Here is a 461,373-nt window from a genome sequence, read left to right on the forward strand (position 1 = left end):
AGGTATACCCGCAGACTGCGCAGATCCTTCGGGTCTGCTTCGCGTCTCACATAACCGGATGATTCCATGCGCTTGAGCATGACAGTTACCGTTGCGGGACTGCGCTGAAGTTGTTCGGCCAGGTTTTTCTGGGATTGGCCATCTTTTCGTTCAAGCTGGAACAGCAAAGGGGGCTGCCCCGGGTATAACTCGGGGTGGTTCACAAGTTTCTCATGAACCTTGTAGCGTTTCAGTTTCACGAGTTCGGATAGCTGCCCCATTAACCGATCATTTTGGACTGGGTTCATATCATCTACTCCGTTCGTATCCTTTTAGTTAGTCGACTAAATAAATCTTAAGTTTGATTTGACATATCGTCAAGTGAATACAAGTCGTTAATTTTGGATTTAAGGTATTTCCAGGTCGATTGGCTGGAAAGTAAACAAGTAAAATAGATAAGAAAAAAACAAAAACCTCTGCTTTGAGCGGAAGAGAGTATGATAACTAACTCTGTTCCGGTCTCTAAGAGAGGTTTTTTGGTATTGTGACACGTTAAGTGTGGAGTGTAAGGAAAATCATTTTTTGGAGAACATTTTTTTGGCTTCATCCATGGCCATTTTATTACCGATCGATGAGTAATCGAGCCAAGGTTGTGCGCCAATAGGGTAGACGTGGCCGGCTTTGACTGCTTTCAGGCCTTGCCAGATCGGATTGTTTTGCAGCTCCTTGAACATGGTCTGGGCTTCATCATCCGAATTCACAACCACAAAGATTGCATCTGCATCATAGTCCGGCAATATTTCACGGGAGACGACTTGATACGGTTTAGTCGAATCGATATCTGTGATCCCTTTGGCAGGAGTCAGACCGAGATCCTCATACAAAATGGGACCCATGGGACGGCGTGTACTGAACACACGCAATTCTTTGGCAGTAACACGGATTGCCATCACAGTACCATCACCAATAGTGTCGTTAATGAGGGACTTCACTTCTTCAGTTTCGGTTGCGTAGTCCTGAATGTATTGCTCAGCTTCTTTCTCGCGATTCACGAGTTTGCCAATGTCTTTCAGATGGTCGCGCCATGTACCGTTATCCAGATTGAATACATGCACCGGAGCAATTTTTTCGAATTTGGCAATGTCACCACCGGAGAATTCTTCGTCCAGATAGATCACATCGGGTTTCAGGGCAAGCAAAGCTTCCATATCCGGGTCTTTAACCGGACCAAGTGGTGTTGTATTTTGAAGTTGATCAGCAACATGGGACAGGAAGCCTTTAGCTTCACCACCAATAACGGAACCAACCGGAGTAATGCCGAGAGACAGCAGATCATTGGTCAGATGGATCGACATGGAGGCAATGCGTTGCTCTCCCGAACTTGAGCTGTTGTCTTGATTCTTGGTTGAAGTATCCGTAGACGAACCACCAGAAGCAGATGATGAATTATTGGTCGTTCCACAGGCTGCGAGCACAAGTACCAGACAGATACTCATGACAAGCATAAGATTTTTCTTTAACATGGGTAGTCACAATCTCCTTGAACATCTCTTGGATGTCTTTATTGTTTTCTGAAAAAGGATCACTTGCTTCGTACTAACAGGTACAAAAAGTAAGGTGCACCAATCGCAGCAACCACCACGCCTGCCGGAATGGCATTAGGCTGAAAGATCGTTCGCCCGATCGTATCGGCGGTCACGAGAATAACCATACCGATGAGCCCGGCAGCAGGAATCAGATGCCGATGCATCGGACCAACAAGTCTGCGTGCTAGATGTGGCGCTGCCAGACCGATAAAACCGATCCCACCAGCCATCGATACACTAACGGCAGACAAAGCCACGGCACAGAGCAGCAAAATAATACGCTGGGATCGGACAGGTGTCCCGATACTGGTTGCGGCAGCATCTCCAAGATTGAAGGCATCGAGCGTTTTGGATCGACTCCAGATGTACGAGATACATAACACCACCCAAGGAAGCAACGCTTGCACATGAATCCAATCCCGGCCCCAGACGCTTCCTGCCAACCAGCGAGCGGCAAAGGAATAGGTGTCTTCATCCAGACGCAGGGATAGGTAGAGTGTCAAGGCATGGAACCCGGCCGCTACCGCGATTCCCACCAGAATCAGCTTAATGGGCGATACGCCGTTATGGCGATCATAAGATAACAGCATGATGATCAGAGCGGCGGCCACACTGCCTGCAAAAGCAAACAACGGGATCAGCAAGGCCACAGAGCCATCCATCGTAAAGGAGAGACTAACAAACACCATTAGTCCAAAGGCTGCCCCCGCATGTAATCCCAGAATCCCCGGGTCCGCAAGTGGATTGCGGGTGATCCCTTGCAAGGCCGCTCCGGCAATACCAAGTCCTGCTCCAGCCAATACAGTTACCAGGATGCGAGGCAGTCGGTAATCAAACAGTACAATCTGATCATCCGAACTGCCATTACCAAGCAAAGTCTGTAACACAGCCGCTGGGGAGAGACGAATGGTTCCCGTGTTCAGGCTGATCACAATAACGGCAATGGCGATGCAGAGCAGCGTGATACTGACGATGATCGAACGTTTACCTCGTGAAGGTGTATTGAAATTCATCGCTACAAGGCCCTCCTTTCTTTACGGGCCAGATAGAGGAAGAACGGTACACCGACAAAAGCGACCATAATGCCTACCGCAAGCTCCTCGGGCGGGTTCACGATGCGTGAGCCCAGATCGGCGAGCACCAGTAATATCGCTCCAAGCAGAGAAGACATCGGAATGATGAGTCGATAATCCACACCCACCAATTTACGGGAGATATGAGGGATGACCAGTCCGACAAATCCAATGGAGCCTACTGCCGACACGGACACACCAGCCAGCACAACAACCGCTGCAAGGGCGATTAATCTCGTCCAGCGCAGGTTGATCCCGAGATTAATCGCCACTTCTTCACCGAGTGACATAAGCGATACACGCCGGGCAAGTGGCATAATCAGTATTAGTGTGGCGAGCAGCACGGGAAGAATCAGCTTGAGATGCCGCCATTCTATTCCACCAAAACCTCCCGCATACCAAAAGGCCAGATCCTGACTCAGGTCAAAATAAATGGCAACGCCTGTGCTGAGCGAGGTTAACATGGTTGCAATAACGGCTCCGGCAACGGTCAGTCTAATGGAATTCAGACCACCAGGTGCTGCCATTCCAAGCAGGAAGATAAGCAGTGTGCCCAGAACAGCCCCCATGAATGATAGAAACATGATCCAGCCGTATGGCAGTCCGGGCCAAAAGGCAAAGCTCAGTGCTACAACAAAAGTGGCTCCAGCATTGATGCCCAGAATGCCTGTGTCTGCCAGCGGATTGCGTGTAATGCCCTGCATTAAAGCTCCTGCAACAGCAAAGGAAGCGCCGATCATAACCGCGGCAAGGACACGAGGCAGCCGCAGCTCATGAATAATCTGATGTGGTGTCAAAGCCGGGTTGTACTGAAATATGGCAGCCCATACGGTTTCCAGCGTTAACCCTTTGGCACCTAAAGAGATTGCGACAAACATACTTAGCAGCAGTATGGCTATGGCAGACAAAAACGTCAGCCCAACAGTCACTGCAGATTTTCTTGAATTAGACGGACGATGTGGCAGTCCCGGATGTTGAATACGGGTCACTCCTTTGGTACCAACAACGTATTTCATTGTTATTGATTATCATTATCAATTAGTGATCATTATAAAATCTTAATTCAGGCCCGTACATGGCATAAATTAAGATTTTGGAGATGGACATTTTTTAGATTACAAAAGTGAAGGTTTGTTCGTCAATATATAGAGCGCTTCATCGAGCTGGATGTTGATGGAATATGGAGCATATACAACCCATGAGTTCCAGTCGATGAGATGTACACGTCCGTTTTTTACCGCAGGATGGCTGTTCCACAGTGGATTCGAAGCCATCTCTTTCAACAGTGTTGCCTTTTCATGCATAGAATTAATCGCCAGTACCAGCACATCCGCCTCCAGTCCGTCCCATTCTCCTGGTGTGAAGGGCAGCCAGTTGAATCCAACGCCGGGAGATTTGCCAGCCAGTTCGGTCTGAATAAGCTGAGGAGCGGCCAGTTGCAAGGTTCGATAAAAGACATGTCCGAAGTTGCGATGGCTGTACATCCGTGGACCTTTAGGCGTTAACGTGCCCACGGCAACGGTAATGTTCCCGACCAATTCCTTGATTTTTTTACGTGCACGCTCTGCCTTGCGTTCATGTCGATCCAGCCAATCTTTCGCTGCCTGGGTGCGATCCACGATGGATGCAATCTGATGCAGATGACCAAAGACGTCTGTCTGGTTCCAGGGAATCGTGATGATGGGGGCGACATCGCCAATATGCTCCATGGCTTTGGCAGCTGCATTGTCCTTGGTCAGAATCAATTCGGGATTCACATCCAGGAAAGCCTGACGTCCCTGTTCCCAAGGTTCATAGGCGTGGAAGGGCAGCGTCAGCGATTTGGGCATATGAGGAAGATGGCCTTGGATCTGAGCTGCGCATGGTGTGATGCCAAGTGTCATCAGGTGGTCCGTGTATGGATAGGAGAGTGACACGATATTTCGGTGGACCTGCTTCGAATAGGAAGTTGGCGCATAACCGGCATGGTTTCGGAAACGTCGGCTGAAATAAAACTCGTCACGGTAACCCACTTCACGAGCCACATCACGGATACGCAGATCGGAAGTGAGCAGTAATTCCTTGGCCCGGTTCATACGCAGATGAGTGATGTATTCAATCGGATTTTTCTGCATGCGGCTCTTGAATAGCTGCGAGTAATAGGACGGGTGCATGTCAGCCAGTTCAGCCAGCTTTTCCAGCTTGATCTCGTGCATATAGTTTTCGCGCATGTATTGCAGGGTGGATCTGAGCCACTGTTCGGGTTCTTCCTGACCAGCCCCTACGTCAGTCTGGTCTTCTTGGGGCCAGAGCATATGTAACAGTTCCGTCAGGAAGAGCTGTGCCTTCAGCCCTGTTTCCAAACCTTCATTGCTCAATTGTGTAAGCTGTGCGGCAATGCGCTGTATACCGTAAAATGGGCCTTGAATCCAGCCTGTAACAGGTGAACTGAGCTCACGTTCATAGATTCGTCTGGCTTTTGTTTTCTCCGTAGCCCGATACAGATCAAAGTGAATGATATATAGTTCAATATCATGGTCTTCATCACTAATCAGTTCAATTGCAGTTCCTGGTAGGGACAGACAGGCTGATTTGCGAACCACGTGGGATTTGGTCCCATTCATGATCAGTTGGCCTGTAAATTTGTGCATGTATATGAAGGTATGATGAGCTAGCTCAGCTGTGGACCAGCGCCATTTCCCACGGGTTATAATATGTTCTGCCTGACGAAGTTCGATCAGGGTATCATTCAGGAATGCATTCAGGTCTGCTCGGGTTGAGGATTCCTTTTCTGCATTGGGACTTGTCTGCTTATGCAACATGTGTGGATTCATGCCGCTGTGGGCGGTACCCGGGATGGTAGTCATGGTGTTATGCGTCCTCCTCTCTTTTGAACAGTTTAGGTAATGATTGAATCTGGAACGCACTATATTTTCTCGGACCTGAACGTCATTCTTGAACGTCTATTGATGCGTTTTGCATGATGTTATGATTACTGGCTGTCTTGTCAAAAGCGCGTTTGCAGTATAGTCAGATGTTTTATGAATAGCACAGGGTATATGATCCTGATCCTGTTATGTGATCGATAGTTTAACCAGATTGTCGCTAGTTGCAAGTAGCTTAGGGACAAGAATTCTTGGCCAAGGTCTGCTGATAATCTTAGCAAATCTACTGGAGAATTGAAATGTACCCAGATATGTTCGAGGCCCTGATGAGCTTGAATTCTATCGAAAACACATAATCGAAATCGTTTTCTGACGTAAGCGTTTCTTTTTGGTAAAATAAAGGGGATAACATGTTGGCCTGATCAGAATCATGAACCTTTTCAACTCAAATTGCAGTAGGGAGGCTTTAAATATGACAGAAGTAGTGGGACGGGACAAAGTACGCTGGGGCATTATGGGCACGGGATGGATTGCATCCCAGTTTGCAAGGGATTTGGAGCATGCGGGGAACGCAGTGAAAGCAGCGGTAGGTTCACGGACAGCGGGAAGTGCGGAGAAGTTTGCAGCTGAATATGGTTTTGCACGCGCTTACGGTTCTTATGATGAGATGCTGCAAGATCCTGAGGTAGATATTATCTATGTGGCAACACCTCACCCTGTGCATAAGGAGAATGTAATGGCTTGTCTGGAGGCAGGCAAGGCGGTGCTCTGTGAAAAGCCGTTTACGATGAATGCACGTCAGTTGGAGCAACTGGTGGAGACGGCACGGGAGCATAACCTTTTCCTGATGGAAGGGATGTGGACACGCTTTTTGCCACCGATCGCTCAAGCCAGAGCATGGATTGCAGAAGGACGAATCGGTGAAGTACGTATGCTTCAGGCAGACTTTGGATTCCGTGTCGGCTGGGAGCCGGAAGGAAGGTTGCTTAATCCGGATCTGGGTGGGGGCGCATTGTTGGATGCGGGGGTGTACCCCATTTCTTTTGCTTCGATGATCTTTGGCGAACAGCCCCAGCATGTCTGGAGTACGGCCAATATCGGTGAGACGGGTGTGGACGAGCAGTTTTCCGTGTTGTTGTCTTATTCCGAGGGACGATCTGCATCACTGAGTGCTGCCATTCGTCTGAACCTTAGCAATGAAGCGGTCATATACGGTACGGAAGGCAAGATTCGTCTCCCTTTATTCCTGGCGGGCAAAGAAGCCTATCTGCATGTGAATGGTCAGGATGAACCTGAGAAGTTCACCGATGATCGAACATGTATTGGTTATGCTTTTGAGGCAGAGGAAGCGGGACGTTGTATCCTCGAAGGTCGGACGGAGAGCAACACCATTAAACTGGACGAATCCCTGGAAATCATGAAGCTGATGGACACGATTCGGGGCCAGTGGGGATTACGTTACAAATCGGAGTAAACAGACAGGAGCTGACGTGTGATGGTGAAGATTCTGATATCCGGGTTTGAACCTTTTGGCGGGGATGCAGTGAATCCGACGGGGGCGTTAATGGATGCTCTTGCGAACGAAGTGATCGAGGGTGCTGAGCTAAAAACAGTACTGTTGCCCGTGCACTTTGATGAATGTGCAGACCTGCTGATCGCAGAGATGGAAGCCTATCGGCCAGATGTGGTCATCGCCTGTGGGCTGGCCAAGGGCAGAACGTCCATTACACCGGAGCGGATCGCCGTTAATGTCAAAGACATTCCGCCTGGCTCCTACGCGGATAACCAGGGACAGCGTCCTGTGGACGAGCCAATTGTAAACGGCAGCCCAGATGGATTGTTCTCCACCTTGCCCATACGTGCCATGGTGAATGACATGTCCGCAGCAGGTATTCCTGCTACCGTGTCCAATACAGCAGGTACATATATCTGCAACAATACAATGTACCGGGTGCTGGATTATATTCGAGTAGGGCAACTTCCGATCCGTGCCGGATTTGTACACTTTCCCGCTTCAACAGAGATGGCTGTGTTGCAGCCTTCCGTTCCGTCGCTGCCTATTCCCATGATGCTGGATGCGCTGCGGATCATGATTCGCACGGTTGTGGCTGATTCATAGGGATGGTTCCGATTGTTCGGCTGCGGTTGCAGCAGATCGTAGGCGATGGTTGGTTGGATTCGTAGACCGCCGTTGCGAGAGGGAGAGCAGTGGGTTGGGATGGGTTACAGTAGGGTTCAAGATGACGTGGAGAGCGTGGAGTTGCATGGGTTTCTTTCCGCTTCGATCTTGGGTTGAGTAGAGTGTTGGATATGAGTATAGATATGAAGTTGAACATAGAGTGAAAAAAGAGCTGTCCCATCGTCTTAAGTCTGACGTTAGGGACAGCTCTTTCTATTTCGTGTGTCATGTGTAGTGTAGTCCAACATGGTTAGTGAGGTCACTAGTCTGCAGCAAAGTATCTTGATGAAAGTTTTTTGCCTAGTTAAAGATTAGACTCTAAAACCGCAACCACGAACCGCAAACCGCAAACCTCAAATCCGAAACCCGAAACCCGAAACCCGAAACCCGGTAAGGCTTATACAACTGTTGCTGGAAAGTAGGAATTCAGCAAAACAGGTACGGGGAAGTTAAAGGACAGACTCCGATTCGTGCCCTCCTGAATACGACCTTTACTACCCCTAAGTAACTAAGCTCTAAAAATAAAAGATGGCAAGGACATCGCCATCACCCTGGCTACTAAGAAGTTTGTATCAAATGAACACCCTATACAGGACCCTAACGAAACGAGCGCACGCTATACGCCGAAAATCCGCACATACCAATTTCTAACGAATCGAAGAAGGGTTATTGTGTGGAATGAAGCGAGTTTGTCGGTGATATGAACGAATTTTAGCCGAATACGGTGTCTGAGATTCTTTAGAATTCTCATACCACGTTATTCGGCTAAATAAGGTGCGCTGGGTTATAGAGCGTACAGATATAGATGTTAGATTCGCAACAGATCAAGGTCGAACTCAGGAACGAGTCCTTCTTTCATGGCGCGGCCAAGCAGTGCAGTGATTGCACCGTAACCATCATCACCCAGGTTGGCGCTGAATTCGTTAACATACAGTCCAATGTGCTGTGCAGCTACGTCAGGGTCCATTTCTTGGGCATGTTCCATAACGTATGCTCTCGACTCATCCGGGTGAGCCCATGCATATTCAACCGACGCGCGTGCCCATCCGGCGAGGGCGTGAGCATCCATGTTGCGACGTGCGATGATTGCTCCAAGCGGGATCGGAAGGCCTGTGTCGCTTTCCCACCAGTTCCCGAGATCCGTCATTAGTTTGAGGTCATAATTCTGGTACGTGAAGCGTGCTTCATGGATGACAAGTCCGGCATCGATCTTGCCGTCTCGCACAGCAGGCATGATCTGGTCGAATGGCATGACAAAAATCTCGCCTACACCACCCGGAACATTTTGCGCTGCCCACAGACGGAATAACAGATATGCTGTCGAGCGTTCACTTGGCACTGCAACCCGTCGTCCAGACAGATATGCTGGATCGGTCGTGCCATTTGCGGTCAGAACCAACGGACCACATCCTCTGCCGAGTGCACCACCAGCTGGAAGCAGAGCATAGTCAGACAACACGTATGGCAGTGCTGCATAAGATATTTTCATCACTTCAGGTGTGTCAGGTCCATCGGGATTTGCCGCTAGACCATTGGTAATATCAATATCAGCATAACGGACATCCAGCTCAGGTGCGCCCGGGATCAAACCGTGCACCCACGCGTGAAAGATAAATGTATCATTTGGACAAGGGGAAAATGCAATTTTCATGATGTAATAACCTCCCGTAAAATGGAACTTGCAGCCTGAAGCGCATCGAGGGCATCCTTGATGCGCCAAGCGTCGCGGTCGCGTGGACCGACCGCGTTGGATATGGCCCGCAGTTCGAGTGCTGGCACGCCGAACTGCTGGGCAGCTGTTGCCACGCCGAAGCCTTCCATACCTTCGGCGGCGGCATCCGGCACGCGGCGCAATAGCTCCGCGGCCGTCTCCGCTGTTCCGGTCGCCGTGGACACGGTGACCGCAGTGCCTCCGCTGACAGCGAGCCCAGCCCGCTGCAGCTCATGGCGCAGGCGAGCGGCAAGCTCCGCGTCCGCCGCCACAATGGACGAGCCGAATCCAAGCTCGTCCACACTAAGGAAGCCGTCTGGCGTCTGCGAGCCCAGATCGGCGGCAACCATGGCGTCCGCTACCACGAGGGAGCCGACGTCTGCCCGGCCGGGGAATCCGCCGCCGATGCCGGCACTGATCACCAGCATGTAGGCTGGTGAAGATCCGGCTCCGGCAAGGGGCCCCGGCCTTGAAGATGTGGCAGATGCCTGTGCCACATCGGATGGGCTTGGCGTAGTGGAACCCTGCGCCAATGCCCTAGTACTTGCAGCCGCTACGGCATATGCCAATGTAGTGGCTGTTCCTGCTGCGGCCGAGGCTGGGCCAACGCCCGCAGCGATGACGTCAAATCGTTCCGCGGCCGTATCTCCCAAACCACGGAGGACCGCATCTTTTTCCGCATCAACCGCGGTTACGATTAACACACGTTGTGATGAATTTGCTTGTACCGGACTTATATCTGAAGTGTTTATTTCCCCAGTTGAATCCCCGTGGTGTCCACTATTTTCGAATGATGCGTTTGGTTTATTATTCTGATCTTCATCCTGTCTTTGTTCATTCATCTCGGATTCTCCTTATGAGCTATTAGAAGCGTGCCATATGCCTCCATAGTATTTTTCTTACAGCAAGCTTCTAGTTAAACTTCTTCGGGTTATTACTGACTTCTATATTTTCGTGTAAATGTATAGTTCAACTTATATAAATGGAATTCGGGATATATTTGTTCACTACAAAAGGACATTTATCTTCATTTTGTCTTTCAAAGAATGGACACTTTTTCTCAAAAGATACTATATCCATCCAGGAAAATGAAATACTATATATAGATGTTTTTAGATATAAAATTAAAAATTATCTATATGTAGAATATCAATTTCGTAGTGCTTTCTCATGTCTGTGTCCACCCTTTGAAAGACATATCTACAATATGTATGCTCAGTACGGACATCACGAGTTGGCACTCCAAACGAACAGATAAACGATTGAAAAGGCTGGAGTCTGCCCGACCCATTCAACGCTAATTATATATCGGGCCATCGGATTTTTTACCAACCAGCCAAACGTATAACGGGCGGAGTCTGCACTCGATCCCTATATAGTAGCTCATTTGTGCAAACCCGAACTAAAGCAATTAGACAGTCTCGCTAACTCTAATATAGTTGCTCGATGTTCGTCCAATCGCTGTGAGGGACATTAGATCTATAACACAACAAACACAACACAACACAACTAACGCATAACAGAACAAACAACCAATCAGATTAAACGCGCACAAAATAGTAATCAAGATACAGTGATTATTGAACAATATTTCATCTCCATCATAACGGAAGGGGAAAGACCTGAACAACCTTTGCATGTAATTCTGTCAAAAGCGGTCAAGCAAAGGTTTTGGGTAGCCGTATCACTTCGAGTAGCCACATCTAGCCACATCGCTTCAGATAGCCGTTTTGCTTCACTTCATGTGAACGCCACCCTGATCATGCCGCGTCCTAAGCCGGAATGAACCTGCTTCCCAAAAATACATATGTCATTTAAACCATATAACCTCTCTTTATTAACGTACTCCCAATAAAACAAGAAGTCAAAGTCAACGGTTGACAATCTGATTTAACTGTATTAATAATAGTAGTACAGTTAATACACCTAAGATTTGAATACGTACAGCTGCACAGCTTAGGTAATGCCTTCTTACACCCAGATATTTGCACATACACCTCAGATACAGCCATTTAAAACCCATGGGTTATTTCACACATTTACAGAAAGGAGGTGCGGGATGTTCGAATTAGATGTACGCAGCCGTAAGGCGATCTACGAGCAACTTGTGGACAAAGTCAAAGAAATGATCGTATACGGTATTCTAAAGCCCGACGAGCAGCTTCCTTCCGTTCGTGCGTTATCCACGCAGCTGACCGTGAATCCAAATACGATTCAGAAAGCGTATCGTGAGCTTGAACGTGAAGGTTACATTTATTCTTTGCAGGGAAAAGGGAGCTTCGTATCATCGTCAGTGGAACATCCGAATGAAGCCATGAGAGATGAGATCAGAGAGTCTCTGGTGAAGTTGATTGCAGAAGCTTCGTATTCTGGTTTGACCAAAGCGGATATGAAGCTTTTGTTTGAGGAAGCGATGGCCCGTATAGAGAAGGAGGAGCCTCATGATTGAGCTGAATCAAGTCGTCAAAGCGTTTGAACAGGAGAAGGCAGTGGATGGCGTAACGATGCACATACATAAGGGATCGATCTATGGTCTGCTCGGTTCCAACGGGGCAGGCAAGACATCGCTGCTCAAAATGATAGCTGGCATTTATCGTCAGGACAGCGGAACTATTCGTATCGAAGATAATGAGATTTATGAAAATATGGATCTCAAAGGCCGCACAATTTTTATGGCAGATTCACCCTACTTTTTCCCGCAATCTTCAATAACTCAGATGGCTGCATTTTATCGTTCGGTATATCCGCGTTGGAATGAGGAACGGTTCAAGCAACTGGCTACCGTGTTCAAACTGGATGTAAAACGTAAGTTACATCGCATGTCCAAAGGCATGCGCCGTCAGGCAGCTGTATGGCTGGGACTTAGCTGTATGCCTGAAGTGCTGCTGATGGATGAGCCGATAGATGGCCTTGATCCCGTCATGCGCCAGCAGATTAAAAACTTGCTGTTCCAGGAAGCAGCTGAGCGTCAAGTAACCATTGTCATCTCGTCGCACAACTTGCGTGAGATCGAAGATCTGTGTGACCATGTGGCGATTATGCACAAAGGCCGAATTATTGTAGAGAAGGATCTCGATGATCTGAAGGCCGATACGCATAAAATCCAGGTTGCTTTCCGTCACCCGGACCATGCCAAAGCCATGGAGGAGCAGATTGATATTTTGCATGAAGAGAAACGGGGAAGCGTGTCCCTGTATATTGTCAAAGGCAACCGACAACAGGTAACCGATCAATTCCGTATACATGATCCGTATCTGCTGGATGTTTTGCCACTTACACTAGAAGAAATCTTTATCTATGAAATGGAGGACGCAGGGTATGATATTCAACCGATTGTTCTGTAACCGGGGCATCCTGATCCAAAATTTCAGACAGCATGGATGGATAGGTATTTTATATCTCATCACATTGTTGTTCTCACTTCCGCTATATATCGCTACCGAGTACAGGGATGTGCCACAGCAGATTACAAGTTTGTTTCAGGCCAATGGTGAAGTGCAGATTCTGTTCGCTATCACACTGCCCGTAGCAGCTGGTATTTTTCTTTTTCGATATATTCAGTCTGGTGCACCTTCGGATCTGTTCCATAGTTTGCCGTTACGTCGTAAACATCTGTTAACGGTGAATCTGTTGACCGGATATGCCATGATCCTGATTCCAATCTGGATTACAACTGCGATTACCGGCTGGGTGTGGGCGGTACTGGATCAACCGGCTTTTCTGTTCGATGGCAGTACGATCTGGATGTGGGGCTTGAGCATGAGTATCTACTCGCTGTTTATGTTCATGCTAACTGTGGCGGTCGGTATGTGTATCGGGCAATCTGTATTACAGGGGCTCACCGTGTACGCGCTCCTATTGTTACCTGTTGTCGTGTGGTTCATTATGTCACTTCATCTCCAACATTATTTGCTCGGATATGCTTATGATAAAGTAGGCATTAATGCGGAGAAACTCTCACTTGTCCTGCGTGTGGGTTCGATTAGTATCCTCCCTGTAATCCGTCAGGAATTAATTATCTATGGGATATTTGCAATCCTGTTTATTCCTCTAACTTATGTGCTTTATGCGAAGAGACAGGTTGAATCTGCTACTCAAGCAGTTACGTTTAAGCTTATAAAACCTATATTCCGCTTTGGATTGATGTTTACATTGGTTCTGATTGGCGGAGGTTACTTTACAATGATTGCTCCAAGAGGATCAGCTGGATGGGGAATCTTCGGATATATCCTCGGAGGAATTGTAGGTTATATCGTTGCCGAGATGATTATTCGCAAAACATGGCTGATCTGGAGCAGCAGGCTGCTACCCAAGTTGATTCTATATGGTATCATCGCTGGTCTGATACTATACGTACCTATTGCCGACTGGAATGGATACGCCGCTCGAGTGCCTGAAATGAGCAAGGTGAACAGCATCAAGCTTGGTGGGGAGAGTTATACCTACAGTAACGGTGTCAGTCAGAAAAAGGGCGATGCTCACCTCTATTCTAATGATCCGGAATACATGGGGGCAGTTATAGCTCTTCATCAAAAAATCGTGGATTCCGATCTTCCTTTACTGAATGATCCGATCAATACAGGTATGCGTAATGATGAGTATATATTTATTAACTACAAGCTGGATAACGGCAAAGTGATGAAACGTAAATACTACATTCCAGAAGCCGAATTCCATCAGGAATTAATGGCTCTGAAACAGTCCCAGGATTACAAAAGAGTCGCCTTTGAAACGTATAAGCTGGATGAAGATGCATTAAGTTTCGGCATTCGCTCTGCCATAAGTTCATACCGGAAGGTTTATATTAGCAATCCGGAGCAAGTCCGTGAGTTCAAAGCATTGTTGAAACAGGACATTTTGGATCAGACCTATGAAGAACAGCGCTCCCCGTGGCAGTCGTTTGCCTACGCGGAGATGAATCAGGATTCGTCTTCAAAAGATCCATTTCAACCGAAAGAGATGTGGAATTTTGAGATCAAACCTAGCTATGATCGGGTGTTGGCTTGGCTGAAGGAGAACAAATTATACGATCAGTTGCTTGTCCAGGCAGACGAGATTGTCTCCGCTCAGTTTGTGAAGCAAGAGATCAACAGTCCGGGTTCGCTTCAGTGGGCCACTCCGCAGTCAGAATATATCGATGGGAGTCTTAGCATCAAGAAGCAGGTCGCGACCAAAAACAAAAAAATAATTAGCGATCTACTCAATCGTCAACGGTCGGGTTATCTAACAGAGAAAGATACCATCTATCAGATCAAGTTGAATGTAACTCGTGGCGAGAACATCTATATGATGCTGAAAGAAGAGGATCTGACCGAGGAAATGAAAGCTATTTTGGTCAATCAATGAGCTGAACTGTATCAGTTGTTAACTATAAGCGGGAAGGGTTCTCCCGTTGATCGAAAGTTTTATTCAACCAGTGAAACCAGATTTACTTGACCAGATACAACGAATGGAATATATTAGAAAAAGGTGAGGTTCGAGTGACTCGTTCAATCGAATCTCATATGGAACGGCTTATGAGGGAAGCACCCGTAAGAGCAGGCAAATGCCTGACTTGCGGGTGCTTTTTTGTCGTTCGCTGATTTCGTTGGCTATTCTGCTAAATATTTTAGAAGAAAGGGTGTAGTGACGGATGCAAACAGAAGCGTGGAAGGAAACGATAAATGAACAGGAGGCAATGGAGTGTTGTTGCTCCTTATTGGAACGATCAAGCGAACATGACTTCTTAGATCATCATCGCTTGCTGGAAGAAAAGAAGGGGCGACAGCATATCGAAGGTATAGCTACAGAAGATATAGCTTTAATGGAGACGAGTGACATACTATTTCCTTCTCCAATAGCAGGTAGCCATAGTCACATGATGGAACAAAGTAACGTCCGGCGTCGTCAATTATCATCATTCGCTCATCTTATTTTCAGATCACGCCTGCTCATAGGGCTTGTGATTCTGTTCAGCGCAAGCACGATCTACTTTGCTTCTTCAGTCGAGGCAGCGGATATAGATCTTGGCGTAACCGCGCAAAAAGCCTGGGACTCCGTATTGAACAAAGCCGATGCACAAACCAAGTTAACGTTGAAGCAAGCGTACGAGAAAGTGGGGAACTGGAAGACACAAGAGCAGGTTTGGGAACAAAAAATAAAGACACTTCATGCCACCAATACCGCGGAATTGGAACGATTACGTGTAGAAATAAGACAAACCGATGATGCGAAGGTCGCAGTTTTAGCTGAAAAGGTAAAGCAAACCCAAGCCCGATATGAACCGTTATTCGCCCTCTATAGTTCAGTCAATCGACAGTTGGATGCAGCCAAAGCCATCAAAAATAAGGAATGGAGTGCAGCAATCCGTACTCAGGCAGAGACGTTGAGACCCGTTGTGAAGCTTGCCAGAGAAGATATCCGGATCAAGAAAAAGGAACTTGCTGAAGCACGTAAACGGAAGAGCGCTGAAATAAAACGTTTACGAGTTATGCTAGCAGGGGCCGACTCCGCGAAGAAACAGATTCAAACGGCTAAAAAACAGACGAGTCTGGCGAAAGAACGATATGCAAACGCCCTGCAACAGTTCAAACAGAGCACAAAGCAAGGCCAACCGTCACGTGTACTCAGCTCATTGAACACCTTGGCGTCTGCAGCAGAGAAGTGGGCAGGCACAAAACAACATATCCACACACTGGAGCAAAAAGTATCCACTACGTATGTGAAAGTCAGACAGGAAATCGCCAAGAGACCCAAATAAGAGGAAACCCGGTCCTCTCCGCAACGTACACAACTTTAGGTGTAAAGACGCTTCGATGATGATGGAACGAGGTGGAACTATTGCAGTCCAAGTTGGAAACGAAACGTATGGGGGCCAAAGGTTATAAACGTAAACGTTACTGGATTCCCAGCGTTGTACTAATTTTGATCATAGGTTTTATTGGGATTGGTACACAATGGACACCCAAAATAACAGTATTTTTATTAAAATCATTGATTGAAATTGCTAATCCAGACACTAAGGACACTATGCTCTCGGAAGGGATAACTCGTGTTGCGGATGTACCCTATGCAGACGAAGGGAGTAATGACAGTACGCTGGATATCTATTATCCTTCCGTAACATCGGAACCTTTGCCTGTTGTGTTGTGGGTTCATGGTGGTGGATGGGTCTTGGGTGACAAAGAGGACATCGCAGATTATGCCGTACAATTAGCCAAGCAGGGTTACGTTGTGGTCAGTATGAATTATGCGCTCGCACCGGATACGAAATATCCCACTTCCGTGATCCAGACGAATCAGGCTTTGACTTACGTGAAGAACCATGTCAGTGAGTATCAGGGTGACCCAAAAAAAATATTTCTCGCAGGCAATTCGGCAGGTGCCCAGATTGCAAGTCAGACTGCGGCAGTGGTGACGAATCCTTCCCTCGCCAAACTGATGAATATAACACCAGCCGCCCAGCCGGAAGAGTTGCGTGGAGTTCTTCTATTCTGTGGTCCTTACAATCTGAGTACAGTAGCGGAAACGGGATTTCCGCTTATACGGACATTTCTCTGGTCATATACCGGAGTCAAAACATTCGAAGACTATCCACGTCTGCATGAAATGTCGACCGTGCTTCAGGCCACAGCAGCGTATCCACCTGCATTTATTACCTCAGGCAATGATGACCCGTTGACCAGTCAATCGATTGAGCTGGCACAAGTATTGAAGCGCCTTGATGTTGAGGTGGAAACCTTGTTTTTCTCGAACTCATCAGAGAAGCTGGGACATGATTATCAATTTGATCTGGAGAGTGACGCTGGACAACATGCGATACATTCGGCAGTACGATTCATGCAACAGTATAGTCGATGAGCAGACAAGTCTGTGGTACACTCGAAGCAAATGAGGGCGCAGGAGGAGAAGTATGGCAGATAAAGAAGATTTGACCCGGTTCGGGGTGGCGTTTCCTACACCTCTAATTGAGCAGTTTGACCACTATATTGAGGAACAGGGATACAAAAACCGATCTGAGGCTTTCCGTGATCTTGTTCGCAAAACATTGCTGCAACCTTCTGCACTGCAATCTGATCAGGATGTGGCTGGCACCATTGTGATGGTCTACGATCACCATATCAGTGATCTTCCTAATCGTTTGATGGAGCTCCAGCATGAGGCGCATCATGACATCATTTCCAATATGCACGTGCACCTGAACCATGACCAATGCTTGGAGGTTATTGCCGTACGGGGTAACCTGGGACGATTGCGTCATCTGCATCAACAGATCCAGGTACAAAAAGGTGTTTTGTATGCGGAGCTGTCTGTGACTTATGTAGATGAACTTAACAAACTGGCTCATGCTCAGAGTCGTCAGGATGGCAATCCGGATCAAAGTCTGGATCACAATCACAGTGCGGGTCAGCATGGTCACAGCCATCATCATCGATCTGCGGAGTAAGACAAATACGAGTGTAATTTCTATGAAAATATAACAAATCTAAAAAAACAGATTATTGGTTAAATGCCAACGTCTGTTTTTTTTGTTTGTTATAATACCTGACTTTATAGAGCGCTACAAATGCTCGGTTATATAACTTTTTAATTATTAATTCTGAAATATGAAAAAATATGGATTATGAAGTTAACTTTGTTGACATATGATTTGTGTTTTGTGCTACAATTTCTCTAAAAAGTAACACGAAAAAAGGGAGTGCAGCACATATTTAGAGGGGGAACGACCAGAATGGGCAGATTTTCATGGAAATGGGGAAAACGAAAAGGTAGAACAGGATTAGGCATTTTGCTTGTATGTTCCATTGGTTTATCTGGTTGTGCACAGAGCACAGCGCCAACAGCTTCATCAGCAGAGAATGGACAGTCAGTTCCAGCCTTAACCAAAGACGAATTGGTGCTGGCCGTTGGCACCGAGCCGGAAGGTGGATTTGATCCAACAACCGGATGGGGGCAATATGGCTCACCACTTTTCCAGAGTACCTTGCTGAAGCGGGATGCCAAGCTACAACTGGTTAACGATCTGGCTACCGCATACTCAGTTAGTGAAGATGGGCTGACCTGGACGGTTACACTCCGGAATGATGTGAAATTCTCTGATGGGGAGCCACTTACGGCTGAAGATGTAAAATTTACGTTTAATACGGCTGCTCAGAGTGGGTCTGTGATTGATTTGACGAATATGGCTGATGTGCAGGCACCCGACGATAGCACGGTTATATTCACATTGAAGTCGCCGCAGTCTACATTCATCAGTCTGCTGACGACCCTTGGCATTGTACCTGAACACGCCTATGGCGCTGATTATGCGGAACATCCAGTCGGATCAGGACCGTACAAGCTGGTACAGTGGGACAAAGGACAACAGGCTATCGTTGAAGCCAATGAAGAATATTACGGTAACAAGTCTGCATTCCACAAACTCACCTTCCTCTATCTGGATGAAGATGCAGCCTACGCCGCTGCACAGGCAGGTACGGTGGATATCGCTGCTATCCCGGCAGCGTTTAGCAAGCAACAGGTGAATGGCATGAGCTTAGAGGCCGTGAAAACCGTAGATAACCGGGGCATCATGTTCCCCATGCAACCTGCTGGTGCCAAGTCGGGCGATGGTCTTCCTGCAGGGAATGATGTGACATCCGATCTGGCGATTCGCCAAGCGGTGAATGTCGCGATTGATCGTAAGGCTTTGGTTGAGGGTGTACTGGAAGGGTACGGTCGTCCAGCGTATTCCGTCAGTGATGATCTGCCTTGGAGCAATGCAGAAGCTGTATTTACGGATGCCAGTCTCGAAGAAGCGAAGCGCATTCTGGCCGCTGGTGGCTGGGTAGATGAGGATGGTGATGGTATCGTCGAGAAAAACGGCGTTAAGGCCGAATTCAATCTGCTTTATTTTGCAGGTGATTTAACAAGACAATCTCTGGCGTTAGCTACTGCGGATATGGTTGCCCAGGCGGGAATCAAAATCAATGTTGAAGGCAAAAGCCGTGAAGAGACAAAAAAGCTGGCTTACTCCAACGCTGTATTGTTTGGGTGGGGCAGTCATGACCCTTTGGAAACCTATAACCTCTATAGCAGTACTCATAAGGGAGAAGGGTATTACAATGTGGGGCTGTACAGTAATCCTGTCGTGGATTCTTGGATGGACAAAGCCCTTCAGGCAACAAGTGAAGAAGAGGCATTGCCGTTCTGGCAGAAAGCGGAATGGGATGGAACAACAGGTTTCAGTTATCAGGGGGATGCGCCATGGGCATGGCTTGTAAATATAGATCATCTGTATCTGGTTACGAATGGACTGAACATTGGTGAGCAGCAGATCCATCCTCATGGTCACGGCTGGCCGGTGACAACCAATCTGGAGGAATGGTCCTGGGATAACAGTACGAACAAGAAATAGGAAACCTAGCAATAGCTTAGCCTGAATTGGGGAGAGATTGGATGACAGGCAGGAATGGATGGGCCAGATTTGTTGGTTTTAAAATGTTGCGACTTGTATCTCTATTGGTTGGAGTCAGTGTGTTGTCTTTTATATTAATGCAATTCTCTCCTGTTGATCCGATCGAAGCCTACATTGGTGGAGACATGATCAGGGTGAGCGCCGAACAGCGCAGTTTAATCGAAGAACGTTGGGGGTTAAATGAATCTCCCGTGGAACGATTACTAACCTGGGGACAAGCGCTGATTCAGGGAGATCTGGGGACATCAATGATCTACAGACAGCCTGTAGCGGATATTATCCAGGAACGGTTCATGAATTCTGTCGCACTTATGGCTGTAGCCTGGATATTGTCGGGGATCATTGGGTTCACTCTTGGTGTAGTTGCTGCCATGAGACGGGATTCGAAGCTGGATCGCCTGATCTGTTGGTATTGTTATACGCTGGCCTCCACGCCGGTATTCTGGATTGCGCTGTTGCTGCTGATGGTATTTGGGGTATGGCTCGGTTGGCTTCCGGTTGGGCTTGGAGTACCCGCAGGGATGTCGGCTGATCAGGTCACATGGGGAAATCGGGTTATTCATATGATTCTGCCAGCGTTGACCCTCAGTTTGACCGGGGTAGCTTCCATTGCTTTGCATACACGCCAGAAGCTTATGGATGTGCTGGAGTCAGATTATATTCTGTTTGCGAGAGCGCGAGGTGAACGTGGATTTCAGCTGTTCCGTCGACATGGGTTCAGACATGTTGTTTTGCCAGCCATAACACTACAGTTTGCTTCGTTCAGTGAATTGTTTGGAGGGGCTGTGCTTGCAGAACAGGTATTTTCATACCCCGGCCTTGGTCAGGCAACGGTTCAGGCGGGGTTGCGTGGAGATGTTCCACTGCTGCTTGGACTTGTGATGTGCAGTGCGATTTTTGTTTTCACAGGTAATATGGTGGCCGACATTCTGTATCGCTTGATTGATCCACGGATGAAGGAGGAGCTGATGTCATGAAGCAGACGGTAGAACGCTCCTCCGAACAGACGGCAGAAACAGCCGAAGCACAGAAAGTGAAAACTGCGAATCAAGAGGTACGGTACAACGTTAATACAGGGTCTCTACAAGCTGAGACAGGAACAGGAACAACACGCCAAATGAGAAGAAGGTACATGGGTGTCAGCAATCAACGTTTCCGAAATCCTCGCCAAAGAGCGGTGATCTGGGGAAGCCTCGCGGTGATCTGGATTGTCATCGTGTGGTTGACGGGCAGGCTGCTTCCGGCTGGTTCTACGCTGACTTCATTAATGGATCGGAATATGGCTCCAACCTGGGCGCATCCGTTTGGCACAGATTGGATCGGAAGAGATATGTTCATGCGTACGTTAAAAGGATTGGCAACCAGTATTCAAGTTGGTTTGCTTGCAGCTTGTGGTGGCGGACTGATCGCACTACTGCTTGGACTGGGGGCGGCTTCTAGCAAGGTTGCTGACCGGGTAATCTCATGGATCATCGACCTGTTCCTGAGTGTGCCACATCTGGTATCGCTGGTCATGTTGGCCTTTGTATTCGGTGGAGGTCTGGCAGGAGTAGCGGCAGCGATCGCGCTGACGCACTGGCCGAATCTGGCCCGGATTGTACGAGCGGAGATGATCCAACTGAAATCCGCAGAGTACATTCAGATTTCACACAAGTTGGGTCAATCGCGGTTACAGATTGCGGTGCAGCATATGCTGCCACATCTGGTCCCGCAGCTGTTCGTGGGCGTATTGCTAATCTTTCCCCATGCCATTCTGCATGAGGCAGCCATTACGTTTCTGGGGTTGGGGTTGTCCCCGCAACAACCGGCCATCGGAATTATTTTGTCAGAGTCGATGAGATATTTATCTGCTGGCATGTGGTGGCTCGCCTTTTTCCCGGGACTGGCATTGTTACTGGTTGTTCGTGCGTTTGATGTATTGGGCAATAGTCTGAAGACATTAACGGGTACGGGTAGTTCAAGGGAGGTGAGGTAAATATGGCTCTGCTTGATATTGAGGGAGTGTCCGTGTCATTTCGGCGCGCTCGTGGTTGGTTTGGGCACGAACAGACGTATGTCATTCAGAATCTGGATCTTTCCATAAACGAGGGCGAGATCGTGGCTGTTGTAGGCGCAAGTGGATCGGGTAAAAGTGTACTGGCGCAAGCCATCATGGGCATTCTGCCTACCAATGCCAGGTTGGAGGGGCGTATTAGCTATAGTGGCGAGCCTTTGACTCCAGAGCGGCAGCTTGAACTGCGTGGTGATGAACTGATGTTAATCCCGCAATCCGTTAGTTATTTGGACCCGTTGATGAAGGTGGGAAGGCAAGTTCAGCCGGTGACCCTAAATTTGGGACGGAAGCGTAGATTCATGAATCAAACTCACTTGAAAAAGACGGAGCAGGAGCTGACGGATCGTTATCATCTTCCTCAAGGAACAGCCGGGAAGTACCCGTTTGAGTTGTCCGGAGGTATGGCAAGGCGGGTGTTGATGGCGACAGCGACCTCAGGTCAGCCCAAGCTGATCATTGCAGATGAGCCGACACCAGGTATTCATCCCGAAGTACTGGCCGAGACGATGAGGCAATTTCGCGAGCTTGCGAATGAAGGTGTAGGCATTCTGTGGATTACCCATGATGTCAAGACAGCCCTGACGGCAGCCGATCGTATCGCTGTATTTTATGCGGGGGCCAATGTAGAGACGGCGCAGGTGGATGATTTTAAAGGGAATGGAGAACGTCTGCGTCATCCATATACAAAAGCGCTTTGGAATGCGTTGCCGCAGAACGGATTTCAGCCACTCCAAGGCTCCCAACCGTTGGCAGGTCAAGAGATCACCACAGGCTGTGCATTTGCTCCCCGATGTAATGCAGCAACCGCTGTATGTATCGATGAACGTCCAGAGCTTCGTAAGGTACGGGGCGGAGAAGTGAGGTGTTTCCATGTCACTTGAAGCACGGGAGGTAAGTTATCGTTACGATCAGAAATCATGGGTATTCCAACAGATGAACATGCAGGTGCAACAGGGAGAAGTGGTTGGCTTGTGGGGACCAAGTGGCTGTGGCAAAACAAGCCTTGGTCGCATCCTGGCAGGATATGCCGAACCTGTGGCAGGGCAAGTCCTTTTGGATGGGAAACCACTCCCACGTACAGGAGTATGTCCGGTTCAGCTGGTGTTCCAGCACCCGGAGAAGGCTGTGAATCCACGCTGGCGGATGCGTCGTGTACTTCAGGAGGCGTCTGTGCAGGATGAACAGTTGCTCGAAGCATTGGGGATTCAGCAGACTTGGTTGGACCGCAGACCGAGTGAATTATCCGGTGGAGAACTGCAGCGTTTCTGTGTGGCACGAGCACTCGGTACATCGACACGTTACGTGATTGCAGATGAGATGACAACGATGCTGGATGCGATCACTCAGGCACAGATCTGGCACACCGTGATGGAAGTGACTCGCGAGCGTGATCTGGGATTACTAATCATAAGCCATGATCGGGATTTGCTGAACAGGTTGTGCGACAGAATTACACCGATGTCGATGTCCCTGTAGTTTTAATTATGTTTTGAATAAATAAAATGATTGAATACAAAAGGGTGCCCCTTGTGAAGTCATTGTCCATGAATGTGAGTCATGGACTTGACTACGGGGCACCCCTTTTCACTTTTGACAAATATTCGTCATTTAACGAACAGTACACATTTTGTTCGCAACGTACATAGATGTAACTGACAGTTTATTTGCCCGACACATTGCTGACCAACACAGATAACCTGCGCATCGCCTCTTCAACCGTAGAACGTGGACAGGCTACATTAATACGCATGAACCCTGTACCCTCTGTTCCAAAGAAGCTCCCGTCATTGAAAGCAAGCCCTGCTTCATGAAGCAGCATGTTGCATAGTTGTGCATGGGGAATATTCAATTCCCGGAAATCCATCCATAACAGATAGGTTGCTTCGGGGAGATGCATTTTGATCTGTGGCATGTGTTCCGTAACATACTGTTGTACATACTCCATATTTCCACGGATATAGGCAAGGCACTCATCCAGCCATTCCTCGGCCCCATTGTATGCGGCTTCGGTTGCCACAGCTCCCAGTGTACTGATACTGGCAAGTCCCATCGTTTTTACACCCTGCGCAAACGATTCTCGTAACTTGGCATTGGGGATGATGATGTTGGATGTGCAGAGGCCAGGAATGTTGAACGTTTTGCTTGGAGCCGTACAGATGATACTTAGATCAGAGACGGCGTCCGATATCAGGGTCAGTGGTGTGTGAGTTCCGCGCTGATGAACAAGATCGGCATGGATTTCATCTGAAACCATCAGTACGTTGTATTGCAGACACAGTGACGTAATCCCTTCAAGTTCCTCACGAGTCCATACCCGCCCAACCGGGTTATGAGGACTGCACAGAATCAGCATTTTGACCCGACCGGTCTGCAAGCTGGATTCCAGTTGTTCCAGATCCATCGTGTAATGACCGTTATTCTCTACCAAAGGATTGGTGATCAGTTCACGACCTTGGCCACGTACTACTTCATAGAAGGGAGCATACACCGGAGTTTGGATGACCACTGCATCTCCCGGCTCTGTGAATCGTTGTACAGCAATGCTGAGTGCGGGCACAATACCTGGAGTGAATACAATCCAGTCATCGTTAATTTTCCAGTTGTGACGCCGTTCCATCCACCCTGCAACAGCTGCATGATACGCCTCAGTCCGCACTGTATAACCAAAAATCCCGTGCTCCATCCGTGTTTGCAGGGCCTGAATAACGGATGGTGGAGCAGCAAAATCCATATCGGCCACCCACATCGGAAGAGCATCAGCAGCGCCGAAGATATCCTCAAGCGCATCCCATTTTTCTGATCCGGTAGAGATCCGGTTAATAGACTGGTCAAATGTACTGCTATTGTTATTCATCGTATTTAATCCCCCTTGAGTTCCGTTCCTTCGACCACAAATCGACAAATAATTATCTAATACATTGGTTAATTTCGCAACTGTTGTGCGTGAATAATTAGCTTCATATGTATGGTCCGGAATTCAGGACTTTATTCATATAAGAACAACTTAATGACCAAGACAACAGCGGGCATACGACAAAGACTATTTTTGTATGCCCTTGGTCCTGTTTTGTCCATTTATCGTTTACAACCTCTTGTTAGATGCTATTATATTGCTAACATTTGGTGGAACAACGCGCTGTTATCCGAATAAGCTCGTACCCATACATATCGTACCCATACATGATGAGCATAACTACATGAGTCTTTCGCGTACATCGAGCGATCGCTTGAATCGTATTATGCATAAGGCTGACATTTGAACTCAGGAGGCGTTTAGGAATGAAAAGCAAAAAGTGGTTGATTGCTGCGGGTGTGTTTGGCATGGTGTTAACCGGATCGGCAGGTGTATATGCAGGTACACAACTGGAGACAATCAAAGCTTATCTGAACCATGGGCTCGCTATCGAAGTGAACGGACAGAAATTTACACCGACGGGTGACCAGGGCAAAAAGCTTGCGCCAATTACATATCAAGGCAGTACATATCTCCCCATTCGTTCGATTGCAGATGCGTTAAAGACCGAAGTGAAGTATGATTCACATAACAATAAAGTAAGCATTGGCTCTTCAAGCTCTTCTGGTGGGTCAACATCCACAGGCAACAGCGGATCAACATCACCATCCACAGGCACGAACACACAGGCGTCAGGCGTGAAGTCCAAGTATCTGCCTACTGACTTCCCATTACCGAAGGATGCAAAGGCAATCAGCCTCATTGAAAGCAATGTAGACGGCGACAATAAAAAAGTCGTGCTTACGTACACAACCAAAGAATCATTGCTGACCGTTGGAACATCCTACAAAGACTACTACCAGACCAAAAATCTAAGCCAGAACACACAGGATATCCAGGCAGACGGCTTCAGCATTGTGGGTAGTGAAGATGGTAAATATGCCGTGACGATCACAGGTTCGGTGTCTGCAACCAACAAGGATCTGAATGAAATCACTGTGGTGTGGGGAGAAGAATAATCTTCCCTTCTATAAAAGGTGAACAGCAAAGCCGCCCGTTGAAATCGTAACAGATTTCATTGGACGGCTTTTAGGGTTGAATCCATATCTGGTTCTATACTCTGAATTAATAGTCTAAATATTAGTCCGTTACAAGTACTCGTTAAACCATCCGGCAATATGCTCCAGACGGCGTACCCTCAGATGAGGATGGCCTCCACGGGACAACTCATGGTTGGCACCTGGGAAACGAACAAGCCTTGTGGTCTGCTTACGCCGTTTCAGCGCAATGAACAATTGCTCAGCCTGTTCAATTGGACACCGCAGATCCTGTTCGCCATGCAAAATGAGCAGCGGAGTACTGACGTTGCCGACATAAGCGAGCGGGGAGTGCTTCCACAGTTTTTCCGTGTCATCCCACGCGTTACCGCCAATCTGATCTTCTGTGAAGAAATAGCCAATGTCACTTACGCCGTAGAAAGATAACCAGTTGGAGATGGAACGCTGGGTAACAGCGGCCTTAAAACGATCGGTGTGTCCAACAATCCAGTTGGTCATGAATCCGCCATAGCTGCCCCCTGTTACGCCCAGTCTGGATTCATCGATAAACGCATATTGGGACAGGGCATAGTCCACACTCTCCATGAGATCACGATAATCGCCGCCGCCATAATCTCCGCGACAGGCGTCTACAAACTGCTGCCCGTATCCGAGGCCACCGCGTGGATTGATATACACAACAGCGTAGCCTTGTGCGGCGAGAATCTGGAACTCGTGCATAAATGTAAAACCATACATCATGTGTGGACCGCCATGAATCTCCAGAATGGTCGGGATTTTGACCCCGCCGACCATACCATGAGGTTTCATGATCCATCCTTGCAACCGCAGGCCATCCGAGGAATTAAACCAGAAGGTTTCCGGTGTACTAAGATGTATCTCATCCTCAAGTTGTGGATTGCTGCGGGTGAGTTGAATCGGGTCTACTCCGGGATCTTCCGGTTTTTCATACATATAGAGATCACCAGGATTTCGTGTGTCGGCAACAGCGGCAACGATCTGCCCGTTTTCCAACTCGGCGAATTGATAAATCTCCCGTTCGTCAGGCCATATATAGTCGGCACTGCTGCCGTCTCGCGCGAATTTGGCGATGCGGACACTACCATGTATGGTTGCTAGGCACAGGATGGAGGAACCATCCCGACTGAATACAGGCCCCGTGGTTGTCAGATGTGATCTCATGTCGCCAACAATGCTGTGATTTAACTGTACGTCCCAATCGGTGCTCAGACATACGAGTTCACCACCTGATATTGGAAGGGTGTACAACTTCACAAGCGTGGCATTTCCATAGGAACGGTCACTGGCGAGCAGTGCAATGGATTGTCCATCCGGTGCAAAGGCCAGCCGGCTGAACGTATATCCTTCCGGGGTCAACTGCTGCACATCCGATCCGTCTGCCTTGGCAAGGTACACATGATTGGTTAGAGTGTAATCGTTATGATCCTCGCCATCTTCGGGCAGCTGGGCAATCCATGCAATGGATCTTCCGTCCGGTGACCAAGCGTAGTCTCCAACGTCATAATGACCTGTAGTTACAGGGAGTGGTTCCACATCGATCGGTGCGAGAGCGAAGAGGTGGGAACGTCTACCGTTCCATAATCCGCTGGCATCTGATTTCATGCGAATCCGGTCTACGACAAGTTCTTGCAGCAGTTTAGGTTTATCGTCTACAGGATCTGTATGCTCTGATTCTTCATCTCCGCTCATATCCACGGATGATTTCACAAGCAAAGTATGACCATCCGGTGACCAGAGCAGGGAACTGACGCCATGTTTCAGGTGACTGATTTGCTGTGCTTCTCCTCCATCTGATGCGATAATCCACACCTGGGATTTCCCATCAACCTCTCTTAAAAAGGCCAATTGAGACCCATCGGGCGACCAGGCAGGGGAATGATCCTTCTCACCAGAGGTAAAGGGTCTGTCCTTTCCACTCCCCAGATGCAGCAGTCTCAGGTGAGAACAATAACCGTCACGTGCTTCATTCGTTTTCCGGCTTACATATACCAGTTGTCCGCCTTGAGGGGACGGAGTTGGATCATTAACCCATGTAATCTGATAAAGATCTTCCGACGTTATGCCGCGCTGACTCATCATTGTTTGTCCTCCCACCATGAATTAGAATTGGCTAATTCCTAACCTTTCCATTTATATTAGCGGAAAGCTAGGGACAGGACAATATGACTAAGGATGGGAGGGGAGACATTTATAACAGTGATCGGAAGGTTGTTCTGTCATCGGAGTGGCAAGTGTAAATATTCTTTGTTCAATTCATATAGGGGTGTTAAAGGATTTGCTCGAAGGATGACGAATCCTAATGTTGAATAAGCGCAGAAATGAGGAAAAACGGTCTAATTTTAATGTTTAACATTGGTGATTTTGGTTTAATGTACAATGCAATTCCTGTTCTACATTCAGCTATTTGGTTCATAGCCATTCGTTTATATAGAACTTGTATGATTCAGTCACAATGGAGGAGGAACGTCACGTTGAGCACATCCTATGAGCAGCATGTGGAATATCCAAGCCGGAAACGAATGGCGTGGCTTACGGCAGGGGCGGCACTCTTTGTGGCAGCCGGATTTTTTTTGATTTTTGATCGTTCTTCAGTTACGAATGATTCCATCCTTTCGGATGTGATTGGACTTCTTTCCATTTTGTTTTTTGGGCTATGTTTCTGCTACAGTCTGGTAAAGATGATTAAGAAGGAACCTTCTTTTGTAATCGATGAGGATGGGTTTGTGGATGCATCTTCTTATACTGCAGGAGGAGCCGTGGCTTGGAAAGACGTTGAGAATATTTTTATGTATGAATTAATGGGACAGAAAATGATCGGGGTAAAATTGCGGGACGAGAAAGCCTTTCTGGATCGCCAGAACGGGATGAAACGCAAATTGATGACGGTCAACAGCAATATGGTCGATGCGACCATCAGCGTTGCCCAAAGTAGCCTCACAGTGCCACTGGATCAATTGTATATCATGATGATGAGCCACTGGAGACATGTGAGTGATAACATGATGTATGATTCGTATCATCGTCGTTAGAGAGGTCAGAATGTCCATAAGTCTTCAGAATGGAGGAATATAGATGATGCATGGTAATCCAACACGCACGATTCTACTTCCGGATGGAACTGCCCTGCCTGCGATAGGACAAGGCACATGGAACATGGGAGAGAAGCAATCCAGCCAGCAAGAAGAAGTGCGGGCACTGCGTTCTGGTATTGAACTGGGAATGACTGTGATTGATACGGCGGAGATGTATGCAGAAGGTGGGGCAGAAGTTGTTACGGGAAAGGCCATCTCGGGCCATCGTGATGAAGTTTTTCTCGTATCCAAAGTATATCCCCATCATGCAGATCGCAAGCAGATGATTACGGCCTGTGAGCGTAGTCTCACGCGTCTTGGTACAGATCGTCTGGATCTGTATTTGCTTCACTGGCGAGGGGGAGTACCGCTCGAAGAGACGGTTGAGGCTTTGGAACAATTAAAGCAATCCGGTAAAATCCTTCGCTGGGGTGTATCAAATCTGGATACAAGGGATATGCAGGAGTTATGGAGTCTGCCGGAGGGGTCTCAGTGCATGGTGAATCAGGTGCTCTACCATGCAGCTTCGCGTGGTATTGAACATGATCTGCTTCCCTGGATGCGGGAACGTAGCGTTCCTGTAATGGCGTATTGTCCCCTGGCTCAGGGTGGCAGACTTCGAAGTGAATTGTTGGAGCATCCAGTCATTCAGGATATTGCACAGGATCGAGGAGTTACGACTTCGCAGATCGCATTAGCCTGGGTGATCAGCGATGGAGATGTGCTGGCGATTCCCAAGGCGGTACAGCTGAATCATGTGGCAGACAATGCAGCAGCAGTGAATATCGTTTTGACACAAGAGGAACTCGCCCGTTTGGATGAGGCATTTCCTGCACCTAAAGGTAAGGTACCTTTGGATATCGTGTGAAATAGATGAAAATACGACTAATAAGTCATGCGGAGCAGATCTACCCGATCTGCTCTTTTTTGTGCCCATGTATCTATACAAACCTACTCCAATAAACAGATAGCCGAAGCTTCCGCAGGACCAAAGCAAAAATAGGTTTTAACAAATGGGCTTTACAACACTATTTCACTAGTGTACTATGTAACTAACACACCAGTACAGAGAGGAGCGAGAGCTTTGTGACTATGGAATTTGATAACAATTTACCAATCTATCTGCAGATCATGCAGTACATCAAAAGACAGATTGTAACCGGAACACTTCAGGCAGGTGACAAAATTCCTTCGGTTCGTGAACTGGCGGCTGAACTACAGATCAATCCCAATACAGTACAACGGACATTTCAGGAGCTTGAGCGGGAAGAAGTGGTTGAAACCAAACGGGGCTTGGGCAGATACGTGACCAGTGAGGAGCGGAAGATTATGACGATCAAAAAAGAGATGGCCGGTGAATTGCTGGAACGCTTTCTGACCGGAATGCAAGAACTGGGGATCGAAGAGCAGGATATCTTATCCATCGTAGCCGATGCCGTTGCGGAAGGAAAGGGAGGAACAACGCATGAGTAACATCCTTGAACTGAACCAGATCAATAAAACATATGGCAATAAGAAAGCGCTAAGTAATATTACATTGGATATTGCACCGGGACGAATCGTAGGTCTACTGGGGAGCAACGGTAGTGGAAAAAGTACGCTCATGAAGCTGGTTGCAGGTTTATTGCATCCGAGCAGCGGAACGATTCAAGTCACAGGTAAGCCTGTTGGGCTGGAGACGAAGGCACTGGTTTCGTTCATGCCGGATCGTCCATTAACCGAGAAGTGGATGAGAGTGCGGGATGCGATTGCGTACTATCGCGATTTCTATGCTGATTTTGATGAGGAGAAGGCGCGGGAGATGCTGGACTTCATGAACCTTGTCGAGAGTGACCGGGTACGGCATCTGTCGAAAGGTATGAATGAACGACTACAATTAACACTGGCACTTTCTCGTAAGGCTCGTCTGTATTTGCTGGATGAACCGATTGGCGGAGTAGATCCGGTTGCGCGTGGCAAGATTCTGGATGCGATCGTCAAATTCTATGATGAAGACAGCAGTCTCATCATCTCCACGCATCTTGTGAATGATATCGAACGGATTTTTGATGAAGTTGTCTTTATTCGCGAGGGCGAGCTGGTGATGCGGGAAGAAGTGGAAACGCTCCGTCTGAAATATGGGAAAAGTGTGGATGAGATGTTCAAGGAGGTCTATGCGGAATGATGACATTATTGAAGTATGACTTTAGAAGGAACTGGAATACACTGTTGGCGGGGCTAGTTATTTTGATTATCGCTCAAGTGGGGCTTTCCCTTTTCGTGTCTGAGGTCACAGGGATTGTGCTTGGCATTATGGGATATGTTGGAGTAGGTGTGGCTATTTATGTGAAAATGATCAAAACATACACGTCCAATATCCGCTCTTATAATCGCCGTCTGTTACCCGTAACGGGCCTATCACATGTGTTGTCTCCTTTGATCTTTGGAGCTCTTTGCGGGTTGGGGTTAGTCATTATTTTTACGACTCATGCCTACATCTATATTTCAATGAAGCTCAGAATGAACATAGCTAGCAATATTGATCTTTCGGGTCTACATGTTTCGGATTATATTAGTTTGTTGCTGTTTAGCGCATGGGTTATGGTATTCATGACCGTCATTATCTTCCTTTCGATCTCGATTGCAGGCAGCTTCCGTTGGAGAACTGGGCCATGGATCGGAATCGTTGCATTCTTGGTCCTCGTTAATCTGCTTGGCTGGTTGGAGAATATCATTACGACAGGACGTTTTAGTCCAAATGAAATGTTCCGGTACACGGAAGAAAGTACAGGGATCTCGATCACAGCCAATGGCGTATTATGGTCGGACGGCATGTGGGGAAGCATTGTATTTGAAGTTATTGTGGCGGTCATCTTGGTGTGGGCTACCATTTACCTGAACAACAAAAAAGTCGAAGTCTGATAACAGGATAACTTGAACGTGATGCGAGCAACCAGGGTTGCTCGTTTTTTTACATCCAGTAATAATCCATTTTTTGAATCCACTACCATTAATTATACGTATATATAGATATATTGTGTGCTCGATGCGAGATTAAGTTATAGAGAACAAAAGGATATGTAAGGGAAAGGAGAAAGCGTTATGGAACTATACTTCAGGGATAACTTTTTTAACGCAGGTTACACCGAGATTATGAATCCAAATCAGGAACAGGCTGGGCATCTGGATTTGAAAAGTCTCTTTGGTTCTTCACTCGATGTATCAGATAACTCGGGATTGGTCTGCAGCGGCAAATTTCGCATGTTAACGAATCGTTGGGATATCACTGCAGCAGATGGGAGACATCTGGGTGTGCTTCGGGCCAGGTTCAGTTTCTTTAGCAAAAAGTATGAATATGACGCAGGATCACGCGGTACATATGATGTGTCTGCTCCAGCATTTTCGCAGGAATATGATATAAGCGGCAGTGGTGGCCGCATCGTGGCCAGTTTCCGTCGCACCAGCGGCTGGTTTAGTTCAGGGGCATTTGTATTAGATAACCAGTCGGAACAACTGGACACGTATGAATTAATTGCAGTGGTCATGGGCGTGCACGCGATTAATAAAAGACGGAACTCGGCTGCCAGCAGTGGCGGAACGTAGTGCAGAATAATGGGGTTCACAGGCAGTTAGGTAGTTCTACAGGAATAGAGGAATAAGGTCTGGATAATATCATCCAGACCTTATTTGCGTAGATGAAATTGCTGCATTTGACAAATAGACATTTAACCCACTCTCATAAAATCAATGGACATCGGCATTCGCGAGAGGTTCTTCATCATGCTGGTGCGGTATGACGCCTCGTGTGCGTTCAGAATGCTGATCAGGTTCAGCTTGCGCATAACGGGCTAATGCCTTCGCAGCTGTTTCGGACATCCGCTCCCGCAGCACTGTGTGGTCAGCGATTCGAACCCGTTTGCCGAGAAACCGCATTTTGGATAAGACGTAATCCATCTCATTGCGCGGAACGGTCAGCTCGATCCGATATGTCTGCTTGGCTTCGAGGTACTCGACCTGTTTCTCAAAGCAGGAGAAGGCATAGAGGATTCGGGACAGTTCCTGATTGAACTGGGGCAGTACCTCGATGGTGATGGTCGTTTTACGCTTCTCCGTTATCGCAGCAATTCGGGCAGTGTAACCCGAAGCGGTATCCGGTTCAACCGGTTGGGCTTCCACGGTAACGATGCTGTGCAGTTTGGTGGACATGAGTTTGTCGAAGCGAGGAGCATACCACAGCACGTACCATTCTTTTTTGACCATGGAATATTCCAGTTTATACGGGAAGCCGAATTCATCTTGGCTTGTGCGTCCATTGCGGACGCGACCGATCAGCCGAAATCCCTGATGATGCAGAATGATTAGCCGTAACTGTCGAAGTAGTGGGTGAGAGACACTATTTTCTTCGCTTTTGGCTTTTTCGGTCAGGTAATCCTGAAGGTTCAGGTCCTGCTCACCATTCAACATGTTGTGCATTTTATCCAACGTTACAGGGCTCAACGCTTCTCTTGCAGCAGGGTGATTCAGCATCATGCGAAGCCAGGCTCGTTCCTGTGAAGTCCAGGTGAACAGTCCGGTTTCATTCAGTCGTGTCATCATCTGGTAATTGAACATCTTCTCGAACAGGTTCATAATATTCCGCAATCTCCTTCCATTCCTTGATCATCTCTTGGCGTAGTCTCTGAGGTGCAATTATTTCGCAGCTTGAGCCAAAACTCCGTAACCACGGTTTGATCTCGGTGGTACCGTTGACCTGGATTTCGTAGAGAAAGGTATGATCCGTTTCGGGTATAATCTTGCCCCATTGACCTTGCAGACGAACCCGATCCAGAATGAAATTGCGCTGACCACGCTCCGGGTGGAAAAAGCGTGCTTGAACCGTCACGGTATTCCCCGTATCGACGAGCCAACTGTAGCGACTAATGTCGGTCCACTGCTGCTTCAACTCGAGCATGTATTGCTCTTCTACTGAATCCTGTTCCTCCAGTTGGGTTATGCCTTCCATGCGGAATTTCACAAAGCCGCGGCGGCCCTGATATCCAATTACATACCAACGACCATACTGATGGTCATAAATCACTTCAAGGGGCACGATCCGGTTGGATCGACCATCTGCTTCCCGTTCAAAGCGTGGATTCGTATTCTGTGAACTGTTGCTGGATGGTTTTTTTGGTGAATAGTATAGGAACTGCACACGTTTGCGCTGACGAATCGCACTAAGCAACGTATAGAGATGAGCTTCATCCAGGATACGAGAATAATAGTGATACTTATAGATATAGGGTTCGGTAGCTTCTTCTTGCGGAAAACTTGCCGTAATGGCTTTTTTCAAACTATCGCGCAATAAATATCCCTGTACGGACGGAACCTGGGTATTCGCCATCATATCCACAAAATCATACAACTCCAGCTGTTCCTCCACTGTTAATTCGGTAAGGACATCCTGTTGCAAGGCATATCGATATGGTCTGCCACCTGGCTCTTTTCGGATAACCCCAACCTCTTCCAGATACTTCAGATCGGAACGAATGGTTTTCTCGTCAGGTAGTGCCAGATCTTCCGGCAGATCAGCACAGCAGGCGTCCAGCAGTTCCATTGCGGTCAGGGTTTTATGTTGTAAGGTATGCAAAAGGACAGAAAGCCGCTGAACTTCAGTCTCTTTCATCGACTTGGCGCGGAAGAGGAAGAGCAACATAGGCTCTGCCGACTCCCCGTATTGGAAGCGAACGAGATCTGCCATTTCCCGGCCTGCTTCGGCACTTGAGCGTTGGTCGGCGACGGTCTGCATGATTTCTTTTAATCTGCGATTGGTTTTATCAAAGGTATGTACGGATATGCCAAGCCGCTCGGCATATTGTTTGCGGTTATATGCACCGCTTGTTAGGGATAACATGCGTAAGAACTGAATTTCTTTGTCAAAACTCTCTCTTGCCATGAACATTCACTCCTTGTTATCCCTTCATTGTAGCAGGATGAGCGGCAGGTTTCATTTTAAACTTATGAAGGTAAACGATAATTTAATGAGTTATGGAAGTGATTCGTCGCCATACTTCTGCCATGTTCGTATGATCATGCTTGGGTCATAATGAGGTTATGAGCGAGGAAGGGCAACACGTTTAATCGATCTGGTGAACAATGCGAGAAGGGAATAGGAATCCATGATCCATATTGTAATTTTTTAAAAGGAGGCGACTGACATGACTCATGTTCATGAAGAAATGAGAGATACGATTAGACAACAGCTGAAGCAGATTGAACAGGAGGAGCAAGTTCGGATTATCTATGCCTGTGAATCCGGCAGTCGGGCTTGGGGATTTCCTTCCCAGGATAGTGATTATGATGTGCGTTTTCTGTATGTAAGACCACTGGAATGGTACTTGTCGATTGAGGATAAAAGGGATGTGATCGAACGCCCGATCAGTGATCAGCTCGACATCAATGGTTGGGATCTGCGCAAGGCCTTGAAGCTGTTTCGCAAATCCAATCCACCGTTACTGGAGTGGCTGCAATCCCCGATTCAGTATGATGAACAGTATAACGTGGCACAGCATATCCGTGCACTGTCACCTTTGACCTTCTCGCCCAAGTCCTGCATGTATCATTATCTGAATATGGCAAAGGGGAACTTCCGGGATTATTTACAAGGTGAGCAGGTGAAGATCAAAAAGTATTTCTACGTGCTTCGTCCATTGCTCGCTTGTGGCTGGATTGAACGTTATGATGCAATGCCACCGATGGCATTTGAAGAGCTGGTGCAAGAACTTGTACCTGCGACTACACCGCTATATACGGAGATTCATGAATTGCTGCGCCGGAAAAAGGCGGGCGAGGAACTGGATCTGGAGCCGCAGTTGCCCGCAATACAAGCTTTTTTGGCGGAGAAGATCGAGCATTTTGAACGAATGGCCGGCAAGATGGATAATGAGCAAATTATTGAATTTGAAGAATTGGACCGGATTTTTCGATTTGCATTGCAAGAGGTATGGGGAACTAATTAGGGCTTGATGACAACGGAAATCGTGAAAGAGAATGGAATTGATCCGAAGGAGGAGAATTGATGCATCTGATCTTGAAAGCAAGCGGCGCTGACGTGGGGGTTGTATCCCATTTGTTAGCGAAGAATCCGCTGAATATATATGACCGCGTAGACAAAGGTGTGCGTGTAAGAATGGTGTACACTGCGGCTACAGAGAACGAAACAGAAGTACTGATTCATGCCGAGCCTGATCCTGTGGATCTGGTCAGAGGTACACCTGATGGATATGACATAACGCAATATATTAACGATCGTGAGTTCGTGACCAGCAGTCTGTTCTGCTCCTACATACGTGCGGCGCTCGGGACGGCCTTGAATGGTAAGCCGAAGGAAGACTATGTGCAGTGGGTGAATCATGCCTTTGAACTGGAACTGAAATTTGGCCCAGTGGCTTCCGATCTGCCCGATAAGGTTGTGGAGGAATTATTCTCGCCATTAGGATACTCCGTTTCGGTGGAACGAGGAGAGCTTTCGTATTCATTTGATCTGAAAAATAGAAGCACGGTTCGCCATATCATCCTGCGTGGTCGTAACACGGTACAACATGCGCTGCGTCAGCTCTTTCTGCTGATTCCAGTGCTGGATAATTACAAACATTATTTCATCAGTGAAGATGAGATCGATAAAATCAAACGATATGGTGAAGGGTGGCTGGATGCTCACCCACTGAAAGAACTCATTGTGAAGCGTACGTTGCGTTTTGCCGAACTGATCCGACAGTATGAGCGACAAGAGGGTGCCTTGTCTGCGTCTTTTGGACAGGAGAGAGGAATAGGCCACATCTCGGAGGCGGTTATTCAGGAGGTTAACGTGGAACATCGAGAAGACGGAGAACAAGAGCAGCGTGGGTCCGAGTCTGTTAGCGATGGCAGCCAATCAGAACCTCCTGTGAGGTTAAACGAGTTGCGTTATCGTGCAATCACAGATGTGGTTGCAGCGTTACCAGTGAAACGGAGCATTGTAGATATGGGAGCAGGGGAAGGCAAGCTATCTGCCCGATTGGCGTACATTCCCGGTGTGGAGTCGATTCTGGCCGTTGAACCTTCGGGCCAGTCACGACTTCGGGCCATGGAGCGCTTCGCGAAGCTCGAGGGTCGTTCTGGAGTGGTGGCTATGCCGGAGCCGATCATCGGTTCATTGTTTTATTTTGACGAGCAGATGCAAAACCAGGACGTTATGATTCTGTGCGAAGTGATTGAGCATATTGAGGAATATCGTCTGAACGGAATTATGGATACAATCATGAACGAATATCAGCCAGATGTGCTGTTGGTCACTACACCAAACAAGGAATATAACGAAGTGTATGCAATGGAGCAGGAAAGCTTCCGTCACCATGATCATCGCTTCGAGTGGACCCGTGCGGAACTGGTTTCCCGGTGTGAGGAATGGACGCAACAGGGGAACTATGCCTATGAAATTAAGGGCATCGGTGAGCATGCAGAAGGCTATGGACAACCTACCCAACTGGTCATTTTTGAGCGGAGAAAGGAGAGTCAATCATGAGTAAAGAAAAGGGTTCTAGCGAAACAGCTAGTGTGGGCAGAGGACAGCAGGATCGGAAAAATGAGATGAAGGAAAGACAGCGGGAGATCCGTCTGCCCTATGCAGGTATCGTCGTTCTTGTTGGCCCGTCCAACAGTGGCAAAAGTACGATGTTGGATCGTCTCATTGCAGAAAGTGTCATTCGCCGCACAGAAGCCGTCTCGTCAGATCAATTCCGCATGCTGGTTGGAGATGATGAGTATGTGGATTGGAAACACCGTCCCCGCAGTGAAGCGGATGTGATCTATGCGGAGTATCAGCAAGTATCGGCCAAAGCATTTGAGGCGATGGAGGCGATGCTGGCAACCCGCTGCCGTCTGAACAAGCTGACCTGGGTGGATGCGACACATCTGTATCCCGAGGATCGCGAGCGCCTGATTCAGGTGGCAAGAAAGGCTCATGTGCCTGTGATTGCTGTGGTGCTGGATATCCCTGAAAAAGAGCTGCTGGAACGTGATGCCCAGCGGGAGTATCCGCGTGGACGTCAACGGGTGAAACAACAGGTGCAGCAGTTCAAGCGCACATTGCGCTCGATCCGTGAGGATGGCTTCGATGCCAGTTATGTGCTGAAGCAGCCGGATGAGATTACGTTTGTCCGCACATCCAATCCACTGGTGACCGACATGGGTACAGGTATTGATATCATCGGAGATATTCATGGCTGTTACGATGAAATGATGGAATTAATCGTGCGTCTCGGGTATGTGGACGAGGATGGGAGTGGCCTGTACCGTCACCCTGAAGGACGCAAATTGGTCTCCGTTGGTGACGTAACGAGCCGTGGGCCAGAATCTTTAAAATGTCTGTTGTTCTGGCAACGTCATTGTGCCGCCGAGCTCGCCTACATGATTGACAGTAATCACGGCTGGAAGATCGCGCGTTATCTGGATGGTCGTGACGTTACGTTGAGTCATGGTGACGAACGGGTGGAGATGGAATTGCTACAGTTTGAGCGGGAGCAAGGCCAAGAGACAGCAAAGCGAGTACGTGCAGAGCTTAGGGCATTTCTGCTTGATGCACCATCTCATCTGGTCTTTTCCCGCAACGGGGTAAGACAGGTGGTTGTAGCACACGCGGGGATTCGAGATCATTTTATCGGAAAACAGTCCAAACGCATTCAGGATTACTGCCGATATGGCGATGTGGAGGGTACGGATGAGCAGGGGCGGCCTGTGCGCAAGGATTGGTACGTGGATCACAATTCGGGTGAATGCATCGTCTGGGGACATGATCCCCGTCCATATCCTACGATTGTGAATGATACGGTCAACATTGATCAAGGTGTCGTTTTTGGTGGCATGCTCACTGCTTGGCGAATGCCAGAACGTGAGGCAGTCAGTGTTCAGGCGAAGCAGGATTATGCTGGAGATCCGGATAGTCCATTAAAGCGCTGGGAACAGCGGCGTTTTGCTCCGCCCAACATACGTAAGTTCAAGGAGGGTTTCACGGTTCAGACAGCATCCAAACTTGATGTGTCTGTGCACGGTGAGGTGGCGAAGACGGCGATTGATACATTTTCCCATTATACTGTGCCGCTGGAAGAACTGCTCTACATCCCGCCTACGATGAGTCCGCCGCCGGGTGTCTGTTCTGTAGAGGGATATCTGGAGCATCCACAGGATGCGTTCCAATATTATCGTTCACAGGGTGTTACCCGTATGGTTGCCGAGAAGAAACACATGGGCAGCCGGGCCATTTTACTTCTTTTCCGCGATGAGCAAGCTGCGGTGCAGCGAGTAGGCCGACCGATGCTGGGGAACATTGTGACCCGGACGGGCCGATCCTTTTTTGCCCCTTCGATAGAGCAGGATGTGCTTTCCAGATTACATGCGGACTTGACTGCAGATGGTTATTTTGATCATCATCAGACGGAGTTTGTATTGCTCGATGCGGAGATTGTACCTTGGAATCTAAAGGCACGTGAGCTGATTGCTTCGCAATATGCACATGTGGCTGAAGCCTCCATGATGGATCGCTCTACGGTGATGGACAAACTGCGCGAAGCTCAAGCAGCAGGTTGTAACGTAGAGGAGTGGTTGCAGGAGACAGCAGGTAAACTCGCTAATGCCGAGACGTTCCGCGATGTATTCCAGAAATACTGCTGGGATGTGGATGATATCGGGGACATTCGGATTGCGCCGTTCCATACACTTGCACATAGCACGGGAGCATTTTGGGAGCAAACGCATGAATGGCATATGGAGCAGAACCGTGAGTTCGCCCGGATATCGACCATGATGATGGAGACGGAATATCGTGTGATCGCAAGTGAGGCAGATGAAGCGGATGTCACTCGTTGGTGGGATGAGATTACGGCGGAAGGACATGAGGGGATTGTGATCAAACCTGAAACGTTCCGCGCCTGGAACGGAAATAAAATCATCCAGCCTGCGATTAAAGTACGAGGACGTGCATATTTGCACATCATCTATGGTATGGATTACCTGGCACCCGAGAATCTGTCCCGACTTCGTAAACGTAAAACATCCAAAAAAGAACGCCACGCCTTAATGGAGAGTGCTTTGGGCATGGAGGGGATTGAGCGCTTTATACGCAGAGAGCCAGTGGAGCGAATTCATGAATGTGTGCTGGCAACGCTATCACTGGAGTCAGAGCGAGTAGACCCGCGTTTGTAAAGTGTGAAAAGAATAAATGATGAAGCAGGTTCGGAGTTTATCCGACCCTGCTTTTTTTGTGTGTATGAACTTCGTTAAAGCGAATACCTCATCAGGTCGTTTTTCTTAGTGCTGGAGCGTTAGGGTTTTTCCGAATCAGTTGGTATGAGCAACGGCGCGAATCTCAATCAGTTGATGAGGGAAGGCCAGACCCGATGTGCCAACCATCGTAACAGCCGGACGATGCGTACCAATATACTCTTTGTACACAGCAACACATGGCTCAAGATGCTCCTGCGGATGAACTAAGAAAATCTCCAGTTCAGCAATGTTCGACTTGGTTACATCGAATGCGGCGAGCACACGATCCAAGTTATCGAGTGTCTGGCGAACCTGTGCTTCAATATCATCGACACCAATAAACGTCCCCTGCATATCATGTGAAAATTGTCCTGCAATGTAGATCGTACCGTTAACACTGTATCCCTGAGCCACACTGAATGCCTCTTCCCACGGGACACCGTGGCTATATATTTGAGCTGTAGACATATATTTCTCTCCTTTGGGAATTCAAGATAAGGTTAGTATAAACGGAGAAAAACGACTTGGGCAGTACGCACTTTCATGACAGTGACTATCCATTAGGATAGTGTAAACACGGTGTTTGTGAGCCTAACGACTCATTCCAGAGAATCTTTATATCAGGATATTTAATTTAGGTATAACTAACTTAAGTCCTATATCCTTCCACTAGAATCTGGGTAATAATGATAGTAGGCAAGTAATTAATGGAATCTCATAACGTAACGATAGGGGGTAACCTGTATGGCATCCGTGATTCTGTTGGTGAAACAGACGGAGGACGATGAGAAGGTTATTTATCGATTCGGACCGAATGAGCGAAAGATGGGGCTCATTGAGATGAATAAGATCAAGGAAAGTGTGAAGGAACTGGAACCTGTCCAGGTGGATGGGGTAAGTCCGAGTTTTTTCTTTAACCGAGCTGCGCAGCGACTGGTACGATGTTTATTCAGGGAAGGCGGCAAGTTCCCGGAACGAACGACGTTTGAAACATAGTTTCAGCACCGCAAAAATAAGTCCACAACCCTGCTCATGGGTCATGGACTTATTTTTCATTTCAGAACGTTTTGGCATAAGAAATCAGTGCTGTTATCGTGATGATGTTAAGCAACGTTGAGATTAGCACCGTCTGGGCTGCAAAATCGGGTTCATTATCGTATTCTTCCGCGAGAATGGATGCGTTGACACCCGTTGGCATACCGGAAGCGATAATGAGTGCCTGTGCAGCGATACCTTCCAACCCAAGCAGAAGCACAATTGAAATGCCGATGGCTGGGCCAATCAGAAGGCGCAAAAATGTGCTAATATACACATCAAGACGGTACAGTTGAATTGGATATTTTACAATCTGTGCTCCGAGTGTCAACAGTGCCACAGCAACCATACTTTGCTGCGCATAAGTCAACGGCATGGACAGGAACGTAGGCAAGGGAACCTTCCACATGTGTAACAGAATCCCCAGCAAGAGTGCATACGGAACGGGCATTTTAAGAAATCCAATAATCACCGCACGGTAATTACCTTTGAGCTTCGCGCCCTGAATGGACAACACGCCATAGGTGAATGTCAGTAATGCTTGTAAAGACATGACCAGCGCCTGAATGGATGAGGCGAGTGGATCGCCGCGGAATACCAGTGCGTTGATGGGTAGACCATAATTCCCTGCATTGTCCAGCATGATACTGTTGTTGAAGGCAGCCTTCATGCCTTTATTCATCCGAAGCGAGCGCGCAAATACAGAACCTACAATATAGAGAATCAATACATATATCGCGTAAAAGAGTGTCACGGTCCCAAGCAGTTCGCCCGACATATCTGAGTGGTACATGCTCATAAAGACGGCTGCGGGGGTAATACAATAGAAATTGATTTTGGCGAGTGTGTACAAGTCCAGCTTGAACACCTTTTGCATCCAGGACCCGACGGCGATCAAGAGAAAGACGGGCAGGACGACTTCAAGCATGATGTCTGCAATCATTAGTTCAGCTTCCTTTTTCATGAAAATTTCAATCCGATTTCGAAAATACTTTGCTTATTATATCATTTTATACACACACGAAAGATGTAATTAGTTAAAAAAGATAAGGGGGCTTCCCATCATGATTCCAGATCATCTGGATGTTGGTTTATCGATATTGTTTATTGGCTTCAATCCGAGCATTACGTCTGGAGAGACAGGTCATCATTATGCTTACAAAGGAAACCGGTTCTGGCCCATCCTTGAACGATCGGGATTAACCCCGCGTTTATATGATGCACAGGAGGATGGAGAGTTGCTGAAGCTGGGGTATGGATTCACGAATATAGTGGCCCGGCCCACCAGAGGTATGGAGGATATTACGAAGGAAGAGTATGCCGAAGGACGACAGATTTTACGGCAAAAGTTGGAGAAATACCGACCGGACATCGCTTGTTTTGTCGGAAAAGGTGTATACACCCAGTACAGCAAGCGCGCCAAAGTGGAATGGGGATTCCAGGACGACCCGGTCGTCAAGGAGATTCAGGAGTTCGTCGCTCCGTCGTCCAGTGGACTCGTGCGCATGTCGATGGATGAAATTGTGGCGATCTATTCCCAGCTTGCTGATTTTGTTGCGGAGAAGAACAGGGAAGATTAAGAGGCAAATAAGACAGGAAAGGTAAGATAGCAGGAAGAGGTTACCACGGAATGTGTGATTCGGGTGCCATAAAATTCACCACGAAACCTGTAGAGAATGTGCAGCGGCGATCACAATATGTTGGTACGCAGAGTTCACCCAGTCGGCTCCGCCGATGAGGGCGAATTCTTTTTTTTGGATAAAGTGAGAGGTTTCGGGAACGGCTTCCGTCTATATAGTACAGAACCATGCATGGAAGCTGTAGAGAAGGGGGATTACATGACTCAACAGATACCGGAGGAGGAGCTTATTCAGCGCATTGTTGCAGGGGATAAGCAGTTGTTCTCCGTGCTAGTGGATCGATATAAAAATAAAGTCTACGGCATCATGCGCGGAATGGGCGCGAGTCATCCGGATGCACAGGATCTCGCTCAGGATACGTTCATTCGTATCTATCGTCATCTCCCGTCGCGGCGGGAGGGAAGAAGTTTCTCGTCGTGGGTGTACACCATTGCGGTGAATCGGATGAGGGATTTTATACGGGAAAAGAAACCCGTCATGTCTCCGGTCGATCAAGGGATCGAACCCGTCAGTAATGAAACACCTGAAAAGCGTGTGCTGCATAAAGAGATGCAGCGTGAAATATATCGACAGCTCGAACAGTTACCTGAATCGTATCGCCTGGTGTTATTACTGAAGTACACAAACGAGTTGAGCTATGAAGAGATTGCAGACATTACAGGTATGAGTTCAACCAAAGTGCGCAATGCCCTTTATCGCGGGAAAAAAACGCTGAGGAAGCTAATGGAACGCAAAGGAGGTTTAGCTACGTATGAAGCCTATTTCAAAGGATGAAGATCGGTTGTGGGAAGAGCATTTGTACCGTGAGGAGCCGGACGCAGATTTTACGCTTAAGGTCATGCAGAAGTTGGATGGCGTGTCTATGGAAAGTGGAGAAGATCAGCATCCATTCGAGAAAAAATCCATGAGAACGCATTGGATGCGTCGGACTGGAATCGCCGCAGCGGCAGTTGTGATTCTTGCCGGAGGAGCCTGGTTTGCTTTTGACCGTACAACAGAGCCACCCTCCCCCTCAGTGAGCGCTGTGGATCGCCCTCCGCTACCGAATATGCCTGTGCCGGAAGCATTGAAATATTCCTATTTTGCGGATGATTATAAACGTCTTAAACCTCTTGGACTTGTGGTTAATCCGGATATCAATATCAATGACCAGGGCTACACGCTTAAAATTGAAGACGTGCTTGTAGACCGATCTCATATGGTAATGACCATGCAACAAACAACACCTGATGGATTAGGGTTATCACGGTCACTGTCTGCGATGGGGAGAATTCATGTTACGGATGAAGAGGGGCGACAGGTTGCCACTCTTGCAAGAGATACCAGAACTAAGGGTTCCGTAACTGAACGATTGTTATTCCAGTTCCATGATGAAATTCCGGATCAAGTGGTCGTGCGGGGTGAACTGCGTAATTTAAATGTGGGCAGCTATTATGATTACGAGAAGAAATCCTACGAAGATAGAGAAGTTACGGTGGATTGGAGCTTCCAATTCAATATCGATATGACCAAAGCTAAATCATTGGCTGTTGAAAATTCTATGGATAACACATATACGACGCCAGAAGGGCTCAAGTTCGATATGACCCAGCTTGTACGTACGCCAAACGGAACCCGGCTTGACCTGAATGTAAGTCTGGATAATGAACTTCGTGCCAAAGTTGATGAGGATTGGGCAGATGATATGGACATTATGTATCATATCGAAATCCCTGAAAAAAATGAGTATCGAATATTCAATGGGAACAGACCGGATACACGTGAAGCCAAGTTCCGTCTTCGAGATTTGAGCGAACTGAACCAGAACGGTGGTCAGTTGAAGTTGTCTGAGACATGGGACCCTGCTTATGTTACGGTGGATGCGAAGAAAATTCGCTTTGTCCTCGATGGCTACACCATCCCGGTGTGGGAGGAGAAGTCCCTGGAAGTGGATTTGGAAAAGATGCGTAAGGATGCTGAATTCTACACCTACGTACTACAGTTTGAACAATTTGGAGATGAAGTTTTATTTTCCAAATACAATTATTGGCCAGTGCAGCAATCATTAAAGCTGCCTGAAAGAAACTTTGAAGGGACCTCTTCTCTTGTTTTGGAGGGATCAGGGACTTTCCAAAATGATATTAATGGAGATCAATGGGTGGCTATAGATCATGAAGGAAAGGAGTATCCCGTTGAAGTGATGGGAACTACGAATCAGCCTAATAAAAACGAAGAATACATCGTAGATGATCTCAGGTTGATTATCCATGGTTTTAAAAAAGAGAATGGAACGAAATTCACTTTGAAACGAACCGCAGTTAACCGAGAGGTCCGTGATGTGAATTGGGAAGTGGATCTTCCGTCGTACGATAGCCTGCCTTGGCTGAAATAACCAGTAGTACAATTCTCAGACATAAAGTAAATGAAGCTTCGAATGGATGTATAAGGATGGGTGGAGGGATCAGTAGATTTAAGTGTAAATGTACAGGAATATAAGGATATAAGCCTAATATACGAAAAGGCCCTGCATAATGGTATGCGGGGCCTCTTTTGTATGTACCAGATTCACGGAGACAGCAAGTACATAACGAATCCATCTTCAGAAAAGTGCAGTTACCCTTTCCGAATTATGCCGATTCCCTTGGAATCAACGTGGTCGATAACATGACGGTTTCTTTTGGTGTCCCCGGGCGTTCGATTCGGCGTTGCAAAGCCTCGACCGCGCGCTGTCCAAGTTCCTCTTTACACAGATTAACTGTGGTCAGGGGCGGGGAGGACGTAACCGCAGAGTGTACATTGTCGATACCGATGACAAGGCAATCTTTAGGAGTAGAGATGCCGATCTCCTGTAATTTGTGCATCCATTGCAAAGCAATATCATCATTAACACCAATCCAGGCATCAGGGCGTTCGTCCTCTGGCATGTTTTGAATGGTGGTAGCCAGTTGGTTAACCCATTCGCCGTTCTCGTACGGAATGTTCCATTCTCTGAAGCTGGTCGTATGACTGGTATCCACATGGAAATGGTTCAAAGCCAACTCAATCCCGATCTTCCGCTGGGCGAAGCTCGCAGCACGACCATCATCTGTGATGAGGCCGATCCTTCGGCAATTCATAGATATTAGATACCTCGCGACGGTGATGCCAGCTTCCAGATTATCATGGCTGATCGTATCACAATTCAGCAGGGGTTCCTGATGATCTACCAGAATAATAGGCCGACCCGTCTGAGAGAGCCGTTGCAGAACTGTATGAGGAAAAGCCCCCATGACAATAATCCCAGCACATCGTTCCCAGTCCAAATGAGGAGCAATGGCTTTTTCGGGAGAGGTGTTCTCGTCCATCACTCCGAGTGAGGGAGATACAATCGCATGATGCCAACCGCGCTCATTACAGGCGGAGATCATGCCTGACAGAACACGTTGCCAGTAGTGGGGTTCACCGCGGTTGAGCTGATTCATGCATATGAGAGCGAACGGTGGATCGGACGAATCTGCATGGTTTGCAGCAGGAATATTGTTAGCACCTGGAGTACTTTGGCGATATCCTAAAGCACGAGCGAGTTCCAGAACTCGTGCGCGTGTTGCTTCACTGACACCCGTCTTGCCACTGAGTGCGCGGGAGACGGCATATTTGGATAATCCGAGCTGGTCAGCCAGCGTCTGAATGGATACTTTGCGTGACATATCATTACTCCTTCATTTGACGATCATCTTCTGACACAGTACACTTACAAATAATAATGTTATTATAAATTATCATAACAAAAATAACAATAGAGTTGTAAGGAGACGACATCCATGGAACAGTTCAGATTACCGAAAATCCCTATGCCACAACTGGAATTGCCACAAGCTGTGCAGGATATTCTTACTGAGGCGGACGAGCGTTTGCAACATCGACCGAGATTGCTTGCTCAGTTTCGCAATTGTTTTCCGAATACACTGGAAACGACCACGAAGCTGCTGGATGATGGAACAACCTTTGTGATTACAGGGGATATTCCCGCGATGTGGTTAAGGGATTCCGTAGAGCAGGTCATGCATTATGTTCCGCTTGCCAAGGGTGACGAGAAGTTGCAGCGTATTATCGGAGGCCTAATCAAACGGCATACGTTCTATGCTGATATGGACATCTATGCTAATGCATTCAATGAAACGGCGAATGGATGGCATTGGGATGCCAATGATGAGACGGAGATGTCACCTTGGGTGTGGGAACGGAAGTTTGAACTGGATTCCCTCTGTTTCTCTATGAAGCTGGCTTATACATATTGGCGGGAGACTGAACTTACAGATATATTCGATGAGCGCTTCAAGAAAGTGATGGAGAATATCGTACACCTGTGGGAGACAGAACAGCATCACTCAGAGCGTTCACCTTACCGGTTCATGCGCCGTAATTGTCCAGCCCATGATACGCTGCGTAATGAAGGATTGGGTATGCCTGTGAATTACACGGGCATGATCTGGTCCGGATTTCGTCCGAGTGATGATGCCTGTGATTTTCATTATAATATTCCGGCGAACATGTTCGCTGCGGTAACCTTGCGCCAGATGGGGGAGATCGCGAAGTGGGTGTTCAGGGATGAACAACTGGTAAGCCGGATGGCTCGTTTGGAAGAAGAAATACGACATGGTATTGCCCTGTACGGTACTTACCGTCATCCAGAGTATGGGCAGATTTATGCCTATGAGACGGACGGTTACGGTAACTTTTGTCTGATGGATGATGCGGGCACGCCTGGGCTGATGTCCATTCCGTATATCGAATATGCTTCGATTGAAGACAGGGTGTATCAGAACACACGTCGATTCATTTTAAGTAAGGAAAATCCGTTCTACTATGAAGGGAAGGTAGCCAAAGGTATAGGTAGCCCTCACACCCCTCCGGGATACATCTGGCATATGGCACTATCCATGCAGGGTCTGACCGCAGACAATGACGAGGAGATGCTAGCGATGATTGAATTGCTGGAGAACACGGATGCGGGTACTGGATATATGCATGAGGGCTTCCACGCCGATGATCCAAACACGTTCACTAGACCATGGTTTGCTTGGTCCAACAGTCTGTTCTCGCAGTTAGTGTACAAGGCAATGAAAAAAGGAATTCTATAAAAGATGTAGTTCAAAAAAATAATTGCTCACTGCCTGCAAAGTGGCCGTTCCGGTTACGAATCGTTCTTTCGATCGCTGTTATCCCCGGATTTCCTGATCGACTTCTGTAAAGTCGAAATCCGGTGATAAAGGCGAACACTTCGTTTCTTCAGAATCGATTTCGTCCCCTACACTACTTCGTGTTTTGTCAGAAACTTTTTTGTACCTTGTATAGGCAAGGGGAGTAGGTAAAAACAAGAAAGCCCAAACTGCTGAACTTTGCAGTTGGGCTTTGTTTAATATGAAAAACACAGGCGCTTCGCTATGTGTTTTTCAGTAGATCGGCGATGAAGACTTTCTGGCCTGTGCGTGCGCTTTCCAAGGAAGCGAGGACCATGGCCATGCTAAACTGGTTATCGCTGCAATCGGTCTCAGGCAGTCGGCCGGATTCCAGTGCGGCGAACATGTCTTCGAGACAGCCGTGATGACCTGTTTTGTCCATGACAGGCAGTTCCGCTTCAATCCGCTCACTTGGCTGGAAAAAGGATGGTTTGCCGTCAGCATCCAGGCTTTGCGCAGTAAGCACCTCAGCATAGATGTCATCATGACCATCCCAGATGGCGGTTCCTTTTTCACCGATTACGCGCCAGCTTGCTTCCCATGATGTGGGTACACCTTCTGCGCACCAGGATCCGCGATAGTTGAATACGGACCCGTCGGACATCTCAAATATACATAACGCCATCGCATTGCCCTGATACCAGGAACCTGGAGGATTGAACTCATGGCAGTATACCGATACCGGGTTGGCTCCGAGAATATATCGTGCCTGATCAAACGTATGTATCGCCATATCGAGCAGCAGCGGACTATCCATCAGATCCCGGAATCCGCCGAAGTGTGGCCCGAGGAAAAAGTCAGCCCCTGCGTAACCTACCTGCCCTATAGCTCCGCCGGAAATGAGGTGCTGGTAGGCGCGGATACGCGGATCAAAACGGCGATTCTGCATGACGGCTTGAATGTGTCCTGTGCTGCGAGCGGTTTGCACAATATCTGTGCAATCGGAGAAGGACTCTGCCAGTGGTTTCTCGCCAAATACATGACATCCTTCCTTCAGCGCCGTCATGGCAATGCCGTAATGACTCGCCGGAATCGTGACATCAAATACGATATTTGCACCAGTCGCTTGAATGGCTTCACGGATATCGGTGAACGTGGGGCAGGTGAGGCCATGTCTTGTAGCAAAAGCAAGGGCTGTCTGTTCATACAGATCGACCAGTCCCGCGATTTCTGTATCTGACCTTTGCAAGGCATAGTCCGCCCACGTGTTTGCCATGGCACCGCAGCCAGCGATAATTACCCGATAAGGATGAGTCATGTTCTCATCTCCTTCGCATGGATTGTGTTATACAGCTCGCATGGTTTCCTATACTGGATTTGGCACAAAATCGCCGCCGCGGCATTGTTTCAAATATCGCAAAGCATGCACCTGTCCGGTCATTTCGAGTTCGTCTTTGTAGACGGGATCATGCCAGCCTTCAATATCAATCGTGCCCTGATAACCGTTCTGACGCAGAATGGTGATAATGTCTGCCCAGTTGTTATCCCCGAAGCCGGGTGTGCGGTGCCAGACAAATTCCCGTGGGCCATGCACGCCGTATTCCTTGACAATATCCCAGGCAATCGTGGCATCTTTGCCATGTACGTGGAAGACTTTATGAGCCCATTTGCGTAGCTGTGGAATAGGATCAATCAGGCTGGACATTTGATGGCAAGGCTCCCACTCCAGGCCTACATTTTCATCCGGAACAGCATCAAACATCATCTCCCAGGCCGTCGGATTATGGGCAATGTTCCAGTCGCCTGTCTGCCAGGTTCCACCCATATCACAGTTTTCAAAAGCAATGCGTACACCCCTGTCTGCTGCCCGGCGTGCCAGTTCACCAAATACTTCCTTGAACCGGGGGATGGACTCGTTAATGGGTTGATCGGTCAGACGTCCGGTGAACCCGGAGACGATATCTGCACCGAAGAGCTGTGCGTGATCAATCACCCGCTCCCAGCTTGCCAGTGTATCGGCGTTGTCTCCGGCTCCCGTTAGCGGGTTACCAAATACACTCACCGAGGAGATGACAATGCCTTGTTCGTCCACAATTTCACGGACACGTTTGGCTGTCTCTGCCAGGTCCAGATCACCAGTCGTTTGCCAGAAGGTCAGGTTAAATGATTCGAAGCCGTGTTGCATGATCTGCGGGATAACGCGGACGGCGTCCTGCCCGCCTACAAGGGTACCGATGCGTAATGATTTATTCATGGTTGTATTTCACTCCAATATTGGCTTATAGTACTTCGTGACACACTCATTATAGCCGTGGATTAACGGGATGGCTCTAAACAATCTTGTGTAATAATAGTCGGATCTTGTGAAGAGGGGGAAGAAGTCGTGCTGGATCTGAAAGCGCTTCACGAAAATACCCGAATTGATCATAAATCACATCCATTTCAGTTGTTCCAAAATCGGTGTTCAGATATGAAAGCTGAAGAATGTATTCTGTATTTGCATTGGCATGAACACTTTGAACTGATTGTTATGCGCAAGGGCAGTGCGCTGTTTCATATTGATAGCAAACCTTATGTGGTTCGAGCAGGTGAGGTCATCATCATTCCTGGAGGTACACTGCATGTCGGATATGCTCTGGATGAGGGGGATGTGCATTATGATTCCGTTGTAGTGAACCGTGCACTGTTCCATGATTTCACTCATGATCCTGTGCATGAGCAATATGTCGCGCCGTATTTGGAAGGAAGAGTGAGGTTTCCGGTCAAACCGACAGAAGAAAACACAGCCTGCACAGGCTATTATTCTTTGCTGAATGAAGCTGTGGAGGAAATGGCGTTACAGCCCCCGGCTTATCAGCTCGTGGTGAAATCCAAGCTGCATGCCTTGTTCACCCTGCTTGCGCGTACCTTTATGCCGCAGCAGCTACCGGATAAAACGGTCGGATCGTATTTTCCAAACCGCGAACGTTTCAAACAGTTGATTGCACAGATTGAAGCGGACCCCACAGGTAAGATGTCTGTTACGGAAGCGGCAAGTCATGTGGGATTGAATGCGTATCACTTCTGCAAAATGTTTAAAAAGCTGACCGGACGTACTTTTGTGGAATACGTGAACGGGTGCAGGATGAGTGAGGCAGAGCAGCTGCTGCAAGGCAGTAGTCTGACCATTACGGAGATCGCCGCCAGAGTTGGCTGCGACAACGCCAACTATTTTACCAAGTTATATAAACAATACAAGGGCATGACTCCCTCGCAGGGACGTGGAAGAAAAGAAGGTTGAGCACGACCAGTTTACCAGTAGTCTCGAATAAAATGTCCATAACGAAGGTTGTGGCAATATGTAACTCGCAGTCGCAATTGTGAGCAGAAACAGAAACAGAAGCAGAAGCAGAAGCAGAAGCAGAAGCAGAAGCAGAAGCAGAGCACACAGCAGTGATTACCGTAACCATAATCATACGCATACACACATATACAAAGAATAACCTGGATAAAGGCCTCTACAAGGCTATTATCCGGGTGGTTTTGATTCAATAATATCAAGACAATCATCTATGTGTACAACATGCTTATTTCATAAACCTGGAGAACAGACGATTGGCTTTCTTGGAGAGATCGTCTATTTTGACATTGGCATGATCGAGTTGATTGTATCCCCATTTGATCGTTTGCAGCATGCGTGGGGATATGGGCGTTCCTTTGATCCGTGGATAGATGTTGTGATAAGCCCAAACCAGATGCTCCCAGCGATTGTCATTGCCGTCCTGAATATACTCGGATACGTCAATCACTTTCCCGCGTCCGTTATGAAGAATTACATTTTTCAGATGAATGTCGCGAGGGTTCAACCCGCGGCTGCGAACGGCTTCTCGCGCTGCGTCCACATCGAGCATGACCTGCTCGGGGACGGGGATTCCTTTTTCCAAACATTCCAGCAAGGTATCCCCAGGTTCAAAACTGATCACGAGTACATTCCGGCCGCTGCCATAATAGGTAGGGAAGTATGTCAGGCCTTTGAGCTGCTCGTATACCTGTTTTTCATTTTCGAGTTTGTCCAAGGCATGATCCGAGTACATCTTGAAGGCATACTGCGGCAAGCCGTCATACGTAAATACAGCCGCATCCGTACCTGTGCCAATGCAATTCAATCCTTCTACATCGCCGATGATCTTCACGAGCTCATTCCGGTCGCTTCCGATGACTTGGATCTGTTGTAATGCTTCTTCCGCCTGGAACCAATCCGGTCGATTCATGGGTAGTGCCTCCTTTTAGGATATGCCTGTACAATTTTTTTATAAAATAAACACGTTCTACAATCGAAATAAGACTAATTAGCGTGTCTGGGGTTTGTTAGTTTCCGTAAAACCACGTGATCCACATGATAAGGTGTGTGAGATTCGTTAGCGCCGGGCCCACACTGGCCCCGGGCTGGACCCGTACTAGCTCCCGGTTCCGGATTCGCTGTCCTCTATAGAGTATATTAAGCGTTCTGCTCCGCAATTTCATCTTTTGGTGATGTTACTATATAAACGATACGGATCGAATCGGAAACGGTTGCGTCAGAAGAAAATAACGGAAGCGCGCTTGCGACAAGGTTGCCCGGGCTTTATACTGTGAGCATTAAGGGATCTCATGCAGATCCGGCATACAGAAAGGCAGATTACTTATGGCACAATACCCGCAGTGGTCTTATTCGCAGTCGCGGGCGAGTATGTTCGATGAGTGCCTGCGCAAATATTATTATCATTATTACGGTGCCCATAACGGATGGAAGACAGACTCTGCTGATGAGATGCAGGTTCGTCTGTACCGTCTGAAGCAGCTCAGCAATCTGTATCTTGTCTTCGGGGACCTCGCGCATCGGATGTGTGAGTCGGCGGTACGCAGCAGGGAAGAGGGCAAAGATAAACCGCGTGAACACTTCCTGGAACAGACGGTACGCAAGCTGCTGAATCAGGCGTATGTGGAATCCATGGACGCGGATCAGTGGCGGCTGAACCCCAAGAATCGCACGATGCTGTCCGAGATCTATTACGGGGATGATACGTTGAATGACCGGATTGCCACGATTAAGGAACGGGCTTCGGCCTGTGTCAGTAACCTGTACCAGACGCTTACGTGGGAGGACTTGTCCCGGGCAAGTACGGACATTTTGGAGATCGAGAAATGGGATACCATGATGCTGCACGATACGCGCGTGTATGTGAAGATGGACTTATTGTATCGGCGCAGTAACGGTAATATCGTCATTGTGGACTGGAAGACGGGCAAGGAAGATGACTTCTCGGATCAGCTAATGCTATACGCATCCTATGTGAGAGAACACTACCGGGTTCCCTTGGAGCAGATTGAGCTGCGAGTGGAGTACTTATTAACCGGAAAGCACCGAGAGTTTACAGCGACAGAAGAGGATATCCGGAAGGTGGAGGAGAACGTGGGTCGTTACATTGAGGAGATGCGATCCTGCGTGGAGGATGAGTATTATAACCGTCCCAAGGACGTCACCTACTTCACAGCGATGCCTTCGCACCGGTCCTGCCGGGATTGCAACTTCCGCGAAGTGTGCAGTGAGCGAGCAGTTTGAAGCGCCAAAAACCGGAGCAACCTAAAGGCCTTATACCAACCAACAAGCTATCCTATGTGAAAAAAATCAAGAAGCGCAAGCCGGGAACATCATCTGCCCGACTTGCGCTTCTATTGCGTTCCACAGGCCTGGCGACAAGGCGCCGGATGGAACGATCATATCAAGATCACTGGACAGCGGCGGTATTCTCCAGCGCCTGACCCGCAGGAACATAGGCATGCCCGAGATCCCGGGCGACCGCCTCATACGTGATGTGTCCATTCAGCACGTTAACCGCGCTGCGAATGGACGAACTGCCGCGAATCGCGGCGGCTGCACCGTGGTTCGCCAGCTGCAGCGCATAAGGCATGGTGGCGTTGGTCAGCGCCACCGTGGACGTCCGCGGCACGGCGCCTGGCATGTTCGCCACCGCGTAATGCACGACGCCATGTTTCACATAGGTCGGTTCATCGTGGGTTGTGATATGATCAATGGTCTCAACGATCCCGCCCTGATCAATCGCCACATCCACAATGACCGAACCCGGTGCCATCGTCTTAACCACTTGCTCGCTGACAAGCGTTGGTGCCTTGGCGCCCGGAATCAGCACCGCACAGATCAACAGATCTGCCGCCGCAACAGCTGTTGCGATGTTGGATGGGCTGGATACCAGCGTGTGGATCTGATTGCCGAAGATATCATCCAACTGGCGCAGACGATTCAGATTCAGATCAAGGATGGTCACATCGGCGCCAAGACCAATAGCAATTTTGGCTGCATTTGTTCCGACTGTACCGCCACCAATAATGACCACTTTCCCCCGACTGACGCCTGGTACACCGGACAACAGAATGCCTTTTCCACCTTCCGTTTTCTCCAGTAGTTGTGCTCCGATCTGGGAGGCCATGCGGCCTGCAACTTCACTCATAGGAGTTAGCAGGGGGAGGGTATTGTTAACCTCCAACGTCTCATAGGCAATAGCCGTTACCCGACTTTTAATAAGGGCTTTGGCAAGATCCGGTTCCGCTGCGAGGTGCAGGTATGTGAACAGAATCAGGCCCGGACGAAAATATCCATATTCACTGGCAAGTGGTTCTTTCACCTTGATGATCATATCGGCTTCGGTCCAGACTGACTTGGCATCAATCCGAATCTCGGCGCCCGCAGCTTGATATTCATGATCCGTGAATCCACTACCGATCCCCGCGCCTTGTTCAATCAGTACCTGGTGACCGGCTCTGATGAAATCAGCAGCCCCGGCCGGAGTCATTGCTACACGATTCTCATTGTTCTTGATTTCTTTGGGAATTCCGATTCTCATCACCATGCACCTCGTCCATTTATTGGTTGTTAGATTATACTACAAGTTTATGACTTGAATATTCGTTTTGCACCTTACTTCATGTCTAATTTTTAGGAATCGAACTCAACATATTGTCGAAAAAGACTGTTCAGGACATTTGTCCATAGATTATAATGTAAGAAAAAATAACACAAAGAGGGATCGATATTGCGAAATGACCGTGTGTTTACGATCAAAGATATCCTTGCACGTCCAGTATTTGGCCGAGCACGACTAGCGGCAGGGAAGGATGGAGTGAACCGTCAGGTTGGTTGGGTTCATGTATTGGAGATTACAAATGTATCTCCATTCGTAAGCCCTCATGATCTTATTTTATCCACTGGACTGTGGCTTCAATCGGAAGAAGGACGCGAAGAGTATCTGCTTCAGCTCATTGGCAGTGAGGCAGCGGGGCTATGTGTGGAGTTTGGTACCAGCATATACGGAATCCCGGAAGAACTGATTGAACTGGCGAACAGACACCAGTTTCCGCTGATCGTATTTGAACAACCGGTCCGTTTTGTCGAGATTACACAGGATATTCACTCTCTGCTCATTAATCATCAACACCAGTTGCTGAAAAGTCTGGAAGCATACTCCCGTCAGCTTCAGCAACGAACATTACAGAGTACGGATATGTCTGCTGTGCTGAACCTGCTGCATGAGTATGCTACCAAACCGGTGGTTTACATTTCGTCCATGGAGCCGGGCAGTTTTGTGCCCGAACTTGTTCCGGAGATGGAACAGGCCATCTATACCTGGTATGAGCATGAGGTAGAACATCTGGATTTGAATGATTCAGATACCGAATTATGGTTCCACATTGACGAAGAGAAGGCTCTGCTGTGTCATCCGGTCGTCTGTTTTGGCCAGGTATTTTCGGCTGTAGGCATGATTGTGCATCCCGCAGCTCCAGTCGAATATCTCAAGCTGTTGCTCGACTATACAGCGAAGGCGGCGGCAGCGCTCACGCTTCGTTCCCAGTTTCTTGAGGAGAAGATGGTTCGCAATCAGAATGAACTGATCCAGGATCTGATGAATGGCAATATCCATCAGGAGGAACAGGCTCAGACTAGAATGGGGCTTCGTTTGCTGGTGAAGGGACAGTACTGGTTTGCAGGAGGGGTCATCGAGATTGAGCATCGATTGAAGGGAACAGGCCGGGAGAGAATGGAAGCCAATCATCAGGATGTTCTTGTCCTGCTGCGTTCCCTGCTCAAGAAGAACAATCTGCCTAGCCTGATTATGCTGAAGAACAACCAGGTATACCTGTGCTGTGCGAAGGAAGCGGTAACGGCTGCTGCACGTCATCAACTGCTGCGATTGCTGGAGGGGATTGCCCAGGACGTGAAACGGTTTGCCAGTCGTAACTTGAAACAGGTTATGATTCATGTGGGATTTGGCAAGTTACGCAACCGTTTGACCAGCCTGCCGGAGAGCCTTCAGGAGGCCTATCAGGTGATCGAAGTTTCAAGATCGGTAGATCTGATGGAACATGTTCACTTTTACGAACGTATGGGTATATATCAAATGTTAAAAGCGTTACCCCACTCCTTCCTGCAACCCTTTGTCCAGGATCACCTGGGTATGTTGATTGAACATGACCAAACGCATCACCTGCGATTGGTAGAGACGTTGGATGCTTACCTGCAGAACTTTGGTTCCAAACGGGATGCAGCTGCCCAGTTATTTATTCATCGGCAAACGTTGTACAACAGACTGGAGAAGCTGGAAGAACTGATGGGTCCAGGTTACATGGATCAAGGGAGAAGAATCTGTCTGGAGATGGCGCTGCTCGCGCACGCGATGATCGAGAATGGGCAGTGGCAATCCTCTTGATGGGGTGATATGAGATGTAAGACAGACAGACTGTGCATTGAGCTTGCACTACCTCGTGCACAGTCTAGCAGTTTTTACTGATCCGCCGAGTCCGTTGTAACGAGGCGGGAAGGTGTTGCAGGGTAGGAGTGGAGCGTCGGCCCCGATATAGCTTCGTTTGACCGGAGGAAGGTGCCAGTGATAAGGAAGAAGGTGCAGCCAGCCGATACGGAGGGGATGACCGGTCAGGGCGTCCTTCCGGTTCTGCGTCGTTGTCCTCCATTGAAATGCCACTTTGGTGCAGCCATTCATTAAGTCGTTTGGGATTGATTCCGAGTTGTCCGCTCAGATTACAGATATCGAGGTTTATTCTCACACAAATCCGCCTTTCCTGGAATATCGGGCTGGTAGTAGGGTATGAAAGGGAAGCATGAATTCGAGATCAGTAAATGCTCATGTAACATGTTGATTGCAGTTTGATCGGCGGAATGATCCATTATGATAAGAAATAATGCGGAGGCGTTTATGTATACCTTGTTATACGTTTCCATGTCCGCTGTTTTGAATATTTCCATTAAATTGGCTTTTAACAAGATTCTATCACTTCACATGCAATTGCGCGTCTCAATATAGTCTCAATTTTGTGAGAGAAAAAAGTATATTAAAAGTACCAGTATCTAGTACGGAGGACATATATGGGAAACAGTAGTGAGGCGAAATACGACAAATATGTTGAGGATGGCAAACGTTTCATTGGTCGAACCAAGGAACTGACGACACTGGAGCGGTGGTTCAATCATCCGGAAGCCCCATTAACCATATTTTCAATTACGGGCATGGGAGGCATTGGTAAATCTTCCTTGCTTTCAGAGATGTTATCTGTCTCTCGGGATCGAGGTGCGACGGCAATATGGATGGATGGTCGATCATGTGGAGCAACTCCTTCCGTTTTTATGGATTATTTGTCCTCTACATTAGGCTTGGAAACAATGGATAGTGAAGGATACCCACGACCATTGAGTCTGCTGAGAGACACATCAATCGAGAAGAGATTGGTCCTGGCCGTGGATAATTATGAAGAGCTTGCTCTGTTAGAAAGCTGGTTCATGGAAGTCTTTGTATCCAAACTTCCGTTAAGAGGGATACTTGTCATTCTTGCATCACGCCCGGAACTGGCGTCCACCTGGCGGACACATCCCCGATTACATCAGAGGTTTATACAGATGCGGCTTCAACATTTCACAGTGGATGAGATTACGGAATATATCACGTTGGCAGGCTTTCTGGATCAGGGGATGGCAGGTACCATTACGCGAATGACCGATGGACATCCGCTGGGGCTGGCCCTTGCTGTAGAAGCTGCGGATCAGAGGAGGAATCTTCCACAGTCCGAATGGGCTGATTTGTCACATATGATCAGTGCACGATTATTATTGGAACTGACGAATTCCCGTCTACATCCCATGGTGGAGGTACTGACACTGATTGAGACAGCCAATCAGGAATTGTTATCATCTGTCCTGGACATGACTGTGACGCAAGAAGACTACCACATGCTGAGACAGATGTCGTTTATCCGTTCCGGTCCGGATGGTCTTGGACTGCATGACATGGCAAGGGTGCATCTGCTACGGGATTTTCGACAGCGTGAGCCACATCGGTTGCAGACATTGCGTATCAAGATTGCGAAGCTGCTGAAACCGCTACATGAACACGCAGGGGCTCATGAGCGTCGTCAAATCGCCCGAAAGATGCTGCTGCTCTGTCAGGAATCGATGCTTCAACACCGCAAGTACGCAGACGTGTCTCGTGATTCCCTGTTCTCCCCTCTTGAGACGATGAGAAAAGAGGATCTGCCCGCTCTGCACAGCTTGTTACAGCAATGGTGCGAGTACAGCGTGGAACCATGGCAGGCTGTGTCCTATGGTCCCTTCCTGGATGAGTTGGCATACCGTTATCCTGAAGGAATCGTATTGATGCGTGACAAGCTTGGGGAGACAATCGCCATGTTCATCACGGTACTTGTACATAGGGGTAGTAGTGAGCTGCTTTTGAAATATTTTCCGAATGAGATGCATGAATGCTTCACTCTACAGGAGCTTGAGAATGACCCCGATCAGAGTGATACTCACTTTGCATTGCTGGCTGCGGCAAGAGATGATGTGCCTGGTTATACACGAGAAGAACTGGTGGGATACATGGCACTGGATCGACTATCTCTACTGGGTGATGGTGCACGAGCGATGCTCGTTGCAACGAATCCTCACCTGAAACTATTTTTGCAAAGTATTGGATTCCAGATGCGAAGAACCCGCACTCGTGTCTGTGACAGATTCGAGGACCGGGCGGACATACTTGATTTGGATTTGCGTAGCGGGCAATTCGGAGAGTGGGTCATGTCTCTGCTTGATCCGAAATCAACAGAAGATCGTATACAGCCGGAAACAACAGAAGTGGATGGTGTTATCTGGACTGAACAGGATGTTCGCAAGATGTTGGGGGATCTTCGTTCCCCGGGAGAATTGCATGAATATGCTGACAGGGTTAGAGGAGTAAAGGATGGAATCCAGTTACAGCTGTATGTCATGGATCTGTTGGAAGGCAGGGTACACGGCTTATCTCCACAGGATCAGATGCTGTTATACGCGGCCTACTGGACGCATGCTGGCAATCCAACTGCCGCAGCCCAGACGTGTTCCATGAGTCGGGCGACATTCTATCGCCATCTCAGAACAGCGCTGACTCGCTTGGCGCGGATTTTATAGGGTTCTATTCGTTTATCATACCGATAATAACGACAAGAAGAGGCTGGTCATAGACCAAGCCTCTTCATGCGGTTATAGAGCGTTGCCCTGGAGATGCCAAGTTGCTTGGCGAGTGTTCGTTTGTTGCCACCTGCTGCTTTCAGATATTGAATTAGAAGTTGCGCCTCATAGGTGTCCAATTTTTGCTGGTAGGTAACACCCGAGACAAGTTCGGAATCATTCGAGGGATCTAATTCGTCCACATTTGCAATGGATCGAGGTTCTGGTTCTGCTCCCGCCGAATCCTGACGTTGCTGATTTTCGTTGTTGGCATATGAATGAATTCCGGATGTCAGTTGAACTTCGGACTGTTCTTGCGTGGTGAGGGAAGTGAGGGTATCAGGCAGGTATTCCTGCTTCACCTCACCATCTGTCGTCAGAATGGTCAGGCGTTCGATCACATTTCGTAATTCACGTACATTGCCTGGCCAATCATATTGGAACAGCAATTTGAATACTTCGGGTGGAACCAACTCAATATGACGGTTATAGAGTAATGAGAATTCTTGAAGGAACGTTTGGGTTAACTCATATAAATCTTCCTTGCGCACACGCAGAGGAGGGATGACAAGGTTAATGACATTAAGCCGATAGTAGAGATCTTCTCGGAATTGATTGCGGGCAATCATACTCCGTAGATTCTGATTGGTCGCAGCGATAATCCGGCAGTCGGCCTGTTTCATTCGCGTTCCCCCCACAGGAAAGTAACTCTTCTCCTGCAACACCCGAAGCAGTTTCACTTGTAATTCCAATGGCATCTCACCGATCTCATCCAGAAAAAGGGTACCCCCTTCGGCAAGCTCGATCTTGCCCTTTTTGCCTTTGGGATCCGCTCCGGAGAATGCGCCTTTCTCGTAGCCGAATAATTCACTTTCGAACAAGGAAGCGGGAATTGCCCCGCAGTTAATCGCGATGAACGGTGCCGTCTGCAATTCACGAAGATCATGAATGGCTTTGGCGAATAACTCCTTACCTGTGCCACTCTCCCCGAGAATAAGTACGGTTGCTGAGGTGGTGCTGATCTTGCGAATGGTCTCCAAACACTGGTGAATCACTGGGCTGCTGCCTTTGATGCGAGCAAAGGGATCTGTGTCAGGACGCAGTCTGGCAACGGCTTTTTCCAGATGTTGAACTTTGGATGTCATATGTAATAGTTCCTGATGTAATCGAATTTCAGTTGTTATATCCACTTCGGCAGCAACTGCACCCACAATATGTCCATCCAGTTGGACAGGACGAGCATTAATCAGGGCGAACAGGTCGGGCCGTGGCTGATGCTGTTTGCGATAGACCGTTTCGCCGGTATACAACGTCTTGAGAGACTGAAGTCGGTCAGGCGGAAAAAAGTCTGCCGCAGGCTGTCCGATAATATCATTTTTGCTGATCGAAAAAACATGCTCCGCGCCAGTTGTCCAGTAGGCCACCTTGGCATCTTCATTAATTAATGTCAGAGCTGAACCCGCTGTCTCCAGTGTGGTCTCAAAATAAGCTTCTATTAGGCGATGCGCATGCATCATGGCATGCAGGACATCGGATACCACGATATATCCCATTACGGGTCCTTCATCCTGAATGAACAGATAAGAAGATGTGTCGAATAAGGAGATGGCATCTACCAGCGATGTCGATGAAGGGATACAGGGTGTGGGGAGGACTGTATCCAGAGTACCCATATCCGTGCGCAATAGAGACATTAAATCTGGAAGTAAATGTTTCATCGGTATCACCTCAGTTTGGGCATAACTTTCAGAACTGTACCTGTTACAAGGAACTCTTATGGTCGGAGTAGATGGAAATATTTGAGTGAGATAGTTATCCATAGTATAGCTTTCAAAGTGAAGTGTGTATAGATTTTTTGACATGAATCATACATAAGGCAATCGGAAATCGTGGTTAATGTTGTTTTTGTAATGCTGGGGACTACGCGGTGTTTTTCATCGTTGCCCAATCCAGGAATGATCATTATCACTGCTGCATCAAGTGATGTACTGACATTACGGAATCATTCCAGTGCATCGGCAGTTGATCTGCAGACCCTGGCAGGCGGAACACAGATCAATGCGAATGCCTCTATCCTAATGCTACAATTTAAGTGGTTAACTTTTGAATAATAAATGGGTGTGTCCAGAAAAATAGACATTTAAAATTGTGGTTCTCATTAAAAACATTATTATCGCCTATGATTCCTGTAGATCTCATAGTTGTTTGTCCATAATTCTTTATGACTTTTCGTTATTGTATAACTTGGTTTAAAGCCTTGGTTTAAATGCATCTCGATGCTCTCTCAGGAATGCATCAAGTGAGCGCGGCGCTCTGCCAAGCAAGCGTTGAACGGTATCCGTCGGCTTCTCTGGTACAACGGTAGACATCGTCTGAATTTCCACAACGTGGTCTGCAAGCCAAGGAGGCATCTGTCCATGTTCGATCAGATCCGTTCGAAGCTCCTCGGGTCTGAGGTTGAGGAATCCGATCGGCCGATTGAACAGGGTGGACATTTTATCTGCAATCTGTGCATAAGTGAATGCTTCGGAACCCGTCAGCGTATAGATGCGGTTCACTGGTTTGTCTTTGGTCAGCACTTCTGTGGCAATATCTGCGATGTCTCGGCAATCAATGAAGTTGCACGGGGAATCTCCAATGCAGCCGAAGAATACATCTTGGGTTGTAATGGTTGGTGCGAGTCGGAGCAGATTTTGCATAAAAGCATAGGGCCGCAGCATTGTATATGTCATCCCGGATTTAACTAGTGCTTGCTCAATTTGTTCATGCCAGCCTGCTACATTTACTGGTGAACGTTCGTCATATGCTGGGCTGGATATTTTGACGACATGCTTGACTCCCTCTTGTGCAGCCATCTGAATAATGGATGTCTCTAGTTCCACTTGTTTAGGGTTGTTGGATAACGCTAGAAATAGTTGACTGGTACCCGCCAAAGCTCTGCGCATGGATTCGGAATCATTTGCATCGGCAGCACAGATTTCAATCCCGGACAACGCCAAGTCCGCCATTTGTTGACGAAGCTTATCCGGCTTTCTACTTACTGCCCGAACGGGAATACCTCTTTCCATCAAACGTCTCAAAAGTGCATTTCCAATCATGCCCGTCGCTCCAATAATAGTAATCATGTTTTAATCTCTCCTTATAATGAACTTGTTTATTTGGTAATGTAAGCTCGCCAGCGCCATGTCATGATCGTACAAGCTATTGCACCGGACAATGGAAAATCGAACCCAATATGATCCAACCAAGTCCATGAAGAACTCGGGTTTACGATCTGCAATACATTAGAAATCCCCCACGCCGCCACCAAGCCAAACCCTGCGCCTGCAAGTGCCAAGCAGCCCACGACAATGATTCGGGGTGCTTTCGCCACCCACCGTGTGCGGTTCCTACGGTTACGAAGCCAGAGTCCGGCCCATAGAGCCATAAGCAGAGACGCCCCTCCAATCGTTGTTAAAGCTCGTAACTGAAGGACTTTATCAGCGGTAACGATTCCCCCGATGCTTGCCATGATGGCAGGAGACAAGTAGGCCGGGATTAATTCACGCCACAGCACAAAAGGTTTTGGGGGAGGATTAGCGGCTCGGTTTGGATAAGCTTCCTCGGAATGAATGGGGTCATTAAGGTTAACCATATCACTACTCCTTTTTTTGTTTAGAAATCACTGATTTGCTTTCATCTATAAGTAATTAGGAACCTAACTATATGGGGATGAAAATGGGCTAGTTGAACTAGCCCGGTTCACCTTTCTTCGTTATGCTCCTAGGATTTTGGTTCGGAGAAGTCGTGTGACTCATCTGTAAGTGCAGTAATACCTTGTGTTACACGCCCCAGCAGGTTGAGAAACACACTCCTTTCCTCGATCGTAAGTAATCCGACCATCGCTTCCAGTCTGGCAAAATGTTCCGCAGCCATATCCGTTAGCTTCTTCGCACCTTTGGCGGTCAAAATGACTGACTTCTGACGACCATCAACAGAACTCGTCCGACGAGCAACCAGTCCGTCGCGTTCTAAAATCTCGATTAGACCAGTTACGGTAGCACGGGTTACACCCAGATTTTCCGCCAGTTGGGAGGGCAGTTCTTCTCCTTCGTGATCTTCAAGATCTGCCAACAGACGATATCGTCCTGTCGATAAACCAAATCTGGAGAAATGGATTTCCGCAGCATGCCCAAGTTTGGCTCCTGCTACCATCAGTCTGGATGCGACAAGCACGGCTTGTGCATCCACGTCCAATTGATAGCGATCAACCTGACGCTTCGTTTGTACTAACGAAGGGATGAGGTACATATTAGTTGTTGATTTGTTTTGATTGTCCATGAATATAGTATGGCACCTAACTATATAGTTGTCAACTTTTGTTTAGACCATTCGTCAAGTTGGATGTTCTCGTAAAGTGTTCGCACAGAAAAAACCATGTGCCCAGAAAGAAAGAGGCAGCATGGTTTTATTTTTGCTGTTTTTCATATATATATTGATCCAGCTGGAAACTAACTATCGGAACATATTCTTAACGACCATCCAGAGATTAGCCGGTTTTTCGGCCAAACGGCGGGTATAGTACGGATACCACATGGTGCCATAAGGAACGTAACAGCGAATGCGATAGCCTTCTTTGGCGAGACGTTCCTGTTCGCTCATGCGCAGACCATATAACATCTGGAATTCAAAGGCATCCTGCGAGATTCCCCGATCCTTGGCGTATTGTTTCGTCCAGTTAATGATGTGATCATCATGCGAGGCAACCGCAGTGTACACACCCTGATCGAGGTGATTACGAATCATCGTTTTGAATTGATGGATGACTTCAGAAGTACTCTGATAGGCGACTGATCCGGGTTCTTTGTAAGCACCTTTAACCAGACGAAGTCGAATGCCTTCCCGAATCATATCACGTGTATCTTCTTCGGTTCGATGCAGGTAGGCTTGCAATACTGTGCCAGTATTATGCAGTCCTTCCGAGTGCAGTCTTCGCACAATATCCAGCGTTGCTTGAGTAAATGGACTATCCTCCATATCAATTCGGACAAATAGATCATGCAATTTGGCTTGTGCGGCAACGGTACGGATGTTTTGATAACCCTCTTCCGGGTCAAGTGCGAGGCCCATCTGGGTTGGTTTCAGCGAGACGTTGGAGTCTGCGCCTTCACGTGCAATGCCTTCTACCAGTCGTACATACTCATCCCTGTACAATGCCGCTTCGCTCAGGCGGGTGATGCCTTCGCCCAGATGATCGAGCGTAGCCATAATGCCTTTATTATTGAGTATGCGGATCTCTTCGAGCGCTTCTTCCAAGGTGTTTCCTGCAATAAACTTGCCTGCCAGCTTCTTACCATATTTAATGGACAGGTTCTCTACAGCTTTATTGCCTGCCACGGTTAATAAGGTTTTACGATATATTTCCGTTCCCACACTCATTTTCGTTTCCTCCTTCAGCATTGTGCATCCTTAATTCAAGCAAGAAACGTGCCAGATTTGGCGATGGTCTACTATTTTTCATGGAAATTTTAACTTTATAAAAAGGAATCGAAAAATCTGGGGATAACAGCGATCGGAAGGTTATTCTGTCATCGGAGTGACCCTTGTGAATTTTCTTTAGTTAAATTTAACGAGAAAAATATTTCAGTCCCAACCGGAGTTGGCACGGATTTTGCTACATATATTTGGTGATGAGTAACATGCAACATAATTCAGGCGAGCAGCCAGCGAATCCCACATCCTGAAGGAGGAATCATTGATGAATATCCCTTTTGTTAACGAACCATTCACACCCTTTGCAGTCCAGGCGAACCAGGAAGCATTTGAAGACGCACTTCGTCAGGTAGAAGCTGAACTTGGGCAGGAATACCCGATCATTATTGGTGGGCAAAAAATAACAAGCAGCCGCACGTTAACTTCCGTGAACCCCGCAGCCAAGAATCAAGTGGTCGGAACGATCCATCAGGCAGATCAGGAATTGGCCGAAAAGGCCATTCAGACAGCGGCGGAGACATTCCACACATGGAAACATACTGACCCGAATGAACGGGCTCGTTATCTATACAAAGCAGCTGCCATTATGCGTCGTCGCAAGCATGAATTCTCTGCATGGATGGTCTATGAAGCTGGCAAGACTTGGCCTGAAGCAGATGCGGATACAGCGGAAGCCATTGATTTTATGGAATTCTATGCACGGGATATGCAGCGACTGAGTGAACCGCAGCCCCTCGTGCGGATTGCAGGAGAAGATAATGAACTGAGTTATATACCGCTGGGTGTGGGTGTTGTTATTCCGCCTTGGAACTTCCCGCTGGCAATTATGGCAGGCATGACCTCTGCTGCACTGGTATCCGGCAACACGGTGGTGTTAAAGCCCGCAAGTACAACTCCGGTGATTGCCGCGAAGTTTATGGAGCTGCTCGCAGAAGTTGGTCTGCCGGATGGCGTCGTGAACTTTTTACCAGGACCAGGCAGCGAAGTGGGCGATTATCTCGTGGATCATGCGCTCACCCGGTTTATCAGTTTCACCGGTTCCAGAGATGTAGGACTGCGAATTAATGAACGTGCAGCACGTACAGCTCCAGGTCAGAAGTGGATCAAACGGGTTATTGCAGAAATGGGCGGCAAGGATTCCATCGTAGTAGACAGCGACAGTGATCTGGAACTCGCGGCAGAGTCCATTACCGCTTCGGCATTTGGTTTCTCAGGACAGAAATGTTCGGCGTGTTCCCGTGCCATTATTCATAAGGATGTATATGATGAAGTATTGCAAAAAGTGATTGAACGGACACAGAAACTGACGATGGGCAGTCCACTTGAAGTTGGCAGTCAGGTTGGGCCCGTTATCGATGACAAGGCATATGCAAAGATCACGGAATATATTGAAATCGGCAAGGGTGAGGGGCGTCTTGTGCACGGTGGCGGTACAGGGAACGTTGAAGGTTATTTCATTGAACCAACCATCATTGCCGATGTTGACCCAAAAGCCCGAATTGCTCAGGATGAGATTTTTGGACCTGTGCTTGCGTTCATCAAAGCCGAATCTTTCCAGGATGCTTTGGATATCGCCAATAATACGGACTATGGTCTGACCGGCGCGGTGATCTCACGTAATCGTGAACATCTGGAACAGGCAAGACGCGAATACTTTGCGGGTAATCTGTATTTCAACCGGAAATGTACCGGAGCACTGGTAGGCACACATCCATTTGGCGGATTTAACATGTCAGGCACGGATTCCAAGGCAGGTGGAAGAGACTATCTGCTGTTGTTTACCCAGGCGAAGCTGGTGTCGGAGAAATACTAGTCAGAATCCCATGATCCGACTAAAAACTTCTTACATTCATTTGAATAGTATGCTATTATCCCTGCAAATCCTTTTGTTCGTATAAGAAACACAGATGCTTATTGCCGAAGGCATAAGGAGGGTAACGGATGTTAGGTGTTCAGTTGGTACAGGAACAACGTATTCGGCTGTCCATCACGCCGGAGATGAAACAATCCTTTCATTTGTTAACCATGTCTGGCCAGGATCTGACCCGTTACTTGCTGGATGCGGCGGAGGAGAATCCAGTACTTGAACTGGAAGAACAAGCTGCGCCCCTCGCCCGGATTCCGCGGCGAATGGATCAGCGCAGGTATGATTCCTATGATCCGTTGCTTCAGGCCAAAGGTGCCGAACCTACTCTGGAACAATTGCTGATTGCGCAAATTCGAGTAATGACAATTCCAGACGAATTGGAAAATATGGCCGTATATTTGGCAGGGTGTGTTAATGACGATGGTTATCTAACGGTTGAACTGGCAGAGGTGCAAGCAACACTTGAGCTTCCGATGAGCAAGATTGCAGCGGGACTGGAGCTTCTCCAGTCGCTGGACCCTGCTGGTGTGGGGGCGCGGAATCTGCAAGAATGTCTATTGCTTCAGATCAGACGCGATCCATTGGCTGTTCAGTACGCTGAACGTATGGTGGAAGCCGGATTGGAAGCGCTGGTTCCTTTTCACCCAGGTAGAACAGGGAGTCGATTAGGCATGACTTCGCAGGAAGCTCAGACTGCCTATGACTATATTACACGTCTCGATCCCAAGCCCTGTCGATCCATCGGATGTACAGAACGGCCACATTACATTATTCCGGATGCCATTGTCGGATTGCGTTACGGTGAGGCCCATTTTAACCTGCATGCAGCAGGTAACCCTCGTGTATCGATGAATTATGCGTGCTTCCACTGGATCAGGGAAGAGGCTCCGGACGCAATCTGGTCTACCCGCGTGGCAGAGGCGAGGGCTATCATTCGGAGTGTACGCTTGCGGCGCAGGACTTTAGTGCGTGTGCTGGCGGCAGTGATGGAAGAGCAAAGGCATTTTTTGGTCAAAGGCCCATCCGCACTAAAACCACTTAATCTGGCTGTTATTGCAGAGAAGATTGGCATGCATGAATCAACGGTAAGTCGTGCGGTGAACGGTAAATACATTGAGACCCCACATGGGGTATATGAACTCAGGGCTTTTTTTGCCTCGGGAATCAGTACAACGTCAGGGGATAAAACATCAGCATCAGTGGTAAAACGCAGATTAAAAGAAATCATTCGCACGGAACAAACTCAGCGTCCATACTCGGATAGTCGTTTGGCTACACTGCTCGCCGAGGAAGGGATTGTCATCTCCCGCAGAACGGTTGCCAAGTACAGGGAGGAACTTCAGATTCTGCCTTCCCTTGAGCGTAAACGTTGGGCTTAATTGAGTAGCTCGCGTCTTATCATCTCTGAATACACAAGAACCCCCGCAAACCGGATGAACGGTCTGCGGGGGTTCTTGTTAATCATTCGTGTTTGGGTTGCTGTACCAATTTCCTGATACCTACAATCGTTCCATATTACGCAGGAAGTGTTCTCCGGCAATCCCTGGTGTAGTCATCTGTTCCGGATGAAGAATCTCTTCCAGTTCTTCCGGTGTCAGCAATCCGCGTTCCAGAATAATCTCTTGCAAGGAAAGCCCAGTCTTGAGCGCTTCCTTCACGATGGAAGCTGCCACATTATAACCTAAATGCGGGTTCAACGCCGTAACCACACTGAAACTTTGGTTCATGATTAATTCACAGCGCTCACGGTTAGCTTCCATCTCTTCAACTGCATAACGCGTGAAAACATCGATGCCGTTATTCATAATTTTCAGCGATTGCAGCAAGTTAAATGCAATAACTGGTCCCATGACATTCAGCTCGAATTGGCCGGCTTCACACGCCATACAGATTGTATGGTCGTTCCCCATCACCTGGAAGGATACCTGGTTAATGACTTCCGCCATAACGGGGTTAACTTTGCCCGGCATAATGGACGAACCTGGCTGACGTGGTGGCAGGCGCAATTCATTGAATCCTGCACGCGGACCTGAAGCCATCATGCGAATATCATTACAGATTTTGGAAAGGCTAACCGCACATACCTTCAGCGCTGCTGAAAGTTCCAGATAGGCATCTGTGTTCTGCGTTGCATCCACGAGATCCTCAGCTGTTTGTAGTGGAAGTCCGGTAACATCAGACAGGTGCTCTGTAACCTTGACGATGTATTCGGGTTTGGCATTAAGTCCTGTACCTACGGCAGTTGCACCCATGTTAATGGTAAGCAAGCGGCGATTGGCGAATTCAAGACGCTCAATATCCCGTCCGATTACACGGGCATAAGCTCCGAATTCTTGTCCAAGGCGAATAGGTACGGCATCCTGAAGATGGGTACGGCCAACCTTGACCACATCGTTGAATTCCAGTTCTTTTTTACGGAATGCATCCTGTAGTCTTTTCATGGTAGCGAGTAACGTCTCCGACAGTTGGTACGCCGCAATGCGCAGTGCTGTAGGAACCACGTCATTAGTAGACTGGGACATGTTCACATGATTATTTGGATTGCAATGGAAGTAGTCTCCCTTGCTTTTCGTTAACAGTTCCAGCCCGCGGTTGGCCAAAATTTCGTTCATATTCATATTCATGGAGGTGCCTGCACCACCCTGAATGGAGTCTACAATAAAATGATCCAAATGATGGCCTTTCATCATTTCTTCAGCCGCCATGACGATCACATCGCCAATCTTGCTCGGCAGCATTTTCAACTCCATGTTGGTAATCGCTGCTGCCTTCTTCACCGCAGCCAGAGCCGTGATCAGCTCCCGGTGTACCGGAACGCCGGTAATCGGGAAGTTTTCCACGGCCCGTACCGTCTGAATTCCGTAATAAGCATAAGCCGGGATTTCTTTTTCACCGATAAAATCTTTCTCCGTCCGTGTGGACATAGTAGACATCTCGTTCGCCTCCAGTGGCATCAATAAAAATAGTTCGGCTTCAGCGTTGCTGAAGCGCACTCAGTATATCATTTAAGCAAAATGGATGCCAATCTAAATCATTTGTCCTCTTGTGCCGATAATAAATAAAATTAGGGATATTGAATTGGGATATTATTCAATTTTTAAGAAAGGGAGGGGTGGCCAAGCTTGTCTTATACATTATGCGCTTTATGGTAGAGAAGTCATGCATGAACGGCAAGTATGGGAGGAATAGAACGTTTTCAGTGATGTATATCACATGATATTTGGTACTTGATTGGTAAAATAGGAAAAAAGGACTACGGGGTGTGCACATGAAATGGACTTTAGGAGCAAAGACTGTCGCCGGTCTGGTACTGATTTCGATTATTACCTACGGAACTAGCGGCTTTTTTATATTTTTTGTCAAAGACTGGATTACGTTAGATATTCCGAATTGGGTATACATATCGATTATCCTGATCATGGGAGTATGCTGGAACGGGATTCTGGGATGGTTTGCCTCACGCTGGCTGACTCGTCCAATCGTTCACCTGTCCCGGGCTGCACAGCAGGTTTCAGCGGGTGACCTGACAACCGAAATTCCGCAGCGACGCACGCAGGATGAACTTACCGTATTATATGATGCTTTTCGCGCAATGGTTTCTAACCTTCGAAGCATTGTAAATGATATTGCAGACAGCACAAGAACGACTTCACAGAACGCACAGTCTCTGAGTGAAGCGATTACACAGGCCGCGGAACAGATCGAGATGATGTCGGATGCGGTGGATCATATTGCGGTAGGCGTAGAGGAGCAGAAGGTCACTTCCCATCAATCTCTGATCACTGCGGATGAGATGCTGAACGATTTCCAGCGTATGCATAGCCAGTCCATGGACATGACAGAGATGTCCGGTCAGATGGAACGATCGGTGGATCATACCAAACAGACTTTTTCATCGTTGATGAAAGGGATGGACGAGCTGGCCGAGTCGCACAATCGTTCCCGCGACATTATGCTGTTGCTGGAGAAGGAAGCCTCCGATATCGAGGTAATTACCCATTCTGTCAAAAACATTGCTGAGGAAACAGGGTTACTTGCCCTGAATGCTTCAATTGAGGCTGCACGAGCTGGAGAAGAGGGTTCTGGATTTGCAGTCGTGGCGCAGCAGATCCGCAAGCTGGCAGACGAAAGTAAGGAATCGGTACATCGTATTAATGAGTTGATTAGTCGTGTGCAGCAACGGATCAGGGAGACAGCCCAACTGTCTCATGAGCAGCATGGTCTCGTGGTCAATGAATCGGAGCGGACCATCTCTGTGGATCAGACGTTGCATGAGCTGACAGGCACAGTGGAAGTATTTATGAAGGGTGCTCATGATATCGGTTCCAAGATCGCAGAACAGACCGGTCGCGTGGAGCAAACGCACGGTCATGTGAAGAAGATCCAGGGGAAAGCTGGATCGTTCTCGGATGAGGCGAGACGAATTATGGATGCCGCACACGAAGAGACAGCCATCATGGAGGAGATTTCATCCTCGGCTGAAGAACTGAGACAATTAACCGATCGGTTATTGGACAAAACCAAAGCATTCCGGATGCAGCCTTAAGCTGTGTTCGGGATTTTTTTTGTTTTTGGAGAACAGTTTTGGCATGGAAATTTGCTTATTCTGGTTAAAACCGAACGTTCTTTCGTGAAAACGAAAATTTGTAAAGATTATTTTATGAAAGATTAACAAATTCGCAACTTGCAGGCGATAAATGAAGATATAATAGGATTATCACAACAGATAAAGGAGCCCAGTATATTGAAAACTTGGACAGGTATCCTGCTGATGATTATTTTGGCGGTAGCTACGATTAGTACAACTTCGGCTGCCAGAACCATGAATGAATCGCAAAAACAGCTTAACATAGATGATCAATCCAGCCAGACCGCAGGGGTCGAGGCTTCCAATATAGATAAAATGCATGACACAGCGAAGACAACACAGGAATCCATTCCCGTGAAAGAGGAATACGTTTCGGTAGCTCCAGAGAATAAGAAAGTCAGATTATATCCTATGAAAGTTGAGGGTTCAGGTTATATATATAACGGAATGATTTTGGAAGTGGACGGCAAAACGCGAGAATTTAGTGAGTGGCAGGGAGAAGGTGGGTCTTACAAACCCGAAGTGCACGAGCTGGATCTGAATGGAGACGGCCAGAAAGAAATTATTGTTCTGTACACGGAAGGTCATGGAACAGGTATTTATTTGGGACAAGCACGTATCATTAATCCGGTAACGCTGGAAGAGATGAAGATGCAATCTCTGGATGAGATTGCGAAACAACATGTGAAGTCGAAGGTTACGGTTAGATCAGACCGTGTGGATGTTGATGTCGCCGTTGATGGCGTTCAAGCAGAACCTTTACGGATCGAGGAAGATACGAGTGGCGGCGTATATAACGAAGAGTTGGGATTCGGTGGAGTAACCTATTACAGTGTAGAAGATGGCCAGCTTGTCGTATCAGCAGCAGGATCTTACGGTGCAGCTTTATATGCGGGTGATCTGACATTTACTTATGAGTATCAAGATGGTGAGTGGAAGGCCGTAGATTTGAAGTACAGTATGGAAGTGTATGAAGAAGAATATTATGAAACTTTTGATTAATGGCGTCATGTTGATATCGTAATGCAGCGGGAATTGAAAGTTCTCGAGTGTGGAGTTAAGTGAACATCTGACAAGAATATCTTCCTTACTCCGTTTACGGACAGTGGGAAACAGGGCGAGGCTGAAAAAAATCGGGACATACAGCCTCGTTTTGTGCTGCCCGGAAATAGGCACTGTGCACTAAAAATGCAGGAAACAATTGACTTTATCACTTTAGTCGTTTAAATGTATAAAGGACAAATCATTTTAACATTCAGGAGGGATTTTGATGAAGAAAAAGGTTGTACTGGGTTTGATGGTAGGCACATTAACGCTTGGAATCGGAACAGGTGCACTCGCAGCAACAGGACTGGAACAGATTAAAGCCTATCTGAACAGCAAGATTACGCTAAAAATGAATGGTGCCACGGTGACAGCCAAAGATGCCAATGGTAAAACAGTGTTGCCTATCACTTACAACGGAACGACTTATTTGCCTGTGCGTGCTGTGGGATCCTTGCTTGGGACAGAGATCACTTATGACAGTGCAACTTCATCCGTCCTGATTGGTGGAAAAAGTGAAACCGGGCCAGTAACCAACGATAAAGTAACACTAAGTACACTGGGAACAACGGTGTTGGGATCTACTGCATGGCATACCAAAGATCCTGCGGAGACTACTTACAAAGGCAAGGATTATAAAGATGTATATCTGCATACAGATTCCGTGAAGCAAGGAGACGACTTCCAGATCATGACGGGCAAAAAGTATTCTTCCCTGCATCTGGAACTGGCCGCTCTTCAAGGGAATCAGGAGATACAGGTAATCAACCAGGACAATACGGTTCTCAAAAAGTTGAGTATATCGCCGGGAAGCGGATTGGTTAGCCTTGACGTGGATGTATCGGGCACTGAAGCTGTGTTTGTTGAAATTGTTTCAGAAGATCCAGGTTCATCGCTATTTGTACCTCTTACAACATCGTATTTGGTTAAATAAAATAGACATAATAAAAAAAACGATTATCAACGATGGTGTTGCTGGATCAAGTCCATAACACACATGGTGATAATCGTTTTTAATGTTTAACGAATGACGGTATCCAGCGGTTTGAGATTGGCTTCAATCTCGGCGCGGCGACCTTCAAGGAATGGAGGCAAAGCAAGCGATTCACCCAGATGCTCCAATTCTTCGTCTGTATCAAATCCCGGACCATCGGTTGCAAGTTCGAATAGAATACCGTTTGCTTCACGGAAATATAGGGAGCGGAAGTAGAAGCGATCTACAAACCCGGAGTTAGGGAATTGGAAGTTACGAACCCGTTCCACCCATTGTTTCAGTTCTTCCTCATTATCCACACGGAACGCAACATGGTGTACGCTGCCACGTCCAGGACGCTCTTGGGCAAGGTCATTCCGTTCCTCAACATGCACCTCGGAGCCGCTGCCACCTTCACCGGATTCAAAAACGAGTACATCAGGTTGACCTGGAGTAAAGGCAGGGTAACTTCCTTTAGCTCTGAAACCGAGCAGTTCGGTAAGAACCGGAGAGGTAAGGGAAGCATCTTTTACCGTAAGATGGATAGGGCCAAGGCCTACAACGCCATACTCGGCAGGCACAGGGCTCTGATCCCAGGGTTTACCACCAGCGACACCTGTATTATTTTCATCCGAGACCAGAATCAGACGTTGTCCTTCAAAGTCTGTGAACGAGAGCGTGGCACGACCACCCCGTTCAACAATCTCTCCATGTGGGACTTCGAATTCGTCAAAACGCTGCTGCCAGTAAGTAAGTGCCGCATCACTTGGAACGCGCAGTGACGTTCCAGATATGCTGTTTACACCTTCACGAGTCTGTCCGGCCATCGGAATCTCGAAGAAGGTAAGTTCGGTACCCGGATTGCCTTTCTCATCGCCATAGAAGAGATGGTAGACGGACACGTCGTCCTGATTGACCGTTTTTTTAATGAGGCGCAAACCCATGATGTTGGTGTAGAAACGATAGTTCTGATCGGCATGTGCTGTTAGAGCTGATACGTGGTGAAGTCCTTTGATTTGCATAATAATTCCTCCTAGTTAGGTTATACGTTCAACAAAGGATTCATTTACACTGGCACTTCGATGACAGAACAACCTTCCGATCGCTGTTATCCCCAGATTTTTTGATTCCTTTTTGAAAGGGGAAATCCGGGGATAAAGGCGAAGCATATGCTTCCGATGCAGCTTTCTTTCAGAAAGCTTTAAGCTCTGCTTCTTCAGGTTATTTCTGTCCTCTCCGTTATCGTGTAAAAGTTCAGTTGAACATTTTTTGAGTTTATTTAAATTTATTCTTTATTAAGAAAGTTACTAACTTTTAGTTTGTTTTGGTTCTGGATTTATCTTAACATAAAGATATTTAAATTACAATGCTTATTTAGAATTCCAACTGGACAGCATTTTCATTCAATGGCAAAATGAAAAAGTTAACATTAAAGAGAGATAATGTTGGTGAAATCTTTGTAAAGGAGAGAAGAGATGCATGGCGTACCCACCATGGCTGGACCCGTATGATGCAGAGCCGTTTATGCTGTTCTCAACTTCACATATCGTTTCAATTAGCGTAATTACAGCATGTATTGTACTGATGTTTTTACTTCGACACCATCTTCGATCATGGTCAGAGAGGGCACGCCGCATACTGCGAATTGCTCTGGCCTGTATCATGCTTGCCTGCGAAATCGTGCTGCAACTCTGGTATGTGTATGGAGGGATTTGGAGCCTGCAGACGTCACTGCCGCTCGAACTATGCAGTCTGTCTCTGCTATTATCGGCGTTGTTACTACTGACACGCAGTCGACTGTTACATTCTGCACTGCTGTTTGCAGGTATTGCTGGAGCCCTTATGGCGATCCTGACGCCTAATCTGGGTTATGGTTATGCTCATTTTCGATTCATTCAATTTTTCGTTGCTCATGCCTTTATCATTATGGCCTTACTATACATGACCTGGGTGGAACAGCTGCGACCTAGCTGGAGATCTGTAGCAGGTTCGATGATATTTGTGAATGTGGCAGCATTAATCGTATACGTTGTAGATATTATGCTTGACGCGAATTATATGTTTTTGAGACACAAGCCGAGTACACCCTCGGTGCTTGATATGTTAGGTCCGTATCCCATGTACATCCTTGGAGAAGAGATACTTGCGCTAGTTTTGTTCTCGCTGATGTACATTTTGCTCTTTGCCATTCCAGATCGGTTGAAGCATCGTGTGAAAAAAGGTAAAAGCTCCGCGGTATAGGGATAATCCTTGTAGTTGCGCCTGCGCCGCATTATAAACTCTATATAAATAAAACATCCCGCGGTAATCTGAATGGATCAGATCGCTTGCGGGATGTTTGGGCGTTGTTGTCCCTGAATGGGCCAACTTAAATATTTATATTTATCCACGGAGCAAAGATTCCGCACCATCCACATAGATTCGTGTACCTGTAACATGAGAGGCTTCATCGGAAGCGAGGAACAGAACGAGGTTCGCCACTTGCTTCGACGTTCCAGGTTCGCCCTTGAGCGGATGTTCGTGACCCTCAGGGAATTCAACAGGAATCTGTACTTCTTTCAGATCATCCGACGGGTAGGTGTTATCATCAATGTTGGTATCGATGGCTCCTGGGCAGACGGCGTTAACACGGATTTTATAACGAGCCAGCTCCAGTGCAGCCATCTTCGTAAACGCAGTTTGTCCCGCTTTGCTGGAAGCGTATGCAGAGAAACCGATCCCTGAGAAGACCCGGTTACCGTTGATGGAACTGGTGATAATGATGCTGCCGCCATGTTCTTTCAGATGGGGGATGGCATATTTGACGGTTGCGAAGGTTCCGCGCATATTGATCTCCATCGTTTGGTCCCAGTCCTCGATGTCCATCGTTTCGATCGGGGCCATCGTTCCGTTGATGCCAGCATTTGCAAATATGATATCCAGTTTACCCGCTTCAGCCGCAGCCTGATTGATCGCCTTCTGCACATTATCCGGTTTGGAGATATCACATTCGATCACATACGCTTCTCCGCCAGCTTTTTCAATCGTCTGCTTGGTTTCCTCCGCATTTTCGGGTGTGCGATCCAGCATGTACACTTTGGCTCCATGCTCGGCGAAACGAATAGCGGTAGCCTGGCCAATACCCGATCCACCTCCGGTTACAATTGCGACTTTGCCTTCCAAACGCTGTTCAGTCATCTCTGATCCCTCCGTATGGTATAGATTGTCGTTGTACGCTCTACTTTTACATACCCGGCTCAAGACTGATGAATCATATGTGTATATATCAAAAAGAACAGGACCGCAACGCGGCCCTGTTCTGGAACAGATCAACTTCATCATCTGTCTGCTGTTAACTTATTTTGGCATGTGAATGGTGGGAAACTCATTCAAGTCATGTCCGATGCTTACTTATGTTTCTTCCAGTCCATTGCACTGTTATTGAGCAAATATTCGAAATCGTTATCCCGGCGCTTCTGCTCCGCTTGGCGAGCTTCTTCTGCTTGCTGACGTTCCTGTTCTTTAAGAGCCGCTTCGGCAGCCTTGGCTTCATCCGCCTGAGCTTTCAGCTTCTCCAGCACATCACTGCTAAGCAGATCCTTCAGTGTTGTGGGTTTATCCTGTGCTACTGCTGCTTTGGGAGCAGGAGTGCGTTTTTTGGATTTTGCCATAGGAAAATCTCCTTTCCAAACATGAATCAGGTTCCATTTATCGTACAGTAGTCATAGTATATCAGGTTCCCGTAAAGCATTCCATGAATCTGCGGAACAAAAGCAGGAAAACGAGTGTTGCGTGACGAATGAAATCGGGTATAAAATCATATACTATTACCGATACTGCGACTATTCCCTGGAGAAAGGAGTCGTTGTTCGTGGAAGTAAACCGTGGTTTACTGAAAGGGCTTGCATGGGGCGTTGCCTTCAGCTGCCCGTTATGGATTGCGATTATCGGCTGGTTGCGTTTGATGGGATGGATGTATTGAGGATGATGCCGGAAGAGGTCATTTTTTATAAAGTCATATATGTAACCGTTATCATTAAAATCAATAAATAAAGCTCTGCCTTGCGACATTCGCACAGGACAGAGCTTTTGTTTGTTTAGAGCTCATTACAAGTCATACCCAAGGATTATCATCCGTTTGGCATGGATATTAATTAAGGCATTTTTACCGGTTCTGGATACTCCAGACCGTGGGTGTCTACCGTAACTTTTTTCATAACTTGATCGGTAACCGGTTTGTCACCTTTACCTATTTCCTGAGCAGCAATACTATCAACAACTTCCATACCTTCGGTTACTTTACCGAAGGAAGCATAGGCATTATCCAAATGATCCGCGTCAGCTAACATGATGAAGAACTGAGAACCAGCCGAATCCAAATTATCTCCGCGTGCCATGGAAATGACTCCGCGGGTATGATTCAGGTGGTTTTTGTGACCGTTGGATGTAAATTCACCCTTAATGGCATACCCTGGGCCACCTCGACCATTACCTTCTGGATCTCCGCCCTGAATCATGAAACCTGGAATAACACGGTGAAAGATTGTGCCATCATAGAAACCCTGATTCGCTAGTGAAATAAAATTGTTCACCGTATTGGGTGCAATTTCGGGATATAGCTCAATGACGATCTTCTGTCCATCTGCCATTTCAATAGTAGCTACTGGATTGGGACCCGTTGGTTCAACTGGAGCTGGTGTTTCTGTAGCGCCACTTGAAGGGCGTCCACAACCACTAATGACGATAAGCAGCATCGCGATTACCAGCGAGACCACTGTATTTTTTTTCCACCTTAAAGACATGAAAACGTTCCTCCTTGCATCTCTGCATTATATATTTTCTCCAAATCATATTTGGATATTTACCCAACTATCATACCGTTTTTGTGGACAGGATGGCAATGTAATACATGTGTTTGTGGTGAACAAGGGATGGCCTTCGTGGAATGATGGGTGTAAAATAAGGAAAATGCTTCCGCATCGGGGACGTACGGGTCTGTTCAGTCCGCTCCAATACACGGCAGTCCCGGCGTCGGTAACGGAAAGGGCGTGCGGGTATATGAACTTCTCGTGGAAGCGCAATCTGGTCATATTGTGGATTGGTGTATTTTTTTGCAGCACCGCGTATTCGATCTCGATCCCATTTCTGCCCCTGTTTCTAAGTGCTGACTTGGGGGTTCGTGATCACCTGGAGTTATGGTCAGGACTGGCATTTGGCATTACGTTTCTCGCGAGTGCACTCGTGTCTCCGTTCTGGGGATCACTGGCTGACAAATACGGACGCAAGCCCATGCTGATCCGGTCGGGATACAGCCTTGCCGTCTTGTATTTAATCAATTATTTCGTGCAGGACCCCTATTCACTGATTGTTGTTCGATTGTTCCAGGGTCTGCTTGCAGGGTTTGTTCCAGCAGCGATTGCCCTGGTTGGTACGAATACACCGGAAGAGAAGACAGGGTATGCACTGGGCATTATGTCTACGGCGGGAGCCACCGGTGGTATTATTGGACCGTTAATTGGTGGCGTGGTGAGTCATTATTATGGGAACCGGAATGCATTTTTGTTTTCGGCTATTGTTGTGTTAGTCTCAGCAATCATCGCAACCTTCTGGGTAAAAGAAGAGAACTTCAACCGGAACAAAGCTCGTTCCCACGTCATGGATGACATTCGTGAAGCGAGAGCGAATCGTTTGTTTATGACAGTGCTTGGCATGATGGGTATATGTACATTCTCCGTCATGATTCTGGAGCCACTATTGACGGTCTATGTGATGGAGATGGGTGTGCAACCTGATCGTGCCTCACTTAGCTCGGGTATTATTTTCTCCGCGGTAGGTGTAGCAACAGTCATCATGGCACCGCGCTGGGGCAAGATTGGTTCAAGGATTGGATACGGTAAAGTGCTGATCATTGGACTGGTTGGCGGAGCTATAGGTAACCTTCTGCAATTCTTCACAACAGGGTATATCGGATTCGGTATATTGCGGTTTGTGTACGGTTTATTCTTTGCAGCTGTATATCCAGCGATTAACGCCATGATTGTGCAGGCTACCGCATCGGGTTTCAGGGGAAGAGCATTTAGCTTGAATCAGTCCGCTGCCCAAATTGGGACGATGGCGGGGCCGATCATTGGTGGTGTTCTCGGTGGCTGGCTGCCGATTCGCTGGATTTTTATCATTAATGGAGTGGCATTGATCATCACTGCGATTGTAGCGAAGTGGTCAGGCTTGGATCACAAACTGCCCGTGGCAAGTAAGGTCTCCCCTAAACGGTGATGCTAAAGCAGGCATTAAAAGCGGATCTCCTTGAAGTTAAAAGGGTGTGAGAAATAAAATAAGAATTCTATAGAAATGCAAAGAGAGATGGCGCTGTAATCATACAGTCGTCATCTCTCTTTGGTACATATTCAGATAGCAGGGACTTCAGGCCGAGTGTATAACACGTCAATCCCAGTCTGATCTTGGAAGCTTGGAGGTTACTTAACACGTTTGGAGATGGGGTGATCCTCATTCATTTCCAGCAGGTCCCACAAATTTCCGTATAAATCCTTAAATACAGCTACTGTTCCATAAGATTGTTCTTTGGGGGCTCTAACAAATTCGATTCCCCTAGAGACCATCTCATTATAATCTCTCCAAAAGTCATCGGTGTTTAGAAACAGAAATACCCGACCACCAGTTTGGTCACCAATAAATGGCTCTTGCTCTGGTTTAGATGCTCTGGCAAGTAAGATTGTAGTACCAACAGAGCCAGGGGGAGAAACCACTACCCAGCGTTTATCTTGTTCCGGTTGATATATATCTTCAACTAATGTGAAGTTCAACTTTTTTGTATAAAATGCTATTGCTTCATCATAATCTTTCACAACCAATGCAATATGTACGATAGACTGAATCATATAATCATTCTCCTTCAACTAGAATAACTTTTGTAATATGTATCTTTTATAATAATGGAAGGGAACCTTTTTTACTATACTGTCAGATCAGTCATCGGTGATTAAACGCAAAGAAACCCCTTTTTAAGAGGTTTCTTTAAAGTCTGGAATTATTTCCGAGTGATCATTGATCATCCGAAGAGGGCTTACGAGAAGCCTTCTCTTTGGGAATGGCATGCTCGACCGCATCACGTTGATCCTTATCCTCAAGTGCTTCGGGGAAGGAGTCCTCAGTGAACAGTCCGAAGTCCGGGTCAATATCCCGTTCGGTCACGAGATTATCCGGTTCATGCACCTGCTTTTGGCGATCTTCCTTCATCGTGTATGCACCTCCTCATTCAGGATGTCATAATAGCTGTTAATGGCGTGGTGGAATGTCGTTCTCGGGTTTGGCGTCCGCACCAGCACCATTAAGCAGATCGGTACCATGCAATGCATCCGGATCGGGTGCAGCAGGATCAACCGGACTGTTTGGTTGCAGAAGATCTGCATCCGGTACAGATTCCAGCGGTGTCTCAGCCAAACGTGAATCCAATTCCGGCTCGTCCACAGCGGCTACAGCTACGGGTGCCAGATCCGAATCTTCCGTTACAATCCGTCTGCCGGAAACTTCATCAAAGGTATCCATATCGCCTTCCGGGACTTCCGTCTCTGGGGGAATATCGCGGGACCTCTGATAACGGTCATAATAGCGGTCGCTCTCTTCGTTATTAATTGATTTGTCAGACATGAGTAACACTTCCTTTCATTGTCGGTTGTCCAAAACTTCTTACCCCGTAGTTACCCAAAGCGCTAGTGTTGTAATCTTGCACAGGTTATTATCTCCGGGTGTTCACTACGATATGAATGCCTTAGAATTTGGGGAATACATATTTAACCAAGAAGTATAAGAATCCGAAAAAGATAATGATATATGCGGCATATTTAATAAATGTGGAAGCGACCATACTTGAATCCGATTTATGCTGAACATCCTTATGTTCCACCTCAACCGTACGATGTGGCTCATTCATTGTAATCATCTCCTTAGCGTGTTTGTTTGCTTTGAGAAACCATTACACCCGGAGCAAAGGATTGAATCGCAGCCACCGTTTTTACAGCTTTTCCTGTTTTGCCTATGTTATGATGAAGCTTGAATATGTAAGGGAGGAATTTCATGTGGACTGGTTCACACTGGGCAATATGATCACACGCATCCGTATCGGGCAAAAGGCGTCCACACCCGGGTTCTCCCGTACCGTCATCCGTCGTCCGGATGGTTTGTTTTGGGTAGGCGGTATATGGTCCGGGCAAGTTGTACAGTTACGGGATTTCCTTTTTTCCGACATATGGACCATCTATGATGATGAGGAGACAGAGCAGTGGCTTGAATTTCGCAGTCAAGTTGAACAGAAAGAACGGGAAATGATAGTGAACCAGTTCGAAGACTTGCGTGATTAATCGGATAACTTTAACAATAAAATGGAAATAAGACTATAAATCGACTTAAATGTGAAATTTCATTTTATCTCAAGAAGGTGACGTGACAAACGGTGGCGAATGATAAATGAGAGAATCTAAGGTAGGGAAAATTAGAACTTTGAGGTGCTGTGAATGAAAAATGTGCCCAAAGCTATCGTCATCTTATGGATGAGTGTATTGATTATTCTAGGCATGCCACATGGGATAGTCTTTGCAACTACAGGAGCGGTTCAGCAACCTGTATCCATTACAGGATGGGAAGTAAAATGGGGGAACGTTGACGATCAAGGATTCATCAGTGAGGTTAAGGGAGCAGACGAAATATGGGAAAAGCAGGGCAGCGATATGTTAGAGTATAGCAATACGGATCGATCGAATTCTTTATGGACTCGCCTGACCATTCCTGAGTTGAGTGAGGAAAGTTCAGCCATTCGATTTGAGAACATTAAAGGCAATCATATTGTTGTTTATCTGGAAGACCGCAAGGTCTACGAGAACTATCATTACAATTATGATAATAATGCTGTGTTGCTGCCTTTATCCAGCGAAAATTCAGGTGACACGCTCTATGTATGGTCGCAAAATGAAAAAGGCCGTCTGGGGATACAAGGTACTGTTCAGGTTGGACCTTATGCCGCGTTACAGGAGAAATATATTCATAATGGACTTATTGATGTAATTTTGGGCGCGACCTTTGTTTTCACAGCGATTACGATGCTGAGTTGTACGTTCTTCCTTGGCAAATTCCATAAGGGATTATGGATCTCGCTATGCATCGTGATGGGTTCCATCGGCACGATGATCATCACGTACTCGCAATTTTTGTATACGTTCTATCAGGTATATGGTGACCTGTATTCCGTAGTCTTTGATCTGGCGATGCTGCTGGGTATGCCAGCGTTATGTTATTTTTTTGAACAAATTATCGGACCAGGACTGCATGGAATCTTCACCAAACTGCGAAAAATACTATTCATATATTCAGTTATCGCTGTGTTCTCTCTATGTATCTATGTGACTTCAGGTGGGCAATGGGAGATCCTCTACAATCTGCTCGTACAGCGTGTGGTTGGCATTGTGTTGGTCATTCTGCTGACAATCCTGTTGGTTGGTACCATCGCCAAAGCGCTGCAACGAAATCGGGAAGCTATGCTGCTTGCAACGGGATTTGGTACATTTGCCTTGATCAGTGTGGCTGAACTGTTGTGGTATTATCAGCGGAGTGGGACGTATCATCTGTTATGGTGGAAATGGTCCATGGTTGCATTTGTGATCTCGTTGATTGCCATTCTCGGAAGTCGTTTTGCCGAAAAACATACTAAAGTTCTAGAGTATTCCAAGGAACTGGAACTGTTCAACAATGAGTTGCAGCGATCCGAAAAGATGGAGATTATTAGCGAACTGGCTGCTTCCGTTGCCCATGAAGTACGTAATCCACTTCAGGTGACAAGAGGCTTCCTGCAGCTTATGACAGAACAGGAAGACAACAAAAATAAGGGGTATGTGCGAATTGCACTGGAAGAACTTGATCGGGCTTCGGGCATCATAACGGATTTTCTTACCTTTGCCAAACCTGAGTTTGACCATATTATCTCGCTCAATATCTCGGATGAATTCAATCATATTGAAGGCATTCTTGTACCGATGGCTAACCTGGAAGGTGGTAAAATCACCACTGACATTCCGCCAGATCTATATATTCGAGGCAATTCCTCGAAGTTCAAGCAGGCTTTTATCAATATTATCAAGAACAGTATTGAAGCTCTGCAGGGACAAGGCCAGATTGATATCTGGGCGTATAAGCAGGATGGAATGATTAAGGTGCATGTCAGGGATAACGGAGAAGGAATGGACGAGGAAGCACTCTCCCGGTTGGGTGAGCCTTATTTCTCCAATAAAATCAAAGGCACAGGCCTGGGCATGATGGTGACATTCCGAATTGTTGAAGCGATGCAAGGACAGATCAGTTTTACAAGCACCAAAGGGGTAGGAACAGAAGCGGTTGTATCTTTTGCCGAGTTCGTCGATTGACGAACTCGCAGAAGGATACAGCGGCTTTTTTTGTTCCTACCCCTAATTTCTTACATTACCAATACCTAACCCGGTTTAACTTCTCCAAGGTCCACAATTCACATCATAATTTACTTTGGAAGGATTGGGAGGTATGACAAGCACATAGTCATTTTGCTGCTCCTCAACGGTACGCACCTGAATGTTCTCCGGGATTACGATGCCGAACGCTTCACGAAGCGCCTGCTTCGGATTGGAGTGCAATTGTTGTCTGAAGTGCTCGTCAGTCCAAGCCTTTTCAATAATATCCTCATGCAACGTTTTCTCTGATACCATCATCGTCAACATTCCCTTCATATTTAAAATTAAACTGAATCAGCTTAGTCCTTATGTTCAGAATCCCAACTGTTGCTCGCTAATCCAGTGATGAAACCCGCCTTGGAGGAGCCGTTTCTTCCGTTGTGTAATGTCCTGAATAGCTTGTACTAAAGTGCTGCATAAGTAAGAATTAAACGCCTCAAGATGCGATGTTCCTAAGTTAGACGATGTTAATGTACGATTATAGTGATAAGCAATGTCTACGTAAGAGTTCATGAGTTGTGTATTATATACATTGTCATGTATACGTTCGCTTAGAGGATGAACTGGATAGTTGTGATTCAGTGCTGCGGATATGTGGGAGAGGTAGCTGTTGTAGTTTCCATGCACAGCATCTTGTTGCGTGTCTGTGAAGTCATCGGTCATCTGGAGTGTCATGAGTGTGATGTTGATGGCAGAACACACCGGGATGATCCGGTCGGACTGATTCAGCAGAAGCAGTGCACCCGTAGCTCCAATGAGGAGAGGGGCAGCCTTTTGCGCAATCAACAAGGGATTCTGTTGGAAATAATCAATGGAATGCTCACCCGTAACACTCACGGCCCAATCCACTACATATTGTCTGAAATAGACCCAGAACGTGGAGGAAGGATTGAATAATACCGAGTAAGATTGAAGTGCATCCATGTAATATAGATTACCCAGGGATAACTTCAATGTGGCATTCTCCGGTTGTTCATCCATCACGTCGTCCTGATTCAGAAAATATAACATATGGATGAGACAGGCTGTACTTAATTGGTGTGCTTTCTCTGGGGGTAGTTTATCTGAGTGTTGCATCCAAAGTGGAGTGATGTACCCGATGTAGCTGTGTCCCGAATCTCGTAACAGCGGATTAACCGAACGAAGCTGCTCTAATGCATGTCCTGACAAGGGTTCGGGATATTCCCGTACGAGTTGCTCCGCTGAAGCAAACACGACCTCCAGATCGGATCTAAACGGATCTAACCAATCTTTCCGCATTATTACATATCGTCCTTCCTGCGATAAGGTGACTAAGGACTGTTCGACTATAATCATGAAGTTACACTTAGTATAGCGGAAATAAACTGAAAAAAATAGGATTTTTTGTGATCAATTGTGAGAAAAATGATGACTTTTTGTATTTTATGGCATAAAAAAGTGGATTTTAGGCTCAAACTAGGAAGGCACAGGATTTCGACATCGGAAAGGCGGCAGAAAAATGAATTTGAAATGGAAAACATGGATGGCAGCCGGATTGGCAGCCGTAGTTATAACAGCAGCAACAGGACATGTAGTATTCGCTGATTCAACGGTTCGGGCTGAGGAACATGACGATGCGTCAAAAGCTTCTTCCTCCGTTAAACCAGCGAAGCCATGCATGCAGGCAGGACACGGTCTGTTCATGATTGGTGAGACGGCAGACTTGCTTGGGATTGGACTTCGGGATCTGAAAGAACAGATGGAACTTGGCAAGACGTTGTCCCAGATTGCCAAAGAGCGTAAGGGACTTAGTGAGGAGCAGTTATTGCAGAAGTTGAAGCCTACACTTGCACAGCGTCTGGATCAAGCTGTAGATGAGGGGTGCCTCACCAAGGAACAAGCTGCGGCCACGAAGGCGGACATGGATACCAAGTTGAAAAAGGTCATCAATACCCCGCTGCGTGATTTGCGGCGTGAATTTGCCCACCATGGCAAACGTTCCATGGTAGATAAGGGCGAAATTGCCCGGTTTATTGGAGTCACTCCTGCTCAACTGCACGAGCAGCTTCAGGGAGGGAAGTCCCTGGCTGAGATTGCTCAGGCAAAAGGCATTAGTGAAACGCAGCTGGTGGACAAGCTGAAGGAACAATTAACGGGTGATCTGAAGAGATTTGTGAATCAGAAGGGCAACGTGCATCCAGCCCCGGGTCCCCAGGAACCTGTTCCTGGACGATCAACTTCGAGCGAAGTGAAATAAAGAAGAGCGTCTCCTTGAGGGGACGCTCTTCTTGCTTCATAATGTCTCACGCGTTCCCCGACTGTGAGCGGGAATAGGTGAGGGGCTTGGCTGGGGTGAGTTTCTCTTATCCGCATTAACAGATGAATTAGGTACAGAACGTGGTTTGCGCATTAACCCTACGGTGAAGCGGGAGCCAGGAAGCTTGGACAGCGCCCAACTGATTGCAAGAGCAATACCAACGGTTACAAGGAATGATAGCAACGTTACAGGCAGATGCCATCCACTGAGTTGAAGCGGTCTGGTTATATAAGCGATCGCGTAGATCACCAGTGCATGAACCAGATATCCACCAAATGAATAGCGGCCAATCCAGGATAACAGGCGCTGAAACCGTGTATCTTTGCCCCGCATCAGTACAAGGAAACCATACATCATAAACATCTGAGCCATAATGATCAAGAATGTGGTTGGTTTCAGATAGGTGGAGATATTCAGATTAACAACATCCCCGGACCCACGCAGCACATCGTAACCAAGCCATATATACATCCCTATGAACAGACAGATCGTCCATGGCAGCACCTTGGTGGTCCAACTCCTCCAGCTATCCACTGACCAGGCACACACGGCACCCAGTAAAAAGTAGAACCAGTACATCACCCATGAATAGGAGCGATATTGCAGCAACGTTGACCAAGGCTCAGACATGGATTCTGTCCAGCCCCCCATATTATAGTAGGACCATTGCATAAGCAGGGCATATAGTGCTGCTGCAAAGAGAATTAGCCCCATAATGACTTGCATGGGCGTGAAACGTGAGGTGTTCTGGATACGTCTCTGAATGGCTTTTGCTCCTGTCCAGAACAGGGGGAGCAGAATATAGAACTGAAACACCATAATGACAAACCAGAGATGATATCCCGTCTGTGGTATAAATAGTTCACGAACAAGACTGCGCAAATCGGGTATGCCTCCACGCCAGAACGCGGGAGTGAAGATACGGACAGCAAGCCAGTAGATCAGTGTCCATACGACAAACGGCATATAGATATCGCCAAATCGCTTTCGAATGAAGCGAGGATATTCCGGTTTGGTGTTACGGTGATGGTAAAACAACAGTACACCCGATAAAAATACAAACGTTGGCGTACCAAATCGGGTCAGATGATAAATCATAGTCAGCATAATGGAATCCGGTTGTTCAATATCAGCACGATAGATATACTCAGCGATACTATGCTGCATGACGATTGCCAGAAAGGCAATGCCCCGCAGTTCGGTCCATTCCGCTATTCGCGGTTTTTTCACATTATAATCCTCCCTCCAGAAACCGGAGTTCATCCTATAAGGGTAGCTGTTAAACATTAAGACTGCATTAAATGGAGAAAATAGGTACTAAAAAAGACGGCTTTGGCCGTCTTTTCTGTTGATATATCACTCAGGCATATCTTGTTCAATCAATGCTCCAGTTTTTTGATTGTTTTTAGTTCTGTCCCTCTGATGATGGAGTCTCTGAGGACTCGGCATCTTCTTCAAACAGTTTCTGAATGTAGGACTGAAGTTTGGTTACATCAACACCCAGCACCTGAGCTGAGCCGACCAGTTCATTGGTGAGCAGTTTGTTCGGTGGAATCTGCTGTTGATCGATATCGTTCACATGGATATCGAAGCCAAGTGATGCGAGTTTTAACATCTGGGTTGGACTAAGGTCCGTCTTAATATAGGGAGCGATGGCTTCCAGGATATCCGGGATTTTGAAAAGTGACGTGGTGCTCTGCATTTTCTTGGCCAGCTCGGTCATGAAGATCCGCTGCCGTTCGGTGCGCGTAAAATCCGAGGTGGCATCATGCCGGAACCGAACATATTGCAGGGCGGTCTTGCCGTCCATATGCTGCAATCCTTTTTTTAAGTCAATGTCGTACATATGTTTATCTGCTTTACTGGTGTAATACATGTCTTTCTCCACATCGATCTCAATACCGCCTACCGCATCAACAAGTGCCATGAAACCTGTAAAGTCTGTGTAGACATAATGCTGGATGGGAATACCGAGCAGATCACTTACGGTTTGTTTGGTCAACTCCGCACCCCCGTAGGAAAAGGCTGCATTAAGTCTGCTTTTGCCATGCCCGGGAATTGCGACATAGGTATCTCGCAGTACGGAGAATAGATGGGCTTTCTTGGTGACCGGATCAATGGAAGCGACCATGACCGAGTCCGAGCGTCCTGCATCGTCGCCTCTTGAGTCTCCACCAAGGAGCAGAATGTTCACCCGTTCCTGGCCCTCCCATCTGGGAATCGTTGTCGTTGGTGTGTCTGAATCGCTGTCTGTGCCGGAAGAGGACGAGTTGGATGAAGTCCCGGAAGCAGTGGAGATGCTATTGGCAAAATGAACAATCGAATATCCGTAATAGACAATGACACCTGTAACTGCAAGTGCCAAGGTCAGGGCTGTACCCCATAACCATTTTTTAAGCATAATCTTCACCTTTCTATGATTGAACTGATATGTAACCCAAACTAGTTTAACAAAAAGAAAGCAAAAAGTCCTCTTTGATTTCGTAACATCGGTCAATGTGAGGAATGTTTGACAAATAGTTAGTGTATATTTATTATGTAAAAACTAATCTTGTTTTGTGTAATGGGGGTATTAAAAGCTAGTTATGAATCAATCACTATTTAATTGGATTAATCAGTATGCAGACCAAATACCGTTTCTGGACTGGTTTATGATCACATCATCCGAGTATGCGGTTTGGGTCATGATCGCACTGCTTGTTATCGTATGGTTTCTCGGCGAACCATCGAAACAGCGAATTGTTTTCTATGCCTGTGTGGCATCCATTGTAGCGCTAGTTCTGGCTAAATGGGGGATATCACCAGCGGTCTGTCATCCAAGACCTTTTGTAGAAGGGACTGTGCATCAGCTGGTTGCCCATGTACCTGATCCTTCTTTTCCAAGTAAACATGCTTCCTTTGTATTTGCTCTAGCGGCTGCTTCATTCTTTATTGGACGTCGCTTCGGGTTATGGATGTTGTTACTCGCTGTGTTGACAGGGGTGTCGCGGGTATATGTTGGTGTGCATTATCCAGGAGATATTCTGGGAGGATTCATCCTCGGAAGTCTGCTTAGTGTGGTTCTGATTACAACACGCAATTATACCAAGTCGATTCCAGACTTTTTCATTAACATACACCGACGTGTTTTCCAGTAATGTCTGATAAACAATGTCTAGTGAAGTGGTGGTAGTCTCATTGAATGAAAGAAGTCTCTTAATCTCTGGTTCTGCCAAAGATGGGAGGCTTCTTTTGTGTTATGTTGGAAGTTACATGAAATTTAGAGAAATTGAATTCTAACATCTACAATTCATGACTAAAGGTGACGATATACTATAAATATGTATTATTTGAGGAGTGGGACACATGGAAGACACGCGGGGAAACATGTTGGGGAAATTGAAGTTAACGATTCGAGGCAAGTTACTGACTGGTTTTCTCATAGTCGTAGCTTTGTTGATTATTGTAAGCAGCTATGCGCTAATTCAGATCCATGAAATGTCTGGCAAAGCCAATGATGTGGATCAGACCTGGATGCCGAGTGTAAGCCTCTTGGGCTTGATGAATGGTGACATTTCAGACGTAGAACGATTGGCGCTGGCGATTATCGTTGAGCAGAACGAAGATGAAACAGCTAAGTTAAATGAAGCATTACAGCTGCTGCTTAACAAGATGGAGGATGAGCGTAAACAGCTACTAACGTTCATTGAGAACAATGATGAAGCGATGAAGCTCTACAATGATTTCAGTACGAATTATGATGCTTATGTGGAGAAAATGCCAGCATTTATCGAATTTGGTTTGAAGAACAATTATGAAGAGTCCAGTCGTTTACATACAGAGGCTTACCCGATGTGGTACACAGCAAACGACTCTATCACCAAGTTAATCACTTTAGGTAATGAAGGATCAGACGCGGCAACAAATGAATCGGTTGTGATGGCCGAAAATACATTTAATGTAATTTTGGCAGTGACGATTTTTGCTTTCCTGGTTGCGATATTCATTGCATTCTTCATTGCAAGTATCATCTCACGTCCAATCAAAAAGATGAATGAAGCGGCCATGGCTATTGCCAATGGTGATCTGACGGGTGAAACGATTGTGCTCAAGAACAAAGACGAATTGGGAACGCTTGCGGCTTCTTTCAATACCATGAGTGGCAATTTGCGCTCCATGATTGAATCGGTATCGATGACTTCCGAACAGGTAGCTGCTTCATCGGAGGAGCTTCTTGCAAGTGCAGAGCAAAATACTCAAGCCTCGGAACAGATCTCCCAAACAGTCGAGGAATTGGCTGTAGGTACATCTGATCAAGTTGATATTGTGAAGCGTTCTTCACAGGCGATGAGTGAGATGGCTCTTGGATCGGAGCAGATTGCCGAGCTTGCTCAGAGTGTATCCGTATCTGCTGTGGATGCGGCGAATCAGTCTTCCGAAGGAAATATGATTATTCAGCAAGCGGTTGAACAGATGGGTTCTGTTCGAAATTCCATTGCTTCGCTGACTGAATTGGTTACAGGGCTGGGGGAACGTTCAGCAGAGATTGGAACCATTACCGAGGTAATCAACAACATTGCCCGGCAGACCAATCTGCTTGCACTGAATGCAGCCATTGAAGCCGCACGAGCAGGAGAGCATGGACGTGGTTTCGCCGTAGTTGCGGGAGAAGTGCGGAAGCTCGCTGAGGAATCTTCCACATCTGCGCAAAGAATTACGGATCTCGTTCAATTGATTCAGAAAGATACGGATCATGCTGTTCAGGCAGTTAAAGTGAACAGCAGTGAGACAGAGTCAGGAATCGAGATGGTTACTGCAGCAGGACAAGCGTTCGAACAGATCTCGGATGCGGTCAACAAAGTAGCGGGTGAAATCCAGGAAGTATCTGCAGGTTCAGAAGAAATGTCGGCGAGTACAACTGAGGTTGTAGGCTATGTAAGCCAGATCTCCAACATTGCTGGAGAGGCAGCGGGCGGCGTTCATAATGTATCTGCCGCAACTCAGCAACAGTTGGCTTCCATGGAAGAGATCGCTTCATCCGCAGGTTCATTATCCAAAATGGCGGAAGAACTGCAGGAGCAAATTAACAAGTTCAAAGTGTAACTAATGAGATGTTCCGATTCTTAAGGTGTACAGGAGCATACTGATGGTCAGAATGCCATTCGATTTGTACTGTTGATGATAACAACGGCGAGAAGCTGTTTCTCTAACGCGCATATGTGTTAGAGAAACAGCTTTTTTTGTCACATGACGCAGAGCAGGTCACAACAATGTTATTTCAGAAGTCACCAACGCTTATATAGCTAGTGAAACAAACGGCTATAATGGTAATTAATGGTGGAACTTACACTGAAATACACCATGGGGAGGAGCGATATAAACTTGCAGTCCAGAGTAATGCATACGGAATATTGATGAAGAGGAGATGAATAGTTGAACATGAAGGGGAGCTGGTGGAGACGAGTCGCTATGATCGCGTTATCGGCAGGACTACTGGCAGGGAGTTTATCGATGGGCACAGGAATTCGTAAGGCGGATGCGGCCGCTGGAGATCAGAACTATGCTGAAGCACTGCAAAAGGCCATTTACTTCTATGAAGCACAGCGTTCGGGCCCGTTGCCAGCGAGTAATCGGGTCGAATGGCGTGGTAATTCAGGCATGCAGGATGGGGCTGATGTAGGCGTTGATCTGACCGGAGGATGGTATGATGCCGGAGATCACGTGAAATTTGGCTTTCCGATGGCTGCTTCCGCAACGATGCTCGCCTGGTCTGTCGTGGAATACGGGGACGGATATGAACAGGCCGGACAACTGGAGGAGATCAAGGATAATATCCGATGGGCGACCGACTATTTTATGAAAGCGCATACGAAACCTAATGAATTATGGGGACAAGTCGGAGCCGGGAATACCGACCATGCCTGGTGGGGGCCGGCAGAAGTCATGCAGATGAACCGTCCTTCGTTCAAGATCGATGCTACATGCCCGGGCAGTGATCTGGCAGCAGAAACGGCTGCAGCACTGGCAGCGTCTTCGATTGTATTTGCAGATGATGATCCGGCATATTCGGCCAGACTGCTCCAACATGCGAAAGAGCTGTACAACTTCGCAGACACATATCGGGGGGAATACACCGATTGTATCACGGATGCCGCAGCGTTTTATAACTCGTGGACAGGATACGAAGACGAGCTGGCATGGGGCGGAGCATGGCTTTACTTAGCCACTAATGATAGCGCTTACTTGTCCAAAGCCATTGCAGCTACGGACCGGTGGTCTTCTAGCGGCGGCTCAGCCAATTGGACGTATACCTGGACACAGGGCTGGGACAGTAAACATTATGGTGCCCAGATCCTGCTTGCCCGAATTACGTCCAGTTTGAACATGCCGGAGGCAACGAGATTTATTCAGTCCACCGAGCGTAATCTGGATTATTGGACGATTGGAGTCAACGGGACACGAGTCAAGTATACGCCAGGAGGTCTGGCATGGCTGGATCAGTGGGGCTCGCTCCGATATGCAGCGAATGCATCCTTTATTTCTTTTGTATACTCCGACTGGGTCAGTGATCCTGTGAAAAAGTCAAGATATCAGGATTTTGCTGTCTCACAGATGAATTATATTCTGGGCGATAATCCGCGTCAGAGCAGTTATGTGGTCGGATATGGGCAAAATGCACCTCAACATCCGCATCATCGGACTGCTCACGGTTCATGGCTGAATAACGAAGATATCCCGGCTAACCATCGCCACATTCTGTATGGTGCCATGGTCGGTGGACCAGATGCATCGGATGGATATACCGATGATATCGGGGATTATGTGAGTAATGAGGTCGCAACCGATTACAATGCTGGTTTTACCGGCGCACTGGCAAAGATGAATTTGCTGTTTGGTCAGAATCATCAGCCCCTTGCGAACTTCCCTGCACCTGAGGTGAAGGGAGATGAGTTCTATGTGGAGGCTGCGATTAAATCATCAGGTGCCAATTATACGGAAATCAGAGCACAGCTTAATAATCGTTCCGCTTGGCCTGCCCGAATGGGAGATCAACTGTCCTTTAAGTATTTCCTGGATTTGAGTGAAGTGTATGCTGCCGGACGTACGGTATCGGACGTGCAAGTGACAACCTCCTATACGGAGGGGGCGACGGTATCCCAACCAGTTGTGGTGAATGCAGCCCAGCATATCTATGCCATTACGGCAAACTTCGGTAATACCAAGATCTATCCAGGTGGGGAAGGAAATTATCGTAAAGAAGTACAGTTCCGCATTACAGGCCCACAGGGTGCATGGAATGCCAGCAATGACCATTCGTTCCAGACACTGACCACAGGCACTCCTGTGAAGAGTATATACCTTCCAGTCTATGATGCAGGGGGGAAGGTGTATGGACAGGAGCCTGGTGTTACACCAGTCACGGTTCCAGGCGCACCTGCTGGCGTGCAGGCTGTAGCGGGAAGCAGTCAGGTTAACCTGACTTGGGCCGCTGTATCCGGGGCCGAATCGTATACGGTGAAGCGTTCCGAGGTGAGTGGAGGACCATATACAACTGTTGCGACGGGTGTTAATGGATTGACCTACACAAACACGGGACTGATCAACGGGACAGCTTATTATTATGTAGTGACTGCTGTGAATTCAGCAGGGGAATCATCGGGTTCTGTACAGGTGTCGGCTACCCCGCAAGCAGCTTCGACGGTGCCGGGAGCACTGACTTTAAGTGGGACAGCTGGTAATGCACAGTCAGTCCTGACTTGGACAGCAGCCTCGGGCGTGACTAGCTATAAGGTACAACGTTCGGTGGCAGGCGGGACATATGCAGACGTGGCAACCGGATTGTCCGTGTTGACTTACACCGATACAACAGCGCTGAATGGCACCACGTACAATTACCGGATTGCAGCTGTGAATGCGAACGGACAGACACTGTCCAATGTCTTGGCACTGACACCTTCTGCACCTCCGGTGACGACCGGTACACTCGAAGTGCAGTACCGCAGCGGAGGGTCCGGGAATTCAAGTAATGCGGTGACTCCGCAGTTCAACGTGAAGAATACCGGAACACAGGCGATTGATCTCAGTACCGTGAAGATCCGATATTATTTCACCAAGGATGGTGCGGATCAAATGACCTTCTGGTGTGATTATGCCGAGATGGGCACGGCCAATGTTGAAGGTACATTTGTCGCAGCGAATCCGGCGAAGGGTACCGCAGATACGTATCTGGAGATCAGCTTCAAGTCGGGAGCAGGCAGTTTGGCTGCTGGAGCAGAGACCGGCGTGATTCAAGCACGCTTTTCCAAAAATAACTGGAGCAATTTCGATCAAAGTAATGATTATTCCTATGATGCTTCCAAGACGGCTTTTGCTGCATGGAACAAGGTAACCGCGTATCAGGGAAATACCAAAGTATGGGGCTTGGAGCCGTAACTGGCTGAATCATAAGCAGAAGAGCAGCATGGACAGACCAACAGCGTTTATATTCAATTTCCACTATTCCAGGGAGGTATATATTAATGTTGAAATCAGCTGCGAAAAAAAGTTTAACAGCCATGCTGGCAGGAACGGTCATGTTGACCGGATACACCGGACTCTGGGCAGGGCCGCAAACAGCCCATGCCGCAGATCAGGCCATCGAGATTCAGGCAGACAGCATTAATGAAGTTCGGTTTTTGCAATTATATGATCAGTTGAAAGATCCGGCGAACGGATATTTTTCGCCAGAGGGTCTACCGTATCATTCCATTGAGACCCTGTTGAGTGAGGCCCCGGATTATGGTCATATGACGACGTCAGAGGCATACAGTTACTGGCTGTGGTTGGAAACCATGTATGGTCACTACACGGGAGACTGGTCCCAACTGGAAGCAGCTTGGGACAGTATGGAGAAATACATTATCCCGGTCAACGAAGGTGACGGCAAGGAAGAACAGCCTACGATGAGCTCGTACAATCCGAACAGCCCTGCTACGTATGCAGCGGAAAAACCTTTTCCTGATCAATATCCATCGCCACTTAATGGTCAATATGCAGCGGGTAAAGACCCGATTGATGCCGAACTTAAGGCGACCTATGGTGACAATCAGACTTATCTCATGCACTGGCTGGTCGATGTGGATGACTGGTATGGATATGGCAACCTGTTGAATCCATCACATACGGCTACCTATGTGAACACGTTCCAGCGTGGGGAGCAGGAGTCTGTGTGGGAAGCCATTCCGCATCCATCCCAGGATGATAAATCTTTTGGTAAGGCAAACGAAGGCTTCATGAGCTTGTTCACAAAGGAAACTCAGGTACCGTCAGCGCAATGGCGTTACACTAACGCAACGGATGCGGATGCACGTGCAGTACAGGTGCTGTATTGGGCGAAGGAGATGGGATACAACAATCCGGAATATCTGGATAAAGCGAAGAAGATGGGGGACTATCTGCGCTATGGTATGTATGATAAATACTTCCAGAAAATTGGAAGTGCAAAGAGCGGTACACCAACTCCGGGTACAGGCAAGGATTCCAACATGTATCTCATGGCTTGGTATACGTCTTGGGGAGGTGGCTTGGGTCAAGGTGGGGATTGGGCTTGGCGCATTGGAGCGAGCCATACCCATCAGGCTTATCAAAACCCGGTTGCAGCGTATGCTTTGTCTGATCCGGCTGGCGGCTTGATTCCGGAATCAGCAACAGCGAAGGCAGATTGGAATGCTACGCTGAAACGTCAGTTGGAATTCTACACTTGGCTACAATCCCATGAAGGAGCTATCGGCGGGGGAGCAACCAACAGTCTGGATGGTTCATACAAAGCCTATCCGGCAGGCGTAAGTACATTCTATGACATGGCTTATCAGGAGGCACCTGTATATCGTGATCCGGATTCCAACACCTGGTTTGGATTCCAGGCATGGCCGCTGGAGCGTGTAGCCGAGATGTACTATATTCTTGCGGAGAGCGGGGACTTGACCTCTGAGAACTTCCAGATGGCCAAGAAGGTAATCACGAAGTGGATCGACTGGAGTAAGGATTATGTATTTGTAGGTGAGCGTCCGGTGACGGATGCGCAAGGCTATTATCTGAATGCGGCTGGACAGCGCATTTTGGGTGGAACTAATGTTCAGGTAGCAACAACGCCGGCTCCGGGAGAGTTCTGGATTCCGGGTGGTCAGGAATGGCATGGTCAACCGGACAAATGGAATGGATTCAGTTCGTTTACGGAAAATCCGAACTTCCGTGTAACGACCAAAGATCCAGTGCAGGACACCGGAGTTCTGGGAAGTTACGTTAAAGCTCTGACCTTCTTCGCAGCGGGAACACAGGCAGAGAACGGTACACTTAGCGCGGAAGGCCAAGAAGCCAAGGATTTGGCTGAGGCTTTGCTGGATACAGCTTGGGATTACAATGATGGTGTGGGGATTGTTACGGAAGAAGAACGTAAAGACTACTTCCGCTTCTTTGCCAAAGAGATCTATATCCCGGCAAACTGGTCTGGAACCTTTGGTCAAGGCAATACGATTCCAGGTACAGCAGGTGTACCTTCCGAGCCGGCGAAAGGTGGCAATGGCGTATACATTGGATACTCCGATCTGCGTCCGGCCATCAAGCAAGATCCGGCATGGGCTTACCTGGATAACCTGTACAAAACGTCGTATAACACAACCACGAAACAGTGGGAAAACGGTGCACCTACCTTTACGTATCACCGGTTCTGGTCACAGGTGGATATGGCTACAGCGTATGGAGAGTATGATCGTCTGCTCGGTGATACCGATACGCCGGAAGTTGAAGTCCCGGCTGCTCCTGCCGGCGTAACGGCTGCTGGTGGCAGCGAGCAAGTTGTACTGAACTGGAACGCAGCCACTGGTGCAACGTCATATACGGTGAAACGTGCAGAAGTGAACGGTGGCCCTTATACGTCTGTAGCGACAGGAGTCACAGGATCAACATTCACGGACACAGGCTTGACCAACGGCACAACGTATTATTATGTCATCACTGCGGTGAATGCCGTAGGTGAGTCTGCACCGTCGACACAGGCATCTGCAACACCACTCGCAGGTACCGTTGTGCCCGGCGTATTCAACCTTACTGGAACGGCTGGCAATGCCCAGGCGGTACTGACATGGACCGCATCAACTGGAGCAGCGAGTTATAAGGTACAACGTTCGGTTGGCACCGGAGCATATGCTGATCTGGCAACAGGTTTGACCGCACTGACGTATACCGACGCTACAGCGGTGAATGGTACGGCTTATAATTATAGAGTCGTAGCCATTAATACGAGTGGTCAGACGAATTCAAATGTATTGGTGTTGACCCCATTGGCACCTCCAGTTACAACGGGAACGCTTGAAGTACAATACCGTAATGGTAGTTCAGGAACTTCGGTCAATGCGATTACTCCACAGTTTAATGTGAAGAATACAGGTACAACTGCTGTGGACTTGAGCAAAGTGAAGGTCCGGTATTATTTCACCAAGGATAGTGCAGCTGATCTGAGTTTCTGGTGTGATTATGCACAGATTGGCAGCGGTAATGTGGAAGGACATTTTGTTTCGGTAGATCCGGCCAAGGGCACGGCAGACACCTATCTGGAGATTGGATTCAAACCGGATGCTGGCAGCTTGGCTGCGGGTGCCGAGACCGGAGTCATCCAGGGACGTTTCTCCAAAAACAACTGGACTACTTTTGACCAAACGAACGATTATTCCTTTGATTCCACCAATACGGCCTTCAGTGCCTGGACTAAAGTGACAGCGTATCAGGATGGCGCCAAGGTATGGGGAATTGAACCTTAAATGAGTTGATCAACCAATTGTAGAGTGATGTTACTCATCATACAGGTTAAGCCGGGGAGAAATCCCTGGCTTTTCTTTTTTTATGGAAAAGCAAAAATGAAATACAAAATAATCAAACGGACACTGCTGATAAATCGATCCGTATTGAGGTTGGAGGCAAAAATGTGAATTCGGGGAACGGTAATCGGCAAATGAATCATAGTAATGTTTACCATATTTGCGGTTTTAAACATTAAAATCTAGGTCATATGGCATATGCACTGAATGAGAAACGGCCTAGCTCTTGTATCGAGGAAAAATCAAGCATATCAAATAGTTACAATAATTTAACCTTTCAAAAAGAAGGAATCAGCAGTGAATTTTTCCAGCAATCCATGGACACACCCTGATACTTAGTGCTCAAGTTCGCCTCTATCAATACAGGACTTTCGACTGATGAACGTTATGGATAGCCCGTTTACAATGGGGCAAGCCCGGGAGAACCAAGCCAGGTTAAAATTCTGTAACATCAGGGGGAACTCGACATCATGAACTGGAAAAAAACGATTGTTACGGCAAGTGTCACAGCAACGATGCTGATGGGAAGTCTGACGACAGGAGCACTAACGGCACAGGTATCGGCAGCTGCTGTTAACAATTCACAAGTAAAAGTAATCTGGGGCGTAAACCTACGCACAACACCTTCTTCTTCTGCGAAGATTGTTCGCATGGTCGCTAAAGGGGAAACGGTAACGGTGCTTCAGCAATCCGGTTCGGATTGGTATAAGATTAAGGATTCTGCTAACCGGACAGGCTACATATCTTCTTCATCCAAATACACACAAGCGATTAGTGGCAGCACAAGCGGATCAGGTTCGAATAGTGGTACATCGGTGACCGGTAATGCATCTGTGGAAAAAGTGATTGCGGCGGGAATGAAATATTTGGGAACACCGTATGAGTTCGGAGCCAGTCGTAACAGCACAGCTACTTTTGACTGTTCCAGCTTTGTACGCCAGGCATTCGTCGATGCACTTGGTATCAAACTTCCAGCGGATTCCCGCAAACAGGGAGCTTATGTAAAAGCCAAGGGTACAGTTCAGACGAACTGGAAAAACCTGAAACGCGGTGATCTGATGTATTTCATGTCGTATAAAGGCAGCTCTGCATCATCGTATTCGGGCGTGAATAAATCTAGCGCAAACATTACGCACACAGGGATTTATCTGGGCAACGGCAAGGTATTACATACGTATTCCAACGCTGGCGGTGGTGTAACCACTAGTGATATCTCCGGCAAACACTGGGAGTATCGCTTCCTGTTTGGTGGCAGTGCGCTGTAGGTTAGAACAAGAACCTTCTTAAATAATCCACGCATGTTCATATGCATACAAAACACCTCCCATTCTGCCTTTGACAGGCGACTGGGAGGTGTTTTGGTGTTGTTTATTATTTTGAAGAACTCAATCGTGATAGTACAGTCGGAACAGGATATCCTGATTGTAGTTGCCGAATCCCTCGCCATATAAGGTAAGCCCGCCTACATGCTGAGCATCTTCCTCCACCGAAAGACGAAGAGTCCATTGGTTGCGTTCGACCGGGATATCTGCGAGTGTAATGTCGGATAGATGTTGTCCATCGATAAACGTACCTTCATTCGTAATTCGCAGCACCTTGAGCATGCCATATTGATTGATACTGTCACTCCACCATTCCGGGGTGAACATGCCGCGTCCGTTGCCTGAATCTCCAGGGCTTGTCCATTCCCCCAATCGAATGCCATTAAGCATAAATGTAATATCCGAGGGCCAATTCGGATTCACCGAAGGGGCTTCTGATCCAATCTCCAGAGATAATTCAATGGCATTGATCTGCTGTCCGGATAAGATATAGTTTGGAATTTTGTACTCCACAAATCCACGGCCAAACCACAGAATATGGGCATGCATCCGCTCAGGGTCGAGAAAATAACGAGGATCATCATACTGTCCGATAACATGATTGGACGTAGCCAGACCACATGTCGGATAGACATCAAAGTGGGTGTAGTGTCCCACAGGTACAGAAACTTCGTGCAGCTTGCGGGCTGTGCCACTTTCCTGCGGCATGGAGATGCCAATCCAGTCTACAGCAAGGCTGTTCATTTTATGTGTGCCGCCGTCTTTACGTATCATTTTGGACTGAATAATGCCCACATCCTGAAGTTTGCGGACATGCATGGTCACGATGGCACTACTCAAACCCAGTGAAGCAGCGAGGTCCTTCACATTCATGGGTGTCTCTGCAACAAGGCGGATGATCTGTAAACGGACTTCACTGGCAAGTGCTTCATATAGGGGTAGCCATTCGGCATCGGTATTAGCTCTGATCACAATTGTTCCTCCATTATATCTGTATAGAATTAAGTTAAACATAAATTCAGTGAAAAGAATAACATTTTGCAAAATTCAGGTTGAAATTAAGGCTATAATCGATTTTAATATAAATATGAACGTTGATCCATAGAATATCAATTAATTTTTATATTAATCTTAGGGAGTTGAAATTCATTATGGAAAAAGCAAAAATGACGGTAGACAAGGATTTTACAATTGGCGTAATTGATAAGCGCTTGTACGGATCATTTATTGAGCATCTGGGACGTGCCGTGTATGGTGGAATATATGAGCCGGGACACCCATCTGCGAACGAACAGGGTTTTCGCACGGATGTGCTGGAGATGGTCAAGGAGTTGAATGTACCGATTGTACGTTATCCTGGGGGTAACTTTGTATCCGGTTACAATTGGGAAGATACAGTAGGACCTGTGTCTGAGCGCAAACGCAGACTTGAACTGGCTTGGAGAACGATTGAAACCAATGAATTTGGCTTCAACGAATTCGTGGATTGGGCGAAACAGGCCAATTCCGAAGTGATGATGGCGGTCAATCTGGGAACACGGGGTACGGATGCAGCTCGTAATATTGTGGAATACAGCAACCATCCGGAAGGTTCGTATTATAGTGATCTTCGCATCAAGCATGGTTATAAAGAGCCTCATGCGATCAAAACATGGTGTCTGGGCAACGAGATGGATGGCCCTTGGCAGATTGGTCACAAAACGGCAGAAGAGTATGGACGGTTAGCTGTGGAAGCGGCAAAAGTCATGAAGTGGACAGATCCGACGATTGAACTGGTAGCCTGTGGAAGTTCAAACCTGAATATGCCATCCTTCCCGGAATGGGAAGCAACGGTGCTGGATCATACGTATGATCACGTGGAGTATCTGTCATTGCATCAATACTACGGCAATCAAGAGCAAGATACGCCAACGTTCCTGGCACGCTCGCTTGAAATGGATCGTTTTATCGATACCGTGAAGGCAACTTGTGATTATATCAAAGCGAAGAAGCGCAGCAAAAAGACGATGTATCTGTCCTTTGACGAGTGGAATGTATGGTATCACTCCAATGAAAATGATTCGAAGATGGACCCATGGCAGATTGCTCCGCCACAGCTTGAGGATATCTACAATCATGAGGATGCACTGCTTGTTGGTTGTATGTTGATCAGTATGCTCAAACATGCGGATCGGGTTAAAATGGCCTGTCTGGCACAACTCGTTAACGTGATTGCGCCGATCATGACAGATACGGGTGGTGGTTCATGGAGACAGACAATCTTCTATCCATTCATGCATACGTCCCTCTTCGGGCGTGGAACAGCATTGGTGCCATTGATCCAGTCTCCAAAATACGATACAAAACAAATCACAGATGTACCTTATCTGGAAGCTATTGCAGTGCATAACGAAGAGCAGGGTGAAGTGACTGTATTTGCAGTCAACCGCCATCTGGAAGAATCCCTTCCGCTCGAAGTGGACCTGCGCAGCTTCGGGAAGTGTACCGTGATCGAGCACATCGTGCTGGAAAGTGATGATCTCAAAGCATCGAATACGGCAGCACAACCAAACCGTGTTGCTCCTCATAATCGCGGGGGTGCAGTTGTATCCGAGACCCTGATTACGGCGAGCTTGGCAAAAGCATCATGGAACGTAATCCGTTTGAAAGTCCAGTAAGGGATAGCATAAAGGCACGGGACACGTGAGAGCGCAATGGAGACATGATGCTCGAGAAGGAAGCCAGCAGTTCAGCGTGTTCCTTCAATCAAAAAAGCTGGGTGCGAGTTCATCGCATCCAGCTTTTTTCGTCACGTGCTACGGTCTCACTTACGCTTTAAACTCAAAACTTTCGCCGTCACGTGGGATGAGCACCTGACCATCCAACTGCTCGGATGCCAGATAAGTCGCAAGATCCGTACGAGACATCACACAATGGTTAATTGCATCCATGTGCACAGCGATGACATGAGCAGACGGCGCATGGCGCTTCACGGCGACAACGTCAGGCCCGTCCATTGTAATGGGATCACCCTCCACGAAGCGTGCACCTCCTGCATTCACGACAATGACTTCAGGCGTATATTGGCGGATGGCCTCAGCAGGTTCTTCACACCAGATCGTATCCCCCGCAATATAGGTGACAGGTTCTCCGTCTGCTTCAAGTACGAAGCCGGACACCTTGCCCATACGTTCACCGATCTCACCTGTGCCATGATGCCCGGATGTACGGGCGAATCGGACAGAGTGATGCTCATGTTTTTCATCTACAGCTGTTACATCCGTGAATCCGGCACCCAGAAATACATTCTCATCCCCAGGCTGGCAGATCAGGGGAATGTCCTTGCGGAATTGCTTCGCTGCTGCTTCATCCCAGTGGTCCAGATGGGTGTGTGTGACAATCAACAGATCCGGACTCAGATAATCCGTTTCGATTTCAGGCAGACCGACTCTCGGGTTACGCAGCTCATTCGGTGTGTTTGGAAATGCAGGCATGACTTCAGCGTCCATCAACATCGGATCAACGAGGATATTCAGCCCTCCGTATTCCAGCCACAGTGTAGCATGGCGAATCAATTGAATTTTCATTATATTTGCACTCCTTCAGGTTGTTTAATAGTATTACCCTATATGGTATACAACCCGTTTGACGTCGTACATAACATGATGAATGGAAACAGGTTGCACTAATTTCACGGTGAAAGGATTGCTGAATAATGAATGAAACGATAGATCACACAGATATACGCATTCTGCAGATCCTGATCCGGGATGCCAAGCGTTCTCATAAAGAAATTGGTGAAGAGGTGCATCTTACAGGGCAGGCTGTTGGTGCAAGGGTGCGTAAGTTGCAAGATCTGGGTGTAATCGAAGGGTACACGGTAAAATGGAACCCCGCACGTATAGGCCTCGGCCTACAGGCTTTTGTCACGGTTTTTCTGAACTCCGGCGACAGACATACCGCCTTTCGTGCATTTACTGCCGAACGTGAGGACATCGTTGAAGTCCACCGTGTGAGCGGGGAAGGCTGTTATCTGATGAGAGTGCAGACCGGCACCACAGAGCAGCTTGGTCAACTGCTGGAAGCATTACTTCCTTACGGCAATTACAAAGTCAGCCTGTCCATAGGTGTAGAGAAATCACAGTGATGTGTGGGAAGCTTGTCCTCATCCATCCCGATGTTCAACGATCCTGCTGCTGTTCCTGTAAAGCCTGCTGAAGCAAAGTCACTGCCTGATTCAGCTCTTTTTTGCTGAGCAGGTGATCGGTCTGAACGTGAGATCGCGTGCCGTCCTTCAGGTACAGGACGAACATGGGTGAGGTGGATAGTAGCCACTTACTACGGGCGGGTGAGGCGAGTTCAACTTTACGAATAAGGCTCCAAGGAATCTTCCGTTTGCCCGTGCTCAACGCATCATCATCCCAAGACAACAAAACAGTGGGAGTTCTGGTTAGTCGAGACAGGAACATGAAGAACAATGGCCCGATCAACCACATACCCAGCACGGCTGCAATGGAATAGTATATGGTCTCCAGTCTTTCGGCTTGTCCGTCCACGATGATCCATAATAAGCTCACGCACAAGAGAAGGAACAGGAAGCATAAACTTCCTTTCCATAGGGCTGTGCTGCGTCGGTAACGAATCTGCTGATGGTCACGCTTGGGTGTTTCGGGTTGTTGCATAGATGTTCCTCCTAATTAACTATGCTGATCGATATGCCAAACGTGCCGCCTGCATAAGCAGAGCGGCATGTTCAACGTTCTCTATCTACTATAACTCAGGTTCATTACCCTGATATAGCTGAATTTTTACCTGCATCACGCGCATGGGTGTACAAGTCTGCATATACACCTTTGGCTGCGATTAGTTCCTGGTGCGGTCCTTCCTCCACAATCTCACCATTCTCCATCACCAGAATTCGATCAGCATGCATCACCGTGGACAGACGATGAGCAATGACAATGGTGGTGCGTCCATGGGATACCGATTCCAGCGCCTGCTGCACAAGCTGTTCCGTGTGTGAGTCCAGATTGGCGGTTGCCTCATCCAGGATGAGCACGCGGGGCTGGAACACCACAATCCGGGCAAATGAGATCAACTGCCGCTCCCCGGCGGACAGTCCGCTTCCGCGTTCGGATAGATGCGTATCATATCCTTGAGGCAAACGTGAAATCATCGCATGTGCTCCGACAAATCGGCAGGCCTCAATTGCCTGCTCTCGCGTAATATCCTCACGAAACATCCTCACATTATCAATAATGGAACCGGAGAACAGGAAGGGTTCCTGTTGAATCAGACCGACGATCCGATGAAGCTTAGCCTGCGGCAGATGCCGGATATCGGTACCATCAATCTCGATACTGCCCTTGTCTACATCATAGAAGCGATTGAGCAGGGAGATCAGTGTGCTTTTGCCAGCGCCTGTTGTGCCCACGATACCTACCATTTCACCCGGGTAGAGGTGCAGGTTCATCTGTTGGATCAAGGGCCGGTCAGCCCGATAACCAAACGACACATCATTAAAATCAATCTGGCCCATCACATTTTGTGGTTCAAGCGAGGAGGCCATCCCGGGTTTGGGATCGGCAACTTCAGGCCGTGTATTCAGAATGTTCCAGATGCGATCCATCGATACGGTCGTGGACTGGAATGTATTCCATTGCATCGTAATCTGGTTAATCGGTTGAAAGAACTGACGAATATAGCTGATAAACGCATATAATACCCCGACTTGCAGGGACTCACCCAGTACGGCGCGACCTCCAAGCCAGACCATCATGACCAGAGCCGCATTGCCAAGGATATCAAACGTCCGGTTGAATATGACATTGGAACGAGCTTGCGCAATGTTGGCTTTTAGATGGAGCGCATTCTGTTCCGAGAAACGTTTCTTCTGTTCTTCCTCCTGGTGAAAAGCCTGAATCAGGAACATGCCGGACAAGTTCTCCGCCGTAAATGCGATCAGACGGGAAAGCCGGGTACGCGCATTTTGATAAGCTTTCCGCAGTCGACTACGGAATAATACCGCAACCACCGCAATGACAGGCAGAACGATCAGGGAGTATGTCGCCAGCACAGGATCAAGTTGGAACATAAAGACGATAATGAGCACCAGCATCATACCATCTCGAATCAGACTGAGTAGTACTTGAGTGAAAAAGCTGCTGATGGTCTCCGTATCACTGGATACGTTTGTGACCAGACTGCCGATATGAAAACGGTCAAAGAAGGACATGGACATCTTGGAGATATGCTTGAACAGGTCCTTTCTGATCCGGGATACAATGTTCTGTCCTACGTGCTGCAACAGATTATTCTGGATATAGGTAAAAATAAAACTGATGACAGCCAGCCCGAGAAAGATGGCTGCGAGCTGAACGAGAAAGCCCACACTGGTCTGGCCCACGGCCAGATGATCATCGATGGCGATCTTCACCAGATAGGGTTGCAGCAGATCTGCCGATATGCCAAGCAGTGAACAGAAGAAGATACCGGCAAAAGCCCATTTATGCGGTTTGGCGTATGCCATCATCGCCTTAAACGAAGTTCGTTTACTCTGATCGTCTTCTGCATCTGGGTGAAGTTCAGCGTTAGCGTTAGACATGATGTAATCCCTCCTCCTGCAAACGGTAGGTGGCCGCATATAATCCCTTGGCAGCCATCAGCTGAGCATGTGTTCCCTGTTCAGCAACTCGCCCTTCATCCAGAACGATAATATCGTCGGCATGACGGACTGCGCTGATGCGGTGAGAGATGATTAATGTAGTCTTGCCCTTGCCGATCTCGCGCAAACTGCGCAGAATACCACTCTCCGTGACGGCATCAACCGCGCTCATACTGTCATCCAGAATAAGTAACTGTGCTTGTTTGATCAGTCCTCTTGCAAGGCTGGTTCGCTGACGTTGTCCACCAGACAAGGTGAGTCCACGTTCGCCAAGCAGTGTATCGAAGCGATCAGGAAAACGGACAATATTGTCATAGATCATGGCTTGCCGTGCACTATGTTCCACCGTATCCAGCGATACTTCCCGGTCGCTGAATGCGATGTTATCCCGGATGGTGGTACTAAACAGGAATCCATCCTGAGGGACATAGGCGATGCGCGTTCTTAGACTTTCCAGCGACAGCTGCCGAATATCGGTACCATTGATGCGAATTGTTCCTTCAGGTGGTTCATATGTACGCAGCAATAGCTTAACGAGGGTACTTTTACCTGAGCCGGTCTTGCCTACAATACCGACCGTTCGCCCGGCACGGATATGGAGTTGAATGTTTTTGAGAGCAGGAGATGAACTGCCTGGATAGGAGAAGGTTAGATTCTCCATGGTGATATCTTGTACGGTTTGGAGCGCTGTGGCTTCAGGGAGTTCACGTACATCCGCTACTTCGCTGAGCAGGTCATTTACCCGCTCCAGTGATGCGCCTGAGCGCTGAACGGTATTAATAACATTGCCGATCTGTTGAAGCGGTCCCATAATAATGCGCAGATATAAGGTTAAGGCGACAAAACTCCCGAGTGTAATAGAATTCTGCATGGTCATAATACCTCCGACAAGAAGGGAAACAACCAATGAGATCGCTCCCAGCAGCGGGAGCATTGCCTGAAACAGGGAAGACAGGCGGACAAGCCGCAGCTGTTTGCTTTTGATCGCATCGACGGTGGTTCCAAAACGTTCACGGGCACTGTCTTCGATGGCAAATGTCTTGGTTACGCGAATACCACCCAGTTGTTCTTCTGCGGACTCCGTCATGGTCGCAAGGGCCTCTTGTACGTCACGAGAGCGCTTGCGAATTCGCGGACCGAAAAACACGACCAGAAATGGAATCGCCAACAAGGGCACAACACTGATCAGAATGAGCGTCAGTGGAATCCCGCTAAGCAGCATCATGACTATGCAGGATAACAGCAGGAAAGTAGCATTGGTCATAAGCGTTACGCCATTGGATATCGCTTCACGGACGGAAGTCACGTCATTCATGACATAACTGAGCAGCTTTCCGTTTCCCTGTTTGGAGAAATAGTGCTCACTAAGTTCGGAAAACTTACTGAATATACGCTCACGTGTCATGAATTCGAAGCGTCGACCCAGCTTCATAATCATGAATTGCCCGGTACCGAACAGCAGATTATACCCGATGGCAATAGCCAGAAGGGACAGGCTGTACCTTACGACCGTCTGCATCTGAAGAGAGTTCTGCATCAACTGATCCGTGAAGCTGCCGAGTATGCGGGGCAGGGATGCTTGCCCGACATTGGAGGCGATGATCAGAAGAACAGCAACCAGATAAACAGGCCAGTTCGACACAACATAACCGCGAAGTAATCCTTTCTTGGACATAAGCGTTGTTCTCCTTTTGTTATAGGTGAAGTCAGTTCAGGCAGGTGGAGTCAAGAAAAGGGCCGACACCTGTTATTAGCGCGTCGTGCCCTCTTACTGTATGCGATCCAGTTCGTTGTTTATCCGTCATCCGATGGATTTCTCTATTCTTATTTTTGCGCTAATCCGATGGGATGTCAACGAAGCCAGTTAGCAATAGCAGGTGGCCCCGATTAGTGACAGCGGAGAAGAGTTGTATGCCGTGTTCTCGTGTTGTATTCACCAGATGTCGAAATTACTGAAACATTTTCTAGGGATACCCCGTCTGTAGGAATGAAGAGGTAACAAATAGGCTTTACTAAACATATGGAGGTGCCAGGAAATGAAACATAAAAGAGGATTGGCTGCAACACTTGCGCTCTGCGTTTCTTTGACAGCAGGAGGTGCATCGGTACTCGCGTTTTCAGATGTGAAAGATGAAGGGCAGAAGTCGGTTGTCGATTCATTGAAATCAAAAGGCATTGTTAACGGAGTAACAGCGGATCTGTTCCGTCCAGATCTTGCATTGTCCGAGCCACAGGGTGTTCAACTGATTGTGAATGCATTTGGTCTGAAAAATGAATTTGCGGAAGCATCCGCTCAGAATAAAATCAGTCCGGACACTTGGTATGCTGACGCTGTTCAAGCCGCTACTCAGAATGGACTGTCCATTCCGGTTGAAGTGAACCCGCAGGGCAAGATGACGCGTGAACTGTTTGTCATTTTGCTACATGAAGGGATTAACACAACCGGGAATTATCCGGTCATCATGAAGTATAATCTTGTTAAGGACGAAAATAAAATCGGTAAGGACGCCATATCTGCAGTCCAGAACCTGCTGAACATGAACATCATTGAACTGGATAAGGACGGTAACTTCCGTCCAGATCAGTCGCTTACCCGTATGGAGGCTGCAAGCATGATCTTCAATGCACTTGAATTTGTGGATAAACACGGCAATGGCGGCTCGGCAGAGCCAGCTCCAACTAATCCAGGTGAAGGCCAACAAGCGATTGTACCTGAAGTAACAACGACGAAGGTTGATGACAAAACAACCAAAGTTAAACTCAGTGCTGAAATGCCACACCCTGGTTATGGATTGAAGATTGATGATGTAAAATTGGAGAAGGATGGACGCGCTATCGTGCTTTACTCCATTATTCAACCTGATCCAGACATGATGTATCCGATGGTTATCACAAATGTGACCGCAGAAACGGATATCCCAACGGGATATACGGCAGAAGCTCAACCTTCTGGTAAGTAAATTCACTGCAAACCATACAAACTAAACGCTGATTAAACGGATATGTATCCTCAAACCCACCTTCCATATATGTATGGAAGGTGGGTTTTTCATTTGAGTTGAAGTGAACATCTCAGTCGGGTTACATGACAACTTTTCTTTTGTATGATAATTTAAATTACACTTTATGAAGTTTTATAAATCATTTGTGTTATGTTTATTAACATAAATATATAATCTATGAAATATATAATGGGTATTTGTTAAGGTTATATAGCTAAATTGTGTTATCGTAGCGGCTTACATTATGGTCTTTTTCCAAATAACTCACCGGACCCAGTTTACAAGCCTTGTGCAAAATCTACATATACGACTCGATATTCCCAGTGTTTACAGGCATTCATGTATCCTATAGGCAAAGATAAAAACAACATATATACGAAAGAGGGAGGAGAATTATAAAATAAGGGCAAGCCAATTACTGGCATGTAATATGCGATAGGTATATGGAAGATAATATTACACTTCGATTTAACATTTAAGTGGCTTTCCCTGCAGTATGTGCGTTTAGACATGAACACCCTGGTCAGGTAAGTATGTGGGTTTTGACTTTAAGGCCTGTTTTCTAACCTCCGTTTAGATCTAACATCTTTCCAAGTTCGTAGGATACAACTCCAAATGACATCTAAAGGAGGGATAAGGGTCAAATTCTACATGTTTTACTTCCCCAAAATGACAATGACAAGCTGATAACAAAAGTGTAAACCCCCGTTATAACAGTATATTCCGTGATTTTAAGAGTGAAGATAGAAATGGCATATTTACGAATTAGAGAATGATCCATAAACTCAGTATGTAAGCGTTACCAAATAGGAAGGGGAACAGAGTTGCTCGTCATGGAAACGGTTCGGAAATCCTTCCTTATATTTAAACAGGTGTGCTGGGCTCTTCCTCACAAACGGCCGGATTTTCATTATAAAAGGAGGAAACAACTGATGCAGCTAAATGGGGAGTCTCCCTCGACGCAAAACTTAGCGGTAAACACGATTCCGAACAGCAAGAAAAATAAATTATGGAGAAGGATGATTCGAAACTGGGAGTTGTATTTGTTTATCGCGCCAGCCTTTCTATATTTTCTGATATTTCATTATGGTCCGATGTACGGCATACAAATTGCATTTAAAAACTTTATCCCAACGCTTGGTGTCACGGGAAGCCCATGGGTCGGATTCGATCATTTCATCCGTTTCTTCAATTCTTATTATTTCTGGGATTTACTATGGAATACTCTTAGCATCAGCTTGTATGAGCTGGCTATAGGTTTTCCGCTGCCGATTATTCTGGCGTTAGCGTTCAATGAAGTAAAGGACTCCTTTTTCAAACGTACCGTACAGACCGTCACGTATGCACCGCATTTTATTTCGGTCGTTGTCATGTCGGGGATGATCATTACCTTTTTATCACCATCGTCAGGCATGATTGTCAATTTGGTACAGGCCCTTGGATTTCAGTCACCTCAATTCCTGACGGACCCTGCGTGGTTCAAGACAGTGTATGTTCTGTCAGGAGTCTGGCAAAGTGCAGGCTGGGGCACCATTATATACCTTGCCGCTCTATCGGGTGTGGACCCGCAACTGCATGAAGCGGCTGTGGTAGATGGTGCGAGCCGGTTTAAACGGATTTTGCATATTAACATTCCAGCGATCATCCCTACAATCACCATCTTGTTAATTCTGAATATGGGCAGTATTCTGGGCGTCGGATTCGAGAAAATCCTGTTGCTGCAAAATCCGCTGAACATGGGCTCGTCCGATGTCATCTCAACATTTGTCTATCGGTCCGGTCTGGTCGATGCGCAGTACAGTTTCTCTACGGCGGTGGGATTGTTCAACTCCGTAGTGAATGCAATTCTGCTTATTACCGTGAATCAGATTGCACGCCGCACCAGTGAAAACAGCCTATGGTAAAAGGAGGGAATACACATGTCATCCGCTGTGAAAGAAAGCAGAAGTGATAAATTGTTCTTATTGTGCAATTACATCTATCTGACGGTAGCGCTCGTCATTGTGCTGTATCCGCTGTTATACATCATCAGTGCTTCAATCAGTGATCCCAAATATGTAGCCTCCGGTGAGATGTGGCTGCTACCCAAAGGCATTACTTTTGAAGGTTATGCCCGGGTGTTTGAGAACACCAACATCTGGATTGGGTACAAAAACACGATCATCTATACCGTTGTAGGCACCATCGTTAACCTGATTGTTACACTACCCGCAGCCTATGCGCTCAGCCGCTCGGACTTTGTGGGACGTGGATTCTTCATGGCGATGTTTATGGTAACGATGTTCTTCGGCGGAGGGCTTGTCCCAAGTTACCTGCTCGTTAAGGATCTTGGTATGGTGAACAGCATGTGGGCACTTATTCTGCCTGGAGCTGCATCCATATGGAATATTATCGTATGCCGGACGTTCTTCCAATCGACCATTCCCAAGGAGTTACAGGAAGCGGCGCATATTGATGGGTGTACCAACACCCGGTTGTTCATCAAGATTGTGCTCCCGCTTTCCATGCCAATCATTGCAGTGATGGCGCTCTTCTATGGAGTCGGACACTGGAACAGCTATTTTAGTGCCATGATCTATCTGAATGATTCTTCCAAGTACCCGCTGCAGCTCTTTCTGCGCCAGATTCTGGTGCTTCAGGAAATGGCGGCTCAAGGGGGAGGCGCTATCGATACGTCTTCAGCAACGGCGATGAATACCAAAGCGGAGATCGCTGCACTGGTTAAATATGCCGTCATTATTGTTGCCACCCTTCCGGTTATTGCAGTCTATCCGTTCCTACAGCGTTACTTTGTACAGGGTGTTATGATCGGTTCCGTTAAGGGATGATCTTAATCCATATACCACATTAAACAAGGGGAGTTGTTGTCATGAAAAAGCTTCGTAAGGCTTCATCCATTACACTCTGTCTCACCTTATTCGCAACATTGCTTGCAGCTTGTGGTTCAACCAATGAAGACGGAAGCACGACCTCCAAAGTAGAAGGGGTCAAAAAAGAAGGTTTCCCCATTGTAGACAAAACACTAACGTTGAAGGTCATGTCCCAGGATGCGGGCGTAGCCGACTGGAGCACCATGCCTGTGCTGCAAGAAATGGAGAAACTGTCGGGCATCAAGCTGGAGTACCAGCTCTCACCAATCGATAGCTTTGAAACGAAGAAAAATCTGGTTTTCGCGAGCGGGGACTTGCCAGATATGTTCTATGCTGCAGACCTCAAGCCAGCTGAGCAGGTGACTTATGGTAGCCAGGGCATTCTGATTCCGTTGGAAAAATACATTGACGAAGGTTATGCACCCAATATCAAAAAGATCCTCGATGAGAACCCGGATGTCCGCAAATCATTTACAACACCTGATGGGCATATGTATGCACTCCCATTCATTGATAAAGCGGCCGTGTGGTATAGAGGCCCAATGTGGTACAACGGGGAATTCTTGAAGGCACTTAACGTAGAAGAGCCCAAGACTACGGAAGAATTGTATACGTATCTTAAGCGTGTAAAAGAAGAAGACCCTAATGGCAATGGCCAGCAAGATGAAATACCGCTTACTTCTGTAAAACTGGATGATCTTCGCATGTTTTTCTTCGGCTTCTGGGGAATGTACAACGAAGGCATCTATTCCGATAAAGACGGAAAAGTTCACTATCCTTATCAAGAAGAAGGCTACAAAGGTTATCTTACATTCATGAACCGCTTGTGGAAGGAAGACTTGCTGGATCACGAGACCTTCTCTCAAACAGGTGATCAGAAAAAAGCTAAAGGTGAAAGCAACAAACTTGCACTGTTCAACGATTACCATCCATACTTCACGCTTGGTGGTGAACCTAGCACGGATCATCCGCTGATGACACCCGTGAAGAGCGAGGTGGCAGACTCTCCAGTGTACGGCAAGCATCCGGGGATGTCGGCTCGCGGTACCTTTGCTATTACAAGCAGCAACCCGTCACCCGAGGCGACGATGCGATGGATCGATTACTTATACAGCTATGAAGGTGCGACACTGTTCAATCAAGGTCCAGAAGGTGTGCTGTGGAAATTCAAAGACAAGGAAAATCACGTGAAAGAGTGGCTCCCTGTTCCTGGCGGCGGTGATCGTGAGGAATACCGGGGTAAAATCACGCCGAACTTTGGTATCCTGACACCGGGTATTAATGATCCGGATGTAGCGAAGGGGCTACGCACCGAATTTGATGAGTGGATTGACCAGCAGAATCAAGAGAAGTTGGTACCTATCGGAAAAGCACCATTTCCTAACGTTTATCTGACGAATGAAGAGCAAAGCGAAGCAACCGCTCTATTGTCTGACCTGGATACGTACGTCAAACAGATGGAAGCGAAGTTTGTGACCGGTCAGGAACCGCTTGAGAACTGGGATAAGTACACTGCACAGATGAAGAAAATGGGCAGTGACCGTATCATCGAACTGTATCAGGGGGCATATGACCGCTGGAATACTGGAGAATGACCTAAAGATTTTTCACAGATAAGGACTCTCGAAAGAGGTGTGGACAGCTATGCAGAAATGGTTTGAAGAAGCCAAGCTGGGGATATTCATCCACTATGGCATCTATGCTGTAGACGGGGTTGCGGAATCATGGTCCTTCTATAACGGAAGGGTGTCCTATGAAGATTATATGAAGCAGTTGGACGGTTTTACGGCATCGGAATTCAACGCGGAGAAGTGGGCCGACTTGATTGAAAAGTCTGGAGCTCGGTATGCCGTATTAACAACGAAGCATCATGACGGCGTTGCGTTATGGGATACGCAATATAGTGACCTCAATGTTGTCAAACAGACACCAGCGAATCGTGACATTGTGAAGGAATATGCGGAAGCGATTCGGGAAAAGGGCATTCATCTGGGGATGTATTACTCACTGATTGATTGGTCACACCCGGATTATCCTAGCGTGTATGAAGGTGGAAAAGTACCCGAGGATCTCAGCAGAGTCAACCGGCATTCAAGTCCTGTGGACGGCGTTCAGGATCAGGTAAAGTGGCAGAAGTTCCTGCAATTCAATAACCACCAACTGGGAGAGATTTTAACAAATTACGGAAAGGTGGATCTGCTGTGGTTTGATGGGGACTGGGAACGGAGTGCCCAGCAGTGGAATCTGCCGGAGTTCAAGCGTTACCTGCAATCTTTCAATCCGGATATTATCATTAACTCCCGTCTGCAGGGTTATGGGGATTACAAAACGCCTGAGCAAGGCATTCCGATCACAAGACCGGAGGGACCCTGGGAATTCTGCACCACGATCAACACATCATGGGGTTATGTGCCAACCGATCATAAATACAAATCGTTAAATCAGATCATTCGAATGTTCTGTGACTGCATTTCGATGGGCGGTAATATGTTGCTGGATATCGGTCCGCGTGAAGATGGCACCATCGATCAGAGGCAGGAGGATATTCTGCTTGGGCTGGGAGCATGGATCCGAACCCATGAAGAGGCCGTCTTCGGTACGGGTGAAGGCATTATGCCTCGCTATTATCTGGGGGGAAGCACCGTATCCGAGGATCGAAAGACGCTGTATCTGTTTGTGTATGACGATCCAAAAGAGAATGTGTGCATCAAGGGTCTCTGCAATCCGATCAAGAAAATTACCGTGCTACATTCGGGCAAAGAGCTGAATCATGAGATTCATGGGGGCGTGCCTTGGTTCAATGTCCCGGGGACAACGTGGATCAAGATGACCCCGGAGGACACGCATGAACAGGTGACCGTTCATAAGCTTGAATTCGATGAGGAGCTGGAAATGTACGGCGGCTCTGGAGCTGTTGTCACCCATAACTAACCATTACGGGGAGGGTGTGTGCTGGTAGAGGCATGCCCTCCCCTACGAATTGGAGAGAGTGAGATGAACAGAAGTGGAGTGCCAGAACCCAGGATTGAGTATGCTCCCAAACATTATATATGCAAGCGTGCGCAGGAACCGTTGGTGTTAGACGGTCGTGTGGATAAGGCATTTTGGAATGCGGCTCATTGGACGGAGGATTTCGTTGATATCGAAGGTGATCTTCGTCCGAAGCCAGAGAAACAGACACGGGTAAAAATGCTGTGGGATGACGACTATTTCTATTTTGCTGCCGAGCTGATTGAAGATCAGATCTGGGCTACCCTGACTGAACGTGATTCCGTTATTTTTTATGACAATGACTTTGAAATTTTCATCGATCCCGACGGGGATTCCCATCAATATTATGAGTTCGAGATCAATGCGCTCAATACGGTATGGGACCTGTTATTAGTGAAGCCTTATCGGGATGGTGGGCCTCCGGTTAACGGTTGGGATATCAACGGTCTCAAGACGGCCGTATATATCGATGGGGAACTGAACAGACCTGGTGCAGAGAACCGGAAATGGAGCGTGGAAGTTGCGATTCCCTGGGCCAGTCTAAAGGAATGTGCCGAAGGAAACCGTCCACCTGCGCCGGGTGAGTTCTGGCGTGTCAACTTCTCGCGTGTGGAGTGGCAAACCGAGGTACAGGACGGTGAGTACCGCAAGGTGCTGAATCCAGATACGGGTAAACCTTATCCGGAGGACAACTGGGTGTGGTCACCTATGGGGATTATCAATATGCATTACCCGGAGTTATGGGGTTATGTTGTATTCTCGGATGACGGAACGGATCATTCGTTTGAGTTGACGGAAGACGAACGAATCAAATGGGAGCTTCGCAAGCTCTATTACCGTGAACGCAATTATTATGAAACCCATGGTGAATTTACACAGGATGTGAAGCTGCTTATGGGTGAGGAATCGTGGAGCTGTGAGCCTGTTATTGAAACGACCCGCAGCCTGTTCCAGATTACTGCGCCATCTTCGGACGGAACGGCCTTGATCTGTATTCGGGAAGACGGAAAGCTGTGGAAGGAGTGAGAACGCTATGACCAGCCAAACCTTGGTATTTTCCCTTGATGCACAGTCATTGGAGAGGATCGAGCAGAAGTTCCAGGAGAAGGTACGTTTTGCAGAGGCCCGCAAATCGGAATTGTTTCATGTTTTTCAGCAGGAGCTAACGCAAGAAGAGACATGGGCACTGAAGTATGTCTATGCCTATATGCCGGTAAACGACATGGCTGATTATAACGGGGAAATGTTCTTAAGTCATGTGCGCCGAGCTTTGGACACCCGCAAACGTGTGCCTTGGGGAGAACGCGTTCCTGATCATTTGTTCCTTCATTTTGTACTGCCTTATCGCATAAATACGGAGAATATTGAAGATTTCCGCGGTTTGATATATGACGAATTAGCCGAGCGGACAGCGAAGTTATCCATGGCGGATGCCATTCTGGAGACCAATTACTGGTGTCATGAGAAAGCGACCTATATTGGCAGCGATCTGCGTACGATATCACCGCTGACGATGATCCGAAATGCTCGTGGCCGATGCGGCGAAGAATCCACGCTGGCGGTGGCCGCTCTTCGCAGCATTGGCATACCTGCCCGTCAGGTCTACACACCGCGCTGGGCTCACTGTGACAGTAACCATGCTTGGGTAGAAGCCTGGGCAGATGGTCAATGGTACTACATCGGGGCATGCGAGCCTGAAGCCCGTCTGAACCAAGGGTGGTTCAGCCCGCCAGCCCGCAGGGCCATGCTGATTAATACGAGGATCTATGCCGACTATCCCGGACCGGAGGATATAACGCTCTCCGAAAAGGGATATACGGAAATTAATTTGCTTGAGAACTATGCGCCTACGCGAGTCATTGATGTGAAGGTGAAAAATGAGCAGGGAGAGCCCGTTCCGGAAGCGAGCGTCCGCTTTGAGCTGTACAATTCGGCTGAATTCTATCCGATTGCCGAAATCAGGACGGACGCACAAGGGGAAGCTGCTTTTAAGACAGGCTATGGCGACCTTTTGATTCGTGCGGTCAGCGGCGGCAAGTGGAGTGAAATCCTATACAAGGCTCAGGACAGCGATCATGTTGAGCTAGTGTTGAACTCGTCAGAGCAGCCATCAGGGATCGTGGATTTTGATATGGTTCCCCCTCCGGAAGGGGAGGGAGAAGTAGTGACTGCATTACCGGAAGAGAAGATCCGGGATCACAACCGCCGCCTGGAGGAAGGCACGAAGATTCGGAGTGGATATGAGGGTACATTCCTGAGTGAGGAAGAGGCGTTTGCTTTGGCTCGTTCGGCTGGACTGCCTTCGGAACGGGTATGGGACATTCTACGGAAGGCACGAGGGAACAGTCGCGAAATCGCAGCTTTTCTGGAGGAACGTTCCAATGCATATGGTGAGTGGCCGCTCCGGTTGTTGGAGTCGATGAATGAAAAAGATTTAATGGATACCTTTCGTCAGACGCTGGACGATCATCTGATCGGTGCGCTCTCGCAGCAAGGGTCATGGGCGGAAGATACGTTCGTGAGCTACATCTTGTGCCCGCGGATTTCCTATGAAATGCTGACCCCTTATCGAGGTGTATTCCAGAATGCCTTTTCGGCAGATGAAGCGGCAACTTTCAGGGAGAATCCCTCGCTAATTGCCCAAATACTGGAACAGCAATATGAATACTATGAAGATCTTCCCAATCTAAAAGGCAAAGGGAATCCAATAGGGACGTATAGTCTAATGAAGGGAGACTCTCAGTCGCTGGATATTTTGTTTGTGGCTGTATGTCGCAGTTTGGGTATTCCGGCCCGATTACATCCGAGCGCACAGAAACCACAGTATCTAAGTGACAGAGGCTGGGAGGATGCAGTATTTAGTCTCACCTCACCTCTAACTCAGGAGAGCAGAAGCTGGGGAATGCTCCAACTTCATAGGGATATAAAAGCTCCACAGGATACACCTGCAGCATCCTATTTCGAAAACTTCTCGTTTGCCCGTCTGGAGGATGGCGTCTACAAGACGTTGATATATCCTTATGGCAGCACGAATGTCTATAGCGAGCCATACGAGATTGAAGCAGGAGCTTATCGCTTAACGACAGGCATTCGTCTGAAAGATGGAACGGCAAAAGTACGCTTTGTTTACTTTACCGTGAGCGCCGGAGATACCACTGAAGTTGTATTGTCTTATCGTGAGAATGAGGTTGATATTCCTGTACTGGGTAAACTGGCACCAGGAAGTAATCTGACCCGTCTGGATGGCTCAGAGGCAGAACTGGAGGAACTTCTGGGATCGGAGGGTGCCATTGCTGCCTGGATTGAGCCGGAGAGGGAACCGAGCAAACATCTGATTCGTGAACTGTGCGAGCTGGCAGAGCCGCTGGATAAGCTGGGTATACCAATCGTACTCATAATCGGAGATGCAGAATGGAACGCTGCCTTTGACCCTGCTGGTTATCCAAAGCTGCCTGTACGTACGGTTTTTGTACGAGATTCCAGTTATGCTTCCTTGTCCGGCTTCAATTCGAAGCCTGCAGCTCACGAAGCGGGTTATCCACATCTATTTGTACTGGATACTCAGCATCAAATCCGTTATACGGCTTCCGGTTACAAGATCGGTACGGGAAAGGAAGCCTTGCAGATAGCTGCTGCGATATCTCAATCATCGAACGGATTGGAGTGAAGAGAGTGACCAAATATATTGCTGCGGGTTATGCTGTTGATTCAGTTCTCCCCGATATGGCACATGAGGATCTGTCGAAGTTAACACATCTGAACGTAGCCTTCGGACATGTCAAAAATGATGCAATCACCACCGAGCATTTAAAAAACGGCCATGTGATCCGGAACATCAAGCGGGAGCATCCGAATCTTACAGTGCTGTTGTCTGTTGGCGGATGGAGTGCTGGCGGTTTCTCAGAGGCCGCCTCAACTCAAGTGGGGAGGGACACCATGGCCGCATCGGCAGTCCGGGTGTTGGAGGAATACCCTTTTGACGGGATTGATCTGGACTGGGAGTATCCTTGTTATGGTGAAGCTGGTATCGCATCCAGTCCTGATGATAAACGGAATTTCACCTTGCTACTCAAGACAATTCGGGAGTCACTGGATGCCAAGGGAGCCGAGGATAGCCGTCATTATCTGCTCACCATTGCGGCAGGGGCTGATCAATACTACGTTGATGGTACAGAGATGGCCGAGGTGCAGCAGTACCTGGACTATGTTCAGTTGATGACCTATGATATGCGTGGCGGTTTTCAGGTTCTGACCGGACACCATACGAATCTGTACACGCCAACAGGAGATCTGTTTCGAATTAGTACGGATGCTTCCGTGAACCTGTTTGTTCGCGCTGGTGTCCCGAAGGAGAAAATTGTGATCGGAGCTGCGTTCTATTCCCGGATCTGGAATGAGGTTCCTGACCAAAACCACGGGCTCCATCAAATGGCTGGTAGCACAGGCGGCTACGGTCCGTCATTTGCAGAGCTGGAAGCGAAGTACATCAACAAGAATGGATACATCCGTTATTGGGATGAGGAAGCCTGTGCACCGTTTCTGTTTAATGGGTCCAGCCTCATATCTTATGATGATGAAGAATCGATCCATTGCAAATGTGATTACGTAAAGGAACAAGGTCTGGCCGGAATCATGTTCTGGGAGTACGGTTGTGATCCTACTCACCGTTTGCTGGGTGCAGTGCATCAAGGGCTGAAGGATCTTCCGGTTGGGAAAATCGGATAAGGCCGCCGGCCGCGACGAATCAGATTATGTCTACGGACTAAAAACATACGAAGGGGCCGTCCTATACGTTATGAGCATGACGTATAGGACGGCCCCTTGTTTGCGTTAGTTCGGTCTAATGAATCAGGCACATGTTAGACGATGTCTCCCTTTATCCAATACATTCCTCGTCGTCATCATCAGGGGAATCGGCGGAGCCGTTGGGACGGTGCATTTTACGGTATTGCCCTGGGGTATAACCCGTCTCTTTTTTGAATTTGCGGATGAAGTTTGGTGTATCCAGGTAACCGACACGCGTGATGATATCTTTTAACGGATCGGTAGTATGCAGCAGTAGTCGAATGACCTCATCCATCCGTTTCTGCCAGATATATTGGGTAAAGTTCATGCCGATCTTTTCTTTGAAAGAACGACTGAAATAGGATGAAGAGATCGTGAACTTTGATGAAATCGTACCCAGACTGAGATCATAATCAGAGAAATTGGCATCGATATAAGCAACGATTTCATCCATAAGAGAGCTTTCTTCCGTCTCACTCTTCGCCTCGACATGGGCGCAGATTTCGGCGGCAAGGCCTGTCAGTTTTTTCTCCAAGTCCTCCAACGAGTCGTAGGAAGTGATCCTTGGAAGTTGATCAACCACATGATGGATTCCAAGCTCCGAAGCGGTTTTGAGCATTGTATTCAGAATATCAAAGCAGATGCAACGCAGCAGCGGTACAGATGGTATTTCGGATTTCAGGGTATTCAATGCAGTTGACACCATCTGAACCGCCACATCATAGCTGCCTTGTTTCAAGCTCTGAACCAGCTTCAACAATACATCCTTGGGGACCCAGAAGGAAGAATCCTGTACACCGGAACCGGAAAGGTCGTTAAAGTATGTACTGCTTCCCTGTCCATGCAGCATCGATGCTTCCAGAGCGGTCGAGGCTTCGATGTAGGACTGATTCAGCTGTTTCGGATAAGTGTACTGATTGCCTATCCCGATTGCGGGCGCGACCCTGGTGTGATCTGTCACCATCCATTGCAGTTTTTCAACAATAGGCTCCATACGGGCATTTAGGCTACCTTCATGCTCTATTTCGGCATCAAATCCTATGATAAGGGCCAATTGGTTTGCCTGTGGCTGCTCCACGCCGTAAGCATAAGCGGACAACTCCGGCAGCTCCACATCGTTCATCAGCTGCATGACAGTAGGTTGCTCGGGGTTATCACCGTTAGGAAAAGCATGCATTTCCCAGCCCATGATCATGACAAAATAATGGGATCGGTTAAAGCGTATGCCAAGCTTATCCGTAAACTCAGAGGGGAAATCTCCGGTGTGACCATGCTTCAGCAACATGAGCAAAATGTGATTGCGGGCATAGGGCTCCTGAAGATCTACACGCTGACTATAATCATGCAGTGTTTTCTTGATCCATTCCAGCTCGTTGGTGGTGGAAGATGGATCAGGATCATTCTTCAACCGAATGAACTCCATTAAGTCTGAAATCGGATGATACTGTCTCCGGGCCAACATAATGGCGAGGAACGTGCCCATCACCACCATGAAGGAGAAAACGAGAACAACAAAGGTGCGAATATGAACGATTCGGCTGAAAAATTGGTTGCTGGGCATAGCGGTCACATAAGTCCAACCCGCATCCGATTTAACAGATACAACCGAATGTGGTTCTTGATTTAAGGAGATGCTATGCGTCCCGGGTTCAAGAGTAAACAGAGCGTTAACTTCTTGCTCGGATATGATTTCTCCCTTGTAATTGGCCGCCAGTACTTGCCCGTAATTATCGAAAATATACGTCATCCCGTGATAGTCACTGAGGATGGAATCAATTAAGCCTGTCAGATTGGACTCGTGAATCAGGTACATGACGGTTCCATGGGCGGGTGTATTGTTAGGTGCAATCGGTACAAGATAGGCCAGCATGGAATTGGGTATTCTGGTTCCTTGGACGACCTGCTCCGCTGGACGTATCGTGGGGGACTGCACGTTATTCAAATCCCGGATCATGTCTGTTTTGTTCCACGTAGTAAATTTGTAGCGGCCAGTGAATACATCCAGATTCTCAGAACCTTGAGAAGAATAGATGTTATCATCTCCGCGGAAGAACAGGAATAACTCATCGATAATGGAACTGGTGGCTTTGTATTTGACCAATGCACCGATTGATTCCCGGCTATAGTACGGATGGTGGGTCCAATACCGCGTTAACTGCTCATCGTACGCGATGCGAAAAGCGATGTCCTGTAATTCCTTCATGCGATCATCGATGACGGTTTTGGCTTGAGTGAGCTGATTGACATTGGTCTGTTCAATCTCTGAACGGAGCGTGTTCACAGCGTTGTGATAAATAATGATGGTTAAAATAACAAGAGGGATAAGGAAAATGGAGATATAGGATAGTGTGTACTTAAGCAGAAGCTTGGACTTGAAGTGATTCCATTTCATATCTGCAACCTCCCGTTTTCTTTCGTGCTGCAGCGATAGCGCTCTCATATGGGCAGTGAAGGTATTGCCAGATGAGAGCTGCTGGGGTGTTCTTACTAAAAATACTAGGAGAACTTCTCTAATAAAGCAATGGAGAACTTTAATAAATTTCAGAGCAATTATCGAGAAAGATATAAAGATAGCAAAATCCCCTCAAAGTTCACTCATTTCCTTATGCTACCACACAAGGTTTTTCAAAGAGTATCTACTTTAAGGGGATATATTTGAGCTGATCATATATTATATTTTCTAATTATTGAGTATAGGAGTTAAAACGATTATTCTTCCAGAGGTTCATAGTCAAACAAATCGAAACTTGCAGGCGTACACTCCCCCGATGGAGCATAAGCGTACATGGCGATCATCACACCTGTGAAACCACTTGCCACTTCGGTAGATAACAGATGTGTTTCCCCTGAACCCACTTCGATGGCATCGGACGAACCTTGCTGGTAGAGGAACGTGAAGTTATTCCGGTCAGCCTTGATTTGTAATACAACCCGCCCCGTGTCACAGTCAAGCACCTGTTCGGTTCGCAGAGAGCCGACGGTTCGTCGCAATACGATTTTCTTCTGCCCATCGATCTGTGTTACAGCCAAATCGTAATGATATTTATCATTCATAAATAAGGTTAATCCGGCTTCTTCACCGCTCGCATTTGGCTCATAACGCAGCTCGGTAGCCATATTGCATAAGAAATGGCTCAATCGACGTCCAACAAAGGCTGGATTTTGTCCATCATCAAGTGAAACCGGGTTACCCCGCAGGATGAGTTGCCCGGGATTTTCTGTGAGCGTCCAACTATCCGGAGCCGGGTTTCGCAAGAAGATCCAGTTCATGTCCAATGTTGGTTCGTCAAAATGATCCCGGATAGCCTGAGGTGTCCAAGGGTGCTCAGGCAACGAAGGTTTGGACATCTCCGGCTCAATATGTCCGTCCACACCGATCATTGGCCAACCGTCATCTGTCCAAGTGACAGGTGCCAGGAAGGTTTCGCGTCCCAGATGGTGCCGCATGGGGTAACCTGCTGGACGAAGGCCCAGACATACGGCCCACCAGCTTCCATCCTGGATCTGGACAAGGTCTGCATGACCGGTTGCATGGATACTGGATTTCATGCTTCGATTGGATAGAATCGGATTATGAGGACACGGATCAAATGGTCCGTATGGATCTGTACTCCGAGCAATGGTCTCCATATGACCATACTCGGTTCCACCTTCGGCGATCATCAAATAGTAGAAGTCGTTTATTTTGTACAGGTGGGGGGCTTCGGGGGCTGCTCCTCCGGTTCCGTTCCAGATCAATCGGCTATTGGTTAGTTTGGCTCCTGTCTTGATGTCTATCTCACACTGATAGATGCCCTCGCCTTCATTTCCATTACAGGCTGTTTGGAAATACACACGACCATCTTCGTCAAATAGAAAAGAGGGATCTATACCATCTTGATCAACGAAGATGGGAGCAGACCATGGCCCTTCAGGTTGGATGCTGCGTACATAAAAATTTCCGCCGCCACTGACATTGGTTGTTGTCATATAGAACCAACCATCATGATACCTGAGTGTTGGGGCATAAATGCCGCCAGAGCTGCCTGCATTTGCTAAAGGAAGTTGTTCTGGGGTAGTAAGGACATGGCCGATCTGTCGCCAGTTCACAAGGTCTTTGCTGTGGAAGATGGGCACACCAGGGAAATATTCAAAGGTACTGGTTACCAGATAATAGTCTTCATCTACACGGCAGATACTCGGATCTGGATAAAACCCAGGAATCACCGGATTGGTATATTTTATCATGTTATGCTCCTATTCATTGTGAGAGTTTAGTATGAATCTGGACACATTGAAAATCCCTGCTACAAGGCGAATTATAACGCTTATAAGTATATGGAACCTTGATTTTTCGGTCCTGGAATAGCATGATATAGACATTCAACCCAACAATGTTCGTGGAGGGGAATGCTTTTGAGTAATGCATATTTGAGATGGTTTACTTCAGATCATCAACAATTTCCGTTTTTTATTCAGTACGGTGGACATGTTGAGGACATGGAACTTCATAATCATATGGATTTTACGGAACTTGTGATTGTACTGAATGGTCATGCAACTCATGTGGTGAACACCGAAGAATTTTTTATCAAAAAAGGAAACGCGTTTGTGATCAATGGCGACACCCATCATGCGTACAAAGACCCTCATGATTTTAGGATCTGTAATGTTATGTTCAGTCCCGAGATGCTTGCTTCGGCTGGGCCCGATCTGAGAAAATCTAACGGCTTCCAGGCGCTGTTTGTTTTGGAACCGATTTATCGTAATATTCACTCCTTTCCGAGTAAATTGGCGTTATCCATTTCCAGTCTGGAGTATGTAGAATCGCTGATATCGTTCATGATTGAGGAGTATCAGAGTAAACAGCAAGGGTATCAGACGATGTTGATCTCACGTCTTACGGAGATGGTTGTTTATTTGTCGAGGCAATATGATACACAGGAGAAAGGAATCGAAGGTAATAATCTGATGCATCTGGCAAATGCCATTTCATTTATTGAAGATCATTATCTTGAGCCACTGTCGCTGGAGGATATTGCGGGGAAGTCGAATATCTCAATAAGGCATCTGAATCGGATTTTTCGATCCTATTATCAGATGACCCCGATCTCTTATCTGCAAAAGTTGCGTCTGGAGAAGGCATGTCATTTGTTGAAAAACGGGAACCTGTCCATTACGGAAATTTCGTATGAATGCGGGTTTAACGACAGTAATTATTTTACCCGCCAGTTTAAGAAAGCCTTTGGCAAGTCTCCCAAAACATACAGACAGACTCATTAATACATGACTGAATATAAAACACCAAACAGGGCCTCCTCATATGGAGGTCCTGTATGCTGTCTCGGGTAAATTCAATAGTCCAAAAGCCGTCCATTGTCATGCCACAGACCGTACATTTTATTCTCCTTTGTGCTGGTTATGAACTTATCCAATCTGCTCTGTAATAATGCTGGCTGTTTCTTGACACTTTGGATCGTATCAATCCGAACGTTTTGATACAGGGCAGGGAAGGCCAAGAAGTTCGCATACACCTGTTGGTCCTCTTTCAGCCTTTGTTCGATGACGGCATCGATGATGAAAGCAGTCGGGTCCATCACAGGAAGAACCTTTCTACCTTCGTCATGCATTAAGCCCAACTTTTCAAGACGACGGACACGTTCCTTGTTCAATTCAGTCCAAGAGCTTCGTTTGCTTCGAGGAGATAATCTCTGTGCCAATTGGGTCTCGGATATTTTCTTTTTGACACCATCGATCCAGCCGAAGCATAGCGACTCCTCAACCACATCCAAGTACAGCAGGGTATCAGAAGTTGGTTTCATGCTTACAATGACCCAGCAAGATTGCTGGACTTTTCCGTGCTCCTGCAACCAATTTCTCAATTCTTCCCTCGATGTCACGGGGATACAATGTACATTTTCCATTCGATTGTCAACTATACTTGAGCCGGTTCCTGATACCAAAAGAGTGAATAGTCATTCATGATGGAGGCATGCCCCAATTGACGCAGCATGGTAGAAATATTGCCTCGATGATAGGTTCCGTGGTTAACCACATGGATTACCAATTCCGATAAGCTGGTTTCGCGAACTCCTGCAAATGGATTATCGAGTAGAATGGTTTGCTCCAGATCAGCTTGGCCTCGTAACCACTCACTGTATTGTGCCGACAGGTCGGTAAAACATTGGATGTACTCATTCACAGAACCGTGAATTTCACTATTAAGTGGTATGCATGCTTGCAGTGCCTCGGGCATCCCGGTGCCAGTTAACACCAGATACCACATCTTATCCACTGTATAGATATGGCTGAGTGCGTGAGCAATGGTTGGATATGAACTGTTCACTTCCTGACTCAGGACAGAAGAGGGAAGTTCCTTGATTCTGCCCAGGATGGTTTGGTTGGCCCATGCGTGGTAGTTATACATTTGTTCCGGATAATTCATTGATGATCGTCTCCTTTAATTTGGCGATGGATTGGATGAACTTACTGAGATGATTATAAAAAAAGAAGTATGACAACAGCGTGTCATACTTCTTCATAGAGCTTAAGTGCGTTTCGAAGTTGTTCTTTCAGAATGCCTCGTAATTCAATCGGTTCAAGTACCTCGGCGCCACTACCCAAACTAAGCAGAAACGACCATAACCACTTAGCTTGTAACGGCTGATGAACCGAGATACGCATCGTCATACTTCCATCCTCGTGAAATTGCTTATCTGCCTGTTGAAAATGATCCATGGCTTCCGCGAGCGCTTCCGGGTTCACCCGGAATACCACATCACTTACCTGATCTTGCCATGACGGATCTGACACAACCGTCTCTTGGGGAAGCTCAAGGTGGGGTTGGAAGTGTTCCGATGTCAGTTGCACGTTCATCATCCGGGACAGTCGGAACTCGCGATAATCCTGCCGTGTCTGGCAAAATCCATATACATACCAATTACGATATTTAAAATGGAGTCTTACCGGTTCCAGATGGCGGGGTGTATGTTCATTCTTAGTATTGATGTAGTCAAAACGGACAACCTGATGATCCGTAATACCTTTACGCAGATGAGGGAGGGCATCCGGTTCTGTTCGGCGAGTCTCCAGATCCACCGATAGACTTGAGGTTTGATGCTCCTGTCCAATCGTTTGCAGACGTTCAATCGTGCCTTGTGCACGTGCATCTTCGAATACTGTGGATAGACTGCTCAGGACCGTGATCAGGGAATTCACATCATAAGAACCGAGCAAGCTTTTATCCATCTTGTATCCGTCCATCATGCCGTAGCCGCCTTTGAGTCCCTGATGGGAGACGACCGGGAAGCCGGCGGCACAGATCACATCAATATCCCGATAGATCGTTCTTGGGGACACCTGAAACTCTTCTGCCAAGGTGGAAGCAGACAATACTTCGTGGTTCAGCAGTTTATATATGATTGAGATTAAGCGCTCCAATTTCAAAAGGTATCCCCGCCCGTTATTCCATTTTGTCATTACAGGCCATTATTATATCACGACACAGTGAACAAGATGGATGACTACAGAGGGTCATTATAATCTACTATGTTTTGTCCCAGCCTGAATGAACAAGGGATTGGTTGGGATGAAGCAACAAAAAAGAGTGCTGGATCGCACTCTTTACAAGGTACATTATTGTTGTGAAGAAGAACAGGTATCTTAGGTATCTTGGCAGTTCTGTTGAGCTTTTATTATGGGCATTTAGTCAGAGTAGGCTCTATTCCTCTTGCACGTTATAGAGAACCCGAGCGAGCAGATTCTGTCCATAGTTACCAAAGTTTTTGCCAAAGATCGTTAAACCGCGTTTGTTGAGAGGTCCATCGGTAACCGCAATACGGAAGTGAATATCGCTTTTGTAATCCAGCCCAATCTGGTCCAGCGTTACATCCGAGATACGACACCCATCAATATAGCTGCCTTCCTGCGTGATTCGGATCAGCTTCAGCATGCCGTACTGGTTCAAGTGGGGAGGCCACCATTCCGGGTTGAAGGTACCGCGTGTATTGCCAAAATCCCCTGGACTTGTCCAGCAGCCAATCTCAATCCCATTGACATAGAAGTAAATATCCGAAGGGTAATTGTCACAAAAACCAGGGGCCTCTGATCCCAGTTCCATCGACAATTGAATTTCGCTAAAGGACTGATTGGGTTTGAGATAGTTTGGAATTCGATATTCCAGATAACCTTCAGCCAGCCAGATCATCTCCGCATCAATTCGCAGTGGATCAGCAAAGTAACGCGGATCATCGAACTCTCCAACAATGCTGTCCCGGGTAGCGAGACCACATGTAGGTGCAGCCTGATAATCGCTGTAATGACCGACCTGTATTTCCACTTCATAACGATTGTTAATCTCCTGTGAACGCAGATCAACCATCAATTTTTCCTCATTGAGATAACATATCTTCTGAATTCCATGTTTGCCAACAGCGGTGTTGATCTCGATCAATCCGCTCTCTTCAAGTTTCTTGATATGCATCGTAATGGCGCCATTGCTCAATCCCAGCTTGGTTGCGAGATCATTGAGATTAAGGCTTTGGTTCTTGGCCAGAAGCTCGATGATCTGAATCCGGATTTCCGAACTGAGCGCTTTGAAGATATTCACACCCGACATCAGATCTTTAATATAAATCATAGGTGGATTTCCTTTCCCCGTTCTGAACAAAGTCTTCGACACAGACATTTGCACATTTATATGTTTTATTTCAGATAATTATAAATCATTCCCTCATGGAAGGGAAGGGTGGAGAAATAGAAGCCAAAACCCTTGTGTATAGCGCAAATACGAAAATATAATCTATATTTTGTTCACTATTCCGGTTAAAATAAGTGTTAATCAGTTCACATATATTTGAAATATACCATTGAAATGTCATGTAACCGCTTTTATAATCCTATTATACCTAAATTGATTCATTACTTCATGAACCTAATTAACCATTTGATCAGGAAAGGTGGAGTTTGGTTTGGAAAAGTTAAGCAATGTGAAGAGGTTTAAGTGGAAACGGTTGACGTTACCGGCATTACTTGTGGTGGTATTACTGCTGGCAGGTCAGTCAAAAGCTTTGGCGGCGTTCTGGAATCTGACCGGAGATACCGCTGTTCATGATCCGTCGATTATCAAAGAGGGCAGTTCGTGGTACACCTTTTCAACGGGTCCGGGCATTCAAGTATTGAAATCCGATAATGGATCGTCCTGGTATCGTGTTCCACAAATCTTCTTAAGTAAGCCATCCTGGTGGGCTTCTGCCGTTCCGGGACAAAGCGGATTGGATGTATGGGCACCGGATGTAGAGCAGTATAACGGAAAAGTATGGCTCTATTATTCGATCTCCACCTTTGGCTCCAATCGGTCTGCGATTGGTCTTGCTTCTGCGAACAGCATTGGAGCAGGGCAATGGAAGGACGAAGGATTGGTGCTTCAAACCACGACCGCCAATAATTATAATGCTATTGATCCGAATCTGGTCATTGATGCTTCAGGTAATCCATGGCTGGCCTTTGGTTCTTTCTGGAGCGGTCTGAAGATTGTCAAGCTGGACAAAAATACGATGAAACCAACGGGAAGTATAACTTCCATTGCTGCGCGCCCGAATAACGGAGGTGCTATTGAGGGACCAAGTATTGTATATCGTGGTGGTTATTATTACCTGTTTGCTTCCATTGATTCTTGCTGCCAAGGGGTGAACAGTACCTACAAAATGGTCTATGGACGTTCGACCAGTATTACAGGCCCTTATGTGGATAAAAACGGAGTGAATATGCTGAATGGCGGCGGAACGGTACTCGATACCGGCAATGTGAAATGGAAAGGGCCAGGTGGTCAGGACGTGTATAACGGGAATGTCATTGCACGACACGCCTATGATGCAGAGGATAATGGCAATCCGAAATTGTTGATTAATGACTTGTTGTGGGACGCTAATGGATGGCCGAAGTATTGATTTGTTTTAGATAAATATAAAATGTTTTATAAAAGTGTTGACTAAAGTGATCTGGATTTGATAAATTAACAACAGAAATCTTATTTCATCCAATTGAATACGGTTACAAATCCAGATCAGGAGGGGTTCAGATGGTAAAGAAAAAGAATTGGGTCACATTTATGCTTCTTATGCTGGTAAGTGCACTGGTACTTGCGGGCTGCGGAGGAGGGAGCAACGGTGCAAGTGGGGACAAGGAGTTAACGTTTATGTTCCGCGGGGGCACAGATGAGCAGAAAGCATACCAGGCGGTAGTCAAGAAATTCGAAGAAGATCATCCGGGTGTGAAAGTCAAAATTATTGTAACGGCTGCAGATCAATATGCGACCAAGCTGAGAGCGGCAATTACAGGCAACAGCTTGCCTGACGTATTTTATTTTAACCCAGGCGATATTAAGGCCTATGTGAACAGCAATGTTCTCATGAATCTTACACCTTACATTGAAAATAATGCGGATGTTGATTTGAATAACATCTGGAAATATGGAGTGGATCTATACCGTTATGATGGCAAGATGGCAGGACAGGGTGATCTTTACGGCATGCCGAAGGACCTCGGGCCATTTGCACTAGGCTACAACAAGACTTTGTTTGAAAAAGAAGGCATTCCACTCCCTGACAAGGATAAACCATATACATGGGAAGAGTTCATTAAGGTGAATCAGCAAGCGACTAAGGATACCAACGGGGACGGTAAACCGGATGTATTCGGTACAGGTTTTAACGTACAGTGGGCACTGCAATCCTTTGTATGGAGCAATGGCGGGGACTGGCTGGATGACAGCAAAACGAAGGTAACCATTGATGATCCGAAATTCGCAGAAGCTCTGCAGTTCTTCGCGGATATGCAGAACGTATACAACATTACACCTTCCATTGAGGAAGCGCAAACATTGGATACGTACCAACGCTGGATGAAAGGCGAAATGGCCTTCTTCCCTGTAGGTCCTTGGGATATGAGTACATTCGAGAAATTGCCTTTTGAGTATGATTTGTTACCTTTCCCTGCGGGATCGACTGGCAAGTCGGCTACGTGGATTGGTTCCCTGGGAATCGGGGTATCTGCTAAATCGAAACATCCGGAAGAAGCGGCAGCATTGGTGAACTACCTAACTGCTTCGAAAGAAAGTATGCAGCAACTGGTAGATGCCAAGGTACAGATTCCGAATCTGCTTGATATGGCAGACGAGTGGGCCAAAGATACATCCACGAAACCATCCAACAAGCAGGAATTCATTGATATCGTAGAGGATTACGGACGTTCTTTGCCAGGTAACTACACGTACAATGCGGAATGGTATGACCTCTTCTTCACAGACATCCAGCCGGTTTTGGATGGCAAGATTACAGCCGCAGATTATGTGAAGCAACAACAGCCCAAAATGCAGAAGCTGCTCGACAAAGCGGTTGAACAGGAACAGAAATCTCAGAAATAGTAGATAGGAAAGGGTGATGCCGGCAGCCTGCAATCATGCTGCTGGCATCATTCGTATTGGGTATTATTGGATTCCATACGGGCATGTGGCATTCGTTGATCGGCAAGGTTCAATCGAAGAATGCCACATGCTGATACTAGAAACAGGGGTGAACGCCGTGATTACGAAATCGAGTTTGTATCGCAAAGAGATGCTGTACGGATATCTGTTTATCTTACCTCCGATTCTTGGGTTGCTGATCTTTGTCATGTTCCCATTCCTCTACTCCCTCTATGGTTCCTTTACCGACTGGGATGGACTGGGACAGATGAACTTTATCGGATTGGCCAACTTCAAGGACTTGCTAACGGATGACTTATTTTACAAAGCGATGTTTAATACATTCTTCCTGATGCTCGGGATCCCGATTGGCCTTTTGCTGGCCTTGTTGCTGGCTATGGGTTTGAATCGTAAAATTCCCGGGACTACGACCTTCCGTGTCATTTATTATATTCCGGTCATCTCCTCCCTGGCTGCGGTGTCCATCATGTGGAACTGGGCGTATAACGGGGATTACGGTCTGGTGAACCAGTTCCTCGGCCTGTTTGGCATTGAGGGTCCCAACTGGCTCGCGAACAAAGACACAGTCAAACCAGCACTGATTATTATGACGGTATGGAAAGGTTTGGGGTACACCATGTTATTGTACCTGGCAGCGCTGCAAAGTGTATCACGTACATATTATGAGGCGGCTGAACTGGATGGAGCCAATGGGTTCCAGATTTTCCGCAATATCACCTGGCCGATGGTGAAGCCTGTTACCTTTTTCCTCGTCGTTACGAATATCATTGGCGGTTCCCAGATCTTTACCGAGATGAACATTATGACGCCTACAGGTGGTCCTGAATATTCATCCGCTTCGATTGTCTTCTACATTTGGCAGAAAGCCTTCAGTAACCTTCAGATGGGTTATGCGTCAGCCATGGCTATGATTCTTGGTATTTTCATTTTTGTCATTACCTTGGTGCAATTCAAAATGAACGAAAAATCAGCCTATGATGGGGATTAATTGTCAAGGGAAGGAGTGAATCGGAGATGTCTTACAGTCAAAAAAGGAATTTAACGAACACGATCATTTTTATCGTACTCGCGATCGGTGCTATTGCGATGGTTGCACCACTGATCTGGATGCTATCCACTTCATTGAAGGAGAAGCAGGATGTATTCGCGCTTCCACCAGTGTGGATACCTGAAGTATTTCAATTTGGAAAGTATAAGGAAATCTGGGAAGCAGGCCCGTTGCTAAGCGGGATCAAAAACAGCCTCATTATCGCGGTAAGTGTAACGATCGTCGGTACGTTTACATCCAGTATCGCTGCGTTTGCTTTTGCCAAATTGAGATTTCCACATAAAAACAAACTGTTTCTTGCTTTGCTTGCTTCCATGATGATTCCATATCCAACAGTCATGATTCCACAATTCATGATGTTCTCTAAGCTTGGCTGGACTGATACATTATTGCCGCTTATTGTACCGGGGTTGTTCGGTAATGTGATTATGATCTTCTTCCTCCGGCAATATCTGCTTAGTGTGCCAGATGCCATTATTGAAGCTGCCAAAATTGATGGAAGTTCCTATTTCCGGCTCTATTCCAGTATCACATTCCCATTGATTAAACCTGCCGTTGCTGCACAGTTAATTCTCTGGTTCATGGGGATCTGGAACGATTATCTCGCACCGATTATCTATCTGAATTCACCGGAGAAGCAGACGCTGCAGCTGGTTATAGCGAACTTCAATGCCACGTATGCAATCCAGACGGATTATCCACTTATTATGGCAGCGTCGATTGTGGCTCTGTTACCGGTTTTAATCATCTTCTTGATCTTCCAGAAACAGATTATTGAATCGGTTGCCATTTCGGGAGTGAAGGGATGAATCAGCGGAAGAGATTCCGAGGGTGGACATTTTCGAAGAGAGGGGTTGTTGCTTCCATGTTGCTGTTGTTGATTACTGGGGCTACGGGTTGTGATGGAGAAGGGGCAGAAGAAACGGTGTCCCGGCCGGTCTTTCCTGAAGCTCCCCAAGATACTCAGCTGTATGACACTTCCATACTGGATGATGAATCCCGTTGGACGGTCAACAATGCGCATGATCCGGCCATTATCAAAACCGATCAGGGATACTACGTCTATTCCACAGACGTTCGTGTAGCAGGAGAAGCGAAACCCGGCGTTATGGTACGCAAATCGGATGATCTGATCCACTGGAAGTGGGTAGGTCAAGCTCTGCCCGGGATTCCGCAAGAAGCGCTGGACTGGACAGGTGCGGTCAATCTGTGGGCACCGGATGTAATTCAGGCTGGTGATACCTATCGGATGTATTATTCGGCTTCTTCTTTTGGCAGCACCCAGTCGGCTATTGGTCTTCAGACATCCTCATCTCCTGAAGGTCCTTGGACAGATGAAGGACTGGTTGTGAAAACCTCTGCGAATGAACAGGACAAATTAAATGCCATTGATGCCAATCCTATTGTGGATGCTGAGGGCAATTCGTGGATGGTATATGGTTCATTCTTTGACGGCATCTACATTGCGCCACTTGATCCCGACACCGGGAAATTCAAGGACGAGGGTTATGGTACTCGCATTGCTGCTCGGGATCGTGCTACCGAAGAAGGTGCAGTCGAAGGTCCATACATTGTGTATAACCAGGAGTTCAAAAAGTATTATCTGTTCGTCTCCTATGATTCTTTATTCGAGGACTATAACGTGCGGGTTGCGCGTGCTGATTCAATCACAGGACCGTACACGGACATAAACGGCAATAACATGCTGGATACAGAGTATCTGCCGCAATATGAGATCGGCACCAAAATTCTCGGCGGTTATCGCTTCACAGAAGGCGAGGGCTGGGTTGCGCCCGGACATAACTCCGTTCTGAAGGACAGAGACGATTATTACATCGTGCATCATGCACGGGGTGAGACGGATAAAAACTGGCCCTATCTGCATGTACGCAAAATGTTATGGACCAAGGACGGCTGGCCTGTCGTTTCACCGGAGCGTTACGCCGGTGAGACTGTACAGGACATTCCGAAGTCCATGATTGCCGGGGAGTGGGAAGGCATGGCACTTGATCCGTCCGTGGACGGGCAGATTCAAGCCGTGCCTTATACCCTAACAAGCAACGGTAAGATTAAAAGCGAAAAGGGTTCAGGAACCTGGACATTTGATGGTAAACAAACACTGACGTTGAAGTGGAAAGAAAGCCCATGGGGCGGAGCTTCCACGGAAGAGTTGCGACTGCTCCCGTCCTGGGACTGGGAGCGAAGCCAGCCCGCGCTGGTGGTGACAGGCCTCAATGACCACGGCATCGCGGTCTGGGGCAAGCAGATCAGCGCAGCGGAGGAATAAGGGGCGTGCGGCGAGCGCGAAAAGAGCGAGCTGCTGCGCCAAGGTTAGTGAGGGGGAGGAAGGAGCCGCAGGAGCGAGTTTGGCATCCGATTTCAACCGCCAAGAGCGGTTGAAAGAGAAATCGGAGGACAAGAGAGCGCCAAGGCCCTACCACCCCCGAACGTCCGCTGTGTATCCAAGCTGTCCTATTAAGCTGCGCTAACGCAGATAGACACCCAAGATTCATCTGTGCTGGCCTATGTCTGATGCCAATCATGCTCTAAATACGGGGAGAGTTGACCCTGCGAAGCGGTCAACCCCATAAGACTGAGCCACAATAAAAGGCTCGAAGTGAGGTTGTAACCCAGCGAGCGCGGTAAGAGCGAGCTGCTGCGCCAAGGGTGTACAAGCAGTGAGGGGAGGAAGGAGCCGCAGGAGCGAGTTTGGCATCCGATTTCAACCGCCAGGAGCGGTGGGAAAAAGAAATCGGAGGACAAGAGAGCACCAAGGCCCTACCACCCCCAAGCGTCCGCTGTGCATGACAAAGTTGGCCTATGTCTGAGGCCAATCATGCTCTAAATACGGGGAGAGTTGACCCTGCGAAGCGGTCGACCCCATAAGATCGAGCCAACAAAAAAGGCTCGAAGTGAGGTTGTAACCCAGCGAGCGCGGTAAGAGCGAGCTGCCGCTCTGATGGTGCACAAGCAGTGAGGGGGAGGAAGGAGCCGCAGGAGCGAGTTTGTCCTCCGATTTCAACCGCCAGGAGCGGTGGGAAAAAGAAATCGGAGGACAAGAGAGCACCAAGGCCCTGCCACCCCCGAACGTCCGCTGTGCACCACCCAAAAGGGTTTTCGTTTTTTTCGCAATTGGGTTACATCCCCCAACTTCGAGCCAAACAACATTTGAAAGGGGAGCATTCCCATGACTGATTCCATTACCTTTACTAATCCCATCCTGGAGCAGCGCGCTGATCCGTGGGTTTACCGCCATACAGACGGTTACTATTATTTCTCCGCTTCCGTACCAGCCTTTGACCGGATTGAGATCCGGCGAGCAGAGACATTGGAAGAGTTAAGAAATGCTGAGCCGGTAACGGCTTGGACCAAGCATGACACGGGGCCAATGAGTGCCAACATCTGGGCACCGGAGATTCATTTTATCGATGGAAAATGGTACATACACTATGCTGCGGCTCACACCAGTGAGACCAACGAAGGTCTGTTCGATCATCGGATGTATGTTCTGGAGAACGATTCCGCGAATCCACTCGAAGGAGAGTGGGTAGAAAAGGGACAGATACACACACGGTGGGAATCATTTGCGCTGGATGCAACAACCTTTGAACATAAGGGTATCCGCTATCTGGTCTGGGCACAGAAAGATCCTGATATTGTGGGCAACTCGAACCTGTACATTGCCGAAATGGAAAACCCGTGGACGCTACGCGGCGAACAGGTCATGATCTCTACGCCAGAGTATGATTGGGAGATCATCGGCTTTAAGGTCAATGAAGGAGCAGCCGTGATGCATCGGAATGGACGGTTGTTTATCGGCTACTCGGCAAGCGCGACCGATTACAATTATTGTATGGGTCTGCTCACCGCAGATGAAAATGCCGACTTGCTTGATCCGGCCAGCTGGGTGAAATCACCCGAGCCGGTATTCCAGACTTGTGAAGCGAACGGCCAATACGGCCCGGGTCATAATAGCTTTACGGTGTCACCGGATGGCAAGACCGATATTCTGATTTATCATGCGCGTAATTACAAAGACATCGAGGGTGATCCCTTGTATGATCCAAACCGTCACGCCCGTGCTCAAGTGATTCATTGGCGTGAAGATGGCACACCTGATTTCGGTGTTCCGGTTCCGGATGGAAAAGCAGTAGCAGAAGCAAAATAAGAGGTAGTGAAACCTTTCATACGAGAGTCCTTAGTTAGCGAGTGATGCTGATTAAGGGCTCTTCCGTATGTGATAAGATAGAGCGGTCTGAACATATGTGTCCTGGACATAAAAACAAAGCAACCACAACGATGATTTCTGCGTATGAGAAAGATACAGATTACGATGCAGAACCTATTAGGAGGATCACATATGGATTCACGCGAGACATTGGACAAGGAACTTGAACAGATTTTGAAATGGGAGAAACAACAGAAAGACTTGTTTATTTGGGATAAAATCGGGCGTTTGCCCTTTGCGATGTTGGATAAAGTGATGCCTAAAGCGTTAAAACAAAAGATCGGAGATTCCCTGAACGACGTGGGTCAGTATGTGCAGAATGGAGGCAAGTTCCTCGTACAGAAGAAAAAAGTAGCCAAGCTGCTGCAAGAGGAAGCCGAGAGGTCCGGTTATTCCATGATGGATACGACCTATCGTCTGGAGCAGGATGCTGAAGCCGAGGGGACAGCCAAGATTCATAGTGTAGAGAATCTGCCACTTCAGGTGCTGGACCAGGTGGCCGATAACATTACTGACAGTCGAACGAAGTTTGCCGCGGCACAGGGAGCAGCTACAGGGTTTGGTGGCATTGTAACCATTGCAGCAGATATTCCGATGGTGATGGGGCTTTCCTTGAAGGTAATGCAAGAGATGGCTCTGTGTTACGGTTATGATCCCGATGAACCGCTGGAGCGCATCTTTATTGTCAAATGTCTGCAATTCTCTTCCGCAGATATTGTAGGCAAGAAAGCGATCATTGAAGAACTCGCAGCTTACGACGATCCGGACAAGCCCATTGAGGTGGTATCGCAGATGCAGGGCTGGCGGGAAGTGTTTAACTCCTACAGTGAATCTTTCGGCTGGAAGAAGCTTTTCCAACTCGTGCCGATTGCCGGTATGGTGTTTGGTTCGGTGAGCAACAAAAATACAATCCGAGATGTAGCCGAAGCAGGAAAAATGTTGTACAAAAAACGGCTGATCCTTCAGCGTTTGAAGTAATATTACAGAAGAAGTAATACTAGAGAAGAATATTTATATTGAAAGAGTTGAATTTGATATGTTAAACAAACAGGGTTTCTATGATCTTTTGGATCGCAATAATATCGTTTACGAAAGTATTGAACATCCCGCAGTATACACGATGGAGGAAATATTCTCTTATCAGATTCCACATACAGAACGTATTGTTAAGAATCTGTTTCTGCGTGATGACAAGAAGCGCAACTATTATCTGGTGACGATTGCTGGGACGAAGTCCGTTGATTTGAGAAGTTTAAGCGAAAAGATACCTAGCCGCAAATTAAGTTTTGCCAGTGAAAAGGATTTGTTGGAATTCCTCGGATTGGAAAAGGGCCATGTAAATCCAATGGGGGTTCTCAATAATATTCAGAAAAACGTGACCGTAGTTTTTGACAAGGATCTAGTTGGTCAGAAAATTGGAATTCATCCCATGGAAAATACGGCGACGGTATTCCTTGAATTAGAAGATGTGAAGGAACTGATTACAGCTCATGGCAGCAGCATTGTCATGTGTGACGTTGAATAATACGTTTGAAGCTAAATACGAGAAAAACCAATATAACAAAAAGGTTCCTGCCGTTCTGTATATTACAGAGATGGCGGGAACCTTTTTCTTGCGATTCAAACATTTTATTTAGACTGCAGATGTAGGTTACTCTTCACTACCATTTTCTTTCGCCCAGATATTCAGTAATTTATCGGATGGAAGCAGGAACGTGAAGATCCCGAGCAGGGGCAGGAAGCTGCACATCTGCATTACCGGTGATACACCGAAAACGTCAATCCAGTTACCCAGCACGAGTGCGCCCAGGCCGCCCATACCAAATGCCAGACCAGTAATTAGACCGGAAACCGTTCCGATTTTGCCCGGAATCAGCATTTGTGCATATACAACCGTAACCGAGAAGCTGGATAACATGATAAAACCAATAATGGTTAGCAGTACGCCTGTCCAGAACAGATTCGCATAAGGTAACAACAGAGCCAGTGGAGCAGCTCCGGCCATGGACAGGAAGATCAGATTACGTTTGCCGAATCGATCCGCCAGTGGGCCTCCGAAGAACGTACCAAGCGCCCCGGCAGCCAGGAACAGGAAGATATAGATCTGCGCGTCCTCTGTGGACAATCCAAAGGTATCTTTCAGATTAAACGCATAGAAGCTGCCGATGGAAGCGATATACCAGGAACGAACAAAGACGAGCAAAATTAATAGCGTAATGGCGGCAGTAATCTTTTTGCGTAAAGCAGGATTGGGTGCACGACGAGCAGCAGCCTGTCTACGCAGGTATCCTCCCGATTGCAGCATGCGTCCATACCAACGGGCGATGTAGATCTGAACTGCAATCCCCATGGCAGCAATGCCTGTAAATCCAATGGCACCGAACAGTCCAAACGGGATAAAGATCCAACGTGTAAGCAATGGGGCAAGGGATTGCCCAGCGTTACCACCGACTTGGAAGATGGACTGTGCCAGTCCACGGCGTTGCCCGGCAGCCATGTGTGATACACGCGAACCTTCCGGATGGAAAGCAGCGGAACCCAGACCGACAAAGATAACGGAAATCAGGACAGCCATATAACTGTCAGCGAAGGCCAACAGCAACATGCCGGTAAATGTAAAACCCATGCCAATGGGCAGGATAGATGGTGTCGGTTTTTTATCAGCAAACCAGCCTACGACAGGCTGCATAATGGAAGCGGTAAAGTTGATAGCAAATGAGATCCATCCGATTTGAGTATACGTGAGATGCATAGAGTCTTTCAGAATCGGAAAAATGGCGGGAATGACCGACTGGATTGAATCATTGAACAGATGAACCAGACTGATCGCAATGAGTATCCGGTATACGGTGCTTTGGGCATCCAATCCGGGTGGGTTTTTCGAACGTGCTGTGGCGTCCTTGGTTAATGAGGTTTGTGTAGACATGTACAATTCTCCTTTGGTCGCGGTCACGAGGGATCAGCGCCTGATGTTGTAATATATGCGTGTAAGCATATTGTTACATAATAGGATAGATTGATTGGACCGACAAGGGGAACAAGAGAAAACGTTGACGAATTCAATAGATGTTTTTTTTATAGCCATTACATTTACAAAAGAAACGTATTACTTTAGCATCTACTGTAAGAAGATCCATATTTATGTGTAAGAAGCATAGAGGAGGGATGGATATGAAATCCTTATCACCTTATGAATCCGCCAAACGTGAGTTGGTGATGACTATTTTGTATATGGCTGTAATAACGTTTCTGGCTGTCTATGTTGCACCGAAATCTCTATCTGCTTCCATCGTCATATTTATCATTTTTCAATCAATTGGTGTGCTGATGTTGAGACATTACGTCAAAAAAGTCAAAGCACTAAAGGAAGATCAATCTACTTGAATGCGCTGCGATCTCATTCCGTTGAGACACTTAAGTTTCATACAGGTGTATGCTAACCAAAGAAAAAGCCGAACTTCTTCAGTTTTGAAGAGTTCGGCTTTTCTGTGTCCTATAATTTATTTAAGTTATAGCAGAGTTGATTTACCCGCCAGTTTAACGATTATCAATCGTCTCCGGATACATATCATGATTCATCATGCGGTGGTCAGCCATCTGCTCGTACTTTGTTCCCGGCTTACCGTAGTTCGTATACGGGTCAATGGAAATACCGCCGCGCGGTGTGAATTTGCCCCATACTTCGATGTAACGCGGGTCCATCAGCTTGATCAGGTCGTTCATGATGATGTTCACACAGTCCTCGTGGAAATCACCATGGTTACGAAAGCTGAACAGGTACAGCTTGAGTGATTTACTCTCGACCATTTTCACATCGGGAATGTAGCTGATATAGATCGTTGCAAAATCCGGCTGACCCGTAATCGGGCACAGGCTGGTGAACTCCGGGCAGTTGAATTTTACAAAATAATCGCGGTACGGATGTTTGTTATCAAAGCTCTCCAGGATGCCCGGATCATATTCAAACGTATATTTTACGTTCTGGTTACCCAGCAACGTCACATCTTGCATCTCATCAGGTTGTCTCATCGGTTATTAAACGCTCCTTGTTTCCGTCAAAGCCCGAAGCCTCGCGGTATATATGAATAGGCATTTTTGCCTGTTGAATTCTCTTTTTTGTCTGAGGACATTTCGTCCTCATCCTTACATCATGCCGCCCATTCCACCCATACTGCCCATCACACGCCGCGTTTGTTGCCCCATACCAGCGTATGAAGCTGTGGAAGCACACGAACATCATTCAGGTCATCGGAGGCGCTGACTTGGTCGATCAGCCACTCATAACGAGCAAGCAGTGAGGACGCCAGATCTGGCGTTTCAGCGGAAGTCACATCCGGGTTCCCGGTTTGTAAAAATAAATCCGTGCCCGGATACCGTGCATGTACACGGCGGGCATAGTCCAAGTCTGTCTCATCGAAGATCACGATCTTCAGACTGTGACTTCGTTCTACCGGACCAGCTGCCAGCCGTCCGATCAGATCATCCAGCACGGCCCAATCGGTGTCCATGCCGGAGCTGGGTGGCTTGGGCGAGACGGTGACTTCGTCAATGTCCGCCAGCCAAGGCTGCCAGCGAGAGCCCTGTGTCTCCACCGCGGTGCGGATGCCGTTCTCCCGCAGCAGGGCAACCAATCCGCCCAGCGAAGCGAGCAGGGCGGGATTACCGCCGGAGATGGTGACATGGGAGAAACGGGTGCCGCCAACGCGGCGCAATTCTTCCCATACGTCCTCTGGCGTAATCATTCGAATCTGGTCCTTGCCACTGCCGTCCCAGGTAAAGGCTGAGTCGCACCAGGAGCAGCGATAATCGCAGCCCGCGGTGCGAACAAACATCGTTTTTTGCCCGATGACCATGCCTTCGCCTTGAACCGTCGGTCCAAAAATCTCCATCACGGGAATACGAGCCTCTTTGCGAGATCCCGTCTCATTCACCGTATGCTTCTGGTGTGTCACACTACTCATGGATCATCCACTCCCGTCTCGCTTCCGCGTAACTGGTGGGTGTCTCGAAAAGTCGGACAAACTCCGTCCGCCCACCATCGGTCAGCCCGGCGTATGGTTCCGTCTGGAGCGCATGTTCCATTTGTTCGAACAGCCAAACGACCATATTTTCAGCCGTGGTATTCATTAAAGGAAGTGTCTCGTTGAGGTATTGATGATCCAGATATCCCTCAATCTGAGTTTTCCATATATCTTTGATATGTCCAAAATCAACCGTCAGCCCGGTTTCACCCGGATAACCGCTGATACCAAAAATAACTTTATACGTATGACCGTGCAGGTTCTTGCACTTGCCTTCATAACAATGCAGATGATGTGCTGCGTCAAAGGTGAATTCTTTGCTTACAAGCACACGTTTGCGGTGATAGCGCAGCTGGGTGGGCAGAATATCTTCTCCGATGCGTTGCAGATGCTCTACAATACGGAATGTTCCCGGCTCTCTCATCGTACATCCACTCCCGCCGATTCAGCAGTAGTACGTTGCTGTACATAGCGATCCAGTCCAGCTTTGCGCAGTTTGCAGGCAGGGCATTCTCCGCAGCCATCGCCGATCACGCCGTTATAACAGGTGAGGGTACGCTCGCGTACATAATCAAAGGCGCCGAGATCATCGGCCATCTTCCACGTTTGGGCTTTGTCCAGCCACATGAGCGGGGTGTGAATGACAAATGGATAGTCCATCGACAGGTTAAGCGTCACATTCATCGACTTTACAAATGAATCCCGGCAATCCGGGTATCCGCTGAAATCCGTCTCGCATACACCTGTAACCAGGTGACGAGCTCCTTTTTGCTTGGCCATAATGGCCGCAAAACTGAGGAATAACAGATTCCGTCCATCTACAAATGTACTCGGCAGTTCGCCTTCTTCATGGGTAATCTCCACATCCGTGCGAGTAAGCGCGTTGGGTGCAAGCTGATTTAACAGCCTCATATCAAGTACCGTTTGCTGTACGCCCAGATCACGAGCGATCTCGGCTGCACATTCAATCTCCAGCTTGTGGCGTTGACCGTAATCAAACGTAACAACCTCGACTTCGGCAAACTGTTGTTTGGCCCAGAACAGACACGTGGTACTATCCTGACCTCCGCTGAATACAACGACTGCTTTTTCTTCGTTCAACATAAAAAAACCTCTCTATCTTCTTGAGATCAAACCATGCACATAGGCATAGAGTGTCGGAAGAACAGAGAAGTTCATGAACTGGCATCCATCAAAAAACACACCTTCTTGATAACCGCTTCAAAAAAGCAGGCAAGAGTAAGTGTCCTTAGTTTTTTACGTACATGATTGCATGGTGACCGCAACGTGTACGCAAGACTTATACTGACCATCGCATGGTCAAGTCTTGTAGAGGGAGTTCGCGAACCTCTCCCATGCCACAGGCATGGATTTTCTTCTTCAATTGTCTGAACCATTATAACATGAAACAGTGTGGTGACCACCCCACTGGAGCATAGTGGCAGCTCATCGGTCGGTTCCATCCTATAACAGCTTACTTGATCAGTACATTACCGAAAGGGATCACTTCTTTCAGAATTCGTTTGAACAGTCCCTCATCGTTAAGATCCTGTTCCAAGCGGTGATTCTCACGTCCAGCCTGAAAGAGCACAGATCCATGTCCTGTCATCTTCCAATGATAATTCATATGCTGACTGGCAAGGTTGTTACCATATACGGTGAGTTCCAGATGTGCATTTTCGGGATAAGCAATAATGCTGCCAGCATCCACATAGAGCGGCGCTGTTGGGTGAAGTTCCTGTTGGCAGACCTGACCTTGAGTGAGCAATCCGATTTTGCCTTTGCCGGAAAATTTCATTTTCACTGCATCACGGGTGATCAGCATATTTTTGATTTTCTGAATTTTGGTATGCATGGTTACACCATCAGAGTAGAAGAACAGGTGGCGGAAGTCATAGAGCAGATCACTGTCCTCCGTGAGCTCCACTTCCTTCATGGTGAATCCGGGAGGCAGGGCAGCCACAAATTGGCAAGGTCCGGTGATTTCGGATTTAATCAGCTTTTTTTTGCGATATATGCCCGTGATATTCATGAATTTATCATTGCGATTCCCACTTGGACCGCGAAAGGCCACAATCTGCTGCGGATGCAAAATATGAAGGCGGTCATCTTTAATCAGTGAAAATGTGACGACTTGTCCTGCTCCGCCTGCTTCAGCATTGTTCAGGTGTATGTTCATGCAGTTGCTCCTGTTCTTTTATACTCGGCCTGAACGGCGACGCATTCCCCAGCGCATCACACGAATCAGAACAAAGTAACCCAATATGAGAGAAACGACAGTGATGATCGTCGTCTGAATTCGTTTGGTGGTAGCTGCTTTGGCATTCTGGTCGTCCTGTAATTTACTTACCATTTCAGTGAGTTTCTGGTTCTGAGCCAGCAGTTGTTCGTTCTGGGTCTTAAATGCTTCGACATTGGCCTGGGCTTGTCCCAACTGAGCAGATGTTTGATTTAATTGCTCCATTGTTTGCTTATAACTTTCCTGCAGAGCGTTCACTTCTCCGGGCAGTTCGGAGACTCGCTCCCATCCGCTGTATATATCCGTAAAAATATTGGCGCTGGCTGCACTTACTGTCGAAGCGATCGAAACGGTAAATAGAATGCATGTGGTGAATAACACCCGAATGAAATAACCCTGAATGGATTTTGGCATCGTTAACACCTCTTTCTTCGGTTAGATAGATCAATTGCCGAATTCGTCGTCTATTGTTGAAATACGGCTCTTACATTATACGTCAAAACCGGGACGATGGGTTCAAGATGATATCGTTTTATTACCCGAAATATTTAAAATGATTTAGGAACACGGCTGTTTAACTTACAGTTCTGTGGGGTAATAGAACGATAGGCAAGCACACCGGACCGTTTTACAGATCTTTTACTTCAGTTCCGGGTGCATGCTATTCACAAATGCGCAATTTAATGAATGATGCCAATATATCCGATTGAATATAAGATCGTGAACATGAAGGAGTAGAAAGATATGTACACAACAGATCAGAACACATCAACCAAAACAATTATGATCACTGTTAATGGAGAGCCAGTAGGCCGTAAGCTGGTCATTGACAGTGTCACCTATGCTCCGGTAACCGAAGCAGATAACACACGGTATTTACACAAAATGGGAATCGATCATCCTACTGTTTAATTTGGGACTTGTCATAGATAAGTGATTGAAAAGCTTGGCATAGCGCCAGGCTTTTTCGTCGTTTATTGTCGTATTGAGACGGATTTAGGGATATAAAACTAATATATTGGAAAAATTTAATGAGAACATGTGTTCCGTGACAATATAGTGTCCATTCACCCTGATAACTTAGAAGATAATACATATAAATCGGGGGAGAGACTACCAGTGAACTCAGTCTTTGAAGTATCTTATTCGTGGAATAAAGAGGCCATACCGACAGGGGGAGCCGACCCCGTATATATGATGGTAGAGTGGCGTAACGGTGCCCCTGCCAAAAGACTTAGGAAAATAGCACCCAAAATTGTATCAAGAGATTTGGAACTTTTGCTCAAACCGGAATATGGAGTACAGCTAAAAGGTATCTATGGATGTCGCTCCAAAGAAACGGATATTGGCTGGGTACTGAGGCTTGGCGATATGTACAAGGGGGAAAGCAAGCAAATTTTGCTTGAATTCGTCATGGGACCCCGTGCATCAGGAAAAGCTGCCGTATGTTCAGCCTATTGGAGCACAAGGAAGTTGAAACAAAGTCAACGTGTATTGTTACGAAGAGAACAGTTGTATATTCAGTACACCAGTCATCTGGGCATGTTGCGACAGCCCGAAGATCCCAAGGTGGAGAAAACGATCAAATTAAGTGAAACGGTGCCCTTGATCAAACAAGCCCTGCGCGCTTACGAAAGAGGACGGGTTCAAGAGGGAAACAATATGTTGCGTCGTCATGCAGATGCATTGTTAATTGAAGCTGCACGGAAACAGGATCTGGACTATTACGCGGAAGCCGAGATCGTCGAAAAGCTACGTTATCACTACGAGATCACGTTTACAACCGGATATCATGATCGTGAAAAAAAGATATTAGGGGAATAGGGTTGATTTCAAATGGTAACGGTTAGAGTGAGTCTACATATTTGAAGGTGAAGTTTAGGAGAAGGTCGAATGTATGTATCAATATCATATTAAACAATGGATGGAGTTGTATCAAATTTATTGAAACAACATCGTGGAGGGTCCGGCAAAATGACAGACCGACTAATCCGATTAATGCGCATTATAACGCTGGTACAGGCCAAGCCAGGTATTCTGGCACGTGAGCTTGCCGAGCGATGCGAGACGACGGAAAGGACGATATACCGCGACATGGAGGCCCTCAGTGCAATGCATATCCCGATCGCCAATATGGGACACGGGCAAGGGTACATGTTTATCAGCCAATTTGCCATGTATCCGCTAAATTGGTCTGATGAAGAAGCCCAAGCTTTCATGCATCTTGCTGAAGTTATGGAGAATATTCGTCCTTTGCTGAAACCTGCTTTTGAGAGCGCTTATGAGAAAGTGGTTGCTGCGAGTCAGAAAAACAAAACAGAACGAGTGGAATGGTCGGAGCATATTAGTAGTTTGTTTAAACTGGGGTTGCCTGCATGGCAAAATGAGAGAAATGATCCACAGAATCAATCTCTAATTCCCCTGCTTCAGGCTGGCATTTCACAGAACACCATTGAAGGGGAATATCTGTCTCAAGGTAAAAAAGGGATCGTACGCATAGATCCTTACTGTCTTATCCCTCGCGAGTACAGATTTGAACTGTTAGCATATTGTCACCTGTCGGAGAAACTTCGAATCTTTCAGGTAAGTCGGCTGCAGAGGATACGAATATTGCCACGCACGTTTCGCAAAGAGGATCATCTCATACAATCGCATTTCCGCATTCCTTGGGCATACGAGGGAAGTACGGAGTGGACAGCGTTCAAAATTCGATTTGCACCCCATGCTGTGGAGCGTGTGATGCAGGAGCAATTTTTTATGCGACCGATCCTAACCATTGAACCGGAAGGTAGCCTGTTATTTGAAGCCATATTAAGTGATGTTGACGAATTTCTCGTATGGATATCTAAATATGGACCTGATGCGGAAATCCTCGAACCGGAGATCTGCCGCATCAAGATGAAAGAACGTCTGAATGATTGGCAACAAATGTACAATAAAAGTTGAGATTAGAATGCCATCCATCCTAAGGCAAAACACGATTAAGTACTGTGCTTTGGACAGTTACTCTTTGGTTTTGAAAAGGCTTGCCAGATTGCCAAAAGGTGATTCTTTCTCTTCATCTTCTGTGGAGCTGGAATAGACAACCTTGGATGTAATGCCCTCATCATCGGCTGCACAGTTGTTTTCGAGCGTGAATCGGTCAAATTGATGCATAAATACCTTTGCTGTATTGATGGCATCATCCAAGGCACGGTGCTGGGTACCATCAAATTCGATTCCGCAGATTTCAAGAGCCTGAGCGAGTCCGAGTTGACGGAATTTGCCTTCTTTGCGGACGGTGCGGGACCACTGTTGCTGGAGATCGTTATGATTGGTGATCCAGGCCACATCAAGTTCATGGGTACGACAATGAGAGATCAGTTTGCTGCGGTCATCGGGTCCCCAGGAACACATGTAATAGGGGTCACTTCCCATCCAGGCAATGAATTGGTTCAGTGCTGCCGGGAAAAGAGGGGCTGCATCAATATCTTTCTGCGTGATACCTGTAAATTGAATCGTGTCAGTGGACAGCACGGACTTGTTGGAAGGACGAACATACGTATGGAACGTATCCGTTACGACCAATCCATCGGCACTTTCCGTAACTTTGACAGCACCGATATCAATAATTTCAGAAGAATAGCGAGTATTGCGGCTTACCGTGAATTCAAGATCATATATGATATATGGCATAGGACAAGCTCCTTTATCGATTAATACCTGTGATAGATTTCTATTTCTCTATATTACAGGGAACGTGCTGCCATGTCAGCCATCGCTAGAGAATTCATTATAGTCAGGATGAACGAAGAGTCAAAAAGTGGTCATTATAATGAGGAAAGTTAGGGACTTTCCTATATTTTGTTTGTATTTATGGTAACATAATAGTAGAATTTTCCGTCTTATTATCAAAACTTCCTAACACCGTTAAAGTGTTGGGGAGTTTTTTATTATGTATAGCATGCTCATGCAGGAAAGGAGAAAAGGTTAGTCGGTTGTTGGTATAACATAGGAAAACTAGTTCACGAGTTAGTATTATTGAATTTAAAGTACATATGGAGGTTTGTTTCTTTGATTAGTAGAAAATTGAAAATAACAGCAATTACAGCTAGTGTGTTTATTGTGTTAATTGGCGCTGCATATGGTGCATTCTATATCTGGAACAAAAATTATAAATTTAATAATAATTATGTATGGCAGCCTTTGGAGGACGTGCAATCTACACTAAACCTGAAAGATTCCTATAACGTGATTGTAGCTGGAACGGATCCGGAAGGTATTACTGCTGCCTTATCAGCTGCTCGTAATGGGATGCGTGTATTGCTGGTGGAAGCAAGAGATCGCAACATGTTGGGAGGATTGTTGACCGAGGGAGGCCTTAATACGCTGGATCTAAATTATTCCCCTGAACAACCGCAGTTATTGAGTAGTTTGCGGCAGCCTGACTTTTTGAACAAAGGCATTTTCCAGGAATGGTTTGACCAGATCGAGGGTAGTTCATTTGATACCAATACAGCGGCTAACATGTTCTATCGGATGGTTCGTTCCGAACCTAATATTGACCTGTTGATGAATGCTAAGGAATTAGTTCCCCTTACTGAACAATCTACGGGAGATCACACAACAATAACGGGTATGAGTATAACTAAAGAAGATGGAACAACTGTTCAGATCTCAACCCGCTCCATCATTGATGCAACGCAAGATGCGGATATTGCAGCCGCTGCAGGGGTTCCATATTCCATAGGCAGACAAGATATTGGAGATGGTAAATCCAAAATGGTCTCTACGCTTGTATTCAAGTTAAGCGGTGTTACTGATGAGGTATGGCAAAAATTCAGGGAAAGAGAGGGAACCGGGGTTGATAAGATGAGTGCTTGGGGGTACGGTGATGCTAGAAAATATGAATCCTCCAATCCACAACATATTAAGATTCGCAGTCTGAATATCGGAAGACAAAATGATGATACAATCTTGATTAATACAATGCAGATCTTTGGGGTAGATCCGTTAGATCCGATATCTGTGAAAAAAGGTCTGGAAATCGGGCGTAAAGAAGCCCCACTAATTGTTGATTTTCTGAAGAAAAATTATGATGAATTTGCAGGGTTACAATATGCTGGAACAGCAGACGAGCTTTACGTGAGGGAGTCACGTCATATCTATGGCGAGTACCGATTAACATTAGCTGATGTCATGGAAAATCGTGATCATTGGGATGCCATTGGATACGGTTCATACGATATTGATATTCAGAGCACGAGTGTTGGAAATCCCGGCACGATTATGTTGAGTCCGATTCAATATGGTGTACCCTTTCGCTCGCTTGTACCGCTAAAGGTTGACGGTTTGCTCGTCGTTGGACGTGCAGCAAGTTATGATACCATCCCACACGGTAGTGCAAGAGTTGTCCCACTGGGAATGGCAGAGGGAGAAGCAGCAGGAGCGGCGGTCAAGCTGGCATATATGCATAAGGAGTCCTTCCGCGAACTCTCAACTTCTGAAGAGCGAGCATCTGAACTACGTAAGATGCTGGAGAATCAGGGGATGGATCTGAAAGTACATCGTTTCGAGCAGCCTGATTATATGGAGCATAAGGATTACAGGGGATTATTGGCTGCAGCGAGTATGTATATGACTTCAGGCAATTATAATAACGATGGTTGGGAACTGGATAAAGGAATGAATCCAGAACGATTTTTAAGTAAATTGAAAAGAATGCAAGCGATGTTTCCAGAAGCCTACACAGGCAGTGCCGACCAAGCTCTAGCAAATATGGAGAATGCCTTAACCCTACCTTTAACGTTGGATCAGGCTGCGTATATGTTATGTCTGGCAATGGGATCTTCAGAAACGGAAACTTCACTTGAACAGGCACTTGCTCAATTGCAAACGCAAAACTTTATAAGTGACGACACGCTTGCTGGCATTGCTGACAAGAACAAACTTACCAATGGGGATGCGTTTATGCTCATTCGTGATGTAGTGGAGTATTATTCAGGAGTTGTATTCGACTAATTGGTTGACAATTACTTGTAAATGAACTAATGTGGTCAAAAATGAGAACAGCGTTATAACGAGGACATGATTGTGCAAGCCAGCTTCAACAGAGAGGGAACAGTGTGGTGCAAGGTTCCTGTAGCTGCTTCATAATTCCTACCTCGCGAGCTGCGGAAGAGAATGCCCATCCAGGGTTGCAACCTCCGCCGGCAGGGCCCGTTACGCCCCGTAGGACTGCAGGTCACAGATCGCATAGGTTGCGAACGGATTAATTTGCAGTTAAACAAGGGTGGTACCACGACACATTCGTCCCTTGACGGATGTGTCTTTTTGCTGTTTATGCGCCGTATTTTGATAACAAAAAAGGAAAATTAGGAGAGTGTTCAGATGCGTCAAAGTGAAATGCTTGTTCCAACCTTACGTGAAGCGCCAGCGGAGGCAGATGCGGCGGGACATCGCTGGTTACTGCGTTCCGGTATGATTCGTCAATTGGCGTCGGGAATTTACAGTTATCTGCCCCTCGGACGGCGGATATTGTTGAACGTTGAACGTATTGTTCGAGAAGAGATGGATCGTGCGGGGTGTCAGGAAGTATTGCTGCCGATTATGCAGCCTGCGGAGTTGTGGGAAGAATCCGGAAGGTACACACAGTATGGTCCTGAATTGATGCGTCTGAAGGATCGTCATGCACGGGAATTTGCTCTTGGACCAACACATGAGGAAGTCGTAACCGCTTTAGCACGGGATGAAGTGAACTCGTATCGGAAGTTGCCATTCACCCTGTACCAGATCGGAACCAAGTTCAGGGATGAACGTCGTCCTCGATTTGGATTGCTACGTGGACGTGAGTTCATCATGAAGGATGCGTACTCTTTTGCTTCGGACTGGGAAGAGCTTGATCGTACTTATCAGGCGATGAACACGGCGTATAGTCGCATTCTGGAGCGTTGTGGTCTGGACTATATCCGTGTTGAGGCGGACGCGGGAACGATTGGCGGTCAAGGTGAAACGCACGAGTTCATGGCTCTTGCTGACGTGGGTGAGGACACGATTGTAACCTGCAAACATTGTGGATATGCTGCAAATCTGGAGAAAGCGGATTATCAGACTTCTGGAGATATGGAGAAAACAGAAGGAAGCTTGGAAGTTCCAGCCGACTCTGCGAGTGCAGACTCCGCGCTTCAAGCGGATGAACATTCGGAAGCGGAAAACGTAGTACACATCTCGACACCTGGCGTTCGTACGATCGCTGAGTTAAGCACTTTTGTGGGCAAAGGTGCTGAACATATGATCAAAACGCTGCTTTATGTAGCGGATGGTCAGCTCGTCGCTGCGCTTGTGCGTGGAGATCATGAACTGAATGACATCGCATTGAAACAGGCGTTGGGGGCAGAGGAACTGATCCTTGCAGACGATGCAGCCATTGCGGCACATCCAAATCTGAAGGTAGGATTCCTGGGTCCGATTGGACTAAATCTGCCGATGGTGGTAGACGCTGACGTGTCAGTGATGAAGAGTGCAATTACAGGAGCCAATGAACTGGATGTACACGTTTCCGGCGTACGCCCAGGTATTGATTTTGCATTGGAGCGAGTAGAACGAATTCGCTTTGCTGCGGAAGGGGATACTTGTCCAACATGTGGATCACCACTTGTGTTTACCAAAGGTATTGAGGTTGGACATATTTTCAAATTGGGAACGAAATATAGTGATGCCATGGGTGCTTCATTCCTGGATCGTAATGGTCGCCAGTGTGCGCCAGTCATGGGATGTTACGGCATTGGCGTATCCCGCCTGATGGCTGCGATAGCCGAACAGTATGCAGGAGATGATGGCATAAAATGGCCTGTTGCTGTTGCGCCTTATAATGTGCATCTGATTACAGTAAGTTGGAAGGATGAGCAGCAGCGTCAGCTCACTCTCGAACTGGAACAACAATTGATCAATGGCGGATTCACTGTATTGGTTGATGATCGGGATGAACGTCCGGGTGTGAAATTCAAGGATGCGGAGCTGATCGGATTGCCTGTGCAGATCGTCATTGGCAGAGGAGCAGCAGAAGGACAGGTCGAACTGGGATCACACGCACTTGCAGCATCAGGTGAATCGAAACGAATCGGGTTAATGGCTCAGGAAGCTGTACGTTATGTGAAGGAACAGCTCACTTCCTAAATTCAGGGGATCTTCTAATTATATGAGTTCATATAATAGTACCGAATATGATGCGGTAGATGATTTTGATTGCTGAAATTCCAATCTGAGCATGAAAAAGAGGGCTATAGGCATGCAATTTGGCAGGATTTTATGAGTGATATCATACGAAATAACTATATTTGGATCTATGTATTTAGTATGCAAATGGTTTTATGATTTAGGATTTGAAGATGATCCTACTCAGGCGGATCTATGTGCAAGTATGCAATGTTGAGAAGACAGACATGTCGAAATTAAATGTACAATAACCGCATGAACACGGTCATTCCGGAGAGTTTTTATATAGTTCGGTGTCGAAGTTACATGATAAAGTTGGTCCGTAAAGGCTGCGCTGGGATTTATTTTTGCCTCAGATGATTGTCAGGATCAGCAGGATATGTCCACAGGAAATGTTGAAGTCTCTGATGTGGATGGATGTTTAAGAACTGACATACGAAAGGGTGTCCCCTTAACCAGTAATCTGGTTTGGGGGACACCCTTTTGGTATGACAAGATAGATTCGTTATGTTGTTGCGCCATATAAGCGATCATGCCTATATGCACTTTGCTTTGCTGAGCTTAAGAAGCTGCAGGCAATTTCAATTGTTGACCTGGATAAATCCAGTGTGGATTTTTGATATTATTCAGCTTCTGCAATGCCTGCCAAGTTGTGCCGTATTGTTTGGAGATAGAGTACAGGGAATCTCCGGATTTCACAACATGCAGTTTGGCTGGAGCTGGTTTACTTGGTGTTGGTTTAGACGGTTTTTCCGGTTTTGGTGTTTCTGGTTTTGGCTTGGTTGGAGCTGGTGTTTCTGTTACCGGAGTTTCCGGCTCTACTGCAGTTTTTTTCGCTTCACTGAATCGACCATCTGTTTTGATGTCTACAGCGCCAAGCTTTTGCATGTAGTTGATCAATGCTTCATCCAATGCGCCATACATACCCGTAGTTGGATATTTGGCAAACATGGTGTATTCGTCACCACCAACAGCTGTGAAATCATTGGTTGCCAGTGTATATGTTGCTTTCGGATCAAGGGCTTTATCGCCAACGGTTACGGAATGTACACGGCTACCTTCTGCAGCGGAAGTGTCGATTTTGAACTTGATTCCAGATACTTGCGGGAATCCACCGCTTGGTTCCGGGTAGGAAGCTACACCAACTTCAAGGGCTGCCAGAATATCAGACCCTTTCACTTCAAGGGTTACCACTTGATTACCAAAAGGAAGCACTGTGATAACATCACCTTTGGTTACGATACCCTTTTCAATGGAAGCACGGATACCACCACCGTTAGTCAGTGCAATATCAGCGTTGCTGACATCACGAATGGCATCTGCAAGCAGGTCACCCAGGTTGGTTTCACCTGCACGTACCTGTTCACGCTTACCATCCAGTAGAATGGCTGTGTTGGCTACTTCTTCTTTCAAAATAGGCTCTTGTTCTTTTTGAATGGAGTTCACGAGAGCTGCGACTTTCTCATTTGGTTTGATGTCTTTTGCTGCAGTTTCATCAATTAATGTTGCTTGTTTCTTCGTTACTTTACCACCATCTACCCACAGGTCGATGACACCTACGTAGTTAGTGTATTCTCCTGCACTTGCGATCAACGTTCCGTTATCGGACACAAGACCGTCCTGCAGTATGGTGTGGCTGTGACCATCAATGAATACATCGATGCCAGGAACTTCTTTAACGACTTTTAAACTAGTATCTGTGCTGGACGCATCTTGTCCAAGGTGTCCCAATACCACCACAACATCTACTTTGCTGCGGATCTCGTTCACTAGAACTTTAGCCTCTGCAGATGGGTCTGTAATATCTAGACCTGCTACGTTTTTCGGATTCGTTTTGTACATCGTTTCAGGTGTGGACAGGGCAATGATTCCAACCTTTACACCATCAATTTCTTCAATCAGGTAAGGATCGAAGAGACGAGTTCCGTCCTTTTTCTTCACGTTGGCACTAATCATTGGGAAATTCATCATGTCTGCCAGTTCGATCAAGCGATCCGAACCATAGTTGAATTCGTGGTTACCCGGTACGATGGCCTGGTAGCCCATTTCATTCATGACTTTCACGATGCTCTCACCATTCACGAGAGTGGCAAAAGTTGTACCATGTACAGCATCTCCAGCATCAAGCAGGAGCGTGTTTGGGTTTTCGCTGCGATATTTGTCAGCGATTCCAGCTACTTTGGCAAAACCCATAGCAGGTGAAGATTCAACTGCACGAGCATGCGTATCATTTGTATGTAGAATGGTAATGTGTTTGCCTGTGCCCGGAGTAGTATCCGTTGCAGCCGCGGCAATACCTACACTGCTAAACAGCAAACAGACCGTTAGCAGAAGTGAAACGTAATTCTTCCAGATTTTCATATGAATCCGAAACCTCCCCAATTAATAATCTACTTGAGCGTTTACACAGCTCACGTAGTATTTTAACAGACTATTATTAGGAAATCTCGCGAATTACGTAAAAATAGCTAACCTGAAAGTTACATGTGAAATCTGCTGTTGGATAATATAATCTTCGGAAGGAACATATGTTCTTAAAGAGTGTAAAAAAAATGCTGCGCTTCACGCGGCAGTCCGGTACGTAAACAAAATTTCTCCAAAGATTCATCCGGTTCAGGCATCACTCCGGAGGTTAGCAATTGAATGGCAAAACGATTGGCCTGTCTCTCCAGCTTGCCTGGAGCAAAATAGGAATGTTCCTCCAGAAAGAATCGATTGATTCCTTTATGAAGCCGATCATGACCAAGCTCATGTGCGCACACGAACCGCTGCCATTCCGGCGGCAAATCATTGTGTATGACGATAAACCTGCGCCGGAGCTTGCGAAAGTACAGTCCCTTGGTGGACTTCCCCAAATTGGTGAAACGAATCTGTATTCCAACCGCGCGGGCAATGCTGAACGGGCAGTTGGTCCGGTGTTTGCGAATCAGCTTTGTTACGATGTCATCCATATGATCTCACCTGCTGCTTCATTAAATTCAGTGGGTCATGCCTCATGGGCGATTGTCCGATTCGTCTGTCTTTTTGCGTTTGTTCATCTGTTTGGCTTCCCAGAACAGACCTGTCAGCACATCCTTGATTCGTTTCTTGTCCTCTTCATCGAGTGGAATGCCGTCAAACATCAGATCATCATCGTCTTCCAGCATCTTTTTGAAATCACGACGGTCTTTGTATGTAGCCCATTCCGGTACGTCCTGAAGTTCAGCAGCACTCCCTGGTTCAATATAACCGGCCTGCTTCATCATCTCTGTATAGGGCACCGAGAGTGCGTCTGAAATCTTGCGAATGGTCGCTGGTTTCGGCACACCCCGGACCCCATTCTCAATACGTGAAATCTGTGAGTTGCTTATTCCGGCTGCTTCGGCGAGCTGATTGATGCTGTATCCCTGCTGCTCGCGCAGTTGTTTCATATAAGGACCAAAAGCGTGCTCCACAATTATGCCAACTCCTTCGATTCGTACAAGTACTTGAATTAATATTAAGAAGAAACTTGAATGCGACAACTCCTAAACCCTCTGCGGGTGCGCCGTTCCGGATTCGGATCGTTCTTTTGATCGCTGTTATCCCCGGATTTCCTGTTTCCCTTTCCTAAAGGGTGAAATCCGTTGATAAAGGCGAACGCTTCGCTTCTTCAGAATCGATTCCGTCTCCTTCACTACGTATGCGCTTGATATGTACCTTAGCGGCATTAAGGAGAAGGGGAACTTCTTAATATTAAAAATCAAATGACTTATACGGAAGTTCATTAATTAAACAGTACTATAACGTATATATACCATTAGGTAAAGAGATATGAAACAATTATGCCAAAAGGCATAGGAAATGAGAGCGAAGGTTTTATTTTATCGTCAAAACGAACCAAAATGGAGGTTTACTCTGATCTCCAGAAAGTGGTATCCTCAAATAGAAATGCGAACACTATACGAACAAAATGTAAACTTGATACAGGTTAGAGTTTGGTGGAGTACCTTCCGAACAATGGAATTCTGCGAAATATAGGGATTTGGATTGATTCCAAAAGGCAACAGGGAAAATTGAAGAATTGTCGTTACTTTTTTGGAGAACTGGACAACTCTATGAATAAGAGTCTTTTGCTATCGTTCAAAAAAACGATGGCAAAGCAATATCATGTGAACGATAGAGTGATTGATATGAACTGAGAAATAAAAGTGCTACAGATGAGATGCTTGAATGTTTGAGTATATAAGTTGAACGGAAACGTAGAGGACAGAAATAACCTGAAGAAGCGGAGTTGAAAGTTTTCTGAAAGAAAGCTGCATCGGAAGCTTGTTCTATCATCAGAGTGAATATGCGAAGCTACTAGACTTTCATTCTATAGCGAATACTGAAGGAGGAAAATGATTATGGAATTGATGCTGCCCGAATTGGACCGACGCAAAACGCAAACAGCTGTTGAAGCTGCGCTGGAAAAATACCGAATTTATAAAACCATTGCATTTGAAGAACGAGAGGTTATGGTGACGGCAAGTTATGCCGAGCGTTTCCACGGTGCAACCAATGTGACGGGGGATTCCACGGCGAGAACGGCGATCTACAATGTGGACGTGCAGCGCGCGCGTCAGGCATACTGCGATACGATTGATTTTGTAGTGTCCCGGCTGAGTGAAAAGGAACGTGTACTCGTCTGTGAACGATATTTGAAAGACGATGATGTGTTTGACTATAAGGTGTATAACCATGTGTTTGATCCACCTGTCAGCAAGGATACGTATACGAAGATTCGTACACGTGCTTTCTACAAAATGGCGCTGGCACTGTCAGATCGAGGTCTGATTAATATGGAGCCTTTGTCTGTATCCCGCAAAGAGCGACAGAAGCTGGGCTGAGCGAGAGTATTCATTAGTAATGATAGAGGACAAATGTCTTCATTATCATTTAATTAAATCTTCGTGGTATAATTCTCCAAAATATTGTGTTATTCTATTTATATGCGTAAGTCCTTGCAATTTTAAAAAATATCTTATATAGCATTATAACTAGTAGACCGATATAATACCTAGAAAGGTGTATTACTATTGAGTGATTTTCGAATTCTTGGTTACCATGGCACGTTTTCTGAAGTAATAGAGTATATAAGTGAAGAAGGATTTTCAACTGTCAATAGAAATAATCATTGGCTAGGTCAAGGAGTATATTTTTATGATGATCCGAAACTTGCTCATTGGTTCATAACTAAAAATAGTGAGAGTGATTTTCGAAAAAAGGGAAAGGGCACTAAATTGGCTCTTATAACTGCAGAAATAACATCACAATTAGATCTTGTCCTTGATTTAGATTCTATAGATGGCGTTGATAAGTTCTATTCTGGAATTTATGAGCTTAGAGATCATTTGAAAACAGTGGGTTTTTCTTCAGATGAACATAGGAATCGATGTTTTATTTTAGATTTACTTGTTTCAATTTATGGTTTTCAGGTTGTTATAAAAACCTTTGAACATACTGATAGATCTCCCTCATACAGCAGTGTGGACACCAAACGTTTCAATTCTGAAATTTTCAAGTTAAATGTTCACTACAAAGAACGTCAAATTTGTGTTACATCTGATTCATGTATAAAAATTGTAAGTGTTGAATACCCTAGTGATAAGTATCCGATAAAACCAAAGATTAAATTTGATTGGAGATGATTCACAATGGACAAAACTATTCAAGAATTAATCAAAGAAACTGCCGGAAGATATGGTCTTGGATATGATTTGAACAGTGATTATCCTACAGTTCTTCAAGAAGATGGAACTGTAAAAAAAATAACGTTTGAGGATATGAACAACATATTTAATGTTAGTCCTCCTGAAGATACATGGACTCGATATAAGAATGAAGTTAATTGGAGTAATGATATCAATGTTAGTATAAATTTGAAAAATAAGTTTTCTAATGAAATAGAGATTCCTTTTGTTGCGTAATAGTTTGATAATGGGGTGTTAATAGAATGATAGAAGGTATAATTAAATTTCATGGATTTAGGCTTGAAAAGCTAAATTATGAGCATAAGCAAATTGGACCAGATGAGAGAAATTTGAATATAAGTATATCGCCAGAATTCTTGGTACAACTTGTTGAACAGGAGCCAAAAACCAGTAGGGAAGAAGACGAGAATTATTTTAATATTTTAATTGGCACAAGAATAGGTTTTGATGAGGAAGAGAGAGTGCCGTTTATGACAGAAGTTGTATTACGTGGATTCTACTCATTCAACAGCAAGAATGATAACAAAGATAATTTTGGTTTTGATGATAGACGCAGATTTTTTCTTACAAATGGATGTGCTGTGTTATTTCCTTATCTTAGATCAGTTTTGACTGATGTTACGAGTAAAAGTAATCATAATCCTATTATTCTACCTACTATTAATTTTCACCAATTCATTGAATCTCAAGATATAAATGAGTTAATACTTAATTCCGAACAATATGCTGATAAAGATTAGTTTTCAAAAAATGACAAACGGTATTTGCTAATAACAGCAGATACCTTTTTTTTGTTTGTTGAAGTAGATGCATTTATTCATTGAAATTAAAATTTTATAAATATGGAGAGAAGTCTGCCATGTCGGAAGAAGTCGGAATGCAGGAAATGGTCACATTGAAGACAATCGCAGAAACGCTCAATACGTCCAATGATCTGAACTTAATGCTGGATACCGTGGTCGGCAAATTACTGGAGTTGACCGGATTAACGGCAGGCTGGATGTTTCTGATTAATGAACGTGGAGAATATACCTGTGTTTCGGATTACAATCTGCCCCCGGCATTACTGCGTAAAAATAAAGAGCCCATGCGAACGGGTACCTGCTGGTGTGTGAACCGCTTTAAGGATGGTCAGCTCAATCATGTGGTCAACATCATTAACTGTAAACGGCTGGAGGATGCGGTGGAATTCCAATGGGGAGATACCCATGATATTACCCATCATGCAACCGTCCCGTTAAGGTCAGGTGAGAAGATGCTCGGCCTGCTCAATGTGGCTGCGCCAGCCAAGGAACATTTCAGCGACAGTGAACTGGCGCTGTTACAGGGCGTGGCGTACCAGATTGGTAGTGCGATAGAGCGGATGAGATTGTATCGTGCGGAGCAGCGACGAGCTGATCTGTATGCCAAGCTGGGGGAGTTCAGCACGGCTTTGGGTCTTGCAGTGAACGAATGCAACAATTCGGATGCTTTTTCTTTAAAAGTTGTACAGTTGCTTGGGCAGCAGTATGATTGGCCTTTCGCTACCATTATTCAGCAGAGAAATGGAATGTTCATTCTGCAGGCAGCCTATGCAAATGATACGGTTCGAACGTTATCAAGTACTCCGTTATCTTCCGAAGTGACGAGCCAGATTAACCATATAATCAATAGTCATCGTGTAACATCTCTGTCTGGGACAGAGATCACTGAGATATTTACCCTGTGCAAGCCTGACCAGAATACGAATTCCATTGCCTCCGGAATTGCCGCTCCCCTTCCATACCATACGCCAGGGGAAAAGGGAATTCTGGTGATCGGAATAGGAACATCAGGTCCTGCGCAGGCGGATCGTGAGGTGCTGGAGGCACTGGCCGAACATATTGCGGCCTCATGGGAGAGTCTGAAGCTGGCGGAGAATCGCCGCGAACTTGCACGAATGGAAGAGAGAAACCGGTTGGCTCGCGATCTGCATGATTCGGTTAATCAGATTTTATTCTCACTATCATTAACGGCTAAAGGCGCGGAAAGTATGTTATCCGACTCCGAGAAGTTACACCCGGCTGCGGAAGCGATGAAGGATATTCGGGCTTTGTCTCAGTCGGCTCTCAAGGAAATGCGCGCATTGATTATGCAGCTCCGTCCCGCGGGACTGGAAGCTGGGCTGCTCCATGCGCTACAGGAATACGGCACCAGCCAGGGTCTTCAAGTGGTGATGAATCGGACGGGAATGATGTCTTTACCGCGTAATATAGAAGAAGCATTGTGGCGAATCGGACAAGAAGCGCTGAATAATGTACGGAAACACGCGGATGTTCCTTCTGCTGAGGTCACCCTCAAATTAAGTGATCATGAAGTGGTGCTCACCGTCACAGATCAGGGAAAAGGTGGTACGGAAAGGCCAAAAGCCTCGTCTGGAAGCTCCCTTGGCCTGTCCATTATGAAGGAACGGGCTCAATCGCTCGGGGGTAGCTTAGAAATAGTGAGTTCTTCCCGTAAGGGAACAACAGTAACGGCAGTCATTCCACTTCCGTTCGAATCTGTATAAAGTCAGGGGGAAGAAGAGATGCCGATTACGATTTTGCTCGCAGATGATCATGCGATGGTGAGACGAGGTTTGCACGTTTTTTTGACCACACAGCAAGACATGGAGGTTGTCGGTGAAGCATCGAACGGGCAGGAAGCACTGGCGCAGGCGGAAGCGTTAAAACCTGACGTGGTATTAATGGATCTGCATATGCCGGTCATGGACGGAATTGAAACAGCCAGACGATTGCGTGCATTAATGCCAGCAACGCGAATCATTGTGCTCACCTCGTTTTCGGATCAGGATCATGTGGTTCCTGCTGTACGTGCAGGGGTGAAGGGGTATCTACTCAAGGATATTGAACCGGAGGATCTGGCTGTGGCCATTCGCAATGTGCATGCAGGTCAGGTAGAATTGCATCCTGCCGCAGCAGGTCAATTGATGCATGTGATGGCTTCATCCGATTGGTCTATAAATGAACAGTAACCACAGGATATACCGACAGATCAGTCAGCAGACAGTCAACTTCAAGAGCTGAAGCAGGTTGGAAAATCAAATGAAACATCCCTTGGTGGTCCGGATATGCTCACTCGCCGTGAACAAGAGGTTTTGGGGTTGATTGCTCAAGGATTGAGCAACAAGGAAATTGCAGTTCAATTGGTCATCACCGAAAAAACGGTCAAAACACATGTCAGTCATCTGCTCGACAAACTGGGACTGGCGGATCGGACGCAAGCGGCTCTTCATGCCGTAAGAAATGGCTGGGTCGTCTGAGCAATTCCGACATATGTTCATACTTAAGTCGTATAAACTCAACCTAAAGGTTGAGTTTTTTGGTATTTCAAGTTAAGTCTATCTGCTGACGATTTGGATGCCAAAGAAAGGTAAGATAAGAGTAGAAATAACAGATCGGTTGAAACATGAGCGTTTGAATTATTAAAAAACCAAGGAGAGTGACATGAATGAATATCGTTATTTTGGCAGGCAGCAATCGGAACAATGCAACCAGTACACGTCTGGGAGAGTATGCTGTGGAGATTATTCGAGGTCAGGGGCATCAGGCCAGCCTGTTTGATCTGTATCAGACATCACTTCCATTCTACGCGCCAGATGAAAAACAAGCGGATCATGAACATCTGGCAGACCTGAATACACGTATGCTCGCGGCTGATGCAATCATCCTGTCTACACCAGAGTATCACGGCAGTATAAGCGGTGTGCTCAAAAATGCACTGGATCATCTGAGTCAGACTCATTTCAGCGGCAAGCCCGTCCTGTCCATCAGCTCCTCTGGCGGAGCGGTGGGGGTAAGTTCGCTTTTACAACTGCAAGCGATTGTTCGCAATCTGCATGGCATCAATGCCCAAGAGTGGATTTCGATTGGTGGTGCGCAGCGCAGACGATTCGAAGCAACATTTGACGGATACGAAGAGTACGAAGGCAGTCAGGATATAGAGGACCGGGTGCAGCGGGTTATTGGATCGTTTTTAAATCTGGCACAGACGTTAACAAATGCGCGGAATTCAACCATGAGTTGAGAACAAGCGAAGATGAAAATGGGAAAAGGAAAAGAGGTTGAGCATTATGATTACAGGCATATTTGAAACACATCTAAACGTGACGGATCTGGAGAGATCCCATCATTTCTATGAAACGGTCCTGGGATTACCTCATGCCTACGGGCAGAAAGAACGTGGAAACTCCTTCTACTGGATTGGTGGAAAAGGCAATGCCATGCTGGGATTGTGGCAAAAGGAACCTTCCGAAGTGCGGCGTCAGCACTTTGCTTTTCATGTATCTCTGGAGGATATGAAACATGCGATGGCTCACTTGGAGAACAAAGGAATCAAGACACAGAACTTCCTGAATGATGATATCGGTGAACTGTACGTCTTCGGCTGGATGCCCGCAGTATCTGTATATTTTAACGATCCAGATGGCCATTCGCTTGAATTCATTGCTATGCTCCCGGATGAAGCGAAGCCTGAGCTTGGCATGGTGCCATGGAGTCGGTGGGAGGAGATGCAGGAGAAGACCGTATGATGATTGAAGAATTACAGTTATATACAACACGGCTGGAGGACCTCAAGCATTTTTATCGTGATACGTTGGGCATGGAGGTGTCCAATGCGACAGATCAGGCCTTCAACCTGGAGGTTGGAGGGACAAAGATGATTTTCAAACCGTGTGAAACAGATCCGGAGCCCTTCTATCATGTAGCCTGGTTGATTCCGACAAATCGGTTCAAGGAAGCGAAGCAGTGGGCTGCATCATGTGTTGCCTTAAGCAGGGAAGAACATCGGGATGAGACATACTCTGCTAATTGGGACTCTCATTCCCTCTATTTTGAAGATCCGGCAGGCAATATTATCGAGTTGATTGCTCATCATCGTATTCAGAACGAGAGTGACCATGACTTCTCCACTAAAGATATATTACAGGTGTGTGAGATTGGCCTGGTGACGGATGATGTTCTGTCTGCGGTGAATGAGCTTCAGCAGATTGGAATCACGCGATGGGGTGAGGTTAGTGATACCTTTGCTCCTGTAGGAGATGTACATGGTTTATTTATTGTGGTGAAGAAGGATCGGACGTGGTTTTTCTCCAAGCAAAAAGCTGAGATCTATCCGCTGGAAGTATCCATCCGTGGGGTGGGCAAGCTTCGAATTGGCTAAACTTTGCATTCCGGGGCAAAACGGGCATATGTGGAGCATTTCCATCATGTTATAGAAGTAAACGCTTTATTTATTCCAGGGTAGTTTCTCTGATGGGCTTACATTTGATGAAGGGTGGTGGCAAGCTTGGATCGACGTTTGTTGGAAGATGGACTAGCGATTATCGTTTCCAGTCGGGAACGTACAGGAGATCTGTGGCACGCCCATTATGGGGCGGGTGCGATTGCGGCATATTTTTGGTTACGGGAAAATCGTCTCACTGCCCTTGCCGCCGGCAGTGTTACGGCCGAAGCAAAAGCCATGCTTCGCCAGCATGGAATCAGCCCTGGCCAGACCTCTCCGATTGGTGAGATGATGCCCAGGGAAGATGCCGAAGCGCGTATTACGGACGCATTGGATCGAACGATTGGAGAGCTGCACTGGGTTGGGCACCAGGCCATCTACGGGGCAAATCAGTCTGAAAGCCATTCGTGAACTGGATGGATGGGGTACTGCAGAGGATATTGGTCGGCTGGTTGAACTGATCGATTCATTCGATCGGACCATCCCGGGAAGATCCTGGATGAACACAACGATGAAAGAAATTCGCAGTCTGAAGCCGGAAAAAAGCGATGGTTTCCCCGAGATTGATGATCCAATTCAGTTGTCACGTTTGATTCTGGATGAACTTGGGGCGTTCCAGACCATCTATCACGCGGAAGCGCACCATGATCTAATCGGTCATATGCTCACCTACGGACATGCGCTTAACATATTATATGAATTGGGTTATCCGGCATTATTCCACAAAGGCATTCCGCCTTTCCTTACTATGGTGAAGGCGCTACGCTTAAGCCGAGATGTGGATATTGAACAGGAGATGCCGACATTGCAATCACCCGTAGATCTGCTGCCACTAGAACGGGCGGAACGATCAGTGGCGCTCCCTCATGAGCTGGAATATTGGCTCACCGACAGACGTTCCCGCGACTGGAACGGAGGTCATGTATTCAAATTCCCGTTCAGCTTCTATCATCATGCCAAGAACGGGGAGCCCGTACCGGAAACATGGGAGAACTTTCGTTATATCATCGCGTGAGTAAAAACATACATTTAAGAAGGGGTGTCCGTAATGACGGACACCCCTTCTAGGCATTATTCTAGTCTACCGAATCGTGGGCAGCCTGCACCTTATTAACGGGGCCAAATTTCAAGGATAAAAAGGATCAGCATGACTCTGGACACAAGCATGTATGGTGATTTTCGTACGGGCTGACTCGCTGCCCATATTCCCCAGGAACTCATAAGTGCAATACTCCCCCAGAACATCCATAAGGAGATGCCTTCGGGCGTAAATAAAAAGGATAGCTTGGGCAGTCCCCTGTTGCCAGCCCCAAGAAGAACAGTGGTCATATAGACGAGGACAAGGAAAAACAACTCGAAGAGCAGGGTTTGCAGCCAGAAATAATAGATGTTGAAAAATCGTAGTATGATGACTGTGATCAGGATGAACAGGATACCAACGGATAAGAATGTTGCCGCGGTCCATCCAATGAGAGATGTTGTTACAACATCTGTTTCCTGATATAAGATGTACATCGCCAACGCATACATAGCGGGGCCCGCCATATAACTGGTGACAGCAATCCAAAGATAAAAGAAATACCTCTTTTTCATGGTCATATCCATCCTTTATTGTTCGTAGGATTTGAAAGCTACTTATGTCATATAAACATCATCAGGATGGGTTTGGTTGGACTATCGATAGGAGTTTCTCTCGAGAAACCGACAATTAACCGCCATAGAGACGACTACATTCATGCGTAATTCATCCCGATTACCATCAGCGCGAGTGGGAAAAGGCGGTAAGATGATATTATCGGATCAGCAGCAAGGAAGACACACCGACAGCTCATACGCTAAAGTACGGACCGGCCATGGGGCCGGTTTTTTAATTAGGTGATTGCCTCCTTGCCCTGATCGGGTAATAAGACTAATTAGATAACAGGAGGCTACGTGATATGAAAACAGTATTGTATGTTCCACTGGATGATCGTCCAGCGAATCTGGATGATGTGATTGTGCAAGGGAAAGCAGCCGGTATCCATATCGTTACACCGAACCTGAGTGATATTAAAAATCGTCTGGACTCGGAGAAAACCGTAGATGGCACAACGCTGCTCGGCACCTCCACGCCGGTTTATGGCAAACCGTCCAAGATTCACGACTTTATTCTGAAACATGCTGCCAAAGTCGACGGATTCATTATTTCATCCGATATGCTCGCTTATGGCGGCCTGATTGGTAGTCGTCAGCTCCGTGAAGATGGAGGAGGCGCCTATCCAGAATACGATGATGAGACGACGCGTTTGCTGGATGTGATCCGCGTGATCAAGCAGAAATATCCACGCAAACCCGTATTTGTAATGGACACCATCATGCGTTTGGCTACAACTTCGTTTGCAGATGGCTTGGCGCTTGATGCATATAATGAGTCCCGTGCATTGATGCAGCAGCCACGTCAGACATACACTGAGTTTGAGGATATTATCGAAGGTTATAACCTGTCCCCGGATGGAGTGAAATATGGGACAACGACCTATTTTGATAAAGAACAGTATTACAATACAAGACAGCATAAATTCAAAACAAATCTGTACATTTTGGATCGGCTGGCTCGCACAGGTTATATCGATTTCCTCGCGGTTGGAGTCGACGATGCCAACACGCAGGGTGTTCAGATCAATGAAATCAAATATGTAGAAGCGCGGATCAATGAATGGCTGGGTGGAACCAATGGGCAAAATCCGGATCGTGCTATCATCTTGCCGGATGCAGATGGTTTGGGGCACGCTTTGGTCGCTCGGATGGCTAACCAATTGTTCCGAGGCGGGGCGAGGACACGTTACGCAGTGAGATACTTTGGTCCTCACGGCAATTCCATCATTAACACGTATGAATACATGGATGTACACGAGAATGTGGTTCGTCATGTGGATATTGTAGGTGGTGTGCTTGTAGCGGATTCGGCATATCCTGAACCGGAGGTGGTGACGGATGTGAGTGCTAGTGTGGAAAATGAACAGCTAGTGGCTGTAGCAGTTGATCAAGTTGTCCCGTTTGACATGACCTCCGAACTGGATCGTATGACGAAGGGTCACCCGGGTAATTCCGGGGAGAACACGGGCATCGACATTGAGATTATCGCCATTACGGCTCTGGATCAGGTGCAGGCTGCGTTGGAGCAATTGACGCTGAATAGTGAGCAAGGTCTGCCTTCGGTATTGATTGATTTTGTGGGTAAAGGACCAGCGAATGTTGATGTTGCTGAAGCGTTGCTAAACAGTCCATATACCGGACGGGTTCTGGGTTATAGTGCATGGAATACGCCAGGTAATAAGATCGGTATTGCTGTAGGCATGGGGCAGGCGAGGTACGCGTTGATCACAACAGAGAAGCATGAGCATAAGTTGCGCGATGCGATGAACGCGCATGGCTCGTTGTTGTTTAAGCGTTTCCTGAAGGATTACTACTACAAAGCGGTAGCGATTGCAGAGATCCGCACGTATTCCCGAGCTCATGCGCTTTATACCAACGTGGCTACCCTTTCGGATCAAAATATGTTGCTGTTCAACTCAGAGGAAGACTATGCCCATTTGCAAACATTGCTTCGTGACTTGATGCAAACTTACACAACGGCACTTGCGAATAAAACAGCCTTCCAGACAGGCAATGTGGCGATTAAGCAGATCTGTAATGACGAATTGTCCTATGCGACGTATGGCAGTGCGCTGCTGGAATATGGAAATCCCGATTTCATCTGGGGGCGTGCATTTGAGATTACGTTGAACCCGCAGGTTACGCTGAACTAAACTGTTATCTCACCATGGGCTCCTCATGTTTGGGATCATCACTGGTATGACTGTACTGCTTAATCTCGCCGTTGTTAAAAATGATATATTGATACTTCGCTTCGAGTTCATCCGCGAATGTTACGGAGGCACCGTAAGGTGCTTCAGAACTTTTTGAGGAGTAAGTACCTTGTACTTCGATAAGCTGTTCGGGTGAATAACCTCTCTGTTCAATCAGGTAAGTGGTTACCTGTTGTTCAGCATCATTTTTCTTCAGCGGATTACCAAGCAGTCCGAAGTAGGCCCAGCAGGATATCCCGAGTATAAATGCTAAGATGACAAGTGAAGTGATCTTGAATGTTTTACTCATAGGTATTTCTCCTTCTTTTACGTAAGCGACAATGAATTTGATAATAAAATATTAATATATTTGGATAAATTTATCAATTATTTGATCTTAAAGCTTACTTAGGTATTCTTTAAAATGATGATTCCAGAATCGTCTTTTTTCCACCCGAACGACGCCCTTAATCGCACCGAAGTCGTACGGAACACCATCCGCGCTAGGAATGAAAGGGTGTAAGATTGTATTATCGGATCAATAACAAGGGACGCACCGAAAGCACATACGCTAATGTACAGACCGGCCAGGTGGCCGGTCTTTTTGATGCGGTGAATGTAGTCCCGGTACTGGTTCGGTCGGAATACAGACTCTGAGTTAAAAGGGGGAGTCTACTGCAGCTGCTGCATTGCCGCTGCACGGTGTGGGCAGATCTCAAACTTGCAGCCAAAGGGGGCGAAATGAATGTGTCTATGAGAAATGAAATTAGCACTGCCGTGAGTATCAGTAAAATGAGTACACTCATTAAAAAAACGCTGAAACAGAAGCTCGCGGTACTTGTCCCAGATTGGGACGGTCGTGTGCTGGATGCACCTGCGTCAGGCGAAGTTTTGGCCGGGCCTTGTGCAGTGGTTGCGTTTGCCGAAGAAGTGCCGAAGTCTGCCTGGGCGGGATACCGAAGGATCATCAAAATCTCCCCATACGCTCGTCCAGAAGATGGTGGCGCTGAACAGGTGGAAGCTTGGTCAGCCCTTCTAATCGAAGGGTTGCACCAGGTAAGGCTGGTGGATGAAGCAGGTGAGGCCTTCACTTGCATCTATTTGGGTTCTTCAGATAGTGACCGGGTGGATACAGGGTCTGGAATGCTTACACGTAGTCTGCGATTCGGGGTGTATGTTCCTGAAGACTCAGGAACTGCTGTCACTGAAATAGGGGATGCGTGGTTAGCTACGCTTCAAGGCTGGACACTGCAGGAGCTTGGCTCGAATTGGTCGGTATATGGTGATGCATGGCCCGGAGGATATGAGATGCCGTCTGTGTTATGGCGATTGGCTGGATGCAGCACGTCTGTGGCGGGGACTTCGGCATTGGAGGTTCGACAACAGTGGATTGGGCATGTGCTCACCGATCAACCGGTGCTAACACGGCAGACCGTTACTCGGTTGGTAGAGCAACTTGCAGTGCAATCTCGTCTTGCCATCACTGAAGCGGGTGGCGAAGAGCACGAAGGTAACACGCGATATATCACAGTGGATGAAGTCACGGCAGACTTACAGACGGATGCGTATCTGAACGGACAGATTCGCCTGACGTTGCAACAGCGGATTCGTCGTCCGGGTACGAATGTACCTTTGATCCGTGAGATTTACCATAGCAAAGGTATGGAGTAAACGTTAGTCGAGAGGAACCTTCTATTAGAGGTTGTTCAAAAAGCCCGCTTTTGATTACAAAGGATGCCTAACGGCATCATCAGCATCGAATATGGAATTCAGCCGAATAAGCATAAGCTTACGAAGTATGTTTCCTTTGGAAACATTGTAGTTGCTCACGTAGTTTTCCCTACGCTCTGCTACTCCATTTCTAACTTCATCCCATCTTCTCGGTACTGAAAACCGATCTTTTTGAACATGCACTTTTAAGAGTGGTTCCAGATTATAGCTTTGAGTAGATTGCTTTAGCTTCAACATTATAGCTTCAAATTCATAGGTTCATAGGATCAAAAATTCATAGGTCAAGCTTAAAGATCATCGTTTCACGAAATCAGTAGTCCAACAAATGAGGTGAGATGGCAATGGCAAGCTCAGTGAAAAAAAGCAAACAGACAGCCCCGCGGTATACACGGGCAGAACTGATGAATCATGCAGAAGCCCTCTTTGCCGTTAAGGCAGAGGTGCTGTACGGTGCGCTGTACGAAGCGGCGCAAGAGACGTTTTCCATAGAAGAAACGCAAGAACGAATTAACCAATTTATGAAAGCGAAGGTGAAGGGATAATGGCAGGCGGAAATTGGGAGCAAACGAATCGTCCGGTCCTTCCGGGCTTATATATGAATTTTCAGGCGGCGGCATCCTCGGCCATTCAAGCGGGAACACGGGGGACGGTCGTTGTGCCAATCAAGGCCAACTGGGGTCCGGTAGGAACTTTTGTTGAAGTAGGGAGCGAAGCGGCGATTGAACGTATCTATGCGGCGAATGTGCTGGACAACGGTACGGCTTATACGTCCTTGAAGCTCGCCCTGTTGGGTGGGCCGAAGAAGTTGCTCGCTTATCGTGTAGCAAGTGCTGCGGCTAAAGTTGCTACGCTTACTTTGAAGGACAGCAGTGACGCCAATGTGCTGCAACTGGATGCGAAGTATCCGGGGGATCGTGCAAATGGATTCTACGTCACCATCCAGCCAGGTGTGATTGATAATACGAAGCATGAAGTGCGTCTCTTCGAAGGTAACCGGATGTTGTATGCGCTCCTGACAGCGGATATTACAGCAGCTTCTCTGGCAAAAGAGATTAACGCGGATGAACAAAATGTCTGGGTAACGGCTCAGGCGATTGGCGATGGTGCAGGTGTAGTTGCAACAATTGCGGGTGCGGCATTCAAAGGTGGAGTAAGTGGCAATGATGACCTGACCAATGCAGAGTATATTGCTGTGCAAGGTACGCTGGAAGGGGAGCAATTCGACGTCTTGGCTTTGGATCAGGCGGCAGATGCACCTCTGCTTGCGAGTTTTGCGGCATGGGTGAAACGTGTGCGTAGTGAAGGTAAACCGGTGGTGGCTGTATTTGGCGGTTCCGCAGCGGATGACACTTCTGCTACAGCAGCACAAAAAGCAGCAGCACGTTCGCTTGCGCTCAACCATGAAGGTGTGATTAATGTAGGTACAGGCGTACGCCTTGGAGATGCATTCTACAGCTCGGCGGAAACATCCGCTTATGTTGCAGGACTGATCGCCGGACAACGTCTGAACCAATCCACAACCTATGCAGCTACTCCGTTCGATGATGTGACACGTCGCTGGACGCGTGCAGAACAGGAGCAGGCGGTACAGAATGGCGTATTTATTTTCTTCCATGATGGACGGCAGGTGAAAGCACTTCGCGGTGTAAACACCCTGGTAACTCCGGCCGCTGGACAGAATAATGCGTGGAAAAAAATCCGTTCCATTCGTGTGTTGGATGCCATCAACACGGATTTGCAGCGCTCCGCGGAAGATACGTATATCGGTAAAGTAAACAATACCGAAGAGGGTCGTCAGGCACTGATTAGTGCCATGAAGGCCTATTTGGCGTTGCTCGCACAGAGCAATGTGATTGAAGCTGACGGTTATGATGTCATTCTTGACCCGGCATATTATGGCGCGGCACCAGTTCTCAAACCGGAAGCGGATCAGGTATTCCTGCAATGGAATGTGAAGCTGACGGATGTAATGGAGCAGTTGTTTGGTACATTTTACGTGCAATAAGGTTGTGTGAAAGGAAAGAACGATATTTTATAATTTCAAGGAGGAAAATATATGTTGGATGCGTCAAGAGTAATTCTCGGTACCCATGGTCAGCTGCATATCGATGGTGTGTGGCAGACAAACATTAACAAGTTGGAAGCGAGTGTGGAGATTGAAAAGCGTGAGCTGAACCTGGTCGGTAACGACTGGAAGGTGCACAAAAATGGTGCAAAAAAAGGAACAGGCACGATGACGGGTTACAAAGTCACTTCGGATATGATCCAGCGCGGCTTCACCAAATTCGAGATCATTTCCAAGCTGAACGACCCAGAATCATATGGACATGAGAGTGTATTGCTGAGAGGTTGCATGGTGGACAAAATCCAGCTTGCCAACTGGACAGCGGGTGAGGAAGTACCGGAGGAAACGGGCTTTACATTTGAAGGATTTGAATTGCTGAATCCGATTGTGGCGAACTAAGCTTTGAAATAGTCACGTGATTAGGCTAGTATGCTCAAGCGTGATTGCATAGTTACTTCGTATAATATGGACACCAATGCGGGCCGAGATGATCTCGGTCTCTTTGTTGTCTCTACAGGCTTGGAAGCTGGCATGATAAACCCATTTATGAAATAAGAAGGAGATAACACCCGATGAGTATGAATGAAAATATGTCCGAAGAACAGATTTTGGATCAGTTGTTTGAAGCAGCAGAACGTTTGCCAGAGGAGAATGTGCGCATTCAGCGTCTGGATCTGCTGTTGACCTTGCGTGGGCTGACGTCCTCCAAAGTAGATCACATTCGCGAACGCTGTACCATTCGAAAAACGACCAAAGGCCGCACCGAGGAAAAGGTGGACACCGAAACGTTTAACGCGCTGCTCATTTCCGAAGCAACGGTGAAATTAAAAGTCCGCAGCCTGGAATTGTCCGGCTGGGGTGACACACGCATTACCGGCCGCATGAAGTTGTCCGGTGGCGAACAGGCAGTACGTCGTATGCTGCTGGCTGGTGAATTGGATGCCGTAGGTGATAAAGTGCTGGAGCTGTCCGGCTTTGGTGTGGAGATTGAAGACCTAAAAAACTGATTCACTCCGGCGGGATGACCACGTTCCTGTATCACATGTGGGTGCGTCATCATCTCCGGCCCGGAGAGTTCTGGTCTTTGCCACGTGGGGAGCGCTCGCTGTTAATTGCGTTCTCGGAAGAGGAAATGTCAGCGATAACTTCGCAAATAAATCGATAACAATATAGGGCAGGAGGTGAAAAAATGGCAGAAATGATTGTAGGTTTATCCAAGTCCAATGCGGAAATGCGGACAACCCTTCGTTATCTGGATCAGATCCAACGCTCAACCGAACGTCTGGGCAGAGTTCGTTATCAGAGTCTGATTAAGGTGAACAATGAACTGAGAACGACCGGACGCAGGCTGGAGCATATTTATAGTATGGCTGTGCGAATCAGCAGGCTGCGAATTACACCGACGATTGGGTTGATTGATAAGCTGAGTCCGGCACTGGATCGCGCATGGGTTAAACTGAATAAATTCAGGGACCAGATGGTTACGGCTTCGGGAACAGTATCCCTTGAAGTTCGGCAGAAGATTGAAGTGGCGATGGGTAAAGGAGGGCAAACTGGCCCAACTATGGCTGTCATGATTCAGAACAACAAAAACATTACTAACAATACGAAGGAAGAAGAACCTAAAAAGTGGTGGGAAAAGGCACTAGAAGTAGCTAATAGCATTATGGATGCGTTCAACAATATTGGAGATATTATTGATCGTTTCAAAAAGAAAAAAGAAGATAATCCTGCATCAGATCCAACCAGAAGTCCAGCATCCAAGTGCTGCTGTTGCACAGGTGGGAAGATGGGCAAGAACCGTAGAGTGCGTTCACCGAATGCAGATGGCGGTGGCTCAGATCGTGGCAGACGAAATTATCGAAGTGGTAGAAGGTCAAGTAACCGTTCGAACCGGGGCCCATCACCAGTACCCAATCCTGTACCTGATACTCCAACTCCTCCGGCCGATCGCAACCGTAATAGGGGAGGCGGTAGAAGAATACGAGGAAGCGGTAGATTAGGATTTGCGGATGGTGGATTGGGATCTTTAACCGACATGCTGGCTGGTAATGGATTGATGGATAATTTAAGTAGTGGCTTTGCCAAAGGAGCAAAAAGGTTGCTCGGACCCATCAGCATGCTTGCTGATGTTGCGAATGTAGCGACAGCGCCCCCGGAAGAGCGTGGCCGAGCTGTGGGTTCCATGATTGGCGGCACAGCAGGTACTGCGATTGGTAGCGCCATCGGTAGCGTTCTTTTGCCTGGCATCGGGACATGGGTAGGTGGTGCAGTAGGTGGTTGGGCCGGAAGTGAAGCAGGCGGTTGGATTGGAGACAAAGCGAAGGATATTGGAAACTTTATGTCTAGTGCTACCGAAGGTGTAGGTGATGCATTGTCGGGTGCAGCCGATTACGTCTCTGAGAAAACAAAAAATATCACCGATGGTATATCCAGCTTCTTTGGATTTGGTTCCAAAAAAGAAGAGAAGACGATCTCGGCAGCAACGGTGGCTGCACCGTCTCCAGTTGCAACCGGCCCGCAGATGGCACCTGCCTATATGCCACCTGCACTGACCATGACAGGCCCAGCCGCATATATGAACAGCAAGGTCGGTCAGCCTACATCTGCTGGATTCATGGGAACAAGCATGATGCAGAACCAAGCAATGGCGCTTGGTAACGGTGCGCAGACGAATGGGAAATCTTCCACAATGACGGTACAAATATCCGAAGACCAGATGAGCAGTCTGTCCGGATACTTGAAGGATTTCAAAACAGAAACTACCAATCAGATTGCAATCAATATTCCACCAGGTGCGGTGCAGGTGACTGTGCGCGAAAATGCGATTGATTACGATGCTGTTACCAAGCAGGTCGGACAACGGATTACGGGCGAGTTCCGCCGTGCGATGGAAAACCGAAAAACGATTATGGCCTAAGCAGAAAGGAGGCCGTGTATGTTTGTACTTAAAGATGAAGTAGGTCCTAACAAAATGGCATTTACGCTGAAGGATGGCGGCACTTCATTTCAATTCCCGGTGAACCCGGAAGAGGTGAGTATTTCCAGGTCCAAAGGCTATGAAACGATTAATATGCTGGAGCATGGCGAGTTTGATTTTGCTCAGGGGGAGAAGGTGAAGGAGATCACCTTCTCTTCTTTTTTTCCCAAAGAGTATGATGCCTTCTACTGCATGTACAAAGAAAATTTGCCTGATCCGCGTGTGGCGATGAATGTCCTGAACACGTTTCTGATCTCCAAAAAGCCGCTGCGTTTCATCATTTCAGAGACGGGTGTGAACGTGCCTGTTTTTATTGTTTCGCTTAATTCGAGCTTTCGTGGGGGGGAGACAGGAGATATTTACTTCGACCTGACCCTACGCACATGGCGGGATTCCAAGGTGGAGAAGGTGGGCTCTGCGGCATCCGCGAGCAAGTCAGGTTCTCGTACCGATTTGAAAAAGAGCAGCAAGACCTACACCGTCAAATCTGGCGACTCCCTCTCCAAAATAGCAAAGCTTGAGCTGGGCAGCAGTTCCAAATGGAACGAGATCTACAAGCTCAACGCCAAGATCATCGGGAGTGATCCAAACCGGATCAAGCCCGGGCAAAAGCTGGTGATGCCATGACCTACAAGGTCATTGTCGACGACAAATACGACATCACCAAGTTGGTGGAGACGATTACGCTGAAGGACTCGCTTGACCAGATTGCCTATCAGGCCAACATCCGGCTGGCGGTGTCCGCTTCTTCGGGTCTGCCTTCGATCTCACCGGGCATGGCGGTACGGATTAGTGGGGTTCCTTTTGGTGAAAAATCCATGGTTCACTTGCTGCATCCTGCGGTCATCTGGGAGGTGGAGAGTTCCAACAGCGGCACCAAGCGGCTGTCTCTCACGGTGTACGACCGGATGATTTATCTGGAAAAATCGGAGGACGAGTTCCTGCTGCCGAAGGATCAGACTGCTACGCAACGACTCAAAACCTACGCCAAAGAGTGGAAGATTCCATATGCTACGTTGCCGGAAACCAAGACAAAGCTGGGAAAAGCCGTGTATCGGTCACAGACGATCTTTTCGATGATGTTTGCCGATCTGAAGGAAACGGCGAAGTCCGGCGGGGACATGTACCATCCACGGATGACACCTGGTGGGCTGCAGCTCTTCAAGGTCGGAAGTAATGCGAAGGTGTATGAGCTGGATCGACTGATTGATCTGACCCAGATGCGTACGCTCGAAGGGGCGGTTACCAAAGTTAAAGTCATGGCAGCGTCGGAGTCTACAAGTGGCAAAGAAGTTCCTTCCAAAGTGCTCGCGATTGAGCAGGATAATGTGGAAGAACTGGGCACATTGCAAAAGCTGGTCGAGGACGATCAGGTGAAATCGACAACCGCCGCCAAGAAACTGGCGAAAAGTCATCTGACGGGTATTCAGGAGACCTTTACGATATCTGCACCGGATGTCAATACGATTCGGGCCGGGGACGCGGTGTTGTTAAAAGGGCTGAAGCTAATCGTCATGTCGGTAAGCCGTGATCTATCTGCCGGGCCTGGAACGATGACGTTAGAGCTGGGGACGGCTGAGCTGGTGAAAAGGAGGTATTACCTTGAATAAAGATGATCCGTATGGGCATTTTGCCGACGTCATGAGGGGTGTGATGAGTATGCATTCCCGTCAGGCTGTGAGCGGGCTGGGCGCGGTATTGGGCACGATGACATCGTCCGGCGTGAAGCTGGATGATTTCAAGCACGAAGTGCAGGATTACCTCGTGGCCGAGTTGCCGGGCACGCTTGGACTGCCGGAGCGCGAGGCTGCTGGCGCGATTTCCGGTATACCTGACGTGGCAAACGGCGGAACAACGGGCACGGGACGGTTTCTTTTGCAAGAAGAGGAAGTGGAAGAAGCGGTGTGGTCTCTTGGTAAAGGATTAAAAGCGGGAGATCGCGTACTGGCGATGCGGGTGAATGGCGGTAACGACATTGTGGTGCTGTGTAAGGTGGTGAGTGCGCATGCCTAGTTTGTTTCCGGAAACGGGTGTGGTCTGGGGAGATGAGGAGGATCTGTCGGGGGCAGCTTCGGAAGAGGTACGCTTTGGACGGAGCTGGCGATTCGATTACGATGCAGGGGATTTTGTGCTGACCCCAAGTGGCAAAGTAGCCTCGGCGGATGCACATGAAGCCTGGGTGCAATGGTGCATCAAGGCGGTCAAGACGCCGCGGTACAGACATGTGATTTACTCCCGAAACTATGGTTCGGAGCTGGAGGATCTGGTGGGGCAGGGTGACAGCCGGGGTGTGATGGAAAGTGAGATTACCCGGATGGTGACGGAGACGTTGCTGGCTGATCCACGCACGGATTCGGTAGACCAGTTCACGTTTGATTGGAATCGGGAGCAGTGCATGTTCTCGTGCCGGGTGGCGAGTGTGCAGGAAGAGATGTTTATTCTGGAAAGTGAGGTGATCTGACGGAATGGCTGAGATTCCGCGTTATTTGGAGGACCAGACGGAGGAACAGATTATGCAGCGCATGCTGGATCGTCTGCCTGCGGATCTGGATAAGTCAGAGGGTTCGTTTCTGTGGGATGCGGAGGCTCCGGTTGCGTTTATGCTGTCTGAGGCGGCTTTGTGGGCGAAGGAATTACTGCGGCGCGGGTTTGCTAGTACGGCGGCGAGCAGTGATCCGAATTTTCGTTCGGAAGAGCTGGATCTGCGGGCAGGAGAGCACGGCATCACGCGGCGGGCTGCTGTGGCGGCACAAGGTGCAGTGAGGTTCATGGGTACGCCGGGGAAAGTTGTGCCTGTGGGCACGGTCGTGGCTACACTCGCGGATGAAGTATCTGCTGAAGCTTCGCTCGAATATGAGACAGTGGGACGTTTGGAACTGGATGCAGATGGTTCCGGGGTGGTAGGCGTGCGAGCGCTTGTTGCCGGAAAAGAAAGCAATGTGCCTGCGGGCACCGTAACTGTGCTGTCTACACCTGTAAGTGGCGTGACCTCTGTCACGAATGTTGATGTGATCAAAGGCGGTGCAGATATTGAGGCAGATATGGCATTGCTGGAACGTTTTTATGCCAAAGTCCGCAACCAAGGGACAAGCGGCAACAAAGCACAATATGTGCAATGGGCCAGTGAAGTGCCAGGTGTTGGCGCAACGCGTGTTATTCCGTTATGGCAAGGCCCTGGCACGGTGGGACTATATTTGCTGGACACGGAAAAACGTGCTGCGGGCACCGATCTGGTGGCGGCGGTACAGAAGTACGTTGACCCCACGCAAGATGGACAGGGTGAAGGCGTGGCACCGGCGGGGCCAGTCGTGTCCGTGATGCCAGCCGTGGAAGTGCCGATGAATATTCAGGTGAAACTGACGCTTGCCAGTGATGCGACATTGGCCGATGTAAGGGCGTTGATCGAACGCGGGGTGACCGCGTACTTGAAGCAGTTGGCTTTTGCCGATCCACTCGTTCGTTACACCCGCATTGCCGCGATTTTGCTGGACATTCCGCCGATTATCGACTATTCGGAGCTTACTGTGAACGGTGTAAGTGACCAGAATATCGAGATGACCGCGAGCCAGGTGGCCGTGCTGGGGACGGTGGATGTGTATGAGTAGTGTTGGGCAGATGGTGGATGAGAAAGTAGTTTGGGAGTGCGGAGGCCTAGGGAGATTGAGAGAAGTACGCCGATCTGAGTTAGAGCTGGTGAGCGAGACGTTTCATGATGATGTGCAAGGAAGGGAGGGGACAGGGCATGAGTGCTCCTTCTACTGTAGATGTTGGACTGACGAGTGAGAAAGGGCGGGAGTTGTTCTCGTATTTGCCCAGGTATTATGAGACTTCACGTGTGATGCAGGCTGATATGCAGACCAAAGGCAGCGAAATGGATCTGCTGTACCAGGCGCTGGATGAGACGCTGGAGCAGTTTTTTGTCCGTACAGCGACGTGGGGGCTGGACTTTTGGGAGCAGGAGCTAGGTATTGAGACGGACCGTCTCAAACCTGTGGAGCAACGGCGTGCGGTGGTGGAGTCAAAGCTGCGCGGGGCAGGAAAGTTCTCGGGCAGGCAAGTTGCGAATGTGGCTGAGGCGTATGATGGGGGCAAGGTAGATGTGACATTTCAGCCGGAAACGTGGAGTTTTACGGTGAGCTTTGTGGATACGATGGGCAGCCCGCTCAATATCGATGATCTGAAAAAGGCGATTGAAGAATTGAAACCGGCCCATATGGCCGTGGAATATGAATATCGCTATCTGGTCTGGGACGATCTGGACAACAAACAGATGACATGGGACGAACTCGATGCCGCGTCCTTGACGTGGAATGAACTGGAGGTGTGGGCGTAATGCCACAAGAAACAGATCGACTGAAATTGCCTCTGCCCTTGGGGAACGAGAATGTAACCCGGGAGAGTATTAATGGAATTTTTGAAAAGATTGACGCAGGTGTGGCGACGCAGGAGGATTTGGATACGCTTCGTGAAGCTGTGAGTCAGATGGATATTCCCGATGCGTCTTTGACGCAGAAAGGGAAGGTCCAGTTATCTAATAAAATTGATGGTGACTCTGAAAAACTTGCACCTACTGAAAAGGCGCTCAGTTATGCTAGATTAGCGGCTCAACAATACGTGGATGATAAAGCGTGGCAAAAATACAAACTTACCAGTGACGAAGGTTTTGTTACCAATCTGACTGGGTCGGTTGACTTGAATACGTTATTGAATACTGGGTTTTACTTTATATCTGGTTTCATTAATGGTCCTAACAATAATGGCGGGGCTTACCATGTGGAAGTGTTGACACGGAATTATTCTGGTTTAACTTGGACTTTGCAGAGATTGACACAAGCGAATTATTCAGGAAGGACAAGAACATATCAAAGGGTGAAAATGAATGCTGATTGGAACCCTTGGGAATTGCAAACACCAAAACGAAACGTTTGGGGGCCGATCAGTTAATGGCAGCTACAATAAAGGCATTATACGCAGGTAAGGCATCATCGGCAGCGACAACAGTTTATTCTGTCCCGGCTGGTAAATACGCCGTTATAAAGTCAATCGTAATTGTTAATACTACCGCCAATTTATATAGAACCTTTCGGTTGATAGTTGGCGGCGCTTATATTGCGTATGATCACAGCTTGCAAGGGTCACAAACTTTAGTTATTAACGATTTAGATATACCGTTAATGGCGGGGGAGACTATCCAAGTACAAGGATCAGGGGGGAGTGAAGTAGAGTTTACGATAAGTGGGTTTGAAGAGGATTATGTAGCAATTGATTACGATTATTCTAAACGGACAGCTTTATTTACTACATCTGGAAATTTTAGCGGATTTGGTTACAACTATCTTATCAAGTCCATAGTTATTTGTAATACGACAAACGTGGATGCCAAAGTAACTATCGACATTGATTCAACAAGGAAGTTAATGGTAGAACAAAGTGTGATAGCAAATGACACTCTTATTATTCCAAACCCTGATATATTTTTACCAACTAAAACATTGAGTATAGGGGTTGTGACAACAGCAGCCGTCCAAGTCTCAATCGTTTTAGAAAGGGTGGTATAGATGCCTTTAATTAATGGTTACTCATTGGAAAATAGTTCAATTGACGGGTCAGCTTTTGAAAAACTACAACGTATATCCCTCCCGACGCGTAACCCCGTTAGTTATGATGTGCCGAATGGGTCAAGTGAAAGAGAGATGGCGTCATTTTTTACAATTCGCGGCGCAAAAATCTTACGAATAGGGCCGTCTGCTGCTGCAACGTATACGTTATTGGGACTAAGCGTACCGTCACAAAGTGGTATAACTGCTTACTACGCATTAACCGATAGGTTTGGAAACAGATGGCCAATAACGACTGTAGTAACTTATTATTTATGGCTTAGACCGATTTTTGTTGACTTAGAACAGGGAACCGTATGGACGTCCGTATCCGGTGGATCACCAATAACGCCAATGGAAACATCTGGCGCCACGGTAGGGTGGAATAAAGCAGACTTGGCAAATAAACCTGCTGGATTTGATGTGAATGGTCCTGTTTACTTTTCCTTGATCGCAACAAATACAACTGGAGCAACCCAAAGAATACAGATATATTTTCTCAATCTCGAAGCGGTAGCAAAGTAGAAATAGAAAGGTAGTGGAAAAATGACCGAACAAGAACCGAAAAATAAAATCGGTAACAAGGTTTACTACGACTTGCAATCAGGTAACGTCATTGTTATTACACCAGAAAGTGCCGGGATCGTTGTCGAAACCACGCGGGATCAGGATTTTAAATTGTTTCAAGCCTTGGCTGATAAAGTACCTGATTCGGTGGGCATGATTCAATTGGATCACGGAGCGTACATCCTTGATCGTGCAGAAGGTGGCATGATTGCACGCGTTGATCTGGAAACATTGGAACCGTTATTCGATTATCCACCCAAAGGAGACGAGGAAACGCAACCACCTATGGTATCGTTCACGTCTCAAATTGCTGAATTGGCGGCAGAAAATCAGCGATTGCGGGAAGAAAACAACTCGAATCAATTGGCGCTCATGGAATTGCACATGATGTTGCTTAACTTGATGCCTGATGCGGGATAAACTTGCAAGATTGTTAATCCGTTGGGCTGTAACACTCACGAAAGGGGTGAGAATATGTTGGCTGTATATATAATGATGATTCATAAAGGAATGATCGGTATTGACGATGTTCCGACTGCAAACGGTAATCGTGATAAAGTGAGGGCTGCTCTGGAAACAGCAGGGATAGACCAAAACGGAAGTATTGTGTAACAAGCGTTCCGAATACGGAGCGCTATTTTACTACCTTTTGAAGCAGTTATCACAAAAATTAAAGGAGGTGAAACCATGGAACGATGGGATACCTTATGGAAATGGGGAATTGCACTCATGAGCAGCTCAGTAACCTACTTCTTCGGAGGTTGGTCAGGCGTGCTCGGCGTACTACTTGTGTTCGTCATCCTCGATTACCTAACGGGCATCGCGGCGGCTGGTATGACTGGCAAGTTAGAGAGCAATGTCGGAATGTTCGGCATCGCCCGAAAGGTATTTATATTTGCAATGGTATCGGTGGCTCATCTGGTGGACGGTGTTCTGGGAGACGGACATTTGTTCAGGGATGCGGTCGCCTTTTTTTATATCGCAAATGAGTTGTTGTCGATCATCGAAAATGGAGGCAAACTGGGTGCACCCATTCCGCCGGTGATTCGGCAAGCAATTGAAGTGCTCAAGGGCAAAGGGGGAACCGGAGAACTCCCCGGTAACTTCTCCCCAAGTGCCAAAGACTCTTTTTCACAGGCAGATCCGGACGACACAGAATCACCGACAACCAAAGATAACGTTAAGTAGCGATTAATATTGCGAGTGTATAGTTATATTAAACGTTTGTTGATTAGTACGAATGTCAGATTAAACAGAACTAATCTAAATAAGCAAAGCTATATTAGGCGGCTATACAGATTGAACTTAACATTTTCACACAATAACGGAGAGGACAGAAAAAAGTTGAAAAAGCGAAGCGGTCGCCTTTATCCCCCGGATTTTCCCCTTTATAAAGAGAATCAAAAAAACCGGGGATAACAGCGATTGGAAGGTTATTCTGTCATCGGAGTGTCCGTGTGAACAAGGCTCAGTTCATTTCCAACACATCAAGGACACGCACACAAGCAACCCCTGATCCAACCGCATTAACTATAGGAGCATTTTGCATCAATCCAGAGAGTGACATCCAATCAGCAATGTATAGATCAGAATGCTCTAATCTGTCTATACTTGTACCTGGGAACGCTTGAATCGAATGATGTAAAATGCTGATACAAACGGCAATTTGCCGCATAAAGGGTGTGAGAAACATGCAAACGAGGAGTTCGGGCAACACACAGGGCATTGACGTCTCCCGATACCAGGGTAATATTGACTGGGCGAAAGTGAAGGCAAGTGGCATGACATTTGTATTCATCAAGGCAACCGAGGGACAGACGTATACCGATCCGAATTATCAAAAAAATGTAACAGGTGCACTTGCAGCGGGCATGCTGGTTGGAACGTACCACTTCTTTCGCGCGACATCCACCGATGGTGCCAAGGCAGAAGCGGCACATTATGCGAATACGCTGAAAAAAGTCGGAGGCGCCAAAGCGCTACAACTGCCACCCGTCATGGACTACGAGAACAACCCGGGCAACCTGAGCAAAGCGCAGATGAATACAGTTGCCAAAGCTTTTTTAACTGAATTACAACGTCTGACAGGTGTAAAACCGATCATATACACAGGCAATTCATTTGCCGGGAATTTTGACACATCACTCAGCTCTTACGATCTGTGGATCGCACGTTACAGCAACACCCGTGTACCAGACGACCATCCAGCATGGAAGCGTTGGACATTCTGGCAGTATACGGATTCCGGCAAGGTGAATGGCATTAGCGGCAACGTGGATATGAATGAATTCGAGGGAACAGCGGCACAGCTCAGAGCAAGGTACACAGCGGCTACGCCGAAACCACCGGAGCCATCCGAACCGAGCAATCCGACGAATCCAAGTCATCCGAATCCACCAACCGAACCACCGAAAGGGGGCGAACCAATGACAGCCGAAGAGAAAGCAGCGTTTGATGCGCTCAAATCCCAGGTCGATAAACTGCAGGCACGTCAGCAAATGGAAGTTCCAGTATGGGCAAAGGCAGCTGTGGATGCAGCACTAGCATATGACACCAAAAATCCATTGTTCAGCATCGATAATGGGGCGAGTTATGATTTTTACCGTTTTATTACCGTGATGCATCGCAGAGGTTTGTTTAAAAAGTGAGCTGATTCTTAGCAAATTAAAATGTTGATCTTATCTGAATATGGATTGAATGGAGAAGGGACACGGGACGTTTCTTGTCGAACTGTGTTCCTTTTTTGTATTTAGTGTAAGTGATATTAACACATATAATAAAGTTGAAGACTTATGTCTGTAAATCTCTTGTCTAATTGATTAATGTGATGTAAAGTAAGTTACACGAAATTGTTTTTCACCACAGTTTATTTACACAATCCTCCTCATCATGACAAAACCATAACATATGAAGTTATTGTAATGTCTCCTGTTGTACAATCCAACATCTCAAGATGACTCGTTCATACGTTTTACACATCCAATCTGCAAGAGAAAACCACTCTAATAAACAACTTACACAGCTAACAACCTAGCCTTTGTTGAGTTTCTTTCATCCGTATTGCAAACGAACGATACCTAATCCGGCTTCCACACTCCATGCTCAAGACGACACGCTCAAGGAACAGACTTTATTGCGTAGCCAGCAGCGTAGTATCCGTATGCCCATCTGTATTTTCGATCTACCAACTTAAACTTGCTCTTACCAGTCCATACCCACTCGCTGTTGCTTATTGACCTAAGTTCAAATAAAACGCATCAATTTCATTCATTTTCATAGATTCATCTCACAAGATACGTTGTCGAACCTTTTTCTTTTTTTTATAAAAGTAATCAACCGACGTCCTCAATCCATGTGCACGATCTGAAATTTACCTGTATTCCATACGTGTCCCATGCTGTTTTTACATTTCATATACATGCCGTACTTTCCCCAGAACTTTAATTCAGGTATCGCAGGCATCTAAAGCCTTTTATATGATACATAGCACCAAACCGATTGCCAACATTGGAGATCTTTCATGCCAGCATCACACACATTATGAGACAGGGAAGGGTGTTGTACGTATGCGAATGAGAAAAAAATGGATGTCCGGTGTTCTAACGATGGCTTTGAGTACCGTATTGGTGTTGTCTGGTTGCTCCAGTAATGAGAGTGGAGAGGCTACACCTGCTCCGGCGGAAGGAATCGACCCTCCAACCGAAACGGTAGCACAGGATACGATGATTATGGGCCGTGGTGGGGATTCGGTAGCACTCGACCCGGCGATTGTAACCGATGGGGAGTCGCTTAAGATTGGGCATCAGGTGTTTGATTCGTTGCTGGACTACAAGGAAGGTGGAACAGAAGTCGTTCCTGGACTAGCAGAGAGCTGGGAGATTTCGGCGGATGGGCTGAAGTATGTGTTTAAGCTGAAATCCGGTGTGAAATTCCATGATGGAACTGATTTTAATGCCGAGGCTGTTGTGTTCAACTTCAACCGCTGGGGTGATCCGGCGAGTGAATATAAATTCGAGGGAGATTCCTTCGATTATTACGACTCCATGTTTGGTCCAGAGGACGGACGTGTGATCAAGGAAGTGAAGGCGACCGACGAAACTACGGTGGAGTTCACATTGAACCAGCCACAAGCACCTTTCCTGCAAAATATTGCGATGACGCCATTTGGCATTGCCAGCCCAACCGCGATTCAGGAGAAAAAGGAAAACTTTAAGAGCGAGCCTGTGGGCACCGGCCCATTTGTATTCAAAGAATGGAAGCGTAACGACTCCATCACCCTGGAGAAAAACGCGGACTACTGGAAAGAAGGACTGCCAAAGCTGAACAAAGTGATCGTGCGTTCCATTCCGGATAATACCGCTCGCTTCAATGCCCTGCAAAACGGCGAGATTGATGTTATGGAAGACCTGAACCCGGACGATCTGTCCATTCTTGAAGGCAACAGCGAGTTACAGAAGATCGAGCGTCCACCGTTCAACGTGGCATATATCGGCTTTAACTTCAAGAAGAAACCATTTGATAATGTCAAAGTCAGACAAGCCCTCAACCATGCGGTGAACAAGCAGGCCCTTATTGATGCATTCTTTGCTGGACAAGCTGAGCCTGCCGTGAACCCGATGCCTCCAACGCTGTGGGGATACAACGATACCATTGAGGATTACCCATATGATTTGGAAAAAGCAAAAGCTCTACTCGCCGAAGCTGGCTTCCCTGACGGTTTGCCTGATCCGGTAACCTTCTATGCAATGCCGGTATCTCGCCCGTATATGCCTGATGGCAAGAAGGTAGCGGAAGCGATCCAAGCTGATTTTGAGAAAATTGGTGTTACCACAAACATTGAATCCCCAGAATGGGCGACCTATCTGGATGATGCGAAAGCCGGGGAGAAAGACGATATCTACATGCTCGGCTGGACAGGTGATAACGGGGACCCGGATAACTTCCTGTACACGTTGCTCGACAAAGACGCCATTCCGGGCAACAACCGCAGCTTCTATGTTAACGAAGAGTTGCACGTACTACTGACGGATGCGCAGAAAGAAACAGATCAGGAGAAACGTGCGGAGCTTTACAAACAAGCGCAGGCAATTATTAAGGAAGACGCACCGTGGATTCCTCTGGTACACACGACGCCAATTCTGGCGGGTAAATCGAACCTGAAAGGTTTCGTTCCTTCTCCACTGGGCACCGAATCCTATGCCGGTGCTTATTTCGAGTAAGCTGTAAGCTGAACTTATCAATTTCAGGATAAATGCGATCTGAAGATGGCACTACAGTTCGGAGTGATTACGTTTTAATTCTTTCTTTCAAAGCGCTGGTGAGACGAAATGCTTGGCAGAACCCACATCCGGACGTAACTATCCAAAGCATGCGTTTTTGCCGGCGCTTTTTATTTTGCACGATATGTCGAAGGCAGGTGAACAGGATTGAACAGCTATATTGTCAAACGTGTGCTTGTGTTGCTGCCCGTACTTCTGGGCATGACCCTGATTGTTTTTTCCATCATCCACGCCATTCCGGGTGACCCGGCCGAGACCATACTTGGGCAAAAGGCAACCGAACAATCCAAGCAGGCCCTTCGTGACCAGCTCGGTCTGGATAAACCCTGGTTCCAGCAATATTTCGCCTACTTGGGCGATTTGCTCAAAGGTGACCTGGGAACGTCTATCCGCACCAAGGTGCCTATTGCCCAGGAAATTGTGCCTTATCTGACAGCAACCCTTGAATTAACGATGGCGAGTATGTTATTTGCTGTCATTATTGGGGTGAATGCCGGTATTGTCAGTGCATGGAAGCACAACTCCTGGTTTGATTATTGCTGTATGGTCATTGCTTTGGTGGGTGTATCCATGCCGATCTTCTGGCTCTGTCTGATGGAACAATGGCTGTTTGCGAACAAGTTACAGTGGTTACCATCCATTGGGCGCATGAATGCACGTGATCCGGTGGAAGCCATTACGGGCTTGTATGTGCTGGATACGATGATTGCTGGACAATGGAATCAGTTGTGGACCGTAACGAAACATTTGATTCTGCCAAGTGTTGCACTGGGAACGATTCCGATGGCTGTTATTGCCCGGATGACGCGTTCCAGCATGCTGGAAGTGATGAGTTCCGATTACATTCGTACAGCAAAGGCGAAGGGGCTGGGTCCGTTTTTTGTTGTATATGGGCATGCACTCAAAAATGCGTTTATTCCCGTGCTCACGGTTATCGGCATCCAGACCGGATCGCTGCTTGGGGGTGCGGTGTTGACCGAAACGATCTTTGCTTGGCCGGGCGTCGGACGTTATATATATGAAGCGATTAGTTCGCGGGACTATCCGGTGATCCAGAGTGGGATTTTGATAGTGGCCTTCTTTTTCGTGGTGATTAACCTGATTGTGGACCTGCTCTACGCCGTGTTTGATCCACGGATCAGTTATAAATAGGGGATTTATCATTCATTCATATCCAAGAAAGGAGACGCCGCATGGCCAAATTATCAACCAATACCGGACCATCCATAGACGCTGCGTCGGCGAGCACATCCGGTCCATGGCGGGAAGCGTGGAGAACGTTTCGGAAAAATCGGCTTGCCCTTGCAGGTCTAATTATTATCGTGTTTTTTATCCTGTTGGCCTTCCTCGCGCCATATATCGCTCCTTACGATTATAAGGAACAGGTGCTGGTGGATCGGCTTCAGGCCCCTTCGGCAGAGCATTGGTTTGGTACCGATGATCTGGGGCGTGACGTGTTTTCCAGAGTGATGCATGGGGCGCGTATTTCATTATGGGTAGGCTTCTTCTCTGTTATTGGTTCCATTATCGCGGGCACGTTGCTTGGTTTAATTGCCGGATTTTATGGAAAATGGGCTGACATGCTTATCTCGCGTCTATTTGATATCTTGCTCGCCTTTCCCGGGATTTTGCTGGCCATCGCCATTGTGGCGATATTGGGCCCGTCGTTGCAAAATGCATTGCTCGCCATCGCCATCGTGAACATCCCGACCTACGGAAGGTTGGTGCGTTCACGGGTACTCAGCTTGAGACAGGAGGAATTCATTACGTCGGCGCGGACACTTGGAGCGGGTAATGGGCGAATCTTGTTTCGCCACATCTTGCCCAATAGTCTTACTCCGCTGATCGTGCAAGGTACACTTGGAATTGGGACGGCGATCATCGAAGCTGCTGCGCTCGGATTTCTAGGCATGGGCGCACAACCACCCGATCCCGAATGGGGTAAAATGCTGTCGGACTCCCGTCAGTTTATACAAAAAGCACCGTGGACACTGATTTTCCCCGGCGTTTCCATTATGTTAACCGTTCTCGGCTTCAACCTAATGGGCGATGGCCTGCGCGACACCCTTGATCCGAAAATGGTGAAAAAGTAAAATTTTCTAATCCTAACCGTAGTATCTTTCCCTATGCCGGTTCGAACTTTGGTTCGAGGCGGCTTTTGTTTTACTTGCTGGATTACGTTAAAATGATTGGTGATGTGCAAAAGTCGAAGGGTTATTCGATCTTTTTGTTAAAATAACCGCCTGCGTATTGACACCCAATTTTCCCATATGTTATATAAAAGGAAGGGTTTAGCACTCCGATCATTAGAGTGCTAACAAATGATGTTTTTACTGTACGCCTACATATGGAATGATTCTGTTTTTGAAAATAGAGATTGAACCTGAGTAGGACATGCGAAGCCAAGGAAGCAACAGACTTGAAGTAGCATTCCACGTTTAAGAGATATCACTTCATTGATGTGCTCTATCCTAAAAAATCAGTGCTGATCAGATGCAAAAGTAGTGCAGGGGACGAAATCGATTTGGAGGAAGCAGAGCGTTCGCCTTTATCACCGGATTTCTCCCTTTTAAAAAGGGAATCAAAGAAATCTGGGGATAACAGCGATCCGAAAAACGATTCGTAACCGGAACGGCTACATTGCAGAACGTCGTGCACTTATTTTTAACAATGAGCCAGTTAGAAGTGAAGCACAATATCTGTGGACTAGAGCGATCGAGTTTTTAAGTCTACTAATGGCCGCAGGATTATCTCAGTTACTTTCTATTTTCAATCAAATCATTCGATATCCCAATTTGAAAGGAGTCCAACCACTCATGGCTAAAAAAGAATTCCAGGCAGAATCCAAACGTTTGCTGGATATGATGATCAACTCCATTTACACCCAAAGAGAAATCTTTTTGAGAGAATTGATCTCCAACTCCAGTGACGCCATTGATAAAATTTATTACAGAGCACTTACGGATGATGCGCTCGTTTTCAACAAAGAGGATTACTTCATCAAACTCACGATTGACAAAGAAAACCGCACGCTCACACTGACGGATACCGGAATCGGGATGACGCAGGAAGAGCTGGAGAACAACCTGGGGGTTATCGCGAAGAGTGGTTCCTTGGCGTTCAAGAAGGAAAATGAAGCTAAAGAAGGCCACAACATCATCGGACAATTCGGGGTTGGTTTCTACTCGGCATTTATGGTGGCGGACAAGCTCACCGTAACAAGTAAAACGCTGGGCAGCGACGAGGCTTGGAAATGGGAGTCCGAAGGTGCGGATGGTTACACGATCACACCAGCTGAGAAAGATTCCGTAGGTACGGAAATCGTCCTGACGATCAAAGAAAATACCGAAGAAGATTCTTATGACGAATTTTTGGAAGAGTACCGCCTGAGATCCATCATCAAGAAATACTCCGACTTCATTCGCTACCCGATCAAGATGGATGTAACGGGTCAACGTCCGAAAGAGGGCACGGAGAACGAGTTCGAGGAATACCAAGAAGAACAAACCGTGAACAGCATGGTGCCGATCTGGCGTAAAAATAAAAGCGAATTGACCGAAGAAGACTACACGAACTTCTATATGGAAAAACGCTACGGTTTTGACAAACCGCTCAAACACCTGCATATCAGCGCAGATGGCGCAGTGGTATACAATGCAATCCTGTTTATTCCGGAGAACACGCCGTTTGACTACTACACCAAAGAGTATGAAAAAGGCCTTGAACTTTACTCCAACGGTGTATTGATCATGGATAAATGCGGGGATCTGTTGCCAGATTACTTCGGATTTGTCAAAGGTATGGTGGATTCGGAAGACCTGTCCCTGAATATCTCCCGTGAGATGTTGCAACATGACCGTCAGCTTAGCCTGATCGCGAAGAACATCAAGAACAAAATCAAGAGCCAACTGCAAAGCCTGCTGAAGGACGAGCGTGAGAACTACGAGAAGTTCTACCAAGCGTTTGGACGTCAGTTGAAATATGGCGTATACAGCGACTATGGTGTGAACAAGGATACATTGCAGGATCTGCTGTTGTTCACGTCTTCCAAAGAGAGCAAGCTCGTGAGCCTGGACGAATACGTCTCCAGAATGCCGGAAGATCAGAAGTACATCTATTATGCATCCGGTGAATCGATTAGCCGTATTGAGAAGCTGCCACAGATCGAGGGTGTTCTTGAGAAAGGGTACGAAGTATTGTACTTTACCGATGACATCGACGAGTTTGCAATCAAGATGATCACGAACTACAAGGAGAAAGAATTCAAATCTATCTCCAGTGGTGACCTGGGTATCGAAGATAGCGCGGATAAAGAAGAAACGGACGCGCAGGACAACGACAACAAAGAGTTGTTTGAAGCGATGCAAGCTCAATTGGCGGGTAAAGTCAAAGCGGTTAAAGCTTCCAAACGTCTCAGAAGCCACCCGGTATGTTTGTCCACCGAAGGTGAATTGACGATTGAAATGGAGAAAATCCTGAAAGCTATGCCAAACAGCGAAAACGTACAAGCCGACAAAGTGCTCGAAATCAATGTAAATCACGATGTCTTCAAATCGTTGAAAGACGCTTTCGCACAGGATCAGGAAAAGCTGAACCTCTACACCAGCCTCCTGTACCACCAGGCATTGCTGATCGAGGGATTGCCAATTCAAGATCCAGTAGAGTTCACCAACGATATCTGTAAGGTTATGGTGTGAAAATCCTTCGTACAAGGGTGCGATAATATCCTTGATGCAAAAGTTCATGTAGCTTCAAGAGTAGACTGCGTGAACATTAAGTTTAGTAGCTAAATCGCAACGCTGCATCCACCATATTCATCCGACAGGGCATTTCCGTCCTGTCGGTTTTTGTTTTTTACCCACAATGGGTAGGAGCGGGGGAGGCAGACTATCATTGAAGCAAATGATGATATTTTCTAAATTGAACTTGATTTTCACTCGATTTTTTAGCGAGTTGAATGATGAATACCATTATGTATTATAAGGACAGCAAAAGTAGTGAAGGGGACGGAATCGATTCTGAAGAAGCGAAGCGTTCGCCTTTTTCTCCGGGTTTTTCCCTTAGTAAAGGGAATTCAGAAAACCTGGAGACAACAGCGATCAGAAGAACGATCCGTAACCGAAACGGCTACCTGGTGTCACAGTGAGTACTTATGGTTGTTCTGCTATGGGAGCGAGCATATGTGAATAATGAGTTCAATTTTAATCATTATCATTTAGATGCACGGATGATAGTCTGGCAGGGTATAATAAGAGAAGATGACTGTTCATCACAAATTGATGTAAGAAGAGATGACAATCACAGACAGGTTTTACTTTTCGAAACCACAGATGTTGTGTATAATCACTCAAAATAGAGACAGTCGGCTAGGAGTGATCCCCATGCAATGGAACGATCTGAGAGAACATAGACAATATCCTGAATTAACCAAATTGGATGGATCTCGTGCAGCGTATGAACGGGACTATTCGAGACTTATTCATTCACCGACCTTCCGTCGGTTACAGGGCAAATCGCAGGTATTTGGCGCAGGAACGGGTGATTATTATCGTACTCGTTTGACCCATTCCCTGGAGGTGGCACAGATTGCCCGAGAAGCTGCCCGAAGCCTAATTCGCCGTTTTCCCGAGGTGGACTGGGACCGCGCGGACAACCCCGGCCTTATTATTGATTCAGAAGTGGTGGAGTGCGCTGCAATCGCACATGATTTCGGTCACCCGCCGTTTGGACATAAAGGTGAAGAAGTATTGGATGGCATTCTGGATGATCTCATCAACACCGAGGCTAAGAAAATCATGAAAAAAAGCCGCAGCGCCAAAGTTCCCAAGGTGGAGTCTGAAGTCCGTGCCGAGTTAAAACGGAAATACGAGCATTTTGAAGGCAATGCGCACAACTTCCGTCTCATTATGCACTTGGAGAAGCGTGAAGATATCGACGGGCTGAACCTGTCTGATGCGGTATTACTAGGAATCAACAAGTATCCGTACCCTGGGATAGAGAGCAAAAAAGGCATGTATCATCATGAGTGGCAATATATTCGGGAGATCCGTGATCGCTGGAACGTGCCGGCAGGCAAGAAGACGCTGGAAGCACAGTTGATGGACCTTTGCGACGATATTGCGTACTCCTCGCATGACTTGGAGGATGGCATCAAAGCAGGCAAAATTGAAGTACATGAGCATTTTTTGCAAGATCCGCATGTGAATCGACTGATTGTGGATAAAATTACAACGCTGGAGGATCTGTTCTGGAACGGATGGACCCGAGAAGCGATTGGACAAAAGGTAGAAGAGGTCCTCGCTTCGTTCCTGCGCATCTGGAATGAGAAGATGCCGTTCTGCGAGCATGATTACTCGCGTACTCGTCGTGAAGTGAAAGCCTATTGGGTGAGCTTTTTTGTAGGCAGTCTGGGCGTTATTGACGACGGTGACTGGAAGAAGGTAACCTTTGTCCGTGAAGGGGCTGAAGACCTCGACATGCTGCGTACGGTGAGTGTTCTCAAGAGTTTTGCCTGGGTAACCATGATTCGTGACCTGCGTGTGCAGCGGCTACAGAAGCGCAGTGAGTGGATGATTAAGCGCTTATGGGATGCATTCCTCGATCCGGAAACGTCCAAATCGATTATTCCATCCGACTGGCTGCAGCGGTATGAGAAGGATCAAGCCAAAGCCCAGCCAATCTGGACTTGGGAACACATGGTGATCGATTATATCGCAGGAATGACAGATGCATTTGCCGAGAAAATATATAATGAACTCTACGGTCTAAAGGTGGGTTCGATCTACGATCTGGATTAAAATTAACCGATATAAAGGGAGATGAGACGCGTGGCTAAGCGAATGAGTGAGACGTTCAGTCTTGGCGTACTTGACCTTGTTCCAAGGTTGAACGATGCCACAGCGGAACAGGCGCTTCAACAATCGGTGACACTTGCGCAACATGCCGAGGCTTGGGGATACGCCCGATACTGGACGTCAGAGCATCATGATATGGCTGAACTGGCATCGGCCTCTCCCGAAGTACTGTTATCGCACATCGGAGCAAGGACAACAACGATCCAACTTGGCTCTGGTGCGGTCTTGTTGCCACACTATAGCCCGCTCAAGGTTGCGGAGTCGTTCCGCTTGCTGGCTGCGCTCTATCCGGGGCGCATTGAGCTTGGGCTCGGACGTGCTCCGGGCGGTGGACCTCATGCCACGATGGCACTCAGTGGCAATTACTTGCAGCATGTGTCCAAGCTACCTGAATCGCTCGCAGCACTCACAGAACTGCTCGAAGACCGATACATGTACGAGGATCATCCCGTGACAGCTCGTCCCATTCCCAAGCTCCCGTTATCACTTTGGATGTTGGGAACTAACGTGAAGAGTGCAGAATTTGCGGCTCGGTTTGGCATGGGATATGTATTTGGTCAGTTCATGAGTGATGCCGATGGTACAGAGGCTGTAAGGCGATACCGAGAAGGATTTATTCCTAGTGCAACGATGAAGGAGCCTGAGGTTATGGTGGCAGTCAGCGTATTGTGTGCCGAGTCAGAGACGGATGCTTTGGGCTGGAGTCTTAACATGGCGGAGAGACGTAAGCTGGATGGAAAAGAACGTTCGACCGGGCCGAATTCAAGTGGTATCGTGGTCTCTAACACGAATGATGAGGCCGTTAGTGATCAAAATGAATTGGTACGGCACTATGCAGGTACACCTGAGCAGGTATGGGCTCGATTGCAACAGGTGAGTCGCAGGCTGGATACGAAAAGGTTGCTTCTGGTTACGGCAGGACCGGATTATGAACGCAGATTGGATTCATATCGATTGCTGGCTGAGCAGGTGACAGCAATACTGAACTAGGCTGATCGCTTTATGAAGGTAGCCGTTGAAATCTGAACAAACCGAAGAGCTGCAGATCGGGACTTTACCGTATGCTGCAGCTCTTCAGTTTGGACTTTGTCAAGATTCAACAATCTTTTACAAAATCAAGCATCTTAATGACAAAATAATGTTATAATACTTTACGTCTATTTTCCTACCGATATAATATAGATAAGTTCTTTTGACAAGAGGTCAAATAGAAGGGGAAAACAATGACAAACGCACCTGTATTCGGGATGACCGAAGAGGTCAAGGGGGAAATCATATGTTCAGCAGATTCAAGATCAAGAGTATCGGTCTGCGTATCAGCATCGCGTTCTACTTGTTAATCCTCTGTTTAATTGTTTTGAGTGTCACGATTGTCACCCGGATGAATTCAATCGAAACCAATACCAATGAAATTACGAACAATTGGATGCCATCAATCCAGCAAATTAACCGGTTAAATTATACCACAGAGCATGTCCTGTCACTAAGTTATCGCCACTTTGACGCGGAAGAGACAGACAAGGCATTTTTGTCAGAAGAGCGTACCAAGTATATTCGTGAAACGACGCAGGCGATTAAAATCTATGATCAGCAGGAGAAGTCTGCGGATGAGCTCGAACACTGGACAGCGTTCAAGAACAAATGGGAAGCGTATCTCAAGATTAATACGCAAGCGATCAAGTTGAGTGATGAGGGGCAGACACAGCTGGCGAAGGAAGTAGCTGATAAAGGTGCTGATTCCTTTGACACCATGCAAGTCGACCTCGATTATCTCGTGGAATACAATCAGGAACAGTCCAATCTTGCGGCGGCCCAAACGATCAGATCGGTACAGGATGGTAGATTAATCATCATTATCGGTGTTCTTGTTATGATTGCCATTACAGCGATCAGCATTCCAATTATTCGTTCACAGGTCGTGAAACCACTGCTGCGTGTCATTAGTGCGGTGAAACTGATTGCAGAAGGCCAATTGAATGTTCAGGACATACATACCAAACATGAGGATGAAGTCGGTGTTCTGGCCAAAGCGGTGAATGACATGAAAGGTAACCTGACTTCCATGGTTCTGAGCGTCAGACGAATTGCCGAAGCTGTCAATCTGCAAAGTGGGGAACTGGCAATATCCTCAGAAGAGGTTAAGATAGGCAGTCGGCAAATTGCTGTTACCATGGAAGAGTCAGCCAAGGCCGCAGAGAGCCAGGCAGAGACAGCCGTGGAATCAGCCCGTACGGTTGAAGTGTTGAATGATCACATTCAGAATCATACGGAACAAGGCAGCCAGCTGCGCGTCATGTCGGATCTTGTACTGGAACAAGGGCTGAATGGTCGCAAGGTGATGGAACAGTCGGTGCAGCAGATGCAACAGATTTCCGGTTCGGTCTCGGCTTCCATGAACAAGATGGAACGGTTGAATCGTAAAAATGAAGATATTTCCAAGCTGGTTCAAGTCATTCATGACATTGCACGCCAAACCAATCTGCTGGCATTAAATGCCTCCATTGAGGCAGCACGTGCGGGAGAGAGTGGACGCGGATTCGCCGTAGTGGCATCAGAAGTGAGGAAGTTATCTGAGGCTGTGCAGACTTCGGTTGAAGAGATCACGGCGATTACCGAGGATATTCAGCAGGAGTCACAAGGGGTGGTTGCGGAATTACGTACGAACGTTCAGGAGACCGAACTGGGTCAGGAACATGTGCTTACTTCAGGTCAACTCTTCCGTACAATTAATGAATCGGTGGAAGGCATGGTTGGTGTCATCGGCACGATGACAGATGGTCTCGCAGGCATGCAGGAAGCAAGCGGACGAATGAATGATTTCAGTCAGCAGATTTCCGCTGTTTCGGAACAATCGGCAGCGAGTGTGGAAGAAGTTTCTGCATCGGCGGAAGAGCAAGTAAGTTCTATGGAAACGATTAGCGGCAACATTCAAAGTCTGAAAGAATTATCGGAAGATTTGCTTACATCCATTGAAAAATTAAAAATATAACCTTCTCCTTATAATAGAAGAAGCTGGAATCACGCAGGTGGCGATTAGTGAGAGTCTCAAAATAAAGTAAGGCGTTCCTCAACAATGGGAACACCTTATTTTTTTCTTTCCAAATAGATACGTGCAAGGAAATGGATTGTTGTCTAGGAGCCTAACATTGTATACAATGGCTACCTGAAGCAAACGTTTGAGTCGTATTTGATATGTCTTCAATGAGCTTACTATTTATATAGAAGAAACATGATTAATGAAGGAAGGAGAGGGGAATTTTGCCTGATGAAACACTTGGTATGTACGCCACTTCTGGGAAACACCTCTATACCTTTGCTTGCCACGAGAACGAGCAAGAATTATGCATGCTGGAGCTGAATACGCTGCTTGAACCGAGTTCGGAGATCCCTATGGATATGGGGTCGTATGTGTGGTCTGAACGATGTATTCCACCTGGACGCAGTCCTTTTATCCATGGCAGACTGGACGTGATCGGCGAAGGGGGCAGCGTGACTGATCTGCTTCCTTTTGCCAGAGATATTCATCTGTTGCCAGAAGAGACATTTAAGGTAGTTTGTCTGAAAGAAGGGGATCGAGCCCCTGATTATGCACAGTCTCGCCAACTGGAAAAAGAAATTGGCATGTGCATTAAAGGCAAGGCGCAGATGAAACTACCTAAGGTGACTTTCGGCCTAATCCGAACAGGAGAAAAATGGATCTTGGGCCAGTGGACAGAAGCCGATCGATCATGGCAGATTCATCGGCAGAAGCCGCAAAATTACTCAACTGGATTTGGCATCACGCTTGCGAGAGCGTTGGTTAATATTGCTGTTCCGAGAGTAGAAAACCATCGGTTGCTTGATCCATGCTGTGGTATGGGAACAGTTGTGATTGAAGCTTTATCCATGGGAATTGACGCAAAAGGTAACGATCTCAATCCTCTGGCTGTCCGAGGTGCACGTATCAATCTGCCGCATTATGGATATGATTCGGATCGAATCACACTGGGGGATATGAATGAACTGCAAGATTTGTATGATGCAGCAATTCTGGATATGCCCTATAATCTCTGCTCTGTACTTCCAGATGCTGAGCAACGAGCCATGCTGGAGAGTTTGCGCAGATTGGCAAAACGGGCAGTGATTGTTTCCACAGAGTGGGTAGAAGAGCACTTGTTGGAAGTAGGATGGACTGTAAAAGAGTACCGAACAGTACATAAAGGCACGTTTGTACGTCATATTTGGCTGTGTATGTAAGCGTAAAAAACAAAAAATCTACCTCTAAGAAAATTTCCAGAGGTAGATTTTTTTATTGCTTACATATCCATTGAACTAACCGTTTACACTAGAACGTAGAGGACAGAAATATTTCTTTAGTTCCATTGATATCGTTGATCTGATTTGCACAATATTGCATGGGAACGGGTGTTTGTGTTAATATTTATGACTATAATCCACAAGGTTCAACGGCAGAGTATCGCCAGCGACGAAAGCTTCCAGATTTTTGACGAAAATATCGACTGCTCGATTCGTGTATTGCTCTGTACTTCCTGCGATATGAGGCGTAATTAACACGTTATCCATGCCCCATAGCGGGTGGTCTGCAGGAAGAGGTTCTTCTTCGAACACGTCCAGTGCAGCGAAGGCAACTTGGCCGTTTTGGAGTGCATTCAGCAACGCTTCCGTTTTCACACTGGGGCCACGGCCCACATTAACGAAGCAGGCACCGGATCGGAACTGCTCAAATGCAGTTTGATCATATATATGTTTGGTTTCATCAGTTAGCGGTAAAATGTTAATTACATAATCGCCCTGGTTCAAGGCTTCATGTAAACCGGTCATGTCGTACATTTGGTCCACATTGGAGACATCCTTACCTGAGCGGCGAACTCCGATCGTGCGCATGCCGAGTGCTTTGAGAATACGGGCTGTTTCCGTACCGATCTCGCCTACACCAACGATGACCGCTGTTTTGCCATGCAGTTCTGGCAGTGGTTGGGCAGGAGCTTTCCATTCGGCCTGCTGTTGATGCAGCATAGCTTGTCTCAGCCAGCGACTGTGGGATAACATCATGCCCAGAATAATTTCGGTGATTGGAATCGCGTGAACTCCATTTGCACTGGTGACCTGAACGTTTTTTTGTTGCAAATCTGCGAAGGGGAGATTGTCCACACCAGCAGACCAGACCTGAACCCACTTCAACAGGCTGTCCTGTTTTAATGCATGTTCTGTGACGAGTGGGGACCAGCCGAGAATAATCTCAGCTTCTTTCAACTCAGCGGGGTCCAATTCCTTGGCTTTTCCGAATTTCAGGGTGTATCCCGGTGCAGCATTCTGAATGCGTTGTTGCTGTTCTTCGGATAGAGATGGAAAACATACAATTTTACCCATAATGTGTGGTCCTCCTGAGATAAATAGTTTGATGAGTTTGATAATTAAAGTGTATCAGATTTGATGTTGGATGTGCATTAAGGTGGGAAATGCAGGAATCTAGCCTTATTTGCAAATGGTTATATTTGTGTCAATCTATACTTACCCAACTTGAAACGATATGTATAGTTATGAAATAATAGAGCGAACTTTAGAGAGGTGTATGCAATGAATAACCAATCACATCAGGATCAATCATCCCGACGGGAAAGATTGTTTGTAGCAATTCGTCTTCCTGTTGCTGTTCAGCAGTCTCTTCAGATGGATGCGAGGCTTGTACAGAACAAGCTGGATTTTCGTAAATGGACAGATCATAGAGATTATCATATAACCTTGCAATTTCTGGGGGATACGTTAGTTAGTGACATCGGACACCTGCGAAAAGCATTGCGCTCAGCAACAAGCGGATTTCAGCCATTTGAACTTCAGCTTTCGAACTGGGGTACATTTGGACTTGAAGAAGCCCCTAAAGTACTTTGGAAAGGTGTTAGCGGAGAGATAGAGCACTTGTTTTCATTACAAAAACAAATCGTGCAGGCGACTTCGCCCCTTGGGTATGAAGCTGAATTAAGACCGTATGCTCCCCATATTACCGTTGCCAGAAAATATCTGGGACAAGTTCCAGGTAATGAGAATAAAGGGGTATCTGGCGTGCTTCCGGAACATTCCACAGGTGCTAATTCATGGATGGTGGAGGACATTGTACTTTATGTGACAAGGCTGGGGCAATCGCCAATGTATGAGGTCGTGGATACGTTCACTTTTTCCTGATAATCATTTTTATGCCATAAAATCACATTGACATAACGTTTATCCCTATGTAATATTAGCCAACGTTATTCAAATTCTTTTTTTTGGGTTACTTAGTTAAGGGAATTGTTTCGACAGGAGGAATCTTCGAATGAACATTATAAGCAAAAATCGTTGGGTAGCACCGATGTTATCAGTGCTGCTTGTATGTATAGTGGGGGTAAATGTCGTTCAGGCGACGGGGAAGTGGAATGAAGCTAGTGATAGTAAACAGATGACCGAACTTGCGGCTTCTGTGCAAAATAACCAAACATCTACGCAAGAAGAGAGGCGCATGATGGAAGATGGGACAAGTCTGTCCTCTAATCTGTCTGCCCAAACCGTAGCGTGGACTGAATCTCTGCCAGCGAAGAACTGGCTTACGACTGCTCAGGAAGAGCAGGAACTGCAAGAAGCGAAGGCCAAGAACAAAGCTAGAGCGGTAGCTGCGGCCAAAGCCAAAAAAGAAGCTGCACTGAAATTGGCCAAAGTGAAACGTGCCAAAGAAGTTGCTGCTGTAACAACTCCCCCCCAAAAACTATACTTTACACGGACCAAACTTCTGAACCAGGAAGACTCGAAACTCGCAACCTGGTCATACAGTGTGTCCGATAAAGAACTGCATCTGCTGCAAAAAATCGTCATGGCAGAAGCAGAAGGTGAACCGTACGAAGGCAAAGTGGCAGTTGCCAATGTTGTCTTAAACCGGCTGCGGTCAGCCAATTTTCCCGATACCATTTACAAGGTCATCTATCAGAAATCCCAGTTTAGTCCTGTAGCGAACGGACGTATGAAACGTGTGGTTCCTAACGAGGACAGCATCAAAGCAGTGAATGCTGCGTTGAACGGGAAGAAGGAAGTCGCCGATGATACGTATTATTTCTTATCATTGACGCTTGCCGACGATCTGACAGTTGCCCGCTCGCAGAAAAAAGTAAAAACGATCGGTCATCATACTTTTTACAAGTAATCGACCCGTAAATTCTGCAAACAGGCAGGGTAGTTAACTGTGTGGGCATCACACGGCCCTTGAAAAAGCCTGAATCGTAGTTTTATTTCGTTATTTTAAAATATCGTTATACTCTAAATTACCCTTTTTTCTGCCAAATCATACGGTGGAATTAGTGAAAATAAAAGAAGGTTCCCTTCCAAAAATTCGGAAGGGAACCTTCTTTGTATATCTTGAGTAATTGTCTTGTGCCCTATAACACCTCGTGAGAGCTGTTCTATAGGCCCCTAGAGGCGTCAGAATGGTATTCTGGTACCTGACAAGGACGTGGCAGCAATTCCGGCTGTGAAGCGCTCCACGGAGGTTGTTGTGACTTCGGCTGTAGTCGGGAACAATAAGTTATGAACAGCTTGAGCACAGCACTTCGGATCATAGGCCGACTGATTACCTGAAATATGTGCTACGTTCAGCGGGCTTTCAGTTTGAGTAGATACCTGCTCAACTAGTTGTCTGAAACGATTGGTGATCACGTCGGCAGAATGAATGACCTGGCCGTATCCGGCTTGTACAAAGTATTCACAGTTCTCTTCCTCTTGACCTGCAATCGGAGGAATGAACAACATCGGTAGACCCTTGGCCAGTGCTTCGGTGCATGTCATGCCACCTGGCTTCGTAATCAGCACATCGGATACATCCATCAGTTTGCTTACTTCCCGTGTATATCCCAGAATACGAATATTCGGATGCTGGAAGCAAGGCATTTCCTTCATTTTTGCGATCATTTTTTCATTGCTTCCTAGACAAAAGACCAATTGAACACGATCTGCCCAGGACGTGAGAGCTTTCATATGGTCCTCATCAAACGAAAGTCCCCATCCACCACCCATAAGCAGCGCCGTAGGCATGTTCTGAAGCCCCATCTCTTCCCGTAGCTTCACCTTATCTCCTGCTTCCCAGAAGTCTGGATGCACAGGGATTCCCGTGATCTGAATATGGGAGGGATCGACGCCCCGAATCTCAAGCAATGCTTTGACCTGAGGGGTAGAGACCAGATATTTGTTCACTTCCGGATTAATCCATGTTCCGTGCACGTCATAATCCGTCACGACCGTATAGAGCGGGATATTCAGACCCTGGCGTTTGAGCCGGGAAATGACCGCATTCGGAAAAGGATGGGTACAGATGACCGCATCGGGTTTCAGTTGGGATACGACCTGTGCCGTCTGTGTATAGAAAATTCGGTGCAACGCCAGCTTGGTAAAACCATTTAATGATTTATTGTACTGTGTGCGGTACAACAGGCTGACCAGTTTGGGTTGAACCGATAGTGTCTTTCGATATGCAGAGAAAATTAGTGGAGCTACCGTTGGGTTCAAAAATTTGCCTAGTTCAATGACACGACTGTGAACATGTGGACTGACTTTTTTGATGCCATGTGCCAGCGCATGAGCGGCCTGAGTGTGACCGGTACCGAAACCTTCCGATAATAAGAGCACTCTTGGTTTTCGCATGAGTTCACCTTTATTCATAAGTTTTAATTCAAAATGAAGATATTCATTGTTTATTCTAGCTAGGGAATGCGTTATTACATGAATATACATTGAAGCGTAAAATCATGTTTCTTCTATGAATATTTACACCATATATCATACAATGAGACAACCTAAACTTCATTATATATACGTATTATTTGAGTCATCTTACACTATAGACGACGACAGAAGTAGTTTCCACTGCATTTAGGTTAAAAAATATTAACACAATTTTTAAAATGTTAGGGTTGCAATCTGTTTTCGAAGGTGGTATTGTAGTTTTTGACCGAATGACCGAATCGTATTTCTGGTCATTTATGTAGAGCGATTGAACCATGAATGTGATTAAAGGAGGGATACGATGGCTCCGATTGACAGGAGACAGCAGGTTATTCATGCAGCAGCCCAGTCGTTTGCCATGTTTGGATACAAAGCAACGACGATGGATCAGGTTGCCAAGATTGCGAACGTTGGCAAAGGAACGATCTATACGTTTTTCACCAATAAGGAACAATTGTTTGATCAGATCCTGATAGAAGTGATTCAGGAAATGAAGAACATCGCGCATCGTGAAGTACATCTGGAAAGTGCATTTTTCGATAATCTGTTCCGGGTACTGGATGCATTGTTAGAGTTTCGTCGTGATCACGACCTGCTCGTTAAGTTATCTCAGGAGCTGAAGGACTTTGGAACGCTGCAGGCCAAGGAAGGTTTGGACAAGGTGGAGAAAGTAATCTCCGATTTTCTGGCTAAGGAGCTTGAGAAAGCAAAAGACAATGGAGAGATTCGAGATTGTGATCCGCAAGTCGTCGCATTTATGATGATTCGCCTGTACATTGCACTCACCTCAGACTGGAGCAAACAACATCAACCGCTGAGCAAAGAGGAAATCAAGACTTACTTTCGCCTTTTCTTAATGGAAGGAATTGCTGCTATAACGTAATCCGAATTTATATCTACTATAATATATGGATTATCACGCGTATCAAGCAGGGAGGCTTGTCGGAAGACAGGTTGTTTTTTTGTCCTAAAATGACCGTTTGAGGAAAGTGGTCAGTTCGTGTTTCAGTATGTTTTCTGGAATGCCGCATTGTATTTCATTATGGTTATTCCTGCTCATGGAGCAGAGAGATTAAGGGGAGAAAATGACATGAAATCTTTATCCGTGTTTTTCAAGGATGTGGGATCGGCCGTGAGAAACCCGAAGGTGTTGATCCCTGTTATTGCAATTATGTTTATACCGATCCTGTATAGTGGCATCTATCTTGCGGCCTATTGGGACCCGTATGGTCATGTGGATGAGATGCCGGTTGCTGTTGTCAATCTGGATAAAGGCGCTGAGCTGGAGGGCAAATCCCTCCATGTGGGTAGTGATCTAGTGGATGAACTGAAGAAAAATGCCGATTTCAAATGGGACTTTGTCAGTGCGAGTCAAGCCAAAGAAGGCATGAGTAATGACAAATATTATATGCAAATTACGATTCCGGAGAACTTCTCATCCCAAGCAACAACATTGCTCGATGACAAGCCGGAGCCGGCTGATCTGATCTATGAACCGAATGGCAATTACAGCTTTGTCGGTGCGCAGATCGGTAAGACCGCTATTAAGGACCTGAAAGCAAAAGTTTCCGCCAAAGTAACTGAATCCTATGCAGAGACATTGCTCGACAAGTTCTCCGAAGTATCCGATGGCTTGGCTGAGGCAGGTGATGGGGCTGGTGAACTGAATACCGGCGCAGGCAAACTGGATGATGGTGCTGTTAAGCTCAAGGATAATCTGGCGAAGCTTGCATCAGGAACGCTTGAACTTCAGGAAGGACTTTCTCCATTAAGTGATGGTGTTAACGCGCTGCATACAGGGGCAACCAAGCTTGAAAGTGGAACATCGAATCTTGTATCCGGTCTGCAACAGCTTCAGGCAGCTGCTTCGAGCCAGCTTCAGAGCGGAGCAGATCAGTTGAAGGATGGCAGCGCCAAGTTGGAAACCGGACTCCAGTCTTCACTGGATGGCACAAGTAAGTTGCAGGCTGGCCTGAAATCGTCAGAACAGGGCAGTGCGAAGCTGTCGGATGGTCTGCAAAGTGCCGTTCAGGGCAGCGGTACACTGGCAACAGGCCTACAATCGGCAGTAGATGGCAGTTCCAAGGTTGCTGATGGTGCACAGGGTGTAGCCGCCGGATTGAAACAGCTTGCTGCATCAAATCCGGAACTGGCCGAAAATGCAGATGTACAGAAACTGCTTGCGGCAAGTGAAGCTGTTGCTGATGGCAGTGCACAACTGCATGAGAGCGAGCAGAAGTTGGCGCAGGGTGCAGATCAGCTGCATCAGGGTAACCAGCAACTGGCTGCGGGTGCAGCCGAGCTTCATGGAGGTCAGGAGCAACTTCTGGCTGGTGCGAACCAGTTAGTGGATGGTCAGCAACAATTGCTGGCTGGTGCCGGGCAGCTTAGTCAAGGAGGAGCACAGCTCTCCGATGGCCTGAAGCAGTTCAGCGGCAAGTTGGGTGATGCTGCAAGTGGCGGTACATTGCTTGCAGATGGTGCCAAGCAGCTGGGCTCAGGGACAACAGCTTTGCAAACGGGTGTAGGTAAACTAAGTGGTGGCGTTAATTCACTAACCGATGGTTCGAAGCAATTGGGTGATGGCGCGGGCAAACTGGCTGACGGTCTTACCGAGCTAAAAGATGGCTCAAGTGAACTGGCAACCAAGCTGAATGACGCCGCTCAGAAAACATCCGAAGTTAAGAAAACGGATGATGTAGTGAACATGTTCGCTGAACCGGTGAACTCCTCGGAGAACACAGCAGAGAACGTGAGCAATTATGGTACAGGATTGACACCGTTCTTCCTGTCGATCGGTTTGTTTGTGGGATCGTTGATTTCCACGATTGTATTGAAAATGCGGGAAACGTCCGTACCTGGTGCAACAGGCTGGAATCGTTTTGTCAGCCGGACATTGGTATTTGGGTCCGTGAGCATTTTCCAATCGGTTATTGTGGCAAGTTTCATGTTATATGGTCTTGGACTGGAGACACACAGCGTAGGGCTGTTCTACCTGTTTACCATTATTACGGGGCTGACCTTCATGTTGATTGTTCAAGCACTTGTAACCTGGCTGGATCTGCCTGGACGTTATGTTGTCATTCTGCTGCTGGTCTTCCAGCTTGCGGCTAGTGCAGGAACCTTCCCGGTAGAACTGATTCCATCATGGCTTCAGGCATTTAGCCCTTGGTTGCCAATGACACACAGCATTATGGGCTTCAAAGCCGTGGTATCGAGTGGTAATCTGGATGTGATGTGGCATCAGGCAGGTATTCTTAGCATCTATGCAGGGGTATCCATTCTGCTGACGCTTGCTTACTTCCTCTGGAATGGCAGACGTCCGAAAAAAGAAGTCGAACAGGCTGATTCTGGTCAAGTTGTGACGGCATAAGTCGAACCTGATCTTCAGCAGGGACATATTTTTGAGAAAAACTTTATTTTCTTGTAGTGAAATTATGCAATATAGTAGTCAAATAGTGCAAATAGCCTGTGACCCCAAAAAGGGGTTGCAGGCTATTTTGTATACAAATGCATAGAGAAGTAAAGTTTCGCTGGCTTAAGCAGTGAAAATTTGGTGGAATTATGGATAAACATAGGCTGCACATGGAACGATTTTCTTCTGTCAGCAATTTAATTCAGTTGTACTCTGGCTTAAAAAGTGTATAATTATTCGAAAAAGAGATGAATTTAAACGTCACTACTGTAAAGCTGTACTGCAAAACATTTCTTATCAGAGGTATTAAAAAGTTTAAATTGCGCTGATGTTAGGTCGGTGTTAAAATAATAGAACTATATCAAAAAAACGTCGCTCCATTTCAGTAGCCGTGCCAGCGGCTGCGTGTTGATTTATACAGGCTGTTTGCCGGATCGTCCGGATCAGCTCATCTCATTACAATGGCTTCTGCCCAATAGCAGGCATTATTTTTGACAGTCTCATGCTGTCACCTCTTCTATCTAGCAGGCTCTATCGCAAGCGAAAGGCCAGCTCCTCCCGTTTCATTGTTGCCTGTTGCCTATGTTCTTGATCTTTCCGAAATACTTCATTATAGAAAGGTTGCGTTCCATGAGACACATCGGATTACCTCCAAAACAGGGTCTGTATGACCCACAGTTCGAAAAAGACGCATGCGGAATGGGTTTTGTTGCCAACATCAAAGGAGTACCTTCACACGATATCGTTAGTCAGGCACTGACCATGCTCAGTAACATGGAGCACCGTGGAGGACAGGGAAGTGAGCCGAATTCCGGTGACGGAGCAGGTATCCTGATTCAGATTCCACATCGCTTTTTTGCAGAGGAAGCGAAACGCCTTGGTTTTGCATTGCCTGAACAGGGATTCTATGGCGTAGGTATGTTGTTCCTTTCCCAAGACCCTGCCATTCGCAGTGCGCATGAAGAGAGCCTCAAGAAGATTATTGAAGAAGAAGGTCAGACGTTCCTGGGTTTCCGGGATGTTCCTACTTTTGATGAAATGCTTGGCCGTTCTGCGCTTGCAGCGAAACCTTATGTACGTCAGGTGTTTATTGGAAGATCCGCAGATGTGAAGGATGAGCTTGGATTCGAGCGTAAGTTGTATGTTATTCGCAGACGCGCTGAGCTGGCTATTCGTTATTCGGCAGATGAAGCAGAAGGTGGTTCGTTCTACCTTCCGAGCATGTCTTGTCGCAAAATTGTATATAAAGGCATGCTGACAACTGAACAAGTTGGCGGGTTCTATCTGGATCTGCAGGAAGAACTCGTGGAATCGGCCATTGGACTTGTGCATTCCCGTTTCAGTACTAACACCTTCCCAAGCTGGGAACGTGCCCACCCGTATCGCTTCATGATCCACAACGGTGAGATCAACACGATGCGTGGTAACGTGAACTGGATGCATGCTAGACAGTCCTTGTTTGAGAGCGAGTTGTTTGGTAACGACATCGCGAAAGTAAAACCGGTTATCAATCCGGACGGTTCGGATACAGCCATGTTTGATAACACGCTGGAGTTCCTGTATCTGAGTGGTCGTTCCCTGCCACACGTGGCGATGATGATGGTTCCTGAACCTTGGAGCACAGATGAGGGCATGGACCCTGCCAAAAAAGCATTTTATGAATATCACAGCACAATGATGGAGCCTTGGGATGGACCAGCAGCAATGGCCTTCACAGATGGTTTGCAAATTGGTGCAACACTTGACCGTAATGGATTGCGTCCAGCTCGCTATTATGTAACCAAGGATGACCGTATTATCCTGTCCTCCGAAGTTGGGGTACTTGATATCGCGCCGGAAGAGATCCTGTACAAAGATCGTCTGCGTCCAGGTCGGATGTTGCTTGTGGATACACAAGAAGGCCGCATCATCGCGGATGAGGAAGTAAAAGCAATCATTGCAGCCGAGAATCCGTATCAGGATTGGCTTGATGAGCATTTAATGGATCTGAGCGAGTTGCCGGAAGCACCGGAACTTCCTGATCCAAAACATGATAACGTGACCCAGCTTCAGCTGGCATATGGTTATACATTTGAAGAACTGCGTAAAATCCTGGAGCCCATGGCAACAACAGGTATGGAAGCTACGGGTTCGATGGGTTATGATGCACCGCTGGCTGTGCTGTCGGATCGTCCGCAGCGTCTGTACAACTACTTTAAACAGATGTTCGCCCAGGTAACCAACCCGCCAATCGATGCAATCCGTGAAGAGATTGTAACGTCTACGGCAACAACCATTGGTCCTGAGCGCAACTTGCTGAACCCTGAACCGGAGAGTTGTCGCCAGATCCGTCTGGATACACCGGTATTGTCCAATGAAGACTTTGCGAAGATTCGCCATGTGCGTCGCCCAGGGTTCCGCTCCATGACGATTCCAATCTTCTTCACCGCTGCGGAAGGAGCAGAAGGACTTCGCAAAGCGATGGATTTGCTCTTCGAAGCTGCAGACCGTGTCATCGATAAAGGTCATAACATTCTGATTCTGTCTGACCGCGGTGTGGACGCAGAGAATGCTGCCATTCCTGCATTGCTTGCTGTAGCAGGTCTGCATCACCATCTGATTCGCCAGGGAACCAGAACCAAAGTCAGCATTATGCTTGAATCGGCAGAACCGCGTGATATTCACCACTACGCGTTGCTGCTGGGTTACGGTGTAAGTGCGGTGAACCCTTATCTGGCCTTTGAAACGCTGGATGACATGATTCAGCAAGGGTTGCTGCGTGGCATCTCGCATGAGAAAGCAGTGAAAAACTACATTAAAGCAGCTACCAAAGGCGTTACTAAAGTGTTGTCCAAAATGGGGATTTCTACGATTCAATCGTATCGTGGAGCTCAAATCTTCGAAGCGGTAGGTCTGAAATCAGACTTCGTTGACCGTTACTTTACCTGGACACCTTCCCGTATCGGTGGAATTGGGTTGGAAGAAGTGGCAGCCGAAGCGTTGACACATCATAACCGTGCCTTTACGGAAAAAGACGGTAACGATAAAGTATTGGATTCCGGTGGGGATTATCAATGGCGTAACGACGGAGAAGAGCATCTGTTCAATCCGCAAACCATTCATACCCTGCAACATGCAGTACGCACCGGGGATTACAAGCTGTATAAAAAATATTCCAAACTTGTACAAGGTGAGAATGATCAATTGTTGACCATTCGCTCCATGCTGAAACTGAAACCGGTGGGAGCTTCCATTCCACTCGAAGAAGTTGAATCCGTAGAAGATATCATGCGTCGTTTCAAAACAGGTGCAATGTCCTTTGGTTCGATCAGTAAAGAGGCGCATGAGGATCTTGCCATTGCTATGAACCGTGTTGGAGGTAAATCCAATACCGGTGAAGGTGGAGAAGATCCGGCTCGCTTCATTAAAGATAGCAACGGGGATTCCCGCCGCAGTGCGATTAAACAGGTAGCATCCGGACGTTTTGGTGTTACATCCAACTACTTGGTTAATGCCGACGAGATTCAGATTAAAATGGCTCAGGGAGCTAAACCAGGTGAAGGCGGACAGCTGCCAGGACGTAAAGTGTATCCTTGGGTTGCTGAAGTCCGTGGTTCAACACCAGGTGTAGGTCTGATCTCGCCACCACCGCATCACGATATCTACTCGATCGAGGATCTGGCAGAGTTGATCTATGACTTGAAAAATGCCAATCCGCGTGCTGAGATTAACGTGAAGCTTGTATCGGAAGTGGGCGTGGGTACCATTGCAGCTGGTGTAGCCAAAGGTCGTGCCGATATTATCCTTGTCAGCGGTTATGACGGTGGTACAGGTGCATCACCGCAAGGTTCGATTCGCCACGCAGGTATGCCTTGGGAACTAGGTCTTGCAGAGACACATCAAACGTTGATGCTGAACAATCTGCGTGACCGTGTTGTCCTCGAAACAGACGGCAAAATGCTTAACGGCCGTGACTTGGCGATTGCAGCCTTGCTTGGAGCAGAAGAGTATGGTTTCTCTACAGCACCGCTCGTTGCACTTGGCTGTATCATGATGCGTGTCTGTCAAATGGATACCTGTCCGGTTGGTGTAGCAACACAGAATCCGGAATTGCGTAAAAATTATATGGGTGATCCGGCTCATGTGGTTAACTTCATGCGATTTGTTGCTGAAGATGTGCGTGAGATCATGGCTGATCTTGGTTTCCGTACGATTCAGGAGATGGTCGGACGTACAGATTGCCTCGAAACGGTAGAAGCCGTAGATCACTGGAAGAAAAAAGGTGTGGATCTGTCTGTATTGCTGCACGTGCCTGAAATGCCGGAAGGCTCTGCACGTTACCGCACACAGCATCAGAATCACCAATTGGAAGAAACGCTGGATATGCAACAATTGCTGCCACTGGCACAGTCTGCTATTGAATCCGGTCAACCGGTTGAAGCGGTGCTTCCAATTACAAACGTTAACCGTGCAGTAGGTACCATTTTGGGTAGTGAGATCACACGCAAATATGGACTCGCAGGATTGCCTGAAGATACGGTTAAATTCAAATTTGTAGGCTCTGCCGGACAAAGCTTTGGGGCCTTTGTACCTAAAGGTATGACCTTGACCGTTGAAGGGGATTCCAATGACTACGTAGGTAAAGGATTGTCCGGAGGTAAACTGATCGTGATGCCTTCCCCGAAAGCAACGTTTGAGGCGGAAGATAACATCATTATCGGTAACACGGCTCTCTACGGAGCAACAAGCGGTGAAGCGTACATCCGTGGTATTGCGGGTGAGCGATTTGCTGTACGTAACTCGGGCGCCAAAGTAGTCGTTGAAGGTGTAGGCGACCATGGTTGTGAGTATATGACAGGTGGACGTGTCGTTGTACTGGGCGATACAGGTCGTAACTTTGCAGCAGGGATGTCCGGAGGTATTGCCTATGTGTATGATCCGGAAGGCACATTCCTGAAACGTTGTAATCTGGAAATGGTTCTTTTGGAGCGTATCGAAGATGTGGCCGAAAGTGCAGATCTGCGAGGCATGATTCAACGTCATGTTGCCAATACAGGAAGTGCTGTCGGCCAGCGCGTTCTGGATAACTGGCAAGATGCACTGAATCAGTTCGTTCGGGTTATTCCGAAGGACTTCAAGCGGATGACAGAACAGATCGAACGGATTCAGGCAACAGGTCTGACAGGAGAAGCGGCGCTGCTTGCAGCGTTTGAAGCGAATATGCGTGAACTTGCACGTGCTGGAGGTTAATAACTTCCATGTTCAAAGGTGGAAGTGCATGAACAGGTTGTATTAAGAATAATAGGAGCAATATGGTTGCCATTCCGGCACCATATTGCTCCTATTTTGCTTTCGACAAAATTAGAACCCCTTCAAAAAACGTTATCGCCATGAGACGACAACATCGAGGAACTTTCTCAAGTATAATAAGGCTAGTTTTGGAGGGCAGGGAAAGTATAAAGATAAGAGAGGTTAGCGGAATGAATATGAAGCATCCAAACAGGGACGATCGTAGGCCGACAGGTAAACAAGTCGAAGCAACCCAGATGGACATCATGAAGGTTTTACTGCAATGCGGAATCGACCCGGAGCGTTGGAACCATTTCGTATCCTCCGTCAACAACAAGCGTCCTTGACACAATAGACAAACAGGGAATGGAAGGGAATTAAAACACAAAAAAGCCCAGAAGCCAGAGAGGTTATCTCTCGGGAACTGGGTCCTCTTTCGGGTTTAGTCCATGCTGCGTTCCATTCGGACAAACGCAATAAAACGACGTGCCTCTTCTTCTGTTAAGGACTTCCCATCAATCATCAGATCGAAGCGTTCCAACACTTCCTTATCCGATAACTCCAAGGTATCAACGAATTCGCGTACGTCCTCATCCATCACGACATCGCTTTGCTTTGTACGTCCTATAAGATAATCAATAGACACCTCAAAGATGTCAGCAAGTCTCGTTAACACTTCGAAATCCGGTTTGCGACGGTTCTTCTCGTAGTGGGAGAGAGCAGCTCTGGTAATATGAATGGAGCTCGCAAGTTCTTCTTGAGTAAGTCCCCGCTGTTCCCGTAATTCAGCAATGCGATTTCCGTAGCTCATAAGCTATTTCCCCCTGAACGACATCAAATATATATTGAAACAATCCTGAGCCAAGTGTTTGATCAGGGCAGCTTTCCTGCAAAAGAGTAACTCCTCATGTGTTTCCTTTAACCCATTCCCATTTGTAAATAGGTCTGTCTAAGGACATCTCAAATTGTCGTAAATCAAAAGAACCATGTCCAAATACCGCTTGACATGATACGTATTGTATCGTAAATTGGACGTATGGAGTTACAAAATGTATCATTTGGAATAATTTAAGTATCTCCTTGTTGCCTGGACCATATACCTGTGAGAAGGAAGTGGAGGCAGTCCAGTTGGCTAATCCATTCTAAAGGAATGAAACCATGTATTCAATAATTCAGGAATGGGCTGATATGAAATTAAATGTCCATATGTACATTCAGGAGTTTCATGGGAAAATGGTAGACCGCAAAAGACGCCCTGTTCTGTTACTTGGAATGGACACTCAAGCAATCACCTTCCTGAGCGACCTGAACTTGCCGGTATCATCAGAAATGCTCATTGGTTTGGATGTTGAAGATCAACATGTATGTGTACGACTTCACGCAAGGTTGCAATGGAAACAGCCCTTCGGTGAGCTCACAATGTATCATTCGAACTTGCATATTCAGCACGAACAGAAACTATATATAACTGGACAGTTAAACACAATGCTTACTGAAGTTCAGTTTCCCGCGGTTTCCCGTTTTCAGTATGAAAAGGCAACAGAACAAAAGGCTCTGCAGGAACCCTATCATTACATTGATTTCACCATATAATTCCAAGTCGATTCTTAACATTTTCTGAACAAAACATGTACTTAACGCCATTTTACTATATTTCATAGCGTTATGCATTAGTTCTTTAACACCAAAAGCATTTGCGCAATGAATAAAGGGGCGAGGGGGCTCATACTATTTCAGGAAGTTTGGATATGGTTGAAATGCACTGCCACATATTATCCGGCCTAGATGATGGTCCTGTTCGAATGGAGCAGTCCATTGCAATGGCTGAGAAGGCGGCAGCCTCAGGAATTACCTCCATTATTGCTACTCCGCATCACCTGAACGGGCAATACAACAATGAACCGATGGTGGTCAATCAGGCCGTGAACCTGCTTCACGCAGAACTTCGCAATCGCAACATTCGCCTGGAGATCCGTCCCGGACAGGAGATCAGGGTGCATGACAACCTGATTGGAGACTTATATGCAGGAAAGTGCTGCACACTCGCCGGAAGTCGTTACATGTTGTTGGAACTTCCCTTTGGTCATATTCCCTCACAGTTCCCCAGGATACTGCATGAATTACGAATAGCGGGAATTACCCCTATTATTGCTCATCCGGAACGCAATCGTGTCATTTTGAAGAAGCCAAAGTTGTTGGCTGATTACTTGAGTCAAGGCGGACTATGTCAGCTCACAGCTCAATCTTTCACTGGGCTTTTCGGACGGAAAGTTCGGCAGTGGTGTTTCCATTTTTGCAAAGAAAACGGGTTTCATTTCATTTCATCAGATGCACATGATACGTGCACAAGGACATTTGCCATAAGTGAAGGAGAGCGGGTCATCGAGCGTCGATTTGGAGCTGAAGCCGTTAAGAGGCTGGCAGAGAATGCGTCGCACATTCTATCGAATTCGTGTCTGGTCACAGAACGCTGGAAACCTCGCAAATGGCTACTGTCCATCTGGTAGTTACATAGGATAGATCACAACGTATAGGAGGAATGAAAGTGGAACTGAAAGGATATTTTCGACTCTTACAAAAGAAACTGTGGTTGATTGTTGCAATTGCTTTGATAGCCGGTGTGGGTGCAGGGGTCAAAAGCATTTTCTTCACCCAGCCCATCTATGAGGCAAGTTCCAAATTGATCGTGAACCAGACCTCTAACGTTCAAGGCCAAGCGATGATGGACTTCAGCATGATTCAAACCAATATCAAACTCATTAACTCTTACAGAGAAATTATTAAATCTTCCGCCATTATGGATAAAGTCGCTACCACGTATCCAGACCTGGGCTTAACCTCTGCTCAGCTCATGAATAGCACCTCCGTCTCTACAGCCAGCGAATCCCAAGTGATGAGCATAACTGTACAAGGGACTACCTACGAAAAAGCCGCAAAAACGGTCAATGCCATCTCCAACGTGTTCCAATCTCAAATCCCCCTGATCATGAAAATCGATAATGTGGCTATCCTCAGTGAAGCAAAAGTGGATAGTAACGCATCTCCAATCAATATGAAAACCACATTAAGCATCATTGTCAGTCTGTTTGCAGGTCTTGTGCTCGCGATTGCACTCGTATTCCTGATGGATTATCTGGATGACACATTCAAATCCGAAACTGAACTTGAAAAAGAGCTGGGCCTGCCTGTGCTTACAGTGATATCCAAAATGAAAAAAGATGATCTGAAAAATACGAAAAATTACGTATCTCAACAGAAAGTGGGGGATGGCAAATATGTCGCGGCTAACCAATGAAAATAACAGTCTGGTGACCTATTTCAACTCCAAATCTCAAATCTCGGAGGGATACCGTAAATTACGGACGAACATCCAGTTCTCCTCAATCGACAGTCATATCAAAAAAATCATGGTAGCTTCCGCTGAATCCGGCGAAGGCAAGACCACAACCATTAGCAACCTGGCGGTAACCTATGCCCAGGAAGGCAAAAAAGTTCTGCTGATCGATGCGGATCTGCGTAATCCTTCCTTGCATCAGGTGTTTTCCGTACCGAATCATATCGGTCTTAGTAGTGTGCTGTCTAATCAGTACAGTGTGGAAGAAGTGCTTAGAGAGAGCTACATCGACAATCTCCAATTATTCACTTCTGGCCCAATTCCGCCGAACCCTTCCGAGATGATCGGTTCCAACCGGATGAAAAGGCTGATTGAGAAGTTAGAGGATCAATATGATGTCATCATGTTTGATACACCGCCGGTGCTCGCGGTAACGGATGCACTCATTGTGAGTTCGCTGTGTGATGGTGTGCTGCTGGTCGTGAACTCGGGCAAGGTCAAGAAGGAACTGGTGAAGAAGACCAAGGCTGCTCTGGAACATGTGAATGCACGGATCTTGGGCGCAATTCTGAACAATATCAAAAACGTTGCAGTACCGGTGGGCTACGGAGAGAAGTAAACCTTTCATCCAATGCTCCCAAGCAAACAGGTAATGTCTACTGCACCTTTATCACTGTAGGCACTCGGTCATGCTGTGGGTTCAATGAACCTTAGACGTTAATCGTCGAAGGTATGACGTGAGGACGGGTTAGATGCCCTGGTTCAACTTTTATCAAACTAAAAAAAAAGAGGATAGGGTGGTATTTATGAAAAAAGTGAGAAAAGCAATCATTCCTGCAGCTGGACTAGGTACACGATTTTTGCCAGCCACAAAAGCGATGCCCAAAGAAATGCTCCCTATTGTGGACAAACCAACTATACAGTATATCGTTGAGGAAGCCATTGCCTCTGGAATCGAAGACATCATCATCGTAACCGGTAAAGGGAAGCGGGCAATTGAAGATCATTTCGACAACGCTTTTGAATTGGAACATAACTTGCTGGAAAAAGGGAAGCTGGGCCTGCTTGAAGAGGTTCGCAAATCCTCTAACGTGGATATCCACTACATAAGACAAAAAGAGGCCAAAGGACTTGGTCATGCTGTCTGGTGTGCACGTAACTTTATCGGTGACGAACCTTTTGCCGTGTTGCTCGGAGATGACATCGTCGTATCGGAAGTTCCATGCACCAAACAATTGATTGATCAATATGATCAGGTTCAACATTCCATTGTTGGCGTACAAACCGTACTTGCTGAACAAACAGACAGATACGGCATTGTAGACCCGCTTCAATCGGATGGCCGTTTGACAGAGGTTCTCAGGTTCGTAGAGAAACCTGCCCAAGGCACAGCGCCTTCCAACCTGGCGATTATGGGGAGATATGTACTGAGTCCAGAGATTTTCGAACATCTGGAGCAACAAGAGATTGGTCAAGGGGGAGAGATTCAATTAACAGATGCGATTCAGCGTTTAAATGAGACACAAGGAGTGTATGCTTACGATTTCGAGGGAGTACGTTATGACGTGGGCGAGAAACTGGGATTCATTTTGACAACCATCGACTTCGCTCTGCAAAAACAGGAACTTAGAATTCCAATGCTGCAAGCTCTGCAACAGATTCTGGAAAAAGAGTCGGTAGAACATGTAGCCGGGGGGGAGTTTGAATGAGTCCATCTCCCCAAACGAAGGAAGCGGAGATCGTTATGGACCCAAGTCTGGGGTACAATGCATCAACGATGTCAGGACAAAATGCGGATAAAGTGTATCTATTTATGAAAAGAATGCTCGATTTGCTGGGTTCTTTCATAGGTTTGATCATTTTGTGCCCCTTGTTTGCGGTCATCGGATTACTGATCAAAATCGAGGCCCCGCAGGGGTCTGTTTTTTTTCGTCAGGTACGGGTCGGACAGAATGGAAAAGAGTTCCACATGTACAAATTCAGGTCCATGGTTGCGAATGCAGAAGATCTGCTGGAACAGCTGATTGATCAGAATGAAGTGAACGGGAATATGTTCAAAATGAAAAATGATCCCCGCATTACCCGGATTGGCAAGTTCATTCGGAAAACCAGTCTGGATGAGTTGCCACAGTTGTGGAACGTGTTCAGAGGAGAGATGAGTCTCGTTGGACCCAGACCGGCTCTGCCCAGAGAAGTGAAGAACTACACTTCCTATGACAGACAACGTCTTCAGATGATTCCGGGATGTACGGGATTATGGCAAGTCAGCGGTCGAAATAGTGTTGGTTTTGAGGAAATGGTGGAGCTGGATCTGACGTATGCCCGTGAGCGCAGCATGATGGTGGATATCAAAATTATCTTCAGAACGTTCAAGGTGCTGGTAGGTTCGAAGGATGCGTTTTGAAACACGATTCTGGCTTTAAGGTGGCATAGCAGATATGCAAAAGACCGGTATACTTGCTGCATTAAATATGAAGTCGTTTAATATCATTCTTTTTTCGCTGGTAATTGTCTTCGCAGCAATCTATCTTCCACTAGTCTCGGTTGTTGCACTCATAGCTGTGATTCTGCTGGGCGTTTATATTAAACAGCCCAGCTGGATTTTTATGATTCTCATCGTCAGTTTTTCATTGTCCATTGATAAGATATTTAGCATTCATCTGGCAGGACTGGATTCGCTGTCCTTCTACAAGCTGGCGATTCTGGGTTTTGTCGTCTCTCTTTTTTTACGCTTTGGTATTCGCAAAGAGTTGATCTATCCTGCACTGGCGATTGGTTTTTTATTTGTGGAGAGTTATTTTCTATCGGATCTGCCAAGTAAAGTTAGTCCGCTCGATCCATTCAAGGCTTTTCTGGGAGTCATTGTTCCTTTTTTGTTGCTGATGCCCCACTTTTCAAGAGAGATCAGTCAACGAATTATACGGGTACTCGCATGGTTGCCGCTGTTCAGTCTTGCTGGTGGTTATATTCTGCAACTCGCCGGCATATTGTCCATTACTAACCTGGAGATGTCGGGAGTAACCCGGTTACAGGGAGCTAACATCGCCGCGCATCTGGCCATGTTGTGTTTTATCTCGATCTGTGTCTGTCTGATTCAGATCAAGCAAGGCCATCAGGTTGTTCTGTATTACATGCTTACCTTGACACATCTGGTCATTCTGGTCCAGACGGGAACAAGGGGGCCACTTATTGCGCTTATTCCGATTATTCTGGTCTATCTTTTTGATCAACTGAAAGCCTTCATCAAAGGCAGAGTCAGTGCCATTATTCCTCTCATTCTGTTCGTTGTTGCTGTGGCCTATATGGTGATTGCGCAGTGGGACAATTATGAGATGAGGTCAGAGAGCAAAGGCCTGTCGGGAAGGGATGTAGCCTGGAATTATTTTATTGGCAAAGCAAATGAGTATCCGATATTTGGACGTGGACTCGGCTCAACACTTGTAGCGAATGATGGAAGTATTTTTTCTGGATTCGTTGTTCCGCATAATGAATACATTCGTTTTTATTACGATGGCGGTTTAGTTGGAGCCATCCTGTTGTTTCTATCGCTGCTGCTGGTGTTTCGGGCTGTGTACTTCCGATTGGGCGGCATGATCCGGTTGTATTTTGCCGGTATGATTATCGGTTTCCTGACCTATTCCTTTTTTGACAATACCCTGTCCACGGTTCATCTGATTGCTCCATTCTGTATCTTCCTGAACGCGTTATATGCTACGGGAAATGGAGTTCATTCCAAGTTAGGGGCTGAAGCAGAAGTGGATATACAGATACAGCGAGCCAAGGACGTATCCTTTTCAAAGGAGATTAGAACATGAAGGTCTGTTTGATCAGTTCTACAGGCGGTCATTTTGATGAATTAACCAAAATTATTCCTGCGGTTGAAGAACATGATTATTTCCTGATTACCGAGAAAAATAAAAGCAGAAAAGTAGAATCGTCTCAGGGCAAAGTATACTTCTTAATGCAGCAAGAGCGGAAGAATGCGATGTTCTTGCTAATCTTTGTGGCTAATATTATCAAGTCGTTCTTTCTATATCTGCGTGAGCGTCCAAAGGTGATCATTACAACAGGGGCAGGAGCTACCTATCCTTTTTGCCTCATTGGTAAAATCTTCGGTGCCAAGCTGATTTATATCGAAAGTTATGCCAAAATCTATTCCTCCAGCGCAACCGGGAGATTGATGTACAAAATCTCGGATGAGTTCTTCATCCAATGGGAAACGTTGCAGGATAGCTATCCCAATGCAAAATACAGGGGGGCTTTATTTTGATATTTGCTATCGTTGGAACCCAGCGTTTTCCCTTCAATCGGATGTTTGAGCTTATTGATGAGGCGATTGAGGCAGGAATTATTGAAGAAGAGGTTATTGCCCAATCCGGATATACCGAGGTTCAGCCCCGAAATTTCACTGTGATTCCTTTCCTTACCCAGGAAGAGATGAATGAATATGTGGAGCGCAGCAGATGCATTATTTCTCATGCGGGTGTGGGTTCCATCACAAATTGTCTTGAACGTGGCAAGCCGGTTATTGTCATTCCACGCCGGAAAGAATGGGGCGAGCATGTGGATGACCATCAGCTTGAAATCTCCAAGGTTTTTCAGGATAACGGCTATGTGGCCGTCGCGGAGAGTCAGGATGAATTGCAAAAACTGGTTCCGTGCATAGAGGAGCTGACGTTCCAGCCTTATGTGAGAAAACAGTCTGATCTGATCTCATCCATTAAAAATTACGTGAACAGTCTGTAAGAGGTATGAAGATTAACCATGAAAAAAAGGAGTCTATCATGAAACCAAAAGTATTGGTTGTTGGATCATCCTTGAAGGATATGGGTGGAATTGTGAGTGTCATCAAAAATATTGAGGATTCCTCCATCTCGGAAATGTATGCCATGCAGCGGGTCGAAACGTATATCACGGGCAGCGTGTTCTCACGGCTGCTTATTTTTATACGGGGATTCATTCAATTCTGGATGAAGCTGTATACGTTTAAGCCGGATATCGTGCATATTCATATGGCAAACAACGGGAGCTTTTATCGGAAGTCTCTATTTCTGCTAACCGCACGAAAGTTGTTTCGAAAGTCAGTCATTCTGCATATTCATGCGGCCAGCTTTGATGATTTCTACAACCAATTTGCTCTGCAGCGTAAGTATTGTCACTACATTCTGAATCAGGCAGATAAGTTGATTGTCTTGTCCCAGACGTGGAAAGAATACTTTGCTACGATTGTGCCGGAGACAGCGATTGAGGTTCTTTATAACGGGGTCTTTGTCAAAGAACCATTTGTGAGAGAACAACAAACAGCCGTTAATGCTCTCTTCATGGGTAGACTCGGTGAGCGTAAAGGAGTCTACGATCTGCTTCAGTCCATTCAGCAATTGAAGGCGCTGGGCGTTACAGCTACCTTTAATCTGGCAGGGGATGGCGAAGTCGAAGAAGTCAAAGCAATCGTGCAGCAGTATGGAATAGAGGATCGTGTCAATGTACTCGGCTGGATTAACGGAGAGCAAAAGGAAAAGCTGATGCGGGAAGCGGATCTACTGGTCCTGCCTTCTTATCATGAGGGATTACCTATGGCCATACTTGAAGCAATGAATTGTGGCTTGCCCATTATATCGACCACCGTCGGAGGCATCCCCGAAGTGATTACATCCGGTCATAATGGGCTGTTAATCGAGCCGGGAGATGTGCACGGGCTGATATCAGCGCTGGAATATCTCATCACGGATGAAGAGGTTAGAGCAAGAATGGGTTCACATAACAGAGAGATTATATCGGATAAGTTCGATATGAATCTTCTCGTGGGCAGATTATCAGGAATATATGATGCACTTCAAGTGAAGGTATCCTAGTGAACAGGAAAAGGTGATGAAATGAACCCCTTGGTATCTTGCATCATTACGACCCATAACCGGGCCGATTTATTGAAAAATGCGTTGAGAAGTGTACGTGAGCAAACACATCCGTATCTGGAGATTTTCATTGTGGATGATGGTTCAGAAGATCAGACGCCAGAGATCTGTCAGGCTTGGACCCGGGAAGATTCACGGATTCGGTACATCCGGGTTCCATATCCCAAAGGAGCCAACCATGCACGGAATGTAGGGATATCCCAAGCCAATGGCAAGTACATTGCCTTCCTGGATGATGATGATGAATGGCTACCTGACAAAATAAAAACCCAGGCGGAAGTGCTGGAACGAACAAAGGAATCATTCACCTTTTGCAGCAAGTATCTCGCATACACGAATGAGCAGCATCAGGTGGTCAAACGGAAATTGTCGGTGGAACCTCGCGATGTTATTCGGTATGAGGATCTGCTTACATTCAACTGGATTGGGGAAACGTCCAAAATCATGGTACTTACCTCACTGGCCCGTGAAGTTCGATTCGATGAAAATCTGACATCCGCTCAGGATTACGACTTTTATCTTCGTATATTGAAACGAGGCTACATCGCCGTGAATGTGAAAGAACCGCTGGTGGATATCAACATCCATAGTGGTCCACGAATTTCAACCTCTACAACGGCCAAGTACAAGGGCCAACGTAAGATTATTTTGAAATACTACAATGACATGTCCAAGGAACAGAAGCGCCGTCAGTTACACCATTATCGAATGCTCGAATGGTCGAGAAATACACTTCGCAATAACGTTTATTTGAAAAAAGCACTGTCGCTGTACCCTTGGTGGAAAGATTGGGTGCTGCTCAAGCGTAATACCAAAATTATGATGCAAGGATTTCTAATGAGATTTCATGCAAGGCGCGCAGTTGGAACGTATACAGAGGAACCTGTGCGAATGAAACTAAAGTAAGAGGTGTCTGGATGGAAAATCCGACGGTGTATATGCTGCCCAAGATGATTGAGAACAATAAATTCAATGAGCTGTTATCCGATTCCATTGAGAACAAGGGATGGGAAGTGAAACAGTTTACCAAAAGAGATCTACTCAAACTGAAAAAAAATGATGTGCTGCATTTTCATTGGCCCAGCTTTTATTACAGAGGTTCATCCGTACTGACAACAGTGATCAAGTCCATTCTGTATGTATTGATGATTTGTTTTGCACGGTTGCGCGGGGCCAAATTGTTCTGGACAGTGCATAACATCTGGCCTCACAACAGCGGTAAGACGCGGTTCGATTATTGGATGAGAAAAATACTGGTCCAAAATTGCTCCAAGCTGATTGTCATGGGTAAACCCTTGATCTCTGAGATCTGTTCGACATTCGGGATTGATTCCAGCCGGATCGAGGTTATTCCGCATGGACATTACAAGGGAGTGTATCAGGGAAAAGGCGTGAATATCCGCTCCCGGTTTGGCATCCCGGAGGATAGTTATGTGTATGCTTTCTTCGGTCAGGTGTCGCCTTACAAAGGCGTGGATGATTTGCTGGAGGCATTCAAGGATCTGGATTCCGAACAAGCCCATCTGTTGATTGCCGGCAAAAAGGTAAAGGATTATGACCTTGGAGATGAATTTCTCAAGAGCGGACATATTCATACCCATTTTCATTTCATCGAAGATGATGAATATTCGGACTATTTTGATGCAGTCGATTCGATCATTCTTCCATACAAGCAAATTGCGACTTCAGGCAGTGCGATTCTGGCATTGACCTTCTGTAAACCGGTGGTGGCACCACGGATTGGCTTGTTGGAGGAATACCTGCCCGAAGATTGTGCGGTACTCTACGAACCTTCTGATCCGGATGGATTGCTTAAAGCGATGAATATGATCCGATTAAAACAATCGGAGTTTCAGGAAGGCAGTGGTTTTGTCAAAGCGTTGGAGCGGCTGGATTGGCCAGTGATTGCCCAAAGGACACTTACCCTGTACTCCAGTTAGTGCAGATGAACGGGTGGACCTAATTGAAAAATATGGGGATGAAATGATGAAGGTAACCGTCGCGATCTGTACGTATAACCGTGCACATGATGCGGTAGAGGCCATACGAAGTGCAATACAACAGAATTACGCAAGCAGCGACTATGAGATCATACTCATTGATAACAATTCGAAAGACAACACCCGGGAAATCGTGCTCCAAACCATCTTGCAGCATGAGAACCATTCGATCCGTTATGTGTTGGAAGAAAAGCAAGGCTTGTCTGTAGCCCGTAACCGGGCCATTCACGAGGCGCGCGGCGAGTATATCCTGTTTCTTGACGATGATGCCTTTGCTTGCAGGGACTGGATTCGCCAGATCGTTAGCGTGTTTGAGATGAATGAAAATATCGGTTGTGTCGGTGGCAAGATTGACCCGATCTGGGAAGTGCCTGAGCCAATGTGGATTCCACCGGAAAACAGGTCGCTGTTCACCATTCTGGATTTTGCAGATGAAGTCACTGAAATGAAAAATCCTTATATTCCATTTGGCGCAAATGTGGCCTTTCGTTTATCCGTCTTTGATCAACTGGCTCCCTTCCGTGAAGATCTTGGAAGAGTGGGTAACAATCTCCTCTCCAGTGAAGAGAGTGAGTTGATTGCAAGAATACGGACAAAGTTCAAGGTATATTACACGCCGTATGGCGCGGTACAACATAAAGTAGCCAAAGAGCGAACGACAAAGAACTGGTTTCTGCGCCGAATCTATTGGCAGGGTGTGAGTGATGCCATTCGTGATCAGGATCGTGGTGTTGTGCGTACGGCCAAACATGGGATTAAGCTTGCACAGGGGATCACAACCTCACTGATCTACATTTATAATGCAGATCGGTTCACACGTCAGCTTGCCAAAGTATGTTACCGAAACGGCATGATTGTTGGGTCGCTTCGTCAAAACAGTAAGGGATGAGGATCGCTATGGCGCAAGTTGCACTTCGCAAAGTATTCAGAGGAAACGGCTTAATGAGTGCCATATTTCAGACAAGTGGAACCAATCTGCTGGTCATGACACTGACGATGCTGTCTTCCATTTTGACGTCACGCATGTTCGGTGTAGAGGGAAAGGGCGCATTCTCGGCCATCTTGTTCTGGCCGGCGCTACTAACCGGATTGGTCGGTTTCGGACTACCGACATCCATCATTTATAACATCAAACAGAGCGCAACCGAGAAGAGTGCGCAGTATGTTCGGTTAAGTTTTCTTTTTCAAGTTCCGGTGTGCATCATTATTGGTATTGTGGCCTGGTTTGGATTACCTTTCTGGCTCTCCAGCTTTCCGCCGGAGGTCGTGCAGATATCCAGATGGTATACGATTGCTACCGTTCCTGTACTTATTGTCATCAATCTCATATCAGCGCTCTCGCAGAGTCGGGAGAAATTCGCTGTATATAATGGTATCCGGTTAATGATCCCCCTGTTTAATGTAGGCGGGCTTTTTGTGTTATGGGGCCTGGGGATGCTGAGCATTCAGCTCGCGGCTGCGATCTATTTTGTAACCAGCTTCTCCGTGGTGGCGTGGGCTATCTATGCGAACCGTGATGAATTGAGACTGAGATGGTTCAAGGATCGGGTGGACCAGAGTTCGGCCAAGAAACTTTTTGGTTATGGCAGCAGGGTGTATGGTGTTGAATTACTAGGAACATTGTATACCCAGTTTGATAAAATCATTATTTTGGCTTTGCTCACCCCGCGTGATTTTGGACTGTATTCCGTCGTATTTGCGTTATCCCGAATCTACAATGCCGTTCAAACGGCAATCAGCAATGTTGTTTTCCCAAAAGTGACCGGATTGCCCCAAGAGCAGATTATTCGAACAGTTGGCAGAGCCTTCCGCATCTCGCTCATGGTCATGATGATCATTGTAATACCCACCATGTTTGTGGGGAACTACCTGATGGGTCTTCTGTTTGGCTCCGAATTTTTGGAAGCGAGCGTTGCGTTTTATATTTTGGCTGTGGAATGCATCATTGGTGGTGGCTCCTGGATTCTAGCATCTGCATTTAATGCACTGGGTCGGCCAGGACTTGTGATGATCAGACAACTTATTGCACTCTCGGTGACGGTGGCTTTGTTCTTTGTATTCACTCCGCTGTGGGGGCTCAACGGAATTGCAATTGCCTTATTGATCGGGTCCATTGTACGAATGGTGGTTACTGTGGCTGCGATGAAGATTGTATTTAAGGTGAAGTTTGCCGCCATGTTCTATGACAAGGAAGATATACCGTTTCTCTATGAACGGTTAAACAAAAAAAGAAGAAGAGTCACCCAAGGAGGAGATGGAGATGCTGGGCACTAACAATATTCATCCAATGGAAGAGTTGAAGGGACATTTACGTCAGATTTTGAAGGTCATTCCACCGCGTACCGAAATCTATTATTTGGATTACCCGGTGCATAGCAATGGTGGCGACTTGTTGATTATGAAAGGTACTGAGGCTTTCTTCCGGGACAATGATATTCATGTACGTGCCAGATACAGCATTCTGGATTGCCCTTTGTCCCTCAAGGTACCGGAAGGTATCACGATTGTGTTGCACGGGGGAGGTAACTTTGGTGATCTGTACCCTGCCCATCAGAAATTGAGAGAGCGCATGATCGCCCAGCATCCGAATCACCGGATTGTCATTCTGCCACAGACGATGTTTTACAAGAGTGATATTGAATTGAAAAAGACAGCCCAAGTATTCAATCGTCATAAGGATGTGCACTTTTTTGTCCGGGATACCTTATCTTATGAGATAGCCAGTAAAGAATTTCAACAAACCAATGTGTATCTATCCCCGGATATGGCGCATCAGTTGTGGCCTCTTAAGTCCAAGAGCAAGCCTACCGCAGAGATGTTGTATTTCTTCCGGAAAGACATTGAGAAAACTCAGAATCAGGTGCATTACGAATCCGTCAGTGGACCCAAGGCCACGTTTAAAGACTGGGAGACATTGTACAACCGGGTAGACCGGAAGATCATTCGCATGATTACGTCCCGGTTAAAGTCAGGGAAAGGCAGCTCTTTCGCCCGCTGGTTGTGGTACAAATACTCTGATCGGATGGTACATACGGCCATTAAGGAATTCAATCAATACCAGACCATTACGACATCCCGTCTGCATGGACATATTCTGGCCTGTCTCCTGGATCAACCGAACATCCTGCTGGATAATTCATACGGCAAGAACTCGAATTATTATGCAGCTTGGACCAAGAGTAATCCGGCAGGCAGACTGGAGTCCAATCAGACCAGCACATATAACAAGCCAACCGAGACTGGTAAGGGAGCAAGTACGGTTGTGCTGTCGGATGGTGCAGCCCTATGAGAAGTATTCTGTTATCTGGTGGTTCTGGCAAGCGTCTGTGGCCGTTATCCAACGATTCCAGATCCAAGCAATTTCTTAAAGTTCTTCATGGGCCAGAGGGAAGTCCGGAATCCATGGTACAGCGGGTATGGCGACAGCTGAATCATGCGGGACTTGCATCAGAAGCGCTGATCGCGACCAGTTTGCCACAGGTGGAGATTCTGACTTCTCAGCTGGGAGATGATGTGAGACTGGTTGTGGAGCCTGAGCGCAGAGATACGTTTCCTGCGATTGCACTCGCTGCCTCCTATCTGTATTCCGTAGAGAGTGTGAGTCTGAATGAGACGATTGCAGTGTTGCCTGTAGATCCCTTTGTTGAAAAAGAATTCTTCGAGGTGCTGGCAACCTTACCGGAGATGCTTGATAAGTCTGGTGCTGATCTGGCCTTGATGGGAGTTGTGCCGACGTACCCGTCAGAGAAGTACGGATACATCATTCCGCAATCCCTATCTTCCAGTGACAATAACAATGAATACGTGAATGTAGCGAAGTTCCAGGAGAAACCCTGCGAATCCGATGCGGTCCTCATGATTGAGCAGGCCGCATTATGGAATTGCGGGGTTTTTGCTTTTAAGCTGGGTTATTTGATTAATCTGCTCATTGAGATGGAACTGCCAATCCAGTATGACGAAATGCTGAAGCAATACGGAAGATTGAACAAGATCAGTTTTGATTACCAGGTTGTCGAGAAGGCAAATCAGATTATCGCTATTCCGTATAACGGCTTCTGGAAAGATCTAGGCACGTGGAACACACTCACGGAAGAGATGGGAAGCTCGGTTGTAGGAAAAGGGTGGATTACGGGAGATTCTTTGAATACCCACCTGGTCAATGAATTGAACATTCCGGTTGCCATATTGGGATTGTCGGATGTGGTGGTCGCCGTGAGTCCGGATGGCATTCTGGTCAGTGACAAAGAAGCCAGCCCACGGATCAAGGAAATCTTAAAGAACGAGGATCAACGCCCCATGTATGAGGAGCGCAGGTGGGGTTGCTACCGGGTTCTGGATTACACAAGAAACGAAGCTGGCGGTGAGGTTCTCACCAAACGAATCTGCATCAGTGCCGGGAAAAACCTGAGTTATCAATACCATTTGCTTCGCAATGAGGTATGGACGGTTGTATCGGGAACTGGGGAATTGATTCTGAATGGGCAGAGCCGAATGATCGGGCAAGGAGATACGGTGATCATTGACCGGAGTATGCTTCATTCCGTCAGAGCCGTTACGGAACTGGAGATCATTGAGGTACAGATCGGCAGTCAGCTGATTGAGGAAGATATCGTTAGAGTGTCTACCGAATGGCAGGACATTGTTCAGACATATGTGAAGCACGCGTAACCAACACATTAGAACATGGGGGAGATTATGGAATGAATATTACGGTGATTGGCACAGGGTATGTGGGTTTGGTATCAGGCGTATGTTTTTCGGAACTGGGAAATAACGTGATCTGTGTCGACAACAATGTGGAAAAAGTGAATATGTTAATGGACGGTCATGTTCCGATCTATGAACCGGGTCTGAAGGATATCATGAATGCCAATATGAAAGCAGGAAGGCTGTCCTTCACCACCAACATTCAGGATGCTATCAGTCGTTCGGATATTATTATCATCGCGGTGGGTACGCCATCCCTGCCTAATGGCGAAGCAAATCTGAGCTTTATTGAGCTTGTCGCGCGAGAAATAGGTTCTTATATGGATAATTATAAAATAATAATGACTAAAAGCACTGTTCCTGTCGGAACCAATGATCGTATTCAGGAATGGATCAGCAGTTTGACGAATCACCCATTCGACATGGCATCGGTACCGGAGTTCCTGCGAGAAGGTACCGCTGTCCAGGATACACTCTATCCTGACCGGATAGTCATTGGGACACATAGCGAACGGGCGGTTGCCACACTGAAAGAGCTGCATCAGCCATTAACCGATCAGATTATTGTTACAGATATTCGTTCGGCCGAAATGATTAAATATGCATCCAACGCTTTCCTGGCAACCAAAATCTCATTTATCAACGAAATCTCTAACATCTGTGAAAAAGTAGGAGCAGATGTCAGCCGTGTTGCCGAAGGCATGGGCTATGACAGACGAATCGGTGCCTCCTTTCTCAAGGCAGGCATTGGTTACGGAGGTTCCTGTTTCCCTAAGGATACACAGGCTCTGATTCAAATTGCAGGTAATGTGGATTATGACTTCAAACTGCTGAAGTCCGTGGTGGAAGTGAACAAAGATCAACGCTTCAACGTCATTCGTAAACTGGAAGACGCACTGGGCTCACTCGAAGGGAAGGAGATTGCCATCTGGGGGCTTGCTTTCAAACCGGATACCGATGACGTTCGGGATGCTCCGGCGATTGAGATCATTCAACGTTTGCTTGAGCAGGGAGCAGTGATTCGGGCATATGACCCCATCGCTACCGAGAACTTCCGCAAAGAGGTGGATTCCCCATCCATTACGTGGGAAGAGCGTGCCATGAAAGCGGCGGAAGGTGCTGATGCACTCTGTGTTCTGACGGAATGGAAAGAGTTCATGGAGGTTAATCTGACTGATTTGGCAGCGCATATGAACCAACCCATCCTGATTGATGGAAGAAACATCTACGGAGAAGATCAGATTAAAGATACGTCCTTTCAATACTACTCCGTTGGTCGTCCAGGTCTAACCAATATCGATGGTAGAAAAACGGCAGTCATCTAACGGAGGCCATAACATGAGACGCGGGATCAAAATAACATTAGGTGCCATTTCCCTTGTTGCAGTTGTTATGATTGGATATTCTGTGTACCTGTATTCGCATGTCAAATCAGCGGCGGATCAAATGTATGAACCCCGGGAACCCATCAAGCAGGTATCTATTGTCGACCAGCGCGGTGGGGGAGATTTCCCTGTGGACATGGAGAATGAAGAACCTTTTAATGCTTTGATCCTGGGTGTGGATGAACGTTCCAATGATCGGGGGCGCTCCGACACCATGATTGTATTAAGTGTTAATCCTGCGAAGCAATCCGCTCTTATGTTTAACATCCCCCGAGATACCAGAACAAATATTGTTGGACACGGCACGGAGGATAAGATCAACCATGCATACGCTTTTGGGGGCGTTAACATGTCTGTGCAAACGGTGGAACAATTGCTTGACGTTCCCATACATTACTACATGAAAGTGAATATGGAGGGCTTTGCACAAGTCATCGACATGGTGGGTGGAGTGAATGTGAATAACCCGTTTGCATTTGACTATGAGGGTTACCGGTTCGAGCAAGGGAAGATTCATCTGGATGGTGAAGCGGCTTTGGGATTTTCGCGGATGCGTTATGATGATCCGAAGGGGGATCTCGGGCGGAATGACCGTCAGCGGGAGATCATCAAACAAGTGCTGAAGAATACGGTCCAGGTATCCAACGTGTTGCAACTGGAGACGTTGCTGGACGAAGTCAGTGCTCACGTCAGAACCGACGTTACCTTTGATGAGATGAAGCAGATGTTCTCCAATTATCGTTCGGTACTGGATCATATTGAATCCGTTGAGATTAAAGGCACGGGCAAGAAAATAGACGGAGTGTACTACTATATCGTGGAACAGTCGGAACGAGACAGGATACATCAGATGATTGAAGAACATTCAAAATGATCGGATAGGGCGGTGAACCAGATGCGTATCTCCAGACTAATGAAATTGTCCCTGATTGTGCTACTCATGTATATGCTCATGATACCGGCAAGTACAAATTATGTTCAATCAGCTCAAAACTATCAGTGGAATAATATACCTATTGGTGGTGGGGGGTACGTTACGGGGGTGGTCATTCATCCGACTGAGCCTGATCTGGTTTACGCTCGAACTGATGTTGGAGGAGCTTACCGACTGGATGTAACTTCAGGAGATTGGATTCCACTACTGGATCATTTTGGAGATGAGGACAGTAATCTGTACGGCGTGGATGGAATTGCGCTGGATCAGCAAAATCCCAACGTTGTGTATATCGCTGCTGGGAAGTACGGGAACGTGGGGCCAAGTGATATTCTGAAATCCACAGACCGGGGAGAAACCTGGATTCGAACCGGACTTAATCTTCGGAATGAATCGAATGGAAATATCCATCGAGCCATGGGAGAGAGCATCGCGGTTAATCCCACGAACTCCAATTACCTGCACGTGGGTACACGATATGATGGATTGTATACTTCCAGTGATGGTGCATCCACGTGGAGCAAGGTATGGGATGTACCTAGCGGGCTGTCCGGTGAGGGGATTCGGAGTGTAGCATATGGATTGAATCCCGTGACGAAGCAAGGTCAAGTTGTGTATGCGGGGGTTCGCGGCATTGGTGTGTATAGCAAAGCACCAAGAAGCAATGGGCAGACCACCTGGCAACTTACCGGGAGAAGCCCCGAATATCCTGCACGTATGACTGTGGCAAAGAACGGGACGTTGTATGTGACCACGGATAATCAGGGCGTATACAAGTTCAATGGTGTGCAGTGGACGAATATAACACCCAGCTCCAGTTACTCATCTTATTATGGAATCACGATTGATCCGAATAATGATAATCACATCCTGGCAGCCGTTCGAACAGGCGGAGATAATCTTCCGCTGTATCGTTCCGTTAATGGCGGGCTGAGTTGGACAACAGTGAGCAAAACGTTGGTATCCAAACCGTCATGGTGGACACCCAACATGTTTTTCTCAGCAACATCCAGTATCAAATTTGATCCGCATAATCCGGGCACCGTATACGCTACAGACTGGTTTGGCGTGTACAAGACGGAAAATATTAATGGTACCAATGGATTGACTGGCAGTACAGCGAGTACTTGGGAAGCTATCACCGATGGACATGAAGAAGTCGTCGCACTCACGGCCTCCACACCACCTCAGGGTGTTTCATTCTTTAGTGGTTTAACGGATCAGGTCGGATTTAGACATGAAAATGTAACCGATGTTCCTATTAATAAAATCCCACTCTCAGGTATGCGAGAAATTGTGAGTATTGACTATCATGAGGCAAACCCGAATTACATGATATTTCTGGGAAGCAGTGACTGGTATGGTACCACCACACGCTTATTTGTCTCTTCCAATAACGGGGTTACCGTAACTCCAATGAATGTTCCGGCTGGCTCCAAACTGGGGAGGGTCGCCTACTCGGCCATCAATCCGAATGTAATTGTTTATTACCCCCAGACCGGTAATCCGGTCAGAAGCACGAATCGTGGCGCAACATGGCAAAATATGAATGGTGCCCCATTTCAGGCCATCGGGGGGAATATGGTCTTTGCCTATAATCATCCACTGGCTGCGGATCGCATCAATGGATATAAATTTTATATGTATGCTGCCGGTTATCTGTATCGGTCTACGGATGCAGGAGCCAACTGGTCCAAGGCCAATGCGGTTCGCCTTCCTATTAATACGGATATCAATACAAGCTTCATTAAAGTCGAGGCTGCACCTGGCGTGGCGAATAATGTATGGGTGAGTCTGGGAACCGATGGATTATATGCATCAACGAACTCTGGAAATACCTTTTCCAAGATCCCGGGTGTGCAGAATTCCAAATTATTTGCCTTTGGAAAAGCGAAGCCGGGTAAATTAGTTCCAGCTGTCTATGTATATGGCACCGTAAATAACGTGAATGGATTCTTCCGTTCAGATGATATGGGGGCAACCTGGAACAATATAGGTCCTTTAGGTAATGGAATCGGGCTGGGCAATGAACCGCAAATTATGGCGGCAGACCGTCAAATCTATGGTCAGCTATATGTAGGTACAAATGGCAGAGGCATGTATGTTGGATCAATAGAATAACGAGAGAGATATGAAAGTGGTGAAGATCAAAATGATGGAGGAGGACTCCGGGCGCACGAGACAAAAGCATGTACGAAGAACGTACGGATTTCTCATTGCTCTGCTGTTGATTGTGATCTGGATTCTGGTCATTTGGTCCATGTCCACGCAATCCTCTCAACAGCAAGACATTCAGCCTTGGCTTCATAAATGGTCCCAAAAATTGCACATCGGTTTTACACTTCCTGATGTGCAATTCACTTACGGGGAATATGAGTATTCGCTGAAGCAGAGGCCGTATGATTTTGCAGAGTTCATCTTTCGCAAGAGTGCGCATTTATTTGTATACGCTGTGCTCGCCGTGCTTGTCTATGGCGGGCTGCGGTACAGAAGAACATCCCTTGTAACCAGTATCGTTTCTGCTCTGGCTGTGGTGTTTGTTATAGCCTCCATTGATGAGTATATTCAACAGTTCAGCCCGGACAGGACAAGCTCGATACGTGATGTTGGAGTGGATTTGCTCGGCGGTTGCTGTGGGATTGCCATATATGCAGGGCTTCAGTCCATGATCCGAAGGATCAGAAAGGGAAAGCGTACTTCCATTCACAGCGAGTGATTTCCCAGGAAATTAGATGTATCGTTCAACTTCTACTTGTCTGCCATCCATCATAAGTATGGAGTAGGACAAGGAGGACTGGACATGCTGCGAAGAAGGAACCGGAATGCTTTGCTCAAAAAGATCGGGTTCATCACGATCATTGTATTATTGCTATGGTTGATTGCCAGAACCATTCCGTATTTGTTTCAGGCAGATACAACGGATGAAGCTGCTGCTGTTGCCGAAGAGTTCTACAAATATGAGCAGACGGGTGACTTCGGCAGTTCATGGGAACTTTTTCATCCCCTGATGAAAGAGCGGTTTCCCAAGAGTGCTTACGTACAGAACAGAGCACATATATTTATGCAGCACTTTGGCGTGGAAACGTTTGAGTTGGAGATGGAGAAGCCGGAGCGCGAGTTCGATGTAACCGTGATCGATGGCGTTAAGCCATTTTCTGAAGCCTACCGAATTCGGGTCACCCAGAAGTACTCAGGTACCTTTGGCCAATTCGATATTGTGCAGACCTGTTATCTGGTAGAGGATGGCGATGAGTGGACCTTACTCTGGTATTATCCAAATCAGAAAAATGAGGATACCTCGCAGGTCGACAATAGTGACTGATCAAGAAATAATATTAACCCATACATTGAACCGAATTGTATCATTTACCTAACATCTGGCTCCATAAATGCGAGACTTTTGTCGCATTTATGGAGCTTTTTTTGTATTTTGCTTGTTTTTATGGCTTTGAAGCCTTGACATTAGTCCCGGTGTCAAGTAAATTACGAGATAGATACAAAATGTATCAATTTTCAGCGTCTAACGACAAATAACAAGGACTTCTAAGCTCCTTGTGAGGGGAAGGAATATCATTGATCGAAACGGGCCGCTTTTACTGTGTCAGTTGTGGGATGATTGTGTCGGTCACTAGAAGCTCTGTCGAAATGAAGGAAGAGGGCAATGGAGGCAATCACGTATTTCGCACCGGATTCTACCGGAGTGAAATGCCGCTTGGATGCTGTGAAGCGTGTGTAGTTGAAGCGAAACGTCAGGGGAAATCCCAGTTTGCGGGACAATATACTAAAGATTATGATACACTATGTTCATATGAGAAACGGGCATGAATGATGTGCTCGTCCATGAAGGAGGGGATTGAATGCAGCAGGAGCCGGTCGTCCGGATTCAGGGCGTCAGCAAAATTATATCCTCCCGATCATTGGTCAGCGACCTGACTCTGGATATTTCTCCGGGGCAGGTTTTTGGTTTTTTAGGACCTAATGGCGCGGGGAAAACAACAACGATTCGGATGATGGTTGGACTGATGTCCATCAGTAAAGGTGACATTTTCATCTCGGGACACAGTGTGAAGAATGAATTTGAACAGGCGGTAGCCCAGGTAGGAGCTATTGTAGAAAATCCGGAAATGTACAAGTTTCTGACCGGGTACCAGAATCTCGTTCACTTTGCCCGCATGTCGCCGGGAGTTACGAAAGAACGTATTGCGGAAACGATTGAGCGTGTAGGGCTTACGGCTCGTATTCATGATAAGGTCAAAACCTATTCACTGGGCATGCGCCAGCGTCTGGGGGTCGCGCAAGCGATATTACATAAACCGAAGCTGCTTGTACTGGATGAGCCAACCAATGGTTTGGACCCACAGGGTATACGGGAACTGAGAGATTATTTGCGTCAGCTCACCCAAGAGGAAGGTATTACGGTCTTTGTATCCAGTCATTTATTGTCGGAGATGGAGCTGATGTGTGATACAGTGGCCATCATCCAGAACGGCAAGTTGATCGATGTAAGAAACCTTCGGGCTGAAGCCGGTTCGGATGCATTAATCGAAGTTGCTTTTGAGCTGAATGATGCTGACCGCGCTGCGGATCTGATTCAGGGTGCTATCGTGCAGGGCAATGTCCTGGTGATGCGGGTGTCTCGTGAGCAGATTCCGGATATCAATGCCAAGCTGGTTAGTGAAGGGTTTCAGGTATACGGTATTCGTAACGTGACTCACACCCTGGAAGAACAATTCTTGCAAGTCACTGGGGGTGGAGGCATTGGGTAGTTTTGGTAATCTGATATTGAATGAGAATATGAAAATTTTCCGTCGTCCCCGTACCTGGATCATGTTATCGATTCTGGCGCTGATCTCGCTATTAATGCCAGTGTTACTGCGAGAAGGCATGGGGTCCAATGAAGTTTTGTACTGGGAAGCGGCTGTAACGACCATCCAGATTACGTTTTTCCTGAACACAATCTTCTGTGTCGTGATTGCAGCGGAATCGGTCGCGGGCGAATTTACCTGGGGAACCATCAAGCTATTGCTGATCCGTCCATGGTCACGAAGCAAAGTTCTTGCTTCCAAATATCTGACCGTTGTTGGCTTCAGTATTGTCAGTACATTGCTGATCATCGCGATGGCCATGCTAACGTCTTATATCCTTTTCTCGCATGATGCTCCGGGAGGAAGCAGTAGTCCGGCTACGAATGCTCTGACGTTATGGGGATATTTGTACGTTGATCTGTTCATTACGCTTGCGATTGCGTTTATGGTGTCCTCCGTATTTCGTTCAGGTGCACTTGCGATTGGATTATCCCTGTTCATTATGTTCTCACAGAGTATCTTCTCGCTCATATTCAATCCGGTCCGTTATGAGTGGGCCAAGTATGTTCTATTCAACAACATGGATCTGAGCAAATACATGACCTCCGGGGCGGATTTTGCATTAATGGGTGGCCCAAGTGCAGGAATGACACTGGGTTTCTCCATTGCAGTTCTGGCGGTGTATTACGTTATTTTCATGGTGATTTCCTGGGTTGTATTCAGCAAAAGAGATGTGGCAGGCTAACGCCTGCTTCTTTTTTTTGCTCCAATGTTTGTTTTGGAAAGAAAATAAGTGTATATTCAGCATCGCCTGTGGCATGACTGTCATTTAAGGGTACTTATAAATGACTAGATATACATATGAACGCTCCAGTCAATTTGGCAGAGCAGCGCATGGAGGGATCACGTTTCTTGATAAATAACAAGTTCTACCGCATATGCACAGCGATTATTCTGCTGCTGCTCATCGTGTATCTGGGGGAAAAAGTGAACTTTATTTTCAGCCCCTTGACCTCACTGATTCATATCATCATCATTCCGCTGCTGATTGCTGGTTTCTTCTATTATCTGCTGCGCCCCCTCGTCGATTATATGGAAAGGCATAAGATCAAACGTGCATTGTCAGTTCTGATTATTTATGTCGTAATTGCACTAATCCTTGCAGGTTTTAGTGTGCTTGTATGGCCTTCCCTGCGTGAACAATTGATGAATTTCGTGGAGAATGCTCCAGCGTTGGTTACTTCACTCAGCGATCAGTTGAATGCACTTGAAAAGAGCAATTTTGTGTTCAGATACCTGCCTGATGATTCCAATCTATTCTCACGATTATCCGATGTTCTGAGCCAAGGGATCACACAGGTAACCAATTATGTCTCAGGGTTATTCTCCGTGGTATCCAATCTGGTTATTATCCTGGCAACGTTTCCGATCATGTTGTATTACATGCTCAAGGAAGGCAGCAAGTTTGGAACGAATCTGACTTTATTGCTGCCAAGACATTATCGGAAGGATGGGGAAGAAACCGTCCATGAGATCGATGAAGCACTAAGCAACTATATTGTTGGCCGGGTTATTGTTAATGTAGCCCTGGGGATTTTGATGTACATCGGTTTTCTCATTTTAGGTTTGCCTTACGCAATGCTGCTGACGGTTGTATCCATTATTCTGAACTTCATCCCTTATGTGGGTGCTTTGCTGGCAGCTATTCCGGTTGTCATTGTTGCGTTTATCGAATCACCTTCGATGGCGATCTGGTCACTGGTCATCATTGTAATCGCACAGCAAATCCAGGATAACCTGATCTCACCTTACGTCTATGGCAAGCAGCTCGATATTCATCCACTGACTACCGTTATCCTTTTGCTCGTGGGTGCTGACCTGGGAAATATCTTGGGTATGATCATCGTAATTCCTCTATATATGATTCTGAAAATTATAGTTCGCAAAATCCATTATCGGATTGTTGAAGATAAGACTGAAACTTAAATGGAAGTTGAAATACAACGCTATCATGTGTGCCACTACTAATGTTTGTTATTGAATCACATCGATAAGCTCATCAGGATAAGCCGCATATCAATGGTGAAGGGTCAGGTAAGTTTACCCTCGCCATTGATATGTGGCTTTTTTCCATACATATTGTTCACCCATGTTATATCTGTTATACTTGATATATAACAGATAACAAAAAGAAGGTGAACCCTTGATTATTCAACTGGATATGCAATCCGAACTTCCCATCTATTCGCAACTTGTTTATCAAATTATTGAAGGCATTGCTAGTGGTGAGTTACAGCTAGGTGAGGCGTTGCCTTCGGTTCGGAATTTGGCAGCAGATATTGGTGTTAACCTTCATACGGTCAACAAGGCTTATACACTACTCAAGCAAGATGGATACATTCTGATTCATAGACAAAAGGGAGTTGTAGTGAACCCTGATGGAATGCCTGGTTTAACGGATGATTTTTTGAAAAAGCAGCAAAGAGAATTAAGACCGATTATTGCAGAAGCGATCTGTCGCGGAATGACCAAAGAGGAACTATCTGCGGTGTTAGACCAAATGTATTACGATGTAAAGATGGGTCACAACAAAGAATAAAAAATCAAGGGAGTGTGTTATGTATGCAGCTATTTAATATATTACCTATCATTTTAATCTTTGCCCCATTAGCCTTACTTCTATCCTTTGCACCATATCTGACAAGGGAAACCATTAGCTTTGGGGTTACGGTAAGTCAATATAATTACTACACACCCACCTTACGTAAGCTAAGGAGTACGTTTGCTACCGTAAGTCTGATCGGAAACGGGATGATTATACTTATCTGTCTGTATTTTCTCCGATCTGCTAATGAAGATTCTACCGCAATGATTACCGGTGTTAGTACAATGATATTTATTGTGTACTGGGCAGCACTACACATCTTATTCCATTTCAAGATGAAAAAGATAAAAGGAACACTTACAACTGTAGAAGCACCTCAAAGAGTTAAAATCGATACCACCTTCCGCCAAAATAAACTCACCTATTCCAACTATTGGTTTCTCGTTCACATGGCTATTATTGTAGCTATTGCAATCATTACGATCCTGAATTATAAGGCACTCCCTAACGCCATTCCCATAAAATATGATCTTCAGGGCCATGTCACTTCCAGTGTACCTAAAACCTACCTCTCGGTACTGGCTATTAATCTTGTACAGCTAGGAATCATTGCACTTCTGATGTTGGTGAACTGGAGTATTAAATCAAGCAAACAACAGCTTACTACGTCTAATCCGGGCCAATTTGCTGCTGAGAATATTCAATTCCGCCGTAAATGGTCCCTATTTACGATTGTAACAGGCTTACTTCTTACCATTTTATTTGCCTTCATTCAGATCAGTATGTTCGTCCCTAATCTGGTCTTGTTAACAGCTATTAGCCTCATCACTCCTGTGGTGATCGTATTAGGTGTTGTATGGCTGTCTCTCACAGGCAGACAAGGCGGTGGGAAAATTCGTAATCAACAAAAGGATCACGAACGATCTAAGGAGCAGCCTGTGAATGACGATGATTATTGGAAGCTTGGGTTTATTTACTTCAATGCCAATGATCCTTCTTTAACCATAGAAAAGCGTTATGGAATAGGTTGGACGATTAACTTCGCTCGTCCACTATCTTGGGTCCTGTTGTTATTCATCATTGCTATTGTTGTTATAAGTATAGTTCTGAGCCAATAACTGCTCATAGATCTATGCATATGATAGATAAAATGATTAGGAGGAATTATTACAATGAACAATTGGAAAAAGCTATTACTTTCTCTTACTTTCGTAGGTCTCATCCTTCCGGTGACATCCATCTCAGAAGCTGCTGAAAAATCTGCTGGTAGTGAAAATCTTGTTCCTATTCGTGAGATTGCAGAAAAGAATGGGGCAGAGGTATCTTGGCAACAAAAGACAGGCGAAATCACAATACGAAAAAGTGAGCTTACGATTATAGTTAAGGTAGGAGAGAAACAGGCGATGGTGGATGGGCAAGCCATATCCTTAAACAATCCTGTTCAGTTAACGAAAGGAACTACCTATATGGATGGGGCATTTCTTTCCGAGACGCTGAAGGCAGCACCTGAGGACAGATTCATTTCACTTATTAGTGAGGGCGATGGCAAGGAGGCTGCCAAGTATGTTCATACCTCTGTGAGTGGAGTGTTGTCACCCACGTTGTTGAGCCAGCTGTGGGGAGCTTTAGAAGGACAAAATGGCAAAATTACAAGTGAAGCCATAGCTAAGCATGTAGAAAATAATACAGTGCATCGCAATGTTACCTATACGTTCAAAACAGAGCTGACTCGTTTGAATATTACGGTCAGAATGAATCATAACGGACTTGTGGATGATTTGCATATTGCCGCCGCTACGCCAGATGTGTATCAAAAACCAAGCTACGACGACCCATCTGCCTATACAGAACAAGCCATTACGGTTGGTCAGGGTGATTTGGCTTTGCCAGGGACATTAACTTTGCCCAAGGGAGAGGGACCTTTCCCGGTTGTCATTCTGGTACACGGATCTGGGCCTAACAATCAAGATGCTGCCATTGGTGGTGCAAAGCCGTTTCGCGATCTTGCGGTAGGTTTAGCTTCACAAGGAGTTGCTGTATTAAGATACGATAAGGTCACGTATGAGCATACCTATAAGGTGGCTTCACAGCCTAAATTCACATTAAAACAAGAGAGCGTAGATCAGGTAAATGATGCAGTGGAATTCCTTAAAAAGAATGCACATATTGATTCTACAGCGATTTTTGTAGCTGGACATAGTCAAGGCGGGTTTGCAATGCCATTAATCATTGCTGAGGATAAACAACATGATATTGCAGGAAGTATTCTACTTGCTGCACCAAGTAGTAGCTTCGTGGATGTGCTTACCGAGCAGCAGGACGAATTGGTAGAGCGGATGAAGCAGCTTGGTTTAGACACGGAGATGATTCAAGGACAAGCCGATTTTTATAAAAATGTGACTGCGATGGTTAAAGATCCAAAATACTCTGTAGATCATCTTCCTGAGGCGTTTCCACTTCAACCTGCTTATTGGTGGTTTGAGCAGAGAGATTATGTGCCTGCGGAACTGGCTAAAACACAAAATACACCTATGCTTGTTATACAAGGCGAAAATGATGTGCAAGTGTCTATGGATCAATTCCAAACCTGGAAATCGTCGCTTCAAGGTCATTCCAATGTAACGTTCAATAGCTATCCAAAGGTAAATCATCTTTTATCCAGCTATGATGGACTTTCAATCGGTCAAGAGTACGCTGAGCCATCTAATGTCTCCAAAGCCATTATCGATGATATTGCAAAGTGGGTATTAAAATCTAACTAAAAACGGGAGTTCCATTCTTGGTTGAATGATAAATTGGAGAAGTGACGGATGGGGCGAGATATATAAGAAGAGCACTTACCGATATAGGCAAGTGCTCCTTTTCTTTTTTTACAAATTTGCTTTATTTAGACCAATTGGACTCTTTCTCGTCTTCATCGGTATAATCAGACATGGTCAGTGGTTCCTTGGGAACAACGGCCACTTTGTAGAACCGATTTTTATCTTTTTCCAGCAAAACAAAAATTAGATTCTCGAACTCATATTCTTCCTGTTCGTTCATCTCGGGACGATGGCTGTAGAGCCATCCACCAATGGTGTCCCACTCATCTGCATCCAGGCTGGACATAAACATGTCGTTCACCTTCGATAAGGAAACCTTACCATCCATAATGACATAGTTCTCATTGATGACTTGAATATCTTCCACTTCGTCTGCGTCGAACTCGTCGCGAATCTCACCAACAATCTGCTCAAGTACATCCTCGATGGTTACAATTCCGGAAGTTCCGCCATATTCATCGACCAGCACGGCGATATGTACGCCATCCTTCTGCATTTTCTTGAGCAAGTCCTTCACAGGAGTTGTTTCGTGAACAGCCGATACAGGCTGGATCAGGGAGGATAGATCGACAGGTTCATCGTTTCCGTAAAGTTCCAGGAAGAATTGTTTCGTATTAATGATACCGATGATATCGTCTTTACTCTCATTAACTACCGGAAAACGGGTATATTGTTCCTCACGAATGATCTCCAGGTTTTCCTCATTCGTTCTATTCACATAAAGGCAGACCATATCGGTCCGGGGTACCATGATTTCTTTGGCTAACATCTCATCAAAGGCAAAGATCCGGCTTACATAACCGAACTCGGCTTGGTTGATTTTACCACTTTCAAAGCTTTCATTAATAATGATCTGCAACTCTTCTTCGGAGTGTGCATCTTCATGCTCGGAAGCAGGTTTGATTCCGAACAGTTTCACCAGTTGGTTCGCTGAGCCGTTTAACAGCCAGATAAAAGGATACATAATTCGGTTAAACCAGATGATAGGTGTAGACGTCAGCAGTGCAACAGTCTCGGCTTTCCGGATTGCAATCGTTTTTGGAGCGAGTTCACCAACCACAACATGCAGATACGTGATGGAAGCAAACGCGATAACAAACGATAAGAATGAAGAAACCGCCTCAGGAATTTGCAAGCTTTCAAACACAGGGTGGAGAATCTTCTCTACCGTCGGTTCACCCAGCCAGCCCAGTCCCAGAGATGTGATCGTGATTCCAAGCTGGCAGGCAGACAAATATCCGTCCAGATTGGCAACGGCTTGTTTAACAGCCAGCGCACGCTTGTTTCCTTCTGCAATCATTTGGTCGATCCGGCTCGGTCGAACCCGCACCAGAGCGAATTCCACTGCAACAAAAAACGCCGAAAGTCCTATCAAAAAAGCAACCATTACTAAATTTAACGCATACCTCTCACTTTCCATTCACTGCTCTTCTCCTTTAGGTAATAAGTTTTTAACGATTATTATATCTAATTTTACGTAAGAAGACCACCTCCAGACAAAGAAATGAGGAAGAGTCTGGAAGGTGGAATGAGCAGATTGGCGTCACAAAGCGAATCTGCTCCATCATTAAACTGATATGTAGAAGGTAACACAGTCAAAATATACAATGAACAAAGTAGAAATCTGAATTTCCAGAATCAAGTATTCCGTCTGCTTATGTAAAGTTTTATCTAAGTAAACGTTACGAATAGGGGGTACAATGGGTATCTATGATTAGCTGATTACATAATCGTCAAAGCTGTGTAGGTGAGAGAAGGGCAAGGTCATGAAGCTTGCTACTTGAGGAGGAAGCCAAATGTTCTGGCTGGTCATTATATTACTCGTATTTATTTTCCAGGCAGCCACAATTCTACTGCTGGAATTTCGTAATCCGGCTAAAGCTGTGGCTTGGCTGTTTATTTTGTTCTGCGTGCCTTTGATCGGTTTTGTAGTGTACTATTTCGTAGCGCAGGATTATAACAAACGAAAAAAACTTCGCAAAGGTGGATCGCGGATCTTCCGTGAAATGAAGGAAACGATCTGGGAACAAGCCCACATCATTGGAGATGTCGAACATATGCCTGGTGATCGTTTCAGCCACCAGCATCGATTGTTTAACCTGTTATCCCATCTGTCGGAGAGCCCGATTACAGGTTGTAACAACAGTACGGTGCTCACAAATGGTGAAGAGGCATTTGCGGCAATGCTGAGTGAAATGGAAAAAGCAAAGCACCATCTACATGTGGAATTTTACATTTTCCGTGATGATGTGATCAGTACGAAGTTTCAGGATGTCATGATTCGCAAGGCACAGGAGGGCGTGAAGGTTCGGTTTATTTGTGATGGTCTCGGCAGCCACAAGATGAGTTGGAGTTTTATCCGCAAACTGCAGGATGCAGGTGTGGAGTTTCATTATTTTCTCCCACCACTGATTGCAACGATTGACCGAAGAGTCAACTACCGGAATCACCGTAAAATTGTTGTTGTGGATGGACAGGTTGGCTTCGTGGGTGGCATTAATGTAGGCGATGATTACCTTGGACGATATCCGGAGGTGGGTTTCTGGCGGGATACACATGTGCAGATTGAGGGAGATGCCGTATATTTCCTGCAAAGTACGTTCCTTAACGACTGGAAATTGGCTTCCGGTGAGCGAATTACCGAACCCCAGCTTGTGGAATTGTTTCCACCTCATATCTGTAGCGGGGAAGAACGAATTCAGATTCTGGCCAGTGGGCCGGATCAGGACTGGGATGCCATTCAGGAAATGTGTTTTGGAGCCATTTCGGTAGCCTGTGACCGGATTTACATTACCACACCTTATTTTATTCCTGATCCTGCCCTGTATGAGGCACTCAAAACAGCCGCTGTCAGTGGCGTTGATGTGAAAATTATCATTCCGTATCAATCCGATTCAAAGCTTGTTCATTTGGCATCCCTTTCATATGTAGAGGAACTTCTGCGAGCAGGTGTTGAGTTCTTCCAATATCGCAAAGGTTTTGTACATGCCAAAGTGATGATTGTGGATGAGTTGCTTGCAACGGTAGGCACGGCCAATATGGATATGCGCAGTTTTTTTTGCAATTTTGAGTTAACGGCTGTCCTGTTCGAGTCCTCTCCGATTCGTCGTTTGATCACTGACTTTGAACGTGATCTCGGGGAATGCAGTCAGATCAATGGGGAGGTATTTCAGAGGCGTTCACGACGGCAAAAAGGCGCAGAAATGCTTTCTCGGATGCTTTCTCCGCTTCTTTAGCCGATTTAGGGCAGATTTCTGAAGATAAGTTCACTTTTTGTGAATTTATCTTCTTTTTGCTAAGTATTTTGCGCAAATTTGATCTTTTATGATATAATAGATATATAAATTATGTCTTGGTGAGGAGGGGAGTCTGCGGGAAAACAGGCTCCCTTTTGCTCTCTTCTGAAAGTGCAAACCGGGATGAAGACCATTTTGAATCCATTTTATATCGCCTTTAGATGCTTGTGCTTGTATAGCCAGGGTACATGTAGAACGCTGTTTTCTAGATGTAGATTCACCCTGAGTATTTAAATGATTTATAAAATGGATTCACACACTGATTTAACGGGGGGGATACCATGTCCAATGTAACGGTGAAAGAACTAACAGCCAAGCCAGCTGACCGCGGGGTCAAAAGCTCGGTGTTTACATTAAAGCTGCTGCAACGTATTGTGATGATTCTGATTGGTGCTGCACTAATGGCTGTATCACTTGAAATATTCCTTGTGCCCAATGGCGTAATTGATGGAGGGATTACAGGTATTTCGATTATGGTGTCAGAGCTTACACATCTGCCGCTCGGAATATTCCTGACCTTGCTCAACTTGCCTTTCCTGATTCTGGGATACAAGCAGATTGGTAAAACATTTGCATTATCCACGCTGCTGGGGATCGTGGTCATGTCCATCGGGACTTCATTATTGCACCATGTTCCTGCATTAACACCAGGAGAGCCATTGCTCGGAGCCGTATTCGGCGGATTGATCCTGGGTGTGGGGGTTGGACTCGTTATCCGTTCTGGTGGTTCACTGGATGGTACGGAGATTGTCGCCATCCTGCTGAGTGAGAAATCACCGTTGTCTGTAGGACAGATCGTATTGTTCATTAACGTATTTATTTTCGCGGGTGCAGGATTTGTATTCGGCTGGCCGAACGCCCTGTATTCCATGATTGCATATTATATTGCGATGAAGATGATTGATATTGTGAATGAGGGACTTGACCAGTCCAAATCGGTATGGATCATTAGTGAGAAGTATCGTGATATCGGTTCTGCCCTGACAGACCGTCTCGGTCGTGGTGTGACTTTCCTCGATGGAGAGGGCGGATTCAGCGGGGACGAGAAAAAGATCATCTTTGTCGTGATCACCCGTCTGGAAGAAGCAAAGTTGAAGACCATCGTTGAAGATTGGGACCCGCAAGCCTTTGTGGCTATCGGTAACATTCATGATGTGAAGGGCGGACGATTCAAGAAAAAAGGTATCCATTAGCGATTGATATACGCATGAATGATAATAGCCGACACCCTTGTGATGAGGGAGTCGGCTATTTTTTCTTCAAATGTTTGAGAATGAGCTCCACCGGTTGGGGTTCAACAGCTGCGATTAAATCACCGGTTTTGTTCAAGCGTTCAATAATGTTCATCAGATGGTAATCCTGGATGGAGACGTTGCTTCTAACCTCGTCCCAGGTAAGGGGTGTAGAGACAGTGGCCCCGGATTTGGCACGTGGTGTATAGGGAGCGGCAAGGGTCTTGCCTCCATAATGCTGGAGATAGTCAAAATAAATGCGGTCTCCACGGTCCTTTTTGAGTCGTTCCAGTGTGAACAGTTCCGGGTGCTTCTGAGTGACATATTTGCCCACAAAATAACCGATCTCTCTCAATTCATCAAAGGTTACTCCTTGCACAATGGGAACAATGATTTGAACTCCTGTTGCGCCCGAAGTTTTGGGAATAGACCTCAGACCAAGGGAAGTCAGGGTTTCCCCAACGATGAGTGCAGCTTGCATGATCCGCGGCTCGTGTTCTTGAGAGGGGTCCAGATCAATCATCCATTCACTGGGCAGATGGCTTCCCACAGTATGCAGAGAAGGATGAAATTCAAGTGCGGCCAGATTGCCAAGCCATAACAATTCGGGAAGTCCATTCATGACCACATAGCGGATGCCGTCGTGAACTTCAGTCCGCACATAATCTGGTATAGGCTCAGGGGCATTCTTTTGATAGAAAAATGTCCCTCCAGCGCCGTGGGGATATCTTATCGTGGTGAGAAGTCGATTGCTCGTATATGTGAGCAGATAAGGAGCCAGAGCGGCCAGCTTTTGCAGATAGATGGCTTTGGTGACACCCGCATCCGGCCATAACAGCTTGTCCGGGTTCGTTACCGTCAGTTCTGTGCCTTCTATTATGATGGTTCCCTGGATCTTGGGGGCCATATGGAACACCTCCTATACGTGTAATCAATCTTGGACTGAGTCATTGAAGAAGCTGGTTCGCCAGGCAATCCTCGCGGGTTACATCCGCGAAGGTCTGAATACTGGGATGGCGTAGAGTGTGATGGTGAGTCAGCTCCATATATTGCACTTTGACTCCTATTCGCGGTTCCACCCAGGTGGTCTCTGCACTGCGCTCGGGTACATTATGGAACGGTCTGTCCTGTCTGATCAAAGGCTCGACTTGATGGGTGAGTTCCCGCCACGTATTGGAGTTCAATTTGCCAGTCCCGACATGACCAATATAGACAAAATTAGGCCCATCATATACACCGACCGCGACGGCATTCACAATACCGCTCCGGTACGTGACTCCCCCGATCATGGCATATACATCATGCATGATTTTGACTTTCTGCCAGCGCTGGTCCTTGCCCTGTATGCCATAACTGCTGGTGAGATCCTTGCAGACAATGCCTTCCATCTGATGTTGTCTCATGACCGTAAGCAGGGAAGCGGCATCAAGCGTATTGGTGACCTCCTGAACATGGGGAGCGGTGTTAAGGACCTCGTGCAACAGGCGCTGTCGATCTGCCAAAGGCTGATCCGTCACCCATTTCCCCTCATAGAACAGGATATCAAATACCATATATGTGACCGGAATCTGATGTATGGCTTGGGCGATACCTTCGGGTCTGCTCATCCGATCCCGCCGAAGAACATGATAAAACGAAGGTTTTCCGGTGTCTGGGTCCAGCGCAATAACTTCTCCATCCAAAATATAAGAGGAGCCTGAACATAAATTGCGTGGTGTTACCAGCTCGGGATACTGTGCGGTTCGATCATGTAATCTGCGATTCACCAGGCGCAGCTCATGCCCGTCCTCATAGGCGAGCATGCGGACTCCATCCCACTTGACCTGGGCAATCCATTGCGGTCCTGTTGGTAAGGTATCTCTGGAGATGGGTTCGAATGGAATCAACGGTTTGAACATGGGGTACTCCTTTCTTGTCCGGAGCATTAGAGAAACGAACGCCCTAAACATCATGCGTCTTTTCGATCTCCATATTTTTTGAATTTAACTTGTCGGAGTAGTCGTTAGGATGCACTAATATGGACGGTCTTATAAAAAGCGAATGAAAAAGCCCGGGTATCCGATCTCTCTGTGATGTGGAGAAATCAGGTACTCGGGCTTATGTTATGAAATTATTCCATAATGATCGTGTGTGTCCTAACAAAATCAATTGGCAGCGGTTAGACGTACACGGATGTTCTGTGGGTCTACCGTAAACCAGGTACCCTCCACTTGTGTAACGACTGCACCGGAATGACGCAATTGTTCAAGTGCCTGATCCAATTGTTCCTTTGAGGCGTACACAATGGTGAAGTAGTCAATTCCTGTAGCGTTATCTGGATTAGCAGGTGCATTCACTCCTGCCCAGATATTAAGTCCCAGATGGTGATGATAACCCCCAGCGGAAACAAACAGCGCAGACATGTTGGCGAAGTTGCCCACGATATCAAAACCGAGTATGCCGGTGTAATAGTTGCGGGCTTCTTCCAGGCTGCGGACGTGGAAATGTACATGACCAATAACAGTGCCAGCAGGCAGACCCTGCCAAGGTTCATTCTCTGATATGGCAAAAAGGCTTTCCACATCAACAGGATCACTTGCCATTACGTAGTTATTGTCGCTATCCCGTTTCCAGGTATCACGTGCGCGGTCCGCATAGATTTCAATTCCGTTCTGATCGGGATCGGAGATATAGAAAGCTTCGCTGACCAAGTGATCGCCTTGGCCGATATCGATGCCGGATGCAGCCAGATTACGAAGAGCAAGACCCAGGGACTTGCGGTCAGGAAGCAGGATGGCGAAATGATACAAGCCAGCGTGTGAGCGTTCCGGCAGGGTAATTCCATCCGTGAGCTCTTCCAATCGCAGCAGGGACTGTTTTCCGTCGGCTGTCAACGTAGCCACTTTGCCACTCCGCTCAAGTAATTTTAATCCAACCACATCGGTATAGAACTTAATTGAACGCTCCAGGTTCATAATTCGCAGACTCACTTCACCCAGATGGGTTGTGGCAGGGATTTGATACGTTGTATTCATGATGGTTTCCTCCTGAGAATAGATAATATAGGTTCTCGTTTGATTGTGTATATGCGTTGAAAACGGATTATTTAATTGCATACTGTTGAAGCAGAATTACAGGGTGACTGTATATTCATAAATAAGTTACTTTTCATAAGTTAATATAAAATATAAATCAGCTTTCGTCAATCGCATTTTGCAATTATAACTGGAGTTTTATTGACTAGTACTGCTTCAATCGTTCTGTAAAACAAAAAAATCCGACTGTGAAGCCGGATCGGAGTAGACCTCGTTACATGAGTCATATAACGGAATCGGTCTTGCCTTAGCGACATTCAAACTTTTGGTTTGGGTGTCGCCTTTTTTCTTTTGGCTGGTGCAGCAGGTGTATCGGATTCTCCTCCGGCAACCGCTTGAGCAGGCGTTTTTCGCGGTGCACGTTTCTTAGGCTTGGCCGTTGTTGTCCCAGGGTCAGCCGGAATAGGCTTCACGGCCTCGATACTTGCCTGCAAGGCAGCCATCAAATCCATCACGTTGGCTTCAGGTTTGGCTGGAGCAATCTTGATTTCTTCGCCTGCCACTTTGTGCTGAATAAGATCCAGCAGTTTGCTGCGATAGTCATCGGTGTATTTACCGGGTTCAAAAGGCGTGGACAATTGATCAATCAGCAACTTTGCCATCGTGAGTTCCTTTTCATTCACGTTCTGCACTTCAGGCAAGTTGGGCACCTGGGAGACAGGACGAATCTCGTCCGGATAGAAAATCGTCTCCATGGAGAGGCAATCTTCCAGCACACGTATGGCAGCCAGACTGCTTTTGGAGCGAATGGAGATTTTGGCGATCCCAATTTTGCCGGTATCTCGCATCGCGTTCATCAACAACTGGTAGGCATTTCCCCCAGCCTGATCGGGCGATAGGTAATATGTTTTCTGAAAATAGATCGGATCAATCTCAGTCAAGTCGACAAAATCCAGTATGGTAATGGTTTTGCTGGTGGAATCATTTAACGCTTCCAATTCATCTTTCTCGAAGAGAACAAACTTTCCTTTTTCATATTCATAGCCTTTGGTGATCTCTTCCCACTTCACGTCCACTTCACAGGAGGGACATTGACGAACATAAGCGAGCGGGCTGCCGCAGACTTTATGGATATAGCGCATCGAGATGTCTTTGTCTTCGGTAGCCGAGAACATTTTGACAGGGACATGCACAAGGCCAAAACTGATTGCACCTTTCCAGACGGTATGCATAGATCGGCTCCTTTCAAAAGGTTGTTCAAAAATTTCCGCTTTTGATTACGAATCATGCCTAGCGGCATGATCAGCATCGAATATGAAATTCAGCCCAAATGTCCGTTGCTCACGTAGTTTGCCTACGCTCCGCTACTCCATTTCTAGCTTTATTCCATCTTCTCGGTACTGAAAACCGGACTTTTTGAACACGGATTATATTCAATAGTATGGGCATCTGGCGCGAGGGATAATCGTCTTGTAGACGAACGAATTCGTATGGTTCGGCGAGACTCGGGGATGATAACAGAAACATGTTTGGATTCCGACAGGAAGACGAGCATGGGATAGGTAGTTATTCTCGCAGCACATATGCCGGGAGGTGCAATATTGAAGAACAGACGTGATGAGGAAGAAGCACACAAGCATGCATTTTCTCCATATCCTCTTGCCGAAGCCGAAAGTGCTGAAGAATTCTATACACCTGCTACAGCTGTAAACTGGGAAGCGGTCACTTCGGAAGAATTGCCCCTTGATCGGGAGTCGTTCATGCTCGACATTGACCGGATGGTGAATGAAGGGTTAGGCGGGGGACAGGTTACGGAAGATAACGGTTATATTGGTGATAGCACAACAGACACCATGATTAGGGAAGACCACGAAGATCCGGAAGGGGAGTATGAATAAGATGATGGATGCAAAGCGGGCCAAAGCGATCTATGATTCGAAGGATACTATTGCTGTTACGCTGGAAGGTGATCCGGTCTGGATCGAGAGTGTGGATGAAGCCAATGGCATGGCAACCGTTCAGGTGGGCAGTAACCCGGGAAATACCCATACGGTACGTGTGGATCGTTTGGAGGAGTAGATACAAGTAGCATATAGTTATTGAGGGATTTGAGAATGAATAAAAGCTGAAATTTATGCATAACACGGCCGGTACCGAGAGGTGCCGGTTTTTGGTTTTTCCTAGTGGGTGTCTGAAACTTCGAAGGAAGCGAGTTTTGTGACACGTCTAATAATGCATGTTATATTTCCGCTTGCCTCCTTGGATGTTGCGGGGGAAGAAAGGGACCGATATAATAAGGTTCAAAGTGAACTCAGGCGGCTGGACCGCCAAAGGTGGGGCGAATATTGAATCAGACGCACGAGCAGTGGGTGTATCAATCCCATGGCATTGCAGATACAGAAGCACTCGCTTCCGCACTCGCCAGACAGGCAAACGCCGGCATGGTGGTTGCTTTGGATGGTGATCTGGGCGCGGGTAAAACGGCATTTTCACAGAAATTTGCCTGGCATTTGGGTGTACGTGATGTGGTAAGCAGTCCCACATTCACGCTAATTAAGGAGTACGAAGGGCGTTTGCCTTTATATCACATGGATGTATATCGCATATCGCTGGAAGAAGCGGATGAGCTTGGACTTGATGAATATTTCTATGGAGCCGGAGTCAGTCTGGTGGAGTGGTCGAGTATCATTCCCGAATTGCTGCCGCAAGAGCATTTGCATGTGCAGATTGAAACAACGGGCCTGGAGGATCGAACGATTACACTGGATGGGTACGGCGAGACTTATGCAGCCATGTGCCGACAGTTCAGACAGAATGGGGTCAAATGATGATGGAAGATTTACAAAAAGAGCCGCGTCAGCGGTTTTTGGCGTTGGATACATCCACCGCAGTGATGGCAGCTGCGATGATGGAAGATCATGCGCTTCTGGAAGAACGCAATGAACGGGCTGAGCGCAACCATTCGGTACACGTTGTACCGGTGATGGAGCAGCTGCTGGCCGCCAGCAACACACAGCCAGGGCAACTTGACGGCATTGCCGTTGGCGTTGGCCCAGGCTCGTACACGGGCATCCGCATTGCGGTGACCGCGGCGAAGACACTGGCCTGGGCGTGGGACATCCCCGTAGCCGGGGTGTCCAGCCTTCAGGCCATCGCCTGGGGCGGCTGGCACAGCGGCCTTGCCGCCAAGGCGGAAGCTGCGGCAGAGGATGCCGCAGCAGGGGCTGGCGGAACGCCATCCGCGGACCAGGGCAGCACAGGTGCTGCCCCTGTCCACTGGATCGTTCCGCTTGTGGATGCACGGCGCGGTCAAGCGTGCACCGCGCTGTTTGCCTCCGCCGGGAGCGATGCCCCCCGGCGTCTGGCGCCTGATGCCATCCGCAAGATGGACGGATGGCTGGAAGCCCTCGCCGCCCGCATGGCGGAGGCGGCGCCGGAAGAGCGGCCCGCAGCCGTCTGGATCGTCGGCGAGACGGGCCCTCATGCTGCGGCAGCGGCGGAGCTTCACTGCCCCGCAGGAACGGCGCTCCAGCTCGTACCTTATGAGCTGGAAGGCCGCTGGGTTGGGCGCCTTGGCGCTGCCGCGCTGCTTGCAGGTCAGCGTGATGACGTGCATGCGCTGGTGCCGAACTACACCCAGCTGTCTGAAGCGGAAGCCAATCTGCTGCGCAAAGGCTAAAGGGGGAGGGGAAGCAGATGGACAATGTGGCGAATAATAAGCAGGAAGCAACGCTTCAGTTCAGGTTCATGACACTCGCGGATATTCCCGATGTGATGGAGATTGAACATGAGGCCTTTACCCTGCCCTGGACGGAAGAAGCATTTCAAAATGAATTGACACACAATCATTTTGCTAAATATATGGTGATGGAATTGGAAGGCAAGGCCATTGGCTATGCAGGTATGTGGACAATCATGGATGAAGCCCATATTACCAATATTGCAGTCAGAGGCGCGTATCGTGGACGCAAGCTTGGCGAAAAGTTATTGGATGAATTAATGAGCACAGCGGCTTATCTCGGGATGGAACGAATGACGTTGGAGGTCAGAGTCTCGAACAGCATTGCTCAGCGTTTATATCAGAAAAAAGGGTTTGAATCGGCGGGTCTTCGTAAGGGGTATTACTCCGATAATGGGGAAGATGCGATGATTATGTGGGCGAACTTGCCGTCTGCAGGCCGGAGCGGCGAAGAGGAAGGAAGCGTACTGGATTCATGAACGAACTTAATGAAAAAATAAATTCTGCACCATCCTACATTTTGGCGGTGGAGACAAGCTGTGATGAAACGTCGGTAGCAGTAGTGAAGGATGGACGGGAAGTGCTGTCCAATCTGATCTCAAGTCAGATTGAGACGCATAAGGCATTTGGTGGAGTAGTACCTGAAGTGGCTTCACGGAAACACGTTGAAGTCATTACGTTGATGCTGGAACAAGCGATCGAACAGTCCGGCATTCGTCCACGTGATCTAAGTGCAATTGCTGTAACACAGGGACCTGGGCTGGTCGGAGCACTGCTGGTGGGTATCGTTGCGGCCAAAACGATGGCGATGGCACTGGGCAAACCGCTCATTGGCACACATCATATTGCCGGGCATATCTATGCCAACCGACTTACTCATGAACTGCAATATCCAGCGATGGCACTGGTCGTATCCGGTGGACATACAGAACTTGTGCATATGGAATCCGAGGGCAAGTTCAAGCTGATTGGTCGTACACGTGATGATGCTGTAGGCGAAGCGTATGACAAAGTAGCACGTGCACTGGGTTGTCCTTATCCTGGTGGCCCGCATGTGGACCGGATGGCGTCTGAAGCGGAGGACGTAGTGCCATTACCACGGGTATGGCTGGAAGCAGGTTCGTACGATTTCAGTCTCAGTGGTCTGAAGTCTGCTGTACTGAATGTGCTCAACCAGGCTAAAATGCGCGGAGAAACCTTGGAGCCGTCTGCGGTTGCGCGTGGTTTCCAGGAAGCTGTTGTTGAAGTACTGGTGGAGAAAGCGGTTAGAGCAGTTCGTGAGTATGGTTCACGACAATTGCTGTTGTGTGGTGGTGTTGCAGCAAACCGGGGATTGCGCTCGGCTTTACAGGAGCGATGCACGAAGGAAGGGCTTGAACTGTTAATCCCGCCAATGGAATATTGTACAGATAATGCGGCCATGATTGGAGCGGCTGCGTATCTGAAATGGCAGCGGGGAGAAATTGCTGAATTTGATGCGAAGGCAGATCCGGGACTTTCCTTGGAGGAATGGTCCGTTCAGTCCGTATAGGCAAGCAGTTTGAGATTAAGAGTTGACAACAGGGATGTAAAGAATGTATATTTAGTTACAAATTTAAACAGGAATTCAGATTCCTGAACTGATAAACGCGATGAACAGGAATAGTAAGGTCATTCCCGGTTATAGAGAGCTGCGGTATGGTGCAACGCAGTCGAAGGAAACCTGAAACTCACCTGGAAGCGGAACGATGGAACACGGTGACTCCCCGGGAGAATCCGAAGGCCGATCATGGCCCAAAGTACATGGTTACGGGTTGCCTCCGTGAATGGGCCGTTGTTGGTAGGACCGTTATTACAAGGATCAACTGACGATAATTGAGGGGGCTTTCAGGCTGCTTCAAGTGATCCAGATATGCGAAAGCATTCAGGGGTTGTCTTGAATGAACAGGAAGGAAGTCAACAAGAGTGGTACCGCGAAGGTGAACAGCCTGTCGTCTCTTGCATTATTGCATGAGGTGGCAGGCTTTTTTTGATTTTCAAAATAAGGATGAATGAAGTTAGGTCATATTATAAATGTGATGAACGGGAGCAGTAGAACGATAAAGCGCTCAGAGAGCTGCGGGGTGGTGCGACGCAGTGGCTGGAATCATTCGAATCTCGCCCGGGAACGGAGCTGTGGAAGCGTGGGGACGATATCTATCGCCCAGTTGTCCTGATGGACAACAACATGTGTTACACAGCAACGGTTAACCCCCGTTATAGGGTGTTTCTCCGAATTCCAGTGATGTCGTGCTTGCACGCACATCCAGCGGATCTCGGAGACGACGAGGTGGATGGAGTCCGGCGCAAGCCCGGCCCATCAAGCGAGAGTGGTACCGCGGAGGGGATAATAACCCGCCGTCTCTTATATGAGATGGCGGGTTATTTGTGTTTGCTGCCGGCAGCAGGGTGGGCATGGGAAGAACCATATGGAGATTGAAGAATCAGAAGGTCAGGGTGTAAGTCGACGTACACTCTGTCATGAAGGTAAGCATGATATACAACGAACGAGTAATGAACATTGAACAACAAGTATAGGCACGAAACATTCAATAGGTATTACTGATCACCAAGGACTAAGCTACAAACAACATATGTGTTTACAAACAAAATATATAACAACAGTGACGGCGATTAGCAGGTGTTCTGTGGCTCGTGGATCGTAACGAAAATATTTATAAAAATTTGATGGAGGTTGATGGATATGACAACAACTAATAACAAACGCATGATTGAGATTTTTGATACAACGCTGCGTGATGGAGAACAGGCACCAGGAGCAAGTCTGCAGCCCGAGCAAAAGATTGAACTGGCACACCAACTGGCTTCTCTGGGTATCGACGTCATTGAGCCTGGATTCCCGATCTCCAGTCCAGGTGAGTTCGCGGCGGTTCAGGCGATTTCGAGACAGTTGCAGAACGTGGAAATCTGCGGATTCGCGCGTGCGGTCAAAGGTGATATCGATGCAGCTGTTCAAGCAACAGCGGATGCAGCACGGCGCCGAATTCACCTGTTTATCTCTTCTTCGGATATTCATATCGAGCATCAACTGCGCCGTCCGCGCAGTGAAGTGGTGGCTACCGCTCGTGAGATGGTATCTTATGCACGCCAGTTCACGGACATCGTAGAGTTCACAGCTATGGATGCTGCCCGTACCAAGATGGACGATTTGATTGAAATGGTTGAGGTCGCCATTGAAGCTGGAGCGAGCATTATTAATCTGCCGGATACGGTCGGTTATGCCCTGCCACATGAGTATGGCGAGATGTTCCGCCGGGTGCGTGAGGGTGCAAGAGGTGGCGATCAGGTTCGCTATAGTGCCCACTGTCATAATGATCTGGGCCTGGCCGTAGCCAATAGCTTGGCTGCGATTGCCAATGGAGCTACCCAGATTGAAGTAACCATCAATGGTATCGGAGAACGGACAGGGAACTGTGCACTGGAAGAGCTGATTATGGCGCTGGAGACTCGGGGAGACGCAATTGGTGCAACGACGAACATTAAGCTGAATCAGCTGTATGAGACTTCACGTCAGATTAGCCGTGCGATGCACTTCCCGATTGCATACAACAAACCAGTGGTGGGACGTAATGCATTCCAGCATGAATCTGGCATCCATCAGGATGGTCTGCTGAAGAATCGGAACACCTATGAGATTATGGACCCGGAAGCGCTGGGGATTCCGCGCAGCATGATTATTCTGGGGAAACACTCCGGTCGTCACGCCCTGAAGGATCGGGTTCGTAAATACGGTTTTGAGCCGGATGAGCAACAGATGGAGCAATTGTATGAGGTGTTCAAAGAAACCGCAGACCAGCAAAAAGTGGTCAGTGACGACCAGTTATTACAGATGGTTAGCCAAACCATGAATATTCCTGCACAGGACTATGAACTGGTTGAATTGCAGGTGACAGCGGGCAGCATGACGGATCGAATGGCCGCCGTTCGCATTCGCACAAGCGCTGGAGAACAATCATACTCCGCTGTTGGCGGGGGACCCGTGGATGCAACCATCCGTGCGATTGGTCAGAGCATTTCCGATGATATTGCGTTTGTTGATATGGAGATGCATGCCTTGAGTGGGGGAGAGGGTGCAAGTGCAGAAGCTGTAGTTACCGTGGAGCGTGCAGGACGTGAGTTCCGGGGAACGGCAACACATAATGATATCGTCATGGCTGCCGGTCTTGCTTATGTAGCGGCTTGTAATGCTGCTGGGCTGAAGGCGGAGTCTTCCGAACATCATGAACAAGAAGCACATGCGTAAAACATCTTTGCCAGATCGTATCTACAGTGGTAATAGTAGCAATTGCAATTCGTTGTAAATATGCATGGCATATAGTAAATCAATGACGGGCAGGCCTTGAACGACAAAGGTCTGCTTTTGTCTTATTATGGAGGAGCATTGAGGAGTGGAAGGATGCATTTGTCAAGGTGTGACTATAGTTATCCACATATCCAGTGAAAATTGTGGGTAACTATGATAAAGTCAAACCAGTATAGTTTTCGAAACGAAAAGGGTTTAGGGGATAGAATGACTCCTTACTATCCACAAAGTTGTGGATAAAGTGGATAACTTGGTGGATAAATATGGTTTTTGTGTGTAAAATGCTATTCTACCGCTGTATAATTAAGCTTATTAATGTGCTTGCTATCTTGCTTTCTTGTGGATAAGTGTGAGGGAAAAGGGGATAAAAATATTTCTCTTCATTCGAGTAAATTTGACAAAAGTCAAAACAGCTTCCCTAACCTCCGTATGTTAGAGATCAATCTCAAGGAACATACAGAACATAAGGTTCATACCTTCAATACTCATCCGCAACAAACAAAAAGCTGATCCCAATAAGGAATCAGCCGGTGGTACAACTATACTTGTATGGACGCGATCAAGCCATGGTCTGAGTCTGTACAATTCGTCCTACTATTCCATAGCTAGTTCTTCCCAGTCCTCGTATGTTTTGGTGAGTTCTGCTTTGTGTTCCTCCGATTGTTGCTGGAGTTCTTGCAGCTTCATATAATCCTGATAGATTTCAGGCAGAGCCATCTGTGCCTCAAGTTCGGTAATCTTTGTTTCCAACTCCGCAATCTGTTGTTCCAGAGCTTCCTGCTTGCGTTGCCGGTTACGCTCTTCACGCTTCGCCTGTTTTTCCGCTTCGAATGAAGCCGCTCCGGATTTTTCGGTTGTGGCTGTGTTCAGATCGGATTTGGACGAGTTCTTGGACGAAACCTGACGTGCCACAGCGGCTTCACGTGCGATGTCCTCAAGCTCCTGTTTCTTCTCCACATAATCATCGTAATTACCGAGATAGTGTTCCGTTCCGGCAGGATGAAGCTCGACAATGCGCTCAGCCATTTTGTTGAGGAAGTACCGGTCATGGGAGATGAACAGCAGAGTGCCTTCATAATCCATTAATGCCGCTTCCAGCACTTCTTTGGCAAACAGGTCGAGATGGTTGGTAGGCTCGTCCAGAATGAGCATGTTGGCTTCCTTCAGCATCAACTTGGAGAGAGACACACGTGCTTTCTCACCTCCGCTGAGGGAGGAAATCTTCTTGAGCACATCGTCACCGCTGAACAAAAAGTTCCCCAGTACAGTCCGAATACGGGCTTCTTCCATCCCAGGGTAGGCACTCCACAGCTCTTCGAGAACCGTATTGGACGGATTGAGCCCAGTCTGTTCCTGATCATAATAGCCAATCTGCACTTTTGTTCCCCATTGGATCTCCCCGGTTACCGGACGTAAACTTCCCGTAAGGCACTTCAGCATGGTAGATTTACCGATACCGTTTGGACCAATTAGAGCAACGGTCTCCCCGCGCCGCAGATCGAAGGATACATTGCGGAACAATGGAGAGGCCTCGTCATAAGCGACAGACAACTGATCCACTCGAAGTACTTCCTTGCCGGACATAACAGCTGTTTCGAAGGAAAAGTGGGCTTTTTTCAAATCTCCCATCGGTTTATCAAGGCGCTCCATTTTGTCGAGGGCTTTGCGCCGGCTTTGCGCCCGTTTGGTCGTCGAAGCACGTACAATGTTTTTCTGGACAAAATCTTCCATTTTGGAGATTTCACCCTGTTGTTTCTCATATTGCTTCATCTGAGTTTCATATTCGGCAGCTTTGAGCTCCATATAACGGCTGTAATTTCCCGTATATTTTTTGGAGCGGTGACGTTCGATCTCAACGATGGTCGTTACGAGTCGATCAAGGAAGTACCGGTCATGGGATACCACGAGCAGTGCGCCTGAATAACCTCTCAGATAATCTTCCAACCAAGTAAGGGTGGCGATATCGAGATAGTTGGTAGGCTCGTCCAGCATGAGCAGATCGGGTGCCTGAAGCAGAATTCGAGCAAGCGCAAGGCGTGTCTTCTGCCCGCCGCTCAGCGTAGCAATGGGGGTGTCTGGCGAAAATTCGCCGAATCCCATCCCGTGCAGTACGCTGCGAATGCGGGTTTCCATCTCATAACCGCCATGGTCCTTGAACCAGTCGGAGCGTTTTGCATAACGTTCCAGCAGGTCCGCATACTTTTTCTCGTCTTCCATCTGGGCAGGGTCGGCAATATCGCGTTCCATCTGACGCAAATCGGCTTCAGCCTGTGTCAGGTGAGCAAAGACGTTCATCATTTCTTCCCAGATGTTACGGTCGGATTGAAGCCCGCTGTTCTGAGCGAGGTAACCGAGCGTCGTTTCTTTGGATTTGAAAATCTGTCCTCCATCATAGGACATTTCACCGGCTACAATTTTGAGCAAAGTGGATTTTCCTGCACCGTTTACACCAACGAGGCCGATGCGCTCGCGTTCTAATATTTGTAAGTTCACGCCGTCCAGGATAGGATCGACACCAAAACGTTTGATAATTCCGGATACTTGCAGCAGCATAAAATTAAGTTCCTCCATAGGTCCAGTTCTTGATATGACAACTATATCCCAGTTTACATGAAATACAGAGCAATTGCACCGATTGGGAACGCATGGGGTATGTAGTCTTTTTGATCAATCAATGATAAACTGAAAGAAGGCATGTTATTACATGAGGATTTTGCAGAAAATGAATCATTTTAACCATTCAACAAGATGACAACTGGTCATAACATATAAATTGTTTTAAATGAGAGCTTTTTTCTACCTTCCCTATCAACAGGAGGTTATTCAAGGATATGCAGGATCATGCGGAACTGAAAAGTCAGCTTCGATCCAGACTGAGACAGAGCCGTGATCTGATGGATGCAAGCATGCGTCAGCAGGCAATGACTAAGATTAACGCTGGAGTGAAGCGGGAGCTGGAGCGCCTTAGACAGGCCAAGAGTAAGGTCGTGAACAGACCACTCGTCATATTCAGTTATTTGTCCTATGGAAGCGAAGCGTCCACAGCTTTTCTGTTTCAAGAGGGCTGGAAACATGGAGATGTGATGTTTGCACCAAAAGTGTTGGCGAATCCACCTCGAATGGAGCTACGGCGAGTGACCGGAGAACAAGATCTGGAGCCAGGCATATGGGGGATACCGGAACCCAAGGATTCCTGTGAAGTCCTGACGCCTGATGATTGGCCGGGTATCGATCTCATATTGGTACCGGGGCTTGGTTATGATCTCCATGGCGGGCGTATTGGTTATGGTGGCGGTTATTATGATCGTTTTGCCGAGACGCTTGCAGCAACATGTGCGATGCCGGGCAAGAAACCGTTGATGGCTGCGATGGTGTTGCCGGGTCAGTTACAGGAGGAAATCCCGATGGACCTGCTCGATCTGCGGATTGATCTGTTGATAACAACCGAAGGTATATTACATATCGAATAAAGGGTTGTGATGTGATTGAGTTCAGAAGTGAACAACGGCCAGGATTCCGGTGGTAAACTTACCCATTTTAATGAACAGGGCCGGGCCCGGATGGTTGATATTTCGGGTAAGGAAATTACCGTACGTACGGCTGTGGCCGTGACGAAAGTGACGATGAATCCAGATACACTGGAAGCGATTCGGGAGGGCCGAATCGGTAAAGGTGATGTTCTGGCTGTGGCTCAGATTGCCGGGATTCAAGGCGCGAAGAAAACGTCGGACTGGATTCCGATGTGCCATCCACTGGCACTGACGGGTGTGGATATTCGTTTTCATGATAACGGAGTGGATGAATTACACATTGAAGTTACTGTCAAAACCGAAGGCAAAACGGGTGTTGAGATGGAGGCGCTCACGGCTGCCTCAGCTGCAGCACTGACGGTCTATGACATGTGCAAGGCCATGCAAAAAGATATGATTATCGGTCCAACCATGCTGAATTCCAAGAGTGGTGGCAAAAACGGTGATTACAGCCGATAGGCAATATTTATTTTCATAGAGGAGAAGGGTGATCTTTATGGTGTGGAGAACAGCAATCCTGACAGCCAGTGACAAAGGAGCCCGCGGGGAACGTGAGGATACGAGTGCACAAGTCATTCGGGAGCTGGTGGAAGAAGAGCTGGGTGGTCAAATCGTGGAGTACCGTATCGTTCCGGATGAACCCGATGAGATTATTGCGGCTTTGATTGAGATGACGGATTATTTTCACGCCGATCTGGTGCTGACAACCGGTGGCACGGAGCTGGCCATTCGTGACATTACTCCGGAAGCGACCCGGCGCGTAATTGAGCGGGAAGTTCCCGGGATGGCAGAGGCCATGCGGTACAGTGTAATGAGCAAAAACCGTTCTGCAATGCTGTTCCGTGGGGTATGTGGCATTCGTGGACGCACGCTGATTGTTAATCTGCCAGGTACACCAAAGGGTGTGCACGAACATCTGGCTGCCATTATGGATCAGCTTCCGGAAGCGCTGCTGATGGTTACGGGTCAGTTCAAGCAATAATTGGGCATGGACTCTTGGGCAAGATATCCGATTAGCCATGACCGTTGTTAGATTGTTCTAGTGACATCTCTTATTTGTGAATTTTGCGGGTTATGTAAGTGGTTACATCTATGGTATGATGGGCTTAAATTAAGAACGCAGCAGAGACATCTATGAACATCTGGCCGAGTATGCGCATCTTCGAAGCTTGAGACGAGGAGGATTATCAATGTTAAGTTCCATTGGACCAACGGGTTTTATTTTGCTGGCCGTGATTGCATTGTTGTTGTTTGGACCCAACAAACTTCCGGAACTGGGACGTGCAGTTGGGCGTACCTTCCGTGAATTCAAAGAGGGCGCTCGCGAGATTATCTCTGAGGATGACTCGTCCAATCGCAAAGAGCAGGAGAAGGCGAAACCGCTGGCGGCTGAGAGCACACCTGCAGACAAGCCTGCTGATAAACGCCTGCCGGAATAATCTTGACGGCAATGAAAGAGAAATCCCTTCCTGCCGGAAGGGTTTTGTATTTTAAGCTGGCAATAATGGGGGGCAGGCATGACGCAGCAAATGGAAGAAATGTCGATTACGGAACATCTGAGTGAGCTGCGGAAGCGGCTGATCTACGTATTAAGTATATTTGTGCTGGGCCTAATTGCAGGATTTTTTGTGGCGGACCCGGTATACCAATATCTGACCAAGGCAGAGTCGGCAAAAGGTTTTGTATTACATGCCTTCTCGTTCTGGGATGGGATAGGCATCTACATGAAGATTGCCGGTTTGTTTTCACTTATTATTACGCTGCCGTTTACGGTGTATCAGATCTGGAAGTTTGTTAGTCCAGGACTAAAGCCGCGCGAACGAAAAGCAACGCTGAAGTATGTGCCCTATGTGTTTCTTTTATTTCTGACAGGTATGGCTTTCTCGTATTATGTTATATTTCCGATGGCACTTGCCTTCACAACAGCAATTACGGAGAAGATGGGGCTTGTGGAGACCTACGGGATAAAACAGTATTTCAGCTTCCTGTTTGGTATTGTGCTGCCTGTGTCCCTGTTATTTGAACTTCCTTTACTTATTATGTTTCTGACAGGACTGCGGATTCTGAATCCAATTCGCCTTCGCAAGATGCGCAGAGTTGCTTATTTTGTCTTGATCTTCATTGCAGTGGTCATTACACCTCCAGACTTTATTTCCGATCTGCTGGTGATGATTCCCTTGCTCCTGTTATATGAGATCAGTGTGTTATTATCCGCAATCGTATACCGCAAGCAGCTTGCAGCCGATGAAGAGATCGAATCCCGCTACGTTCGTGCCGAGGATAAGAAACATGCAGGCTGAATGAGGATAAGCTGTAATGTGCCCGGAAAAGACGGTATGTTCTTATCCGGGCTATTTCTGTAGACTGCCGACCAAACTACAGGACAAGCAGGCATATTATGTTCAACAATGGATACAATGGGAAAGGGACTGTCTGCTAACGTTGCAGAAGGGCTAAACAATTTCGTAGAATAAGATTAGTGAATTGCAACATAGAACCAGCCACAGCGGGTGTAATTTGGCTATGTTTGTGTAAATTCAACGTAAATTCTCGCAGGAATTCGTCAAAAGGACTTGAAATCATGCTTCAAGTTGAGTATCATAAAGTTGGTTGTTAGCACTGAACACTGTCGAGTGCTAATACATATGGCTACAACCTACAATGTAACGTTATATAATTTCAAAAGGAGGCTATTTTTCATGATCAGACCTTTAGGTGAACGCGTATTGGTAGAACCACTGGAGCAAGAACAAACAACTTCTTTCGGGATCGTACTCCCGGACTCCGCCAAAGAAAAACCGCAAGAGGGTAGAATCATTGCAGTTGGTGCTGGAGTATTGAAAGACGGCGTACGTGTAGCTCTGGAAGTGAAAGAAGGAGATCGCGTTATTTTCTCCAAATATGCCGGTACAGAAATCAAATTCGAAGGTAAAGAATATTTGATTATGAAAGAAAGCGATATTCACGCGATTCTCGACTAATTCAAATTTAATCGGATAACCGAACCATATAGCACGACCATTTTCCAACAAAAACTAGGGAGGTTTTCTTAACATGGCTAAAGACATTAAATTCAGTGAAGACGCTCGTCGCTCCATGCTTCGTGGTGTGGACGCATTGGCTAATGCAGTAAAAGTAACACTCGGTCCTAAAGGCCGTAACGTGGTTCTGGAGAAAAAATTCGGAAGCCCACTCATCACTAACGATGGTGTAACCATTGCTAAAGAAATCGAACTGGAAGATGCATTCGAGAACATGGGTGCACAACTGGTTAAAGAAGTAGCAACGAAAACCAACGATGTTGCCGGTGACGGTACTACAACAGCAACTGTATTGGCGCAAGCGCTGATCACAGAAGGTCTGAAAAACGTAACTGCAGGCGCTAGCCCAATCGGTATCCGTAAAGGGATCGACAAAGCGGTTAAAGCTGCGGTTGCTGAATTGCAATCCATCTCCAAACCAATCGATTCCAAACAATCCATCGCACAAGTTGCAGCAATCTCTGCAGCTGACGAAGAAGTAGGCGAACTGATCGCTGAAGCTATGGAAAAAGTGGGTAAAGATGGCGTTATCACAGTAGAAGAATCCAAAGGATTCGCTACAGAGCTTGAAGTGGTTGAAGGTATGCAATTCGACCGTGGATACATCTCTCCTTACATGATCACTGATACGGACAAAATGGAAGCTGTTTTGGACAATCCGTACATCTTGATCACAGACAAAAAAATCTCCAGCACGCAAGATATCTTGCCATTGCTTGAGAAAATCGTTCAACAAGGCAAACCGCTGGTATTGATCGCTGAAGATATCGAAGGCGAAGCACTGGCTATGCTGGTTGTGAACAAATTGCGTGGTACATTCAATGCTGTAGCTGTTAAAGCTCCAGGATTCGGTGACCGTCGTAAAGCTATGCTGCAAGATATCGCTGCCCTCACTGGTGGCCAATTGATCACGGAAGAACTGGGTCTGGACCTGAAATCCGCTGTTGTGGAACAACTGGGTACAGCTCGTCAAATCCGCGTAACTAAAGAAAACACAATCATCGTTGACGGTGCTGGTAACAAATCCGATATCGATGCACGTGTTAGCCAAATCCGTACACAACTGGAAGAAACAACTTCCGAGTTCGACAAAGAGAAACTGCAAGAGCGTCTGGCTAAATTGTCCGGCGGTGTAGCAGTAATCAAAGTTGGTGCGGCTACTGAAACAGAATTGAAAGAACGCAAACTTCGCATCGAAGATGCCCTGAACGCAACTCGCGCTGCGGTTGAAGAAGGTATCGTATCCGGTGGTGGTACAGCGCTCATGAACGTATATAGCGCGGTTGCGGCTGTAGCTCTGTCCGGTGACGAGCAAACAGGCGTAAACATCGTCCTGCGTGCTCTGGAAGCACCAATCCGCACAATCGCAGCTAACGCTGGCGAAGAAGGTTCCGTAATCGTGGAACGTCTGAAAAAAGAACAAACAGGAATCGGCTTCAACGCTGCAACTGGCGAGTGGGTTAACATGATCGAAGCTGGTATCGTTGACCCTGCAAAAGTAACTCGTTATGCATTGCAAAACGCTGCTTCTGTAGCAGCAATGTTCCTGACTACTGAAGCAGTTATCGCTGACAAACCAGAACCAGCAGGTGCTGGCGGCGGAATGCCTGACATGGGCGGTATGGGTGGAATGGGCGGCATGATGTAATAAAGGTGTAAAAACCTTTAAAGCATCATGTGCCTAGCAGAGTGAATTCTCGTTACGATGTGACAAGAATTTGTGAAGCAGTCACTGATACAAATTATAAACAACACAAAAACCACTTCTTAGTAATTATTAAGGAGTGGTTTTTGTGTTGTTGAATATTGGTATAATCAAAGTCAGTATTAAGAGATATGGAGGGCATATATCATGAAACATATTAGAAAAATGATATTAGCAGTTTTGATGTCTGTTGCTGTTATTATCTTAATTTATAATTTCACTTCTGATTCCGAACGAAAATTTGTAAAAGTAAATGAAGCTAGTGATACTCCATTAACGACACTCACAGTAATCAATAATGAGGATTTCGCAGGTACTACAAATACGCATTGGTTTGATATTCCAACAGGGTTTAGTTATGTGAAAGTGAGTTTTAAAAACACGGGTTCGAAACACTTCACGTTCACGATCAATGAAGGATCTACTAGTGGAACGGCGATAACGTCTGGCAGTGTTCCAGCAGATGGAAAAGAGCATACATATTATAGTGACAAAGCATTGTCGACGGGTTCGTATTATGTAAGTACCTCTTCTGCGCAAGGGATGTCTGGCATATTGGATGTTTCTCTTGGAACTGATGTTAATTAAAGATTCGGTAATTCGCTCTAAATGCAGATTTGAAGCCCTGAGATTGAAACCTTGTTTCTATGATTTCGTATGTACTGTGATACATAGAGAGCTTATCAGCAACGACTTGAGGAGGAAATGATTTTGAGTAAGGGTACAAAGTGGACATTATGGATTCTGGGCTTGATGCTCGCTGCAATTTTTATCAACTTTTTTATGAATTTATATAGCTTTGCTTATGCACTGATTACCGTACTTATACTTGCCTTTATGGGCTGGGGATTCTTAGCAAAGTTAAAGAACGACGTTCGGCAGCATGAAGACCATCATCGAAGAGAGCACGACTCTGCGATCGATGACATTGATCGATACACAAGATAGGTAACACATACATGATTTATCACACGTAACCTAGCTTAGATCTGATCTGATAATCTGGCCAATTGATTTATCAGCCGTTTACGGAGATTGATTTTTCAATTTTTGGTTATTTTATTGTATTGGAGGGGTTTTATGAAATTATTTAAATTGCCATTGATTCTTTGTATTATATTAATTGTATCTATTTTGTCAGCTTGTGGTGCGGATGATAGGTTACACGGAAAGAGCGATAACTGGGATGTGTCTCTTCAGAGATCAACAGGGAACTATAGTATTACTTATATAGGTGATGAAAAGCGTATAAAAGATTTTGTGTTTGACCTTACCGGCAATAATATAGAACAACAGGGGAAAGCGCTTGAAGAACAAGGGGTACCATTCAGTATGTCGGGAACGGTTACTGAGGCGGAGAAAACGAAAGACCCAATTACCTTTAGAATGAGTTGGAACAATCAAAGCGAGATTGTAACTTTTGAGTAACTCTCGCATTCGGGAGGTGTTCATCATTGGTTTGGTGGCAATTACTGAATCACTCCTATAGTACTTATCACACGTAAGGCCGTTCCTTCATGGAGCGGCCTTTTTGCACAATCGCATCTTATTTCGCAACAGTTATTTCAAAAGTAGAGTGATCATGATCCTGTACGCTGAAGCGATATTCCAATCCGTTGCGAACCGTCCTTCCATCAAAATCAGGCTGATTCACATCGCGATCCAATAGACCGATATCCTGGATGACATCTTGTGCATCGTTATACGAGTACTCACTATTGGTTGTGAGAATGAGTGTGGCGATAGCAGTCAAAAGAATTCCACCTGTTGGTTTACGCGTATCACCAGTTCTGTATAACCTGACTTCCTGTATGCTCTCATCTGCATTCACTGCACCAACCAAACGCAACTCGTCATTAAATACATACTCGAAAGAGCCAGTGCCCTGCTCGGAAGAGTCCAGTATATTCAAGCGGGTAATACTCAAACCATTCAGTCGATATTTGCCCACAGCGCCATTAAACTTGTTTTTAAATTCATCGGTAGTCATGTGGAGGCAAGAAAGTTTAATCTGGGGTGAGGTTGCCGGATTTTTTTCTGTTGTAGCGTCACTTGATTCGTGTTCCAATGCCTGATCTATTTCAGACTGAGTAGAGTTCGAAGATAAAGTCAGCGTCCCATACAAACCTATTAAAGCAATCGCAAAACAGGCCGTCGTTAGAAAAATATATCTGATCGGCAACCTATTACCTTTGCGAATAGATAAGATCATCAGAATAAGAAATCCCACAAAAGTAATAAAGCCAAGAATGAAGAGAGTGGTAAACAGATATTGCAAATTCTCACCTCGTAATAGAGTAATAGCTGGTAAAAATCTTTCTTGCACCTCATTCATTATAATGTTCCCATGGAAAACTTCAAACTCTCACTACCCACTGCCCCAACAAAAAAAGCACTGCCGGCATACTGCCAGCAGTGCTTGCTTGGTGTTATACAGGTCTTACCGTAAAGGTGAAGTGATACGCGCGGTTGGCTGGCAAGGTGTATTCAGCGTGGGTACGTGCTCCCCAGCTGTCATCTCCGCCAACACCCATTTGTTTGTAATTGATGCGAGCGACAGTCTGCGTGCTTTGAGGTAATTTGTACACATGGTCGTTTGCTTCCAGTTCCTCCGGTGTCCACGGCAACGCATTAATTTCAAAGGGTATGGTGGCTTCAACATGAAGGCCAAGCTGACCATCCACTGACGCAATTTCAGCAAAGCGTACATCCGTTTTGTTACCACACTCTTGTGGTTTCAGATATGGAACAAATTGATCTCGAACCGCACCTGTGTAATAACCGAGACGTGCACTGGTCAGACGGTCTGCGTAGTTGTCATGCGGTCCTCTGCCGTACCAGGATATCGTATCCAGACTGTTATTCAGTTGCATCAGCATACCGAATTCCGGTAGATCAGGTAAGTCTACGCCTGGAATAAGGGTTTGACTGATTTCCAATATACCATCCACATCAATTCGGTATGTGATGGACAGCGTACATCCCGGATGTTGATCCCACGTATAATCGGTCGTCACGAGAATGCCTTGCTCGTCTGCATGGTGCTCGAAGCGAATTAATCTGTTGGTAGCGTGAGCATCTCTCCAGAACGCAGAACGCTCATTCAAGCGGTTCCCCAGATCATTGTCTGTCATGGCTCTCCAGAAATTTGGCCGAACAGGTGCGAGCAATTGTTCCTGATTGTTGATTTGATAGGACGTTAACGCGCCAGTGGCTGGATTGAAGCTCAAGTTGGCTTGGCCTGTAGTCACTTTCAATTCATCTTGCAGATCCTGTACCTGCAGCGCATTGCCTTGCCCTTGGTGTACCGGTTGGATTGGACGTAATCGCGGAGATACCACGAATTGATCCCAAGCAATCTCATGACCTACTCCTGCCCATTTGGTTGCCACTTTGGTAACCAGAGATACAGTCAGCACTGCTTCCTGGAACAGATCGGACGATGGCGTGTAAGGGATGCGGACTTCAGCCGATTCACCAGGAGGTACCGCGATGTCCAACGTGCCATTCTCTACAGACTTTCCATCGTGTGTTACTGTCCATACGAGCGAATATTCGCTCAGATCCGTGAACAGGAACTGGTTTCGGATGCGCAGCAGGCCGTCTTTGACATCAACGGTTTCCATACGAACGTTCTGATAACATTTCTTCACTTCTTCCAGCTTCGGTGTAACCGTCTTATCGGCCAGAATCAGTCCGTTCCCGCAGAAATTGCCATCATGAGGGGATTCACCGAAATCGCCGCCATAAGCATAATATTCTACACCATCTGCCGTAGTGGTACGAATGGACTGATCGACCCAGTCCCAGATGAAAGCACCCTGCAACACATCATATTTATCGAACAACTCCCAATACAGATGCAGACCTCCACAGGAGTTACCCATGGCATGGCTGTATTCGCAGATAATATAAGGTTTCTTCGGACCCTTCATGCGCGCGTATTGCTCCACATCTTGTGGGCTGATATACATTGTCGATTCAATATCACTTGCCGAATCAGAAGGGCGATAATGGAAGGTGCCTTCATAATGAACGAGACGGGTTGGATCGACTTGTTTCAGATAATCGTACATGGCGATGAAGTTATCGCCGCCGAAGGATTCATTACCCAGAGACCAGATAATAACAGACGGATGGTTTTTGTCCCGCTGGAACATCGAGTTACAGCGATCTATTACATTACTACGCCATTCCGGTTTACTCGCGGGAATATTGTTTTCATTCATTTCCTTTTGCCCATAGTACCAAGTACCGTGGGTTTCCAGATTCGTTTCGTCAATGACATAGAGGCCGTATTCATCACACAGTTCGTACCAGAGTGACTGATTCGGATAATGGGATGTACGCACCGCGTTAACGTTATAGGACTTCATCAGCTCGATGTCACGGATCATGTCTTCCCGCCCAATAGCCCGACCGGTATCCGGTGAAAATTCATGACGATTGACGCCTTTGAACACAATGCGTTTACCGTTGATTTGCATCAGGCCGTCCTTCAGTTCAAACTTGCGGAATCCGATCCGGCTGCGAACAGCCTCCAGTGTTTCACCCGATTCATTCTGAATGGACAGCACAAGTGTATATAGATGAGGGGTCTCGGCGCTCCATAGAAGCGGATTGATAACCTCTGCTGACAACTGGAATGAAAGTTCATCCACACCCTGGAAAGTAACGGCCGCAGTAAGGGGTTGCTTCAGTACAGTCTGCTGCTGTGCATCATAGAGCTGCGCCTGAACGGACAATCCGCTAGGGGGCTGCGCGGCATTATGGTTAAATAACTTCAGGTCCAGAAGTAGCTCCGCATCCTGATACGCGTCATCCAGTTCAGTACGAACAAAGAAATCGGCGATCTGAACTGGTGAAGGTGAATGCAAATATACACCACGGAAGATTCCGCTTAACCGCCAGAAATCCTGATTCTCCAGCCAGCTTGCATCACACCAGCGATATACCTCTACAGCGAGCTTGTTCTCACCTTCGGTCAGATACGGAGTGATATCAAATTCTGCTGGTGTGAACGTGTCTTCGCTATAACCGACCAGCTCCCCGTTCACCCATACATAAAAGGCCGATTCAACACCCTCAAAGTGCAGCAGGACAGGCCGGTCTTTCCAGTCTGCAGGAACAGTAAACGTACGGATATATGAACCCACAGGATTATAGGTTGTTGGTGCAAATGGTGGCTTCAGTTCAGGCTCACGCTCGACCCACGGATACGTCATATTTGTATATTGGGGATAATCGTAACCTTGCAACTGCCAGTTGGAAGGAACGGCGATCTCATCCCATTCACTGGCATCATAGTTGTTCTCATAAAAGGATGTAATCCGTTGCTCCGGTGTCTCCGCAAAGGCAAACTTCCACTGACCATTCAGTGATTCGTACCATGGCGATGCGCTGGAATCATTGGACAATGCTTCTGCTATAGATGGAAACGCTACCATAGAAGCATGTGCGGGTAGACGGTTTACTTGAAAAGTCTCGGGATTATTGTTCCATTCCGGGTATCCATTTGCCGGGGGGGTGTGTACCAGTTTCTTTCGCATAACAGCAACTCCTTCTGAAATGTTATAATATTGTCATTATAGAATTGAATGATGACTTAGAGAATAAAGAATATTGCCCATATGTATCACAATATGAAACTAACGATGGAGAAAGTGGTGTACTGGATGGATACCCGGATTTTTTTTGGTAAAACAGAAGAAGCTGCTCGCCTGCCGATCTATATGACCACGGTCGGTTACTGGGAACACCAATATGAAACTGAGCGTCCAGAGGGATTCCCGGATTATCAGATCCACCAGATTATTCATGGTCAGGGGAGACTGATTATACAAGAGGACGAGTATATCGTTGGACCAGGTGACGTTTTCTTTCTGTATCCTGATGTCCCGCATCGATATATGCCCATCAGTGATCGGTGGGAGCTGGCTTGGGTCTCGTTTCAGGGGAGAGAGGCCAGCCAGTTATTGTCATATGCGGGGATAACCGGCTCACGCGTATGCAGACTCAGGACAGCAACGCTGCTGCGTGGCCTGGAGCAACTTCTGGTTAGAGGAGAGAATGGAGGAGATACGGATTACGCAGATTACGATGTTGAATGCTCCAAACAATTATATGCCCTTCTGCTGGATCTGAAGCCACTACTCATCGCATCAGCCAATTATAATGATGAACTGGAGCGTTTGAAGCCTGTGCTGCGTTATATCGCAGAGCATCTGGATCGTTCACTTTCCCTGAAGGAACTGGCCGATGTGGCTGTGGTCTCTCCCCAATATTTGTGCAGGCTCTTTCAGAGGGCACTCCATACTAGACCTGTATTTTACGTGAACCAGGAACGGATCAATCGAAGCAAACAACTTATGTTCAGTGAGAGAGAGCTTCGAATATATGAAGTTGCTGATCGGGTGGGTTACGAGAATGCCAGTTATTTCTGTGCGATGTTCAAAAGGCATACAGGCATGAGTCCAGAACGTTTTCGCAAACTGCACGGGCTGAATTGAAAGTCTGAATGCTGGTATTCATTTTGAATTTTGATCTGTTATTCATCCTAATTTCAGTTTCCATTAAGGTTGGGAAGGTAAGATAAGTCCTGTAAACCCCTTCTCGTGTTAAATAGATGTGTGACTGGCCCTATCGGATTGTCCTCCGGTAGGGCACTTTTTTTCTTCATATCTTCGGTTGGTGGTATGATAGATGAATACATAATGTGTAACCAACTCTAGTGACCGGAGGATGGAATTGTGGATCACAGCTTGCACCCGTTGTTTAAACCTATTCAGATGAATGGAACGTACCCTAACAGTTATTATGTTGAGAAAATACCTGCTGCCGGTCTGATGGCTTATGTGGCCTGTTATTGGGAATCAGGATCTCTTCCGAACACATATGCGGATGTTGCTAAGAGAGAAGGTCCAGAGCGATCGATGACAACGGTACCTGCACGGGTATTGCCGGATGGTTGCACGGACATGCTGATTACATATGACCCAGTCTGTTCAGAGCACTCCTATGCTTACTGTGGCAATTATACACAGCCGTTCGCTGTGCCTGAGCCATCCGATGATGGTTCCCCTGCTGGAGACTACACCTTTGGTGTCCGGTTCTTCCCGGGTGGAGCGCATGTCTTCCATGGCATGCCTCTGGAGTGGTTTACGGATAAGCGAATTGCACTTCAGGAATGTTGGCCGGAGAAGCTGAATGAGCTTCAGGAACGGATGGCCGAAACGAATCGTTTTGCAGAACGAGTAGAGGTTATGAATGCGTATTTGAGTCCGCTGTCGGTGCAGGCAAGTACATCTGAGAACGATCTGATGAAAAATGTGCTGCACCGTATCTTTATAGATGGGGGACGTATGAGTGTCCAAGAGCTGGCGATGCGTGAAGTGATCAGTGAACGGCAGTTGCATCGCAAGTTCTCGGAATGGGTCGGAATCAGCCCCAAGCGATTCAGTGAGGTGGTTCGTTTTCATCGTGTGCTGAGTGATATTCATCAGGGGAACACGGCAGACTGGGCAATGCTTGCCCAGAATCATGGATTTTTTGACCAAGCCCATCTGATTCGGCAATTTCGCAAGTTTTATGGAGAGACTCCGTTGACAGCAGCCAGGGAGTATGGCAGAATGTTGTCCGATTTGTACAATAGATCTGTAGCACCTTCGGTTATACTGAAGTCGTGAGAATAAAAGATAAGGGAGACATCATATATGAATGGAACATTGCAGATTCGGGATCACTTGTTAAATGAATTGGAAACAGGCGTACGGACGGGAGCTTCGTTAATTCGCTTGATCCGTTCGGAGGAGTGGTCTTATCGTCCACAGGAGAATATGCGTTCTTTGGTGGAGCTAGTGCATCATTTTATCCAGATTACCGCATCCGATCTTGCTATTATGCAGGAAAAAGGTGAAGCTGAGGTTGGTCTGGTGGAGAATAGTCTGTCGGGGATTGAGGATATCGAGAAGCTTGAAGCAACGTTATGGAGCAATTTCGAATCCTACAAAGCCTATATCACGGGATTGAGCGAAGATGACTTTTTGAATCGTTCAACGAAAGCTTTTTATATGGAACATGGTCACTTGCAGGTTCAATGGCAGATTGAAACGGTAACGCATGTATTCCATCACCGTTCGCAGCTGTATAACTATCTCAAGCAGCAGGGCCATGAACTGAACTTTTTCATGCTGTATGCGTAATTAAACTTGTTATATTTAAAGTAAGCTTAGTTGGCTCTACCGGATGGTCCGGTGGGGCCTTTTTTGCGTACAGTCGTCTATTAATCTATAAAGTCTATCAAAATTGGACATTATGACGCTGGTAATTCACCGTTGCTTTAATAGATTTCAAGCATAGAATACCGTATCAAAGCAAAAAGGAGGTGATTTCAATGGCCATCCTTTTACCACAACAGTTTTACAATCTTCCAGCCGGCGTAGGCAAGTCCTACTATGAAAACTTGGCTGGAGGTACCAATGCCAGCGCTACAGTGAACAACTTTGGACCTTTTCCAGTATCTCTCGTGATCACACGTGTTAATGCACCAGTAGTCACTTACGTTGTTCCTGTAAACAGCAGTCTTACCATTTCGGCAGGTGGAGTTCTGGTTTTTGCCTTATTAGCTAACCTTGGAGGCGCAGCTTCCGGAACAATTCAATTCGCCGTAGGAGATTTGTAATTGGTGTGAACTTGAATGGAATGGCCTCTGTCGGACATCTTGTCGGCAGGGGTCTTCTTTTTTAAAATGGATATACATAGGTTTAAAAGGGGATTTTGAGATAATAAAAGTTAATAAATTACTTGCCGCTTCCTAATTAAAATTATAAAAGAAATAACCCGCCATAGGTTGCCGTATGTAGTGGAGATCTGGCTTCACAGAATCTAGTATTTTACAATCGATATTATAAAGTAATAGATAGAATAGGTAAATTATTCCAAATGTGTGTTATAGTATATTTGGGTGGGAAATATAATATTTTGAATTTCTATGAACAAGAGGTGGAAAACAACTATGAAAAATAGAAACATAACAGGTATTGTAGTGGCCATAATTTATTGTGTTGTTCTTTATGTTTTTTTAACTGATGCCCCCCCCTGGTGAAGCTCCAAATAATCCGTTTTGGATTTATTTATTGATTCCAATTGGAGCTATTGTAATTACGTCTCTTTTTGATTATGTGATCAAGTTCGATTTCTTCAGGAAAAAGAAGAAATAGAAGTAAAGAAAAAATTTCTAAAACATTTTTTGCGGGAGTTCTGCTCTCTACATCTATCTCACTACCAGCTTTTGCTCAGGATCAGGTAGATTTACCATCTTCTTTGCCAGTGTCACAAGTGGATAAAAGCCTCTTAGATTAGTTGAAAGCACAACCAGTAATTCTGTAACTTTTACAGATGGTTCTACATTAGTTCAATATGACAATTACTATATTGCGACCGATTCAAATGGAGAAGATGAGTTGAAAATTACAAAAGTCGATGATAGCAAGTAAAGTATGAAAATCTGCAAACCGGCGAAGTGAATTATGCAATCAAAAAAGTTAGACCCATTTATGAAGATCTCAGTTACGCTCCACAGGCATTAGCAGGAGATATCATGATTATACTGGATTTATTAATACTGTTTCGAAAATTCAGACTTGCCAACCTTATGGTTGTGGTACAGTAAATGAATTGTGATCTGTTAGTAATTGTAGATTGACGTTAGTTCCAACCTAGAACCCCCTTATTAAAAGATAGAAGGGGTGAAGTTAAGAAAAGATGTAAATTGAAAGTAAGAAATGAATATTGATAAAATTGTTACTCAACTTCCCCAGCTTAAATCACCTTGATATAGCTGGGTAAACCAAAAATCCATTCTTGTAGTATACAAAAAACAGCCCATTTACACACCTTTCTTTTTTATGGTTGATCCACACTTCCATGATACCAAACAAGAGAAGTGTTTTTTTGTCACTAGAAACAGTACTGTTTAAATCTTCTTAGGCCCACAAGGGGGTTGACTCATTATTTTAAGTGCGAAAGTTGAGTAAATAATAAATGCGTATTACCTTTAAACTTTAACAGTGCCTTTATACAGGCTTGTTTACTTTGGCGGTCATTCGATTAATTTAAGGTATAGGCGGCACGCAGACTGGTGTTGGCATACAGGAGGTTAGTCGATGATGAACAGGACCATCTTATTTGAAACCAAACGGTTGGTATGTGGGACTTGGAACGAAGGAGATCGTGCGCTGGCGTTTGCATTGTGGGGCGATCATGAGGTTGCCAAGTGGATTAGCAGCAAGGGATTTCTGAGCGAGGATGAGGTAGAAGCGCGATTGACACAGGAGATTCAAAGGCAGAAGGAAGCGGGTGTGCAATATTGGCCCCTTTTTGAGAAAGAGTCGGAGGTGTTTGTCGGTTGCTGTGGCCTGCGTCCGTATTCTCCTGAAGAGGAGATCTATGAATTGGGGTTTCATCTAACCCGGGATCACTGGGGGAAAGGGTATGCCCAGGAAGCAGCGCGTGCGGTGATTGCGTATGCCTTTGACAAAATGAACGTGAAGGCACTGTTTGCGGGGCATCATCCGGATAATGAAGTGTCACGTCACATCTTGATCAAGCTGGGATTTGAGTATACAGGTGATGAACGCTATGAACCGACAGGGAAGATGCATCCATCGTATATGCTGCGAAAATAAGAAACCCCCGGCCAATGAAGGACAGGGATTGCGTGTTAGGCGATTGGGTGAGTCTTGATCCGAATACCATGTTGTTCTCAATCGGGCCTGTAGAAAGGACTGCCATAGGTCTATCTCCTTTTTATTGTCCAAAGAGGATATATGTTTCATGCTTTTTTTATTTCGCTTTCAGCTTCTATTAAGGTAGCAGAGGTATGATAACTCTTGTAAACCCCTTCTCGTGTTAAATAGATGTGTGACTGACCCCGCCGGGCGCCGGTGGGGTATTTTTTTGTTTTATTTTCAAATAAACAAAACTAAACAAAAACAAATAAAAGTATATTTCTGTGTTTATTATTGACTATCAAAGATAAACAAAGGTATAATGAATGTGAAATAAGGAACTTACTATGTACGTGGCAAGCCATTTGATTTTCAATATAAGGAGAGATTGATCATGAACGTGACCCTTACCAATGAAACAACGCAGGCTGCAGGTTTCCATATTCCATTTGTCCGTGAGATGGCTGAAATTACTCAACATATGTGGAAAAATGGCTGGGATGAGCGCAATGGTGGTAATGTCAGCTATCTGCTGGAGGAAGAGGAAGTAGCCAAATATATCGATATCCAGCATGTGATTCGCAAGATCAAACCGGCATTTTCGGTGCAAGAGCTGGCAGGCAAGTATTTTATCGTGACAGCATCGGGTAAATATTTCAAAAATGTACTCGCTGATCCCGAAAGCAACCTGGGGTTGCTGCGTGTATCGCAAGATGGTCAGGAGCTGGAAGTGCTCTGGGGATTGGAGTCGGGGGCGAATCCAACAAGTGAATTACCTACGCATTTCATGAGCCATATTGAACGTCTGAAATTGGACCCGAACCACCGTGTTGTTATGCACAATCATGCGACTCATGTGCTGGCGATGACGTTTATCCACGAATTGGATGAGGCAAAATTCACGAAGACCCTCTGGCAGATGTGCACGGAGTGTGTGGTTGTATTCCCGGATGGGATCGGCATTATTCCTTGGATGATCCCTGGATCGAATGAGATTGGGCGCGAAACGGCTAAGAAAATGAAAGAATACCACGCGGTGATCTGGCCGCAACATGGCATCTTCGGAACGGGCACAACGATTGACGAGGCTTTTGGTCTGATTGAAACCATCGAGAAGGCAGCCCAAGTGTATATGCTGGTTGCTGGTCACGAGATCCGGCAGAGAATTACAGATGAGCAGCTGACCACACTGGCACAAGCGTTTGGTGTTACTCCTCGTCCCGGCATTCTGGGTAGTTAAAGGATGTTTTATTGCAATATAGTCAACGCATAAATCAAGGAAGTGGTCTTTGGTTCATTGAACCAAAGGCCATTTCCTTTTTTTTGGCGAACAATCGTCATTTTGGTTCAAAAAAGTTCAAATTGCTGAACAAGAATGGCTTTGTTATCGATTATTGAATCGTAGAATGCATTATCACGCGCTGGCGAATTTCGGGTGAAATGACGTATTGTCAATGGCTCTGCGATTTTGCATAATAACAATGCTTCACAGATGAGAGACGGAAGGAAGTTATGATCATGCTTGGCAAAATGAAGAGAATCTTAATAGGCAAGCCCATGAAATCGGCTGAACTGGATGGAGAAAAATTGGGGAAATGGAAGGCACTCGCCATCCTGTCCTCGGATGCCCTATCGTCCGTTGCCTACGGTACGGAACAGATTTTGCTGGTGCTCGTTGCGGCCGGATTCGCCGCCCTGTGGTACTCCGTTCCGATTTCCATCGCCGTGCTGGGATTACTCGTCATTTTAATTTTTTCATATCGCCAGACGATATTTGCTTATCCAACAGGGGGCGGCGCTTATATCGTAGCCAAGGATAACCTGGGTACAACATCCAGTCTGATTGCCGGAGGATCTCTGCTGGTCGATTATATTCTGACCGTTGCGGTAAGTTCGTCGGCAGGGACGGATGCGATTACGTCGGCTTTTCCTATGCTGCATGACTACAGTGTTGTGATTGCACTCATTATGATAGTTTTTCTAACGATTATGAATTTGCGGGGAGTAACGGAGTCAGCGTCTGTGCTGGCGATCCCGATCTATCTGTTTATTTTTTCAATTGCGGTTCTGATTATTTCGGGCGGAATCAAATTTCTTGCCGGGGGGATGGAAGCAGCTGCACCTGAATTCGGAACAAGTCTATCCCATGTGAGTATGTTTCTATTATTGAAAGCATTCAGCTCCGGTTGTTCGGCCTTGACTGGTGTGGAAGCGGTAAGTAACGCGATCCCGAACTTCAAGCAGCCTGCCGAGAAAAATGCCGCGGGTACATTACTACTTATGGGTTGTATATTGGGAGCCATGTTCATCGGCATCACCTTACTGGCTTATGGGTACGGAGTGAAGCCTGATCCCAAAGCAACGGTCATTTCCCAGATTGCTGAAGCGACGTTTGGCAGGGGCACGATGTATTTTATCATCCAGGGTGTAACGGCACTGATCCTGTTCCTGGCAGCCAACACAGCTTATTCGGCTTTTCCGCTGTTATCCTTCATGATGGCAAAGGATAAATACATGCCGCATGCATTTATGGTCAGAGGAGACCGCCTTGGTTTCTCAAACGGGATCATTTTCCTCAGTGTGATGTCTGCGCTGCTGGTGGTCGGGTTCAAAGGAAATACGGAAAGCCTGATTCCGCTCTATGCGGTAGGGGTGTTCATTCCATTTACTCTGTCACAGCTCGGTATGATGATTCGCTGGATCAAAGTGAAGCCGTCTGGCTGGCAGATGAAGTTGCTGGTCAATACCGTCGGTATGCTGACTACATTATCGATTACCCTGATCTTTATTTTCACCAAATTCACGCAGACATGGGTCATCTTTATCTTTTTGCCACTCGTTGTTTATGTGTTCATGCGTATTCACCGTCATTATTGCAACATTGCCGATGAGCTGCGGATTGATATTCAGGTAGATAAGCCAGCCAAGAAAGGCAATACGATAGTCATTCCTGTTGCGGGCATTACCCGGGTCGTCATGAATACGATCAGTTACGCCCAGACGATGTCGGATCACGTGGTCGCGCTGTACATTGGATTTGATGATGAGGCGATACGCAAGATGGAGCAGAAGTGGGAAGAGTGGAATCCAGGCGTTCGTCTGGTCGTGATCAAATCCAGATACCGTAGCATTATGGGGCCGCTCAAGAAATTCATTGATACCGTAGAGTGGAAAACGGCCGAGACCGATCATATCACCATTCTAATTCCACAATTCATCACCAAGCACTGGTGGCAAAATGTACTGCACAACCAGACCAGCTTCATGATCCGGGCCTATCTGATCAATTACAAAGACGTGATTGTCACCACGGTGCCATATCATCTTAATCGTTAACTCGAACGGTTAATCGCTTCACCTCGTTTGGAAGATTTACAGATTATTGTAAAATGAGTCACGTTCATTAATAGGCAAACGTTCATATTCTATTTACACATCAAACTGCAGGGACATCTCCAAACAGGGGAGTTCTTGCGGTTTTTTGTCATGAAATCCGGTCTGGATACCGCTTTCGAATGGATACACATTTGCGTAAAGTCCCTTGTCCATGATTAACGTTACGTTGATTCAGAATGAATTTTGCTGTGACATTCGACTCTTACACTAGATAACGTGGTGCTGAAGTTAATGTAACATCTCACACACACTGAATGCGTGAAACAAGGGGGAAGAAAATCCGATGAGTGAGCTTGATAACCGGATCAGCTTGCCCGCCGCCAAACGGCGCGTATCCGGTACGAGTGAGCGCCGGACAGCCTCGCTGCGTGTGCAGCGAATGCGGGAGAATATGCTGGCCTATGGTTTCCTGGCACCATCGCTGCTTTTGTTTGCAGTGTTTCTGTTTTACCCGATGTTTAAATCTGTGTATCTCAGTCTGCATTCCACAGATCCGACGGGGCAGATTGCGGCTTATGTAGGACTGGATAATTTCAAGGACGTGTTCCAATCAGGACTGTTTATGCAAGGGATGAAAGTGACATTACTATTTGTCCTGTTTACAGTCCCCACAGGCATGTTGGCTGCTCTGATTCTGGCTGCACTGACTCACAACCGGTTCAAGGGAATGCGTGTGTTCCAATTTGTATTTTCTCTGCCCGTGGTGTTATCCGTCGGTTCGTCAGCGGTGATCTGGAAGTTTCTATTCCATCCGACCCTGGGCATGCTGAATTATCTGCTTGGCAAAGTAGGTATTGATCCAATTCCTTGGCTTACCAGCCCGGATTGGGCGTTAATCTCGATCTCCATCATGACAATCTGGATGAATCTAGGGTTCAACTACATTATTCTATCCAGTGGTCTGGCAGGCATCCCGGATGAGATCTATGAAAGTGCCAAGATTGACGGCGCAGGTCCAGTACTTACTTTTCGCAAAATCTCGATGCCGCTCCTGTCACCTACGTTATTCTTTGTTACGGTCGTATCGATCATTGGTGCTTTTCAATCGTTTGGTCAGATCAACATTCTAACCCGGGGTGGCCCGATGGACAGTACAAATGTTTTTGTCTATTCCATCTATCAGGAAGCCTTTGTTAATTTCCGCTTTGGTACAGGTAGTGCACAGGCACTGATCCTGTTCGTGGTGATTATGCTGCTGACCCTGATCCAGTTCAAATGGGTAGAAAGGAAAGTGCATTACCAATGAGTGCGACATGGACCAAAACGCTGTTGTATGTATTACTGACGATCTGTGCAGCACTTGTACTGTATCCGGTGATGTACACCTTTTTCATGGCCGTCATGACGCCGGAAGATGCGAGTGCTTATCCGCCGCATATCATTCCAAATTCCATCGATCTGTCCAACTTTAGCGAAGTATTTGATATTGTTCCGATCGGCCGATTTATCGGCAATACCTTTCTTGTCGCAGGACTGACAACGCTTGGTCAATTGATTACAGCGAGTATGGCAGCCTATGCTTTTGCGAAAATGCAGTTCAAAGGCAAAAACGTCATCTTCAGCATGTTTGTCGCAACGATGATGATTCCGTGGGAAGTGACGATGATCCCCAACTACCTGACAGTTCGCAGCTGGGGCTGGCTGGATAGTTACCAGGGGCTTACCGTGCCGTTTCTGGCAACGGCGTTTGGTACATTCCTGCTAAGACAGTTCTTCATGCAACTGCCCAAGGAATTGTTCGAGGCAGCGAGGATCGACGGTTGTGGTCATATTCGCTATTTCATATCGCACGTCTTGCCTTTGTCCCGTCCGGCACTTGGAACACTGGCAATCTATTCATTCTTAAGCATGTACAATTCGTATCTCTGGCCGCTGCTGGTGACAAACACACCGGAAATGAGAACCGCACAGATCGGAATCTCGATGCTGGAGTTCCAGGAATCCACAGCGTGGAATCTGGTATTTGCCGGAACAGCCATGGTCATTCTACCATCCTTACTGTTATTGATCTTCGGGTTGAAACAGCTTGTCCGCGGAATGGCCGCAGGCGCGCTGAAGGGGTGAGAGGGGTAAGGTTTCCAACTATTAAATTGAAATTGAAGTGGAAGCTCTGAAGGTTTTGATCTAAAGATTGTGATTTAGAGGTTTTGAATTAAACCTTGTATCTTCGTACAAGGTCCACGGTTTGGTTATCAGGAGCGAATAAACAAGGCTCGTGTCTTGAAATAAGATCTTAAGAGAGAAACCACGGTAGTAGTGGAGGGGACGAAATCGATTCTGAAGAAGCAAAGCGTTTGCCTTTATACACGGATTTTCCCCTCTAAAAGGGGATATAAAAAAATCCGGGGATAACAGCAATCAGAAGAACGATTCGTAACCGTAACGGCCACGCCGTGTCAATCTCCAGATTTATTCTGAAGCGAGCCATATAAAAGGAGAGCGATTATGAACAGATTTCGGTTGAAAAAAAGAGGTACATTTGCATTAATGCTGGCTGCACTCATGTTGGTCATTTCAGCTTGCGGAACAAAAGCTGAAACAAGCAGTCCGGCAAGTGGAGCACCAGCAGAAGCGGCCGCAGCTGAAACAACACAATTGACGTGGTGGCATTCCATGTCTGGCGCTGGGGAGAAAGCCATTAACCAACTCGCTTCCGACTTTAACGCTAGCCACCCCGACATTCAGGTAAAGCCCATCTATCAAGGGAAGTACGATGAGAGCTTGAACAAACTCAAAGCATCGATGGGCTCAGACAGCGGTCCAGACATTATCCAGGTCTACGAGATCGGTAGCAAGTTCATGATTGATTCGGGCATGATTACGCCAGTACAACAGTTCATCGACAAGGATCAGTTTGACCTGTCCCAACTGGAGCCAAACATCATAAGATATTACACCATCGATGGCAAATTGAACGCGATGCCGTTTAACACATCGAACCCGATCCTGTACTACAACAAGGATATGTTCAAAGCTGCAGGTCTGGATCCGGAGAACCCGCCAAAGACGTATGAAGAGTTTGAGCAAGCGGCAAAAACATTGGCGAAAGACGGTAAGCCAGGTGCATCCATGGCGATCTACGGCTGGTTCATGGAACAATTCTTTGCGAACCAGAATGCAGATTATGTAAACAATGGAAACGGAAGAACCGAAGCAGCTACAGATTCTCTGCTGAACTCCGAAGCTGGAGTGAAGACATTAACGTGGTGGAAAAAGATGATTGATGAGAAAACCCTCTCCAATCTGGGACGTAGCACAGACGATACAACAGCAGCATTTACCGCTCAGCAAATCGGTATGACCCTGGATTCTACGGCTGGCCTGCGTAAAATCGTAGAAGGTTCAGGTGGCAAGTTTGAACTGGGAACAGGCTTCCTGCCTCGTCCAGCGGATACCAAAGAAGGCGGCGTTGTGGTGGGTGGAGCAAGCTTGTACATCATGAACAACAAATCCGAAGCACAACAGCAAGCGGCATGGGAGTTCATCAAGTACTTGGCTACACCAGAGGTGCAAGCGAACTGGAGTGTTGCGACAGGATACTTCCCTATTACGACAGCAGCCTACAATGAGCAAGTATTAAAGGATAATATGGCGAAGTACCCGCAATTCCAGACAGCAGTCGATCAATTGCACGCTTCTGCGGATTCGACAGCAACATCCGGGGCATTAATGGGTGTATTCCCGGAAGCGAGACAACTTGTCGAAGGAGCGATTGAAACCGTCCTGAATGGACAAGGTACACCACAGGAAGCATTGGATGCAGCAGCCAAACAAATTACAGACAAGATTGCGCAATATAATAGTACAGTGAAGAAATAACTGTAGACGCTTTGGATTAAAAACAGATGCGGCGCTTATTAATGATCGTCGCATCTGTTGTAATTTTATGGTATCCTCTGAGACCTAAGACGGATTTTTCTTAATGTACAGCCTGCTTGAACAAACGCGTCGATAACATGATGAACGTTATCAGGTTATGTCAGATCACAGGCCAAGTAACAAAAGTATGGCTTAAAAGTTTGAGGGATTGTATGTCGAAGTAAAAGATATTTAATTAATATGTGTCAGAAGTTCGATTTTATATACCATGGATAGGCCTAAAGTCGAGATGACGATTAATGTAAAAAACCCTCTTACGCGCTAACAATCGGCAAAAATCTACGAATAATTGCAGGGTGTATTCATTCTCCAGACGTGATATAGCTTAGAAAGATTTCGCGAAAATCAGCGGGTATTGTAAAAATTAATTCTCTATAGGCAAATGAATATAATATGTTTAACGCCCTAGAAACAGCATGCAGACTGCCATCTGCATGCTGTTTTTTTTACTAATTAATGCCTGTTAATTTTCACCAAGTGAAGGTATAGTAGACAGGATTATATTGAAGGAGTGTTGACGACATGCAAGAACAACCCGTTTTAATCGCGCTATTTGCCATAGCGGCAGGAATTTTTAGTTTGCTCGGTGGTATCAACAATTGGGATTGGTTTATGAAGAGTTTCAGAGCAGGGATTTTTGTGAAGACTATTGGAAGATAGGGCGCAAGAGTGGTATATGGTATTCTCGGTGTTGTCATGATTGTCATTGGTGTACTACTGTTACTGATCGGATAGATATTGGAAATAAACGAACTCACCAAGTATCATCTACATACGATGTTCATGAGCGAAGGCGAAGTAAGAGGATATGTGAGAAGAGTCAAATGGAAAAAGCGTGTGAAAGCGTAAATTAGCAGTATGCGGTATGACCAGGATAGAATATCAAATCAAATAGCATGCCTGAAAAAATCATAGTCAAAACAAAAAGACCACCGAAAAATTTCGGTGGTCTTATTACCAAATTCAGGTTTATCCATCTCAATCTGGTTTAATTATCTTTTAAGTCTTCTACAGAGTTGATATCCATATACGTTGGAACAACCAGACCTTGCTTGACTCCAGTCATACTGACAGCGATATCTTCGATCTTGTCTCCATATGTTTTCCAGTAGTCTCCATGTGTAAGCGGGAGCCATACGGCTGGAGAAGCATCGATATCACCTGCTGCCAAGCCTGCCCACATGGGTCCAGCTTCAACTTGTAGTGCTTTGACGGTATAACCGAGATCTGTCTCCAGCACATACTTCATCAGGTTGGTACTCGCAATTTCAGAGTCCCATGCAACATAACCGAGACGCAAATTGTCACCTTTAACAGGGGTTAACCCCTTGGTCCACTCTTCAATTTGGTCCGGATGTTTTTCTGCATAAGTCTTGGCAGCTTCTTCAGGCGAAACGCCCTTTTGAATGTCTACCATGATTTCACTCATTTGGTCCGCAGTCCAATTAAAGCGAGAGAAGAACTCATAGGCAACGGGATGATCTTCTTTGATTCCCTTACGTCCAACCGTGTGAACTTCCTCTGCATCGCCGAAAATCAAGTCGGGGTCGTCCAGATACTTCAGATCATACTGATTGAACATCCAGTGTGGAGTCCAACCCGTAACGATGATTGGTTCTTCATTTTTATAAGCTTTGTCCAGCGATGCAGTCATCGCGGCTCCAGAGCCTTCAATCAGATTCCAGTTAGACAAATCATAATGTTTAATGGCGTTTGCAGTGGCCTTCATCAGACCTGCACCTGGATCAATACCAACGATTTGGTGATTAACCTCTTCACCCACATTAGCACTTGCCGATGGAGTGGAAGAAGCGGCACCTGTCTCCAGATCTGCAATCGAATTGACTTCGGTCATGTAACTAGGAACCACGAGGCCTGTACGTACACCTGTCATATTGGCCCCCAGATCGTCCACCTGATCTTTGTAACGTTCCCAGTAGTCAGCGTGTGTCAATGGCAGCCAAGCTGCTGGAGAGGCATCTACGTCGCCCGAGGCAACACCCGTCCACATCGGTCCGGCTTCGACCTGTAGAGCGTTAACTTTATAACCCAATTCGTTTTCCATCACATATTTCAGCAAGTTGGTACTTGCGATTTCAGAATCCCAGGCCACATAGCTCAGTTTGAATGCATCACCGTTCACTGGAGTCAGACCTTTGGTCCACTCAGCAATCTGATCGGCATGTTTCTCAGCATAAGCTTTAGCTGCTTCTTCTGCGGATGTGCCACCCTGGATAGCAGTCATCATTTCACCCATTTCATCCGAGGTCCATTGGAAACGGGACAGGAATTCAAACGCAACAGGGTGATCTTCTTTTAGACCTTTACGGGCGATGGTATGAATTTCTTCAGCATCACCGAAAGATTTCTCAGGGTCTTCCAGATATTTCAGATCATACTTGTTGAACATCCAGTGCGGAGTCCAACCTGTAATAATGATTGGATCTTCATTTTTGATCGCTTTGTCCAGTGTGGCCGTCATGGCTGCACCAGAGCCTTCAATCAGAGTCCAGTCAGTCAATTTATAGTCTTCGATCGCTTTTGCAGCGGACTTCATAATACCAGCCCCTGGATCGATACCGATAATCTGATAGTTCACTTCTTGACCTACAGCGTTGGCTGCTGAATTGTTGCCACCAGCGGAAGTTGTGCCACCAACGAAGTATTGTGAGAAACCAGCTACAAGCACAAGGAATGTTGCCGCAGCAGTGATCCATGCTTTTTGCTTTGATGTAATGCTTGAGTTCTTTTTGCGACCTGGCATAAACACATTTTGTGTAAAACGGTCCAGAACAATCGCGAGTACAACAACGGCCAGACCGGCTTCGAAACCTTTACCGATTTGCAGTTGTGTTACGGCACGATAGACTTCCGCACCAATACCTTGTGCACCAATCATGGATGCAATAACAACCATGGACAGTGACAGCATGATGGTCTGATTAATACCGGACATCACGGTAGGCAAAGCGAGTGGAAGTTGTACTTTGAACAACTTTTGCATGGAAGTTGAGCCGAATGCATCAGCTGCTTCAACCAATTCGCCAGATACCTGTCTGATACCCAGGTGAGTCAGACGAATCGTTGGCGGAATCGCAAATATAACAGACGCGATAACACCTGGAACGACACCTAGACTAAAGAATGTAACCGCAGGCAGCAAGTAAACAAATGCAGGCATCGTCTGCATGAAGTCAAGCAGCGGTGTAATGATACGCGCCGCAGTTTTACTGTATGCGAGCCAGATTCCGACAGGTACACCAAGCAGGATCGAAACCAATCCTGAAGTGATAACCAGACCGAGTGTGTCCATCGATTGGGACCAGTATCCCAAGTTATCTACGAGCAAGAACCCGATAACCGTAAATAGTGTCAGTGGGAGTCGTCCTACGAGGAACGCAAGAACACCCAATATGGCAATGAACAGGAGTGGATGGGGCAGCAAGAACAGCCCGGAGAAATATCCGACAACCGCTTGAATAACGGTGGAAATTACATTAAACAATCCGGAGAGCGAGGAGCTCATCCAGTCAACTATGGATTCAATCCACGACGCTAGTGGTATTTTGGGAATCATTCACAAGTTCCTCCTTTACTGCAACTTCACCGCTAAGTGCACCCAGCAGGGCACCGCGGACGATAACACCTTGCAGACGGCCATTCTCACCAACAACAGCGAGAGGCACATGGGCTGAACTTACAATTTCGAACAATTCATGAATCAGGGTCTCAGGCGACACAGTAGGCCCGTCCGTGATCAGAATGTCTTTTAATACTTTGTTTTCACGCATCGCACGAGAAGCGTCTTCTGCTGTAATGACACCAAGCAGCTTCTTCGAACGGTCAATGACAAACAGGTTGGAAACGCCACTTTCGCGCATTAATTCGAGGGCAACACGAGGTCCGCGGTCAAGTGTGATTGTTTCAGGGCGACGCATTACGTGAGATGCTGTAAGGACCTTGGACAGATCCACGTCTTCGACGAAGCGGGCCACATATGAGTTGGCCGGTTGAATCATGATTTCTTCCGGTGTACCGATCTGCACAACTGCGCCGTCTTTCATGAGGGCAATACGATCGCCGATGCGCAGCGCTTCGTCCAAGTCATGGGTAATGAAAATAATCGTCTTTTTCATTTTATCCTGAAGCTCGATCAACTCATCCTGCATATCACGGCGAATCAATGGATCAAGTGCACTGAAGGCTTCATCCATCAGTAGTACTTCCGGGTCATTGGCAAGTGCACGCGCCAAGCCGACACGTTGCTGCATCCCGCCACTGAGTTCATCTGGCATTTTGTCTTCCCAGCCCTTAAGGCCAACCAGCTCAAGTGAGGTTTTTGCCTTCTCCCGGCGTACTTCCTTATCTACTTTTTGTATTTCCAATCCATACTCCACATTATCAAGAACGGTACGGTGCGGGAATAACGCAAACTTCTGGAAGACCATGCTAATCGTTTTCCGGCGCACTTCGCGCAATTGTTCTTTGTTCATCTTGCGTAGATCCTTACCATGGACCAGAATTTCTCCGGATGTTGGTTCAATCAGACGATTGAACATCCGAACCAGTGTGGATTTACCACTCCCGGACAGTCCCATAATAACGAAAATCTCGCCTTCCTTAATTTCCATGTTGACCCGGTTGACACCAACCGTTATCTGTTTTTCTTTGGCCAACTTTTCTTTACCCCAACCTTGCTCCAGTAATTGCAGACCTTGCTCGGTTTGGGGTCCAAACAATTTACTTACGTTTTTCACTTCAAGTATGGTCATGTTTTCACCCCTTCTGATGTGTTGTGCACTTCGAACGGCTTTCAGCATCCATAAGCCCATACACTTATGCGCCCAGCCACGAAATCCGGTAGTTGTTGCTTCGCTTCCCGTCTTTCTGGGTAACGAGTTTAATACTAACAATACTTAACCAGTATATCAACCGAATAAACAGTACATAATGTTTGTACAGTAAAAACTGTACAAAGTTTTTCGTCCAAATACTCCGTCATTCTCCTTATTCTGGCTAATAAGGCAGCTTTACATTTGACATTGCTTTTCCTACAATAGAAAATGAGCTGAATTGAAGCTGAATTTTTTGGTTAAAAGATAGTCATAGGCAATTGTAGCCTGGTAAAGTTCCCATTTTCATACATTGGGTGAATGAAAGCCCTCTGGCATATATGATGTCCGGCCGAGAGCTTTCCCATGTAAGCAGGACTTTTAAAGTGTTGCAATGATTTCGCCAAAGACTGTGGAATGTTCAGAATGGAGGTTGCAAGCATGGGCTTGGACCATTTACAAGAGGAACAGCAGGCAACCGTGCTGAAGATTCGTAAACGCGTCATTGAAGCTATTGGACGTAATATGGATCTTTACGGCGTTACGCTGTCAACGGGACACTTATATGGATTGCTATTTTTTGCAGACAAACCAATGACCCTTGACGATATGGGACGGGAAATGGAAATGAGCAAAACGAGTATGAGTACAGGTGTACGAACACTGCTGGATTTGAAAATGGTAAATAAAGTGTGGAGCAAGGGCTCCAGAAAAGACCTATATGAAGTCGAATATGACTGGCATCAGACGTTTACGGATTATTTTGCAATTAAGTGGAGAAAAGCCGTGGAGAGTAACCTTCAGGTTCTACGCAAATCAATTGATGAACTGAATCGATTAGTCGAAGATCTGGATGAAGAGGCGGATGCTGAACTTATCCACATCCTGATGGAAGACAAACACAAGGTTTTGCAAGCGGAAGCATATTACAAATGGTTGGATCGGTTGATTGATACCATGGAAGATGAAGAGATATACAAGCTGGTTCCGAAGGAAGAGATTAAGGAACATTCATAATTACATGCAAAGGGCCCTTTCCGTTTAGGAGAGGGCCCTTTGGTCTGTGCAATATCTTACTGATTTATAATGAAGGAACACGATGTAAAAGATAATCTTGCCCATCGTACCAACCTATGTTCACATCTAATGTCCGATCAGACCTGCCTGAGGAAAGACTACAGATTGCTGAGCAATCTGTTTCAGTTCGTTCAGAATCTGCAACCGGCCAGCCGGGGTCCAGCATAACCGTTGCCAGTTCGAAATATCGTGAACGTTACCATACAATACAGCAGGGGATCGATTCCATGAAGCCGTTTGTTTCATGCGTCGGAACAGCTTTTCATTGGCAGGCTGAAGCGAAGCACGATGGATCAACAGGTAATCCGTGTCCAGCACCGGGATACTATCCGCAACATACTCATTTCTGGAGCTTTCGGGAGATACAAGCTCAGCGGGCTGAAGTCCCAATTCAGCATACAACAAGTGATTTAATGGATGCTCGCCAGTCCCTTGTAAGCGAATGAACTGATTCGTAACCTCGATCAGAGCCAACCTGTTTTGTCCGAAATAGGGTTGCAGGTTCAGGCTTGCTTCAAGCTTGCGAAACGCAAATTCTTTGAAATTCAGTAACGCTTGTTTCTCACGTCCGACCAGTTCGGCGATGCGAATATGGTTCTCTTTCCAGTCATCAGTGGACTCCAAGATGATGGTAGGTGCAATACTTTTCAGGCGATCGTAATAAGGCTTGTGGTAAAAGTCACCGATGATCAAGTCTGGCTTCGCCTGCCGAAGTTGGTCTAATTGTCTGGTTAATCGGCGTTCTTGTTCATATTCATCCGATTCTCGGTCAAACACACTTTGATCTTCCAGCACAGCTACCGGGCGCAGTCCAAGCGAGGCCAAGTTCTCATGGAATCCCATAATGGATGCCGTAGCTACGCGAAGTTGATCTCTTTTCATATATACGCTGGGAGCGATCCCCAAGGTTTGTTTGAATTTGCGGCTAAAATAATATTCATTGCCATACCCGACAGATACCGCGACGTCTTTGAGGACACAGGATTCCTCTGTCAGCTGTTTTTTTGCTTCGTTTATACGTAAACGATTCAGGTAATCGGTCGGTGACATGCCTTTGGCCTTCTTGAAACTGCGTGAATAAGAGCTGGGGGTGAGTCCAGCAATCTTGGCAAGCTGATCCATGCTGATTCCTTCACTCATGTAACGTCGCATATACATAATACTGCGTTCCAAGGCAGGGTCCACTTTCTCATGATTGGCTTCCAGCCGGTTCTCTGAGAGAAATTGCAACAGTTCATGCAGCTGGCTATGTATGCTGATAAAGTGATCCGGTTGCAGACCGCGATAGGTTTCATACAGTTGTTCCAAACGTAATACAGCCTGCTGCTCATGACGAACCAGCAACCTGCCTGTCTGCCAATCCAGCGGGAAGGCGGGTGAAGAGGTCATTTTCCATTCACCGCGCACTTGCTGCAAACAAACCGTATCCATGCTTAGTAATATACATTCGGTCATATTCGAGCGTGCAGCGGCCTCAATGGCTGTTCCTGGCTTCAGTACGAATAAGCTACCGGCTTGCGCCGTATAGACTGTATCATTCAGGACCAGAACACCGTCTCCTTGCAAAATAAGACAGAGCATGGGCCGTGACACCGTCTTGCCTTGCACACGGAAATTCTCCCCACGACGCACACGGCACATGGAGGAGAGGAGCGGTAGAGATGAGGTTTCAGCAATGAAGGGAAACTGTTCAGTCATACGGACCATCCTTTTGTCTTATTTTCTTAATGATAACAATTATCATTCTCATATGGAAGATGTTTTTGAAAAATAGTTTTCGACAACCAAAAAAGGACTACCAGGAGCCATGATGGCTGCAAGGTAATCCTTTTTGTTACGGACATGTCCGTTGTATGGGCTATACGCCTGAATCAACATATATGTTAGTACGGTGTCACCAATAGAATATTGTCGAGGAAAACGTCACTCATTACTTTTTTCCCTGTTCCACCCGTTTGCACGTGATACAAGCGATATTGATCTTTGGCATTGATGTAGAAGAGGCCCGCAACATCATCTCTGATATGGAATGCATCCCATTCGTCCCCGGTAAGTTTCGTTACCTTGAGAGCTGTATTAACCGAATAGAGTCCGTTGTTGCCAGAGATGTATGCAGCCGTAGATGTACCATTGGTCAACTGATTCGCCACATAAGTTACATTTGTCAGGTTCAGGTTGGCAGACTTGGTCACTTTGTTGCCCGAGACCGTTTTGGCATAAGCCTTTTTGTCTGCATCGATAAGGACAACTTTGTCTGTACCTAAGGCACTTACTTCACGAACGCTTTTGTTATGAAGCTGAAGTGTTTTGGCTGAAGTTGTTAACGCAAACGCTTTGCCTTTGGCATAATTGTAATCCTTATTGCTGTCGAGAACGATTCCTTTGTTATACACGTAAAGATTGTTTCCCCAACCACCGGAATATACAGCATTCACATCCAGTTTGGCTTTGGGATTAACCGAAGTTGCTTTGCCAGTGTTGTAGTTCACCTTATACATGACAACAGCATTGGTAGAATAGAAATCCTCGTAGGGGTCTGTATTTACCATCAGTTGCAGTTCGTTTTTGGATTGATTTGTAAAATAACGTCCTTCTACTGCACCTGCGGCAATCCGCTGCACAGCGCCAGAACCGTTGGACGTTTTGGACACAATCCACGTATTTCCATTAACCAACGCATTATAGTAGGCACGCCCTTTGGTTACCAGGAGGAATGGGAAGTCGGTATCAGCCTTGTCAGCAATCTTGGTGACAGCTGAAGCGTCACTATTGCCATTCGCGCGATAAATGGTACCTGTAGCATCCAGATAATAGATGAATCCGTTATCCGTATAATAGCTGAGTACATCCGTAGCAAATGTCTCTGCCGCATCGCTGGACCCGTCATTCGGAACCCGAAGCAGTGTTGTGGAAGAAGCAGTCTGCGTGTAGTAGAGATAAGAGCCTGCCGCGTGCAAGTCCACACCTTGAAAATCAATTAATACTTCTGTTGTATTGCTGCCATCCGCGGATACTTTGTACAAAACGCCGTCGGATTCATAATACACTGTGGATTGGCTAAGTGAAGCTGCCTGGGCTGAGGTTCCACCTCCCAATGTCACTGCTGCAATGAGTGTAAATAACAGCAATGTACAGATGGTGCGTTGTAAGTATGTATGCCTTGTTTTCATTCGTTCATCGTCCCCTTCGTTCTTCTATATGTATGTCGTTAATTCCTTATGTTATATCGGTAAACTATGGAAGATATGTTAGATCTCAAACATGAAAAAAAGAAGAGGATGAAATTGAATTTCACACCTGTCCAAACCTGAAATCGAATTGCGCATGATGCTGCCATTCCCCTCCCAAAGCGTTCTCCGCCTGACATGATCGTGATAACATTACACTCAACCAGAGCAGAGGCCAACTGACAATCCAACGACAGGAGCGAAAAGATATGATGAATATAGCAACGATTGGTACAGGGTCCATTGTGGATGCCATTTTATCTGCGATTAATGAACTGGATGATGTTACGTGTACAGCGATGTACTCCCGGAAGAGAGAGACAGCACAGGAGCTTGCGGGTAAGTATGGGGTCAGTACCATCTATACGGACCTGGAATCCCTATTTTCAGATACAAATGTAGATCTCGTATATATTGCTTCACCAAACAGCATGCATTACGAACAGGCCTATCAGGCACTTCAACATGGCAAACATGTCGTCTGCGAAAAACCGTTCACGTCCACGCTTCAGGAAGCAGAAACGCTGATTGCACTTGCAAAAGAAAAGAATCTGTTGCTGTTTGAAGCCATCTCCAACATTCATCTGCCCAATATTAAAGTCATACAGGGGCAACTACCAAAGCTTGGTCCGATCAGACTCATCCAGTGTAACTACAGTCAATACTCGCGCAAATACAATGATCTGCTTGCAGGGGAGACGCCGAACGTATTCAATCCACAATTCTCTGGTGGAGCGCTGATGGATATCAATATTTATAATCTGCATCTGGTCATGAATCTGTTTGGCAGTCCGAATGCCGTATCGTATACCGCGAACCAGCATGCAAACGGCATTGATACATCAGGTGTTGTGGTTCTCCAATATGCGGAGTTTATTGCGGAATGTGTAGGTGCCAAAGACACAAACAGTATGAACTTTGTGCTCATTCAGGGTGAGAAAGGTTATCTTCAGGTTGTGGGAGGAGCAAACGGTTGCCGGGAGATCAAGCTTCAGATCGGGAACGAGCCTGCTGCGGCGTATAATGCCCAGAGCCAATCCAATTGGCTGTACTATGAGTGGGAAGCGTTCAGGGACATCCATGCAAATGGGGATTACAAAAGGTGTTACGAATTGCTCGAACACAGCCAGTCTGTGATGAGTGTACTTATGAGTGCGCGTAAGGATGCCGGGATCGTATTTGCAGCGGACCAACGTTAATCGTTAATACGTATCGCTAATGCTGCCCATGTATAACATGTCGAAAAGATAGAGTACCGAGACCATCGAAGACATTTTGGATAACCTTAATTGTTCATTGTATCCGTAAGCCAGTAACGTTTCATCACAATGTCTGGACAGGGTTGAATGGTTGTTGCCCGTGACTGCGATGACTTTCATCTGTTTGTTGCTCAGCACTTTGGCAGCTTCAATCATGGATTGGTTCTCACCTGTGTGTGATATAACAAAAGACAGCGTCAGGTTATTGGGGTTCATCGTGTTCAAATAATGCATGTTGGGACTATTGTGAGCAATCGCAGATATGCCGAGTTCATTCCATTTGGCACAAGCCTGTTGAGCCAGATAATAATTCATATCACTGCCATAGACATCAATGCGTACGGATTCTTTGACCCAGTTCGCGATTCGTAACAAAACAGGAGCGTTTAACATCCGGCGTGTATCTTCCAGCGCCTGCTGGTACAGGTAAGGAACCGAGTCGATGGCAGCCAGCACGTTCCCTTGTTCTGCAATTGCATGATCCTGCGTTTGCAACGCGGAGGGCATCTGTTGATATTCAAGGGCAAGCTTGAGCTGAAAGTCTGGGTACCCCTTGGTACCCAGCTTTTTGCATAAGCGAACAATGGTGGATGAGCTTGTATAGGTCTGCTGAGCCAATTCATGGGCTGTAGAATCAAATACAACTTCGGGATTGTTCAGGATATGGTTCACAATATGTTTCTCCTGTGCCGTCAATTGTGAAGCATATTTTAATTTTTGAAGTAGTTTGGATTCCATACAGTTGTTCCATTCCTCTCTAGAATCATCCCATAACATATATCTCCACATCATAACCCGCGTATATTTATTTCTCAATCTGTATAGCGGAGCGACAGTGTAAATCTGTTGAATTTCTTCGCTACACTCCACATCATTTAGATCTGACTTTCCGCCAGTTGTTGACGACTATTCCATAGCGTGACGAAACGAAGGAGAACCACACTAGTGAGCATAAGCACTGCTCCAATCATGAGTAACATCCAAGGACCAATCAGCAGCATGCCACTGGCTTGACCAGCGACTAAGGCAATGAGGGGAAGGACAATTAATCCGCCGAGCTGATACGCTTCCTGGAACCCACGGACCTTGGCCGAGATCAAGACGTTCAATAAAATGACCATAAGACTACAAGCGGGAACAACCCACACCACAAGTATGATCCAGTTCAGATTGGGAAACATCAACGTTCCAAACATGGGGTACATCAGAATATTGGCAATGATTCCGTAGATCAGGAAAGTAACCCAGGATAATAGAATGGAAGGGATCAGGGCAGCTAGCACTTTGCCTTTAAAAAGAGTGCTCATACTGATCGGTGTGAATAACAACCCTTCCAGCGTCTTGCGTTCCTTTTCACCAGCGAAACTATTGGCCGTCAGAATGCTGGAGGCCATCACCGGAATGATGAGAAACAAGGGAGCGAACATATACATGGCCAAGTAATAGACAATACGATGATTATCTGTAGGCATGGAAGCAAGCTGAGGAATCTGTCCACTTTGGGTTAACGCATCCAATGATTCAAGCAGAAAGCTGATGTTGCCCAGTGAACGAAGTTCCATTCTGGAGGCCGCCCACAGGAGGGCAGAGGGCATAATAATTCCGATAATCAGTGGGACGATCAACATGGGCAACCAGAGCTGAACGCTGGCTGTGACGGACCGGATATCTTTACGTACCAGTGCACGTATGGCTTGGCGGTTATTCATGGTGGTGTGCCTCCCTTATGGCAAAATAGATACTTTCCAGATCACTGCCCGTGATGCGGGCCTGATAGACTTGACCGTGCTCCGTTAATTGCCTTAGCAGTAATGGAATATCTTCACGCGATGTTAGCTGAAATACTGCTTGATGTGCGGAGATTATTTCAGGCGTAAAGTTGGTTGCCGTGTGCCATCCATCGGGCATTTCGGCTTCTACTTCGAGCTTCGGAGTGGACAGGTACCGGCTAACAATCTCCTGTTCCGTGCCTTCCTCCACGATGCGCCCCTTTTCCATGAAAATATAATGATCACAGACGGCTGACAGTTGGGACAGCACATGGGATGAGACCAAGATTGTCATCTTTTCTTCCTTATTTAACTGACGGATAATGCGCAGCACCATCTGAATTCCATCCGGATCCAGGCCATTGGTAGGCTCATCCAGAAACAGGATGGAAGGACGGTGCAAGAGTACTCGTGCAAGGCCCAAGCGTTTCTTCATGCCTGTGCTATAGGTGCCGACGTTTCGATGCTGATAATCCTGCAACTCAAACAGAGTTACAAGCTCGTCGATTTGTTTCTTGGCATGCTTCAGGCCAAAAACATCTGCGAAGAAAGTCAGATTGTCACGCCCGCTCATATTTTCATATAATCCACTTTGTTCGGTAAGAGTGCCACACATGGCCAGTACTTTCTCCGCCTCACAAGCGGCGTCCAATCCGTTAATGGTTACCTGTCCACCGGAAGCGCCCAAGACCCCATTCATGATACGGATCAGTGTGGTTTTGCCCGAACCGTTGGGTCCAATCAACCCGGTGACACTGCCTTGTTTAACTGTGAAACTGACATCATGCAGTGCTTGATGCACCTTGAATTGCTTGGATATGTTACGTACTTCGATCATGCATATTCACCGTCCGATCTGAGTTTGGAGATTATACGTGCGGTAGGCTGATATCGTTCAAATGGACGACAAAAAAGATATTTTCCTCCTTCAATAGTCCCGAATGTAGAATGCACATTTACCCTGAAGTCTGCCTGAAATCGGGTCTCAGGTTTGTTTTCACTCTGCCTTGTAACATGTATCCTTATTTTAGGGTAGAACATCCGTTTCATTGCTATTCATAACGTGGTAATGGAAGATAAGGCCTTACGTCTCATGAATGCGTGAAATATGCTTATAACGCCGGTCTTGGTTATCCAGGGCCGGCTTGACGTGATGTTTTGGCGTGCCTGTCACGGGGAACGTCTGTTTCTAACGATTACATAATGAATTCGTCTAACACATCCATATGAATACATCGTATGGGTACATATTGTGTTTGGACGTAGAGGAAGGTGAGTGAGTCATGACAGCATCCAATGAATATCGTTTTCAAGTGAACCTGAGCGGGATGATCCAGATTTTATCCAACCATCTATATAGCAGTCCTAAAGTGTTCTTGCGAGAACTGATGCAGAATGCGACGGATGCGATTACCGCACGAACGGAGGCGGAGTCAGGGTATCAGGGTGAAGTGCGTGTTGAACTGACGGGAACAGGTGAGCAATTGACCATGATGGTGGAGGACAACGGCATCGGCTTGACTGAAGCGGACATCCATGAATTCCTGGCGATGATTGGACAATCCTCGAAGAGGGGGCAGCAAGCGCTGCTGGATGGAGAGACTTCGTTTATCGGACGTTTCGGGATTGGGTTGTTATCCTGTTTCATGGTGAGTCACGAAATTGTCATGCTGACGCAATCCGCGAAGGGCGGCCCTTCGATGGAGTGGCGGGGCAAGCCGGATGGCACCTATACGATTCGACAGTTGGACACACAGCTGTCCCCGGGGACCAAAGTATATCTGCGTTGCACACCGGACGCGGCGCACTACTTTGAACCGGATTATGTGAAAGAAGCTCTGTTCTATTACGGAGCATTATTGCCGTATCCGGTCACGCTGTATCATGACGGCGTGCAACATGTGGTGAATAGCGAGACACCGATCTGGCTGATGGACCCTGCACTCGCACGTTCACGCAGATCAGAGGTATTGGCATTTGGTGAACGTCTGCTTGGTGAGCAGTTCCAAGACTTCATTCCGTTGACGACAGCTTCAGGCCGTACCGGGGGTATTGCTTTTGTACTGCCACACGCGGTTAATCTGAATGCCAAGCGTTCTCACCGGGTTTACCTGAAGCGAATGCTGATTTCGGAGAAGGCTGAGAACATTTTGCCAGAGTGGGCTTTCTTCGTGAAATGCCTGATCTGGACAGATGAGCTTCAACCGACGGCATCACGGGAACATTTTTATGAAAATGAGAAGCTGGAGGAAGTTCGCTCCGAACTCGGAGACGCACTTCGCAAGGGACTGGCCGACATGGCTGAGAGCCAGACGGAACGGCTGCAGAAGCTGATTCGCCTGCATGCTCTGTCCATGAAGGCACTGGCTGTGCAGGATCAAGCATTCTACGCGATGATTCATCGCTGGCTGCCTTTTGAGAGTACGAGGGGTCAACGTGAACTTGGTGAGCTGATCGATGAAGGAGAGACGTTGTATTTCACGTCCTCTGTTGATGAGTACCGTCAGATTCATCATGTAGCTTCCGCACAATCGATGCTGGTAATTAACGGTGGTTATATCTATGACAGCGATTTGATGGCGACACTGCCGATGACCGTGCAAAACGTGCACACGGAGCGGTTACAGCCGGATCAGGTCTCGATGAGTTTCACCGATGTGCCACCCGCTGAGCGTAATCAGTATTATGATGCGTTGCGACTGGCCGATTCTGCCTTACAGCGCTTCCGTTGTCGAGTTGAGGTGAAAGGGTTTAAGCCATCGGATCTGCCGGTGTTGTTCACGTTGTCTCAGGAATCCTCAACACTTCGTGCGCTTGAAAAAGCAAGCGAGGAGAGCACGGAATTGTTCTCGTCTGTTCTGGGTTCATTGTCTTCTGGCATGAGTTCAGCAGGGTACTCAACCTTGTATTTGAACGTGAGTAATCCAATCATTCAGCGGGTACTGACATCACCGGATGATCAGATGACACCGATTGCCATCGAAATGTTATACGTCAATGCGCTGATGATGGGGCATTATGCCATGAGCAAGCAGGAGCTTGAAGTGTTAAATCAGGGCATTGTTCGTTTTATTGATTGGGGTTTACGTGCAAATACGGACCGTAAGGGGGATGCTTGATGAAGACAGAGATGGATTTTGAAGAACTGATGGACGAGGCCTATGGCTTGCCCAATGGTCCGGCGAAGCTCGGTATGCTGGAGGAAGCAGCAAGAGTTGCTGATGTGAACGGCATGGAGGAAGAGGCATACGAAGCAAGATCGGAGATTGTGGAGACAGCAACATTTTGCGGTTATCCGATGAAAGCACTGATTGCTTTTTCCTGGCAGCTGGGCAAGTTCGACCAACAGCCCGAAGAATATGATGAAGAAACGTTAATGTGGTCGTACAAATGGATATTGGGCAAGATGCCCGACTTCCCGGAAATATCACGCGAGAAGATCCTGGAGCTGTTGGAGGATTTCGGACGGCGTTTCAAGTCCTACGGTTACAGCGAACGCTCTTACTGGTATTATCGGTTCCGGATCTTTATGGATTTTGGGGAGCTGGAGGAAGCGGGACGCAGTTATGATCGATTCAGAACGATGGATCGTGACTTCATGAGTGACTGCGAAGCCTGTGAGCAGGATGAGATTATGCGTTATTTCTTGTTAAAAGGAGACGATGAGAAGGTGTTGGAGGTGGCACAGCCTATCCTGAAAGGGCGTATGAGCTGTGCAGAGATTCCGCATCTGACTTTGTCTGAAATTTTGATGCCGTTATATCGGTTGGGACGGACTGCGGAAGCAGATAAACATCAGACCAAGGGATATCGCATGATTAAAGGCCAGAACGATTTTGTGCAGAGTTTTGCGGAGCAGATGGATTATCTCACACGTATGAATCCGGAAAAAGGCATTGATGTGCTGGAGGAAACACTGGTGTTCGCTGCCGATCATGAAGATCCTTACGCCAAAATGTTTTTCTATGCCAGAGCAGCATCGTTGCTTCGCCGCTGGGTGGAAGAATCTCCAGAATACCGATTGCGTCTGCCAGCGTCCTTCCCGTATGAAGGTGACCCAGGCGACCTGCTCAAGCTGGCCGATTACTTTGCGGAGTATGCTCAGACCGCTGCAGCCAAGTTTGATCAGCGCAACGGGAACCACCATGTATCTTCGTTGATCGAATAGAGACGGATATAACTGAGTAACAGATCGCTATAATAAGTTATGAAAAGTAACGAAACAGGCTTGTTCGAGAAGGATCGTACCCTTCTGAACAAGCCTGTTTTTTCTTGCATCATAAGCATAATCAATCTAATCGGTATGAAGATGTTTTATTTTTATTGTGCTGAAGTCGCAGAAGGGACCGGCGCTGGTACTGGAACCGGTGCAGTTTCAGATGTCTCCTCTGCAGCTTCGGCTTCTTCAGCAGGTTCCGCTTGCGGCTGCTGAGCAGCCATCAGTTCAGCGACGATTTGATCTGTTGGTTGGGTAAGCAGCGCATACATGATCGCAGCCTCTTCCTGACGAATCAGAGGTTTGCGGGAAAGGAAATCAACGGATCCATCTTCCAGCACTTTTACCTCAGGTCCATGGATACCAAGCTTCGCCATCATCTGAACGGCTGGTACAGCCCATGGGTCCGTGTGTCCCGCAAGTTTGACATCCGTGAACAGTTCACTAGGATATTGCAGTTGCAGAATTCTCCACATCATGACCATGGCTTCCTGTCGGATAATCACTTGATCCGGCTTAAACTGCTGTTCGTCCTTGCCAGTAATCATACCCATTTCATATCCAAGTTGAATATATCCGGCTGCTGCATGGTCGGCCCAATCAGTGCCTGCAGGAGGTGTTGTTTTGCTGGGCTTCAATCCACTCAGTTTAAGCGTGTTCTCAATAAATTCAGCTCGTGTCACAGCTGATTTCGGTTGGAAAGACTTGTTAGCATCATTCTCATAATATCCAAGAGATTGTATGGCATAGATTGCTTCAGCATAAGGACTGTTCTCACGAACATCCCGGAAGCCCATAGGCTTTTGTCCTTTTTTCTCATAACCCATTGGGTTGAGGTAAGGTTCTTTCATATAGATGGTTCCATCAGCATTTTTCTTGAATGCTGTGAATTGACCGGTCAATTCATCTTTGAAGAGATTATCTTCCACTTGAATCAGGTTGCGTTGACCCAGAAAAACGTCCGAAATGCTCAATTGTCCTGGCTCTGTGCCAGCATTTTTCAGGGAACTGACGATCGTGCTAATTCGCAGATCCGCGTACAATCCGGTGAAGCGTTGCAGCTCAGCTGCGGATTGCGGCGTGTATTCCTTGAACTGTACAGGCTCTGCATATTGCGGGAAGAAACTTTGAATGAATGCCGGGTAGAACAGATTACGAAGTGCTCCATTTTGATTATACGTCAGGAAAACGCCTGTATTTTGCTCGGGAATAAAGAAGAGATAAGAGCTGAATCCGTTCAGGTCGCCTGCTTTTGTAATAACTTTTGGACTACTTCCTGCACCGGGAAGCTGAAATGCAGCTTCGAATCCATACGTGGTGTTTGGCAACAATGGGTGAATGGAAGAACGGTACTGTTCCATGCTTTTCACCGTGGATTCCTTGAGAATCCGCTCGTTGTCCTTCACGCCATCATTCAGGAAAGCGATCATGAACTTCCCAATGTCTTCTGCGGTAGACAACATGCCGCCTTGAGGCATAGGTGTTGGAGCGATGGTGTACAGATCAAGCGGGTTGTGTGCCGCATCATAGCCAGTAGCCAGCTGCTTTTGGAACTTTTTGTCCAGCATGAAACTGCTGTTATCCATTCCCAACGGTTTGAAGATATGTTGTTGCATGTAGGATTCAAAGGGCTCACCGCTTACATTTTCAACAATCATGCCAAGCAACAAGAACGAGAAATTATCGTACATGTAGGCGCTACCAGGCTCTCGAACGACAGGAGGCATATGTTGCTTTGCGTAATCCTCCATCGCTATGTACTTGTCGAAATCAGTATGGATGTCTTCCTGCTGCGGATCACGAATCTCGAATCCGGTCGTGTGGGTGAGCAGGTTCTCCACAGTTACAGGTTTGTCAAAAGGATTATCGAATTCGAGCCCTTTCACATAGGTCTGAAAATCAGCTTGCAGATCAACCTTGCCTTGCTCCACCAGCTGCATTACAGCTGCTGATGTAAACGTTTTGGAGACAGAGGCTACACGGAAAGCAGTTTTTTTCGGATCGATCGCTGTTTTGCTCTCCACATCAGAGAAGCCATATCCCTTTTCTGCCAGAACTTTGCCATCCTTCACAACAACAACGGAGGCTCCAACATAATGGGGCTTTGCCTCAGGTGAATCGAAGAATGAATCCAGAAATGCTGTAGCCGATTCGGTTGTCAGCGCTTTCGTCTTTCCTTGTTCAGCAGCTACTGGAGTCGCGGTCTCCGCCTGTACTGCGGGTACCGACAGACTGAGAGACAGGACCACAGCCATAAAAGCTCCTGTTAGGGAGGTGAACCTGAAACGGGTCTTTCGTTTGGATAAATGCATGCAAACACTCCTTTATGAAAATATTTACAAAATAGTTACCTACCCATGTATTACTGATTACTCGCCCGATAGGTTTCACGATAATAGATTCCAATGTTGGCAATCCAGATCACAGAGATCACTACAATCGGGAATGGAGCAAAGGTAAAGAGCATCGAATATAGAACCATAGAGACCATTCCAACACCAAGAAGTACATTCATCATCTGAAAAGAACGATAGGCTGCGCGATAGACAATCCATTTCTCGCCTTCATCCAGCTTCTCAAAATGATCCTTCTTCATGTTGCGCGAGTTCAGATCCAGAGTACGCTCAGGATAATAATGGTTGTATCGCTTCACAGTCAGAGTTTGCACGACCACGACGATGATAATAGAGATACATGAAGCAACGAGATTCAAGAGGTTGAACAGTTCTGGAGAATTCGGCATGGTTCGGTTGGATGCATACAAGGATAAGGCAAGTGCTGCCCAGGTAAACGTAAGAATAACGCTGAATCCGCTGAGAATCATCGCTTTTCCGAGGGAACGTTCTGCTGGAGAGATGAGTGAATCGGAATCTCCATAAGCATCATCTTCCATGGGAGGGACAGATGGCGTGCGGGAGAGACTGAAAATGTTCCACACCGTCATAACTACTACAAGAGCCGCCAGTATTGCGAATAAAAGATCATAGTCATAGTACACGGACAGCGTCCAGTTCAAGTCAGAAGGGAGTTTACTGACTCCGCTAGCTCCAAGAAAACCAACTACAGCGCCACCTGCTGCATACAAGGGAAGACGCAACCGCTTTTTGATGGACGAGGATGATGAATTTTTCATTTTAATCTCCACCTTTCAGTTCAAAGATTTTTTCGACAGGTTCACGAAATACATGTGCTATTTTTAGTGCCAGAACGACCGACGGAGAGTAATCTCCACGCTCAATCAGGGCAATGGTTTGACGGGATGCACCAATGAGTTTGGCCAGTTCTGCTTGGGATAGCCGGTCTCTGGCTCGTAACTCCCGAACGTGATTGTGTAATTCTTCCACTTGCTCACCTCCATGAACCTAATGTACATGATAATTGCTTAAATGTAAACTATAATATACAAAATGTTAAAGATCATTTACTTCTGAACGTTGATAATGGACATGAAAAAGAGAGCCTTCTGGGCTCCCTTGGATGATTATTTTGTTGTCGGAAAAGTTGCCAGAAAAGTGAAATCAAGATGCATCTGCACACGGCAGAGGTTGATTCTGTTTCTCAGCCTTCCGAAGTATCATTCGGAAAAAGACGAGCGCTCCAAGCCCCATCAGGATATACAGACCAGCCATCGCATAGGAGGGCAGAAAGGCTCCAATGGTTAACCCGAGACTGCCGAGGAGGGCAGCGGCGTTGTAACTCATCCCGTCAGCAGCCATATAGGCAGCACGGTCCGAATCTGGAATCATACCCGCAAGCATGACCTGACGAACAGGGGCGTACATCAACTCTCCAATGGTTAGCAATATAGCGGATGAGATGAGTAACCAGGCCCAGTTGCTGAAAGCCAGTACGGTGAAACCTGCGGTATAGAGGAGCATACCGACAGTCATAATAGATCGGGACTGGAAGCGACCTATCCATCTGGAGAATGGAATGGCAACCAAGGCGACCAGTACGGTGTTAATGACCATGATCAGGCTGAACATATGCAGACCTGAGATATCTGAGCCGAACAGTTGGGCGGTGAATTCATTTTTTAGACGAACAGCAATGTATTTATCCAACTGAAATTCCAGGGAGACTGCAAGTACAGTAGCCGTGAAAAATATCATGAAACGTTTGTCCTGAAAGACCGCCCAATACGTTTTCAGTATGTTCCTCTGGATGGGAGCATCGCCATAACCAAGTACACGTTTATCCATTGTTTCACGAATCATAAAGATCAAAATAAACAGGGTAACCAGGCTTTCAAGGCATACCAGACTGAACAATAGGAAACGAAATGATTCGAAAAATAGCCCGCCCATCAGTGCACCAAAAGTTACAGCAACGTTTGTTGTCCAATATTGCAATCCATATACATAATGACGTTCATGTTCACTGCTTACATCAACAATCATGGCATTAGCAATCGGCACGGTAATCCCTGAACTGAGACTGCTGAGCAGAAACATGAGACAAGTGACAATGATTAAATCCATCCACGGCGAATTGGCGATGGCCAAGCCGAGTAGAGCCATGACCTGGAGACTTTGTGCGATCACCATTAACTTCTTCCGTCCAATCCGGTCAGACCAATATCCTGCCCACAATCCCACAATCATGGAAGCTACAATATTGACCGTCAGCAATAACCCCGCCAAACCTGCGCCAATCTGAACACTCAGATAGATCGCCATGAATGGAATGATGGACTTCTGGGTCAGATCGGTGAAAAAATCAGTAATGATACGTATCCTGATGTTCAGGTGCAGATCGGCGTATTTCATAAGTCGTTTTTCTTCCTTCCCACTGGTCATGTTGATGTTACTGAGTATAATGGAGGAAAACCTGAAGAAAAACTGTAGAAGCATCCGGATGGATTTCGTATTTTAGCAGAAGGTAGGGCATATATGGACATATCAGAACATTACATTCAACTGCGATTAAACTTTCCACATGTACATGATGAACAAGAAGTACATACAACGGTAGGTGAACTCGCTGATCTATCATGTTGTACCATGCGCAACATGAACCTCATTATGAACAAATTCAAGGAGAACGGATGGGTCAGGTGGAACCCGCAACGCGGAAGAGGCAAAAAATCGATGCTGGTATTTTGTGTCCCGTTGCTTGAAGTGGCGCGTGAACGATTTGGCCATCTCCTGGATGGGAACAGGATGGAGGACGCCTATGAACTGGCTGCCGCCTTGCCAATTACGATGAGAGAACATCTGATGCAGCAAATGCAGCATCAATTCGGTCTGCGTTCGAATAAAGGGGACAGAGGACGAGTGGATACATTGCGGATTCCGCAGAATACACCTTTTAAGACTCTCGATCCAACGCAGACAGGGATGTGGGGAGAAGTTTTCATCATTGCAGAAGTCTTTGATCGTTTGGTCTGTTATCATGCTGAACGCCAAGTATGCGAGCCAAGTCTGGCTATAGCATGGGAGAGTCATGTAGATGGAAGGGAATGGACCTTTTATCTGCACAAAGGCATACCTTTTCATCATGGAAGGATACTGGATGCAGAGGACGTCAAGTTTACCTTTGATCGCATTATCTCTGACAATAGTAACCCGTGCAGGCCTCTGTTTGGATCTATTGAGCGCGTAGAGACGTTGGACGAATTGACTGTACGTTTTGTGTTAAACAAGCCAAACTTCATGTTCCCGGATCTGATGAGTAGTATGTCTGCATCGATCTTGCCTAGAGATGTGGAGATGAATCCGCTCCATCCGATTGGAACAGGACCTTATCGGTTGACGCGTCATGATTCCAAGCTGCTTGTGTTGGAAGTCTTCCCTTCCTACTTCCGAGGCCGAGCCTATATTGACCGCGTTGAAATATGGCAACTTCCCCATTCTGGGAGGGTGGAGTCCGTCATCAAGCATAATATATTTCCGGATGCGGAGCCTCGTGCCGTGCAGCATGAGATGCAGGGTGGCATGTATATGACGTTTAATATGCAAAAGGAAGGGCCGCAGCATGATGTGAATTTTCGCCGGGCTGTTCAACAGCTATTGAATGCGCAAGAGTTGTCGCAAGCGCTCGGAAGCACGAACACGCAGGCTGCTTATAGTCTGATTCGAGGACGAGTACAGCAACCTTTAAAGGTGGGTTCAGATCAAGGGGAGCCATGGAAACAGCAATCGGAACAACCGGATGGTTCGGTCACACCTGTACCTGAACTTTCCGTAGAGACCTCACTGGCGCGGGCCTCAGCATTATTGCGTCATAGCTCTTATCAAGGGCAGAGTTTAAGTCTGTGGGTGGAAGAAGGCGAGAAGATGGAGGCAGATATGGTCTGGTTTGCAGAGAGAAGTAAACAGATTGGCCTACATATCAACATTATGCAGGGAGACCCGATCTATGCAGTCTATCAAGATGGGTTCGGGGATTGTGATCTGATCTATACAGGAGAAATCTTCAATGATCATGTTGTGCTGAGTCTCGTGACGATGTACACCTTCCAGAACACGTTATTCCTGATTGCGATGAATGATCACTGGAGACATGAACTGGAACAGGAATGTGGACGAGTGGTCATGATCCAGGAACCTGCGGAGCGGTTGAGTAGATTGATTCGGCTAGAAGATCGACTGATTCAGGAGGCGTTGCTTCTGCCCACATACAGCTTCAAGGAAGAACACGCCCATCATGATTCGTTGCGAGATTATCGTCTTGCGGGGTATGGTCTGCCTGATCTGCGCAGATTGTGGGTGAAGAGAAGACCTGGTGCCGAGAAAGAGGATACGAGTTACCCAGTGTATATTCCGTTGTGGTAGGTAGGAACGACTACCACAACGGGAATGAATCGGGCGTTCACCAGTTCAGATCATTTACGAAACCCTGATGAATTCAATAGGCTTTGTACCCGGTTCAAGCAACAAAGGAATGGAGATGGATTGAGCAACTTCTGAAGATTCATTGAGGGTAAACGTATACGTGATCTTCAGACCGAATAACACAAATTCGACGGAGAACGTATCTTTCCCGGTGTATTCCATGGGCATTTCGATGGCGTTAAAGGTTGCTTGTAACCCGTCCGATGTTTCCTTAATAGACATCTCGCCATAACCAGGATGCGTGTAAATACCCGCATAAGCGGTGTAAGGACGATCACAAGGTGTAATGTGAGGTTCTTCAATTTTTTCCTTAACATCAGTTTCTGGATGAATAGTTAAATCCGAAGAATTTTCCGGATTAGTCTCTGGTTCTGACGGTTCTTCCCCCATTAATTTGCTCAATTTGGAACTCCAATTGACGGGCTCCAATCCAAGTAGTCGGTCCATGATATGAAAAGCAACCGTATACGGAATTATACTTCCGTTGGTATTGCTCAGAACCACGATTCCAATCTGCTCCTCTGGCAAAAAGGCGACTTGTGATGCAAAGCCATCAATAGCCCCACCATGATGAATCATGGCATGACCACGATAAGGCTCAATCATCCAACCCAGACCATATGTACTCACAGGCAGTTCATGGCTTATGAATGGCGAATCACTAGGCATCTGAGGACTATGCATAATCTTCATCTGTTCTTTAGATATGAGTGATGATCCTTCCCATTGACCTTGATGCAGCTGGAATTGAAGCCATGCAATCATATCGACTAGATTACTGTTAATGGAACCAGCAGGTCCTATGGCATCAATGGCTCGGAAAGGTATTCTAGTATTCTGACCATCCTTCTCCATATAAGGGTAAGCATAGTCAGGTTGAAGTTGCATTTTTTCAACAGAGAACAGACTTGAGTTCATACCCAGCGGATTAAATAGGGACTTCTGAACCATCTGCTCCCACGAAGTTTCATTGAGCTGTCCAACCAGATAACCTGCCGTCATGTACATTAGGTTCTGATACTGCCATTTGTTTCGGAAATCCTGATTTGGCTCCAGGTACTGTAATGTACGAACTAGTTCTTCTCTTGTACGCGGAGAGTTGTACCATACCAACTCATGCCTTGGAAGACCCGAACGATGACACAGCATGTCGCGAATAGTTATATGTTCTGTTGCTACCGGATCGAACATCCGGAAATCTTTCATATACGACTTCACAGGGGTATCCCAATCCAGTATCCCCTGATCTACAAGCAGAGCAGCGGTTGCTGCGGTAAAGGCTTTGGTACTTGAACCTATAGCAAAAAGTGTATTCGAGGTAACTTCAAGTTTGGACTCCAGGTCACGATAACCGTAGCCTTTTTGCCAGACGACTTCATCCTTATGAATCACAGCCACCGCCGTGCCGACACCATTCCATAGTTGAAGCTGCTCGTCGATGAATTCATCCAGTCCTTCCAGTGATGTGCGAAGTTTTGTTTTCACCATACCTTTGGCCTCCCAATATTCAGAATATTATGTGATTTCGCAAACAAGAATAAGACAAAGGTCTGTCAATGAAATGAATAGTTTTTCTACAATTTATCATGCCTTTTCTGGATAAAGTTAACATCCTCCCCGAGACTGATTTTGCGTAGCAATGCCGTATTAACGGACTTCACCGATTGCTTGTCAAACTAGTCCGCATATATCGAACAAGTCCCTCATAACATGTACTAATCAAGTAGGGGTTCTGCTGCAAGCACAATCCTGAAGTGAAAACATGTGCTAAAGGGGATGATGTCATGCGCCGAATATCATGGATGCTTGCCATGGTATTGGTCTTATCGGTCTTGCTTGCCGCCTGCGGGAAGAAGGATGCGGCAGCTGTGGTCAAAGATCTGAACGAAGTCGTAGGAGAGATGGAAAGTTACCAGGGGGCAGGCGTGATGACGCTGCATACCGGAGATACGCCGCAGCAGTACAAGGTCGAGGTATGGCATCAGAAGCCTTCCTATTATCGTATTGCGTTAACGAATGCCAAAAAGGATGTAACACAGATTGTACTGCGTAACGATGAAGGTGTGTTTGTTCTGACGCCCAGCCAGAACAAAAGCTTCCGTTTTCAGAGCAATTGGCCAGATAATCAGGGACAGGTATATCTCTATGAAACATTGATTCGGAGCATTACGGGGGATACAACCCGTCAGTTTGCGGACGAGAAGGAAAGCTATGTTTTTGATGTAGCTGCCAATTATAATACACACGCACTTGTCAGACAGAAAATCTGGCTGAACAAAAGTGATTATGCACCTAAACAGGTGGAAGTATCCGACTCCAATGCCAATGTTGTGGTTGATGTGAAATTCGACTCCTTCAAATTCGGGACTGAATTTGAAAAAGATGCCTTTGATATGCAACGTAACATGACTGCTGCTACAGAAAAAGGCGGCCAAACAGGAACAGATTCGGGTGTGGCTCCTGCGGAGCAAACAGGTGAGGACAGCACCAAAGAACCTGCCAATCCTCAGACTGCGCCTGAACCTGACGGAGCTGTCACTGATGGACAGACCGGTGTAGGTGGTGACACAGAGCAACAAGGTACAGAAGGTGCTGCAACTGGTCAGGAAGGCGAAGAACCAACGCTTGCAGAGCCGGAAGGTGCAGACAGCTTTGGCGTAATTCAGCCGACCTATGCGCCGGAAGGCGTGCAGCTCAAGGACGATCAGATTCTGGAAGAAGCGGGAGACTATTCGGTTATGCTTCGTTATGAAGGAACATATAATTACACGATATTCGAAGCCAGACCACAGGATCGAGCTGTATCACTTGCTCCATCCAGTGTAGTAGATCTTGGATTCACACTGGGGATGATCAGCGGAGATGCATTGAAGACTCTGACATGGATGACAGATGGCATAGAATATCGGATCACCAGTGCCGACCTGCCTCAGAACGAAATGGCACGCATTGCAACATCGATGCAGGAAGAGTCAGGCAAATGATTTTTGAACAAATGAACGAATAGCAGCATAAACATAAGGAATGCTAAGAAGCATCGGAGACCTGTTCTCCGGTGCTTTGTTTTGATGTAAGACAGGTATTCATCTGGCGCCGTTTTTCTTACCAGATACACTCAATAATGTAAAACGCGCTTCTACGCAGAGGGAACCGGGTAAATAATCGATATAAGCAGATTTTGCCGGGGTGGAAAATGGAATTTTGCCCTGCCAATCTCGCTTATCGGTCTTCTTCTGTGTTCGCATTTGTTCCTCAAACGGCGCAACTTACATCTGTTTTTGAATGCGAAACTTCGGTTCATTTGACAGTCACATGCTGGAGCATTACGATGGAGTCTGACGTGAGCCGGATTAAGATGATTAGAGAAGGTGACTTAACGTGCAAGGACAATATCGGCCGACCCAAGCGGAGATCAATTTGGATCATTTGTGTACTAACGTAGAAGCTTTCCGCGAGGCATTGCCTCAGGGCATGAAATTCCTCGCCTGTGTGAAGGCCAATGCCTATGGACATGGAGCGGTGGAGACGGCTAGAGAACTGGAACGAGTGGGTGTGGATTACTTAAGTGTGGCTTTTCTTGACGAAGCTCTGGAACTGCGACAACATGGGATTACGATTCCAATTCTGGTATTGGGTTATACGCCGCCTGAAGGGATCGCTGTTGCATGGCAACATGATGTGACCGTCACACTGTTCAGCAGGGAAGTGCTTGACGCCATTCGACATCTGGATGCGAGCACATTCGCTAACCAACTGAAGGTTCATATTAAAATCGACAGCGGCATGGGCCGATTAGGTCTGTTGCCTGGCGATGAGGCATTGGCTTTCATTGAGGAAGTAGCTTCGCTCAATCAGGTGATGCTGGAAGGCATGTTTACCCATTTTGCCAGAGCAGATGAAGAAGACAAAACCTATACACTGGAGCAGTATAGACGGTTCCAAAGCGTGGTTCATGCGCTCAGGGATCAGGGATGTTCCATCCCGATTATACATACGGCGAACAGCGCCGCTGCCATTGATACACCGGAATTGTCCTATGATATGGTACGTGTGGGAATAAGCCTGTACGGACTGTATCCTTCGGCTGAGGTGAATCATCAGGTGGTGAAGTTGTCCCCGGTATTGACGCTGAAGACAAAAGCGGTTCTGGTCAAAACACTGCCACCCCATTGGGGGATCAGTTACGGAACCCGTTATTTTACGCAAGGGTATGAACGAATAGCGACCCTGCCGATCGGATATGCAGACGGATTCTCCAGAATGCTGACAGGTAAAGCACAAGTGCTTGTACGCGGCCGCCGCGTCCCTGTCGTCGGTACGATCTGCATGGATCAGTGTATGGTGTCGTTACAATCTTTCGCGGAAGAGGCGGAAGAAATTCAAGTCGGCGAAGAGGTTGTCCTTATCGGTCATCAGTCTGGTGGCGTAATAACCGCAGACGAGGTGGCATCCCAACTCGGTACGATTGCATATGAAGTGATCTGCATGATGGCGCACCGCATTCCACGGGTATATACCCGCGGGGAAGCAGTAGTCGCCAGAATCAATCCACTTTTGACATCCTGATAGGTAAACTGGACGTCATTACCAATAAACTTTTTTTCAGAACAGAAGGAAAACTGTCGGAGCATCTCGAATTATGTATGACAGTAAGGATTTAATTCCTGAATTGAGATGTTTGGTCTGTACGAATATTGTTCCCCGTGTTTATAATGGAGTACAGCATACTTGATATACTCGGGGCATATATATTCCTTTGTATAAAAGTTCTGGAAAAACGTAATACTGGTTCACAATGGCGAAAGGTTTGTGGGGGTGGAAGAAAGGTGGCCAACTTGCAGAACACGAAGCGGATCATGATCAGTTTACCTGATTATCTTTTGCAGGAAGTGGATGGCATCGTAGCGCTGGAGAATTCCAACCGCAGCGAATTGATTAGGCAGGCTATGAAGCTGTATTTAACGGAGCGTAAGAAACGTTACATCCGTGAAACGATGCAGCGAGGGTACATGGAGATGGCAAAAATTAATCTGACCATGGCATCCGAAGCCTTTCATGCGGAGGAAGATGCGGACAGCACTCTGGACCGCTTAGTTAGCGGGGTGTAGACATTGATCGTAAAACGTGGTGACGTTTTTTTTGCGGATCTTTCTCCCGTTGTCGGTTCCGAGCAAGGTGGAGTCAGGCCGGTTCTGGTGATCCAGAATGATATCGGCAACCGGTTCAGTCCAACTTGTATTGTGGCGGCTATCACCGCCCAAATCCAGAAGGCAAAGCTGCCAACGCATGTTGAAATTGATGCGGCGGCACACGGCTTTGACCGGGACTCGGTTATTTTGCTCGAACAAATACGGACGATTGATAAACAGAGGCTGACTGACAAGATTACCCATCTGGACGAGGAGACCATGAAACTGGTCAACGAAGCCTTACAGATCAGCCTTGGTTTAATCGATTTTTAAGGCAGCAACCAGCGTCTTGTACGGTGCCCTGCCGTCCGTTGGCAATGGATGTTCCTGTAAGGGAACACACTGAATTCAGACTGTAACCAAAAGAGCGTATGACATCCTTCGGGCTGTTATGCGCTCTTTTGATTAAAGCTTGATGAAAGCGTAGAACATTGGCGATCTTTTCGCTATAATGAAACCTGAGAAACCGTTTACCCGAAAGACCTATATATAGAAGTGGAGGAGACATATGAGCATTTACATCAATCAAGAGAAACTTCAGTTTCATTTACAGACCCGCGAGGCCAGTTACGTATTCCAGGTACTGCCCTCAGGATATTTGGTGCATTTGTATTATGGCAAAAAATTACGCGACACCGATCTGAGCTGGTTGCATGTGCGGACAGAACGAGCGTCCTTTAGCCCCAACCCGGTGCCAGAGGATCGTACGATCTCATTCGATACGTTGCCAGTGGAATTGCCAGTGTATGGCACGAGTGATTTCCGTAATCCGGCTATCCAACTGGAACTTGAGAATGGCTCGACGGTTTCGGAGTTTACGTATACAGGCCATCGATTGGTCAAAGGAAAGACAGCGCTTACTGGTTTGCCAGCAACGTATGTTGAATCCGATGAAGAAGCAGAGACGCTGGTTATTGAGTTGGAAGACCGCGTTGCGGGTATCAAAATCGAGCTTTCCTATACAGCCTTTACGGCATTTAATGCGATTACACGCTCCATGCGTATCGTTAATGAGAGCGCTACCTCAGTGAATGTGGCGCGTGCGCTCAGTTCATCTGTTGATTTTCCGCATGCAGATTATGAATTGTTGCAGTTGTCAGGTGCATGGACACGGGAACGTGATATTGTTCGCAGACCGCTTGCGTCAGGCCTGCAAGGGATTGAGAGCCGTCGCGGTTCAAGCAGTCACCAACAGAATCCTTTTATTGCACTGATGACACCAGGCACGGATGAAGACCAAGGTGAAGTTTATGGATTCAGTCTCGTCTATAGTGGTAGCTTCACTGCACAGGCTGAAGTGGATCAGTTCCACACCACCCGTGTGTCACTCGGAATCAATCCGTTCGAGTTCAGCTGGAAGCTGGAGCCGCAAGAAACGTTCCAGACACCTGAGACGGTTATGGTGTACTCGGCTGCAGGTTTGGACGGCATGTCACAGTCCTACCACGAATTGTATCGGGAGCGTCTTGCGCGTGGTAAGTTCCGCAATGCGGAACGTCCGGTTCTGGTCAATAACTGGGAAGCAACCTACTTTGGATTCAATGCAGACAAGATTGAGCAGATCGCTCGCGCCGGACAGAAGCTGGGTATTGAGCTGTTTGTCTTGGATGATGGCTGGTTTGGACATCGGGACAGTGACAACTCCTCGCTGGGCGACTGGATTGTAGATAAAAACAAATTGCCACAGGGACTGGATGATCTGGCTAACCGCGTAACAGGTCTGGATATGCAGTTTGGATTGTGGTTTGAGCCTGAGATGATCTCACCAGACAGTGAGCTGTATCGTGCGCACCCGGACTGGTGTCTGCATGTGCCTGATCGTCGCCGGACAGAAGGGCGTCAACAATTGGTACTCGACTTCTCTCGTCAGGATGTACGTGATGAGATTGTGCGCATGTTAACAGACGTACTTGGTTCTGCACCAATCACTTATGTGAAATGGGACATGAACCGGAATATGACGGAAGTGGGTTCCGCATTGCTTCCGGCAGACAGACAGCGTGAGACCGCGCATCGTTACATGCTCGGGTTGTATGACGTCATGGAACGAATCACTTCAGCGTTCCCGAACATTCTGTTCGAGAGTTGTTCAGGTGGGGGTGGCCGCTTCGATCCAGGTATGCTGTATTACATGCCACAGACGTGGACAAGTGATAACACCGATGCTATATCCCGCCTGCGGATTCAATACGGTACGAGTCTTGTATACCCGGTAAGTTCGATGGGATCGCATATCTCAGCGGTACCGAATCATCAGGTCAACCGGATCACTTCGCTTGAGATTCGGGGACATGTTGCGATGTCGGGCAACTTCGGGTACGAGCTGGACCTGACAAAATTCACGGAGGAAGAGAACGACATCGTGAAAGCCCAGGTTGAGCTGTACAAAGAGATTCGTGGAACGGTGCAATATGGAACATTCCGTCGTTTGCTCAGTCCGTTTGAAGGCAATGAGACAGCGTGGATGTTTATTGCACCGGATGGAAGCGAAGCTGTGGTATTCTACTTCCGCGTGCTCTCTGAGCCTAATGCGCCACTTCAGCGCTTGAAGCTGAAGGGATTAGATCCTAATGCGGATTACCGTCTGAAAGGCGGATCGGAGACCTTTACCGGCGATGCCCTCATGTATGGCGGTATTTCGGTAGGCAGCACATCAGGAGACTATCTGAGCGAACTGTTCCGGTTCGAGCGCGTCTAGATAAGTGAACTACATTTTATTTACACGGATACTACGATGACAGAACAACCTTCCAATCGCTGTTATCCCCAGATTTTTCGGTTCTCTTTTCTCAAAGGGGAAATCCGGGGATAGCGTATGCTTCCGATGTAGCTTTCTTTCAGAAAGCTTTTAGGCGAGTGTATGCTTTCGAAGTAGCTTTCTGAAGAAAGCTTGTAGCTTCGCTTTTTCAGGTTTTTTCTGTCCTCTCCGTTATCGTGTAAATGAGCAGTTTCACTATTAGATTGCTATTTTATTTAAAGTTTTAAAAAAAGGAAGGACCGAGGAGCGTCGTGTTGACGTTTTTTCGGTCTTTTTTTGACGTATTGGGGAAGGCTGGAGGATGACATCATTCTGTCAGAACTTGTATGCTTGCGGATTGATGGAAATCTGGACGGGATTCTGTGATAATATAGGGTAGAGTGGAAGAAACAAATGGTTCAACTATACTGTAATTACAGCAGCAAAGCTGCCCTGAAATGATTATAACGAACGATTCAGGAAGGAAAGAGGGATTTATTTTGTCTGAACAGGAAACGGTTCTGGAACCCAATGAAGAAACAATAAAGGCAGAACGCCATGAACGAATCATCAAACAGGTAGCCAAGGAACTGTCACTGTCCTTGAAGCAGGTCCGTACCACGTCGGAGCTTCTGGACGAAGGCAATACGATTCCATTTATCGCCCGCTACCGTAAAGAAATGACTGGAGAGCTGGATGAGAACCAGCTGCGATCGATTGAAGAACGCATTGTTTATCTGCGCAATCTTGAGGATCGCAAATTGGAAGTCATCCGTATTATAGAGGAACAGGGCAAGCTGACCGGAGAACTGAAGCAATCCATTACGCAGGCTGTGAAGCTGCAGGAAGTGGAAGATCTGTATCGACCTTACCGTCAGAAGCGTAAAACACGTGCCAGTGTGGCCAAGGAAAAAGGTCTTGAACCCCTTGCTGTATGGATCTGGGGTCAACCGAAACAAGGAGATGCACTCCAGGAAGCTGCGAAATATATCAATGCTGAACTGGGTGTAGAAGATGCAGAATCGGCGCTTCAGGGAGCCAAAGACATTCTGGCGGAGAATATTGCAGACGATGCTGCCATTCGTGCCTGGATTCGTCGCTACACCTTGGATCATGGGATGCTGACTTCAGAAGCGAAGGATGCTCAAGAGGAGTCCGTGTACGAGAATTATTATGATTACCGTGAATTAGCCAAAAAGATGCCTCCACACCGTATTCTCGCAATTAATCGCGGTGAACGTGAGAGTATTCTGAAAGTCGGCCTAGACGTACAGGCAGAACCTGCCCATCGTCATATGGAAGGACAGATCATTCGTGGTGCTTCTGCCGTGCAGGATATCCTTCGTGATGTGATTGAAGATGCATACAAGCGGCTGATTGCGCCTTCCATCGAGCGCGAAGTTCGTGGAGAACTCACGGAAAAGGGTGAAAATCAGGCCATATCCGTATTCTCGGCTAATCTGCGTAACCTCTTGCTTCAACCGCCTATTCATGGCAAACGTGTGCTGGGTGTCGATCCGGCCTATCGTACCGGTTGTAAACTGGCTGTAGTAGATGATACGGGCAAGCTGCTGGAAGTGGCTGTGACCTATCCAACGCCACCACACAACAAGAAACGTGAAGCTGCGGAAGTATTCCATCGGATGATCAAGCAATATGATATCGGACTGATCGTCATTGGTAACGGTACCGGATCACGTGAAACGGAACAATTTGTTGCCGAGATCATTCAGGAGAACGGTGATGAAAGTCTTGTGTATCTGATTGTTAACGAAGCAGGCGCGAGTGTATATTCTGCATCCAAGCTGGCCCAGGAAGAGTTCCCGGATCTGGATGTTGCCGAGCGCAGTGCAGCTTCCATCGCACGTCGTGTACAAGACCCGCTTGCGGAGTTGGTTAAGATTGATCCAAAAGCCATTGGCGTGGGTCAATATCAGCATGACGTTTCCCAGAAAATTCTCGAAGAAAGCTTGAAAGCTGTCGTCGAATCCGCAGTTAACCATGTGGGTGTGGACGTGAATACAGCTTCACCTTCGTTACTGTCATATGTTGCTGGAGTTAACGCTACGATTGCCAAAAACATTGTGAAGTACCGTGAAGAGAATGGCCGGTTCACGAACCGCCGTCAGCTTCAGAAGGTGCCACGTCTGGGTGCCAAAACCTATGAGCAGTGCGTAGGATTTATGCGTATTGGTGAGGGCGAGAATCCATTGGATCGTACACCGATTCACCCTGAGTCCTACAAGGTGGTGGATCTGCTGTTCAAGGAGCTTCAGGTTGCACTGGACAAGCTGGGAAGCAAGGAACTGTCGGTGTTACTGTCGGAGCAACAGCCAGAGCAATTAGCTGTGAAACTGGACGTAGGTGTGCCTACATTGCGTGACATTCTGGACAGCTTGCAGCGTCCGGGTCGTGACCCGCGTGAAGAAATGCCGTTGCCAATCTTCCGTACAGATGTATTGAAAATTGAGGATCTGGTGGAAGGCATGGAGTTGCAAGGTACGGTTCGGAACGTTATTGATTTTGGTGCCTTTGTTGATATTGGGATCAAGAGTGATGGGCTTGTCCATATCTCACAGCTCAGCAACGGGTATGTTAAACATCCGATGGATGTTGTATCTGTCGGGGATAATGTAACGGTCTGGGTTATGAATGTGGATACCAAAAAAGGCCGTGTCGGCCTGACGATGAAGAAGCCTGCTTCTGCGCAACAGTCTTCTTAAATAGTAGGATTGGAGAACAGCCTTCCCTAACCAGGAAGGCTGTTTGTTGTCGACAGTAATGTTCCCGTTGTCCGTTCTAATTCCTTTAGTAAGTACGGTGGGAATAATGATGGCTTTTTCTTAAAGAGCGTGTTCAAAAGGCCATCCTTCGTAATCCAAAGCAGACTTTTATGAACAACCTCTTAAAGTTCGTTCTCCGCGCTGCGTGGTGTGCCATTTGCTGGTTTATTGCGATAAAAGAACCAGCATTCGTTCAGCAACTTGATTTGCCGGCTGTCCTTTTTGTGAAATGCACGCATCAGTTGATTGCAAAGCCATTGAGGCAAGGGTATCTCCTCCTCTTGCATAATTCATCTGTACGTTAGCATATGTGGCAATAGCCTGGACTGTGCGGGATAAGTGGAGGCCACAGGCAAATCAATCTTGTTCACTCAAAAAAAAGCACAAAAGCACAAATCCCAATTCAGGGAGATGTGCTTTTCGTTCTCATCATTATAAAATGATACCTGCGGTGAATTAGAGAGCTTCCATCTCTTCTTCATACCACTGTTCCAATTGGGCCTGGAGAGCCCGGATTTCGGTAAGTAGAGAAATCAAAGGATAATGGCTTTCACGTAGTGCTGCAAAAGATTCTTCAAGCGCATTGATATAATCAAGGCCGCCGATGATAGTAAGATTTTCGTTTAGGAGATCGAGGCTGTCACATTCGGCGATCGCCCAAGGCAGGACAGGGACATCTGCTGCAGTGAGTTTATCAATTTCCTTGTGCAGGCGCAGGTTGAGCGCACTGAGTTGATAGGCGTAATCTGCCGGCATTTCCACGAACTGCAATTGTTGTTCCTGCTGCAGGATGACATAGCGCATTGTAGGCATAACGAGTAATAATCTCCCCTCATACATTCTACTTGACAGTGTAGCCTACGAAACGGTTAAAATTCAAGTATTATACCGGAAAAACAAATGCTCCGAGGGGGTGCAAGGAGAGGATACCGATGGAAAATGAGGAATTGCAACAATGGATTGAACAGGTATCACTGGATCATTTCGGAGTGCCGTTCACCCATGAAGCGTTGTTTAACAGTCGCCTGACCACAACAGGTGGGCGTTATATGCTCAAAAGTCACCGGATTGAGATCAATCCGCATCAACTCGAAGCCTATGGGCGAGATGAGGTTGAGAAAATCATCAAACATGAGCTGTGTCACTATCATCTGCATATTCGTGGGCGCGGCTATCAGCATCGTGACCCGGAATTCAAGGCTTTATTGCAGAAGGTAGGCGGCTCGCGTTACTGCCAATCACTTCCTGACGGTAAAGGCAGAAAGCCGCTGCCATATCGTTATAAGCTGGTGTGCAAGAGCTGTGGTACGGAATATTTGCGCAAGCGGAAAATAGATCCGAAGCGTTACCGTTGTGGTCGTTGCGCGGGAAAGCTGGGCCTTCAGAATATCTGATGTGTGCATTGTTCACTACGCGTAAGTAAAGTGATGAAAGGCATGTTGACTTGGATTATTAATCATGATAGATTAGTCTTATTCAAGTTAATTTTCCCTGATAGCTCAGTTGGTAGAGCACTCGACTGTTAATCGAGTTGTCACAGGTTCGAGCCCTGTTCGGGGAGCCATTTCTTGGAGAGATACCCAAGTGGCTATAAGGGGACCCTCTGCTAAGGGGTTAGACTGCGTAAGCGGTGCGAGGGTTCGAATCCCTCTCTCTCCGTTCTGAATTAAACTTCTCTGCAAAGGGATGAGAACCCTAAAGGTTCGTCGGAGCATAAGCTTCGTTAGCAATACTTCGCAGTCTCGAACGAAGTGAGAGTACCCCTCTCTCTCCGTTCTGAATGACAAAAAATCCTCTTCACATTAGACCGGTTAACGGTCAGTGTGAAGGGGATTTTTTGCGTGTACTGATCTTTGGTTATCCCTTGTATACGCTTCTGCTTAAAGTGTGATGCTCAACACCTCGTATAAACCTTTCTTGCCTGCTTCCGTTACTTCGACAGAGCGACTTCCTGTTTTTTGACGAATCCAGTCCAGTTCCGATAATCGATGTCTGAGTTGTTCCCCAAGTATACCTGAGAGATGATGACGGCGTTCGCTCCAATCCAGACATTTGCGAGCGATGGCCCGGCGTGATCCTGGCTTCATCTGAAGTTTAATTCCAAACGTAGTGAACCACTGTATTCCTTTCTCTGTAACTTGATAATCCTTGCTGTGTGCCTCTTCGGGCTCTGAAAGATACCCCTTCTGTATTAAGGCTTCACAGAGCGAGATTCCCAATTTCCCGGCCAGATGACCATAACAGGTCCGTGCATGACTCAGTTGTTGAAGCTGATCGGATTGTTTGAGAGAGCGGATCTGTACAGGTGGAGCAATACTGGCCATCGTTTCAATCAGATTAGCAATTTCTTTGTTTGCAAGACGGTAGTATCGATGGCGTCCTTGTTGTTCAACTTCGAGTAATCCTCCCTCTACGAGTTTAGCTAGATGGCTGCTTGCCGTCTGGGGAGTGACACTTGCCATATGAGCAAGCTCTCCTGCGGGCAACGCACGGCCATCCAGTAAGGATGACAGAAAAATAGCGCGGCTTGGATCAGCGATTAACGACGCAATAACAGTAATATTCGGATATACATTCATACTTCGATCATATCTGAACTATTACTGTATTACAATCCAGTTGTATCGTCCTACGGTCAGATTGAGCTTATATATCATCGGAATGGGAACAGGAGAGGTTCAGGATGAAAAAGATAACGAAACAGGACTTTGCTACAGAGCAGTTGTCCGCGAGTCCAGCAGTGATTCAACATGAGACGATTAATCCCAGTATTTTATATTATGGTACGCCCGTATTGCTGCTAAGCACATTAAATGAGGATGGGTCAACCAACCTGTCACCATTATCTTCGTCTTGGGCGCTGGGGGATTGTCTGGTTCTCGGTCTAGGTACACAGGGCAAAGCCTATGAAAATCTGAGTCGACATCCGGAGTGTGTGATTAATTTACCAGATGCGACCATGTGGAGACAGGTTGAGGCATTAGGACGTTATACGGGAGTCACACCGGTTCCTGAGGAGAAAAGGAAGATGGGCTATGAATATTGTCATGATAAATTCACTGTAGCTGGACTAACATCTGAATGCTCGGTTCAGGTGGCACCAGATAAAATAGTTGAATGTCCGCTCCAGATTGAGGCGGCTGTACAACACATACGTATTCCCGAACATACACCGTTCATGGCGATTGTGGAAGTGAAAGCGTTGAAGGTGCACGTGCACACAAGACTAATATCTGGACCGAACAAGATTAATCCAGAGGAATGGCATCCGCTGATATATAATTTCAGACAATATTTCGGATTGGGCAAGAGACAAGGGGAAAATTTCCGGGCAGAGAAGTGACCTGAGTAGAGGCTTTTTATTAGTCATGTAAAGATTGGGTAATAGTAAAGATAGACTCATGTAAGCATATACATAATGAAAGAGGTGATGTGCATGGAAGTGGAATATTTGATGCGTGTACTCATAGCTGGAATATGTGGTGTGCTAATCGGTTATGAGCGCAAGAATCGAATGAAAGAGGCGGGGATTCGTACTCATTTTGTGGTGGCCGTTGGTGCTGCCCTGATGATGATTGTATCCAAATACGGATTCCAGGATCAGGCTGGCTGGGCCAATCTGTCTCTTGATCCGTCAAGGATTGCTGCACAAGTCGTTAGCGGTGTGGGGTTCATTGGAGCCGGGATGATCTTCACACAGCGTCACACGGTCAGGGGATTGACCACAGCGGCTGGCATATGGGCTACGGCAGGCATGGGACTTGCTGTGGGTTCAGGTCTGTATTGGACGGGTGCAGGCGTGACACTGCTTATTGTCGTGGCACAGATGTTACTGCATAGACCCACACGCTGGTTGGTATCCGCCCGAACAGAGACGTTAACCATCCATCTGCAAAATGAGGGAGAGGCCCTGAAGACTGTTTTGGCACTGCTGGGGCAGGAGAAGATATCAGTCATCGGATTTAAGACAGAACAGCAAACAAGCACAGACTCCGTGGAAGAGACTGTGCTTGAGTTCACATTGCAACTACCGGGTTCGTACCGGGGTGAGCAACTGATTATTTTGTTACAGGACGTGCCTCACGTTCGATCTGCGGAGTTAAAATGAAGAGAACCTGCATGGATCAACAGGCGACCATGCAGGTTCAGTACTTAATTCAGTATGGGTTCAATTACTGACCTTCTCCGACAATCGTTTCTGGACGGGACACCGGTTTACCTTCAAGCAGGCACTCGATAGCATGGGCTACACCGTGCTCCACATTGGTCAACGTTATGGCTTTGGCTAATGCCTGGATCTCGGGTTCGCCATTACCCATGGCGATGCCGAGTCCTGCCATTTTTAACATGGAGACATCGTTGAAGTTATCGCCAATCGCTACGGTATCCTCCATGGAGATGTTCAGGTGAGCCGCCAGTTTGGTGAGGGCATTACCTTTGGATACGTCCGGGTGCTGCATTTCGAAGTTATGCTCAAAGGATACAACCATGGCGACATCGGATCGGGAAGCGAAGTATTCTCGACCAGTCTTTACTTTGTCCGGATTCATGGAGAAGGCCATAATATTATAGATGTAGGCTTCTGCCGGAATTTCGAGGTGGCTGTCTACGCGGTGGTAGTCTTTTTTGTCATAGTGTTTCTTGATGGAGCGAATCATGCGTGCAATGTCCTCACCAGGGTTTGAACCAAGAACACGTTCCATCTCGGCGAGCAAGGTCTCATAACTGCTACGCGGGGCATAGATGCCTTGTTGCGTTGAAGCCTCATAATAGACATCATGATCTTCCAGCCACTGCATGACGGAAGCTGCTGTGTCACGCTCGAGCGGAAGATGGAATAAACGTTCACCGTCTGCATCATGAATTGTCGCTCCATTGGAGCCGATAATCGGGGTTTTGATTCCGCCTTCGCGGCTGATGGTCACAACATCGGAATAGACACGTCCTGTTGCAATGGTAACTTTCATACCGGATTGCTGGGCCTTTTGGATGGCTGCGGCATTCTCCGGGCTAATCTGGCTATCAATGTTCAACAAAGTTCCATCTAAATCTGTGGCAAATAATTTCATAATTTACAACTCCTTATCATCTGTAGGTTCAGGAATGAGAATCTCAACCTGTTGTTCGGCTAGAAAAACAAGCCATTCTTTGGTTGGCCATTGATCCGTAATCAATACATCCACCAATGACCAGTCGGCAAAACGATAACCATAACGTCTATCAAACTTGGATTGATCTGCAAGAACAACAACTTTCTTGGCAGCTTTCATCATTTGGTGTTTAATTTTCCCTTCCTCTTCGGAAGCACTGAAGCCATCCATGGTGATACCGCCAATTCCGATAAAGGCTTTATCTACATAATAGTGGGAGAGGGTCTCGATAACAGAGGTACCGTAGACATAACGTTGTTCCTTGTCTACTTTGCCTCCGAGCAAACGAATCTGGACAGCAGTGTGATTGGAGAGAAGATCAGCGGAATGAATCGAATTAGTAATGACGGTACAGGATTTGCCGTTTAAGTTCTCGGCACAGGCCTGCACAGTCGTGGAAGAGTCCAGAATAATAATCTCGCCTTCCCTTACAATGGCCGCAGCGAGTTTGCCGATGGCCCTCTTTTCCTCAGATACATCGAGTAAACGGTCTTTGTAGGATCTGAATTCTTGCGGAGGAGGGGGGAGAATCGCACCGCCACGTGTTCGGATAATGGCATCCTGTTCCTCAAGCTTAATCAGATCCCTGCGTGCAGTATCCCGTGATACATCAAACAAGGCGACAATATCATCGGCTGAGATGCGATTGTGTTTGCGTAGATGTTCAACAATGAGCTGCATTCGTTCTTCTTGAAACAAACATGTCACCTCCGAGTGTATGGATGACCGTACTTATACTGATACTTTAATTATAAGTATTTTTAATGTGATTTGCAATATTATAAGTGAACGTAAGTTTTTGTAAGTGTTTTAATGAATGATTTACATTTTTCCTGCACAGTGATGACACTGGCATGAATAGGAGAGGTGGCGATTAACGGGCCTCTGAAGAACAGTATGCAATGGACAAAAAGGCTTGAAAAATAAATTTCAAAAAAAGTATTGCAAGTTCAAATTGTCCTGTGGTATACTCATTCTTGTCGCCAAGAAAGACAACTTGTTATTAAGGCCCGTTGGTCAAGGGGTTAAGACACCTCCCTTTCACGGAGGTAACAGGGGTTCGAATCCCCTACGGGTCATATCTTCACCACCTCATGAGATCTACATTTTCGATGAGTAATCCTCAAAGTCATTGCTCTTATAGACAAGAATGAAGCATGGCACATCCGGTGAAGTTTACAGCAAGAGCCATTAGCTCAGTTGGTAGAGCACCTGACTTTTAATCAGGGTGTCGAAGGTTCGAGCCCTTCATGGCTCACCATTTTTACAATTGAATATGCGGTCGTGGTGGAATGGCAGACACGCTATCTTGAGGGGGTAGTGGGTGTATACCCGTGGAGGTTCGAGTCCTCTCGACCGCATCACAGCAACAATATAAGATAGACTTCTATGATCATTCATGGGAGTCTATCTTTGTGTTATACGATATACCTTATCCTGTTCCAGGCATATAAAGGCTGAGCATTCAGGAATAATGTGGTATAATTCAAGCAGATGAGTTGATTATTACGGTTGGAAGGCGGTTCTTGTATGCAGTCGATCTATGAGCGAATTGAACACCTGATTGCCGAACGAGGAATGACCAAGAAGGCTTTCTGCCAACAGCTGAAGATTAGCACAGGCAATCTGGGTGATTGGAAACGTGGCAAGTCTATTCCGAGTACGAATAAATTAATTGAGATTGCTTCGTTTTTTGATGTGAGCCTCGACTGGCTCATGATTGGACGTCCATCGAAGGAAGCGATGGTTCGGGAAAAACGGGAGGATTATTTTTTTGACGTTTTGCGGCAATTGAATTGCCAAGAAAGTGAATTATCGACTGTGGAACAGTCTTTTATCAGCGAATATATTGAGTTCACCCGTTACCGCAAATCCAAGGAAAGCAAGGATGCAGGCGACTATCGCTATAAACCTGAGAACAAGTCAGAGAACGATTCTGAGGAAAACGAAGCGTAAGTGATATGAGCAGCATCCATAGACTGAATGTACAAAAACCTCTGGACTAATCCGAACACACTCGGAGACAGTTCAGAGGTTTTTGTGTTAACCATCCTTACTTCACGCCCTTATTTACGAAAGACGAGGGTTTCTTTGCTCAGCAGATGGGGGCGGAGTGTATTCCAGATTTGAAGACACTGCTCCTGAAGTTCCCAAGCTGCCATGCCAAGGAGTCGAACGCCGATTCCACCGGTTGCCAGCAAACTTGCACCTGCGAGCATTCGTCCATCTGGTGGCAGAGCAGATCTGACTTGCTCCAACTCCGCAGTACCAAGCCCCGGGGCAATCATCCATAACGCAGCGGTATGTGTGTAGTGAAGGAGGGACGCTGAGTGTCTGGGATCATCGGTATCCGGTTCGAGTCCGAATCGATCCCAGACAGCCAGTTGCTCACCTTGCCATATCTCCGTCAAGCTGCGGTAACGCTCGAATTGGAACGCTTCTCCCCGATGAATCCGTCCGGCAGACCAGATATCTGCATAGGCCAGGATTGCCTGTTCTTCCAGCTCAAAGGTTACAGCGAGTGAAGAAGAACTTCCCTTGAAGGGAATGACGCATTCAGGGAAGTATTCCAGCGTGGCCCCTTTTCCCAACCGAAAGTGATGATTAACGGATGAAGGAATGGAAGGTGTGGGATGGAGTCTGGTAGCAGATGTGCTGCTCAGCATGACATGGGTGCCTTCACCTAATTCCCACTCGGAATGATAATGATCCCCGTTAAGGACTCCAGGCGAGACGTCTGACGTGTACACACATAATTCGGTTCCGCCTCCGGGAGGTCGAAAGGATCGGCTAAACCGGAGTGGTGCGCTGTAATAACGATCAGTCATGACAGTCCGGTCGCCTTGAAAGGCAAAGGTGGCCCGAAGCTCGCTGCGGCGTGTGACGGGCGAACCTGCACTTTCATTCCCATTTAGCTCTGTTTCCGTGGGGACAGAAGATGAATTAATGCGAGTGAGTGCCATGTTCATGGCTGTGTGAATGCAGATGTGCAGCGGAAGCATCGTCATCCATATATTGATGTTCAAGCCAGTGGACAATCTCGGATACACCTTCACCGCTCATTAGATTAGACATGACATAAGGGCGGCCTTCGCGTACCCGTTCGGTATCATTTTTCATAACTTCCAGGCTTGCACCAACGTAAGGGGCGAGGTCGGTTTTGTTGATTAACAGCAGATCTGAACGTGTGATTCCGGGACCGCCTTTGCGAGGGAGTTTCTCCCCTTGGGCAACGTCGATAATGTAGATGAACACATCGGCCAGTTCCGGACTGAATGCAGCGGAGAGATTGTCGCCGCCACTCTCGATGAAGATCAGTTGCAGATCCGGGAAACGTTCAATCAACTCGTCAACCGCTTCGAAATTCATGGAGGCATCCTCACGAATAGCCGTGTGCGGGCATCCGCCTGTCTCTACACCGATAATGCGCTCTGGTGCCAGTGCATTCTGACGCAGCAAGATTTCGGCATCTTCCTTGGTGTATATGTCATTGGTGATGACAGCAAGGCTATAACGTGTACGCAGTGCCTTGGACAGCTTCTCCACCAGGGCTGTTTTACCTGAACCTACCGGTCCGCCAATTCCAATTCGCATCGGACGACTCCGATCAAATGCTTTACGTTCCCACTCCGGATGATGCGTATGATTAGCTCCTCCACACATAACAATTCCTCCTAAGTTAGATAAAAGTTGTAGTTAAGACATAAACAACCGCGCGGGTAAGGTCTCGTGCCGCATGGCGTAGATTTCCTGGGCGATTCCGAAGCTGTGCATATCTTCCGGGTCATTTTCCCGAATGAGCGCCCATTCCGCTTCGATATCATCAAGCAGTTTCTGAATCAACATCTGCGCTTCGGTTTGTCCGATGGGCAGCAGGCGAAGTGCGCTGTTCACATAAGCGTTCACTGAGGTATACAGATGCCCGGTAACGGCTTCATCCAATTCAATCTCCAATTGATAGTTGATATAACCGTGAATGGTCGTAATGCCGCAATACGCGCCGTATTCCCGTATGGCCTCATCGATCAGGGAAAAGTCCATCCATGGATAGAGTGAACGGGCGAGCTTGAGCAATCGCTTGCCCATCTTGTGGCCGCTTTCCCTGAGTTCCCGAGGGGAGCGTTGGGCGTGGACACGTTTGTCATACAGGGCAAGTAGAGCGGCATCTTGTTGTTTTATCGCCTGATAGACGCCTTTGATGGCAAGACCATCTAGTCGTACAAGACTGGAGTGAAGCTGGCTGCGAATAAACTGTTCAAGCTGCGCGGTATTTTGCACGGTGCCATCATGCGTGTAAGCTTCCAGACCGAAGGAATGGGAGAAACCACCGATGGGCAGGGCTGAATCCAGCAACTGAACGTAACGGAGTAGCTTTGTGCCACTGTTCATCATGAGTGCCCCCTTATCAGCCAATCCGTATTCCTGTCAAAACATAAAGTACCGCTGTGCCATAGGCAACTCGTCTGCGGGTTCACAGGTGAGTAGCTCGCCGTCGGCGCGTACTTCGTAGGTTTCGGGATCGACTTCAATAACGGGGGTGACGTCGTTATGAATCATGTCTTTTTTACTGACCGAGCGACAGCCCTTGACCGGTTCAACCCGTTTCTTCAGGCCCAATGACTCTTTGATCCCCGCATCTGCTGCGGCTTGGGAGACAAAGGTGATCGATCCGCTGGCAATGGCGCTACCATAGGCTCCAAACATCGGTCTGCCAAATACGGGCTGAGGTGTCGGGATGGACGCATTGGGATCACCCATCTGGGCAAACGTGATCATGCCACCTTTAATGACGATCTCGGGTTTTACACCGAAATAAGCCGGTTTCCATATGATTAGATCTGCCAGCTTTCCAACTTCCACCGAACCGACGAGATGACCGATTCCGTGTGCGATAGCTGGATTGATGGTGTACTTGGCGACATATCGCTTGATCCGATCGTTATCGGAGGGGGAATTCGGGTTGAGTTCAAGTTTGCCGCGCTGTTTTTTCATTTTGTCGGCTGTCTGCCAGGTGCGGATAATGACTTCGCCCACTCGGCCCATGGCTTGAGAATCGGAACTGATGATGCTGAACACGCCAAGATCATGCAAAATGTCTTCGGCTGCGATTGTTTCGGGACGAATCCGCGAATCGGCAAAAGCTACATCTTCCGGGATGGAAGGGTCCAGGTGATGACACACCATCAACATATCGAGATGCTCTTCTACAGTGTTGCGTGTGTACGGTCGTGTTGGGTTGGTTGATGAGGGGATAACGTAGGACTCCCCAGCGGCCCGGATAATATCCGGTGCGTGTCCGCCACCAGCGCCTTCCGTATGGTATGTGTGGATCGTCCGGCCGTTGATCGCAGCCAGGGTGTTTTCGAGAAATCCGGTTTCGTTCAGTGTATCGGTGTGGATAGCGACTTGAACATCATGTTCCCCGGCGGCAGTCAGACAAGCGTCGATAGCGCTCGGGGTAGTGCCCCAATCTTCATGCAGCTTCAGGCCGATTACCCCAGCTTCAATCTGTTCAATTAAAGGTGCGGTACTGGAACTGTTGCCTTTGCCAAGGTAACCGATGTTCATGGGAAAAGCTTCTGCGGACTCCAGCATCCGGTGGATGTGCCAAGCTCCTGGTGTGCAGGTGGTGGCTTTGGTTCCTGTTGCAGGTCCTGTTCCGCCGCCGATCATGGTCGTGACCCCGGAGGATAACGCAGTCTGAATCTGCTGTGGGCAGATGAAATGAATATGGGTATCAATGCCGCCAGCGGTTACAATCATGCCTTCACCAGCGATGATTTCGGTGGAAGCACCGATGACCAGTGCGGGATGAACACCATCCATTGTATCCGGGTTACCGGATTTGCCAATGGCGCAGATGTGACCATCCCGAATGCCGATATCCGCTTTTACAATGCCCCAATGATCGATAATGATAGCGTTGGTGATAACCGTATCAGGAGTGCCATCGCTTCGCAGAGCGGTGGTGGACTGGCCCATTCCGTCGCGGATAACCTTACCACCTCCGAACTTGCTCTCATCTCCGTATACGGCATAATCATGTTCAATCTCTGCCCATAGTTCGGTATCCGCAAGTCTTACGGCATCGCCGGTTGTCGGTCCAAACATGGACGCGTATTGTTCACGGCTCATTTGTTTCATGAAGGTTCACCTCCATCTTGTATGGGAGGGGAGAACGTCTTCAGGAATGCCTCCAGTTTCACTGGATCAGGAGCTTGATCCGCAGAGCCTTCGGTTAGTCCGTTGAACCCGTGAATTTGGCGTTTGCCACCAAAGGTCGTGAGTTCAACTGGTTTCTCTTCACCGGGTTCGAAGCGAACTGCGGTGCCTGCCGGAATGTGCAGGCGATGTCCAAAAGCTGACGTGCGATCAAAGTCCAGTGCTGCATTAACTTCATAGAAGTGAACGTGAGAGCCGACCTGGACGGGGCGGCCGCCGCGGTTAAGGACAAGGAGTCGTAGGGTTAAACGATCTGGATGACAGATGATGTCGTCATCTGGCTTCAAACGGTATTCACCAGGAATCATGGTTTCTCCTGCCTTTCTCAGCGTATAGGTTCATGTACGGTAACCAGTTTTGTACCGTCAGGAAATGTAGCTTCTACCTGTACTTCAGGAATCATATCGGGAACACCATCCATACAGTCTTCACGTGTCAGGATGGTGCCTCCGTATCTCATTAATTCGGCAACACTCATTCCATCCCGTGCTCGTTCCATCAGTTCGGAGGTCAACAAGGCGATGGCTTCGGGAACATTCAACTTGAGTCCCCGTGCTCTTCGTTCACGGGCGAGGTTAGCGGCCACGGTAATCAGGAGTTTTTCTTTTTCCTGCTCAGTCCAGTGCAAGGCAATCCGACCTTTCGCTTATAATGTCTGATATGTTCATGGATCATATTGTATGTTAAATATACTCACACAGGGTGAATCCTTTGTCAATAAGCTTCAAGGCATATTAGCAGTATGCATGAAACGAGTATGCATGAAATAAAATTATGTAAGCTATATTGACATGAAGAGAGTAACCCTCCATAATTTGGATCAACGAACATTTCGGACGTAAATGACCTTAATGTTCGTCAATAGACTAAAAAAAGGGAGTGTAGGCTATTGAAGAAGAGGTCGGTCAAGTTATGGAGTATTTTGCTGGGTGCGGTCATTGTGATGACAGGATGTGTGGAGGGCGCTGCGCCTCCTGAAGCTTCGGGTTCAGGTGGTACAGGAGAGCCGGCTGCATCCGGTGATACGATTAAAGTTGGTATTCTTCACTCTCTCAGCGGAACGATGGCGATCAGTGAGGTATCTGTTAAAGATGCAGAGATGCTTGCTATTGAAGAGATTAACGCCGCTGGCGGAGTTTTGGGTAAACAGATCGAGCCTGTAGTTGAGGATGGCGCTTCGGATTGGCCTACTTTTGCGGAGAAGGCTGGGAAGTTACTGCAACAGGATAAGGTCGCTGCTGTATTTGGTGGATGGACCTCTGCAAGTCGGAAGGCTATGCTCCCGGTGTTTGAACAGAATAAAGGTCTATTGTTTTACCCGGTGCAATATGAGGGATTGGAATCGTCGCCAAATATTTTTTATACAGGAGCAACAACCAATCAACAGATCGTTCCATCCGTAACCTGGTTACTGGAGAACAGGGGCAAGACGTTTTATCTGCTCGGTTCAGATTATGTATTCCCAAAAACGGCCAATCAGGTCATTAAGGCACAACTCGCAGCAGAAGGCGGCGAAGTAGTGGGTGAAGAATACACACCGCTGGGCCATACCGATTACAGTACCATCATTAACAAAATCAAAGCTGCGAAGCCGGATATTGTATACAATACGCTGAACGGAGATAGTAATGTGGCCTTCTTCAAACAATTGAAGGATGCCGGAATCTCCTCGGATCAGATGACGACCCTCTCGGTAAGTGTGGCGGAGGAAGAAATCCGTGGTATTGGCGCAGACGTATTGAAGGGACATCTGGCTTCGTGGAATTATTATCAGACAACGGATACACCTGAAAATGCAACATTTGTTGCCAAGTATAAAGAAAAATACGGTGCTGATCGAGTGACAGCTGATCCGATTGAAGCGGGATATGTGGCGGTTTATCTCTGGAAGGCGGCGGTGGAAAAAGCAGGATCAACCGACGTGGAGAAGGTGAAGGCAGCTGCCAAGGGTCTGGAGTTTGATGCTCCGGAAGGTAAGGTAACCGTGGATGGAGAGAATCAGCATATCTACAAAACCGTACGGATCGGTGAGGTGCAGGAAGATGGGCAGTTCAAGGAATTGTGGAATTCTGGTGAGCCTGTCAAGCCGGACCCTTATCTGAAAACGTATGAATGGGGAGCTTCCCTCAGCGCTAAATAACATAGAAACCTCGCAATAAAACAGGCAACTCGCTTCAAAGCAGCCGAAACATAAACGAGGGTGTGACAACACATCCTCTCACCGCATTGCGGTAAAGCGTTACTGTGATGTGAAAAATGTTACTGCCGCTAATTGAAGTCATGTGAAATATCGAGAGTCACGGTATGGAGGAGGGGATAGCGATGGATATGTTTATCCTGCAGATGTTCAATGGTCTGAGTATCAGTTCAATTCTGTTGTTGATTGCACTCGGTCTGGCGGTAACATTTGGGCTGATGAATGTTATCAATATGGCTCACGGTGAACTGATCATGATTGGTGCATATGCAACGTATGTAACACAAAATCTGTTCATGTCCTATGCTCCAGCTGCGTGGTTTGGTGCTTACTTTGTTGTGGCTCTGCCAATTGCGTTCATTGTAGCGGCTCTGATTGGCTGGTTGCTTGAAGTGGTTCTGATCAGGCATCTGTATGGCAGGCCGCTGGACAGTCTGCTTGCGACATGGGGTGTAGGCATGATGCTGCAACAACTGGCCCGTACCATATTCGGGGCACCAAATGTGGGAGTATCCAGTCCAGCTTGGCTCAATGGGGGATTGGCGATCTCGGATGGAATTGTATTTCCGTATAAACGAATTTTCATTATCGCACTGGTTGCGGTTGTGCTGCTGTGTATGTACCTCTATATCTATCGAACATCTTCCGGAAGACGAATGAGGGCTGTAATGCAAAATCGGAGCATGGCGGGGTGTCTTGGGATTTCTACCCGGCGGGTGGATGGCATGACCTTTGCTATTGGTTCGGGCATTGCCGGAATTGCAGGTTGTGCATTAACACTCATTGGTCCGATAGGTCCTTCACTTGGTACGTATTATATTGTGGATGCGTTCATGGTCGTTGTCCTGGGTGGCGTAGGGAAATTGGTCGGAACCGTGTGTGGTGCATTGGGGATTGGTATGTTCAACACGCTGTTCGAAACCTATACCTCGGCCTCTATTGGCAAGGTGCTTGTGTTTGTATGTATCGTTGCTTTCCTGCAATGGAAACCACGCGGATTGGTCGCGATGCGCACACGGAGTCTCGATTAACGTGAAAAAGGGGGTTAGTTCATGTCCGCTTTACTCAAGACTGGCAGTCTGAAAATGAGGATTATCTGGGCAGTTGTGCTGATTATGATGTGTCTTGCTCCACTGATCTCCACGGAGTTTCGTCTGAGTCTGTTAGCCAAGTTTTTGGCGCTGGCAATCCTGGCCATTGGTCTTGATCTGATCTGGGGATATGGAGGTGTGTTGAGTCTTGGGCATGGGGTGTTCTTTGGACTGGGTGGATACGCGATGGCGATGTATCTGAAGCTTCAGGCCAGTGGAGCAACACTTCCTGACTTCATGGGATGGAGTGGTCTCAGTGGTCTGCCATGGTTCTGGGAGCCGTTTCGCTCCTTCCCGGTGGCGCTGTTATTGGGGATAGCCCTTCCGGCATTGCTCGCCTTTGCCCTGGGGTGGTTTACGTTCCGTAACCGGATCACCGGTGTTTATTTTACCATCCTGACTCAAGCCTTGGTTCTCATTACGGTAACACTCTTTGTTGGTAAACAGGAATGGACGGGCGGAACAAATGGCATCACCGGATATAATTCGATCTTTGGTTTTACACTTCATTCCGCTGGAACGACGATTGCTCTCTACTATATAACGCTTGCTGTTCTGGTGATCGCTTATATGCTCTGTCGTCGAATGGTGAACAGTCGATTCGGTCAAGTGCTCGAAGCTGCGCGGGATGGGGAGAATCGGGTGCGATTCCTCGGATATGATCCGGCAGGATATAAAACGCTGGCTTTTGCTTTTTCCGGTGCGCTTGCAGGCATCGCGGGCATGTTGTTTGTTCTTCAGGTGGGTATTATCTCGCCATCAATGATGGGGATTGTGCCCTCCATTGAGATGGTCCTGTGGGTTGCGTTGGGTGGTCGCGGTACGCTTATTGGGGCGGTCATCGGAGCGGTGGTGCTGAATGCAGCCAAAACAGGCATAAGTGAGGCTTATCCCGAAGGGTGGCTGTTTGTCATTGGTGGGCTCTTTGTAACGGTCGTTTTGTTCATGCCAAACGGTATTGTAGGTGTATATCGTCATATCGTTCGCTTGTTGAAGCGGAGAGGAGAGAGTGCGCATGTCCAAGTCACTCGGGAAAAACCTAAAGTCTACTGAGGAATCAGCGGTGTTGGTAGCCGAGGATATTACGGTGGCCTTTGGTGGGTTCGTTGCTGTCAAAGGCATGAATCTGAAGCTGCATGAACATGACCTGCATTTTCTGATCGGACCCAATGGTGCTGGAAAAACAACGATGCTGGATGTGATATGCGGCAAAACAAAACCCATGTCCGGCTCGGTGAAGATGGCGGATGGTACGGAATTAACACGACTGAAGGAGCACCAGATTGTTCGCAAAGGTGTGGGACGCAAATTCCAGGCGCCATCGATCTTTGCGGGTCTGACGGTGCAGGAGAATCTGACACTGGCGGCGGAGACTCGCCGTTCCCCTTTGCAAGCCATCGGTATTCGTCGATATGGGAAAATGAGTGCTGCCATGGAGCGTGTTACCCTCCAGATTGGTCTGCAAGACCGCGTTGATGCTCGTGCAGGAGCGTTATCACATGGGGAGAAGCAGTGGCTGGAGATTGGTATGCTGCTTCTACAGGAGCCGCGGGTGTTGTTGCTGGACGAACCAGCCGCAGGCATGACGGACGAAGAAACACACAAGACCGGGCGACTTCTGCAAGAAATTGCGCGTGAGCGCTCGGTTGTGGTGGTGGAGCATGATATGGAGTTTGTGCGAGAGTTCGCAGCCAAGGTAACGGTGATGCATGAAGGGAAACTGCTGAAGGAAGGTACGATGGCGGAGGTACAGGCAGACCCGAAAGTGGCCGAAGTGTATCTGGGCAAAAGGAGGGATGACCATGCTGTCGCTGCAACGAATTGAATCCGGCTACGGGGAAAGCAATGTGCTTCGTGGTGTGAACCTGGATGTACAGCCTGGACAGGTGGTGTGTCTGATGGGCCGTAACGGTGTAGGGAAAACAACGTTGATGAAAACATTAATGGGGCTGCTCAAAACACGCAAGGGCAGTATTCAGTGGCAAAATCAGGAGTTATCCACCTTGGATACAGCCAAGCGGGCAAGGGCAGGGATCGGTTATGTACCGCAGGGGCGGGAGATTTTCCCGCAGCTTACGGTGAAAGAAAACTTATTGCTAGGTCTGGAGACAAGTGCACCGGGAGTAAAAACGTTCCCCGAGGATGTACTGGCGATGTTTCCAGTGCTTGCGACGATGTATGGACGGCAGGGCGGGGATCTGAGTGGTGGACAGCAGCAGCAGTTGGCATTCGCTCGGGCATTGGCTTCGCGTCCGGGGTTGTTGCTACTTGATGAGCCGACAGAAGGCATCCAGCCTTCTATCGTGGAGGACATTCGGCAGGTTATTTTGCAGCTCAAGGCAAAGGGGAACCTCTCGGTTCTGCTGGTAGAGCAGAGTATTGATTTTGTACGAAGTGCCGCAGATTACATCTATATCATGGACAAAGGAACCATAACCCTGCATGGGACACCGCAAGAACTGGATATGTCGCAGTTTGAACATCATCTCTCCGTATAGTTGTAGTTAGTCGGCGAGTGGAGAGAGGTTTCAGGAACGCTTGTCCAGGATATTCGAGTATTTCGGATATAACCGCCGAATGCATTCCGGACAGATGTCATGGGTGAATTCGGCGTGGGTATGCTTCTCCAGATAACTTTCGACGGAGTTCCAGTGTTCCTCTTCGTCCTTGATTTGTTTGCAGACGGCGCAAATAGGCAGTAGTCCGCGCAATGTACGCACTTCAGACAATGCCTTCTTCAATTGGTGTTCTGTCTTTCTCTGTTCGGTAATATCCATGTGTGCAATCAAAGCCAGATCGGTATCCAGAATTGAATTTGCATAAGATAGAGGGGTGAGTTCTACACGAAACCACCTCTTTTCGTTGTATACAGTATACACGCAGATGTCATATGTATGATTTCGATTAAAGGGTATTCCGCGTTCTTTCAAATTCTGTGCGACAAGTGCCATGTTAGCGTTCTTGCTTCGTTTTGCCCAGGCTTCCGTCAGGTGCAGGTAATGTCTATGACTACTGTGTATATCCGGGTTTGGTGAGCATTGACCGAGTCCCTGTTGCCAGGCACGGTTACAACTTTGGATAATCCAATTGTGATCAACGATGATGAGCTGGTGACGTATGGACTGGAACGACAGCCTCTCCAGATCGGATGTAACATGTCTCATGGATGAGACCCTCCTTTGGCAGAAATCTTATCTCAGTTCATCTGGAATATCCAAAATATCAGCGACCAGGTGCCTGAATCGGGTTGCTTTGCGTGTGCCGTGAATAAGATTGGATAAACGATAGGGTGGGATGCCATGCTGTTCACAAAAGGTCTTCTGGTCCACTTGAAGTTCGGTTAGCCGTCGTTTGATGGCCCATCCGAACGGAGTAACTGGTTTTTTCTTGTTCAAAAGGGTTCACCCCTGGTTAGAATGTAGTATTCAGCCGCCCTTTCTTCATGTAGAATATATAGAAATGCGAGCTGTATGTTTCATTATATACGTAAATTCGTCATCTAACAATTAAAAAAGACGGAAAAAAGTGTATTTTGTGATGATAAATGGCGCAAATACGTAAATAAAACAAATAAAATGACAAAAAACACGTCGGCAAGGAGGTTGCCGCGTGTTTTTTAGTTTGTCTAAATGAAGGGGAGCAGGTATGAGGAGGAAGAGGATTAGGCCCTGTAGGCATGAAGTCCAGCTCCAAGCATATGGAAACTGGGGAAAAACGATTTCATGGACATCGAGGTTGGCTGTGCCAGTCCATCCGCAGCCGAGGCGCTGACGGTCTTCCATTCATTCTCCAGATCTGTGGCCAGGCGGACCATCAGATCCTTGGTTGTATCATTGTTCAGGGGAATGACTTTGGAGGCTTCGGTTATACCTGCATTCATGGCTGAATGCAGGTAACCAAGGACCGCCTCCTCGACCGGGATATCGAGGTGGTGGTTAATCCAGGCGTGAACAGTGGAGAGGCAGCCAACCGAATCGTATTTGGCAAAGATCTGTTCGAGCTGGCTGAATTCAATCCAGGGGTGCAGAGCGCGTGCGAGTCTGATCAATCGTTTACCCATCGCGGCAGCTTGTTCTCTGAGATCTCCAGGGGTTCGCTGAACATGGACGAGCTTGTCGATCAGAGCTATCCGCCATGTATCCTTGTGATCTGCTGCGGTATAGATGCCTTTGATGGCCATACCTTCAAGACGAACTATGCTGGGATGCAACTGACAACGCATGAATGATTCGAGATCTTCAGCATTACGAATGGTACCCTCCCTGATATGGATATCCATGCCGAAGGAATGGGTGAACCCTCCAACCTGAATAGAGGAATCAAGCAGTTTGACATAATCGAGCAGCTTATTCCCACGGTTCACAATCATTCGCCTCCTGTGTTCGTTAAATGTCACTTAAAGTGACATTTATATTCCTTTTTGTTTGCTTTGTGTTTAAAAATCCGAATCATATGATAGTTATCATCCCATAAATGTCCGCTTTTTGTCAATAGAATCCGTGAAAATTAATGAATTAAATCTGGGATTTAATATTGTGTTATTTTATATAACTTGTTGTGTTATTTATATGGTGAAGTGCAGGGTGGACTATATATAAGGAAGGACTATATATAAATGAATCAATAAGATCAGCTCAAGCCGGAAAAGAGGGGATCAAATCTAATGATATGCAGTTCATGGGTAAAGATGACGAGATTATGCGATTTTTGATGAAATTGCCTAGCTGAAAAAGTAGTATTAAAAAATACTTTACTTTTGGTTCTGGACCCGGTATAATCAATTCTGTTGCCGATTATTTACGACATGCGGTCGTGGTGGAATGGCAGACACGCTATCTTGAGGGGGTAGTGGGCGTATGCCCGTGGAGGTTCGAGTCCTCTCGACCGCATCATATGAACGATTAAAAAGAAGCTTTCCATTAATGGAAGGCTTCTTTTTTTTGTCTTTTTGAACAGTTTGACATCAGAGTTGAGAAAAAAAAGGCCATCCATTACCGGGGCAATGGTGCTCTATCTTCCGGCTACGGGTGGCCAATGTATTATTTTTGCAGCAAGTTCTTGATATCTTCTTCAATCTTGTCCGGTGTTGTTTTGGGAGCATAACGTTTGATTACCTGTCCGTTCTGATCCACAAGGAATTTGGTGAAATTCCATTTAATTGCTTTGGAGCCGAGCAGGCCAGGAGCTTCTGTGCTAAGGTGTTGGAAAAGAGGGTGAGCGCTTGAGCCGTTCACATCAATTTTCTCAAACATGGGGAAACTCACGCCATAATTCATCTGACAGAACTCGGCAATATCGTCGGAAGATCCTTTTTCCTGTGCAAACTGGTTGCTTGGGAAACCAAGCACTTCAAATGGAGCATCTTGAAACTTGTCTTGCAGTTCTTGCAGACCTTTGAATTGAGGGGTAAGGCCGCATGAGCTTGCCGTATTCACAATCAGTAACACTTTGTCACGGTAGTCGGACATTTCAACTTCTTGACCGCGAAGTGTATTCACTTTGTAATCGTAGACTGTCATCTAAATCGCCTCCATTTATTTACTCTTATATCTTCTATTATATTGGTTACAATTAAATATTGCAAAACTAATGTGGTGTTAAAAGAATCAAAACAGGCAAGTTGTGCAGAATACGTGAATGAATTGGGAAGTGATTTACGCCAGAGTGAGAATTAGATAGCCTTGAAGAGATAGATGGAGTATAACTTTGTTGTAAGCGTTATTACGGATGGGAATTGGCAAAAATCTGCCGATTCGGTGATCTGGGCGGACTTTACACCGACATGGCGCGGGTGTATGATTCATAACGTAATTTCAATTTAAACTAAATTGTACCTGAAAAACGAAACAAACGATAATATCGCTCGATCTTATCCTTAAGATATACGAACGATGTTTTAATCGCTGAGTTTCCATTCATTGATGAGTGGGAAACGGGGGAACCAACGGAATGCGCTGTCCAGGACAGTGGCATTCATGGGGTGAATTTTCCGGTGACAGCCGGAAATAGGGCGACTCTCGCGCCCGAATCCGTCAGCTAACCTCGTAAGCGTTAAAGGGAGAGGCAACAAGCCGTACGCTGGTTCATGGCGTTTTCGCCATGGGTACTTTAAGAAGCGTTCGGGAGGCCTTGGTCCCCCACGCTTCTTTTTTGTTGTCTTTTCACGCCAAGGGAGGAACGAATGATGGATACTGAGATGATCTTAGTGACTGCTCCAAATGAAGCAGGACGCAAATTTATCAAATTGCTGATGTACAAAAAAATGCCGTTTGCCGTTCTAACCAACAGTGCAGGGGAAGAGCGCAGACTCCGTAGAATCGGAGTAGAACATGTCATTCGCATGAACACGGCTGCAGCTCAAAAATGGTTTTTGCCGCAGGGCAGCGTAGGCAATGTGTTTATTTTCGAGAACAGCCTGAATCTGACCTGTCGTTATTTACAGATCTGCCGTTCATGGACTTCGAAATCTCTGTGCGTTATTACGGAGCAGAGTCATCCTAAGGGCATCTATCGGGGCATGGGCGCAGACCGGATTGTATATTCGCTCAATGGGGAAGTTGGCTTTCTCCTCAATGGTTAATGCCATAGCTTCTGATTGCTCAGGTGTAAGGTGCCTGTTATAATTGAATGTATCGATAAACGGAAGTTTGAGGAGACTCATGCAGGATGGTGAGTCTTCTTTTTTATGGTTTTAGAGGTTGTTCAAAAAGTCCGCTTTTGATTACGAAGGATGCCTTGTGGCATCATCAGCATCGAATATGAAATTCAGCCGAAATGTCCGTTGCTCACGTAGTTTTCCCTACGCTCCGCTACTCCATTTCTAGCTTCATTCCATCTTCTCGGTACTGAAAACCAGACTTTTTGAACTCGATTAGGATCAGGAATCACCTGTGGCTTACAAGGAGGAATTGGCGTGCCGGATGTAGGTGGATTGAAATGGTTGTTTTTTGATGTTGGAGATACACTGGTGGATGAATGGGAGCCGGTTGATGATATTATCGGACAGTTCGTCCGCGAAGTCTGTGCATTGGGGTATCCGGTGAAGATTGAGGCGGTACGCGAACTGTTCGCGAACTGTTACCAGAGATATGAGCAATGGCCGATGAGAGTGGCGATTCGCACATTCGTTGAAGACGACGGACACCAGAAGCAGATTCAGGACAAGCTGAAATTTCAAAAAGATCTTGAACGTCCTTTTCCATCAGCGGATTACGTCCTTCAGCAGTTGTCACGGCATTATCGCATTGGCATTATTGCCAATCAGAGTCCTGGAACGGAAGAGAGACTGGAGAGCTACGGCTTGCGGAAGTATGTTGATGTTCTGGCATGTTCGGCTGAAGAAGGAGTGTCCAAGCCAGACCCTGAGTTATACGCTGTGGCCTTGAAACAGGCCGGTTGTGAACCGGAGGAAGCCGTCATGATCGGCGATCGGATCGATAACGACATTATACCTGCTCTGAAGCTGGGCATGCGTACGATTCGAATTATGCAGGGTTACGGAAGATTCCAGCCAGAACTATCTGATGACCAACGTGCGGATTGGACTGTTGATTCATTGGATCAACTCCTGCCGTTACTGATACCAAATCAGGATTAGATGATTGTTTACTGGAGTTTGAGTTTTACTATAAAAGAAAACACCTTGCTGTATTGCAACAATAAAGGCTGATCAACTTGGGTATAGCATACCGGAGTTGATCAGCCTTTTTAGTATTTTGTCGATGAGAACGAGATTAGAATAACCGGATCGTCTGAATGATCAGATATACATTCAGCACAACGATAATCGCGGCAATGACCCATGAGATGATTTTGAGCCACAATTTGTTGGCGAATGCACCCATGCTTTTTTTATCACTTGTGAACATCACCAGGGGAATTACAGCAAAGGGCAATTGAAGCGACAGCACGACCTGGCTCAAAATGAGCAGTTCTTCTGTGCCATGTTCTCCTGCAATCGCTGTGACAATTACCGCCGGGATGATGGCGATCAGACGTGTGACCAGTCTGCGTAGCCATGCCGGAATGCGAATGTTCAGGAAACCTTCCATAACGATCTGCCCAGCGAGTGTACCTGTAAGGGTAGAGTTCTGACCTGATGCTAACAGCGCCACGCCGAACAAGATACTTGCAACCGTAGTACCTAATAGAGGTGTCAGCAGATGATAGGCATCAGCGATCTCAGCAACCTGCGTCATACCAGCACTGTGGAAAACAGCAGCAGATACAATCAGGATGGCTGCATTGATGAACAGGGCCAGTGTCAGCGCAATCGTAGAATCCATGGTCGAGTACCGAATGGCTTCTTTTTTGCCCTGTGGTGTCTGTTCGATCTGACGGGTCTGCACAATGGAAGAATGCAGGTACAGATTATGCGGCATCACGGTTGCTCCGATAATACCAATGGCAATATAGAGCATGGCCGGGTTTTGCAGAATCTCAACATTTGGTACAAAACCATGGAGAACACCGCCCATATCCGGTTTTGCCAGAAACAGATCAATCCCGAAGCAGAGGGCGATGGTTGCCATCAGCACAATGACGAGAGTTTCCAAAGCGCGGAAGCCTTTGTTTTGCAGAACAAGGATCAGTAGTACATCAACTGCGGTGATGATAACGCCGTATAACATGGGGATGTTAAATAACAGTTTTAATGCGATGGCAGAACCAATGACTTCAGCCAGATCGGTAGCTGCAATGGCAAGCTCACACAGAATCCATAACATCATAACAACAGGCATGCTGAATCGTTCACGACAGGCTTGAGCCAGATCCCGTCCAGTGACGATACCGAGCTTGCCAGCCAGCGACTGAAGGACAACGGCCATCAGGTTCGATAACAGGATAACGGATAACAAGGTATACCCGAACTGCGAGCCGCCTGCGATATCTGTTGCCCAGTTCCCCGGGTCCATGTAACCTACGGCAACAAGGTATCCTGGGCCTACAAAGGCGAGGAATTTCTTCCACCATGCAACATTCTGCGGAACTTTCATGGAACTATGTGCTTCTCCAAGGGAAGGGGTCATGCCCGCAGTAGACAATGATTCTCTTGAAGGAGCGTTGAACGGATTTTTTTTACTCATACGATAATCACCTGACTTTGAATTATTGATTTGGAGATATTGATGCGGTACAAACCACTCTTGATATATCTAAGTTTTTATGTTTATTGTTACATTGTACTCCTTCAATTGTTTTTGTCTAGTGCAACTTTTATGTATCAGCACAAAATTTCGGTTGTAGCTTGAAGATGCCCCTTCGTATATTACCCAACCTTAGGGAAAATACAGCCATGGCATTGAAATGCATGAAAATAATAAAGATGTAAAAGCTGATAAAGATACAAAATTGCGTTTCAAAATGAGCCAGAAGTTTAAATTGAAAGGAAGGCAGTAAAAACTATATGGATAAGGGAGAGATTCTGAATGGAAGCTTTATATACAGCAGTAGCGACAGTTAAAGGTGGACGTACAGGTTCGGTGACTTCTTCGGATGGCGTGCTTAAGCATGATCTGAAAATGCCAAAAGAGCTTGGTGGCTCCGGTGGTGAAGGTACTAACCCTGAGCAACTTTTTGCCGCTGGATATGGAGCATGTTATGAAAGTGCCCTTGCCAATGTAGCACGCAAAGCAGGTGTGAAATTGGAGGATGTGGTCGTTACAAGTAACGTATCCATTGGTAAAGACCCTGCGGATGACGGTTTCCAGCTGTCTGTTCGTCTGGACGTTAGCATGCCTGGTGTAGATCACAGTCAAGCAGAGGAACTGGCCCGCAAGGCGCATGATTTCTGTCCATATTCCAAAGCAACACGCGGCAACATTGATGTTGTATTAAACGTAGTTTAAGATTTGACTCCTGGTAAATAAAGGGAACATATAGAGCAGGTTATCCCAGATACCTGATGTTCGACTACAAAGCCCTGCTGGCAATCGGCAGGGTTTTGTGTTGATTATCATATTAGGACATGATGCAGGAGATTAGATGCCAGATCGCGTACTATTTTACATAATTGCACTCCCACTTCATGCTACACATTCCATAAAGGGGGAACAAAGATGAGTATTGAAGAGATGATTGAGCGGCGATTTGTGTGTACGAAATGCAGAGGCACGGATTGTAACATTAAGGAAGTTTCCATGTCAGGAGCAGGCCTGAGCAAGATGTTCGATATACAGCATAATCACTACTTGTTCGTGGCTTGTGCTTCCTGCGGGTATGTTGAAGTATTTGATCCGGATGTCTTGAAAGGGAAAAAACAGGGGCAGGTAGGGACTATTCTGGATATTCTGTTTGGCGGGTAGACATGCGCGAGTTGACATTGATCTGAATTTTCTTTAATATAACTTAGTACTGAGTAGTGTCATTGCATGAACCAAATTTGAATTAAACAGGTGATATCCATGTCTTATAGACCGCGTATTGCAGATTTAGAATTAGCTTATGGTAACAAGGAAGACGGATTGTATGAATTCAAAATGAATTTGGTAGACGGTACCAAATGCCGTGTATTCTACACCCGTTCCCCGGAATGGAAGATGACCAATATCAGCCGTCTGCAGAAAACGCCTTGTCCAGTATGTCGCAAAGATTTTATTTGCAAATGTATGGACCAGTGGGCAAGTGACCTGCATCAACAGATGATCGATGACCAATGGATGGAAAAGGCAGTTACGGAGTAATTGTCGGACAGATACGAGCGTGGGCACAATGCCTGCGCTCTTTTTCTTTATATTTCTCATTAATGTGTGTTCAAAAAGAACGGTTTTCAGTCTTTTTGAACAACATCCAGAAATAAATTTAGAATTAGTGAACAAGAAGGTCCAGATTGGGTAAGTTACTCTAACCGCAACAATAGGAGGCAGCCAATATGACAGCAAATCAAACAGATGTGCATCAGGGACATCCGATCGTACTGGTGGATGGCGTCTGTCACTTCTGCCAGGGCTTAACCAAATGGATTATCAAGCGTGACCCGGAAGGGAAATATCATTTTGCATCGCTCCAATCGGATGTAGCCAAGGGACTGCTGGCGAAGGGCAATCTGTCGACAGACAGCATGGACACCTTTGTTCTGATTGAAAATGGAAAATACTATACACGTTCAACCGCCGCACTGCGATTGGCCAAAGGTCTGAAGTTTCCTTATCCGTTGTTATATGTGTTCATTATTGTGCCGAGATTTATTCGTAATGCAGTCTATAACTGGGTTGCTCGCAACCGTTATCGCTGGTTTGGCAAGGATGAAGCGTGTATGTTGCCTACACCGGAGATCAAAGATCGATTTTTGTGAGTGTGATTAATAACGGAAATAATTGGGTAATGACTACAGATCATATCTATTTTGGGAGGAAAACAACTTGAAGAAGTGGACTACATTATTTATCGGGGCATTATTAGCAGTGAGCTTGGCAGCATGCGGTAACGATACAGATAATACGGCAACGCCGCCAGCGACTAACAACGAAACATCTAACGAGGGCAATACACCTGCGGAGCAGGAAACAAAGGTTCCTACTCTGGACGAATTGATTACCAAAACCAATGCAGCAACGAAAGAAATGAAAAGCTTCACAACTGAAGCAAACATTGATCAGAATCTGAAACTGGATGCTGGGGAACAGTCCCAGGATCAACAGGTTAAAACATCGCTCAAGATGGATATTATCAAAGATCCAATGATGATCTATCAAGAGATGAAAATGGAAATGTCGGGACAGGAAGCTCAGAACGTGAAGCAGTATATCACTTCGGATAAAATCTACTCTCAAGTTGGGGATCAATGGGTTGCGATTCCTGAAGCTCAAACCAAGGAACTGATTGAGCAGATGAAGGCAAGCATGAATCCGGAAGGTGAATTGGAGCAATTCAAAAAGATTGAAGAAGATACTGAAGTGACCGAAGAAGGCGACAATTATGTGATTAATGCGGACGTATCCGGTGATAATGTGAAGGAACTGGCGAAAGCCGTGATGGAGCAGAACGGATCGGATGCCCAGATGCAAGCCATGCTTGATCAGATGAATATCACCAGCATGAAGATGAAATACATGATCAACAAAGAAACCTATCTGCCTGCAAGTACGGACGTAACCATGGTCATGGAGATGGAACAGAATGGACAGAAAATGACGATGGACATGAAGATGAACAGTACATTTTCTAACCAGGATCAAGTGGAAGAGATTAAGATTCCACAAGAAGCATTGGATAGCGCTAAATAAAACAGGCACCTCTGAGATAGATCTGTGTGAGCCGAGAGGTTTACCGGATTAGAATCAGGGGTGTTTTTCTGTTTAGCGGAGATTATGGTCAGGGTTCAAGGTGTTATAGTATAGTCATATTGAAGTAGAGAGGGGAGATAAAAGATGATTGAATATGCACACATCCACCATGTTAGTCTGGCTGTACGTGATCTGGAAATCGCGAAGAAATTCTATTCGGGGTTATTAGGCATGCAGGAGATTGAACGTCCGCCTTTCCGCTCCACAGGTACATGGTATGCCATCGGTAGCCAGCAGCTTCATCTGTTACAGCACCCGGAGGGTCACACGTTACGTGAGGCTGGGATTGATACTACAGACGGTCACTTTGCGATCTGGGTCACCAGTTATTCAGGGACTATAGCCTGGCTGGAGCAGCAGGGAATTGAGTATGAAGCGAGACCTGACAGTGTGGCTGGATTCGCGCAGATCTTTGTGCTTGATCCGGACCGTAACATTATTGAGTTCGATTCACCGTACAACTCTTAAGGGAAAAAGGGTTAGAATAAATCCCTTGCTCCCCCAGAAATTGTATGCTATATTATCCATACATTCATAGCACGTGACGGAAGCACCGTCCATATACTGCATACTTATGCGGTTATTGGACGGTGCTTTTTTGTGCTTTTTGACAGGGAGGGAAGGAGAAATTGATTGTACTGAAGGTTGTTCTGGTTTCAAAGGATAGAGATTACATTAGCGCCTGGCTTGATTATGTACAGGGGAATTCGGCTGGTCTACATGTGCGTTTCACGGCATTCTCCCAAGAAGATTCGTTCAGGGATCACATGAAAGAGCAAGAAGGTAGAGAATTACCGGATCTGGTTATTGCGGAACCGGAGTTTCTGAATGACTGGCTGAATAACGGGGGAGAAGTATCAGGTGTACCTTGGCTAATGCTTAGTGAAGGGATGGAGGAGGTGGATGAGGCCAAGCGGCTGATGAAATACCAACCCTTGCCTGCTTTGCTGGATGCTGTGATGCATGCTTGCCGGCAGCCACGCCGTAAGAAGGTTCACCATCCGGGGCAAGAGACTCTCTCCATCGGTGTAGTATCCGCTTCAGGTGGAAGTGGCAAAACGGCAGTGGCCCTGCATATGGCGAAGCAATTGGGACTTGCAGGATATGCTGTTCTCTATCTGAATCTGGAGACGCTGGACAGTACGCTCCCGTTTCTGGAAAAGGGACTCACTAGAAGTGGGCAGCGTCACCCGGATGCGGAGACGGGATTGTCCCGTCTGTTATACGATCTGAAGGTGGGCAGAAAGGAATCCGGTAAGCAGTTACAGGTGCAATCGAAGGGCGTAGATGGATATGTGGTCCGGCATGAAGCACTGAAATCCGATGTGTTCTGGCCATTATCAAATCGGAAAGAACTGTTGCAAATGACTCGTGAGGATACGTCGAATCTGCTTCGTTATTTAACGGATTGTGGACAGTATGACGTGCTGATTCTGGATGGGGATTCCGGTTGGGATGGGCGCAGTGAAGGGGTGCTGGATGCAGCAGATGCATTTGTCTGGCTGGTTGAGGATGATATATCTGCCATGCATCGATGGGGACAATGGTTACAGCATGCTGAGCGTACGAAGCCAGACCTGTACGAAAGTATGCTGGATCGTTCACGATTTGTGGTTAACAAATATCGGGACAATGTCGTCAATGCACTCCCACACCCTGATCTGCATCTGGATGCAGTGTTGCCTTACATCCCTTCTTGGAAACAACTCAGTCAGGAAGAAGTCATGCTTAGTTCTCCGATCTTCCAACGTGAAGTGAAGAGATTATGTGCCATGCTGGTACAGGGTGGCGAAGAAGAATTGAAGCAGACGGGACGAATTCAGAAGCAGGATCGGTGGGCACTATGATGGAGTCATCGAATCGAATACTGGATCGTGAAGAACAGTTTCAGATGATGCGCAGGGAAGTCAGGGCTGGCCTCGATTTAACCTCTTCAGCAGGAGATGATGAACTGTGGCAGGGGATAGAACGCAAAGTTCTCACTGACCCGAAGCTGGATGATCTGACCTCAGGAGAGCGTCATACGCTGGTGCAGCGATTGTTTGATTCTTTTCGTGGATTGGATATTTTGCAGCCACTTGTGGATCATCCCGATATTACCGAGATTATGATCAATAGTCACAAGGAGATTTTTGTGGAGCAGGAAGGTGAAGTCAGCCAGATCACCCTTGAATTTGAGTCCAGGGAACGGCTCGAGGATATCATCCAGATGATTGTATCCGGGGTAAACCGGATTGTGAATGAGTCTTCTCCAATCGTAGATGCCCGTTTAAAGGATGGTTCACGGGTTAATATCGTGTTACCTCCTATTGCCTTGAAAGGACCCACGATGACGATTCGTAAATTCCCCAGTGAACCGATGAAGATGTCTGATCTGATTGAAAAGGGAGCCCTGCATGAAGAAGCAGCAGAATTATTGCAGCAGTTGGTACGTAGCAAATACAACATCTTCATTGGAGGCGGGACCGGATCGGGAAAAACGACCTTTCTGAACGCATTATCACAGTTCATCCCTGCCGATGAGCGGATTATTACCATTGAGGATTCGGCTGAATTACAGATTGTTACGGTACCCAATCTGGTATCACTGGAAACGCGGAATGCAAACACCGAAGGCAAGGGACAGATATCTATTCGGGATCTGATCAAATCTTCTTTACGGATGCGTCCAAACCGGATTGTGATTGGGGAAGTCAGGGGCGCAGAAGCGCTGGATATGTTACAGGCCATGAACACTGGCCACGATGGATCTCCATATAGTACATAATGGTAGTCAATTGAACTTAATCTCCTCAATGTCAGCATTGAAAAATTTGTTCTTAACACCTTTAACATTTGTTTCTGGCGTATTCAAGACAATCTTCTCGAACACCTCATAGACCATCGTCTTCTTCTCCTCATCATCCATGTGCTTCCACAACGTTTGAAGATCTTCCAGAACAGCCGTATCCGGCATAACCGAAAGTGAATTCTTCACGCTTGCCAGCTTCTTACGAGCCGCTTCCTCAGCTGCATCTTCCTCGGCAATCTTTTTACGGATCGCATCTTTCCCAATTAACCCTTCAACGAACATGTACTGCCATTTCTCCCGGCGCTCAGTAATCCGATTAATCTCCCGGCGAGCTTCTGCGGCTTCATCCTGTTTATCGGCTACCGCTTGTTCCATTCCTGCCGCGATCTCCCCAGCCGTTTTCATGTCCCATTTAATCTTGCTAATATACTCCATGACCAAATGCTCTACGTGTACCTGGCGGAACATAGGCATGTCACAAGATTTATTCGAGTGCTTGTTCGAACAAATATAGTAAGGGGTGCGAACTTTACCGTTAGTCGTTGAACGCGCTGTCGTCATTCGTCCAAACATGGCAGCTCCACAGCGTCCGCATCGAAGTACACCGCTGAACCAATATATTTGCACGCGGCTGAAACCGCCATGTGATTTTCGCTCCATAAACTCTTTTAGCTGCTCATATTCTACTCTAGTAAATATAGGCTCATGTGATCCATCGCCATACAGACACTTCACCCGTCTGTCCCGATTGCCATTAACATAGTTGCCGTCTGATGTTTTTGATCCTAACCGCAGTATCCCTGCATAGTAAGGGTTCTCCAATGTATAGGCTGCTGTAGCTGATGTCCATTCTTGTCCACGGCGTAGCTTACCTTCACGGTTTAACTTCATAGCAATGCCTTTGTATCCCAAGCCACCCATGTAGAGGTCTCTCGCATACCGAATGAGCGCAGCTTCCTCCGGGATTAGTTCCTCGCTCTGGGTGTAACCATATGGAATCACACCGCCTGGCCGTCGGCCCTCTATGATCATTTGCTCCACACCGAACCGGACACGCTCTGAGATCGTCTCACGTTCCCACTCAGCCATTGCACCAACGAGCGTGATGAAGAATCTTCCCATGGCCGTGGTCGTCTCAAACACCTCTGTAGAGCTTTTAAACTTGACTCCGAATTGGTCGAAGCGTTTCAATAGTCCGTGCAGATCTGCAACGGAACGAGTGAGCCGGTCCAGCTTGTACACTACGATGACTTCAAACTGCTTGGCCTCCATATCCTGAAGCATACGCTGCATCTCAGGCCGATTGAGGTCCTTGGCTGATTTACCTTCATCTATATAGTAATCATGCACAGACCAGTCCTGAGACTGTATGAAGCTTTCCAAACGTGTACGTTGTCCTTCTATAGAGAATCCGTCCTCAGCCTGCATGTCAGTAGATACCCGGATGTATATAGCTGCTTTCATGTGAAGTCCTCCTGTGAACATTGATATGAGAATTGTAATCGAAGTGATAGAAAAAAGCACCCAGAAGGGTGCCTGTTATTGTTCGAACTTTCTTCCATACAGGTAAGATGGAACGGTTATACTTGAATACATTATGATCCCGAAAATTAATCCTGACCATTTGTACTCGAAATATAACATTAGTACTAATATAGGACCAATGAACATGCCCCATACAAGGATTACTATAACAGTAAACCAATACATCCGTTTTCCTGGATCAGTAAACATCTTGATTACTGGTCGTATAACTAAAAAATAAGCTAGAGCAAATACAAATGCCCCTCCAAGTATGTACCCCAACAATGAGTAAAGCTTAGTAACTAATGATAATAAATCTTCGAAAATTCCTATGATAAGCTCAAACATAAAATCTCTCCGTTGTACTCCACATCGGTTGCGGTATTTGTCTATTTATGTATGCCTGATCTATTGTAATTTATTTCCTTGGATTTCCCTAGTATATTTTATCGCCAATATTCAACAATTCGTGCTATATTTAACTTGAGTTGATGGAGGTACATACTAAAAGTTGCGTTAATTCGGAACTTTTTCCCTAGAGCAGCGGAAACGCCACTCTGCTACCGTACTTCCCATTTCCACAGATCATCAACTTTGCATTCAAGATAATAGGCAATGAGTACAGCTCGTTTTATCGAGATATTGGTGCTTCGAAGGTTCACAATTTCTGACAAACGTGATTTACTCATTCCTACCTTGTCTGCAAGCCATTGCTGTTTCTTTCCAATCCTCTCAAGATGTTCGGGAATACGACAGCGGACGGGGATAGGTTCCATCGCACTGCCACCTTAATATATTTTTTTATCTTGTAACAGAACATACGTTCCCTTAGAATAGGTATTACCAAAAGGCAACTACGAGAACGGGAGATGGTAAACATGGATAAAAGGATCGTTTTTGATGTGACAAGAGAGACGCTGTTAGAAGTCGGCGTAAGCCCGGATCTCATAGTTGAAAAGATATCTGAGATGGACGCCAATGAAGTAAAACCTGTTTACATCAGAGCGTATCTTACTCTGATTGTTTCTTCCTCATAGATCTTTCAAGTCTTACAAGTCCAATGAATCGCTTGACATCATCTTCTTCAAGCTCGATGCCATCCACTTCAAATCGGATGTTCTTCATAATTTCCTCATCAGTCAGGTTCAGCGAGTCGATCAATGCTCTTGACGGCTCCGATAGAACCTGTTTTCTCTGTTCTGTTCTTCCTAATAAATAATCCACTGAAACTTCTAGAAAATCTGCAATCTTATTTAATGTTTCGTTATCTGGTTCCCGTGATCCATTTTCATAACCAGAGTAAGTTGTTCTTGCCATTTTCAATGATTTAGAGATTTCTTGTTGCGTTAATCTTCTTTCTTTTCTTAACTCCAACAGTCGTTCACTAAGCAAATACTCCACCTCACTTCTATCAGTATTATAACGACGCGAAATGAATCACAATACATCCTGACTCAAAACTCGTCAGTAATTTTAAAAAGACTGTTGACATGACGCAAAGTGCGTCATATAATCAAAACATAGCAACGACGCAAAACGCGTCAAGGAGGTGAAACACATGCGCCACTGGCTAGTACAAATGCGTAAGGCTAAAGGATTAACGCAAAATGACGCGGCCAAGCAGTCTGGTATCTCCCGCAGTTATTACGCCGAGATTGAACAAGGACGCAAAGATGCGAGTGGACGGGCAGCAAAGTTAATTTCAGCGACATTAGGATTTGATATGAACCTTTTTTTTGCAGATGTTGGACGCGAAACGAGTCAAAAACCTAAAAAAACAGCTTAAAAGGAGCGAATAACCATGAACCAATTGAAAGCAATCGAAAAAAAAGATCAGAGAGTACTTACTACTTCTCAAGTAGCAACACATTTTGGGACTGATACAAAGTCAATTAGTTACAACTTCAATTACAACAAACAGAGGTTCACAGAAGAAAAACACTATTTTGTCCTCAGCGGAGAAGAAAGAAAAGAATTTCTTTTTAACAATCGTGAAATTCACGACAGTTCAAAGCACGCTAAAACAATATATCTCTGGACTAAAAAGGGCGTGTTTCTTTTAGCGAAATCCATTAACACCGACAAAGCATGGGAAGCATACGAATCACTGGTAGATGATTACTTCGATAAAGTTGAACGTCTCCAAAACATGAACGTCCCAACAACAGTCCCTACTACTATTGAAGGAATCCTGGAACTGGCTGTCTTGAATATGAAAGATCTTCGTCAAGAACTTAACCAAGTGCAAAAAGATAACAGACGCCTGCAACTGGTTGTAGACAATGAAATCTGGCTGACAGAAAACCAAAAAGCAGACATTCAAGAAACTGTAAACGCCCGTGTAGGTTTTCTGATGAAAAAGGGTTATGAAGCACACTTCCAATCCATTTACCGTGCGCTAAAATCACACTTTTCAGTTCCGAAATACGACAAGATAAAACGTTCAGACTTCGAATTAGCAATAGACCTGATTCACGGATGGTACCCCAAGAAGAAAGAAGAGGCGAACTAATTATGGAAGATAACATCTTGGGAATATGCCCGACTTGCTACTTGGTTGTAAAACAATCCGATCTCCATGTACTTCAAATTGGGTCCAATACTTCAGTCGCTTACCACCGCGATTGTGAACCTAACCGAATGAAATTCATGCGAAGAAATAAATCAGCATGGGAAAACGAAGGAACTGAAGCCAAAAAGTTAAGAGAAAAATGGGGTTACTCCCTGTCTGAGCTTGCAGAATGCATCGGTGTCTCTAGTAGCAAGTTACGTAAATACGAGTCAGGTAACCCAGTCACACATGCCAAATTGCTCGGAATGGCTTATGAAATGTTTTTCCGTCTTGCTGAGCGTGAAGAGCAGCATAAGTAAACACAACATGCAGATATGTATGTAAAGACAAGCCCTATATATTGTACACAAAATATCGGAAGGTGGCGACAGTATGAACGGATACAATCCTGGCATGTCAGACAAAGCGTGGCGGAAGGTGCATGAGATGGCCATCCTGCTGAACCGGAAGTACTGGAAAGAGATCCAAGCAGAACGTGAAAAGGAGCTGAAGAAGAATGCCTAACTTAAAACTGGTCGGCAAGATGAAAGACAACATGATCCCGTTCATCAGCCCAACAGTAACTAACTGCGGATGCGGAAGTCCCGCTGAGTACGAAGTGTATGAGGGCAAGGATCGGCAACCACATTGCAGAGGTTGCATGCTTGAAGCGGTAGACAACAGCGTGTTTATCACAGTACGGAGGATTGGAGGATACGACGATGCAAGTTGAACTTACTGAATTCAGAGTGGTTACCACAGCGGGGCGGATATTCAGCTGGAGTGCATTCGACTTTGAGGATCTGTTCCGCCGAATGCAAGCCCGTGGACACACTCCGGTGCACGCCAAACCGTTAAGCGAGTACGAAGCCGAGATTGCAGATCGCGAAGAACAGGAACGCCTACATCATGAGTTGCAACAGGCAATTGAGGAGGAACGAAAGACAGCGTGAAACAACAGACATTCAAGAGTGTGGACGACATCCTGCGGCATTACGGGTGGGAGGCTCCTATTAAGGTAGTGGAGGTGAAGAAGCAGAATGTTGACGGAGAATTACCGCACAAAGTACCAACAACTTGTGAAGCATGCGAAGGAAAACGGAACACAGCCGATGATGCAGAGGATATATCTATCCAGGCTGGTAGCTGAGTACAAAAGAGAAAAGGCCGCCGTAGCAGCGGCAGCCTTGGAAAGTCAGATAAGAAATTACATTTGAGCAAATTATACCACAACGAAAGGAAGAATGGAATGCCCACACAATACAGATACATCCCACAGCATAAATCGGGACACTTCGTTGATCTGTATGCGCAACCGGTACAGGACTTTATGAAGGCGGTGCGATTCAATCGGGAGGATGACTTGGAACGCTGGTTAACAGGTCGATTCGGGCCAGATGATCCGCAGAACTTCCGTGTTAAAACGATGAGAGTTGACTACGAACTGGAGGTGGAGGTAGATGGATGCACAGGAGATCATGAAGCGGCTCCAGGACCCATTCCCGCCGGAGGAAATTGAGTGGCGTGTAGGTTCAACGAATGGTGATAAAACGAAAGGAATCGCCTTGGCCTATGTAACCAACCGTGCCATACAGAACCGGCTTGACGAAGTGTTCGGCGTGTTTGGATGGCGCAATGAGTACCGTGAATGGAAAGAGAAAAGCCAGTTGTGCGGAATCAGCGTAAAGGTTGAGGGTGAGTGGATCACCAAGTGGGACGGTGCAGATGATAGCAACATGGAAGCTGTTAAAGGCGGATTGTCTGATGCCATGAAGCGTGCGGCCTATCAATGGGGAATCGGAAGATACTTGTACAAGCTTGAGAACATGTGGGTGCCGATCAAGGCAGCAGGTAGATCCCACGTACTTGTATCCGAACCCCAATTGCCTTCATGGGCATTGCCAGAGGGATTCCAATACAACGCCAAGCGACAAACCACTGACACTCAACCACCACAAGAAGAACGGAAAACAGAGGCACCGAAAAACAATACTACAAATAACAACGAAGATAACACAACCACAAGCATGCTTATAAGTGCTGCACAGATCAAATACAGCCATCGATTGAAGAATGATAAACGCATATCAGACGATGACTTTAAACTGCTGGTCAGTCAGGTTGGTAACGGAAAAGACAGCATCAAAGATTTGACCAAAAAGGAAGCCAGTGTGTTGATCAACCAACTTAACGAATACCCAGCAGGAGCGTGACCTGATGAGATACCAAGACACCCTATTCTACGACGACGGCAGCCTAATCATCCCAGTAACAGACGGACCATTCGGAGAGGAGATACACGCTCATGAATCAACTTGCTTTTGGAATAGTGATGCTGATGTTAGGCACTTCAATGGGGATAGCAATCGGATGTCTGATCCACACATTACCACGGAGGAGGTAGACCATGTCACTGGCACGCAAGAAGGAAAAGAACATCATGCCCTGGCGGATGAACCTGTTCAACCACCACAACCGGAAAGAGCAGCCTAAGGCGAAGAGAGAGCGCAACACGGACCCGGAGTACAGGACGAAGGAAAAGGTACGGCAGGCGGTAATCGAGCGCGAGGGAGGAAACTGGTGCGTCCTGAGTGGCGTACCGGGACCCGGGCTTGAGTTACACCGCATCGTGTACGGATCACAAGGTGGCAAGTACGAGACGGACAATTGCATACTGCTGAGCGCGGAAATGCATCGGCTGGTACACAGCAGCAAGAAAACATGGATGCCCATCCTACAGGACCACGTAATTGCTATGAAGCTGGGCTCACCGGAGTTATCACCAATACAACGCATAACCCACAGGGAGGGATAGAAGATGAGAAGTAATTATGGAAGTTACGACGATCCGGAACCATGCCCATACTGTGGTGATGATTGCCATGCGGATTTTGTGGATGTAGGAGTTGGAATGACACAGTGTGGTCCCTATCATTGCGAAAGCTGTGGAGCAAGCGAGATTGGGCCCGAACTTAGAAATTGGTACGTAGGCGAGCGTGATGAGTATGGAACAGTTATTAAACCGGAATACAAGGATGGATTTCCTGTTCTGAGAGAAGGTCACCCGTTTTCAGATGTAGAGCTTGAAAAGGGGTGGTATGACCCAAACAAAAAGAAACTATCGCCTTATGCAAACACAATTAATGGGGTGCTGGTGGATCACCAAACAGCCAAAATTGCTTACGAATTAGGGTTTTTAGATGAAAAGAAGCTTTCATAACCCACCAATAAACCATCTAAGGGAGGATACACCACCCCACCGGGGATAACAGAGGAAGGGAATACCCTCCCTTCCCACCACACAAAGGAGCGATAAGCATGCAAGCAATGAACTTATACCAATTCACATATTCGGCAACGCACTTTGACGAGGCATTCACGAGTTTGCAGATAGCACCAACTCCAGGACAGGCCAAGAGTGCAGAATTCAGATCATTCAGTGACTATGATCCAGACGTCAAATATATGGATTTTCTCAAAGTGGTGAAGATGCGTAAGATTGGTCAGTCTACGCCAAGAAAAAATGAAGCGCCTTACCCGAACCAGGCGAGAATTGAACTGATCAATGGTTTGATTCGCGTGATCGGAAGGGCAGGACGAAAATTCTTATACAGCAAGCAGCATGATAGATTCGCCGCATTTCATTGGGCAGACGGAAAGCTTTGGCTAGTAGACGACTACACTGACAGACCGCTTCTCATGGACAAGGAAGTGAGCGGGCAGCACCGACATTTCAGCCACGGAGGGACGCTGTGGGGCCTTGTGTGCGACTTTAGGGATTATATATTGGGTGATGATGATGCGAACCATAACAACGGATACGGCGGCCTGTACTGTCCGCATTGGGGATACCCAGAAGAAGATATGGAATTCATTCGTGAGTATGCGAAATCGATCGGATATTTAAAACCACGGGTTTAGGCCCACCAAAGGAGAGATAACACACATGGCTGAACGAGTATTGGACGCATGTTGCGGCAGTCGGATGTTCTGGTTCGACAAACAGAATGATGATGTTGTTTACGCAGACATCCGGGAATTGACTGACACATTATGCGATGGACGGACACTTAATGTGGCTCCAGACGTGATTTCTGACTTTCGCAACATGCCTTTTGAGGATGAATCGTTTTACATGGTGGTATTCGATCCACCACATTTGCTTAAAGCTGGTGACGAATCGTGGTTGGCCAAGAAGTACGGCAAGTTGAACCCGGATACCTGGAAGGATGATATCAAGCTTGGATTTGCGGAATGCATGCGAGTGTTGAAGCCGAACGGGACGCTCATTTTCAAGTGGAACGAGGATCAGGTAAGCCTGGCTGAATTAAAGAAACTGTTTCCTCAGCCGCCGTTATTCGGGAATAAGCGTAGTAAGACGCACTGGATCGTGTTCATGAAGAATCAGGCTTGAGGCTCGGCCTCTAACCAAGGAGGGATATACCACGGACAGTTTAATCACAACAGCCGTCATCAGGTTCAAATTGTTCAAGCAGCCGTACAAGGTCGGGCAGACAGTAGAAGTTCGTGGTGAACCGATGCTTGTCTTGGGAATTGAGAACTTCGAAATATTCAGCGAGATGATCCTTGTGCGCTACACCTGTCAACGACTAAATCAGAAGGATTTTGTGAGCAAAGCGAAAGCGTATAGGGAGCCATCCAGCAACATTGAAATGGTCATAGAAATACCGCATAAAGAGTGGAAAGAAACAGTTCCAGGTATTCGGTTAGGCTCGATCCACTCCATCAAGGGAGATATTTACAAGGTCACTGAATACACGGGCATTGCCCTGAAAAGCACTGATCTGGTAATCGACATGCTAGCCCGTCCGGTGTATCCGGTGGACCGCAATACAGCAAAATCGAAGCTACTGGATGAACGACGGAAGAAACTAAAACTTGAAATCGTTTAGGGGAGGAAGAACAGTCATGAGAGCCAAAAAAATGACGGATCAATATTTAACATCGCAATTGGCTGATTTGCTGGGATTCGAGTATTTCGAGCAAGAAGCTCCACCACATAACTTTGTGATTAAAAGGGAAGACGGGAGTTCCGATTTTTTCATCCCATGCTCGGAATACAATCACGTCAAGGAATTGGAAGACAAAGCACTTGAAGCTGATCAGATTGGATACCAGGCTCACCTGACGTACGCCACAGGACACAGTTACCATGAGGGACTAACTTATGACACAGCAGAGGCGATGCTTAGAGCAACACCACGCCAGAGGGCTGAGGCTGCTTATATGACGTTGAAAGATTTACAGGTGGGTCAGGAAGGAGAGGGGAACCAACGGACTGTAGAGGTCACTCTCACCAACGCCGGATACAAGGAACACGAACTTAAATTCGAAGAAAAAGGGGAGATTGAAGTGGAAAACAAATTGACGCTTTGGTACAACATCGAAAAACGGGATGCAATTATTGAATCGGTTAAAGCGAACATCCAAAAACGATATGGTTTCTCTGATGGGGAATTCGTTTCAATCGGCGGCGGTTTTAAATTCTTGTTTGATGATGAAACGAACGGCGAGATTTCAATCACATTCATCGAAGAGAAAGGCAATCTCAAAGTAACCGTGGAAGGTACGTGGCCGTGGGAAGTTATCGAAGTTTATAACCATTGCTTGCCACAATCGGCTGAGGAAGATCCGGCGTAAACAAGATTGAATTTCAGGGATCGGGTCCTTTGGGCCTCTCCCTACTAAGGAGGATATAACAATGTCAATCGAAGCACATCACTGTAACGTACCAAACTGCAAAGGGTTCATCGTATTTGAAAATGCAGACTTTGATTTTGATAAACCGCCAGTGGTTGATGGTGTCTACACGTTCACCGCTCCCACATGCACGGAATGCGGTAAGCAGTACAAGGTGGTTCCACACTATGTCGTAATTAGCTTGGACGAACAGGGTGAATATGAGCCGACGAAGGTCGAATCGGCCTGCATGACGGAGTACCAACGTAGAGAAAATGAACGCAGTATTGAGGAGGAAACAGATCCATGGGAACGTGTCCGGAAGTTCATTCTGTTCAGAGGGTACACGTACTCAGTTCACGATGTCATTTACGCATACGCTGACTATCGGCAAGAGCCACGGTATTTAAGTCATAGTATGAAAGATTGCATCGATAGCCTGAAGGAATCGCTTGATAAACTTGTGCCATTTGGCATGTAGGGAGGATATATAGATGGCGTTGAAATGGGAGCAAGTGATAAATGCTCAACCTGGAATCGAACTTAACGTGATGGTAGCTGAACACCTCTTGAAATGGCACCGTATACCAGTCCCTACGCACGACTATGACGGACCTGTAGGGCACGGAGAGGTTCTAATACCACCTACAATGAGCGAGGCCGACGCTTACGCAATGATGCCGCCGAGAGGGAACATATTTTTATCGTATTTCATACAACAAAACTGGTCGAGGGACATCTCAGCAGCGTGGTTTTACGTTGAGGGGAAGATAAGGGAACTCGGGCTACAAACGAGGTATTACCAAAAGATAAAAGAGGTTGTGGGAAGAACTGGGGAGTTAGTGTATCCGTTTGATTACATCCACGCAACACCTGAACAACGTTGCAAAGCCGCGTTATTGTCTGTACTGGACTTATAACATTCATAGGAGGGATCAGCAGTGGAGCATTTAAAAACGGGAATGTATGTGGAAGTTGATGGTGTAACAGTAAGTTATGGAAAGGTGCTAAATCAGTTTTGCCCTGCTGGGTGGTATGGGATCATTTATTACATTCAAACATCTTGGCAAGAGGGTCAAGAGAAGCACGCTGCCATTGTGGAAAAAATGGTTCGACAATTTGAAGAGCAAAGTTACGATCATGGCAGTGAGTGGGTAGAACAAAGACGTGAGATTATCCAGCAAGACAAAATGTCGCAGACATCAATTGTTTCATTTCGAATCAGAGATATTCACTAATTGGCCGAAGGCGTCCGATTCGACCGCAATACTTAACGCAGTGGAGGCCGTATCAGGTGTTGGTCGGTCTCCCCAAATAGGAGGATATACAAGATGAAATGCTATCTCACATCTACAGCAGACGGCGAACATCAAGAACTGGTATTCGCTGAAAAGAGAAGTGACGCCATCCGAAAAAGCGAAGCAATTCAATGGGATGAATATATTAACGTCAGAGCTGTAAGGCAGCCTGATTATGATAAATATGCAGAACAGAGGTACGTTCCTAAAGAGGTATTAATCCAAGATGGTTGGTGGTTTGAATGTTATGGGGTCAATGAAAGAGGGTTTAATTGCTTCAAACACCTGACCGCAGATGATAAACCATTAATCAAGTACGAACACGTTTATTGTGGCCAAGGGTGTCTGGATAGGCATACAGCAAAGGAAGGTATCATTCTGGTTGAAGATGGATCGGAAACGCGTATCAACCTACCTGGGGAGGAAGAAGCATGAGAGAGATACTTTTTAGAGCATGGGATGACGTTAAGGAAAGAATGTACCACGCTGGTGAAGAGGACGATGTGGTGTTCGAACTGACTGGCGTAGGCATCAAAGCCACAGCGATCACCGAGGACGAAGAAGAGTTTCGGACATTGCACCACTTGAAATATATGCAGTACACGGGTCTGAAAGATAAGGACGGTACAAACATCTATGAGGGAGATATTGTCCACTTTGTATATGAGCCTGGTCCCGATTACGGATGGAAAGCGAACCAAATTTGCGAGATTAAGAGTGAGCCTAGTGGATTGATATTTGGAAGGATCACTAAGAACAAATACGCAAAAATGTGCGGATATCTGGTTAGCATACCACACGGTAATGGGCAGTTCTTCGAGGTCATCGGCAACATATATGAACACCAACACTTACTAGAGGGTAGGGATGAAGCATGAAACTGATCGATGCAGATAAGCTGTTGGAATGGATACAAAGAACATCAAACGGAAGAATGCCGTATTTCGCTTACGGTGAAGGCGTGAAAGTTGCCTTGAGACGTACTAAAAAACAAGTCGAGTCGGGAAAGTTTGCTCCTGACATTCGACCGGGCGATATTGTAAACGTGATTGAGGAAATTCACCACCCATTCCTTCAAAATGTGAAGGTCGAGAGCCTTCAGTGGTTTGAATTTGGTTGGTATGCAAAAGTGGTTTTTGATGAAGAGCTGTACAGTATTCCATTGAAACGATGCCAGAAGGTTTGGGAGTCTATACCCAAGGAGGATACAAAGGATGGCGTCTAACAACGGATACCTGCGATCACAGTTGTTGTTCTGGGACGACGAATTAGCCCGAGCGGTAGCGGATCTGCACCATGCAGAACAGTACGATGACCGCGGAGCAGTTGAGTGGCACGAGGAACGGGTACGGTGGGCGAAGATGAAGATAAATGATATACGGGACAGCTTGGGAAGTAAAAAAGGAGCTTAGGGGTGAGTTAAATGGCAGGATCGTTCCAAACCAGCCGGGACATCTTCGGAAATCCGATATGGAAAAACATCGTTGAGTTCAGACTATTCTTTCTAATCTACGGCAACGCCATCTACTCCGAAGAGGGTTATCGGCTGGCGGACGACCTGGTATTACAGCGGGGAGAATGGTGCAGATCAACGCGAAAACTTCAGGAAGATTTGCAATACATCGAGAATCGCCAAGTCAAAACATACTCAACTTCTGTGATTAACCGTTGCATAAAGAAGTTAGAACGCATGCAAAGGATATGCACGAGAACACATGAACTTGGAACAGTGTTTACGGTGCTAAATTACGAGCAGTACCAAGGGTTTGGGTCATTCGTAAAACAGAACATGGAACAGGACTTGGAACAGAGGAAGAACAGTGTTGGAACAGAGGAAGAACAGTCGGGGAACAATAATAATAAAGATAATAAAGATATGAATGTTAAGAAAGAAATAAAAGATATATATGAGTTTTGGAATTCTCTTGAAATTATCAAACACCGGGAACTGACACAAAAGATGAGTTCAGGAATTAACGCTCGGCTAGAAGGCAGAACAGCTGAGGAAATCATACAAGCCATGCAAAACTATAAAACTATCATTTCCAGCGAACTTTACTGGTACACATACAAGTTCACTTTGGACAAGTTCATGAATCCGAAGAACCTGGATCAGTTCCAGTCTGAGAACAATCCATTTGAAACGTATAGAAAACAAAAGGGAGGCGGTCAAGGTGGACGTGGGCGGACCAATGAAAGGACTACTGGCTCGGATCGAGCATCTCAGAAACCAACAGAATACATCGGAACTCCAGGGAGTCGGAGAGTCATTGTTCCGGACGACTTCGAACAGCAGCTCAGGAACTTCGAATAGAGAAGGCTGTGAAGTCTGCGATTACACCGGAACGATAAACAACATGCAATGGGTCGAGGATGAGACGTACACCCGATCAGACGGAACGCCCATGAGACGCCAAGTCACAACCACTAAACTTTGTGACTGCTATTACGAGCGGCAGTTCAAAAATTACAACCCTACAGATGGACTTGCTCCGGATGAAAAAGAGTACACCTTCAAAACGGCAGTGATCGACAAGGAGAACGAAACGCAACTCAAGCTCGCGATGGATTTTGTACGAAACATCAAGGACCACATGGAGAAGGGGAGTTGGATGTACATCTTCGGTGACGATCACCGGGCAAAGGAAAAGAATGTATCGGCGTTCGGAACTGGTAAGACGTACCTGATGGTGTGTATAGCCAATGCGCTTGCACATCGGAAGATTCCGGGAATCTACGTGACTGAGGATGACATGTACTCCGCGATCAAAGAGACGTACAACAGAAACAGCAAAAAGACAGACGAAACAGAGTCGGAGGTGCTGGAACGATTCCGCAAGGTTCCGATCCTGATGATCGATGACTTATTCACCGCACAGTACAAGGATTGGGCAGAGGACAAGTTGTTCAGCATCCTGAATGGACGAGAGCGTGAAGGCAAGATAACCATCATGACGAGCAATTATGAGTTAGAGCGCATCCCAGGACGGCTTCCAACCAACGGAGCAAAGCTGGTGAGTCGGATCAAGGGCAGAATTGGTGAGCGAGAGATTGAGATGATCGGCAGAGACCGCAGGCCAGAACAGCACAACCAATCAGCATAAGGGGAGGAAAATGAATATGAAAGATCAAGCAGTCCTGTTTTACGCGATGAAAGGCGTGTTGTATCCAGTAGCTCTGTCGGAAGAACAATCCACCATGCTACAGATGTTGGTGAAGGTTTTTGAGCCACTACAAGTCGTACAGTCTCACCCTCAGGGTGAAGCGGTCAATCTCATCAATCAGGTGAAGAAACATGCCTAAACCAATCGACGACTACGACCTGATGGACCAAGACTGGGAAGAATTTATGCGCAGGGGCCGAGAGGCCTTTGCAGACGACACTGAGGAGGAAGCGGCATGAAAAAGAAGCATTGGGCATCCGGCGGACAGATCAAGGAGCAGAAGCCAAAGAAACCGAAGGCTGAAAAAGCATACAAAAATTACGTGAGCATACGGAGATCAGAATCAAGGACAGATCGGTTGATGGAAAGCCTGGACGTACCACTTACACCAGAGCAGTCCAGCCGGATCATCGAACTGGCAGACTACGGCTGGCTACGGTCGGACATCGCTAAGGAAGTAGGCGTACCCAAGACACGGGTTAACCATGAGCTGATTGTAAAACGGAGAGGAGGTGGTGCAGCTTGAGGGGTAACAAGTACGGCGCTAAGAAGACGGTTAAGGATGGAATTGAATTCGCAAGCAAGATGGAGGCTGAGCGATATCGGATGCTGATGTTACTCGAACGCGCTGGTGAAATAAGTGAGTTGACCTTACAACCGGCATTCGTGTTGGTAGAGCCATTCACAAAGATGGGCAAAAAGAAGCGAGGAATAAAATACACAGCAGACTTCATGTACAAGGAGAATGGACAAGTCATCGTGGAGGATGTAAAGGGGTTTGCCGCAAGAGACTTTTCGTTGAGGAAGACGCTATTCGATGTGAGGAACCCAGATATCATTTTGCGATTGGTGACCAAAACCGATGGAAGGTGGAAAGTGAAATGATTGGACGGTACGTGCATGTAGGGGACGGGTGGGTGCTCCTCGACGAATCTGGGGCGTGTAGAGGGCGTTTACTAGAGTTGGACAGACAAATACTAGGATCAACACAAAAACGTCTCTATGAGCCAACAGGGTGGTTTAAAATGGATGGGTGGAAAGTTGGAAAACTGGAATCGAGATCAGAAATTGCATGATCGTAAAAGTCAAATGTGACATGTTGCAGATAAACCACAAAATATTGTGTAAAACGGCGAAAAAAGTACTTTATAACCACAAAATGTGCTATAATAAGATATATCATTATTACTATCGGAAAACGGGGTGTATGTCTGGTGAGTATTGAAAAATTGGAGCAATTACGGTACGAACTCAACACAGAAAAACAACGTGGTGCATTGGCAGATTCGAACAAGATTAGCGAAATTGAACAGCAAATCAACGAGATTGAGAACGAAACAGCGGTGTCTACAGTGACTTATGTGTTGGACAACCTGAACGTACATGGAACACAGGTAAGGGAATTTTTCCTGAACAACAAAGAAGAGACAGCGGCAATGTCATATGAGGTTGTGCGTGACGCAGTGCAGGCATTGATTCTGGAGCGTGAACAGTACTGGAAAGAACAGAACGATCAGATCCAGGCGCAGTTTGAACTGGAGAGATCCGCAAGAGAAGAAGCACAGGCGAGTGAAACCAGAGCAGGCGAGGCCAACGCACAGATGGTCGTGGAGCTACGTAACACACGTATGGAACTGGAAGACGTAGTGAGCAAGCGCGATGCTGCTGTTACTCAGCTTGAGGAGAAAAACGCCGAGATTGACAGACTGAGCAAAGAGAATGACGGTCTTCGCAAGCAGTTGTCAGTTAATACGGTTGTTGCACCAAAAGAGATTGATACAGGTGATTCCTATGCCCGTTGGAAAGAACAGAAACAGCGCGAGGAAGAAGCCAAGCCAGCCATCTATGACGTTGAGTGGGTAGATGACAAACGTTCCATGAAGAGAGCTAAGCTTGCTGCAACGGATGAAGTAATTACATTCAACTATCTGGAAGCTGGTAAGTACCGGGAGGTGAGCGCCGAAGAGGCGCCGCAATTTCGAATCAGAGTCGAAGAACCCCAACGTGTTGATGAGGATCTGGCACGGACTAACGACCTGGAAGAGGGCGGCGAACTAACGCCTCCCACTTGGCAGTTTCCAGAAGGGGACGAAGCCACGCAAGAAAGCACAGGACACGAGCTGGCTCAAGGAGACATGGCAGGAAGTGCTGATCAGGAGACAGAGGGGCCTCCAACGCGAGCAGAATTCGAGGAACTCAAAAGACGCGTGAGTGCACTGGAATTGCCACAATCGGAGGTGGCGTAATGCCGAAGTTCCGGAAGAGACCGGTTGTGATTGAAGCGATTCAGTGGACTGGTGAAAATCTCGATGAAGTGGCAGATATGGATCTTAACTATGAAATAAGAGATGGGATGATACTGATCCCTACACTGGAAGGAACCATGGTTGCGGATCACGGAGATTGGATTATCAAGGGCGTGAATGGCGAATTCTATCCGTGCAAGCCTGACATATTCGAAAAGACATACGATCCAGCATGATTTACCACCGCAAAGCAGAAACCGTGAGGGCGATCCGTTTAACGGATTACTCTCCGGCTTTAATAGAGCAGATACAGCAGTTTACAGGCGGTCTGGTACAAATGGGCCGAGTGATGCAAAAAGTGCAACAGCCATACCTTAGCGTCGTTGTAGAGAAGAATTACTTCAAGGTGCTACAAGGTAGCTGGATCGTACACTCCCCTGAAAAGGGATGGAGAGTATACCGGCATCATGAATTTATCCAAGAGTATGAGGAGGGAGAACATGGACAACAATCAGGTGATCAAGTTGCTGACGGATTATAGATCTTACAAGTTTGCGCTGAATAACCTTGGTGGAATGATGATAGACAGTGAGATGCAGTGGATGTTCAAGATGGGCATATACGATGAACGAGTCAGATCCCGTCTGAGCAACCATGACAGAACCAGTGACCAGAGTCGGTACTCGCGTATCGTCACGTTACTGGAATCGGCTGTGGACTTTATACTGAGTGACGATCAGAAGACGATCATCCAGCTCAAGTACATGGACCGCAACAAGCTGAACCTTAGCGAGATTGCCGACAGACTGCATAAAGACCGCAAGACGGTATCGACCCAGCACAAGAAGGCGCTCAACAGTCTGAGCAAAGCAATGATGCCGCTCAAGCAGGATTACATGGAGATTACCAACCTTGATCACATGTTCGACCCAGAGTGGGTGTACAAGGAACCAGCGTGATTCCCCATTTTTTACCCACGAATTACGCATTATTTCCCACAAATTCCCCATCATAAGTGCTAAACTAATATCATAAGGAACATCTGATAAGCGCCGATAGCTGTATGCGCAGTCGTCGTTTACAACGTTCCTTCCTTGCATGCCAAAACTATGATGTGGTGGCGGAAGAGAGACGCAGGTCAATGGATCGGAGAGTACCTAACCCATGTGCAAGTACCGTCACTCAGAAGGTCGGGAAAAGTTAGGGGAAATCGTGCAGGAGTGGAAGTCCCTGCCCACATCAAGAATTAATAAATACGCCAATATTTAAATATGTAGTGCATGAGAGTGACGGTTAAGCGCCGTTGCTCTTTTTGTTTTTGCCGAAGGCCATCGAGTCCGACCGAATCACCCAGCAACGCGGGGGCCGGATAGGGTTGGGTCATTAAGAGGAGGGATAACAAGAGACATGGACAATGAAAAGGTTATATCGATGTGCCAAAGCCAAATGCAAGATATTGCAACAAGGCTGGGCAAGAACATTTCATACGAAGCCAAAGCAGCGCTCATTCAAGCGAGATCAACAGCGTTGTTGGCATTAGCTATAGCGACACAGGATAGGAAGGAGGGATAACACATAGTGAAGCGCAGAGTCATCAAAAAGTGGGTCAACCGATTCATTACACCCATTGTGAAAGACATGCCCAAGATAAACTACAGATGTATTGAACTGTACAACCCAGTTGATCCGATGCAACGATACAGCGCCACGGGTGAAAACATCCGGATTATCAATGGCAAGCGTGGGAACGAAGGGGAGGGTGGGCCAAGAACACGAGGATTGTTCAACGACATTAAAGCAACCGCAGAAGAGTTGGAAAGACAGATCGAGGGCAAGCCAAACCTTTATCACAGGATGAATGAGGCACACCCAGTATACGGAATGTATGTGCGAGTGCTCAGTTTCGATTATCCGGAAGGTTATGTAATTTGTGAGGATGAGTAGAGAGGAAGGTGATACCCATGGCATTGTCAGAGAAGCAAATGAATTTCGTTAACGAATACATGAAAGACATGAACGGAACGGCAGCTTATCTGCGTGCCGGGTACAATTGTACCGAGGAGGCAGCAAGGCGTGCAGCAAGCCGTTTGTTGACAAATGTTGACGTAATGTCCGAAATCGGACAAAGAACGGACAAATTACAGGAAGAATCAGGTATGAGTGTCCAATGGGTACTAGAGAGGTACAAGGATCTTATCGAAAACAACATGACAGAGGACCCAGCTGTAGCTAAAGGCGCGTTGGACAGTGTGGCAAAACACTATGGCATGTTCAAGGACAAGGTGGAAGTATCAGGAGCAAATGGCGGTGCGCTGCAAGTCGTATTTGATGCGGGGATGAGCAAGGATGAGTAAGGTGATTATTCCTTATAAGCCGCAACCACGACAACAAGTATTCCACCAAGCAGAAGCCGATGAGATATTGTACGGCGGCGCAGCAGGTGGAGGGAAGTCGGAAGGGACGATATTCGATGCGCTGAAATACGCCATGCAATACCCGGGTAGCCGTCAGATCATCTTCCGGCGTAAATTCCCCGATTTGCAGCGATCCATCATTTCAAGGACGCTTCAGGTGTATCCGAAAGAACTGGGCAAGTACAACAGTTCGAAGCACGAGTGGTCATTCATCAACGGGAGCATATTGGAATTAGCATACTGGGACAGTGACGCTGACTACATGAACTACCAGGGCGCTGAGTATGACGTGATCCGGTGGGAGGAGTTAACCCAGTTCGAGGAACGATGGTACACATACATGTTGTCGCGTCTACGTGGTAGCAAGCCTTTCCCTCGTAGTGTTAGAAGCACGACGAACCCCGGAGGTGCAGGTCACTCGTGGGTAAAGAAGCGATTTGTATCATTGGGACCACCAGAGATTACGTATGAAGTACCTGAGACGGACGAAGATGGAAACATTCTAGTCTGGCCAGAAGGTATACCAGGGGTTACACCAGGAGAACCGATCATACGGAGTAGGTTGTTCATACCAGCAAACCTATATGATAACCAAGCCCTGCTCAGAGAAGATCCGGGTTATTTGGCGCGTCTGATGGCTTTGTCTGATGTGGAACGTAAACAATTACTTGAAGGTGACTGGGATGTATTCGCAGGACAGTACTTTGCTGAGTTTACACGCGCTGTACACGTCATAGAGCCGTTCGAAATACCAAGGGAGTGGAAACGGTACAGGGCATTGGATGAGGGTTATACAGACCCGTTTGTGTGCCTGTGGTTTGCAGTCGGGCCAGATGGTACTGGGTACTTGTATCGGGAATTGGTTCAAACTAAGTTGCTGACGAGTGAACAGGTTGAGTTGGTGCGCTTGAACAGTCCGGTGTATGAACAGTACCAGTACAATGTGGCGGATACGTCCTTCTGGAACAAGGCAAAGACGGAGAATATCACTCCTGCTGAGATATTTGCGACCAAGAACGTGCCGTTGATTCAGGCTAAAAAAGAACGGATCAATGGATGGAAGCGGCTCAGGGAATGGTTGCACGTGACGGATAAGGTTGATCATGTCACCGGAAATCAGTACAAACATTCCAGACTGAAGATATTTAACACCTGTGCACACGCCGTTGAAGCGATTCCTGCAATGATGCACGATGAACGCAATGTTGAAGATGTAGCAGCACACAGACTTGACCACGTACCTGATGCAATGAGGTATTGGGTGATGAGCCAACCGTATGCAAGCACAAATGAAGGGGCATGGGGAGCTAATCCAGAGTCCCTGCCGAACAAACGCGTTGATTTTGATGACGACGACGATGATCTGCCTGAGGTAGTTTCATTCTGGTGAGGTGATGAAATGGAATACGTACTATTAGCGGTGGTTCTGGGAACCAACGTTTTTTTGTATTTGCAGCACCGTGACAAAGACAAGATCATCAAGGATCTGACCAACCGCCTGACAGCCCGTAACGCTGGTGAGTATGCGATGTACAACAACCAGCAGAAGCCAGCCGAACCGCTGGAGACACGAAGCCCGATGAGTTGGCATGACGATCCGAACGTGCTGGAGGTTGATGACAAATGAGCACGCTGAAAAAGATACAGGAAGGATTCAAGGGGCTGTTCACAGAGAACGGAGCTGAGAAAGACTCAGTAAACCCGAATACACCGGAGGAACAACGGATCTACGACACGGTGTACCAGGACTACCAAGTGTTCAAGCAGTCACGGCAGCAGATGGACGACATCTGGCGTAAGGAACAACGTTTCTACATGGGCGACCATTGGAAGGGATTGCGCTCAGATGCGGTGTCTAAGCTTCGTCCGGATGCGGTGGAGAACATCACCTTCTCGCAGATTGAGTCCATTGTCGGTAAGCTGACTGGATGGATGCCCTACCCGAACTTCACGGCTCAGGAAGAGGGAGACGAGGAAAAAGCCCGGGACTTGAACGACTTCATGCCGTTTGAACTGCGACAGATCAAGTTTAAACAGAAACACACCCGAGCTGTCCGGCGCATGGTCATTCATGGCCCGTTAATATACAAAACTGTCTTTGACCCAACAGTCGAAGGTGGACGTGGGATGAACCGGTACGAAGGGCGAAACGACATCATTCCAGTTGATTTCGGTACATTCTTCCCGGACCCACGCATTAAAGACTTCATTTACCTCCAGAAGATGGGCGGCATCATCATAAACGTGCCCAAGCCGCTGGAGTACTTTAAAGAGCGCTGGCCCAAGCAAGGTAAGAAGGTACAGCCGGATATCGGCACGCTTGAGACTGATGTGTTCAATATTGACTCAGACGATGGCAACCTGAGCACAGACGCTACACGGCAACAGATGTCCGGACTCATTGAGTACTGGTACCGTGGACTGCCTAAGCAGGTGAGTGCGGAGGATAAGAAGTTGTTCCGTGAAATGGCTGAGGAGAAGCTGATGGAAGGCGTTGACCCTTCCGAGTATCTGGCAAAGGCTGATGGCAAGATGGAAGGCGTGCACTGCATCTACATCACCACATCAGGCGTGTTCTTGGAGCATAAAGCATATGTGTTCGATCACGGCCAATATCCATTCGTAGCCCGAACGTTGTACCCATCAGAAGGTAATCCGTGGGGCAAGGGCTTCATGCGGGATATGATCAAGCCGCAGATCATGAAGAACAAATACGCTGAGATTGCAGTCGAGACCATGGCGAAGCAGGGTAACGCGGCGATGATGTACGAAGAAGGAGCTATATCCAAGCCTCGTACATGGGCTGAACAACGTTCTATGCCCGGAGCAATGCTTCCAGTAGAAACTGGGCGCATGGGTGGTGTGAAGGAACTGGACGGCGTTAATGTGCCGGGGACGATCATGAACATGCTGAACTACTATGACGAGATGCTGCAGAAGATCCCAGGGCAGTTCGACAGTGCCAATGGGCAGGCCAACAGCAACGTCACCAGTGGTGCACAGGCCAAAGCACTCATGGCAGCGGCGGGTACAAGGCTCAACACCGTCTCTGACTTGATACAGGACGCGCTAGAAGAGGTGTTCAGCCAGTATGTGGAGTTGATAGCCCAGTTCTATACCACGGAACGTATCGCCCGTGTGACAGGGCGTACAGTGACGATGAGTAGAGACAACATGGTTTCCCGTGTACCGTCTGATTACATGCCACCTGACCCGATGGTTGAGGAGATGGGTGCAGGAGACATGCATCCGCCTGATCCGATGCAAGGAATGGACATGATGGGTCAGATGGACTCAATGAGCATGATGCCAGAGCCTGTGGAGGTCCAAGAAGAGTTTGTACCGGAGTTTGACATACTGGTGCAGATCGGAGTGGACAAGCCGCAGGACCGGGAGTACTGGTTGCAACTGGCTTTCAATCTACTTCAGACGGTGGACCCGATCACTCAACAGCCGATGATTGATGCAGAGGCAGTCCGGTACGTCATTACCACAGGTCGCATGGAGCCGATGGACGTAATCAAGCGTCGTATCGAGGAAGAATCAGGCAAGCAACAACAATTCATGCAGGCTCAGCAACAAGCGCAGGAGGCACAAGCTCAGGTACAACAGTTGAGCCAAGAGAACCAATCCATGCAGCAGGCACTACAGCAGTTTAGTGGTGAGCAGATGGAGCGTGAACAGCGTGACCGTGAATTTGAGCAAGGTTTGAAACAACAGAAGATGAATCTGGAAGGCGCTAAAGTTGCCCAACAACTGATGCAACCAGCAGGGCCCGGCCAAGGGTGAGAATCCTTTGGCCTTTTATATCTGCCGCCACCCATAGCGGATTAGGAGGAACTAAGCATGGAAGACATCGACAACATCGCCACCCATAGCGATACCGTCACAGAACCAGAAACAGCCCACCCACAGGCTGACGATCAACAACAAGCAATGCGTGATGCGTATGAAGCCTTTAACTTACCGTATGGAGACGACGATGACCCAGATCCGGATGACGATCAGCACGAGGAAGATGCTCCACCCATAGAGCCAGCACTCGAAGCTGACGAACAACCGAAAGGCATCACAGTCAAATACAACGGTCAAGACGTATTCATCCCAGACGAAGAAGTGGCAGTACATGCCCGTAAGGGACTGAATTACGAGAAGGTGGAAGGTCGAGTGAAGCAATATGAATCGGCCCTTGATCGCCTTGCAAAACAGCAGGGATACAAAGACCACGCCGATCTGTTGGACAACATCGACCAGATTGAAGCCACAGCACAGCAGAGACAGAAGGACCAATTCGATGAACTGAAGCTAAGCATGCGGGAAGAAGCCATGAATGCAGGCATTGACCCAGACGTGCTTGATCAGTACCTAGATAACCACCCGCTATTACAACAAGCGCGCGAGGTCCTTCAAAGCAAGGAAACAGAGCAAACCACACGCCAACAGGAACAGCAACAACAGCAACTGGTGCAAGGCTGGCAGGATCTGTTCAAGAAGTACCCGGAACTAGCACAGGAAGTCACGGACGATGGAGCCGCAGCACCTTGGCTTACCCAAGAGATGCATGCACGCATTGAACGTGGTTACGACCCGATTGATGCGTATGAGCTTGTGCACCGCGATAAACTGAGCGCCACCGAGCGTAAACGTGCGGAACAGACGGTGTTGAAAAACCAACGCCTGAACAAACGGGCACAGGTGGAGACGCAAGCGGCTGGAACGCTGGAACCACAGGCACCAGCAGAGTTAACCGGTGCATTCGCTATGTTTGGGCTTGACCCGAAAAAAGCTAACAAATATGCAAAAAACTTTGAATAAACAGGAGGCGTTAAGCCATGGCACAAGGATTCAAATATGTATACAACGATTACGGTAATGACCCCACTCGTATCACAGAGTTTCTGATGACTAACGATGAAGCTGGTTTTGCTGGCGAGGCTGTGAAGCTGGTTGCAGGACGCTGGACAAAAGCTGGTGCCACTGACCCGATTGCCGGATTTTTGACTGCAAATGTAGAAGCAGGCACGGACAAAGAGACTGAGGTTATCTTGGCTCGGGAGGGTGACTGGTATGACGCACCTTACAGTGGAACAGCAGCGGCAGGATTTACTCCAGGCGCATCTGCAATTGCATTGGCGGCTGATGGATTGTCGGCAAACTCGGCCACCGTAACTGGCGGTCCTTTGTCTGTAATGGCGATTAACACAAATAAAAAGACAGCACGGTTCAAAGTTAAGAACCGCCAGTTGTCGTAATCGAGAGGGGAGCATAACACATGCAAACAAAACTTCAATGGGACCAACGAGTCCTTGAGCCTATCTTCAAAGAGCTGTATTCACTCGAAACAAAAGATAAAAAAGACTATATCCCTCTGATGTACAACGTCAGCAGCTCCACAAAAGACCGCGAGTCATACGAAGGTATCGGTGCTGAAGGTCTGATGGAAGAATGGAGCCGTTCGAATAACCAAGTTTACTATGAGGACATTGACGAGTTGTGGCAAAAAGTTATTCGTAACCGCAAGTACTCGGATGGCCGCATGATCGAGCGAGATTTCATCGATGATCTGCAGCTTACTCAGATCAAAACACGTATCATGGGTCTGGCCGATGCCGTGTACAAAACACAGCAATTACAGGCGGTGGAGTTCCTAAACAACGCATTCGTTCCTGATGGAGCAAACTTCAGAGGACGCATGGAATCGTTCTTGGGACCTGACGGTAAGCCATTGTGTGCAGCAGATCACCCGTACAGCCCAAAAAATGCAACGGATGTACAGTCCAACCTGGGAGACAAGCCGCTGACTTTGGATGCTTGGGACGAAACAGCTGTATCCATGCAAGAGTGGAAAGACGATAGAGGGAACCCATTGGCAGTCATTCCAGACACGTTGATTGTATCTCCTTACAACGCACGTGCTGCTTTTAAAATCGCTGGTCTGCCAGATGCTGAACTGCCAAAATATGAGCCAGGAAGCAACCACTTTGATGCCAACATGTACATGGGTAACATCAAGGTCATTGTGAACCCGTTCATTGCGGCGTCCCATCGTAAGAATTGGTTTGCTGCTGACTTCGCTCGCATGAAACGCTTTAATCACTGGCAGTGGAGACGTAAACCGGAGAATGGTTCGGTAACGGACTTCGACACTGAGGTAACCAAATTCAAAGTTGTTGGACGTTGGGGTTATGGATTCACTAATTACTCCTTCATCTACGGCCATAACGTAACAGACTAAGAGGGTGCATATTGCCCCTCTTTTTCTTTTGGAGGTAATCACATGTTTCGTGATGAACTGGACGCACTCAATGCGATCTATAAAGAACAGCAGCGTACCAATGAACTGCTGGAAAAAATGATTGGAGGGAACACAGATGCCATTGAATCACAGCAGACAGCCGGACTTCATACAGATCATCCCCGCAGCCGAAGCGCCAAGCCTGCCCGAAAAGCGGGAGCCTAACTACACAGTCTTCGTTGACGCAAACGGTGGGCCTATCGACATTGGTGGAGGCGGTGGAGGTACCATCACATCAAACAGTATCACCGATGCCACAGCTACAGGTAAAAGCGTATTGACTGCCGCAAACCAAGCCGCAGCCCGTACAGCCCTTGGTGCAGGTACATCAAACTTGACTATTGGCACCACAGCTTCCACAGCCGCAGCTGGTAACCACGTGCACCCAGCAACAACGATTACAGCTACAGCGATTTCACCGGGCACAGCAACGAACGTGCAAGCTATTCTCGCTGAACTGGCGGCCCGTATCACAGCTTTAGAGAACGCGTAAGGCAAATATGAAGGAGTGGTGAGAAATGCTCTTAAAAGACGTTGTGGAGGAGATTGCGGAGAAGTCGCCTAATTTCCTCTCTCCCGCTTCCATTGTTCGCAAGGTGTCGCAAGTGCGTGACAGACTTGTCCGTAACTTCGGATCTGCTCAACAGCAATCGAATGTCATCTGTACCGCAATCGACCTGGTGAAGGACAAGGCACTGTATGTTCTCCCGTGCCCACCAGGAAGCGTGGTAGACGTGGACGTGAAGATGGATTCATTCCACAACGATAACGATGGCTGGAGACGCATTCCGTTGCGGCAATTCAATGAGAGGCTAAAGGAGAAACCGTATTACTATTTTTCCGGTGATCGTATCGGTATCGTGCCCAACCCGGAGGTAGACACTCCAGAGGGTATCAAAATATTCCATGCTGAAGTACTACGGGAACTGGCTTTAGCGGACATGGATGGCCCTACTGGATTTGATCCGGACTTTGACATGGTACTCGTGTACGGCGTTTTGAAAGAAATCACCAGCGGGAAAGAGTCGGAGGAATTTGACTACAGGTACCGTCAGGTGTTGAACGAATACGAAACAGCAAACAACGGGTACGAACGGTATTCCGTTACAGAGAGGTGGTAAGCATGAGTAGATACCCATGGCGGAATACAAGTGAAGATATCGCACAAGAAGCCCAGTCCCAATGGGAGACACCGGGTGGTGCGCAGGAGAAGGCAGACGCAGCTGAGCAGGCGGCTAAAGACTATTCGGACGAAAACCTGAATGCGCATATCGGGACAGGTGGGGTGGCACATGCGGTAGTGGTTGCTGGTGGAGTAGCAGGCTTCATGACTGGGCCGGATAAAGCGAAACTGGACGGTGTAGCATCTGGCGCCAATAACTATATTCACCCTGCAACACATCCACCTTCCATTATCGCTCAGGACTCGGACAACCGGTTCGTAACGGATGCTGAAAAAGCGGAATGGAATAGCAAAGCCACTGGAGAATTGGCTACTCCATCAACGGATGGACTCATGGAAGCAGCAGATAAGGGGAAACTGGACGGGGTACAGACAGGTGCGCAAGTCAACCAGAACTCATTCTCGAAGGTAAACAATTTGTCAGCTGCCAATACAACTGATGAGTTTTTCATTGTCGGAGATATTGGCATCACAGTTACAACGAACCCGATTACTAAAGAAGTACGAATCACAGCGACAGGATCAGCAACACCTGGTGCCCATGCGTCAAGCCACATCACAGGAGGAACTGATGTCATTCCTAACGCAATAACCAATGGTAACGCTGGTTTAATGAGTGGCTCCGATGCTCAGTTTGTACGGATTGAAGGAGAAACGAAAGCAGGAGCACAGAACAAAGCAGATGCGGCGCTGATATCAGCAAATGAATATACGGACGGTGTTACAGCAGAGGTTAGCGCTGAGGTAAATCAAGCTTTGGCTAATGCCACTGCGAACTATATCCGACAACCGGGATACGCTGCCACATCGGGAACATCATCTGCTTATGCGGTGACACTAGATCCTGTTCCAACAACACTTCCTGATGGATTTGGAATCACGATTGTGCCGCATATAACAAATGCCGCTGGACCAACACTGAACATTAACGATCTAGGCGCAACACCCCTTAAAAAGCAGGATGGCACAGCGTACGCTGCAGGGGATTTGAAGGCCAATACACCGTACACCTTCCGCAAAGTGGGATTGGATTTTTTAGCAGATAGCGGCGGCGGGGAGGTGAAGATTAACGGACAATTACAACAATCCGTTATGTACGCTGATACAATTGCGGCAAATGATCCTATAGTTTTACAAAACAAGCCTTTAGGTGCGTCAATACCTACGCTAACCGGCAGAGCTCATTCGACAAAGTACAGTTCAGACGGAGTGTATTTAGCGGTAGGGCATACAGTCACACCGTTTATAACCGTCTATAAGATTAGTGGAGGTACCTATACCAAGCTTGCAAGCCCTACTGTTTTACCCTCAGGGGCAGGATATGGTGTCGCATGGAGTTCAGACGGGGTGTACTTAGCGGTTGTTCATGCAAACTCACCATTTTTAACAATTTATAAACGCAGTGGAGATGTATTCACCAAGCTTGCGAATCCCTCGACATTGCCTGCAAGCACCGCTTATGGTGTTGCATGGAGCTCAGACGGAGTGTATCTAGCGGTTGTTCATGCAAACTCACCATTTTTAACCATCTACAAACGTAGTGGAGATACATTCACCAAACTTGCAAATCCCGCGACATTGCCCTCCGGTGACGGCAGAGGGGTATCATTTAGCAGTGATGGATTGTATTTGGCAGTAGGGCAAGTGACATCACCTTTCGTGACAATTTACAAACGTAGTGGAGATACATTCACCAAACTATCAGACCCTTCAATCCTGCCATTGGCGGTAGCTGTTAGTGTTGCATGGAGTCCAAATGGTAACCAACTGGCAGCGGCATATAATGCCGCTGGTGGACTGATAATCTATAAGCGTAGTGGGGATACATTCACTAAGTTGGATGACCCATCTAGCCTACCATCTGGCAACGGAACGTTTGTGGCATATAGTCGGGACGGTAATTATTTAGGAGTGAGCAACGCAACGGGCGCGTACATTACTCTTTACATTGTCAATGGCGATGCATTTAAGAAAATGTCTGATCCGAGCCCAGTATTACCTGCTCAAAGCACATCATTAGATTTCAAGCCTACAACAAATACCGTCGCTGTAACAGTCTTCGACTTGGCATCAGCTGTTTCTCTGTACGACCTTTCGCTAATAGCGCTTAAAAGTAATAACCTCGCGTCTGATCTGGTTGACGCAGCGGGAGCTGGATACGCTTTGTCAGCAGGCGTTGCAAATGAAACCAAAGATGCAATATTAATCTGGAGGTAGACTATGAATAAATTTTACTTTCAACTGGATGGAAACATTATCCGAGACGCCATCACATACCCACACGAAGGCTACACAGAGGTTGAACTGGACATGACACACCTACCCGCAGGAATAAACGCAGGGTACTACCGCTGGAACGGTACAAACTTCGAGATTGATGAGTCGCTAAAACCGAAAGATCCTACCGATGTGACACAAGCTATTGAGGATCTACAGAGGAACCAACAGCTCATGCAGAAAGCGATAGACGATCTCGTATTTGGAGGTGCGTTGTAATGGCAGATTACATGGCTTATCGCATTATTACTCAGGTGTACACGTATGATTACGTGATCTCGCGACGAGCAGACTTGAAGCCTGGCATCGATGCTTACCTGACTGCTAACGGGCATGGAGACCTGATTACGGAACAGGGGTGATCTCATGAACTTATCTGACATCATTTCAGAAGCGAATATGCTGGTGCCCAACGATGTCCCGGTGGCCGACAAAGTCATCTGGTTGAACGCGCTGAATCAGGACTTTTTCAATGTGGTCAAGATCCCGAAGGTTGCGCAATTCGATTGTGTGGCTGGGCAGACCGACTACCCACTGCCAGCAGAAGTCAGGCAGAAGAACATTGACATGGTGCTGGTCGGCCCATCGCAGTACCGCAGTATGGATCGTGAGGACGTAACACCATTTCAGAACGCATTTGCATACGACGACACAACCAAAACCATATCGCTCTACCCAGCCCCTTATGCTGATCTAAGAGGCTTTTTGCGTTACCATCGAATCGCCACAACAACGTTCCTGTCTACCGCACTCAGTGTGTCACCGGATGCGCCCGAGGAGTATCACTGGACATTTATCCCTGCACTGGCGGCAATGCTGGCAAATAGCCAGGACGATAGCGTGAAGGCATCGAACTACGAGAACCAGTACAAGGCAGCGTGGAACGTGGCATCACAGAACTATCAAGCGGGTGCAGTACAATGAGGCCCGTACAATATAAACCGTCCCAAAATCAGCCGCTGGAAGGCATGATGCAACCGATTCCGATCAGAGAGTTTCGTGGACTGAATACGTTTGATCCGTACTCCATCGAAGACACGTACTTCACTGAGATGCAGAACCTGACAACCGACGACTACCCGGCTATCTCCACTAGGCCGGGTTATACGTTGTTGGGTACGTTCGGTACCCGTGTGTTAGGCATGGGTGTGTGGCGTGGGCGTGAGCTTCATGCGGTGTTCAGCGATGGCACTTGGCGGCGTTGGAGCGGATCAGCTTGGACTACATTGGTAAGTGGCCTAAACACATCAGCTGAATGGTCGTTCACGAACTTCGATGGTAATTTGAATGGCGTGAATCTGATTGGCTGTAATGGCGTAGATTCTATGCGTAAGTACAACGGCTCTACAGTATCTGTATTGAGTGGCGCACCGTCCAACGGAAAATACATCACCACGTACCAAAACAGGCTCTGGTGCGCCGTAGGGAACGAGCTATGGTCATCTGCATTGGATCAGCCAGAGAACTGGAATGCATTCGCAGGCAATCAACAGGACAGCTACCGTAAAACGATTGAGTCCTCGCACGGTGAAGACATCAACATGCTGTCTGGTAGCCTGTACCGTCTGACCATCGGCATGCCATCATCTATTCATCTGCTTATGGGTGGTCAGCCGTCTGACTTTAACAGCCGTGTGGTTACTGATGATGAAGGTGTAGCCAACAATAACGCAGTCACCGCACGCGAAGGTGCACTGCGCTTCATGCATAAGTCAGGTATCTACGAGTACTCAGCTGCCGCATTGCCGGACAAAGGGTTCAGCGAGGCAATCAAAACATTCTATCCCAATGTCAGCACAGCAAGTGCGGCAGGATCAGACGGGATACGGTTATACTTCAGCACACAAAGCGGAGAAACGCTGGTGTATGATCCGCGCATTGGTTCATGGACACGCTGGGTCACACCAGTACCCACTTGCTATGCATCCATCGGTCAGGACTTGTACATCGGTACAGCTACGGGTCAGGTGCTGAAACTGGGTGGCACGGTGGATATTGCAAGCCCAATCGCGTGGAAAGCAGTGACCAAACCGTTCACCAATCAATCCATTGCACAGCGTCAGCGCTGGTTGAAGATGTGGATCATCGCAGAGATGTCCGTGGGAAGCGTGATGAACATTAGCTTATCCAGCCAGGCATCGGGAGAAAGTTGGGATTTGGTCAGCACAATTACATCATCATCTGTAGCCGCCCAGCGGATTATTATTCCGGTCAGAAAGTTCGTGTTGGAAAACACAGTCCGGATCAAGCTGGAGGGAACAGGTTACATTCGATTGCACGAGATCACACGTCAGGTGCGGCAATTACCGCTCTATTAAGGAGGTACCATGGGAATTCAAGACGTAGCACCAGCATTCCGAAACCCACCAACGTTTCAGGATCTGGAAGAAGTGAAGTCGTACCTGAAAGACAACATTAACAAAATCGCACGGAGCCTACAGGATATTGACTTTATGATCAACGGCACGCTGGACGTGAACAACATCCGGGCTGAGGGCATAGAGGCACGCAGCATCAAGGCTGAGGCGATCACCACCGAGAAGCTGCAAGCTGGATCAATCACGACTGAGAAGATCCAAGCAGGCGCAGTAGTAGCCGACAAGATAGACGTTGGTGAGCTATCCGCCATCAGCGCTAACTTGGGGCATATCGTAGCAGGGTTGATAGAGTCCGTGGAGATATATGGATCGTATATTTCTACTAACAAAACAGGGTATCCAAAAGCGGAGATGAGTAATACAAATAATTTGTTTGGAGCATATATTGATGCCAATAACTTTGTACGAGTTCTTTCCGATGATTCTGGAGTACCTTCCTTTGTATTTGTACACGGAGGAGCAGTGAAGGCTAGGTTCAGTACACTTCTCGGAACCCTCCTTCTTGATGGTATAGGGGGTATGGAGATAAATGTCACTGGCGGTAATCTTACGTTACCCAGATTCACTGATATCCTAAGTAGCGATGGCTACAACCTGGGAGTCGAACTTGATGAGAAGGCAGTCGCTGGTATTTCTACTGGAGCATCAGGTGCTCATAACCATGGAATTCCAGACGGTACTCAGTTCAAGGATGTGAATGGCGTAACCTGGACATACAGGGTCGCAGGAACTCATACCCACGAACAAACTAGTTGATTTCTAAAAAAAATGATATAATCGTGCCAAAATCTAACAAGAGGTGCGTTTATGAAAAATTCAATTAAAAATTTGGGACTTCTGTTCGTTGGTGCTGTAATTGGCGTAACGATTTCCTTTGCGCCTGACATTCAGGCCGCTACTTCAAAACTCCTAGGCGGTGAAGTGGCAAAGGTAATTACGGTTAAAAAGGATGGAGTGGTAATTGGAGAAGGTGGGATTATTAACAATACTACTTATCTTCCTGTACGAACAGTAGTTAATTCAGTCGATGGAATTGAGGTGGGAAGTGTGAATTCTAGTGAAGTAAACTTGGTATCAACTTCTGAAAACCAAACAAGTGATCACTCTATAAGGGCAAAGCAAGAAGAAGAAAAAATGTGGCAAGAAACAGAGGAATATAATAAAAAATATAATGCCTTAAGAAGTGAAATAAAAAAGACCGAAAATGAAATTCGCGACACAAATTATAAAATAAACATTGAACAAAGCACCTCTTACAAAGTATCCAAGATATACGTAGATAATTTTGAGAACGGAAAAGGCGGTTCCATGAGAGAGGAAGATTATAATTATTATAAATCTGAGCTCGACCGGATGAATACAGAGAAGAAAGAAGCCCAAACTTCTTTACCCACTCTCGAAGCAGAACTTGCCGATCTCGAAGCTCAACTGGCTGCGTTGAAATAAATTTTAGAAACCACTGAACAAACGCGGGATCTTGGGTTATAGTATGTTAACAGCTACAAAATAAATTTTTTAATGATTTGATTTTATCCAACAACTCGTTGGTGGTACACTGCATACGAGAATTGAGAAGAGGACCCCTCGGTTTGAGGAGTCCCTTTTTGCATCCGTCAGATTGACGGTTATGAGCTGAGTCCAACTTTGGGCCGAGTGATTACTATCCGTTAAGTGGATAGAATTCACATCATCCAGATTGGATGGTATCCGTTAAGTGGATAGCGCTGGGCTGAAAAGTCAGCCGAGCTACTTTTCCCCGAAACTGGGGAAAACCCAGACATGGTAAATTGCCATATCCGAAATTCTAACCTTCTGAATCGGAATGTTAGAAATATTTACCATACTCACTATATGAGTACTTCGAATTGGGACCTTCTGAATCGAGGGGTCCGAATCCTGTCCTTGAAATTACAAGGAGAGCAAGCTTCGTACGTAATATACACGAAGTAACTTTCAAAGGGTGGCATCAATTTGATGTGAGCCTCGTTGCTTCGTCGTAAATTACGAGGTATCCGAATTTTCTGATTCGTCCTTAATATGGACGAAGTAATTTGTGACATAGTGACATCGTGTCACTGAGTGATGTTTTATATTTGTTTAAATTCGAAAACAGCATGAATAGTATATAACAGAATAAGAACCCCTCAGTTTGAGGAGTCCTTTTTTTGATCAGTATTTTATTCAGCTTTAGCTAGTTTTAAAAAAAGTATTGTCAATACCTCTGTACACAAAGTTATTCTACAGTATTAGAAGGATGATCTGATTTCCATTCGGCCAAAAACTCTTTTGAAAGTTCAACATCATTATCGTGGTAGTAATCGAAAAGGTTGATCCAATATTCTTTAGTAGCTACGTGTCCACCAAACCCAGGTATTTGAGAAATATATTCAAAGAACACTTCAAACGACTTGTGTTCCTTTGATCTTGCGTCTCTTATATGGTCGTGATAACTCTGGATGATTTTGAATTTTTCTTGTAGCAACTTTTCATCGTGATCAAACTCGTCGACGTTTAGGGCTGCATGTTCAAGCATCTCCTCAGCATTGGTTCGCATTATTCTGAAGTCGCAATAGAAATCGTATAAATCAAGAGCTTTTTTATCTTCGAAATGGTAACCAATTAAGAAATCAATCGACTCCTCGGTAACGGATCGAATTTTGTAAAGTGTCTCAAGGTTAGGTTGACCAGTACCTTTTTCAAATTTATTGTAATACTGCTGTGAAACTCCTATTCTCTCTGCCATTTCTTTTTGAGAGATGTTCAGTCGTTCTCTAAGCCATTTAAGGCGCAAAGAAAAAATATCCAAATAAATCTACCCCTTGGTATTGATATTATAAACAAATGGTTGTATTATTAAATTCATAGATGTGGAAGGAGGTGGAAAAACAAATGCCTAAACCATCTACACGATTGGAATACCTGAGAAAGATTAACTTTCTATCTCAAAAAGAAGTAGCGGAAGCATTGGGTATGTCCCAACAGTTCTACTTCAAGATAGAAAAAGGTAAGTCGAAGTTGACTATCGAAACAGCAGACTCATTGAAGGATATCTTCAAACTATCCTGTATCGACGAACTTCTCAGAGAGGTATCTTAACAACCATTAGTTTATTTTACTGTTGTAAAATATTTTTTACAAGGAGGATTCTTAATGAGTACCAAACTGATTCTTAATCCGGATTGTATGTTGTATGAGATGAAGGGAAAGGCATTGTACAGTAGTAGACAGGTGGCTGAGGAATTTGATAAAAGACATGATACTATCTTAAGAAGTATAGACGAAATCACTCACCACAAAATTGTGGTCAGTGGGGCTGAACTCACTGAGCGCAAAAATGCGCTGAGTGACGAGACAGTCCAATTACTTGCAGGGCAGAACATCGAAGAATTCTTTAAGGAGAATTTCTTTGAAGATAAATATAAGGATGCTTCTGGTAAGAAAAACAGACAAGTCCTCATGACTCGTAAGGGATCAATGCTAATCGTAATGGGGTTTAGTGGAAGAAAGGCTACAGCTATTAAGATCGGTCTGCTGAATCGATTTGAAGCAATGGAAGAATTCATTTTTTCGCTCAATTCTGCTCGAATGGAATATCCAGCTCTGACAGAAGCAATCTATAACGCACGTGAAGAGCCTAAGCCACATCACTTCATTAATGAAGCAGATATGATTAATCGCATTGTTCTGGGGATGAGCGCCAAGAGTTTCAGGGAAGAACACGGGATAAAAAAAGGCGAGTCTATCCGTCCTTACCTCACGACTGAACAGATCCGTAACATCGAAACGTTACAGAGAGTAGACATCGGGTTGATCGTAGGCGGAATTGAGTTTCAAGAACGTAAAGTAGTGCTATCGAATTACATCAACAGATTGTCACTCAAAAAGGCAGCGTAAAAATATTGCTGAAAACTTTGTAGTGACAGCTTCCTATGATACGATAAATTTGTTCGCTGGAGTAGGCGGAATAATTATTAAAAAAAATTGCCACGAAAGTATTACCGCATATTATTGAACCTGTGCTACCATGTATATAACATGAGAGGAGGAACTACGTTGAAATGCAAAAAAAGCAAATAAAAAGAGCCGCTACATAGCGACTCTACCGTCGTCACCTATTCTTCTTGGCGGTTGAGAGGTGACAAAAAAATATAAGGTGTTGCATGTTGCATCGAATGTTAGGTGTGTACAAAGTAAACACCTACCTCAGGTGTAGTATAACATATACATTGTATATGCAACACCCCGAACTTCTTAGGGGGAAAACATGGAAAAGATCACCTTCACCATGACTCAAGAGAGCATATGTGAAGTGTTGGGAGTAACAAACTCGGAGGGTTTGGACAAACTCCTTGACCGTTTATCCCCGCATGACGTGACGCTCGAGGACTTCATATCTACTATTAATAACTTAATCAAGGTTTAACCTAAGGGTGCCCACACGGGTACCCTTTTCTATTACCCAAGGGAGGTGCAACATGGCTTACGAGACAACAGGAACAGTGGTGAAGAAGAAAGATCCTTTTGCTGGGACTGGTGGTATAGCATCAGCTATTCCAAGTGTCACAGGAACCGTTACAACAAGCAAGTCACCCATGGCACAAGCAGCAGCAAACGTTAAATCAAACCCTGCTCTCGGTAATGGTGGTATCAACTACGCCACAGCCAACACAGCAGGGCGGCAAGGGATTGCTTCGAATCAAGCTCAGATTAAGAACAACGATGATTATCGGCAAAGTGAGATAGCCCGGACATTGGCGACGATCACGAACCGGCAGCAGCAGGGTTTGGACACTGGCGCACAGACGAAATACCTCAATACGAATCTGGGATACCAAAGTCCGATGGCACAGGCAGCAGCCAACGTGCAGGCAAGTGGGGTGAAGCCACCTGAGAATCATGCGGTACCGGGTAGTCGTACCGAAGCCACGCTTGGCAAGATCGACAACTTTATAAATAACCAATCACAGTTCCAATTCAACAGACCTGATGCCTTCTCATATGACCAAAACACTGACCCTGCATACCAAGCGCAGTTGGCTGAAGCGAAAAAGAACGTCATGAACCAGCAGGCGGACACGAATGCAGGGTTACGGGCAACAGGCCAAGGAAAATCTTCCTGGAGCGAAACGGTAGCGAATAGTCTTGGCAACAGCGCCATGGAGAGCATCGCCAATAACCTCGTACCACAGCTGATGCAACAGGCATACCAGCGTTATAACGACGATGCGAATCGTGATCTACAGGTACAGCAAATGAATTACGGCGTGGGACAGGACGCAATCGGTAACCTCGGCAGTCTATACGGCTTGCAGAATCAAGAGTACTTCCAGAATCCGTTGCAGGAAGCACAGGTTACGGGAAACTACCTTCCGACAGAAGCGCGTGATGCAATCAATAACCTTCTTAGTCTCAAGGAACAGGCAGAGACAAAAGGGATTACGGCAGAGGATCGATCAGTCCTGAGCAAACAAGCTGACTTCATTCGTAACCAATTAACGGGTATGGGTATAGACGCAAGTCAATACGGCGCTAATGTAAGTCGTTCGAATGCTGCACAAGTTAATCCAGGTATCCGCACATTGGCGGGGCAACAAGTAGATCTGGGTAACAGACAGGCGAATCTAGCGGCAGCTGGCATGTACATGGATGCATCTGGACGTATCATTACACCGCAGAACGATTGGACTGGGCTGGCTAGACAGGCGGCTAATCCAAATGCACCACTTAGTCTGGCCGGACAGAACCAAGCATTCAACCAACAACAGGTGGGTGTAGACAATCAATTTAGAGCAGATCAGTTTGCCTACCAGCAAGCACGTGACGCCATCGGAGACAGTCAATGGACTGCGCAGTTTGAGCAGAACGCAACACAGTTTGGCCTTAATTACGCCCTCCAGCAGCTGCAACAGCAAGATGACAGTTTATATAAACAAGCTATGTTGGGCATTAGTCAGGATGAAAACTCTCGTGCATGGCTTGGACTGGGCAACACACAACCGGCAGAGTATAGCGGCATGAATGCTGGTCAGGTGTTGAGTGCTTTACAGGCGCAGTACATCGACCCAACCACAGAGAAGTATGCTCCACCTAAAGATTCCGCAACCAAAGAACAAATTTACCAGCAGATTGCTGGATACGGTTTACCACAGGGGCAAGATGATCAAGTCATGTTGTCCATGGGTCTGACCACGAAAGAGATACAGGAGTTCGATAAGAAATACATCACAACGCCTACACCAACAGGGGCAAACACTGCGGGAAAGTAGCCAGCCCCACATCCAACGGGACTGGTGGGGCGCTAAGTTATAATAACTACTACAAAGCGACCAAGGATGCGGCAGCGAATCCTAAGAATTATGCCACTGCCAGTAGTTCAGTGAGTAGAGCCCTGAAAACACTTGGCTATCCTGATAGTTGGTTACAGCCAACGCTTGAATTGGTAGCTAGGGAATCAAGTTTTAATTCGAATGCGAAGAACCCTAAATCAACTGCGGCAGGGTTATTTCAATTTTTAAATATGACGCGCAAAAACTATGGAGGTAATAAGGTTGATTGGAGTGATCCATATCAGCAATCTCTTGCAGGTTTGAAATATATCAAGGATCGGTACTCAGACCCAGTAAAAGCGTTGCAGTATTGGGACAAGAATAAATCGTACTAAGGAGGTAGGCGTATGGCGACAAGGCTTGAACAGTTTTCGGAGGAACAGCGCAAGAAGGCAATGCAAATACGTGAATCAGCAATGAACGGCACACTAAGCTTACAACAGCCGAGTGCGCCAATTAACCCACGGACTCAGGCGGTACAGAATTATTTCGCCAGTCAGAAGTCCATGAACGACCTGAAGACAGCCTTGCCGCCTGCGCTTACTCAACCGGGTTCAGACATTTACATGAATTCGACGTTGGGCAGATCGCTTGCAGGTAATCCGCAGGCGATTCAGTCGTACCAGCAGGCTACAGGTGTTAATCCAACGCCTATCCCACCACAACCAACGCAGTATGAAATAAACAAACAAAAAATAGCGGACAGCGCATCTAAAAGTTCATTTGCCAAGTTCGTATCACCATTCAGTAACTTAATGAATGATATTACTTACGGGAACAACGTTGGTAATTTTGTGACCCGCGCAGTTGGTACAGGCGGAGGTATGCTGCTTGGCGGTCCATCTATGGCTCCCGGCTCCACAGGCAACGCTACAGCGGATAGAGTGGCCGACATTACTGGTATTGCTGGTGGTATCCTCAGCGCAGGATTTAACCCTGCTGGCGGCGGCAACCTGATCACCGCGCCGTGGAAAGCGGCCAATGGATTGATGGCAACTCGTGCCGGGAACAGCCTGACGAACATGGTCGGTGGCGGTATAGGCAAGGTGTTACCTCGTATTAGCCCGAACACAGCAAACAGAGTGGCAGAAACGGCCCTGCGTGGAGCTGCTACAGGTGCTATAAGCAACACAAGCATGGGATTGATTCAAGGGCAGAACAGCAATAGCGACGTACTGAGAAACGCCGCTCTGGGCGCTGGATTGGGTGCTGGCGGTGACTTGCTCATTGCAGGAGCTGGGGCTGGTATCCGGTCACTACTTTCCAAATCAAAAGGCGCACAGTTACCCGAAGTTGGCGGCCAGCCGCTGGGTCGAGGAACAGAACCGATCGCACCACCAACACAGAGGTTGGATATTTCCGAACCGCCTGTAAGCGTGGCACAGCGTACGCCAGAGCAATTGCCGATTCAAGAAGCGCCAGTAGTGCGCCAACAATCGGTTGTACCAGATCCAGTCACACCACAACAACCAACGATTAATCAAGTCGATACAGCAACAAATATCAGCCCGCAGACGGTGAACCCAAGGACAGAAGCAGTACGCAAGTTCCAATCAAGTCAACAAGCGCCAGCAGCACCGGACGACTTCCTTAAATCCCGTCCAGGACGTGAAACTTCTGCTCCGATCACACCCGAACCAACACCAACATTGAACCGTGTAGAACAAGAAGCGGCGCAAGTGGTGGATGCTGTACAGAAATCCCGTGTACGTGATCGAGTGTATGACATGCTGGATTCTGCTGAACAAGCGGCCCGTGAACGCATCGCCAAGCGCCGGGGCAACATCAACTCCAACCCGCTGCCGGAGTGGGGTGATTACGCCATTATTGGCGCTGCCAAGATGGGTAAAGGGACGATTAAGTTCAGCGACTGGACAGAAGAAATGGTCAAGGATCTGGGCGAACAGTTTCGACCGAGTGCAGAGAAAGTATATCAGCAAGCTAAGGAAGAATTGCGGAGACAGGAACGGCTTGCCACGAAAGAAGGCCAGGCGGCGAAGGTGTTTAACGAGAGTGGCACAGGTAATGCGGAGACGTTCAGCGGTAAAGTGAGCAGGGGTAGCCGCAAGAAAAAGACCACATCATTCGAGAAGAAATGGGAACGCGTACGTACTCAGTTTGTTGATGAGACAGCACCGCTTGAAGGGCTGGAGAAGCGTGTTACAGGCAAGGTGGACAGCGCAGAGAACAGCCTTTATAAGATGGCTAGGTTGTTCAAAGGAACGCCTGAGAAGGCCAACCAAGTGGTTAAAGACAAGCTTGCACCGCTCATTAACCAAGTCGAGAAAGCTGGTTACTCTGCTGATGAACTGGGTGACTACGCAGTTGCTGTGCATGCTCGTGATATCAACGCGGCAGAAATGAAATCAGGCTTTACCAATGCAGAGATTGCAGCAGTAATCCGGAAGTACGAAAACACCGAACTGGAAGCAGCTCGGCAAGGACTTGTACAACTAAACAAGGACATGATGAAGGAACTGGTAGATAGCGGCGTGGTGAGCCAGCAGCTTGCCGATGTACTCGCAGACCGATGGAAGAACTACATCCCAATGTTCCGTGCATTCGATGACACTGCTGAGGGATTCGGCGGCAGTGTATCCCAGGCATTGGCGAATGTGGCCAGTCCGATCAAGACGTTGAAAGGCTCAGAACGTAACGTTGATGATCCATTGATTAACATGGTGAAGAACATCTTCCAAAGCACCAATGCAGCTGAACGGAATAAGGTTGCTTCTCAGTTGAAGAGATTGTCTGACATCGATACTGAAGCAAATTTCATTCGTCGCCTCGATCCTGATGAACAGGTAGGCAACAAAAACGTAGTCAACGTACGGGTGAATGGTGAGAACGTCAAGTATGAGGTTGAGCCAGAAGTATATCGGGCCATGTTGAATCTGGATAAAGAGGTTTCCAACCTACTTATCAAAATTTTCGCTAAACCAACGAATTTGTTACGTTCAGGAGCTACCCTGACACCAGAGTTTTCTTTGCGAAACCCTATGCGTGACGTATTACAAGCATACGTAACCAGTAACAGCGGGTTTAATCCGATTACTGACTTTACAGCAGGGTTGATTCAGTCCATCAAGAAGGGTCCGCTGTATAAGGAATGGATCAATGAACTTGGTTCATACGGAAACGTCCTGTCAATGGACCGTGAAGTGCATAAGAAGGCATTACAAAGTGTACTCCGAGAGTCTCCGGGAAAGAAATTTGTCAATGTACTTACAGGTAAAACATTAATCAATGTTCTTCGCGCTATCACAGATACCACAGAGTCTGCAACCAAAGTGGGAGAGTATCGAGCTGCCCTGCGTCAAGGTGTAAGTAAACAGGAAGCGGCATATCGATCTCGTGACCTGATGGACTTTGCGCGTTCTGGTTCAAGTGTACGTCAGATCAATAAAGTTGTTGCATTCTTAAATGCTAACATTCAGGGTAAATCAAAACTGGTTCGTTCTATTAAAGAGAACCCTTGGGGAACGACAGCGAGAATGTTTACAGCTGTAACACTCCCAACAGTTGCGATTATTGCTGCAAATCGTCAGTTCGCCAACGAGACACAGAAGCAGACCATCGCTGATGCACCAGACTGGATGCGAGACACATTCTGGCTTATGGCTATCCCAGGCACTGACATGGTGGCTCGGATACCGAAACCTTTTGATATCGCGCCTATATTCGCCAATCTACCTGAAAGAGCTTCTCAATTTGTCTTGGACAAAGATCCTGAAGCCTTCGACGGTTTCATACGGCGTACAATGAGTGGCGGATCTTTACCCATGCAAATCACGGCGCTTTGGCCTTTTGTAGAAGGAATATCAAACTATTCATTTTTCCGCGATGGTGATATTATTCCTTTGCGAGAACAAGGACTGGAGTTTAAAGACCAATACGATCCTACGAGAACAACTGAAGTTGCTAAATTTTTAGCTTCTCTGTCATCCAAAATGACTGGTGATAAGGGAATGTTTAAAAACTTTTCTTCTCCGCGGATCATGGATAACACGATTCAGGGCCTGACAGCAGGACTCGGAACGTATGCCACCTCAGCAATTGACAGTATCCTCAAAGGTGTCGGTGCTGTTGATCGTCCAGCGAGTCCAGAGAAGCGTTTGGAGCAGAAGCCGTTTGCAAAAGCGTTCTTGGTCGATCCATTGCAATCGACCAAAGGAACTGACAAGCTGTACACGCGCAAAGAGGAGCTGTCCAAGAAGAAAGCATCAGCCAAGCTCAACGGTACCACGTTTGATAAGGCGATTGAGCTTAAACAACTGGAGAATGCAGCAGACATGATGAGTAAGATCAACAAGCAGATCCGCACCATCGAGGGCGATGTAAACCTGACAGCCAAACAGAAGCGTGATCAGATCGAACCGCTGCTTACACAACGTAATGAAATATCGCGAAACGCTATGCAAAAGTAGTTTATTCCCGTGTTAGATGTGGTAAAATAAAGGTACACCACGTAACAACATACACCCGTTAGGACCCAGGGAAAGCATCCCGGGTCCTTTTACTATTTGAGGTGATAATATGATAGAAATGGACGAAGACGAGTATCAGGAGTCGGTAGTATCAGATGACACCCTGCACCTCGTATCAATATTTTGTGGACCAGAAGTAAGAGATAAACTGCTCTATCGGAGAGTGGACGATGTACGACTTCATAGTGGATTTGATTCACACATTATTCAAGAACGGCCTGACCCTAAGCTCATTGGGTGCGGTCGTTTTTTTGATCCTAAAACAGCGAAAAATGAAGGCTCAGCTGCGGAAATTCATTCCATGGATGTTCCAGGATGACAACGAAATCAAGGCGTACATGGCGAACCAAATCGTCATCATGCGTAATCAGGAGATCATTATGAGAGGAATGGGATTGGAGCCATGGACTGCGACTATTTCAAGCGAAAAACCGCAAGCTACAGCGAGTCTATCAAGCAGATTTTACTTATCATCCTGGGCGATTACTACTTATGCCCTGCTTGCAAACAAATACACCATACGGAGGTACTCAAAGATGGCGAAAAAAATAAAAGTTAAGGGCGATGCTGGTCATGGTGCTTCAGATCCGGGAGCCATTGGACCAACAGGCAAGCGAGAAAAGGACTTTAACCTGACGATGGCACTTAAATTGGAAGAGTTGTTTAAGAACCATCCGCACATCGACTTTAGTCTAACCAGACGCACAGATGTTTTTCTTGAGTTAAAAGAACGCGTAAAGATTGCTAATAGCCAACCTGCAGATCTGTTCATCTCTATTCATGCCAATGCCGCATCATCTTCTGCAAACGGTACAGAGACATTTTATAACCGCACCACAAGCGCACCACTGGCCGGAGTAATTCAGCGCCACATGCTGGCAGCCACAGGATTCAAGGATCGTGGCGCACGCTATGGCAACTTTGCAGTGATCCGGGACACCAAGATGGACGCGGTACTGCTGGAGGTTGGATTCATCAGCAATCCTGAGGAAGAAAAGAAACTGTTTCAGGATGACTTCCAGAACCGTGTGGCCTTGGCGATTGCTCAAGGGATCTGCGAATACCTGGGCGTACCATTCGATGTTCAGGCACCAACGCTGCCAGGACAGGAACCGGTTAAAGTCACGCCGTATCCAGAAATGAGTGTTACCGTTCATACGGCTGCAGGATCGACGTACACCGGATACAACGTGAAGGGAACAACATGGGTACCTTCCAGACCGATTGGTGAATTGATTGGTGGTCGTATTGGATACGCCAAGGGAAAAGTGACGATCAACGGTGAAGCGGTAGAGACCATGAACATTGATGGCGTGGGATACGTGACGGCGCGTGACCTGACGAAGCTATTGGACGCACGCATCTTCTGGGATAAGACGACACCAAGCAGAGTAGAAATATACCCTAAAAACTAAGGAGTGAGAGACATGGAAGACATTATGGTAAATGCCAAGCCTTATATTGATACGATTGTAAATGCTCTATTCGGATTGGTGGCGATCGTAATCATCGGCGCTATTAATGTAATTAAAGTTAAAGCGAAGGCATACTACGAGGCTAAAACAACGACAGAAGACCGCGATAAGCTGCACAAAATCGGGGCTGAAGCATTCGCGTGGGCTGAGACAATCTACAAGACATATGAAGGTGATCGGAAGCTGAGCGAGGCGTACACTTATGCGAGCGAGAAACTTGCGTCGCTGGGCATCTCCGTTACTGGTGATGAGATCCGAGCATCCATTGAGAAAGCCTATATAGACTACAAAGCTAAAAAGGCTGGTGGAAAGATTGCCAGTTAAGAGGAGAGGCCCTGCTATGACGGCAGGGTCTTTTTGCTTTATAATGGACCCTGGAGGTGAGACGATGAGAAACATTGCAGCTCAATACATATATTTCGATGGACCTAAGAAGATTGAAAAGGCCATCTTAATACAGACGGAATTAACTGATGATGCAGAGGTAGAAAAATTAATTCAACAGGAAGCGGAGAAAATTGCGAAGACGACAGTTAAGATAATGGAAATTCGCGAAGCATAACCAGAATGCACCCACCAATTGGTTGGGTGTTTTTTTGTTATGACTACCATATTGTCTAAGATGGATCATTGTCTACAGGGCACGCAAACACGATTTCCGACATGATCAGCAGACTCGAAACGATGGTGCTTAGCGGTGCGGATCTTCCTATTGCGGTTGTAAGGCAGCAGATTAGTTCAGCAATCGATATTTTTGTACATCTGTCCCGGCTACGAGACCGCTCACGGCGGGTGACAGAGATTAGTGAAGTGATTGGCATGCAGGACGGGGAGGTTATGCTGAATCCACTGTTTCGTTTCCAGGAACAAGAAGAGCATGAAGGCAAAATTATTGGCGGGTTAGTACAGGTTGGAAAGTTGAATCAGGTGGATAAAATTCAGATGGCTGGGCTCGGGAAATGGCTGGATGAATACATAGAACAATATAGTGTTGGAATAGGTTCATCAGATAACAACGTGAATTAAAGTCATTGGAAGGTGATTACTGTTGGGTGAAGCCAGACAGATGTTGACGGATTACACCGTATATACGCTTTCCCGGAGACAACGAATGGTCTGTATGCTGATTAGTGGTCTGCTGTTTTTTGGCATCGGAATTCTGTTCTACCATCACTGGTTGGCTGGAGCGATCCTGGCTGCGGGTTGCATATGGGTACCAAAACATTGGACTAAAGTGCTGTTGGAACGAAAAAGAATGACACTCAGTTTACATTTTAAGCAAGCGTTATATGCATTATCTTCGGCACTGGCCGCAGGAAAATCGGTGGAAAATGGATTCAAGGAATCCGTAGAGGATCTGCGGATGTTGAACCCGGAAGTGGATACCGATCTGATTCGTGAGTTCACGATCTTGCGGACACGGATGGAGTATGGACAACCAATCGAAGAGGCACTTCAGGATTTTTCGGATCGGGCTCAGATTGAGGATATTACGAACTTTGCAGATGTGTTCATTACGTGCAAACGAACTGGCGGGGACCTGGTTGAGGTTGTGCGTCGTACCTCTGCGGTGATTGGTGAAAAGCTGGACATTCAGCAGGATATTATGGTCGCGGTATCGCAGAAAAAGTTCGAATCAAAGGTGATGTTTGCAGCTCCGTTTATTTTTCTGATATTTCTGAATCTGACCGCCAAGGACTTTATGGAGCCGTTATATAGCGGGATGGGATACCTCATCTCTAGTGGTGCCTTGGCAGTACTCGCCGGCTGTTATCTGTGGATTAATCGCATTATGGATATCAAAGTATAAGGAGCTGAAACGATGCTGCTTCCCGTTATAGTCGCAGGGATGCTCGGAGCGGGATGGCTGGTGCTGGATCGAACCCGGGGGCAGACCTACCGGCATCTGCGCAAGCTGGATATGGAAGGATTACGATTGAAGAAATTGCATGGCCCCTTCCTGTTTATATTGGACAAGTTCGAGATTGGACGCAGATTGCCAGTGCTCATGTTTCGAATGCAACATGCCATTCAGAAAATGTATGGCATACAGCACAGTGGAGAGAAAACGATGCTGTATTGCGCTGAAATGTTGACCTACACATGGCTCATGCTGCTGGTGGGCTGCCTGTTATCACTCATTGGAGATATGGGCATCGGAGGTATGGTAGGTGGGCTCGCGCTCGGTGCAGCGTTGCCTTTTGCGCTCTACAAAGATCTCAATACGAAGGTGCAGCGAAGAGACCAGGATATTCTTATGGAACTGCCTGAGTTGCTGAATCGAATTGTACTGCTGGTTGGCGCAGGGGAGACCGTGCAACGTGCCATCGTTCACTGTGTGACAAGCCAGGGTGAACGGAATCATCCGTTGTACAACGAACTCAGAAAGACCGTGGGAGATTGGAATAATGGTTACTCGTTTCAACAATCATTTGAACAGTTCAGTCGCCGCTGCGGTGTACAGGAAGTGACGATTTTTACAACAACGGTGCTGCTGAATTTCCGGCGTGGGGGAGGTGACTTTGTATTGGCGCTGCGGGATCTGTCACATGTGTTGTGGGAGAAACGCAAGGCTGTCAGTCGGGCGAAGGGAGAACAGGCTTCTTCCAAACTGGTGTTTCCGATGGTACTGATCTTTTTTACGATTGTGGTCATGATCGGGGCACCTGCTTTTATGATGATGAATATGTAGGAGGAATTGGGATGATGGAAGTATTGAAAAACAAGGTAAATGTATTTTGGGAGGAAGAGGACGGACTCGGCACGTTGGAGCTGATTCTGATTATCGGGGTTATTATCATTATTGCTTTGATTTTTAAAGACCAAATAACGGCACTAATCAAGTCTCTTCTTAGCAAAGTGGATACAAAAAGTAATGAATTTTTCCCGGGTTAACAGGCTGAAGAAGGAAGAAGGGAGCTTCACCGTTGAAGCCTCCCTGATCTTCCCTGTCGTGCTGTTTATTCTTGTCGTATTGCTCTTTTTCACCATGTACATGTATCAAAAGACATTCCTGAATCAACATGCCTATGCAGCTTCCGAACGTGCAGCCTATAGCTGGGACAACAGCCACAAACAGGCGATGACAGGTGAATATGGTGTTGGAGAACATGACAATCTGTACTGGAGACTGACGGACGATCGTATGCTTGGAGCGCTGTTTGGCTGGTCGGGAGTGGATAATCAGGTTAGCGTTTCTATACCTGCTGGTGAAGGGGGCAATCTCTCGGAACAGAAATTAGCACAAGCGGTGCAACATATGCCCTCAGCCATGAAAGGAACGATTGAGTATCAGAATTCTCTGATTCAGCGGAAAGTAACAACCAAGCTGGAACAAGTAATTTCTTTGCCTCTTCCTTCTTTTTTGTTCGATTCAGGTAACCGTGTACTGACGCGGGGATCATCCGCAGTTGTTGAACCGGTTGAATTCATTCGAACGGTCGATCTGGTTCGTTATTACGCAGCCAAGTTTAAAGGCAAAGGCGGTGCGGCGACCAGTACAGCGGCAGAAGCCGGACAGGTTGTGCAGCATTTTGGCAAAAGTAAAAAGTGAGAAAAGGAGGAGGGCGGAGCTGTTTAGAAAAAAAGACGGTGAGTTGGGAGCCGTAACCCTTTTTTTAATATTAATATTGGCCGGAGTTTATATGTTTGTCGCTATATTTATTGATTACGCTCGTATAGCTGCATTCAAGGTGCAGACTGAACGCATGACACATGCTGCGATGAGATCCGTCATGTCAGCCTATGACACATCACTACGAGAGTATGGTTTATTCGGGTATGGCGACAGCAGTGGGGATGCAATTATGGCTAAAGTACTGAATGATAGCGTGAAGCCTTCAGCTGTAAAAGATGGATTTCCCATTCTGGATATCCAGTGGGATACAACTACGCTGAGCATGGAGCGTGAACTGGGCAGATACGATATATTTAATCGCCAGATTCAGGAGGATATGAAGTATCGGGCTCCGGTTGATTTTACCCTTGAAGTGATCAATCGGTTCAAACCAATGTCAGACGAGATGAAGGAAGCCGCGCACACGGTAGATTTGCTGAAAAAATTACAGAAGTTATATGACAAACGTGAAGAACTACTGGACGAAGCCATTGCCAATCAGACGGAATCCGCGGAGAAGCTGAAGAATCTTCCAAAGTTGATCATGGACCCGCCTTCACAAGCGATCTATGAAGAAATGTTGGAAGAAACACCGGAGACAGCTGCCGAGGCAGCAGCACGTTATGCAGATTATCTGAACAAGAAACAGGCAGATGAGGGACTGCCGTTGAGAGAGCAACAATACATATTGGAACTGGCTCGTTATCGGACTGGTGTTGGTAATGTGGTGACAGGCATCAGCATGATCATACAGCCCGCGTTACAGGCCCATCAAACAAAGCTGGAGGAAGCACAGTCCAAGATCGAAGAAGCACGCAAGATTAATGAGGAAATGAAACGTGTGATCGCGGAGGGGGAGAACCGTTCGCAGAATGCCAGCTACGACAACGTGGGCAACTCGAATCTGCCTGGGACGAGTCCTGCAACTACTGGATCAGGCAGTGAAGCTAAGAGCACACGCTCCCTCGCCTCGGAGCTAGTGAGGGCGGATAGCCTATTTGATCAGTTGAAGGCACGGGTTGTTTCCCAGAATGCGGACTTCTCTAACGTCAGAAGAGACAACATGGAATTGAATAGTCAGCTTCGCAGCGTTACGGGAATGAGTGGGGTTCCGATTAAACCTGCGGTCAGACAGGCAAGTCAGATTACGGAACGATATATGGATACCTATGTGAATAGTGGTCCTGCCAACCTCATCCAACAGAGTAAGCAGCAGCTGGAGAGTGGTCGTGGGTCGGATGCCCAACGCAAAGCGAATGACAAAGAATCCAAAGGGAAATTGAAGGAAGTCAAACGAATCTTGTCGCAGATCCAGAATGGAAGTTCGGGTTCCATGGACACTTTCAAACAGTTGGAGGAATATTATAACGCTAATATTTCTTTTAACGAGGCTAGTCGTGAGGAAGCCAAAAAGGCAGAGATTGCTGGAGATCCCTATGACTCTGGTGGCGATGCCATGAAGGGAATGGACAGTTTGTTTGGCGGGATGTCCGGTCTGTTGGACAGTCTTGGCGACGAATTATTTCAGAATGAATATGCTTTAGCCTATTTCAACTCCATGGATTTTGGTCAGTTATTTACCTGGACTGAAGGTGGTGGAGATGCTGGTGATGTTTTCAAACTGGAGAATCAGGAACTGGAGTATATCGTTTATGGGTTTCATAATCCTTCGGGTAACATCGCTGCGGCATATGCGGAGATATTTGGGATGCGGCTGGCTATTCGAACCGCAGAAGGGTTAATTGAGCACAGCAAGCTGGGGAACCCACTTCTGGTATTATCGGCAGCAATCTTATACGGGATTACAAACGCCATCGCGGATATGGTGAAACTAGCAAAAGAGGGCAGTGTGGAATTGTCCAAGTATATCAAAGTCAAACTGACGTACAGGGACCATCTCCGATTGTTCCTATTGATGCATAGTAACAATGAACGCAAAATGTCCAGAATGCTGGCGCTAATTCGATTGAATACGGGTGTGAATCCAGATGAGAAACAGACGTATGCTTCGGGTAACATGCGCAGCAGTATCAAGCTGTGGTTTTTACCAGGGGTGGTTAGAAGCATAGGTGCAGTTATGGGTAGTGCGGACCAAGTTGAAGATGGACGATTTTTCATTGAACGGAAGGCGGATTATTCCTATTGAATAATTAGGATCGTTTCGGTGGAGGGATTATGGATAAGCAGCAACATTATGAAAAAGAAAGCGCACAAATGCAGATTCGTTTAACAAGAATAATCAGATTGCAGCGTTTGAAGTCTCTGAATAAGCACATATATTCTTCGAAAAAGGAACAAGGTAGCATGGTTCTGGAAGCCTCACTAGTGTTACCTGTCTTCTTGTTTTTTATCATGTTTCTCATCTTCATAGTGCAAATGACTCTAATCTCCACAGCGTTACAAAGCACAGCGGGTGAAGCGGTGAAGCAGTTATCAACGAAAATATATCCCGTTTCCCTTGCATTCACACCTTCTGATTCTGCCGGCGGAGAAGGTTCTGGAGGGGGTTGGAAGATACCAGAGTTATCTCTGACGGAATGGGCAGAAGGTTATGCTTCTTCTCTACCCGAGCCATTAAGTGATTGGGTACGTTCAGCGGCGGCCAGTGGTGAACAACCACTACAGGAGATCAAAACATCCGTCTTGGAAACCGTACTTGATCCCACGGTAAAACCGATGCTTCAACCATTTATCGAGCCAACGCTGCTGAATATGGAACGTGTTCATGTGAATGGTATTTCGGTACCTGATCTTAAAAACAAAACAAATCCGTATTTCCGACTTGAACTGAGTTATGAATTGCCGCTAAAAGTCCCCTTTCTCAGTAAACCGCTACGGATTCAGGCCGCTGCGGCAGAACGGGTATGGATTGGGGATACCGGAGAAGGATCGGATGGCAGTGCAGGAGACGGGGATACTGCGGATTCAGCAACGGTTCTGTCGAAGCCTGACCCGGCTTACATAGGCAACAATGCAATGATCAAGGTGGAGGTAGAACCAGGAGAGACAGCCAACTTAACGATATTTTACAAGTCAGGTGAAAGTTCTGCGAAGCACATCGGCTGGGCCACCGCAGATGAGAATGGAATTATTGAATGGAACTGGTTTGTTGGTACTCGGACAACAGAAGGAACATGGAGTTTTGTTGTCGAGACAGGGGACGGTGCCAAGACGGAGACTACGTTTACCGTGGCCTCCAGAAAATAAGGAAGGGGATGATGGAGGTGGAGTGGTTTTACATTGTCTGTGGCTTATACGTCATTGCAGCTTTTATTACAGATATTCGTTCCATGAAAATTCCAAATCGATTGACTTTACCCGTGACTGTTGCAGGCGTATTGGCCCATATCATATGGGGAGGTTGGGATGGTTTCTTGTTCTCAGTCGCTGGATTTGCAGCAGGTTTTGGTATTTTGTTTCTGATGTATGCGATTGGCGCCGTAGGAGCAGGAGATGTGAAATTGTTTGGTGGGATTGGTGCATGGACGGGACTTGCTTTTGGCATTCATGTCATTATTTACTCCGTTTTGTACGCGGGCGCAATTGGTCTAGTGATACTTCTATTCCGAAAGGACTCAGCGAAACGGATTCGAGGCATGGCAGGCAATCTTGCGGGGTTCTTCATGCATGGTTCCCTCAAGCTGGTGAACAAGGAGAAGACATTGAAGTTTCCGTTTATGCTGGCGGTGTTACCTGGATTTATCACGGTGCTTGTCTCGGGACTTTTCCCTTTATAAAAGGGAATCAAGAAATCTGGGGATAACGGTGATCGGAAGGTTGTTCCGTCATCGAAGTTCCCAGTGTAACTTTCTTTAGTTGACCTAAATAACAATGGAAAGAGAGGATTGGCATGTATGGATTAACGAGAGACTTTATTCGTAACGGCGGAGCATTCATGGTTTTGGAGAAAGAGGACGGGTTACGAATGGAGGAATTAAGCCGGGTACAGATGGGGATGTTGTCCTCCAATCAGATTCCGCGACTTCTGCCTGTTCATATTCGGGAAGTCGATCGAAATGTAACTTTGCAGTACGACATATCAGGGTACAAGATGTTATCTCAGATGTTAAAGTCAAGCAAAATCAAATTGCGTGTTCTGTATGGTTTGTTGTTCCAACTAGCTGATGCCTTCACGGGATGCCGGCAATACATGCTGGAGCCTCGTAAATTATTGATCCAGGAAGAGTACTTGTTCATCAACGGTTCATTCGAACAGGGTGAGCTTGGAATGGTCTATGTACCAATCATGGATACAGTTGAAGTTGATCCAACGCCGCAGCAATTCCGTGAGCTTGTGATCAGGCTGATGGCCCAGGTGCAGGAACTTCAAGGAGAAGGCATTCAGCGTGTTCTGCAGTTATGTGATAACGAACGCTGGAATATCAGACAGTTGCGCGAGCTTCTGCTGGAATTATACGCTGACGAGCAAGAGAATGGAGGAGGCGCAGCATTTCTCTCGTCCAGAACTTCGGAAACACCCAATGATTCAAGAGGTGATCTTCATTCGTCGTTTTTTGAGCGAGATATCAGGCTAGCCACTGGTACTTCTCGGCCATATCAACCCGGTACTCCCGTTCAAAATGCTGAATCTTCATTAGAGAGTTCAAATGGTATGGATAAGAGAGGAAGTAACCCGTATGATTCGCTAGAGCGTGTTGATATGGAAGTGGAGGAGAAGCCCGGATCTTCCAAAGTAACCTATATCATATTGGGCTGTATGGTTGCCATGGCATTGGTATGGAGATTTATTTACATGGAGCAACCGGGACAGACGCAGATGATCCTGTGCATGGTACTAAGCCTTGGCTTGTTTGGTATAGCAGGATGGACGTGGAAACGTAAGGGAAGCCCTCATAATGATTCAGAGAATAAGCGGTCTTTTTCATTCAATTTAGGTAAGAACAAAGGCAAGCAAATGGAAGATGAAGAGGAACCATTTCAGGAAAGTTGGCGCTGGAATACAGCTGAAAGGCCAGCGGAACGCATAAAACAAACGGTTGCATCCGCCTCAGAAGGTAGTAGCGAGCATTCCCGTTATCCAAGTCTGCATGTGACACCTGAACACTCCGAACCATCGTTCGTTCAGCGCCATGTGGAAACGGTAGCTTCAACTTCAGAGCTAATTCGAAATGATGCAGTTGCGGAAGCAACCGTAAATTTGCAGAATCTGGCTAATGGTAAATTTACAGGGGAAGGCCCGGTGATGGCGTCTTATTATCTTGAACGAAGATCTGGCACCAGTGACCGACATGAACGGATGGATGTGCAAGGCGCATCTTTTGTCATCGGAAGATCAGCAGACATGGTTCAGTGGGTGGACACAGCGACCGGCGTGTCCCGTGCTCATGTGGAATTGAGCCGGAACAAATCGGGCTATGTGATTAAGGATCTGGGTTCCGTCAATGGCACCATTCTTCAGGGCAATATTCTTGCTCCGTATAAGGAGTATCCATTGGCGGATGGAGACACCTTTACACTTGCGGAATCAGTCTATACTTATCGGTCGGTTGGATAAGACATAGTTCAATCAGTCAGATAAGCCGCGGTGCTTCAGATCTTCCAGTGCCTGGGTTAAGGTAGGGAAAGTGAATTGGAATCCGTGGTCGAGTGCTTTTTGCGGAATGACTTTCTGCCCCTGAAGCAGAACAACGGATAGTTCACCAACTAAGGTTTTAATTAAAAAGCTGGGTACGGGGAACCAGTGAGGGCGATGATAGACCTTGCCGACCGTACGACCAAATTCATCATTGGTGACAGGGTTCGGTGAGGAAGCATTGACCGGACCTGACACTTGTTTATTTTGAATGCTAAAGTCAATTAGCCTTACGATATCCATAATGTGAATCCAGCTGGTCCATTGCTTGCCACTGCCGATCTTGCCGCCAACACCGAGCATGTAAGGGAGTTTCATCAATGGAAAGGCTCCTTTTTTATGACCAAGCACCAGGCTAACCCTGATTTTGACGAGTCTGACATGCTTGATGGCATCTGCAGCTATTTCCCATTGTTCTGAGACCCGGGACGGGAAGTTCATTGATTTTTGCGGACTGCTCTCGTCAAAGGTTTCGGTAGGAGAGGTTCCATAGATGGCCATGGCAGAAGCCTGAACGACCACTTCCGGCTTTTGTTCCAGGGATTCTACCAATCGGGCTACCCGCGCTACAGTCGTGACTCTGGATTCAACAATCTCCAGCTTCGCTTTGGTTGTCCAACGTTGATTCAGCGTTTCTCCGGCAAGGTTAACGAGAGCGTCCATACCTTCCAGCAAGTGAGGTTGTTCTTCGACTTGTTCCCACGATATATATGTAAGATTTTTACTTGGATTATGCAAGTCAGGCAGTTTTCGTGTAATAACTTTCACATGGTGCCCGGCTTGCAGCCAGTAATCTACAAGTGCTCCTCCTACAAATCCGGTACCTCCACAAATGGCAATTTTCATATCAAACATCCTCTCTGTATTTTCACTGCGCTGATACATACCGTTGGATCGACAAACAGCCCCGTACGGTAAGCAATGCCTGTTGGGAACAACTTACCTGACGGAGCATATCTGTATCTAATTAACCAAATCTATATGTCACTTAACTCATCTTTTATTTTATTTAATCAAATGTTGATAAGGGGAATAATCGATTTTGTTTTTCTCCAAAAATTTTACCAAAAACTTATTATCCCGCTTCGGTGTGGCAATAATGTATCCTTTGATGCAATGATCTCTTGATACTTCCGTGGCGTTGTCTTCAACTGCAATTTTACCGATCTCTGCAGCAATGGAATGTTTGGCAATGTCACGAAATGGCCCAGGTACAGGCTCTACAAGTTGATCCAAAAAAGCCTTGGCTTCATCTGTCCACAAGTGACGGCTGGCTTCAACCCAATAATTCTGCCAATCCAGTTTGGACTTTCCGTCCGCTTTTGGTAGCACTTTCAAAAACTTGCGCATCATGAAGAATCCACCGATACACATGCTGCCAAGCAATAAAAAAGTCCAGAATGCGATCGTATTCATAAACCAATTGCTGGGGGAACTGCTGGTCAGTATCATCGCGTAGGAGTCGAAAATCATTGCGGAGTCACCTCGGTTCATTGATTTTCACGGAAAGACGGATTCCGCCTACCCATGTTCCACATATTAGCTGTCAAAAATAGCCTCTATCCCGAATTATAGCGCATTTCTAGATTTATTTCGATAATCACGTTAGAATAAGGGATAATTCAGAATAAGGGGGATCAATAATGCTGAAAATCGGCTCCCACGTGTCCTTTTCGGACAAGGGATTATTGAGTGCAACGAAGGAAGCGTCCTCGTACGGTTCCAGTTCGTTTATGATATATACGGGTGCACCACAGAATACACGTCGCAAGCCAATTGAGTCCATGTATATTGAAGAAGGCAAGGTTGCCATGCAAGAGGGTGGAATGGAAGATATCGTTGTCCATGCACCGTACATTGTTAATCTTGGCTCATACAAAGATAATACGTTTAGACTGGCTGTAGATTTCCTTCAGGAAGAGATTCGTCGGACACATGCTATTGGTGTGAAGAACATCGTATTACATCCCGGCGCATTTACAGACAAAGATGCCCACTATGGGATCGGAAGGATCGCAGAAGGATTGAATGAAGTACTGGAGGGTGTGAAAGACACGGATGTGAACATCGCTCTGGAGACCATGGCTGGCAAAGGTACGGAGATGGGTCGCAGTTTCGAAGAGATCGCTCAGATTATCGAGAAAGTAACATATAACGAGCGCCTGACTGTGTGTATGGATACATGTCACATTCATGATGCCGGATATGATATCGTTAATGATTTTGACGGTGTACTGGAACAATTCGATCGTACGGTAGGACTTGACCGCATTGCCGTAATGCATATTAATGATAGTAAGAATGCTGTGGGTGCGCACAAGGACCGTCATACACCGATTGGCTCTGGCTGGATCGGGTTTGAAGCGATTAACCGCATCGTCAACCATGAGAAGCTTCAAGGACGTCCATTTATTCTGGAGACACCTTGGATTGGTAAAGAGGCGAAGACACAGCGTCCAATGTATGAGGTGGAGATTGCCCTGCTTCGTGGGGATGTTGCCGGTCGATTCGGCCAGGATTTCCTGACAGAAGTAGAACAGTTGCAACACTTTTTCAAAGGTAAAGAGATTGAGTCTCGTTCGTATATTCTGGATGTGTGGACGTTGCTCAAAAATGATGCCAAAGCCAAAAAGGCAGATCCGCGCGAACCGCTGGAACGCCTCTATGACATGGTGACTGAAGCTGCACTATTCCCGCATTTGAATGAAGAACAACTGAATCATCGCTTGATTGCATGGCTTGCGGGTTAATCCCGCAGGTCATGGCTTAATTGAAGGAGGAAGAATAACCCGATGGAGATCCACGCTAAACAAGTACGCCCTGATTCTAAAAACCGCGCCGATCGTGCGCGCATGCTTATTTCCTGTCCGGATGGTCCAGGAATTGTAGCTGCCGTCTCTCACTTCCTGCACCAGCATGGTGCAAATATTGTTCAGTCGGACCAGTATACAATGGACCCTGCTGGCGGCATGTTCTTTATGCGAATTGAGTTTGATCTTCCGCAATTGTTGGTCAATTTGCCGAAACTCGAAGCTGATTTTGCAGAAGTAGCAAGCCGTTTCCAGATGGAATGGACGTTATCTGCGGTCAGTCGCAAGAAGAAACTGGCTATCTTTGTATCCAAAGAGGATCACTGTCTGGTTGAATTGTTGTGGCAATGGCAGGCAGGCGACCTGGATGCCGATATTGCGCTTGTGGTCAGCAACCATCTGGACATGAAGGACTATGTAGAATCATTCGGTATTCCATATCATCATATTCCGGTTACAGCAGATACGAAGAAAGAAGCGGAACAGCGCCAACTGGACGTCATCGGCAACGATGTGGATGTGATCATTCTGGCTCGTTACATGCAGATCATCTCTCCCATGTTCATTGAGCACTACCGTAATCGAATCATTAATATCCACCATTCGTTCCTGCCAGCCTTTGTGGGTGGTAAACCGTATGCGCAGGCGTACAACCGTGGTGTCAAAATTATCGGTGCAACAGCGCACTATGTTACGGAAGAACTGGATGGCGGCCCGATTATTGAACAGGATGTGCAGCGTGTAAGCCACGGGGACGATGTAACCGAGCTGAAGCGTATTGGACGTACCATTGAGCGTGTTGTGCTCGCACGTGCCGTGAAATGGCATGTCGAAGACCGTGTTCTTGTTCACGAAAATAAAACCGTTGTATTTTAAGCTCACGCTTTAATACTGTGCAAGGTTGATTCGGAACCACGTAATAGACTAACAATAAAGCGACCCCAATTCGTTTACGAAACGGGAGTCGCTTTTTTTGTTGTGTTGATATACTTTCCGCACAAGCCAAGCAAAATACCAAACAGCAGATGTCCTACAATCCAGTAGAGGATGGCGGACACATCGTACAGGTCTGGCACACGTGATGACAATCGAGAGAGTGGGATATAGAGCAAGGACGAGACTGCACCAAGTAAAATCCCTTTGATCATAGGGCGGCCTGAATGCCTTACCCACCACAGATAGAAGATACCGATGACAACGGACACGATGAGATGCAAAGCAAATTCAAAGAATTCGGGTAAGGTTGGCGGAAGACCAGGCACAAAATCAATATTCAGCAGCAGAGTATATACTTGTTCACCTGTGATGGCCTGAATCATTTTGAGGAAAAATCCCAGGACAACTCCCGAGAGAATTCCCGTTAAAATACCGGATATCCAGGGTAATGAGTGTTTTGCCGATGTTGATGGGTGAGCAGCAGGATCTGGCATGATCGAGACCTCCTATGATTGACGCGTGTACATCTGAAAAAAGTAAACCACAGCCCGAATTTTGTAATCCATATTAAGGAACATTATATGTGAATTGAGGATGAATATCTAAAAAATGCATGGTTTTCAGGTTAAAGGTTATACTTCATGCGATGGATTTGCGAGGCTCCTTAAGTCTGTTTTTGGAATTTAGTACCTTGTACAGTACGATTTTTGCTTGATAGGCCAAGGATTATTCATCACAAACCACCGATTTTTCACGAACTTCTAAAAGAAGGTTATGGAAAAGCTTCACGCCAAGTGATACAATACAAAAGTGAATAAGTCAAAATGAAACACTCAAGCGGATTCACTTATTGTGAAATTCGGTTTGCTTGTATGATGAGAGGGATTCGCTTGCGCACCCGACTTATCTAAAGACATGAGGAGGACAAACCATGACTGACAAGAACGAAGCGATTCAAAAGGACGAGAACACCACAATCGACAACCTGTCGATTACTACCGTACGTACTTTGGCGATTGATGCAATTGAGAAGGCAAATTCCGGACATCCGGGTATGCCTATGGGCTCCGCTCCAATGGGGTACCAACTTTTTGCAAAAACGATGACTCATAACCCGGACCACCCAACTTGGGTTAACCGGGACCGTTTTGTCCTGTCTGCAGGACATGGCTCCATGTTGCTGTACAGCTTGCTGCACCTGAGCGGATATGATCTTCCAATGGAAGAACTGAAACAGTTCCGTCAATGGGGAAGCAAAACTCCGGGTCACCCGGAATTTGGACATACTGCAGGTGTTGATGCAACAACCGGCCCACTGGGTCAAGGTATTGCAATGGCTGTAGGTATGGCGATGGCTGAAGCTCAACTGGGCGCAACATACAATAAAGACAAATTCAACGTAGTTGACCACTACACTTACGCAATCTGTGGTGATGGCGACTTGATGGAAGGCGTATCTCATGAATCAGCTTCCCTGGCTGGACGTTTGCACTTGGGCAAACTGATCATGTTGTTCGACTCCAATGACATCACGTTGGATGGTAAATTGGATCTGTCTTCTTCCGAAAGCATCGCGAAGCGTTTTGAAGCTTATGGCTGGCAAGTGCTGCGCGTTGAAGATGGTAACGATCTGCCTGCAATCGAAAAAGCAATTCAGGAAGGTCAAGCAGATACACTGCGTCCTACACTGATCGAAGTTAAAACGGTTATCGGTTATGGTAGCCCGAACAAACAAGGTAAAGGCGGCCACGGCGGTACTCACGGATCTCCACTGGGTGCAGACGAAGCCAAATTGACGAAAGAGTATTACAAATGGGTTTACGAAGAAAACTTCCACGTACCAGCTGAAGTTCGCGATCACTTTGCACAAGTGAAAGATCGTGGTATCTCTGCTAACAAAGCTTGGGATGAGAAATTTGCCGAGTACAAAAAAGCTTTCCCTGAGCTGGCAGTTCAATTCGAAACAGCGATTAACGGCGACCTTCCAGAAGGTTGGGACCGTGATCTTCCTAAATATGCAGCAACAGACAAAGCTCTTTCCACTCGTGTAGCATCCGGTAACGCTCTGAACGGTCTGGCGCACAACGTGCCACAACTGACAGGTGGATCTGCTGACTTGGAAAGCTCTACAATGACTCACTTGAACAACCTGGAGAACTTCACACCTGAAGATTACTCCGGCCGTAACATCTACTTCGGTATCCGTGAATTCGGTATGGCTGGAGCAATGAACGGTATGGCACTGCACAGCGGTGTGAAAGTATTCGGAGGTACGTTCTTCGTATTTACCGATTACCTGCGTCCGGCTGTTCGTCTGGCTGCCCTGATGGGATTGCCTGTAACGTATGTTCTGACTCACGACAGTATCGCTGTTGGTGAAGATGGTCCTACGCACGAACCAATCGAGCAACTGGCATCCCTGCGTATCATTCCTAACCTGACGGTTATTCGTCCGGCTGATGGTAATGAAACTTCGGCTGCTTGGGCTTATGCGCTTGAGAACAAGAGCAACCCGGTTGCACTCGTACTCACTCGTCAAAACCTGCCGATCCTGGAAGGTACGGTTGAAGGTTCACGTGAGAACGTGAAACGTGGTGCTTATGTTGTCTCTGATGCAAAAGATGGCAAAGCGGTAGCACAAATCATCGCTACAGGTTCTGAAGTGCAATTGGCTGTTAAAGCTCAAGCAGCACTTGCAGAACAAGGCATCCAAGTTCGCGTAATCAGCATGCCAAGTTGGGATCTGTTCGAGAAACAAGACAAAGCTTACAAAGAGTCCGTTCTTCTTCCGGATGTTAAAGCTCGTCTTGCGATTGAAATGGCTTATCCAATGGGCTGGGAAAAATATGTTGGAGATCAAGGTGACATTCTCGGAATCAGCACATTTGGTGCATCCGCGCCTGGCGACCGTGTTATCCAAGAATATGGCTTTACAGTGGACAACGTGGTTAGCCGCGTAAAAGCATTGCTGTAATAGAGGTTGTTCAAAAAGTCTGCTTTTGATTACGAAGGATGCCTCACGGCATCATCAGCGTCGAAAATGGGATTCAGCCGAAATGTCCGTTGCTCACGTAGTTTTCTCTTACGCTCCGCTACTCCATTTCTAGCTTCATCCCATCTTCTCGGTACTGAAAACCTGTCTTTTTGAACACACACTTATAGCTTCATAAGCGCTGCTATGGTCGGGAGAGCTTCATGCTGTCCTGATTCATGGCAGTAAGTTATTTCCGCAGAGCATGGGCGGTAACTCGTTATTGCCCTAATCTGTTTTGCCTTTTGTTTTCATTAACTTCAGGGGAGCGGGTACGCATGTCACAATTCGATCAAGTCAGTGTAGTGAAAGAGGCCAACATTTATTATGATGGTCAGGTAACCAGCAGAACGGTTATTTTGGGGGATGGCAGCAAAGTGACTCTAGGCATCATGCTTCCAGGCAGTTATGAGTTCGGTACGGATTCCCGTGAAATTATGGAGATTCTGTCCGGAGATCTGAAAGTATTGCTTCCCGGAGAAGAAGAGTGGCAAGAGATTCAAGGCCAAGCTACGTTCCACGTGCCTGCCGAATCCAAATTTAAACTGGAGATACGCAGCGTTACTGACTACGTCTGCTCGTACCCGGCGGAATAACATAAGAAGGGTAAGCAGAACCGCAACCCGCGGATTCGGTTTACCCTTTTTGCTTCTTGAATTCTAACGACAAAGTTCGAGCTGCAAGCTTGTCAGCCCCGTGGATTTGAAGTATCCTTAAGGCAAGTTGTTTAGAATGGAATACGGATACGGAAAAAATATAACCGAAATCAGGAGGTTTTTGAGATCATGGCAAAAAAAGTGACATTTGACTATAGCACGGCATTGCAATTTGTAAATCAGCATGAAGTGGATTATTTTGCAGAACCGATTCGTCTGGCTCACGAGCAGCTTCACAACGGAACAGGAACAGGCTCCGATTATCTGGGCTGGATTGACCTGCCGACGGCTTATGACAAAGAAGAGTTCGCCCGCATTCAAAAAGCGGCTGCCAAAATCCAAAGCGACTCCGAAGTACTGATCGTTATCGGTATCGGTGGATCATACCTGGGTGCACGTGCAGCGATTGAAATGCTGACTCACTCTTTCTATAACAATCTGCCAAAAGACAAACGCAAAACGCCTGAAATCTATTTTGCAGGAAACAATATCAGCTCCACATATGTAACTCATTTGCTGGATCTGGTTGAAGGCAAAGATTTCTCCGTTAACGTCATCTCCAAATCCGGTACAACAACAGAGCCGGCAATTGCATTCCGTATCTTCCGTGCAGCACTGGAAGAGAAATATGGTAAGGAAGAAGCTCGCAAACGCATCTATGCTACAACAGACAAAGCGCGTGGTGCATTGAAAGAACTGGCAAATGCAGAAGGATACGAATCTTTCATTATCCCGGATGATGTAGGCGGACGTTACTCCGTTCTGACAGCTGTAGGTTTGCTGCCAATCGCAGCAGCTGGTATCAGCATCGAAGAAATGATGCAAGGTGCGGCTGACGCATCCAAAGAATACAGCAACCCGAACGTAGCTGAGAATGAAGCATATCAATATGCTGCAGTTCGTAACGCATTGTATCGCAAAGGTAAAGGAACTGAGATTCTTGTAAACTATGAGCCTTCCCTGCACTTCGTATCCGAGTGGTGGAAACAACTGTTTGGAGAGAGTGAAGGTAAAGACTACAAAGGGATCTATCCTGCATCCGTTGATTTCTCTACAGACTTGCACTCCATGGGTCAATTCATCCAGGAAGGTAGCCGGAATATCTTCGAAACTGTTATTCAGGTTACTGAAGTTGCTGAGCATATCTCAATCAAATCCGATCCGGACGATCTGGATGGTTTGAACTTCCTTGAAGGCAAAACTATGGACTTTGTTAACAAAAAAGCATTCCAGGGAACACTGCTTGCACATACAGATGGTCAAGTGCCAAACCTGATTGTGAACATTCCAGATATGACTCCATATTCTTTCGGATATCTGGTATACTTCTTTGAAAAAGCATGCGGTATCAGTGGCTACCTGCTGGGCGTCAATCCATTTGACCAACCAGGCGTGGAAGCTTACAAGAAGAATATGTTCGCATTGCTGGGCAAACCAGGCTTTGAAGAAGAGAAAGCAGCGCTCGAAGCGAGACTTTCCGAATAATTCATCGGTCTGCTCATATAGTTGAATAAGGTAATGTAAATCTAACCGGGAATCACTGTTTGTGTAAGATGCAGGGTTCCCGGATGTAGATAACCAGGGCAGTTCGTCCGCGTTCGCGCGGTGAACTGCTTTCTTGTAAAATAGACTCAGGAAAAGATCAGAAAGTTGGATTTGGGATGATTGAACGTTATCGCACGGTTCGAGGACCGGGCAATCTGGAAATTGTAATCAAGAAGTCGCGATTTATCGGTCATATTATGCCGGTCACGACAGAGGCAGAAGCTGTTGCTTTCATCGATGAGATCAAGAAAAAACATTGGAATGCAACTCATAACTGCTCTGCATACATGATTGGGGAGCGGGACGAAGTCCAGAAGCAATCCGATGACGGGGAACCCAGCGGAACAGCAGGGAAACCCATTCTTGAAGTGATCAAAAATCAGAAATTAAAAAATGTGGCAATTGTGGTTACGCGATACTTCGGGGGAATTATGCTTGGAGCTGGCGGGTTAATTCGTGCTTATACGGATGGAGCTGTAGCAGCCATTGAAGCCGGAGAAGCCATTACCAACGTGCTGCATCGTGAAGTGTTTGTTGAACTGGATTATACGTGGCTGGGTAAAGTGGAAAATGAGTTAAGAAGCCGGGAAGTCCGTACAGGTGAAACTGGATTCACCGATAAGGTTACGTTGACTTGTCTTCCGCCGGATAGTGAAACCGAGGCTTTTGTAGCCTGGATCACGGATTTGACGCAAGGGCAATCCCGGATCACGGAGGGACAGCGGCTTTATTTTATTGAAGGGGAATAAAATATATGGCTAGAAGAGCAGTCGAACAGGAGTTGTCGAGGGAGCGGATACTGGAGGCGGCGAGGCACCTTTTTATTACCAAAGGATACCGCGCCATTTCGATGCGAAGCATCGGCCAGCATCTGGGCTATAGTCATGGGTCGCTGTATTATCACTTTAAGGAAAAGGCAGAGCTGTTCTATGCCATCGTGGTTGAAGATTTTAATCATCTGGGGCATTTGCTGCTGCAAGCCATGGTCAGGCCGGTTCGTGATGATGTGAGCAAGGTAGAGCATATCATGATGGAGTTTATTCGCTTTGGTCTGGAGAATCCATACCAATACGAAATTATGTTTATGATCAGGGACGAAGAACTGTTGTCTTATTGTCGTGCCGAACAGGGACGTTGCTTCGAATTGTTTGCATCGATTATAAGGCAGTATATGAATGAAGAGAACTGTACGGAAGAGGATATTCAAAGGGTACCGCGTACGCTATTTTTGGCTATGCACGGATTCATTTCTTATTACATTCAGGACCGTTTAACGTTTGTGGAGATTGAATCGTCTGCGCTGTCTCATGTCAAAGTGCTGTGCCGCAATCTGGGTCAGCAGTCTGGCGACCAATAATGGCGCTGTTGTTGCACCCCTACACTTCAGGGCGGTGATTTGTCATAACTTTAATCCTTTATAACGTTGTCTCGCGAAAGTTAGTATGCGCAGCAAACCAAGTCAGGCGGCTCCGACCCGGAATGAGGGTGGACCGCCTGTTTGTGTTTATCAAAAATGAACGAGTGGGTGGCAGGCCTATTGGACCCAACTAACCTTCCATGATTTTGAGGAAGTACTCCCGCTCACGTGGTCCATCGAATTCGCAAAAGTAAATGCCTTGCCAGCGGCCAAGCAGCAGCCTGCCTTCGTGAATAATCACCGTCTGTGATGGCCCTGTAGTGATCGATTTGAGGTGAGAGGCTGTATTGCCTTCGGCATGTCGATACTCGGGATGCTCCCAAGGGTATACTTCGTCCAGACGCAACAAGACATCGTGTTTCACATCCGGGTCTGCATTTTCGTTGATGGCAATACCGGCCGTCGTATGTGGACAGTAGATGAGCACCGTCCCATTCTGCACTCCGCTACTCTGGACAACCTGCTTCACGTCCCATGTGATATCCTTCATTTCGTCTCGTGTGGAAGTGGATATATTCTTCGTATATAACATGTTAGATCACTCCTTATCATCTCTGTTCTTACCCTCGATTGTACCTTAACCACTACATACCAAACAAACCACATATGACGCTGATTATGGGAATTGCACCATAACGAAGAGGACAGAAATAACCTGAAGTGATTTTAATTAATTAATCTCATATGTGGCCCAATTATATTCAATAAAAGCATTGACGATTAGCACTGCAAACTGGTAAAGTATCAGAAAAGCAAAACCAAGTAGACTAATGGGAATAATATTAAAGTAATATCATCCAACTTAGGAAAAATGTCGTATTAAAGCCAGGAAGACTGCCGACCGGAGCTAAAGCCGGAGGCTGGGAGGGAACGCAGCAATGAATACCGTTCTTCGTCATAAGGGATGGACTTGGGGATTCCGCAGTACCGTATTGTTATATTTTATCGTACTTATTGTACTTCCAATCATCGGTGTGTACGTCAATTCCTTCTCTGAAGGATGGAGCAACTTTGTTCAGAGCATTATGGACCCCATCGCGTGGAAAGCCGTACTGCTGACCATTCGGCTGGCCGTGATTGCCACGCTGATTAATGTGGTTTTGGGCACGATGATCGCTTGGGTGTTGACAAGGTATCGCTTTGTAGGTCGATCGTTTCTCAACAGTCTGGTTGATCTCCCGTTTGCACTGCCAACAGCGGTGGGCGGCTTGATGATTATGCTGCTTTTGGGTCCGGTCAGTGCCATCGGGAAACTGGCAGAATCCATGGGATTTGAGATTGTATTTCACCAGCCCGCCATTGTTATCGCGATGACCTTTGTCACGTTTCCGTTTGTTATCCGTGCGGTGCAGCCTTTGCTGGAAGAAATCGATCCTTCCGAGGAAGAGGCCTCGTACACGATGGGGGCATCCAAGGCTCGCACGTTCATGCAGGTTATTTTGCCTTCCATGGCACCTGGCATGATCAGTGGGGGGATGCTCGCTTTCTCCAGAGGACTGGCTGAATTTGGTGCTGTCGTGCTGGTGGCTGGTAACATTCCGGGCAGAACACTGACCGCTTCCGTATTTATCTACGGGGAGATTGAAAGTGATAATCCAACGGGAGCTGCTGCTGTATCCGTGTTGCTCCTGACGCTCTCCTTCCTGATCCTCTGGCTGATCAATCTGGTGCAGATGCGGGGGAGAAGACGATGAGACGACTCTTAATCGGACTGACGTTTGCGGTATTTATTGTACTGCTGATCATCCCGCTCGGACGCATTTTTATTGGTGCATTTGAAGACGGGGCAGGTGGATTCCTGAAAGGGTTAATGCGTCCTGAGGCGCTACATGCCTTGATGATGACCGGACTGGTTGTCCTGGTGGTCACCCTGTTAAATACATTGTTTGGCATCATGATGGCTCTGTATCTGGTTCGTGCCGGATGGCTGAGTGAAAAGATAAAAGGGCTGCTGAACAGCATTGTAGACCTGCCTTATGCCGTATCTCCTGTCATTGGCGGTTTGATGATTGTGTTGATGTTGGGACCTAACAGCATTATGGGCGCTTTTTTTGAAGGGATTGGATTCAATGTGGTCTATGCCTTCCCAGGTATGGTGATCGCAACGTTATTTGTTACCTTTCCACTGATGGTCAGAGAGGTTATGCCTGTCCTGCAGGAACTCGGTTCCCAGCAAGAGGAGGCCGCATCTACACTTGGCGCATACGGCTGGAGAACGTTCTGGAGTGTGACATGGCCTTCGATCCGCTGGGCGGTAGTGTATGGTCTAGTCTTGACGGTTGCGCGCTCGCTTGGGGAATTCGGTGCAGTGCTGGTGGTATCCGGTAATATTATGAACAAAACGCAGACCGCAACAACCCTGGTGTATCAGGATGTTGAGAATTTTAATGTGGCTGCCGCAAATGGTGTGGCGTTGGTGCTGGTAACCTTCTCCGTCGGGCTGCTGCTCATGATGGAATGGGCCAAGAAGCGAAAGGAAGTGCATTGATATGCATGTAGAAGTCCGTGATCTGAACAAACATTTCGGTGATTTTCATGCGGTAAAAGATGTCTCATTCGATATTGCCAAAGGCCATCTGATCGGTCTGCTTGGACCCAGCGGAGGCGGGAAAACGTCCATTCTGCGGATGCTTGCGGGTCTGGAGAATCCGGGTTCCGGGGAGATTCGCTTTCACGGAAAAGTCGTGAACCATCTGCCTCCACAGGAGCGGGGCATCGGATTTGTATTCCAGAACTATGCCTTGTTCAAACATATGACGGTATTTGAGAATATCGCCTTTGGACTCAAGGTTAAGAAGACACCAAAAGCCCAGATCCGTGATCGGGTAATGGAACTGGTTGAACTGACCGGGTTAAAAGGTTTCGAACAGCGCTATCCGCATCAGCTGTCTGGTGGGCAGCGTCAGCGTGTTGCTTTTGCCAGAGCACTCGCCCCGGAGCCACAGCTGTTATTGCTGGACGAACCGTTCGCGGCCATTGATGCCAAGATCCGTCAGGAACTGCGTTCATGGTTACGTGAGCTAATCGAGCGGGTAGGAATCACTTCGATTTTTGTAACACATGACCAGGATGAAGCGATTGAAGTGGCGGACGAGATTATGATTATCAGCCAAGGTCGTCTGGAGCAAAAGGGCACACCTTGGGATATATACAAAAACCCGCAGACCCCTTTTGTCGCTACATTTATCGGGGAGTCTACGGTTGTGGAGGATGCCTCCCAGTTGAAAGGATTCGAACATGCGGTTGAGGGTGAAGGTACCAAAGCGCTGATCCGACCGGAGTATATTGAGATCGGCTTGAAAAACGAATTCACCATGCTGTCTGCAACGGAAAAAGGTACAGTCAAACATCTTCATTTCCGCGGCAGTGAATGGATGGTAGAGGTGGACGTACAGGGTCATAAGTTAATCACATATCGTTCCCTGGAGAAAACGACATTGGAGATCGGTCAACAAATTCGAGTCCTTGTACACCGTGCATACCTGTTCAATGACTCCAACAGTTGGGTGGTTGAGAACCGACTGAAGGAAGATCCGATGCCGGTGATGATTTAGATCAAGTGGAAGAAAGGGGCTGCCCATGCAGACGAGGAAGAAGAAAGCCATACTCTTATATGTTGCCCTCATGCTTCTGCTCGTCTGCATGACCGCTGGATGCAGCAAGCAGGAGGGGGCAAGTGAACAGAACGAGCCCTCTGGTAACGATTCATCCAATACACTGGTGATTGGTGCTTATAGTGTAGCGAAAGATGCTGTAGGCGAATTGCTACCCAAGTTCCAAGAGGAGTGGAAGGCAAAAACCGGACAGACGATTAACTTTCAAGAATCCTATGAAGCTTCGGGTACACAAGCAAGAGCCATTGTTGGGGGATTCGAGGCTGATGTAGCCCTGCTCGCAATGGAGAGTGATATCGACAAGCTGGTCAAAGCCGATCTGGTTAGCTCCGATTGGAAACAGACCCCTAATGAGGGCATGATCACCCGTTCGATTGTTGTTCTGGGCACAAGAGCAGGCAACCCGCTGGGTATTCGTGATTTTCAGGACTTAACCAAGCCGGGAGTGAAGGTACTCTACCCTAATCCAAAGACATCCGGGGGCGCACAATGGGATATTAATGCCATTTACGGTGCCGGATTGAAACTGTCGGAGGAGCAAGAGGGTAAGAAAGATCCTGCCGCAGCCAAGGCTTTTCTCGAACAGGTACATCGTAACGTTGAATCATTGGACAAGAGTGGGCGTTCTTCGATGGCCGCATTCGAGTATGGAGTGGGTGATGTAATTGTCACATATGAAAATGAATTGCTTGCCCGGATCGCCAAAGGTGTAGATTATGATATCGTCGTTCCGAAGAATACGATCCTGATTGAGAACCCGGCAGTCGTGGTGAATAAATATGCCGACAAACATGGAAATCGTGAACTGGCAGAAGCTTTTGTCGCATATCTGCGTACACCAGAAGCACAGCACATTTTTGCGAAACATGGTTTTCGTTCAGTAGATCCGGATGTATTTGCACAGACGGAGTCCACATTCCCAACGCCTGAAGGGTTATTTGATATCAACTATCTGGGTGGATGGGATGAGGTACGCAGTACGTTGTACTCCAAACGCGGCGTGTGGTATCAGGTGCTCGCTGGATTATAGGTTGAATTATGAATTTGGACGTTTGTTTACTTAGTACAGAGGCTTAAAGTTTTGTGTGATAATCGTTTAGAATATTATTGAAATGGCCTCCCCATGGTTAGATAATGTCTAACCATGGGGAGGCCATTTACAGTGAGAGTGAGTTATAACAGGATTTCTCTAGAAATATTATTAATCAGTATTGTTGGTATTCTAAGGATTCAAGTTGACAAAAAATAATTCTGCTTGAGTCCTGTCCTTTCCAAAATCCATACGAGTAAAGGTAAGAATATCCCCGAAATTAGTAATAGGGGTATAACTTCCTTCTTTTGTGGTTAACCGTTGTTTATTACCTGTGGTTAAATCTACAGCCATAATATAGGGGGATTGTTTGTAGATAAGCTGATTTTCAAATAAAAAAGGCGAGTATCCACCGAGTAGCGAGCTGTCGTGAATAATGGAATATATCAGTTTTTTAGTTTTTCTATCTAAGATTTCAGTAGTACTCTCCGTTGTCAATACAATCCATTGCTCATTTACTGTGAAATCATAAATGTCTTCACGATCTTTAACAATAAGCTCAGGTTTGGAATGGTCTTTAGGATACATAACAATGTCAAACCGTTTTTCATTATTCTGATCTTTATTTTCAAAAACCGTTTGTTGTATCAATAATCCTTCTTTTACAGGCCTTTGTAAATCAAGGAAGATACCTTCTCTGTTCTTTGATTGTTCATTTAGAAATTGTGTGGCTACCGTGGTCTTGATACGAGTCTTCACATTATAAATGTAAGCTTCGTTCTTCACGATGTGATTGGTAATCTTCTTCTCTATCCAGCTAATTTCATCTTGATTGGATCTTAATACTGGAACGGCTATCTGATCTTCGCTAATCCCTTCGGCAAAAACGGTAGCGGTTGCATCAAGATCATCTCGTTTCATTCGTTTAATTTTCCATGGAGTAGTATTATCTGTTGACTTGGATGGATTTTCTACCCAAAATAAGTCATCGCCAACGGACACCAGGGTATTAATAATCATGCCTTTCGCAGCACGATATTGGGAGATATAGGTATTGTTTTTCGTGTCAAACTGAATGATTTCCATCTCCATCACTTCAGTTGTAGAAAAATCTCTACTAAAAATGACGATACCGTTATCATTTTTATAGCTGGAAACGATGGTGTTACGCTCTAGAATATCATTTTTAATTGTAATTGAATCGATTGTGTAAGGAAGCTTAAATTTAACATCGGGTTTAGCTTGTGGAAGTTCGGATAACGTTGGCTTTTGAGATAAATCTGTTAAATTAGTTTCAGGTGCAGTTTCCAATGTACTAGAAGGTTTTTCAAGTGAATGTTGATCTATAGTTTGATTTGCTGGAGTTGATTGGTTACAGGCTGTAAGTAGTAATATAAGCACAATGATGAGATAGAAATAAATGCATCTATACTTCTCTTTCATGTCGAAGCCTCCTGTAGAGTAGTAAAGAAGGGAAGCATGCTTCCCTTCTTTAACCTGATTTTACCATATAATTGCTTGTCTAAAGTGGTTTTGATTAGCTTGCCACACTTTTTCAAGCGTGTACCACTTATTACCATGCGTTTTCCCTCTATTTCCTTGATCGTAAGGATCAGTGAGTCTTACTTTTGCATCATTTGTTCTAAAATCATAACCTGAGACATTTATTATATGACCGCTTACAGTTCCCGTATAATTTTCTAATTCATTTCCTGTAATTTTTAAATCTAACACAGCTGGATGGTAGTTATCGGATGAATACATGATGGCATACTTCCATGATTCAATTGGAAGTGACGTAGAGTATGAATAAGTATAGTTTGATTGAAGATTATTTAGTACGTCATCAACAACTGTAAAGTCAGTTCCATCTTTTGTGGTTCCTATTTTTTGTGCATAATATGATTGTGATTCTGAACTGCCATTTAGGTAATTTAATACTTGCTTAGACGTAGCTGGTCCACACCAATATGTTGTTTCCTGTTTGAAAGGGGTAACACCTACCGTTTTTAAGTCACCAATTGCCATTATTTGGAATTTACTTTCAGCTTTATCCTTGTGAATTTGTAAATCTTTTAATTTTTTTGGAAGAACTTGTTGTTGTTTTAAGCTATGATAGTTACATTTCAAAACAATGAAAGTAAACTTGAGACCGGAAGCTAACTCTTCATTTCAATGGAAGTAGAGATGGAGGTTTTTTACTGCCAAAAGGTTATAATAGGGGTATACTGAATCATGATTGTTACATAGTGCAGGAAGGTGTGAGTTGGATGAGTGCAGAGATCAAATTATCCCAAAGTACAGCGATTCGACTGGAGCAGGCCCGCGGTAAGGGTATGCCTGAGGAAGAAATATTAAAAGCCATTCAAGCGAAAGATGTTTCCGCTTTTGACGCCGTGTCTGAAGAGGAATACCGATATAACGAATTTTTCTCGTATGCGGATGAGCATGGTGAAAATCTGGAGGCAGCAGTAAAAGATGGGTACCGGATTACCTTTAACACACGTGGTGGACTCGGAATCTGGTTGGAAAAGGCCTTTAAAGTGCAGCCAGAGAAAGATTTCACGGTGGGTGAAGGAATCATCACCGGATTACAGTTGAAACCGGCGCAGGCAGAGGTACTGGCGAAGCGGCTTGCGTCGAACTGGGTGATTACGGATTCGAAGGATGTACCTGCGGGTCAGGAACTGACGTTGAAGCTGCGGGCACTGGTATAGTTCCAGCGCCGAGTGGATGTGACTCGAATTAATCAGTCGTGGCCTGTTTAAAAGGTAAGTCCTGATCTTCATGCGGATGACCCGCTTATAAGGTTGCACTACATGCTGACGAAGCGTACGCTCCCGAATGGAGCGAAGCATGGAATTAAAGTCTGACGGTGAAGTGTCAGACCACAGACTGTCCCGAATTGCAGTGTAGAACTGCAGCGGGATGGTCTTTTTTTTGCAAAAACAGGGGTGGACGATTACAATTTACATATCATTAATTCAGGGGGAATGCGGATTGGATCAGCTAACATTTCTGGGCACTGGCGATGCGATGGGCGTTCCACGTGTGTATTGTGATTGCGACGTATGTACAGAGGCGAGGCTTACGGGAGAGAATAAACGGAAACGCTCTTCTGTTCTGATTGACGGTGATGGCGATGGTGCTAGCGAAGGATTCATGATTGACTGCGGACCAGACTGGAGATCACAGATGGAGGATCAGGGGGTGCGTATGGTGCATACGCTGCTCATCACTCATGCCCATTTTGACCATATTGGAGGATTGCCGGAATGGGCGGATGCGTGTCGCTGGTTGGGCGTGAAGGGGCGTTTATATGCGCCACGTGAAGTGATTGTTACGATTCAGGGACAGTTTCCCTGGTTGGGGCGTCATATGGACTTTTTGGAAACGGATGACGGTATTGAACTGGGCGGCTGGAAGGTACATTCATGGAAGGTCTGCCACGGTAAAAACGGTTATTCCTATGCGTATCGACTCGTACGGGAAGGGTATAGCTGGGCGTATTGTTCGGATGCCATTGACCTGAAAGCAACCGAGAAAGAGCCGTTGCACGGACTGGATCTGCTGGTGCTCGGAACGAGCTTTGTGCATGAGCTTGCGGAATTCTCGACACGTTCCGTGTACGATATGGGTGAGGCGCAGGAGCTGCTGCGGGAACTGAAGCCAGGTCATACCTATTTTACACATATGTCTCATGACGTCGATCTACGGCAGAATTATAATCTGGATCAAGGCATTACGATTGCCCTTACCGGGATGAAGGTGCCGCTTGGAACATTAAAGCTGGAAACGAATGCGTAACCCAACTTAACTAGCGTAATAAAATAAATTCAGAAGAGCGTATCCTTTACAAGGGGTTCTTCGTTTACATAGTGTAAGTCAAAATCAATCAGGAACCAGCAAAGGGGGGCCCCCAAGATGGCCTTTGTGAAGTCCGTGGATTGCAGAATCAACAGACCACATGATGATGGTAAACAAGATAAATTCGATGTTGATTTTAATGGCAACGACAGAAAAAATCAATTGAACCAAAGCATCCGTACTCTACTACCCGATCTGATGGGTTCGTTGTATGCGTATTGTTTATCTCTGACGAAATCAGTTCCAGACACGGAGGATTTGGTTCAGGAGACCTGTCTCAAAGTGTTGTCGTCGAGTGTAGTTGGAACTTATGGGATGAATAAAGATATAAACTGGGAAGCTTATCTGATTCGTATTGCACGCAACAGCTGGTTTGATATCCTACGTCAGCGGGAGAGATTAGCATGTAAATTGGATAGCTTGAAGCCGCTCCTGCACGAGATGGAGGAGGAAAGGCAATTCGAGGAATTGGAGTCTGCCGTACAACTTCTTGTAAATACGCTACCTCCGTGGCAGCGAGTGATATATGTATTACGTGAATTAATGGGTTATAAGGCGGCAGAGACTGCGGAAATGTTGGATACGACAGAAGGTGCTGTGAAAGCAGCGTTAAGTCGAGCCCGCTCTGCCATAGCTGAAGTGAGGCACAGGTTGGAACAATCGGACGACACAGAATTGCAGTATGAGGAAGGCGCAGTGGAGGACAATCGGGAGGAACTGCGCAGCTATCTGCTGGCATTTCGTAATGGAGATACAGCCCGAATTATTGATCTGTGCCTGAACCGGACCGATGATCCGATGGCTGTGGCGGGGACGATTTTGCAGCAGACTTTGCCGTCTCCATCCATGCAGCCAATGATGTACGGGTACTCTACTTCTGGCATGAACTCGATGTCATATGGAGGTGGGTACACGGTCAACATGGTTGCCTAAATCGAGGAGGCGACACATATGAATGTAGTGCCGTATGTAGTGGAACAAACAGCTCGTGGAGAGCGGAGTTATGATATTTATTCACGTTTGCTCAAAGACCGGATCATTATGGTGTCCGGGGAGATTGAGGATCAGATGGCAAATGCCATTGTGGCTCAGTTGTTGTTTTTGACTGCAGAGGACCCGGAGAAGGACATCCAGATGTACATCAACAGTCCTGGTGGCTCGGTGACTGCGGGATTTTCAATCTATGACACGATGCAATTTGTGAAGCCAGATATCTCCACGATCTGTACAGGTATGGCGGCAAGTTTTGGCACGATCTTGTTGGTGGGTGGAACAAAAGGCAAACGTATGGCATTGCCCAACAGCGAGATTATGATCCATCAGCCACATGGTGGTACGCGGGGGCAGGCGTCGGATATGCTGATTCATGCTAACCGCATCATTCAGCATCGACAACGTCTTAACAAGCTGTTAGCCGACCATACAGGACAGTCAATTGAGCGGATTGAGAAGGACTCGGATCGAGACTATTTCTTGACCGCTGCTGAAGCAGTCGAATATGGATTGGTGGATAAGGTCATATCCAGCTCATAACAGTAGCCCGGAAGGTCATGTGACCTTCCGGGCTTGATTAATCAAGAGGACGAACAGGAAACTGACGTCCTCTTTTTTGTCGTCCAGATTAGCCAGTCCACGTCTATGGATCGAATCAGAATGAGAATAATGTGAAATAAGGATTGACCATCGGTAGGTATAGTGTATATATTATATATATACACTATACCTACCGAAAATTATTTAACATCAATGGAGTGAGGAAAGATTAACATTTTAATATCGAACGCTTCGAGCGATCCGATCTATATGCAGATTTTAACTCAGATCAGACAGAGCATCTTGAGCGGAGAATTGGTTGCTGGAGATAGTCTCCCCTCCATTCGGCAGCTCGCCAAGGATCTGCAAGTCAGTGTCATTACAACTAAACGTGTCTATGAAGAGCTGGAGAAGGAGAAGCTGATCGATTCAGTTGTAGGCAAAGGGAGCTTCGTATCTGGAGCCAATCAGGACTTTATTCGGGAGCGGCGGATGAAACAATTGGAAGAGAAGATGCTCGAAGTGATTCGTGAGAGCAAAGAACTGGGCATGAGTTCACAGGATGTAATCCATCATCTTACATTGTTGGTTGAGGAGGAATAAGCATAATGAACGCGATCGAATTACGTAATGTAACCAAAACGTATCCTTTATTTAAAGTAGATAATGTATCTCTGGACGTGAAAAAAGGATATATTACGGGACTTATTGGTCCGAATGGAGCGGGAAAGAGTACTCTGATCAAAATGATCACGGGTCTGATCCATCCCGATAAGGGGAGCCTCAAGACATTGGGCAGCCAGATGCCCAATCAGGAAGTTGATATCAAGCAACGCCTTGGCATTGTGTCCGATGAATGTTTTTACTATGAGCATCTAACGATCCGTGAGATGACACAAATGATCGCTCCTTTTTACACCAAATGGGACAATAAAGCGTTCAATGACTACTTGGATCAGTTCGAACTGTCTCCCAAAAAGAAAATCCAGGATCTGTCCAAAGGCATGAAAATCAAGTATTCTCTCGCCGTAGCTTTGTCGCATGAAGCGGATCTGCTGATTATGGATGAACCGACATCTGGACTTGATCCTGTGTTTAGGCGGGAACTGCTCGATCTGCTTGCAGATATGATACAGGACGAAACAAGGAGCATTATTTTCTCGACGCATATTACGACGGATCTGGAACGGATTGCAGACTATATTACGTTTATTCATCAAGGGAAACTGGTGTTCAACGAGGCAAAAGATGATGTGCTGGAAAGGTATACGATTGTAAAAGGGGATATGGGTCTGCTTGATTCCGACATTCGGAAACATTTCATCGGAATACGCGAGACAGCCGTTGGTTTTGAAGCATTGTCGGATCATAAGGCAGAGGCCGAACAGTTATTTGGCAGGCTTGCTCTTATACAAAGACCTACGTTGGAAGACCTCATTTATTTTACGGCGAAGGGAGGACGCAAATATGCTTAACCTACTTCGTAAAGACTTCATTGTACTGAAAAGTTCACTATGGATTATTGCATTATACTTGGTGGTATTCAGTCTCGCATTCATACCGCAGAGTGAAATGTCGATGTATTTTGTAGGCATCTATACTGCATTTGGTTCCATTATTATGGCAACCATGATTGATATCAAGAACCATAATCATAATTTTCTGGTGACGCTCCCTGTTAGCCGTAAACAGATTGTAAAAGCAAAGTACTTGTCTGCCATAGTCTACGCGCTATTCGGGGTGCTCGCGTCGTACGGAATTCACGAGCTTGTGAACCTGAATTATCCTGAACTGAACAAGCCGAATTATTCACTTAGGGATATTGTCATTTCCATAGGTATGGTGCTTGCGTTGGTTTCCATATACATGCCTCTTTTCTACGGACTTAGCAAAAAAGGTGCTGGCATCATCAATGCGATATTCATGGTCTGCATGATTATTTTGGCGCAACCCGTTGCGTACCTCATGAGTATGGCCAACGAGAACGGCATAATTACCACGACGACAATGACGTTGGTTTCCGTAGGCATTATAGGTTTGTTTTTTGCGTCCTATCTGATTACCATTCGCTTGTTTGCAAGAAAAGACCTTTGAGCACAGAGCGGGTTGCAGGTAAAGAGTATAGAACACCAAAAGTAAAGTCGCCACAAGGCGACTTTTTTTGATGCAGCAGGGTGAGAGGGCAATTACACTAGATATTCTTCGGAGTGACGTCAATTCCAGGGAATCCAAACGTTACATTTGTTTGGCCAGCGTAATAAGTCTGCTCATCCCTTCCCGAATCTGCTGCTCATGCGCATAAGAGAAGGACAGGCGCAACTTGCGACTGGCTGAATTATCCGAAGAATCAAATACGGTTCCGGGTACGAATGCAACGGATTGTTCCATGCATCGGTGAAGCAGTCTTCCGGTATCCACACCCTCAGGAAGCTCCACCCAAAAGTTGAGTCCGCCCTCCGGCCGGGTCCACGTCCAGTCCGTTTCCAGCAGACACTGTTCCATCACTTCCATCCGTAGCTGGATGGCGGTCCGCAGCTTGGACAGATGCTGATGCATACGTTCTGACTGAAAATAACGGAGAAAAAGCTTCTGGTTCAGAAGGGGCGATCCGTTATCTGTCAGTGATTTTACAGCCTGTAGTCCTGGCATGAAACGCTGACGGCATATGATGGCTGCAATCCTTAGTCCGGGTGCAACATACTTGCTGTAACTACGGATGTACAGGGTGTGTCCAGTGGTGTCGTAGGTGAAAATCGGTGCAGGAGGTTTCTCCTTAAAATAGATATCATAGGTGCTGTCGTCTTCGAGCAGAAAACATCCATACTGTTCTGCAAGTTCGGGTAACTGCTTGCGCTGTTCTACTGGAACGTTAACGCCGGTTGGATTATGAAAAGTTGGCGTCGTGTAGAATAAGCGTGGTTTCTCCGATTTCATCAAATGCTCAATCTGCTCCAGATCATAACCTTCCGAGTGAATATCCGTAAAGATCAGACGAGCACCCTGCTTGCGGAAAATCTCCATTGCCGGTCCATACGTAGGCCGTTCCATCAACACCCGATCTCCGGGTTTGACCAGCGTCCGCGAGATGACATCGATCGCTTGCTGGGCACCCGAAGTAATGAGCACTTCGTCTGCGGAGAGATAGAAGCGTTCTTTTTTTGTTAGATGGCTTGCCAGCGCACTTCGCAATTCCAGATCTCCCTGAATTGTGGAATACGTTCCGAGCAAACGGGGATATTGATCCAGCAGATCACGCATCAGTTCTCCCCAATACCGGTTGGGCAGCAGAGAGGGATCAATTAACGATTTGGAAAATTGGTATTCTGCTTCTAGAGACTGTACCCGCGCTAGTGAATCCCAATGCAGCCAAGCAGACACAGCAGGATCATCCGCCTGATCCGTTACAGAGAATGGGGTCGCTGGACTAACATAATAGCCAGACTTATCCTTTACATACACATTTCCACGTTCCTTTAACTCCTGATAGGCTTTGAAAACGGTCAAGCGATGTACGCCGAGTAGCTCGGACAGGCTTCGTACAGATGGCAGTTTTTCATGTTCAGCCCACTCTCCCGCTTCTATACGCACGACGAGATAATGGATTACTTGCTCATATAGTTTCAGGCTGTTATCTGTCATCATCATGGTTTTGCCCACCCGGCTCACGCTCCTTTTGAATTCTATTGTAACAGTAAACGGAAGATATCTGTTCTGTTTTGTTCATTCTGTTCTGTAGACAGTGCTATATGATGGAGAACAGATGAAGGAGGGGCTAGCATGGTTGGGATCGCATTTACCGTAATGTGTCTTATTTTTGGAACAACGTTTCTGGCAATTAAAATTGGAGTGGAAGCAGGCATGCCGCCTTTTCTGTCCGCTGGACTCCGTTTTATCATTGCAGGGGCTTTGATGTTTACATGGATGTGGATGAAGGGAAAGGTCAATATTTCCCTGCTATGGCGTAAAGAAATGCTCATTACAGGTGCAGGACTGACGTTTGGTACATTTGCGACCTTATATTGGGCTGAACAATATGTGAGTTCGGGCGTTGGTGCGATTTTGTCAGCGACAGGGCCTTTGATGATTATGTTGATGCAGACGGCGCTGTTACGGCAAAAAACATCTGCCCGTATGATTACAGGCTGCCTGATCGGGTTCTCCGGTGTGGTTCTGGTTGTGTTGCCAGGTGTATCGTTTGGTGCAGGTTCCCTGTTCATGTGGGGTTGTATCGCGGTACTGGTGGGGGAGGTCTGTTATTCAGCAGGTGCCTTGTACTCCAAAAAGGTTATTCATCAGTTCAAGGAGGCTAGTCCTATAGCGATCAATGCGGTGCAGATGATGTATGGGGGACTGCTGTTATCCCTGCTCTCAGTCGGAACAGAATCGTGGAATATGTCTACTCTGGACTGGGTGCCTGCCGTCTCGTCGGTGATCTATCTGACTGTCATTGGCTCCATGGTGGGGCATAGTCTGTTCTATTGGATTATGTCGCGTACCAACCCGTTGTTTCCAGCAACATGGTTATACATTTCACCACCCATTGCCGTAGGGCTTGGTGCTGTTGTCTATGGTGAACATGTCAGCTGGGTTACGTGGATCGGTGTGGTGCTGGTCGTTTCAGGTCTGCTGGCGATGAATGAGAAGGTGAGCAGCTGGTTGAAGAAAAGAAGTCGTGCGAGGATGACAGTGCAGGCTTCCGAATCTGTTTTAAAATAGCTGGCCTTTCTCACATAACAGATCGAGTAGCTCCATCGTTAACAATTTATGAGTTCGGGTAACTCTCAAATCCACCTTTTTATCAATCATTTTCATCTACATCAGTTCCTTATTGTAGTTTAGCTATATATTATCAACACAATGATTCTTACATGATACGAGATTCCAAGTGTATATTGGTATTATAAGTAATTTTTTAATAGGGCTACAAGTGTAGATAAAATATGATGGATTAGAGAGGATGAAGTGGCGATGTCCGAAATGAAAAAAGCTGTGGTGATCGGGGCAGGTATTGCAGGGTTAATCACTGCAAGGATGTTATCTGATTATTATGATGAGGTATGTATCATTGAGCGAGATGAATTGCCTTCTGAGCCGGCAAATCGGCAGGGTGTGCCTCAATCCTTTCATCCACATCGTGTATTGCCGCGCGGCGGACTCATTCTGGAACATTACTTTCCCGGATACAATGACGAATTGGTCGCGCTTGGTGCCATTCCTTCACATGAAGAGAAGTTTATGATTGCCAATCGCTACGGTAGATTAGTTAATAAGGCGAATGCTGCTTCCTCATTCAAAATTGCATCGAGCAGCAGAGCTCTGCTGGAATGGGTACTGCGTCAGCGAGTCCAGAACATAGATCATATAAGCTTCTTAACGAGTACGGAAGTTACCGGGTTAATGGCATCAGAAGATCAGCGTTCGATTACAGGCGTGTATACCAAAATAAGAGGTCGGGATAACCGGGAAGAAATGCTTGCAGCAGATATGGTTATTGATGCCGCGGGACGTTCTTCCAAATTGATCAGATGGCTTGAACAGATAGGGTTTTCCGTGCCTGAGCCGGAAGTGCTGAAGGTGTCGCTTGGTTACAGCACCCGCTATTATAAGATACCATCCTCTATTCAAAATGAATGGGGCACGGTGATAACAGAGTCCGATCCTGTGCAAGGAATTCGTGCAGGCATGTTGTGGCGCATTGAAAATGATATCGCCGGACTGTTACTGTTCAACGCAGGGGGAGATGAATATCCTTCAACTCATCCGGATGAGTTCCAAGAGCAAATCAAACATCTGTTTGCTTCGGATGAAATCGTAGCATTGGCAGACCAGCTGGAGCCTTTTCAAGGGCCGCGGGGATACCGTATTTCCGAGTCTGTCCGTCAACATTTTGAACTCATGGAGAATTGGCCCTCCGGATTACTTGTCCTTGGCGATGCATTTTGCAGTTTCGATCCGATCCATGGCCAAGGCATGACGGTCGCTGCAATTGAAGTCGAGACCATAGCGAAATGTTTGGATGAGCAGCGAATGCATCCTGAGCCGCAGTTTGAGCGCCAAGTGTTGCTTCGTATGCAGCAGGCCATTGAACCGGCCTGGTGGCTTAGTTCTGTGGCTGATCTGCGTTGGAAAGGGGTCGAACATGTTGGGCCTTCCCGAATGAAAGGGGTTGCTTTTGCTCAGAAGTATATAAACTTGTTTACTAAGCAGGCGATGAAAAAGGCGAGTCAGGAAAATAATAAACATCTTTTTTTTACCCAGTTCCTGATGAATGCTCTAATCCTTCCTCCAAGTGAATACTTTAAAGGTGAAATCCTGAACATGATCCTGAACGACAATGGTTCCGAAGAAGAAATGGAGTTGAGAGCAGAGCTTGGTGTCCAAGATCCGGAGCTGTTCCAACAAAGAATAGATGAGATCATTCCGTCATTTCAATTGGAATTTGATGGGCAAATCAAAAAACTGCTGGAGTCTTTCCAGCATGCCATGAGCAAGTAAAACAATGAATCTTGGTGCGAAAGTAGGCAAATATGAAACGAATAATTTTAAATTTCATAGCTAGCATTGTAATCTCATTCATTGTATTTTTTATTGTTTTGTTTTTTGCAGATATCCAAGATACAAATCGTGTCATTTTATCTATGGCGATTACGATTTCATTACAATTATCCTTGATTACCGCATTGTTGCTCTCAAAACATAAAAAATAACAGAGAAATATACCTAATATAATCGTTTAAACAGGATAATGAACATATTTTTAAAATCAAAAAAACAGCCCTGTACGGCGAAATTCGCCGACTGGGCTGTTCGTTGATCTTATTTACTCTGCGTTCAGCACAAACTTCTCGATAACTTCTTTCACGCCGTCTTCGTTATTACTTGCCGTAATGTAATCCGCTAGCTCTTTCAGGGCAGGGATGGCATTCCCCATCGCTACACCAAGACCAGCAACTTCGAGCATCTCATGGTCGTTCCAGGAGTCGCCGATAGCAATACACTCGCTGAGCTGGTGACCGAAATGGTCCGCCAGGAAGGTCAGGGCATGGCCCTTAGTTCCTTCGTTGTGCATGATCTCCAGGAAGTAAGGTTTGGATTTTGTGATATGCACTTGTGGTCCGAGCAATTCACGCAGGTCAACGGCAACCTTATCCAAGTAGTCTGGCTCATCGATAATGAGCAGCTTCGGTGTCTTTTGTTCGATGACTTTGATGAAATCAGATTCGATGTAATATTGGGTGCCGTTTAATTTGGCATAATCACGCAGCTTGTCGTTTTCCTCACGGGCATATAACTTGTCGTCAATGTATGTTTGAAGGTGGAGATTGTTCTCCAGGCAGTAATCATACAATTTACGGGAAGATTCCTGTGGAACGTAGCGCTCATAGAGGACTTTTTCGTCCAGCAGGTTTTTCACCAATGCGCCTTGATACGTAATGATTGGCACGTTAAGTCCGGTTTGACGAGCAAGCGCTTGTGCGGAAGCATAAGCACGTCCAGTCGCCAGTGTTACAGTTACACCATGGGCAACCGCTTGTTCCAGTGCAGTCTGTGTAGCAGGGGTTACTTCCTTGTTATCGTTGATCAAGGTGTCATCAATGTCGATTGCGATTAATTTGTAGGTCATCTGTATTTCTCTCCTTTTTTATCTGTATCTATTTGTATCTATACCCGACTTAACTATATCAGTTCAACTAGACGTTTTACACGAGAACGGAGAGGACAGAAAAAACCGGAAGAAGCGGAGCGTTCGCCTGAAAGCTTTCTGAAAGAAAGCTACATCGGAAGCATAAGCTATCACCGGATTTTCCCTATGAAGAAGGGAATCAAAAAAATCTGGGGATAACAGCGATCGGAAGGTTATTCTGTCATCGGAGTGGCAGGTGTAAACATTCTTGGGTTGAACTTATATACCTACTCTTCCAGGAAAACAAGGCCAATAAAGTCTTCCAGTTCAAGGTTGCCGAAGTAATGTTTTACATTCAGGCCCTCAAGCGCAGTACGCACCTCGGATTCCTCATACCGCTTTCCACGCAGCATATTTTCGATATCCGCCACATCGCCTACACCGAAGAAGTCGCCAAAGATTTTGATATCTTCGATGCGTCCATCCTTGATGTTCATGCGCAGATCGATGATGCCAACAGGGAATTTGCGAGTGTGCTTCACATTGCTTTCTGGAGACAAGCCATAGTTCCAGTCCCAGTTGTTATAACGCTCAGCGGAGATTTCCTTAATTTTGTCCCAGTCCTTGTCAGTCAGCTTGTATTGCGGGACGTCCTGTGGCTCCATTCTGAAAATGTGACGTAACAGCTCATCGCGGAACTGCTCAATCGTCAGGTTGGTGTCAATCAGATCCCGTATGTTGGCGACCCGGCTGCGCACGGACTTGGTGCTCTTGGATTTGAATTTCTCGGGATTGACGTTCAGGGAAGCCTGAACATGCTCCAGATTCAGATCAAACATCAATGTGCCATGACTGAACATGCGCCCACGTGTGGAAAACTGGGCGTTGCCCGAAATTTTCTTTTCGCCGACTTGCAGATCATTACGCCCGGTCAACTCGGCATTTACACCAAGCTCGTGCAGTGCTTCGACCACAGGCTGGGTGAACTTGCGGAAATTGTGGAAGGATTGACCGTCATCCGCTGTAATAAAGCTGAAATTCAGGTTGCCCAGATCGTGATATACCGCTCCGCCTCCCGAAAGACGACGAACGACCTGCACACCGTTATCCTGAACGTACTCGATATTAATTTCTTCAATCGTATTTTGATGTTTTCCGATGATGATCGACGGACGGTTGATGTAGAACAGCAGATAGCTGTCATCCTCCATCGGCAGATGCTTCAGAATGTACTCCTCAATGGCAAGGTTTACAGAAGGATCTGTAATGCCCTGGTTGTCTACAAACAGCATGGTCATTCCTCCATTAATGTATGTGAGGGATTGCTAGTCCCTTATGTAGTGAACCTTGTATATCAAAAGGAACCGAAATTCCTCTTCTATTGTAAACGAATTATGGTTGGGACACAAAGAAAACAGGATTGACCCACACCTCCCGTGCCATCCATAATAAAAAGGACATACAGAAAGGATGACGGAAGAATGACCGGTTATATCGAAGTGTTCGGACATGGCGGGGACGTGGAGACGGCTGCGTCACGATTTGGGAGGGAAGCTACTGATTTTCTGGATTTCAGTGCCAACATTAATCCGCTCGGTCCGCCGGGAGGGGTGCTGGAGGCTATACAGCAAGGATTGCAGTCGGTGATTCGGTATCCCGATCCGGCGCATCGGGGATTCAAAGCACTGCTGAGCGAGCGTCTTGGTGTGATGCAGGAGCAGATTTCCGTGGGCAACGGTGCAGCCGAAAGCATGGCGCTCATTCTGCTGGGGCTTGCCCCGCGCAAGGTGGGTACGGTGGAACCGGGATTCTCCGAGTACCGCGCGTTGGCAAGACAATTCGGTGCCGAGGTTGTGCATACGGAGGGAAGAGAAGAACTGGCGTGGCGAGCGGAACCCGAGGACATCGAGCAGCTCATGGAAAAGGTAGACCTGCTCTTCCTTGGCCAGCCCAACAATCCAAACGGTGTACAATATCCACTTGAGGTATTACAAAGGCTTGCCCGCAAAGCGGAAGAAACGGGAACCGTACTTGTCATTGACGAGGCCTTTATGGATTTTATTCCGGTAGACCGGCGTCAGTCCCTGGCAGCACAACTGAATGACTATCCTAATGTGATCATCATTCGCTCGATGACAAAGTTTTATGCCATTCCGGGCTTGCGTCTCGGATATGCTCTGGGCCGTGCCGAATACATTCAGGCGATGACAAAGAAACAGGTGACCTGGAGTGTCAACGGTCTGGCGCTCATGGCAGGTGAAGCCTGTCTGCGCAGCGGAGAACGGTACGAACAGGAGACCATATCACAGATCACGGGGGAACGGGGTCATCTCATCGCAGGACTGAAGGCGTACGGATGTGCGGTGACACCGGGAGAGGCGAATTTTATTTTGGCACGTGTGCCGGCCCCTTGGACAGCGGCATCAATGCAGGAGGCGCTGGGTAGAAGAGGTATACTGATTCGCAGCTGTGCCATGTATCAGGGGCTTGACAAAGGGCATGTACGTTTCGCGGTCAAGGATGCAGATGCCAATGCTACATTACTGGAAGTGCTGGGCAGCGTGCTGGAAATCAAGGGATATCCGAATGTTGATCAGACGAAAGATGAGGAACAGGGAGGGGAGCGGCAGTGACACTCCCGTTTTATAACTACTTTGCGAATGGAGAAACAGGTGAGAATAAATATGCGGCCACTTCCTGGCCTGGACTGAACATATCTGCACATGAACGACATATCAAAGCACAGAGCCCAAGGGCTGCCCAAGCGCTGTCAAGTGCAGTATATGGCGGCGGGATGCTTGAACTGGATCGCATATTTAACATCTATGTGGACAGGCATTACCGCTGTGATGATCCGCCACGTGATATCGAACAAGCGCTGAACCAATGGCAAGAGCCGCGGGATCAATGTGCCGGATTATTGACGGCCGTAAGACTGGAGCATACCTCCATTCAGGAATATACAAGTGATGAATTTGGTCTTCTGTGCTGCACCACTGCGGGTGTATCAAATGCCGCACGCGCGGGGTCGGAGAGAACGGTATTTGATACGGCGGGAAATAAGACGATGTCTTCCGGCCGGGAGCGCTCTGATCCTTCAGCACAGAATCTAACGTTGCCACCCTATGTCCCGGGTACAATTAACACCATGCTCTGGTTGAATGGACGCATGACCACCGGGGCGATGGTGAATGCGGTACAGACGGCGGTGGAAGCCAAAGCGGCAGCGCTGGCGGATGCGGGTGTTCCGGATTCGGAGAACGGGTTGCCCGCCACCGGCACCACAACCGATGCCATTGTGTTTGCGGTACGTCAGGCAGTGGAGGAACCTCAGCCGATGATCACTTATGCCGGAACAGCGACTACGGCAGGGGCAACGATTGGCAGATTGGTATACGACACGGTGACGGAAAGCCTTCGGGCCGGACTGTTATGGAAAGAGAGGATCAGGCACAAATGACTTTTGATGTGGAGCATCTATGGACCTGGCCGTTCTGGACAGGCATGGCGGGAGCCTGGATTATTATACTTGCGTACCTGTTGGACCGATGTATCGGAGATCCACGCTGGATTCCCCACCCGGTCATTGGCATGGGAAAAGGCATCTCGGCGTTGGAGCGTGTCATTCGCTCGCGTGTGCGCACAGATTCGGGGCTGAAGAGAGCCGGGCTGTTATTCCCGATGGTGATCGCGGGGAGTTCTTTTGCCATCACGTGGGGACTCGTATATATGCTTGGGCTGATTCATCCTGTCATTGCAGCGGCAGCTGAAGTGGTGCTCATTGCAACAACCGTTGCTTCAAAAGGGCTGAAGGATGCAGGTATGGAAGTGTATCGTCATCTGAAGCAGCAGGATTGGCCGGCGGCCAGAACTTCACTGAGCATGATTGTTGGGCGTGATACGGCTCATCTGGATGAACCGGAGGTTGTGCGGGGAACGGTAGAGACGGTGGCCGAAAATATCGTGGATGCCATTGTATCCCCGTTATTCTATGCGCTCATTGGAGGCGCTCCGCTTGCCATGGCTTATCGTGCCGTCAACACGCTGGATTCCATGGTCGGATATAAAAATGACAAGTATCTGCATCTTGGCTGGGCCTCGGCCCGTCTGGATGATGTGGCGAACTGGATACCTGCCCGGCTGACCGCGATTCTGTTAATCGTGGGTGCCTGGGTCATGAAGCTGGACGCCAAAGGAGCAGCACGCATGGTTGCACGGGATGCAAGATTACATCCAAGTCCGAATAGCGGTTTTCCCGAATCAGCGGTGGCTGGAGCACTGGGCATCCGGCTTGGCGGACATAACGTGTATCACGGAGTTGCTTCATTTCGTGCCTACATGGGTGAAGCCACACGGCCGATGGAAGCCGAGGATATTGTGCAAACGTCACGCCTGATGTTCTGGTCGGCAGGGGCTTTTGTGGTACTATGCTTGTTCATAACGCTGGGTGTGTGGCTGGCAGGAGGTAGGCTGCTATGGTCATAAATGAAGGAAATGCAGGCAATGAAGTACATATGAATCAGCCTGGGCCGCTGAAACGAAACATTCTGTGGGTCCGTCATGGGACAACGCTGTGGAATGTGGAAAAAAGATATCTGGGGCATACCGACATCGGTCTGCTGCCAAATGCCAAAGAAGAGCTGGCTCCGCTTCATGAACAATTAAGCGGTGTTTCGTGGAATGAGGTATATTGCAGTGATCTGCTACGCTGCCGACAGACGCTGGAACAGATTCTTCCTGATGCCAGCGGACAGGTGAAGTTCGACTCGCGCCTGCGCGAGAATGATTTTGGACAGTGGGAAGGGCTGACGTATGATCAGCTTAAGGATAAACCTGTGTACCGAAACTGGATTGATACCCCGCAGGAGGTCACTCCGCCCGGCGGGGAATCATGGCAGGAGTTTACCAGACGGTTGGATTCCTTTCTCCAAGAGATGTTGTTGGAGGATCGTCCTTCGATGCACGTTGATGAGGGGCAAGTGCCAACCATAGTTGTGGTCACACATGGTGGTGTCATCCGGTATGCCTTGTCCCGTCTGATTGCCGGGCTTGGGTTCTGGGATACACATGTCGTACCGGGACAGGCGATTCAGGTTCAGCTTGATCAACAGGGGAATCAGTGGTCTGGCAGCAGAGTGGCTTTTCCGCCGATCGGGTTGTAAGGATGTACAATATACCCTATAATCACAACAGAAGTGTGACTTCAGCATGGATACAGATACGCTGCAGGATGTGAAGCCTGAAGGAGTATGCAGCATGCAGAAGTTACACGGCAATGGTTTACCATATCAGCGACCAAGGGTCCCGCGTGTGAAGGCTGTTTTCATGGCAGATTAGTATGAGTCATGAACACACAAGGGTGAAATGGGGAAGCCGGTGCAAATCCGGCACGGTCCCGCCACTGTAAAACAGGATGATTCCTGTAAGTCAGGTTACCTGCCCTGGACGTACAAACCGGTGTTCCTTCGAGGAAAGGACAGCGTTTCGGGCTATTCTATGCGCATGGACAACCCTTGGTTGAACATGTACAGATCGCCATATGCGAGACGTCATCCCTGATCCTGGACGTATGGATTGGGGATTTTTTATTGTTCATGTAAAAAAACCGAACTTTTACACGTTAACGAAGAGTGCAGAACCGATCTGAAGAAACGGAGTGTTCGCCTTTATCCCCGGATTTTCCCTTTCGAAAAGGGAATCAAAAAAATCTGGGGATAACTGCGATCGGAAGATGGTACTGCAATCGGAGTGGACTTGTGTAAAATGGATGGGTTTTACTTGTACAGGAACACCAAGACATGGGGAATAAGGGTTCGAGCACGATGCAAGAAAATAGTACAAATAGAGAAGGGGAGAATAACAGAATGAATTTCAAAAATTGGAAAAACGTAGCGTCCCTGCTAAGTGCAGCGGCACTTGCACTGGCTTTGGCCGGATGTGGCAATGCAACAACAAACGAGGGCACAGGTACTTCACAGCAACCGGCACAGGAGCAGTCCCAAGGCCAGACGCAGACGGACCTCAAAACACAATATCCACTGACGATTACGGATGCGACGGGGGAGTCTTTCACATTTGAAAAGGCACCAGCCAAAATTGTATCTGTGTCTCCAGCTGAGACGGAATCCCTGTTTGCCCTCGGACTGGACAATGAGATTATTGGTGTATCCGATTATGACGATTACCCGGAAGCAGCAAAAACCAAAGCGAAAATGGGTGGCATTAACAAGCCAAATGAAGAAACGGTTATTGCAGCAGATGCGGACATCGTGTTCACAGGTATTTCAATGAGCGAGGATGCGGTGAAAAAGCTGCGTGATTTGGGTATTACCATATTCAAAACGGATCCCAAATCCATCGACGATGTCATGAGTAATATCGAAACGTTCGGTAAAATTACCGATCATCAGGAGCAGGCACAGAAGTTAATCACACAGATGAAGCAGGATGTAACGGATGTGACGGAAGCGGTGAAAGCCGTTAAACCGGAGGAAAAGAAAAAAGTATATATTGAGTTCTCCCCAGGTTGGACCGTAGGTAAGGGTGAGTTCATGGATGAGTTGATCACCGTAGCCGGCGGTACCAATATTGCTTCGGACAAAGAGGGCTGGTATGAAATTAATGAAGAAAACGTGATTGCCTCCAACCCGGATGTGATCTTGTATGCCAATGATGTAATTGACGAAAACTCCAAAACACTGGATCAGATCATCAAGGCGCGCAGCGGCTGGGATCAAATTACGGCTGTGAAAAATGACGCGGTTATTGGCCTGGATGCCAACCTGCTGAGCCGTCCGGGTCCACGTGTAACTCAAGGGTTGAAAGAAGTAGCCAAAGCGATCTACCCTGACTTGTTCCAATGAGTAAAAAGCTGATCCTGTTCGGAACGACGGGCATGGTGCTGCTGGTGCTCACCGTGCTCATCTGCACGGGCATTGGTTCAGTAGCGTTGCCGATCCGGGATATTGCAGGCATCCTGATTCACAAAATCCCCTGGGTGGGCGATTGGATTACACCGGATTGGAATAAGGCAGCCGAACAGATTATCTGGAAAGTCAGATTCCCACGTGTACTGCTCGCCGTGCTCGTGGGCGCATCGTTGGCGATTGCCGGTGCGGGATTCCAGGGGGTTCTTCGGAACCCGCTGGCAGACCCGTTCACGCTTGGTGTATCATCCGGTGCTTCGGTGGGTGCAGCCTTTCTGATTTTCTTCGGATTGCAGTATGCACTGATTGGGATCTGGACGTTGCCTTTGATTGCGTTTTTGACGGGTGTAATCACGTTATGGTTTGTTATGGCACTGGCTCGTGAAGGGCGTAAAATACCTACACATAGCCTCATTCTGGCTGGTGTGGTCATGCAAAGTTTCCTGGGCGCAGTTGTTTCCTTCCTGTCGACCATGTCGAAACAGACGATTAATGAAATTATATACTGGACGATGGGAAGTCTGGCTCTGCGTGGGTGGTCGTATACGGCCATCCTTTTCCCGTATTTTCTGTTAGGGCTGGTCTTTCTCTGGAGCCGCGCACGCTCGTTGAATGTGCTTGCACTGGGAGAACGTCAAGCCGCACATATCGGGATCGGAGTGGACAAGCTCAAGCTGTCAGTGCTAGCAGTTGGCACACTGCTGACCGCAGGTGCTGTCTCGGTATCGGGTGTCATCGGATTCGTTGGGTTGGTGATCCCGCATATGTTGCGGCTGCTGGTGGGGCCGGATTACCGACTGCTGGTACCTTTGTCTGCCATTGGTGGAGCGATCTTCATGGTGTGGGCCGATACCATCGCAAGATCGTTGTTGGCGCCAACTGAAATTCCGCTTGGTGTCGTCACCGCCTTTGTTGGTGCGCCGTTCTTTGCTTACCTGCTGCACCGGAACAAAAAGTTGCAGAAGGGGATGATGCCATGAATTCCAGTAACAGTTCCAACTCGACTTCACTTATCTCCATTAAGGGAGCAGGGAAGTCATATGGCAATCATCAGGCACTGCGCAATGTAGACTGGCATGTTGGCGAAGGTGACTGGTGGGGAGTTGTCGGACCAAACGGCAGCGGCAAGTCCACCTTGATTCAGCTTATTGCCGGAACGGAACAGTTAAGCGAAGGTCAGATCCATATTGATGGTCGAGACATCGGCTCTTACAGCCGTAAGGACCTGTCGCGCATGATCGCTGTATTGCAGCAGGATGGCTTGCCAGCTATCTCCTATCCCGTGCGAGACGTGGTGGAGATGGGGCGATATCCGTACCAGAACTGGCTGGGGCGGGAAACGGGTGATGGGGCACTTGTGGTGGACAGGGTGCTCGAAGACCTGGGATTGACAGAGCTGGCGGACAGACCGCTGGACGCACTCAGTGGCGGGCAACGGCAGCGGGTCGCACTAGCCAAAGTTATGGCTCAGGAGCCGAGGTTACTGCTACTGGACGAGCCGACTACGTTTCTGGATATTAAATATCAATTGCAATTCATGGAATTGTTATCGGCATGGCGACAGAGGACTAACATTACAATTGTGGCTGTGCTGCATGATCTGAATCTGGCCGCATTATTTTGCGATCACATTCTGGCGCTGCGTGAGGGATTGACGGTTGGAAAGGGCACGCCTCATACGTTGATCAACGATGAGAACATCCAGGACATATTTCGCGTCAAACCCGCGATTGTCTCCCATCCCGACCATGCCATACCTCAACTGCTGCTGCGGCGGGACATCGATTAAATGAAGCGGGGCAACCCATATTTTGATGAAGGAAGTGCTGGTTGTATGAATAATGAACAGGTGTTGGAGCATTTAACAAGTAAGATTACTGCTCCTGATCAGGAAGTCGCGGCAGAAACCTCTGCGCATGTGGATTCGTTGACGAAGCCGCCCGGGAGCCTGGGCAAATTGGAAGAGCTGGTGATCCGCCTGGCAGGCATGACGGGCAATGCACGTCCGCGTTTTGATCACAGAGCGGTCATTGTCATGGCCGCAGATCACGGCGTAGTGGAAGAGGGCATCAGTGCTTTTCCTGCTGAAGTGACCCCGCAGATGGTCCTGAATTTCCTTGCTGGAGGCGCTGCGGTGAATGTGCTTGCTCGTCACGCCGTAGCTGATGTGATCTGTGTGGATATCGGTGTGAATGCCGATCTGGAACATCCGGGCCTGCTTTCCCGTAAAATTCGCAAAGGCACGGCCAACATGGCCCGAGGTGCAGCGATGACCCGGGATGAGGCAGTTCGGGCCATCCTTGCAGGAGCCGAAGTTGTAGCGGCAGAGGTGGCGAAGGGAACACAGCTGTTTGTCACCGGGGAGATGGGAATTGGCAACACTACTGCAAGTGCTGCGGTAATGAGCGCGTTAACCGGAGTTGCACCAGCTGCCGCCGTGGGGCGAGGAACCGGCATTGATGATGCAGGCTTGCAGCGCAAGGCTGCTGTAGTCAGCCGGGCGCTTAGCGTAAACACACCGAACCCGGAAGATGCACTGGATGTTCTGTGCAAGGTGGGTGGACTGGAGATTGCCGGACTCACAGGGGTTATTCTCGCAGCAGCTGCTCATCGTTGCCCGGTCGTTGTAGATGGGTTCATCTCTACCGCGGCAGCGCTGGTGGCGAGACAACTTGCACCTCTGAGCACAGCCTATATGATCGCTTCTCATACGTCACACGAAAATGGACATGGAGCGCTGCTGCGTGAACTGGACCTGAAAGCGATGCTGGATCTGGACATGCGTCTGGGTGAAGGCACAGGCGGCGTGCTCAGTCTTCATCTGATTGACGCAGCATGTCTCATTCTGAACGAGATGGCGACTTTTGCAAGCGCGGGTGTCTCGGACGGGGCAAGCCATGCTTCGGACTCCGCTGCGTCGGTTGATTCATCCCTGCAAGGAGAGAGTTCTCGATGAGCGTACTGGTGACAGGCGGCGCACGCAGTGGCAAAAGCTCCTTTGCCGAGCGTCTCTGCATGCAGCGTTCCTCGGAGGCCTGGTATGTGGCGACAGCTCAGGCGTACGATGATGAAATGCGTGAGCGCATCGCCATGCATCAGCATCAGCGGGAGGCATCAGGGTATCTGTGGCATACAACAGAAGAGCCGATACATCTACCTGCTTTGATAAGCCGTATGGGTGAAGGGCATACAGGGACTTCTGCACCCACCATTCTGGTGGATTGCCTGACGCTGTGGCTGACAAATGTTTTGTTAGCGCATGAGCATGACGAGAAGCAGGTGTTACAGGGACATTTGGATGCGCTGGTTGAAGCGATTCGAACCTATCCCGGGTTACTTGTTCTGGTTACGAATGAAGTGGGGGACGGGATCGTACCGGAATATGCCCTTGGCAGGAAATATCGGGATTTGGCCGGTGTACTGAATCAGCGTATTGCGGCGATATGCGGTGAAGTGTTTCTGGTGACCGTAGGTATTGCGATTGAACTAAAAAGCAAGGAGTACCGCTTATGAAGGATGGCACGCCTGCTCCTCAGCGCAAACATGCGGCGGCAGCCGCTTTTCAATTTTTGTCCCGTTTCCCTGTCAAAATGCAAATCGATTTTGTCCCGCCACTGCTGCGGGAAAGTGTAGTCTTTTATCCGCTGGTCGGTGCAGCGATTGGTCTGTGTGTCTGGCTCGCGGGAGCCTTAAGTGGTGCAGTGCTTCCGGCCTTTCCGGCTGCCGTCCTGACCCTGACGTTATGGGTATGGCTAACCGGAGGGCTCCATCTTGACGGATGGATGGATACGGCGGATGGCTTGCTCAGTTATCGTACCCGTGAACGGATGCTGGAGATTATGAAGGACAGCCGTGTCGGGGCAATGGGCGTGATCGCCTGCGTGTTGCTTCTGATGATGAAGGCTGCGCTGATCGCCGATTTTATTGCCCAGGGCCACTGGGTGTACGGTGCGCTGCTGATCCTGCCCATGATCTGGAGCCGCTGGTTCATGGTGTATGCGATGTCGGCCTGGCCGAATGCGCGCGAAGATGATGGACTTGCCGTATTGTTCCAAGGTCTGGGTGAGCGGAAGGAGGTCCAGCGTGCACGAAGTTCAGCTGTGGGCCTGACCTTAATCGCAGGGGCAATTACGTTTGCCGCGGTGTGGCTTTTCAAGCCGGATATGGGGATTGCGGATGCGATGGTGAGTGGTCTGGGTACACTGCCATGGTGGCTATACCCGGTGGCGGCAGTAATTATACTGCCTGTAGCGTGTTATTATATCGGCCGATTCGTGGCTACCCGGATCAGTGAACGGCTCGGCGGTTTAACCGGGGATACGTATGGTGCTATGAATGAGTTGCTGGAGGCGGCATTGTTAATCGTGCTGAGTGTGCTTCAAGGACTGTTCTGGCTGTAACTTTTGAAGTATGAAGCAGTATGAAAGTGTTACGCATGAGGTTGGGAGCAAGGTGATCTGGAGATAACACGGAGACAGGGGGAGAGAGCGTGGAGAATAGGCCATCACAACCAGCGGCGGTACTGATGCTGCAAGGAACGGCTTCCGATGTAGGCAAAAGTGTCATCACAACGGCATTGTGCCGGATTTTTAAGCAGGATGGCTTCAAGCCTGCTCCGTTCAAGTCACAGAATATGGCACTGAATTCCTATGTGACAGAAGATGGCAAGGAGATTGGTCGGGCTCAGGGGGCACAAGCTGAAGCCTGCGGTATTGAGGCGACAACCGATATGAACCCAATCCTGATCAAGCCGGTGCGGGACATGCATTCGCAGATCGTGGTTCACGGTGTACCTTTTGCCCAGATGAGTGCATCGGACTACCGTCAGCATTTCCTGCCTCAAGCAAAGCAGACGGTGATGGATGCGTTGAACCGGCTGCGGGATACCTATGATATTGTGCTGATGGAAGGAGCGGGCAGTCCGGCCGAGATCAATCTGAAGGATCGGGATATCGTCAACATGAATCTTGCAGGTTGGGCCGATGCACCGGTGATTCTGATCTCCGATATTGATCGGGGCGGGGTGTTTGCTTCCATTGTAGGTACGCTGGAGCTGCTGGAACCCCATGAGGTGGCGCGTGTCAAAGGGTTCATTATCAATAAGTTCCGCGGTGATCTGTCCCTGTTGCAACCAGGACTCGACTGGCTCGAAGAACGGACAGGCATTCCAGTATTAGGGGTTTTGCCTTACATAAGAGATATTCAGATTGAAGCAGAGGATTCGGTGGTGCTGGACTCCATGCGTCATGGTAAATCCGGCAAAACCGAGCTGGATCTGGCGGTGATCCGATATCCGCGAATTTCCAACTTTACAGACTTTGACGCACTTTCCCGTGAACCGGATGTGAATGTACGGTACGTGACCTCGCCAGAGGAATTGGGCAGTCCGGATGCCATTCTTCTACCGGGTACAAAGGATACCATAGGTGACCTGGCATATCTGCGTGAGTCTGGGCTGGAGCAGGCGATTGCCAGTCAGACCGAGCGTGAGCATGTTCAGCTGGTAGGAATATGTGGCGGATACCAGATGCTGGGACGTCATCTGAAGGACCCGTTTGCTGTGGAGGCGAATCAGATCCAGGAAGCGACGGGACTGGGCTGGCTTCCTTTATCCACAACGTTTCTTCAGGAAAAGCAGACAGTCAGGGCTTCCGGACGAGTGCAACCTCAGAATCCGATTCGGCTGTATGGTGAACCAGATGTGGAGGTATCTCCATTACCCATTAACGGATATGAGATTCATATGGGTGTTACGGAGTGCCACGAGCCTGAACGGGTAACCGCGTTGTTTGAAATCTCACATCCAGGTGGTCAACCTTTCCAAGAAGGCTGGGGCTCAGTAGATGGCAGCGTGTGGGGAACCTACCTGCATGGTTTGTTTGAAAGTGATCAATTCCGACGTTCGTGGCTGAATGCCTTGCGTGAAGGAAAGGGACTGGCTCCACTTCAGGAGACGTATAGTGCGCATGAACGTAAGGAGATGGAGTTCGATCGGGTAGCCGAATCGTTGCGTTCGGCATTGGATATGAAGCGCGTGTACGAGATTATGGGTGTTCAGGCACCCGAGTGAAACAACAATACCCCCATGTCCGACTAACCGTTCTCTAGAAACGGAATGTTAGCGACATGGGGGTATTGTATATCCTATGATTAGATGAGGTTTAAAACAGGTGATGATAGGTTAATGGTTAACCTGTTAGTTTATTTTGAAATTTTTCATGGCGGATTGAAGCTCTACAGCTTGTTCATGCAGATGACGAACTGTATTCGAATGGGAATCCATCTCGCTAAGCTGAAGATCTGCTGTTGAAGCAATCTGTAACATGCTCTCACGGGATTTGGTCGTAATCTGTGCCGTTTCTTCAACGGATGCACTCACTTCTTCAGCACCAGCAGATACTTGTTGTGTAGAAGCCGAGACAGTCTGAATGGTCAGATTCACGTTCTGAATCAATTCATTCAGTTGCTGGAAGGCTGAGCCTGCTTGTTGAACGACAGTTGTGCCTGAACCAATCTCCTGGGTTACACGGTTCATGGCATCAACCGAGCGTTCAGCATCTTCACGAATGGTACCCAGATAATCCGATATTTCTTCCGTGGCTGTCTTGGATTGCTCGGCAAGTTTACGAACTTCTCCAGCAACAACAGCGAATCCTCGGCCATGCTCTCCGGCACGTGCTGCTTCGATGGAGGCATTGAGTGACAGCATGTTAATCTGTTTGGTGATTTCAAAAATGGAAGCAACAATGGTGCCGATGGCTACCGAACGTTCATTCATAGTTTCGACATAACGCAACGATTCGCTTGCAGTCTGGCCTACACGCTCCATCTGCTCAATGGCATTCTGAGCCAGGCGGTTACCGTTAACTGCCTCGTTGGCTGCTTCACCAATCTGGTCAGACACTTCAGCAGAAGAAGAAGCAATATGCATGATACCTTGCGTAATTTCTTCCATAGCTCTGGCGTTCTCGGATGCGCTTGATGCAATGCTGATGCTACCTTTTTCTGCATCTTCTGCAGAGCGGCTGGAGTTTCGAACCATACCGGACATCGATTCAACCCGCTGAAGCAGGTCATTGGAGCCTGATACAACTTCATTGGAAGTGGACAAGGCACGGCTAATCATTTCTTTCAGGTTATGCGTCATCGTCTGGAAGCTTGCGGCAAGCTGGGCAATTTCATCCTTACCTTTGATCTCTAGTTTAGCGGTCAGATCACCTTGGGATATTTGTTTGCTATGTTGGACGAGCTTGATGATTGGTTTGGTAACTCTTTTGATCATACTAGTGGAGATAAGCCAGCCGAGCACAAACACTAATGCTGTAATCCCCAGACACAACCAGAAAATCTGGGTAATCTTGTCTTGAATGAACTGGGCATCCATGCTCACAGCCATAATCATGTTACTTCCTGCAATGGGGATAAAGGCTGCTTTATGTACACCAAAGGAATCGGAGTAGACCTCACTGATTACCATTTCTTTGTTCTCAATAGCTGCATTCATTGCAGGTTCTACACTAATCTCATCCTGGGCTTTCATGCCTGAGGAAGAGTTGGCCACAACCACTTTGGCTGAGCCATCTTGAATAGCAACAACGTAAGCAGCATCCAGATTATGTTCTTTTGCTTTATCTGCCAGATACGATTCCACGGTCATGGCAGCACCTTCAGAACCGGCTCCGCCACTCTGTACCTGTAGGATTTTGGAAGCTGAAGTATTTTTGTATATATCCTGAATGGACGTGTTTAGGACTTTGTCAAACTGCGGGAGCACGTAGCTTTGAATAATATTCATCGAAACGGCGTAGAAACTGATACTGAACAACAGGGAAGCAACCAGCAGAACGAGGAATAAGGTGCCTCTGATTTTACCGGCAACGGTGCGATTACGAAACATATGATCATCCTTTCACGTCAAGTTCATTAACATTGTCGCTTTTCCGTATTCATAAGACCTATCTACCAATGAAGAAAGACCTAAATTATACATTGAGAAAACTTGGGAATAAGCGGATATACCTATATTACAAAATTAACCGGAGGTTGAATAGAACAATTTTCACGATTTGGTGTATTTTTTTCAGAAATACATGAATCTATTACATGCATATTACATAATATCAATTAATACCTACCAGAATAGTTTGTTATATGTTATATTGTAAAATGTCTTTGTCGGAAGTACAAAAGATAGAAGAGAAAACCGGATATGTTCCGGTTACACACATGCCTGAGGAGGATTTAAAGAAATGGATACTTTTCTAGTCATATTGAATGTAGTGGTTATGCTTGTTTTACTTGGCATCCTCTACTGGATGCAGAAAAAGCATATCTCCTTTACGAAACGCGTATTTGCGGGTCTGGGACTGGGGATTGTTTACGGGGTTATTCTTCAATTGGTGTACACATCAGGCTCTGATGTAGTTACAAAATCAGTCGATTGGTTCAATCTGGTCGGTTCAGGATATGTTCGTTTGTTACAAATGGTTGTGATCCCATTAATCATGGTGTCGATCATCTCAGCCATTATGAATCTGAAGGGCAAGCAAAATCTCGGCAAGATGAGTGTTTCCATTATTGCCATTCTGTTGATCACCACAGCGATTGCCGCAGGTGTCAGCATTGTAACGAGCCTTGGCTTTAACCTGACTTCCATTGAGATTCAAGGAGGAGACCGGGAGAATGCGCAGATTCAGAAGGTGGAGGAACGGCTTGTTGATGTGAAGGATCAGACAATCCCGCAGCAAGTGCTGGAATTCATTCCTTCGAATCCATTTGCAGATATGACAGGAGAACGTCGTACATCCACACTGGCGGTGGTTATCTTCTCCGCGTTCATCGGTGTAGCCGTACTTGGACTGGATCGCAAAAAACCTCAGCAGGCGGAGACGTTCCGCGGTATGGTTAATGCGGTATATGCGGTGGTTATGCGAATTGTTACGCTGGTGCTGAGGCTTACGCCTTACGGGATTCTAGCACTGATTACAAAGGTAACGGCGACAACCAATGCGGAAGAGATATTAAAGCTCATCAAATTCGTCATTGCGTCCTACGTGGCCCTCATCGTGATGTTTATTATTCACCTGATCATTATCTCGCTGTCCGGGTTCAACCCGATTACGTATTTGAAGAAGGTGCTGCCAACACTGGTATTTGCCTTCACATCCCGTTCAAGTGCAGCAGCGATCCCGCTGAATGTGGAGACACAGACGAAGAAACTCGGCGTATCGGACGGCATTGCGAACCTGTCTGCAAGCTTTGGTGCTACGATTGGGCAAAACGGCTGCGCCGGGATCTATCCGGCCATGCTGGCGGTGATGATTGCTCCGACGGTCGGCATCGACCCGCTGAGCTGGGACTTCATTGTGACTTTGATCCTCGTAGTCATGATCAGTTCGTTTGGTGTGGCTGGCGTTGGCGGCGGGGCAACCTTCGCTTCCCTGATCGTATTGTCCACCATGAATCTGCCTGTGGCTCTGGTTGGACTGCTCATTTCCGTGGAGCCGCTGATCGACATGGGCCGTACAGCGCTTAACGTGAACGGGTCCATGACTTCTGGACTTGTAACCAGCAAAATTTTGAAAGAAAACGATCGGGACACGTTTAACGATCAGAGCCGTGAGCTGGATTCTGCGGCTCAGGCTTAATTACAGAATGGATTAGATAGAAACTCACATTAAGATAGCTAGAGCCGTCTACAAATCAAGTGAGAAAAGCCGTCCTTCGGAGGAATCCTGGTCATACCCCTGTCAAGTAGACAGATGAAAAAAGCTATGCTGCCAGCGCGCATCGATATTCAATCGGTGCGCGCTGTTTGAGTTTGGCTTGAAAACGTCGGTAGTTGTAATGGTACATATAATCTTCCACGGCTTGTCGAATCTCTGCTTCTGAATTACACTGGTTAAGGTACAGCTTCTCTGTCTTGAGATGCGAAAAGAAGGATTCGATGCATGCGTTATCCAGGCAGGTTGCTTTGCGAGAGTGGCTACCCTTCACGCCGAATGCTTCTAATCGTGTGTTGTACGCCTGAGACGTGTATTGGAAGCCTTGATCCGAATGGAGCACGGCTTCCGAAACGTCTCTTTTTTGTGTCCATTGTTCCACCGTATCCAATACGAGCTGAACATCGTTCCGTTTAGATAATTGCCAAGCTACAATTTCGTTGTTGAACAAGTCTTGAATGACAGACAGATAAACGAATGTGTTTCCATCCGAAATATAAGTAATATCCGTCACCATTTTTTGCTGGGGGGCTGTGGCATGAAATTTGCGCTTCAGGCGATTCGGATAAATCACAGATGGCGTATAGCTGGACTTCTTCCGCTTCTTACGAATGACCGATTGGATCGATAGTTCCCGCATGATTCGCCATACTTTCTTGTGATTAACGTTCAGACCAGCCTCCCAGAGCGCCGTTGTCATGCGAGGATAACCAAACTCTCGGTTTGCAAAATGAATAGCCATCATGTGTTCTTTGATCTCACGATCACGGTCTTGTCTTGCGTCTCGCTGCGGCTGTGTTGCTCGCCATTTGTAATAACTGGAACGGGGTATTCCTGTAATCGATAATAGGCGTGTAATGCTATGCGAGCAGCGCAATTCGTCTATGATATCGTAGTTCTCCCGTTGGCTCAGCGCTTCTCCTTTACTAGATTTGGATACCGCTTTTTTAAATAATCCACCTGTGCTTGAAGGTAGTCACGTTCTTCTTCTACACTGCTAAAGGCAGTACGGGGACGTCCTTTCATTGGATTCGGAACATTGTTTTTTCGCTCATCGAACGATTCCCCGTTTTTCCACTTTTTCACCCACACCTTCAGTTGTGAACAGTTTCGAATTCCTTCGCGTTCAGCTACCACTTTATAACTTGAAGACCCTTCGACATAGGATCTAACCGCATTCAATTTAAATTCTTCGGTATACGTCTGAAATGTTTGTCCTTTTTTTGCCATAAAAATATCCCCTCCAAGTGTCACTTGAACCCTCATGATAACATGAAGGCTTTTTCAAGTGTCTACTTAAAGGGGATAATACCATCCGGAGGGCGGTTTTTTTACGGCAATCAAACTATGCTGTGCACAGTGGTGAAGCAGTCTTCTTTTTCTATACACGGTGCAAGGGGAATAGAGGTAGGAAAAACTAGTATGGTCGAGAGGGACACGGGAGGAGTATAGGCGGGTTCGTAGTCACTCAGGCACACTTGGAGTTATTTAGTTCTGTTCATGGGGCGAGAAATGTGATAGAGTATTCATGTTTTGGCCCTGAGCCAAACCGCGGTTCGTAACCATCCCGCGTAATCAAAACTAGGAAGGCAGTGTATGTATTTATGTTTAACTTAGGGTGGGGAGCAGTTTTTGTTCTCGTAACTTATGGATTTTTCCTGTTGTGTTACCGCTTGTTCGGTAAAAAAGGTCTCTATGCCTGGATTGGTGTGGCTACGGTTATAGCCAACATTCAGGTGACCAAAACGATAGATATTATGGGAATCGTACTGACGTTAGGCAACACGATGTATGTCAGCATGTACCTGACCAGTGATCTGCTCAATGAGAAATATGGACCAGGTGAGGCACGCAAAGCCGTATGGTTCGGTTTTTTCACGTTGATTATGACTACGGTTCTGATGCAGATGGTGTTGTTTTTTGAACCGGCACCAACGGACTTTGCACAGGATTCGATGAAAACATTGTTTGGTCTGCTGCCACGACTGGCCCTCGGAAGTCTGACGGCATACTTCATCAGTCAGTTCTTGGATGTACGATTGTACTCCTGGTTACGCAAGGTAGCCCCAGGACGCAATCAGTTGTGGATACGCACCAACGGTAGTTCGATCATCAGTTCATTCGTGGATACACTGGTGTTCTGCGCGATCGCGTTTGCGTTCATCTACCCTTGGGATGTTTGGCTGGAAATCTTCCTGACGACGTATATTATTAAATTTGTATTAACTGCGGTTGGAACGCCGTTTCTGTATGCTGCACGCAGCTTTAAGTTTAAGGATGAGGCTTAGGCAATATTCAAAGAGTATCATTTAAAATCACCCTTTGCACAGTCAATTGTAATTCGGACTCTGCAAGGGTTTTTTTTATAGAAAACAGACCCGAAACAAGAAAAATCCTTTTTACATTTTCATGAAAAAGTTATAATATTAACAACCTGTCGTTATGAGCGTGTATCATTAGCCAACGATGATTTCAACCAAAGGGGAATCGAACATGTACTCTACACTGCGTTATACACTGGAAAGCAATGGCACAACCTACGAGAATGATAGTATTAATGCCTCGTTATTGGTGGAGTTGATCTCCAATCTGGAATTGCATGAATACGTAGTACTTAAACCTTCGGAGGTGGTGGAGGGAAGTATGTATATGCAGGCTGCTGCGCTTGAGGAACCAGGGCAAATGGTGGCAGAGATTCGTTTGCAGGAAGGCGAGGACGGTTTCCGGCATTACAGCTACAGCACAACAGATCCAACCGGGATTATTCAATGGTTTCTGGATTACTGGGGGAAGCAACAGCTGCCACAGCTGGAGTCTTGGCAGGATATCACGCAAGAGTTTGGTTAATGGTAAATGAGTGAGCAGGAATAAGATTACGTAGAATGCAGACGGAGTAATCTAGGATATGCTTTGTATTAATTACAATCCCGCAACCCATGATATTCATGGATTTGCGGGATTTTTGTGTTCGCGTGTGTACTTTTCTGTATACAGGCCTGAGGCGTACGCAAAAGGAGTATATTATTTAGAAGATACAGTTCAGCACAGTTTGGTGCAGTTTAGTTCATGATGCATAAATATCGGCTGAGCATTGATGTATATGGGCTATTTTTGACATAGATCCAATTACATTAGTCGGTAAGGATTTGCAGTTCTTTTGGATATGTTGTCAGAACTTCCACACCCGTCTCGGTCACAATTACATCATCCTCAATGCGGACGCCGCCTGCTGCGGTATATATGCCCGGTTCAATCGTGAATACGGTACCTTCATTCAGGATGTCCATATTCTCTCCATGGAGAGAAGGATACTCATGTACGTCAATACCGAGTCCATGGCCTACTCTATGCATAAAACGTTCGCCGTATCCCGCTTCTTCCGTGACCTGGCGTGCTGCACGATCCACTTCAGCGCAGGTGATGCCTGGTTTCACGATTTGGATGGCAGCTTCGTTCGCTGCGAGCACGGTGTTATAGATGGTTTTGAGTTCAGGTGAGATGTCACCAAAAGCGAATGTACGCGTGATATCCGAAGCATATCCACCGGCATAGACACCCATGTCAAACATCAACAGGTCACCATGTTGCAGTTTCCGTTCACCTGGTGTACCGTGTGGCAGACCTGTTTTGGGTCCCGTGAGCACCATGGTATCAAAGGAAGGACCATCGGCACCCAGCTTTTTCATCTGATACTCCATCTCGGCGACAAGCTCGATCTCAGTTACGCCTGTACGAACATGAGAGAGTCCTTGACGCAATGTTTCTTCAATCAGATGAATGGCATGGCGAATGCGGGCTACCTCATCAGGTGTTTTTTTCACACGTAATGTGCGAAGCAGGGGGCCAACATCTTCAAAGCTGGCAGCACCCAGTGCGGCGGTCAGTTGCTCATAACGTGCGACCGTCACGTACTCTTTTTCGAGACCTACTCGACCCAAGCGCCCTTGATAACGTTCGAACAAAGCGTATGGATTATCCGTATCCGTGTGAGTGGCAATGTTGGATACCGAGGAAGCGGCAGCGGCAGCTTCAGCATCGAGCGCAGGTACAATCAACAAGGGCTCTTCGCCGCGTGCGAGAACCAGACCTAGGAAGCGTTCATGCGGATTGCTCGCAAATCCGGTTAAATAGTAGATATGTTTTGGATCTGTGATCAGCATGGCGTCCAATCCTTGCCCGGACAGAACGGCTTCAAGACGAGATAAAGGGTTTTGATTCATAAGTGTAGTTGTCCACCTTTCCATTCATACTATCCTTCTATTATAAAAGATTATGATGGAATTCCAAACTGCGGTGATTTCATGTCCTCGGAATACCTTGAATTCTCGGTTTAAGCGGCTGGTGTGAAGGGTAATACAGGGCGAAACCGCTTTACAGATGAATAATAACACCTCAACTATAGAGAAAAAAACATTAACAATACGTTAAGCATGACTTATTTATTTTATACAAAAGAACGATATACGAAGGGAGATGTTATCATGAATAATCGAGTAACCGTTCCGCTGTATGCTTCATTATTAAGTGTAGCACTGTTAACCGCGTCATGTTCTTCAGGCGAACCCTCAACGGGAGGAGCAGAGCAGACGCCTCAGGGACAGGGAGCAGGTCAGGGACAGACAGCGAATGGAGGCAATACCGGTGCAAGTGGGAATGAGAGTGGAGCGCAGGGGGAGACGGTTATTCCGTATCAGACTTCCGTTCTGGTTGAAGGATTGAATGCACCGTGGGAGATTGTGAGTGTGCCTGATGGTCGGATGTTTGTAACGGAACGGCCTGGTGCGATTCGGGTCATCGAGGATGGAAAACTAGCCCCTGAACCACTGATTGAATTCTCAGCCCCGTTTAATGAAGAAGGTGAAGGAGGTCTGTTGGGTCTGGCAGCTGATCCGGACTTCGAGGAGAACGGTTATCTGTATGCGTACCACTCCTATCTGGAAGACGATGACATTGCGAATCGAGTGTTACGCCTCAAGGTGAATGATGGCAAAGCGGTCATAGATCAAGAGCTGCTTGGCAACATCCCAGGCGGAACAAATCATAACGGTGGGCGGATCAAAATTGGCCCGGACAAGTTGCTCTATATCACGACAGGTGAACGTTATGAACCGGAACTGTCACAGAACAAAGATAGCCTTGGCGGTAAAATATTGCGGATTGGTCTCGACGGATCGATCCCGGCAGACAACCCATGGCCGAATTCACCTGTATACAGTATGGGACACCGCAACGCACAGGGACTGGCATGGAACCCGGACAACGGTTATCTGTATTCTACCGAGCATGGGCAGCGGAATCACGATGAGATTAACCGGATTGTAGCTGGAGAGAATTATGGCTGGCCTGAGGTGGAGGGAGACGACGATGGCAACGACGCATATCAGGCTCCGCTTGCACATAGTGGGAATGATACATGGGCGCCGTCTGGTGTAGCTTTTGTAGAAGAAGGTCCTTGGGCTGGATCTCTGATTGCTGCGAATCTGCGTGGAGAGCAGTTGCTGAAGGTTACCCTTTCGGAAGATGGCACACAGGTGAAGAAGGTGGAACCCCTCTTCGAAGATGAATGGGGTCGAATTCGCAATGTGAGTGCTGGCGAGGACGGGAAGTTATATGTGCTTACGAACAATCGGGATGGACGAGGATCGCCACGAGATGGAGATGACAAGCTGATAGTGCTTACTCCGGAGAGTTAAGTCTGGAGTCAGGGGAGATAAAATCAGTGTTGCAGGACAGTGTCGAACCGGATTGGTATCCCCGTAAGGGTGAGGATGAAGTAAGTTTAAAACGAACGGTTACCACTCAACTTGAGTCAAAGCCCTGAAGTGCCCTGAATCTGAATCGCATTCAATAAAATTTTTCTAACGAACCTGACGCACCTTGAATAGAGGTTTGGTGGCGTTCGTAGTCTGAGATTCATTACAAACAACTCCAGTGCAGTAGTAGATGCACATGGTTAATTAATTAAAGGAGCTGTCCCCGTCAAATTCATGACATTTGGGGACAGCTCCTTGATTGTAATCTATGTGTCATCCTAATCTTGAATGAGCTACAACGCACAATGCCGCACGAAGAGAAACAGCGTTAATAGGATGCTTGTGTCATTCCAAAAATACTCACAGCTCCACGTTCTTTACTACTCTGCGCTCTCCGCAAGTGTGGCAATACGCTGAGTCGGATCATTTGTGTACTCTCCACCGTGATAACAGAGAACCTTATTGAGCTTAAGGTTGGTCAGTTTCTTCAGGCTTCGCAGCGCTTCAGGCATGTCCGGTGTCGCTTGTGGTGCAGGGCCAACCAGTTCATCATCGACCACACGAAGTTCATCGGCAGCGAGCAGGAACTGTTGCTCCCCGAAATACAGGCAGATATGACCTGGCGTATGTCCCGGTGTATGAATGACCTGTGTACCACCTTGAAGGGGTAACAAGTCTCCGTCCGCCAGAGTTCTACTAATGTTCACTTCAGGCAGCTGCAAGAGCAGTTGGTCTGCCAGTGCCAAAACGGGCGCGGGCAGCAGAGCACGACGTTCAGGCGTGAATTTGATCAAAGGTTTCTCACCGGTTAGATATGGAATCTCATCGGCATGTGCCCAGATTTCAAGATCGGGAATGGCATCCAGAAGAGCGCCCAAGTTACCGATATGATCAATGTCCTGATGGGTAATAATCACCCGTTTGACGTCCGCGAGCTGCACGCCCTCATGTTCCAATGCGGATTGAAGTTCGGCAAATTGTCCAATCATGCCCGTATCCATCAGGGTAACGCCATCTGCATCACGAAGCATGACGGGGAATATGGGGCTGTTCCCGGAAGGTGTGGGAATCTGGAGATTTAGCACAGTAATCGAAGTTGTTGGATGGCTCATGGTTATCCGGACCGTAGTCCGGTACACCTCCTTTTCTTTTTTAGCAATGATTGTTGTTATTCAGGGCGATTGTATTTTAAGTGTTTTCTATATTTTTTAACGGTATGGAGCAGCGCTTCGAACGTTTCTTCTTCATTACTGCCATCTTTAACGATGGAGACAAACGAGAAGTTATCATGAACAAGTTTGTTCCTCGTCTGATACACCAGACTAAGGGCTTCAGCGAAGTGTTCTTTTTCGGATTCCAGAGCAATGAACTCTTTACTCAGTTCGGACTGAATAATCTCCATGTTGGAGCGTGCACGGTAGGCAGGAGTTTTCATCAGCTGGGTCGAATTAAACTTTTTCTGATATACGTCTCTGTACAGTTGATGTAACATTTGTTCAATAATGGCGCATAATTCGATGACCAGTGAAGCATATCTTCGGTTTTTGCGTTTTCGGGTGAGCTCACGTGTTTCTTCTTTGTCCAAAATACCGTATTTTTCATACAGCGTAGAGTCAACGTTCTGCAAGATTTCCTGATATTCCTGTTCGAGTAGTGCGATTTCAAGTTTGGCTTGTTTTTTAACTTTTTTAAAATCTTCTTTGGTCAGCATACTTGTCCTCCCATGGAAACCGAGATGTGATCCTATCATTATCTCATATTGTCCGTCGTCGCGCCTCTAATTTCGGAACCTCAGGTTCAGAAGGGAAGTACCTCATGTCCAATCAGACAGCAATTGTAACAGGAGCTAACTCGGGTATGGGGTTGGCAACCACCATTGAACTTGCAAGACAAGGATATCGCGTAATCATGGCATGCCGCAGTGAGAAGCGCGGACAAGAGGCTCTTCAGGAAGCTGTGCGTCAGTCCGGCTCTTCTGCGATTGAATTGATGTTGTGTGACCTGGGTTCACTCGAAAGTATACGCCAGTTTGCCCGCACATTCCGCGAGCGTCATGATCGCCTTGACGTTCTGGTTAATAATGCAGGGGTAGTGATGGTTAAGCGGAAGGAAACCTCAGATGGGTTCGAACAAAGTATCGGGATTAACCATCTGGGGCATTTCCTGCTGACCTTACTTTTGATAGAACCTCTGAAAGCCGCGAAGCAGGGACGGGTTGTGAACGTTTCGTCAGGTGCTTACAAGGCCGGCAAAATCCACTTCGAAGATCCACATCTGCACAAAGGTTATAATCCGATCAAAAGTTACGCCCAATCCAAATTGGCGAACGTGCTGTTCACTCGTACACTGGCTCGCAAACTGTCAGGTACGTCTGTCACAGTGAACTGTCTACACCCTGGTGCGGTGGGAACGAGTATTGGCGTAGATCGCAATACCGGATTTGGCACACGTATTATGGCGTTTGCAGGTAAACTTCCATTCTTTCTGTCCCCTGAAGAAGGGGCGCGAACGGCTGTTTATCTGGCCACAAGCCCTGAAGTCGTCGGCATCACCGGGCGTTACTTCTATCAACAGAAAGAGCAGCAGCTGAAGAAACATGCCGTTGATGATGCTTCAGCTGAGCGTTTCTGGACATGGAGCGAAGAACAGGTGGGGCTAAAGCCTGACGAGAAGTTGTAATTCAGCACAAGCTGATGAGTGACCCATGAATAGAGTCGTTACATCTTTTATACTTTTGCCTTCACAGCTTGTTGGATCATTTCAATAACAGCTTCAATGCGTTGGATGCCTTGATCTCCCTGACCGTATGCACGGACAGAGGCGGATGAGGCATTTTTCTCATTCTCACCAAGTACGAGCGAATAAGGCACTTTTTCCATCTGGGCTTCACGGATTTTGTACCCGAGCTTCTCGCTCCGCAGATCTGTTTCTACCCGAATGCCCGCAGCCCGGAGTTGGCTCTGTACTTGGAGCGCATAGTCTACATAATGATCCGATACAGGTAGGAGTTTCACTTGTACAGGTGCAAGCCAGAGTGGGAACGCTCCTGCGTAATGTTCAGTCAGGATGCCGATGAAACGATCGATGGAACCGTAGATGGCACGATGGATCACGACAGGACGGTGTTTCAGACTATCTTCGCCAATGTAAGTGAGGTCGAACTTCTCCGGCATTTGAAAATCAAGCTGGATTGTTCCGCACTGCCAGCTGCGTTTCAGCGCATCGAGGATATGAAAGTCAATTTTTGGTCCATAAAAGGCACCGTCTCCTTCGTTAATGCGATACTCCACGCCTCGACGATCTAGTACATTCTGCAAAGCTCTTTCAGCTTGATCCCACAGTTCTTCCGATCCCATGGAATCTTCCGGGCGAGTGGACAATTCAATCTTATATTCGAACCCAAAGATGTCGTACATACGTCCGATCAGTGAGATCGCCTGATTAATCTCGTCCTCGATCTGCTCTGGCATGACGTATAGATGGGCATCATCCTGGCAGAATGTCCGCACACGCATCATACCGTTCAGGGCACCTGAGAATTCATGGCGGTGAACCTGACCAAATTCCATCATGCGAATGGGTAATTCGCGATAGGAATGAAGTGTGTTTTTGAAGATCAGCATGTGCCCAGGACAGTTCATCGGTTTCAGTGCAAAAGTAGCATCGTCCACTTCCGAGAAATACATGTTGTCCTTGTAATGCTCCCAATGGCCGGATTGCTCCCACAGCCGGTTGTTCATCATGAGAGGAGTCCGAACCTCCTGATAACCTTCCTGTAATTGCAGCTCACGCGAGAATTGCTCCAGTTCAGTGCGAACAGTCATGCCTTTGGGCAGATAAAAGGGCATGCCGGGCGCTTCTTCGGAGAACATGAACAGTTCAAGCTCTTTGCCAAGTTTACGATGATCCCGTTTCTTCGCTTCTTCGAGCATGTGCAGATGTTCATCCAGTTGGGCTTTGTTCGGGAAAGCAGTGCCGTAGATGCGTTGTAGCATCTTATTATCCGAGTTACCCCGCCAGTACGCACCAGCCACATTCAGCAGCTTGAACGCTTTGATCCGACCAGTGGATGGAAGATGGGGACCGCGACACAGATCGAAGAACTCTCCTTGATCATAGATTGAAAGTTCGGCGTCCTCTGGCAAATCCTGAATGAGTTCAAGCTTATAGGGGTCTTGGATCTCTCCGAAGATCCGGAGGGCTTCCTCCCGGTTAACGACCCGGCGACTGATCTTATGATTCTCCTGAATAATTTTGTTCATTTCCCGCTCGATGGCAGCCAGATCACTGATGGACAAGGCATGCTCCAGATCAACATCGTAATAGAATCCATCTTCAATGACTGGGCCAATGCCCAGTTTCACTTGTTCTGCACCGTAGATGCGTTTGAGTGCCTGTGCGAGCACATGTGCTGCGCTGTGACGATAACGATACAGACCTTCCGCACTGTCCAAAGTAACGATAACAAGTTCGCAATCTTGCTGGAGCACCCAATCGAGATCGACATTTTGACCATCTACAATACCGCCAATAGCCTGTTTTCCCAGGCTTGTGCTGATGGATGAGGCGACCGCACCGACAGTGATGCCTGCTTCGTAAGAACGTACCGCGCCACCTTGCAGACGGACCTCAATGGAATGGCTGGATTGTTGAAGATCATTTGCTTGGTTGTTAATTTCGTTACCTGATTTGTTGCTTGCTGAGTTACTGTTTTCCTGTTTGCTCATGTGAACCACTCTCCATTTCTTAAAATGAAAGCGCAAAAAACACCCGTCCCGGAAAAGGGACGAGTGCGCTTGGCTCGTGGTTCCACCCTAATTTGGTTATGGTGCACCCTGATCTCGACCAGCCGTCGTGAACAGGAAACATCATAACCCTCATTGGAATCCGTTATCGGGGATCAGACGGTGGACTCTACTGGCAGCATGCCGAACATCCGAAGGAGGTCCGAAATGCTGAGGTTGGAGGTCACGGCTGCAGAGGGGTAATTCCGGTCCGTTCGCTGAAGAAGGTTTCACCAATCCCCTCTCTCTCTGGGCAGCACGCAAACGAAATCATGTCTCTGGTCATCGCCAAATATGTTAGATCAACTCATTCAAATTATTCTGAAATATGTTGCATTCAATATCAATATATTGGAACAGGTGTTGTTGAGTGTCGATTATATAGACTGAAAATGGAAAGGTCAAGTGGAACATTTTAATTGGTTTCGGACGGCCCATCCCATATTAAGCGAATGATCGTTCCTTCACCAGGGGTGGACTGTACCTCAATACGACCATTCATGGCTTCGATCAAACCTTTGGTTACCGCCATGCCCAGCCCTGATCCAACGTCCGATGTACCTGTATCTGTACCGCGATAGTATCGTTCAAATAACTTCCATACCATCTCGGAGTCCATGCCTCGTCCATTATCGGCAAACTGAATGCTGAATTCATCTACCTGCTTACCAGAATGCACACTGACAACCAGGATGGACTCGGGCGGATTATGAAGAAGGGCATTGGCAGTCAGATTATCCACAATTCGTTCAAACGACGGAATATGGACAAGTCCATACACAGGCACTTCGGAAGGTTGGAATAGGATGCGACCTTCCCCATATGCAGGATTCCGTTCGGCGCGCTGGATCAGATCACGAAGCAACGCATTTACGTCAGTCTCTTCAACCACAGGTTGATATCCTCCGCTGCGTAATCGATAGGTCATGGCAAGGTCGTTGACAAGCCTGTCCATATACATGGACTTATCGAGCATTATGCCTGCGAATTCCCTGACTTCCTCCGCGGTCCAGCTATACTTATCCGCCTCAAGCATATGAGCATATCCCTGAATGGAGGAGAGGGGTGTCTTCAGGTCATGTGTTATGCCAGCAATCCACTCCTCGCGTAGTGAATCGGTCTGTTTCCGAAGTTCTTCATCTTGTTTCAATGTGTGAGACAAGGCCTGCATGGAGCGGAGCACCTCAGCATACACGTGATATTTCCGTTTCCATTTTCCGTTACGACGCTGGCTGCGAGGCACTCCTAAAGCTCCGGTGGGTTCCTCGTAATGCCCTCGCTCCAGACGCTGTAACCATTGGAGCATATGCAGCATGGGTGAGCCGAATCGATTGGCATACCAGAAGGCAAGCAAGATGAGCAGAATGATGATGGATACAATCAATACAACCAATGCCGGTTCCAGAATAAAATTGTAGGGGTTCTGATCAGTGTTCACCGCTGGATCACCAGGGATGCTAATCAGCCAGGTAGTTTCATTTTGTTCGTCGTACCACGTTGCAACAGACATACCTGATCGACTCGGATAGCGAACTTGCAGAACAAGTTCCTGAATGGTGTATTCGCTAGGTACGCCCATGTCCGGTTTGTTATAGGAGGAGAGCTCGCGTCCTGACGCGTCCAATACTTGAAGATAAGCATTGGCGGCACGGAGGGCCTCCTGTTGGTCGGTCTTAAGATCAAGCTTCCCGTTGGTGAAAGCAAGGTCTGAACGAATCTTATTCATTAAGGACTTGGCCGGGTTACTCTCACCATATAACAAGGTGAATTCCTTCCCGTTTTTCTCCCGGATTAGCATGACGATCTGATAAGGGAAGGGCTTTTGGCTTTCCCAGTATGCAATCAATTCTCCCGGTTTATAGTGAGTAGGAACATCGGCCGGGGTGTGGTATGCATCTATGGCGTAACCTTGTTCATCCAGAACTTGCAGCCAGCCTTGATATTTATCTACTTGCTTCAGCAATTCGGGGTCATATCGGATGGTATCATCCGGCATGATCTCTGCTGTATTAATTAATTGGTCCAGACCGTTGGCAGCAAAATCATCTACCAGATTCACTTCATTTACCTTTTGTACGACCCAGTAAGTGGCTACAGACCCAAGCAGGATGATAAGAACAACTGCACCGGCAAGCATCCCGATAAACCGGGTCATTAACCTGCGACGAATACTCATGGGCGTGACACATGTTCCGGCTGAATCAGTTTGTAACCCAGACCCCGGACGTTGACGAGAAACACCGGATTGGAAGGATCGGCTTCAATGCGCTCCCGAATGCGGTGAATATGAACCATCACGGTATTATCATCACTAATGGCTTCAGAGCCCCAGACTCGCTCATAGAGGTCTGATTTGGTGAAGATTCGATTGGGATGTTTGCAGAAAAAGAGTAGCAGTTGAAACACAAGTGCCGGACAGGGTACGGGCTCACCTTCAACCCGAAGTTCACCAGCCCACTCCAGTACCTGGAATCGTCCAAAATCGTACACGCCTTCCGATGTGCAGCGAGATGACGTATTTACGTTAGATGGGTTGTGATCCGAGATCGCTGCGGTTTTAGAAGGTAAATAACGCTTCAGTAATGATTTAATTCGAGCAACCACTTCCAGAGGATTAAAGGGTTTGGCAACATAATCGTCGCCCCCAACGGCGAACCCGGTTAATTTGTCATAATCCGTTGTTTTGGCCGTCAGAAACAGGATGGGAGCATCGGTGACCTGCCGTAGAAAAGGACAGATTTCCAGTCCGCTTTTGCCAGGAAGCATGATGTCGAGCACGATGCAATGATACGTCTTGTTGTTGCATGCCTCAATGGCAGCTTCGCCTGTTGTAACGGTATCAATATCGAGAAACTGCTCTTTGAGCAGAACGGTTTTGAGCATATGCAGAATAGCCTGTTCATCATCCACAAGCAGTAATGAGACGTTATCCATAGTTTAAAAATGACCTCCTGATCCTTCCGTTGTGTGTATTGCTAATCATACCATCCAAGAAGGCTGTATAGTGTATGAGCTATCTTAACGGAATCTTAATTATGCAGCCTCAAAAGGCGTTGCAAGTTTAACTACATGTAAGATGGGGTTAGACGAAGGATAAGACTCATTCTGTACACTTAACTGGAAAGTATAACGATTAACGGAAAGGGATGTTGAGAATGAACAGAGAAGGTCATCTGAAATCAAAACAAAATACACAATTGAAATTGCAGAATAAAAGGGGGTGGAAGGTGCTTGCGATTACCCTTGGAGCTTGCGTGATATTGTCTGCTTGCGGCAACAGCAACTCCATTACTTCCGACCAGGCGGAGCAGCAGTCAGCCGAACAGGCATCCAATACAAATAAAGAGGGTGAGAACACTCATCAGGAACAGGATTCTGCTTCAGCAGGAACTGCAATGGTTACACCCGACAATTTTGTTGATACCCTCATGAAGGGTTCCAGTGAAGATATTTACCGTCAGTTGAGTCCTCAAATGAAGGAAGCGATCACACTTGAAAATCTTAAAACGTCTGCTGACGAGTTCCTGGAAGGAGTAACTTCCCTGGATCAAGTGTTCGCAGCTGAGATGAACAATCTGACCGAGTTCGCCTGGAAGGATCAAACAGGGACAAAAGGGATTCGAGCCTATTTTACCGAGGCCAATCAGATTGATGGTCTGTTGATCCAGCCGCTGGAAACCCATAAGAATACAGATCAAAAGTTCACCAAAACTGAATTCCATTTCCCTTTAAAGGGTGAATGGTATGTGTTCTGGGGAGGTAACGATGTGATGTCGAACTATCATTATGAGCATGAAACACAGCGCTATGCGCTGGATATCATTCGTTCAAAAGAAGGTTTTAGCTATAACGGGGATGCCAAGGTGAACGCAAACTACCATGCTTTTGGTCAACCACTCTATGCTGCTGCGGACGGAACAGTTGTCGATACCAAAAATGACATACCAGACAATATACCCGGCGTCATGAATCCCGAAGAGCCAGCGGGGAATTATGTGGTGATCGACCATGGCAACAATGAATACAGCATCACAGGACACATCAAGGAAGGTACTGTTTCGGTCAAAAAAGGAGATAAGCTCAAGCAGGGAGACCCTATCGGTGAGCTTGGTAATTCGGGGAACTCCAGTGAAGCTCATCTGCATTTCCAGGTGTCGGATGGCCCGGATCTGTTCACATCTCGCTCAATTAACATTCGTTGGGCAGACCAGACTCAGCAGTTAACTCGTGGGAACACAATTCAGGGACTTCCAGAGTAATGATGGAGTAATTCTCTGTCAGAATGTTAGAGGTGACGAAGGCTTCTATTTTCCATTATAATATCCTCTATGATAATAGAACGATCTGGAATGATGGAGGAATAGTGATGAAACTGGAAGATGTGCAGATTGAATATGCGCGCCTGGAGGACTTGCCGAGGATTGTGGAAATTTATAATTCTACCATTGAGGGCCGTATGGCAACAGCGGATTTGGAGCCGGTGACGGTGGAGCAACGTTTGCCTTGGTTCGAGGAACATACACCCGATCATCGTCCGCTTTGGGTGATGAAGCAAGCAGGACAGGTGGTAGCTTGGGCAAGTCTCAGCTCGTTCTATGGACGCCCTGCGTATAACGGAACGGTGGAAGTCAGTGTATACGTCGATCAGCAATGCCGCGGAATTGGGGCTGGCGGACGTTTGCTTGAAACGGTATTTGAGGCGTGTCCTGCACTTGGGATTACGACCATTCTCGGATTTGTCTTTGGGCATAACGAACCGAGTCTGGGGTTATTGCGCAAGCATGGTTTTGAACAGTGGGGATATTATCCCGAAGTTGCCGTACTGGATGGTGTGAATAGAGATCTGGCGATTTTGGGCAAAAAAATATAAGTGTCGTTCTTATTCGTAGGATAAGAACATTGAAAACCTTCAACCTAAATTAATAGGATTGGAGGTTTTTTGTCGTTCAACTATATTCTTTGCTATGTGAAAGTAAGGTTGTGTTTATACGCCAAGCTGCTGTTTGATCTCTTGGATCTGTCCCAGATGACGTTCCTCATGATAACTTGTAAAGTCAATCCATTGGGTTAGATCCATCTCACCAAATACGGGATGAGGAAAGGACTTGCTGCGCAGCAGGTCAGGATCATGATCCAATGCAAAGTTATTTAACGATTGGTGAGATTCGTCCAGATCATTGCGTACGTCTGCAAGTGCTTCGGGCGCTGCTGGAGGCTGAAGATGGGGTGGTGCCTCTACGGAGCGGCTGCGGTCCAACGATAATTCATATGGTTTTTTGTCCACAGACACCGTCTGTTCCTTCTCGAGGGCCAGGCGGGCTTGTTTTCCAATGACATTTTCCATCAGATTCAGATGACGTAGTACTTGCATAATACTCCACTGTTCGGGTGAAGATTTTCGGTTCAATTGTTCTTCTTCGAGTCCTGAGATGGCTTCCCAAATTTGGTTGCGTATATTGTCATTACGAGTAAACATCGTGCAATCCTCTCCTTATATACGGGTTCTATGATGCGGGTAGTCTGTGTATGTTCATTACCCAAAATGTGGATGCTTATTCTTGAAGCATTGAGAATGGAAAGAGTGAATGCGAACCTAGGCAAGATTAGCCTTTGTTAGATGTGATTTGTGGCAAATAAAAAAAGCCGTTCTCCATGAACGGTTCATTTAAATCCATCCCAAGTCCAAAAAAAGATTGACGGGCAGACCCCGGCAAACTATAATCGGTACAAGTAACTTGATATGTAAGGAGTCCTGACATGATATGTTAGTAATCGACGAGGTGTATCACCATACAGCATTGCAAATATCATCGTCCGATTTATTGTACCTTATCGAACGGCTGAAGGTCAAAAAAGAAAATGAGATCCAAACGCTCAAGCAGAAGATCGAACAGTTCGAACAGAAGCGTCGAGCGGAAGAGGTTGCTTATCAATCGTTGTCGCCCGTACGCAAATGGTTTGCGGGCCGCCCAGCATCCCATCATCAGGCGGTAGAGTATATGGTGCAGGTGAAGGAACGTTTTCGCAAGATGGAACAGATTCGCAGACGCATACGTGAATTGGATCAGATCGCAGAACGAATTAAGCATCCGGACAGCATTGAGCGGGACGAGATTGAGCTTGCGCCCGATACAATCCGTGAACTCAGACAGCTTAGTGAAACGGAGGATGTATAAACATGACTTTGGAGACGTTAAGCACCGGGATTGATACGGTCTGGGTCGTACTGAGTGCAGCGATGATTTTATTGATGGAGGGTGGATTCGCCCTGCTCGAGGCTGGCTTTGTGCGTTATAAAAATAGTGTGAACATTATTATGAAGGTTTTTGCTGACATTACGATTGGAACGTTGCTGTTCTATGCTATCGGTTTTGGACTGATGTATGGTTCGGACGTTGGCGGTTTTGCGGGAGTAACGGGATTTTTCCTGAATGGGGATTTGTCTCACCTGGACGTACCGGTATCTCTGGAGACATTCTGGTTGTTCCAGGCTGCCTTTACCATTGCTGTTATTTCCATCGTTTCAGGAGCGGTAGCCGAGCGGATCAACTTCCGTGCCTACCTGTTGTATATCATATTGATGACGGCGATTATCTATCCAATTGGTGGACACTGGGCATGGGGCGGCGGCTGGCTTAGTCAGCTGGGGATGCAGGACTTTGCCGGTTCGGCTGTTATCCATGCACTCGGCGGATTCTCGGCACTGGCGGCTGCGATTATTATTGGCCCGCGTAAAGGCAAATACACGCCACTTGGCGTAAGTGCCATTGCACTCCCGAGCAATCTGCCACTGGCATCTGTAGGTGCATTTCTGTTATGGTTCGGCTGGTTTGGCTTCAATGCTGGTAGTACACTCAGTGCGACGGATGTAAGAATTGGTCACATTGCGATTGTTACGATGTTATCTGCGGCTTCGGGTGGTGCGGTTACGTTGTTGTATACGTTATTCCGCTTCAATCGTTCAGATGCGCCATCGGTCATTAACGGTTCACTCGCGGGACTCGTCGGCATTACGGCAGGCTGTGCTTTTGTTGGTGATGTAGCAGCGATATTCATTGGGGCAGTATCCGGTCTATTGATGATGGCAGCCACTAACTGGCTGGACCGTCGGCAGATTGATGATCCAGTTGGTGCTTTCCCGGTGCATGCCGCATCCGGGATGTGGGGCACGATTGCTGTGGGTCTGTTTGCCACGGATGGTGGATTATTCATGGGCGGCGGCTGGAGGTTGCTGGGAGTTCAAGCACTTGGCCTTACAGCCTTAGTCATCTGGGGATTCGCCATGACCTGGATCGGGCTGAAGTTGATTGGCAAAATTGTGCCTGTGCGTTCGACAGAAGAAGAGGAAGATTTGGGTCTGGATATCAGCTATCATGGGGTGATGGCAGCCCATCAGGCCCATGAATTCCTGGATGGTGAGGAGCATATGCGTGCTTACCAGGAGAAGTCTTCTGATCCAAATCGTTAAATGGAATATAGAATTAAGGAAGTAGACTGACAAGGAATGTCAGTCTCTTTTTTCTATATAAATTGGACTGCACATTTACACGAGAACGTAGAGGACAGAAAGAACCTGAAGAATCGAAGAGTTCGCCTTTATCCCCGGATTTTTACCTTTGCAAAGGTGAATCTAAAAAATTCTGGGGATAACAGCGATCGGAAGGTTGTTCTGTCATCGGAGTGGTAAGTGTAAAATATTCTTAAGTTCAATTTATATAGAAGCAGGGAAAGACGTCCGGGCGGAAGAATATACAGGTGTGAACCTGAATATGTCTCAGCATAGGTGTATTGTCAAAAGGGGAGGATCTATATGATTAAGCCAGAACAATGTGAACGTCTGACCAGAAAAGCCCGTAAAACACTTGAGGAATATGGTTTGGGAGTTGCTGCCGATCTGCTGCTGTCTTCAAGCCGCTGGGGAATTCGCCTCGATGTATCCACACTGGACGAATATCGCAGAACAGGAAACTCACGTGTGGGTGGACATCCGGATTTGCCAAGTCGCATGGAATGGCCCGTAACACAAGAAGGAGTTCTAATGACTTTCCTGGCCCAACTGAACCTGGTGGATTTGTCGCCGTATACGCCGAATGATGGGCGCGGGACTTTGCCTGAACGTGGAATGTTATACTTTTTCATTGGCACGGATGAATCTGCTTGTCCCATTGAACATCGTGTGATTTTTGAGCCAAGTTCTCATAACCTGATAAGGCGAGAACCTGAGGGTGATACCGCGCTGGATGGAGCACCGTTTGTTGCACATTCGGTGACTGTGCTGCCTAATCTTGAGTTTCCTACATATGCATATATTGACTCCAACGGGCTGAATGAGCTCTCGCCGCCGAGGCTTGAGAACGATGAGGCCGAAGCGGAAGTGAGTCTGTATGACCGTTACCTTGAATTCGAGTCGAGTTGGAATCATCCAAGTACGCTGAATTGGGGTGGGATGTTTGGATATCCTGACGGGCAGCATCCGGATGCCGAGCATCGTGCCTTGTTACAGATCGCACTGGGAGAAGAGTACGATTATAATGAGCAGGAGTGTGAGAAGAAGCTGACCAAGCATTACGGCGGTGATGAGGATCGGACATGGCAGGAACTATCCGATACGCTGCTGCTGTTGAAGATAGATACGCATGATGCTATTGGTTTCCAATGGTGGGATTGCGGGGAACTGCAATTTTTCATTCGCAAGTCTGACTTGGAGGCTGGACGATTCGAGCAAACGTATTGTTCGTTATACTCAAGTTGAGCAAAGATTTGAAAACAAATAGGCAACAAAATGTCCTGAATCCCGTCTATAAGAAGGAGGAAGGACTTTTTTGTTCGTAGATTGATAAATTTGAGGTATAACTTGTTTATATATTAGGGAGGGATATCTTGGTTGATAACCGATCATATGTTCTGTATAATGGGATAAAAAGGAAGTGTGTCTGTTGATTCAATCTGCGTTCAAACATATTGACGTGGCCGTAACATCGTTGATTGATATATGTGATCAGTTGTCGGAAGAAGATTTGGCTTTGACTCCAATTGAAGGTAAACGGCCTGTTGGAGAATTACTAGCCCATCTGTCTGTGATCTGCCGAGCGGATGTTTATATTTCCGAAGGTGCATCGGAGGAAGAGATGGCTCAATTCTATGCAGAGAATCAGGCGCATTCGCTCGGTGAGATCAAGCAGGCTTTGATTGATAACCAGATGTATCTATACCAACGGTACAGGCAGTTTAACACGGAAGAGTTATTACATGTGACGGATTCGTACTGGGGAGCTTCCTATAGTCGGCTGGAGTGGTTACTTGAGATTATGGGGCATGTATATCATCACAGAGGACAATTGTATACGATGCTGACCCTGACGGGCAAAGAACCCGAATCAGTACTTTTTAAATAGAAACGGATAGAATACATATAAGCATGTTATAGGAAATATCATGGGTTAAAGTGGGAATAGACCGACGATACTACACGCCATACGTGAAATAACGGAGGATTCGGGACGTGGAACAACACGATACATGGAATGCATCGATGGACAATACGTTAATTGACAGGTTAAAACAGATTCCTGAACTTGGTCAGGCCACGCGGATTGAACCTGTTATGAAGGGTTATTCAGCAGATACTAAATTCAAAATGTTTATCCCTGGTCAAGGCCATGTGCTGGTGAGGGTGTATGATATTGCTGAGGAATGGATGAAGCAAAGGGAATATCAATATTTGCAGAGCATGCAACAATTAGGTGTACTGTGTCCAGCAACGTTGGGCACAGGTAGATTGGATGAGAAGAACGGATATATGATTCTTAGCTACATTGAAGGCGAAGATGCTTCCGAGAGACTGCCTCAGCTGAATGAACAGCAGCAGTGGGCGGTTGGTTTGGAAGCAGGAGTGCAGCTACAGCTGATTCACCAGTTGCCGATGGAGGGACAGATCGAATCATGGTACATACGCAAGAGCACCAAGCATCAACGTTACGTGGAGCGCTATAAACAGTGCCCTATCGTGATGAAAGAGGATCATGTTATTCTAACGTTTATTGCAGACCATCTTGGTTGGATGAAAAATCGTCCAGATGGATTTCAGCATGATGACTTTCACCCGAGCAATCTCGTCGTTAAGCAGGATAAACTCGCAGGAGTGGTTGATTTTAATCGTTATGATCAAGGTGATCCCATTCATGAATTTTTGAAGCTGGGTTTGTTTGCTTCGGAGATCAGTATTCCATATTCCATAGGTCAAATTCAGGGTTATTTCGATGGCAATGAACCGGATGAGTTATTCTGGAGATTGTATTCACTGTATACGGCCATGGCGCTGGTGTCTTCTGTGGTGTGGATTCAGCAGGTGAAGCCGGAAG

Annotated in this window: 438 protein-coding genes, 6 tRNA genes, 4 pseudogenes, 2 riboswitches and 2 other annotated features (2 of these 452 only partly in view); of the genes and pseudogenes, 325 read left to right on the forward strand and 123 right to left on the reverse strand. The window is 46.9% G+C overall.

Annotation, left to right across the window (positions count from 1 at the left end):
- From MKZ13_RS05440 to MKZ13_RS05460, 5 genes are all read right to left on the reverse strand, one after another.
- On the reverse strand, positions 1–287 hold the 5' portion of the coding sequence (locus MKZ13_RS05440) for a MarR family transcriptional regulator (protein WP_339182447.1). Its footprint begins 148 nt before the window's first position; the window shows 287 of its 435 coding nt (coding positions 1–287); its start codon is at positions 285–287; the stop codon falls past the left edge of the window.
- Between the two features lie 267 nt (positions 288–554).
- Positions 555–1,502: an iron-hydroxamate ABC transporter substrate-binding protein gene (locus MKZ13_RS05445; RefSeq protein ID WP_339182449.1), complete on the reverse strand. Its 948-nt coding sequence runs from the start codon at positions 1,500–1,502 to the stop codon at positions 555–557.
- Positions 1,503–1,561: 59 nt separating this feature from the next.
- Positions 1,562–2,578, reverse strand: coding sequence for an iron ABC transporter permease (locus MKZ13_RS05450; RefSeq protein WP_339182451.1), 1,017 nt, complete (start codon positions 2,576–2,578; stop codon positions 1,562–1,564).
- Positions 2,579–2,580: 2 nt separating this feature from the next.
- A complete protein-coding gene (locus MKZ13_RS05455) occupies positions 2,581–3,654 on the reverse strand; it encodes an iron ABC transporter permease (RefSeq protein ID WP_339182453.1) in 1,074 nt (357 codons plus the stop codon).
- A gap of 99 nt (positions 3,655–3,753) precedes the next feature.
- Complete coding sequence (locus MKZ13_RS05460) at positions 3,754–5,484, reverse strand: AraC family transcriptional regulator (protein ID WP_339182455.1); 1,731 nt, start codon at positions 5,482–5,484, stop codon at positions 3,754–3,756.
- Positions 5,485–5,974: 490 nt separating this feature from the next.
- Between MKZ13_RS05460 and MKZ13_RS05465 the strand changes: the two genes are divergently transcribed.
- Positions 5,975–6,976 carry a Gfo/Idh/MocA family oxidoreductase gene (locus tag MKZ13_RS05465; protein WP_339182457.1) on the forward strand — a complete coding sequence of 334 codons (1,002 nt, stop codon included), beginning with the start codon at positions 5,975–5,977 and terminating at the stop codon, positions 6,974–6,976.
- 21 nt (positions 6,977–6,997) lie between these two features.
- The gene (locus MKZ13_RS05470) at positions 6,998–7,621 is read left to right on the forward strand and encodes a pyroglutamyl-peptidase I (RefSeq protein WP_339182459.1); all 624 of its coding nucleotides are present in this window, start codon (positions 6,998–7,000) and stop codon (positions 7,619–7,621) included.
- A gap of 868 nt (positions 7,622–8,489) precedes the next feature.
- Here MKZ13_RS05470 and MKZ13_RS05475 read toward each other — a convergent pair.
- Together MKZ13_RS05475 and MKZ13_RS05480 are read right to left on the reverse strand one after the other, a co-directional pair.
- On the reverse strand, positions 8,490–9,332 hold the full coding sequence (locus MKZ13_RS05475; protein ID WP_339182460.1) for a 1,4-dihydroxy-6-naphthoate synthase: 843 nt from the start codon (positions 9,330–9,332) through the stop codon (positions 8,490–8,492).
- Positions 9,329–10,129 (reverse strand): futalosine hydrolase, encoded by an 801-nt coding sequence (locus MKZ13_RS05480; protein WP_339185345.1) that lies wholly within the window; start codon positions 10,127–10,129, stop codon positions 9,329–9,331. Before MKZ13_RS05480 ends, MKZ13_RS05475 begins: the two co-directional genes overlap by 4 nt.
- A gap of 836 nt (positions 10,130–10,965) precedes the next feature.
- On the opposite strand from MKZ13_RS05480, the gene MKZ13_RS05485 reads away from it, so the two are divergent.
- From MKZ13_RS05485 to MKZ13_RS05540, 12 genes are all read left to right on the forward strand, one after another.
- The gene (locus MKZ13_RS05485; RefSeq protein ID WP_339182461.1) at positions 10,966–11,178 is read left to right on the forward strand and encodes a hypothetical protein; all 213 of its coding nucleotides are present in this window, start codon (positions 10,966–10,968) and stop codon (positions 11,176–11,178) included.
- A gap of 273 nt (positions 11,179–11,451) precedes the next feature.
- On the forward strand, positions 11,452–11,841 hold the full coding sequence (locus MKZ13_RS05490; protein ID WP_339182463.1) for a GntR family transcriptional regulator: 390 nt from the start codon (positions 11,452–11,454) through the stop codon (positions 11,839–11,841).
- Entirely contained in the window at positions 11,834–12,736 is a 903-nt protein-coding gene (locus tag MKZ13_RS05495; RefSeq protein WP_339182464.1) for an ABC transporter ATP-binding protein, read from the forward strand. Before MKZ13_RS05490 ends, MKZ13_RS05495 begins: the two co-directional genes overlap by 8 nt.
- Positions 12,711–14,738, forward strand: coding sequence for a hypothetical protein (locus MKZ13_RS05500; protein WP_339182466.1), 2,028 nt, complete (start codon positions 12,711–12,713; stop codon positions 14,736–14,738). The genes MKZ13_RS05495 and MKZ13_RS05500 overlap by 26 nt, the downstream gene beginning before the upstream one ends.
- Positions 14,739–15,024: 286 nt before the next feature.
- The gene (locus MKZ13_RS05505) at positions 15,025–16,131 is read left to right on the forward strand and encodes a hypothetical protein (protein WP_339182468.1); all 1,107 of its coding nucleotides are present in this window, start codon (positions 15,025–15,027) and stop codon (positions 16,129–16,131) included.
- Between the two features lie 92 nt (positions 16,132–16,223).
- The gene (locus MKZ13_RS05510; RefSeq protein ID WP_339182470.1) at positions 16,224–17,231 is read left to right on the forward strand and encodes an alpha/beta hydrolase; all 1,008 of its coding nucleotides are present in this window, start codon (positions 16,224–16,226) and stop codon (positions 17,229–17,231) included.
- A gap of 52 nt (positions 17,232–17,283) precedes the next feature.
- Positions 17,284–17,817 carry a nickel-responsive transcriptional regulator NikR gene (gene nikR, locus MKZ13_RS05515; RefSeq protein ID WP_339182472.1) on the forward strand — a complete coding sequence of 178 codons (534 nt, stop codon included), beginning with the start codon at positions 17,284–17,286 and terminating at the stop codon, positions 17,815–17,817.
- A gap of 285 nt (positions 17,818–18,102) precedes the next feature.
- Positions 18,103–19,767, forward strand: coding sequence for an ABC transporter substrate-binding protein (locus MKZ13_RS05520; RefSeq protein ID WP_339182473.1), 1,665 nt, complete (start codon positions 18,103–18,105; stop codon positions 19,765–19,767).
- Between the two features lie 41 nt (positions 19,768–19,808).
- Complete coding sequence (locus MKZ13_RS05525) at positions 19,809–20,804, forward strand: ABC transporter permease (RefSeq protein ID WP_339182475.1); 996 nt, start codon at positions 19,809–19,811, stop codon at positions 20,802–20,804.
- Positions 20,801–21,802 carry an ABC transporter permease gene (locus tag MKZ13_RS05530; protein WP_339182477.1) on the forward strand — a complete coding sequence of 334 codons (1,002 nt, stop codon included), beginning with the start codon at positions 20,801–20,803 and terminating at the stop codon, positions 21,800–21,802. Before MKZ13_RS05525 ends, MKZ13_RS05530 begins: the two co-directional genes overlap by 4 nt.
- 2 nt (positions 21,803–21,804) lie before the next feature.
- Positions 21,805–22,761, forward strand: a complete 957-nt coding sequence (locus MKZ13_RS05535) for an ABC transporter ATP-binding protein (RefSeq protein ID WP_339182479.1) — start codon at positions 21,805–21,807, stop codon at positions 22,759–22,761.
- Positions 22,751–23,356 carry an ATP-binding cassette domain-containing protein gene (locus MKZ13_RS05540; RefSeq protein WP_339182481.1) on the forward strand — a complete coding sequence of 202 codons (606 nt, stop codon included), beginning with the start codon at positions 22,751–22,753 and terminating at the stop codon, positions 23,354–23,356. Before MKZ13_RS05535 ends, MKZ13_RS05540 begins: the two co-directional genes overlap by 11 nt.
- A gap of 184 nt (positions 23,357–23,540) precedes the next feature.
- Here the strand turns inward: MKZ13_RS05540 and MKZ13_RS05545 are convergent, their stop codons facing one another.
- Positions 23,541–24,734: a MalY/PatB family protein gene (locus tag MKZ13_RS05545; protein WP_339182483.1), complete on the reverse strand. Its 1,194-nt coding sequence runs from the start codon at positions 24,732–24,734 to the stop codon at positions 23,541–23,543.
- A gap of 425 nt (positions 24,735–25,159) precedes the next feature.
- Between MKZ13_RS05545 and MKZ13_RS05550 the strand changes: the two genes are divergently transcribed.
- Positions 25,160–25,852, forward strand: a complete 693-nt coding sequence (locus MKZ13_RS05550) for a stalk domain-containing protein (protein WP_339182485.1) — start codon at positions 25,160–25,162, stop codon at positions 25,850–25,852.
- Between the two features lie 129 nt (positions 25,853–25,981).
- On the opposite strand, the gene MKZ13_RS05555 is transcribed toward MKZ13_RS05550, so the two are convergent.
- Positions 25,982–27,991, reverse strand: a complete 2,010-nt coding sequence (locus tag MKZ13_RS05555) for a S9 family peptidase (RefSeq protein ID WP_339182487.1) — start codon at positions 27,989–27,991, stop codon at positions 25,982–25,984.
- Positions 27,992–28,383: 392 nt separating this feature from the next.
- Between MKZ13_RS05555 and MKZ13_RS05560 the strand changes: the two genes are divergently transcribed.
- From MKZ13_RS05560 to MKZ13_RS05585, 6 genes are all read left to right on the forward strand, one after another.
- On the forward strand, positions 28,384–28,941 hold the full coding sequence (locus tag MKZ13_RS05560; RefSeq protein ID WP_221818991.1) for an STM3941 family protein: 558 nt from the start codon (positions 28,384–28,386) through the stop codon (positions 28,939–28,941).
- 43 nt (positions 28,942–28,984) lie between these two features.
- Positions 28,985–29,851 (forward strand): aldo/keto reductase, encoded by an 867-nt coding sequence (locus tag MKZ13_RS05565; RefSeq protein ID WP_339182490.1) that lies wholly within the window; start codon positions 28,985–28,987, stop codon positions 29,849–29,851.
- 218 nt (positions 29,852–30,069) lie between these two features.
- Entirely contained in the window at positions 30,070–30,456 is a 387-nt protein-coding gene (locus MKZ13_RS05570; RefSeq protein WP_026081254.1) for a GntR family transcriptional regulator, read from the forward strand.
- Positions 30,449–31,147, forward strand: coding sequence for an ABC transporter ATP-binding protein (locus MKZ13_RS05575; protein ID WP_017690291.1), 699 nt, complete (start codon positions 30,449–30,451; stop codon positions 31,145–31,147). The genes MKZ13_RS05570 and MKZ13_RS05575 overlap by 8 nt, the downstream gene beginning before the upstream one ends.
- A complete protein-coding gene (locus tag MKZ13_RS05580; RefSeq protein WP_221818994.1) occupies positions 31,144–31,884 on the forward strand; it encodes a hypothetical protein in 741 nt (246 codons plus the stop codon). The genes MKZ13_RS05575 and MKZ13_RS05580 overlap by 4 nt, the downstream gene beginning before the upstream one ends.
- A gap of 180 nt (positions 31,885–32,064) precedes the next feature.
- Entirely contained in the window at positions 32,065–32,565 is a 501-nt protein-coding gene (locus MKZ13_RS05585) for a hypothetical protein (RefSeq protein ID WP_339182494.1), read from the forward strand.
- Positions 32,566–32,706: 141 nt separating this feature from the next.
- On the opposite strand, the gene MKZ13_RS05590 is transcribed toward MKZ13_RS05585, so the two are convergent.
- Positions 32,707–33,573 carry a WYL domain-containing protein gene (locus MKZ13_RS05590; protein ID WP_339182496.1) on the reverse strand — a complete coding sequence of 289 codons (867 nt, stop codon included), beginning with the start codon at positions 33,571–33,573 and terminating at the stop codon, positions 32,707–32,709.
- Positions 33,539–34,894, reverse strand: coding sequence for a WYL domain-containing protein (locus MKZ13_RS05595; protein ID WP_339182498.1), 1,356 nt, complete (start codon positions 34,892–34,894; stop codon positions 33,539–33,541). Before MKZ13_RS05595 ends, MKZ13_RS05590 begins: the two co-directional genes overlap by 35 nt.
- Positions 34,895–35,156: 262 nt before the next feature.
- Between MKZ13_RS05595 and MKZ13_RS05600 the strand changes: the two genes are divergently transcribed.
- The 3 genes from MKZ13_RS05600 (at position 35,157) to MKZ13_RS05610 (ending at position 40,176) form a co-directional block, all read left to right on the forward strand.
- Positions 35,157–35,957 carry a nucleotidyltransferase domain-containing protein gene (locus MKZ13_RS05600; RefSeq protein ID WP_221818998.1) on the forward strand — a complete coding sequence of 267 codons (801 nt, stop codon included), beginning with the start codon at positions 35,157–35,159 and terminating at the stop codon, positions 35,955–35,957.
- 59 nt (positions 35,958–36,016) lie between these two features.
- A complete protein-coding gene (locus MKZ13_RS05605) occupies positions 36,017–37,501 on the forward strand; it encodes a 3' terminal RNA ribose 2'-O-methyltransferase Hen1 (RefSeq protein ID WP_221818999.1) in 1,485 nt (494 codons plus the stop codon).
- Between the two features lie 65 nt (positions 37,502–37,566).
- Positions 37,567–40,176, forward strand: a complete 2,610-nt coding sequence (locus MKZ13_RS05610; protein ID WP_339185347.1) for a polynucleotide kinase-phosphatase — start codon at positions 37,567–37,569, stop codon at positions 40,174–40,176.
- A gap of 135 nt (positions 40,177–40,311) precedes the next feature.
- Here MKZ13_RS05610 and MKZ13_RS05615 read toward each other — a convergent pair whose 3' ends face one another.
- A complete protein-coding gene (locus tag MKZ13_RS05615; RefSeq protein WP_221819000.1) occupies positions 40,312–40,704 on the reverse strand; it encodes a RidA family protein in 393 nt (130 codons plus the stop codon).
- Positions 40,705–40,980: 276 nt separating this feature from the next.
- Here MKZ13_RS05615 and MKZ13_RS05620 point away from each other — a divergent pair, with 276 nt between their 5' ends.
- Entirely contained in the window at positions 40,981–41,232 is a 252-nt protein-coding gene (locus tag MKZ13_RS05620) for a hypothetical protein (protein ID WP_036606446.1), read from the forward strand.
- A gap of 61 nt (positions 41,233–41,293) precedes the next feature.
- Here the strand turns inward: MKZ13_RS05620 and MKZ13_RS05625 are convergent, their stop codons facing one another.
- Complete coding sequence (locus MKZ13_RS05625; RefSeq protein ID WP_017690279.1) at positions 41,294–42,214, reverse strand: AEC family transporter; 921 nt, start codon at positions 42,212–42,214, stop codon at positions 41,294–41,296.
- Positions 42,215–42,335: 121 nt separating this feature from the next.
- Between MKZ13_RS05625 and MKZ13_RS05630 the strand changes: the two genes are divergently transcribed.
- The 3 genes from MKZ13_RS05630 to MKZ13_RS05640 all read left to right on the forward strand — a co-directional run bounded on the left by MKZ13_RS05630 (position 42,336) and on the right by MKZ13_RS05640 (position 45,282).
- On the forward strand, positions 42,336–42,851 hold the full coding sequence (locus MKZ13_RS05630) for a mismatch-specific DNA-glycosylase (protein WP_339182503.1): 516 nt from the start codon (positions 42,336–42,338) through the stop codon (positions 42,849–42,851).
- Between the two features lie 258 nt (positions 42,852–43,109).
- Complete coding sequence (locus tag MKZ13_RS05635) at positions 43,110–43,685, forward strand: sigma-70 family RNA polymerase sigma factor (protein WP_237176702.1); 576 nt, start codon at positions 43,110–43,112, stop codon at positions 43,683–43,685.
- Positions 43,663–45,282 (forward strand): hypothetical protein, encoded by a 1,620-nt coding sequence (locus MKZ13_RS05640; RefSeq protein ID WP_221819002.1) that lies wholly within the window; start codon positions 43,663–43,665, stop codon positions 45,280–45,282. The genes MKZ13_RS05635 and MKZ13_RS05640 overlap by 23 nt, the downstream gene beginning before the upstream one ends.
- Positions 45,283–45,517: 235 nt before the next feature.
- Here MKZ13_RS05640 and MKZ13_RS05645 read toward each other — a convergent pair whose 3' ends face one another.
- Complete coding sequence (locus MKZ13_RS05645; protein WP_221819003.1) at positions 45,518–46,576, reverse strand: LacI family DNA-binding transcriptional regulator; 1,059 nt, start codon at positions 46,574–46,576, stop codon at positions 45,518–45,520.
- A 114-nt stretch (positions 46,577–46,690) separates the two neighbouring features.
- Here MKZ13_RS05645 and MKZ13_RS05650 point away from each other — a divergent pair, with 114 nt between their 5' ends.
- The gene (locus MKZ13_RS05650) at positions 46,691–48,010 is read left to right on the forward strand and encodes a glycoside hydrolase family 125 protein (protein ID WP_221819004.1); all 1,320 of its coding nucleotides are present in this window, start codon (positions 46,691–46,693) and stop codon (positions 48,008–48,010) included.
- A gap of 301 nt (positions 48,011–48,311) precedes the next feature.
- On the opposite strand, the gene MKZ13_RS05655 is transcribed toward MKZ13_RS05650, so the two are convergent.
- Together MKZ13_RS05655 and MKZ13_RS05660 are read right to left on the reverse strand one after the other, a co-directional pair.
- Positions 48,312–49,367 carry a Gfo/Idh/MocA family oxidoreductase gene (locus MKZ13_RS05655; RefSeq protein ID WP_339182507.1) on the reverse strand — a complete coding sequence of 352 codons (1,056 nt, stop codon included), beginning with the start codon at positions 49,365–49,367 and terminating at the stop codon, positions 48,312–48,314.
- A 48-nt stretch (positions 49,368–49,415) separates the two neighbouring features.
- The gene (locus tag MKZ13_RS05660) at positions 49,416–50,303 is read right to left on the reverse strand and encodes a sugar phosphate isomerase/epimerase (RefSeq protein ID WP_221819006.1); all 888 of its coding nucleotides are present in this window, start codon (positions 50,301–50,303) and stop codon (positions 49,416–49,418) included.
- Positions 50,304–50,432: 129 nt separating this feature from the next.
- On the opposite strand from MKZ13_RS05660, the gene MKZ13_RS05665 reads away from it, so the two are divergent.
- Complete coding sequence (locus MKZ13_RS05665; RefSeq protein ID WP_339182510.1) at positions 50,433–51,329, forward strand: AraC family transcriptional regulator; 897 nt, start codon at positions 50,433–50,435, stop codon at positions 51,327–51,329.
- Positions 51,330–51,615: 286 nt separating this feature from the next.
- On the opposite strand, the gene MKZ13_RS05670 is transcribed toward MKZ13_RS05665, so the two are convergent.
- Positions 51,616–52,299, reverse strand: coding sequence for a serine/threonine protein kinase (locus MKZ13_RS05670; protein ID WP_339182512.1), 684 nt, complete (start codon positions 52,297–52,299; stop codon positions 51,616–51,618).
- Positions 52,300–52,712: 413 nt separating this feature from the next.
- On the opposite strand from MKZ13_RS05670, the gene MKZ13_RS05675 reads away from it, so the two are divergent.
- Both MKZ13_RS05675 and MKZ13_RS05680 read left to right on the forward strand, forming a co-directional pair.
- A complete protein-coding gene (locus MKZ13_RS05675; protein WP_339182514.1) occupies positions 52,713–53,630 on the forward strand; it encodes a PD-(D/E)XK nuclease family protein in 918 nt (305 codons plus the stop codon).
- The gene (locus tag MKZ13_RS05680; protein ID WP_339182516.1) at positions 53,627–53,830 is read left to right on the forward strand and encodes a hypothetical protein; all 204 of its coding nucleotides are present in this window, start codon (positions 53,627–53,629) and stop codon (positions 53,828–53,830) included. The genes MKZ13_RS05675 and MKZ13_RS05680 overlap by 4 nt, the downstream gene beginning before the upstream one ends.
- On the opposite strand, the gene ald is transcribed toward MKZ13_RS05680, so the two are convergent.
- A complete protein-coding gene (gene ald, locus MKZ13_RS05685) occupies positions 53,797–54,930 on the reverse strand; it encodes an alanine dehydrogenase (protein ID WP_339182518.1) in 1,134 nt (377 codons plus the stop codon). The two genes, MKZ13_RS05680 and ald, sit on opposite strands and share 34 nt — an antisense overlap.
- Before the next feature lie 189 nt (positions 54,931–55,119).
- On the opposite strand from ald, the gene MKZ13_RS05690 reads away from it, so the two are divergent.
- On the forward strand, positions 55,120–56,790 hold the full coding sequence (locus MKZ13_RS05690; protein WP_339182520.1) for a PucR family transcriptional regulator ligand-binding domain-containing protein: 1,671 nt from the start codon (positions 55,120–55,122) through the stop codon (positions 56,788–56,790).
- Positions 56,791–56,854: 64 nt separating this feature from the next.
- On the opposite strand, the gene MKZ13_RS05695 is transcribed toward MKZ13_RS05690, so the two are convergent.
- Positions 56,855–57,145 carry a hypothetical protein gene (locus MKZ13_RS05695; protein WP_221819011.1) on the reverse strand — a complete coding sequence of 97 codons (291 nt, stop codon included), beginning with the start codon at positions 57,143–57,145 and terminating at the stop codon, positions 56,855–56,857.
- Positions 57,146–57,464: 319 nt separating this feature from the next.
- Here MKZ13_RS05695 and MKZ13_RS05700 point away from each other — a divergent pair, with 319 nt between their 5' ends.
- The gene (locus MKZ13_RS05700; RefSeq protein WP_339182523.1) at positions 57,465–59,534 is read left to right on the forward strand and encodes a hypothetical protein; all 2,070 of its coding nucleotides are present in this window, start codon (positions 57,465–57,467) and stop codon (positions 59,532–59,534) included.
- Between the two features lie 47 nt (positions 59,535–59,581).
- Here MKZ13_RS05700 and MKZ13_RS05705 read toward each other — a convergent pair whose 3' ends face one another.
- Complete coding sequence (locus MKZ13_RS05705) at positions 59,582–61,267, reverse strand: sigma 54-interacting transcriptional regulator (RefSeq protein WP_339182525.1); 1,686 nt, start codon at positions 61,265–61,267, stop codon at positions 59,582–59,584.
- A 261-nt stretch (positions 61,268–61,528) separates the two neighbouring features.
- Here MKZ13_RS05705 and MKZ13_RS05710 point away from each other — a divergent pair, with 261 nt between their 5' ends.
- The gene (locus tag MKZ13_RS05710) at positions 61,529–61,684 is read left to right on the forward strand and encodes a hypothetical protein (RefSeq protein ID WP_339182527.1); all 156 of its coding nucleotides are present in this window, start codon (positions 61,529–61,531) and stop codon (positions 61,682–61,684) included.
- Positions 61,685–61,822: 138 nt separating this feature from the next.
- On the opposite strand, the gene MKZ13_RS05715 is transcribed toward MKZ13_RS05710, so the two are convergent.
- From MKZ13_RS05715 to MKZ13_RS05730, 4 genes are all read right to left on the reverse strand, one after another.
- Positions 61,823–62,698 (reverse strand): SDR family oxidoreductase, encoded by an 876-nt coding sequence (locus MKZ13_RS05715; RefSeq protein ID WP_237176690.1) that lies wholly within the window; start codon positions 62,696–62,698, stop codon positions 61,823–61,825.
- Between the two features lie 29 nt (positions 62,699–62,727).
- Positions 62,728–63,207, reverse strand: a complete 480-nt coding sequence (locus MKZ13_RS05720; RefSeq protein WP_237176689.1) for a hypothetical protein — start codon at positions 63,205–63,207, stop codon at positions 62,728–62,730.
- A 128-nt stretch (positions 63,208–63,335) separates the two neighbouring features.
- Positions 63,336–63,893 (reverse strand): MarR family transcriptional regulator, encoded by a 558-nt coding sequence (locus MKZ13_RS05725; RefSeq protein WP_339182531.1) that lies wholly within the window; start codon positions 63,891–63,893, stop codon positions 63,336–63,338.
- A 174-nt stretch (positions 63,894–64,067) separates the two neighbouring features.
- Complete coding sequence (locus MKZ13_RS05730; protein WP_237176687.1) at positions 64,068–64,991, reverse strand: proline dehydrogenase family protein; 924 nt, start codon at positions 64,989–64,991, stop codon at positions 64,068–64,070.
- A 319-nt stretch (positions 64,992–65,310) separates the two neighbouring features.
- Here MKZ13_RS05730 and pruA point away from each other — a divergent pair, with 319 nt between their 5' ends.
- Together pruA and rpoN are read left to right on the forward strand one after the other, a co-directional pair.
- The gene (gene pruA / locus MKZ13_RS05735) at positions 65,311–66,858 is read left to right on the forward strand and encodes an L-glutamate gamma-semialdehyde dehydrogenase (protein ID WP_076251309.1); all 1,548 of its coding nucleotides are present in this window, start codon (positions 65,311–65,313) and stop codon (positions 66,856–66,858) included.
- Positions 66,859–66,986: 128 nt separating this feature from the next.
- Positions 66,987–68,291, forward strand: a complete 1,305-nt coding sequence (gene rpoN / locus MKZ13_RS05740) for an RNA polymerase factor sigma-54 (protein WP_339182536.1) — start codon at positions 66,987–66,989, stop codon at positions 68,289–68,291.
- 120 nt (positions 68,292–68,411) lie between these two features.
- On the opposite strand, the gene MKZ13_RS05745 is transcribed toward rpoN, so the two are convergent.
- Positions 68,412–69,845, reverse strand: coding sequence for an aspartate ammonia-lyase (locus tag MKZ13_RS05745; protein ID WP_221819019.1), 1,434 nt, complete (start codon positions 69,843–69,845; stop codon positions 68,412–68,414).
- 335 nt (positions 69,846–70,180) lie between these two features.
- Between MKZ13_RS05745 and MKZ13_RS05750 the strand changes: the two genes are divergently transcribed.
- From MKZ13_RS05750 to MKZ13_RS05760, 3 genes are all read left to right on the forward strand, one after another.
- Entirely contained in the window at positions 70,181–71,458 is a 1,278-nt protein-coding gene (locus tag MKZ13_RS05750; protein WP_221819020.1) for a methyl-accepting chemotaxis protein, read from the forward strand.
- A 198-nt stretch (positions 71,459–71,656) separates the two neighbouring features.
- Positions 71,657–72,502 carry a hypothetical protein gene (locus tag MKZ13_RS05755; RefSeq protein ID WP_339182537.1) on the forward strand — a complete coding sequence of 282 codons (846 nt, stop codon included), beginning with the start codon at positions 71,657–71,659 and terminating at the stop codon, positions 72,500–72,502.
- 268 nt (positions 72,503–72,770) lie between these two features.
- Positions 72,771–73,478 carry a hypothetical protein gene (locus tag MKZ13_RS05760; RefSeq protein WP_339182539.1) on the forward strand — a complete coding sequence of 236 codons (708 nt, stop codon included), beginning with the start codon at positions 72,771–72,773 and terminating at the stop codon, positions 73,476–73,478.
- A gap of 86 nt (positions 73,479–73,564) precedes the next feature.
- Here MKZ13_RS05760 and MKZ13_RS05765 read toward each other — a convergent pair whose 3' ends face one another.
- The gene (locus MKZ13_RS05765; protein ID WP_237176680.1) at positions 73,565–74,539 is read right to left on the reverse strand and encodes a ring-cleaving dioxygenase; all 975 of its coding nucleotides are present in this window, start codon (positions 74,537–74,539) and stop codon (positions 73,565–73,567) included.
- A gap of 457 nt (positions 74,540–74,996) precedes the next feature.
- On the opposite strand from MKZ13_RS05765, the gene MKZ13_RS05770 reads away from it, so the two are divergent.
- Positions 74,997–75,758: a TIGR02206 family membrane protein gene (locus MKZ13_RS05770; protein WP_339182541.1), complete on the forward strand. Its 762-nt coding sequence runs from the start codon at positions 74,997–74,999 to the stop codon at positions 75,756–75,758.
- Between the two features lie 141 nt (positions 75,759–75,899).
- Here the strand turns inward: MKZ13_RS05770 and MKZ13_RS05775 are convergent, their stop codons facing one another.
- From MKZ13_RS05775 to MKZ13_RS05785, 3 genes are all read right to left on the reverse strand, one after another.
- Complete coding sequence (locus tag MKZ13_RS05775) at positions 75,900–76,694, reverse strand: SDR family NAD(P)-dependent oxidoreductase (protein WP_076214533.1); 795 nt, start codon at positions 76,692–76,694, stop codon at positions 75,900–75,902.
- A 209-nt stretch (positions 76,695–76,903) separates the two neighbouring features.
- Positions 76,904–77,167, reverse strand: coding sequence for a YqkE family protein (locus tag MKZ13_RS05780; protein ID WP_036612099.1), 264 nt, complete (start codon positions 77,165–77,167; stop codon positions 76,904–76,906).
- A 483-nt stretch (positions 77,168–77,650) separates the two neighbouring features.
- A complete protein-coding gene (locus tag MKZ13_RS05785; protein ID WP_339182543.1) occupies positions 77,651–78,298 on the reverse strand; it encodes a peptidylprolyl isomerase in 648 nt (215 codons plus the stop codon).
- Between the two features lie 256 nt (positions 78,299–78,554).
- Between MKZ13_RS05785 and MKZ13_RS05790 the strand changes: the two genes are divergently transcribed.
- On the forward strand, positions 78,555–79,769 hold the full coding sequence (locus MKZ13_RS05790) for an MFS transporter (protein WP_339185350.1): 1,215 nt from the start codon (positions 78,555–78,557) through the stop codon (positions 79,767–79,769).
- 200 nt (positions 79,770–79,969) lie between these two features.
- Here the strand turns inward: MKZ13_RS05790 and MKZ13_RS05795 are convergent, their stop codons facing one another.
- The 4 genes from MKZ13_RS05795 to MKZ13_RS05810 form a co-directional block, all read right to left on the reverse strand.
- Positions 79,970–80,392, reverse strand: a complete 423-nt coding sequence (locus MKZ13_RS05795; protein WP_237176675.1) for a VOC family protein — start codon at positions 80,390–80,392, stop codon at positions 79,970–79,972.
- 163 nt (positions 80,393–80,555) lie between these two features.
- Positions 80,556–80,750 (reverse strand): hypothetical protein, encoded by a 195-nt coding sequence (locus MKZ13_RS05800; RefSeq protein ID WP_339182545.1) that lies wholly within the window; start codon positions 80,748–80,750, stop codon positions 80,556–80,558.
- A 39-nt stretch (positions 80,751–80,789) separates the two neighbouring features.
- Positions 80,790–81,161 (reverse strand): hypothetical protein, encoded by a 372-nt coding sequence (locus MKZ13_RS05805; RefSeq protein WP_339182547.1) that lies wholly within the window; start codon positions 81,159–81,161, stop codon positions 80,790–80,792.
- A gap of 121 nt (positions 81,162–81,282) precedes the next feature.
- Positions 81,283–81,444, reverse strand: a complete 162-nt coding sequence (locus tag MKZ13_RS05810; RefSeq protein WP_017690239.1) for a hypothetical protein — start codon at positions 81,442–81,444, stop codon at positions 81,283–81,285.
- Positions 81,445–81,589: 145 nt separating this feature from the next.
- Between MKZ13_RS05810 and MKZ13_RS05815 the strand changes: the two genes are divergently transcribed.
- Positions 81,590–81,871, forward strand: coding sequence for a hypothetical protein (locus MKZ13_RS05815; protein ID WP_017690238.1), 282 nt, complete (start codon positions 81,590–81,592; stop codon positions 81,869–81,871).
- Between the two features lie 189 nt (positions 81,872–82,060).
- Positions 82,061–83,923 carry a HAMP domain-containing sensor histidine kinase gene (locus MKZ13_RS05820; protein WP_339182549.1) on the forward strand — a complete coding sequence of 621 codons (1,863 nt, stop codon included), beginning with the start codon at positions 82,061–82,063 and terminating at the stop codon, positions 83,921–83,923.
- A gap of 75 nt (positions 83,924–83,998) precedes the next feature.
- On the opposite strand, the gene MKZ13_RS05825 is transcribed toward MKZ13_RS05820, so the two are convergent.
- Together MKZ13_RS05825 and MKZ13_RS05830 are read right to left on the reverse strand one after the other, a co-directional pair.
- The gene (locus tag MKZ13_RS05825; protein WP_084174472.1) at positions 83,999–84,241 is read right to left on the reverse strand and encodes an NHLP leader peptide family RiPP precursor; all 243 of its coding nucleotides are present in this window, start codon (positions 84,239–84,241) and stop codon (positions 83,999–84,001) included.
- Between the two features lie 54 nt (positions 84,242–84,295).
- Positions 84,296–85,243, reverse strand: a complete 948-nt coding sequence (locus MKZ13_RS05830; RefSeq protein WP_339182551.1) for a hypothetical protein — start codon at positions 85,241–85,243, stop codon at positions 84,296–84,298.
- Between the two features lie 220 nt (positions 85,244–85,463).
- Here MKZ13_RS05830 and MKZ13_RS05835 point away from each other — a divergent pair, with 220 nt between their 5' ends.
- Complete coding sequence (locus MKZ13_RS05835) at positions 85,464–86,201, forward strand: hypothetical protein (protein WP_339182552.1); 738 nt, start codon at positions 85,464–85,466, stop codon at positions 86,199–86,201.
- 36 nt (positions 86,202–86,237) lie between these two features.
- On the opposite strand, the gene MKZ13_RS05840 is transcribed toward MKZ13_RS05835, so the two are convergent.
- Entirely contained in the window at positions 86,238–87,491 is a 1,254-nt protein-coding gene (locus tag MKZ13_RS05840; protein WP_339182553.1) for an acyltransferase, read from the reverse strand.
- A gap of 175 nt (positions 87,492–87,666) precedes the next feature.
- The gene (locus MKZ13_RS05845) at positions 87,667–88,662 is read right to left on the reverse strand and encodes an LCP family protein (protein ID WP_339182554.1); all 996 of its coding nucleotides are present in this window, start codon (positions 88,660–88,662) and stop codon (positions 87,667–87,669) included.
- A 184-nt stretch (positions 88,663–88,846) separates the two neighbouring features.
- Here MKZ13_RS05845 and MKZ13_RS05850 point away from each other — a divergent pair, with 184 nt between their 5' ends.
- The 5 genes from MKZ13_RS05850 (at position 88,847) to MKZ13_RS05870 (ending at position 99,357) form a co-directional block, all read left to right on the forward strand.
- Complete coding sequence (locus MKZ13_RS05850; protein ID WP_339182556.1) at positions 88,847–89,398, forward strand: undecaprenyl-diphosphatase; 552 nt, start codon at positions 88,847–88,849, stop codon at positions 89,396–89,398.
- Between the two features lie 208 nt (positions 89,399–89,606).
- The gene (locus MKZ13_RS05855) at positions 89,607–91,343 is read left to right on the forward strand and encodes a methyl-accepting chemotaxis protein (protein ID WP_339182558.1); all 1,737 of its coding nucleotides are present in this window, start codon (positions 89,607–89,609) and stop codon (positions 91,341–91,343) included.
- Between the two features lie 336 nt (positions 91,344–91,679).
- Complete coding sequence (locus MKZ13_RS05860) at positions 91,680–94,673, forward strand: glycoside hydrolase family 9 protein (RefSeq protein WP_339185353.1); 2,994 nt, start codon at positions 91,680–91,682, stop codon at positions 94,671–94,673.
- 86 nt (positions 94,674–94,759) lie between these two features.
- On the forward strand, positions 94,760–98,035 hold the full coding sequence (locus tag MKZ13_RS05865) for a glycoside hydrolase family 48 protein (protein ID WP_339182560.1): 3,276 nt from the start codon (positions 94,760–94,762) through the stop codon (positions 98,033–98,035).
- 527 nt (positions 98,036–98,562) lie between these two features.
- Entirely contained in the window at positions 98,563–99,357 is a 795-nt protein-coding gene (locus MKZ13_RS05870; protein WP_339182562.1) for an SH3 domain-containing C40 family peptidase, read from the forward strand.
- Between the two features lie 120 nt (positions 99,358–99,477).
- Here the strand turns inward: MKZ13_RS05870 and MKZ13_RS05875 are convergent, their stop codons facing one another.
- On the reverse strand, positions 99,478–100,386 hold the full coding sequence (locus MKZ13_RS05875; RefSeq protein ID WP_221819037.1) for an ArsR family transcriptional regulator: 909 nt from the start codon (positions 100,384–100,386) through the stop codon (positions 99,478–99,480).
- 179 nt (positions 100,387–100,565) lie between these two features.
- Here MKZ13_RS05875 and MKZ13_RS05880 point away from each other — a divergent pair, with 179 nt between their 5' ends.
- Entirely contained in the window at positions 100,566–102,071 is a 1,506-nt protein-coding gene (locus tag MKZ13_RS05880) for an alpha-N-arabinofuranosidase (protein ID WP_221819038.1), read from the forward strand.
- Positions 102,072–102,221: 150 nt separating this feature from the next.
- Here the strand turns inward: MKZ13_RS05880 and MKZ13_RS05885 are convergent, their stop codons facing one another.
- Positions 102,222–102,980 carry an MBL fold metallo-hydrolase gene (locus MKZ13_RS05885; RefSeq protein ID WP_339182566.1) on the reverse strand — a complete coding sequence of 253 codons (759 nt, stop codon included), beginning with the start codon at positions 102,978–102,980 and terminating at the stop codon, positions 102,222–102,224.
- A gap of 128 nt (positions 102,981–103,108) precedes the next feature.
- Between MKZ13_RS05885 and MKZ13_RS05890 the strand changes: the two genes are divergently transcribed.
- Positions 103,109–103,540, forward strand: coding sequence for an Lrp/AsnC family transcriptional regulator (locus MKZ13_RS05890; RefSeq protein WP_339182568.1), 432 nt, complete (start codon positions 103,109–103,111; stop codon positions 103,538–103,540).
- Positions 103,541–103,574: 34 nt separating this feature from the next.
- Here the strand turns inward: MKZ13_RS05890 and MKZ13_RS05895 are convergent, their stop codons facing one another.
- The 3 genes from MKZ13_RS05895 to MKZ13_RS05905 form a co-directional block, all read right to left on the reverse strand.
- Positions 103,575–104,075 carry a hypothetical protein gene (locus MKZ13_RS05895; RefSeq protein WP_339182570.1) on the reverse strand — a complete coding sequence of 167 codons (501 nt, stop codon included), beginning with the start codon at positions 104,073–104,075 and terminating at the stop codon, positions 103,575–103,577.
- 104 nt (positions 104,076–104,179) lie between these two features.
- Positions 104,180–105,997, reverse strand: coding sequence for an ABC transporter ATP-binding protein (locus tag MKZ13_RS05900; RefSeq protein ID WP_339182572.1), 1,818 nt, complete (start codon positions 105,995–105,997; stop codon positions 104,180–104,182).
- Entirely contained in the window at positions 105,990–107,732 is a 1,743-nt protein-coding gene (locus tag MKZ13_RS05905; RefSeq protein ID WP_339182574.1) for an ABC transporter ATP-binding protein, read from the reverse strand. The genes MKZ13_RS05900 and MKZ13_RS05905 overlap by 8 nt, the downstream gene beginning before the upstream one ends.
- A gap of 361 nt (positions 107,733–108,093) precedes the next feature.
- Between MKZ13_RS05905 and MKZ13_RS05910 the strand changes: the two genes are divergently transcribed.
- The 8 genes from MKZ13_RS05910 (at position 108,094) to MKZ13_RS05945 (ending at position 119,645) form a co-directional block, all read left to right on the forward strand.
- A complete protein-coding gene (locus MKZ13_RS05910; RefSeq protein ID WP_336759222.1) occupies positions 108,094–109,017 on the forward strand; it encodes an S-layer homology domain-containing protein in 924 nt (307 codons plus the stop codon).
- 974 nt (positions 109,018–109,991) lie between these two features.
- A complete protein-coding gene (locus tag MKZ13_RS05915) occupies positions 109,992–110,963 on the forward strand; it encodes an ABC transporter permease subunit (protein WP_339182578.1) in 972 nt (323 codons plus the stop codon).
- A gap of 15 nt (positions 110,964–110,978) precedes the next feature.
- Positions 110,979–111,887 carry a carbohydrate ABC transporter permease gene (locus MKZ13_RS05920; RefSeq protein WP_036668765.1) on the forward strand — a complete coding sequence of 303 codons (909 nt, stop codon included), beginning with the start codon at positions 110,979–110,981 and terminating at the stop codon, positions 111,885–111,887.
- A 41-nt stretch (positions 111,888–111,928) separates the two neighbouring features.
- Positions 111,929–113,524, forward strand: a complete 1,596-nt coding sequence (locus tag MKZ13_RS05925; RefSeq protein WP_336759224.1) for an extracellular solute-binding protein — start codon at positions 111,929–111,931, stop codon at positions 113,522–113,524.
- Positions 113,525–113,573: 49 nt separating this feature from the next.
- Positions 113,574–114,860, forward strand: coding sequence for an alpha-L-fucosidase (locus MKZ13_RS05930; RefSeq protein WP_339182581.1), 1,287 nt, complete (start codon positions 113,574–113,576; stop codon positions 114,858–114,860).
- A 63-nt stretch (positions 114,861–114,923) separates the two neighbouring features.
- Entirely contained in the window at positions 114,924–115,946 is a 1,023-nt protein-coding gene (locus tag MKZ13_RS05935; RefSeq protein WP_339182583.1) for a carbohydrate-binding family 9-like protein, read from the forward strand.
- 7 nt (positions 115,947–115,953) lie between these two features.
- A complete protein-coding gene (locus MKZ13_RS05940; protein WP_339182585.1) occupies positions 115,954–118,587 on the forward strand; it encodes a transglutaminase domain-containing protein in 2,634 nt (877 codons plus the stop codon).
- 5 nt (positions 118,588–118,592) lie between these two features.
- Positions 118,593–119,645 carry a glycoside hydrolase family 18 protein gene (locus tag MKZ13_RS05945; protein ID WP_221819050.1) on the forward strand — a complete coding sequence of 351 codons (1,053 nt, stop codon included), beginning with the start codon at positions 118,593–118,595 and terminating at the stop codon, positions 119,643–119,645.
- A 151-nt stretch (positions 119,646–119,796) separates the two neighbouring features.
- On the opposite strand, the gene MKZ13_RS05950 is transcribed toward MKZ13_RS05945, so the two are convergent.
- Both MKZ13_RS05950 and MKZ13_RS05955 read right to left on the reverse strand, forming a co-directional pair.
- Positions 119,797–122,097: a helix-turn-helix domain-containing protein gene (locus MKZ13_RS05950; protein WP_221819051.1), complete on the reverse strand. Its 2,301-nt coding sequence runs from the start codon at positions 122,095–122,097 to the stop codon at positions 119,797–119,799.
- Positions 122,098–122,414: 317 nt separating this feature from the next.
- A complete protein-coding gene (locus MKZ13_RS05955; RefSeq protein ID WP_221819317.1) occupies positions 122,415–123,929 on the reverse strand; it encodes a glycoside hydrolase family 43 protein in 1,515 nt (504 codons plus the stop codon).
- Positions 123,930–124,100: 171 nt separating this feature from the next.
- On the opposite strand from MKZ13_RS05955, the gene MKZ13_RS05960 reads away from it, so the two are divergent.
- Positions 124,101–124,967 (forward strand): helix-turn-helix domain-containing protein, encoded by an 867-nt coding sequence (locus tag MKZ13_RS05960; RefSeq protein WP_221819052.1) that lies wholly within the window; start codon positions 124,101–124,103, stop codon positions 124,965–124,967.
- Between the two features lie 71 nt (positions 124,968–125,038).
- On the opposite strand, the gene MKZ13_RS05965 is transcribed toward MKZ13_RS05960, so the two are convergent.
- The 4 genes from MKZ13_RS05965 to MKZ13_RS05980 form a co-directional block, all read right to left on the reverse strand.
- Entirely contained in the window at positions 125,039–125,608 is a 570-nt protein-coding gene (locus MKZ13_RS05965) for a YdeI/OmpD-associated family protein (RefSeq protein WP_221819053.1), read from the reverse strand.
- An 11-nt stretch (positions 125,609–125,619) separates the two neighbouring features.
- A complete protein-coding gene (locus MKZ13_RS05970) occupies positions 125,620–126,129 on the reverse strand; it encodes a DinB family protein (protein WP_221819054.1) in 510 nt (169 codons plus the stop codon).
- Positions 126,130–126,212: 83 nt separating this feature from the next.
- The gene (locus MKZ13_RS05975; RefSeq protein WP_221819055.1) at positions 126,213–127,130 is read right to left on the reverse strand and encodes a YafY family protein; all 918 of its coding nucleotides are present in this window, start codon (positions 127,128–127,130) and stop codon (positions 126,213–126,215) included.
- Positions 127,131–127,404: 274 nt separating this feature from the next.
- Positions 127,405–128,322 carry a winged helix-turn-helix transcriptional regulator gene (locus MKZ13_RS05980; RefSeq protein WP_017690213.1) on the reverse strand — a complete coding sequence of 306 codons (918 nt, stop codon included), beginning with the start codon at positions 128,320–128,322 and terminating at the stop codon, positions 127,405–127,407.
- 394 nt (positions 128,323–128,716) lie between these two features.
- Here MKZ13_RS05980 and MKZ13_RS05985 point away from each other — a divergent pair, with 394 nt between their 5' ends.
- The 8 genes from MKZ13_RS05985 to MKZ13_RS06020 all read left to right on the forward strand — a co-directional run bounded on the left by MKZ13_RS05985 (position 128,717) and on the right by MKZ13_RS06020 (position 137,967).
- On the forward strand, positions 128,717–129,631 hold the full coding sequence (locus MKZ13_RS05985; RefSeq protein WP_313771418.1) for a glycoside hydrolase family 43 protein: 915 nt from the start codon (positions 128,717–128,719) through the stop codon (positions 129,629–129,631).
- 131 nt (positions 129,632–129,762) lie between these two features.
- Positions 129,763–131,106: a sugar ABC transporter substrate-binding protein gene (locus MKZ13_RS05990; RefSeq protein ID WP_221819057.1), complete on the forward strand. Its 1,344-nt coding sequence runs from the start codon at positions 129,763–129,765 to the stop codon at positions 131,104–131,106.
- A 157-nt stretch (positions 131,107–131,263) separates the two neighbouring features.
- Positions 131,264–132,154 (forward strand): sugar ABC transporter permease, encoded by an 891-nt coding sequence (locus tag MKZ13_RS05995; protein ID WP_124117107.1) that lies wholly within the window; start codon positions 131,264–131,266, stop codon positions 132,152–132,154.
- Positions 132,155–132,180: 26 nt separating this feature from the next.
- Positions 132,181–133,023 carry a carbohydrate ABC transporter permease gene (locus MKZ13_RS06000; RefSeq protein ID WP_221819058.1) on the forward strand — a complete coding sequence of 281 codons (843 nt, stop codon included), beginning with the start codon at positions 132,181–132,183 and terminating at the stop codon, positions 133,021–133,023.
- Between the two features lie 56 nt (positions 133,024–133,079).
- Positions 133,080–134,501 (forward strand): arabinan endo-1,5-alpha-L-arabinosidase, encoded by a 1,422-nt coding sequence (locus MKZ13_RS06005; RefSeq protein WP_339185356.1) that lies wholly within the window; start codon positions 133,080–133,082, stop codon positions 134,499–134,501.
- Between the two features lie 900 nt (positions 134,502–135,401).
- Positions 135,402–136,382: a family 43 glycosylhydrolase gene (locus tag MKZ13_RS06010; RefSeq protein WP_339182590.1), complete on the forward strand. Its 981-nt coding sequence runs from the start codon at positions 135,402–135,404 to the stop codon at positions 136,380–136,382.
- Positions 136,383–136,574: 192 nt separating this feature from the next.
- A complete protein-coding gene (locus MKZ13_RS06015; protein ID WP_221819060.1) occupies positions 136,575–137,420 on the forward strand; it encodes an EcsC family protein in 846 nt (281 codons plus the stop codon).
- 58 nt (positions 137,421–137,478) lie between these two features.
- Entirely contained in the window at positions 137,479–137,967 is a 489-nt protein-coding gene (locus MKZ13_RS06020; protein WP_221819061.1) for a prolyl-tRNA synthetase associated domain-containing protein, read from the forward strand.
- Between the two features lie 126 nt (positions 137,968–138,093).
- Here the strand turns inward: MKZ13_RS06020 and MKZ13_RS06025 are convergent, their stop codons facing one another.
- Complete coding sequence (locus tag MKZ13_RS06025; protein WP_076319042.1) at positions 138,094–139,368, reverse strand: MFS transporter; 1,275 nt, start codon at positions 139,366–139,368, stop codon at positions 138,094–138,096.
- Positions 139,369–139,613: 245 nt separating this feature from the next.
- On the opposite strand from MKZ13_RS06025, the gene MKZ13_RS06030 reads away from it, so the two are divergent.
- A complete protein-coding gene (locus MKZ13_RS06030) occupies positions 139,614–139,826 on the forward strand; it encodes a hypothetical protein (RefSeq protein ID WP_221819062.1) in 213 nt (70 codons plus the stop codon).
- A 153-nt stretch (positions 139,827–139,979) separates the two neighbouring features.
- Here MKZ13_RS06030 and queF read toward each other — a convergent pair whose 3' ends face one another.
- From queF to MKZ13_RS06060, 6 genes are all read right to left on the reverse strand, one after another.
- Entirely contained in the window at positions 139,980–140,471 is a 492-nt protein-coding gene (queF, locus tag MKZ13_RS06035) for a preQ(1) synthase (protein WP_076319044.1), read from the reverse strand.
- Positions 140,472–140,620: 149 nt separating this feature from the next.
- On the reverse strand, positions 140,621–141,331 hold the full coding sequence (queE, locus tag MKZ13_RS06040; RefSeq protein ID WP_260632612.1) for a 7-carboxy-7-deazaguanine synthase QueE: 711 nt from the start codon (positions 141,329–141,331) through the stop codon (positions 140,621–140,623).
- Between the two features lie 64 nt (positions 141,332–141,395).
- Entirely contained in the window at positions 141,396–141,887 is a 492-nt protein-coding gene (gene queD, locus MKZ13_RS06045) for a 6-carboxytetrahydropterin synthase QueD (RefSeq protein ID WP_100530025.1), read from the reverse strand.
- Positions 141,884–142,564: a 7-cyano-7-deazaguanine synthase QueC gene (gene queC / locus MKZ13_RS06050; RefSeq protein ID WP_221819320.1), complete on the reverse strand. Its 681-nt coding sequence runs from the start codon at positions 142,562–142,564 to the stop codon at positions 141,884–141,886. The genes queD and queC overlap by 4 nt, the downstream gene beginning before the upstream one ends.
- A 373-nt stretch (positions 142,565–142,937) precedes the next feature.
- On the reverse strand, positions 142,938–143,642 hold the full coding sequence (locus tag MKZ13_RS06055) for an AIM24 family protein (RefSeq protein WP_076209556.1): 705 nt from the start codon (positions 143,640–143,642) through the stop codon (positions 142,938–142,940).
- Positions 143,643–143,660: 18 nt separating this feature from the next.
- Positions 143,661–144,116, reverse strand: a complete 456-nt coding sequence (locus tag MKZ13_RS06060) for a hypothetical protein (RefSeq protein WP_036611459.1) — start codon at positions 144,114–144,116, stop codon at positions 143,661–143,663.
- 330 nt (positions 144,117–144,446) lie between these two features.
- Here MKZ13_RS06060 and MKZ13_RS06065 point away from each other — a divergent pair, with 330 nt between their 5' ends.
- From MKZ13_RS06065 to MKZ13_RS06075, 3 genes are all read left to right on the forward strand, one after another.
- A complete protein-coding gene (locus MKZ13_RS06065; protein WP_221819065.1) occupies positions 144,447–144,614 on the forward strand; it encodes a hypothetical protein in 168 nt (55 codons plus the stop codon).
- A 207-nt stretch (positions 144,615–144,821) separates the two neighbouring features.
- Positions 144,822–145,526, forward strand: a complete 705-nt coding sequence (locus tag MKZ13_RS06070; protein WP_221819066.1) for a hypothetical protein — start codon at positions 144,822–144,824, stop codon at positions 145,524–145,526.
- Between the two features lie 150 nt (positions 145,527–145,676).
- The gene (locus MKZ13_RS06075) at positions 145,677–146,648 is read left to right on the forward strand and encodes a WYL domain-containing protein (protein WP_076209866.1); all 972 of its coding nucleotides are present in this window, start codon (positions 145,677–145,679) and stop codon (positions 146,646–146,648) included.
- Between the two features lie 57 nt (positions 146,649–146,705).
- On the opposite strand, the gene MKZ13_RS06080 is transcribed toward MKZ13_RS06075, so the two are convergent.
- Positions 146,706–147,377 (reverse strand): 3'-5' exonuclease, encoded by a 672-nt coding sequence (locus tag MKZ13_RS06080; protein ID WP_221819067.1) that lies wholly within the window; start codon positions 147,375–147,377, stop codon positions 146,706–146,708.
- Between the two features lie 378 nt (positions 147,378–147,755).
- On the opposite strand from MKZ13_RS06080, the gene MKZ13_RS06085 reads away from it, so the two are divergent.
- Positions 147,756–149,702, forward strand: a complete 1,947-nt coding sequence (locus MKZ13_RS06085) for an FAD-dependent oxidoreductase (protein ID WP_260632574.1) — start codon at positions 147,756–147,758, stop codon at positions 149,700–149,702.
- A gap of 369 nt (positions 149,703–150,071) precedes the next feature.
- The gene (locus MKZ13_RS06090) at positions 150,072–151,856 is read left to right on the forward strand and encodes a proline--tRNA ligase (RefSeq protein WP_339182597.1); all 1,785 of its coding nucleotides are present in this window, start codon (positions 150,072–150,074) and stop codon (positions 151,854–151,856) included.
- Positions 151,857–152,456: 600 nt separating this feature from the next.
- On the opposite strand, the gene MKZ13_RS06095 is transcribed toward MKZ13_RS06090, so the two are convergent.
- The 3 genes from MKZ13_RS06095 to MKZ13_RS06105 all read right to left on the reverse strand — a co-directional run bounded on the left by MKZ13_RS06095 (position 152,457) and on the right by MKZ13_RS06105 (position 155,332).
- Positions 152,457–154,256, reverse strand: a complete 1,800-nt coding sequence (locus MKZ13_RS06095; protein ID WP_221819069.1) for a 5'-nucleotidase C-terminal domain-containing protein — start codon at positions 154,254–154,256, stop codon at positions 152,457–152,459.
- Positions 154,257–154,429: 173 nt separating this feature from the next.
- Entirely contained in the window at positions 154,430–154,846 is a 417-nt protein-coding gene (locus MKZ13_RS06100; protein ID WP_017690190.1) for an ImmA/IrrE family metallo-endopeptidase, read from the reverse strand.
- 42 nt (positions 154,847–154,888) lie between these two features.
- On the reverse strand, positions 154,889–155,332 hold the full coding sequence (locus tag MKZ13_RS06105) for a helix-turn-helix domain-containing protein (protein WP_082219000.1): 444 nt from the start codon (positions 155,330–155,332) through the stop codon (positions 154,889–154,891).
- 927 nt (positions 155,333–156,259) lie between these two features.
- Here MKZ13_RS06105 and MKZ13_RS06110 point away from each other — a divergent pair.
- The 11 genes and pseudogenes from MKZ13_RS06110 to MKZ13_RS06160 all read left to right on the forward strand — a co-directional run bounded on the left by MKZ13_RS06110 (position 156,260) and on the right by MKZ13_RS06160 (position 163,865).
- Complete coding sequence (locus MKZ13_RS06110; RefSeq protein ID WP_017690187.1) at positions 156,260–156,742, forward strand: ArpU family phage packaging/lysis transcriptional regulator; 483 nt, start codon at positions 156,260–156,262, stop codon at positions 156,740–156,742.
- A 189-nt stretch (positions 156,743–156,931) separates the two neighbouring features.
- Positions 156,932–157,543, forward strand: a complete 612-nt coding sequence (locus tag MKZ13_RS06115; protein ID WP_339182601.1) for a hypothetical protein — start codon at positions 156,932–156,934, stop codon at positions 157,541–157,543.
- Between the two features lie 6 nt (positions 157,544–157,549).
- Positions 157,550–157,822, forward strand: coding sequence for a hypothetical protein (locus tag MKZ13_RS06120; protein WP_339182603.1), 273 nt, complete (start codon positions 157,550–157,552; stop codon positions 157,820–157,822).
- Positions 157,823–157,848: 26 nt separating this feature from the next.
- A complete protein-coding gene (locus tag MKZ13_RS06125) occupies positions 157,849–158,346 on the forward strand; it encodes a protein-export chaperone SecB (protein ID WP_339182605.1) in 498 nt (165 codons plus the stop codon).
- Positions 158,347–158,465: 119 nt separating this feature from the next.
- Positions 158,466–160,133: a GAF domain-containing sensor histidine kinase gene (locus tag MKZ13_RS06130; protein ID WP_339182607.1), complete on the forward strand. Its 1,668-nt coding sequence runs from the start codon at positions 158,466–158,468 to the stop codon at positions 160,131–160,133.
- An 18-nt stretch (positions 160,134–160,151) separates the two neighbouring features.
- A pseudogene (locus MKZ13_RS06135) lies at positions 160,152–160,886 on the forward strand (response regulator transcription factor).
- A 188-nt stretch (positions 160,887–161,074) separates the two neighbouring features.
- Positions 161,075–161,650 (forward strand): NAD(P)H-dependent oxidoreductase, encoded by a 576-nt coding sequence (locus tag MKZ13_RS06140; protein WP_339182609.1) that lies wholly within the window; start codon positions 161,075–161,077, stop codon positions 161,648–161,650.
- Between the two features lie 46 nt (positions 161,651–161,696).
- Entirely contained in the window at positions 161,697–162,155 is a 459-nt protein-coding gene (locus MKZ13_RS06145) for a VOC family protein (RefSeq protein ID WP_339182611.1), read from the forward strand.
- On the forward strand, positions 162,152–162,787 hold the full coding sequence (locus MKZ13_RS06150) for a VOC family protein (RefSeq protein WP_339182613.1): 636 nt from the start codon (positions 162,152–162,154) through the stop codon (positions 162,785–162,787). The genes MKZ13_RS06145 and MKZ13_RS06150 overlap by 4 nt, the downstream gene beginning before the upstream one ends.
- A gap of 126 nt (positions 162,788–162,913) precedes the next feature.
- The gene (locus tag MKZ13_RS06155) at positions 162,914–163,261 is read left to right on the forward strand and encodes a hypothetical protein (RefSeq protein ID WP_339182615.1); all 348 of its coding nucleotides are present in this window, start codon (positions 162,914–162,916) and stop codon (positions 163,259–163,261) included.
- Positions 163,212–163,865 carry a hypothetical protein gene (locus tag MKZ13_RS06160; protein WP_339182617.1) on the forward strand — a complete coding sequence of 218 codons (654 nt, stop codon included), beginning with the start codon at positions 163,212–163,214 and terminating at the stop codon, positions 163,863–163,865. The genes MKZ13_RS06155 and MKZ13_RS06160 overlap by 50 nt, the downstream gene beginning before the upstream one ends.
- Positions 163,866–163,960: 95 nt before the next feature.
- Here MKZ13_RS06160 and MKZ13_RS06165 read toward each other — a convergent pair whose 3' ends face one another.
- A complete protein-coding gene (locus MKZ13_RS06165; protein WP_339182619.1) occupies positions 163,961–164,443 on the reverse strand; it encodes a hypothetical protein in 483 nt (160 codons plus the stop codon).
- Between the two features lie 344 nt (positions 164,444–164,787).
- Here MKZ13_RS06165 and MKZ13_RS06170 point away from each other — a divergent pair, with 344 nt between their 5' ends.
- Positions 164,788–166,638, forward strand: coding sequence for a DUF4127 family protein (locus MKZ13_RS06170; protein WP_339182621.1), 1,851 nt, complete (start codon positions 164,788–164,790; stop codon positions 166,636–166,638).
- A gap of 4 nt (positions 166,639–166,642) precedes the next feature.
- Here MKZ13_RS06170 and MKZ13_RS06175 read toward each other — a convergent pair whose 3' ends face one another.
- Positions 166,643–166,987, reverse strand: coding sequence for a DUF3139 domain-containing protein (locus tag MKZ13_RS06175; RefSeq protein WP_339182623.1), 345 nt, complete (start codon positions 166,985–166,987; stop codon positions 166,643–166,645).
- 437 nt (positions 166,988–167,424) lie between these two features.
- Here MKZ13_RS06175 and MKZ13_RS06180 point away from each other — a divergent pair, with 437 nt between their 5' ends.
- The 27 genes from MKZ13_RS06180 (at position 167,425) to MKZ13_RS06310 (ending at position 195,986) form a co-directional block, all read left to right on the forward strand.
- Complete coding sequence (locus MKZ13_RS06180; RefSeq protein ID WP_339182625.1) at positions 167,425–168,348, forward strand: hypothetical protein; 924 nt, start codon at positions 167,425–167,427, stop codon at positions 168,346–168,348.
- A 413-nt stretch (positions 168,349–168,761) separates the two neighbouring features.
- A complete protein-coding gene (locus tag MKZ13_RS06185; protein ID WP_249911568.1) occupies positions 168,762–168,950 on the forward strand; it encodes a hypothetical protein in 189 nt (62 codons plus the stop codon).
- Positions 168,950–170,413 carry a phage tail sheath subtilisin-like domain-containing protein gene (locus tag MKZ13_RS06190; protein ID WP_339182628.1) on the forward strand — a complete coding sequence of 488 codons (1,464 nt, stop codon included), beginning with the start codon at positions 168,950–168,952 and terminating at the stop codon, positions 170,411–170,413. Before MKZ13_RS06185 ends, MKZ13_RS06190 begins: the two co-directional genes overlap by 1 nt.
- Positions 170,414–170,464: 51 nt before the next feature.
- Positions 170,465–170,872, forward strand: coding sequence for a phage tail tube protein (locus tag MKZ13_RS06195; protein ID WP_036611426.1), 408 nt, complete (start codon positions 170,465–170,467; stop codon positions 170,870–170,872).
- 173 nt (positions 170,873–171,045) lie between these two features.
- Positions 171,046–171,480: a hypothetical protein gene (locus MKZ13_RS06200; RefSeq protein ID WP_017690174.1), complete on the forward strand. Its 435-nt coding sequence runs from the start codon at positions 171,046–171,048 to the stop codon at positions 171,478–171,480.
- Between the two features lie 182 nt (positions 171,481–171,662).
- Entirely contained in the window at positions 171,663–173,393 is a 1,731-nt protein-coding gene (locus MKZ13_RS06205) for a hypothetical protein (RefSeq protein WP_339182631.1), read from the forward strand.
- A 54-nt stretch (positions 173,394–173,447) separates the two neighbouring features.
- Positions 173,448–174,080, forward strand: a complete 633-nt coding sequence (locus MKZ13_RS06210; protein ID WP_339185358.1) for a LysM peptidoglycan-binding domain-containing protein — start codon at positions 173,448–173,450, stop codon at positions 174,078–174,080.
- On the forward strand, positions 174,077–175,063 hold the full coding sequence (locus MKZ13_RS06215; protein WP_339182633.1) for a phage portal protein: 987 nt from the start codon (positions 174,077–174,079) through the stop codon (positions 175,061–175,063). Before MKZ13_RS06210 ends, MKZ13_RS06215 begins: the two co-directional genes overlap by 4 nt.
- Positions 175,056–175,466, forward strand: coding sequence for a hypothetical protein (locus MKZ13_RS06220; protein WP_339182635.1), 411 nt, complete (start codon positions 175,056–175,058; stop codon positions 175,464–175,466). Before MKZ13_RS06215 ends, MKZ13_RS06220 begins: the two co-directional genes overlap by 8 nt.
- Positions 175,459–175,914, forward strand: a complete 456-nt coding sequence (locus MKZ13_RS06225; protein ID WP_339182637.1) for a DUF2634 domain-containing protein — start codon at positions 175,459–175,461, stop codon at positions 175,912–175,914. Before MKZ13_RS06220 ends, MKZ13_RS06225 begins: the two co-directional genes overlap by 8 nt.
- Positions 175,915–175,918: 4 nt before the next feature.
- Positions 175,919–177,058, forward strand: a complete 1,140-nt coding sequence (locus tag MKZ13_RS06230; protein WP_339182639.1) for a baseplate J/gp47 family protein — start codon at positions 175,919–175,921, stop codon at positions 177,056–177,058.
- Between the two features lie 137 nt (positions 177,059–177,195).
- The gene (locus MKZ13_RS06235) at positions 177,196–177,786 is read left to right on the forward strand and encodes a YmfQ family protein (protein WP_339182641.1); all 591 of its coding nucleotides are present in this window, start codon (positions 177,196–177,198) and stop codon (positions 177,784–177,786) included.
- Positions 177,786–178,397: a pyocin knob domain-containing protein gene (locus MKZ13_RS06240; RefSeq protein ID WP_339182643.1), complete on the forward strand. Its 612-nt coding sequence runs from the start codon at positions 177,786–177,788 to the stop codon at positions 178,395–178,397. The genes MKZ13_RS06235 and MKZ13_RS06240 overlap by 1 nt, the downstream gene beginning before the upstream one ends.
- Entirely contained in the window at positions 178,349–179,011 is a 663-nt protein-coding gene (locus tag MKZ13_RS06245; protein ID WP_339182645.1) for a hypothetical protein, read from the forward strand. Before MKZ13_RS06240 ends, MKZ13_RS06245 begins: the two co-directional genes overlap by 49 nt.
- Positions 179,012–179,575: a hypothetical protein gene (locus MKZ13_RS06250; RefSeq protein ID WP_339182647.1), complete on the forward strand. Its 564-nt coding sequence runs from the start codon at positions 179,012–179,014 to the stop codon at positions 179,573–179,575.
- Between the two features lie 21 nt (positions 179,576–179,596).
- Positions 179,597–180,037, forward strand: coding sequence for a hypothetical protein (locus tag MKZ13_RS06255; RefSeq protein WP_339182649.1), 441 nt, complete (start codon positions 179,597–179,599; stop codon positions 180,035–180,037).
- A 267-nt stretch (positions 180,038–180,304) separates the two neighbouring features.
- Entirely contained in the window at positions 180,305–180,805 is a 501-nt protein-coding gene (locus MKZ13_RS06260) for a phage holin family protein (protein ID WP_339182651.1), read from the forward strand.
- A 503-nt stretch (positions 180,806–181,308) separates the two neighbouring features.
- On the forward strand, positions 181,309–182,265 hold the full coding sequence (locus tag MKZ13_RS06265) for a glycoside hydrolase family 25 protein (protein ID WP_339182653.1): 957 nt from the start codon (positions 181,309–181,311) through the stop codon (positions 182,263–182,265).
- A 924-nt stretch (positions 182,266–183,189) separates the two neighbouring features.
- A complete protein-coding gene (locus tag MKZ13_RS06270) occupies positions 183,190–184,836 on the forward strand; it encodes an ABC transporter substrate-binding protein (protein ID WP_339182655.1) in 1,647 nt (548 codons plus the stop codon).
- Positions 184,837–185,043: 207 nt separating this feature from the next.
- Positions 185,044–186,048, forward strand: coding sequence for an ABC transporter permease (locus MKZ13_RS06275; protein WP_339182658.1), 1,005 nt, complete (start codon positions 185,044–185,046; stop codon positions 186,046–186,048).
- 41 nt (positions 186,049–186,089) lie between these two features.
- Positions 186,090–186,989: a nickel transporter permease gene (gene nikC, locus MKZ13_RS06280; protein ID WP_076209596.1), complete on the forward strand. Its 900-nt coding sequence runs from the start codon at positions 186,090–186,092 to the stop codon at positions 186,987–186,989.
- Positions 186,990–187,712: 723 nt separating this feature from the next.
- Positions 187,713–189,593, forward strand: a complete 1,881-nt coding sequence (gene htpG, locus MKZ13_RS06285; protein WP_339182661.1) for a molecular chaperone HtpG — start codon at positions 187,713–187,715, stop codon at positions 189,591–189,593.
- Between the two features lie 260 nt (positions 189,594–189,853).
- Positions 189,854–190,042, forward strand: coding sequence for a hypothetical protein (locus tag MKZ13_RS06290; protein ID WP_339182663.1), 189 nt, complete (start codon positions 189,854–189,856; stop codon positions 190,040–190,042).
- A gap of 235 nt (positions 190,043–190,277) precedes the next feature.
- Positions 190,278–191,693 carry a dGTP triphosphohydrolase gene (gene dgt / locus MKZ13_RS06295; protein ID WP_339182665.1) on the forward strand — a complete coding sequence of 472 codons (1,416 nt, stop codon included), beginning with the start codon at positions 190,278–190,280 and terminating at the stop codon, positions 191,691–191,693.
- Positions 191,694–191,735: 42 nt separating this feature from the next.
- Complete coding sequence (locus MKZ13_RS06300; RefSeq protein ID WP_339185359.1) at positions 191,736–192,740, forward strand: MsnO8 family LLM class oxidoreductase; 1,005 nt, start codon at positions 191,736–191,738, stop codon at positions 192,738–192,740.
- A 286-nt stretch (positions 192,741–193,026) separates the two neighbouring features.
- Positions 193,027–194,739 carry a methyl-accepting chemotaxis protein gene (locus tag MKZ13_RS06305; RefSeq protein ID WP_339182667.1) on the forward strand — a complete coding sequence of 571 codons (1,713 nt, stop codon included), beginning with the start codon at positions 193,027–193,029 and terminating at the stop codon, positions 194,737–194,739.
- A gap of 269 nt (positions 194,740–195,008) precedes the next feature.
- The gene (locus MKZ13_RS06310) at positions 195,009–195,986 is read left to right on the forward strand and encodes an RNA methyltransferase (protein WP_339182669.1); all 978 of its coding nucleotides are present in this window, start codon (positions 195,009–195,011) and stop codon (positions 195,984–195,986) included.
- Between the two features lie 177 nt (positions 195,987–196,163).
- On the opposite strand, the gene MKZ13_RS06315 is transcribed toward MKZ13_RS06310, so the two are convergent.
- On the reverse strand, positions 196,164–197,120 hold the full coding sequence (locus tag MKZ13_RS06315; RefSeq protein WP_339182671.1) for a D-2-hydroxyacid dehydrogenase: 957 nt from the start codon (positions 197,118–197,120) through the stop codon (positions 196,164–196,166).
- Positions 197,121–197,327: 207 nt separating this feature from the next.
- On the opposite strand from MKZ13_RS06315, the gene thpR reads away from it, so the two are divergent.
- Both thpR and MKZ13_RS06325 read left to right on the forward strand, forming a co-directional pair.
- Positions 197,328–197,930, forward strand: coding sequence for an RNA 2',3'-cyclic phosphodiesterase (gene thpR, locus MKZ13_RS06320; RefSeq protein WP_221819109.1), 603 nt, complete (start codon positions 197,328–197,330; stop codon positions 197,928–197,930).
- Positions 197,931–198,060: 130 nt separating this feature from the next.
- On the forward strand, positions 198,061–198,918 hold the full coding sequence (locus MKZ13_RS06325; protein WP_091033869.1) for a cell wall hydrolase: 858 nt from the start codon (positions 198,061–198,063) through the stop codon (positions 198,916–198,918).
- Between the two features lie 275 nt (positions 198,919–199,193).
- Here the strand turns inward: MKZ13_RS06325 and MKZ13_RS06330 are convergent, their stop codons facing one another.
- Positions 199,194–200,408: a glycosyltransferase gene (locus tag MKZ13_RS06330; protein ID WP_221819331.1), complete on the reverse strand. Its 1,215-nt coding sequence runs from the start codon at positions 200,406–200,408 to the stop codon at positions 199,194–199,196.
- 382 nt (positions 200,409–200,790) lie between these two features.
- Here MKZ13_RS06330 and MKZ13_RS06335 point away from each other — a divergent pair, with 382 nt between their 5' ends.
- From MKZ13_RS06335 to MKZ13_RS06350, 4 genes are all read left to right on the forward strand, one after another.
- Complete coding sequence (locus tag MKZ13_RS06335; protein ID WP_237176596.1) at positions 200,791–201,372, forward strand: TetR/AcrR family transcriptional regulator; 582 nt, start codon at positions 200,791–200,793, stop codon at positions 201,370–201,372.
- Positions 201,373–201,579: 207 nt separating this feature from the next.
- On the forward strand, positions 201,580–203,862 hold the full coding sequence (locus MKZ13_RS06340; protein ID WP_339182677.1) for a YhgE/Pip domain-containing protein: 2,283 nt from the start codon (positions 201,580–201,582) through the stop codon (positions 203,860–203,862).
- A gap of 672 nt (positions 203,863–204,534) precedes the next feature.
- Positions 204,535–209,133, forward strand: coding sequence for a glutamate synthase large subunit (gene gltB, locus MKZ13_RS06345; protein ID WP_339182679.1), 4,599 nt, complete (start codon positions 204,535–204,537; stop codon positions 209,131–209,133).
- Between the two features lie 230 nt (positions 209,134–209,363).
- A complete protein-coding gene (locus MKZ13_RS06350) occupies positions 209,364–209,519 on the forward strand; it encodes a hypothetical protein (protein WP_017690128.1) in 156 nt (51 codons plus the stop codon).
- A gap of 95 nt (positions 209,520–209,614) precedes the next feature.
- Here MKZ13_RS06350 and MKZ13_RS06355 read toward each other — a convergent pair whose 3' ends face one another.
- Positions 209,615–209,983 carry a helix-turn-helix transcriptional regulator gene (locus MKZ13_RS06355; RefSeq protein ID WP_017690127.1) on the reverse strand — a complete coding sequence of 123 codons (369 nt, stop codon included), beginning with the start codon at positions 209,981–209,983 and terminating at the stop codon, positions 209,615–209,617.
- Between the two features lie 377 nt (positions 209,984–210,360).
- Between MKZ13_RS06355 and MKZ13_RS06360 the strand changes: the two genes are divergently transcribed.
- The 28 genes from MKZ13_RS06360 (at position 210,361) to MKZ13_RS06495 (ending at position 237,616) form a co-directional block, all read left to right on the forward strand.
- On the forward strand, positions 210,361–210,765 hold the full coding sequence (locus tag MKZ13_RS06360) for a hypothetical protein (protein WP_127551237.1): 405 nt from the start codon (positions 210,361–210,363) through the stop codon (positions 210,763–210,765).
- Between the two features lie 155 nt (positions 210,766–210,920).
- Positions 210,921–211,679, forward strand: a complete 759-nt coding sequence (locus tag MKZ13_RS06365) for a CpsB/CapC family capsule biosynthesis tyrosine phosphatase (RefSeq protein ID WP_339182683.1) — start codon at positions 210,921–210,923, stop codon at positions 211,677–211,679.
- 32 nt (positions 211,680–211,711) lie between these two features.
- On the forward strand, positions 211,712–212,467 hold the full coding sequence (locus tag MKZ13_RS06370; protein WP_235193748.1) for a Wzz/FepE/Etk N-terminal domain-containing protein: 756 nt from the start codon (positions 211,712–211,714) through the stop codon (positions 212,465–212,467).
- Complete coding sequence (locus MKZ13_RS06375; protein WP_076209606.1) at positions 212,448–213,125, forward strand: CpsD/CapB family tyrosine-protein kinase; 678 nt, start codon at positions 212,448–212,450, stop codon at positions 213,123–213,125. The genes MKZ13_RS06370 and MKZ13_RS06375 overlap by 20 nt, the downstream gene beginning before the upstream one ends.
- 187 nt (positions 213,126–213,312) lie before the next feature.
- Entirely contained in the window at positions 213,313–214,215 is a 903-nt protein-coding gene (gene galU / locus MKZ13_RS06380; protein WP_036611572.1) for a UTP--glucose-1-phosphate uridylyltransferase GalU, read from the forward strand.
- Positions 214,216–214,250: 35 nt separating this feature from the next.
- A complete protein-coding gene (locus MKZ13_RS06385; protein WP_047844154.1) occupies positions 214,251–214,910 on the forward strand; it encodes a sugar transferase in 660 nt (219 codons plus the stop codon).
- 34 nt (positions 214,911–214,944) lie between these two features.
- Positions 214,945–216,321, forward strand: a complete 1,377-nt coding sequence (locus MKZ13_RS06390) for an O-antigen ligase family protein (RefSeq protein WP_339182688.1) — start codon at positions 214,945–214,947, stop codon at positions 216,319–216,321.
- Positions 216,318–216,776: a PssD/Cps14F family polysaccharide biosynthesis glycosyltransferase gene (pssD, locus tag MKZ13_RS06395; protein WP_036668906.1), complete on the forward strand. Its 459-nt coding sequence runs from the start codon at positions 216,318–216,320 to the stop codon at positions 216,774–216,776. Before MKZ13_RS06390 ends, pssD begins: the two co-directional genes overlap by 4 nt.
- Entirely contained in the window at positions 216,773–217,252 is a 480-nt protein-coding gene (pssE, locus tag MKZ13_RS06400) for a PssE/Cps14G family polysaccharide biosynthesis glycosyltransferase (RefSeq protein ID WP_221819116.1), read from the forward strand. The genes pssD and pssE overlap by 4 nt, the downstream gene beginning before the upstream one ends.
- Positions 217,253–217,290: 38 nt before the next feature.
- Positions 217,291–218,358, forward strand: a complete 1,068-nt coding sequence (locus tag MKZ13_RS06405) for a glycosyltransferase family 4 protein (RefSeq protein WP_221819117.1) — start codon at positions 217,291–217,293, stop codon at positions 218,356–218,358.
- Positions 218,359–218,379: 21 nt separating this feature from the next.
- Complete coding sequence (locus MKZ13_RS06410; protein WP_076209610.1) at positions 218,380–219,324, forward strand: glycosyltransferase family 2 protein; 945 nt, start codon at positions 218,380–218,382, stop codon at positions 219,322–219,324.
- 11 nt (positions 219,325–219,335) lie between these two features.
- A complete protein-coding gene (locus MKZ13_RS06415; RefSeq protein ID WP_221819119.1) occupies positions 219,336–220,358 on the forward strand; it encodes a glycosyltransferase in 1,023 nt (340 codons plus the stop codon).
- 43 nt (positions 220,359–220,401) lie between these two features.
- Positions 220,402–221,307 (forward strand): glycosyltransferase, encoded by a 906-nt coding sequence (locus MKZ13_RS06420; protein ID WP_339182694.1) that lies wholly within the window; start codon positions 220,402–220,404, stop codon positions 221,305–221,307.
- Between the two features lie 8 nt (positions 221,308–221,315).
- Positions 221,316–222,692, forward strand: coding sequence for an oligosaccharide flippase family protein (locus MKZ13_RS06425; protein ID WP_221819120.1), 1,377 nt, complete (start codon positions 221,316–221,318; stop codon positions 222,690–222,692).
- Positions 222,679–223,707: a polysaccharide pyruvyl transferase family protein gene (locus tag MKZ13_RS06430; RefSeq protein WP_036668919.1), complete on the forward strand. Its 1,029-nt coding sequence runs from the start codon at positions 222,679–222,681 to the stop codon at positions 223,705–223,707. The genes MKZ13_RS06425 and MKZ13_RS06430 overlap by 14 nt, the downstream gene beginning before the upstream one ends.
- Positions 223,704–225,086, forward strand: coding sequence for a sugar phosphate nucleotidyltransferase (locus MKZ13_RS06435; RefSeq protein ID WP_221819121.1), 1,383 nt, complete (start codon positions 223,704–223,706; stop codon positions 225,084–225,086). Before MKZ13_RS06430 ends, MKZ13_RS06435 begins: the two co-directional genes overlap by 4 nt.
- A gap of 32 nt (positions 225,087–225,118) precedes the next feature.
- Entirely contained in the window at positions 225,119–226,450 is a 1,332-nt protein-coding gene (locus MKZ13_RS06440; protein WP_047841972.1) for a UDP-glucose/GDP-mannose dehydrogenase family protein, read from the forward strand.
- A gap of 13 nt (positions 226,451–226,463) precedes the next feature.
- Positions 226,464–227,384, forward strand: coding sequence for an LCP family protein (locus MKZ13_RS06445; RefSeq protein WP_221819122.1), 921 nt, complete (start codon positions 226,464–226,466; stop codon positions 227,382–227,384).
- Between the two features lie 21 nt (positions 227,385–227,405).
- Positions 227,406–229,565: a hypothetical protein gene (locus tag MKZ13_RS06450; RefSeq protein WP_339182699.1), complete on the forward strand. Its 2,160-nt coding sequence runs from the start codon at positions 227,406–227,408 to the stop codon at positions 229,563–229,565.
- Between the two features lie 10 nt (positions 229,566–229,575).
- Entirely contained in the window at positions 229,576–230,160 is a 585-nt protein-coding gene (locus MKZ13_RS06455; protein WP_076209617.1) for a VanZ family protein, read from the forward strand.
- An 84-nt stretch (positions 230,161–230,244) separates the two neighbouring features.
- Positions 230,245–230,766, forward strand: coding sequence for a hypothetical protein (locus MKZ13_RS06460; RefSeq protein ID WP_221819125.1), 522 nt, complete (start codon positions 230,245–230,247; stop codon positions 230,764–230,766).
- Positions 230,767–231,089: 323 nt separating this feature from the next.
- Positions 231,090–231,269: a hypothetical protein gene (locus tag MKZ13_RS06465; protein ID WP_036611302.1), complete on the forward strand. Its 180-nt coding sequence runs from the start codon at positions 231,090–231,092 to the stop codon at positions 231,267–231,269.
- 32 nt (positions 231,270–231,301) lie between these two features.
- Positions 231,302–232,210 (forward strand): ABC transporter ATP-binding protein, encoded by a 909-nt coding sequence (locus MKZ13_RS06470; RefSeq protein WP_221819126.1) that lies wholly within the window; start codon positions 231,302–231,304, stop codon positions 232,208–232,210.
- Positions 232,203–232,994: a DUF2705 family protein gene (locus MKZ13_RS06475; RefSeq protein ID WP_036668933.1), complete on the forward strand. Its 792-nt coding sequence runs from the start codon at positions 232,203–232,205 to the stop codon at positions 232,992–232,994. Before MKZ13_RS06470 ends, MKZ13_RS06475 begins: the two co-directional genes overlap by 8 nt.
- A 167-nt stretch (positions 232,995–233,161) precedes the next feature.
- On the forward strand, positions 233,162–234,235 hold the full coding sequence (locus tag MKZ13_RS06480) for an AI-2E family transporter (RefSeq protein ID WP_339182703.1): 1,074 nt from the start codon (positions 233,162–233,164) through the stop codon (positions 234,233–234,235).
- Between the two features lie 217 nt (positions 234,236–234,452).
- Positions 234,453–234,848: a GntR family transcriptional regulator gene (locus MKZ13_RS06485; RefSeq protein WP_339182704.1), complete on the forward strand. Its 396-nt coding sequence runs from the start codon at positions 234,453–234,455 to the stop codon at positions 234,846–234,848.
- Between the two features lie 290 nt (positions 234,849–235,138).
- Positions 235,139–235,972: a DUF5808 domain-containing protein gene (locus MKZ13_RS06490; protein ID WP_339182706.1), complete on the forward strand. Its 834-nt coding sequence runs from the start codon at positions 235,139–235,141 to the stop codon at positions 235,970–235,972.
- Positions 235,973–236,026: 54 nt separating this feature from the next.
- The gene (locus MKZ13_RS06495; RefSeq protein ID WP_339182708.1) at positions 236,027–237,616 is read left to right on the forward strand and encodes a stalk domain-containing protein; all 1,590 of its coding nucleotides are present in this window, start codon (positions 236,027–236,029) and stop codon (positions 237,614–237,616) included.
- Positions 237,617–237,737: 121 nt separating this feature from the next.
- Here the strand turns inward: MKZ13_RS06495 and MKZ13_RS06500 are convergent, their stop codons facing one another.
- Complete coding sequence (locus tag MKZ13_RS06500; RefSeq protein ID WP_076209623.1) at positions 237,738–239,096, reverse strand: hemolysin family protein; 1,359 nt, start codon at positions 239,094–239,096, stop codon at positions 237,738–237,740.
- Positions 239,097–239,472: 376 nt separating this feature from the next.
- Here MKZ13_RS06500 and cls point away from each other — a divergent pair, with 376 nt between their 5' ends.
- Positions 239,473–240,912 (forward strand): cardiolipin synthase, encoded by a 1,440-nt coding sequence (gene cls / locus MKZ13_RS06505; protein ID WP_339182710.1) that lies wholly within the window; start codon positions 239,473–239,475, stop codon positions 240,910–240,912.
- Positions 240,913–241,253: 341 nt separating this feature from the next.
- A complete protein-coding gene (locus tag MKZ13_RS06510; protein WP_237176580.1) occupies positions 241,254–242,165 on the forward strand; it encodes a YitT family protein in 912 nt (303 codons plus the stop codon).
- A gap of 55 nt (positions 242,166–242,220) precedes the next feature.
- Here the strand turns inward: MKZ13_RS06510 and ligD are convergent, their stop codons facing one another.
- From ligD to MKZ13_RS06530, 4 genes are all read right to left on the reverse strand, one after another.
- Positions 242,221–243,111 (reverse strand): non-homologous end-joining DNA ligase, encoded by an 891-nt coding sequence (ligD, locus tag MKZ13_RS06515; RefSeq protein ID WP_339182713.1) that lies wholly within the window; start codon positions 243,109–243,111, stop codon positions 242,221–242,223.
- Between the two features lie 40 nt (positions 243,112–243,151).
- Positions 243,152–244,102, reverse strand: a complete 951-nt coding sequence (locus MKZ13_RS06520; protein ID WP_339182715.1) for an RNA ligase family protein — start codon at positions 244,100–244,102, stop codon at positions 243,152–243,154.
- 246 nt (positions 244,103–244,348) lie between these two features.
- On the reverse strand, positions 244,349–245,218 hold the full coding sequence (locus tag MKZ13_RS06525) for a VOC family protein (protein ID WP_339182717.1): 870 nt from the start codon (positions 245,216–245,218) through the stop codon (positions 244,349–244,351).
- Positions 245,219–245,535: 317 nt separating this feature from the next.
- The gene (locus MKZ13_RS06530; RefSeq protein ID WP_017690092.1) at positions 245,536–246,450 is read right to left on the reverse strand and encodes a Ku protein; all 915 of its coding nucleotides are present in this window, start codon (positions 246,448–246,450) and stop codon (positions 245,536–245,538) included.
- Positions 246,451–246,819: 369 nt separating this feature from the next.
- On the opposite strand from MKZ13_RS06530, the gene MKZ13_RS06535 reads away from it, so the two are divergent.
- The 7 genes from MKZ13_RS06535 (at position 246,820) to MKZ13_RS06565 (ending at position 253,239) form a co-directional block, all read left to right on the forward strand.
- Positions 246,820–247,116 carry a hypothetical protein gene (locus MKZ13_RS06535; protein WP_186327780.1) on the forward strand — a complete coding sequence of 99 codons (297 nt, stop codon included), beginning with the start codon at positions 246,820–246,822 and terminating at the stop codon, positions 247,114–247,116.
- Between the two features lie 4 nt (positions 247,117–247,120).
- On the forward strand, positions 247,121–247,297 hold the full coding sequence (locus MKZ13_RS06540; RefSeq protein WP_145321463.1) for an H-type small acid-soluble spore protein: 177 nt from the start codon (positions 247,121–247,123) through the stop codon (positions 247,295–247,297).
- Positions 247,298–247,563: 266 nt separating this feature from the next.
- Positions 247,564–248,046: a tRNA (adenosine(37)-N6)-threonylcarbamoyltransferase complex ATPase subunit type 1 TsaE gene (gene tsaE, locus MKZ13_RS06545; protein ID WP_211084337.1), complete on the forward strand. Its 483-nt coding sequence runs from the start codon at positions 247,564–247,566 to the stop codon at positions 248,044–248,046.
- On the forward strand, positions 248,043–248,897 hold the full coding sequence (gene tsaB / locus MKZ13_RS06550) for a tRNA (adenosine(37)-N6)-threonylcarbamoyltransferase complex dimerization subunit type 1 TsaB (RefSeq protein WP_339182723.1): 855 nt from the start codon (positions 248,043–248,045) through the stop codon (positions 248,895–248,897). The genes tsaE and tsaB overlap by 4 nt, the downstream gene beginning before the upstream one ends.
- Before the next feature lie 17 nt (positions 248,898–248,914).
- Complete coding sequence (rimI, locus tag MKZ13_RS06555) at positions 248,915–249,436, forward strand: ribosomal protein S18-alanine N-acetyltransferase (protein ID WP_036668955.1); 522 nt, start codon at positions 248,915–248,917, stop codon at positions 249,434–249,436.
- On the forward strand, positions 249,433–250,488 hold the full coding sequence (tsaD, locus tag MKZ13_RS06560) for a tRNA (adenosine(37)-N6)-threonylcarbamoyltransferase complex transferase subunit TsaD (protein WP_017690086.1): 1,056 nt from the start codon (positions 249,433–249,435) through the stop codon (positions 250,486–250,488). The genes rimI and tsaD overlap by 4 nt, the downstream gene beginning before the upstream one ends.
- 91 nt (positions 250,489–250,579) lie before the next feature.
- Positions 250,580–250,938 (forward strand) — a binding site (T-box leader).
- Positions 250,939–251,005: 67 nt separating this feature from the next.
- Positions 251,006–251,344, forward strand: a binding site (T-box leader).
- 335 nt (positions 251,345–251,679) lie between these two features.
- Entirely contained in the window at positions 251,680–253,239 is a 1,560-nt protein-coding gene (locus tag MKZ13_RS06565; RefSeq protein ID WP_091033768.1) for a 2-isopropylmalate synthase, read from the forward strand.
- A 654-nt stretch (positions 253,240–253,893) separates the two neighbouring features.
- On the opposite strand, the gene MKZ13_RS06570 is transcribed toward MKZ13_RS06565, so the two are convergent.
- Positions 253,894–255,852, reverse strand: coding sequence for an ABC-F family ATP-binding cassette domain-containing protein (locus MKZ13_RS06570; protein ID WP_339185360.1), 1,959 nt, complete (start codon positions 255,850–255,852; stop codon positions 253,894–253,896).
- Between the two features lie 278 nt (positions 255,853–256,130).
- On the opposite strand from MKZ13_RS06570, the gene MKZ13_RS06575 reads away from it, so the two are divergent.
- From MKZ13_RS06575 to MKZ13_RS06620, 10 genes are all read left to right on the forward strand, one after another.
- Positions 256,131–256,769 carry a 5-formyltetrahydrofolate cyclo-ligase gene (locus MKZ13_RS06575; protein WP_221819137.1) on the forward strand — a complete coding sequence of 213 codons (639 nt, stop codon included), beginning with the start codon at positions 256,131–256,133 and terminating at the stop codon, positions 256,767–256,769.
- A gap of 15 nt (positions 256,770–256,784) precedes the next feature.
- Complete coding sequence (moaC, locus tag MKZ13_RS06580; protein ID WP_221819138.1) at positions 256,785–257,288, forward strand: cyclic pyranopterin monophosphate synthase MoaC; 504 nt, start codon at positions 256,785–256,787, stop codon at positions 257,286–257,288.
- Between the two features lie 37 nt (positions 257,289–257,325).
- A complete protein-coding gene (locus MKZ13_RS06585) occupies positions 257,326–257,811 on the forward strand; it encodes a MogA/MoaB family molybdenum cofactor biosynthesis protein (protein ID WP_017690080.1) in 486 nt (161 codons plus the stop codon).
- A gap of 208 nt (positions 257,812–258,019) precedes the next feature.
- The gene (gene tatA / locus MKZ13_RS06590; RefSeq protein WP_036611264.1) at positions 258,020–258,268 is read left to right on the forward strand and encodes a twin-arginine translocase TatA/TatE family subunit; all 249 of its coding nucleotides are present in this window, start codon (positions 258,020–258,022) and stop codon (positions 258,266–258,268) included.
- 78 nt (positions 258,269–258,346) lie between these two features.
- Positions 258,347–259,129, forward strand: a complete 783-nt coding sequence (gene tatC, locus MKZ13_RS06595) for a twin-arginine translocase subunit TatC (RefSeq protein WP_339182728.1) — start codon at positions 258,347–258,349, stop codon at positions 259,127–259,129.
- A gap of 399 nt (positions 259,130–259,528) precedes the next feature.
- On the forward strand, positions 259,529–259,810 hold the full coding sequence (gene groES, locus MKZ13_RS06600) for a co-chaperone GroES (RefSeq protein WP_017690077.1): 282 nt from the start codon (positions 259,529–259,531) through the stop codon (positions 259,808–259,810).
- A gap of 73 nt (positions 259,811–259,883) precedes the next feature.
- Positions 259,884–261,518, forward strand: a complete 1,635-nt coding sequence (gene groL / locus MKZ13_RS06605; RefSeq protein ID WP_036611259.1) for a chaperonin GroEL — start codon at positions 259,884–259,886, stop codon at positions 261,516–261,518.
- A gap of 204 nt (positions 261,519–261,722) precedes the next feature.
- Positions 261,723–262,163, forward strand: coding sequence for a hypothetical protein (locus MKZ13_RS06610; protein WP_339182731.1), 441 nt, complete (start codon positions 261,723–261,725; stop codon positions 262,161–262,163).
- Between the two features lie 117 nt (positions 262,164–262,280).
- Positions 262,281–262,523, forward strand: a complete 243-nt coding sequence (locus tag MKZ13_RS06615; RefSeq protein WP_339182733.1) for a hypothetical protein — start codon at positions 262,281–262,283, stop codon at positions 262,521–262,523.
- Positions 262,524–262,655: 132 nt separating this feature from the next.
- A complete protein-coding gene (locus MKZ13_RS06620) occupies positions 262,656–263,003 on the forward strand; it encodes a hypothetical protein (protein WP_339182735.1) in 348 nt (115 codons plus the stop codon).
- 118 nt (positions 263,004–263,121) lie between these two features.
- Here the strand turns inward: MKZ13_RS06620 and MKZ13_RS06625 are convergent, their stop codons facing one another.
- Entirely contained in the window at positions 263,122–263,910 is a 789-nt protein-coding gene (locus MKZ13_RS06625; RefSeq protein WP_339182737.1) for a hypothetical protein, read from the reverse strand.
- Positions 263,911–264,004: 94 nt separating this feature from the next.
- Positions 264,005–267,124: a glycoside hydrolase family 2 TIM barrel-domain containing protein gene (locus tag MKZ13_RS06630; protein ID WP_339182739.1), complete on the reverse strand. Its 3,120-nt coding sequence runs from the start codon at positions 267,122–267,124 to the stop codon at positions 264,005–264,007.
- A gap of 93 nt (positions 267,125–267,217) precedes the next feature.
- Between MKZ13_RS06630 and MKZ13_RS06635 the strand changes: the two genes are divergently transcribed.
- The 11 genes from MKZ13_RS06635 (at position 267,218) to MKZ13_RS06685 (ending at position 280,237) form a co-directional block, all read left to right on the forward strand.
- Positions 267,218–268,084 (forward strand): AraC family transcriptional regulator, encoded by an 867-nt coding sequence (locus tag MKZ13_RS06635; RefSeq protein WP_253506325.1) that lies wholly within the window; start codon positions 267,218–267,220, stop codon positions 268,082–268,084.
- Between the two features lie 240 nt (positions 268,085–268,324).
- Entirely contained in the window at positions 268,325–269,260 is a 936-nt protein-coding gene (locus tag MKZ13_RS06640) for a helix-turn-helix domain-containing protein (protein ID WP_221819145.1), read from the forward strand.
- Between the two features lie 27 nt (positions 269,261–269,287).
- Entirely contained in the window at positions 269,288–269,776 is a 489-nt protein-coding gene (locus MKZ13_RS06645) for a DinB family protein (RefSeq protein WP_221819146.1), read from the forward strand.
- Positions 269,777–269,967: 191 nt separating this feature from the next.
- Positions 269,968–270,255, forward strand: coding sequence for a hypothetical protein (locus MKZ13_RS06650; RefSeq protein WP_101314123.1), 288 nt, complete (start codon positions 269,968–269,970; stop codon positions 270,253–270,255).
- Positions 270,256–271,738: 1,483 nt separating this feature from the next.
- Positions 271,739–272,260, forward strand: coding sequence for a GNAT family N-acetyltransferase (locus MKZ13_RS06655; protein WP_221819148.1), 522 nt, complete (start codon positions 271,739–271,741; stop codon positions 272,258–272,260).
- Positions 272,261–272,696: 436 nt separating this feature from the next.
- Entirely contained in the window at positions 272,697–273,542 is an 846-nt protein-coding gene (gene rhaD / locus MKZ13_RS06660; protein WP_221819149.1) for a rhamnulose-1-phosphate aldolase, read from the forward strand.
- A 278-nt stretch (positions 273,543–273,820) separates the two neighbouring features.
- Complete coding sequence (locus MKZ13_RS06665) at positions 273,821–275,638, forward strand: APC family permease (RefSeq protein WP_036669004.1); 1,818 nt, start codon at positions 273,821–273,823, stop codon at positions 275,636–275,638.
- Between the two features lie 343 nt (positions 275,639–275,981).
- Positions 275,982–276,944, forward strand: coding sequence for a sugar ABC transporter permease (locus MKZ13_RS06670; RefSeq protein ID WP_339182746.1), 963 nt, complete (start codon positions 275,982–275,984; stop codon positions 276,942–276,944).
- A complete protein-coding gene (locus MKZ13_RS06675; protein WP_036669010.1) occupies positions 276,941–277,762 on the forward strand; it encodes a carbohydrate ABC transporter permease in 822 nt (273 codons plus the stop codon). Before MKZ13_RS06670 ends, MKZ13_RS06675 begins: the two co-directional genes overlap by 4 nt.
- Before the next feature lie 381 nt (positions 277,763–278,143).
- A complete protein-coding gene (locus MKZ13_RS06680; RefSeq protein ID WP_339182748.1) occupies positions 278,144–279,517 on the forward strand; it encodes an ABC transporter substrate-binding protein in 1,374 nt (457 codons plus the stop codon).
- 582 nt (positions 279,518–280,099) lie between these two features.
- Positions 280,100–280,237, forward strand: a complete 138-nt coding sequence (locus MKZ13_RS06685; protein WP_339182750.1) for an Imm17 family immunity protein — start codon at positions 280,100–280,102, stop codon at positions 280,235–280,237.
- A 328-nt stretch (positions 280,238–280,565) separates the two neighbouring features.
- Here the strand turns inward: MKZ13_RS06685 and MKZ13_RS06690 are convergent, their stop codons facing one another.
- Complete coding sequence (locus MKZ13_RS06690; protein ID WP_221819155.1) at positions 280,566–283,154, reverse strand: glycine betaine ABC transporter substrate-binding protein; 2,589 nt, start codon at positions 283,152–283,154, stop codon at positions 280,566–280,568.
- Entirely contained in the window at positions 283,120–284,349 is a 1,230-nt protein-coding gene (locus tag MKZ13_RS06695; protein ID WP_339182752.1) for a glycine betaine/L-proline ABC transporter ATP-binding protein, read from the reverse strand. Before MKZ13_RS06695 ends, MKZ13_RS06690 begins: the two co-directional genes overlap by 35 nt.
- 501 nt (positions 284,350–284,850) lie before the next feature.
- On the opposite strand from MKZ13_RS06695, the gene MKZ13_RS06700 reads away from it, so the two are divergent.
- Positions 284,851–285,426 carry a GbsR/MarR family transcriptional regulator gene (locus tag MKZ13_RS06700; protein ID WP_221819156.1) on the forward strand — a complete coding sequence of 192 codons (576 nt, stop codon included), beginning with the start codon at positions 284,851–284,853 and terminating at the stop codon, positions 285,424–285,426.
- A 126-nt stretch (positions 285,427–285,552) separates the two neighbouring features.
- Here the strand turns inward: MKZ13_RS06700 and MKZ13_RS06705 are convergent, their stop codons facing one another.
- Both MKZ13_RS06705 and MKZ13_RS06710 read right to left on the reverse strand, forming a co-directional pair.
- Complete coding sequence (locus MKZ13_RS06705) at positions 285,553–287,184, reverse strand: helix-turn-helix domain-containing protein (protein ID WP_339182754.1); 1,632 nt, start codon at positions 287,182–287,184, stop codon at positions 285,553–285,555.
- 185 nt (positions 287,185–287,369) lie between these two features.
- Positions 287,370–288,656 carry a DUF5050 domain-containing protein gene (locus tag MKZ13_RS06710; RefSeq protein WP_221819158.1) on the reverse strand — a complete coding sequence of 429 codons (1,287 nt, stop codon included), beginning with the start codon at positions 288,654–288,656 and terminating at the stop codon, positions 287,370–287,372.
- A gap of 269 nt (positions 288,657–288,925) precedes the next feature.
- On the opposite strand from MKZ13_RS06710, the gene MKZ13_RS06715 reads away from it, so the two are divergent.
- The gene (locus MKZ13_RS06715) at positions 288,926–289,912 is read left to right on the forward strand and encodes a Gfo/Idh/MocA family oxidoreductase (RefSeq protein WP_221819337.1); all 987 of its coding nucleotides are present in this window, start codon (positions 288,926–288,928) and stop codon (positions 289,910–289,912) included.
- Between the two features lie 3 nt (positions 289,913–289,915).
- On the opposite strand, the gene MKZ13_RS06720 is transcribed toward MKZ13_RS06715, so the two are convergent.
- From MKZ13_RS06720 to MKZ13_RS06730, 3 genes are all read right to left on the reverse strand, one after another.
- Positions 289,916–290,710: a MurR/RpiR family transcriptional regulator gene (locus tag MKZ13_RS06720; RefSeq protein ID WP_339182756.1), complete on the reverse strand. Its 795-nt coding sequence runs from the start codon at positions 290,708–290,710 to the stop codon at positions 289,916–289,918.
- A gap of 137 nt (positions 290,711–290,847) precedes the next feature.
- Positions 290,848–291,681: an ABC transporter permease subunit gene (locus tag MKZ13_RS06725; protein WP_221819160.1), complete on the reverse strand. Its 834-nt coding sequence runs from the start codon at positions 291,679–291,681 to the stop codon at positions 290,848–290,850.
- On the reverse strand, positions 291,674–292,579 hold the full coding sequence (locus MKZ13_RS06730; protein ID WP_221819161.1) for an ABC transporter ATP-binding protein: 906 nt from the start codon (positions 292,577–292,579) through the stop codon (positions 291,674–291,676). Before MKZ13_RS06730 ends, MKZ13_RS06725 begins: the two co-directional genes overlap by 8 nt.
- Before the next feature lie 445 nt (positions 292,580–293,024).
- Between MKZ13_RS06730 and MKZ13_RS06735 the strand changes: the two genes are divergently transcribed.
- Complete coding sequence (locus tag MKZ13_RS06735; protein ID WP_339182759.1) at positions 293,025–294,860, forward strand: HSP90 family protein; 1,836 nt, start codon at positions 293,025–293,027, stop codon at positions 294,858–294,860.
- A complete protein-coding gene (locus MKZ13_RS06740; protein ID WP_339182761.1) occupies positions 294,860–295,909 on the forward strand; it encodes a hypothetical protein in 1,050 nt (349 codons plus the stop codon). The genes MKZ13_RS06735 and MKZ13_RS06740 overlap by 1 nt, the downstream gene beginning before the upstream one ends.
- Before the next feature lie 152 nt (positions 295,910–296,061).
- On the opposite strand, the gene MKZ13_RS06745 is transcribed toward MKZ13_RS06740, so the two are convergent.
- The 4 genes from MKZ13_RS06745 to MKZ13_RS06760 form a co-directional block, all read right to left on the reverse strand.
- Positions 296,062–298,269 carry a serine hydrolase gene (locus MKZ13_RS06745; RefSeq protein WP_221819164.1) on the reverse strand — a complete coding sequence of 736 codons (2,208 nt, stop codon included), beginning with the start codon at positions 298,267–298,269 and terminating at the stop codon, positions 296,062–296,064.
- Between the two features lie 50 nt (positions 298,270–298,319).
- Positions 298,320–299,090, reverse strand: coding sequence for a DUF3169 family protein (locus MKZ13_RS06750; protein WP_221819165.1), 771 nt, complete (start codon positions 299,088–299,090; stop codon positions 298,320–298,322).
- A gap of 1 nt (position 299,091) precedes the next feature.
- Positions 299,092–299,301, reverse strand: a complete 210-nt coding sequence (locus tag MKZ13_RS06755) for a helix-turn-helix transcriptional regulator (RefSeq protein WP_017690042.1) — start codon at positions 299,299–299,301, stop codon at positions 299,092–299,094.
- 174 nt (positions 299,302–299,475) lie between these two features.
- The gene (locus tag MKZ13_RS06760) at positions 299,476–300,726 is read right to left on the reverse strand and encodes an MFS transporter (RefSeq protein WP_339182767.1); all 1,251 of its coding nucleotides are present in this window, start codon (positions 300,724–300,726) and stop codon (positions 299,476–299,478) included.
- Between the two features lie 123 nt (positions 300,727–300,849).
- Between MKZ13_RS06760 and MKZ13_RS06765 the strand changes: the two genes are divergently transcribed.
- Positions 300,850–302,733 carry an ABC transporter substrate-binding protein gene (locus MKZ13_RS06765; RefSeq protein WP_339182769.1) on the forward strand — a complete coding sequence of 628 codons (1,884 nt, stop codon included), beginning with the start codon at positions 300,850–300,852 and terminating at the stop codon, positions 302,731–302,733.
- A gap of 54 nt (positions 302,734–302,787) precedes the next feature.
- On the opposite strand, the gene MKZ13_RS06770 is transcribed toward MKZ13_RS06765, so the two are convergent.
- Positions 302,788–304,281: a serine hydrolase gene (locus MKZ13_RS06770; protein WP_339182771.1), complete on the reverse strand. Its 1,494-nt coding sequence runs from the start codon at positions 304,279–304,281 to the stop codon at positions 302,788–302,790.
- A 296-nt stretch (positions 304,282–304,577) separates the two neighbouring features.
- On the opposite strand from MKZ13_RS06770, the gene MKZ13_RS06775 reads away from it, so the two are divergent.
- Positions 304,578–305,777, forward strand: coding sequence for a DUF4367 domain-containing protein (locus tag MKZ13_RS06775; protein ID WP_339182773.1), 1,200 nt, complete (start codon positions 304,578–304,580; stop codon positions 305,775–305,777).
- 99 nt (positions 305,778–305,876) lie between these two features.
- Here MKZ13_RS06775 and MKZ13_RS06780 read toward each other — a convergent pair whose 3' ends face one another.
- Positions 305,877–306,038 (reverse strand): hypothetical protein, encoded by a 162-nt coding sequence (locus MKZ13_RS06780; protein WP_339182775.1) that lies wholly within the window; start codon positions 306,036–306,038, stop codon positions 305,877–305,879.
- A gap of 133 nt (positions 306,039–306,171) precedes the next feature.
- Between MKZ13_RS06780 and alr the strand changes: the two genes are divergently transcribed.
- The 5 genes from alr (at position 306,172) to MKZ13_RS06805 (ending at position 313,442) form a co-directional block, all read left to right on the forward strand.
- A complete protein-coding gene (alr, locus tag MKZ13_RS06785) occupies positions 306,172–307,359 on the forward strand; it encodes an alanine racemase (protein ID WP_339182777.1) in 1,188 nt (395 codons plus the stop codon).
- 260 nt (positions 307,360–307,619) lie between these two features.
- Positions 307,620–307,901, forward strand: a complete 282-nt coding sequence (locus tag MKZ13_RS06790; RefSeq protein WP_017690037.1) for a ribbon-helix-helix protein, CopG family — start codon at positions 307,620–307,622, stop codon at positions 307,899–307,901.
- Positions 307,902–307,904: 3 nt separating this feature from the next.
- Complete coding sequence (locus tag MKZ13_RS06795) at positions 307,905–308,255, forward strand: type II toxin-antitoxin system PemK/MazF family toxin (RefSeq protein WP_024630714.1); 351 nt, start codon at positions 307,905–307,907, stop codon at positions 308,253–308,255.
- 235 nt (positions 308,256–308,490) lie between these two features.
- Positions 308,491–310,680, forward strand: coding sequence for an alpha-galactosidase (locus MKZ13_RS06800; RefSeq protein WP_339182779.1), 2,190 nt, complete (start codon positions 308,491–308,493; stop codon positions 310,678–310,680).
- Between the two features lie 539 nt (positions 310,681–311,219).
- The gene (locus tag MKZ13_RS06805; RefSeq protein WP_339182781.1) at positions 311,220–313,442 is read left to right on the forward strand and encodes a Tex family protein; all 2,223 of its coding nucleotides are present in this window, start codon (positions 311,220–311,222) and stop codon (positions 313,440–313,442) included.
- A gap of 182 nt (positions 313,443–313,624) precedes the next feature.
- Here the strand turns inward: MKZ13_RS06805 and cmpA are convergent, their stop codons facing one another.
- Both cmpA and MKZ13_RS06815 read right to left on the reverse strand, forming a co-directional pair.
- Positions 313,625–313,768, reverse strand: coding sequence for a cortex morphogenetic protein CmpA (gene cmpA / locus MKZ13_RS06810; RefSeq protein ID WP_017690033.1), 144 nt, complete (start codon positions 313,766–313,768; stop codon positions 313,625–313,627).
- A gap of 190 nt (positions 313,769–313,958) precedes the next feature.
- Entirely contained in the window at positions 313,959–314,315 is a 357-nt protein-coding gene (locus tag MKZ13_RS06815; RefSeq protein WP_017690032.1) for a hypothetical protein, read from the reverse strand.
- A 119-nt stretch (positions 314,316–314,434) separates the two neighbouring features.
- On the opposite strand from MKZ13_RS06815, the gene MKZ13_RS06820 reads away from it, so the two are divergent.
- The 3 genes from MKZ13_RS06820 to MKZ13_RS06830 all read left to right on the forward strand — a co-directional run bounded on the left by MKZ13_RS06820 (position 314,435) and on the right by MKZ13_RS06830 (position 315,161).
- A complete protein-coding gene (locus tag MKZ13_RS06820; RefSeq protein ID WP_036669054.1) occupies positions 314,435–314,896 on the forward strand; it encodes a SprT family protein in 462 nt (153 codons plus the stop codon).
- Positions 314,897–314,990: 94 nt separating this feature from the next.
- A tRNA-Asn gene (locus MKZ13_RS06825) sits at positions 314,991–315,066 on the forward strand.
- Positions 315,067–315,072: 6 nt separating this feature from the next.
- Positions 315,073–315,161: transfer RNA gene (locus tag MKZ13_RS06830), tRNA-Ser, on the forward strand.
- Between the two features lie 221 nt (positions 315,162–315,382).
- On the opposite strand, the gene MKZ13_RS06835 is transcribed toward MKZ13_RS06830, so the two are convergent.
- On the reverse strand, positions 315,383–316,081 hold the full coding sequence (locus tag MKZ13_RS06835; RefSeq protein WP_339182784.1) for a winged helix-turn-helix domain-containing protein: 699 nt from the start codon (positions 316,079–316,081) through the stop codon (positions 315,383–315,385).
- Positions 316,082–316,185: 104 nt separating this feature from the next.
- Between MKZ13_RS06835 and MKZ13_RS06840 the strand changes: the two genes are divergently transcribed.
- A complete protein-coding gene (locus MKZ13_RS06840; protein ID WP_339182786.1) occupies positions 316,186–316,845 on the forward strand; it encodes a flavin reductase family protein in 660 nt (219 codons plus the stop codon).
- Positions 316,846–316,938: 93 nt separating this feature from the next.
- Positions 316,939–317,610: an MgtC/SapB family protein gene (locus MKZ13_RS06845; RefSeq protein WP_091033649.1), complete on the forward strand. Its 672-nt coding sequence runs from the start codon at positions 316,939–316,941 to the stop codon at positions 317,608–317,610.
- 64 nt (positions 317,611–317,674) lie between these two features.
- Here MKZ13_RS06845 and MKZ13_RS06850 read toward each other — a convergent pair whose 3' ends face one another.
- Positions 317,675–318,571: a Cof-type HAD-IIB family hydrolase gene (locus tag MKZ13_RS06850; protein WP_339182787.1), complete on the reverse strand. Its 897-nt coding sequence runs from the start codon at positions 318,569–318,571 to the stop codon at positions 317,675–317,677.
- Positions 318,572–318,574: 3 nt separating this feature from the next.
- Positions 318,575–319,351 (reverse strand): DeoR/GlpR family DNA-binding transcription regulator, encoded by a 777-nt coding sequence (locus MKZ13_RS06855; RefSeq protein WP_047842021.1) that lies wholly within the window; start codon positions 319,349–319,351, stop codon positions 318,575–318,577.
- A gap of 308 nt (positions 319,352–319,659) precedes the next feature.
- Here MKZ13_RS06855 and MKZ13_RS06860 point away from each other — a divergent pair.
- The 4 genes from MKZ13_RS06860 to MKZ13_RS06875 all read left to right on the forward strand — a co-directional run bounded on the left by MKZ13_RS06860 (position 319,660) and on the right by MKZ13_RS06875 (position 320,608).
- Positions 319,660–319,731 (forward strand) — tRNA-Glu (locus MKZ13_RS06860).
- Positions 319,732–319,837: 106 nt separating this feature from the next.
- Positions 319,838–319,913: transfer RNA gene (locus tag MKZ13_RS06865), tRNA-Lys, on the forward strand.
- Positions 319,914–319,930: 17 nt separating this feature from the next.
- A tRNA-Leu gene (locus tag MKZ13_RS06870) sits at positions 319,931–320,013 on the forward strand.
- A gap of 169 nt (positions 320,014–320,182) precedes the next feature.
- On the forward strand, positions 320,183–320,608 hold the full coding sequence (locus tag MKZ13_RS06875) for a helix-turn-helix transcriptional regulator (protein ID WP_036610863.1): 426 nt from the start codon (positions 320,183–320,185) through the stop codon (positions 320,606–320,608).
- Between the two features lie 110 nt (positions 320,609–320,718).
- On the opposite strand, the gene MKZ13_RS06880 is transcribed toward MKZ13_RS06875, so the two are convergent.
- Genes MKZ13_RS06880 through MKZ13_RS06905 form a run of 6 tightly spaced genes read right to left on the reverse strand, consistent with a single transcriptional unit; the run spans position 320,719 to position 325,502 of the window.
- On the reverse strand, positions 320,719–321,678 hold the full coding sequence (locus tag MKZ13_RS06880) for an urease accessory protein UreD (RefSeq protein ID WP_339182789.1): 960 nt from the start codon (positions 321,676–321,678) through the stop codon (positions 320,719–320,721).
- Positions 321,596–322,315 carry an urease accessory protein UreG gene (gene ureG / locus MKZ13_RS06885; RefSeq protein WP_017690021.1) on the reverse strand — a complete coding sequence of 240 codons (720 nt, stop codon included), beginning with the start codon at positions 322,313–322,315 and terminating at the stop codon, positions 321,596–321,598. Before ureG ends, MKZ13_RS06880 begins: the two co-directional genes overlap by 83 nt.
- Before the next feature lie 33 nt (positions 322,316–322,348).
- Complete coding sequence (locus MKZ13_RS06890; RefSeq protein WP_083677315.1) at positions 322,349–323,044, reverse strand: urease accessory protein UreF; 696 nt, start codon at positions 323,042–323,044, stop codon at positions 322,349–322,351.
- 33 nt (positions 323,045–323,077) lie between these two features.
- Positions 323,078–324,796, reverse strand: a complete 1,719-nt coding sequence (ureC, locus tag MKZ13_RS06895) for an urease subunit alpha (RefSeq protein WP_339182792.1) — start codon at positions 324,794–324,796, stop codon at positions 323,078–323,080.
- The gene (locus MKZ13_RS06900; RefSeq protein ID WP_339182794.1) at positions 324,793–325,182 is read right to left on the reverse strand and encodes an urease subunit beta; all 390 of its coding nucleotides are present in this window, start codon (positions 325,180–325,182) and stop codon (positions 324,793–324,795) included. The genes ureC and MKZ13_RS06900 overlap by 4 nt, the downstream gene beginning before the upstream one ends.
- Before the next feature lie 17 nt (positions 325,183–325,199).
- Entirely contained in the window at positions 325,200–325,502 is a 303-nt protein-coding gene (locus MKZ13_RS06905) for an urease subunit gamma (RefSeq protein ID WP_076209470.1), read from the reverse strand.
- 261 nt (positions 325,503–325,763) lie between these two features.
- On the opposite strand from MKZ13_RS06905, the gene urtA reads away from it, so the two are divergent.
- From urtA to urtE, 5 genes are all read left to right on the forward strand, one after another.
- On the forward strand, positions 325,764–327,014 hold the full coding sequence (gene urtA / locus MKZ13_RS06910) for an urea ABC transporter substrate-binding protein (protein ID WP_339182796.1): 1,251 nt from the start codon (positions 325,764–325,766) through the stop codon (positions 327,012–327,014).
- A gap of 182 nt (positions 327,015–327,196) precedes the next feature.
- Positions 327,197–328,102 (forward strand): urea ABC transporter permease subunit UrtB, encoded by a 906-nt coding sequence (urtB, locus tag MKZ13_RS06915; RefSeq protein ID WP_036610830.1) that lies wholly within the window; start codon positions 327,197–327,199, stop codon positions 328,100–328,102.
- Between the two features lie 21 nt (positions 328,103–328,123).
- On the forward strand, positions 328,124–329,215 hold the full coding sequence (gene urtC, locus MKZ13_RS06920; RefSeq protein ID WP_076209468.1) for an urea ABC transporter permease subunit UrtC: 1,092 nt from the start codon (positions 328,124–328,126) through the stop codon (positions 329,213–329,215).
- Positions 329,178–329,987, forward strand: coding sequence for an urea ABC transporter ATP-binding protein UrtD (gene urtD / locus MKZ13_RS06925; RefSeq protein ID WP_339182799.1), 810 nt, complete (start codon positions 329,178–329,180; stop codon positions 329,985–329,987). The genes urtC and urtD overlap by 38 nt, the downstream gene beginning before the upstream one ends.
- Positions 329,965–330,660: an urea ABC transporter ATP-binding subunit UrtE gene (urtE, locus tag MKZ13_RS06930; RefSeq protein WP_076209466.1), complete on the forward strand. Its 696-nt coding sequence runs from the start codon at positions 329,965–329,967 to the stop codon at positions 330,658–330,660. The genes urtD and urtE overlap by 23 nt, the downstream gene beginning before the upstream one ends.
- A gap of 30 nt (positions 330,661–330,690) precedes the next feature.
- Here urtE and MKZ13_RS06935 read toward each other — a convergent pair whose 3' ends face one another.
- The 3 genes from MKZ13_RS06935 to MKZ13_RS06945 all read right to left on the reverse strand — a co-directional run bounded on the left by MKZ13_RS06935 (position 330,691) and on the right by MKZ13_RS06945 (position 332,525).
- Positions 330,691–331,326 carry a hypothetical protein gene (locus MKZ13_RS06935; protein ID WP_339182801.1) on the reverse strand — a complete coding sequence of 212 codons (636 nt, stop codon included), beginning with the start codon at positions 331,324–331,326 and terminating at the stop codon, positions 330,691–330,693.
- Positions 331,327–331,353: 27 nt separating this feature from the next.
- Positions 331,354–331,557, reverse strand: coding sequence for a hypothetical protein (locus MKZ13_RS06940; RefSeq protein ID WP_017690011.1), 204 nt, complete (start codon positions 331,555–331,557; stop codon positions 331,354–331,356).
- A 266-nt stretch (positions 331,558–331,823) separates the two neighbouring features.
- Positions 331,824–332,525 (reverse strand): urease accessory UreF family protein, encoded by a 702-nt coding sequence (locus MKZ13_RS06945; RefSeq protein ID WP_339182803.1) that lies wholly within the window; start codon positions 332,523–332,525, stop codon positions 331,824–331,826.
- A gap of 443 nt (positions 332,526–332,968) precedes the next feature.
- On the opposite strand from MKZ13_RS06945, the gene MKZ13_RS06950 reads away from it, so the two are divergent.
- A tRNA-Leu gene (locus MKZ13_RS06950) sits at positions 332,969–333,051 on the forward strand.
- Positions 333,052–333,201: 150 nt separating this feature from the next.
- Here MKZ13_RS06950 and MKZ13_RS06955 read toward each other — a convergent pair.
- On the reverse strand, positions 333,202–333,681 hold the full coding sequence (locus tag MKZ13_RS06955; RefSeq protein WP_036610823.1) for a glutathione peroxidase: 480 nt from the start codon (positions 333,679–333,681) through the stop codon (positions 333,202–333,204).
- Between the two features lie 372 nt (positions 333,682–334,053).
- Positions 334,054–334,228: riboswitch (cyclic di-AMP (ydaO/yuaA leader) on the forward strand.
- A gap of 115 nt (positions 334,229–334,343) precedes the next feature.
- Between MKZ13_RS06955 and MKZ13_RS06960 the strand changes: the two genes are divergently transcribed.
- Both MKZ13_RS06960 and MKZ13_RS06965 read left to right on the forward strand, forming a co-directional pair.
- Complete coding sequence (locus MKZ13_RS06960) at positions 334,344–334,742, forward strand: hypothetical protein (protein ID WP_235193755.1); 399 nt, start codon at positions 334,344–334,346, stop codon at positions 334,740–334,742.
- A gap of 333 nt (positions 334,743–335,075) precedes the next feature.
- The gene (locus MKZ13_RS06965) at positions 335,076–335,759 is read left to right on the forward strand and encodes an HAD family hydrolase (protein WP_339182805.1); all 684 of its coding nucleotides are present in this window, start codon (positions 335,076–335,078) and stop codon (positions 335,757–335,759) included.
- Positions 335,760–335,895: 136 nt separating this feature from the next.
- Here the strand turns inward: MKZ13_RS06965 and MKZ13_RS06970 are convergent, their stop codons facing one another.
- Complete coding sequence (locus MKZ13_RS06970) at positions 335,896–337,191, reverse strand: Nramp family divalent metal transporter (RefSeq protein WP_339185361.1); 1,296 nt, start codon at positions 337,189–337,191, stop codon at positions 335,896–335,898.
- A 399-nt stretch (positions 337,192–337,590) separates the two neighbouring features.
- On the opposite strand from MKZ13_RS06970, the gene MKZ13_RS06975 reads away from it, so the two are divergent.
- The 8 genes and pseudogenes from MKZ13_RS06975 to MKZ13_RS07010 all read left to right on the forward strand — a co-directional run.
- The gene (locus MKZ13_RS06975) at positions 337,591–338,010 is read left to right on the forward strand and encodes an organic hydroperoxide resistance protein (RefSeq protein ID WP_036610819.1); all 420 of its coding nucleotides are present in this window, start codon (positions 337,591–337,593) and stop codon (positions 338,008–338,010) included.
- 210 nt (positions 338,011–338,220) lie between these two features.
- The gene (locus tag MKZ13_RS06980; protein WP_036610816.1) at positions 338,221–338,466 is read left to right on the forward strand and encodes a zinc ribbon domain-containing protein; all 246 of its coding nucleotides are present in this window, start codon (positions 338,221–338,223) and stop codon (positions 338,464–338,466) included.
- Between the two features lie 99 nt (positions 338,467–338,565).
- A complete protein-coding gene (locus MKZ13_RS06985) occupies positions 338,566–338,844 on the forward strand; it encodes a hypothetical protein (RefSeq protein WP_036610814.1) in 279 nt (92 codons plus the stop codon).
- Between the two features lie 188 nt (positions 338,845–339,032).
- Positions 339,033–339,455 (forward strand): thiol-disulfide oxidoreductase DCC family protein, encoded by a 423-nt coding sequence (locus MKZ13_RS06990; RefSeq protein ID WP_221819182.1) that lies wholly within the window; start codon positions 339,033–339,035, stop codon positions 339,453–339,455.
- A 67-nt stretch (positions 339,456–339,522) separates the two neighbouring features.
- Positions 339,523–340,386 (forward strand): DUF6612 family protein, encoded by an 864-nt coding sequence (locus tag MKZ13_RS06995; RefSeq protein WP_076209460.1) that lies wholly within the window; start codon positions 339,523–339,525, stop codon positions 340,384–340,386.
- 144 nt (positions 340,387–340,530) lie between these two features.
- Entirely contained in the window at positions 340,531–340,914 is a 384-nt protein-coding gene (locus MKZ13_RS07000; protein ID WP_017690000.1) for a VOC family protein, read from the forward strand.
- A 161-nt stretch (positions 340,915–341,075) separates the two neighbouring features.
- Positions 341,076–342,293 (forward strand): ParA family protein, encoded by a 1,218-nt coding sequence (locus MKZ13_RS07005; RefSeq protein WP_339182810.1) that lies wholly within the window; start codon positions 341,076–341,078, stop codon positions 342,291–342,293.
- Positions 342,290–343,198 (forward strand): annotated as a pseudogene (locus MKZ13_RS07010) (ATPase, T2SS/T4P/T4SS family); the annotation flags it as partial. The gene MKZ13_RS07005 and the pseudogene MKZ13_RS07010, both read left to right, overlap by 4 nt.
- A gap of 21 nt (positions 343,199–343,219) precedes the next feature.
- Here MKZ13_RS07010 and MKZ13_RS07015 read toward each other — a convergent pair.
- The 3 genes from MKZ13_RS07015 to MKZ13_RS07025 form a co-directional block, all read right to left on the reverse strand.
- Positions 343,220–344,701 (reverse strand): recombinase family protein, encoded by a 1,482-nt coding sequence (locus tag MKZ13_RS07015; RefSeq protein WP_339182812.1) that lies wholly within the window; start codon positions 344,699–344,701, stop codon positions 343,220–343,222.
- 620 nt (positions 344,702–345,321) lie between these two features.
- The gene (locus tag MKZ13_RS07020; RefSeq protein ID WP_211081013.1) at positions 345,322–345,537 is read right to left on the reverse strand and encodes a helix-turn-helix transcriptional regulator; all 216 of its coding nucleotides are present in this window, start codon (positions 345,535–345,537) and stop codon (positions 345,322–345,324) included.
- 235 nt (positions 345,538–345,772) lie between these two features.
- Positions 345,773–346,162: a helix-turn-helix transcriptional regulator gene (locus tag MKZ13_RS07025; protein ID WP_339182815.1), complete on the reverse strand. Its 390-nt coding sequence runs from the start codon at positions 346,160–346,162 to the stop codon at positions 345,773–345,775.
- A gap of 157 nt (positions 346,163–346,319) precedes the next feature.
- On the opposite strand from MKZ13_RS07025, the gene MKZ13_RS07030 reads away from it, so the two are divergent.
- From MKZ13_RS07030 to MKZ13_RS07275, 50 genes are all read left to right on the forward strand, one after another.
- Complete coding sequence (locus MKZ13_RS07030) at positions 346,320–346,547, forward strand: helix-turn-helix transcriptional regulator (RefSeq protein WP_211081011.1); 228 nt, start codon at positions 346,320–346,322, stop codon at positions 346,545–346,547.
- A gap of 15 nt (positions 346,548–346,562) precedes the next feature.
- Positions 346,563–347,273 (forward strand): ORF6N domain-containing protein, encoded by a 711-nt coding sequence (locus MKZ13_RS07035; RefSeq protein WP_339182818.1) that lies wholly within the window; start codon positions 346,563–346,565, stop codon positions 347,271–347,273.
- A gap of 2 nt (positions 347,274–347,275) precedes the next feature.
- Positions 347,276–347,632 (forward strand): helix-turn-helix transcriptional regulator, encoded by a 357-nt coding sequence (locus MKZ13_RS07040; RefSeq protein ID WP_339182820.1) that lies wholly within the window; start codon positions 347,276–347,278, stop codon positions 347,630–347,632.
- A 73-nt stretch (positions 347,633–347,705) separates the two neighbouring features.
- Positions 347,706–347,837, forward strand: coding sequence for a hypothetical protein (locus MKZ13_RS07045; protein ID WP_263364264.1), 132 nt, complete (start codon positions 347,706–347,708; stop codon positions 347,835–347,837).
- Entirely contained in the window at positions 347,830–348,045 is a 216-nt protein-coding gene (locus tag MKZ13_RS07050; protein WP_339182824.1) for a hypothetical protein, read from the forward strand. The genes MKZ13_RS07045 and MKZ13_RS07050 overlap by 8 nt, the downstream gene beginning before the upstream one ends.
- Complete coding sequence (locus MKZ13_RS07055) at positions 348,035–348,265, forward strand: hypothetical protein (protein ID WP_339182826.1); 231 nt, start codon at positions 348,035–348,037, stop codon at positions 348,263–348,265. Before MKZ13_RS07050 ends, MKZ13_RS07055 begins: the two co-directional genes overlap by 11 nt.
- Positions 348,262–348,462: a hypothetical protein gene (locus MKZ13_RS07060; protein WP_339182828.1), complete on the forward strand. Its 201-nt coding sequence runs from the start codon at positions 348,262–348,264 to the stop codon at positions 348,460–348,462. Before MKZ13_RS07055 ends, MKZ13_RS07060 begins: the two co-directional genes overlap by 4 nt.
- Before the next feature lie 99 nt (positions 348,463–348,561).
- Positions 348,562–348,831, forward strand: a complete 270-nt coding sequence (locus MKZ13_RS07065) for a hypothetical protein (protein WP_339182830.1) — start codon at positions 348,562–348,564, stop codon at positions 348,829–348,831.
- Entirely contained in the window at positions 348,773–349,525 is a 753-nt protein-coding gene (locus MKZ13_RS07070; protein WP_339182832.1) for a Rad52/Rad22 family DNA repair protein, read from the forward strand. Before MKZ13_RS07065 ends, MKZ13_RS07070 begins: the two co-directional genes overlap by 59 nt.
- 4 nt (positions 349,526–349,529) lie before the next feature.
- Positions 349,530–349,805, forward strand: a complete 276-nt coding sequence (locus MKZ13_RS07075; RefSeq protein ID WP_339182834.1) for a hypothetical protein — start codon at positions 349,530–349,532, stop codon at positions 349,803–349,805.
- A gap of 325 nt (positions 349,806–350,130) precedes the next feature.
- Positions 350,131–350,532 carry a hypothetical protein gene (locus tag MKZ13_RS07080; RefSeq protein WP_339182835.1) on the forward strand — a complete coding sequence of 134 codons (402 nt, stop codon included), beginning with the start codon at positions 350,131–350,133 and terminating at the stop codon, positions 350,530–350,532.
- 98 nt (positions 350,533–350,630) lie between these two features.
- Complete coding sequence (locus tag MKZ13_RS07085; RefSeq protein ID WP_339182837.1) at positions 350,631–351,233, forward strand: hypothetical protein; 603 nt, start codon at positions 350,631–350,633, stop codon at positions 351,231–351,233.
- 25 nt (positions 351,234–351,258) lie between these two features.
- A complete protein-coding gene (locus MKZ13_RS07090; protein WP_339182839.1) occupies positions 351,259–351,726 on the forward strand; it encodes a class I SAM-dependent methyltransferase in 468 nt (155 codons plus the stop codon).
- Positions 351,727–351,796: 70 nt separating this feature from the next.
- Positions 351,797–352,225 carry a hypothetical protein gene (locus tag MKZ13_RS07095; RefSeq protein ID WP_339182841.1) on the forward strand — a complete coding sequence of 143 codons (429 nt, stop codon included), beginning with the start codon at positions 351,797–351,799 and terminating at the stop codon, positions 352,223–352,225.
- A 16-nt stretch (positions 352,226–352,241) separates the two neighbouring features.
- A complete protein-coding gene (locus MKZ13_RS07100; protein ID WP_339182843.1) occupies positions 352,242–352,973 on the forward strand; it encodes a hypothetical protein in 732 nt (243 codons plus the stop codon).
- Positions 352,974–353,034: 61 nt separating this feature from the next.
- Entirely contained in the window at positions 353,035–353,493 is a 459-nt protein-coding gene (locus tag MKZ13_RS07105; RefSeq protein WP_339182845.1) for a hypothetical protein, read from the forward strand.
- Between the two features lie 13 nt (positions 353,494–353,506).
- On the forward strand, positions 353,507–353,932 hold the full coding sequence (locus MKZ13_RS07110; protein ID WP_339182847.1) for a hypothetical protein: 426 nt from the start codon (positions 353,507–353,509) through the stop codon (positions 353,930–353,932).
- A 21-nt stretch (positions 353,933–353,953) separates the two neighbouring features.
- Complete coding sequence (locus tag MKZ13_RS07115) at positions 353,954–354,250, forward strand: hypothetical protein (protein WP_339182849.1); 297 nt, start codon at positions 353,954–353,956, stop codon at positions 354,248–354,250.
- Between the two features lie 93 nt (positions 354,251–354,343).
- Positions 354,344–354,745 carry a hypothetical protein gene (locus tag MKZ13_RS07120; protein ID WP_339182851.1) on the forward strand — a complete coding sequence of 134 codons (402 nt, stop codon included), beginning with the start codon at positions 354,344–354,346 and terminating at the stop codon, positions 354,743–354,745.
- Positions 354,742–355,188, forward strand: coding sequence for a YopX family protein (locus tag MKZ13_RS07125; RefSeq protein ID WP_339182852.1), 447 nt, complete (start codon positions 354,742–354,744; stop codon positions 355,186–355,188). The genes MKZ13_RS07120 and MKZ13_RS07125 overlap by 4 nt, the downstream gene beginning before the upstream one ends.
- On the forward strand, positions 355,185–355,535 hold the full coding sequence (locus MKZ13_RS07130) for a hypothetical protein (protein ID WP_339182854.1): 351 nt from the start codon (positions 355,185–355,187) through the stop codon (positions 355,533–355,535). The genes MKZ13_RS07125 and MKZ13_RS07130 overlap by 4 nt, the downstream gene beginning before the upstream one ends.
- Entirely contained in the window at positions 355,525–355,722 is a 198-nt protein-coding gene (locus MKZ13_RS07135; protein WP_339182856.1) for a hypothetical protein, read from the forward strand. Before MKZ13_RS07130 ends, MKZ13_RS07135 begins: the two co-directional genes overlap by 11 nt.
- Before the next feature lie 11 nt (positions 355,723–355,733).
- Positions 355,734–356,624 carry a hypothetical protein gene (locus MKZ13_RS07140; protein WP_339182858.1) on the forward strand — a complete coding sequence of 297 codons (891 nt, stop codon included), beginning with the start codon at positions 355,734–355,736 and terminating at the stop codon, positions 356,622–356,624.
- Positions 356,625–356,715: 91 nt separating this feature from the next.
- The gene (locus tag MKZ13_RS07145; RefSeq protein WP_339185362.1) at positions 356,716–357,414 is read left to right on the forward strand and encodes a DnaA/Hda family protein; all 699 of its coding nucleotides are present in this window, start codon (positions 356,716–356,718) and stop codon (positions 357,412–357,414) included.
- A gap of 16 nt (positions 357,415–357,430) precedes the next feature.
- Positions 357,431–357,613, forward strand: coding sequence for a hypothetical protein (locus MKZ13_RS07150; RefSeq protein ID WP_339182860.1), 183 nt, complete (start codon positions 357,431–357,433; stop codon positions 357,611–357,613).
- A gap of 96 nt (positions 357,614–357,709) precedes the next feature.
- Positions 357,710–358,000, forward strand: coding sequence for a hypothetical protein (locus tag MKZ13_RS07155; RefSeq protein WP_339182862.1), 291 nt, complete (start codon positions 357,710–357,712; stop codon positions 357,998–358,000).
- Positions 357,997–358,359 carry a DUF1064 domain-containing protein gene (locus tag MKZ13_RS07160; protein ID WP_339182864.1) on the forward strand — a complete coding sequence of 121 codons (363 nt, stop codon included), beginning with the start codon at positions 357,997–357,999 and terminating at the stop codon, positions 358,357–358,359. Before MKZ13_RS07155 ends, MKZ13_RS07160 begins: the two co-directional genes overlap by 4 nt.
- 329 nt (positions 358,360–358,688) lie before the next feature.
- Positions 358,689–359,720 (forward strand): hypothetical protein, encoded by a 1,032-nt coding sequence (locus MKZ13_RS07165; RefSeq protein ID WP_339182866.1) that lies wholly within the window; start codon positions 358,689–358,691, stop codon positions 359,718–359,720.
- Positions 359,720–359,956 (forward strand): hypothetical protein, encoded by a 237-nt coding sequence (locus MKZ13_RS07170; protein WP_339182868.1) that lies wholly within the window; start codon positions 359,720–359,722, stop codon positions 359,954–359,956. Before MKZ13_RS07165 ends, MKZ13_RS07170 begins: the two co-directional genes overlap by 1 nt.
- Positions 359,953–360,261 carry a hypothetical protein gene (locus tag MKZ13_RS07175; RefSeq protein ID WP_339182870.1) on the forward strand — a complete coding sequence of 103 codons (309 nt, stop codon included), beginning with the start codon at positions 359,953–359,955 and terminating at the stop codon, positions 360,259–360,261. Before MKZ13_RS07170 ends, MKZ13_RS07175 begins: the two co-directional genes overlap by 4 nt.
- Complete coding sequence (locus MKZ13_RS07180; protein ID WP_339182872.1) at positions 360,221–360,679, forward strand: sigma factor-like helix-turn-helix DNA-binding protein; 459 nt, start codon at positions 360,221–360,223, stop codon at positions 360,677–360,679. The genes MKZ13_RS07175 and MKZ13_RS07180 overlap by 41 nt, the downstream gene beginning before the upstream one ends.
- A gap of 448 nt (positions 360,680–361,127) precedes the next feature.
- On the forward strand, positions 361,128–361,292 hold the full coding sequence (locus MKZ13_RS07185; RefSeq protein ID WP_339182873.1) for a hypothetical protein: 165 nt from the start codon (positions 361,128–361,130) through the stop codon (positions 361,290–361,292).
- A gap of 6 nt (positions 361,293–361,298) precedes the next feature.
- On the forward strand, positions 361,299–361,664 hold the full coding sequence (locus MKZ13_RS07190; protein ID WP_339182875.1) for a hypothetical protein: 366 nt from the start codon (positions 361,299–361,301) through the stop codon (positions 361,662–361,664).
- Positions 361,665–361,681: 17 nt separating this feature from the next.
- Complete coding sequence (locus MKZ13_RS07195; RefSeq protein ID WP_339182877.1) at positions 361,682–362,074, forward strand: terminase small subunit; 393 nt, start codon at positions 361,682–361,684, stop codon at positions 362,072–362,074.
- Positions 362,067–363,524 carry a phage terminase large subunit gene (locus MKZ13_RS07200; RefSeq protein WP_339182879.1) on the forward strand — a complete coding sequence of 486 codons (1,458 nt, stop codon included), beginning with the start codon at positions 362,067–362,069 and terminating at the stop codon, positions 363,522–363,524. Before MKZ13_RS07195 ends, MKZ13_RS07200 begins: the two co-directional genes overlap by 8 nt.
- A gap of 9 nt (positions 363,525–363,533) precedes the next feature.
- Positions 363,534–363,761: a hypothetical protein gene (locus MKZ13_RS07205; protein ID WP_211080974.1), complete on the forward strand. Its 228-nt coding sequence runs from the start codon at positions 363,534–363,536 to the stop codon at positions 363,759–363,761.
- Positions 363,758–365,923 carry a hypothetical protein gene (locus MKZ13_RS07210; RefSeq protein WP_339182882.1) on the forward strand — a complete coding sequence of 722 codons (2,166 nt, stop codon included), beginning with the start codon at positions 363,758–363,760 and terminating at the stop codon, positions 365,921–365,923. The genes MKZ13_RS07205 and MKZ13_RS07210 overlap by 4 nt, the downstream gene beginning before the upstream one ends.
- Before the next feature lie 57 nt (positions 365,924–365,980).
- Positions 365,981–366,949 carry a hypothetical protein gene (locus MKZ13_RS07215; protein WP_339182884.1) on the forward strand — a complete coding sequence of 323 codons (969 nt, stop codon included), beginning with the start codon at positions 365,981–365,983 and terminating at the stop codon, positions 366,947–366,949.
- 17 nt (positions 366,950–366,966) lie between these two features.
- A complete protein-coding gene (locus MKZ13_RS07220) occupies positions 366,967–367,386 on the forward strand; it encodes a hypothetical protein (RefSeq protein WP_339182886.1) in 420 nt (139 codons plus the stop codon).
- 20 nt (positions 367,387–367,406) lie between these two features.
- Positions 367,407–368,369, forward strand: coding sequence for a Mu-like prophage major head subunit gpT family protein (locus tag MKZ13_RS07225; RefSeq protein ID WP_339182888.1), 963 nt, complete (start codon positions 367,407–367,409; stop codon positions 368,367–368,369).
- 42 nt (positions 368,370–368,411) lie between these two features.
- Positions 368,412–368,594, forward strand: coding sequence for a hypothetical protein (locus tag MKZ13_RS07230; protein WP_339182890.1), 183 nt, complete (start codon positions 368,412–368,414; stop codon positions 368,592–368,594).
- Entirely contained in the window at positions 368,506–368,922 is a 417-nt protein-coding gene (locus MKZ13_RS07235; RefSeq protein WP_339182892.1) for a hypothetical protein, read from the forward strand. The genes MKZ13_RS07230 and MKZ13_RS07235 overlap by 89 nt, the downstream gene beginning before the upstream one ends.
- Positions 368,923–368,947: 25 nt before the next feature.
- Positions 368,948–369,550, forward strand: a complete 603-nt coding sequence (locus tag MKZ13_RS07240) for a hypothetical protein (protein WP_339182894.1) — start codon at positions 368,948–368,950, stop codon at positions 369,548–369,550.
- Between the two features lie 2 nt (positions 369,551–369,552).
- Positions 369,553–371,829, forward strand: coding sequence for a WD40 repeat domain-containing protein (locus MKZ13_RS07245; RefSeq protein ID WP_339182896.1), 2,277 nt, complete (start codon positions 369,553–369,555; stop codon positions 371,827–371,829).
- 3 nt (positions 371,830–371,832) lie between these two features.
- Entirely contained in the window at positions 371,833–372,108 is a 276-nt protein-coding gene (locus MKZ13_RS07250) for a hypothetical protein (RefSeq protein ID WP_339182898.1), read from the forward strand.
- The gene (locus MKZ13_RS07255) at positions 372,108–372,251 is read left to right on the forward strand and encodes a hypothetical protein (RefSeq protein ID WP_339182900.1); all 144 of its coding nucleotides are present in this window, start codon (positions 372,108–372,110) and stop codon (positions 372,249–372,251) included. The genes MKZ13_RS07250 and MKZ13_RS07255 overlap by 1 nt, the downstream gene beginning before the upstream one ends.
- 37 nt (positions 372,252–372,288) lie before the next feature.
- Positions 372,289–372,813: a hypothetical protein gene (locus MKZ13_RS07260; protein WP_339182902.1), complete on the forward strand. Its 525-nt coding sequence runs from the start codon at positions 372,289–372,291 to the stop codon at positions 372,811–372,813.
- Positions 372,810–374,207, forward strand: coding sequence for a hypothetical protein (locus MKZ13_RS07265; protein WP_339182904.1), 1,398 nt, complete (start codon positions 372,810–372,812; stop codon positions 374,205–374,207). Before MKZ13_RS07260 ends, MKZ13_RS07265 begins: the two co-directional genes overlap by 4 nt.
- Before the next feature lie 9 nt (positions 374,208–374,216).
- Positions 374,217–375,023 carry a hypothetical protein gene (locus MKZ13_RS07270; RefSeq protein ID WP_339182906.1) on the forward strand — a complete coding sequence of 269 codons (807 nt, stop codon included), beginning with the start codon at positions 374,217–374,219 and terminating at the stop codon, positions 375,021–375,023.
- 51 nt (positions 375,024–375,074) lie between these two features.
- On the forward strand, positions 375,075–375,713 hold the full coding sequence (locus MKZ13_RS07275; RefSeq protein ID WP_339182908.1) for a hypothetical protein: 639 nt from the start codon (positions 375,075–375,077) through the stop codon (positions 375,711–375,713).
- Positions 375,714–376,500: 787 nt separating this feature from the next.
- Here MKZ13_RS07275 and MKZ13_RS07280 read toward each other — a convergent pair.
- Positions 376,501–377,073, reverse strand: a complete 573-nt coding sequence (locus tag MKZ13_RS07280; protein WP_339182910.1) for a helix-turn-helix domain-containing protein — start codon at positions 377,071–377,073, stop codon at positions 376,501–376,503.
- A gap of 83 nt (positions 377,074–377,156) precedes the next feature.
- Between MKZ13_RS07280 and MKZ13_RS07285 the strand changes: the two genes are divergently transcribed.
- From MKZ13_RS07285 to MKZ13_RS07370, 18 genes and pseudogenes are all read left to right on the forward strand, one after another.
- Positions 377,157–377,363 carry a helix-turn-helix transcriptional regulator gene (locus MKZ13_RS07285; RefSeq protein WP_339182912.1) on the forward strand — a complete coding sequence of 69 codons (207 nt, stop codon included), beginning with the start codon at positions 377,157–377,159 and terminating at the stop codon, positions 377,361–377,363.
- 54 nt (positions 377,364–377,417) lie between these two features.
- Positions 377,418–378,161, forward strand: coding sequence for a Rha family transcriptional regulator (locus MKZ13_RS07290; RefSeq protein ID WP_339182913.1), 744 nt, complete (start codon positions 377,418–377,420; stop codon positions 378,159–378,161).
- Between the two features lie 581 nt (positions 378,162–378,742).
- Positions 378,743–380,533: a hypothetical protein gene (locus tag MKZ13_RS07295; RefSeq protein ID WP_339182915.1), complete on the forward strand. Its 1,791-nt coding sequence runs from the start codon at positions 378,743–378,745 to the stop codon at positions 380,531–380,533.
- Positions 380,534–380,643: 110 nt separating this feature from the next.
- The gene (locus MKZ13_RS07300; RefSeq protein ID WP_339182917.1) at positions 380,644–380,928 is read left to right on the forward strand and encodes a transglycosylase SLT domain-containing protein; all 285 of its coding nucleotides are present in this window, start codon (positions 380,644–380,646) and stop codon (positions 380,926–380,928) included.
- Between the two features lie 12 nt (positions 380,929–380,940).
- Positions 380,941–385,020 (forward strand): LPD38 domain-containing protein, encoded by a 4,080-nt coding sequence (locus tag MKZ13_RS07305; RefSeq protein ID WP_339182919.1) that lies wholly within the window; start codon positions 380,941–380,943, stop codon positions 385,018–385,020.
- 109 nt (positions 385,021–385,129) lie between these two features.
- A complete protein-coding gene (locus tag MKZ13_RS07310; protein WP_339182921.1) occupies positions 385,130–385,399 on the forward strand; it encodes a hypothetical protein in 270 nt (89 codons plus the stop codon).
- 217 nt (positions 385,400–385,616) lie between these two features.
- A complete protein-coding gene (locus MKZ13_RS07315; protein ID WP_339182923.1) occupies positions 385,617–386,495 on the forward strand; it encodes an N-acetylmuramoyl-L-alanine amidase in 879 nt (292 codons plus the stop codon).
- A 12-nt stretch (positions 386,496–386,507) separates the two neighbouring features.
- Positions 386,508–386,879, forward strand: coding sequence for a phage holin, LLH family (locus MKZ13_RS07320; protein ID WP_211080951.1), 372 nt, complete (start codon positions 386,508–386,510; stop codon positions 386,877–386,879).
- Positions 386,880–386,943: 64 nt separating this feature from the next.
- Positions 386,944–387,117 carry a hypothetical protein gene (locus MKZ13_RS07325; RefSeq protein ID WP_339182926.1) on the forward strand — a complete coding sequence of 58 codons (174 nt, stop codon included), beginning with the start codon at positions 386,944–386,946 and terminating at the stop codon, positions 387,115–387,117.
- Positions 387,118–387,176: 59 nt separating this feature from the next.
- Positions 387,177–387,581 (forward strand): annotated as a pseudogene (locus MKZ13_RS07330) (CpaF family protein); the annotation flags it as partial.
- Positions 387,582–387,621: 40 nt separating this feature from the next.
- The gene (locus MKZ13_RS07335) at positions 387,622–388,365 is read left to right on the forward strand and encodes a type II secretion system F family protein (RefSeq protein WP_339185363.1); all 744 of its coding nucleotides are present in this window, start codon (positions 387,622–387,624) and stop codon (positions 388,363–388,365) included.
- A 12-nt stretch (positions 388,366–388,377) separates the two neighbouring features.
- Complete coding sequence (locus MKZ13_RS07340) at positions 388,378–389,247, forward strand: type II secretion system F family protein (protein ID WP_339182928.1); 870 nt, start codon at positions 388,378–388,380, stop codon at positions 389,245–389,247.
- Between the two features lie 11 nt (positions 389,248–389,258).
- Positions 389,259–389,450, forward strand: a complete 192-nt coding sequence (locus tag MKZ13_RS07345; RefSeq protein WP_076209456.1) for a Flp1 family type IVb pilin — start codon at positions 389,259–389,261, stop codon at positions 389,448–389,450.
- On the forward strand, positions 389,431–390,108 hold the full coding sequence (locus MKZ13_RS07350) for a TadE/TadG family type IV pilus assembly protein (protein WP_339182931.1): 678 nt from the start codon (positions 389,431–389,433) through the stop codon (positions 390,106–390,108). Before MKZ13_RS07345 ends, MKZ13_RS07350 begins: the two co-directional genes overlap by 20 nt.
- Positions 390,089–392,317 (forward strand): hypothetical protein, encoded by a 2,229-nt coding sequence (locus tag MKZ13_RS07355; RefSeq protein ID WP_339182933.1) that lies wholly within the window; start codon positions 390,089–390,091, stop codon positions 392,315–392,317. The genes MKZ13_RS07350 and MKZ13_RS07355 overlap by 20 nt, the downstream gene beginning before the upstream one ends.
- A gap of 29 nt (positions 392,318–392,346) precedes the next feature.
- Positions 392,347–393,378 (forward strand): pilus assembly protein, encoded by a 1,032-nt coding sequence (locus MKZ13_RS07360; RefSeq protein ID WP_339182935.1) that lies wholly within the window; start codon positions 392,347–392,349, stop codon positions 393,376–393,378.
- A gap of 17 nt (positions 393,379–393,395) precedes the next feature.
- The gene (locus MKZ13_RS07365; protein ID WP_339182937.1) at positions 393,396–393,908 is read left to right on the forward strand and encodes a prepilin peptidase; all 513 of its coding nucleotides are present in this window, start codon (positions 393,396–393,398) and stop codon (positions 393,906–393,908) included.
- A 113-nt stretch (positions 393,909–394,021) separates the two neighbouring features.
- Positions 394,022–395,686, forward strand: coding sequence for a DUF6382 domain-containing protein (locus MKZ13_RS07370; RefSeq protein WP_339182939.1), 1,665 nt, complete (start codon positions 394,022–394,024; stop codon positions 395,684–395,686).
- Positions 395,687–395,698: 12 nt separating this feature from the next.
- On the opposite strand, the gene MKZ13_RS07375 is transcribed toward MKZ13_RS07370, so the two are convergent.
- Together MKZ13_RS07375 and MKZ13_RS07380 are read right to left on the reverse strand one after the other, a co-directional pair.
- Positions 395,699–396,610, reverse strand: coding sequence for a TIGR01777 family oxidoreductase (locus tag MKZ13_RS07375; protein ID WP_339182941.1), 912 nt, complete (start codon positions 396,608–396,610; stop codon positions 395,699–395,701).
- Positions 396,611–396,769: 159 nt separating this feature from the next.
- On the reverse strand, positions 396,770–397,237 hold the full coding sequence (locus MKZ13_RS07380) for a DUF2621 domain-containing protein (RefSeq protein ID WP_176872741.1): 468 nt from the start codon (positions 397,235–397,237) through the stop codon (positions 396,770–396,772).
- 170 nt (positions 397,238–397,407) lie between these two features.
- Here MKZ13_RS07380 and MKZ13_RS07385 point away from each other — a divergent pair, with 170 nt between their 5' ends.
- Both MKZ13_RS07385 and purU read left to right on the forward strand, forming a co-directional pair.
- Positions 397,408–398,514 (forward strand): deoxyribonuclease IV, encoded by a 1,107-nt coding sequence (locus MKZ13_RS07385; protein WP_017689987.1) that lies wholly within the window; start codon positions 397,408–397,410, stop codon positions 398,512–398,514.
- A 42-nt stretch (positions 398,515–398,556) separates the two neighbouring features.
- Complete coding sequence (gene purU, locus MKZ13_RS07390; protein ID WP_017689986.1) at positions 398,557–399,450, forward strand: formyltetrahydrofolate deformylase; 894 nt, start codon at positions 398,557–398,559, stop codon at positions 399,448–399,450.
- Positions 399,451–399,524: 74 nt separating this feature from the next.
- Here purU and MKZ13_RS07395 read toward each other — a convergent pair whose 3' ends face one another.
- Entirely contained in the window at positions 399,525–400,004 is a 480-nt protein-coding gene (locus MKZ13_RS07395; protein ID WP_339182944.1) for a hypothetical protein, read from the reverse strand.
- 437 nt (positions 400,005–400,441) lie between these two features.
- Here MKZ13_RS07395 and tkt point away from each other — a divergent pair, with 437 nt between their 5' ends.
- The 5 genes from tkt to MKZ13_RS07420 all read left to right on the forward strand — a co-directional run bounded on the left by tkt (position 400,442) and on the right by MKZ13_RS07420 (position 406,099).
- A complete protein-coding gene (gene tkt, locus MKZ13_RS07400) occupies positions 400,442–402,484 on the forward strand; it encodes a transketolase (RefSeq protein ID WP_339182946.1) in 2,043 nt (680 codons plus the stop codon).
- Between the two features lie 335 nt (positions 402,485–402,819).
- Positions 402,820–403,137 (forward strand): pyrimidine/purine nucleoside phosphorylase, encoded by a 318-nt coding sequence (locus tag MKZ13_RS07405; RefSeq protein WP_017689983.1) that lies wholly within the window; start codon positions 402,820–402,822, stop codon positions 403,135–403,137.
- Positions 403,138–403,326: 189 nt separating this feature from the next.
- On the forward strand, positions 403,327–404,682 hold the full coding sequence (locus MKZ13_RS07410) for a glucose-6-phosphate isomerase (protein WP_017689982.1): 1,356 nt from the start codon (positions 403,327–403,329) through the stop codon (positions 404,680–404,682).
- A gap of 176 nt (positions 404,683–404,858) precedes the next feature.
- The gene (locus MKZ13_RS07415) at positions 404,859–405,491 is read left to right on the forward strand and encodes a YigZ family protein (protein ID WP_221819201.1); all 633 of its coding nucleotides are present in this window, start codon (positions 404,859–404,861) and stop codon (positions 405,489–405,491) included.
- Between the two features lie 5 nt (positions 405,492–405,496).
- Entirely contained in the window at positions 405,497–406,099 is a 603-nt protein-coding gene (locus MKZ13_RS07420; RefSeq protein ID WP_221819202.1) for a TetR/AcrR family transcriptional regulator, read from the forward strand.
- A 190-nt stretch (positions 406,100–406,289) separates the two neighbouring features.
- Here MKZ13_RS07420 and MKZ13_RS07425 read toward each other — a convergent pair whose 3' ends face one another.
- Positions 406,290–406,691, reverse strand: a complete 402-nt coding sequence (locus tag MKZ13_RS07425; RefSeq protein WP_076327247.1) for a secondary thiamine-phosphate synthase enzyme YjbQ — start codon at positions 406,689–406,691, stop codon at positions 406,290–406,292.
- Positions 406,692–407,037: 346 nt separating this feature from the next.
- Between MKZ13_RS07425 and cysT the strand changes: the two genes are divergently transcribed.
- The 4 genes from cysT to MKZ13_RS07445 are packed head-to-tail and all read left to right on the forward strand — an operon-like array spanning position 407,038 to position 410,803.
- Entirely contained in the window at positions 407,038–407,853 is an 816-nt protein-coding gene (gene cysT / locus MKZ13_RS07430; RefSeq protein WP_017689978.1) for a sulfate ABC transporter permease subunit CysT, read from the forward strand.
- Positions 407,850–408,647: a sulfate ABC transporter permease subunit gene (locus MKZ13_RS07435; protein WP_221819205.1), complete on the forward strand. Its 798-nt coding sequence runs from the start codon at positions 407,850–407,852 to the stop codon at positions 408,645–408,647. Before cysT ends, MKZ13_RS07435 begins: the two co-directional genes overlap by 4 nt.
- Before the next feature lies 1 nt (position 408,648).
- On the forward strand, positions 408,649–409,713 hold the full coding sequence (cysA, locus tag MKZ13_RS07440) for a sulfate ABC transporter ATP-binding protein (RefSeq protein ID WP_127544178.1): 1,065 nt from the start codon (positions 408,649–408,651) through the stop codon (positions 409,711–409,713).
- A gap of 25 nt (positions 409,714–409,738) precedes the next feature.
- Positions 409,739–410,803 (forward strand): sulfate ABC transporter substrate-binding protein, encoded by a 1,065-nt coding sequence (locus tag MKZ13_RS07445; protein ID WP_339182953.1) that lies wholly within the window; start codon positions 409,739–409,741, stop codon positions 410,801–410,803.
- Positions 410,804–410,995: 192 nt separating this feature from the next.
- On the opposite strand, the gene MKZ13_RS07450 is transcribed toward MKZ13_RS07445, so the two are convergent.
- On the reverse strand, positions 410,996–412,246 hold the full coding sequence (locus tag MKZ13_RS07450) for a hypothetical protein (RefSeq protein WP_339182955.1): 1,251 nt from the start codon (positions 412,244–412,246) through the stop codon (positions 410,996–410,998).
- A 60-nt stretch (positions 412,247–412,306) separates the two neighbouring features.
- Positions 412,307–412,933: a C39 family peptidase gene (locus MKZ13_RS07455; RefSeq protein ID WP_339182957.1), complete on the reverse strand. Its 627-nt coding sequence runs from the start codon at positions 412,931–412,933 to the stop codon at positions 412,307–412,309.
- A 140-nt stretch (positions 412,934–413,073) separates the two neighbouring features.
- Between MKZ13_RS07455 and MKZ13_RS07460 the strand changes: the two genes are divergently transcribed.
- The 7 genes from MKZ13_RS07460 (at position 413,074) to MKZ13_RS07490 (ending at position 418,297) form a co-directional block, all read left to right on the forward strand.
- The gene (locus MKZ13_RS07460; protein WP_339182959.1) at positions 413,074–413,520 is read left to right on the forward strand and encodes a hypothetical protein; all 447 of its coding nucleotides are present in this window, start codon (positions 413,074–413,076) and stop codon (positions 413,518–413,520) included.
- Between the two features lie 283 nt (positions 413,521–413,803).
- On the forward strand, positions 413,804–414,610 hold the full coding sequence (locus MKZ13_RS07465) for an MBL fold metallo-hydrolase (protein ID WP_339182960.1): 807 nt from the start codon (positions 413,804–413,806) through the stop codon (positions 414,608–414,610).
- Between the two features lie 117 nt (positions 414,611–414,727).
- Entirely contained in the window at positions 414,728–415,603 is an 876-nt protein-coding gene (locus tag MKZ13_RS07470) for an RNA polymerase sigma factor (protein ID WP_339182962.1), read from the forward strand.
- 18 nt (positions 415,604–415,621) lie between these two features.
- Positions 415,622–416,203, forward strand: coding sequence for an ATP-dependent Clp endopeptidase proteolytic subunit ClpP (clpP, locus tag MKZ13_RS07475; RefSeq protein ID WP_017689971.1), 582 nt, complete (start codon positions 415,622–415,624; stop codon positions 416,201–416,203).
- Between the two features lie 228 nt (positions 416,204–416,431).
- Complete coding sequence (locus MKZ13_RS07480) at positions 416,432–416,806, forward strand: GntR family transcriptional regulator (RefSeq protein WP_339185364.1); 375 nt, start codon at positions 416,432–416,434, stop codon at positions 416,804–416,806.
- A gap of 5 nt (positions 416,807–416,811) precedes the next feature.
- On the forward strand, positions 416,812–417,678 hold the full coding sequence (locus tag MKZ13_RS07485; RefSeq protein ID WP_336759570.1) for an ABC transporter ATP-binding protein: 867 nt from the start codon (positions 416,812–416,814) through the stop codon (positions 417,676–417,678).
- A complete protein-coding gene (locus tag MKZ13_RS07490; RefSeq protein WP_339182966.1) occupies positions 417,671–418,297 on the forward strand; it encodes an ABC-2 transporter permease in 627 nt (208 codons plus the stop codon). The genes MKZ13_RS07485 and MKZ13_RS07490 overlap by 8 nt, the downstream gene beginning before the upstream one ends.
- Before the next feature lie 141 nt (positions 418,298–418,438).
- Here the strand turns inward: MKZ13_RS07490 and MKZ13_RS07495 are convergent, their stop codons facing one another.
- Positions 418,439–419,860, reverse strand: a complete 1,422-nt coding sequence (locus MKZ13_RS07495) for a PLP-dependent aminotransferase family protein (protein WP_339182968.1) — start codon at positions 419,858–419,860, stop codon at positions 418,439–418,441.
- 120 nt (positions 419,861–419,980) lie between these two features.
- On the opposite strand from MKZ13_RS07495, the gene MKZ13_RS07500 reads away from it, so the two are divergent.
- Both MKZ13_RS07500 and MKZ13_RS07505 read left to right on the forward strand, forming a co-directional pair.
- Positions 419,981–420,919, forward strand: a complete 939-nt coding sequence (locus MKZ13_RS07500) for an EamA family transporter (RefSeq protein WP_339182970.1) — start codon at positions 419,981–419,983, stop codon at positions 420,917–420,919.
- Positions 420,920–421,171: 252 nt separating this feature from the next.
- Positions 421,172–422,698: an FAD-dependent monooxygenase gene (locus tag MKZ13_RS07505; protein WP_339182972.1), complete on the forward strand. Its 1,527-nt coding sequence runs from the start codon at positions 421,172–421,174 to the stop codon at positions 422,696–422,698.
- A 325-nt stretch (positions 422,699–423,023) separates the two neighbouring features.
- On the opposite strand, the gene MKZ13_RS07510 is transcribed toward MKZ13_RS07505, so the two are convergent.
- Together MKZ13_RS07510 and MKZ13_RS07515 are read right to left on the reverse strand one after the other, a co-directional pair.
- Positions 423,024–423,827, reverse strand: coding sequence for a Cof-type HAD-IIB family hydrolase (locus MKZ13_RS07510; protein WP_339182974.1), 804 nt, complete (start codon positions 423,825–423,827; stop codon positions 423,024–423,026).
- Between the two features lie 287 nt (positions 423,828–424,114).
- The gene (locus MKZ13_RS07515) at positions 424,115–425,119 is read right to left on the reverse strand and encodes a lipoate--protein ligase (protein WP_221819221.1); all 1,005 of its coding nucleotides are present in this window, start codon (positions 425,117–425,119) and stop codon (positions 424,115–424,117) included.
- Between the two features lie 189 nt (positions 425,120–425,308).
- On the opposite strand from MKZ13_RS07515, the gene cobD reads away from it, so the two are divergent.
- The 11 genes from cobD (at position 425,309) to MKZ13_RS07570 (ending at position 436,823) form a co-directional block, all read left to right on the forward strand.
- Positions 425,309–426,460 carry a threonine-phosphate decarboxylase CobD gene (gene cobD / locus MKZ13_RS07520; RefSeq protein ID WP_221819222.1) on the forward strand — a complete coding sequence of 384 codons (1,152 nt, stop codon included), beginning with the start codon at positions 425,309–425,311 and terminating at the stop codon, positions 426,458–426,460.
- Positions 426,457–427,287 (forward strand): adenosylcobinamide amidohydrolase, encoded by an 831-nt coding sequence (locus tag MKZ13_RS07525; RefSeq protein WP_339182977.1) that lies wholly within the window; start codon positions 426,457–426,459, stop codon positions 427,285–427,287. Before cobD ends, MKZ13_RS07525 begins: the two co-directional genes overlap by 4 nt.
- Positions 427,288–427,331: 44 nt before the next feature.
- The gene (gene cbiB / locus MKZ13_RS07530) at positions 427,332–428,312 is read left to right on the forward strand and encodes an adenosylcobinamide-phosphate synthase CbiB (RefSeq protein WP_339185365.1); all 981 of its coding nucleotides are present in this window, start codon (positions 427,332–427,334) and stop codon (positions 428,310–428,312) included.
- Positions 428,303–428,989 carry a histidine phosphatase family protein gene (locus MKZ13_RS07535; protein WP_339182979.1) on the forward strand — a complete coding sequence of 229 codons (687 nt, stop codon included), beginning with the start codon at positions 428,303–428,305 and terminating at the stop codon, positions 428,987–428,989. The genes cbiB and MKZ13_RS07535 overlap by 10 nt, the downstream gene beginning before the upstream one ends.
- Positions 428,990–429,167: 178 nt before the next feature.
- Positions 429,168–429,286: riboswitch (cobalamin riboswitch) on the forward strand.
- Between the two features lie 405 nt (positions 429,287–429,691).
- Positions 429,692–430,690, forward strand: coding sequence for an ABC transporter substrate-binding protein (locus MKZ13_RS07540; RefSeq protein ID WP_339182981.1), 999 nt, complete (start codon positions 429,692–429,694; stop codon positions 430,688–430,690).
- A complete protein-coding gene (locus tag MKZ13_RS07545) occupies positions 430,687–431,733 on the forward strand; it encodes an iron chelate uptake ABC transporter family permease subunit (RefSeq protein ID WP_221819228.1) in 1,047 nt (348 codons plus the stop codon). The genes MKZ13_RS07540 and MKZ13_RS07545 overlap by 4 nt, the downstream gene beginning before the upstream one ends.
- On the forward strand, positions 431,730–432,542 hold the full coding sequence (locus MKZ13_RS07550; protein WP_339182984.1) for an ABC transporter ATP-binding protein: 813 nt from the start codon (positions 431,730–431,732) through the stop codon (positions 432,540–432,542). Before MKZ13_RS07545 ends, MKZ13_RS07550 begins: the two co-directional genes overlap by 4 nt.
- A 45-nt stretch (positions 432,543–432,587) precedes the next feature.
- Entirely contained in the window at positions 432,588–433,709 is a 1,122-nt protein-coding gene (cobT, locus tag MKZ13_RS07555) for a nicotinate-nucleotide--dimethylbenzimidazole phosphoribosyltransferase (RefSeq protein ID WP_339182986.1), read from the forward strand.
- Positions 433,706–434,266 (forward strand): bifunctional adenosylcobinamide kinase/adenosylcobinamide-phosphate guanylyltransferase, encoded by a 561-nt coding sequence (cobU, locus tag MKZ13_RS07560; RefSeq protein ID WP_036610730.1) that lies wholly within the window; start codon positions 433,706–433,708, stop codon positions 434,264–434,266. Before cobT ends, cobU begins: the two co-directional genes overlap by 4 nt.
- Positions 434,263–435,153 (forward strand): adenosylcobinamide-GDP ribazoletransferase, encoded by an 891-nt coding sequence (cobS, locus tag MKZ13_RS07565; RefSeq protein ID WP_339182987.1) that lies wholly within the window; start codon positions 434,263–434,265, stop codon positions 435,151–435,153. Before cobU ends, cobS begins: the two co-directional genes overlap by 4 nt.
- 125 nt (positions 435,154–435,278) lie before the next feature.
- Positions 435,279–436,823, forward strand: coding sequence for a cobyric acid synthase (locus tag MKZ13_RS07570; protein ID WP_339185366.1), 1,545 nt, complete (start codon positions 435,279–435,281; stop codon positions 436,821–436,823).
- 126 nt (positions 436,824–436,949) lie between these two features.
- Here the strand turns inward: MKZ13_RS07570 and MKZ13_RS07575 are convergent, their stop codons facing one another.
- Entirely contained in the window at positions 436,950–438,650 is a 1,701-nt protein-coding gene (locus tag MKZ13_RS07575; protein WP_339182988.1) for a methyl-accepting chemotaxis protein, read from the reverse strand.
- A 352-nt stretch (positions 438,651–439,002) separates the two neighbouring features.
- On the opposite strand from MKZ13_RS07575, the gene MKZ13_RS07580 reads away from it, so the two are divergent.
- Positions 439,003–440,400 (forward strand): L-cystine transporter, encoded by a 1,398-nt coding sequence (locus MKZ13_RS07580; protein WP_237176479.1) that lies wholly within the window; start codon positions 439,003–439,005, stop codon positions 440,398–440,400.
- 124 nt (positions 440,401–440,524) lie between these two features.
- On the opposite strand, the pseudogene MKZ13_RS07585 reads toward MKZ13_RS07580, so the two are convergent.
- A pseudogene (locus MKZ13_RS07585) lies at positions 440,525–441,705 on the reverse strand (IS3 family transposase).
- A 374-nt stretch (positions 441,706–442,079) separates the two neighbouring features.
- Here MKZ13_RS07585 and MKZ13_RS07590 point away from each other — a divergent pair.
- Positions 442,080–442,763: a queuosine precursor transporter gene (locus MKZ13_RS07590; RefSeq protein ID WP_221819238.1), complete on the forward strand. Its 684-nt coding sequence runs from the start codon at positions 442,080–442,082 to the stop codon at positions 442,761–442,763.
- A gap of 205 nt (positions 442,764–442,968) precedes the next feature.
- Positions 442,969–443,322, forward strand: coding sequence for a hypothetical protein (locus tag MKZ13_RS07595; RefSeq protein WP_339182993.1), 354 nt, complete (start codon positions 442,969–442,971; stop codon positions 443,320–443,322).
- 284 nt (positions 443,323–443,606) lie between these two features.
- Here the strand turns inward: MKZ13_RS07595 and MKZ13_RS07600 are convergent, their stop codons facing one another.
- Positions 443,607–444,695, reverse strand: a complete 1,089-nt coding sequence (locus MKZ13_RS07600; protein ID WP_339182995.1) for a Xaa-Pro peptidase family protein — start codon at positions 444,693–444,695, stop codon at positions 443,607–443,609.
- 261 nt (positions 444,696–444,956) lie between these two features.
- Here MKZ13_RS07600 and MKZ13_RS07605 point away from each other — a divergent pair, with 261 nt between their 5' ends.
- Positions 444,957–446,168: a PQQ-dependent sugar dehydrogenase gene (locus MKZ13_RS07605; protein ID WP_221819244.1), complete on the forward strand. Its 1,212-nt coding sequence runs from the start codon at positions 444,957–444,959 to the stop codon at positions 446,166–446,168.
- Between the two features lie 440 nt (positions 446,169–446,608).
- Here the strand turns inward: MKZ13_RS07605 and MKZ13_RS07610 are convergent, their stop codons facing one another.
- Entirely contained in the window at positions 446,609–447,340 is a 732-nt protein-coding gene (locus MKZ13_RS07610; RefSeq protein WP_339182998.1) for an MBL fold metallo-hydrolase, read from the reverse strand.
- A gap of 56 nt (positions 447,341–447,396) precedes the next feature.
- Positions 447,397–447,939 carry a hypothetical protein gene (locus MKZ13_RS07615; protein ID WP_339183000.1) on the reverse strand — a complete coding sequence of 181 codons (543 nt, stop codon included), beginning with the start codon at positions 447,937–447,939 and terminating at the stop codon, positions 447,397–447,399.
- A 104-nt stretch (positions 447,940–448,043) separates the two neighbouring features.
- On the opposite strand from MKZ13_RS07615, the gene MKZ13_RS07620 reads away from it, so the two are divergent.
- Positions 448,044–448,907: an SDR family oxidoreductase gene (locus MKZ13_RS07620; protein WP_221819248.1), complete on the forward strand. Its 864-nt coding sequence runs from the start codon at positions 448,044–448,046 to the stop codon at positions 448,905–448,907.
- Between the two features lie 47 nt (positions 448,908–448,954).
- On the opposite strand, the gene thrS is transcribed toward MKZ13_RS07620, so the two are convergent.
- The 3 genes from thrS to MKZ13_RS07635 all read right to left on the reverse strand — a co-directional run bounded on the left by thrS (position 448,955) and on the right by MKZ13_RS07635 (position 453,946).
- Positions 448,955–450,955: a threonine--tRNA ligase gene (thrS, locus tag MKZ13_RS07625; RefSeq protein WP_339183003.1), complete on the reverse strand. Its 2,001-nt coding sequence runs from the start codon at positions 450,953–450,955 to the stop codon at positions 448,955–448,957.
- 472 nt (positions 450,956–451,427) lie between these two features.
- Positions 451,428–453,188 (reverse strand): HAMP domain-containing sensor histidine kinase, encoded by a 1,761-nt coding sequence (locus MKZ13_RS07630; RefSeq protein WP_339183005.1) that lies wholly within the window; start codon positions 453,186–453,188, stop codon positions 451,428–451,430.
- Entirely contained in the window at positions 453,185–453,946 is a 762-nt protein-coding gene (locus tag MKZ13_RS07635) for a response regulator transcription factor (protein ID WP_339183007.1), read from the reverse strand. Before MKZ13_RS07635 ends, MKZ13_RS07630 begins: the two co-directional genes overlap by 4 nt.
- 221 nt (positions 453,947–454,167) lie before the next feature.
- On the opposite strand from MKZ13_RS07635, the gene MKZ13_RS07640 reads away from it, so the two are divergent.
- Together MKZ13_RS07640 and MKZ13_RS07645 are read left to right on the forward strand one after the other, a co-directional pair.
- Positions 454,168–455,271 (forward strand): M23 family metallopeptidase, encoded by a 1,104-nt coding sequence (locus MKZ13_RS07640; RefSeq protein WP_339183009.1) that lies wholly within the window; start codon positions 454,168–454,170, stop codon positions 455,269–455,271.
- 107 nt (positions 455,272–455,378) lie between these two features.
- Positions 455,379–455,882 (forward strand): N-acetyltransferase family protein, encoded by a 504-nt coding sequence (locus tag MKZ13_RS07645; protein ID WP_339183011.1) that lies wholly within the window; start codon positions 455,379–455,381, stop codon positions 455,880–455,882.
- Positions 455,883–455,996: 114 nt separating this feature from the next.
- Here MKZ13_RS07645 and MKZ13_RS07650 read toward each other — a convergent pair whose 3' ends face one another.
- Entirely contained in the window at positions 455,997–456,488 is a 492-nt protein-coding gene (locus MKZ13_RS07650; protein ID WP_339183014.1) for a DinB family protein, read from the reverse strand.
- 286 nt (positions 456,489–456,774) lie between these two features.
- Here MKZ13_RS07650 and MKZ13_RS07655 point away from each other — a divergent pair, with 286 nt between their 5' ends.
- From MKZ13_RS07655 to MKZ13_RS07675, 5 genes are all read left to right on the forward strand, one after another.
- On the forward strand, positions 456,775–457,188 hold the full coding sequence (locus tag MKZ13_RS07655) for a hypothetical protein (RefSeq protein ID WP_221819256.1): 414 nt from the start codon (positions 456,775–456,777) through the stop codon (positions 457,186–457,188).
- 2 nt (positions 457,189–457,190) lie between these two features.
- Complete coding sequence (locus MKZ13_RS07660; RefSeq protein WP_036610695.1) at positions 457,191–458,480, forward strand: ammonium transporter; 1,290 nt, start codon at positions 457,191–457,193, stop codon at positions 458,478–458,480.
- A gap of 342 nt (positions 458,481–458,822) precedes the next feature.
- Positions 458,823–459,764 (forward strand): YwqG family protein, encoded by a 942-nt coding sequence (locus MKZ13_RS07665; protein ID WP_339183017.1) that lies wholly within the window; start codon positions 458,823–458,825, stop codon positions 459,762–459,764.
- 175 nt (positions 459,765–459,939) lie between these two features.
- On the forward strand, positions 459,940–460,407 hold the full coding sequence (locus MKZ13_RS07670) for a DinB family protein (protein ID WP_339183019.1): 468 nt from the start codon (positions 459,940–459,942) through the stop codon (positions 460,405–460,407).
- Positions 460,408–460,514: 107 nt separating this feature from the next.
- Positions 460,515–461,373, forward strand: partial view of an aminoglycoside phosphotransferase family protein gene (locus MKZ13_RS07675; protein ID WP_339183021.1) — the 5' portion only. It continues 95 nt past the right edge of the window; 859 of the gene's 954 nt are visible here — the first part of the coding sequence; the start codon lies at positions 460,515–460,517; its stop codon lies beyond the right edge, outside the window.

Origin of the sequence: Paenibacillus sp. FSL R5-0701, assembly GCF_037973995.1 — a bacterium.
In the GTDB taxonomy this organism is placed as follows: domain Bacteria; phylum Bacillota; class Bacilli; order Paenibacillales; family Paenibacillaceae; genus Paenibacillus.

Coding starts and splice junctions, on each gene's coding strand:
- MKZ13_RS05555 (WP_339182487.1), bottom strand. CDS start 27,991: ATGATGAGTCAGCGCGGCATAACGTCGGAAGATCTTTATCAGATTACA.
- MKZ13_RS05590 (WP_339182496.1), bottom strand. CDS start 33,573: ATGTTCAATTACCAGATGATGACACGACTGAATGAAACCGGACTGTTC.
- MKZ13_RS05845 (WP_339182554.1), bottom strand. CDS start 88,662: ATGCTTAAAAAATGGTTATGGGGTACAGCCCTGACCTTGGCACTTGCA.
- MKZ13_RS06510 (WP_237176580.1), top strand. CDS start 241,254: ATGTCCAATGTAACGGTGAAAGAACTAACAGCCAAGCCAGCTGACCGC.
- MKZ13_RS07195 (WP_339182877.1), top strand. CDS start 361,682: ATGGCATTGTCAGAGAAGCAAATGAATTTCGTTAACGAATACATGAAA.
- tkt (WP_339182946.1), top strand. CDS start 400,442: ATGACTGACAAGAACGAAGCGATTCAAAAGGACGAGAACACCACAATC.
- MKZ13_RS07505 (WP_339182972.1), top strand. CDS start 421,172: ATGTCCGAAATGAAAAAAGCTGTGGTGATCGGGGCAGGTATTGCAGGG.
- MKZ13_RS06025 (WP_076319042.1), bottom strand. CDS start 139,368: ATGTCTACACAAACCTCATTAACCAAGGACGCCACAGCACGTTCGAAA.
- MKZ13_RS05595 (WP_339182498.1), bottom strand. CDS start 34,894: ATGGCAAGAGAGAGTTTTGACAAAGAAATTCAGTTCTTACGCATGTTA.
- MKZ13_RS07230 (WP_339182890.1), top strand. CDS start 368,412: ATGTTTCGTGATGAACTGGACGCACTCAATGCGATCTATAAAGAACAG.
- MKZ13_RS05940 (WP_339182585.1), top strand. CDS start 115,954: ATGACCAGCCAAACCTTGGTATTTTCCCTTGATGCACAGTCATTGGAG.
- MKZ13_RS06290 (WP_339182663.1), top strand. CDS start 189,854: ATGATGAATACCATTATGTATTATAAGGACAGCAAAAGTAGTGAAGGG.
- MKZ13_RS07265 (WP_339182904.1), top strand. CDS start 372,810: ATGAGGCCCGTACAATATAAACCGTCCCAAAATCAGCCGCTGGAAGGC.
- MKZ13_RS06005 (WP_339185356.1), top strand. CDS start 133,080: ATGTTGCTGTTGTTGATTACTGGGGCTACGGGTTGTGATGGAGAAGGG.
- MKZ13_RS07315 (WP_339182923.1), top strand. CDS start 385,617: ATGGCGAAAAAAATAAAAGTTAAGGGCGATGCTGGTCATGGTGCTTCA.
- MKZ13_RS07575 (WP_339182988.1), bottom strand. CDS start 438,650: ATGTTTCGTAATCGCACCGTTGCCGGTAAAATCAGAGGCACCTTATTC.
- MKZ13_RS07650 (WP_339183014.1), bottom strand. CDS start 456,488: ATGTTTACTCGTAATGACAATATACGCAACCAAATTTGGGAAGCCATC.
- MKZ13_RS05545 (WP_339182483.1), bottom strand. CDS start 24,734: ATGAATAACAATAGCAGTACATTTGACCAGTCTATTAACCGGATCTCT.
- cysT (WP_017689978.1), top strand. CDS start 407,038: ATGAATACCGTTCTTCGTCATAAGGGATGGACTTGGGGATTCCGCAGT.
- MKZ13_RS06150 (WP_339182613.1), top strand. CDS start 162,152: ATGATGATTGAAGAATTACAGTTATATACAACACGGCTGGAGGACCTC.
- MKZ13_RS06495 (WP_339182708.1), top strand. CDS start 236,027: ATGAACAATTGGAAAAAGCTATTACTTTCTCTTACTTTCGTAGGTCTC.
- MKZ13_RS07605 (WP_221819244.1), top strand. CDS start 444,957: ATGAATAATCGAGTAACCGTTCCGCTGTATGCTTCATTATTAAGTGTA.
- MKZ13_RS05610 (WP_339185347.1), top strand. CDS start 37,567: ATGAAGGAAAGACAGCGGGAGATCCGTCTGCCCTATGCAGGTATCGTC.
- MKZ13_RS06705 (WP_339182754.1), bottom strand. CDS start 287,184: ATGACTGAACAGTTTCCCTTCATTGCTGAAACCTCATCTCTACCGCTC.
- MKZ13_RS05850 (WP_339182556.1), top strand. CDS start 88,847: ATGAATCAATCACTATTTAATTGGATTAATCAGTATGCAGACCAAATA.
- MKZ13_RS06435 (WP_221819121.1), top strand. CDS start 223,704: ATGAGAAGTATTCTGTTATCTGGTGGTTCTGGCAAGCGTCTGTGGCCG.
- MKZ13_RS05530 (WP_339182477.1), top strand. CDS start 20,801: ATGAAGCAGACGGTAGAACGCTCCTCCGAACAGACGGCAGAAACAGCC.
- MKZ13_RS06090 (WP_339182597.1), top strand. CDS start 150,072: ATGCGTCAAAGTGAAATGCTTGTTCCAACCTTACGTGAAGCGCCAGCG.
- MKZ13_RS05625 (WP_017690279.1), bottom strand. CDS start 42,214: ATGATTGCAGACATCATGCTTGAAGTCGTCCTGCCCGTCTTTCTCTTG.
- MKZ13_RS05655 (WP_339182507.1), bottom strand. CDS start 49,367: ATGACTCATCCTTATCGGGTAATTATCGCTGGCTGCGGTGCCATGGCA.
- MKZ13_RS07305 (WP_339182919.1), top strand. CDS start 380,941: ATGGCGACAAGGCTTGAACAGTTTTCGGAGGAACAGCGCAAGAAGGCA.
- cysA (WP_127544178.1), top strand. CDS start 408,649: ATGCATGTAGAAGTCCGTGATCTGAACAAACATTTCGGTGATTTTCAT.
- thpR (WP_221819109.1), top strand. CDS start 197,328: ATGAATAACCAATCACATCAGGATCAATCATCCCGACGGGAAAGATTG.
- MKZ13_RS07020 (WP_211081013.1), bottom strand. CDS start 345,537: ATGGAACCTATCCCCGTCCGCTGTCGTATTCCCGAACATCTTGAGAGG.
- MKZ13_RS07375 (WP_339182941.1), bottom strand. CDS start 396,610: ATGAAAATTGCCATTTGTGGAGGTACCGGATTTGTAGGAGGAGCACTT.
- MKZ13_RS07510 (WP_339182974.1), bottom strand. CDS start 423,827: ATGACCTACAAATTAATCGCAATCGACATTGATGACACCTTGATCAAC.
- MKZ13_RS07040 (WP_339182820.1), top strand. CDS start 347,276: ATGGAAGATAACATCTTGGGAATATGCCCGACTTGCTACTTGGTTGTA.
- MKZ13_RS05470 (WP_339182459.1), top strand. CDS start 6,998: ATGGTGAAGATTCTGATATCCGGGTTTGAACCTTTTGGCGGGGATGCA.
- MKZ13_RS06815 (WP_017690032.1), bottom strand. CDS start 314,315: ATGCCTACAATGCGCTATGTCATCCTGCAGCAGGAACAACAATTGCAG.
- MKZ13_RS05775 (WP_076214533.1), bottom strand. CDS start 76,694: ATGACTGAACAGCGTTTGGAAGGCAAAGTCGCAATTGTAACCGGAGGT.
- clpP (WP_017689971.1), top strand. CDS start 415,622: ATGAATGTAGTGCCGTATGTAGTGGAACAAACAGCTCGTGGAGAGCGG.
- MKZ13_RS07030 (WP_211081011.1), top strand. CDS start 346,320: ATGCGCCACTGGCTAGTACAAATGCGTAAGGCTAAAGGATTAACGCAA.
- MKZ13_RS05870 (WP_339182562.1), top strand. CDS start 98,563: ATGAACTGGAAAAAAACGATTGTTACGGCAAGTGTCACAGCAACGATG.
- MKZ13_RS07215 (WP_339182884.1), top strand. CDS start 365,981: ATGGAAGACATCGACAACATCGCCACCCATAGCGATACCGTCACAGAA.
- MKZ13_RS07065 (WP_339182830.1), top strand. CDS start 348,562: ATGCCCACACAATACAGATACATCCCACAGCATAAATCGGGACACTTC.
- MKZ13_RS07085 (WP_339182837.1), top strand. CDS start 350,631: ATGCAAGCAATGAACTTATACCAATTCACATATTCGGCAACGCACTTT.
- MKZ13_RS06355 (WP_017690127.1), bottom strand. CDS start 209,983: ATGAGCTACGGAAATCGCATTGCTGAATTACGGGAACAGCGGGGACTT.
- MKZ13_RS06120 (WP_339182603.1), top strand. CDS start 157,550: ATGGACAAAACTATTCAAGAATTAATCAAAGAAACTGCCGGAAGATAT.
- MKZ13_RS06300 (WP_339185359.1), top strand. CDS start 191,736: ATGAGTGAGACGTTCAGTCTTGGCGTACTTGACCTTGTTCCAAGGTTG.
- MKZ13_RS06080 (WP_221819067.1), bottom strand. CDS start 147,377: ATGCCATATATCATATATGATCTTGAATTCACGGTAAGCCGCAATACT.
- MKZ13_RS06055 (WP_076209556.1), bottom strand. CDS start 143,642: ATGAACATACACCTGAACAATGCTGAAGCAGGCGGAGCAGGACAAGTC.
- MKZ13_RS07370 (WP_339182939.1), top strand. CDS start 394,022: ATGTATGGATTAACGAGAGACTTTATTCGTAACGGCGGAGCATTCATG.
- MKZ13_RS05550 (WP_339182485.1), top strand. CDS start 25,160: ATGAAAAGCAAAAAGTGGTTGATTGCTGCGGGTGTGTTTGGCATGGTG.
- MKZ13_RS07015 (WP_339182812.1), bottom strand. CDS start 344,701: ATGAAAGCAGCTATATACATCCGGGTATCTACTGACATGCAGGCTGAG.
- MKZ13_RS06455 (WP_076209617.1), top strand. CDS start 229,576: ATGAAAGTGGTGAAGATCAAAATGATGGAGGAGGACTCCGGGCGCACG.
- tatA (WP_036611264.1), top strand. CDS start 258,020: ATGTTAAGTTCCATTGGACCAACGGGTTTTATTTTGCTGGCCGTGATT.
- queE (WP_260632612.1), bottom strand. CDS start 141,331: ATGGAGATTTTTGGACCGACGGTTCAAGGCGAAGGCATGGTCATCGGG.
- MKZ13_RS07210 (WP_339182882.1), top strand. CDS start 363,758: ATGAGCACGCTGAAAAAGATACAGGAAGGATTCAAGGGGCTGTTCACA.
- MKZ13_RS05495 (WP_339182464.1), top strand. CDS start 11,834: ATGATTGAGCTGAATCAAGTCGTCAAAGCGTTTGAACAGGAGAAGGCA.
- MKZ13_RS06700 (WP_221819156.1), top strand. CDS start 284,851: ATGGGCTTGGACCATTTACAAGAGGAACAGCAGGCAACCGTGCTGAAG.
- MKZ13_RS06735 (WP_339182759.1), top strand. CDS start 293,025: ATGACAGCATCCAATGAATATCGTTTTCAAGTGAACCTGAGCGGGATG.
- MKZ13_RS05800 (WP_339182545.1), bottom strand. CDS start 80,750: ATGAAGGAAGATCGCCAAAAGCAGGTGCATGAACCGGATAATCTCGTG.
- MKZ13_RS07295 (WP_339182915.1), top strand. CDS start 378,743: ATGGCTTACGAGACAACAGGAACAGTGGTGAAGAAGAAAGATCCTTTT.
- MKZ13_RS06850 (WP_339182787.1), bottom strand. CDS start 318,571: ATGAAATTATTTGCCACAGATTTAGATGGAACTTTGTTGAACATTGAT.
- MKZ13_RS07130 (WP_339182854.1), top strand. CDS start 355,185: ATGAAACTGATCGATGCAGATAAGCTGTTGGAATGGATACAAAGAACA.
- MKZ13_RS07425 (WP_076327247.1), bottom strand. CDS start 406,691: ATGTTATATACGAAGAATATATCCACTTCCACACGAGACGAAATGAAG.
- MKZ13_RS05575 (WP_017690291.1), top strand. CDS start 30,449: ATGAGTAACATCCTTGAACTGAACCAGATCAATAAAACATATGGCAAT.
- MKZ13_RS05880 (WP_221819038.1), top strand. CDS start 100,566: ATGGAAAAAGCAAAAATGACGGTAGACAAGGATTTTACAATTGGCGTA.
- MKZ13_RS07090 (WP_339182839.1), top strand. CDS start 351,259: ATGGCTGAACGAGTATTGGACGCATGTTGCGGCAGTCGGATGTTCTGG.
- MKZ13_RS06990 (WP_221819182.1), top strand. CDS start 339,033: ATGACAGCAAATCAAACAGATGTGCATCAGGGACATCCGATCGTACTG.
- MKZ13_RS07445 (WP_339182953.1), top strand. CDS start 409,739: ATGCAGACGAGGAAGAAGAAAGCCATACTCTTATATGTTGCCCTCATG.
- MKZ13_RS06130 (WP_339182607.1), top strand. CDS start 158,466: ATGTCGGAAGAAGTCGGAATGCAGGAAATGGTCACATTGAAGACAATC.
- MKZ13_RS06335 (WP_237176596.1), top strand. CDS start 200,791: ATGGCTCCGATTGACAGGAGACAGCAGGTTATTCATGCAGCAGCCCAG.
- MKZ13_RS06375 (WP_076209606.1), top strand. CDS start 212,448: ATGTCGCGGCTAACCAATGAAAATAACAGTCTGGTGACCTATTTCAAC.
- MKZ13_RS06540 (WP_145321463.1), top strand. CDS start 247,121: ATGGATGCAAAGCGGGCCAAAGCGATCTATGATTCGAAGGATACTATT.
- MKZ13_RS06445 (WP_221819122.1), top strand. CDS start 226,464: ATGAGACGCGGGATCAAAATAACATTAGGTGCCATTTCCCTTGTTGCA.
- MKZ13_RS07590 (WP_221819238.1), top strand. CDS start 442,080: ATGTTTAACTTAGGGTGGGGAGCAGTTTTTGTTCTCGTAACTTATGGA.
- MKZ13_RS05525 (WP_339182475.1), top strand. CDS start 19,809: ATGACAGGCAGGAATGGATGGGCCAGATTTGTTGGTTTTAAAATGTTG.
- tatC (WP_339182728.1), top strand. CDS start 258,347: ATGACGCAGCAAATGGAAGAAATGTCGATTACGGAACATCTGAGTGAG.
- MKZ13_RS05970 (WP_221819054.1), bottom strand. CDS start 126,129: ATGAATTATCCGGAACAAATGTATAACTACCACGCATGGGCCAACCAA.
- MKZ13_RS05750 (WP_221819020.1), top strand. CDS start 70,181: ATGAAATGGACTTTAGGAGCAAAGACTGTCGCCGGTCTGGTACTGATT.
- MKZ13_RS07545 (WP_221819228.1), top strand. CDS start 430,687: ATGAGTAAAAAGCTGATCCTGTTCGGAACGACGGGCATGGTGCTGCTG.
- MKZ13_RS05605 (WP_221818999.1), top strand. CDS start 36,017: ATGCATCTGATCTTGAAAGCAAGCGGCGCTGACGTGGGGGTTGTATCC.
- MKZ13_RS07535 (WP_339182979.1), top strand. CDS start 428,303: ATGGTCATAAATGAAGGAAATGCAGGCAATGAAGTACATATGAATCAG.
- MKZ13_RS06390 (WP_339182688.1), top strand. CDS start 214,945: ATGCAAAAGACCGGTATACTTGCTGCATTAAATATGAAGTCGTTTAAT.
- MKZ13_RS05705 (WP_339182525.1), bottom strand. CDS start 61,267: ATGTCTCTATTGCGCACGGATATGGGTACTCTGGATACAGTCCTCCCC.
- MKZ13_RS07385 (WP_017689987.1), top strand. CDS start 397,408: ATGCTGAAAATCGGCTCCCACGTGTCCTTTTCGGACAAGGGATTATTG.
- MKZ13_RS06690 (WP_221819155.1), bottom strand. CDS start 283,154: ATGATTCCCAAAATACCACTAGCGTCGTGGATTGAATCCATAGTTGAC.
- MKZ13_RS07100 (WP_339182843.1), top strand. CDS start 352,242: ATGAGAGCCAAAAAAATGACGGATCAATATTTAACATCGCAATTGGCT.
- MKZ13_RS06340 (WP_339182677.1), top strand. CDS start 201,580: ATGAAATCTTTATCCGTGTTTTTCAAGGATGTGGGATCGGCCGTGAGA.
- groES (WP_017690077.1), top strand. CDS start 259,529: ATGATCAGACCTTTAGGTGAACGCGTATTGGTAGAACCACTGGAGCAA.
- MKZ13_RS05725 (WP_339182531.1), bottom strand. CDS start 63,893: ATGGACAATCAAAACAAATCAACAACTAATATGTACCTCATCCCTTCG.
- MKZ13_RS05650 (WP_221819004.1), top strand. CDS start 46,691: ATGGAACAGTTCAGATTACCGAAAATCCCTATGCCACAACTGGAATTG.
- MKZ13_RS05930 (WP_339182581.1), top strand. CDS start 113,574: ATGCAGAAATGGTTTGAAGAAGCCAAGCTGGGGATATTCATCCACTAT.
- MKZ13_RS06420 (WP_339182694.1), top strand. CDS start 220,402: ATGATGAAGGTAACCGTCGCGATCTGTACGTATAACCGTGCACATGAT.
- urtB (WP_036610830.1), top strand. CDS start 327,197: ATGGATATGTTTATCCTGCAGATGTTCAATGGTCTGAGTATCAGTTCA.
- MKZ13_RS06525 (WP_339182717.1), bottom strand. CDS start 245,218: ATGAATACAACGTATCAAATCCCTGCCACAACCCATCTGGGTGAAGTG.
- MKZ13_RS05490 (WP_339182463.1), top strand. CDS start 11,452: ATGTTCGAATTAGATGTACGCAGCCGTAAGGCGATCTACGAGCAACTT.
- MKZ13_RS07255 (WP_339182900.1), top strand. CDS start 372,108: ATGGCAGATTACATGGCTTATCGCATTATTACTCAGGTGTACACGTAT.
- MKZ13_RS07485 (WP_336759570.1), top strand. CDS start 416,812: ATGAACGCGATCGAATTACGTAATGTAACCAAAACGTATCCTTTATTT.
- MKZ13_RS07200 (WP_339182879.1), top strand. CDS start 362,067: ATGAGTAAGGTGATTATTCCTTATAAGCCGCAACCACGACAACAAGTA.
- MKZ13_RS06680 (WP_339182748.1), top strand. CDS start 278,144: ATGAACAGATTTCGGTTGAAAAAAAGAGGTACATTTGCATTAATGCTG.
- MKZ13_RS06630 (WP_339182739.1), bottom strand. CDS start 267,124: ATGCGAAAGAAACTGGTACACACCCCCCCGGCAAATGGATACCCGGAA.
- MKZ13_RS07220 (WP_339182886.1), top strand. CDS start 366,967: ATGGCACAAGGATTCAAATATGTATACAACGATTACGGTAATGACCCC.
- MKZ13_RS07225 (WP_339182888.1), top strand. CDS start 367,407: ATGCAAACAAAACTTCAATGGGACCAACGAGTCCTTGAGCCTATCTTC.
- MKZ13_RS05905 (WP_339182574.1), bottom strand. CDS start 107,732: ATGTCCAAGAAAGGATTACTTCGCGGTTATGTTGTGTCGAACTGGCCT.
- MKZ13_RS06075 (WP_076209866.1), top strand. CDS start 145,677: ATGACAGACCGACTAATCCGATTAATGCGCATTATAACGCTGGTACAG.
- MKZ13_RS06960 (WP_235193755.1), top strand. CDS start 334,344: ATGATGGATACTGAGATGATCTTAGTGACTGCTCCAAATGAAGCAGGA.
- MKZ13_RS05630 (WP_339182503.1), top strand. CDS start 42,336: ATGATTCCAGATCATCTGGATGTTGGTTTATCGATATTGTTTATTGGC.
- MKZ13_RS07250 (WP_339182898.1), top strand. CDS start 371,833: ATGAATAAATTTTACTTTCAACTGGATGGAAACATTATCCGAGACGCC.
- MKZ13_RS06610 (WP_339182731.1), top strand. CDS start 261,723: ATGAAACATATTAGAAAAATGATATTAGCAGTTTTGATGTCTGTTGCT.
- MKZ13_RS07340 (WP_339182928.1), top strand. CDS start 388,378: ATGCTGCTTCCCGTTATAGTCGCAGGGATGCTCGGAGCGGGATGGCTG.
- MKZ13_RS05475 (WP_339182460.1), bottom strand. CDS start 9,332: ATGAAAATTGCATTTTCCCCTTGTCCAAATGATACATTTATCTTTCAC.
- MKZ13_RS06265 (WP_339182653.1), top strand. CDS start 181,309: ATGCAAACGAGGAGTTCGGGCAACACACAGGGCATTGACGTCTCCCGA.
- MKZ13_RS07050 (WP_339182824.1), top strand. CDS start 347,830: ATGCCTAACTTAAAACTGGTCGGCAAGATGAAAGACAACATGATCCCG.
- cobD (WP_221819222.1), top strand. CDS start 425,309: ATGACCGGTTATATCGAAGTGTTCGGACATGGCGGGGACGTGGAGACG.
- MKZ13_RS07380 (WP_176872741.1), bottom strand. CDS start 397,237: ATGATTTTCGACTCCTACGCGATGATACTGACCAGCAGTTCCCCCAGC.
- MKZ13_RS07395 (WP_339182944.1), bottom strand. CDS start 400,004: ATGCCAGATCCTGCTGCTCACCCATCAACATCGGCAAAACACTCATTA.
- urtE (WP_076209466.1), top strand. CDS start 329,965: ATGCTGTCGCTGCAACGAATTGAATCCGGCTACGGGGAAAGCAATGTG.
- MKZ13_RS06780 (WP_339182775.1), bottom strand. CDS start 306,038: ATGCGAACACAGAAGAAGACCGATAAGCGAGATTGGCAGGGCAAAATT.
- MKZ13_RS05460 (WP_339182455.1), bottom strand. CDS start 5,484: ATGACTACCATCCCGGGTACCGCCCACAGCGGCATGAATCCACACATG.
- MKZ13_RS07570 (WP_339185366.1), top strand. CDS start 435,279: ATGCTGCAAGGAACGGCTTCCGATGTAGGCAAAAGTGTCATCACAACG.
- MKZ13_RS07360 (WP_339182935.1), top strand. CDS start 392,347: ATGGATAAGCAGCAACATTATGAAAAAGAAAGCGCACAAATGCAGATT.
- rhaD (WP_221819149.1), top strand. CDS start 272,697: ATGAACGTGACCCTTACCAATGAAACAACGCAGGCTGCAGGTTTCCAT.
- MKZ13_RS06635 (WP_253506325.1), top strand. CDS start 267,218: ATGAAACTAACGATGGAGAAAGTGGTGTACTGGATGGATACCCGGATT.
- MKZ13_RS05950 (WP_221819051.1), bottom strand. CDS start 122,097: ATGAAATGGAATCACTTCAAGTCCAAGCTTCTGCTTAAGTACACACTA.
- MKZ13_RS06985 (WP_036610814.1), top strand. CDS start 338,566: ATGTCTTATAGACCGCGTATTGCAGATTTAGAATTAGCTTATGGTAAC.
- tsaD (WP_017690086.1), top strand. CDS start 249,433: ATGAACGAACTTAATGAAAAAATAAATTCTGCACCATCCTACATTTTG.
- MKZ13_RS06840 (WP_339182786.1), top strand. CDS start 316,186: ATGAAAAAGATAACGAAACAGGACTTTGCTACAGAGCAGTTGTCCGCG.
- MKZ13_RS06060 (WP_036611459.1), bottom strand. CDS start 144,116: ATGCCAAAATCCATTCAGGGTTATTTCATTCGGGTGTTATTCACCACA.
- MKZ13_RS07150 (WP_339182860.1), top strand. CDS start 357,431: ATGAAAGATCAAGCAGTCCTGTTTTACGCGATGAAAGGCGTGTTGTAT.
- MKZ13_RS06745 (WP_221819164.1), bottom strand. CDS start 298,269: ATGCATTTATCCAAACGAAAGACCCGTTTCAGGTTCACCTCCCTAACA.
- MKZ13_RS07420 (WP_221819202.1), top strand. CDS start 405,497: ATGGCTAGAAGAGCAGTCGAACAGGAGTTGTCGAGGGAGCGGATACTG.
- queF (WP_076319044.1), bottom strand. CDS start 140,471: ATGAGACAACCTGATGAGATGCAAGATGTGACGTTGCTGGGTAACCAG.
- MKZ13_RS06775 (WP_339182773.1), top strand. CDS start 304,578: ATGCGCCGAATATCATGGATGCTTGCCATGGTATTGGTCTTATCGGTC.
- MKZ13_RS07350 (WP_339182931.1), top strand. CDS start 389,431: ATGAATTTTTCCCGGGTTAACAGGCTGAAGAAGGAAGAAGGGAGCTTC.
- MKZ13_RS06520 (WP_339182715.1), bottom strand. CDS start 244,102: ATGTTCAAACCGTTGATTCCATTCGAACCCATCTCCAGAGATACCTTA.
- MKZ13_RS06190 (WP_339182628.1), top strand. CDS start 168,950: ATGGCAGGCGGAAATTGGGAGCAAACGAATCGTCCGGTCCTTCCGGGC.
- ald (WP_339182518.1), bottom strand. CDS start 54,930: ATGAGAATCGGAATTCCCAAAGAAATCAAGAACAATGAGAATCGTGTA.
- purU (WP_017689986.1), top strand. CDS start 398,557: ATGGAGATCCACGCTAAACAAGTACGCCCTGATTCTAAAAACCGCGCC.
- MKZ13_RS05895 (WP_339182570.1), bottom strand. CDS start 104,075: ATGCAACAACCCGAAACACCCAAGCGTGACCATCAGCAGATTCGTTAC.
- MKZ13_RS06845 (WP_091033649.1), top strand. CDS start 316,939: ATGGAAGTGGAATATTTGATGCGTGTACTCATAGCTGGAATATGTGGT.
- MKZ13_RS05565 (WP_339182490.1), top strand. CDS start 28,985: ATGATGCATGGTAATCCAACACGCACGATTCTACTTCCGGATGGAACT.
- MKZ13_RS05700 (WP_339182523.1), top strand. CDS start 57,465: ATGGGAAACAGTAGTGAGGCGAAATACGACAAATATGTTGAGGATGGC.
- MKZ13_RS06575 (WP_221819137.1), top strand. CDS start 256,131: ATGCAGGATCATGCGGAACTGAAAAGTCAGCTTCGATCCAGACTGAGA.
- MKZ13_RS06675 (WP_036669010.1), top strand. CDS start 276,941: ATGAGTGCGACATGGACCAAAACGCTGTTGTATGTATTACTGACGATC.
- MKZ13_RS07310 (WP_339182921.1), top strand. CDS start 385,130: ATGATAGAAATGGACGAAGACGAGTATCAGGAGTCGGTAGTATCAGAT.
- MKZ13_RS07540 (WP_339182981.1), top strand. CDS start 429,692: ATGAATTTCAAAAATTGGAAAAACGTAGCGTCCCTGCTAAGTGCAGCG.
- ureC (WP_339182792.1), bottom strand. CDS start 324,796: ATGAAACAAATGAGCCGTGAACAATACGCGTCCATGTTTGGACCGACA.
- MKZ13_RS06685 (WP_339182750.1), top strand. CDS start 280,100: ATGCAAGAACAACCCGTTTTAATCGCGCTATTTGCCATAGCGGCAGGA.
- MKZ13_RS06465 (WP_036611302.1), top strand. CDS start 231,090: ATGAAGGAAGAGGGCAATGGAGGCAATCACGTATTTCGCACCGGATTC.
- MKZ13_RS06740 (WP_339182761.1), top strand. CDS start 294,860: ATGAAGACAGAGATGGATTTTGAAGAACTGATGGACGAGGCCTATGGC.
- MKZ13_RS07320 (WP_211080951.1), top strand. CDS start 386,508: ATGGAAGACATTATGGTAAATGCCAAGCCTTATATTGATACGATTGTA.
- MKZ13_RS06500 (WP_076209623.1), bottom strand. CDS start 239,096: ATGGAAAGTGAGAGGTATGCGTTAAATTTAGTAATGGTTGCTTTTTTG.
- MKZ13_RS06955 (WP_036610823.1), bottom strand. CDS start 333,681: ATGACAGTCTACGATTACAAAGTGAATACACTTCGCGGTCAAGAAGTT.
- MKZ13_RS07490 (WP_339182966.1), top strand. CDS start 417,671: ATGCTTAACCTACTTCGTAAAGACTTCATTGTACTGAAAAGTTCACTA.
- MKZ13_RS07055 (WP_339182826.1), top strand. CDS start 348,035: ATGCAAGTTGAACTTACTGAATTCAGAGTGGTTACCACAGCGGGGCGG.
- MKZ13_RS06565 (WP_091033768.1), top strand. CDS start 251,680: ATGACAACAACTAATAACAAACGCATGATTGAGATTTTTGATACAACG.
- MKZ13_RS06240 (WP_339182643.1), top strand. CDS start 177,786: ATGCCACAAGAAACAGATCGACTGAAATTGCCTCTGCCCTTGGGGAAC.
- MKZ13_RS06095 (WP_221819069.1), bottom strand. CDS start 154,256: ATGAAAATCTGGAAGAATTACGTTTCACTTCTGCTAACGGTCTGTTTG.
- MKZ13_RS07325 (WP_339182926.1), top strand. CDS start 386,944: ATGAGAAACATTGCAGCTCAATACATATATTTCGATGGACCTAAGAAG.
- nikR (WP_339182472.1), top strand. CDS start 17,284: ATGGCAGATAAAGAAGATTTGACCCGGTTCGGGGTGGCGTTTCCTACA.
- MKZ13_RS05505 (WP_339182468.1), top strand. CDS start 15,025: ATGCAAACAGAAGCGTGGAAGGAAACGATAAATGAACAGGAGGCAATG.
- MKZ13_RS07125 (WP_339182852.1), top strand. CDS start 354,742: ATGAGAGAGATACTTTTTAGAGCATGGGATGACGTTAAGGAAAGAATG.
- MKZ13_RS06385 (WP_047844154.1), top strand. CDS start 214,251: ATGGACCCAAGTCTGGGGTACAATGCATCAACGATGTCAGGACAAAAT.
- MKZ13_RS05890 (WP_339182568.1), top strand. CDS start 103,109: ATGAATGAAACGATAGATCACACAGATATACGCATTCTGCAGATCCTG.
- MKZ13_RS06820 (WP_036669054.1), top strand. CDS start 314,435: ATGGAAAATGAGGAATTGCAACAATGGATTGAACAGGTATCACTGGAT.
- MKZ13_RS07435 (WP_221819205.1), top strand. CDS start 407,850: ATGAGACGACTCTTAATCGGACTGACGTTTGCGGTATTTATTGTACTG.
- MKZ13_RS06470 (WP_221819126.1), top strand. CDS start 231,302: ATGCAGCAGGAGCCGGTCGTCCGGATTCAGGGCGTCAGCAAAATTATA.
- MKZ13_RS05760 (WP_339182539.1), top strand. CDS start 72,771: ATGAAGAAAAAGGTTGTACTGGGTTTGATGGTAGGCACATTAACGCTT.
- MKZ13_RS06125 (WP_339182605.1), top strand. CDS start 157,849: ATGATAGAAGGTATAATTAAATTTCATGGATTTAGGCTTGAAAAGCTA.
- MKZ13_RS06010 (WP_339182590.1), top strand. CDS start 135,402: ATGACTGATTCCATTACCTTTACTAATCCCATCCTGGAGCAGCGCGCT.
- MKZ13_RS05715 (WP_237176690.1), bottom strand. CDS start 62,698: ATGATTACTATTATTGGAGCGACGGGCATGATTGGAAATGCACTTTTG.
- MKZ13_RS06350 (WP_017690128.1), top strand. CDS start 209,364: ATGAATATGAAGCATCCAAACAGGGACGATCGTAGGCCGACAGGTAAA.
- MKZ13_RS07240 (WP_339182894.1), top strand. CDS start 368,948: ATGCTCTTAAAAGACGTTGTGGAGGAGATTGCGGAGAAGTCGCCTAAT.
- MKZ13_RS06430 (WP_036668919.1), top strand. CDS start 222,679: ATGCTGGGCACTAACAATATTCATCCAATGGAAGAGTTGAAGGGACAT.
- MKZ13_RS06625 (WP_339182737.1), bottom strand. CDS start 263,910: ATGAATGAGGTGCAAGAAAGATTTTTACCAGCTATTACTCTATTACGA.
- MKZ13_RS06065 (WP_221819065.1), top strand. CDS start 144,447: ATGTACACAACAGATCAGAACACATCAACCAAAACAATTATGATCACT.
- MKZ13_RS05790 (WP_339185350.1), top strand. CDS start 78,555: ATGAACTTCTCGTGGAAGCGCAATCTGGTCATATTGTGGATTGGTGTA.
- MKZ13_RS06890 (WP_083677315.1), bottom strand. CDS start 323,044: ATGATGAACAGTGGCACAAAGCTACTCCGTTACGTTCAGTTGCTGGAT.
- urtC (WP_076209468.1), top strand. CDS start 328,124: ATGTCCGCTTTACTCAAGACTGGCAGTCTGAAAATGAGGATTATCTGG.
- MKZ13_RS05820 (WP_339182549.1), top strand. CDS start 82,061: ATGAGTGTATTGATTATTCTAGGCATGCCACATGGGATAGTCTTTGCA.
- ureG (WP_017690021.1), bottom strand. CDS start 322,315: ATGTGTGGAGGAGCTAATCATACGCATCATCCGGAGTGGGAACGTAAA.
- MKZ13_RS06900 (WP_339182794.1), bottom strand. CDS start 325,182: ATGATTCCTGGTGAATACCGTTTGAAGCCAGATGACGACATCATCTGT.
- pssD (WP_036668906.1), top strand. CDS start 216,318: ATGAAGGTCTGTTTGATCAGTTCTACAGGCGGTCATTTTGATGAATTA.
- MKZ13_RS06765 (WP_339182769.1), top strand. CDS start 300,850: ATGGACATATCAGAACATTACATTCAACTGCGATTAAACTTTCCACAT.
- MKZ13_RS07660 (WP_036610695.1), top strand. CDS start 457,191: ATGACTTTGGAGACGTTAAGCACCGGGATTGATACGGTCTGGGTCGTA.
- MKZ13_RS05720 (WP_237176689.1), bottom strand. CDS start 63,207: ATGGTTAACCTTAATGACCCCATTCATTCCGAGGAAGCTTATCCAAAC.
- MKZ13_RS06210 (WP_339185358.1), top strand. CDS start 173,448: ATGGCATTTACGCTGAAGGATGGCGGCACTTCATTTCAATTCCCGGTG.
- MKZ13_RS07045 (WP_263364264.1), top strand. CDS start 347,706: ATGAACGGATACAATCCTGGCATGTCAGACAAAGCGTGGCGGAAGGTG.
- MKZ13_RS06460 (WP_221819125.1), top strand. CDS start 230,245: ATGCTGCGAAGAAGGAACCGGAATGCTTTGCTCAAAAAGATCGGGTTC.
- MKZ13_RS05710 (WP_339182527.1), top strand. CDS start 61,529: ATGATCATTATCACTGCTGCATCAAGTGATGTACTGACATTACGGAAT.
- MKZ13_RS06665 (WP_036669004.1), top strand. CDS start 273,821: ATGCTTGGCAAAATGAAGAGAATCTTAATAGGCAAGCCCATGAAATCG.
- MKZ13_RS06000 (WP_221819058.1), top strand. CDS start 132,181: ATGTCTTACAGTCAAAAAAGGAATTTAACGAACACGATCATTTTTATC.
- dgt (WP_339182665.1), top strand. CDS start 190,278: ATGCAATGGAACGATCTGAGAGAACATAGACAATATCCTGAATTAACC.
- MKZ13_RS05585 (WP_339182494.1), top strand. CDS start 32,065: ATGGAACTATACTTCAGGGATAACTTTTTTAACGCAGGTTACACCGAG.
- MKZ13_RS05920 (WP_036668765.1), top strand. CDS start 110,979: ATGTCATCCGCTGTGAAAGAAAGCAGAAGTGATAAATTGTTCTTATTG.
- MKZ13_RS07285 (WP_339182912.1), top strand. CDS start 377,157: ATGCCTAAACCATCTACACGATTGGAATACCTGAGAAAGATTAACTTT.
- MKZ13_RS06975 (WP_036610819.1), top strand. CDS start 337,591: ATGGAAGCTTTATATACAGCAGTAGCGACAGTTAAAGGTGGACGTACA.
- MKZ13_RS07235 (WP_339182892.1), top strand. CDS start 368,506: ATGCCATTGAATCACAGCAGACAGCCGGACTTCATACAGATCATCCCC.
- MKZ13_RS06270 (WP_339182655.1), top strand. CDS start 183,190: ATGAGAAAAAAATGGATGTCCGGTGTTCTAACGATGGCTTTGAGTACC.
- MKZ13_RS06305 (WP_339182667.1), top strand. CDS start 193,027: ATGTTCAGCAGATTCAAGATCAAGAGTATCGGTCTGCGTATCAGCATC.
- MKZ13_RS06110 (WP_017690187.1), top strand. CDS start 156,260: ATGGAATTGATGCTGCCCGAATTGGACCGACGCAAAACGCAAACAGCT.
- MKZ13_RS07205 (WP_211080974.1), top strand. CDS start 363,534: ATGGAATACGTACTATTAGCGGTGGTTCTGGGAACCAACGTTTTTTTG.
- MKZ13_RS07655 (WP_221819256.1), top strand. CDS start 456,775: ATGTTAGTAATCGACGAGGTGTATCACCATACAGCATTGCAAATATCA.
- MKZ13_RS07515 (WP_221819221.1), bottom strand. CDS start 425,119: ATGCTGTTTGTAGACAACCAGGGCATTACAGATCCTTCTGTAAACCTT.
- MKZ13_RS05900 (WP_339182572.1), bottom strand. CDS start 105,997: ATGTCTAACGCTAACGCTGAACTTCACCCAGATGCAGAAGACGATCAG.
- MKZ13_RS05830 (WP_339182551.1), bottom strand. CDS start 85,243: ATGCGGAAAGATTGGTTAGATCCGTTTAGATCCGATCTGGAGGTCGTG.
- MKZ13_RS07075 (WP_339182834.1), top strand. CDS start 349,530: ATGAGATACCAAGACACCCTATTCTACGACGACGGCAGCCTAATCATC.
- MKZ13_RS06725 (WP_221819160.1), bottom strand. CDS start 291,681: ATGAATAACCGCCAAGCCATACGTGCACTGGTACGTAAAGATATCCGG.
- MKZ13_RS07410 (WP_017689982.1), top strand. CDS start 403,327: ATGGCAAAAAAAGTGACATTTGACTATAGCACGGCATTGCAATTTGTA.
- MKZ13_RS05660 (WP_221819006.1), bottom strand. CDS start 50,303: ATGAATAAATCATTACGCATCGGTACCCTTGTAGGCGGGCAGGACGCC.
- MKZ13_RS05965 (WP_221819053.1), bottom strand. CDS start 125,608: ATGGAAAATGTACATTGTATCCCCGTGACATCGAGGGAAGAATTGAGA.
- MKZ13_RS05620 (WP_036606446.1), top strand. CDS start 40,981: ATGGCATCCGTGATTCTGTTGGTGAAACAGACGGAGGACGATGAGAAG.
- MKZ13_RS06935 (WP_339182801.1), bottom strand. CDS start 331,326: ATGAGACATGTTACATCCGATCTGGAGAGGCTGTCGTTCCAGTCCATA.
- MKZ13_RS05915 (WP_339182578.1), top strand. CDS start 109,992: ATGCAGCTAAATGGGGAGTCTCCCTCGACGCAAAACTTAGCGGTAAAC.
- MKZ13_RS05785 (WP_339182543.1), bottom strand. CDS start 78,298: ATGTCTTTAAGGTGGAAAAAAAATACAGTGGTCTCGCTGGTAATCGCG.
- cls (WP_339182710.1), top strand. CDS start 239,473: ATGTTCTGGCTGGTCATTATATTACTCGTATTTATTTTCCAGGCAGCC.
- MKZ13_RS07145 (WP_339185362.1), top strand. CDS start 356,716: ATGAGACGCCAAGTCACAACCACTAAACTTTGTGACTGCTATTACGAG.
- MKZ13_RS07175 (WP_339182870.1), top strand. CDS start 359,953: ATGATTTACCACCGCAAAGCAGAAACCGTGAGGGCGATCCGTTTAACG.
- MKZ13_RS07260 (WP_339182902.1), top strand. CDS start 372,289: ATGCTGGTGCCCAACGATGTCCCGGTGGCCGACAAAGTCATCTGGTTG.
- MKZ13_RS05810 (WP_017690239.1), bottom strand. CDS start 81,444: ATGAATGAGCCACATCGTACGGTTGAGGTGGAACATAAGGATGTTCAG.
- MKZ13_RS06570 (WP_339185360.1), bottom strand. CDS start 255,852: ATGCTGCTGCAAGTATCCGGAATTATCAAACGTTTTGGTGTCGATCCT.
- MKZ13_RS06760 (WP_339182767.1), bottom strand. CDS start 300,726: ATGAAATACGCCGATCTGCACCTGAACATCAGGATACGTATCATTACT.
- MKZ13_RS07000 (WP_017690000.1), top strand. CDS start 340,531: ATGATTGAATATGCACACATCCACCATGTTAGTCTGGCTGTACGTGAT.
- MKZ13_RS06205 (WP_339182631.1), top strand. CDS start 171,663: ATGGCAGAAATGATTGTAGGTTTATCCAAGTCCAATGCGGAAATGCGG.
- MKZ13_RS06225 (WP_339182637.1), top strand. CDS start 175,459: ATGCCTAGTTTGTTTCCGGAAACGGGTGTGGTCTGGGGAGATGAGGAG.
- MKZ13_RS06410 (WP_076209610.1), top strand. CDS start 218,380: ATGAACCCCTTGGTATCTTGCATCATTACGACCCATAACCGGGCCGAT.
- MKZ13_RS05855 (WP_339182558.1), top strand. CDS start 89,607: ATGGAAGACACGCGGGGAAACATGTTGGGGAAATTGAAGTTAACGATT.
- MKZ13_RS07470 (WP_339182962.1), top strand. CDS start 414,728: ATGGCCTTTGTGAAGTCCGTGGATTGCAGAATCAACAGACCACATGAT.
- MKZ13_RS06715 (WP_221819337.1), top strand. CDS start 288,926: ATGAATATAGCAACGATTGGTACAGGGTCCATTGTGGATGCCATTTTA.
- MKZ13_RS05455 (WP_339182453.1), bottom strand. CDS start 3,654: ATGAAATACGTTGTTGGTACCAAAGGAGTGACCCGTATTCAACATCCG.
- MKZ13_RS05600 (WP_221818998.1), top strand. CDS start 35,157: ATGACTCATGTTCATGAAGAAATGAGAGATACGATTAGACAACAGCTG.
- MKZ13_RS06980 (WP_036610816.1), top strand. CDS start 338,221: ATGAGTATTGAAGAGATGATTGAGCGGCGATTTGTGTGTACGAAATGC.
- cobS (WP_339182987.1), top strand. CDS start 434,263: ATGAAGGATGGCACGCCTGCTCCTCAGCGCAAACATGCGGCGGCAGCC.
- MKZ13_RS06710 (WP_221819158.1), bottom strand. CDS start 288,656: ATGAAAACAAGGCATACATACTTACAACGCACCATCTGTACATTGCTG.
- MKZ13_RS05780 (WP_036612099.1), bottom strand. CDS start 77,167: ATGGCAAAATCCAAAAAACGCACTCCTGCTCCCAAAGCAGCAGTAGCA.
- MKZ13_RS07185 (WP_339182873.1), top strand. CDS start 361,128: ATGGACAATGAAAAGGTTATATCGATGTGCCAAAGCCAAATGCAAGAT.
- htpG (WP_339182661.1), top strand. CDS start 187,713: ATGGCTAAAAAAGAATTCCAGGCAGAATCCAAACGTTTGCTGGATATG.
- MKZ13_RS07105 (WP_339182845.1), top strand. CDS start 353,035: ATGTCAATCGAAGCACATCACTGTAACGTACCAAACTGCAAAGGGTTC.
- MKZ13_RS07415 (WP_221819201.1), top strand. CDS start 404,859: ATGATTGAACGTTATCGCACGGTTCGAGGACCGGGCAATCTGGAAATT.
- rpoN (WP_339182536.1), top strand. CDS start 66,987: ATGTTAGGTGTTCAGTTGGTACAGGAACAACGTATTCGGCTGTCCATC.
- MKZ13_RS06170 (WP_339182621.1), top strand. CDS start 164,788: ATGAAAACAGTATTGTATGTTCCACTGGATGATCGTCCAGCGAATCTG.
- MKZ13_RS05635 (WP_237176702.1), top strand. CDS start 43,110: ATGACTCAACAGATACCGGAGGAGGAGCTTATTCAGCGCATTGTTGCA.
- MKZ13_RS07595 (WP_339182993.1), top strand. CDS start 442,969: ATGTACTCTACACTGCGTTATACACTGGAAAGCAATGGCACAACCTAC.
- MKZ13_RS06030 (WP_221819062.1), top strand. CDS start 139,614: ATGAAATCCTTATCACCTTATGAATCCGCCAAACGTGAGTTGGTGATG.
- MKZ13_RS05540 (WP_339182481.1), top strand. CDS start 22,751: ATGTCACTTGAAGCACGGGAGGTAAGTTATCGTTACGATCAGAAATCA.
- MKZ13_RS05615 (WP_221819000.1), bottom strand. CDS start 40,704: ATGTCTACAGCTCAAATATATAGCCACGGTGTCCCGTGGGAAGAGGCA.
- MKZ13_RS06330 (WP_221819331.1), bottom strand. CDS start 200,408: ATGCGAAAACCAAGAGTGCTCTTATTATCGGAAGGTTTCGGTACCGGT.
- MKZ13_RS07170 (WP_339182868.1), top strand. CDS start 359,720: ATGCCGAAGTTCCGGAAGAGACCGGTTGTGATTGAAGCGATTCAGTGG.
- MKZ13_RS05910 (WP_336759222.1), top strand. CDS start 108,094: ATGAAACATAAAAGAGGATTGGCTGCAACACTTGCGCTCTGCGTTTCT.
- galU (WP_036611572.1), top strand. CDS start 213,313: ATGAAAAAAGTGAGAAAAGCAATCATTCCTGCAGCTGGACTAGGTACA.
- MKZ13_RS05520 (WP_339182473.1), top strand. CDS start 18,103: ATGGGCAGATTTTCATGGAAATGGGGAAAACGAAAAGGTAGAACAGGA.
- MKZ13_RS07615 (WP_339183000.1), bottom strand. CDS start 447,939: ATGCTGACCAAAGAAGATTTTAAAAAAGTTAAAAAACAAGCCAAACTT.
- gltB (WP_339182679.1), top strand. CDS start 204,535: ATGAGACACATCGGATTACCTCCAAAACAGGGTCTGTATGACCCACAG.
- MKZ13_RS05805 (WP_339182547.1), bottom strand. CDS start 81,161: ATGTCTGACAAATCAATTAATAACGAAGAGAGCGACCGCTATTATGAC.
- MKZ13_RS06970 (WP_339185361.1), bottom strand. CDS start 337,191: ATGACCCCTTCCCTTGGAGAAGCACATAGTTCCATGAAAGTTCCGCAG.
- pruA (WP_076251309.1), top strand. CDS start 65,311: ATGAATATCCCTTTTGTTAACGAACCATTCACACCCTTTGCAGTCCAG.
- MKZ13_RS07155 (WP_339182862.1), top strand. CDS start 357,710: ATGAAAAAGAAGCATTGGGCATCCGGCGGACAGATCAAGGAGCAGAAG.
- MKZ13_RS06695 (WP_339182752.1), bottom strand. CDS start 284,349: ATGACCATACTTGAAGTGAAAAACGTAAGTAAATTGTTTGGACCCCAA.
- MKZ13_RS06650 (WP_101314123.1), top strand. CDS start 269,968: ATGGCCATCCTTTTACCACAACAGTTTTACAATCTTCCAGCCGGCGTA.
- thrS (WP_339183003.1), bottom strand. CDS start 450,955: ATGAGCAAACAGGAAAACAGTAACTCAGCAAGCAACAAATCAGGTAAC.
- MKZ13_RS07665 (WP_339183017.1), top strand. CDS start 458,823: ATGATTAAGCCAGAACAATGTGAACGTCTGACCAGAAAAGCCCGTAAA.
- MKZ13_RS05865 (WP_339182560.1), top strand. CDS start 94,760: ATGTTGAAATCAGCTGCGAAAAAAAGTTTAACAGCCATGCTGGCAGGA.
- MKZ13_RS05535 (WP_339182479.1), top strand. CDS start 21,805: ATGGCTCTGCTTGATATTGAGGGAGTGTCCGTGTCATTTCGGCGCGCT.
- MKZ13_RS07640 (WP_339183009.1), top strand. CDS start 454,168: ATGAACAGAGAAGGTCATCTGAAATCAAAACAAAATACACAATTGAAA.
- nikC (WP_076209596.1), top strand. CDS start 186,090: ATGGCCAAATTATCAACCAATACCGGACCATCCATAGACGCTGCGTCG.
- MKZ13_RS06365 (WP_339182683.1), top strand. CDS start 210,921: ATGGTTGAAATGCACTGCCACATATTATCCGGCCTAGATGATGGTCCT.
- MKZ13_RS06875 (WP_036610863.1), top strand. CDS start 320,183: ATGCAGTCGATCTATGAGCGAATTGAACACCTGATTGCCGAACGAGGA.
- MKZ13_RS06620 (WP_339182735.1), top strand. CDS start 262,656: ATGAAATTATTTAAATTGCCATTGATTCTTTGTATTATATTAATTGTA.
- MKZ13_RS06415 (WP_221819119.1), top strand. CDS start 219,336: ATGGAAAATCCGACGGTGTATATGCTGCCCAAGATGATTGAGAACAAT.
- groL (WP_036611259.1), top strand. CDS start 259,884: ATGGCTAAAGACATTAAATTCAGTGAAGACGCTCGTCGCTCCATGCTT.
- MKZ13_RS07580 (WP_237176479.1), top strand. CDS start 439,003: ATGGATACTTTTCTAGTCATATTGAATGTAGTGGTTATGCTTGTTTTA.
- MKZ13_RS07335 (WP_339185363.1), top strand. CDS start 387,622: ATGTTGACGGATTACACCGTATATACGCTTTCCCGGAGACAACGAATG.
- MKZ13_RS05465 (WP_339182457.1), top strand. CDS start 5,975: ATGACAGAAGTAGTGGGACGGGACAAAGTACGCTGGGGCATTATGGGC.
- cobU (WP_036610730.1), top strand. CDS start 433,706: ATGAGCGTACTGGTGACAGGCGGCGCACGCAGTGGCAAAAGCTCCTTT.
- MKZ13_RS07405 (WP_017689983.1), top strand. CDS start 402,820: ATGTCACAATTCGATCAAGTCAGTGTAGTGAAAGAGGCCAACATTTAT.
- MKZ13_RS06655 (WP_221819148.1), top strand. CDS start 271,739: ATGATGAACAGGACCATCTTATTTGAAACCAAACGGTTGGTATGTGGG.
- MKZ13_RS07275 (WP_339182908.1), top strand. CDS start 375,075: ATGAAAAATTCAATTAAAAATTTGGGACTTCTGTTCGTTGGTGCTGTA.
- MKZ13_RS05580 (WP_221818994.1), top strand. CDS start 31,144: ATGATGACATTATTGAAGTATGACTTTAGAAGGAACTGGAATACACTG.
- MKZ13_RS06015 (WP_221819060.1), top strand. CDS start 136,575: ATGGATTCACGCGAGACATTGGACAAGGAACTTGAACAGATTTTGAAA.
- MKZ13_RS07140 (WP_339182858.1), top strand. CDS start 355,734: ATGGCAGGATCGTTCCAAACCAGCCGGGACATCTTCGGAAATCCGATA.
- MKZ13_RS07500 (WP_339182970.1), top strand. CDS start 419,981: ATGGTTGGGATCGCATTTACCGTAATGTGTCTTATTTTTGGAACAACG.
- MKZ13_RS06140 (WP_339182609.1), top strand. CDS start 161,075: ATGAATATCGTTATTTTGGCAGGCAGCAATCGGAACAATGCAACCAGT.
- MKZ13_RS06370 (WP_235193748.1), top strand. CDS start 211,712: ATGAAAGTGGAACTGAAAGGATATTTTCGACTCTTACAAAAGAAACTG.
- MKZ13_RS05450 (WP_339182451.1), bottom strand. CDS start 2,578: ATGAATTTCAATACACCTTCACGAGGTAAACGTTCGATCATCGTCAGT.
- MKZ13_RS05675 (WP_339182514.1), top strand. CDS start 52,713: ATGGCACAATACCCGCAGTGGTCTTATTCGCAGTCGCGGGCGAGTATG.
- urtD (WP_339182799.1), top strand. CDS start 329,178: ATGTCCAAGTCACTCGGGAAAAACCTAAAGTCTACTGAGGAATCAGCG.
- MKZ13_RS07180 (WP_339182872.1), top strand. CDS start 360,221: ATGGACAACAATCAGGTGATCAAGTTGCTGACGGATTATAGATCTTAC.
- MKZ13_RS07080 (WP_339182835.1), top strand. CDS start 350,131: ATGAGAAGTAATTATGGAAGTTACGACGATCCGGAACCATGCCCATAC.
- MKZ13_RS06255 (WP_339182649.1), top strand. CDS start 179,597: ATGACCGAACAAGAACCGAAAAATAAAATCGGTAACAAGGTTTACTAC.
- MKZ13_RS07645 (WP_339183011.1), top strand. CDS start 455,379: ATGAAACTGGAAGATGTGCAGATTGAATATGCGCGCCTGGAGGACTTG.
- MKZ13_RS05885 (WP_339182566.1), bottom strand. CDS start 102,980: ATGAAAATTCAATTGATTCGCCATGCTACACTGTGGCTGGAATACGGA.
- MKZ13_RS05835 (WP_339182552.1), top strand. CDS start 85,464: ATGAATTTGAAATGGAAAACATGGATGGCAGCCGGATTGGCAGCCGTA.
- MKZ13_RS06530 (WP_017690092.1), bottom strand. CDS start 246,450: ATGCATACCGTCTGGAAAGGTGCAATCAGTTTTGGCCTTGTGCATGTC.
- MKZ13_RS06100 (WP_017690190.1), bottom strand. CDS start 154,846: ATGGATGACATCGTAACAAAGCTGATTCGCAAACACCGGACCAACTGC.
- MKZ13_RS07635 (WP_339183007.1), bottom strand. CDS start 453,946: ATGGATAACGTCTCATTACTGCTTGTGGATGATGAACAGGCTATTCTG.
- MKZ13_RS07550 (WP_339182984.1), top strand. CDS start 431,730: ATGAATTCCAGTAACAGTTCCAACTCGACTTCACTTATCTCCATTAAG.
- rimI (WP_036668955.1), top strand. CDS start 248,915: ATGGACAATGTGGCGAATAATAAGCAGGAAGCAACGCTTCAGTTCAGG.
- MKZ13_RS05925 (WP_336759224.1), top strand. CDS start 111,929: ATGAAAAAGCTTCGTAAGGCTTCATCCATTACACTCTGTCTCACCTTA.
- MKZ13_RS05770 (WP_339182541.1), top strand. CDS start 74,997: ATGGCGTACCCACCATGGCTGGACCCGTATGATGCAGAGCCGTTTATG.
- MKZ13_RS05860 (WP_339185353.1), top strand. CDS start 91,680: ATGAAGGGGAGCTGGTGGAGACGAGTCGCTATGATCGCGTTATCGGCA.
- MKZ13_RS05990 (WP_221819057.1), top strand. CDS start 129,763: ATGGTAAAGAAAAAGAATTGGGTCACATTTATGCTTCTTATGCTGGTA.
- MKZ13_RS06325 (WP_091033869.1), top strand. CDS start 198,061: ATGAACATTATAAGCAAAAATCGTTGGGTAGCACCGATGTTATCAGTG.
- MKZ13_RS06450 (WP_339182699.1), top strand. CDS start 227,406: ATGCGTATCTCCAGACTAATGAAATTGTCCCTGATTGTGCTACTCATG.
- MKZ13_RS07270 (WP_339182906.1), top strand. CDS start 374,217: ATGGGAATTCAAGACGTAGCACCAGCATTCCGAAACCCACCAACGTTT.
- MKZ13_RS06200 (WP_017690174.1), top strand. CDS start 171,046: ATGAGTATGAATGAAAATATGTCCGAAGAACAGATTTTGGATCAGTTG.
- MKZ13_RS06730 (WP_221819161.1), bottom strand. CDS start 292,579: ATGATCGAAGTACGTAACATATCCAAGCAATTCAAGGTGCATCAAGCA.
- MKZ13_RS06315 (WP_339182671.1), bottom strand. CDS start 197,120: ATGGGTAAAATTGTATGTTTTCCATCTCTATCCGAAGAACAGCAACAA.
- MKZ13_RS06720 (WP_339182756.1), bottom strand. CDS start 290,710: ATGGAATCCAAACTACTTCAAAAATTAAAATATGCTTCACAATTGACG.
- MKZ13_RS07610 (WP_339182998.1), bottom strand. CDS start 447,340: ATGAGCCATCCAACAACTTCGATTACTGTGCTAAATCTCCAGATTCCC.
- MKZ13_RS06585 (WP_017690080.1), top strand. CDS start 257,326: ATGGTGTGGAGAACAGCAATCCTGACAGCCAGTGACAAAGGAGCCCGC.
- MKZ13_RS06145 (WP_339182611.1), top strand. CDS start 161,697: ATGATTACAGGCATATTTGAAACACATCTAAACGTGACGGATCTGGAG.
- MKZ13_RS05445 (WP_339182449.1), bottom strand. CDS start 1,502: ATGTTAAAGAAAAATCTTATGCTTGTCATGAGTATCTGTCTGGTACTT.
- MKZ13_RS06235 (WP_339182641.1), top strand. CDS start 177,196: ATGAGTGCTCCTTCTACTGTAGATGTTGGACTGACGAGTGAGAAAGGG.
- MKZ13_RS06260 (WP_339182651.1), top strand. CDS start 180,305: ATGGAACGATGGGATACCTTATGGAAATGGGGAATTGCACTCATGAGC.
- MKZ13_RS05980 (WP_017690213.1), bottom strand. CDS start 128,322: ATGATTTATATTAAAGATCTGATGTCGGGTGTGAATATCTTCAAAGCG.
- MKZ13_RS07450 (WP_339182955.1), bottom strand. CDS start 412,246: ATGAAAGAGAAGTATAGATGCATTTATTTCTATCTCATCATTGTGCTT.
- MKZ13_RS06490 (WP_339182706.1), top strand. CDS start 235,139: ATGATATTTATTGTGTACTGGGCAGCACTACACATCTTATTCCATTTC.
- ligD (WP_339182713.1), bottom strand. CDS start 243,111: ATGGCCCCCAAGATCCAGGGAACCATCATAATAGAAGGCACAGAACTG.
- MKZ13_RS06800 (WP_339182779.1), top strand. CDS start 308,491: ATGAGCATTTACATCAATCAAGAGAAACTTCAGTTTCATTTACAGACC.
- MKZ13_RS06020 (WP_221819061.1), top strand. CDS start 137,479: ATGTTAAACAAACAGGGTTTCTATGATCTTTTGGATCGCAATAATATC.
- MKZ13_RS06195 (WP_036611426.1), top strand. CDS start 170,465: ATGTTGGATGCGTCAAGAGTAATTCTCGGTACCCATGGTCAGCTGCAT.
- cobT (WP_339182986.1), top strand. CDS start 432,588: ATGAATAATGAACAGGTGTTGGAGCATTTAACAAGTAAGATTACTGCT.
- MKZ13_RS07070 (WP_339182832.1), top strand. CDS start 348,773: ATGGATGCACAGGAGATCATGAAGCGGCTCCAGGACCCATTCCCGCCG.
- MKZ13_RS05730 (WP_237176687.1), bottom strand. CDS start 64,991: ATGAGTGTGGGAACGGAAATATATCGTAAAACCTTATTAACCGTGGCA.
- MKZ13_RS07460 (WP_339182959.1), top strand. CDS start 413,074: ATGAGTGCAGAGATCAAATTATCCCAAAGTACAGCGATTCGACTGGAG.
- MKZ13_RS05670 (WP_339182512.1), bottom strand. CDS start 52,299: ATGAATCGACCGGATTGGTTCCAGGCGGAAGAAGCATTACAACAGATC.
- MKZ13_RS07120 (WP_339182851.1), top strand. CDS start 354,344: ATGAAATGCTATCTCACATCTACAGCAGACGGCGAACATCAAGAACTG.
- cbiB (WP_339185365.1), top strand. CDS start 427,332: ATGGCGGGAGCCTGGATTATTATACTTGCGTACCTGTTGGACCGATGT.
- MKZ13_RS06360 (WP_127551237.1), top strand. CDS start 210,361: ATGAAATTAAATGTCCATATGTACATTCAGGAGTTTCATGGGAAAATG.
- MKZ13_RS07345 (WP_076209456.1), top strand. CDS start 389,259: ATGATGGAAGTATTGAAAAACAAGGTAAATGTATTTTGGGAGGAAGAG.
- MKZ13_RS06425 (WP_221819120.1), top strand. CDS start 221,316: ATGGCGCAAGTTGCACTTCGCAAAGTATTCAGAGGAAACGGCTTAATG.
- MKZ13_RS05640 (WP_221819002.1), top strand. CDS start 43,663: ATGAAGCCTATTTCAAAGGATGAAGATCGGTTGTGGGAAGAGCATTTG.
- MKZ13_RS05745 (WP_221819019.1), bottom strand. CDS start 69,845: ATGTCTACTATGTCCACACGGACGGAGAAAGATTTTATCGGTGAAAAA.
- MKZ13_RS06440 (WP_047841972.1), top strand. CDS start 225,119: ATGAATATTACGGTGATTGGCACAGGGTATGTGGGTTTGGTATCAGGC.
- MKZ13_RS06405 (WP_221819117.1), top strand. CDS start 217,291: ATGAAACCAAAAGTATTGGTTGTTGGATCATCCTTGAAGGATATGGGT.
- MKZ13_RS06645 (WP_221819146.1), top strand. CDS start 269,288: ATGAATGGAACATTGCAGATTCGGGATCACTTGTTAAATGAATTGGAA.
- MKZ13_RS06670 (WP_339182746.1), top strand. CDS start 275,982: ATGAGTGAGCTTGATAACCGGATCAGCTTGCCCGCCGCCAAACGGCGC.
- MKZ13_RS07290 (WP_339182913.1), top strand. CDS start 377,418: ATGAGTACCAAACTGATTCTTAATCCGGATTGTATGTTGTATGAGATG.
- MKZ13_RS06770 (WP_339182771.1), bottom strand. CDS start 304,281: ATGGTGAAAACAAAACTTCGCACATCACTGGAAGGACTGGATGAATTC.
- MKZ13_RS06750 (WP_221819165.1), bottom strand. CDS start 299,090: ATGAAAAATTCATCATCCTCGTCCATCAAAAAGCGGTTGCGTCTTCCC.
- MKZ13_RS07110 (WP_339182847.1), top strand. CDS start 353,507: ATGGCGTTGAAATGGGAGCAAGTGATAAATGCTCAACCTGGAATCGAA.
- MKZ13_RS05935 (WP_339182583.1), top strand. CDS start 114,924: ATGAACAGAAGTGGAGTGCCAGAACCCAGGATTGAGTATGCTCCCAAA.
- MKZ13_RS07600 (WP_339182995.1), bottom strand. CDS start 444,695: ATGAATCAAAACCCTTTATCTCGTCTTGAAGCCGTTCTGTCCGGGCAA.
- MKZ13_RS07135 (WP_339182856.1), top strand. CDS start 355,525: ATGGCGTCTAACAACGGATACCTGCGATCACAGTTGTTGTTCTGGGAC.
- MKZ13_RS06175 (WP_339182623.1), bottom strand. CDS start 166,987: ATGAGTAAAACATTCAAGATCACTTCACTTGTCATCTTAGCATTTATA.
- MKZ13_RS06250 (WP_339182647.1), top strand. CDS start 179,012: ATGCCTTTAATTAATGGTTACTCATTGGAAAATAGTTCAATTGACGGG.
- MKZ13_RS07245 (WP_339182896.1), top strand. CDS start 369,553: ATGAGTAGATACCCATGGCGGAATACAAGTGAAGATATCGCACAAGAA.
- MKZ13_RS07630 (WP_339183005.1), bottom strand. CDS start 453,188: ATGAGTATTCGTCGCAGGTTAATGACCCGGTTTATCGGGATGCTTGCC.
- MKZ13_RS06615 (WP_339182733.1), top strand. CDS start 262,281: ATGATTTTGAGTAAGGGTACAAAGTGGACATTATGGATTCTGGGCTTG.
- MKZ13_RS05765 (WP_237176680.1), bottom strand. CDS start 74,539: ATGCAAATCAAAGGACTTCACCACGTATCAGCTCTAACAGCACATGCC.
- MKZ13_RS07035 (WP_339182818.1), top strand. CDS start 346,563: ATGAACCAATTGAAAGCAATCGAAAAAAAAGATCAGAGAGTACTTACT.
- queD (WP_100530025.1), bottom strand. CDS start 141,887: ATGAGAGAGCCGGGAACATTCCGTATTGTAGAGCATCTGCAACGCATC.
- MKZ13_RS05645 (WP_221819003.1), bottom strand. CDS start 46,576: ATGTCACGCAAAGTATCCATTCAGACGCTGGCTGACCAGCTCGGATTA.
- MKZ13_RS06835 (WP_339182784.1), bottom strand. CDS start 316,081: ATGAATGTATATCCGAATATTACTGTTATTGCGTCGTTAATCGCTGAT.
- MKZ13_RS05825 (WP_084174472.1), bottom strand. CDS start 84,241: ATGATGGTATCAGAGAAAACGTTGCATGAGGATATTATTGAAAAGGCT.
- MKZ13_RS05795 (WP_237176675.1), bottom strand. CDS start 80,392: ATGATTCAGTCTATCGTACATATTGCATTGGTTGTGAAAGATTATGAT.
- tsaB (WP_339182723.1), top strand. CDS start 248,043: ATGATGATGGAAGATTTACAAAAAGAGCCGCGTCAGCGGTTTTTGGCG.
- MKZ13_RS06165 (WP_339182619.1), bottom strand. CDS start 164,443: ATGAAAAAGAGGTATTTCTTTTATCTTTGGATTGCTGTCACCAGTTAT.
- MKZ13_RS06230 (WP_339182639.1), top strand. CDS start 175,919: ATGGCTGAGATTCCGCGTTATTTGGAGGACCAGACGGAGGAACAGATT.
- MKZ13_RS07620 (WP_221819248.1), top strand. CDS start 448,044: ATGTCCAATCAGACAGCAATTGTAACAGGAGCTAACTCGGGTATGGGG.
- MKZ13_RS06215 (WP_339182633.1), top strand. CDS start 174,077: ATGACCTACAAGGTCATTGTCGACGACAAATACGACATCACCAAGTTG.
- MKZ13_RS05500 (WP_339182466.1), top strand. CDS start 12,711: ATGATATTCAACCGATTGTTCTGTAACCGGGGCATCCTGATCCAAAAT.